At 67.5% G+C, this 451042-nt stretch carries 449 protein-coding genes, 4 tRNA genes and 6 pseudogenes (2 of these 459 running past the window's edge); 199 read left to right on the plus strand and 260 right to left on the minus strand.

What is annotated here, in order from left to right; genetic code table 11:
* The 4 genes from katE to PQ455_RS13330 all read left to right on the plus strand — a co-directional run.
* Window positions 1–1433 carry the 3' portion of a catalase gene (katE, locus tag PQ455_RS13315; protein ID WP_273686575.1) on the plus strand. 748 nt of this gene lie to the left of the window's left edge, so the window shows 1433 of its 2181 coding nt (coding positions 749–2181); its start codon lies off the left edge, out of view; its stop codon occupies window positions 1431–1433.
* Window positions 1426–1989 carry an ankyrin repeat domain-containing protein gene (locus tag PQ455_RS13320; protein WP_273686576.1) on the plus strand — a complete coding sequence of 188 codons (564 nt, stop codon included), beginning with the start codon at window positions 1426–1428 and terminating at the stop codon, window positions 1987–1989. Before katE ends, PQ455_RS13320 begins: the two co-directional genes overlap by 8 nt.
* A 194-nt stretch (window positions 1990–2183) precedes the next feature.
* The gene (locus PQ455_RS13325; protein WP_273686577.1) at window positions 2184–2672 is read left to right on the plus strand and encodes an SOS response-associated peptidase family protein; all 489 of its coding nucleotides are present in this window, start codon (window positions 2184–2186) and stop codon (window positions 2670–2672) included.
* A gap of 109 nt (window positions 2673–2781) precedes the next feature.
* Window positions 2782–3111, plus strand: coding sequence for a hypothetical protein (locus PQ455_RS13330; protein WP_337958527.1), 330 nt, complete (start codon window positions 2782–2784; stop codon window positions 3109–3111).
* A gap of 15 nt (window positions 3112–3126) precedes the next feature.
* Here PQ455_RS13330 and PQ455_RS13335 read toward each other — a convergent pair whose 3' ends face one another.
* Window positions 3127–3327, minus strand: a complete 201-nt coding sequence (locus PQ455_RS13335) for a hypothetical protein (protein ID WP_273686579.1) — start codon at window positions 3325–3327, stop codon at window positions 3127–3129.
* Window positions 3328–3390: 63 nt separating this feature from the next.
* Between PQ455_RS13335 and PQ455_RS13340 the strand changes: the two genes are divergently transcribed.
* Together PQ455_RS13340 and PQ455_RS13345 are read left to right on the plus strand one after the other, a co-directional pair.
* Window positions 3391–4155 (plus strand): Crp/Fnr family transcriptional regulator, encoded by a 765-nt coding sequence (locus tag PQ455_RS13340; RefSeq protein ID WP_337958528.1) that lies wholly within the window; start codon window positions 3391–3393, stop codon window positions 4153–4155.
* 110 nt (window positions 4156–4265) lie between these two features.
* Complete coding sequence (locus PQ455_RS13345; RefSeq protein ID WP_273686580.1) at window positions 4266–4709, plus strand: hypothetical protein; 444 nt, start codon at window positions 4266–4268, stop codon at window positions 4707–4709.
* Here the strand turns inward: PQ455_RS13345 and xth are convergent, their stop codons facing one another.
* The gene (gene xth / locus PQ455_RS13350; protein WP_273686581.1) at window positions 4710–5552 is read right to left on the minus strand and encodes an exodeoxyribonuclease III; all 843 of its coding nucleotides are present in this window, start codon (window positions 5550–5552) and stop codon (window positions 4710–4712) included. It abuts the gene before it with no gap.
* A gap of 7 nt (window positions 5553–5559) precedes the next feature.
* Entirely contained in the window at window positions 5560–7371 is a 1812-nt protein-coding gene (gene ligD, locus PQ455_RS13355) for a DNA ligase D (protein WP_273686582.1), read from the minus strand.
* Between the two features lie 224 nt (window positions 7372–7595).
* Between ligD and PQ455_RS13360 the strand changes: the two genes are divergently transcribed.
* Both PQ455_RS13360 and PQ455_RS13365 read left to right on the plus strand, forming a co-directional pair.
* Window positions 7596–7772, plus strand: a complete 177-nt coding sequence (locus PQ455_RS13360) for a DUF3606 domain-containing protein (protein WP_273686583.1) — start codon at window positions 7596–7598, stop codon at window positions 7770–7772.
* Between the two features lie 58 nt (window positions 7773–7830).
* A pseudogene (locus PQ455_RS13365) lies at window positions 7831–8477 on the plus strand (SOS response-associated peptidase).
* Window positions 8478–8501: 24 nt separating this feature from the next.
* Here PQ455_RS13365 and PQ455_RS13370 read toward each other — a convergent pair.
* Window positions 8502–8738: a helix-turn-helix domain-containing protein gene (locus PQ455_RS13370; RefSeq protein ID WP_273686586.1), complete on the minus strand. Its 237-nt coding sequence runs from the start codon at window positions 8736–8738 to the stop codon at window positions 8502–8504.
* Window positions 8739–9020: 282 nt separating this feature from the next.
* Here PQ455_RS13370 and PQ455_RS13375 point away from each other — a divergent pair, with 282 nt between their 5' ends.
* The 5 genes from PQ455_RS13375 (at window position 9021) to PQ455_RS13395 (ending at window position 12841) form a co-directional block, all read left to right on the plus strand.
* A complete protein-coding gene (locus PQ455_RS13375) occupies window positions 9021–9359 on the plus strand; it encodes a hypothetical protein (RefSeq protein WP_273686587.1) in 339 nt (112 codons plus the stop codon).
* Window positions 9356–9712, plus strand: a complete 357-nt coding sequence (locus PQ455_RS13380; protein ID WP_273686588.1) for an antitoxin Xre/MbcA/ParS toxin-binding domain-containing protein — start codon at window positions 9356–9358, stop codon at window positions 9710–9712. Before PQ455_RS13375 ends, PQ455_RS13380 begins: the two co-directional genes overlap by 4 nt.
* Before the next feature lie 53 nt (window positions 9713–9765).
* On the plus strand, window positions 9766–10374 hold the full coding sequence (locus PQ455_RS13385) for a hypothetical protein (RefSeq protein ID WP_273686589.1): 609 nt from the start codon (window positions 9766–9768) through the stop codon (window positions 10372–10374).
* 177 nt (window positions 10375–10551) lie between these two features.
* Window positions 10552–12264, plus strand: a complete 1713-nt coding sequence (locus PQ455_RS13390) for a hypothetical protein (RefSeq protein ID WP_273686591.1) — start codon at window positions 10552–10554, stop codon at window positions 12262–12264.
* Window positions 12265–12568: 304 nt separating this feature from the next.
* On the plus strand, window positions 12569–12841 hold the full coding sequence (locus PQ455_RS13395; RefSeq protein ID WP_273686592.1) for a hypothetical protein: 273 nt from the start codon (window positions 12569–12571) through the stop codon (window positions 12839–12841).
* Window positions 12842–12849: 8 nt separating this feature from the next.
* On the opposite strand, the gene PQ455_RS13400 is transcribed toward PQ455_RS13395, so the two are convergent.
* The 7 genes from PQ455_RS13400 to PQ455_RS13430 all read right to left on the minus strand — a co-directional run bounded on the left by PQ455_RS13400 (window position 12850) and on the right by PQ455_RS13430 (window position 21405).
* The gene (locus PQ455_RS13400; RefSeq protein ID WP_273686593.1) at window positions 12850–13422 is read right to left on the minus strand and encodes a hypothetical protein; all 573 of its coding nucleotides are present in this window, start codon (window positions 13420–13422) and stop codon (window positions 12850–12852) included.
* 4 nt (window positions 13423–13426) lie between these two features.
* Window positions 13427–15862, minus strand: coding sequence for a tyrosine-type recombinase/integrase (locus PQ455_RS13405; RefSeq protein WP_273686594.1), 2436 nt, complete (start codon window positions 15860–15862; stop codon window positions 13427–13429).
* Window positions 15859–17244, minus strand: a complete 1386-nt coding sequence (locus PQ455_RS13410; protein ID WP_273686595.1) for a hypothetical protein — start codon at window positions 17242–17244, stop codon at window positions 15859–15861. Before PQ455_RS13410 ends, PQ455_RS13405 begins: the two co-directional genes overlap by 4 nt.
* Window positions 17245–17782: 538 nt before the next feature.
* On the minus strand, window positions 17783–18499 hold the full coding sequence (locus PQ455_RS13415; RefSeq protein WP_273686596.1) for a 3'-5' exonuclease family protein: 717 nt from the start codon (window positions 18497–18499) through the stop codon (window positions 17783–17785).
* Between the two features lie 432 nt (window positions 18500–18931).
* A complete protein-coding gene (locus tag PQ455_RS13420; RefSeq protein ID WP_273686597.1) occupies window positions 18932–19663 on the minus strand; it encodes a hypothetical protein in 732 nt (243 codons plus the stop codon).
* A gap of 442 nt (window positions 19664–20105) precedes the next feature.
* Entirely contained in the window at window positions 20106–20699 is a 594-nt protein-coding gene (locus tag PQ455_RS13425; RefSeq protein WP_273686598.1) for a hypothetical protein, read from the minus strand.
* A 184-nt stretch (window positions 20700–20883) separates the two neighbouring features.
* Complete coding sequence (locus PQ455_RS13430; RefSeq protein WP_273686599.1) at window positions 20884–21405, minus strand: hypothetical protein; 522 nt, start codon at window positions 21403–21405, stop codon at window positions 20884–20886.
* Between the two features lie 542 nt (window positions 21406–21947).
* Between PQ455_RS13430 and PQ455_RS13435 the strand changes: the two genes are divergently transcribed.
* Window positions 21948–22388, plus strand: coding sequence for a hypothetical protein (locus PQ455_RS13435; RefSeq protein WP_273686600.1), 441 nt, complete (start codon window positions 21948–21950; stop codon window positions 22386–22388).
* Between the two features lie 79 nt (window positions 22389–22467).
* Here PQ455_RS13435 and PQ455_RS13440 read toward each other — a convergent pair whose 3' ends face one another.
* The 3 genes from PQ455_RS13440 to PQ455_RS13450 all read right to left on the minus strand — a co-directional run bounded on the left by PQ455_RS13440 (window position 22468) and on the right by PQ455_RS13450 (window position 25133).
* Window positions 22468–23373 carry an iron-containing redox enzyme family protein gene (locus tag PQ455_RS13440; protein ID WP_273686601.1) on the minus strand — a complete coding sequence of 302 codons (906 nt, stop codon included), beginning with the start codon at window positions 23371–23373 and terminating at the stop codon, window positions 22468–22470.
* A 137-nt stretch (window positions 23374–23510) separates the two neighbouring features.
* The gene (locus PQ455_RS13445) at window positions 23511–24230 is read right to left on the minus strand and encodes an SDR family oxidoreductase (RefSeq protein WP_273686602.1); all 720 of its coding nucleotides are present in this window, start codon (window positions 24228–24230) and stop codon (window positions 23511–23513) included.
* 12 nt (window positions 24231–24242) lie between these two features.
* Window positions 24243–25133: an SDR family oxidoreductase gene (locus PQ455_RS13450; protein WP_273686604.1), complete on the minus strand. Its 891-nt coding sequence runs from the start codon at window positions 25131–25133 to the stop codon at window positions 24243–24245.
* A gap of 103 nt (window positions 25134–25236) precedes the next feature.
* On the opposite strand from PQ455_RS13450, the gene PQ455_RS13455 reads away from it, so the two are divergent.
* The 5 genes from PQ455_RS13455 to PQ455_RS13475 all read left to right on the plus strand — a co-directional run bounded on the left by PQ455_RS13455 (window position 25237) and on the right by PQ455_RS13475 (window position 29641).
* Entirely contained in the window at window positions 25237–25941 is a 705-nt protein-coding gene (locus tag PQ455_RS13455) for a TetR/AcrR family transcriptional regulator (protein WP_273686605.1), read from the plus strand.
* Between the two features lie 72 nt (window positions 25942–26013).
* Window positions 26014–27081, plus strand: coding sequence for an SPL family radical SAM protein (locus PQ455_RS13460; protein WP_273686606.1), 1068 nt, complete (start codon window positions 26014–26016; stop codon window positions 27079–27081).
* A 409-nt stretch (window positions 27082–27490) separates the two neighbouring features.
* The gene (locus tag PQ455_RS13465; protein ID WP_273686607.1) at window positions 27491–27796 is read left to right on the plus strand and encodes a hypothetical protein; all 306 of its coding nucleotides are present in this window, start codon (window positions 27491–27493) and stop codon (window positions 27794–27796) included.
* 7 nt (window positions 27797–27803) lie between these two features.
* Window positions 27804–29168: an ABC1 kinase family protein gene (locus PQ455_RS13470; protein ID WP_273686608.1), complete on the plus strand. Its 1365-nt coding sequence runs from the start codon at window positions 27804–27806 to the stop codon at window positions 29166–29168.
* Window positions 29169–29224: 56 nt separating this feature from the next.
* Entirely contained in the window at window positions 29225–29641 is a 417-nt protein-coding gene (locus tag PQ455_RS13475; protein WP_273686609.1) for a cupin domain-containing protein, read from the plus strand.
* A gap of 53 nt (window positions 29642–29694) precedes the next feature.
* On the opposite strand, the gene PQ455_RS13480 is transcribed toward PQ455_RS13475, so the two are convergent.
* Together PQ455_RS13480 and PQ455_RS13485 are read right to left on the minus strand one after the other, a co-directional pair.
* A complete protein-coding gene (locus PQ455_RS13480) occupies window positions 29695–29880 on the minus strand; it encodes a helix-hairpin-helix domain-containing protein (protein WP_273686610.1) in 186 nt (61 codons plus the stop codon).
* Window positions 29881–29889: 9 nt separating this feature from the next.
* Window positions 29890–30519, minus strand: coding sequence for a glutathione S-transferase family protein (locus PQ455_RS13485; RefSeq protein WP_273686611.1), 630 nt, complete (start codon window positions 30517–30519; stop codon window positions 29890–29892).
* A 205-nt stretch (window positions 30520–30724) separates the two neighbouring features.
* Here PQ455_RS13485 and PQ455_RS13490 point away from each other — a divergent pair, with 205 nt between their 5' ends.
* The 6 genes from PQ455_RS13490 (at window position 30725) to PQ455_RS13515 (ending at window position 35944) form a co-directional block, all read left to right on the plus strand.
* The gene (locus tag PQ455_RS13490) at window positions 30725–31324 is read left to right on the plus strand and encodes an arylesterase (RefSeq protein ID WP_273686612.1); all 600 of its coding nucleotides are present in this window, start codon (window positions 30725–30727) and stop codon (window positions 31322–31324) included.
* Between the two features lie 51 nt (window positions 31325–31375).
* Window positions 31376–31639 carry a DksA/TraR family C4-type zinc finger protein gene (locus tag PQ455_RS13495; protein WP_273686613.1) on the plus strand — a complete coding sequence of 88 codons (264 nt, stop codon included), beginning with the start codon at window positions 31376–31378 and terminating at the stop codon, window positions 31637–31639.
* Window positions 31640–31985: 346 nt separating this feature from the next.
* On the plus strand, window positions 31986–32408 hold the full coding sequence (locus PQ455_RS13500) for a transposase (RefSeq protein WP_273686614.1): 423 nt from the start codon (window positions 31986–31988) through the stop codon (window positions 32406–32408).
* Window positions 32405–32758 (plus strand): IS66 family insertion sequence element accessory protein TnpB, encoded by a 354-nt coding sequence (gene tnpB / locus PQ455_RS13505; RefSeq protein WP_037487421.1) that lies wholly within the window; start codon window positions 32405–32407, stop codon window positions 32756–32758. The genes PQ455_RS13500 and tnpB overlap by 4 nt, the downstream gene beginning before the upstream one ends.
* A 67-nt stretch (window positions 32759–32825) precedes the next feature.
* Window positions 32826–34385 (plus strand): IS66 family transposase, encoded by a 1560-nt coding sequence (gene tnpC, locus PQ455_RS13510; RefSeq protein WP_273686615.1) that lies wholly within the window; start codon window positions 32826–32828, stop codon window positions 34383–34385.
* Between the two features lie 254 nt (window positions 34386–34639).
* On the plus strand, window positions 34640–35944 hold the full coding sequence (locus PQ455_RS13515; RefSeq protein WP_273686616.1) for a DUF4403 family protein: 1305 nt from the start codon (window positions 34640–34642) through the stop codon (window positions 35942–35944).
* A 23-nt stretch (window positions 35945–35967) separates the two neighbouring features.
* Here PQ455_RS13515 and PQ455_RS13520 read toward each other — a convergent pair whose 3' ends face one another.
* Window positions 35968–39159, minus strand: a complete 3192-nt coding sequence (locus tag PQ455_RS13520; protein ID WP_273686617.1) for a helicase-related protein — start codon at window positions 39157–39159, stop codon at window positions 35968–35970.
* A gap of 205 nt (window positions 39160–39364) precedes the next feature.
* On the opposite strand from PQ455_RS13520, the gene PQ455_RS13525 reads away from it, so the two are divergent.
* A complete protein-coding gene (locus PQ455_RS13525) occupies window positions 39365–40588 on the plus strand; it encodes a DUF2252 family protein (RefSeq protein WP_337958532.1) in 1224 nt (407 codons plus the stop codon).
* Here the strand turns inward: PQ455_RS13525 and PQ455_RS13530 are convergent.
* From PQ455_RS13530 to PQ455_RS13555, 6 genes are all read right to left on the minus strand, one after another.
* Window positions 40585–41517 (minus strand): NAD(P)/FAD-dependent oxidoreductase, encoded by a 933-nt coding sequence (locus tag PQ455_RS13530; protein ID WP_273686618.1) that lies wholly within the window; start codon window positions 41515–41517, stop codon window positions 40585–40587. The two genes, PQ455_RS13525 and PQ455_RS13530, sit on opposite strands and share 4 nt — an antisense overlap.
* A gap of 440 nt (window positions 41518–41957) precedes the next feature.
* Window positions 41958–44114 carry an ATP-binding protein gene (locus PQ455_RS13535; protein ID WP_273686619.1) on the minus strand — a complete coding sequence of 719 codons (2157 nt, stop codon included), beginning with the start codon at window positions 44112–44114 and terminating at the stop codon, window positions 41958–41960.
* A gap of 219 nt (window positions 44115–44333) precedes the next feature.
* Window positions 44334–44915 (minus strand): alpha-ketoglutarate-dependent dioxygenase AlkB, encoded by a 582-nt coding sequence (locus tag PQ455_RS13540; protein ID WP_273686620.1) that lies wholly within the window; start codon window positions 44913–44915, stop codon window positions 44334–44336.
* A 29-nt stretch (window positions 44916–44944) separates the two neighbouring features.
* Window positions 44945–46078 carry a DNA polymerase IV gene (gene dinB, locus PQ455_RS13545; RefSeq protein ID WP_273686621.1) on the minus strand — a complete coding sequence of 378 codons (1134 nt, stop codon included), beginning with the start codon at window positions 46076–46078 and terminating at the stop codon, window positions 44945–44947.
* Between the two features lie 424 nt (window positions 46079–46502).
* Complete coding sequence (locus PQ455_RS13550) at window positions 46503–47006, minus strand: exonuclease domain-containing protein (RefSeq protein ID WP_273686622.1); 504 nt, start codon at window positions 47004–47006, stop codon at window positions 46503–46505.
* 8 nt (window positions 47007–47014) lie between these two features.
* Window positions 47015–47893, minus strand: coding sequence for a pirin family protein (locus tag PQ455_RS13555; protein ID WP_273686623.1), 879 nt, complete (start codon window positions 47891–47893; stop codon window positions 47015–47017).
* Window positions 47894–48035: 142 nt separating this feature from the next.
* On the opposite strand from PQ455_RS13555, the gene PQ455_RS13560 reads away from it, so the two are divergent.
* Entirely contained in the window at window positions 48036–48308 is a 273-nt protein-coding gene (locus PQ455_RS13560; RefSeq protein WP_273686624.1) for a hypothetical protein, read from the plus strand.
* A 19-nt stretch (window positions 48309–48327) separates the two neighbouring features.
* Here the strand turns inward: PQ455_RS13560 and PQ455_RS13565 are convergent, their stop codons facing one another.
* From PQ455_RS13565 to PQ455_RS13575, 3 genes are all read right to left on the minus strand, one after another.
* Complete coding sequence (locus PQ455_RS13565) at window positions 48328–49056, minus strand: dienelactone hydrolase family protein (protein ID WP_273686625.1); 729 nt, start codon at window positions 49054–49056, stop codon at window positions 48328–48330.
* Between the two features lie 382 nt (window positions 49057–49438).
* A complete protein-coding gene (locus tag PQ455_RS13570) occupies window positions 49439–49699 on the minus strand; it encodes a DUF3253 domain-containing protein (protein ID WP_273686626.1) in 261 nt (86 codons plus the stop codon).
* 2 nt (window positions 49700–49701) lie between these two features.
* A complete protein-coding gene (locus PQ455_RS13575) occupies window positions 49702–50145 on the minus strand; it encodes a DMT family transporter (protein WP_273686627.1) in 444 nt (147 codons plus the stop codon).
* Between the two features lie 205 nt (window positions 50146–50350).
* On the opposite strand from PQ455_RS13575, the gene PQ455_RS13580 reads away from it, so the two are divergent.
* Together PQ455_RS13580 and PQ455_RS13585 are read left to right on the plus strand one after the other, a co-directional pair.
* Window positions 50351–51471, plus strand: a protein-coding gene (locus PQ455_RS13580) for an IS3 family transposase (RefSeq protein ID WP_273686543.1) whose coding sequence is annotated in 2 segments (ribosomal slippage) — window positions 50351–50600 and window positions 50600–51471 — 1122 coding nt in all. Because the reading frame shifts where the segments join, the coding sequence is not laid out codon by codon here.
* Window positions 51472–51631: 160 nt separating this feature from the next.
* The gene (locus PQ455_RS13585; RefSeq protein WP_273686628.1) at window positions 51632–52036 is read left to right on the plus strand and encodes a BLUF domain-containing protein; all 405 of its coding nucleotides are present in this window, start codon (window positions 51632–51634) and stop codon (window positions 52034–52036) included.
* Between the two features lie 223 nt (window positions 52037–52259).
* On the opposite strand, the gene PQ455_RS13590 is transcribed toward PQ455_RS13585, so the two are convergent.
* The 3 genes from PQ455_RS13590 to PQ455_RS13600 are packed head-to-tail and all read right to left on the minus strand — an operon-like array spanning window position 52260 to window position 56505.
* A complete protein-coding gene (locus PQ455_RS13590; RefSeq protein WP_273686629.1) occupies window positions 52260–52955 on the minus strand; it encodes a hypothetical protein in 696 nt (231 codons plus the stop codon).
* The gene (locus tag PQ455_RS13595; RefSeq protein ID WP_273686630.1) at window positions 52952–56023 is read right to left on the minus strand and encodes an HsdM family class I SAM-dependent methyltransferase; all 3072 of its coding nucleotides are present in this window, start codon (window positions 56021–56023) and stop codon (window positions 52952–52954) included. Before PQ455_RS13595 ends, PQ455_RS13590 begins: the two co-directional genes overlap by 4 nt.
* Window positions 56020–56505 (minus strand): hypothetical protein, encoded by a 486-nt coding sequence (locus PQ455_RS13600; RefSeq protein WP_273686631.1) that lies wholly within the window; start codon window positions 56503–56505, stop codon window positions 56020–56022. Before PQ455_RS13600 ends, PQ455_RS13595 begins: the two co-directional genes overlap by 4 nt.
* A gap of 339 nt (window positions 56506–56844) precedes the next feature.
* Here PQ455_RS13600 and PQ455_RS13605 point away from each other — a divergent pair, with 339 nt between their 5' ends.
* Genes PQ455_RS13605 through PQ455_RS13615 form a run of 3 tightly spaced genes read left to right on the plus strand, consistent with a single transcriptional unit; the run spans window position 56845 to window position 67681 of the window.
* On the plus strand, window positions 56845–60813 hold the full coding sequence (locus PQ455_RS13605; protein WP_273686632.1) for a protein kinase domain-containing protein: 3969 nt from the start codon (window positions 56845–56847) through the stop codon (window positions 60811–60813).
* Window positions 60813–62633: a methylation-associated defense system protein MAD7 family protein gene (locus PQ455_RS13610; protein ID WP_273686633.1), complete on the plus strand. Its 1821-nt coding sequence runs from the start codon at window positions 60813–60815 to the stop codon at window positions 62631–62633. Before PQ455_RS13605 ends, PQ455_RS13610 begins: the two co-directional genes overlap by 1 nt.
* On the plus strand, window positions 62633–67681 hold the full coding sequence (locus tag PQ455_RS13615) for an ATP-binding protein (RefSeq protein ID WP_273686634.1): 5049 nt from the start codon (window positions 62633–62635) through the stop codon (window positions 67679–67681). The genes PQ455_RS13610 and PQ455_RS13615 overlap by 1 nt, the downstream gene beginning before the upstream one ends.
* Before the next feature lie 377 nt (window positions 67682–68058).
* On the opposite strand, the gene PQ455_RS13620 is transcribed toward PQ455_RS13615, so the two are convergent.
* The 5 genes from PQ455_RS13620 to PQ455_RS13640 form a co-directional block, all read right to left on the minus strand.
* Window positions 68059–68349, minus strand: a complete 291-nt coding sequence (locus PQ455_RS13620) for a PDDEXK family nuclease (protein ID WP_273686635.1) — start codon at window positions 68347–68349, stop codon at window positions 68059–68061.
* Window positions 68330–71794, minus strand: a complete 3465-nt coding sequence (locus PQ455_RS13625; RefSeq protein ID WP_273686636.1) for a class I SAM-dependent DNA methyltransferase — start codon at window positions 71792–71794, stop codon at window positions 68330–68332. The genes PQ455_RS13620 and PQ455_RS13625 overlap by 20 nt, the downstream gene beginning before the upstream one ends.
* Window positions 71795–72238: 444 nt before the next feature.
* The gene (locus tag PQ455_RS13630) at window positions 72239–72868 is read right to left on the minus strand and encodes a hypothetical protein (RefSeq protein WP_273686637.1); all 630 of its coding nucleotides are present in this window, start codon (window positions 72866–72868) and stop codon (window positions 72239–72241) included.
* 22 nt (window positions 72869–72890) lie between these two features.
* Entirely contained in the window at window positions 72891–73196 is a 306-nt protein-coding gene (locus PQ455_RS13635) for a hypothetical protein (RefSeq protein ID WP_273686638.1), read from the minus strand.
* 112 nt (window positions 73197–73308) lie between these two features.
* Entirely contained in the window at window positions 73309–73578 is a 270-nt protein-coding gene (locus tag PQ455_RS13640; RefSeq protein WP_273686639.1) for a GlsB/YeaQ/YmgE family stress response membrane protein, read from the minus strand.
* 211 nt (window positions 73579–73789) lie between these two features.
* Here PQ455_RS13640 and PQ455_RS13645 point away from each other — a divergent pair, with 211 nt between their 5' ends.
* From PQ455_RS13645 to PQ455_RS13655, 3 genes are all read left to right on the plus strand, one after another.
* The gene (locus PQ455_RS13645; protein ID WP_273686640.1) at window positions 73790–75277 is read left to right on the plus strand and encodes a PAS domain S-box protein; all 1488 of its coding nucleotides are present in this window, start codon (window positions 73790–73792) and stop codon (window positions 75275–75277) included.
* Between the two features lie 393 nt (window positions 75278–75670).
* A complete protein-coding gene (locus PQ455_RS13650) occupies window positions 75671–75979 on the plus strand; it encodes a hypothetical protein (RefSeq protein ID WP_273686641.1) in 309 nt (102 codons plus the stop codon).
* Window positions 75980–76178: 199 nt separating this feature from the next.
* Window positions 76179–77258 carry an AI-2E family transporter gene (locus PQ455_RS13655; protein WP_273691376.1) on the plus strand — a complete coding sequence of 360 codons (1080 nt, stop codon included), beginning with the start codon at window positions 76179–76181 and terminating at the stop codon, window positions 77256–77258.
* A gap of 54 nt (window positions 77259–77312) precedes the next feature.
* On the opposite strand, the gene PQ455_RS13660 is transcribed toward PQ455_RS13655, so the two are convergent.
* A complete protein-coding gene (locus PQ455_RS13660; protein ID WP_273686642.1) occupies window positions 77313–77726 on the minus strand; it encodes a DUF3597 family protein in 414 nt (137 codons plus the stop codon).
* Between the two features lie 136 nt (window positions 77727–77862).
* On the opposite strand from PQ455_RS13660, the gene PQ455_RS13665 reads away from it, so the two are divergent.
* A complete protein-coding gene (locus PQ455_RS13665) occupies window positions 77863–78450 on the plus strand; it encodes a DUF4142 domain-containing protein (RefSeq protein WP_273686643.1) in 588 nt (195 codons plus the stop codon).
* Between the two features lie 157 nt (window positions 78451–78607).
* Window positions 78608–78919 (plus strand): hypothetical protein, encoded by a 312-nt coding sequence (locus tag PQ455_RS13670; protein ID WP_273686644.1) that lies wholly within the window; start codon window positions 78608–78610, stop codon window positions 78917–78919.
* A 731-nt stretch (window positions 78920–79650) separates the two neighbouring features.
* On the opposite strand, the gene PQ455_RS13675 is transcribed toward PQ455_RS13670, so the two are convergent.
* The 3 genes from PQ455_RS13675 to PQ455_RS13685 all read right to left on the minus strand — a co-directional run bounded on the left by PQ455_RS13675 (window position 79651) and on the right by PQ455_RS13685 (window position 82375).
* A complete protein-coding gene (locus PQ455_RS13675; RefSeq protein ID WP_273686645.1) occupies window positions 79651–80142 on the minus strand; it encodes a DMP19 family protein in 492 nt (163 codons plus the stop codon).
* Between the two features lie 149 nt (window positions 80143–80291).
* Entirely contained in the window at window positions 80292–80855 is a 564-nt protein-coding gene (locus tag PQ455_RS13680) for a phosphatase PAP2 family protein (protein ID WP_273686646.1), read from the minus strand.
* Between the two features lie 317 nt (window positions 80856–81172).
* Window positions 81173–82375 (minus strand): IS256 family transposase, encoded by a 1203-nt coding sequence (locus PQ455_RS13685; protein ID WP_273686647.1) that lies wholly within the window; start codon window positions 82373–82375, stop codon window positions 81173–81175.
* Between the two features lie 136 nt (window positions 82376–82511).
* On the opposite strand from PQ455_RS13685, the gene PQ455_RS13690 reads away from it, so the two are divergent.
* Window positions 82512–84299 carry an ATP-binding cassette domain-containing protein gene (locus tag PQ455_RS13690; protein ID WP_273686648.1) on the plus strand — a complete coding sequence of 596 codons (1788 nt, stop codon included), beginning with the start codon at window positions 82512–82514 and terminating at the stop codon, window positions 84297–84299.
* Window positions 84300–84348: 49 nt separating this feature from the next.
* Here the strand turns inward: PQ455_RS13690 and PQ455_RS13695 are convergent, their stop codons facing one another.
* Genes PQ455_RS13695 through PQ455_RS13725 form a run of 7 tightly spaced genes read right to left on the minus strand, consistent with a single transcriptional unit; the run spans window position 84349 to window position 90648 of the window.
* A complete protein-coding gene (locus PQ455_RS13695; RefSeq protein WP_273686649.1) occupies window positions 84349–85233 on the minus strand; it encodes a glycosyltransferase family 2 protein in 885 nt (294 codons plus the stop codon).
* Window positions 85233–85814, minus strand: a complete 582-nt coding sequence (locus PQ455_RS13700; RefSeq protein ID WP_273686650.1) for a class I SAM-dependent DNA methyltransferase — start codon at window positions 85812–85814, stop codon at window positions 85233–85235. The genes PQ455_RS13695 and PQ455_RS13700 overlap by 1 nt, the downstream gene beginning before the upstream one ends.
* A complete protein-coding gene (locus tag PQ455_RS13705; protein WP_273686651.1) occupies window positions 85811–86428 on the minus strand; it encodes a PIG-L deacetylase family protein in 618 nt (205 codons plus the stop codon). Before PQ455_RS13705 ends, PQ455_RS13700 begins: the two co-directional genes overlap by 4 nt.
* 44 nt (window positions 86429–86472) lie before the next feature.
* Window positions 86473–87579: an acyl-CoA dehydrogenase family protein gene (locus tag PQ455_RS13710; protein ID WP_273686652.1), complete on the minus strand. Its 1107-nt coding sequence runs from the start codon at window positions 87577–87579 to the stop codon at window positions 86473–86475.
* Entirely contained in the window at window positions 87576–88625 is a 1050-nt protein-coding gene (locus PQ455_RS13715; protein ID WP_273686653.1) for a glycosyltransferase, read from the minus strand. Before PQ455_RS13715 ends, PQ455_RS13710 begins: the two co-directional genes overlap by 4 nt.
* On the minus strand, window positions 88622–89545 hold the full coding sequence (locus tag PQ455_RS13720) for a glycosyltransferase family 2 protein (protein ID WP_273686654.1): 924 nt from the start codon (window positions 89543–89545) through the stop codon (window positions 88622–88624). The genes PQ455_RS13715 and PQ455_RS13720 overlap by 4 nt, the downstream gene beginning before the upstream one ends.
* Window positions 89542–90648, minus strand: coding sequence for a glycosyltransferase family 4 protein (locus PQ455_RS13725; protein ID WP_273686655.1), 1107 nt, complete (start codon window positions 90646–90648; stop codon window positions 89542–89544). The genes PQ455_RS13720 and PQ455_RS13725 overlap by 4 nt, the downstream gene beginning before the upstream one ends.
* A gap of 451 nt (window positions 90649–91099) precedes the next feature.
* Between PQ455_RS13725 and PQ455_RS13730 the strand changes: the two genes are divergently transcribed.
* Entirely contained in the window at window positions 91100–91285 is a 186-nt protein-coding gene (locus PQ455_RS13730; protein ID WP_273686656.1) for a hypothetical protein, read from the plus strand.
* Window positions 91286–91313: 28 nt separating this feature from the next.
* Here PQ455_RS13730 and PQ455_RS13735 read toward each other — a convergent pair whose 3' ends face one another.
* The 4 genes from PQ455_RS13735 to PQ455_RS13750 all read right to left on the minus strand — a co-directional run bounded on the left by PQ455_RS13735 (window position 91314) and on the right by PQ455_RS13750 (window position 94335).
* The gene (locus PQ455_RS13735; RefSeq protein WP_273686657.1) at window positions 91314–91544 is read right to left on the minus strand and encodes a hypothetical protein; all 231 of its coding nucleotides are present in this window, start codon (window positions 91542–91544) and stop codon (window positions 91314–91316) included.
* Between the two features lie 225 nt (window positions 91545–91769).
* A complete protein-coding gene (locus PQ455_RS13740) occupies window positions 91770–92555 on the minus strand; it encodes an SDR family NAD(P)-dependent oxidoreductase (protein ID WP_273686658.1) in 786 nt (261 codons plus the stop codon).
* A 13-nt stretch (window positions 92556–92568) separates the two neighbouring features.
* Entirely contained in the window at window positions 92569–93756 is a 1188-nt protein-coding gene (locus tag PQ455_RS13745) for a zinc-dependent alcohol dehydrogenase (RefSeq protein ID WP_273686659.1), read from the minus strand.
* A 3-nt stretch (window positions 93757–93759) separates the two neighbouring features.
* Window positions 93760–94335, minus strand: a complete 576-nt coding sequence (locus tag PQ455_RS13750; RefSeq protein ID WP_273686660.1) for an SRPBCC family protein — start codon at window positions 94333–94335, stop codon at window positions 93760–93762.
* Window positions 94336–94489: 154 nt separating this feature from the next.
* Here PQ455_RS13750 and PQ455_RS13755 point away from each other — a divergent pair, with 154 nt between their 5' ends.
* Window positions 94490–95584: a catalase family protein gene (locus PQ455_RS13755; protein WP_273686661.1), complete on the plus strand. Its 1095-nt coding sequence runs from the start codon at window positions 94490–94492 to the stop codon at window positions 95582–95584.
* Window positions 95581–96639 carry an SDR family oxidoreductase gene (locus PQ455_RS13760; RefSeq protein WP_273686662.1) on the plus strand — a complete coding sequence of 353 codons (1059 nt, stop codon included), beginning with the start codon at window positions 95581–95583 and terminating at the stop codon, window positions 96637–96639. Before PQ455_RS13755 ends, PQ455_RS13760 begins: the two co-directional genes overlap by 4 nt.
* Before the next feature lie 4 nt (window positions 96640–96643).
* Here PQ455_RS13760 and PQ455_RS13765 read toward each other — a convergent pair whose 3' ends face one another.
* Entirely contained in the window at window positions 96644–97471 is an 828-nt protein-coding gene (locus tag PQ455_RS13765; RefSeq protein ID WP_273686663.1) for an oxygenase MpaB family protein, read from the minus strand.
* Window positions 97472–97695: 224 nt separating this feature from the next.
* Here PQ455_RS13765 and PQ455_RS13770 point away from each other — a divergent pair, with 224 nt between their 5' ends.
* On the plus strand, window positions 97696–98265 hold the full coding sequence (locus PQ455_RS13770; RefSeq protein WP_273686664.1) for a hypothetical protein: 570 nt from the start codon (window positions 97696–97698) through the stop codon (window positions 98263–98265).
* Window positions 98266–98710: 445 nt separating this feature from the next.
* On the opposite strand, the gene bfr is transcribed toward PQ455_RS13770, so the two are convergent.
* The 4 genes from bfr to purL form a co-directional block, all read right to left on the minus strand.
* Window positions 98711–99196 carry a bacterioferritin gene (gene bfr, locus PQ455_RS13775; RefSeq protein ID WP_273686665.1) on the minus strand — a complete coding sequence of 162 codons (486 nt, stop codon included), beginning with the start codon at window positions 99194–99196 and terminating at the stop codon, window positions 98711–98713.
* A 104-nt stretch (window positions 99197–99300) separates the two neighbouring features.
* A complete protein-coding gene (locus tag PQ455_RS13780) occupies window positions 99301–99471 on the minus strand; it encodes a (2Fe-2S)-binding protein (RefSeq protein ID WP_273686666.1) in 171 nt (56 codons plus the stop codon).
* Window positions 99472–99552: 81 nt separating this feature from the next.
* Entirely contained in the window at window positions 99553–99951 is a 399-nt protein-coding gene (locus PQ455_RS13785) for a hypothetical protein (protein ID WP_273686667.1), read from the minus strand.
* A gap of 150 nt (window positions 99952–100101) precedes the next feature.
* Window positions 100102–102330: a phosphoribosylformylglycinamidine synthase subunit PurL gene (purL, locus tag PQ455_RS13790; RefSeq protein ID WP_273686668.1), complete on the minus strand. Its 2229-nt coding sequence runs from the start codon at window positions 102328–102330 to the stop codon at window positions 100102–100104.
* A 136-nt stretch (window positions 102331–102466) separates the two neighbouring features.
* On the opposite strand from purL, the gene PQ455_RS13795 reads away from it, so the two are divergent.
* Window positions 102467–102838, plus strand: coding sequence for a hypothetical protein (locus PQ455_RS13795; RefSeq protein ID WP_273686669.1), 372 nt, complete (start codon window positions 102467–102469; stop codon window positions 102836–102838).
* A gap of 76 nt (window positions 102839–102914) precedes the next feature.
* On the opposite strand, the gene PQ455_RS13800 is transcribed toward PQ455_RS13795, so the two are convergent.
* Both PQ455_RS13800 and PQ455_RS13805 read right to left on the minus strand, forming a co-directional pair.
* Window positions 102915–103301, minus strand: a complete 387-nt coding sequence (locus tag PQ455_RS13800) for a hypothetical protein (RefSeq protein WP_273686670.1) — start codon at window positions 103299–103301, stop codon at window positions 102915–102917.
* Window positions 103302–103413: 112 nt separating this feature from the next.
* Window positions 103414–103707 carry a hypothetical protein gene (locus PQ455_RS13805; protein ID WP_273686671.1) on the minus strand — a complete coding sequence of 98 codons (294 nt, stop codon included), beginning with the start codon at window positions 103705–103707 and terminating at the stop codon, window positions 103414–103416.
* A 183-nt stretch (window positions 103708–103890) separates the two neighbouring features.
* On the opposite strand from PQ455_RS13805, the gene PQ455_RS13810 reads away from it, so the two are divergent.
* From PQ455_RS13810 to pgmG, 3 genes are read left to right on the plus strand one after another with little or no spacing between them, the layout of a single operon-like run.
* Window positions 103891–104712 carry a division plane positioning ATPase MipZ gene (locus tag PQ455_RS13810; protein WP_273686672.1) on the plus strand — a complete coding sequence of 274 codons (822 nt, stop codon included), beginning with the start codon at window positions 103891–103893 and terminating at the stop codon, window positions 104710–104712.
* Complete coding sequence (locus tag PQ455_RS13815) at window positions 104709–105137, plus strand: J domain-containing protein (RefSeq protein ID WP_273686673.1); 429 nt, start codon at window positions 104709–104711, stop codon at window positions 105135–105137. The genes PQ455_RS13810 and PQ455_RS13815 overlap by 4 nt, the downstream gene beginning before the upstream one ends.
* 56 nt (window positions 105138–105193) lie before the next feature.
* Complete coding sequence (gene pgmG / locus PQ455_RS13820) at window positions 105194–106585, plus strand: phosphoglucomutase/phosphomannomutase PgmG (protein ID WP_273686674.1); 1392 nt, start codon at window positions 105194–105196, stop codon at window positions 106583–106585.
* A 94-nt stretch (window positions 106586–106679) separates the two neighbouring features.
* Here the strand turns inward: pgmG and PQ455_RS13825 are convergent, their stop codons facing one another.
* The 4 genes from PQ455_RS13825 to PQ455_RS13840 form a co-directional block, all read right to left on the minus strand.
* Entirely contained in the window at window positions 106680–108107 is a 1428-nt protein-coding gene (locus PQ455_RS13825; protein ID WP_273686676.1) for a phospholipid carrier-dependent glycosyltransferase, read from the minus strand.
* Between the two features lie 13 nt (window positions 108108–108120).
* Window positions 108121–109050: a polyprenol monophosphomannose synthase gene (locus PQ455_RS13830; RefSeq protein WP_273686677.1), complete on the minus strand. Its 930-nt coding sequence runs from the start codon at window positions 109048–109050 to the stop codon at window positions 108121–108123.
* Window positions 109050–109967 carry a dioxygenase family protein gene (locus PQ455_RS13835; RefSeq protein ID WP_273686678.1) on the minus strand — a complete coding sequence of 306 codons (918 nt, stop codon included), beginning with the start codon at window positions 109965–109967 and terminating at the stop codon, window positions 109050–109052. The genes PQ455_RS13830 and PQ455_RS13835 overlap by 1 nt, the downstream gene beginning before the upstream one ends.
* A gap of 219 nt (window positions 109968–110186) precedes the next feature.
* The gene (locus tag PQ455_RS13840; protein ID WP_273686679.1) at window positions 110187–110948 is read right to left on the minus strand and encodes a response regulator; all 762 of its coding nucleotides are present in this window, start codon (window positions 110946–110948) and stop codon (window positions 110187–110189) included.
* A gap of 130 nt (window positions 110949–111078) precedes the next feature.
* On the opposite strand from PQ455_RS13840, the gene PQ455_RS13845 reads away from it, so the two are divergent.
* Together PQ455_RS13845 and PQ455_RS13850 are read left to right on the plus strand one after the other, a co-directional pair.
* A complete protein-coding gene (locus PQ455_RS13845) occupies window positions 111079–111258 on the plus strand; it encodes a hypothetical protein (RefSeq protein WP_273686680.1) in 180 nt (59 codons plus the stop codon).
* Window positions 111259–111265: 7 nt separating this feature from the next.
* Window positions 111266–113392 carry an ATP-binding protein gene (locus PQ455_RS13850; protein WP_273686681.1) on the plus strand — a complete coding sequence of 709 codons (2127 nt, stop codon included), beginning with the start codon at window positions 111266–111268 and terminating at the stop codon, window positions 113390–113392.
* Between the two features lie 91 nt (window positions 113393–113483).
* Here PQ455_RS13850 and PQ455_RS13855 read toward each other — a convergent pair whose 3' ends face one another.
* Window positions 113484–113873, minus strand: a complete 390-nt coding sequence (locus tag PQ455_RS13855; protein ID WP_273686682.1) for a DUF1801 domain-containing protein — start codon at window positions 113871–113873, stop codon at window positions 113484–113486.
* Between the two features lie 134 nt (window positions 113874–114007).
* On the opposite strand from PQ455_RS13855, the gene PQ455_RS13860 reads away from it, so the two are divergent.
* Window positions 114008–114196 (plus strand): hypothetical protein, encoded by a 189-nt coding sequence (locus PQ455_RS13860; RefSeq protein ID WP_273686683.1) that lies wholly within the window; start codon window positions 114008–114010, stop codon window positions 114194–114196.
* A 94-nt stretch (window positions 114197–114290) separates the two neighbouring features.
* Here the strand turns inward: PQ455_RS13860 and queG are convergent, their stop codons facing one another.
* Window positions 114291–115427, minus strand: a complete 1137-nt coding sequence (gene queG, locus PQ455_RS13865) for a tRNA epoxyqueuosine(34) reductase QueG (protein ID WP_273686684.1) — start codon at window positions 115425–115427, stop codon at window positions 114291–114293.
* 61 nt (window positions 115428–115488) lie between these two features.
* Here queG and PQ455_RS13870 point away from each other — a divergent pair, with 61 nt between their 5' ends.
* From PQ455_RS13870 to PQ455_RS13880, 3 genes are all read left to right on the plus strand, one after another.
* Entirely contained in the window at window positions 115489–116400 is a 912-nt protein-coding gene (locus tag PQ455_RS13870) for an ABC transporter ATP-binding protein (protein ID WP_420542786.1), read from the plus strand.
* On the plus strand, window positions 116397–117620 hold the full coding sequence (locus PQ455_RS13875) for an ABC transporter permease (RefSeq protein WP_273686686.1): 1224 nt from the start codon (window positions 116397–116399) through the stop codon (window positions 117618–117620). Before PQ455_RS13870 ends, PQ455_RS13875 begins: the two co-directional genes overlap by 4 nt.
* A 116-nt stretch (window positions 117621–117736) precedes the next feature.
* Window positions 117737–117949 (plus strand): hypothetical protein, encoded by a 213-nt coding sequence (locus PQ455_RS13880; protein ID WP_273686687.1) that lies wholly within the window; start codon window positions 117737–117739, stop codon window positions 117947–117949.
* A gap of 165 nt (window positions 117950–118114) precedes the next feature.
* Here PQ455_RS13880 and PQ455_RS13885 read toward each other — a convergent pair whose 3' ends face one another.
* Both PQ455_RS13885 and PQ455_RS13890 read right to left on the minus strand, forming a co-directional pair.
* Complete coding sequence (locus tag PQ455_RS13885) at window positions 118115–119104, minus strand: cysteine synthase A (protein ID WP_273686688.1); 990 nt, start codon at window positions 119102–119104, stop codon at window positions 118115–118117.
* 42 nt (window positions 119105–119146) lie between these two features.
* A complete protein-coding gene (locus tag PQ455_RS13890; RefSeq protein WP_273686689.1) occupies window positions 119147–119890 on the minus strand; it encodes a hypothetical protein in 744 nt (247 codons plus the stop codon).
* Between the two features lie 95 nt (window positions 119891–119985).
* Here PQ455_RS13890 and PQ455_RS13895 point away from each other — a divergent pair, with 95 nt between their 5' ends.
* Entirely contained in the window at window positions 119986–120585 is a 600-nt protein-coding gene (locus PQ455_RS13895; protein ID WP_273686690.1) for a phosphatase PAP2 family protein, read from the plus strand.
* On the opposite strand, the gene PQ455_RS13900 is transcribed toward PQ455_RS13895, so the two are convergent.
* The 3 genes from PQ455_RS13900 to PQ455_RS13910 all read right to left on the minus strand — a co-directional run bounded on the left by PQ455_RS13900 (window position 120553) and on the right by PQ455_RS13910 (window position 123373).
* On the minus strand, window positions 120553–121686 hold the full coding sequence (locus tag PQ455_RS13900; protein WP_273686691.1) for an acyltransferase family protein: 1134 nt from the start codon (window positions 121684–121686) through the stop codon (window positions 120553–120555). The genes PQ455_RS13895 and PQ455_RS13900 overlap by 33 nt on opposite strands.
* A gap of 76 nt (window positions 121687–121762) precedes the next feature.
* Window positions 121763–122812: a GTPase ObgE gene (gene obgE / locus PQ455_RS13905; RefSeq protein WP_273686692.1), complete on the minus strand. Its 1050-nt coding sequence runs from the start codon at window positions 122810–122812 to the stop codon at window positions 121763–121765.
* Window positions 122813–122989: 177 nt separating this feature from the next.
* The gene (locus PQ455_RS13910) at window positions 122990–123373 is read right to left on the minus strand and encodes a c-type cytochrome (RefSeq protein ID WP_273686693.1); all 384 of its coding nucleotides are present in this window, start codon (window positions 123371–123373) and stop codon (window positions 122990–122992) included.
* A 168-nt stretch (window positions 123374–123541) separates the two neighbouring features.
* On the opposite strand from PQ455_RS13910, the gene PQ455_RS13915 reads away from it, so the two are divergent.
* Both PQ455_RS13915 and ftsZ read left to right on the plus strand, forming a co-directional pair.
* Complete coding sequence (locus tag PQ455_RS13915) at window positions 123542–125596, plus strand: NAD(+) synthase (protein WP_273686694.1); 2055 nt, start codon at window positions 123542–123544, stop codon at window positions 125594–125596.
* Between the two features lie 183 nt (window positions 125597–125779).
* Entirely contained in the window at window positions 125780–127252 is a 1473-nt protein-coding gene (ftsZ, locus tag PQ455_RS13920; RefSeq protein ID WP_273686695.1) for a cell division protein FtsZ, read from the plus strand.
* A 43-nt stretch (window positions 127253–127295) separates the two neighbouring features.
* On the opposite strand, the gene PQ455_RS13925 is transcribed toward ftsZ, so the two are convergent.
* From PQ455_RS13925 to PQ455_RS13945, 5 genes are all read right to left on the minus strand, one after another.
* Window positions 127296–128021, minus strand: a complete 726-nt coding sequence (locus PQ455_RS13925) for a DsbA family protein (protein ID WP_273686696.1) — start codon at window positions 128019–128021, stop codon at window positions 127296–127298.
* Window positions 128018–129388, minus strand: coding sequence for a M48 family metalloprotease (locus PQ455_RS13930; protein WP_273686697.1), 1371 nt, complete (start codon window positions 129386–129388; stop codon window positions 128018–128020). The genes PQ455_RS13925 and PQ455_RS13930 overlap by 4 nt, the downstream gene beginning before the upstream one ends.
* A 113-nt stretch (window positions 129389–129501) precedes the next feature.
* Window positions 129502–130626 (minus strand): flavodoxin-dependent (E)-4-hydroxy-3-methylbut-2-enyl-diphosphate synthase, encoded by a 1125-nt coding sequence (gene ispG / locus PQ455_RS13935; protein WP_273686698.1) that lies wholly within the window; start codon window positions 130624–130626, stop codon window positions 129502–129504.
* Window positions 130627–130634: 8 nt separating this feature from the next.
* The gene (gene ruvX / locus PQ455_RS13940) at window positions 130635–131138 is read right to left on the minus strand and encodes a Holliday junction resolvase RuvX (protein WP_420542787.1); all 504 of its coding nucleotides are present in this window, start codon (window positions 131136–131138) and stop codon (window positions 130635–130637) included.
* Entirely contained in the window at window positions 131117–132250 is a 1134-nt protein-coding gene (locus PQ455_RS13945) for a DUF3089 domain-containing protein (RefSeq protein WP_273686699.1), read from the minus strand. The genes ruvX and PQ455_RS13945 overlap by 22 nt, the downstream gene beginning before the upstream one ends.
* 287 nt (window positions 132251–132537) lie before the next feature.
* Here PQ455_RS13945 and gatC point away from each other — a divergent pair, with 287 nt between their 5' ends.
* Genes gatC through PQ455_RS13975 form a run of 6 tightly spaced genes read left to right on the plus strand, consistent with a single transcriptional unit; the run spans window position 132538 to window position 137031 of the window.
* On the plus strand, window positions 132538–132825 hold the full coding sequence (gene gatC / locus PQ455_RS13950) for an Asp-tRNA(Asn)/Glu-tRNA(Gln) amidotransferase subunit GatC (protein ID WP_273686700.1): 288 nt from the start codon (window positions 132538–132540) through the stop codon (window positions 132823–132825).
* Entirely contained in the window at window positions 132825–134306 is a 1482-nt protein-coding gene (gatA, locus tag PQ455_RS13955) for an Asp-tRNA(Asn)/Glu-tRNA(Gln) amidotransferase subunit GatA (protein ID WP_273686701.1), read from the plus strand. Before gatC ends, gatA begins: the two co-directional genes overlap by 1 nt.
* Window positions 134307–134339: 33 nt before the next feature.
* A complete protein-coding gene (locus PQ455_RS13960; RefSeq protein ID WP_273686702.1) occupies window positions 134340–134621 on the plus strand; it encodes an AbrB/MazE/SpoVT family DNA-binding domain-containing protein in 282 nt (93 codons plus the stop codon).
* Between the two features lies 1 nt (window position 134622).
* Window positions 134623–135033: a type II toxin-antitoxin system VapC family toxin gene (locus PQ455_RS13965; RefSeq protein ID WP_273686703.1), complete on the plus strand. Its 411-nt coding sequence runs from the start codon at window positions 134623–134625 to the stop codon at window positions 135031–135033.
* On the plus strand, window positions 135026–136519 hold the full coding sequence (gene gatB, locus PQ455_RS13970; protein WP_273686704.1) for an Asp-tRNA(Asn)/Glu-tRNA(Gln) amidotransferase subunit GatB: 1494 nt from the start codon (window positions 135026–135028) through the stop codon (window positions 136517–136519). Before PQ455_RS13965 ends, gatB begins: the two co-directional genes overlap by 8 nt.
* 20 nt (window positions 136520–136539) lie before the next feature.
* Window positions 136540–137031 (plus strand): methylated-DNA--[protein]-cysteine S-methyltransferase, encoded by a 492-nt coding sequence (locus PQ455_RS13975; RefSeq protein WP_273686706.1) that lies wholly within the window; start codon window positions 136540–136542, stop codon window positions 137029–137031.
* Window positions 137032–137147: 116 nt separating this feature from the next.
* Here the strand turns inward: PQ455_RS13975 and PQ455_RS13980 are convergent, their stop codons facing one another.
* From PQ455_RS13980 to PQ455_RS13990, 3 genes are all read right to left on the minus strand, one after another.
* Window positions 137148–138482 (minus strand): DUF418 domain-containing protein, encoded by a 1335-nt coding sequence (locus tag PQ455_RS13980; RefSeq protein ID WP_273686707.1) that lies wholly within the window; start codon window positions 138480–138482, stop codon window positions 137148–137150.
* A gap of 89 nt (window positions 138483–138571) precedes the next feature.
* Window positions 138572–139867 carry a HAMP domain-containing sensor histidine kinase gene (locus PQ455_RS13985; protein WP_273686708.1) on the minus strand — a complete coding sequence of 432 codons (1296 nt, stop codon included), beginning with the start codon at window positions 139865–139867 and terminating at the stop codon, window positions 138572–138574.
* A gap of 44 nt (window positions 139868–139911) precedes the next feature.
* Window positions 139912–140589: a response regulator transcription factor gene (locus tag PQ455_RS13990; protein ID WP_273686709.1), complete on the minus strand. Its 678-nt coding sequence runs from the start codon at window positions 140587–140589 to the stop codon at window positions 139912–139914.
* Window positions 140590–140889: 300 nt separating this feature from the next.
* On the opposite strand from PQ455_RS13990, the gene PQ455_RS13995 reads away from it, so the two are divergent.
* Window positions 140890–143325, plus strand: coding sequence for a TonB-dependent receptor (locus tag PQ455_RS13995; RefSeq protein WP_273686710.1), 2436 nt, complete (start codon window positions 140890–140892; stop codon window positions 143323–143325).
* A 398-nt stretch (window positions 143326–143723) separates the two neighbouring features.
* Here PQ455_RS13995 and PQ455_RS14000 read toward each other — a convergent pair whose 3' ends face one another.
* From PQ455_RS14000 to PQ455_RS14020, 5 genes are read right to left on the minus strand one after another with little or no spacing between them, the layout of a single operon-like run.
* Window positions 143724–144638 carry a restriction endonuclease gene (locus PQ455_RS14000; protein ID WP_273686711.1) on the minus strand — a complete coding sequence of 305 codons (915 nt, stop codon included), beginning with the start codon at window positions 144636–144638 and terminating at the stop codon, window positions 143724–143726.
* A gap of 2 nt (window positions 144639–144640) precedes the next feature.
* Window positions 144641–146458, minus strand: a complete 1818-nt coding sequence (locus PQ455_RS14005) for an ATP-dependent helicase (RefSeq protein WP_273686712.1) — start codon at window positions 146456–146458, stop codon at window positions 144641–144643.
* The gene (locus PQ455_RS14010; protein WP_273686713.1) at window positions 146445–148229 is read right to left on the minus strand and encodes an ATP-dependent nuclease; all 1785 of its coding nucleotides are present in this window, start codon (window positions 148227–148229) and stop codon (window positions 146445–146447) included. The genes PQ455_RS14005 and PQ455_RS14010 overlap by 14 nt, the downstream gene beginning before the upstream one ends.
* Before the next feature lie 17 nt (window positions 148230–148246).
* Window positions 148247–149263, minus strand: coding sequence for a nucleotidyl transferase AbiEii/AbiGii toxin family protein (locus PQ455_RS14015; protein ID WP_273686714.1), 1017 nt, complete (start codon window positions 149261–149263; stop codon window positions 148247–148249).
* On the minus strand, window positions 149256–149849 hold the full coding sequence (locus PQ455_RS14020) for a DUF6088 family protein (protein ID WP_151689322.1): 594 nt from the start codon (window positions 149847–149849) through the stop codon (window positions 149256–149258). Before PQ455_RS14020 ends, PQ455_RS14015 begins: the two co-directional genes overlap by 8 nt.
* A 126-nt stretch (window positions 149850–149975) precedes the next feature.
* Here PQ455_RS14020 and PQ455_RS14025 point away from each other — a divergent pair, with 126 nt between their 5' ends.
* From PQ455_RS14025 to PQ455_RS14050, 7 genes and pseudogenes are all read left to right on the plus strand, one after another.
* Window positions 149976–150530 carry a hypothetical protein gene (locus PQ455_RS14025; protein ID WP_151689069.1) on the plus strand — a complete coding sequence of 185 codons (555 nt, stop codon included), beginning with the start codon at window positions 149976–149978 and terminating at the stop codon, window positions 150528–150530.
* An 8-nt stretch (window positions 150531–150538) separates the two neighbouring features.
* A complete protein-coding gene (locus tag PQ455_RS14030) occupies window positions 150539–151567 on the plus strand; it encodes a hypothetical protein (protein WP_273686715.1) in 1029 nt (342 codons plus the stop codon).
* Window positions 151568–151690: 123 nt separating this feature from the next.
* Window positions 151691–152629 (plus strand): annotated as a pseudogene (locus PQ455_RS14035) (TrlF family ATPase); the annotation flags it as partial.
* A gap of 71 nt (window positions 152630–152700) precedes the next feature.
* The gene (locus PQ455_RS14040; protein ID WP_273686718.1) at window positions 152701–153894 is read left to right on the plus strand and encodes a DUF932 domain-containing protein; all 1194 of its coding nucleotides are present in this window, start codon (window positions 152701–152703) and stop codon (window positions 153892–153894) included.
* 174 nt (window positions 153895–154068) lie between these two features.
* Window positions 154069–154362, plus strand: a pseudogene (locus tag PQ455_RS21100) (ParB/Srx family N-terminal domain-containing protein); the annotation flags it as partial.
* Between the two features lie 1739 nt (window positions 154363–156101).
* Complete coding sequence (locus PQ455_RS21075; protein ID WP_475909522.1) at window positions 156102–156281, plus strand: hypothetical protein; 180 nt, start codon at window positions 156102–156104, stop codon at window positions 156279–156281.
* 300 nt (window positions 156282–156581) lie between these two features.
* Window positions 156582–156797 carry an AlpA family phage regulatory protein gene (locus PQ455_RS14050; RefSeq protein ID WP_475909523.1) on the plus strand — a complete coding sequence of 72 codons (216 nt, stop codon included), beginning with the start codon at window positions 156582–156584 and terminating at the stop codon, window positions 156795–156797.
* Here the strand turns inward: PQ455_RS14050 and PQ455_RS14055 are convergent.
* Window positions 156763–158019, minus strand: coding sequence for a tyrosine-type recombinase/integrase (locus PQ455_RS14055; protein ID WP_273686721.1), 1257 nt, complete (start codon window positions 158017–158019; stop codon window positions 156763–156765). The genes PQ455_RS14050 and PQ455_RS14055 overlap by 35 nt on opposite strands.
* 294 nt (window positions 158020–158313) lie before the next feature.
* A complete protein-coding gene (gene guaA, locus PQ455_RS14060; protein WP_273686722.1) occupies window positions 158314–159870 on the minus strand; it encodes a glutamine-hydrolyzing GMP synthase in 1557 nt (518 codons plus the stop codon).
* Window positions 159871–160055: 185 nt separating this feature from the next.
* On the opposite strand from guaA, the gene PQ455_RS14065 reads away from it, so the two are divergent.
* The gene (locus PQ455_RS14065) at window positions 160056–161099 is read left to right on the plus strand and encodes a methyl-accepting chemotaxis protein (protein ID WP_273686723.1); all 1044 of its coding nucleotides are present in this window, start codon (window positions 160056–160058) and stop codon (window positions 161097–161099) included.
* 50 nt (window positions 161100–161149) lie between these two features.
* On the opposite strand, the gene PQ455_RS14070 is transcribed toward PQ455_RS14065, so the two are convergent.
* The 3 genes from PQ455_RS14070 to PQ455_RS14080 form a co-directional block, all read right to left on the minus strand.
* Window positions 161150–161761 (minus strand): CHAP domain-containing protein, encoded by a 612-nt coding sequence (locus PQ455_RS14070; RefSeq protein WP_273686724.1) that lies wholly within the window; start codon window positions 161759–161761, stop codon window positions 161150–161152.
* Between the two features lie 199 nt (window positions 161762–161960).
* Window positions 161961–162332, minus strand: coding sequence for a hypothetical protein (locus tag PQ455_RS14075; RefSeq protein ID WP_273686725.1), 372 nt, complete (start codon window positions 162330–162332; stop codon window positions 161961–161963).
* Window positions 162329–163021 carry an EI24 domain-containing protein gene (locus tag PQ455_RS14080; protein ID WP_273686726.1) on the minus strand — a complete coding sequence of 231 codons (693 nt, stop codon included), beginning with the start codon at window positions 163019–163021 and terminating at the stop codon, window positions 162329–162331. The genes PQ455_RS14075 and PQ455_RS14080 overlap by 4 nt, the downstream gene beginning before the upstream one ends.
* A gap of 115 nt (window positions 163022–163136) precedes the next feature.
* On the opposite strand from PQ455_RS14080, the gene PQ455_RS14085 reads away from it, so the two are divergent.
* Together PQ455_RS14085 and PQ455_RS14090 are read left to right on the plus strand one after the other, a co-directional pair.
* Window positions 163137–164132, plus strand: a complete 996-nt coding sequence (locus tag PQ455_RS14085; protein WP_273686727.1) for an adenosine kinase — start codon at window positions 163137–163139, stop codon at window positions 164130–164132.
* A gap of 127 nt (window positions 164133–164259) precedes the next feature.
* Entirely contained in the window at window positions 164260–165276 is a 1017-nt protein-coding gene (locus tag PQ455_RS14090; protein ID WP_273686728.1) for an SDR family oxidoreductase, read from the plus strand.
* A 67-nt stretch (window positions 165277–165343) separates the two neighbouring features.
* On the opposite strand, the gene PQ455_RS14095 is transcribed toward PQ455_RS14090, so the two are convergent.
* The 7 genes from PQ455_RS14095 to hisB form a co-directional block, all read right to left on the minus strand.
* Window positions 165344–165898 carry a TPM domain-containing protein gene (locus PQ455_RS14095; protein ID WP_273686729.1) on the minus strand — a complete coding sequence of 185 codons (555 nt, stop codon included), beginning with the start codon at window positions 165896–165898 and terminating at the stop codon, window positions 165344–165346.
* A 73-nt stretch (window positions 165899–165971) separates the two neighbouring features.
* Entirely contained in the window at window positions 165972–167504 is a 1533-nt protein-coding gene (locus PQ455_RS14100) for an amino acid permease (protein WP_273686730.1), read from the minus strand.
* 236 nt (window positions 167505–167740) lie between these two features.
* Entirely contained in the window at window positions 167741–168061 is a 321-nt protein-coding gene (locus PQ455_RS14105; RefSeq protein ID WP_273686731.1) for a phosphoribosyl-ATP diphosphatase, read from the minus strand.
* Between the two features lie 157 nt (window positions 168062–168218).
* Entirely contained in the window at window positions 168219–168986 is a 768-nt protein-coding gene (gene hisF / locus PQ455_RS14110; protein ID WP_273686732.1) for an imidazole glycerol phosphate synthase subunit HisF, read from the minus strand.
* A 115-nt stretch (window positions 168987–169101) separates the two neighbouring features.
* Window positions 169102–169833: a 1-(5-phosphoribosyl)-5-[(5-phosphoribosylamino)methylideneamino]imidazole-4-carboxamide isomerase gene (hisA, locus tag PQ455_RS14115; RefSeq protein ID WP_273686733.1), complete on the minus strand. Its 732-nt coding sequence runs from the start codon at window positions 169831–169833 to the stop codon at window positions 169102–169104.
* The gene (gene hisH, locus PQ455_RS14120) at window positions 169833–170450 is read right to left on the minus strand and encodes an imidazole glycerol phosphate synthase subunit HisH (protein WP_273686734.1); all 618 of its coding nucleotides are present in this window, start codon (window positions 170448–170450) and stop codon (window positions 169833–169835) included. The genes hisA and hisH overlap by 1 nt, the downstream gene beginning before the upstream one ends.
* Window positions 170443–171039, minus strand: coding sequence for an imidazoleglycerol-phosphate dehydratase HisB (gene hisB / locus PQ455_RS14125; RefSeq protein ID WP_273686735.1), 597 nt, complete (start codon window positions 171037–171039; stop codon window positions 170443–170445). The genes hisH and hisB overlap by 8 nt, the downstream gene beginning before the upstream one ends.
* Before the next feature lie 76 nt (window positions 171040–171115).
* Between hisB and PQ455_RS14130 the strand changes: the two genes are divergently transcribed.
* The 4 genes from PQ455_RS14130 (at window position 171116) to PQ455_RS14145 (ending at window position 173952) form a co-directional block, all read left to right on the plus strand.
* A complete protein-coding gene (locus tag PQ455_RS14130; RefSeq protein ID WP_273686736.1) occupies window positions 171116–171598 on the plus strand; it encodes an SspB family protein in 483 nt (160 codons plus the stop codon).
* Between the two features lie 177 nt (window positions 171599–171775).
* On the plus strand, window positions 171776–173167 hold the full coding sequence (fumC, locus tag PQ455_RS14135; RefSeq protein WP_273686737.1) for a class II fumarate hydratase: 1392 nt from the start codon (window positions 171776–171778) through the stop codon (window positions 173165–173167).
* A 54-nt stretch (window positions 173168–173221) separates the two neighbouring features.
* Window positions 173222–173521, plus strand: coding sequence for a plasmid stabilization protein (locus tag PQ455_RS14140; protein ID WP_273686738.1), 300 nt, complete (start codon window positions 173222–173224; stop codon window positions 173519–173521).
* Between the two features lie 5 nt (window positions 173522–173526).
* A complete protein-coding gene (locus tag PQ455_RS14145) occupies window positions 173527–173952 on the plus strand; it encodes a VOC family protein (RefSeq protein WP_273686739.1) in 426 nt (141 codons plus the stop codon).
* A 130-nt stretch (window positions 173953–174082) separates the two neighbouring features.
* Here the strand turns inward: PQ455_RS14145 and PQ455_RS14150 are convergent, their stop codons facing one another.
* The 5 genes from PQ455_RS14150 to proB form a co-directional block, all read right to left on the minus strand.
* On the minus strand, window positions 174083–176080 hold the full coding sequence (locus tag PQ455_RS14150; RefSeq protein WP_273686740.1) for an ATP-binding protein: 1998 nt from the start codon (window positions 176078–176080) through the stop codon (window positions 174083–174085).
* 104 nt (window positions 176081–176184) lie between these two features.
* On the minus strand, window positions 176185–177441 hold the full coding sequence (gene spt / locus PQ455_RS14155) for a serine palmitoyltransferase (RefSeq protein WP_273686741.1): 1257 nt from the start codon (window positions 177439–177441) through the stop codon (window positions 176185–176187).
* On the minus strand, window positions 177438–177671 hold the full coding sequence (locus PQ455_RS14160) for an acyl carrier protein (protein ID WP_273686742.1): 234 nt from the start codon (window positions 177669–177671) through the stop codon (window positions 177438–177440). The genes spt and PQ455_RS14160 overlap by 4 nt, the downstream gene beginning before the upstream one ends.
* Window positions 177672–177770: 99 nt before the next feature.
* A complete protein-coding gene (locus PQ455_RS14165; protein WP_273686743.1) occupies window positions 177771–178694 on the minus strand; it encodes an NAD-dependent epimerase/dehydratase family protein in 924 nt (307 codons plus the stop codon).
* Complete coding sequence (proB, locus tag PQ455_RS14170) at window positions 178694–179824, minus strand: glutamate 5-kinase (protein WP_420542875.1); 1131 nt, start codon at window positions 179822–179824, stop codon at window positions 178694–178696. The genes PQ455_RS14165 and proB overlap by 1 nt, the downstream gene beginning before the upstream one ends.
* Window positions 179825–179988: 164 nt before the next feature.
* Here proB and PQ455_RS14175 point away from each other — a divergent pair, with 164 nt between their 5' ends.
* Both PQ455_RS14175 and PQ455_RS14180 read left to right on the plus strand, forming a co-directional pair.
* The gene (locus PQ455_RS14175; protein ID WP_273686745.1) at window positions 179989–181035 is read left to right on the plus strand and encodes a GNAT family N-acetyltransferase; all 1047 of its coding nucleotides are present in this window, start codon (window positions 179989–179991) and stop codon (window positions 181033–181035) included.
* A gap of 130 nt (window positions 181036–181165) precedes the next feature.
* Window positions 181166–182218: a GNAT family N-acetyltransferase gene (locus PQ455_RS14180; protein ID WP_273686746.1), complete on the plus strand. Its 1053-nt coding sequence runs from the start codon at window positions 181166–181168 to the stop codon at window positions 182216–182218.
* A gap of 478 nt (window positions 182219–182696) precedes the next feature.
* On the opposite strand, the gene PQ455_RS14185 is transcribed toward PQ455_RS14180, so the two are convergent.
* A complete protein-coding gene (locus PQ455_RS14185) occupies window positions 182697–184865 on the minus strand; it encodes a sensor domain-containing diguanylate cyclase (protein ID WP_273686747.1) in 2169 nt (722 codons plus the stop codon).
* Window positions 184866–184981: 116 nt separating this feature from the next.
* Here PQ455_RS14185 and PQ455_RS14190 point away from each other — a divergent pair, with 116 nt between their 5' ends.
* Complete coding sequence (locus tag PQ455_RS14190) at window positions 184982–185707, plus strand: metallophosphoesterase family protein (protein WP_273686748.1); 726 nt, start codon at window positions 184982–184984, stop codon at window positions 185705–185707.
* Window positions 185708–185757: 50 nt separating this feature from the next.
* Here PQ455_RS14190 and PQ455_RS14195 read toward each other — a convergent pair whose 3' ends face one another.
* Window positions 185758–185952 (minus strand): hypothetical protein, encoded by a 195-nt coding sequence (locus tag PQ455_RS14195; protein WP_273686749.1) that lies wholly within the window; start codon window positions 185950–185952, stop codon window positions 185758–185760.
* Between the two features lie 279 nt (window positions 185953–186231).
* Between PQ455_RS14195 and PQ455_RS14200 the strand changes: the two genes are divergently transcribed.
* Together PQ455_RS14200 and PQ455_RS14205 are read left to right on the plus strand one after the other, a co-directional pair.
* Window positions 186232–188289: a S9 family peptidase gene (locus PQ455_RS14200; protein ID WP_273686750.1), complete on the plus strand. Its 2058-nt coding sequence runs from the start codon at window positions 186232–186234 to the stop codon at window positions 188287–188289.
* Between the two features lie 136 nt (window positions 188290–188425).
* Window positions 188426–188557 carry a hypothetical protein gene (locus PQ455_RS14205; RefSeq protein WP_273686751.1) on the plus strand — a complete coding sequence of 44 codons (132 nt, stop codon included), beginning with the start codon at window positions 188426–188428 and terminating at the stop codon, window positions 188555–188557.
* Between the two features lie 32 nt (window positions 188558–188589).
* On the opposite strand, the gene uvrB is transcribed toward PQ455_RS14205, so the two are convergent.
* Window positions 188590–190800, minus strand: coding sequence for an excinuclease ABC subunit UvrB (gene uvrB, locus PQ455_RS14210; protein ID WP_273686752.1), 2211 nt, complete (start codon window positions 190798–190800; stop codon window positions 188590–188592).
* Window positions 190801–190888: 88 nt separating this feature from the next.
* The gene (locus PQ455_RS14215; protein WP_273691378.1) at window positions 190889–191179 is read right to left on the minus strand and encodes a GIY-YIG nuclease family protein; all 291 of its coding nucleotides are present in this window, start codon (window positions 191177–191179) and stop codon (window positions 190889–190891) included.
* A gap of 238 nt (window positions 191180–191417) precedes the next feature.
* On the opposite strand from PQ455_RS14215, the gene PQ455_RS14220 reads away from it, so the two are divergent.
* Together PQ455_RS14220 and PQ455_RS14225 are read left to right on the plus strand one after the other, a co-directional pair.
* Window positions 191418–191624 (plus strand): cold-shock protein, encoded by a 207-nt coding sequence (locus tag PQ455_RS14220; protein WP_273691380.1) that lies wholly within the window; start codon window positions 191418–191420, stop codon window positions 191622–191624.
* A gap of 209 nt (window positions 191625–191833) precedes the next feature.
* Window positions 191834–192037: a hypothetical protein gene (locus tag PQ455_RS14225; protein ID WP_273686753.1), complete on the plus strand. Its 204-nt coding sequence runs from the start codon at window positions 191834–191836 to the stop codon at window positions 192035–192037.
* A gap of 201 nt (window positions 192038–192238) precedes the next feature.
* Here PQ455_RS14225 and PQ455_RS14230 read toward each other — a convergent pair whose 3' ends face one another.
* Together PQ455_RS14230 and PQ455_RS14235 are read right to left on the minus strand one after the other, a co-directional pair.
* Window positions 192239–192436: a hypothetical protein gene (locus PQ455_RS14230; protein ID WP_273686754.1), complete on the minus strand. Its 198-nt coding sequence runs from the start codon at window positions 192434–192436 to the stop codon at window positions 192239–192241.
* Between the two features lie 116 nt (window positions 192437–192552).
* Window positions 192553–193293, minus strand: a complete 741-nt coding sequence (locus tag PQ455_RS14235; RefSeq protein ID WP_273686755.1) for a phosphocholine cytidylyltransferase family protein — start codon at window positions 193291–193293, stop codon at window positions 192553–192555.
* A 60-nt stretch (window positions 193294–193353) separates the two neighbouring features.
* Here PQ455_RS14235 and PQ455_RS14240 point away from each other — a divergent pair, with 60 nt between their 5' ends.
* Both PQ455_RS14240 and PQ455_RS14245 read left to right on the plus strand, forming a co-directional pair.
* Window positions 193354–194157: a nucleotidyltransferase family protein gene (locus PQ455_RS14240; RefSeq protein WP_273686756.1), complete on the plus strand. Its 804-nt coding sequence runs from the start codon at window positions 193354–193356 to the stop codon at window positions 194155–194157.
* A gap of 85 nt (window positions 194158–194242) precedes the next feature.
* Window positions 194243–195484 (plus strand): hypothetical protein, encoded by a 1242-nt coding sequence (locus PQ455_RS14245; protein WP_273686757.1) that lies wholly within the window; start codon window positions 194243–194245, stop codon window positions 195482–195484.
* Window positions 195485–195488: 4 nt separating this feature from the next.
* Here the strand turns inward: PQ455_RS14245 and PQ455_RS14250 are convergent, their stop codons facing one another.
* From PQ455_RS14250 to PQ455_RS14300, 11 genes are all read right to left on the minus strand, one after another.
* A complete protein-coding gene (locus PQ455_RS14250) occupies window positions 195489–196682 on the minus strand; it encodes a tetratricopeptide repeat protein (protein WP_273686758.1) in 1194 nt (397 codons plus the stop codon).
* A gap of 1 nt (window position 196683) precedes the next feature.
* Window positions 196684–198225, minus strand: coding sequence for a 2-isopropylmalate synthase (locus PQ455_RS14255; RefSeq protein ID WP_273686759.1), 1542 nt, complete (start codon window positions 198223–198225; stop codon window positions 196684–196686).
* Between the two features lie 213 nt (window positions 198226–198438).
* Window positions 198439–199050 carry a glutathione S-transferase family protein gene (locus PQ455_RS14260; protein ID WP_273686760.1) on the minus strand — a complete coding sequence of 204 codons (612 nt, stop codon included), beginning with the start codon at window positions 199048–199050 and terminating at the stop codon, window positions 198439–198441.
* Window positions 199047–199925: a dienelactone hydrolase family protein gene (locus PQ455_RS14265; RefSeq protein WP_273686761.1), complete on the minus strand. Its 879-nt coding sequence runs from the start codon at window positions 199923–199925 to the stop codon at window positions 199047–199049. The genes PQ455_RS14260 and PQ455_RS14265 overlap by 4 nt, the downstream gene beginning before the upstream one ends.
* Before the next feature lie 56 nt (window positions 199926–199981).
* Window positions 199982–202024 (minus strand): alpha/beta hydrolase family protein, encoded by a 2043-nt coding sequence (locus PQ455_RS14270; RefSeq protein WP_273686762.1) that lies wholly within the window; start codon window positions 202022–202024, stop codon window positions 199982–199984.
* A 219-nt stretch (window positions 202025–202243) separates the two neighbouring features.
* A complete protein-coding gene (locus PQ455_RS14275) occupies window positions 202244–202498 on the minus strand; it encodes a hypothetical protein (protein ID WP_273686764.1) in 255 nt (84 codons plus the stop codon).
* Window positions 202495–202698, minus strand: a complete 204-nt coding sequence (locus PQ455_RS14280) for a hypothetical protein (RefSeq protein ID WP_273686765.1) — start codon at window positions 202696–202698, stop codon at window positions 202495–202497. Before PQ455_RS14280 ends, PQ455_RS14275 begins: the two co-directional genes overlap by 4 nt.
* A gap of 46 nt (window positions 202699–202744) precedes the next feature.
* A complete protein-coding gene (gene infA / locus PQ455_RS14285; protein WP_273686766.1) occupies window positions 202745–203002 on the minus strand; it encodes a translation initiation factor IF-1 in 258 nt (85 codons plus the stop codon).
* Window positions 203003–203175: 173 nt separating this feature from the next.
* Window positions 203176–203742 carry a hypothetical protein gene (locus tag PQ455_RS14290; protein ID WP_273686767.1) on the minus strand — a complete coding sequence of 189 codons (567 nt, stop codon included), beginning with the start codon at window positions 203740–203742 and terminating at the stop codon, window positions 203176–203178.
* A 79-nt stretch (window positions 203743–203821) separates the two neighbouring features.
* Complete coding sequence (gene clpA, locus PQ455_RS14295; RefSeq protein ID WP_273686768.1) at window positions 203822–206137, minus strand: ATP-dependent Clp protease ATP-binding subunit ClpA; 2316 nt, start codon at window positions 206135–206137, stop codon at window positions 203822–203824.
* A 144-nt stretch (window positions 206138–206281) separates the two neighbouring features.
* Window positions 206282–206482 carry a DUF1192 domain-containing protein gene (locus PQ455_RS14300; protein ID WP_273686769.1) on the minus strand — a complete coding sequence of 67 codons (201 nt, stop codon included), beginning with the start codon at window positions 206480–206482 and terminating at the stop codon, window positions 206282–206284.
* Between the two features lie 72 nt (window positions 206483–206554).
* Here PQ455_RS14300 and PQ455_RS14305 point away from each other — a divergent pair, with 72 nt between their 5' ends.
* A complete protein-coding gene (locus PQ455_RS14305) occupies window positions 206555–207556 on the plus strand; it encodes an NAD(P)H-quinone oxidoreductase (RefSeq protein WP_273686770.1) in 1002 nt (333 codons plus the stop codon).
* Between the two features lie 29 nt (window positions 207557–207585).
* On the opposite strand, the gene PQ455_RS14310 is transcribed toward PQ455_RS14305, so the two are convergent.
* The 8 genes from PQ455_RS14310 to PQ455_RS14345 form a co-directional block, all read right to left on the minus strand.
* Complete coding sequence (locus PQ455_RS14310; RefSeq protein ID WP_273686771.1) at window positions 207586–208320, minus strand: FadR/GntR family transcriptional regulator; 735 nt, start codon at window positions 208318–208320, stop codon at window positions 207586–207588.
* Between the two features lie 50 nt (window positions 208321–208370).
* Window positions 208371–208703, minus strand: coding sequence for a hypothetical protein (locus PQ455_RS14315; protein WP_273686772.1), 333 nt, complete (start codon window positions 208701–208703; stop codon window positions 208371–208373).
* On the minus strand, window positions 208703–209650 hold the full coding sequence (locus tag PQ455_RS14320) for an alpha/beta hydrolase (protein ID WP_273686773.1): 948 nt from the start codon (window positions 209648–209650) through the stop codon (window positions 208703–208705). Before PQ455_RS14320 ends, PQ455_RS14315 begins: the two co-directional genes overlap by 1 nt.
* Before the next feature lie 28 nt (window positions 209651–209678).
* Entirely contained in the window at window positions 209679–211082 is a 1404-nt protein-coding gene (locus PQ455_RS14325) for an FAD-binding oxidoreductase (protein WP_273686774.1), read from the minus strand.
* A 4-nt stretch (window positions 211083–211086) separates the two neighbouring features.
* Window positions 211087–213204, minus strand: a complete 2118-nt coding sequence (locus PQ455_RS14330) for a TonB-dependent receptor (RefSeq protein ID WP_273686775.1) — start codon at window positions 213202–213204, stop codon at window positions 211087–211089.
* Window positions 213205–213450: 246 nt separating this feature from the next.
* Entirely contained in the window at window positions 213451–214932 is a 1482-nt protein-coding gene (locus PQ455_RS14335) for a carboxylesterase/lipase family protein (RefSeq protein ID WP_273686776.1), read from the minus strand.
* A gap of 151 nt (window positions 214933–215083) precedes the next feature.
* Window positions 215084–215728 (minus strand): hypothetical protein, encoded by a 645-nt coding sequence (locus PQ455_RS14340; protein WP_273686777.1) that lies wholly within the window; start codon window positions 215726–215728, stop codon window positions 215084–215086.
* Window positions 215729–215731: 3 nt separating this feature from the next.
* The gene (locus PQ455_RS14345; protein ID WP_273686778.1) at window positions 215732–215962 is read right to left on the minus strand and encodes a hypothetical protein; all 231 of its coding nucleotides are present in this window, start codon (window positions 215960–215962) and stop codon (window positions 215732–215734) included.
* On the opposite strand from PQ455_RS14345, the gene PQ455_RS14350 reads away from it, so the two are divergent.
* Window positions 215949–221660, plus strand: coding sequence for an autotransporter domain-containing protein (locus PQ455_RS14350; protein WP_273686779.1), 5712 nt, complete (start codon window positions 215949–215951; stop codon window positions 221658–221660). The two genes, PQ455_RS14345 and PQ455_RS14350, sit on opposite strands and share 14 nt — an antisense overlap.
* 57 nt (window positions 221661–221717) lie before the next feature.
* On the opposite strand, the gene PQ455_RS14355 is transcribed toward PQ455_RS14350, so the two are convergent.
* Together PQ455_RS14355 and PQ455_RS14360 are read right to left on the minus strand one after the other, a co-directional pair.
* Window positions 221718–222056: a YciI family protein gene (locus PQ455_RS14355; protein ID WP_273686780.1), complete on the minus strand. Its 339-nt coding sequence runs from the start codon at window positions 222054–222056 to the stop codon at window positions 221718–221720.
* Window positions 222057–222091: 35 nt separating this feature from the next.
* Window positions 222092–222168: transfer RNA gene (locus PQ455_RS14360), tRNA-Arg, on the minus strand.
* Between the two features lie 59 nt (window positions 222169–222227).
* Here PQ455_RS14360 and PQ455_RS14365 point away from each other — a divergent pair.
* The 7 genes from PQ455_RS14365 (at window position 222228) to msrA (ending at window position 228078) form a co-directional block, all read left to right on the plus strand.
* Window positions 222228–222968, plus strand: coding sequence for a queuosine precursor transporter (locus tag PQ455_RS14365; RefSeq protein ID WP_273686781.1), 741 nt, complete (start codon window positions 222228–222230; stop codon window positions 222966–222968).
* Between the two features lie 257 nt (window positions 222969–223225).
* A complete protein-coding gene (locus tag PQ455_RS14370) occupies window positions 223226–223780 on the plus strand; it encodes an RNA polymerase sigma factor (protein WP_273686782.1) in 555 nt (184 codons plus the stop codon).
* Window positions 223770–224168 carry a hypothetical protein gene (locus PQ455_RS14375; RefSeq protein ID WP_273686783.1) on the plus strand — a complete coding sequence of 133 codons (399 nt, stop codon included), beginning with the start codon at window positions 223770–223772 and terminating at the stop codon, window positions 224166–224168. The genes PQ455_RS14370 and PQ455_RS14375 overlap by 11 nt, the downstream gene beginning before the upstream one ends.
* A complete protein-coding gene (locus PQ455_RS14380; RefSeq protein ID WP_273686784.1) occupies window positions 224165–224626 on the plus strand; it encodes a periplasmic heavy metal sensor in 462 nt (153 codons plus the stop codon). The genes PQ455_RS14375 and PQ455_RS14380 overlap by 4 nt, the downstream gene beginning before the upstream one ends.
* A 73-nt stretch (window positions 224627–224699) precedes the next feature.
* The gene (locus PQ455_RS14385; RefSeq protein WP_273686785.1) at window positions 224700–226100 is read left to right on the plus strand and encodes a DUF1800 domain-containing protein; all 1401 of its coding nucleotides are present in this window, start codon (window positions 224700–224702) and stop codon (window positions 226098–226100) included.
* On the plus strand, window positions 226100–227263 hold the full coding sequence (locus PQ455_RS14390) for a DUF1501 domain-containing protein (protein ID WP_273686787.1): 1164 nt from the start codon (window positions 226100–226102) through the stop codon (window positions 227261–227263). Before PQ455_RS14385 ends, PQ455_RS14390 begins: the two co-directional genes overlap by 1 nt.
* 116 nt (window positions 227264–227379) lie before the next feature.
* Complete coding sequence (gene msrA, locus PQ455_RS14395; RefSeq protein ID WP_273686788.1) at window positions 227380–228078, plus strand: peptide-methionine (S)-S-oxide reductase MsrA; 699 nt, start codon at window positions 227380–227382, stop codon at window positions 228076–228078.
* A 63-nt stretch (window positions 228079–228141) separates the two neighbouring features.
* On the opposite strand, the gene pdeM is transcribed toward msrA, so the two are convergent.
* Entirely contained in the window at window positions 228142–228804 is a 663-nt protein-coding gene (gene pdeM / locus PQ455_RS14400; RefSeq protein ID WP_273686789.1) for a ligase-associated DNA damage response endonuclease PdeM, read from the minus strand.
* Between the two features lie 40 nt (window positions 228805–228844).
* Window positions 228845–230137: a homoserine dehydrogenase gene (locus PQ455_RS14405; RefSeq protein WP_273686791.1), complete on the minus strand. Its 1293-nt coding sequence runs from the start codon at window positions 230135–230137 to the stop codon at window positions 228845–228847.
* Between the two features lie 215 nt (window positions 230138–230352).
* Between PQ455_RS14405 and PQ455_RS14410 the strand changes: the two genes are divergently transcribed.
* The gene (locus tag PQ455_RS14410) at window positions 230353–230562 is read left to right on the plus strand and encodes a hypothetical protein (protein ID WP_273686792.1); all 210 of its coding nucleotides are present in this window, start codon (window positions 230353–230355) and stop codon (window positions 230560–230562) included.
* Window positions 230563–230775: 213 nt separating this feature from the next.
* Entirely contained in the window at window positions 230776–231054 is a 279-nt protein-coding gene (locus PQ455_RS14415; protein ID WP_273686793.1) for a hypothetical protein, read from the plus strand.
* 92 nt (window positions 231055–231146) lie between these two features.
* Here PQ455_RS14415 and PQ455_RS14420 read toward each other — a convergent pair whose 3' ends face one another.
* From PQ455_RS14420 to PQ455_RS14455, 8 genes are all read right to left on the minus strand, one after another.
* Window positions 231147–232508 carry an FAD/NAD(P)-binding protein gene (locus PQ455_RS14420; RefSeq protein WP_273686794.1) on the minus strand — a complete coding sequence of 454 codons (1362 nt, stop codon included), beginning with the start codon at window positions 232506–232508 and terminating at the stop codon, window positions 231147–231149.
* Window positions 232509–232561: 53 nt separating this feature from the next.
* Window positions 232562–234016, minus strand: a complete 1455-nt coding sequence (locus PQ455_RS14425) for an efflux transporter outer membrane subunit (protein WP_273686795.1) — start codon at window positions 234014–234016, stop codon at window positions 232562–232564.
* On the minus strand, window positions 234013–237201 hold the full coding sequence (locus tag PQ455_RS14430) for an efflux RND transporter permease subunit (RefSeq protein ID WP_273686796.1): 3189 nt from the start codon (window positions 237199–237201) through the stop codon (window positions 234013–234015). The genes PQ455_RS14425 and PQ455_RS14430 overlap by 4 nt, the downstream gene beginning before the upstream one ends.
* Entirely contained in the window at window positions 237198–238460 is a 1263-nt protein-coding gene (locus tag PQ455_RS14435) for an efflux RND transporter periplasmic adaptor subunit (protein ID WP_273686797.1), read from the minus strand. The genes PQ455_RS14430 and PQ455_RS14435 overlap by 4 nt, the downstream gene beginning before the upstream one ends.
* 66 nt (window positions 238461–238526) lie before the next feature.
* Complete coding sequence (locus PQ455_RS14440; RefSeq protein ID WP_273686798.1) at window positions 238527–239903, minus strand: ATP-binding protein; 1377 nt, start codon at window positions 239901–239903, stop codon at window positions 238527–238529.
* Complete coding sequence (locus PQ455_RS14445) at window positions 239900–240565, minus strand: response regulator transcription factor (protein WP_273686799.1); 666 nt, start codon at window positions 240563–240565, stop codon at window positions 239900–239902. Before PQ455_RS14445 ends, PQ455_RS14440 begins: the two co-directional genes overlap by 4 nt.
* 38 nt (window positions 240566–240603) lie before the next feature.
* Complete coding sequence (locus tag PQ455_RS14450) at window positions 240604–240750, minus strand: hypothetical protein (protein ID WP_273686800.1); 147 nt, start codon at window positions 240748–240750, stop codon at window positions 240604–240606.
* A gap of 381 nt (window positions 240751–241131) precedes the next feature.
* Window positions 241132–243069 (minus strand): OPT family oligopeptide transporter, encoded by a 1938-nt coding sequence (locus PQ455_RS14455; RefSeq protein WP_273686801.1) that lies wholly within the window; start codon window positions 243067–243069, stop codon window positions 241132–241134.
* Window positions 243070–243176: 107 nt separating this feature from the next.
* Between PQ455_RS14455 and PQ455_RS14460 the strand changes: the two genes are divergently transcribed.
* From PQ455_RS14460 to PQ455_RS14480, 5 genes are all read left to right on the plus strand, one after another.
* Window positions 243177–243713, plus strand: coding sequence for a hypothetical protein (locus tag PQ455_RS14460; RefSeq protein ID WP_273686802.1), 537 nt, complete (start codon window positions 243177–243179; stop codon window positions 243711–243713).
* 226 nt (window positions 243714–243939) lie between these two features.
* Window positions 243940–244677 carry a tetratricopeptide repeat protein gene (locus tag PQ455_RS14465; RefSeq protein ID WP_273686803.1) on the plus strand — a complete coding sequence of 246 codons (738 nt, stop codon included), beginning with the start codon at window positions 243940–243942 and terminating at the stop codon, window positions 244675–244677.
* A 14-nt stretch (window positions 244678–244691) separates the two neighbouring features.
* Window positions 244692–246008: a PQQ-like beta-propeller repeat protein gene (locus PQ455_RS14470; RefSeq protein WP_273686804.1), complete on the plus strand. Its 1317-nt coding sequence runs from the start codon at window positions 244692–244694 to the stop codon at window positions 246006–246008.
* Window positions 246009–246160: 152 nt separating this feature from the next.
* Window positions 246161–246421 (plus strand): hypothetical protein, encoded by a 261-nt coding sequence (locus PQ455_RS14475; RefSeq protein WP_273686805.1) that lies wholly within the window; start codon window positions 246161–246163, stop codon window positions 246419–246421.
* A gap of 5 nt (window positions 246422–246426) precedes the next feature.
* A complete protein-coding gene (locus PQ455_RS14480) occupies window positions 246427–246714 on the plus strand; it encodes a hypothetical protein (protein ID WP_273686806.1) in 288 nt (95 codons plus the stop codon).
* A gap of 26 nt (window positions 246715–246740) precedes the next feature.
* Here the strand turns inward: PQ455_RS14480 and PQ455_RS14485 are convergent, their stop codons facing one another.
* The 3 genes from PQ455_RS14485 to PQ455_RS14495 are packed head-to-tail and all read right to left on the minus strand — an operon-like array spanning window position 246741 to window position 248250.
* A complete protein-coding gene (locus PQ455_RS14485) occupies window positions 246741–247208 on the minus strand; it encodes a DUF2059 domain-containing protein (RefSeq protein ID WP_273686807.1) in 468 nt (155 codons plus the stop codon).
* Window positions 247205–247660, minus strand: a complete 456-nt coding sequence (locus tag PQ455_RS14490) for a cupin domain-containing protein (RefSeq protein ID WP_273686808.1) — start codon at window positions 247658–247660, stop codon at window positions 247205–247207. The genes PQ455_RS14485 and PQ455_RS14490 overlap by 4 nt, the downstream gene beginning before the upstream one ends.
* On the minus strand, window positions 247654–248250 hold the full coding sequence (locus PQ455_RS14495) for a YdeI/OmpD-associated family protein (RefSeq protein ID WP_273686809.1): 597 nt from the start codon (window positions 248248–248250) through the stop codon (window positions 247654–247656). Before PQ455_RS14495 ends, PQ455_RS14490 begins: the two co-directional genes overlap by 7 nt.
* Before the next feature lie 116 nt (window positions 248251–248366).
* Between PQ455_RS14495 and PQ455_RS14500 the strand changes: the two genes are divergently transcribed.
* On the plus strand, window positions 248367–249032 hold the full coding sequence (locus tag PQ455_RS14500; protein WP_273686810.1) for a hypothetical protein: 666 nt from the start codon (window positions 248367–248369) through the stop codon (window positions 249030–249032).
* A gap of 6 nt (window positions 249033–249038) precedes the next feature.
* Here PQ455_RS14500 and PQ455_RS14505 read toward each other — a convergent pair whose 3' ends face one another.
* The 5 genes from PQ455_RS14505 to lptF form a co-directional block, all read right to left on the minus strand.
* Window positions 249039–250202, minus strand: coding sequence for a GNAT family N-acetyltransferase (locus PQ455_RS14505; RefSeq protein ID WP_273686811.1), 1164 nt, complete (start codon window positions 250200–250202; stop codon window positions 249039–249041).
* Between the two features lie 8 nt (window positions 250203–250210).
* The gene (locus tag PQ455_RS14510; protein ID WP_273691383.1) at window positions 250211–250918 is read right to left on the minus strand and encodes a sterol desaturase family protein; all 708 of its coding nucleotides are present in this window, start codon (window positions 250916–250918) and stop codon (window positions 250211–250213) included.
* Between the two features lie 156 nt (window positions 250919–251074).
* Window positions 251075–252613 carry a lipopolysaccharide biosynthesis protein gene (locus PQ455_RS14515; RefSeq protein ID WP_273686812.1) on the minus strand — a complete coding sequence of 513 codons (1539 nt, stop codon included), beginning with the start codon at window positions 252611–252613 and terminating at the stop codon, window positions 251075–251077.
* Window positions 252610–253704, minus strand: a complete 1095-nt coding sequence (gene lptG, locus PQ455_RS14520; RefSeq protein ID WP_273686813.1) for an LPS export ABC transporter permease LptG — start codon at window positions 253702–253704, stop codon at window positions 252610–252612. Before lptG ends, PQ455_RS14515 begins: the two co-directional genes overlap by 4 nt.
* On the minus strand, window positions 253701–254912 hold the full coding sequence (lptF, locus tag PQ455_RS14525; RefSeq protein ID WP_273691385.1) for an LPS export ABC transporter permease LptF: 1212 nt from the start codon (window positions 254910–254912) through the stop codon (window positions 253701–253703). The genes lptG and lptF overlap by 4 nt, the downstream gene beginning before the upstream one ends.
* A gap of 123 nt (window positions 254913–255035) precedes the next feature.
* Here lptF and PQ455_RS14530 point away from each other — a divergent pair, with 123 nt between their 5' ends.
* The 3 genes from PQ455_RS14530 to PQ455_RS14540 are packed head-to-tail and all read left to right on the plus strand — an operon-like array spanning window position 255036 to window position 257470.
* Window positions 255036–255566 (plus strand): DUF2141 domain-containing protein, encoded by a 531-nt coding sequence (locus PQ455_RS14530; RefSeq protein WP_273686814.1) that lies wholly within the window; start codon window positions 255036–255038, stop codon window positions 255564–255566.
* A 6-nt stretch (window positions 255567–255572) separates the two neighbouring features.
* Window positions 255573–256550, plus strand: a complete 978-nt coding sequence (locus PQ455_RS14535; RefSeq protein WP_273686815.1) for a diacylglycerol/lipid kinase family protein — start codon at window positions 255573–255575, stop codon at window positions 256548–256550.
* Window positions 256547–257470 (plus strand): hypothetical protein, encoded by a 924-nt coding sequence (locus PQ455_RS14540; protein ID WP_273686816.1) that lies wholly within the window; start codon window positions 256547–256549, stop codon window positions 257468–257470. The genes PQ455_RS14535 and PQ455_RS14540 overlap by 4 nt, the downstream gene beginning before the upstream one ends.
* A 3-nt stretch (window positions 257471–257473) precedes the next feature.
* Here PQ455_RS14540 and PQ455_RS14545 read toward each other — a convergent pair whose 3' ends face one another.
* Together PQ455_RS14545 and PQ455_RS14550 are read right to left on the minus strand one after the other, a co-directional pair.
* Window positions 257474–257989 (minus strand): hypothetical protein, encoded by a 516-nt coding sequence (locus PQ455_RS14545; RefSeq protein WP_273686817.1) that lies wholly within the window; start codon window positions 257987–257989, stop codon window positions 257474–257476.
* 20 nt (window positions 257990–258009) lie between these two features.
* Window positions 258010–258888 (minus strand): LysR family transcriptional regulator, encoded by an 879-nt coding sequence (locus PQ455_RS14550; protein ID WP_273686818.1) that lies wholly within the window; start codon window positions 258886–258888, stop codon window positions 258010–258012.
* Window positions 258889–258995: 107 nt separating this feature from the next.
* Between PQ455_RS14550 and PQ455_RS14555 the strand changes: the two genes are divergently transcribed.
* Genes PQ455_RS14555 through mmsB form a run of 4 tightly spaced genes read left to right on the plus strand, consistent with a single transcriptional unit; the run spans window position 258996 to window position 263695 of the window.
* Window positions 258996–260501 (plus strand): CoA-acylating methylmalonate-semialdehyde dehydrogenase, encoded by a 1506-nt coding sequence (locus PQ455_RS14555; RefSeq protein WP_273686819.1) that lies wholly within the window; start codon window positions 258996–258998, stop codon window positions 260499–260501.
* Window positions 260502–260546: 45 nt separating this feature from the next.
* Window positions 260547–261692, plus strand: coding sequence for an acyl-CoA dehydrogenase family protein (locus PQ455_RS14560; RefSeq protein ID WP_273686820.1), 1146 nt, complete (start codon window positions 260547–260549; stop codon window positions 261690–261692).
* A 35-nt stretch (window positions 261693–261727) separates the two neighbouring features.
* Window positions 261728–262777: an enoyl-CoA hydratase/isomerase family protein gene (locus PQ455_RS14565; protein WP_273686821.1), complete on the plus strand. Its 1050-nt coding sequence runs from the start codon at window positions 261728–261730 to the stop codon at window positions 262775–262777.
* Between the two features lie 33 nt (window positions 262778–262810).
* Window positions 262811–263695 (plus strand): 3-hydroxyisobutyrate dehydrogenase, encoded by an 885-nt coding sequence (gene mmsB / locus PQ455_RS14570; RefSeq protein ID WP_273686822.1) that lies wholly within the window; start codon window positions 262811–262813, stop codon window positions 263693–263695.
* Here the strand turns inward: mmsB and PQ455_RS14575 are convergent.
* Entirely contained in the window at window positions 263692–264171 is a 480-nt protein-coding gene (locus PQ455_RS14575; protein WP_273686823.1) for a hypothetical protein, read from the minus strand. The genes mmsB and PQ455_RS14575 overlap by 4 nt on opposite strands.
* Window positions 264172–264281: 110 nt before the next feature.
* On the opposite strand from PQ455_RS14575, the gene PQ455_RS14580 reads away from it, so the two are divergent.
* The 3 genes from PQ455_RS14580 to PQ455_RS14590 all read left to right on the plus strand — a co-directional run bounded on the left by PQ455_RS14580 (window position 264282) and on the right by PQ455_RS14590 (window position 268118).
* Entirely contained in the window at window positions 264282–265409 is a 1128-nt protein-coding gene (locus PQ455_RS14580; RefSeq protein ID WP_420542789.1) for a glycoside hydrolase family 130 protein, read from the plus strand.
* Between the two features lie 109 nt (window positions 265410–265518).
* On the plus strand, window positions 265519–267114 hold the full coding sequence (locus tag PQ455_RS14585) for an alpha-amylase family glycosyl hydrolase (RefSeq protein WP_273686825.1): 1596 nt from the start codon (window positions 265519–265521) through the stop codon (window positions 267112–267114).
* Window positions 267111–268118, plus strand: coding sequence for a glycosyltransferase family 4 protein (locus PQ455_RS14590; RefSeq protein ID WP_273686826.1), 1008 nt, complete (start codon window positions 267111–267113; stop codon window positions 268116–268118). Before PQ455_RS14585 ends, PQ455_RS14590 begins: the two co-directional genes overlap by 4 nt.
* Window positions 268119–268124: 6 nt before the next feature.
* Here PQ455_RS14590 and PQ455_RS14595 read toward each other — a convergent pair whose 3' ends face one another.
* Window positions 268125–268823: a pirin family protein gene (locus PQ455_RS14595; RefSeq protein WP_273686827.1), complete on the minus strand. Its 699-nt coding sequence runs from the start codon at window positions 268821–268823 to the stop codon at window positions 268125–268127.
* Between the two features lie 28 nt (window positions 268824–268851).
* Window positions 268852–269157: a hypothetical protein gene (locus tag PQ455_RS14600; RefSeq protein WP_273686828.1), complete on the minus strand. Its 306-nt coding sequence runs from the start codon at window positions 269155–269157 to the stop codon at window positions 268852–268854.
* Window positions 269158–269392: 235 nt separating this feature from the next.
* Between PQ455_RS14600 and PQ455_RS14605 the strand changes: the two genes are divergently transcribed.
* From PQ455_RS14605 to PQ455_RS14635, 7 genes are all read left to right on the plus strand, one after another.
* Window positions 269393–269926 (plus strand): superoxide dismutase family protein, encoded by a 534-nt coding sequence (locus PQ455_RS14605; protein ID WP_273686829.1) that lies wholly within the window; start codon window positions 269393–269395, stop codon window positions 269924–269926.
* 93 nt (window positions 269927–270019) lie between these two features.
* The gene (locus PQ455_RS14610; protein WP_273686830.1) at window positions 270020–270838 is read left to right on the plus strand and encodes an IclR family transcriptional regulator; all 819 of its coding nucleotides are present in this window, start codon (window positions 270020–270022) and stop codon (window positions 270836–270838) included.
* Window positions 270839–270943: 105 nt separating this feature from the next.
* Window positions 270944–271660 carry a protocatechuate 3,4-dioxygenase subunit beta gene (gene pcaH / locus PQ455_RS14615; protein ID WP_273686831.1) on the plus strand — a complete coding sequence of 239 codons (717 nt, stop codon included), beginning with the start codon at window positions 270944–270946 and terminating at the stop codon, window positions 271658–271660.
* Window positions 271650–272357: a protocatechuate 3,4-dioxygenase subunit alpha gene (gene pcaG / locus PQ455_RS14620; RefSeq protein WP_273686832.1), complete on the plus strand. Its 708-nt coding sequence runs from the start codon at window positions 271650–271652 to the stop codon at window positions 272355–272357. Before pcaH ends, pcaG begins: the two co-directional genes overlap by 11 nt.
* Window positions 272358–272359: 2 nt before the next feature.
* Window positions 272360–273511: a lyase family protein gene (locus tag PQ455_RS14625; protein ID WP_273686833.1), complete on the plus strand. Its 1152-nt coding sequence runs from the start codon at window positions 272360–272362 to the stop codon at window positions 273509–273511.
* Window positions 273511–274695, plus strand: coding sequence for a bifunctional 3-oxoadipate enol-lactonase/4-carboxymuconolactone decarboxylase PcaDC (gene pcaDC, locus PQ455_RS14630; protein ID WP_273686834.1), 1185 nt, complete (start codon window positions 273511–273513; stop codon window positions 274693–274695). Before PQ455_RS14625 ends, pcaDC begins: the two co-directional genes overlap by 1 nt.
* Before the next feature lies 1 nt (window position 274696).
* On the plus strand, window positions 274697–274888 hold the full coding sequence (locus PQ455_RS14635; protein WP_273686835.1) for a hypothetical protein: 192 nt from the start codon (window positions 274697–274699) through the stop codon (window positions 274886–274888).
* Between the two features lie 157 nt (window positions 274889–275045).
* Here the strand turns inward: PQ455_RS14635 and PQ455_RS14640 are convergent, their stop codons facing one another.
* Complete coding sequence (locus PQ455_RS14640; protein ID WP_273686836.1) at window positions 275046–275936, minus strand: LysR family transcriptional regulator; 891 nt, start codon at window positions 275934–275936, stop codon at window positions 275046–275048.
* A gap of 85 nt (window positions 275937–276021) precedes the next feature.
* Here PQ455_RS14640 and PQ455_RS14645 point away from each other — a divergent pair, with 85 nt between their 5' ends.
* The gene (locus PQ455_RS14645; RefSeq protein ID WP_273686837.1) at window positions 276022–277875 is read left to right on the plus strand and encodes a bifunctional sugar phosphate isomerase/epimerase/4-hydroxyphenylpyruvate dioxygenase family protein; all 1854 of its coding nucleotides are present in this window, start codon (window positions 276022–276024) and stop codon (window positions 277873–277875) included.
* Between the two features lie 145 nt (window positions 277876–278020).
* Here PQ455_RS14645 and PQ455_RS14650 read toward each other — a convergent pair whose 3' ends face one another.
* The 5 genes from PQ455_RS14650 to PQ455_RS14670 form a co-directional block, all read right to left on the minus strand.
* Window positions 278021–278200 (minus strand): hypothetical protein, encoded by a 180-nt coding sequence (locus PQ455_RS14650; RefSeq protein ID WP_273686838.1) that lies wholly within the window; start codon window positions 278198–278200, stop codon window positions 278021–278023.
* A 53-nt stretch (window positions 278201–278253) separates the two neighbouring features.
* Window positions 278254–278703 (minus strand): type II 3-dehydroquinate dehydratase, encoded by a 450-nt coding sequence (gene aroQ / locus PQ455_RS14655; protein ID WP_420542790.1) that lies wholly within the window; start codon window positions 278701–278703, stop codon window positions 278254–278256.
* A gap of 83 nt (window positions 278704–278786) precedes the next feature.
* Window positions 278787–281789: a TonB-dependent receptor plug domain-containing protein gene (locus PQ455_RS14660; RefSeq protein WP_273686839.1), complete on the minus strand. Its 3003-nt coding sequence runs from the start codon at window positions 281787–281789 to the stop codon at window positions 278787–278789.
* 71 nt (window positions 281790–281860) lie between these two features.
* The gene (locus PQ455_RS14665; RefSeq protein ID WP_273686840.1) at window positions 281861–283135 is read right to left on the minus strand and encodes an MFS transporter; all 1275 of its coding nucleotides are present in this window, start codon (window positions 283133–283135) and stop codon (window positions 281861–281863) included.
* A complete protein-coding gene (locus PQ455_RS14670) occupies window positions 283132–284010 on the minus strand; it encodes a shikimate dehydrogenase (RefSeq protein WP_273686841.1) in 879 nt (292 codons plus the stop codon). Before PQ455_RS14670 ends, PQ455_RS14665 begins: the two co-directional genes overlap by 4 nt.
* Before the next feature lie 128 nt (window positions 284011–284138).
* Between PQ455_RS14670 and PQ455_RS14675 the strand changes: the two genes are divergently transcribed.
* A complete protein-coding gene (locus tag PQ455_RS14675; protein ID WP_273686842.1) occupies window positions 284139–284795 on the plus strand; it encodes a TetR/AcrR family transcriptional regulator in 657 nt (218 codons plus the stop codon).
* A 58-nt stretch (window positions 284796–284853) separates the two neighbouring features.
* On the opposite strand, the gene PQ455_RS14680 is transcribed toward PQ455_RS14675, so the two are convergent.
* From PQ455_RS14680 to PQ455_RS14690, 3 genes are read right to left on the minus strand one after another with little or no spacing between them, the layout of a single operon-like run.
* Entirely contained in the window at window positions 284854–285705 is an 852-nt protein-coding gene (locus PQ455_RS14680; RefSeq protein ID WP_273686843.1) for a type II secretion system minor pseudopilin, read from the minus strand.
* On the minus strand, window positions 285702–286244 hold the full coding sequence (locus PQ455_RS14685) for a type II secretion system protein GspJ (RefSeq protein WP_273686844.1): 543 nt from the start codon (window positions 286242–286244) through the stop codon (window positions 285702–285704). The genes PQ455_RS14680 and PQ455_RS14685 overlap by 4 nt, the downstream gene beginning before the upstream one ends.
* Window positions 286241–287194 carry a type 1 periplasmic-binding domain-containing protein gene (locus PQ455_RS14690; RefSeq protein WP_273686845.1) on the minus strand — a complete coding sequence of 318 codons (954 nt, stop codon included), beginning with the start codon at window positions 287192–287194 and terminating at the stop codon, window positions 286241–286243. The genes PQ455_RS14685 and PQ455_RS14690 overlap by 4 nt, the downstream gene beginning before the upstream one ends.
* A gap of 185 nt (window positions 287195–287379) precedes the next feature.
* On the opposite strand from PQ455_RS14690, the gene PQ455_RS14695 reads away from it, so the two are divergent.
* On the plus strand, window positions 287380–287979 hold the full coding sequence (locus PQ455_RS14695) for a hypothetical protein (RefSeq protein ID WP_273686846.1): 600 nt from the start codon (window positions 287380–287382) through the stop codon (window positions 287977–287979).
* 202 nt (window positions 287980–288181) lie between these two features.
* Here the strand turns inward: PQ455_RS14695 and PQ455_RS14700 are convergent, their stop codons facing one another.
* From PQ455_RS14700 to gspL, 4 genes are read right to left on the minus strand one after another with little or no spacing between them, the layout of a single operon-like run.
* On the minus strand, window positions 288182–289399 hold the full coding sequence (locus PQ455_RS14700) for a type II secretion system F family protein (RefSeq protein WP_273686847.1): 1218 nt from the start codon (window positions 289397–289399) through the stop codon (window positions 288182–288184).
* Entirely contained in the window at window positions 289396–290901 is a 1506-nt protein-coding gene (gene gspE, locus PQ455_RS14705) for a type II secretion system ATPase GspE (RefSeq protein ID WP_273686848.1), read from the minus strand. The genes PQ455_RS14700 and gspE overlap by 4 nt, the downstream gene beginning before the upstream one ends.
* Window positions 290898–291404 carry a type II secretion system protein GspM gene (gene gspM / locus PQ455_RS14710; RefSeq protein WP_273686849.1) on the minus strand — a complete coding sequence of 169 codons (507 nt, stop codon included), beginning with the start codon at window positions 291402–291404 and terminating at the stop codon, window positions 290898–290900. The genes gspE and gspM overlap by 4 nt, the downstream gene beginning before the upstream one ends.
* Complete coding sequence (gspL, locus tag PQ455_RS14715) at window positions 291401–292456, minus strand: type II secretion system protein GspL (protein ID WP_273686850.1); 1056 nt, start codon at window positions 292454–292456, stop codon at window positions 291401–291403. The genes gspM and gspL overlap by 4 nt, the downstream gene beginning before the upstream one ends.
* A gap of 105 nt (window positions 292457–292561) precedes the next feature.
* Here gspL and gspG point away from each other — a divergent pair, with 105 nt between their 5' ends.
* From gspG to gspD, 5 genes are read left to right on the plus strand one after another with little or no spacing between them, the layout of a single operon-like run.
* The gene (gene gspG / locus PQ455_RS14720; RefSeq protein WP_273686851.1) at window positions 292562–293005 is read left to right on the plus strand and encodes a type II secretion system major pseudopilin GspG; all 444 of its coding nucleotides are present in this window, start codon (window positions 292562–292564) and stop codon (window positions 293003–293005) included.
* Entirely contained in the window at window positions 293002–293439 is a 438-nt protein-coding gene (locus PQ455_RS14725) for a pilus assembly FimT family protein (RefSeq protein WP_273686852.1), read from the plus strand. The genes gspG and PQ455_RS14725 overlap by 4 nt, the downstream gene beginning before the upstream one ends.
* Window positions 293436–293831 (plus strand): type II secretion system minor pseudopilin GspI, encoded by a 396-nt coding sequence (gene gspI / locus PQ455_RS14730; protein ID WP_273686853.1) that lies wholly within the window; start codon window positions 293436–293438, stop codon window positions 293829–293831. The genes PQ455_RS14725 and gspI overlap by 4 nt, the downstream gene beginning before the upstream one ends.
* Entirely contained in the window at window positions 293828–294646 is an 819-nt protein-coding gene (locus PQ455_RS14735) for a type II secretion system protein N (protein ID WP_273686854.1), read from the plus strand. Before gspI ends, PQ455_RS14735 begins: the two co-directional genes overlap by 4 nt.
* 53 nt (window positions 294647–294699) lie before the next feature.
* On the plus strand, window positions 294700–296724 hold the full coding sequence (gene gspD, locus PQ455_RS14740) for a type II secretion system secretin GspD (RefSeq protein ID WP_273686856.1): 2025 nt from the start codon (window positions 294700–294702) through the stop codon (window positions 296722–296724).
* A 110-nt stretch (window positions 296725–296834) separates the two neighbouring features.
* Here gspD and PQ455_RS14745 read toward each other — a convergent pair whose 3' ends face one another.
* Genes PQ455_RS14745 through PQ455_RS14760 form a run of 4 tightly spaced genes read right to left on the minus strand, consistent with a single transcriptional unit; the run spans window position 296835 to window position 299006 of the window.
* A complete protein-coding gene (locus PQ455_RS14745) occupies window positions 296835–297269 on the minus strand; it encodes a hypothetical protein (RefSeq protein ID WP_273686857.1) in 435 nt (144 codons plus the stop codon).
* Window positions 297266–297742, minus strand: a complete 477-nt coding sequence (locus PQ455_RS14750; RefSeq protein ID WP_273686858.1) for a hypothetical protein — start codon at window positions 297740–297742, stop codon at window positions 297266–297268. The genes PQ455_RS14745 and PQ455_RS14750 overlap by 4 nt, the downstream gene beginning before the upstream one ends.
* Entirely contained in the window at window positions 297739–298251 is a 513-nt protein-coding gene (locus PQ455_RS14755) for a hypothetical protein (RefSeq protein WP_273686859.1), read from the minus strand. Before PQ455_RS14755 ends, PQ455_RS14750 begins: the two co-directional genes overlap by 4 nt.
* Window positions 298248–299006, minus strand: a complete 759-nt coding sequence (locus PQ455_RS14760; RefSeq protein ID WP_273686860.1) for a prepilin peptidase — start codon at window positions 299004–299006, stop codon at window positions 298248–298250. Before PQ455_RS14760 ends, PQ455_RS14755 begins: the two co-directional genes overlap by 4 nt.
* Window positions 299007–299349: 343 nt before the next feature.
* Here PQ455_RS14760 and PQ455_RS14765 point away from each other — a divergent pair, with 343 nt between their 5' ends.
* Both PQ455_RS14765 and PQ455_RS14770 read left to right on the plus strand, forming a co-directional pair.
* Window positions 299350–301056, plus strand: a complete 1707-nt coding sequence (locus PQ455_RS14765) for a DUF1800 domain-containing protein (protein ID WP_273686861.1) — start codon at window positions 299350–299352, stop codon at window positions 301054–301056.
* 3 nt (window positions 301057–301059) lie between these two features.
* A complete protein-coding gene (locus PQ455_RS14770; protein WP_273686862.1) occupies window positions 301060–302448 on the plus strand; it encodes a DUF1501 domain-containing protein in 1389 nt (462 codons plus the stop codon).
* Window positions 302449–302580: 132 nt separating this feature from the next.
* Here PQ455_RS14770 and PQ455_RS14775 read toward each other — a convergent pair whose 3' ends face one another.
* Window positions 302581–304506, minus strand: a complete 1926-nt coding sequence (locus PQ455_RS14775; protein ID WP_273686863.1) for a S9 family peptidase — start codon at window positions 304504–304506, stop codon at window positions 302581–302583.
* Between the two features lie 109 nt (window positions 304507–304615).
* On the opposite strand from PQ455_RS14775, the gene lnt reads away from it, so the two are divergent.
* Both lnt and metK read left to right on the plus strand, forming a co-directional pair.
* On the plus strand, window positions 304616–306136 hold the full coding sequence (lnt, locus tag PQ455_RS14780; RefSeq protein ID WP_273686864.1) for an apolipoprotein N-acyltransferase: 1521 nt from the start codon (window positions 304616–304618) through the stop codon (window positions 306134–306136).
* A gap of 104 nt (window positions 306137–306240) precedes the next feature.
* Window positions 306241–307440, plus strand: a complete 1200-nt coding sequence (metK, locus tag PQ455_RS14785) for a methionine adenosyltransferase (RefSeq protein WP_273686865.1) — start codon at window positions 306241–306243, stop codon at window positions 307438–307440.
* Window positions 307441–307608: 168 nt separating this feature from the next.
* On the opposite strand, the gene PQ455_RS14790 is transcribed toward metK, so the two are convergent.
* Complete coding sequence (locus PQ455_RS14790) at window positions 307609–308085, minus strand: Ros/MucR family transcriptional regulator (protein ID WP_273686867.1); 477 nt, start codon at window positions 308083–308085, stop codon at window positions 307609–307611.
* A 424-nt stretch (window positions 308086–308509) separates the two neighbouring features.
* On the opposite strand from PQ455_RS14790, the gene PQ455_RS14795 reads away from it, so the two are divergent.
* Entirely contained in the window at window positions 308510–308695 is a 186-nt protein-coding gene (locus PQ455_RS14795) for a hypothetical protein (protein ID WP_273686868.1), read from the plus strand.
* On the opposite strand, the gene PQ455_RS14800 is transcribed toward PQ455_RS14795, so the two are convergent.
* The 5 genes and pseudogenes from PQ455_RS14800 to PQ455_RS14815 form a co-directional block, all read right to left on the minus strand.
* The gene (locus PQ455_RS14800; RefSeq protein WP_273686869.1) at window positions 308683–309684 is read right to left on the minus strand and encodes an NAD-dependent epimerase/dehydratase family protein; all 1002 of its coding nucleotides are present in this window, start codon (window positions 309682–309684) and stop codon (window positions 308683–308685) included. The genes PQ455_RS14795 and PQ455_RS14800 overlap by 13 nt on opposite strands.
* 19 nt (window positions 309685–309703) lie before the next feature.
* A complete protein-coding gene (locus PQ455_RS14805; protein ID WP_273686870.1) occupies window positions 309704–310624 on the minus strand; it encodes an AEC family transporter in 921 nt (306 codons plus the stop codon).
* Between the two features lie 65 nt (window positions 310625–310689).
* On the minus strand, window positions 310690–311340 hold the full coding sequence (locus PQ455_RS14810) for a glutathione S-transferase family protein (protein WP_273686871.1): 651 nt from the start codon (window positions 311338–311340) through the stop codon (window positions 310690–310692).
* A 364-nt stretch (window positions 311341–311704) separates the two neighbouring features.
* Window positions 311705–311968, minus strand: a pseudogene (locus tag PQ455_RS21080) (flagellin); the annotation flags it as partial.
* Between the two features lie 309 nt (window positions 311969–312277).
* Window positions 312278–313612, minus strand: a pseudogene (locus PQ455_RS14815) (flagellin N-terminal helical domain-containing protein); the annotation flags it as partial.
* A gap of 323 nt (window positions 313613–313935) precedes the next feature.
* Between PQ455_RS14815 and PQ455_RS14820 the strand changes: the two are divergent.
* From PQ455_RS14820 to PQ455_RS14910, 19 genes are all read left to right on the plus strand, one after another.
* Window positions 313936–315216: a sigma-54 interaction domain-containing protein gene (locus tag PQ455_RS14820; RefSeq protein WP_273686873.1), complete on the plus strand. Its 1281-nt coding sequence runs from the start codon at window positions 313936–313938 to the stop codon at window positions 315214–315216.
* Window positions 315217–315227: 11 nt separating this feature from the next.
* Window positions 315228–315566 (plus strand): flagellar hook-basal body complex protein FliE, encoded by a 339-nt coding sequence (fliE, locus tag PQ455_RS14825; protein ID WP_273686874.1) that lies wholly within the window; start codon window positions 315228–315230, stop codon window positions 315564–315566.
* Window positions 315567–315569: 3 nt separating this feature from the next.
* Window positions 315570–317321, plus strand: coding sequence for a flagellar basal-body MS-ring/collar protein FliF (fliF, locus tag PQ455_RS14830; RefSeq protein WP_273686875.1), 1752 nt, complete (start codon window positions 315570–315572; stop codon window positions 317319–317321).
* A complete protein-coding gene (gene fliG / locus PQ455_RS14835; RefSeq protein ID WP_420542791.1) occupies window positions 317314–318336 on the plus strand; it encodes a flagellar motor switch protein FliG in 1023 nt (340 codons plus the stop codon). Before fliF ends, fliG begins: the two co-directional genes overlap by 8 nt.
* Window positions 318329–319000: a FliH/SctL family protein gene (locus tag PQ455_RS14840; RefSeq protein WP_273686876.1), complete on the plus strand. Its 672-nt coding sequence runs from the start codon at window positions 318329–318331 to the stop codon at window positions 318998–319000. Before fliG ends, PQ455_RS14840 begins: the two co-directional genes overlap by 8 nt.
* 29 nt (window positions 319001–319029) lie before the next feature.
* On the plus strand, window positions 319030–320328 hold the full coding sequence (locus tag PQ455_RS14845; RefSeq protein WP_273691388.1) for a FliI/YscN family ATPase: 1299 nt from the start codon (window positions 319030–319032) through the stop codon (window positions 320326–320328).
* Window positions 320325–320741, plus strand: a complete 417-nt coding sequence (locus PQ455_RS14850; RefSeq protein WP_273686877.1) for a hypothetical protein — start codon at window positions 320325–320327, stop codon at window positions 320739–320741. Before PQ455_RS14845 ends, PQ455_RS14850 begins: the two co-directional genes overlap by 4 nt.
* Complete coding sequence (locus tag PQ455_RS14855; protein ID WP_273686878.1) at window positions 320738–322168, plus strand: flagellar hook-length control protein FliK; 1431 nt, start codon at window positions 320738–320740, stop codon at window positions 322166–322168. The genes PQ455_RS14850 and PQ455_RS14855 overlap by 4 nt, the downstream gene beginning before the upstream one ends.
* A 19-nt stretch (window positions 322169–322187) precedes the next feature.
* Window positions 322188–322781: a flagellar basal body-associated FliL family protein gene (locus tag PQ455_RS14860; RefSeq protein ID WP_273686879.1), complete on the plus strand. Its 594-nt coding sequence runs from the start codon at window positions 322188–322190 to the stop codon at window positions 322779–322781.
* A gap of 2 nt (window positions 322782–322783) precedes the next feature.
* Window positions 322784–323752, plus strand: a complete 969-nt coding sequence (locus PQ455_RS14865; RefSeq protein ID WP_273686880.1) for a flagellar motor switch protein FliM — start codon at window positions 322784–322786, stop codon at window positions 323750–323752.
* Window positions 323749–324069 (plus strand): flagellar motor switch protein FliN, encoded by a 321-nt coding sequence (fliN, locus tag PQ455_RS14870; RefSeq protein WP_273686881.1) that lies wholly within the window; start codon window positions 323749–323751, stop codon window positions 324067–324069. The genes PQ455_RS14865 and fliN overlap by 4 nt, the downstream gene beginning before the upstream one ends.
* Entirely contained in the window at window positions 324066–324350 is a 285-nt protein-coding gene (locus PQ455_RS14875; RefSeq protein WP_273686882.1) for a FliO/MopB family protein, read from the plus strand. The genes fliN and PQ455_RS14875 overlap by 4 nt, the downstream gene beginning before the upstream one ends.
* Window positions 324351–324423: 73 nt before the next feature.
* Window positions 324424–325236, plus strand: a complete 813-nt coding sequence (fliP, locus tag PQ455_RS14880) for a flagellar type III secretion system pore protein FliP (protein WP_420542792.1) — start codon at window positions 324424–324426, stop codon at window positions 325234–325236.
* A gap of 149 nt (window positions 325237–325385) precedes the next feature.
* Window positions 325386–325667 carry a flagellar biosynthetic protein FliQ gene (locus tag PQ455_RS14885; protein WP_273686883.1) on the plus strand — a complete coding sequence of 94 codons (282 nt, stop codon included), beginning with the start codon at window positions 325386–325388 and terminating at the stop codon, window positions 325665–325667.
* Entirely contained in the window at window positions 325664–326446 is a 783-nt protein-coding gene (gene fliR, locus PQ455_RS14890; RefSeq protein ID WP_273686884.1) for a flagellar biosynthetic protein FliR, read from the plus strand. The genes PQ455_RS14885 and fliR overlap by 4 nt, the downstream gene beginning before the upstream one ends.
* A 62-nt stretch (window positions 326447–326508) precedes the next feature.
* The gene (locus PQ455_RS14895) at window positions 326509–327465 is read left to right on the plus strand and encodes an LAPAL motif-containing putative phage structural protein (protein ID WP_273686885.1); all 957 of its coding nucleotides are present in this window, start codon (window positions 326509–326511) and stop codon (window positions 327463–327465) included.
* A 47-nt stretch (window positions 327466–327512) separates the two neighbouring features.
* Window positions 327513–328649: a flagellar type III secretion system protein FlhB gene (gene flhB, locus PQ455_RS14900; RefSeq protein WP_273686886.1), complete on the plus strand. Its 1137-nt coding sequence runs from the start codon at window positions 327513–327515 to the stop codon at window positions 328647–328649.
* 214 nt (window positions 328650–328863) lie between these two features.
* The gene (gene fliD, locus PQ455_RS14905) at window positions 328864–330474 is read left to right on the plus strand and encodes a flagellar filament capping protein FliD (protein WP_273686887.1); all 1611 of its coding nucleotides are present in this window, start codon (window positions 328864–328866) and stop codon (window positions 330472–330474) included.
* 12 nt (window positions 330475–330486) lie between these two features.
* Entirely contained in the window at window positions 330487–330888 is a 402-nt protein-coding gene (locus PQ455_RS14910) for a flagellar export chaperone FliS (RefSeq protein ID WP_273686888.1), read from the plus strand.
* Window positions 330889–331077: 189 nt separating this feature from the next.
* Here the strand turns inward: PQ455_RS14910 and PQ455_RS14915 are convergent, their stop codons facing one another.
* From PQ455_RS14915 to thpR, 5 genes are all read right to left on the minus strand, one after another.
* Complete coding sequence (locus tag PQ455_RS14915; protein ID WP_273691391.1) at window positions 331078–331428, minus strand: GIY-YIG nuclease family protein; 351 nt, start codon at window positions 331426–331428, stop codon at window positions 331078–331080.
* 58 nt (window positions 331429–331486) lie between these two features.
* Window positions 331487–332077 (minus strand): class I SAM-dependent methyltransferase, encoded by a 591-nt coding sequence (locus tag PQ455_RS14920; RefSeq protein ID WP_273686889.1) that lies wholly within the window; start codon window positions 332075–332077, stop codon window positions 331487–331489.
* 38 nt (window positions 332078–332115) lie between these two features.
* Window positions 332116–332604, minus strand: a complete 489-nt coding sequence (locus PQ455_RS14925; protein ID WP_273686890.1) for a RidA family protein — start codon at window positions 332602–332604, stop codon at window positions 332116–332118.
* 162 nt (window positions 332605–332766) lie between these two features.
* The gene (locus PQ455_RS14930) at window positions 332767–335442 is read right to left on the minus strand and encodes a TonB-dependent receptor plug domain-containing protein (RefSeq protein ID WP_273686891.1); all 2676 of its coding nucleotides are present in this window, start codon (window positions 335440–335442) and stop codon (window positions 332767–332769) included.
* 262 nt (window positions 335443–335704) lie between these two features.
* On the minus strand, window positions 335705–336244 hold the full coding sequence (gene thpR / locus PQ455_RS14935; protein ID WP_273686892.1) for an RNA 2',3'-cyclic phosphodiesterase: 540 nt from the start codon (window positions 336242–336244) through the stop codon (window positions 335705–335707).
* Window positions 336245–336407: 163 nt separating this feature from the next.
* On the opposite strand from thpR, the gene PQ455_RS14940 reads away from it, so the two are divergent.
* Window positions 336408–337139, plus strand: a complete 732-nt coding sequence (locus tag PQ455_RS14940; RefSeq protein WP_273686893.1) for a Bax inhibitor-1/YccA family protein — start codon at window positions 336408–336410, stop codon at window positions 337137–337139.
* 70 nt (window positions 337140–337209) lie between these two features.
* Here PQ455_RS14940 and PQ455_RS14945 read toward each other — a convergent pair whose 3' ends face one another.
* The 6 genes from PQ455_RS14945 to miaA form a co-directional block, all read right to left on the minus strand.
* A complete protein-coding gene (locus PQ455_RS14945) occupies window positions 337210–337590 on the minus strand; it encodes a hypothetical protein (RefSeq protein WP_273686894.1) in 381 nt (126 codons plus the stop codon).
* A 105-nt stretch (window positions 337591–337695) separates the two neighbouring features.
* Complete coding sequence (locus tag PQ455_RS14950; protein ID WP_273686895.1) at window positions 337696–338298, minus strand: YceI family protein; 603 nt, start codon at window positions 338296–338298, stop codon at window positions 337696–337698.
* A 208-nt stretch (window positions 338299–338506) separates the two neighbouring features.
* Window positions 338507–339526 (minus strand): ketol-acid reductoisomerase, encoded by a 1020-nt coding sequence (ilvC, locus tag PQ455_RS14955; RefSeq protein ID WP_273686896.1) that lies wholly within the window; start codon window positions 339524–339526, stop codon window positions 338507–338509.
* 110 nt (window positions 339527–339636) lie between these two features.
* A complete protein-coding gene (ilvN, locus tag PQ455_RS14960) occupies window positions 339637–340152 on the minus strand; it encodes an acetolactate synthase small subunit (protein WP_273686897.1) in 516 nt (171 codons plus the stop codon).
* Window positions 340153–340195: 43 nt separating this feature from the next.
* The gene (locus tag PQ455_RS14965) at window positions 340196–341959 is read right to left on the minus strand and encodes an acetolactate synthase 3 large subunit (RefSeq protein ID WP_273691392.1); all 1764 of its coding nucleotides are present in this window, start codon (window positions 341957–341959) and stop codon (window positions 340196–340198) included.
* Between the two features lie 82 nt (window positions 341960–342041).
* Window positions 342042–342965 (minus strand): tRNA (adenosine(37)-N6)-dimethylallyltransferase MiaA, encoded by a 924-nt coding sequence (miaA, locus tag PQ455_RS14970; protein WP_273686898.1) that lies wholly within the window; start codon window positions 342963–342965, stop codon window positions 342042–342044.
* Between miaA and serB the strand changes: the two genes are divergently transcribed.
* A complete protein-coding gene (serB, locus tag PQ455_RS14975; RefSeq protein ID WP_273686899.1) occupies window positions 342958–343842 on the plus strand; it encodes a phosphoserine phosphatase SerB in 885 nt (294 codons plus the stop codon). The two genes, miaA and serB, sit on opposite strands and share 8 nt — an antisense overlap.
* A gap of 95 nt (window positions 343843–343937) precedes the next feature.
* Here the strand turns inward: serB and deoC are convergent, their stop codons facing one another.
* The 3 genes from deoC to deoA all read right to left on the minus strand — a co-directional run bounded on the left by deoC (window position 343938) and on the right by deoA (window position 347432).
* Window positions 343938–344810 (minus strand): deoxyribose-phosphate aldolase, encoded by an 873-nt coding sequence (gene deoC / locus PQ455_RS14980; RefSeq protein ID WP_273686900.1) that lies wholly within the window; start codon window positions 344808–344810, stop codon window positions 343938–343940.
* Window positions 344810–346042, minus strand: coding sequence for a NupC/NupG family nucleoside CNT transporter (locus PQ455_RS14985; protein WP_273686901.1), 1233 nt, complete (start codon window positions 346040–346042; stop codon window positions 344810–344812). The genes deoC and PQ455_RS14985 overlap by 1 nt, the downstream gene beginning before the upstream one ends.
* 73 nt (window positions 346043–346115) lie before the next feature.
* Complete coding sequence (gene deoA / locus PQ455_RS14990) at window positions 346116–347432, minus strand: thymidine phosphorylase (RefSeq protein WP_273686902.1); 1317 nt, start codon at window positions 347430–347432, stop codon at window positions 346116–346118.
* 236 nt (window positions 347433–347668) lie between these two features.
* Between deoA and PQ455_RS14995 the strand changes: the two genes are divergently transcribed.
* Together PQ455_RS14995 and parE are read left to right on the plus strand one after the other, a co-directional pair.
* Window positions 347669–348223: an outer membrane beta-barrel protein gene (locus PQ455_RS14995; RefSeq protein ID WP_273686903.1), complete on the plus strand. Its 555-nt coding sequence runs from the start codon at window positions 347669–347671 to the stop codon at window positions 348221–348223.
* 102 nt (window positions 348224–348325) lie between these two features.
* Window positions 348326–350314 (plus strand): DNA topoisomerase IV subunit B, encoded by a 1989-nt coding sequence (parE, locus tag PQ455_RS15000; protein ID WP_273686904.1) that lies wholly within the window; start codon window positions 348326–348328, stop codon window positions 350312–350314.
* A gap of 140 nt (window positions 350315–350454) precedes the next feature.
* Here the strand turns inward: parE and PQ455_RS15005 are convergent, their stop codons facing one another.
* A complete protein-coding gene (locus PQ455_RS15005) occupies window positions 350455–352971 on the minus strand; it encodes a penicillin-binding protein 1A (protein WP_273686905.1) in 2517 nt (838 codons plus the stop codon).
* On the minus strand, window positions 352968–353939 hold the full coding sequence (locus PQ455_RS15010; protein WP_420542876.1) for an N-acetylmuramoyl-L-alanine amidase family protein: 972 nt from the start codon (window positions 353937–353939) through the stop codon (window positions 352968–352970). The genes PQ455_RS15005 and PQ455_RS15010 overlap by 4 nt, the downstream gene beginning before the upstream one ends.
* A gap of 189 nt (window positions 353940–354128) precedes the next feature.
* Between PQ455_RS15010 and PQ455_RS15015 the strand changes: the two genes are divergently transcribed.
* Together PQ455_RS15015 and PQ455_RS15020 are read left to right on the plus strand one after the other, a co-directional pair.
* Entirely contained in the window at window positions 354129–354314 is a 186-nt protein-coding gene (locus tag PQ455_RS15015; RefSeq protein WP_273686906.1) for a hypothetical protein, read from the plus strand.
* Window positions 354311–354742, plus strand: coding sequence for a thiol-disulfide oxidoreductase DCC family protein (locus PQ455_RS15020; protein ID WP_273686907.1), 432 nt, complete (start codon window positions 354311–354313; stop codon window positions 354740–354742). The genes PQ455_RS15015 and PQ455_RS15020 overlap by 4 nt, the downstream gene beginning before the upstream one ends.
* A 3-nt stretch (window positions 354743–354745) precedes the next feature.
* Here PQ455_RS15020 and PQ455_RS15025 read toward each other — a convergent pair whose 3' ends face one another.
* The 32 genes from PQ455_RS15025 to rpsL all read right to left on the minus strand — a co-directional run bounded on the left by PQ455_RS15025 (window position 354746) and on the right by rpsL (window position 375468).
* Window positions 354746–355465 (minus strand): DUF4336 domain-containing protein, encoded by a 720-nt coding sequence (locus PQ455_RS15025; RefSeq protein WP_273686908.1) that lies wholly within the window; start codon window positions 355463–355465, stop codon window positions 354746–354748.
* A 112-nt stretch (window positions 355466–355577) separates the two neighbouring features.
* Window positions 355578–356000, minus strand: a complete 423-nt coding sequence (gene rplQ, locus PQ455_RS15030) for a 50S ribosomal protein L17 (RefSeq protein ID WP_273686909.1) — start codon at window positions 355998–356000, stop codon at window positions 355578–355580.
* Window positions 356001–356222: 222 nt separating this feature from the next.
* Entirely contained in the window at window positions 356223–357284 is a 1062-nt protein-coding gene (locus tag PQ455_RS15035) for a DNA-directed RNA polymerase subunit alpha (protein ID WP_273686910.1), read from the minus strand.
* An 85-nt stretch (window positions 357285–357369) separates the two neighbouring features.
* Window positions 357370–357759 carry a 30S ribosomal protein S11 gene (gene rpsK, locus PQ455_RS15040; RefSeq protein WP_273686911.1) on the minus strand — a complete coding sequence of 130 codons (390 nt, stop codon included), beginning with the start codon at window positions 357757–357759 and terminating at the stop codon, window positions 357370–357372.
* A 112-nt stretch (window positions 357760–357871) separates the two neighbouring features.
* Window positions 357872–358240 (minus strand): 30S ribosomal protein S13, encoded by a 369-nt coding sequence (gene rpsM / locus PQ455_RS15045; protein WP_273686912.1) that lies wholly within the window; start codon window positions 358238–358240, stop codon window positions 357872–357874.
* A gap of 292 nt (window positions 358241–358532) precedes the next feature.
* On the minus strand, window positions 358533–359192 hold the full coding sequence (locus PQ455_RS15050) for an adenylate kinase (protein ID WP_273686913.1): 660 nt from the start codon (window positions 359190–359192) through the stop codon (window positions 358533–358535).
* Between the two features lie 45 nt (window positions 359193–359237).
* The gene (gene secY, locus PQ455_RS15055) at window positions 359238–360599 is read right to left on the minus strand and encodes a preprotein translocase subunit SecY (RefSeq protein WP_273686914.1); all 1362 of its coding nucleotides are present in this window, start codon (window positions 360597–360599) and stop codon (window positions 359238–359240) included.
* 153 nt (window positions 360600–360752) lie between these two features.
* Window positions 360753–361313: a 50S ribosomal protein L15 gene (gene rplO, locus PQ455_RS15060; RefSeq protein ID WP_273686915.1), complete on the minus strand. Its 561-nt coding sequence runs from the start codon at window positions 361311–361313 to the stop codon at window positions 360753–360755.
* Between the two features lie 203 nt (window positions 361314–361516).
* Window positions 361517–361693, minus strand: coding sequence for a 50S ribosomal protein L30 (rpmD, locus tag PQ455_RS15065; protein ID WP_273686916.1), 177 nt, complete (start codon window positions 361691–361693; stop codon window positions 361517–361519).
* Window positions 361694–361698: 5 nt separating this feature from the next.
* Complete coding sequence (gene rpsE, locus PQ455_RS15070; RefSeq protein ID WP_273686917.1) at window positions 361699–362415, minus strand: 30S ribosomal protein S5; 717 nt, start codon at window positions 362413–362415, stop codon at window positions 361699–361701.
* On the minus strand, window positions 362416–362775 hold the full coding sequence (gene rplR / locus PQ455_RS15075) for a 50S ribosomal protein L18 (protein ID WP_273686918.1): 360 nt from the start codon (window positions 362773–362775) through the stop codon (window positions 362416–362418).
* A complete protein-coding gene (gene rplF / locus PQ455_RS15080) occupies window positions 362775–363308 on the minus strand; it encodes a 50S ribosomal protein L6 (protein WP_273686919.1) in 534 nt (177 codons plus the stop codon). The genes rplR and rplF overlap by 1 nt, the downstream gene beginning before the upstream one ends.
* The gene (gene rpsH, locus PQ455_RS15085) at window positions 363308–363703 is read right to left on the minus strand and encodes a 30S ribosomal protein S8 (RefSeq protein ID WP_273686920.1); all 396 of its coding nucleotides are present in this window, start codon (window positions 363701–363703) and stop codon (window positions 363308–363310) included. Before rpsH ends, rplF begins: the two co-directional genes overlap by 1 nt.
* 10 nt (window positions 363704–363713) lie before the next feature.
* Window positions 363714–364019: a 30S ribosomal protein S14 gene (gene rpsN / locus PQ455_RS15090; protein ID WP_273686921.1), complete on the minus strand. Its 306-nt coding sequence runs from the start codon at window positions 364017–364019 to the stop codon at window positions 363714–363716.
* Between the two features lie 37 nt (window positions 364020–364056).
* Window positions 364057–364638, minus strand: a complete 582-nt coding sequence (gene rplE / locus PQ455_RS15095) for a 50S ribosomal protein L5 (RefSeq protein WP_273686922.1) — start codon at window positions 364636–364638, stop codon at window positions 364057–364059.
* The gene (rplX, locus tag PQ455_RS15100) at window positions 364631–364948 is read right to left on the minus strand and encodes a 50S ribosomal protein L24 (RefSeq protein WP_273686923.1); all 318 of its coding nucleotides are present in this window, start codon (window positions 364946–364948) and stop codon (window positions 364631–364633) included. Before rplX ends, rplE begins: the two co-directional genes overlap by 8 nt.
* On the minus strand, window positions 364948–365319 hold the full coding sequence (gene rplN, locus PQ455_RS15105; RefSeq protein WP_273686924.1) for a 50S ribosomal protein L14: 372 nt from the start codon (window positions 365317–365319) through the stop codon (window positions 364948–364950). The genes rplX and rplN overlap by 1 nt, the downstream gene beginning before the upstream one ends.
* A gap of 15 nt (window positions 365320–365334) precedes the next feature.
* Entirely contained in the window at window positions 365335–365592 is a 258-nt protein-coding gene (gene rpsQ / locus PQ455_RS15110; RefSeq protein WP_273686925.1) for a 30S ribosomal protein S17, read from the minus strand.
* 12 nt (window positions 365593–365604) lie between these two features.
* Window positions 365605–365808, minus strand: a complete 204-nt coding sequence (gene rpmC / locus PQ455_RS15115; protein WP_273686926.1) for a 50S ribosomal protein L29 — start codon at window positions 365806–365808, stop codon at window positions 365605–365607.
* A gap of 1 nt (window position 365809) precedes the next feature.
* Window positions 365810–366241 carry a 50S ribosomal protein L16 gene (gene rplP, locus PQ455_RS15120; RefSeq protein WP_273686927.1) on the minus strand — a complete coding sequence of 144 codons (432 nt, stop codon included), beginning with the start codon at window positions 366239–366241 and terminating at the stop codon, window positions 365810–365812.
* A 70-nt stretch (window positions 366242–366311) separates the two neighbouring features.
* Window positions 366312–367007, minus strand: coding sequence for a 30S ribosomal protein S3 (rpsC, locus tag PQ455_RS15125; protein WP_273686928.1), 696 nt, complete (start codon window positions 367005–367007; stop codon window positions 366312–366314).
* Window position 367008: 1 nt separating this feature from the next.
* Window positions 367009–367392: a 50S ribosomal protein L22 gene (rplV, locus tag PQ455_RS15130; protein WP_273686929.1), complete on the minus strand. Its 384-nt coding sequence runs from the start codon at window positions 367390–367392 to the stop codon at window positions 367009–367011.
* Window positions 367392–367667, minus strand: coding sequence for a 30S ribosomal protein S19 (gene rpsS / locus PQ455_RS15135; protein ID WP_273686930.1), 276 nt, complete (start codon window positions 367665–367667; stop codon window positions 367392–367394). Before rpsS ends, rplV begins: the two co-directional genes overlap by 1 nt.
* Before the next feature lie 5 nt (window positions 367668–367672).
* Window positions 367673–368509 (minus strand): 50S ribosomal protein L2, encoded by an 837-nt coding sequence (gene rplB / locus PQ455_RS15140; RefSeq protein ID WP_273686931.1) that lies wholly within the window; start codon window positions 368507–368509, stop codon window positions 367673–367675.
* A 4-nt stretch (window positions 368510–368513) separates the two neighbouring features.
* Window positions 368514–368828 carry a 50S ribosomal protein L23 gene (locus tag PQ455_RS15145; protein ID WP_273686932.1) on the minus strand — a complete coding sequence of 105 codons (315 nt, stop codon included), beginning with the start codon at window positions 368826–368828 and terminating at the stop codon, window positions 368514–368516.
* On the minus strand, window positions 368821–369447 hold the full coding sequence (gene rplD / locus PQ455_RS15150; RefSeq protein WP_273686933.1) for a 50S ribosomal protein L4: 627 nt from the start codon (window positions 369445–369447) through the stop codon (window positions 368821–368823). The genes PQ455_RS15145 and rplD overlap by 8 nt, the downstream gene beginning before the upstream one ends.
* Before the next feature lie 2 nt (window positions 369448–369449).
* Complete coding sequence (gene rplC, locus PQ455_RS15155; protein ID WP_273686934.1) at window positions 369450–370328, minus strand: 50S ribosomal protein L3; 879 nt, start codon at window positions 370326–370328, stop codon at window positions 369450–369452.
* 310 nt (window positions 370329–370638) lie between these two features.
* On the minus strand, window positions 370639–370947 hold the full coding sequence (rpsJ, locus tag PQ455_RS15160) for a 30S ribosomal protein S10 (RefSeq protein ID WP_093315306.1): 309 nt from the start codon (window positions 370945–370947) through the stop codon (window positions 370639–370641).
* Window positions 370948–371072: 125 nt separating this feature from the next.
* Entirely contained in the window at window positions 371073–372263 is a 1191-nt protein-coding gene (gene tuf, locus PQ455_RS15165; protein WP_273686935.1) for an elongation factor Tu, read from the minus strand.
* Between the two features lie 74 nt (window positions 372264–372337).
* Complete coding sequence (gene fusA, locus PQ455_RS15170; protein ID WP_273686936.1) at window positions 372338–374434, minus strand: elongation factor G; 2097 nt, start codon at window positions 374432–374434, stop codon at window positions 372338–372340.
* Between the two features lie 111 nt (window positions 374435–374545).
* Entirely contained in the window at window positions 374546–375016 is a 471-nt protein-coding gene (gene rpsG, locus PQ455_RS15175; RefSeq protein WP_273686937.1) for a 30S ribosomal protein S7, read from the minus strand.
* A gap of 80 nt (window positions 375017–375096) precedes the next feature.
* On the minus strand, window positions 375097–375468 hold the full coding sequence (rpsL, locus tag PQ455_RS15180; protein WP_273686938.1) for a 30S ribosomal protein S12: 372 nt from the start codon (window positions 375466–375468) through the stop codon (window positions 375097–375099).
* Here rpsL and PQ455_RS15185 point away from each other — a divergent pair.
* The 3 genes from PQ455_RS15185 (at window position 375467) to PQ455_RS15195 (ending at window position 378463) form a co-directional block, all read left to right on the plus strand.
* Window positions 375467–375619 carry a hypothetical protein gene (locus tag PQ455_RS15185; protein ID WP_273686939.1) on the plus strand — a complete coding sequence of 51 codons (153 nt, stop codon included), beginning with the start codon at window positions 375467–375469 and terminating at the stop codon, window positions 375617–375619. The two genes, rpsL and PQ455_RS15185, sit on opposite strands and share 2 nt — an antisense overlap.
* A 185-nt stretch (window positions 375620–375804) precedes the next feature.
* The gene (locus PQ455_RS15190) at window positions 375805–376941 is read left to right on the plus strand and encodes a glycosyltransferase family 2 protein (RefSeq protein ID WP_273686940.1); all 1137 of its coding nucleotides are present in this window, start codon (window positions 375805–375807) and stop codon (window positions 376939–376941) included.
* 10 nt (window positions 376942–376951) lie between these two features.
* The gene (locus PQ455_RS15195) at window positions 376952–378463 is read left to right on the plus strand and encodes an ArnT family glycosyltransferase (protein WP_273686941.1); all 1512 of its coding nucleotides are present in this window, start codon (window positions 376952–376954) and stop codon (window positions 378461–378463) included.
* Window positions 378464–378469: 6 nt separating this feature from the next.
* On the opposite strand, the gene PQ455_RS15200 is transcribed toward PQ455_RS15195, so the two are convergent.
* The 6 genes from PQ455_RS15200 to PQ455_RS15225 all read right to left on the minus strand — a co-directional run bounded on the left by PQ455_RS15200 (window position 378470) and on the right by PQ455_RS15225 (window position 383717).
* On the minus strand, window positions 378470–379438 hold the full coding sequence (locus PQ455_RS15200; RefSeq protein ID WP_273686942.1) for a cation diffusion facilitator family transporter: 969 nt from the start codon (window positions 379436–379438) through the stop codon (window positions 378470–378472).
* Window positions 379435–380046, minus strand: coding sequence for a phosphatase PAP2 family protein (locus PQ455_RS15205; protein WP_273686943.1), 612 nt, complete (start codon window positions 380044–380046; stop codon window positions 379435–379437). The genes PQ455_RS15200 and PQ455_RS15205 overlap by 4 nt, the downstream gene beginning before the upstream one ends.
* A gap of 114 nt (window positions 380047–380160) precedes the next feature.
* Window positions 380161–381573, minus strand: a complete 1413-nt coding sequence (gene lpdA / locus PQ455_RS15210) for a dihydrolipoyl dehydrogenase (RefSeq protein ID WP_273686944.1) — start codon at window positions 381571–381573, stop codon at window positions 380161–380163.
* Between the two features lie 25 nt (window positions 381574–381598).
* Window positions 381599–382003, minus strand: coding sequence for an acyl-CoA thioesterase (locus tag PQ455_RS15215; RefSeq protein ID WP_273686945.1), 405 nt, complete (start codon window positions 382001–382003; stop codon window positions 381599–381601).
* A 2-nt stretch (window positions 382004–382005) separates the two neighbouring features.
* Entirely contained in the window at window positions 382006–382410 is a 405-nt protein-coding gene (locus tag PQ455_RS15220; RefSeq protein WP_273686946.1) for a hypothetical protein, read from the minus strand.
* Window positions 382407–383717, minus strand: a complete 1311-nt coding sequence (locus PQ455_RS15225; RefSeq protein WP_273686947.1) for a pyruvate dehydrogenase complex dihydrolipoamide acetyltransferase — start codon at window positions 383715–383717, stop codon at window positions 382407–382409. The genes PQ455_RS15220 and PQ455_RS15225 overlap by 4 nt, the downstream gene beginning before the upstream one ends.
* A 122-nt stretch (window positions 383718–383839) precedes the next feature.
* Here PQ455_RS15225 and PQ455_RS15230 point away from each other — a divergent pair, with 122 nt between their 5' ends.
* Window positions 383840–384295: a universal stress protein gene (locus PQ455_RS15230; RefSeq protein ID WP_273691394.1), complete on the plus strand. Its 456-nt coding sequence runs from the start codon at window positions 383840–383842 to the stop codon at window positions 384293–384295.
* Window positions 384296–384377: 82 nt separating this feature from the next.
* Window positions 384378–384605 carry a DUF6356 family protein gene (locus PQ455_RS15235; protein ID WP_273686948.1) on the plus strand — a complete coding sequence of 76 codons (228 nt, stop codon included), beginning with the start codon at window positions 384378–384380 and terminating at the stop codon, window positions 384603–384605.
* 80 nt (window positions 384606–384685) lie between these two features.
* On the opposite strand, the gene PQ455_RS15240 is transcribed toward PQ455_RS15235, so the two are convergent.
* Window positions 384686–386809, minus strand: coding sequence for a prolyl oligopeptidase family serine peptidase (locus tag PQ455_RS15240; RefSeq protein ID WP_273686949.1), 2124 nt, complete (start codon window positions 386807–386809; stop codon window positions 384686–384688).
* Between the two features lie 173 nt (window positions 386810–386982).
* Window positions 386983–387381, minus strand: a complete 399-nt coding sequence (locus tag PQ455_RS15245) for a response regulator (RefSeq protein WP_273686950.1) — start codon at window positions 387379–387381, stop codon at window positions 386983–386985.
* A gap of 34 nt (window positions 387382–387415) precedes the next feature.
* Between PQ455_RS15245 and PQ455_RS15250 the strand changes: the two genes are divergently transcribed.
* The 4 genes from PQ455_RS15250 to PQ455_RS15265 all read left to right on the plus strand — a co-directional run bounded on the left by PQ455_RS15250 (window position 387416) and on the right by PQ455_RS15265 (window position 390050).
* On the plus strand, window positions 387416–387670 hold the full coding sequence (locus tag PQ455_RS15250) for a DUF3572 domain-containing protein (RefSeq protein WP_273686951.1): 255 nt from the start codon (window positions 387416–387418) through the stop codon (window positions 387668–387670).
* On the plus strand, window positions 387667–388287 hold the full coding sequence (locus tag PQ455_RS15255) for an HAD family hydrolase (protein WP_273686952.1): 621 nt from the start codon (window positions 387667–387669) through the stop codon (window positions 388285–388287). The genes PQ455_RS15250 and PQ455_RS15255 overlap by 4 nt, the downstream gene beginning before the upstream one ends.
* A gap of 163 nt (window positions 388288–388450) precedes the next feature.
* Window positions 388451–388912, plus strand: a complete 462-nt coding sequence (locus tag PQ455_RS15260) for a RidA family protein (protein ID WP_273691396.1) — start codon at window positions 388451–388453, stop codon at window positions 388910–388912.
* 4 nt (window positions 388913–388916) lie between these two features.
* The gene (locus PQ455_RS15265; protein WP_273686953.1) at window positions 388917–390050 is read left to right on the plus strand and encodes a GNAT family N-acetyltransferase; all 1134 of its coding nucleotides are present in this window, start codon (window positions 388917–388919) and stop codon (window positions 390048–390050) included.
* An 87-nt stretch (window positions 390051–390137) separates the two neighbouring features.
* On the opposite strand, the gene PQ455_RS15270 is transcribed toward PQ455_RS15265, so the two are convergent.
* Window positions 390138–390797, minus strand: coding sequence for a COQ9 family protein (locus tag PQ455_RS15270; protein WP_273686954.1), 660 nt, complete (start codon window positions 390795–390797; stop codon window positions 390138–390140).
* 27 nt (window positions 390798–390824) lie between these two features.
* Entirely contained in the window at window positions 390825–391754 is a 930-nt protein-coding gene (locus PQ455_RS15275) for a DMT family transporter (RefSeq protein WP_273686955.1), read from the minus strand.
* Between the two features lie 82 nt (window positions 391755–391836).
* Here PQ455_RS15275 and PQ455_RS15280 point away from each other — a divergent pair, with 82 nt between their 5' ends.
* Window positions 391837–392910, plus strand: a complete 1074-nt coding sequence (locus PQ455_RS15280; RefSeq protein ID WP_273686956.1) for an alkene reductase — start codon at window positions 391837–391839, stop codon at window positions 392908–392910.
* 45 nt (window positions 392911–392955) lie between these two features.
* Complete coding sequence (locus tag PQ455_RS15285) at window positions 392956–393249, plus strand: hypothetical protein (RefSeq protein ID WP_273686957.1); 294 nt, start codon at window positions 392956–392958, stop codon at window positions 393247–393249.
* Between the two features lie 108 nt (window positions 393250–393357).
* Here the strand turns inward: PQ455_RS15285 and hisN are convergent, their stop codons facing one another.
* Together hisN and PQ455_RS15295 are read right to left on the minus strand one after the other, a co-directional pair.
* Entirely contained in the window at window positions 393358–394128 is a 771-nt protein-coding gene (hisN, locus tag PQ455_RS15290; protein ID WP_273686958.1) for a histidinol-phosphatase, read from the minus strand.
* Window position 394129: 1 nt separating this feature from the next.
* On the minus strand, window positions 394130–395065 hold the full coding sequence (locus PQ455_RS15295) for a ribose-phosphate pyrophosphokinase (RefSeq protein ID WP_273686959.1): 936 nt from the start codon (window positions 395063–395065) through the stop codon (window positions 394130–394132).
* 125 nt (window positions 395066–395190) lie between these two features.
* Here PQ455_RS15295 and PQ455_RS15300 point away from each other — a divergent pair, with 125 nt between their 5' ends.
* The 7 genes from PQ455_RS15300 to ribH all read left to right on the plus strand — a co-directional run bounded on the left by PQ455_RS15300 (window position 395191) and on the right by ribH (window position 400891).
* The gene (locus PQ455_RS15300) at window positions 395191–395700 is read left to right on the plus strand and encodes a DUF2306 domain-containing protein (RefSeq protein WP_273686960.1); all 510 of its coding nucleotides are present in this window, start codon (window positions 395191–395193) and stop codon (window positions 395698–395700) included.
* Window positions 395701–395862: 162 nt separating this feature from the next.
* The gene (locus PQ455_RS15305; protein WP_273686961.1) at window positions 395863–397203 is read left to right on the plus strand and encodes a glutamate--tRNA ligase; all 1341 of its coding nucleotides are present in this window, start codon (window positions 395863–395865) and stop codon (window positions 397201–397203) included.
* Between the two features lie 170 nt (window positions 397204–397373).
* Complete coding sequence (locus tag PQ455_RS15310; RefSeq protein ID WP_273686962.1) at window positions 397374–397694, plus strand: hypothetical protein; 321 nt, start codon at window positions 397374–397376, stop codon at window positions 397692–397694.
* A gap of 35 nt (window positions 397695–397729) precedes the next feature.
* The gene (ribD, locus tag PQ455_RS15315; RefSeq protein WP_273686963.1) at window positions 397730–398695 is read left to right on the plus strand and encodes a bifunctional diaminohydroxyphosphoribosylaminopyrimidine deaminase/5-amino-6-(5-phosphoribosylamino)uracil reductase RibD; all 966 of its coding nucleotides are present in this window, start codon (window positions 397730–397732) and stop codon (window positions 398693–398695) included.
* A 9-nt stretch (window positions 398696–398704) separates the two neighbouring features.
* Complete coding sequence (locus PQ455_RS15320; protein WP_273686964.1) at window positions 398705–399316, plus strand: riboflavin synthase; 612 nt, start codon at window positions 398705–398707, stop codon at window positions 399314–399316.
* On the plus strand, window positions 399306–400472 hold the full coding sequence (gene ribB / locus PQ455_RS15325; RefSeq protein ID WP_273686965.1) for a 3,4-dihydroxy-2-butanone-4-phosphate synthase: 1167 nt from the start codon (window positions 399306–399308) through the stop codon (window positions 400470–400472). Before PQ455_RS15320 ends, ribB begins: the two co-directional genes overlap by 11 nt.
* Window positions 400472–400891: a 6,7-dimethyl-8-ribityllumazine synthase gene (ribH, locus tag PQ455_RS15330; protein ID WP_273686966.1), complete on the plus strand. Its 420-nt coding sequence runs from the start codon at window positions 400472–400474 to the stop codon at window positions 400889–400891. Before ribB ends, ribH begins: the two co-directional genes overlap by 1 nt.
* Window positions 400892–401570: 679 nt before the next feature.
* Here the strand turns inward: ribH and PQ455_RS15335 are convergent.
* From PQ455_RS15335 to PQ455_RS15345, 3 genes are all read right to left on the minus strand, one after another.
* Window positions 401571–402485, minus strand: coding sequence for a 50S ribosomal protein L11 methyltransferase (locus tag PQ455_RS15335; RefSeq protein WP_273686967.1), 915 nt, complete (start codon window positions 402483–402485; stop codon window positions 401571–401573).
* Entirely contained in the window at window positions 402475–403185 is a 711-nt protein-coding gene (locus PQ455_RS15340) for an SDR family NAD(P)-dependent oxidoreductase (protein ID WP_273686968.1), read from the minus strand. The genes PQ455_RS15335 and PQ455_RS15340 overlap by 11 nt, the downstream gene beginning before the upstream one ends.
* A gap of 205 nt (window positions 403186–403390) precedes the next feature.
* Window positions 403391–404761: a methyl-accepting chemotaxis protein gene (locus tag PQ455_RS15345; protein ID WP_273686969.1), complete on the minus strand. Its 1371-nt coding sequence runs from the start codon at window positions 404759–404761 to the stop codon at window positions 403391–403393.
* Between the two features lie 148 nt (window positions 404762–404909).
* Here PQ455_RS15345 and sdhC point away from each other — a divergent pair, with 148 nt between their 5' ends.
* From sdhC to sdhA, 3 genes are read left to right on the plus strand one after another with little or no spacing between them, the layout of a single operon-like run.
* A complete protein-coding gene (sdhC, locus tag PQ455_RS15350; RefSeq protein WP_273686970.1) occupies window positions 404910–405350 on the plus strand; it encodes a succinate dehydrogenase, cytochrome b556 subunit in 441 nt (146 codons plus the stop codon).
* Window positions 405350–405757 carry a succinate dehydrogenase, hydrophobic membrane anchor protein gene (sdhD, locus tag PQ455_RS15355; RefSeq protein ID WP_273686971.1) on the plus strand — a complete coding sequence of 136 codons (408 nt, stop codon included), beginning with the start codon at window positions 405350–405352 and terminating at the stop codon, window positions 405755–405757. The genes sdhC and sdhD overlap by 1 nt, the downstream gene beginning before the upstream one ends.
* Window positions 405757–407559, plus strand: a complete 1803-nt coding sequence (gene sdhA, locus PQ455_RS15360) for a succinate dehydrogenase flavoprotein subunit (protein WP_273686972.1) — start codon at window positions 405757–405759, stop codon at window positions 407557–407559. The genes sdhD and sdhA overlap by 1 nt, the downstream gene beginning before the upstream one ends.
* 54 nt (window positions 407560–407613) lie before the next feature.
* Here sdhA and PQ455_RS15365 read toward each other — a convergent pair whose 3' ends face one another.
* From PQ455_RS15365 to infA (PQ455_RS15415), 11 genes are all read right to left on the minus strand, one after another.
* Window positions 407614–409014 carry an efflux transporter outer membrane subunit gene (locus PQ455_RS15365; protein WP_273686973.1) on the minus strand — a complete coding sequence of 467 codons (1401 nt, stop codon included), beginning with the start codon at window positions 409012–409014 and terminating at the stop codon, window positions 407614–407616.
* A gap of 5 nt (window positions 409015–409019) precedes the next feature.
* Window positions 409020–409892 (minus strand): efflux RND transporter periplasmic adaptor subunit, encoded by an 873-nt coding sequence (locus PQ455_RS15370; RefSeq protein ID WP_273686974.1) that lies wholly within the window; start codon window positions 409890–409892, stop codon window positions 409020–409022.
* Window positions 409889–410104: a DUF1656 domain-containing protein gene (locus PQ455_RS15375; protein WP_273686975.1), complete on the minus strand. Its 216-nt coding sequence runs from the start codon at window positions 410102–410104 to the stop codon at window positions 409889–409891. Before PQ455_RS15375 ends, PQ455_RS15370 begins: the two co-directional genes overlap by 4 nt.
* The gene (locus tag PQ455_RS15380) at window positions 410101–412143 is read right to left on the minus strand and encodes an FUSC family protein (protein WP_273686976.1); all 2043 of its coding nucleotides are present in this window, start codon (window positions 412141–412143) and stop codon (window positions 410101–410103) included. Before PQ455_RS15380 ends, PQ455_RS15375 begins: the two co-directional genes overlap by 4 nt.
* Complete coding sequence (locus PQ455_RS15385) at window positions 412140–412589, minus strand: MarR family winged helix-turn-helix transcriptional regulator (RefSeq protein ID WP_273686977.1); 450 nt, start codon at window positions 412587–412589, stop codon at window positions 412140–412142. Before PQ455_RS15385 ends, PQ455_RS15380 begins: the two co-directional genes overlap by 4 nt.
* 134 nt (window positions 412590–412723) lie before the next feature.
* Window positions 412724–413542, minus strand: a complete 819-nt coding sequence (locus PQ455_RS15390; RefSeq protein WP_273686978.1) for a glycosyltransferase family 17 protein — start codon at window positions 413540–413542, stop codon at window positions 412724–412726.
* Between the two features lie 211 nt (window positions 413543–413753).
* Window positions 413754–413829 (minus strand) — tRNA-Phe (locus tag PQ455_RS15395).
* A gap of 73 nt (window positions 413830–413902) precedes the next feature.
* Window positions 413903–414094: a DNA gyrase inhibitor YacG gene (gene yacG / locus PQ455_RS15400; RefSeq protein WP_273686979.1), complete on the minus strand. Its 192-nt coding sequence runs from the start codon at window positions 414092–414094 to the stop codon at window positions 413903–413905.
* Window positions 414075–415067, minus strand: coding sequence for a ribonuclease (locus PQ455_RS15405; protein ID WP_273686980.1), 993 nt, complete (start codon window positions 415065–415067; stop codon window positions 414075–414077). Before PQ455_RS15405 ends, yacG begins: the two co-directional genes overlap by 20 nt.
* An 11-nt stretch (window positions 415068–415078) precedes the next feature.
* Complete coding sequence (locus PQ455_RS15410) at window positions 415079–415660, minus strand: Maf family protein (RefSeq protein WP_273686981.1); 582 nt, start codon at window positions 415658–415660, stop codon at window positions 415079–415081.
* A 16-nt stretch (window positions 415661–415676) separates the two neighbouring features.
* Window positions 415677–415895, minus strand: coding sequence for a translation initiation factor IF-1 (gene infA, locus PQ455_RS15415; RefSeq protein WP_273686982.1), 219 nt, complete (start codon window positions 415893–415895; stop codon window positions 415677–415679).
* Between the two features lie 189 nt (window positions 415896–416084).
* On the opposite strand from infA (PQ455_RS15415), the gene thrC reads away from it, so the two are divergent.
* The 3 genes from thrC to PQ455_RS15430 all read left to right on the plus strand — a co-directional run bounded on the left by thrC (window position 416085) and on the right by PQ455_RS15430 (window position 419760).
* A complete protein-coding gene (thrC, locus tag PQ455_RS15420; RefSeq protein WP_273686983.1) occupies window positions 416085–417500 on the plus strand; it encodes a threonine synthase in 1416 nt (471 codons plus the stop codon).
* On the plus strand, window positions 417497–418726 hold the full coding sequence (locus PQ455_RS15425; RefSeq protein ID WP_273686984.1) for a M16 family metallopeptidase: 1230 nt from the start codon (window positions 417497–417499) through the stop codon (window positions 418724–418726). The genes thrC and PQ455_RS15425 overlap by 4 nt, the downstream gene beginning before the upstream one ends.
* Window positions 418727–418890: 164 nt before the next feature.
* Window positions 418891–419760, plus strand: a complete 870-nt coding sequence (locus PQ455_RS15430; RefSeq protein ID WP_273686985.1) for a class I SAM-dependent methyltransferase — start codon at window positions 418891–418893, stop codon at window positions 419758–419760.
* A gap of 43 nt (window positions 419761–419803) precedes the next feature.
* Here PQ455_RS15430 and PQ455_RS15435 read toward each other — a convergent pair whose 3' ends face one another.
* Genes PQ455_RS15435 through PQ455_RS15445 form a run of 3 tightly spaced genes read right to left on the minus strand, consistent with a single transcriptional unit; the run spans window position 419804 to window position 421421 of the window.
* Entirely contained in the window at window positions 419804–420451 is a 648-nt protein-coding gene (locus PQ455_RS15435) for a heme exporter protein CcmB (RefSeq protein ID WP_273686986.1), read from the minus strand.
* On the minus strand, window positions 420448–421023 hold the full coding sequence (gene ccmA / locus PQ455_RS15440; RefSeq protein ID WP_273686987.1) for a heme ABC exporter ATP-binding protein CcmA: 576 nt from the start codon (window positions 421021–421023) through the stop codon (window positions 420448–420450). The genes PQ455_RS15435 and ccmA overlap by 4 nt, the downstream gene beginning before the upstream one ends.
* A complete protein-coding gene (locus PQ455_RS15445; RefSeq protein ID WP_273686988.1) occupies window positions 421020–421421 on the minus strand; it encodes a metallopeptidase family protein in 402 nt (133 codons plus the stop codon). Before PQ455_RS15445 ends, ccmA begins: the two co-directional genes overlap by 4 nt.
* Before the next feature lie 50 nt (window positions 421422–421471).
* Here PQ455_RS15445 and PQ455_RS15450 point away from each other — a divergent pair, with 50 nt between their 5' ends.
* The 3 genes from PQ455_RS15450 to PQ455_RS15460 are packed head-to-tail and all read left to right on the plus strand — an operon-like array spanning window position 421472 to window position 424067.
* On the plus strand, window positions 421472–421768 hold the full coding sequence (locus tag PQ455_RS15450) for a 4a-hydroxytetrahydrobiopterin dehydratase (RefSeq protein ID WP_273691398.1): 297 nt from the start codon (window positions 421472–421474) through the stop codon (window positions 421766–421768).
* Complete coding sequence (locus tag PQ455_RS15455) at window positions 421765–422529, plus strand: ATP-binding cassette domain-containing protein (protein WP_273686989.1); 765 nt, start codon at window positions 421765–421767, stop codon at window positions 422527–422529. Before PQ455_RS15450 ends, PQ455_RS15455 begins: the two co-directional genes overlap by 4 nt.
* Entirely contained in the window at window positions 422526–424067 is a 1542-nt protein-coding gene (locus tag PQ455_RS15460; protein WP_273686990.1) for an ABC transporter permease/substrate-binding protein, read from the plus strand. The genes PQ455_RS15455 and PQ455_RS15460 overlap by 4 nt, the downstream gene beginning before the upstream one ends.
* 72 nt (window positions 424068–424139) lie before the next feature.
* On the opposite strand, the pseudogene PQ455_RS21010 reads toward PQ455_RS15460, so the two are convergent.
* The 3 genes and pseudogenes from PQ455_RS21010 to PQ455_RS15475 all read right to left on the minus strand — a co-directional run.
* Window positions 424140–424727: pseudogene (locus PQ455_RS21010) on the minus strand (DUF2497 domain-containing protein); the annotation flags it as partial.
* A gap of 15 nt (window positions 424728–424742) precedes the next feature.
* Window positions 424743–426272, minus strand: coding sequence for a TolC family outer membrane protein (locus tag PQ455_RS15470; protein ID WP_273686991.1), 1530 nt, complete (start codon window positions 426270–426272; stop codon window positions 424743–424745).
* A 27-nt stretch (window positions 426273–426299) separates the two neighbouring features.
* Window positions 426300–426950, minus strand: coding sequence for a protein-L-isoaspartate O-methyltransferase family protein (locus tag PQ455_RS15475; RefSeq protein WP_273686992.1), 651 nt, complete (start codon window positions 426948–426950; stop codon window positions 426300–426302).
* A 339-nt stretch (window positions 426951–427289) separates the two neighbouring features.
* Here PQ455_RS15475 and PQ455_RS15480 point away from each other — a divergent pair.
* Window positions 427290–427363: transfer RNA gene (locus tag PQ455_RS15480), tRNA-Cys, on the plus strand.
* Between the two features lie 42 nt (window positions 427364–427405).
* Here the strand turns inward: PQ455_RS15480 and PQ455_RS15485 are convergent.
* The 4 genes from PQ455_RS15485 to PQ455_RS15500 form a co-directional block, all read right to left on the minus strand.
* Window positions 427406–427756, minus strand: a complete 351-nt coding sequence (locus PQ455_RS15485; protein WP_273686993.1) for a hypothetical protein — start codon at window positions 427754–427756, stop codon at window positions 427406–427408.
* A gap of 82 nt (window positions 427757–427838) precedes the next feature.
* Entirely contained in the window at window positions 427839–429038 is a 1200-nt protein-coding gene (locus tag PQ455_RS15490; protein WP_273686994.1) for a tetratricopeptide repeat protein, read from the minus strand.
* Between the two features lie 82 nt (window positions 429039–429120).
* A tRNA-Ile gene (locus PQ455_RS15495) sits at window positions 429121–429196 on the minus strand.
* A 47-nt stretch (window positions 429197–429243) separates the two neighbouring features.
* Window positions 429244–430800: a sensor histidine kinase gene (locus tag PQ455_RS15500; protein ID WP_273686995.1), complete on the minus strand. Its 1557-nt coding sequence runs from the start codon at window positions 430798–430800 to the stop codon at window positions 429244–429246.
* Between the two features lie 233 nt (window positions 430801–431033).
* Here PQ455_RS15500 and PQ455_RS15505 point away from each other — a divergent pair, with 233 nt between their 5' ends.
* Window positions 431034–431444, plus strand: a complete 411-nt coding sequence (locus PQ455_RS15505; protein WP_273691400.1) for an Lrp/AsnC family transcriptional regulator — start codon at window positions 431034–431036, stop codon at window positions 431442–431444.
* Window positions 431445–431597: 153 nt separating this feature from the next.
* Here the strand turns inward: PQ455_RS15505 and PQ455_RS15510 are convergent, their stop codons facing one another.
* Window positions 431598–432860: a hypothetical protein gene (locus tag PQ455_RS15510; protein WP_273686996.1), complete on the minus strand. Its 1263-nt coding sequence runs from the start codon at window positions 432858–432860 to the stop codon at window positions 431598–431600.
* A gap of 170 nt (window positions 432861–433030) precedes the next feature.
* Here PQ455_RS15510 and yaaA point away from each other — a divergent pair, with 170 nt between their 5' ends.
* The 4 genes from yaaA (at window position 433031) to PQ455_RS15530 (ending at window position 437736) form a co-directional block, all read left to right on the plus strand.
* Entirely contained in the window at window positions 433031–433789 is a 759-nt protein-coding gene (gene yaaA, locus PQ455_RS15515) for a peroxide stress protein YaaA (protein ID WP_273686997.1), read from the plus strand.
* On the plus strand, window positions 433768–434460 hold the full coding sequence (locus PQ455_RS15520) for a GNAT family N-acetyltransferase (protein WP_273686998.1): 693 nt from the start codon (window positions 433768–433770) through the stop codon (window positions 434458–434460). Before yaaA ends, PQ455_RS15520 begins: the two co-directional genes overlap by 22 nt.
* 109 nt (window positions 434461–434569) lie before the next feature.
* Window positions 434570–437353 (plus strand): DNA gyrase subunit A, encoded by a 2784-nt coding sequence (gyrA, locus tag PQ455_RS15525; RefSeq protein WP_273686999.1) that lies wholly within the window; start codon window positions 434570–434572, stop codon window positions 437351–437353.
* Window positions 437354–437379: 26 nt separating this feature from the next.
* Complete coding sequence (locus tag PQ455_RS15530; RefSeq protein ID WP_273687000.1) at window positions 437380–437736, plus strand: DUF952 domain-containing protein; 357 nt, start codon at window positions 437380–437382, stop codon at window positions 437734–437736.
* 51 nt (window positions 437737–437787) lie between these two features.
* Here the strand turns inward: PQ455_RS15530 and PQ455_RS15535 are convergent, their stop codons facing one another.
* The 4 genes from PQ455_RS15535 to PQ455_RS15550 form a co-directional block, all read right to left on the minus strand.
* The gene (locus PQ455_RS15535) at window positions 437788–438018 is read right to left on the minus strand and encodes a lipoyl domain-containing protein (RefSeq protein ID WP_273687001.1); all 231 of its coding nucleotides are present in this window, start codon (window positions 438016–438018) and stop codon (window positions 437788–437790) included.
* Entirely contained in the window at window positions 438018–439052 is a 1035-nt protein-coding gene (locus tag PQ455_RS15540; RefSeq protein ID WP_273687002.1) for an alpha-ketoacid dehydrogenase subunit beta, read from the minus strand. The genes PQ455_RS15535 and PQ455_RS15540 overlap by 1 nt, the downstream gene beginning before the upstream one ends.
* The gene (locus tag PQ455_RS15545; RefSeq protein ID WP_273687003.1) at window positions 439049–440032 is read right to left on the minus strand and encodes a thiamine pyrophosphate-dependent dehydrogenase E1 component subunit alpha; all 984 of its coding nucleotides are present in this window, start codon (window positions 440030–440032) and stop codon (window positions 439049–439051) included. The genes PQ455_RS15540 and PQ455_RS15545 overlap by 4 nt, the downstream gene beginning before the upstream one ends.
* Before the next feature lie 152 nt (window positions 440033–440184).
* Entirely contained in the window at window positions 440185–441039 is an 855-nt protein-coding gene (locus tag PQ455_RS15550; protein WP_273687004.1) for an alpha/beta fold hydrolase, read from the minus strand.
* 165 nt (window positions 441040–441204) lie between these two features.
* Here PQ455_RS15550 and PQ455_RS15555 point away from each other — a divergent pair, with 165 nt between their 5' ends.
* From PQ455_RS15555 to PQ455_RS15595, 9 genes are all read left to right on the plus strand, one after another.
* Window positions 441205–441891, plus strand: coding sequence for a TetR/AcrR family transcriptional regulator (locus tag PQ455_RS15555; protein ID WP_273687005.1), 687 nt, complete (start codon window positions 441205–441207; stop codon window positions 441889–441891).
* Window positions 441892–442002: 111 nt separating this feature from the next.
* The gene (gene acuI, locus PQ455_RS15560; protein WP_273687006.1) at window positions 442003–442986 is read left to right on the plus strand and encodes an acrylyl-CoA reductase (NADPH); all 984 of its coding nucleotides are present in this window, start codon (window positions 442003–442005) and stop codon (window positions 442984–442986) included.
* Window positions 442987–443092: 106 nt separating this feature from the next.
* Window positions 443093–444811, plus strand: a complete 1719-nt coding sequence (locus PQ455_RS15565) for a class I adenylate-forming enzyme family protein (protein WP_273687007.1) — start codon at window positions 443093–443095, stop codon at window positions 444809–444811.
* Window positions 444808–445548, plus strand: a complete 741-nt coding sequence (locus PQ455_RS15570; protein WP_273687008.1) for a 2-oxo acid dehydrogenase subunit E2 — start codon at window positions 444808–444810, stop codon at window positions 445546–445548. The genes PQ455_RS15565 and PQ455_RS15570 overlap by 4 nt, the downstream gene beginning before the upstream one ends.
* Window positions 445549–445743: 195 nt before the next feature.
* Window positions 445744–448125 carry a TonB-dependent receptor gene (locus PQ455_RS15575; RefSeq protein ID WP_273687009.1) on the plus strand — a complete coding sequence of 794 codons (2382 nt, stop codon included), beginning with the start codon at window positions 445744–445746 and terminating at the stop codon, window positions 448123–448125.
* Between the two features lie 40 nt (window positions 448126–448165).
* Window positions 448166–449086: a TIGR03619 family F420-dependent LLM class oxidoreductase gene (locus PQ455_RS15580; protein WP_273687010.1), complete on the plus strand. Its 921-nt coding sequence runs from the start codon at window positions 448166–448168 to the stop codon at window positions 449084–449086.
* Entirely contained in the window at window positions 449083–449847 is a 765-nt protein-coding gene (locus PQ455_RS15585; RefSeq protein WP_273687011.1) for an SDR family oxidoreductase, read from the plus strand. The genes PQ455_RS15580 and PQ455_RS15585 overlap by 4 nt, the downstream gene beginning before the upstream one ends.
* 29 nt (window positions 449848–449876) lie before the next feature.
* Window positions 449877–450764 carry an LLM class F420-dependent oxidoreductase gene (locus tag PQ455_RS15590; protein WP_273687012.1) on the plus strand — a complete coding sequence of 296 codons (888 nt, stop codon included), beginning with the start codon at window positions 449877–449879 and terminating at the stop codon, window positions 450762–450764.
* Window positions 450761–451042: the 5' portion of a nuclear transport factor 2 family protein gene (locus PQ455_RS15595; protein WP_273687013.1), read on the plus strand. Its footprint extends 141 nt past the window's final position; only the first 282 of its 423 coding nucleotides appear in the window; it begins with the start codon at window positions 450761–450763; the stop codon falls past the right edge of the window. The genes PQ455_RS15590 and PQ455_RS15595 overlap by 4 nt, the downstream gene beginning before the upstream one ends.

Here is a 451042-nt window from a genome sequence, read left to right on the forward strand (position 1 = left end):
CGTTCCGACTGCTGGACGCTGATGGCCGCTCGACCTTCGTCAAGTTCCACTGGAAGCCCAAGGCCGGTCTCCAGTCCGTCGTCTGGAACGAGGCGGTCAAGATCAACGGCGCGGATCCCGACTTCCATCGCCGCGATCTCTGGGACGCGATCAATGCGGGCGACTTCCCCGAATGGGAGCTCGGCGTGCAGCTTTTCGACGAGGAGTTCGCGAATTCGTTCGACTTCGACGTCCTGGACTCCACGAAGATTATCCCTGAGGAAATCCTTCCGGTCCGGATAGTCGGCCGGCTCGTCCTCGACCGGGTCGTCGACAACTTCTTCGCCGAGACCGAGCAGGTCGCCTTCTGCACGCAGACCGTGCCGCCGGGGATCGACGTCTCGAACGATCCGCTGCTGCAGGGCCGCAACTTCTCGTATCTCGACACGCAGCTTAAGCGTCTCGGTGGTCCCAACTTCACGCACATACCGATCAACGCTGCCAAGTGTCCCGTTTCGAACTTCCAGCAGGACGGGCACATGGCCATGACCAATCCGAAGGGGCGCGCGAACTATGAGCCCAACACCTGGGGTCCCGTGGCGGGCGGGCCGCGGGAGGATCCGGTCAAGGGCTTCCGCAGCTATGCTGCCGAGCCGGACGGGCCGAAGCTGCGCATCCGGCCCGAGAGCTTCGCGGACCACTACAGCCAGGCCCGCCAGTTCCTGCTCTCGCAGGAGCCGATCGAGCAGAAGCATATCGGCGACGCGCTGGTCTTCGAGCTTTCCAAGGTCGAGCGGCCCGACATCCGGTCGAGGGTGGTCTCGCATCTCGTGAACATCGACGCTGACCTGGCGGCTACCGTTGCCGATGGTCTCGGCATGCCGGTGCCGGAAGCGGCGCAGGCGGCTCGACCGACCAACACGGATCTGGCCCCATCCGCCGCTCTCAGCATCGTGAGGAACGGGCCCAACGCGTTCGCGGGCCGGAAGGTCGGGATCCTCGTGACCGACGGCACCGACGCGAAGCTCTTCGCCGCGCTTACCGCAGCCCTGGACGCGGAGGATGCGCTGTTCGAGGTTGTGGCGCCGAAAATCGGTGGTGCGACGCTTTCGGACGGCACGCTGCTTGCGGCGAAGCAGAAGATCGACGGCGGCCCGTCGGTACTCTTCGACGCGATCGCGGTCCTGCCGTCGGCGGAGGGCGCTGCTCTTCTCGCGGTCGACGCGCCGGCGAAGGACTTCGTCACGGATGCCTTCGCCCATTGCAAGTTCATCGGCATCGGGCCGAAGGCGGAACCGCTCTTCCAGAAGGCCGGCCTGATCGACGATCTGGACGAGGGCTGCATGCCCTTGACCGGCGCGAAGGATGTCGCGTCGTTCGTGGAGGCCTGCGGCGCCCTTCGCTTCTGGCCGCGCGAGCTCAACGTCGATCTCGACGCGCAGCCCGATGCCTGACGGCGAACTGCCCCCGCTGCCGTCGGTGGAACGTCTTCAGGAACTCCTGTCCGATGCGGCCAGATTGGGCCGCACGGACATGGTGGAACCGCTCCTGGCGGCAGGGGCGGATGTCGATGCGAAGGACGGATCGGGCTACACACCCCTGATCCTGGCGACCTACAACAACCGGCTTGAGACCGCACTCGCTCTGCTGTCGGCTGGCGCGGACGTGGATGCGCAAGACGGCGGCCGCGGCAATACCGCGCTGATGGGAGTGGCCTTCAAAGGCTACTGTGACATAGCGCGGGTTCTGATGTCGGCCGGCGCTGACGTGGAATGCCGCAACAATGCCGGTCAGACTGCGCTGATGATGGCCTCCCTGTTCGGTCATTCCGAGATCGCAGCGTCGCTCCTGGCGGCCGGCGCCGATCCTGATCGCGTCGATGCGGCGGGCAATTCCGCGCGCTCGGTTGCCGCGGCCCAGCGCAACGAGCGTATGGTGGAGCTGTTGGCCGGAGACACGCGAACCGAATCCAGTGCCGGCGAGATGACGGCGGCGGACCGGACGGCTTGAACCAACGCAGGGTGTGCTTTGACTCCTCGTGCATCCGCAGACTATGTTCTTCCTACGTTCCAGAACACGGCCATTCCGATATGTCCAGGATTCACATATTTGCCAGAGGTGCGAAGGACACGGCCTCTCTGTTCGACGCTGACCTGTCGGACGATATCGAGCTATCGTCCGAGACGACCGAAGGAGCGCTAGGAATGGCGATCATCGAGGCAGGCGGGCGGCGTCGACTGAAGGCCATGGATTGGGGCTTCCCGCGACAGACGCGCGAAGTGCGCGCGCATGGAGATCCGCCATCGCGCGTCGGGCTCGTTGCTGACCTTACCAATCCGATGTGGAGCAGTCTCGTCGTCGACACACGATACCGTTGCCTCATCCCGTTGTCCCACTTTGCCAATCCCGATGGTCATCAGGGTTCGAAGACGCGGACTTGGTTCTCGATCCAAGACTGCCCTAGCGTGGCCTGGGCATGCTTCTGCCGCAATGTGCCGGAATACGGACCGGTCTACGCCGGCATGACGATGACTGCGAACGCCGCCGTGATGCCGACGAACGATCGGATGCCGGTGGTTACTCGATGCGAAGGAGCAGGAATGCTGGCTGCGAGAGCCGATAGACGACGTTCTTCGCTTCCAATTTCGCGAACCAATGGCGGCCGATCGGATAGTGGTCGAGCGCACGGATGATCCTTGGCGAAGTGGTATCCTATCGCGTTCGGCCAGACCGCAATTCAGCTTGTTCTGATCGTGCTGAGTCGGGCAGTTCATGTCGTCTGAGGTCGGTATGCGATATCCCGTGACTCCCGACGGTCGATATTTCGTCGTGCGTGGACGCCTATGGCGCACCTCCAACCCGAACCTGTCCGAGGCGGATCGGCAGAAGCACGTCAATGCGCTGATGGACGCGCGCCGTGACGTCGGACAGGCGATGCGGGCGAAGGACGACGTGGCGGTCAAACGCGCTCGGAAGTCCGTGGAGGTCGCGAAGACGGCGTTGGGTGAGCGGGGCCCGGTCTGGTGGGACGATGGGGCACCCGACTGCAACAGGCACATGGCACGCAACACGAGCTACGCCGACTGGTTCGACGAGCTGCCGGCGACCGCGAAGGCAGCGCAGGACGACTGACCAGCCCAAATGGCCTCAGTCGGTGTCGGCTGTTCCTTGAGCGCGCTGCGGTTCAGTGCCGAGGATCTTGTCGGCTGCCAGGTTGAGACTGCTCGCGGTACCCCGAGCGGCCTCGGCCGTCATTGTCACCGCGACGCCGTCCGGCCCATCGAGGACCACGACACCCTTCTCGGTGTGAGCACGCCCCGGTTCCTTCTGGATAAGTGGATCGGACATAAGTGCTCCTCTGTCTGAGAAGGAAGACATGACCCTTTTCTTAGTTCCCGCGGGCAATGACCGTTGGACCATAATTCGAATAGATGCGTATTAACTTTTGTGCTCACGGAACGATTCCTCTGCAACCGCCGTCGACGCGAACTCTCCAAGGAGGAGCTCGAAGTCGTTGAAGGTGCCATCGCCGAGGTCCGGACGATCCCGCCACGCAGCCAGGTCGTCACGGCAGGCAAGCCGATCCATGCGAGCACCCTCCTCGTCGAGGGGCTGATGTGCCGGTACATGGACGATCGCGCCGGCAACCGTCAGATCGTGGCGATCCACATACCGGGCGATTTCGTCGATCTCCACGGCTTTCCGCTGAAGCATCTCGACCACGACGTGGCCACGATCACGTCGTGCAAGGTGGCCTGCGTGCCGCATGAGAATCTCGAGACCATAATCGGGACCCATCCCCACCTGAGCCGCCAGCTCTGGTTCTCCACGTTGATGGATGCGGCTATGCACCGGGAATGGACCTTCCGCCTCGGCCGCCTCGACGCCAACCAGCGGATCGCCCACCTCTTCTGCGAGCTCTACTGCCGCATGAACGCCGTCGGCCTGGCGAAGGACGGCAGCTTCAGCCTTGCCATCACGCAGCAGGACGTGGGCGAGACGTGCGGGATAACGTCGGTGCACGTCAACCGCGCCTTGCGAAACCTTCGGAACGACGGGCTCGTTACCTTCCGCTCCAAGAAGGTGGTGATCCCGGATCGCGCCAAGCTCGCCAAACTCGCCGATTTCGAGCCGAACTACCTCTTCTTCGACCCGGACTTCGAGGCTCTCAGCTGACCGTTCGAGCGCGTGAATAGGCCGCAGAAATAAAGACGGAAGCCAGCTGCCCGTTTGAGATCGGCATTCGTTGAGACAGGCGAACGAGCTGACCGCGATTGGGGATACAGATGACGACTGTTTTCGATGGCATGCTCGCCCTTTGGTCATGGCCGTTGCAGATGGCCAAGTTGGGAAGCGACATGGCTGAAACGGCCGTCGGCGCCCAGCGAGTCGTCGGGGCGCGCATGCCGGTCATCGAGGCGGCCATGCGCAACCCGTTCACCGCGGATCACGCCGAACTTGGTCTCATGGTCAGCGAGAAGGTGGCGGCCTTCGGCAAGTCGGGCCGCTCCGTTTCGGCGGCTGGTGGCAAGATGGGGCGGGCTGCCAAGGCCAACGCTGCGGCGGCGGGCAAGATGGCTTCCGGGCGGATCCTGTGGCCTACGGATTGGCTCCAGCTGATGGAGACGAACCTCGCGGCAGCCACCGCATTCGCGGAGCTGCCAGCCGCAGCCCTGCATCCGATCCACAGCGGGGTGAAGGCCAACGAGCGGCGTCTGAAGCGGACCTGATCACGGGTCGGATGACGCAACAGCGGCCGGTGCCTTGGTCGACCTCTTGGTGGGCGGACGGCGCTTCGGTCTGTCGGAGAGCTTGACCCATACCGGTGCGTGGTCGCTGCTCTTCTCCCATCCGCGGACGTGACGATCGACCTGCGCATCCGCGAGCCTTCCTGCGAGGGATGGACTGAGAAGGAGATGGTCGATCCGCAGGCCCGCGTCGCGGGCATAGGCGTTTCGGAAGTAGTCCCAGAACGTGTAGATGGTTTCGTCAGGATGGATGTTGCGCAGAGCGTCCGTCCATCCTTGGCCGGTCAGCCTGAAGAAGAGATCCCTCACCTCCGGAGCGAACAGGGCGTCGTCCAGCCAGCGCTCCGGTTTGTAGACGTCGCGCTCGGTCGGCATGACATTGAAGTCTCCAGCCAGCATCACGGGTAGCCCGGACCCGAGCAGGCCGGCCGCATGTTCGATCAGCCTCTCGAACCAGCGCAGCTTGTAGTCGAACTTCGGCCCCGGCCTCGGATTCCCGTTCGGCAGATATAGCCCTCCGATCAGTATTCCGTTCACCGCGGCTTCGATGTAGCGGCTCTGGCTCGCATCCGGATCGTCTGGCAGGCCGCGCCGCGTCTCGTGAATCTCCCCGACGCGGCTCAGCATCGCGACGCCGTTCCAGCTCTTCTGCCCGTGCCAGATGGCATCATAGCCGAGGTCACGGATGGCAGCTTCCGGAAACTTCTCCTGAGGCGCCTTCAACTCCTGGAGAACAACGATGTCGGGCTCGCACTCGGTCAACCAGCGCAGCAGGACGGGCAGCCGTCCGTTCACGCCGTTTACGTTGTAGGTGGCGACCCTCATCGCTTGCCTACAGGTCCGGCAGAACTTGGTCGGCACGTCCCCATCCGACCAGGGCCTTGGATGCTGCCCTTTTCAGAAGCGTCGCGGCATCTCCGACATGGAAGTTCGCCGGCGACGAGATACTCTCCATTTCCTTCCACGTTATCGGTGCCGCGATCGGAGCCTGCGGTCGCGCGCGGACGGAATACGGCATCACAGCAGTCGCGCCACGCTGGTTTCGAAGGTAGTCTACGAAGATGCGGCCCTTCCGCTGCGCCTTGGGGAGCGCCGCCGTGAAGTTGGCGGGATCGGTCTGGGCGACGGCTTGCGCGAGGCGGTGCGCGAAATCCTTGACCTCAGGCCATTCCGCCTTCGGAACGAGAGGCACGATGACGTGGATGCCCTTGCCGCCCGTCACCATCGGAAAGGTCTCGAGCCCGATCGTCCCGAGGATGTCGCGGAAGTGGAACGCGGCCGTGCGGACTGCTTCGAAATCCAGACCCTCGTCCGGATCCAGATCGAAAACGAGGCGATCCGCCTTCTCCACGTCCTCGATGCGGGCGCCCCAGCCGTGGAACTCGATCGTGCCCATCTGCACGCAGGAGAGCAGGCCGTCCGGCGTGTCGACGAAGAGGTAAGGCTCCTCGTGGCCGTCCTTCTCGAGGATGCCGACATGCTTGACCGTCTCTCCGAACGTGCCGGCATCATGTTTCTGGAAGAAGCACTTCTTGGCTCGTTCCTGCGGGCATCGAACGAGGCTGATCGGGCGGCTGCCCGCCCAGGGCAGCATGATGTCCGCCACGGCTGCATAGTGGTCGGCGAGCTGACCTTTCGTGATGTTGGATTCCGGGTAGATCACACGATCGCGGTTGCTGATTGCGATCGTCGTGGTCGTAGGAGCTGCGGCGTGGGATGCCGCCGCTTCGACCGCCGCAGGGGTCTCGAGGACGACCGCCTCGGCCTTCTTGTCCTCGCGGAGACCGAGGTAGCTTGGGTGCCGCAACGTGCCTTCGTTGGTCATCTCGGTGAACGCGATCTCGGCGACGAGGCTCGGATCTATCCAATGCGCCCCGCGGACCTCGACGCGCGGCGCCGCCACCGTTGCATCCTTGCGGGCCATCGGCCGCATCAGTTCGAGCAGCCGGAACATCTCGTCCATGGAGAAGCCGGTCCCGACTTTTCCCGCATAACGCAGTTCGCCAGCGTCATGGACGCCGAGGATCAGTGATCGGAATCCCCTCGATTTGTCCGAGGGGGTCCAGCCAACGATAACGAACTCCTGCCGCCTGATGCACTTGGTCTTCAGCCAGCCGCCTGATCTCGAACCGACGTATTTGCCATCTGCCTTCTTCGAGATGACGCCTTCGAGGCCCGCCTCGCAGAAACTCTGCAGCAGCTTCTCGCCGCTGCCCGCGATGTGGTCCGAGAAGCGGATGCGGTCTCCGCTGGCGGGCAGGATCGACCGCAGCCGCTTCTTCCTCTCGGTTAGAGGAAGCTGCGTCAGGTCCTCGCCGTCGAGTTCGAGCAGATCGAACGCGATGTAGTCGATCGCCGCCGGCGCGCCCTTCAGCGCATTCTGCAGGGCTTGGAAACTCGACCGTCCTGCTTCGTCGAGGACGACGGCCTCGCCGTCGATCAGGGCGGAGCGCACTTCCAGACCGCTGGCGCTCTCAACAATGTCTGCGAACTTTTCGGACCAGTCGAGGCCCGAGCGGGTGTAGGCCTTGGCTTTGCCGCCACCCACGGCCACCTCGAGCCGATAGCCGTCGTACTTCATCTCATGAACCCAGCGGTCGCCAGCGGGAACGCTGTCCACCAGAGTGGCGAGCTGGACCGCCATGAATGGACGAATCGGAAGCTCACTCGGCCCGCGCGACTTCGCAGGAGATCTCTTCGAACGAGTGGGTCTGCCAGTGCCGGCCATCCCATCAAGACTCATCGGCGGCAGGACTCGTTCCGGCGCCCAAGAGACTCTTCTTGTCGCACAAGCCCGCGAGCGCTTTGTTTTGCGCAACTGTCAGGAATCGATTGCGTTGTGCGGAGATCATCGAACAGGAGGCAGACATGTCGGACGACAAGACGCTGCGGGCACCGCAGGACAGCTCGCGGATCGCTATGGGCGAGGACTACGAGGTCGAATACTGGACCCATAAGTTCGGCGTCACCCGCGAAGAACTTCAGGCTGCAGTCAGCGCCGTCGGCAACAGCGCCGCCGCGGTTGAGGCACACCTGAGGAAGTAACGGCGACGTAAGAGCGGCGCTTCATTGTGGAGCGCCGCGATCGTGTTACCACTTGCCCATGTGCAATCTGTACACCGTCAGGAAGAGCGCGGCCGAGGTCGCCGCCCACTTCGGCGTCGCCGATCCCACGCAGTCCAATGCTGGTGAAGAGGTCTATCCGGGATACCCCGGAATGGTCGTCCGCGAGGAGGCTGGCGCTCGCGTGATGCAGTCGATGGCTTGGGGCTCCCCCTTCGCCTCAAGGGAATGAAGCCGGATGCCAAGCCCAAGCCGGTCAACAACATCGCGGATTTGACCAAGAACATGTGGATCGGTCTTGCGCGAAAGCCGCAGTGGCGCTGCCTCATACCGGTGACGCAGTTCGCCGAGGCGGAAGGGGAGAAGGGCGCGAAGACGCGCACCTGGTTCAGCCTGAAGGACCGACCGATCTTCGCCTGGGCGGGCCTGTGGCGCATAAGCGACGAGTGGGGACCGGTGTATTCCGGCGTCATGACGGACTGCAACGAGGCGATCCGGCCGGTGCACGATCGGATGCCGGTTCTGCTCCTACCCGACGAATACGACACCTGGCTCAGCGGCAGCTTCGAGGATGCCGTCGCGTTTCAGAACCGCTGCTTTCCGGACGACCTCATCAGCATCGAGCGAACGCGCGACCCGTGGGTGAAGCGGAAGGTAGTCGAGACGTCCGCAGGACTGTTCGCGTAGGCAAATGCTACGGAGGCCACAGGCCTACGCTTTGGGCTCCTCGATCGGCAACCCCTTCAGCAGATCTCCGAAGTCGGCCTTCAGCGCAGTAGCGATCCTAGCGAGCGTCTCCAGCGAGACGTTCTGCGTGCCGCGCTCGATCTTCCCGTAGAACGATCGCTCCACGCCGGCCTCCCGCGCGAAATCCTCCTGGGAAGTCCCGAGGGCTTCCCGGCATGCGCGGATGCGCTGCCCCACTTCGACAAGCAGATCGCTCTTCACGCGCGCCGCTTAGCAGGCTCGGCGCCATCCCTCCACCCGCTTGAAGACAGCCGTTGACACGACTGTCCCAAAACGATACGAGTTATATATGACCACGGTATATATCACCCACAGCCGTTGGTCAGTCAGGGAGACGACCATGATCGATGCGCCGCTTCAGCACCAGCCCGGAGCCTTCGGCTCCGCACCGACCGTCGAGGAGGAGGACACCACCGAACCGCCACCATGCGGCGCCCCGCGGCCGATCCTGCGGGCACGAGGACCACCATGGGAGCTTTCGACATGACCGACACGATTGATGCACTTCACGAACTCAAGACGATGCGCTCCTCCTGGCAGGCGCTCGCGCGCCGCTGGGAGTTCACCGGCCGCGAACTGGCGCAGTTGCTGCCGGAGGGGGGATGGGACACGCCGTCTCCCCCGGCCGACACCGAGCGCCGCATGCGGCTCATGCTGTCGGTCGACTACCGCCTCCCGTTCGGCTCCGGGAGCTACGAGCTCAGTTCGTGGGCTCGCACGCCGATCGACGAGCTCGACCTGTTCACGCCGATCGAGCTGATCGCCGCGGGCCCGCCCCACATCCGCGCCCTGCGCGATTTCGTCGAATGGAAGTTCTCGTGAGCGCCCCGCCGCCTGGTGTGGCCACGCTGGACATCGAGGTCGTCCTCGATCTCTGGCGGACGGTCGCGGTCGACTGGGAGCTCGATCCCTCGGAGGCGCTGGCCCTTCTGGGCTGGCGCGACAGGGGCGGCGCGCTCTTCGACCACCGCGACGTCCGTCAGGCCGCATACCGCTTGGAGCTCATCATCGAGTTCGCTCCGGTCGCGGCCGACCTCCTCGGATCCGAGCGTGCCGTCCGGATCTGGCTCCGGAGGCCGAGCGAGGCGCTCTCGGGAGCGACGCCGATCCAGCACATGTCGGTCGCCCCGGATTGGATCCGCTTCCTGATCGACAATCAGGTTCCGCTCGCGTGAGCAGGCGGGGGTTCGATTGGCGCGCCAGGGAGATTAACCGGGTCGCAGTGGACATGAGCGCCCTGCAGGTCGCCATCGAGGCGTCGAGGGTGCTGCTCTTCCGGCGCTACCTCCAGGCGAGCATCCGGTGGGCACCCCCGATCCTCATCGATGCGGTCCTGCCGGCGGTGCTGATACGGGCCCTCTATCTGCTCCGCCCGGAGGATCCTTGGCCTATGATGCCCATGCCCGTCGGCTACACCGATCCGTTGATGGGGACTAGAAAGGGGTACAACAACATCCCCTCGCGGAGGGCCAGGCGCTTCATCGACAGGTTCGTTCGCTACGGCGTGATCATCAGGCAGCCGACCGATCCCGCCGGGGGTCTTGCGCTCCGTGTCGCCGGGGAGGATCTCGAGGTTGGGCTCACCTTCGGCCGGTCGCTCATGTCGACACGCCGCGGCGTGCTCAGGATCGAGATCCCGCGCGGCCTTCCCGAGACGCTGCAGCTTGGTGCCGTCGGCAGGCGGATCCACGAGGTCATCGGGCACGAGCTCCTAGACGGAAGAGACTATCCCGTGACGCGCGTCACGTCGACGCCGGCCCACACCGTCTTCGAGGTCAGGGTGGATAGGGTCGCCTACGAGATGCCCTGGGCCGACCTGGTCGACGGGCGGAACTGACCGCCCGGCGGGCTTCCAGCGGCTGCCGCCCCGATGGAGCCGATCGAGCCGCCAGGCGGAGTGACCCCACCCGACCACGCACACGTGATCCGCAGCCTGTCGGATCCCGCCGCATACTGACGGCCGCGCGTCAGTGGACCGCGCGGCCTCCCGCAACGACTTCAGAGGCGACAGCCGATGCCTTCCCATCGCAACAATGGCACCTTCGTGACCGAACGGCAGGCTGCCGTGCACGCGCTCTTCATGCTGCATCGATCGATGTCGATCGTCGCCCGCCTGATGCGGGTGAGCCAGATCACCGTCCGCGAGACCCTCGTCCAGTACCAGCGCAACAAGCTGCGGGACCAAGGCATCGTGCCGCCGCCGCTGCGCGAGATGTTGAGGGGCGACGTCACCACACGCTTCGGCATCCCGCGGGATGAGCTCGGCGGCCGGCCCGCGAAGCATCGGCAGATAGACCCCGCCGTCTCGTCCGAACCCCGCCCCGAGCCGGCACCCGCCCGGAGGCGGCGCTTCGTCGCCGCACCCGCGACCGGCGTAACCCGGATGGTGGTGACGTCTGCGGAGGCGGGCGCGCGGCTCCATGTCGGCTTCTGGCGCAACCTCCGGGCCTACGCGGCCGACATCGGTGCGGAGCTCGTCGTCCTACGGCTCGGTGGGTCCGAGCCCGTGAGGCCCGGTCCCCACGACAGCGAGCTCGCGGAATTCGTAGTCGGCAGTCAGGTGGACGTTGCCGGCCAGGTCGACATCGCCGCCGACGTCAGGATCCGTCTGGGCAACTCCCGTCCGCTGACCAACATGCAGTCGCGGAGCTCGTCGACCTGGACCGTCTTCCGCCATCCCGTCGTCCAGCTCGAGACGCTCGAGCGTGTGCGCGCCGACGGCCTCAGGGTGCAGCTGACCACTGGGGCCGTAACCCTTCCCCGCAGCCGCTTCGACCAAAGCGGCTGCAGCGAGGTCGGGGCCGTCGTCATCGACGTCGGCGCGGACGGCTACGCCCACTGCAGGCACATCCTCGCCCCGAGCGACGGGGATGGCAGCTTCCAGGATCTCACGACGAGGGTCGAGGGCGGGAGGATCGCGCGCGGCTGTCCGGTCGAGGCGCTGGTGTTCGGCGACGTCCATCACGCGCACATCGACCCCGCCGTCGCCGCCGCGACGTGGGGGATCGGACCCGATGTGCATCCGCACACCTCCCTCGTGGACCGTCTCCGGCCGGGAACGCAGATCCTCCACGACGTGAACGACTTCTCCGCCCGGAGCCACTTCGACGCGCGCGACCACCTCAAGCGCTTCGCCCAGTTCACGGCCGGCGGCGGCGACGTCCGCCGGGAGCTTGAGGGAACGGTCGCCTTCCTCGAGGCCGTGAGGCGGCCCTGGTGCCGGAGCCTCGTCGTGGGCTCCAACCACGACGCCATGCTGCTGCGCTGGCTCCGCGAGGCCGACTTCCGGGAGGATCCGGTCAACGCCGTGTTCTTCCTCCAGACGTCGCTGGCCCTCCACCGGCGTGTCGCCGACGGTCTGGCGATTGACACGTTCTTCGAGCAGACCATGCGCTCGCTGTCGTGCGACGCACTGTCCGGGATCACGTTCCTCCGCGACGGGGACAGTCACAAGATCGCGGGTGTCGAGGTCGGCATCCACGGGCACAGGGGTGCGGACGGCCGCATTGGTGGCATCCAGGCGTTCGAGAGGCTCGGCATCCCCGCCACCATCGGACACACGCACCGGCCTACGACCCGCGGTGGCATCTACTCGGCCGGCGTCTGCCAGACGGAGCTCGCCTACGCTTCCGGAGGGCTGACCGCCTGGGCGGTGGGCCATGTCGTCGAGTACTTCAGCGGGGCCCGGCAGCACCTCCTCTTCCACGGAGGGCGCTTCCATGCGTAACGGAGGGGAGCGGCGGCACGACTGCGGAGCCGCCGGAACCGATGAGGCCGGCTGTCATCCCCGCGGGGTGAGCGGAGACAGCATGCGCCGCAGGAATTTAACACGTCCCCGCTCCGGCGCAGCCAGTCCCAAATCCGAACCCGCCGCCCCCGCCCACCGTTGGGAGGTCTGGTGGCGCGTCGCTGTTGTTACCCCCGGCAGGGCATCGCCGTTCATGATCCGGCGAATGTCCGCGCGGGCGTCTGCCGACCTACCGGCTCGGATCGGGAGGGAGGCCCGCGACGCGTATGCCGGGGAGCTGAGGATGTTCTCGCCCGCATCGCGTGAGGTCTGGACCGACCTGGTCCGCATCGCGCGCTGGGATGGCGTCGATCTGCCCGAGGAGACCAAACGCGGCTTGTGGCGCGAGGAGGTGCGGTTCCGGGACGCGAGCGGTGCGTTCCTGCGGAGCCTCGACGAGGCAGTCGGCATCGGGCTGCGCTCCGGGGTGCTCCTATCGCACGACGGCGCGGCGCTGATCGCCCTGGCGGAACTGGGAGCGGCCAACTCGAGGCTCCCCTGCCGCCTTCGCCAATAGCGTTCGCGTCAAACCGGGGGCGGCCCGCCGTCCCCGGGGTGCGGCTGCATCGGCGGCCGCAGCCCCTTCATCAGGCGGGAGTTGATCTCCTTTGCGTTGGCGACGATCTGCTTAAGCTGGGCGATGGCCTCGTCCCGCTCCCTCAGTTCGCTCTCCAGTCGGCGCACCCTGCGCCGTTCGAGCTCCAGCGGCTCGGACGCCGGATCCGCGCAGCTGGCGCACGTGCAGGCTGCCTCGCCGGGGTCGACGGATTTCGCGCGGCTGCCCGCGGCCTTCCTCTCGTCGATCGACTCGGGATCCTGCCAGTGCGGGTTCGACCCGTTCAGCCGAACCCAGCGTCGACGCGCCTCCAGCAGCGCGCCGGGATGGTGCGCGACGTTCCCGCGCGAGAGCGTCGGATCGTACTCGCTCACCTTCGCCGGGCTCGGCCAGACGCCGGCGTCGACCAGCCGGTCGGCCGCTTCGGCGATGCGCTCGCGCGTGAGGCGTACGGCGTCGGAGATGGTGCCGGGCTCCGCGGGCTTCCTGCCGGGCCGCAGCTTTACCGCGACCTTCCTGTCGCCGATCTCTTCCTTATTCATGACTTCAATTCTTCCCTTCGGATCGGACCCCCGCCCGCCCCGCCTGCAAACTCGCCGCACCGATCCGGCGCCCGCGCCGCTGGATAGCCGCCTCCATCCGAGCCCGCCTTGCATCGGGGCTCATGTACCAAGCCGTGGACTTCAGAGACTTGTGGCCCAGGATCGCCTGGACCACACGCTCGGGCACGCCCATCTGGCGCAGTTGGTTCGCGGCCGCATGTCGAAGCACGTGGGGGGTGACTCGGCCTCGGTTGGCCATCAGCCAGGACACGAGTTCCGCGACCTCGGCCGGAGGCAGGGCTCTACCCCGCCACTGGAATACGAGCGGACGCCGCCGCGGCGGGACCACGTTTCCCGAGGCATCGGCCTCGCCCGGACGCCCCGGCGGCTCGTCGACCGCGGGAAGCCATCCGTCCGCATGCCCATTGGCTCGGGCGATCTCTTCGGCCGCAGCCATGATGCTCTCGAACAGCGGATCGGAGACGCCGAGCGGCCTCGGCATCTGCTTCGGCTTTCCGGGATGAGCCTTGGTGGCCGCGAGGAAGCCCATGACCGGCGGGACGATCGCCTCGTCCAGTTTCCAACGGGCGATGTCCTGCTCGGGCTGGATAGCCTCGGAGAGCCTGGCCAGCGTCTCGGTGAGAATGTCGAAGCCCAGCGTCCCGAACAGCGTTGCGAAATAGACCTCGTGGATGGGCACCATGACGCGGTTGCGCGCATTCATCCACCTGATGAGGACGGACTTGTCGTTCTCGAACGTGAGGAGCCCACCCGGGGTCTTGATGTGCGGGACGATGTTCCAGTTCTGCATCAGCCTGTGCCGCCGGCGCTGGCACCTAGCCATAAGGTGACTCGGTGCGATGTCGACGCCAAGCCTGGCCAAGGTGACAAAGCGCGGCTCTTGGCAGAGGCCGCCCGGCCTGTCGGGACGGCAGCCGCGGTACTCGAAGACGACGTCGCCGTACTTCCCCTCGTTCGCCTGGACGTCCTTGATCTTCATGTCCAGCGCCGCGTCGACCAGCGCGCGCTTCGCAATCGACTGAGCATCCTTGCGGCCTTTCGGCCGCATGCCCCGCTGGCGCCTGAGCGCACCATGTTCAAGCGAGAGCCAGGCGTCCCTTTCCCGCCATGCCCAGAAGACGAGCGTCTGACTCGCGCCGCGCACGATGTCGCCCTTCGGGTCGAGGACGGGGACGGTGACGAGGAACTCTCGAAAAGCCGGCGTCCGCCGCGCCTCGGCTTCACCCATTGCGTCCCGTCTGACGGCCTGTAGGACGACCTCGTCGGCCGCAACCAGCGCATCCTCTCTGATCGCGGTGATCTGCTCCATGGCGGATCGGTTGGCCGCGATGTGCCGGTCGAGGTTAACTGCCGCGCGGTTGCTGAGGCGCTTGCGCCTTACGCCCCCTTCCAGCACCACGACGTTCTTCGCCTCGGCGAGCGCCTTGTAGACCCTGGTTGGCGAGGACGGATCGGGGGGGAGGTGGGCGGCCAGTCCGCGGGATCCGTCGCCGTCGACGCGGGCGACGTAGCTCCGCAGGTAGCGCGTCGCCGTCCGATAGCGTTGGCAGGTCTCATAGAGAGAGGCGCACCCGCGCCCGCCCTTCGCCGCCTCCTCCAGCATCGATACCAGCAGTCTCTCGATGTCCTCACCGGTGATGGCGGACAGATCCTGCACGCCCAGTTGGGCATCGACGTTGGCGAAGCCGCGCACGTAGGTGCGCAGCAGCTTTTCGTCGCGATCGGAGGCGGTGGCTACGAAGGCGAACATTGTAGCCGCGGCCGCGAAGGGACCCAGCGCCATGGCCCGGCCTATCAGCCCGGTCGAGGGCTCGGCCGGGTCCGCGGCCTGCGGGTCGAGCGACGTGTCCGGCAGACCGTCCACCGCAGGGAACCTCGCGACGACGGCCCACGACTCCACGCGGGCGGTGGAATGGCTTCCGCTCGGCGCCCAATCGCTGGTAGCGAGTTGGGCTCGCAGCCGGTCGCGGTCTTCCGCCTTCCGGTCCTTGTCCACGAAGAATGCGGTGCACTCGAGACGTGACGAAGTGCCGATCCTCGCAAAGGTCTCGCAGCAGAAGCGGTCCAGCCCGGACGGCTGCGGATGATCGGCCGGGATTGCGCAGGCGGCCCGCAGATCCTTGTGGATGACGGCGGTCTGGTGGTTCCAGCACCGCACGCGGGCCAGCCAGGACTCATATATGTAGGCGCGGTCGGCGCCAGGCTGAAGGTGGAAGCGGTATTCGCGCTTGAGGCCGCTGTCGATAACCGTCACCTTGATCGCGCCGAGGTAGGCGATCTTGAAGATGGTGTTCAGGGCGCACCCCAACTGGGTCTTGGCCTGCTGGGGAGCGAGCGGCACCGCCCCATCACCGCGTGGGAACGGCGCGACGTCGCGCTTCGATCGACCATTCCTGGGCGCATTGGTCACTCCGGTCATCGGACCGCCTCCTCGGGACGTTGTGCTAGTCGGTCCAGGCGACGCTGGACGGATGCCGACAGCCGTTGGCTGCGAAGGGGGGACTCGCCCATGCTGCGTTCGGCCGCCTGCTGCTGCTCACGCCGCTCGGCCATCCGGATCGTGGTCCGCCTGGCCTCCAGCTCGTACTCCCAGTCGGCGTAGACCTTCGTCTGGTCGGTCGACTGGTAAAAACGGTCGCAGATCTCGTCGAGGCCTTCCTGCCGCGCCTCCCTGTCGATGCTGCCGTCACTACTAGTAGTCCGGGCGAAAAGGGCCTTCACGGCGGCTGCGATGGCGGCCTTCCGGAAGACTATTGACGTCGGAAACCAAGGCCCGTGATTGGTCTGGACGACCACGCCGCCTGCTAGCGCGGCCTTCCGCAACCAGTAGCGGTAGGCGTCGTAGGAGATCGTGTCGCCGTCGTCCTCCCGGACGAAGAGATTGTAGCCCTTCAGTTCGTCCGCAGCTGCGATCGATGCCTGTCCGCCCAGCGCCAGTCGGGGAGCGAGCTCCACGATACGGTCCCACAGGCTGCGCGCGTGGTCGTGCGGATGCGGGGCCGCCTCGAACCGGCGCCGGACGGCAGCCTGCACGCCCGAAGGCATGCTCGCCGACTTGCTGAGGTCGTCGCCGCCCTGCTTGTTGCGGCAGCGGAAGTGGTCCTCCAGGCCCGCGAGCGCGTAGCCGTGGGCCGTCGCGAAGGCAAAGTCGGAGAACCGCAGGCCGTTGACGCGCTGCACCTCCTTGATCTGAACGACGGCCGCCGGAGCTCCGATCCCGTCGACCGCGTGGCTCAGCGCATCGGCGGCTTCGTAGGGGCTGTAGAGCATGCGCGGTTTCGGCGGTGTAACGTTCGCGAAGAACCGGTGGCCGGCATGCTCCATCCCGTAGATGGGGTGGTAGTTGCGGGCCTTCGCCCACCGCTCCCGCTGCGGAATGCTCATTGTGCGCCAGCCCGTCACGTCCATCGGATTGTCCGGATGGTGGAGGCGGGCACCGCAGAGCTCGCGGTAGAACTGTCTGATTGTGACCAAGAGGACGCGAAGGTAGGTCGCGCTCGGGTGGGTCACCTTCGTGGTCCCGTCGAATGCGACTTTCTCGAGCTTGCAGCCGAGCGACGCCAGCAGCAACCGCATACGCTTTTCGGTGTCGCCCTCCGGTTCGTGGAGGAAGGCGTCCCACCGCTCACCCTTCGTCATTACGAACGAGGTGAATTCGCGGATGCGGCGTAGCGCCTTCATCTGGTCCTTACGATCGAACCGCTTGAAGACGACGTCGACGATGACCTTGGTGAGCTGTTGGCAGTAGCCGTCGGGGGTGATCGCATCACCCTGGTCGGAGATGTAGAGCCGACCGAACACAACACGGTCCGCGGATCGGAGGGCGCCACCCGCGCCTGTGCTCGCCTTAGTACTCATGGCGTGCTTGTATGTTCGTCGATCGGAATTCCCAAACGGGCCAAGGGTATTACGAAAAAAATCCCATATTATATGGTTCAACCACCTAACAGTTGCACCGGGGGAGGCGAAGTAACTCCGTCACAACTATATCGTGATCACCCCACCGTTTATCCTCCATCCTGAAAACTCCCATTGCACAGCACGTAACTTCCGTCAAACACTCCATTCCCATCCTGAAACTGAAGTACACGAACGCCGGACCGGGTATCGGAGAAGCCGCGACCAGTCGGCGGTCGCCACTTGAGCCCGGAATTTTGAAGTCATGAGCACACGATTAGATATCGCTTATCGCCGCGCGACGAACGGAGACCCAGAACCGCCAAAGCATATCGTCCGCAATCAACCAGCATATTCACGAGGCAAGCCGTCAGGTTTTCTACCGCGAACCCGCGAGACTGCCCCCTCCGAGCTCGCCACAGGTGATCGCAGACCTCGGGCTTCACCCGCCCAAGTCCTGGTTGAGGCCAAGAAGGAAGGGCGCCCGAAATTGCTCCAAGTGCGGGGCCCGGACGGCGGGTTCGCCGAGGAATTTCGACAGCGCCCGCCAACCTGCAGATAGCGAAGCCGCCGACGCCCGCGCGGCCGCCGTCTCGAAAAGGAAGAGTAGGAAGGTGCCGACGACGTCGGCTTGGCTCTTCCTGACCGAGGCCGCGCGGGGTTCCGATGCCGACGGCACGAGAAGATGGTTCATCGGGATGCCCAGAGCCGCGCAGCTGTCACGCAGCGATGGCCAGGGCTTCAGGGGGCCCCGGGACGACATACGCATGAGATCGAAGTGCCTGATGTCGCCGAGCGCGGCGATACCGGCGAGATCGAACGCCCAGTTTGCATTCCGCCGGCGGCGGAGGCACGTGAAGTCGTGGGAGACGCCGTTGTAGGTCAGAAGGGTGCCGCCTTCGATATGAAGCCATTCGAGTCGGCGGTTGATCAGCTTTAGCATCCGCATCTCGTCGTCGGTTGCGGCCGAGACGAGCTCGAAGCTGCCCCAGCCATCGGCGTCTTCGCATCCCACTAGCATCGAGACCGCGACCAGCCGGTGGAGGGCAGCCCGATCGATCTCCCGGCCGCGCCCGGCGATTGCGACGACCGCCGGATCCGGAGCGGTCTCGATGTCGAGCACGATCACAGGGCCGAGAGGTTCCACCATTTCATTCATCGATTTTATCCTCTTGGGGCGTGCTTCAACTTCGCGCGCGCTCGTTCCACGCGCGGCTCAAGCTGCGGAAACATCCATTCGCAAAGCGACGGCGGCCGATGTCGCAGGCGGTGGCACAGGCTCCCGCTGCGCGGTCGAACGCGACGGATCCGGTCCGCGCGGGCCCCGCGGGGGCGGGGCCCATGATCTGGAAGTAGAGCGGAAAAGCACCCCTGAACCGCCTTCCGGCGTTCAGAAGGAGACCCGAGCATGCTGTCGCGGCCTTCTACGGGCGCGCTTGACCGTCCGGCGGACAAACCCGTCGTCGGCGTCGGCGCTGCCGTGATCCGACGCGCTGACCCGACGGGCGACCGCCGGACCGGCTCCGCTTGCGGGCGGAGCCGGGCAGGGACGCACGGGACCTCTCTTCCCGTGCGTCCCTGCCGACGGCTGTCAGGATCGGACCAGCCGAAGTGCCGGCCACTTCCGCTTGGCAGGCGAGGTAACGGGCTTCGCGAAAGGTTCGGACGAGCCGAAGGCCGGTGGCGCCTGATAGTCGTCGAGCCACGGGATGTGGCTCAGTGACCTCTGCCGCTTGATGTCGAGGAGCTTCGCCACCTCGTTCGGCATGAGGCCGAGCGTCTCGATCCGGCGCGCTGGACTGATCTTCGTCGTCTTCGTGTAGCCCCACGGGCGCAGCACCGTCTCGAATCTGCCTTCCATCCTCCCGCCGCCGCTCAGCAGACACCTGGGCGCCTGTTGCAACGCGAGCGCGGCGATGGGACGCCTGAGCCCACCGACGATGGCCAGAGACGATCGCAGCGCACCGGTGAATTCGAGGTTTGGGTCGTCGTTGGCGTCCGAATAGTGCCCGCCCTGGAAGTTCAGATAGAGGTTGGCGAGGCCGTGCTGCTCGGTCATAAATCCGGTGGCTCCGTCGAAACCAGCACGGAGGCGCATGATGTCCTTTCGCCGGAAGTCGATCGGCAGCCTGCCGCGCTTCTCGATCTCGGTCCGGAGCAGAGATGCGAACTCCTCGGTTGTGAAGCCGGCGAGCCGGTAGGCTTCGGCCGTGACGCCGCCGACGACCCTGAGCCAGTCGCAGTCGCCGAACCGCTCGCGCAGTTCAAGCACCCGTTCCCTGATCGCGAAAGGTTCGGGGGCAATGTCCGTTGTTTTCGTCATGATGTTCCTCGTGGAGTTGCCCTCCCACTCGCACGCGCGCGCAGCGCTTCGAAGACTGCCGTCCCGAATTTCAGGTTCAGGAATGAGGGAGGTAGGATGAGGGGAAAAGCGCCACTATGGCGGCGCGTTAACTCCTTCTTAAGGGCTTGAGCCGATAGGCTCCGCCCGGGGTCTTACTTCTTCCTTTTTCCCCTCTCCTAGATGTTACACTCTAGTAACAACTGTTGAGACGCGCGCACGGGCGCCCGCAGGGGAGGTGAAAATGGTCCGGCGATACGCCGCTGACAGCGTCACCTAAGGCCCCCGGAGGCCGTACCCGGCGGTCTGGGTTCGACGCGCTCGCAGCCTTCGGTACGTGGCGGAGGTGGATGGAGGTCTATTGCCTCCACCCATCTCCGCGGCGTTACTCCGTCGCTCGCACCTATGTGACTAATCGCGGTACTTACTCGGATAGCGGCGTAACCTCGACGAAGATCTTCCGGCCCACGTTGCTGAAGCGAGTTACCGCGCAGCCCTCAGAGGCGTTGCGAAGCTCACCGGAATTCAGCAGCCGGACTCGGCGAGCGGCGGCCCTCCGGAGGCCGGGCTCGAGGTTGCCTGCCGGCAGACCCGGCAGGTGCTTAAGCCGCGAGCCGGGCTGGAAGGCGAAGTGCCCGTGATCTCCAGTGGGGTCAGGCACGAGTATCGCCCGCCCCCCGTCGGCCGGTGACCAGAGGCGACAATCGCCGTACACCAATGTCTCGTGCTTCTCCTTCCGGAAAAGGCCGAGCCCGATCGGCGGTCCAACGGCGTCGTCAACGTCGAACGCCACGTACACTTGGTCGATGCCGGTCCGCGAAGTGACGGCACCGCACAAGTGGTGCGCGCCCCCCATCAGCCTGAAACCCGCCGTCAGGCGCGGCTCGTCCTCGCGTGTCTCGATGACGCGACGTCCGGTGAGGACGAAGGAAACCGCGGCAAGGTGACGCATCATGTTAGCCACTGCGGCGGGGTCCGATATCGTGAGCTCCTCCAACTGACGGCGGGCGTCGCGCATCGTTTCGGTCTCTTCAATCACAAATTAAACTCCCTGCTGCTGGCGGAGCCCGGGTCCGGGGCGGCGCCCCGTTTTTCCCCTGTTTCCTGCTCCGCAACTCGATCGGCACCGAAGTGCCCTTGGGGCGTGACCTCGCCCCTTCCGCCGGGGCCGGTCTCCGTGGTCGAAGCCGGCCCCCGGTTCGTCAGGCCGCCTTCGGCAGAGGCACGAAGCGCGCCAGCTCGGCGTCGGAGACGCTCTCGATCTCCCGGCGCACGCGCGAACGGGCGCGCATGGCGCCGTCCCCGATCGCGGTGACGGGGCGCTGGTCGATGGAGATCAGCGCCAAGCCGTCGAACGCGAAGCATATCTTCAGGCCTTGGGGCATGATGAGCATCGAACCGCCGTCCGCAGGCGACCAGAGCGTGCACTGGGAGTAGCGGTGGATGGCGCCATCGCGCTCGAGGCCGAGGACTACGTTCTGTATGCCGCGCTCGGGCCGCTTCTCGTCGATCACGAAGTGGACGATGTCGTAGCCGGACTTCGCGGCAGCTGTGGCCAGCGCCGTGAACGTGCGCAGGTCGAGATCGCGGCCGTTGGAGAAGAGGACCGATGGCTTATCGCCGACGAACTCGGGCTCCGGCACCCCAGTGAGCAGTCGCTTGGCGGCGACTGCGTAGCGGTTCATCTCGGCGTTGCCGTTAAGGTGGAGGGTGTTCGACTTCATGGTGGTCCTTCATTAAGATGGTCCCCTCCCGCGCGCGCGCGTGCGCGCGGCAGTCTGCGGACCGCCGTCCCGATCGGATGATCTGGATTCAAGGGGGGATGATGAGTGGAAAAGCGCCGCTGGCTGCGGCGCGACTTAATCAAATCTTAGTGTTTGAGCCTGTAGGCTCCCGCCTGGGGCATATGAAGGTAATGAGTTCTTTTTCCTCTCTAACTAATGTTACACTTTAGTAACTTCTGTTGAATTGCGCGTGGGCGCGCGCAGGGGAGGTGAGATCGCCGGAAAGTCGTCGGAACGACTGCTGCGGCTCGGATCCCCTTCCTTTCCCGATCGCGCCGGAAGGCGCTTTTCCGCACCTTCCGACCGATCACGGTCGCTGCTTTTGATTGGTTCCGGCACGCCTGCCGGAGTCGTCCCGGGAATGGGACGCGGACCGCCGCGCGGCTCGGACCGGATCGCGCCGTTAACCGTGCCCGGTAAGGCAGCGGCATGACCTGCCCGCTAGCTTGAGCGCTCCTTGGGGTCTGGCGCGGAGAATATCGGTGGAGATGATCGAGAAGGCTCGCGCGGTCCGCGAGGCCGTCCTCGCGATCGAGGACGGTGTGGAATGGACGAAGGGGGTGATCGACGGCGTCGAGCACTCCTGCTGGCGTATCCCCGGCGACGGCTGGCACGCGACGATCACCAACCTGTGGGACTTCCATGTCGCGACCTGTCAGGCGACCGGCCGGCCGCCGAACGAGCGCGACAACGTGATCCATCACGAGTTGCTCGAGGTCTATTGCGGTGATGACGAGCTTGTCATGAGTATGATCAATGAGATCGGCGGCGATTATGAGCAGTTATATGATTTTTGTAATGATGGTTGGGAGCAATTGATTCTGAGTAAATCAGAGGGTAACGATCGAGACGACTATAAGGCATCCGGATCGCCCCAGTTCAATAACTTCGAAGCGCAGGCCAATATTGTTTATACTTCGTGAGAACTGATCATAAGTACGGCTCGTTGCTCCAGATTAAGCGGGCCTTTTTCAGGCTCGTTTCGATGGGTATATTGCTAGACTAAGTCGTTTCCCACAGCGCGGAACGGTACCGGCTGAAACACTTGCTTCCGCAAACGAGCCGCATTAGCGCCCCCTCAGCCATAGCTGTCGCGCGGCGGCCGTCCTCCTCAACGAGCGGACGAATGGCCTCCCGGTTCCAATCCTGACTGTGTTTGACGTCAAGCACGGCGTGTAGGTCGAAATAGCGCCTCTCTCTATCAGTCAAGCCTATTCGTCGAAGCCCCCGAGCGACGCATGCAGATCGGCCGGGCGCGGTGAGTTCGATCACGCCAAGGGCACCGACCGAATGCCAGGCGAACTGACGGTTCGTCGCCATGGCCGTCATCGCGTTCGCCAGCGCGAGACTCTCCCAGACGGTGTTCTCGATCACCGGGTTCACGGCGAGCGTCTCGACGAGCGCGTCGAGCATCGGCCCGTGCATGCCCTTGGCATTGCCGCGCCCCATCTCGTCCCAATAGTTGCGCGCCAGCTCCAGCTTCGCCCTGACGGGCAGCTTCACCTGGGTCAGCGCGACGAGGTCGTCGAAGCCCGCTTCGCCGGCTGCCTCCTGTTCGAAGAACCAGCGCAGCTGGTCCCGGTCGGCATCGCTCGCTAGCCACTCGAACAGAGGGTCATGCTGGCCGGGACCTGTCCTCTCGAGCTGTTCGAACCAGGCTATGAACCCGTCGGCGTCCGTCGGAGCGGCGGCGGCGAGATCCGTGATCTCCATGCGGAGTTCTTGGAGGAACGCGAGCTCGAGTCGATGCATCTTGAGATCGCGGTCAAACAGTTTCGAATCTTCCGCTTCTGGGAAGGAGGGCTCGAGACGCTCCCTATTCCAGTGCGCCAGCCCTCGCTGGAAGCTGTCGGTCAGAAACTGCGAGCCTCGTCGCTCGGTCATCTGGCGGTTGATGGATCTGATCATGAGCGGCCCTACGCATAAGAAACTATGGGCAACACAAACCCCGTGTCCCGACCCATCGTTGCCACGACCCGTAAGAACTGATCTACATCAGGACGAATCTCGGTCAATTCAGGCGCTCGCACTCTGTTGGGCAGCGGTCACCAAGGCAGCTCGCGGCGGTCGTTTAGGAACTGTCCGGTGAGCTTCGGATCGTCCGATGTCGCGAGCTGGACGATAATCTCGGCTGCTTGCTCAACGGTTCGGTAGCCGGAATGGCCGTTGAAGTCGGTCGCTGTGTAGCCCGGGTCGGCGCTGTTCACCCGGATCCCGTGCTCGGCCAATGCCTTCGCATACGAGACGGTGACCGCGTTCAGCGCGGTCTTCGAGCTGTTGTAGCCCAGCAGATTGACCCCGTAGAACTCGCCGTTCGGATCGCTCAACGAACCAAGCGAACCAAGTTCGCTGCTGACGTTGACGATGCTTGCGGACCCGGCCGCCTTGAGTAGCGGCAGGAACGTCTGGATCAGCCGGATCGCGCCGAAGACGTTGACCTCGTACACCTGCCGGATGTCCTCGATGGTCTGCGCGGTCGGATCGGCATACGCTCCGGGAATGCCGGCGTTGGCGATGAGGACGTCGAGCTTGCCGTCCTCCGTTGCCACGCGGTCGGCGGCAGCCTTGACGCTGGCATCATCGTCCACGGCGATCAGTATGACGCGAACGTCTCCGCCGGCGGCACGCAACGTCTCCGCAGCGGCCTCGCCACAACCCAAGTCACGGGCACCGAGCCAGACACGATAGCCGATCTCCGAGAGACGGCGTGCGGTTTCGTAGCCGATGCTCTTGTTGGCACCGGTGATCAGGACGTGCTTGGTCATGCGTAGTCTCCGTCAGCGATGTGAATTGGGACGGGCGTCCGTGGAAGGCGAGAGCGCCTCCTTCAGGATGTCATAGAGACTGCGCGGTCGGCGACGCAGAATGCGCTCGAGAATGGGATCGACCCGGGCGAAGTCGCCGTTGCGGGCGGCGCGGAACATGCCCAGCAGCATGTTCGCATACATCCGAGGCATCCCGCTTAAGACCCGGTCGTCGCACCATTCGTCATCCGTAACGGTGATGTGGCGAACCTCGCGGCCGGTGATCTCGGACGCGATGGCGGCGACCTCAGCCATCGTGAGCGCGTCTGAGCCTGTCATAGGGTCGGTGACGCCTTGGCGGCTGCCCTCGTTCAGAAGCGTGTACGCGTCGGCTTCAGCCAGGTCCGCCCGTGCTGTCCAGCTCACCGGGCCGTCCGCAGGAACACGCAGCTCGCCGGATTTCAATCCCTCACCGACCATCTGCAGACAGCTCTCCGCGTAGAATCCGTGACGGAGCGATGTGAAGGGAAGCCCGCTCGCCGCGAGATCGTCCTCCGTCCGCGCGTGCTGATCTGCCGGCGCGAAGGCCGACCCGTGCCTGGCTCCCATGTGGCTCGTGTAGAGCAGCCGGCCGACACCGAGCGCCCTTGCAGCCTCGATCGCGTTTCGGTGGAGGCGCACGGCTTCGTCTCCGAGCTTGTCCGCTGAGACGAGCAAGACCTGCTCCGCGTCCACGAAGGCCGCGTTGAGACTGTGCGGCTCGTCGAAGTCGGCGCGTCGGATCGTCAGCCCAAGATCAGCCAGGTCGCAGATCTTGCCTGTGTCACGCGAGCTCGCGACGATTCCGCTCAAAGGGGCCTTCTTCACGAGGGCCGAGATCACACCCCTACCCAGCTGGCCGGAAGCTCCCGTTACGACGATCATGCTGCGCTCCTCATACCAGTGATATCCGAGTCTTGATAACACTGCTAACAGCGAAATGAGATCGGCGCTACCAAGTTTGTGATAACGCTGCTATGTCCAAGGCGTGAGTTCGGATAGCAGCCTTGCCATTCCCGCCGATGCGCGCCGGCGCATCCTCGAGGCGGCGGTCGATCTGGTGGCTCAGGGGGGCGGCGAAGCTGCGACTACGAGGGCCGTTGCCGCCGGCGCAGGCGTGCAGGCACCTACGATCTACCGGTTGTTTGGCGACAAGGACGGGCTTCTGGCCGCGGTTGCCGACAAGGTGATGGCTGACTTCGTGGCTGCGAAGGCGGCTCGGCCCGCCGCCAAGGATCCGATCGCCGACCTCCGGGATGGGTGGGACGACTACATTGCATTCGGCCTGGCCAATCCGGCGGTGTTCACGATCATGACCGTCTTGCCGGCGGGGAGGACCTCCGCCACCACGGCAGCGGGTTTGACGGTTCTGCGGGAACGCGTGAACCGTGTTGCCCGGAGCGGACGCCTCAGGGTCGACGAGCGGAATGCGGTAGACCTCATCCACGCAGCTGGCACCGGCACGATCCTGACCCTTCTCGCGAAGCCTCCGGCAGACCGGAGCGTTCTATCGACGGCTGCCAGGGATGCGGTGCTTGCAGCGATCCTGGACACGACGTCGCGCGAGGTTCCGACGGTGACCACGATGGCTACCGGCCTGCGCGCCAACCTCGCCGACATTCCCACTTTCTCTCCTGGCGAACGCCTCCTCCTCGATGAGCTTTTGGCTCGTGTCGCCAAGAGCGGCGATTGAGGCGTCTAGTTCGCCGTCTGAACCTGGTCAGTCACTGCCCGTTGTCGCGCGATGGGATCTTCTGCCCCTTCGATGCCGCGTGCAGCAAAGCCCGTCCGCTGGCGGCGCGTACTCGTCACCCGCTCGGCGCGCGAGCATGCACACGGACTGAGGATTCTTGAGCGCGCTGCCGCCATCGGTATCGAGGTTGTCGAGCTGGCCGGGGACCGGCTCGTCCTGAACCCTCCTGGCGATCCGCGCGCAGCCTACGTCGACGCCAAGTCCACATTGGCCGTCGTCGTCGCGCCGCCCTCTAAGCGCAGGCTTCAGCCGATAGCGCCGAGTGCGGACTGGCGAGTGGACCTGGCCGAGGGCTGTCCGGCCCATTGCAGCTACTGCTATCTGGCCGGCTCGCTGAAGGGTCCTCCGATCACGCGCGTATACGCCAATCTGGAGGAGATCCTCAACGTCCTGCCAGCCTATCTCGGCCAGGGGACGGTCACGTCGAGGAGCGCCGTTCGATCCAACGAGGGCACTACGTTCGAGGCATCCTGCTACACCGATCCGCTAGCTCTCGAGCCCCTGACCGGCTCGCTTTCCGCGCTGATCGAGTGGTTCGGCAACTGGGACGTCGAGGCGCAGCTCCGCTTCACGACGAAGTTTGCCAACGTGGGCTCACTCTTGAATCAGGATCACCGTGGACGAACGCGGATGCGCGCCTCGATCAATCCGAAGGCATTCGCGCGTTTCGAAGGGGGAACCGACCCCGTGGCGGATCGGCTCGACGCGCTGCGCCGGATGGCGATGGCAGGATACCCGGTCGGCCTCACAATCGCGCCGATCATTGCGGCGCCTGCCTGGGAAGCCGCTTATGCCGAGCTCATTGAGGCCGCAGCACGCAGTCTCCAGGCCGTGTCGAACCTGGACCTCACGGTCGAGCTGATCACACACCGCTTCAACGCGGGATCCAAGGCGGTGCTCGAGACCTGGTATCCCGGCTCGGCGCTGGACATGAGCATTGAAGGCCGGGTTGCGAAGCGCACGAAGTTCGGCACGGAGAAGCTGGTATACGATGGCGAGACGATGCGGCGGTTACGCTCGTTCTTCGAACGAGAGGTTGCGATACGCTTTCCAGCTGCAGCCATTCTCTATTGGACCTGACGAGGGCGTTTGCTGCTCTCAGCCGGAGCCACCTGGCTTCTTTTCGGCTATTTCGGTCTGACCTCCATGCGCGAGGAGGCCGTCTTTCGGCTTCTTGCCGGAGTGGGGATTGGGATAAGCTCCGCCACCGGAATCTCCGCCGCCTTTCCGTCCGGTCGAGTCTTCTGCGGCACTATGATCGCCGCGACCCGGGACCTGGGTAGGGTTCTTTTCCTCTGCCATCGTTCACTCCTTCCGCCCTACAACGCTCGGCGAACCTTTGGGTTGGCCGATAAAATAGCGATTGATCTCGGGCGAGGCCGCGAGGGTACTGCCATCGGAGCAGCAGAAGCAGGGGCGATCTGCCTTAGACGGCTTGCCCCCTAGTTGGTCAAAGGCGCGTTTGGATAACTCTTTTGGGGAGTTTGCCATGCCGTCGACGATCACTGCGAAATTCGACACACGCCGCGAAGCCGAGATGGCTGTTGAGCGCTTGGTTCAGGAGTTCCAGGTCGAGCGCACCGATATTTTCGTGACGACCGACGGCGATGAGAACAGCGCCGGGGACGAGACAGCGGGATCGGATAATGCAGCAGCCGAGCCCACGACGGAGAGCAGGTCCGATGCAGCTCTGACGGGAAAGATCACAGTTTCGGTCGACGTTCAAGATGACAGTTCGGCTGCCAACGTTCGTGCCGCGCTCACCGAATTCGGCGGCAGTCCTCAAGCTAGCTGAGTAGTTCATGGCCGATGATCCTCGCGGCAGGTCTGTGCCGAGCGGACGACTGTCGCGATTTGGTCTCTTCGGTCGGATGGCCGGAGGGGTTGCTGGCGGCATGCTCGCGGAAGGCGCTAGGCGCTTGGCATCGGGCGATCGTCCAAAGATGACCGATCTCCTGCTGACGCCTGGCAATGTGACCCGCGTCGCCGACCAGCTCGCGCACCTTCGGGGCGCTGCGATGAAGCTCGGCCAGATGATCTCCATGGACGCGGGGGACATGCTGCCTGCCGAGCTTACCCAAATCCTCGCCCGGCTGCGGGACAACGCTCATCACATGCCGCCACCACAGCTCGACAAGGTCTTGCGCGAGGAATGGGGGACGGACTGGCGTAGGCGGTTCAAGTTCTTCCAAGCCCATCCGATTGCCGCGGCCTCGATTGGTCAGGTCCACCGTGCGGAGCTGCCGGATGGCCGCGTCCTAGCGATAAAGGTTCAGTATCCAGGCGTGGCCGAAAGCATCGATGCGGACGTCGACAACGTGGCAACGCTCCTGCGCATCTCCGGCTTGCTGCCCCGAGAGCTCGACGTCGCGCCGCTCCTTTCCGAGGCGAAGCGGCAGCTGCACGAGGAGGCCGACTACCGGCGCGAGCTCGATATGCTCGAACGCTATCGCATGCTCGTGGGCGAGGATCCGGCGTACGTGGTGCCCCAGGCGGATCCTGAATTCAGTACCGGTCGCGTCCTCGCGATGGACTTCGTGCCAGGTGAACGGATCGAGGCGCTGGAGGGACGATCGCAGGAGGAGCGGGACGCCGCAGCCTCCGCTCTGGTGACGTTAGTGCTTCGCGAGCTGTTCGCGTGGGGCGTGATGCAGACCGATCCCAACTTCGCCAACTACCGTTGGCAGGCGAACGAGGAGCTTCCGTCTGCTGGTCGGCTGGTCCTTCTGGATTTCGGTGCCGCTCGGCTGACCAAGCCGGAAACTCGCGCTGGCTATCACCAGCTGCTGTTGGCTGGCCTGTCCGGTAACCGTGACGAAGTCAGGGCGGCGGCGGTCGATGCCGGCTTCCTCGGAGCGGCCGCGGTCGAACGGCACGGTCCCGCAGTGGACGCGATGATCGACGTGATAATCGGTGAGCTCAATCGGCCTGGAGCGTTCGACTTCGGGGATCGCGCCTTCGTCTCCGTGATCCGCGATGAGGCAATGACCGTCGCCGAGGACCGCTTGACCTGGCATCTGCCTCCAGTCGATACCTTGTTCGTGCAACGGAAGGTCAGCGGCACCGCGCTGCTATGTGCCCGCCTCAAGGCGCGTGTGGACATCCGGAAGATGATCGAAGCGTATCGAAATGTCGATCCAACGGGCTGCGCCGACGCCTCCATTTAGGGATCGGAACGTCGATCGCTCTCGTTCGTCCGGGAAGCGACGGACAGGAGTGAGAAATGGCGATCTTCAACAAGGACATGGTCGAACTCGCGAGCAAGAACGAGCTCTGGCAGAAGGAGGTCTATCGAGACCCGAAGGTGCAGATCGTGCTGATGAGCATTCCGGCCGGTGAGGAGATCGGGTTGGAGACTCATCCCGCCGATCAGACCACCTTCATCGTTCATGGCGAGGCGAGCGTCGTGATCGAAGGCCATTCAACCAAGGCGGGCCCGAACCACCTGGTCGTCGTTCCGAAGGGCTCCGAGCACAACATCATCAACAAGGGTGCTGGCACGCTGAAGCTCTTCTCAGTCTACGCTCCGCCAGCTGAGCCGGAGGGCGCGGCGTTCAAGACGAAGGCTGAAGCCGAGGAGGCGGAGAAGGGCATCCTGTCCAAGGCAGCGGATAAGCTGAAGGGCATGATGGGCGGCTGACGCCGTTCGGCGGCAGGCCCGCGTTTGAAGCAATCGCCCGTCGGCACAATCGATCAGACGGTAAGATGCCCGCGCTGGTCGTCGGTAAGCACTCCGGCCATCCCGGGGACCTCGTCGAGCTGACGGGTGTCCGTGAAGCGACCGCGCTCGTCTCGATACCTGGCGATCTCGAACCCGTGCCCCTTGAGCCCGTCAGCTGCGTCGAGCTCGTCTGCGGACGCGACGTTGATGTTGGTCATCGGCACGGCTCAGGACCTCGCTGGTGGGGACATGGGGCCACCGACCTCGATGGCCTTCCTGAGCCCCTGTGTCGCTTCCAGACGACCGAGGTACGACAGTATGTCGGGGTGCTCGTCGAGCTGGCCGGCCTTGCGCAGCGCGTCGAGAAGATAGCTCATCTGGATGTCGGCCAGGGTCAGCCGGTCTCCCAAGAGGTATGTGCGCCCGCGCACGCCATCCGCGATGTAGGAGAGGGTCTTCCTCAGTTCTGGTGCGGTGAAGCCGGCGAGCCCCTGCGAGAGGCCGCCCGTCATTGTGCCCAGCAAGGTGAGCATGACGGGAAGCGCAGCCGAGCTTTCGACGTAGTCGAGCCACTCGTCGTGTATCGCACGATCAGGCGTCCCAGGTGCGGGAACGAGGCGGCCGTCGCCGTACTTCTGTTCGAGGTAGCGTAGGATGGCAGCGGATTCCGCAAGGACGAGGTCGTCGTCGACGAGAATCGGCGCCTTGCCGAGGGGGTGGACGTTAGCGAGCGCCGCTGGCGCTCTGAAATGCTCGTCACGTTCGTAGGTCTTGAGGTCGTAGTTGAGGCCGAGTTCCTCAAGGAGCCAAAGCACGCGGGTGGAGCGTGAGAAATTAAGGTGATGAAGCGTCAGCATGTACCTGCCTTAGTCTATCTGCCTGCCCCAACGTCCGGGTGCCCACGTCGGTCCCCGCGATCCTTCTAGGATCAGCTAGATGGCAGGACGCTAGAAGCCGGGTTTGCTCACGCCAGCTTTGGCGCTTGACCAAAATCAAGCTAACCGCCCCGAAGGATGTGGAAAACTCCGCACCGATCACCATCTTCAGATTATAAAATTGGACATGTTCGGAGGATCGCACACGGACCTTTCTCCACTAATTCTCGCCTTCGGCGACAGCCTGACGGCCGGTTACGGACTCGGCGCTAAGGAGTCGTTCGCGGCGCAACTGGAGGCGTCGATCCGGGGCCGCATGCCATTGGCGCGGGTGCAGAACGCGGGCGTTTCCGGCGACACCTCCGAACGCGCCCTGGCGCGCCTTCCGAGACTGCTTTCTTCGCTTCTTCGCCGGCCGGATCTGGCGATCGTGGAGTTGGGAGCGAACGATTTTCTGCGTGGCATCCCTCTCGAGCGGACTCGCGCGAACCTCGACGCGATCATCACCGAATTGAGCCGGTGTGGCATCCCCGTGATGCTGGCCGCGATGCAGGCGCCTCGGTCCCTCGGGGCCTTCGCTGAGAAGTGCGATGCGCTCTATGCCGATCTGGCCCGCAAGAATGCGATCCCGGTCGTCCCGTTCTTTCCCGCTGGGGTCATTGGCAACCCCGGGCTCACGCTTCCCGACCGCATCCATCCAAATGCGGCTGCGATCCGGTTGATCGTCCGGGGAATGTTGCCGGCCGTCTTGGACGCGCTGATTTCGCAGCGGGGGATCGCCGCCTGAAGGCGGATACCGAGGTGGTGAGCCGAGTTATTGTCGGATGAGGAGGCCTAGATGGCTGGTGGTTGGACGCGCGATGGCGCGGTGCAGGATCAGATCGACGACACGATCACTGATGCGGTGCTCAGCGCCCGTGCGCGAATGCCGTTGGGTGAGAGTGCCGACTATTGCGACGACTGCGGAGACGAGATCCCGGAACGTCGGCGGCTAGCGTTGCCGGGGACGCGCACATGCGTAGGATGCCAGTCGGCCCGAGATGCTGCGTATCGTCCGGCTGGTTTCAATCGTAGGGGCAGCAAGGACAGCCAGCTACGCTAATTGGCTTCGATGGCTGCCGTCATCGGTGGCGCCAAGCACGGCAGCTGGCATCTGGTCATGACGACCCGCCACTCCCGCCTCGGCCGCCACGCCAATCGAACCGCCTAATCACCGCTCCGGTCGCTGCCTTATCCTTTTGCTCGGCGATGCAGTTCGCTGGTGCTCAGCGCTAGGCTGCGGTCGCGTATCGGTCCGTTTCGGGAACGTCATCGCGCCGTGCATGTTTTCGTCGCGATCCTCGAAGAAGGGCTGGTGGAGATTGGCGCAGTGTAAGCGCGAAAACGTCCCCACATTTTCGTAGGCGCTGATCTGGCTATGTTTCGCCCCTCGTTTGAAGGGTATCGTAGTGGCCGATGATGTAAGAACATTCGAAACAGGTTTCGAAAGGCAGGAGGGCCAGCGGCCCTCGCGTATGGATGTCATTCCAGCAGGACCGATGCGGCGTCGGTGGTCGGCCGAGGCCAAGGCCCGGATCATTGCGTCGAGTTTTGAACCCGGCGCCAACATCGCAGAAATTGCACGAACGCATGGACTGCTACCGCAGCAGCTCTACGCTTGGCGGCACGACAGTATTCCGGGCAAGCGCCTTTCCAACAAGAAGCTGGGCTTTGTCCCGGCGATGATTGAAGATGCGGGCGTCACTGGCTCGGCTGATGATGGAAGCGATGAGATCGTGATCCGCACGGCCGCCCTTGCTATCCACGTGCCACCGGGCGCGAGCGAGGAAAATATCGCCCGGGTGCTCGCCGCTGTGAGCCGGTCGGGATGATCATCCCGCCAGGGCCGCTCAAGGTGATGGTGGCGACAAAGCCGGTCGACTTCAGGAAAGGTGCCGTCAGCCTCGCGGCGCTGGTCGAGCATGAACTCGGACTCAAGCCCTTCTCGGGGGTGGTCTTCATCTTCCGCTCGAAGCGGGCGAACAGGATCAAGCTGCTGGTCTGGGACGGCACCGGCCTGGTGCTTGTGAGCAAGGTTTTGCAGACCGGAGGCTTTCATTGGCCGCGGGCGCACGATGGCGTGATGCGGCTGTCGGCATCGCAGGCGTCGGCCTTGTTCGAAGGGCTGCAATGGTCGAAAATGCACACGCCACGCACCCAGGTTCCGGTGACGACGCGATAGGTCGCATGCCTGATTCCCCTGATCGAAAGGCCATTGCGGACCGCCCGAAAACTGCCAGAAATGGGGCATGTCCGCCACGGCATCCGACCTTCCTGATGATGTCGCCACCCTCAAGGCGATGGTCTTGGCCGGCCTCGAGCGTGAAGCTCGAATGCAGCATATCATCGACCAGATCACCCGCACGACCTTCGGGAAACGGTCGGAGAAACTGAGCGAAGATCAGTTGGCGCTTGCCTTTGATGATCTCGACGTCGCCCGTGCTGAACTCGAGGCGCTCGGTGAGCAGGCAGCAGGCCAGAAGAAGGAACGGGCGCGAAGGGAAAGTGGGACAGCACGGGCGTCGCTGCCGGCGCATCTGACCCGCGTTGAGGAAGTGATCCTTCCAGACGAGAAGGAATGCCCCTGCTGCGGAGGCACGCTGCACTGCATAGACAGCGACATATCGAGCCGGCTTGATGTGATCCCGGTCCAGTATCGCGTGATCGTCACGTCCCGACCGAAAATGGCTTGCCGCGCATGCAGCGAGGGGGTGTTCCAGGCGCCCGCGCCTAAGCATGTGGTGCCAGGCGGCCTGCCCACCGAAGCGTTGATCGCCGATGTTCTGGTCAAGAAATATGCCGATCACATGCCCTTCTATCGCCAGGCGCAGGCGCTTGTGCGTCAAGGTATCGAGATCGACCGGGGAACTATGTGCAACTGGGCGGGCCGAGCTGCAGGCTGGCTCGGGCGCCTGACCGGCCGGATGAAGGCTGACCTCCTGACGGGCGGCAGGCTGTTCGTCGATGAGACCACTGCCAAGGTCCTGGCCCCCGGCACCGGCAAGGTGAAGACGGGATATCTCTGGGCGATCGCTCGTGATGATGGCGCGCATGGCGGCACCGATCCACCGGCGATCGCCTACACCTATATGCCGGGGCGTGGGAAAGTCTGGGCAGAAAAATTGCTCGGGGACTTCACCGGCATCGTCCAATGCGATGGCTATGGCGCCTATAAGCATATCGAGGCGCTGGACCGGAAGGGCGGCCCGGGAACGCTCGCCTTTTGCTGGGCGCACGTTAGGCGTGGCTTCTTCGACGATGCCAAGGGCGGCAACGCCCCCGTCGCCGATGAGGCGCTAAGGCGGATCGCCAGTCTCTATAAGATCGAGGCTCGTATCCGAGGCTCCAGCCCCGAACGCAGGTTGGCGATCCGCCAGGCTGAAGCCACGCCGATCATCGCCGGCATGCGCCCCTGGCTCGAGGAAATACTGCCCAAGCTGCCCCGAAGCTCCAATACGGCCGAGGCCATCAGATACACCCTCAACCACTGGAAAGGCCTCGTCCGCTTCCTTGAGGATGGGCGGATCGAGTTGGACAACAATACCGTCGAACGGTCCATCAGGCCCATTACCCTCCAGCGGAAAAATGCCCTGTTCACAGGCCATGACCTGGGAGCTGAAAACTGGGCGACCTTCGCCAGCCTCATCGAAACGTGCAAACTGGGTGGTATCAACCCTCAGGCCTACCTCACCGATGTCCTCACCCGTATCGTCCTGCGCAACGACACAGATCCAATCGATGATCTGCTCCCTTACAACTGGGTCGATAGCCGCCTCGCCGCCAGCACCGTCATCGAACAGGCCGCCTAACGCCTGCCAGCGGGGGTGATTTAGCGCTTACGGCGCAGTCGGCGTTTGGTGACGAGTGTTCGAAGGGCCCGAGTGCTCGCCGTCCCGTACTGCGCTGCGCCTTCACCTGTGCGGTCGTCACAAGCCTTCTCGGGGGATGCCACGGTGTTCCGCACAAGGCGCCGGTAAGAGCCTTTGACAAGGTCAGGGCCACGCCGCAGGAGACCGTCATCGCAGTTCCGATCAGCGCAAAGCTCGGCAACCTCGCGCTGGCGTTGAACAAGGCCGTGCCGAAGCGCCTGTGGTCGATCGACAAGCCTGATCAGCTTTGCGTGGCCTCCAAGCAGGTGAAGGTGCTGTTTGCTCGGGTCAAGACGCCGGACCTGAAGTGCCGGATCGTCGGCGAGGTGATTCGTGGAGAGATCGCGATCTCCGGAGCGGGCAAGGACATCGTCGTGTCGATCCCCGTGCACGCGACCGTCAGCGCCAAGGACGTCGGTGGCGTTCTGAGGCAGGAGACGGCCCAGGCCGACGCGCATGTCCGCGCCCGCCTACGCCTCGACCTCGCTGACGACTGGACGCCGCGCGCGACGGCCGTGATCGCCTATGACTGGGTTGATGCGCCGCACATCCAGTTCCTGGGCCAGCGCATCGAATTCACCGGCAAGGCGGACGATAAGCTGAAGGGCGTCATCTCAAAGCTCCAGCGGTCGCTTCCAGGAGAGCTCAGGAAGCTGCGTTTCCGCGACCGGGTTGAGTACGCCTGGCGCGGCGCCTTCACGTCGGTTCAGCTCAACGAGAGCAACCCGCCGGTCTGGATGCAGATCAAGCCACATGAGCTCGATTACGGGGGCTACGAAATAAATGGTGATCGACTGACCCTGAAACTCGGGATGAGGGCGTCGACCGAGACGTTCGTCGGTCCTCGCCCGGCGGATCCGCCCGCCACGCCCCTTCCGCCGCTCCGGCACGTCGCCGAGAAGGCAAGCCGCGTGCTGTTCACGATCCCGGTCATAGCCGACTACAGGGAGCTTGAGCCGGTGCTGGCCAGGGCGCTGGCGAAGCGATCGCAGCGACCGTTTCAGGTCCCCGGCATTGGTCCGGTCAACGCTACATTCGGCAAGGTGCAGGCATACGGCACGACTGGCGGCCGTATCGCGGTCGGTGTGACCTTCAGCGCGGCCCGTCCGGGAAGCACGCCCTCCCACGGCACGATCTGGTTGACAGCCCGTCCGGTCAACGAGGTCAACAGCCGCCAGATTGGCTTCGCTGATCTCGAGGTGAGCGGCGTCACTAACTCGACCGGCACCGGGCTGCTCATCAAGCTGGCGAACACGCCAGGCCTCTCCAGCACGATTGCGGGCGCCCTGACGCAGAACTTCAGCAACGACTATGACAAGTTGCTGTCGAAGGTCGGGCAGGCGGTTTCCGAGAAGCGCGTCGGCGACCTTGTCGTGCGCGCCCGGATCACGGACGTGCGCACCGGCCGGATCGTCGCCGCAGGCCAAGGCGTCTACCTGCCGGTCTGGGGCAAAGGCACCGCAAGTATCGAACTCGCCCCGACTTCCCTTTCGAACTAGTATCTTGCCGCAAGCGCGGTCGGTCAGGGCTCGGCTGACAGGGCCTCGACCAGCTCTTCGACTCTCTCCAACCTCGCGGCCGGATCCTGGATGCTCTCCGAGAGCAGCAGGCGACCCTTCTTCTCCTCGAGTCCCAAGGACTTCGCGTCACGATCGAAGTCGCTGCGGGGTGTCAGCGCGACGGCAGCCGGGCCCGCGTCGATCCGCGCGATCCTAGCGACACGTGATGCCACGCGGACGCGCGCGATCCTGAGTAGTGTTTCCGCCTCAGGCGGCATCGTTCCGAACCTGTCGGCGAGCTCGTCGGCGAACATCTGAAGCCCGTCGCCGTCCTCGATGCGGGCCAACCGACAGTAGAGCGTTACCCGCAGCTCCTCGTCAGGCAGCCAGCTCTCCGGAAATCTACCGACGACGCCGAGGTTGAGCTCAGGGCTCCAGCGCTCGGTGTCCTCGCCGCGCGACGCGCGGATGGAGGCCTCGAGGAGGTGCTGATAGAGATCGACGCCTATCAGCTTCATGTGCCCGGCTTGAGCCTCGCCGAGCAGGTCACCCGCCCCGCGCATGTCGAGATCCTGCGCGCTGATCGCGAAACCGGCGCCCAGGCGGTCGAAAGCCTCGAGCGTGCGCAGCCGCTTGAGGGTGCGTGGGGCGATCTCCGCGGACGGATCGGTGAGCAGCAGAACCTGCCCACGACGGCTACCCCTCCCGACGCGACCACGAAGCTGATGGAGCTGGGACAACCCGAAGCGGTCCGCGCGCCAGATGACCATTGTGTTAGCGCGAGGGACGTCGAGGCCGGCCTCGATGATGTTGGTTGCAAGGAGAACGTCGCCGTCGCCTCGACCGAACCGGACCATGGCATCGTCGATCTCCGGCGCGGGCATCTTTCCATGCGCCTGAACCAGTTCGAGCTCCGGGACGATCTTCTCCAACTGGGCGGCTAGAACCGCCATGTCCTCGATCCTCGGTACGACGACGAAGCTCTGGCCGCCCCGGCTCTTCTCGCGCAGCAGCGCGGTCCGGACCGTCTCCGGCACGAATGGTCCAACCGAGGTGCGGATGGGCTGACGACGCGCGGGCGGCGTCGCGATCACCGATAGTTGTTGGAGGCCGACTAGAGCGGTCTGCAGGGTTCGCGGGATCGGGGTGGCGGAGAGTGTGAGTACGTGCCCCGCGCCAAGCTCGCGCATCCGTGCCTTGTCGGCGGCGCCGAAACGCTGCTCCTCATCAATGACAACGAGCGCGAGATCCTTGTAGGTCACGCCCTTGGCGGCGACGGCCCCTGTCCCGACCACGACTCCGATTGATCCGTCGGCGAGACCCGACTTCACCTGCTTCCTCTCGGCAGCGGTCGAGAGACGGGACAATCCTGCCACGACGATGCCCGTGCCCTCGAACCGCTCGGTGAAGCTCTCGATATGCTGACGTGCCAGGACAGTCGTCGGAGCGGCGACCGCGACCTGCCGTCCGGCGAGCGCTGCGATGGCCGCTGCGCGCAGCGCGACCTCGGTCTTGCCATATCCCACGTCCCCGACGACCAGCCGGTCCATGGGTTGGCCGGATGCCAGATCGTCGCGCACGGCTTCTATCGCCCGCGCCTGATCGGGCGTCTCGCTGAACGGGAATCCAGCGGCGAACCGTTCGTATGCGTCGGCTGCCGGTTCCAGCTTCGGCGCCGTTCGCTCGGCGCGTTCCCCGGCGAGCTTCGTCAGTTCACGCGCGCTCTCCGCGATCGCTGCGTCAATTGCGCCGCGACGCTTCTCCCAGCTTCCGCCATCGAGCTTGTCCAGCGTGACGGCATCCGCCTCCGCGCCATAGCGCCAGATGCGGTCCGCCTCCGCCACCGGCACGAGACGTATTCCGCCGTCCGCGAAGGTCAGGGCGATGGCATCGCCGGAGTCGGCGCCGTCGACCTCGGGCATCCGCTCGAGACCGGCAACGACCGATATGCCGTGATCCTCGTGGACCACCACGTCTCCGACCCGGATTTCCCCGAAGGAGAAAAGCGTGGTGTCGGCCGGCGCCGTTGGGGCGTCCCCGCGCTCCGCCCGGCTACCCAAGAGATCCGCAGCGGCGACCGCCAGCACGCCTTCGCGGTTGAAGCCCCGCTCGACGGGCATGGTGAGGGCGTGGACCGAACCGGGCTCTGCGGCGGCGATCTCCGCCCAGGACCCCGCATGACCGACTGGCCGCTTCATCGCGGAGGCAACTCGGCTGGAGAGGAACCGGAGATCGCGCTCACTACCGAGGAGCGCGATCTTCAGTCCGGCCTCCGCCGCCGCTAGCGCGGCCTTTGCGAAGGTTTGCAGCGGACGCTTGGCTTCGACGAAGCGCGGCGGTGCTTCGCTCGCCGGTTGAAGTTCGACCACCTCCCGTCTCGATAGCGTTTTGCGCCAGAGGGCGTCGGTCGCCACGTCGCGCACCGCGCGCTTCGGACGACGGCGTGCGGCATCCTGCGCCAGCGCGATGAATCGCCTGCGACGATCGTCCGAGGGGGCGGGAACGACCACGCGGAAATCAGGCAGGTGATCCAGTAACGTCACGGCCCTCTCACCGAGCGGCGGCTCGGCTACGCGCCCCAGCTCCCGCCGATCGCATTCCGCCGTCGTGCGCTGATCAGCCGGATCGAAGATGCGGATGGCGGCCACGCGTCCCTCGCTCGCCTCGATCCGGAGGGGGGCGTCGGCGTCGGCCGGATAGACGTCGAGAACCTGTCCGCGCAGTCCGATCTCACCCGGCTCGTCTACGCGTTCATCGGGGATGTAGCCGATTTCCTCCAATCGCCCGAAGAGCTCCCCCAGATCGACTGCCTCGCCCACCACGACGCGCGGGAGCACCGCGTCGAAGGCGGCAGGCTCGGGATAGAGGCGGCCGAGCGCCTCTCCCGTCGTGATGCAGACGATGCGGGGTCGTTCGGGCTCCGCCAGCAGTTGTCTGATCCGAAGCAGCGTCGAAACCCGCCGGCCGACGTTGGCGGGGGACGCGGGCGAGTCGTCTCCTGGCAGCGCGTCGCTGCTTGGGCAGAAGAGGACGGCGGCTTCCGGTGCGGCGGCAGCCAGCGCCTGCGTGACGGCCACTCCGCGCTGCTCGTCCGCAGCTGCGAAGAGTATGTCCCCGACGGAGGCGAGTTTCGCCAGGTCGACGGCGATTTCGCCGATGCCGAGCGTCGCCTCCTCCGGGGGTGCCGACAGAATTTCGTCGGCAGCTGCAGTCATTTACGATCTCCCCCAAACGGGGCTGATCTCCCCATGTCGAGCGCCCGAACGGACCAGCGATCGCCACGTTCCTCGGCACTGATCCACATCAGTCCGTATTACCAGGCACGGGAATTGTTGCTGTGAGCAACAGTGGGATAGGAACGCGGGACTTCCCTATGCGCTTGGCAACACTGCGGAAACGTGGCGATGGAGGACGGTATTGATGGCAAGCGGCCCGGGCGCTCATTCGCTGGCACCTTCAGCCGGTGATCGCAGGACGGTTTTGGAGGCGGCCCGAACGCTGAAGATGGCCCGCTCCACTCACGCCTATGTCCGCGGCAACACCGTCAAGTTCTACGAATGGCTCGCTGCGTCCTCGGCGGCGAAGCGGCTGCCGCAGGGTCCGGCAATCTGGATCTGTGGCGACTGCCACCTCGGTAACCTCGGTCCGCTGAGCGACGGCGAGGGTAACGTGGAGATCCAGATCCGCGATCTCGATCAGACGGTAATCGGCAATCCTGCGCACGATCTCATCCGACTTGGCCTCTCGCTCGCGACGGCAGCGCGCGGTTCGGACCTGCCGGGCGTGACGACGGCTCGAATGGTTGAGGAGATGATCGACGGCTACGAGCATGCACTTGCAGATCGCGAGGAGGAATACCTCGGCCGCGAGCCAGAGGTCGTTCGCGTGGTCAAGCGGCGCGCCCTCGGCCGACGGTGGCGCCATCTCGCGAAGGAGCGGATCGACGGACCCGAGCCGACCATCCCCATCGGCAAGAAGTTCTGGCCGTTGGAACCTGCGGAGCGATCAGCGCTGGTCGAGCTTTTCTCTGATCCGGACGTCAAACACGCCATCCTATCGTTGGACGGCAGGGACCGCGCTCGCGAACTGCGTCTGGTCGATGCCGCCTATTGGATGAAGGGCTGCAGCTCGCTCGGGCTGCTCCGCTATGCGGGAATCATCGCTATAAAGGGGGCAAAGGGCCGCGAGAGCTTCGCGCTGGTCGACATCAAGGAGGCGATTGCCGCTGCAGCCCCGATCGCACCGCAGGCCGTGATGCCGGCGGACCCGGCCGAGCGCGTCGTCGCCGGTGCCCGCGCGCTGTCGCCGCATCTCGGCGAGCGCACGATTGCGGCTCGCCTCCTCGGCAAGTCGGTCTTTATCCGAGAGTTGGCTCCGCAGGACATGAAGCTGGAGGTCGAGCAGTTCACTGAGAGCCAGGCGGTGAAGGCCGCGCGGTACCTCGCCTTCATCGTGGGCAAGGCGCACGCGCGACAGATGGACAGAGGGCAGCGCAATTCGTGGCGGCGAACACTTCTCGACCACCACGGATCAGGGATCGATGCCCCCACGTGGCTCTGGCAGGCCGTAGTCGATCTTTCAGGCTCGCACGAAGCTGGATACCTCGAGCATTGCCGTCGGTACGCCTTGCAGCGCGTAGCCTAGTCTGGGCTTTGACCGCGGGCTTCGCGACGGATCGGACGACGCTCTGCGAGGTCGTTCCGGATAGTCGTTGCCGCGACACCGCCTTCGCCCATCGCGTGACTGATCTGGTCGAGGCCGAAGACGACGTCGCCAGCCGCGTAAAGACCTGGAATGTCGGTGCGCTGGTGCCGATCGACCACCATGCAGCCGTCATCGCTCATCTCGACACCGAGAGGCTTCGCAAGGTCGGAGTGGATCCGAGAACCGAGCGCCGGATAGGCCGTAGCGAAGTGTCGTCGTCCCGACGGCACTTCCAGCACGATGTCGTCGTCGCCGATCTCGATGTTGACGCATGGCCCGTCGACGATATCGACGCCGGCGTCCCGGAGCGTCTGTCGCTGGTCGGCATTCAAATCATGGGGTCCGCTCGGAGCGATCAGCGTTACGTCGGCGGTATAGCTTCGTAGGAAGTTCGCCTCGCGCGATCCGTGCTCGCCGGTCCCAATGACCGCGACGCGCTGGTCAGTCACCTCGAAGCCATCGCAGATCGGGCAGTAGCGCAGCAGACCGCGGCTCAACGCCGCATCATGGTCGTTAAGATCCATCTCCGGCCGGTTGTTCGCCGCGCCAGTGGCCAGCAGGACGGCGCAACATCGGTAGCCCGAACCCGCCGCCCAGACGACGAAGCCGTCGCCATCCCGCTCTATCGCGGTCGCCTCGCCAATCTCGTTTATGGCACCATAGTTCACAGCCTGCGTCCTCATCCGCTCGACCAGATCCGCCCCTGTGATCCCGTCCGGAAAACCAGAGTGATTGCGCGTTCTTGGTATCGAATTGGCTCGGCCGCCGCCGCGGTCGATCACCGTTACGCCAAGGTGGAACCGGGCAAGGTAGATGGCGGCGGTCAGTCCTGCAGGTCCACCGCCGATGACGACGACGTCCGTGAACACTTCTTCGCGTCCGGCAGTATTCTCTCGACTCGTGGATGGCAGGCCCGCGCTAAAACTCCGAGATCATTCGGTCTCCATGTTTCGGTTGCCGGCCGGATTCTCGTCATGAGCTCGTACACGATCTCGCGCATGATGCGGCAGCAGGCACGTAGCAGAACCTGATCTATGTCAGTGCGAAGGCCGCCGGGCAGAAGTGGGGCTCGGGTGATGCTTGAAACGGATGTCTCCTTTACTGCCCTGGCTGAACGAGGTGCGTCGATCCCGAAGCAGAAGAGCTAGGCTAACATGCGGGACCGGAGAACTTGCCTCCTGAGTCGTTCCCAAACCCTGCCGGGAGCGCGAGGCAGTATAGTGCATGAGAGCGGCTCTGGCCGCGAAGTGAACTCAGCCGAGCCCAAACCAACCGTCGCACTCAGAGCGCCGCGGGAAGACCGCGGCACTCAGAGCGCCGCGGGAAGACCGCGTTGCTCTTGGCAATCTCGCACGAAGCCGCTCTCGGCTTGGCTTCGCACGGATTCGGGTGACAGGATGGCCGCGAGACGGCTCGCCAGGTCGGTCTGCCTGAACGGCTTCTCAAGGCGCGGCAATTCTGCGTCGATGCCGATCGCATCGGAGTAGCCCGAGACGATGAGGACCGGCAGTTCGGGATGCTCGCGCGCGGCCCTCCGCGCGAGCTCAACGCCAGTCATCTGCGGCATGAGGTGATCGGTTATGAGCACATCGATCCTCGGGCGGTCGTGAAGATGTCGGAGCGCCTCGGCTCCCGAACTCGCCTCGATCACCTCGAAGCCGATCTCCATGAGCATGGCGGCGGTCGTTGCGCGGACCAGCTCCTCATCATCGACCAGGAGGGCGATCCCGGCGATGGGTGTCTCGTTGTCGACATATGGCGGCGTGCGAACCGCCGTGTCGGCGCTGATGGGCAGCCAGAGGCTGACACGTGTGCCCTCTCCGAGGGCGCTCTCGATCGTGAGCGCGCCGCCCAGTTGGGAAGCGAGGCCATGCGCCATCGACAGACCGAGGCCGGTCCCTTGGCCGACCCCCTTTGTCGAGTAGAACGGCTCGACGGCGCGACGGCGGGTTTCCTCGCTCATGCCTGAGCCGGTGTCCGTCACGGCGATGACGACGTAGTTGCCCGCCGTCACCTCGGTGTGACTGGCGCCCGGTGTGCGGAGCCGCGCCGATAGCGTCAGCTTTCCCCCTCCGGCCATCGCGTCGCGGGCGTTGAGTGAGAGGTTGAGGATCGCCATCTCAACCTGATGCGCGTCCGCGACGGCAAGCGGCAGACCATCGGCCACATCGATGTTTAGCGTGACCTGCTGACCCAGCGTGGTCCCGACAAGCTCACGCATGCCCATTATCAGTGCCGAAGCGTCGACAGGCTCGGCCTTGAGCGGCTGACGTCGGGCGAATGCGAGTAGCCGTTGTACGAGCGTTTTCGCGCGTTCGGCCGACTGGATGGCACCACCGATCAGCCGCTGCTCGCGCTCGCCGCCCACCTGCCGGCGCTGCAGCATGTCGAGACTCCCGATGATCGGGGTGAGGAGATTGTTGAAGTCGTGCGCGACGCCGCCGGTCAGCTGGCCCATGGCCTCTAGTTTCTGGGCCTGCCGAAGCGCCGTCTGCGCAGCAACAAGCTCGCGGGTGCGCTCGTCGACGAGATGCTCCAACGTCGCAGCCGAGCTCTGGAGCGCCACCTCCATCCGCTTGCGGTCCGTTATGTCGATCGAGAGGCCGTCGAGCGACTTGGGCGAGCCGTCGGCGTTGTAGGAGGGCTGCGCCCGAATGCCGATCCAACGGGTCTCGCCGGTGGGCGTGATCAACCGGTATTCGATGTCGTAGTCACCGCCGGACTGGATGCTTGCGGTGATCGCATCTTCCACTCGCACGCTGTCGTCTGGATGGATCGCCGCGCGAAGCTCGGCGTAGCTGAATGGCTGCGAGACGTCGCGACCGAAGTTCGCGCGGCACATGGATGATGTCTCGAGCTCACCGGTCTTGATGTCGAACGACCACATGCCGAGGCGGCCTGCCTTGATCATCAGGTTACGCTGTCGCCCGCTATCCTCCGCGAGGCGGAGCAGCCGGGCATTGTCGAGCGAGATCGCCGCCAGCCTGGCAAGGCTTTCGAGCCGTCTCACGGTCTCCGGCACGTGTGGCCTCACGTCCGACCAGTAGGCTCCCAACGCCGCGACGGCGGTGGGACGCCCGATCGGCGCCATCAGAAGGCTGCGCACGAACGTGGGGGCGTATGTCTCCTGAGGCACGCGGGGATCATCGCGGACGTCCGATATGGCGACGGTCTCGAGGTGCTGCATCGCCCAGCCCGAGATGCAGCTGTTCTCGTCGAAGCGACTACCGGACCACAATGGCGCGATTGCGTCCTCGGCGACGTAGAAGCAACGGCCCTCATCACGCAGGACGATCGCGATCCCTTCGGCGCCGACGACGTCGCGAGCGGTCGTACGTAGGATCTCTACGATCTCGTCCATGGAATGCGCTGCGGCGAGTCGCTCGCTGGCGTCGATCAGAAGCGATTGGGCACTGCGAGGCTCTTCAGTCCCGGATCCTGGCACGTTGAGCAAGGCGATCTCCAATTTGCCGTCTTTAGCACCTTTGACCTTAACAACAGCATCTTATCGGAAGGCCGTGGCGGTTTCGGCGCGCATGCGCGATTGTGCCGAAGATCCGGCCGGTCAGCCCGCAGCGCCTGTCGCGAGCGGGTTTCGGGGTCAGGCTTAAGCCAACAACGACGCGGACCGGATCTCGGACCCGCGACATTGCAGGCCTTCCAGCAGATCGTGAACGCCGCGCTCCTAGTTGTTCAGGATTGAACGCCCGCGCGCCGAAGGGCTTCGGAACGTCACCGACCAGCGCTGCTGCTCCATTTCCGCGATGCTGTGCTCCCACTCGTGCCTTGCGTCGCCAGCGAGGTGATACGCGGCCCTTGGTTCGAGGGGGATCGTAATTCGATCGAAACCGCCCTCGGAGCGGCGGCGGCGGAAGCGCATTTCCGCCGGGGCACCGAGGGAGAGCCCTATCACATGCTCATAGATCGGCCTGTCCCGGTGCCAACCGATGCCGGCACCGGGATCGTATCTGATCAGCAAGGCCTGCACGAACTGCTCGGCACCGATGCCGGCAAAATCAGCCATGCGCCGCCTTATCGGCAGCAGCCAATCCGGGATCGGCGCGGCGCGCGCCACCTCCCGCGTGTCGAAATCGTAGTTCCAGCCGAACGGGTGCGTGACGCGCTTTCCCGTCCACCCCTGGAAGCGGAAAGGCGCCAGGTCGGTCGCATCAATGGCTTCTATCAGCGAAGCCTCCTCGTCCGGGCTGACTATGGCGTCCCTGGACGTGAGGCCGGGGATCAGCGGACTGTTGAACAGATCGAGCATTGTCTCGTTCAGATAGGTGCTCCCTACGTTCAAGCCGAGTGCAGCGGCGTTGGCGAGGGGGCAGCCGGTGTCGCCTGCTCGGGTTCGCCGAACAGCGGCAGGTTTCGAGGCTCGGGTCTCATCGACCTGTCGAAATTCGATACGGTGACGCCGACCAGCCTGATCCCTTTCTCCGTCGGTAGAACGGATCGGATGAGGGCGAGGCTCGCGTCCCGCAGCGCCTGCTGGGTATCGACTGCCGAGGCCTGGCTTCGGCTCCTCGTGATGTTCTGGAAGTCGCCGTACTTCACCTTCACTGTCACGGTGCGCCCGAACTCGCCGGCCCGCTCGCACCATCCCCAGACGTCGTCCGCCTGGCAGAGCACGCCGGCTTCGATGTCGGCATCCGCCAGAAGATCCTGATCGAACGTCGTCTCCGAACCCGACGACTTCCTCTCCCGGTTCGGGTTCACAGGACGCTCGTCGACCCCCCGCGCGATGCAGTAATACCATTCCGCCGAGCTCCCGAAGTTGGCCTGCAGGAACTCGATCGACTTGGCGCGGAGGTCGGCGCCCGTCTTGATGCCGAGGCGCAGCATCTTGGCGGCGGTGACCGGGCCTACGCCGTGGAAGCGCGACACCGGCAGTGTCTCCACCCAGGCCGCTCCCATGTCGGGCGTGACGGCGAATTGGCCGTTGGGCTTGCGCTGGTCCGAGGCGAGCTTCGCCAGGAACTTGTTGTAGGAGATGCCTGCGGAAGCGGTGAGGCCGGTTACCTCCAGGATCCGAGCTCGGATCTCCTTGGCAGTGATCCAAGCCGTCGGCAGGCCGCGGCGGTTCTCCGTCACGTCGAGATACGCCTCGTCCAGCGACAATGGCTGAATGAGATCGGTGTACTCGGCGAAGATCGCATGGATCTGGCGGGAGACCGACTTGTAGACGTCGAATCGCGGAGGAACTAACGCGAGTTCCGGGCAGCGACGAAGAGCAGTCACCGACGGGAGCGCCGACTTCACGCCATGCGCCCTGGCTTCGTAGCTTGCCGCTGCCACCACGCCCCTCGCCGCGGCGTAGCCTACGGCAACCGGACGACCCCGCAGTGTCGGGTCGTCTCGCTGCTCGACCGACGCGTAGAACGCGTCCATGTCGACGTGGATGATCTTCCGGGTTTCCGGTTCGGCCATGCGTCAGCCATAGCGTCGGCCGAACAGACTGTGAACAGATTTCCAGTTGCCGGCCGTCTCGGCACCAAGAGCGGGCCACGCTGCGATCAGGATAGACGCGACCGTAGGTCGTCCTCAGCAACGATCTCGATCGACGCTCCGCCCTGCAACGAGCTCTTCGGCGCGGCGGTAGGCGGGACTCGCATGCGCGAAGCGGCCGAAGGGCTGGTCAACGCTGACGACGAGCATCGTCGTGGTCGTCCCCACGGAGGAGACCACGCGCGCGCCGAGACTTGCCAGCCAAGTCGCAAGAGGTCCGTCCCGGGGGGCTCCCAGGATGGCGGCCCGCTGGCCCTTGAGGGGGCCTTCCGCTGCCGGCTTCGGTGCGGGAGCGGATCTGGAATTCGTCGGCGTTAGCCAGCCTGCGAGGGAGATGCCGGTGTGTTCAATGGCCCGTACGATCACCATGCCGGCGGGCGCGGGCGTCGCTCAGTGCATCGTGATGCTTGTGCCGAATGCCGAGGAAGCGTGAAAGGACGTTCAGTCGGTGACTTGGCAGATCTGGCCAAGCCCTCTTCGCGACGCGGACGCTGTCGAGCCAGGTCGTCTTGATGTCAGTCCGCTCGTGGATCCGGCAGGCCGCCGAGAGCGCTCCCTTGTCGAAGAAGGAGTGCGCCACGGTGATGCGACCGGCGAGGTGCCCGTCGATTATCGAATGGATGTGGCCGAAGCTCGGCATGCCGGCGACATGGTCCGAGCTGATCCCGTGAATGCGGGTGTTGAACGAGGAGAACTCGTCACATGGGTCGACGAGGGTCTCGTAGGCGAAAACCTCGCTGCCCGATCGGAACCCGACGATGCCGACCTGACAGATGCTACTGACGCGCGAGCAGGCTGTCTCGACGTCGATGACGACGAAGTCGGGCACTGCGTCCTGTTGCTGCGTCATGGGGTCGGTTAGGCGCCCACGCCGACAAGCGGCCCGGTGCCGTTGAACTTGCCGGCCTGATAGTCGCGTATCGCCTCGCCGATCTCCTCGCTGGTGTTCATGACGAAGGGTCCGTGCGCCACGACCGGCTCGCCGATGGGGTCCGCATGGCCGAAGAGCAGCACCGTGTCGGTCGATGCTCCGATCGAGATCTTGTCTCCGTCCGGGTTCATCGTGACGAGGTTCCACTGATCGACGACGACGCCGGCCACAGCGAGCCTGCCCGAGACGACGTAGAGGAGGACGCTGCGGTCGCGTGGCGCCGGCAATTCCATCCGTCCGCCGGATGCCAGCCTCAGCGTCGTCATGAAGACGCCCGTGAGCGGGTGGATTGGCCCGACCACCTCCCCGAACCCTCCGGCGATCAGACTTAGGGTGCCCTTGCCGTCGGCGACCGAGACCTGTGGGATATCCGCCTGCTGGAGCCCGGTATAGGCGGGCGCGTTCATCTTCAGCCGTCCGGGGAGATTGACCCAGAGCTGCAGGATCTCGAGCGGCCCTCCGGTCCGCTTGAACGACGGCGGCGAAACCTCGGCGTGGATGAGCCCCGAACCCGCGGTCATCCACTGGACGCCGCCGGCCTCGATGACGCTCTCGTGTCCGCCGGTGTCGTGGTGGGCCAGATTGCCCTCGAGGATGAACGTGACCGTCTCGAAGCCTCGATGCGGGTGGGGTCCGAACGGTAGGCCGTTGTTGCCGGGCTGGTAGGTCTGCGGCCCGTGGTGGTTCAGGAAGAGGAACGGGTCGACCTGGTCAAGACCCGGGGCCGGAACCGGCCTGCGGGTCGTCAGGTCGGAGATGTCGTCACGGTGTGCGGGCTGGACGCGGGCTACGCTTCGGGAGGTCATTTTCGCCCCTTAACCCGTGTCCCTGACCACCGATACGATGATCGTGGTGGCTCGGTAAGACCACGGTTGGGCTTCAATGCTCCGGGATTGCTGGACCGGTCTCGCAGCGGTAGTTCGCGGTCGAAACAAGCCGATAGCGTCGATGGAACGAGACCAAGCATACTATTACGAGCGTGCCGAAGCCGAGCTGAGACTTGCCCAGCAGGCGACGGAGCCGGCGGTGGTGAAGGCCCACTATCAGCTCGCCGGCTACTACCTCGACCGGGTGTATGGCGGCGGGGACCACTCCCGGCTTTCGATCGAAGAATGCGTGGATGGTCCCGTGGATGAGGAACTTCGGGAAAGGGCGGACCGCTTGGCGAGCCGGCTGCGCGCCGCAGGCGTGATTATCGTCCGGTCTCCCGCCGATCGCTGACGACCATCGGCAGGTGGTGTCAGCTAGCGACGTCGGGTTCCAGCAAGGCGTCTCCCAGGAAGCAGGTGAGCGTCGCCCACGAAAGCCGGTGAGCGGCGGGATCGTAGGCCATGCGCTCGTCGCTCAGCCCGTCGACGGCATGGTTGGTGTAGCTGTGCAGCGCGCGTCCATGCACGAGGAGATGCCAGTCGGCGCCGGCTTCCGTCATCTCCCGCTGGAAGGCGGCCACGTCCTCTGACGGGACAAGCGGGTCCCGTGCTCCCGTTGCGGCAAGAATTCTCGCGTGAACATCGCCGGGACGCGCAGGCGCGGCTGTGGTGAGGAGGCCGTGGAAGCTCGCGACCGCCCGCACGGGAGCCCCGCTCCGGGCAAGCTCCAGCACCGTCATGCCACCAAAGCAGAACCCGATGGCGGCGAGCCGACCAGGGTCGACATCAGGGCGTTGCGAGAACGCGTCGAACGCCGCCCGCACGCGCCGACGGAGAAGGTCGGGATCCGTTCGGAAGGCGGTCAGCGCATCGGCCATTTCCGCACCATCCAGTACTCGACCTCCGCCATGCATATCGGCGGCGGCGACGAGATAGCCGAGGCCGGCCAGCCTCCCGCTATGCTCACGGACGTTCCCGCCGATGCCGTCGGCCTCGTGGACGACGAGGACGAATGCACCGTTCGGCGTTGCCGTAGGCTGGAAAAGCTCCCCGCGAAGCTCCAAGTCTCCATCGCTGTAGATCCAAGGTTGCGCGGACATATTTGCCTTTCGGTTGGAGGACCCTGGTCAGCCGCTCCCGAGTCCTCCTGAACGCTCCCTTCGGGATAGCTTTCCCGGATCGCATTCGATTGGACCTCCGTCCCTGCCCGATTATTGTGCCTTCTGAAGACGACCTCGAAACCACGCCGATGGCCAAGACCTCCGTTGGACGGCATTCAGATGGTGACGGCGTGAGGGGAAATGCGCGTACGAACGTTGCGAACCGTGATGCCAGCGAGGGGGCGGCGAAGAAGAAGCAGCCGCAGGGGAAGTCCCGACGGGCCGACTAGGTCATCGACGCGCGAAGACCAAGAGAAGCGACGGGGCCATCGGATCTCGATGAAAACCGCCCGGCCATCCTGTGGCGCTGCTCGCCCCGGCCTTAATTCGGCCTGACGCGGCGAACCCGGTAGGGTCCGGTACGTGCTGGCAGGTCATGCCCCTTCCAGGAGATCCGGACTAAGCCACGCGCCAGAAGATCGTCGATGGCGGCGTGTACTGCCGGCATTTCCCTGCGCCAGGAATGCGCGTCTTTCCCATCGCTTTTCTCAGCGACCGCACGCGCCACCTCGCTTGGACAGATCGTGGCGTTCACCGCCCGGTTGGCGAGCAGGGCCAACGTAAACTCGCGCGCATCCGCCATGACTAGAAAATTGCGATCAGCGAGAGGCCGGCGATCATCAGCGCACCGCCGGTGATGCGTCCCCACCCGGCACGATGGACATCGAAACCCAGTAAGCCAAAGTGATCGAGCAGCAGGCCGGTGACTACCTCGGCGGTCACGACCGATGCCATGAAGAGGCCAGCCCCGAGCTTGGGCGCGGCGTAGACGGTTCCGAGTACGAAGCCGACGCCCAGCAGTCCTCCAGCCCATGCCCACCACGGCGCCGTCGCCGCCGCACTGGCAGCAGGCAACCGCTCTCCGGACGTCAGGACCACCGCGACGGATGTGATGGCCGTCACTACGGCTACGATCGCCGCAGCCCAGAGCGGCGCATCGAGCGCCTTCTGTAGCGATTGGTTCGATCCGGACTGGAAGGCACTGGCCATGCCCGCACTAAGGGCGATGAATATGAAGACGATCTGCATCGCCGACGAACGCTAGGCAGTCACGATGAGGTCCCACTTTGTCAGCGCGCCACCGGCACTCGTATCCAAAGCCGTCCTCTTATTGAAGCCGGGTTCATGAATGTCCGCCGCAAGCGCCGCATGGTCGATTGGCTCGACATACACTCTGACCTGCTCCCCGGAAATCATGCCATTGGTAGGTTAGCTCGTCAGATGGAGACGAGCGATGCGTCGAGGCCGTTTTACCGAGGACCAGATTATTGGCGTGCTGCGTGAGCACGAGGCGGGCGTGAAGACCGCCGAGCTATGCCGGAAGCATGGCATCAGCGATGCGACGTTCTACAACTGGAAGGCGAAGTACGGCGGCATGACCGTGTCGGAGGCGGCGCGGTTGCGCACGCTCGAGGATGAGAACCGTCGGCTGAAGAAGCTGCTGGCGGAGTCGATGCTGGACGTGTCGGCGCTGAAGGATCTGCTGGGAAAAAACTGACCCGGTCTGTGGATCGCTACGCTGCGGTGGAGAAGCTGATGGCCGACCACGGCTTCTCCGAGCGTCGCGCTTGCAGACTGATCGGGGTCAACCGGTCGGCATGGCAATATGAGCCGCTTCGCGGGAAGGACGACGCTGTGCGCGAACGGATGCGCGAGATCGCCAACGAGCGTCGTCGGTTCGGTTATCGCCGGCTGGCGGTCCTGCTCCGGCGTGAAGGCAAGGGCATGAACCTGAAGAAGATGTACCGGCTGTATCGCGAGGAGCGGCTGACGGTGCGAAAGCGCGGCGGCCGAAAACGAGCGTTGGGCACGCGGGCGCCGATGGCGATTCCGCAGGAACCCAACCAGCGCTGGTCGCTCGACTTCGTGTCGGATGCATTGGCCTGCGGCCGGCGGTTCCGCCTGCTCAATGTCATCGACGACTACAGCCGGGAGTGCCTGGCCTGCATCGTCGATACCTCGCTGTCAGGGCGGCGTGTCGTGCGGGAGCTGACGGCCATCGCCGAGCGTCGTGGGCTGCCATGCATGGTGGTCAGCGACAACGGGACCGAACTGACCAGTCACGCCGTCCTCGCCTGGTGCCAGGACACGGGCGTGGAGTGGCATTACATCGCGCCGGGCAAGCCGCAGCAGAACGGCTTTGTCGAGAGCTTCAATGGTCGCTTGCGCGACGAGTGCCTGAACGAGCACCTGTTCTCCTCGCTGGCTGCGGCGAGACGGATCATCGAGGCATGGCGGACAGACTATAACACCGTGCGTCCGCACAGCAGCCTCGGCGGCATGGCGCCCGCCGAGTTTACCAACCGCCCCCGCCAGGGGCATGAGGACACCGAAGCTAACTTATCAGCGGCATGAAAACGGGGAGCAGGTCAACTCCGATGTGCCGCGAGGTAGCGATCCGCACGACGCGCTGAAGAGCAGCGGCCACCACTCCCACGGCACCAAGCGATTGACTCAAATCAATTTATTCAAACTTAAGATCGTAATTTTAGATCTGGTTTGGAGGAGAGGTCGAATGCTTCAGCTCACGTATATCAGCACCGCGACGCGACAACTTCAGGATACCGATATCAACCTCATCCTTGAGGCTTCCCGTCGCAACAACGCCCTCGTTGGGGTGACTGGACTGCTCATCTATGACGGCAAGCGGTTCCTGCAGGCACTGGAAGGCGAAGAGACCGCAGTGCACCTTACATACGATCGTATCAATCACGACCCGAGGCATCGCGGGATCGTGCTGCTAGGGTCCCGCCAGGTGGAGACCCGTTCGTTCGGCGCGTGGTCGATGGCGGCACAGAAGGTCGCTTCAGCCTTCGGTACGACCGTGCCGGAGGTAGTGGACCGGCTCACCGCTCAAGTCGAGGATGCCAACACCCGAGAGCTGTTTAGGGGCTTCGCCAGGGTGCGGGCCGCCGCTTGAGCTTCCGAATGCCAGGCAGGACCACAACTTTGGCGTTTCTCAGCGGCGGTCGTGTTATGAAATGCGCAGGACTGTTTCTAAAAGCCCCAGTTGGCCATGCATTGTCGATCAACTGCTAAGTTGGGTGGATTACAGCCCGACCGCTTTCAGGCATCGATCCCGCTTATCGACCATTCGTTCAGCTGTCGGCGTCCCGGCTCAGCTTAAACTCGCATGCCCAATCTCAGGCGAAGTCGAGCACGGTGTGCAGCACCGTTACAGGATTTAGACCTAAAGCTGCACGAGGATGGTCCGAAGCATGTGCCATGCGTCCGCGGCTGAGGGCGACGTCGGCACACCTAGTTGCGCTGCCGGCCGACCCTAGATGACGCGTCAGCGCCGGCATCCAAGCCGCCGGATTACGGTAAGCGTAGCCAAGCATGCCGACGGCAAGCTCGCGAGAATAAGGTGGGCTGCGCTCCAAAAAGCAGCCCAGCCCATCTGCCGCCATATAGCGGTTGGGGATATCGGCCGGTGTTCGCAACGGCTTCGCTTCAACGACGAATGCGGCCGCGAAGCCCGCATCAAATTTCTTCTCGAACCGGAAGTCCGCCTTGGACTTGCGGTTGCCGTGCCGCTCGTCGCCCGGGGTCGGGCATTCGTACCCGACTTGGATGCGGTCGCGGCTGCTGTCGATCGGCGCGTCGTTCCGCAATCGCTGCATGCGGTCACCAAGCCCCGACGTCAGTTCGGGCTCGGTCGGCGCAGGACCAGCGCATCCACCTAGAAACGAGGCCCATTCAGCGGGCGTGCGTAACAAGGCGTGTCCATCATCGAGCAGTTCCAAGGCGTCGTTGATAAAGTCGGCCCACAGATCGGCCTCCTGAACGGTCAGCCCTCTGTCCATCAGCCAGCGATGGAGCGAAACGCTGGCGCTCACGCGGCGTCTTGGGTGTTGTAGCCGGCCATCGCAGCGGCGGTAACGAGATCCGCGTCGGCGAACGCCCGATCAAGCGTCCAGTGCATCCACTCGCGCGGCTTGAGGAGCACGCTCGCCATCGACGCGCGCGAATGCCAGAGGTAACGGCTCTGGGCCACGCTACTGGCCCCCATGTTTCGGTACAGGTCGGCGGCCTGCGCAGCCAACTGCTCCACATCGAACCCGTCGGCGCTGGCTGCGCGGTGCTGGACCACGGCCGCGAGCAGGTCGGGGCCGACCGGCACCACCCTGGCGTCGTATCGGCCACGTCCCCCGTCGAGCTCATGCAGCACCGCATCCAGATAGGCGTCCGTTTCCGTCTCGTCGCTCTCGCGCATGGCGCCAATCGGGGTCTTGCCGTCGGCGAAACCCTCCCGGAAGGTAGTGAACTCCTCGACCAACTTCTGGTAGATGAGCGGCAACCCGAGCGCGGCGCAGAGCATCGCGTCACGCGTCGCTTCGTTGGCGGCCGCAAAGTCCTCCCAATCCGTCGCCGACAGGTCACCGAATGGCCACGGGAGATCGAGCACGGCCGACAGCTCGGTGTTGGCCCGATCGATGGTCATCCGCCGACTGTTCGTGAAGCACAGGTAACGGAATGTCTTAGTGGCCATGTAGTCCGCCAGCGCTTTCAGGAATGCAGTGTGTCGGGGCGGCAGCGGTGCCCCCGCGAGCGCCGGAAAGCATGCAACGATGAAGAAGCTCCCGGCGACCGGCAGCGCGACGAACAGCGCGGTCTCGCAGGTTCGCGGCATCAACACGACATTTCCCTGTAGGAACGGACGTGAGCTCGGGAGCGCCGCATCTATCTGGCTTTGCGGGAGCGGCACCGCATCATGGGGGTTGCCCGCCAGATCAGGTGAAAGGCCCAGCTGCCGACGCCAATAGGTGGGGCGGCGCGGATCGCTGCTAAGGACATAGCGGCGATCGAGGTTCTGATCGACCTCAATTTTGAAGTGTAGCCCGATGCTTTCGGCCAGGCGGCCGAGCGGGACGAGGCGCCCCGCGTCGATCTGGCGATCGAGCTTTGCGAGAATACGACGATCCACCGAGGAACAGGTAAACAGCCGCCGCCAGCGGGTATCGTTAAGATCGTCGACGTCCTGCCAGACGACTTGTGTCCAGTCGTGGATCAGCGTCCATAGCCGGCCGTTGCGGCTTGCCGGCTGCGTCGACCGGAGCGGGCGGTACAGCCAGAAACGGCTGCCCGGCTTGGGTTTGGCCTTGCGGAGCACGACGATCGCCGTCGATTGGCGCGCGCCGCGTTCTGACGCGCTGCCGTCACCGCCGGCGGTGCGCGCTGCGGACCGGCGAAAGAGCACGTACCGCAGGTGAGCGAGATCGGCGATGCCGATCAGTTCCGCCTTCTCACGCAACGCTAGGGTGAACTTGTCGGAGAATTTATTGACGAGGCTCTTCTGGGGGAGCAGCAGACCTATGACGCCCATGTCCGCGAGATGATCGCGGTAAGCCTTCCAGAGAAATAGTTCAGCGGCTTGCTTGTCGCCGATCGCGACCCGGTGGCGTTTGAGGTAAGCGTCGGCGTCCTCGCTGCGCAGCGTTTTCAGCTGCACCCAAGGAGGGTTCCCGACGACCAGATCGCACCGCAGATCATCGGCGACCGTCGAGAAGAAGTCACCGGCACGGATGTTGGCGGCGCGCTCGTTGGTCGCGGTCAGCATCGGCGGGAACAGCCGTGGCCGCCCGACGAGTGTCGGCCATTTGGTATAGTCGGCCGCTTCGAGCGGGTCGACATAGTCGAGCATCGTCAAGTAGAGACTGAACGCTGCGACGTGGCAGGCCGTGGCGTTAAGCTCTACGCCGAAGATGTTGTTGGTCATCAGCGTATGGAGCAATTCGAGCGGCAGACGCGTCTGCCGCTTCTTCAGCGACGCCTCGACGATGCGGCGATACGCGCCGACCAAGAAGACGCCGGACCCCATGGCCGGATCAAGGACGCGGGTAGTCGCGCCGAGCGGCTGCTCGTCTTCAAGGCGGTCGAGCGTATAATCTGCGAGAAATGGCGGGGTGTAGAAAGCGCCAAAATTCTTGCCCGCATCCTTGTCCTCGTTGCGAAGGAACATCTCGTAGATCGCCGACAGCGTCTCGGTGCGGATGCTGGCGAAATCGTAATCCAAGAAGCTGAGCTGCAAAACATCCTGCGCACCCAGCTCCGCGCCATGGCGGATGACACGCCGAAGAAGGTTGAGATGCGTTGCATCATACGCGTCGACATAAGCCGCGGGCATCGGAAAGATGCTGCCGTTGAACACCTCGTCCAGCCTGTGAAAGAGAGTTGTTGTGTCGGCGAGCGACCATTCGTCTTCACTGCCCAGCCCGATGTCCGCAAGGCCCCAAGCGTCCAGTCGCTCGCGCGTGATGAACTGACGATCGACGAGGAAGTAGAAGTAGAGGAGACGCGCGATTAGAGCATTGATGACTGCGGGTTCCAATGCCTTCCGCGCTGGAGCATCGCTCGCGAACGCGACAGACAAGGCGGCCAACGACCGAAGCAGGCGCTCGTCGACGAACTCGTCGGCCGTGCGAGCTTCGTCGCGCCAAGCCAGCGAACTGCGCAGCTTGCGCGCGGTGAGCGGCGCGAGCGCATCGTGCGCCGTCATCAATGGCGACCGCCTATCGGCGGCGAACGGGATCTCGACAGCGAAACGCTTCCAATCACGCGACGAGAAAGCGAACCCTTGGCACACCCACAGACGGTCGGGGCCGACCGCCAGCAGATAGGGTGCCAAACCTTGGCTCCAGACGCTGCGGTGGACGAGCTGCGCCTGGGCAGCGTCCTGCACTTCGGCGAGGAAGACGAGCGGCGTGAAGCGGGCGTGCTTCGGTCCTAGTAGCGCGCCCTCGCGCCCGGTCCACAGACCGAACGCGGCGCGAACCTGCATGAGCTGCGAAGCGAGCCGAAGCGCGTGCCGGTGGTTGGGCTGATCAGCGAAGTTGTCCGCCGCGACGAACCCCGGGTCCATCGCGTAGCCGAGAAGCTCTGCAAGGGTTTCAATCCGGCCGGTCATCGCTTGGCGCTCCCGACCGCTTGGGGCGCAAACGGCAGCGGGACCTGATCCTGCCCGACCTCGCCGGAGAAGGCCGCCGACCAGAGGCGTTCGATGATCGGCTGGCACGGCACCACAATGGCGGCCGCATCGACTTCCAGCCGGGTCGCTTCCACCAACCTTACGGCGTCGGCGCTTACTACCAGGCAGGAGGTACGTAGCGCTGCGATACGCTGGGCGGCGCATAGCTCGAACAGGTCGTCCCAGCGCCTGACCAAGCCGCCAACGCCGACGCCGAACGTGCCGATGATCGATGCCACCACCGCAAGCCCGACGACTTCGCCCGCGGAGAACCGGGCCTTCTTCCCGCGTTTGGCGGCCAACCTGGGCACGACCTTGCGCCAGTGCCGCCAAGCCTCCGGCGACACGTTCGCGAAGCTGCGCGCCTGCTCGCCAGTAAACTGAATGGTGTTTGCGGCCATCTTTCCTGTGGTCAGCAACAAGGAACTTTGTCCTAGACCACTCCGGTGAGTTCGCCAAGAGCCGTGGAAAGCGATGCCAGGCGGCGCGCGATCCTGGTCAACCATGCGGCGGGGTAGGCGATCGGGCGGCCCGTCCAACCCCATGATTGAACGATGGATTACAGGTGGCAGCTAAGCGGCGCCGAATGACCGGAACTGGGATAGATGTTGAAGTGCTGCCGCCGTCGGGTAAAGTTGGGCAGGAACTTGACCCCTAGCGGTACTCGGCCGTCCGGGTCGGCGATGGCGCAGCTTCGGTGACCTCGGCACGGACGAGACCGAGAGACCGAGTGGGGTCGCGGGGAGCGGGGGATTGCGGGTTTGCGCGTTGTTCATGTGCCGTGCGGGCCGTTCGCCAACGACAGCGAGCTCAAGGCCTTTAATGCGGTTAATCAGGAGATCAGGAAGCAGGACGGGGATGGCACTGCCTACGTCCTGACGAACCTGACGCACCCCAACCTGCGTGGGCAGGCGGACGAGATCGACATGGTGGTGATCGGGCCGGCCGGGGCCGTGGTCATCGAGGTCAAGCACTGGGATGCCTCCGCGATGCGCCGCCCCGACATGGCGGATCCTGCGGCCGAGCTCATCGTCGCCAAGTCCAAGCGGATCGCGGGGAGGCTCCGAGCCGCCGATCGGAGCCTCGGGTTCGTCGCGCCTGCGTTCCTGCTGACCCGGGAGACCGGGACCCTCAGGAAGAACGGCTCCCCCCTCCGCCACGCGATGGGTGTCGTGGCCCATGGTCTGAAAGACGTGGGCGAGCTCGTCGCGGCCGCCGCTTCGCCGGGTCGGACGGATCCCAGACGCCTCGCCGACCTGCTGGCGGTTCGCTACAACCTTGCGGAAGCCGGCCGGCTGAAGCGTCTCGGCCGCTTTGACGAGTTGCGCCTGCTCACCGACGAGAATGAGCGATTCCAGAGAATCTTTACGGCCCGGGATCCGTGGACCGGTGATCGGGTGCTGCTTCACACTTACGATCTCTCGGCTGCCCCGGCGGGCGAAGCGGCTGCGCTCAGCGACCGCCGGGCCCGGCGCGAATTCGACGTGGTGCAGCGCTTTCAGAAGTCGCCTCACATGCCGAGCCTCGTAGACACCTGGCAGTCGGTTCCGAACTACGCGGGCGAGATGTATTTCTTCAGCGTCAGCGACAGCGCGGCGACGCCAGTCTCCGCTCTCATGGGCGAGGCGGAGTGGACGCCCGCCCAGCGTCGCGACTTCGCAGTGCGCGCGCTTTCCGCTCTGGGCGAGTTCCTCACGGCGGAGCAGGGCCCGCTGCTCCACCGCGCGCTCGACGGCGAGAGCCTGCGGGTCCGTGCCGATAATAGCCCGCTGTTCGCAGGATGGCGCTGGGCGCGGCTTGCACCCGCCCAGACGGTCAGCGTCAATCAGCTCGGTGATCGGTCGGGAGACTTCGCAGCGCCGGAGGTGATCGCAGGCGGGCTCGCCGCCGCCACGCCCAAGTCGGACCTCTACAGCCTGTGCGCCTTGCTAGCTGACCTCTTTCGCGACCCGGCCGACGCGGACGTGCGAGCGGCTCTGCTCCTTGGCTGCGACCGCGACCCCGCGCGCCGACCGGGGGTCGAGGAGATCCTGGACCTCCTCGAGAACCGCGCAGCCGACGAACTCGTCGCCACGGCTCGCGATCAGGTGGAGGTGGTCTCGCCGTCGCGGTGGGACGAGGGCCACCGATTCCAATGGAAAAACGGCACCTACCGTGTGATATCCGTGCTGGGCCAGGGCAGCATCGCGAGGACCTTCAAGCTCGAGCAGCTCGACGCCCGCGGCGAGCCAATCGGCACGTTCGTTGGCAAGGCGGTGTTCAATGCTGAGTTTGGCCCGACTTCGCTCGCGGCCTACCAGCGGATGCGCACCTTCTCCTTGCATCCCGGCCTGTCCAACATCTTGGAGTGCGCGAGCGACTGGAACCCTCATGGGCTGACCGCGCTGCTGCGCTGGAGCCAAGGCTCGCCCCTGAACGCCTGGCGCGGCGACCTGGATTTCATTGCGCAGGAGGTAGGGGCCGACACGCCTGAGCAGCTCGCGACCGACTGGTTCGAGAGGCTCTGCGAGGCGCTGCACGCCCTGCATGGCCAAGGCTGGGTGCACGGCGACGTCAGCCTCTCCAACATCCTCGTCGACGAGTCCAAGGTGATCCTGATCGACTACGACCTGTCGGGCCCGGACGGGCATCGCCCGCCGAGCTCTGGCACCCTTCTCTACGCGTCGCCCGAGCGTCGCGACGGTGCGGAGGCGCTCGCAAGGGACGATGTCTACAGCCTGGCCGCCTCGCTCTTCCACGCCATCACTGATAGGCCCCCCGCGCGCTCGACGAGCGGATCGGGTCTCGACTGGAACGAGAAGGAACGGGCGGCCTTTCCGGACATCGTGCCCATCCTGGACCGCGCGACCGGTCCGGCCGAGGCGCGGTTTCCCGATGCGGGTGCAGCTCTTGCCGCTCTCCGTGCCCGGCGCGTCTCGGCTCCCGCCCCTGTTCAGGCCGTCGTCGCGCCGCCGCCCTCGCAACCCGTCCTGCGGCCGAACGTCGTTCCGCGCGTTCGAGACATCCTCAGCACCTATCCAGGCTCGCGCTTTGGAAATGCTGAGACGCGCGGTCTCGACACCGACTTCGCGTTCGATACGTACGTGCCGACCGGCCTCGACGATACGCTCCCTGCTGAGATCAGGGCGGGTGAGGTCTCGCTAGTGATTCTGTGCGGCAATGCCGGGGACGGCAAGACGGCGTTCCTTCAGCGGCTCGTGCAGACGCTTGGCGGGGAGCCGCCGCAGTCGAGCGAGCGCGTCTGGTCGGGAACGCTGGCAGCCCGAAAGGCCATGATCAACCTAGACGGCGCTGCCAGCTGGAAGGGCCGCTCGGCCGACAGCCTGCTCGACGAGCTCTTCGCCCCGTTCCTCGACGGCCCGCCGCGCGACGGCAGCATCCATCTCGTCGCCGTGAACGACGGGCGCCTGATGGAGTGGATCGAACAGGCCGAGGCGGAGCGGGGCGAGCGGCCCCTCACGCTTGCGCTCACGGCGGCGCTGACGCAGCAGAGCGAGGGGCTCGCGCCTCACATTCGCCTGGTCGAACTGAACAACCGTTCTCTCGTCGGCGGACTCGTTGTCGGCCAAGGTGTGATATCCACCCGGTTTGTCGACGAGCTGGTCCGCCGGCTGGTAGGAGGCGACCAGGCTCCAGAGATCTGGGCGCCGTGTCGCACGTGCACCGCGCAGGCGCGTTGCTCCATGCGACGATCCGCCGATCTGATGGGAGCCAGCGCCGATCCTACGGTCCTGGCCGACGGTGCGCGACTGCGCGAGCGGCTGACCGAGGCGCTGCAGACGGTCCACCAGCGCAACGAGATCCACATCACGGCTCGCGAGCTGAAGGCCGCGGTCAGCTATGTCCTCTTCGGCCTGCACGACTGCGAGGACCTCCATCGTGATGCCGAACTCGAGCCGCACGATCCAGCCGACCACGCGTTCAACCCCGAGTCACCGGGCCGGCAGGGCGAGCTCCTTCGTGAGCTGGCGCGGCTCGACCCGGCGCTAGAGGGCAACGCTCGCGTTGACCGGTATCTCGTCGGGAAGGGCGGGTCTCATCCGGCCCATGGCGCGCGTCGCTTCCGTGATCGGGTCGGAAGGCCCGTGCCTCTGCGCGACGCCCGGCGACGGGCCTATCTGAGCTGGTCGGTCGACCAGGTCGAGGCGGTGGGAGGCGACGATCATGCCTTGACGCTGAGGGACGGACGCAGGGCGAGCGAGTTCCGCCGGTTCCCGCTGCTTTCTGATGCGGAGCAGGCGCAGATCAAGAGCCGGCTGTGCAATGGGCTCTCTCGCCTCGAGCCGCTGCCCGACCTCGCCTATCGCGACGCCGAACGGGTGCCGATCCGCGTTCTTCCGCGGACCCCCACGGAGACCGCGTTCTGGATTGAGAAGTCCTCATCGCGCTTCTCGCTCGCCCCCGAGCGCTTCCAGCCGATGGCCGGCCTTGAGACGCTCCATCGCTTCCTCGTGCTGAGCTACGAGCCGGATCACGGCGGTGTCGAGGAGCTGCTGGTGCCGCTCGAGCTCTACAGCCTGCTCATGGACCTTGCGGATGGCGTCCAGATCCTGGACGCCTTCTCCGACGACGTCTTCGCCAATCTCGGGGTCTTCACGAGCCGCCTTGCTCAGGAGGACGAGCGTCGGCTCAACGCCTGGAACCCCGTTGACAGCGACGTCGTACGTCAGCTTGGCGTCTCGGACCGGTCGGGCAGGCAGGCGATACTTCTTTCTAGGGAGAGCGCGTGATGCCCAGCGAGACGCGACGGGTGATCGAATCCGTCCTGGGGAGCCAGATGACGGCCCAGATCTGGACCAGCACCTATTCGCCCGTGTTTCCGTTCGTGCCGCAGGACTTCTCGGTCGGGGCCGTTCTGCCGATGATGCTATACCTGTTCAGGTGGGGGAACCGGCGGGGGAAGGGCCAGTTCGCGGCCGTCTACGGCACGAACGGCGCGCCCACGATCACCTCGACCGTGGAGAAGCTGGTCTCTGATCCCGCCATCGAGGGTTTCGACACCGCTTCGGGTAGAGCGATCCTGGGTGACTTCCTCCTGACCTCGATCCTGGAGAACAGGCGGCACTCGGAGTCCCACGACGAGCAGGTCCAGCGCTGCTTCGCGAACCACTACTACGCCTCCTGGATCGACCTCCCGATTAGCGCCGCTAACCTCCGCGGGGTGCCCGAGCTCGTCACGGCACTTCTCAGCGACCAGCGCGAGGGCGAGACGGTCGAGCCCTTCGGGGAGCGGGGGCGCTACCGGGTCGGCGCCCGGATCCAAGACAACGACCTGCTGCGAGCTCTCGCGCCTGGAACGTCGACAACCGGCATGAAGAGCGACCTTCGCTCGGACGAGCTTGACGAGTCCGTGCCTCTTCCGCTCGACCAGCTGCTGACCGTGCGTCTCGCCCAGGGCTGCGGCGAGGCCCCGGCCAAGGCGGTGGGACGAAACAATCCTGGACCGATCCCGAACCAGCGCCCGATCGCGGCGCAGGCGGGTGAGAACTTCAGGGACGACCTGCTCGTCTTCCTGGACTGCTACGCGGCCGGCGGGTCGATGCCTCGATCCGCGCTTCTCCAGATGCTGGAGTCCGCGATCGCGATCGGCCTCACCACGATCCTAACCGCATCGGTGGAGATCATGAACCGGTGGGCCGCCACGGGCATTCTTCCGGACCACGCCGATGCGCCTCCGTTTCCCATCTTCTTCGATTGTTCGAGCGGGTCGGACCCGGTCCTGCGGGCGACGTCGGAGGAGTCCGGCTTCCTTTTGCGGCAGGCGCTCAATCGACTGCCCGCCGTCCTCATGTACGCGAGGCTGCTCGACCACTACGTGCGCAGCGAGTCAGAACTCGACCGGCGCAAGCTGCCGCCCACCTCGCCCGACGCGACCCAATGGCTGAACCTGACGGGCAGCATCCTGAACGGCAGTCACGAGGAGGCCAGGGACGCCCGCCGGTTCTTCAGCAAGACCGCCCGCAAGCTGAGGGACGCCGCCGACGCGGCGGAGGATCTCGAGCTGCGAGTTCTCCTGGGGGAGGAGGGGAGCCACTCCGATCCCGGGCGCGCACTCGCGGAGGCACTGAGCACGGCGTTCGTGGAGTCCTCAAACGGCGGCACCGAGCGCCTGAACAACTTTCTGTCGTCGGCGCTCATGATCGACGAGGTCAACGGACTCGCCAAGCGCCGCAAGGTGGTGCTCCACCAGACGCGGCGGAAGGGGCAGGGTCGCAGGGGCGACGCGCTGTCGTTCGTGATGACCAACCCGGTCATCGAGTTCCTGGTCCATCGCCACATCCGCAGGATCGGGAAGGGACGTAAGGAGCAGCCGCTGTCGTATCCCGACTTCCTTCGGGTCCTGCGTGAACGCTACGGGTTCTACGTCGATCGTGCGCCGCCCAACCTGGCGGTGCCCAGCGACGTCCTGCAGCGCAACCGTCGAATGTTCGAGCGCCGCCTACGCGACTTGGGCCTGCTCGTGGGCGTGAACGACGCCGAACGGATGAAGAAGATCAAGTGGCGATATCGCGCGCAGCAGGACGCGCAGGTCAGGGAGCAGGCGGCGTGATGGGACCCGACCACGTCAGGTATCTGGCGCAGGCGATCACGAACCGCTTGGGTGCCCCGAAGGCGGGCGCGGTCGCGTTCATGCGGTGCCTTCCGTCCGAGCAGATCGATGCCCTCGCCGACAGCGACGCGTTCGTGGTGCCGGGCTGGAACGTGAACGCCGTCGTCGATGCGGCCGGCCTGCGTCGCATCACCGCCGATCAGGCGGTGGAGCAGCGCGAGGACAAGGCCGATGCCGCCCTACTGCTGATCGATCCGCTCCGCGCGGGTGCCGGCCTCGACGGCATCTACAGCGCCGGTCGCGAGATCGGGGAGGGCGAGCTCTTCGGCGAGGCCCTGAAGCTCGCACGCAAACCTTTCTTCGGCAGGATGCGCGTGCTCGACGACGCGGTTTGGCGAGCCGAGCGGCTCGGCCGCCGCCGGCGGCTGACGCCCTGGTCGAAGTTCGACTACTACGTCAGCGCTGCCCAGGGCTCCGGCGGCGCTCTTGCTCGGCTCGGGCTGTGGCCCATCGCCAGCGACGGGGATCCTTCGACGGGCGAGCTCGACCTCTCCGCCGAGCTCGCCGACCGGCTCCTATACGTGAGCGACACCCGTGCGATCGCGGAACGGGTGCGGGCCCTTCAGCTGGACGAGTCCGACGAGAAGGGCGCGGTTCTCGAGCAGGCCCTCAGGATCGCGTCGGGCATGAGCCCGGAGGAGGCTGCCAGACGGATCGAGGACCAGCGCGACCTGTGGCTGGGTTCGATCAAGCCCGGCTTCGCCAGCGAGGAACTCCGACGGATCCAGCTCTCCTCTTGGCGTGACGCGAGGGGCAACGTTCTGAAATGGTCGGGCCTCGCCAAGCCCGAGGCCGACGACGGCGCACCGAGGCTAATCTTGGATCGGGCCGCACCGTCCAGAGAGCGCGCTCAGCTCACCGTCCGCTGGACCACCGAGCCTGAGGAGCTGGCGGCCGGCAACGTCGAATACCGCATCTCCGTCGTCGCCGGCGAGGACGTCCTCGCCGAGCGCGTCGTCCACCACCGCGACCATCGCACCCAGCAGGTCGTGATCACGGTAGACGACTTCGAGGAGCTCGAGGGCACCGAGAAGTTCGATGCGACCATCGACGTCACGGCAGTCGGGTTGGAAGGCGTGGGCGCCGTGCGAAGCGAGGCCTTTGTGCTGCAGTTCGGCGAGACGGTGAAGCAGCTCACGAGCGCCTCGGGCCAGGAGGTAAGGACGCTGATCGAGGGCGCGATCAATATGCCTGACCGAGATGCCTTCGATGCTCTGGTCACCGGCCCCGGTGCCGCGGCGCGAGCGGTCGAGGACAAAAAGGGCTTCCTAACCTGGAAGGGAGACGCGGCTACGAGAGGAGCGCGCGTGTTCCGGCCGGCGCTCCTTCGTGCGGTGGAGGCGGACTGGGCCCGCCGGACGGGCACCATCGGCTACTGGACGCAGGTGGTGCGCGCCGATGGCTCCCCGGTCGGGGATCTCGTGTTCACTGAGATCGAGCAAGCGGACCGCAGCGCGTCCACGGACCGCGCACGTGAGGCGAGCCGGAAGCTCGCTGGCGAACTCGGGGCGGCGGGCCTTCTAGGTGTGGTCATACCGCCCGGCTGGTCCGCCGCGGACAACTATATCAACGCTTGGGAGAAGGCCCTCGACGTAGGCGCGCCCGTCCTGGCCCGTCACGGCACCGTGGAGGTGCGCGGGCAGTCTGGTGCGCTGATCGGGCTGCTCGTGACCCCACTGCACCCGGTCCGCTTCGCGTGGCATGCTCACTACGATCAGGTGGTCGCCCATGCGCGCTTCGAGCAGGGGCTTGCGCCGCAGCACATCCAGTCGACGGTCCAGCCGGTTGACTCATCCTTCTTCCCGTTCGCGCTGCCCGGGGATGGGTGCGCGGGCTTCGTCTTCGCCGACGTGATCGGTTTTCACACGGTGGCGATGACTGTCGACGGCGAGCGCGAGCCGAAGGCCGCGACAGCGCTGCTGGCCGCCTGCCTGGGCTCTGGCACGGCCACGATCCCCTCCATCGGACAGGCGAGCGCCGCCGCCATAGCACGCGAGCTCGGACACTACCTGGACTGCTACGGCGGCGCGAACGGCGAGCGGCCCGACCTCCTCGCCATCCAGGCCTGGCGCGCCGGTGACGGCCTGACGGTCTCGAGCGCGCTTGGTCAGACGCTCACGGCACGCGGGTTCAACGACGACGAAGACGAGGTGGACTCGCCGCTTTGCTTCACGCTCGACCTGTTTCACGCGCCGCGTTCCGGAGGCGCGGGACAGTTCTTATCCGCCGTCGGTCAGCGTCGCCGCGCCGGTGGTCAGGTTCTTGATCAGAGGGACCGCTGGCTTGCGGAGACCGCGACGCGGCCGGGCGAGGTGCTGGTCCCCCGGCTTCGCTGGGCCAAGCACGAGGAGCCGTCGGTGGACGATGACTCCGCATGGGCCCGGATGCGGGCCTCGCATGTTAGCCTCGCGTTCGATCTGTTCCAGACGGGTCTGGGGACCGTTCCCTCGTGCACGCTCTCGGACGTGCGGCCACTGCATGCCTGGGGGCTCCTGCGCACGCTCGAGCGGCGTGCCGTCCCCGGTCAAGACCATGAATGGATGACCTACGCGGCACCCGAACTTGGCGGTGAGCCCGGCCCGGAGGGTCGCACTGCCAGCGACCGGCTTCGCCGCATCGACCGTGCTACGGCTCGTGCCACGGCACGCGCGCTGGGTGGCACGAGCGAGGATTGGCCGGTGCTCAAGACGCGGCTGTCGCCCGAGGACCGTCGCCGGATCGACAGGATGCATGAGCAGAGCGACTGGGTGATCACGCTCGATCGAAACGCGGCGCTAGACTACTTCGACTCCCCCCAGGGTAGTCCGGACGCCTACGAGCGGTTCGTCATCGACACCGTGCCGGAGCGTTCGGATCTGACAGCGATCCAGCTCGTCACCTCCACGACGAAGCTCGACGCGGTCCGAGACCTTGTGGACGAGGCGCTCGGTGACATGGGCCTGAGCAGCAGCGAGCGGAACAGCCGCTTCCTGGTCGCGCAGCTGAAGGCGTTGAGTGGCAGGCTCGCGATCCGGCTCGCGGACGGCGGGACGAGGACTGGCGAGCTGATCGCGCTGGCGCTGATGTATGCTCATTGCGCGGCGGGCGGGGAGCAGAAGGGCCCTTGGCTCAACGTCGCCCAGGGCGTGCTGATACCGGTCGACGAGATCGCCGACCACGCGCCGATCGTGAACACGCCGGCGGCCGAGGGCGAGACCGCCCGGCGTGCCGACTTCATCCACGTCAGCGCTCCTGCCCGCGGACCGCTCGAGTTTCGCTTCGTCGAGGTGAAGAACCGGCAGCATCTGCGAACGGCAAGGCAGCCCGACATGCTCGCGCACATGGTCGCCCAAACCGGTGAGCTGCGCGAACGGTGGATGAACTGGTTCTTCGGAGATGGCCTGCAGTCGCTGGACCGCGTCGTCCGGCGAGCTCAGCTGGCCAAGCTCCTGCGGTTCTACGTCGATCGCGCGGCGCGCCACCGGCTGTCGCCGCAGGCCACGGCCCGTCTGAGCAGCGAAATCGATCAGATGGTGCTCAAGGAGACCTATCAGCCCGGCACGGTGGCCGATCCCGACGTCGGCTACGTCTTCTGCCCGGAGCACCGCACCGGACAGGTCGAACGCATTTACTCGGAACGGAGCGAGACGGCGTTGTGGCTCTTTGGGCCGACGATGCTCCCAGACGAGACGACCGGGACCCCCGGCACGTTGCTCCTGCCGAGTGAACCGCCGGAGTTCCAGGAGCTCAGAGCCGAGGAGGACGCGGTCGGAGGTGGCGAGGAGCCTGGGGCAGGTTCGGTCCCAGCGCTGCGGGCCAACGCGGAACTGCCGGCGTTGGGCGACGTACTTGGAACCGAGCCCGCGCCCGCCGCCGGCATGAGTGTCGCCTCTGGCGGATCTCTCGAACCGACGACCTCGGCGACGATGTCGGGCCCGGCTGCCGAGAAAGACGAAGGAGTTCCGTTATCGGTCCGGGATCCGGTCGACGTCCGCCTGGGCGAGTCCCTGACGCAGGTTCCCGTGGACTGGTCGCTGTCGATCCGCAGCAACCCGCACATGATGATGGTGGGACTTCCAGGCATGGGGAAGACGACTGCGCTCATCAACATCTCGAAGCAGCTGACGGCCGCCGGGATCGCGCCGGTGATCTTCTCCTATCACGACGACATCGACGAGAAGCTGGCGGACGCGATCGGGCCCATGCGGACCATCGACTTCGACGGCCTGGGGTTCAATCCCCTGCGCGTCGACGCGCCGGGACCGATGGCCTACATCGACGTCGCGGGAACGCTGCGGGACATCTTCGCCTCGATCTTTCCCGATCTGGGAGAGATCCAGCTCGAGGAACTCCGCGGCGCGATCCGGCAGAGCTACGATGATCTCGGTTGGAACGACCGCGCCGCGCAGCGCCCGGCGCCGCCGCGGTTCCGGACGTTCCTCGACATCCTGAAGTCCCGCCCCAAGCCCAACCAGAATCTGCTCGCCCGCCTTCAGGAGCTCGACGACTACGGCTTCTTCGACGGGGAGGTTGGAGGCGGCGGCATCCTAGTCGATCGCAAGCCGACGCTCATCCGGGTGCACCTCAGCACCAACGAGATCGTCCAGCGCGCTTTCTCCTCTTTCGTCCTTTACAGCATCTACAAGGACATGTTCCGGCGCGGCGTGCAGCAGAGCCTCACTCATGCGATTATCTTCGACGAGGCGCACCGGGCGGCGAAGCTGAAGCTGATTCCACGCCTGGCGAAGGAGTGCCGCAAGTATGGCCTTGCGCTGACGCTCGCGTCGCAGGGCGTCAGGGACTTCGATGCAGGCCTGTTCGAGGCCGTGGCCAACTACCTGATCCTGCGGGTGACCGAGGCGGACGCGCGCACGCTCGCGCGTAACTCTGGCCCGACAGCGGACCAGCAGCGGACGACCGACCGGCTGAAGGCGCTGGAGCCCTATCAAGCGATGTTCTTCTCCGCGGCCACGCAGCGGCCGACCTCCTTGCGGCTGAACGCCGACTAGCGGTAGCCTAGGCACTGTCGTGGTGTTCTTCTTCGAGTCGTTCACTCGCCTCTCAACTCGCGAGCGAAGCACCCCGGTGATGGGCTCTTCTGCTGTTCCTCTGAGCTTGACCGAGGCCCAGTCTGGCGCGGGAACGAATTGCTTCGGGCAAGCTGGTCAAGGTTACGCTTGGCCGTCCCGCTCGGTTTTGGCGTGCCCTGAAGGTCGTACGCTCGACTCGGTAAAACGACCGGCTGGATCTCGCGGCCTGAACGAACATACGGTTCCGAATCTCAGTAGCAGCACCCTGAGTGACTGCTTCTGGGTCGCCGTCCCTTCGAGCGAGAGCGCTAGCCCTTCTGATAGGCGGCATCGAGAACGGGTTTTCCGATTGCTCATCAGCCAGTCGAGATAGAAAGCCCCTGGTCGATGACGTTCTCGTTGGACGAGCGCTTATGCTCGATGACAACAGGCGCGTTGTTCTCATCGATGCCGAGCGTGCCCATCCGCCCGCCTTCGTTGGTGACGAACTCCGACGCGAGGAACCGCACGCCCAGCAGAGCTTCAAGATTGGCTTCGAACAGCGTCTGGAGCGACTTCTCCAGCGCCGTATCCCCGCCGGGCAGCTCGGCCGCGCCGGATGGCGTGGTGCGAAACAGCTTAGATCGCTCATGCGGCGTATCGTCCATCATTGAGGCGGCGGGCCATGCCGAGGCCGGCAAGCGCGTCGAGCACCGGACGCACGGTGGCGGCGCGCTTACCCTTGAAGCTGCGGGCGATGTCGCTCGCGCCAAGCGGCGCGGGCGCGGCGGCGAGAATCGACTGCACCGCGCCGACCTGCTCGGGCAAAGTCGCCGGCCACGGAATGACATTGCTGGCCGGCGCCACCGCGGCCTCGCCAAGGTCGAGCGTGGTCGCGACCGGCGCGTGGTAGCCGGGGTCCTGGAATTCGGAGCGCAGGTAGCGCACCATCCCGCGCGCCTCTTCGGCCGCACGCTCCTTGTTGAGCGCGACTAGGCGGTCGAGGATCGTCTCCTCGCCCAGCGTGCCGGCGCGATGCTCGTCGCCCCAGCCATAGGCATCCGCCACTCCCTCGTCGATCGCGTGGTGATGCTGGCGGATCAGCGTGACGAGCCCGCGATCGTGTATGTCGCGCTCCTGCGGCGTGAGCGCACGGCCCTCGCGCAGCGCTTCGAGGACGTTGTAGAGCTTGGTGAGCGTCAGGTCTGCGTGCTCGGCGAGCACGCGCTTGCGGAGAGCGTCCAATGCTTCGGCATCCGCACGGATGCGAGCAGTCAGCGATCCGGAAACGTCTGCGGGGAAGGGAAACGGATCGAAGCATTCGCCGATGTTGTAGTTTAAATCGTTGCCGACACCTTGCTTAGCTCCCCAAGCGATGCTCCAAATAGAGTGAAACTTGGAGCTCAGCACCGCGAGCGCCAATGCATCCGAAAGCGCGAACGCCACCAAACGGCTCTCTGCGAGCGTGGTGATGTCAGTGAATGCGAACATGCGATGTTTCGCTGTCCGCGCGGTAATGACGTATCTATGAAGCCCGGAAAGAGCGGCTCTCAAGTCGTTCCTTGGTTCTCCATATATCCACCAGCGATCCCGATATGACTTGCGAGCATTTGTCTGACGCTGAGGTAGCACAGTCGCATGAAGATGCTGATAGAGGCGGGGATGCTCCTCAACGAGGTTCCGCTCCTCCAGTCCATAAGCATCGATCGTATATAGCCCTCTGCCACCGGACGTAAGATCGCGACCGCTTGTATAGGGCCGGATAATCGACGCGGATGCGGGCTCGAGATTAAGCAGGTTCTGACGTTCGAGTTTATCAATGATGAACCCCGACCCGATCAGGGTCGCTCCCAAGGACGCAAGCCCTGTGTTCGCCCGTAGCGGTTGAGCTGAGAGCAAATCGGCTCCCACCCGCAAGTTTGCTCCGACCACCCCTGTTTTTTCGCTCAGCACCTCGAGGCCCGGGATTTTGCTCTCCGACTGAACTGCCAGCGCCTTCCCTGCTATCCTCCCGGAAGCAGCTACCGAGAGAGCAACCCGGACAGCTGCCGAGCCTGTTTCATCAATCCAAGGGTGATCGGCTATCGCGAAGGTGATCGAGAAATCCTGCATCCCGGCGAGGTGCTTCGCCAACACTTGCCGATTGAGGGTCTGTGTCAGCGAGTTTGTGGTGATGAAGCCAAAGCGCTTAGCTTCCCCTGCCTGAACAGCTCTTGCCGCGATCTCCCACCAGTACATGACGAAGTCGACGGACTGTGGAACTCGCCAAGCGCTAAAGAGCGCGTCCACGTAGCCACCGCCCAGTCGCTCCCGCATGCGCTTGTTGCCAATGAACGGCGGGTTCCCAACGATGAAGTCAGCCTTCGGCCACGTCGCCGCACGCGGATTGACGTAGCGATACACGTCTACCTGCGCCGCCTCGTCCGGAACTGGCTTGCCGGTGACCGGATGCGCCTTCATCGTCTCGCCGTCCCAGCGAGTGACGGTTGCGCCGGACGCGTCGCGCTCCAGCACGCGCTCGTCCCATGCGATCAGCGCGTCGCGGTTCTCGATGGTGCGGATGTCGCGTAGGATCGGTTCGGGCGGTGGACGGTCGGCACCGTTCACGCGGAAGTGCCACTGGAGATAGCCGATCCACAGCACCAGCTGCGCGATAGCGGCGGCGCGCGGGTTGATCTCGATGCCGAGGAAGTTCTCGGGCGTGATCGTGTGGCCGGTCAGCTCGGCGAGATACTGGTCGTCCCCGAGATCGACGAGGAGGTCGAGCACCTCACCTTCCAGCTCTTTCATCCGCGCCATGGCGACGTAGAGGAAGTTGCCCGTGCCGCAGGCGGGATCGAGCACGCGAGTTTGGGCAAGGCGGGTATGGAAGGTCTCCACCGTGCGGCGCGCTTCCTCCGCCTTGCCCTGGTCAATGAGCTCCGACGCGGCGACGCGCACGCCCGCCCAGTCGGCGCGCAGCGGCTCGATGATCGTCGGCCCGACCAGTCGCTCGACATAGGCGCGCGGCGTATAGTGGGCGCCGAGCTTGGCGCGTTCCTTGGGATTGAGCGCGCGCTCCAGCAGCGTGCCGAAGATGGCGGGCTCGACCTCGGTCCAGCGATGCTCGGCCGCCTGGATCAGCACCTCCAGCTCCTCGGCATCGAGCGGGATGGCGGTGCGATCCTTGAACAGATAGCCGTTGAACTTGCGGAGCGGCACGCCGAGCGCGGGGGAGAAGTCGCCCGCATCCATCGCCGCCCACAACGCGGTGAGCTGGTGCTCCAGGTGCTGCGGCGCCGCCCGCTGCGCCTTGAGCAGGTTGGTGAAGCTCTTCTCCGGGATCAGCCCGCTATCTTCCGCGAACATTGTGAAGAGCAGGCGCATGAGGAAGCCGCTGGTGCGCTCGGCGGTGTGGCCGCGCTTCTCCAGCCGGCGGGCGACGGTGGCGAGCAGGTCGGCAATATCGCGTGTGACGCGGGCCGCGCGGGCGGCGGGATCGAGGCTGGTGGGCACGTCCCAGATGGCTGCCAGCCGCTTGCGCACGTCTGGATCGCGCAGGTCGTCGAGCATGATCCGATAGCGTGAGCGATCGGGAAACTGGGCATACGATTTCCCCGTACCGGAGAAGTCGGAATAGACCTCTATGCAGTATCCGATATCGGCAACGAGCAGGAACGGCGGCCAGCCGTGGTCGGCGGGAAGCGCCTTGGCGTAGCGTTCGGCTTGGCCCTTGGCCTGCACCATCGCCTTCGCCCAACCCGGCGTGCCACGCTTCGCGGTGCCCCGCTTGAGACGCGCGAAGGCAGTCTGGCCAAACAGGTCGAGATCGTCTTCGCCGCGCTCCGCGGCGGCGCGATCGGCCTCGCTCCCTTGCTTCGCTTCGAGGATGAAGGCGCCGCGCTTGTAGCAGTCGATCCGGCCGAAGCTGACCGTGCCGTCGCCGTTATCCTGGAACACGCGACGCTCGAAGACATAGTCGTTCTGGGCATCATCGGTGCGGCTGCCGCGCGGCGGTTCGACTCCGATCAGCCGGCACAGGCCGTTGATGAAGCTCTGAGTGTTCGCGAGCTCCGATCCACCTGTGTCGCGCCACTCCGCGATGAACTGTTCGACGTCAGAAGTCTCCCCCATGTGAGCACCTTAGGGTGTTGAAAGTGCCCTGAGCAACACGGCAGTGACGACAGCGGCAAGCAGTTTGGCGGTTTCCTCACGGGGGATGAACGGGTGTCCAGTTCTGGAAAGGGGCTGAGCGGCGCTGGGCGTCCGGGTGTGGGTCAATTCGCCGAACGAAGATGGAGGAATTTCCCTACCAAATCACGCCGTCCCGCAGCGGATGCTTGTTCGCGGCGTTCGCTAGCGGCACGCAGGCGCGACTGGCCGATCAACCCTAGGATGGCTCTCGCTGCGAGGGTCGTTTCATAAGCCATCCCCTCATCAATCTAGGTGGATCGGAACTCGCGACCGATCCTCGTTTCAAGCAAACGGGCCATCTCGCCACGATAGACGGTTTCGTCGAATCCAATTGCTCAAGAAGCGGACGTGCTGCGCCAAGGCAAGGCTTGGCGCAGCCGTTCATCAATACCGGTCGGTCGTGGCGACCGTCGAGTAGCGGGTCCGCTCGCGATCGACTTCGTCGCTCGTATAGGCCGGGGCGTCCGCGTCGAAGCTCGTCCAGCCGGATTCGCGATACGCGGCACCGCGAACCGACGTGTCGACCGCCTTGTTTCGATCCAGCACCGCTTCGGCTTGCGCAGCTTGATCGTCCGGCACCTTCGCGCTCACCAGCGTGCCGCCACGGCGGACGCCTTCGGAATAAACGTTGGAGTCTTCGTCCGAATGACCCGCGTTCTTGAGCGCGCCCACGAGGCTGCCGGTGGCCGCACCACCGACCGCGCCGATGCCGGCGCCGGCCGCCGTCGCTGCCAACCAGCCGGCTGCGACGATCGGACCGAGGCCAGGAATGGCGAGAAGTCCGAGGCCGGCCAGCAATCCGCCCGCCCCACCGAGCAGCGCACCCGTCGTGGTGCCGCGGGTGACGTCGCCGTCATCGTTGATGCCGTCGTGCCCGTCGGTGTCGTGGTGGCCGTGCGCGTTGTTGGCGACGATGCTGATGTCGCTATGATCGATCCCGAACGCTTCGAGATCGCGAACTGCAGTCGTGGCATCTGAGTAGTCGTCGAACAGACGTGTGATTGTCTTGGACATTATCGTTCTCCGGTAATCGGGATCAATGGACGGTGACGTTGCCCTTGTAATCGAGCGCGACGTTCACCTTGCCGCCGTCCTTGGTGGCCGTTCCCTGCCAGACGCCATTCTTGTTTTTCGCCAGCCCGCTTACGTTCGCGTAGCCGGCCTTTTCGATCCGACCGCGCGCCTGCGACTCCGTGAAGGAGTTGCGCCCCTTCGCCGCCATCGTGGTCGTGTGCGCGGTGGCATCCTTGACCGCGGGATTGTGCGAGCTTGTGTCGGCCTGGGCGAAGGCGCCCGTTGCCAGCGTGGTCGCCATTGCGGCGACCAGGATCTTCCTGTGCATCTTTCTCTCCTGTGACTCGCGTTCCATTGTCGCGAGCTCGACGGCCCAACGATCGACAGGCGGGAACGGCGCCTAAGCAAAGCTACCGATGAATTTATGCGTCAGCGGCCGATCAGCGAACCGATCCGCGACGAACCAGATTGATGATCGCGAGCAGGACGATGGCGCCCAGCAGCGAGACCAGGATCGTCTGGATGTTGATGACGCCGCTCGTGATCGGCGCGCCGCCGATCAGCGGCGTGACGACGAAGCCTGCGATGAGCGCGCCCACGATGCCGACCACGACATTCAGAATGATGCCCTGCTGACCATCTGTCCGCATGATCATGCTGGCGACCCATCCGATGAGTCCGCCGACGACGAGAAGGATGATGAGACCCATGGTGTCCTCCATTTCCCCGAAGCGTGCAGCGGGATGCCGCGCGCTGTTGGTTGGTTAGGTCGCATCAACAGTCATGCGTCGGGGACGTTCATTGCAGCTCCGAAGCCGCGGCCGGCGGCTTGATCCTCCTGTCACGGCGCTATTGGTAGATTTGTCGCGCAGCTGGGGCTGCCAATGGGGAACGCACACGCTCCTCGAACCTTGACGCCGCATGACCGATGATTTCATCGAACGGCCGCGTTCCCCGACGCTTCATCACCTTGAGCAGCTGATGTCGGGGCTCACTGCCGGGGTGATCCTCGTCGATCCTTCTGGCGTGCTCGTAAACGCCAACGCCGCCGCGTTGCGGATGCACGGTGTTGCGACACTGCAGGATCTGGGCACCACCGCCGACGATTACTGCCAGCGCTTCTGCCTGCGCTACCGAAACCACAACCGTCTGACGAAGCGCGAATATCCGATCATGCGAATGCTGGCGGGGGAGAGCTTTCCCGACCTGGTCGTGGAGGTCGCACCGATCGGGACCAACGAGCCGCGCTGGACGCATGCGGTCCACGACGTGGTGATGGACGAAGATGGGGGCGAGCCCGACTGCCTGGCGCTGGTCATCCAGGACGTATCCGAACGCTATGACGCCGAAGCGCGGTTCGAATCGATGTTTCAGGCGAACCCTGCACCCGCGCTCATCCTACGGCTCTCGGATCAGCGCTTCATCCGCGTCAATGCGGGCTTCGCCGATCTGTGCAGTTGCCCGCGCGATGCGATCGAAGGCCGCCATCTGCGCGATCTGGACATTCTCGCGCATGCGGACCGCCATGCATTTGTTGCGGAGCGTCTCGCAAGCGGCGCTACGATACCGCAAGTCGAGTCCGAGCTGCCGCTTCCCGATGGTTCGACACGGCTTGTCATCTTCGCGGGACAGCCGATCGAGGTTGCCGATCAGCCCTGCATGCTGTTCACGTTCGCCGATCTGGAGCCGCGGCGTAAGGCTGAGCACGCTCTCAGATCGAGCGAGCATCGCTCGACGACCATGTTCCGTCTGGCGCCGGTTGCGATGGCGGTGACTTCCGGAGCCGAAAACCGCATCGCCGAGGTCAACGAGGCGTTCGAGCGCATGTCGGGTTTTGCCACCGGCGAGCTCATTGGGCGGAGCGTGGACGATTTCCAGCTCTGGAATGACGCCGCGTTGCGCCGATCGATTGAGGAGGAGATAGAACGTCGCGGCGGTGTGCGGACATGCGACGTTCGCGTCCTTCCAAAGGACGGCGACCCGGTTGACTGCCTCGTCTCAGCGGAGGCGATCGACGTGAGAGGCGAGCGATGCGTGCTCTGGCTCTATCAGGACGTCACTTCGAGACGGCACAGCGAGCTGGAGCTCGTCCAGGCGATCGATGCCGTGATGAAGGATGCCAGCTGGTTCAGCCGCTCTATCATGGACAAACTGGCCACGCTCCGCGGACCAGGCGGTGCGACGGCTCCGGCCGTCGCGGAACTCAGCAAGCGCGAGCGGGAAGTGCTGGAATTGCTTTGCGAAGGGCTGGACGACAAGGCGATCGCCAGCCAGCTCGACCTTTCCGGAAACACGGTGCGGAATCACGTTTCGCGTCTCTATGCGAAGATCGGTGTGAATCGACGCAGCGCAGCGGTGATCTGGGCACGAGAGCGAGGGATCGGCGGTCGCGCCGGGGAGCCACGTTGACGGGGCTGGGCACCAGCCGCCCCCGCGCCGCTGTTGCCCGCATCGACGACCGCGACCGAAAGAAGGAAGCGACTGATGTAGATCGCGGCTGTCATCCCGGCGGGTCCCGCGCCGATAATTGGAACGTCGAAGGAGCCATTGGCGGGGAGTGACCGCTCATCGAACTCGAGTTTATGGCGTCCTCGCGATGTCACTTGCTGCAAAGGGGCCAGCGGGCTGCCGGGTATGGCGCTAAACCATCGCACGCCGAGATGGGGCCACGCAGAAGGCTCGCTTCGCAAGTTCCGTCATCCGCGGCAGGCTTCCGTCGCCGCAGCCACGCGGCGGGGTCGAGCGGAACGCGAGACATGCCCGGCTGTTGAGCGGTCTCCACACGAAAGCGAGGCGACGACCATGAGCCGCATTCCTACAGACGACCTCGCACCCGAGACCGACAACAGCGAGCAGAGCGACGACGGGCAGGCGCAGGACGTCGCCGACGACGCCCTCGGGCTCAGCAGCGACCTCTCCGAGGACAGTGAGCATGGCGGACGGGCAAATCCGGCGGCGATCACTCCCGACGACGTGCCCGATCTGGTCGACACCATGAACCAGATGGTCACCAGTGGTCGCATCGACAATGGCGCGTTCCGAGGCGAGCCGATGCACGATGACGAGGAAGACGGCCTCGGTCAGACTGACAGCGACGACGACAACGAGTAGATCGCGCGGTTGCCGCTGCCTCGAATGGAGGCAGCGGCAACCGGGTTGGCATGGGCGAATGCCGCCGGCGATATGATGTCGGAGTTTCGACAGCGGTTAGTCATCAGTCCGACTGCACCAGTTCGCTGCGGCTGGGATATGCAGCCGATACCGGGGGAGCATCCCTCTCGAGATCCTTGTTTGAGTGAAGGCCGGCACGATGGCGATTTCCCGACAACGCGTCGAGAATGGCGGGTTCATTCTCTTTCTGGTCCTGATCACCGCGGGCCTGACGGCGGTTGTGTCCGGGTTCCTAACGGCGCTTCTCTGGGCAGGGCTCGCTGCCTTGCTCTTTCAACCGATCTTCCAGCGATTGCTCCGGCGGTGGCCCTCGCGCCGAAACACCTCCGCGGCGGTCACGATCCTGATAATCACGGTCGCGGTCGTGATACCCGCCCTCGTTCTGGCGAGCCTTGTGATCGAACAGGCCGCCGGCGTGTATGGCCAGATCCGTTCAGGGCAAATCAACTTCGCAGACTATTTTCTGCGGGTTCACAACGCATTGCCGCTGCGACTTCAGCACCTTTTGGACAGCTCCGGCTTCGACACGTTCGAGCGGGCGCAGTCGCAGATATCAGAGGCCATCAGCGGCAGCATGAGCGTGCTTGCGCGCCGCGCCTTCGCTATCGGAGCCAATGCGGCTGCTCTCTTCCTTGCGTTCGGCGTCGGTCTCTACGTGACCTTCTTCCTGCTGCGGGATGGCGACACCATAGGACCTGCCGTCGTGAACGCCCTGCCGCTGGAGCCGTCGATCGCTCAGCGCCTGTCGGATAAGTTCGTCTCGGTAGTCCGGGCCACCATAAAGGGCTCCGGCGTCGTCGCTCTCGTCCAGGGCGCTCTAGGCGCGATCACCTTCTGGATCGTCGGCCTGCCGGCGGTGATCCTCTGGGGCATGCTGATGGCGGTGGCGGCTCTCCTACCCGCGATCGGACCGACGATCATCTGGGGACCGGTCGCCGTATACCTCCTCGCGACCGGCGCGATCTGGCAGGCGATACTGGTGGTGTTGTCGGGTGTGCTTGTGATCGGCCTCGCGGACAACATCCTCAGGCCCATTCTCGTAGGTCGGGATACGGGCATCCCCGACTGGCTCGTCCTGGTGACAACCTTGGGCGGCATCGATCTTGTCGGCCTGAGTGGAATCGTGGTCGGACCTCTCGCGGGGGCCCTTTTCATCACCGGGTGGCAGATATTGGGCGAGCAGCGACGCGGAGTGAAGGCCGCCGCGCCGGCGGCCTAGGGTGACAGACGATTTAGGGGTCCAGCCGCCGCTCTCGGCGACTGGACCATGATATCAATCCCGCAGGCTGTCCGGCACCACACCGCCGTTCTCGGCCAGTTTCGCGATGACTGCCTTCTGGAGAGCTATGTTCTGCTCGGCGGTGCCGTCGGCGCCGGCGCGGACGCCGAGTTCGTCGGCGAGTTCTTTTCGGGCGCCCAGACTGGAGTCGAGGTCCAGAAGATGCAGAAGATCGACGATGGACGTCTTGTAATTGCCGCCGCCGCCCTTCATCGCCGCCATCTCCCCCAGTACCGCGCCTACATCCACTTTGGCCGCAGGGGCGGCGGGCGCAGCAGGTGCCTGAGCCGCGGGAACTGCAACGGGAGCCGAAGGTGCGGGTGAGGTCGTGGGCGTGGTCGGCGCTGCGGGCGCTGGAGCTGAGGCATGATTGAAGATCTTGCTCATAATCGATCCGAAGATGCTCATGTCTCGTTCGCCTTTTGTGAGCCGGGATGCGGCCGTCGACGGGGACAACGACGGCCGCGCGGCTTCGCTCCGGACAATTCCGGAACGGCGAAGATAGGTCGATCGTTCGAGGCGCTCCCAGGAAGAGGTTCCAGCCATGAAGCGCAGTATTGTAGCACTAATGACCGCCACGGCCTGCCTCGTCGCCGGCTGCAGTCAGAAAACAGAGCCGGCGGCTACCAATACCAGCACGGAAGCGACAAGCATGAATGCGTCCGAGATGACGGCAGGAAACGATCAGGCGGCAGCAGCGGCAACTACCGGCGGCCAGGTATTTGCCAATACGGTTGCTGCTAGCGATGCCTTCGAGATCGCCAGTTCCAAGCTCGCTGCGGACAATGGCGCCTCTGCGGGCGTGAAGAAATTCGCCACGCAGATGATCTCGGCACACACGGAATCGACCGCGAAGCTGAAGACCACCGCATCGGCGCTTTCGCCCGCCGTGACGCCCGACCCCACGCTGAGCGCCGACCAGCAGGCCAAGCTGGATGCGCTCAAGGCGGCAAAGGGAAGCGAGTTCGACACGGCTTACGCAGCCGACCAGGTCGCCGCGCACGAGCAGGCGCTTCAATTGCTTCAGGATTACGGTGCATCAGGCGACGTGCCAGAGCTGAAGCAGTTCGCAACCGGCCTCGCTCCCAAGGTCGCCGCGCACCTAAACATGGCCAAGGGCCTGAAGCCCTGAGGTTTCAACGAGCAGCGAACACGAGGCGGCAAGGGCGGTGGAGAGATGCGGCCTGGCAGCTGAGGCGCTGCGGGCCGCCAATGCTTGTTGCAGAGACGGACGAATTGCAGCCCACGTCACTTCGCGCGAGCGGAGAGTTCAGAACGCAAGGACTTCGATGACGGAAGCGATATGGGGTGACGCAGCGTCACCGGGCATCGACTGGCGCATCAGCGCCGCGCTGGAGAACGTGCCGCGCGGCGATGGCGACGTCGCCGAGGTCACGAGCCTTGAAGGTGCGGTTCGGGCTTGGCTGACGCTGGATGCAGGGCATCGCGCCGACGCGATCCTGACGGTGGAGCACCCGGTCATACTCGACGGCGTGTCCATGACGGGATTCTCGGGCGAGGGGATCTCCGCCCTGGCCGAACGGCTACCGGGCCCCGCGCTGCGGCCGATCGACGGGACCGTCGTGGACGACGCCGACTAGACGCGCGTGGCGCGCCGGCTTCGGAACGTGACGGACCAGCGCGGCTCGTCCTTCTCGACGATGCTGTGCTCCCAGAGGGGGACGAGCCTCGCCGTTCAGATGGTCAAAGCCGCGCGGAATCGGCGGCGCGGACGCGCGTTTGAACCGTTCGCCTCTGCAGCGGCGGAAGCGTGTGTCCGCAGGCGCTCCCATCAAAATCCCGACGACATGCTCGAAGGCGGGGCGGTCCCGATGCCAGCCGATCACAGCGCCGGGATCGTACCGTATCAGCAGCGCGTGTATCAAGGGGTCAGGAGACAGGTCGGCGAACCGCGCGGCGCAATCGCGGACCGGCAGCAGCCGGTCGGGGAGGGCTGGCCTCGTTCAAGCCGTCCGGCGTTGAAGTCGTAGGTCCATCCGAACGAGTCCGTCATCCGCTCGGCGGTTCAGCCCTGAAAGCGAAAGGGCGACAGCGCGGCGGCATCGATGGTTGCGACGAGCGACTCCTCTTTGGCACGGGAGGTCAGATCATCCGGCGAGGAAGGCCCGGAAGGACCGAAGTGTTGAAGAGGTCCAGCATCACCCGACCTCCGCCAGTTCGCGCGACGGGACATCGGCCGCACCGTTCGGGTCGAAGAGCCAAGCCGTCCTTGAACCAAGATGGATGAGTGGCTGAAGATGGGAGTGATAGGAAGGGCGTTGAATGACGACTTATGGATCAGACCGGACGATTACGCCTCTTACCTCTGCCCTTAGCGTTGATCGTCCTCCGGCACGATCCATGGTTGCTGTACCAACCAGTTCCACAGATGGTCCTGAAGCCTGCCTTCGCTCACCTCCAGCTCGGCAAATTGATCATCGACCCCGTAAAAAATCTCCTTGGCCATCATGTCATCGCCCCCTGCCCAAAGTTCGAATATATCATCCTCGTTCTCGATGATGATATGTTCTAGCTTGTTCAGCAGCTCTGCATGGCCCGGCAGACCTATGCGCCGCAGCAGCTCCCGAAGCGCATGCAACCGCAGAACGCAGTCTTCCTCATTCTCATGATATTGCGCGTGACCGCCGTTGGTCACCTCGCCAAGGTACTTCCACAGGTCGGCGAAGAGCAGTGCGTCGGGCGATAGCTCGGCCTCCCCGCCACTCTCCCTTACCTGTTCGACGAAGTATCCAACCTGCAGACACGGCCGCCAAGGCTCTCCAGCGATAATGTCGGCCCTGGGAACTGGAATAGGCTTGATCATACTGCGCCGATATCGCCTTTCGACGACGGGTCTGCCAATCGGATCAGCTGCCCGCCATCGAGCGTAGAATTGTTCGATAGCTCTGTCGCAACGGTCGAAGCATACCTGCGTTTCCGCGCCATACATCAGCTGCCGCTTCCTGTCGGGCCTCACGCCATCCGGCGCGGCTGCGACCGCTTCGCCACAAGCGAGCCTGCCGCCAGGCCGATAACGGCCCCGGCTCCGACATCGCTCACGAAGTGGCTACAGCGTGGGATCTGGATACCCCCGGCGAGCGTCGCGAGCAGCGTGGCCGTAGCGGCATGTTCGGGATACTCGCTGGAATAGGCTCGCGCCACCGCGACAGCACCGGCCGTGTGACCGGACGGAAAGGAACTCATGGCACTGTCTCGGCTTCCACCGCGCTCAATCCGGTACCGGCCTCCCTCGACGGGGACATGTGGACGGGTACGATCGACGCGATGCTTCACGAAGTTCTTCGCCTTCGTCGCCAGCCATTCGGCCGCCAACATCCTAACACCGGCGCGGACCATCCGACTGTCTGCCCGGAACAGGCCGATTACCACCGTCGCGGCAGAAAGGGCGTAAAGCTGAGGTTGGTCCGCAAGCTCGCCGACTATGCCAACCGTACGGACGGCCGGATGATCGCGCCACTGGCCGATCTTCCTCGCAACCTTGAGATCAGCCTTCTCGATGCCGCCGCGGGTCTTCACTTTCGTCTTCGTCTTAACGGACGGCTTCCGCGATGCGCTCATGTGCTCTTAATGTCCGGCACGGGCTGGCGGGCCCGTTAGGTTCGGCAACCGCCGCACTTCGCCAATCGCGAACGCGCACCTATATGACGCCGGTGCATGCGATGTACTTGGTTCATCGCAGCTCTCGCTACAATCATAGCCACGGTAAGGCGTGGTTAACCATGATCCGCTAGATGCGCCGCCACCGGGCAACCGCAGAGCGGACCGGGATCGTGTCCCACGAGGTGGTGTAGCTGGGGTCGATCCCCGCAATTTCCGGCGTCAGTCTGAGCCGATCATGTGCCCGGCACTGCCGACAGCATGATGATGGGATTGTCGCTGAGCGGTGCCATTGTTTCAAGTGTCATGTAGCGTGCACGCTGGACGGCCCATTCGTCGGACTGTTCCATGAGGATGGCGCCAACGAGGCGGGTGATCGCGGCTTCGTTCGGGAAGATGCCGACCACCTCGGTCCTGCGCTTGATCTCGCCATTGAGCCGCTCGATGGGATTCGTGCTGTGCAGCTTGGCGCGATGCTCCCGGGGAAAGGTCATGTAGGCCAGCACATCGGGTTCGGCATCGTCCATCAAGGTTGCCAGTTTGGGCAGTTTGGGTCGCACCTGATCGGCCACGGAACGCCATTGCTGGCTTGCAGCTTCGGGCGTTTCCTGGGCGAAGGCGGTGGCGATAAACGCGGAGACGACGCGCCTGCCACTCTTGCCGGCATGGGCCAAGGCATTGCGCATGAAGTGGACGCGGCAGCGCTGCCAGGTGGCACACAGCAGCTTGGAGACGGCCGCCTTGATGCCTTCGTGTGCGTCGGAGATGACCAGCTTCACGCCGCGCAGACCCCGGCGCGTCAGCTTGCGCAGGAAGGCTGTCCAGAAGGGTTCTGCTTCCGAAGGGCCGATGTCCATGCCGAGAACTTCACGGCGACCGTCGCTGTTCACACCCACCGCGACGATCACTGCAACCGAGACGATCCGCCCGTTCTGGCGAACCTTCACATAGGTCGCATCGATCCAGAGATACGGCCAGTCGCCCTCGATCGGGCGATCCAGAAAGGCGTGAACGCGCTCGTCGAGTTCTTCGCACAGTCGGCTGACCTGGCTTTTGGAGATGCCATCCATACCCAGTGCCTTGACCAGATCGTCGACCGAGCGGGTCGATATCCCTTGGATGTAGGCTTCCTGGATCACTGCGGTCAGCGCCCGCTCGGCCATTCGGCGTGGCTCCAGAAAACCGGGGAAGTAACTGCCCTTGCGTAGCTTGGGGATGCGCAACTCTACTGTTCCGGCGCGAGTCTGCCAGTCGCGCTCACGATGGCCATTGCGCTGGACAAGCCGGGTAGACGACTTCTCGCCGTAGCCAGCGCCGGTCAAGTTGCCGACTTCCATCTCCATCAACCGCTCGGCCGCAAACGCGATCATGTCGCGCAAAATATCAGCGTCCGGGGTCTTCTCCACCAGCGAACGCAAGTGCATCATAGGGTCGGTCATCGTGGTTCCTTCCGTCAGGTTCGAGCTTCGCAACCCAAACCTATCCGAAAATCACGGTGACCACCTCAGACCCCAGCTACACCACCTCGTGGGACACGATCCGGACCGGTGCCTTCTCCATCATACGAGTAGCTCCATGGCTGGATCGATCGCGCCTCTGCAGCGTCTGCGGAGCCACGTTTTCTTTCGCGCTATCGCGAAACTGCGCCCTGAGCGCGGCAAAGCGATTGCCCTAGCCTCGGCTGGTGGCCTCGTGGCGCTGCTTCAGGTGATCGAGCCCGTCCTGTTCGGCAAGGCGGTCAACGGGCTGACCTCGGGGGCCAATCCGCTCTCGTTTGTCGCCATGTGGTGCGCGATCAGCGTCACGGGCTTCCTCGCGGGCATGGTGATATCGCTGGGCGCGGATCGCATGGCCCACCGCCGCCGACTGTCGGCCATGGCGAAATACGTGGAGCATCTCCTCGCCCTGCCGCCGGCCTTTCACTTCCAGGCCCGTTCGGGTCGGCTGATGCGAATCATGATCTCGGGCTGCGAGAACCTGTTTTCCCTCTGGCTGCCTCTCTTGCGCGAGCAGATCGTGAACGGCGCGATCCTGTTGGCGCTGCTGCCGGTTGCGGCCTTCACCAACTGGCGGCTGGCGCTTGTCCTCGTCACGCTCATGATTGCCTACACGGCTGTGAATATCGTCGTGATGCGTCGCACCTCCTTCGGCCAGGCGCGCGTCGAGAACCAGTTCACCGACCTGTCCGGTCAGCTCGGCGATCTCTTCGGGAATGTCACGGTGCTTCAGAGCTTCCTGGCCGTGCCGGGCGAGCTCCGCTCGATCCGTTCGTCGCTGCATGAACTCCTGCATGCGCAATATCCGGTCCTCAACTGGTGGGCGATCTCGGCGGTATTGACGCGTGGAGCGTCGTCCATCGCCATCGTCTCGATCTTCGGGATCGGCTCGGCACTGGTCGCCCATCACCTCGCGACCATTGGCGACGTGGTGACCTTCGTGGGCTTCACCACGCTGTTGATCTCGCGACTGGAGCAGCTGACCGGGTTCATCGTTGGCATGGCCCAGCGCATTCCCGCACTGGAGCAGTTCTTCGCTGTACTGGATGAAGAATCGCATATCCGGGAGACGCCCGGCGCGAAGGCGCTGGAGGTGGGACGAGGGCATATTCGCTTCGAAAACGTCTCGTCCCGCTATCCAGGCGGGTCGGGGCGCGTGCAGGAGCTCAGCTTCGAGGTTCAGCCCGGCGAGACCATTGCGATCGTGGGGCCAACCGGCTCGGGCAAGTCCACCGCGCTGGGGCTGTTTCAGCGGGCGTTCGATCCCGACGAGGGACGCATCCTCATCGACGGCCAGGACATTCGCGGTGTGACCTTGTCCTCATTGCGGGCATCGACGGGCGTGGTGTTTCAGGAGGCTGGGCTGTTTAACCGCTCGATCGCGGAGAACATCGCGATGGGGGACGCGGACGCCTCGATGGAGCAGATCGAGCAGGCAGCGAAGGTAGCCGGCGCCTACGACTTCATCATGCGCAAGGAGGGCGGCTTCGCATCCGCCGTTGGCGATCGTGGACAGGGGCTGTCCGGCGGCGAGCGACAGCGGATCGCCATCGCGCGAGCCTTGCTGAAGGACGCGCCGATCCTGCTGCTCGATGAGGCGACGAGTGCGCTGGATGTCGCCACCGAGGCGCGCCTGCAGGAGAGCCTTGATCGTCTGCGGGAGGGACGGACGACCTTCGTCATCGCACACCGCCTCTCGACGATCCGCTCGGCCGACAAGATCATCGTGCTGGATCAGGGACGGATGGTCGAAATGGGCACGTTCGACGAGCTCGTGGTCAGCGGCGGCACGTTTGCGCAGCTGGCGCGCGATGGCGGGCTGGCCGAGCCGGCCAATGACGGGCACATTGTAAGAAGGGCCGCCTGAACCCGCGCCGGGTGTCGGGTGCCCCTGCTGTGTGGCTGACCTAGCCCTTCTAGTTCGCCAGCCGCGCAGGTGATCGCGCAGGCGGATCAAGATGCTGCTCCGGTAGGACCCGGGTGGCCACCTTTTCCGCGTCCGTCGGCAACCGAAGCAGATCCAGCGCCTCGCCCTGCCAACGCACCAATCCAAGATCCGCAAATGCTCGGAGCCATCCCTCCATTGGCCAGCGACCCCAGCGGGCCTGGAAGGTGCGCGCATTTCGCACGATGTCCTCGAGGTGCTGGAGCGGCGGGTCGTAACTGTCGTGATGCTGATGGCAGGCGATGGCCTGACCCACGAACAGCAGTCTGATATCCGCCTCGGACGCGCGAAAGCCGAAATCGGTATCCTCCGCGCCATAGCCGGTGAACGCCTCGTCGAACCCTGCCAACGACACAAAGCGGGCGCGCTTCAGTGCGAAGGCCAGTGACCAGAACAGCCCGGGATTTGGCTCCTCGCGGACACCATTGTCCGGAAAGGTGCGGACCGGATGGTGTCGGCCGGCCGCGATCAACTCCTCTTCGGTCCAGACGCCCCGCGCGTCATCCGGCCCCAGATAGCGCACGTCCGCGCAGAGCAGGGCGTCGTGATGGGCCAAGGTATCAGCGAGTATGCCGACGCAGCGTTCGAGGGGTATGCAGTCGACATCGAGGAAGATCAGATTCTCGAACCGAGCCAGCGCAGCCGCCCTGTTGCGGGCGGCGGCAAGCGGCAGGCCGTGTGTCTCGAAGCGATCGATACGGATCGGAAAGCCGGCAGGCGCGACGCTCACGGGCGTGTCGCTCATGTCCACGATCACGAGCTCGTCGGGCTGTCGCTCGCTCCTGCGGAGACCTTCAACTAGCTGCCGGAGATGGTGGCTGCGATTGCGGACGATCGTCAGGACGGAAACGCCCATCAGCTCTTCTCCCACAGATCGAGGCGATAGGTTTCGCGGCGCTCGGCAGTTACAACCGAGTAGTCAGGGCTCAGTTCGGCCCAGAGCGCATCGACGGCTTCATCGCCAGTCTGGGGATAGTCGGTCTCGCCCGTATAATGAACGAGGATGATCCGCCCATTGGGGGCGACGTGATCCCGCAGCCATTCGGCCGCCCGGTCGAGATCGGCCACGCTCCAGTAATATGCCACCTCCGAAAGGATCACGAGATCGAAGGACCCACCCTCCGGTGTCTCGCTTGGGAAGGCCATACGCTGCAGCATCAGGCCCGAGCGGTCACCCACCCGCTCGCGCGCCTTGGCCAGAGCCATGGTGCTGATGTCGACCGCCAGCAGTGTGTCGCACAGGCCGATCAGCTCGCCAGTCAGCACGCCGTGGGCGCAGCCGATTTCCAGTGCCCGCTCGTAGCGTCGATCGGCGAGAGCGGCACGAGTGTGCCTGAACTTTGCGGCCTCATAGGCGCTGCTCGCCAGATCCCACGGATCATCGTCCGACTCGAAGATGCCGTCGAAATACGCGGCGTTCAGGCTGGATCGGCTCATCGCCGCAGGCTCCTCACTGTGAGTGTGTCGCTACTGGGCATGCGCAGCTTTTCCGAAGGCAATCGAAAGCCGTTACCCAGGACGGGGGACATCTGACTGCGATGCGAGCGCAGGGCGTGCCGCCGCCGACCGGGCGCCACGACCGGCGTCACGACACGGCGCACCGACGCCGGGTGCGCGCTCCAGACATGGTAGGCGAACAGCGTGACGCTACGCCTGGCCGATCGCACAGCCGCCTCGGCGAGCTCAAAGGCCGCGACATGATCGCAATGCGTTTCGGTCCGGTCGGAGACAGCGATCGCGTTAATTCGAGAAGAGCGCAGAAGTGCTGCGAGCCTCTTGGCGGACCGGACGAAGGCGACGCTACCGGATTCATGGGGATGGGCGTCCCGCCATCCCAGCCAGTGGAGGCGGACCCCGCCGCCGCCCAGCTTGCGGATGGCGTGCCCTGCCTCGCGGCGACGGGTCGCAGCGAGGCGCGGCGTGCCGGCCGGATGCGAGCCCGACCCATCGGTCAGGAACACGATGCCGCCCAGCCGCCCCGTTGCTGCGGAATGGGCAATCAGGGCGCCCGTGCCCAAGGTCTCGTCGTCGGGATGGGGTGCAAGGATCAACCACCGCGCCCGTGCCCAACGGCTCTGCGTCAGGCGCTCGGCCGTCACCACAAGAGATCGTTCCCGCGCCAGATATCCCGATCGAGAAGCGCCTTGGCCGCCTCGTCTCGCGCGTGGTCCGGGCCGGCCTGGCGAAGGTAGAGCGAAAGATCGCGGATGATCTTGTCGGCGCGCTCGCCATCGAATGCGCTGCGGGTGCCCAGAATGCGGGCGGCGGCTTCCATCACGGTGAAGCCGGCCTGTTCGACGACGCCACGGGTCAGGCGCGCTATTGAGACGGCGTCCTCGTCGTCGGCCGCGAAGCGACGCGCTGCTTCCTCGACCCAGAAACCCGCGCTGCGGGTCGCGACGACGGCTTCGGCGAAGCGGGCCCGCTGCAGAGGATCACCGCGCGCCAAGTCACGCATGGACTGGCGAACCTCGATAACCAGCGCCTCGATCCCGCCGAGCTGGACGGCGCAGAAACGCCAGGCTCCCGCGGTGAAGCGGGGGTCGCAGTCATAGTCGCCCGCGGCCCCGAGCAGCATCTCCGGATTGGCGGGAACATCTTCGAGCGAGTACCGACCGCTGACGCTCGCGCGCATTCCGCGGACCCGCCATCCCGACACGTCCGCGCGGCTGGGGTCGTCGGCGGACACGATGACAAGGCGCCGCTCGGCGCCGTCGACCGCCGCGGTCACCAGAGCATAATCGAGGCCGCCCGCACCGCTGGCGAACATCTTCTGGCCCGACAGCGCCGGGGGATCCCCGGGTTCGAGGCGGACGCCGGGTTGTGGTTCGGTTGCCCAGACACCGAACCATGCGCCCGCATTCAGTGCGCTGGTCAGCCATTCGAGCTGCGCGGGCGTGGCATACCAGTCGAAAAGTTGGAGGGCGTTGACATGCCCCTCGTAGAGCCGTCCGACGCTCAAGTCGCCGCGACCGACTTCGCGCAGCGCCCGCGCCATTTGGGCGGCGCGGATTTGAGGGTCGGCGAAGACGTCGCCGCCGCACGCGCTTGGTGCGAAGCGGCGATGATGACCCGCGTTTCGTAGCGCGCGCAGGCTTTCGACCGGAAAGTGGGGCGCGGCGTCATAGCGCGCGCCCAATCCGGCCAGACGCGATACGATATCGCCGTCTTCCTCGGGACGCGGCTGGACGAACAGGGTCATGCAATGTGGCTCCGCGAGGAAGTTGTCTGCTGGCCCAACGCTTCAAGCCATCGCGCGACCCGTTCGGACCCGCATGGCGCTTCGAGTTCGCGCGGCCATGCCGAAGTTGCTCGGACCGCATCAAGCAGCTTCGGCCAGACGCTCTGCTCCGGCCAGTCCAGCGAGACGGCGGCCGCACCCAGCGAACCGAGCCGCCTCGCCTTCGAGACCTGCTCGTCGAACGGGCGCGCTTCGGGCAGACAGATGAACGGCCGTCTGTGCGCTAGAACGGCGCTCACGACGCCATCGCCGGCCGCGCCGACAACGATGCCGGCGCTGCCGATCAACGTGGCCGCATCGTCCACCCATCCGCGCAATTCGAGATTGGGTGGCAGGGTGCGGGGCACGGTACAGGGCCCTATGACGCGCCACCGACGATCCGGCACCGCGCGCGCCGCCTGTGCCCAGCGATCACCATCGCTGACGCCACCCCCGCGGCCCAGCACGACCAGCACGACGTCCTCTTCGATCTGCCCCGCCGTCGCACCGACGCCGTTGATGAGCGGCGCGTAGAAGGTCTTTTCTCGAAGCCAGTCTGGCGTTTCGTCATCGTCGAGCGCTTCATGGAACGGTGCGAGCAGGCCCGCGGCGCCCCGGAACGCATCGAGGTGAGGTTTGTCCAGCCGCTTGCCGGACAGCCGCACGTAGACTGTCGGAACGGACGCCAGGCGAGCCAGCATGGCGATCTCGACCGATACGTCGACGACGAGCAGCCGGGGCCGCTCCTCCGCGATCCATCGGCTGATCAGAGCCGTTCGTTGTCGGATGCCCTCGTGATCGACGGGAGCATAATGGAGAGAGGCCGGACGTTCGGTCTGGTCGATCCCCGCAAAACCATCATCCAGACGATCGTCCGGCAGCTCAACCACCGGAAGATCGCCGCTCCGGCCCGCGAGGCCTGTGCCGAGCAACGTTGCGCCATGCTCAAGCGCCTGCCCGACCGCGATCGCACGCTGGCGGTGTCCATCGCCGTGGTGGTGGACGTAGTATCCGATCGGGCGGCTCATGAACTACCGATCATCGGCAGGGTCATGTCGCAGGGCATTGGTGGCAGGAGACGCTCTGCTTCCACGAGGCCCGTGGTGCCCCGATCTTTTCGAAGATCGCGGCGCCACATCGCGCGCGCCTCCCAATGATCGAAGTGTGGAACATTGGGCAGTTCGCCGCGCGCTTCGGCGTCGATCCAGCGCTGGAGGTCTTCCGCCATGCCGCCGGTTGCGCGGCCGGTGGTGCGGGCCGACGTGCGCGTCCACACCGTCTGGGGGTGAACGAGCTTGCCCCCCGCCGCGATCGCGGCCTCGACCAGCGCTCGGTCCTCGCCGCTGGGCTGCAACGGCACACCCCCCGACCGGCGGTAAAGATCGACCGACAGAGCGAGGCTGGCGCCGGTGTGGTCGCCATGACGGGGCGCTGGATCCCAAGGCGAGGGATCGATTCTGTCCTCGATCGCACGCACTCGCCGCCAATAGGCGTCGAAATGCCTACGGAAGGCGAAGATTTCGGGGCATTCCTCCGCCTCGTCCTCGTCCAGTTCGATGCGTCCTCCGACAATCCTGTCGGGTGCGGAGGCTGCGAGATTGGCGGCGACCCAGTCGGCCGGCGGCCTGCAATCGGCGTCGGTCGAGATGAGCAGCCCTCCCGCCCTTCCAAGAATCTCGACGCCAAGCTGCATGGCAGCGCGCCGCGCGGACCCGGCATGGGCCAGCGAGGGCTCGAACTGGCATGCGACTTGGGTGAGCGTGAAACGCCCGTCGGCACGCGCTGCGGCGTGCTGGGCAATGCGTCCGGTGTCGTCGCTGCTGTTGTTCACGCACAATGCGACCCCGAAGGGCCTGTCGATGTCCTGTGTTGCCAAGGCATCGATGAGCGTCGCGATGCGGTCGGCTTCGTTGCGAGCGGGTATGCAGACGCAGACCTCGACGGTCACGCAACGCTCGCCAGGATGGGGATTGTGTCGATCATCAGATCGTTCACGCCGGCCGGCTTGGCACGAAGCTCCTGATACACCGCCTCATATCGATCGACCATTCGGTCGGCGTCGCAATGCCGTTCGGCATAGTCTCTGCAGGCTGTACGGCTGAGCCGAGCCGCGGCAATCGCCGCTGCGGCGAGTGACGCCACATCGTCGGGTTCCGCGAGCACGCCGCAATCTTCACTGAGGAGGGCGGGCACGCCTCCGCGACGGTAGGCGGCAACCGGCGTGCCGCAGGCCAGAGCTTCCGCCACGACCAGTCCATAGGGTTCTTCCCAGCGCGGCGTGCACAAGGCGGCGCTCGCTTCGCCGACCAGACCTGCGAGTTGGTCGTGCGCGAGATGGCCGACGTGGGTGATATCCCCGCCGAGCCTCGGGACGATCATTTCACGATAGTAGCTTTCGTCCGACACGGGCCCGGCGATCCGGAGCGGCATGCCGGCCAGCCGGGCAGCATCAATCGCATGATCAAGTCCCTTCTCCGGCACGATACGGCCATACCAGACCAGATAGGGCTGACCGTCGCCGGAAGCGCAGTACGGAAAGTGGCGCAAATTGATGCCGTTGGGGATGATGTCGTCCACCTTCGCCACATGGCTCCACATGTCGGCCGTCGCCTTCGAGACTGCGACATACCGCATTGGCCCGCGATTCAGCCGGATGCCGCTTTCGAGCCAGCAGAAGGGCGGCGTGTGAAGCGTGGTCAACATCGGCGTGGCGATCGTCTCCGCCATGCTGACCGGAAGGTAGTGAAGGGAGTTGTTGTGAATGACGTCAAACGAGCGGCTTCTGAGCTCGGTCATCAGCTGCAGGTAGGCATGATGCTCACGGAAGAACGCGACGTCGTTGGCCTCGGCTATGCCCGTCTCCAGAAGCGATGTTTCCTCGCAGATTGCTTCGACGCCGAGGACGGGGTCCGAATGGGTAGACGCGAACAGCGTCACGTCGTGACCGCGAGCCCGCAGCGATCGCGCCAGCATGTGCGTATGCATTTCGAGGCCGCCGGCGAAGGGTTCCCGGATCGCGTATTTCAAATGGGCGATGATCGCGATCCGCATAACAGGCAGTCCCCTCCACACGCGGCGCATGCTCCGACGGCGTGCGACAGACGACCAACGCCTCCGATGAAATTTATCTCCCTCGCTATAGTTCCGGGCCAGATCCAGCGCGCTAAGGAAAACTAATCTAGATCAGTACGTCTTCGTTTTATTTACGCCACAGAGCGCCGGTTAGCTTGTCGGCAAATACCGGCTGACATGAGACATGCCTGGGCCCACGGACGATTATAATGCGCGGACATTGCTTCCCCCGAAGTGCGAGATGGTAAGGCCAGTGTCGATCCCCACCTTAAATTTGATTGTGAACCGGCTGCTACATTCCGTTTGAGGTTGTCAGGGCACTGATGTCACTCGGACCAGAGCCTGCCCACGATCGGGCGGATTATTTCGGAAGGTCAGGGCCTTGCCCCCCCTTCCGCTCGTTCATGCAGTCCCAGGAAAAGGATGTGCCATGACCCCCGATCCCGAACTGAACAAGCAGCTGACCGACGACATCGCCGTTCAGGGCGCAACGGAAAGCGAACAGCCCTCGACCGCTGCTGAAGGCTCTGCCGGCACCGACAGCGACGACGCCGCCGAGATGGAGGAAGCGCAGGAGGAAGCTGCCGAAGAACGGAAGGAAGGCGGTTACCAGTGAGCGGCCCGAGTCTGTCGGCTTCGACGGCTCAGGCCGCCCGATCGCCATGTTTCAAGCTATCGAGGATTTCATGATGGAAGAAGATCCAGTCCGGAATGGCGTCTCGGAGGCAGACGCTGCCGCCGGTGGCCCGAGCGAAATTGATGTCGACGAAGCAACGTTGTCGGATGAGCAGCGCCTCGAGCTTCATCGTCGTCGATCGCTGGCGAGCGCGGTTGATGATGCCGATGCCAGCCACGAAGGCGGCATGGGCGCCCAAGGAGGCGCTTCCGATTTCGGCAACCCCAAGAATTTTGGACTGCCCGAATAGCCGGACGGGGCGAGCATTAGTGCTCGCCCCCCCGCGAACTGCCGGATGTATCGCTGTTGGGCGAGGGCTTATCCGAGCGGCCTTAACAGTTGTCCCTCGAAGGCACGCTTGTAGACTTTGCCGTTTTGATGAACACCATGACAGGTCCGGTGTCAGACACCGGACTTTCGTTACCTATTCGCTCTCAGCGGTGCCGGGCTCCGCCATCTTACGATGCTGCTCAGCCAGTACAGACCCCGGTGTGACATTTGCGAGCACGCCTTGGAGCTTTGTCTTCCAGCCGGAGAAGATCGACGCCTTTCCGGCCATGACCGCGTCCCAACCGTCCCTGGCGACGTCGGCCGGATCGCTCTTGTTCGGATCGGCGCCGACGGAGGTGTCGAGCATGTCGCCGCGCTCGAAGAACTCGGTATCGACCGGGCCCGGCATCAGCGTCGTCAGCGTGACGCCGTCGCTATCCTTGATCTCGTTGCGGAGCGCCTCGGTGAAGCTGTCCACGAATGCCTTCGTGCCATTGTAGACGGCCTGGAAGGCGCCGGGGATGTAGCCGGCCACCGATCCGGTCACGAGGACCTTGCCTTCGTTGCGCGCCACCATCGCCGGCAGCACCTTCTGGATCAGATAGAGCGTCCCGGTGATGTTGGTGTCGATCACGTGCCGCCAGTCGGTGACCTGCTGGTCGAGAAACGCATGGCCGAGACCGTGACCGGCATTGGCGCACAGCAGATCGACCTGCCGCGTGCCGACGGCTTCGAGGAGCGCGTCGACACCATCGGTCGTCGCAAGGTCCGCCTCGATCGAGACGACCGTGGTCCCGAACTGCTCGAAATCCTGTGCCGCCGCGTTGATCAGCGGTTCGTTGGCGACGACGAGAATGTCGTAGCCGTCTTTTGCCGCCAGCGTTGCCAGCTCGAAGCCAATGCCGGTCGAGGCACCGGTGATGATCGCGAATTTGCTCATGGAATCTCTCCGTTCAGGCAGCGAAGCCGAGGCCGGGCTTCAGCACGACCTTGGTCACCTCGTTCTGGTTGTCGTGGAACATCTGGTAGCCCTTCGGGGCCTCCTCGAGGTCCATGCGGTGCGAGATCAGGAAGGTCGTGTCGATCTTGCCTTCCAGGATCGCGTTGAGCAGCGCCGGCATGTAGTGCTGGACATGCGTCTGGCCGGTCTTGAGCGTCAGTCCCTTCTCCATGAAGGCGCCCAGCGGAAACTTGTCGACGAAGCCTCCGTAGACGGCGGGCATCGACACGCGGCCGCCCTTCCGGCAGGCGATGATGGCCTGACGGATCGAGTGCGGGCGATCCGTGCCCAGCATCAGCGTCTTCTTGACCTGATCCAGCACGTTATCGACGAAGAAGCCGTGCGCTTCGAGGCCGACCGCATCGATCACAGCGTCAGGACCGATTCCGCCAGTCATCAGCATCAGCGCCTCGTAGGTCGCTGTTTCCTCGAAGTTGATTGTCTCAGCCCCAAACTTCTTCGCGAGCTCCAGCCTGTGCGGGAAATGGTCGATCGCGATCACGCGCTCGGCGCCCATCAAGAAGGCGGACTGGACCGCGAACAGTCCGACCGGCCCACAGCCCCACACCGCGACCGTGTCGCCGGGCTCGATCTGCGCATTCTCCGCCGCCATCCAGCCGGTCGGCAGGATGTCCGACAGGAACAGCACCTTCTCGTCTTCGATGCCATCGGGGATGACGATCGGGCCGACGTCGCTGAAGGGCACGCGGACGTATTCCGCCTGCCCTCCGGCATAGCCGCCTGTCATGTGGCTGTAGCCGAACAGGCCGCTCATGGGCTGGCCGTAGAGCTCCTGCGCGATGTCCTGGTTGTCGGCCGGAAGCGCGTTGTCGCATGCCGAATACTGGTGCTTGCCGCAGTGGTAGCAGCTGCCGCACGCCATCGTGAACGGAACGACGACCCGCTGGCCCTTCTGCAAGTTGGATTTGGGTCCGACCTCGACCACCTCGCCCATGAACTCGTGACCGAGGATGTCGCCCGACTTCATCGTCGGAATGAAACCGTCATAGAGGTGGAGGTCCGAGCCGCAGATGGCGGTAGCGGTCACCTTGATGATCGCGTCGCGCGGGTTGAGGATTTCGGGATCGTCGACCGTGTCGACGCGGACGTCGTGCTTGCCGTGCCAGGCGAGTGCGCGCATCGATCAGGCCCTCTCTTCTTCGAGTTGCTTCTTGGTCCACGACGACGTGGCGATCTCACCGGTCTCCATCAGCTGCTTGAAGCGCCGGAGGTCACGGCGCGCCTGGATGGCAGGCTCCCGCTGGAACATCTTGGCGATGATCTTGCCGACGACCCCGACCGGGGGATCATAAGCGATCGTCGCGGTGACAACGGTGCCGCGCGCGCCCGCATCGCGAAATTCAATACGCCCGCTATTGGAGACGTCCGCACCCTCCTCCGACGCCCAGGCGAGCAGCTCGTTGGGGCGGTCTTCAGTGACGCGCGCGTCCCACTCGACGGTCTTGCCGCCGGGCGCCTTGACGACCCAATGCGACCTCTCTCCATTCAGCGCGATCGACACGACATTGTCCATGAAGGACGGTAGGTTCGAGAGATCGCGCCAATAGGCATAGAGCTCGGCTGCGGGACGATTGATCGTCACGGCACGCGCGGTGATCGCGCCGCCCTTTCCATCGATCAAGCTGTCGGTGAGGTCCGTTGCGGCATCATGCCGCTTTGACGTCGCAATGGGCGCGTCGTCGTCCGCTGTTCCGGGCATCGCTATCTCCTGGGGGTATGCCGTCAAAGCGCCCGGAACACCTTGGAGTTCCGCTCGTTTCCTTGCCGAAATCTAGTCGTGACAAGTATTTAGGACGCGCGGTCATTCGGTCCGGGCGGCCGGATAGCTGTGCGATCTGCCAAGGAAATCCAGCATGACCGCATCGCCCATTCGCTACGTCCCTTCCGTTGAACAGCCGTCACCGGACGAGGCGGAAGCCATCCACGGTCTGGAACAGACGTTTCAGAAGATCATGGACACCACGACCCGTGACTATGGGCGGGCCGTCCGTGGCGTCCACGCCAAGGGCCACGGCATCGTGCGCGGATCGCTTACCGTGTCCGACGCACTTCCCGTGGAACTTGCCCAGGGCCTGTTCGCAAATCCTGGAACCTATGAGACGGTGCTTCGCATATCGACGGCGCCCGGCGACATCCTCGATGACGGTGTCAGCGCGCCCCGTGGCATAGCGCTGAAGGTGCTCGGTGTTCCCGGCGAGCGCCTGCCCGGATCGGACGACGGCGACCAGGACTTCCTGATGGTCAACGGTCCCGTGTTCGGCGCCCCGACCCCGGCCGCGTTCCTGAAGAATTTGAAGCTCCTCGCCGCCACGACCGACAAGGGCGAAGGCCTTAAGAAGGCCTGGTCGGCGACACTGCGCGTGCTCGAGGGTGCGCTCGAGGCGGTCGGCGGCAGCTCGGTCCTGCTGTCGCAGCTCGGCGGCACGCCCGAAGTCCATCCGCTCGGCGAGACCTATTTCTCTCAGACCGCCTACCGCTACGGCGAATACATCGCGAAGTTTGCGCTCGTGCCGATTTCGACCGGCCTGACCGAAGTGACTGGAGCCAAGGTCAACGTCGGCGATCGGCCGGACGCCCTGCGCGAGGACGTTCGCGAGGTGATCGTCGAGCAGGGTGGAACCTGGGAGCTGCGGGTGCAGCTTTGCCGCAACCTGGAAACGATGCCGGTCGAGGATCCGACCAAGCCCTGGGATGATAAGGAAAGCCCCTTCGAGACCGTGGCGACGCTCCGCGTCGAACCGCAGGTGGCGTGGGAGCACGGCCGCAGCGATCGCGAGGAAGACAGCCTCTACTTCAGCCCGTGGCATGGCCTGGCGGCTCACCAACCCCTCGGCTCGGTCAACCGCGCTCGGCGACAGGCCTACGAATTCTCCGGCGGCCTCCGCAGTCGAACCAACGGCTGCCCAATGCACCAGATCAAGCAGCTCGAGGATCTTGATTCCGAATGAGCGTCCGCCTGAAGCCGCTTTCCGAGCAGGTGATCCTGATCACCGGCGCCAGCTCCGGGATCGGCCTCGCCACTGCCCGCGCAGCCGCCAGACGGGGCGCCGCGGTCGTGCTCGTCGCCCGCACCGAGGCGGCGCTCTCCTTCGTCGCCGACGGCATCTCGGCGAATGGCGGACGCGCTGCCTACGCGGTCGCCGATGTCGGCGTTCTGGCCGATGTCGAGGCAGCCGCACGCTTGGCCGTCGAACGCTTCGGACGCATCGACACTTGGGTGAACTGCGCCGGCGTTGCGATCTATGCGCCCCTGATCGAGACACCTAACGACGAGCATGCTCGCTTGATCCAGACGAACTACTTCGGCGCGGTCTACGGGGCTTTGACGGGCGTGAAACATCTTCGCGACCACGGCGGGGCACTGATCACGGTTGGCTCCATCGCTTCGGACTTCCCGTCGCCGATCATGGGAGCCTACTCGGCATCGAAGCACGCGGCGAAGGCGTACATCGAATCGCTACGCATGGAGCTGATCGCCTCTGGCCTCCCTATATCCGTGTCGCTCATCAAGCCGTCCGGCACGAACACGCCCATCGCGGAGCATGCCGCGAATCATGTCGACGGCGAGGCGCGCATCCCTCCGCCGGTCTATGATCCGCAGCTCGTCGCGGACGCCATCCTAGACGCTGCCGAGCGCCCGAGGCTGAACGTGACCGTCGGCGGCATTGGACGGCTGCAGGCGTTGGCTGCCGTGCACTTCCCGCGCATCTACGCGTTCCTGGGCAAGCCCGTAGCCGCATTGCTCTCGGATCCGGCAAAGCCCAAGACGCTGAGTGACAATCTCGACAGGGGGCAAGCCGAAGGCCGCGAGCGCTCTCTCCACGAGTCTGGCCGCAGCTTCAGCGTTTATGCGCCTCTTACGCGTAAGCCCGTCGCGGCGATCGCCGTCGGGGCGGTTTCCGTCTTGGCCGGATTCGCCCTCGCCGGGCGACTCCGCGCGGCGAAGGGCGAGCCGTCTCTTGGAAAGCCTGCAGCTGGCCGCAAAGTGTCCCGGCGGCGATAACGGCCTACCCTCCGCTGAACGCCCAGCGCAATGTCCCCGCCAAGCCCAGTGCTCCCACTTTTACGGCGGGTCTGAGGACGAACGGGCTGCGGCGCAGGCCATGCATCCGTCGCGCCCATGCCGGGAGCAGGTCCACCGCCGTTTGGGCTGTTATGGCCTGAACCGGTATCGCCAGAGGATTGTCAGGACGATGCCGCAGAACGAGGCGAGCGACTTCGCGGGTCCGGTCGTCAACCACGAGTTCCCGTCGCATCTCGTTGAGGAGGCGTAGAGCCTCCACCTTCGTGGTGGGAACGGGATCCGCGCCCAGAGCTTGCGCGATCTGGGCGAACTCCCTGAAATACGTATCCTGCTCGGCTGACGTCAGCGGTCGGTCGCCGTAACGCTGCCATGCCTCGAGGAAGCTGGTCGCCTCCGTGACGTGAACCCAGGCCAGACGGTGCGGATCACCCGCGCTGTATTCGGTACCATCCGCTAGCACGCCGGCCACGTTTTCGTGGACGCTGCGCACCCGCGCGATGGCGGACTCCGCCTGATCGCGCGACCCATAGGTGGTCAGAGCTATGAATCGGGCGGTTCGCCGAAGCCGACCCAGCATGTCGGTGCGGAAGTTCGAATGATCCCATACGCCGGCGAGAACGGCAGGATGGAGCATCTGGAGCAGCAATGCGGAGATGCCGCCGACCATCATGGTCGTAACATCGCCGTGGACCCGCCAGATCGCCGAATCACTGGCGAAGAGCGCGTCGGAACTGCGCTGCACCGGCTCTTCGCCGCGATCCTGGTCGTTGAAGAGGGAGCGGACCCTCGCGACGATGGCTTGCTTGGCCATTGTCTCCGCCATGCTCGCGAGTGCGTCGGACGGCGCCGCCCGCTCCGCGGCTGCTGGACGGCGGTTGTGCCTCGTGGATGCCATGTCAGCGGTTTCGCCCTGTCATGGGTGAGATACTCCGGAAGCCCGGGGTTCGATCCACGTGCCCCCGTCACATCGCTTCCGCCTGCCACCGCTCAACGGCGACGCTGGATACTCTCACGCGGGCCGACTAGCCTTGGACAATGCCTCGCAAGCTCAAGGTCTACCGGACCCCGATCGGCTTTCACGACGCCTACGTGGCAGCACCCAGCCAGAAAGCTGCGCTCGAGGCCTGGGGCACCGATCGCAATCTCTTCGCCCGGGGGGACGCCGAGGAGGTGGTCGATGCCGAGCTCGTCAAGGAGCCGTTGGCACAGCCGGGAAAGGTGATTCGGCGCTCACGCGGAACGACGGCTGAGCAGATCGCCGCGCTTCCCGCCGATCGGCCGAAGGCTGACGAAGGCCGGACGCGCGGGGACGGTCCGTCGCTAGCGGAAGCTAAAACAAAGGCACCAGGCGCGAAGCGGGATGCGGCGCCGAAACCGAAGCCAAAGCCGAACCGGGATGCTCTCGATCGGGCGGAACAGGCGGTGGCGGAAGCGGAGGAGCGGCACCGTGCGGCGCGCGATCGCCTGGGGGAACGCGAGGACGAACTGGCGCGCGAGCGACGCCGTTTGGAGGCTGATCAGGACAAGGAGCTGTCCGCGCTTCGCCGGTCGGAGGAGAAGCAGCCGAAGACGTACGGCGAGGCGATGTCGAAGTGGCGCGGGTAAATGCGGTCGCGTCGTTGGGTCGGGCCGAGCTCAGGCGCAGCGAGCGGCTCTGCCGGTTAGGCCGTCAGGGCGCCACGCTCTTGGGTGAATCTTGGGTGAAAATGGCGTTTGTTCGGCTCTTGTTCCGTAAAAGCCGGGAATTTACCGGCTGGAAACAAGGCTGTTTTCCTTATACGAGGACTTTGACGCTGCGTTGACATCGCAGGGGTCGCAAGTTCAATCCTTGCCACGCCCACCAGATCAAGCCCGCCAGGTCCACGACCTCGGCGGGCTTTTTCGTGCCCGCAGGCGGCCGGGAACGGGCCGTATGACGCGCGCTGGCCGGGATCGCGGTCCCCATCCCGGCCGGGGCGCGCGCGCAAGCAGGGCCACCTTTCCCGCACACGAAAAAGGGCGCCGCGATCGATCGCGGCGCCCTGAGGGTCGGGACGGGCCGGGAAGGCCGTCAGATCTTGCTGTCGGCGGGCTTCGACTGGAGCTGGATGTAATTCTGGATGCCCATGCGTTCGATCATGTCGAACTGCTTTTCCAGATAATCGACATGCTCCTCCTCGTTATCGAGGATGCGCTTGAACAGGTCGCGGCTGATATAGTCGCGCACCGTCTCGGCATGGGCGATGGCGTCGCGCAGCAGCGGGATGGCCTCGCCTTCCAGCGCGAGATCGGCCTTCAGCACCTCCTCGACGCTCTCGCCGATCTTCAGGCGGCCGAGCAGCTGGAAATTGGGCAGGCCATCGAGGAACAGGATGCGCTCCGACAGCCAGTCGGCATGCTTCATCTCGTCGATCGATTCGTGGCGCTCGTACTCGGCCAGACGCTCGATGCCCCAGTGATCGAGCAGGCGGTAGTGCAGCCAATATTGATTGATCGCGGTCAGCTCGTTCTTGAGCGCCTCGTTGAGAAAGTCGATAACCTTGGGGTCGCCCTTCACGGCTGTTCTCCGTCGTCCATTGGAATTGGACGCTCCAATAGATCAGCGGGACGAAGACTTCCAGTAAAAATGGCGGAAAACAGCCACTTCGCTATTGCGAATAGTTACGCGGAGGCGGACTCGCTGGCGATGATTTCGCGTGCGAATGGCACGCATTGGCCGCAACGCGGGCGGCGGCCCATCGAGGCATACGCCGCACAGGGGGTCGAATGGCCGGCGCGCGCGGCGCTCCGCACGTCCCGTTCCCGTATGGCATTGCAAACGCAAACAACCATCACCGCTCTCCTTGATTCGCAGGAATAGCGTTAGTGAGAGTTACTCGCAATAGCTTTGGTGCGGGTGGTGCGACGAACCGCTCAGCGCAGTTCGCGGCGGATCATCAGCTTGAGCCCCGACCAGACCGAATCGACCGCGCACACCTTCACGTCGATCAGCCCGAGCGGCAGGCAGGCGGCGCGGATCGCATCCTCGCTGATGTCGGTCGGCACTTTCGCGGCCTTCTTCGGCCAGGAAATCCAGACGAAGCCGGCGGGCGCGAGGATCGGCCGCAGGAAGGCGAGCGCGGCATCCAGCCTGGCCCGCTCGGTCACGAAGATGTGGGCGGCGTCGATCGGAGGATCGGGCGTGTGGAGCAGATCAAGCCCGGCATCGCCGATCTCGGCGGCGACGCTTTCGGGCATCCCCTCCCACCACGTCCGCAGCCCCGGCTTGAGGCTGAGCTTTTTGGCGAGCGGGGTTGCGGAGTAACCGGCCATGGGGGCGAGTGTAGCGGGGTTGGGGCGTGGTGCGAAGCCACACACCGTCGCCCCGGCGCAGGCCGGGGCCTCAGGCGGCTGCCACCACCGTCACCCCAAGCCTCCCGAGGCCCCAGCTTTCGCTGGGGCGATGTCCTGCTTTATCGGGGCTCAGATCGCCGCGCCGCCGCCCATAAGCGCCGGGAAGAAGCCCTCGTGCGCCACGCGCAGATCGGCGAGCGGCACCCGTGCGACATCGCCGTCCAGCCCGATGCGGATCGCGTCGCCGCCGGTCTCGCCCAGCCATTGCGTCTCGATGCGGTGTGCCCTGGCAAGCCGGGCGAAGCTGTCGAGGTCGCCGGCCTCCACCGTCACCAGATAGAGGCCCTGATCCTCGCCGAAGAATTCCGCCGTGGGCGCGTGGGTGTCGGTCCAGTCGCAGCCGATGCCGCCCGCCAGCGCCATCTCGGCCAGCGCCACGAGCGTCCCGCCGTCGGACACGTCGTGCACCGCTGTCACCAGCCCCTCGGCGATGGCGGCGCGGATGAATTCGCCCGTCGCCCGCTCGCGCGCCAGATCGACCGGCGGCGGCGTACCGTCCTCGCGCCCCGCGACCTCGCGCAGCCACAGCGACTGGCCGAGGTGGGTGGCCGCGCGGCCGACCCGCATCACCATCTCGCCGGGCGCCTTGAAGGCGATCGTCGCACTCGCCGACCAGTCCGCCAGCAGGCCGATGCCGCCGATCGCCGGGGTCGGCAGGATCGCCGAACCGCCGCCGGTGGCCTTGCTCTCGTTATAGAGGCTGACGTTGCCGCTCACGATCGGGAAATCGAGCGCGCGGCAGGCATCGCCCATGCCGTCGAGGCAGCCCGTCAGCTGCGCCATGATCTCGGGCCGCTGCGGGTTGGCGAAGTTGAGGCAGTTGGTAACGGCGAGCGGCACGGAGCCCACCGCCGTCAGGTTGCGCCAGCATTCCGCCACCGCCTGCTTGCCGCCTTCATAGGGGTCCGCATAGCAATAGCGCGGGGTGCAATCGGTGCTGATCGCGAGGCCCTTGGCCGTGCCGTGGACCCGCACCACCGCCGCGTCGCCGCCGGGGCGCTGCACCGTGTCCGCGCCGACCATGTGATCGTATTGTTCCCAGATCCAGCGCCGGCTGGCGATGTCGGGCGAGGCCATCAGGGTCAGCAGGTCCGCGCCGATGTCGCTCGATTCGGTGATCGTGCCGAGCGGCTTCACCTTGGCCCATGCCTGATAGTCCGCCTTGGACGCCGCCGGGCGGTCGTAGAGCGGGGCGTCGTCGGCCAGCGGCCCGAGCGGGATGTCGCACACCGTCTCGCCATCGAACTTCAGCACCATGCGGCCGGTTTCGGTGACATGGCCGATCACCGCGAAATCCAGCTCCCACTTGCGGAAGATGGCCTCGGCGAATTCCTCGCGGCCGGGCTTCAGCACCATGAGCATCCGCTCCTGGCTCTCCGACAGCATCATCTCATAGGGCGTCATGCCCGTTTCGCGCTGGGGCACGGCGTTCATGTCGAGTTCGATGCCGACCCCGCCCTTCGACGCCATCTCGACCGAGGAGGAGGTGAGGCCCGCCGCGCCCATGTCCTGAATGGCGACGATCGCGTCGGACGCCATCAGTTCCAGGCACGCCTCGATCAGCAATTTCTCGGTGAAGGGATCGCCCACCTGCACGGTCGGACGCTTCTCCTCGGACTTCTCGTCGAAATCGGCCGAGGCCATGGTGGCGCCGTGGATGCCGTCGCGCCCGGTCTTGGAGCCGACATAGACGATCGGATTGCCGATGCCGGAGGCCGCCGAATAGAAGATCTTGTCCTGATCGGCGATGCCCACCGTCATCGCGTTGACGAGGATGTTGCCGTCATACGCCTTGTGGAAATTCACCTCGCCGCCGACGGTCGGCACGCCGACGCAATTGCCGTAGCCGCCGATGCCGTGGACGACGCCCGCGATCAGATGCTTCATCCGGGGATGATCGGGCCGGCCGAAGCGCAGCGCGTTCATGTTGGCGATCGGCCGCGCGCCCATGGTGAACACGTCGCGCAGGATGCCGCCCACGCCCGTCGCGGCACCCTGATAGGGCTCGATGTAGCTGGGGTGGTTGTGGCTCTCCATCTTGAAGATGGCGGCTTGATTGTCGCCGATATCGACCACGCCGGCATTCTCGCCGGGGCCACAGATCACCTGGGGGCCGGTCGTCGGCAGCTTCTTCAGGTGGATGCGGCTCGATTTGTAGGAGCAATGCTCCGACCACATGACCGAGAATATCCCCAGTTCGACCAGATTGGGCTCGCGGCCGAGCGCGTTGAGCACCCGATCATATTCATCCTGCGACAGCCCGTGTTGGGCGACGATCTCGGGGGTGATGGCGCTCATGGCGCGGGCCGATAGCGGATGGCGGCGATATGAACCATCCATAAACGTGCCGTTCCCGCCCCGTTCAACGAACTTGGCCTAAGCAACCGTTCGGGATCGCTGGGGTTGATACCAGCAGTATCTGCAGGATTTCGAGATGAACGCGTTTCTGAAGGGCGGCATCGCCGCCGTCGCGCTCGGCGCCAGCACGCTGGTGGCCATGGCGCCCGCCGATGCCCAGCGCTGGGGCCGGGGCGGCTATTACGGCCGGGGCTATGGCGGCCATTATTATCATCGCGGCGGCGGCCGCACGGGCCTGGCGATCGGCGCCGGCATCCTCGGCCTGGCCGCCGGCGCCGCCATCGCCAGCAGCAACGCCAATCGCGGCTATTATGGCGGCGGTGGCGGCAGCTACGGCTATTACAACGATCCCTACGTGGAGGATTACAGCTACCGCGAGGTCTGCCGCGTGAGCCGCGAGTGGGATCCCTATCGCGAACGCTATGTGCGGGTCCGCTACTGCCGCTGAGGCGATGGCCAGCACGCGAGAAAAAAGGGCCGGCGGAGCGATCCGCCGGCCCTTCATGTATCGGATGACGCGGGCGTTACGCCTTGCAACTCTGCGACGGCTTGCCCGGCTGGGTGATGTTGGTGATGGGCGCGTTGCCGCCGACCGAAAAACCCTCGGTCACGAACGCCTCGCCCACGGCCGGGGCCGTCAGCTTGGTGGGCATGCCGTCCTTCTCGGTGCGGATGTTGGCGGTCAGCTTGTCGCCGAAGAAATCGACGTAGACCAGGCTGGTGTCCTTGCAGCGGTAGGTGCGGCTCGCCTCGATGGCGGGCGGCAGCGTCACCGGCGCGGCATCGGCGGTGTTGAGCGCGGGATCCTCGACCGACGCGGCATTGGTCGTGGTTTCGGGTTTGCTGCCGCAAGCGGCGAGAACCAGGAGGGCGCACAGGGGCGCGGCGGCGATGAAGCGGGTTTTTTGCATGGCGGCACGACTTGTTGCGGCGCACACCGAAACCGTCAAGGCCTTGTTACGCAGACGCAACAACGATTGATCGCATAAGTTGGGCGGGTCACCCGTTTTCGCATGAAACCGATCAGGCGGCCCGCCGCATATGCGTCGCGAGGAGGGCGCGGGCCTGCCGCTGGGCATCCACCACCTCGCGCGCGCTCATCTCCTCGGCGATCTCGCCGCGACATTCGGCGGCGCGGGCGTGGCCCATGGCGGCGGCGATGTTGAACCATTTGTGCGCCGCGACAAGATCGACGGCGATGCCGCCGCTGCCGGTGGAGCAGGCCATGCCCAGATCGAAGCACGCATCGGGATCACCCGCTTCGGCATAATATTCCCGGCGATCGAGCGCCTGCTGGCGCATGGTCTCGTGTGTCATGGTGATGTCCCGTCCCGCGGCACGATCATCTGGCCCATTCGCCGATCCCTGCCGTCAGGTTGGTTAACGGCACGCTCGCCAAAGGATTGAGGGGCTAACCCACAGTTTTATCGGGCGGCGCGGTTGCTCCCCCCTCGCCCCTCGGACATAAGCGGGCGAAGTTTTCACGAGATCACGGAATCCATGAGCCGAGCGCATCTGATCGTCTTCGCCAACGAGAAGGGCGGATCGGGCAAATCCACAACGGCGGTGCATGTCGCCGTGGCGCTGGCCGCCGCCGGCCGCCGGGTGGCGGGCATCGATCTCGACAGCCGCCAGCGCACCTTCGCGCGCTACATCGAGAATCGCGAGGCGACGATGCGGCGCGAGGGCGTGCAGCTGCCCATGCCGCGCCACGAGACGTTCGATCCGATGAAGAGCGCCCAGCCGCTCACCGAGCGGCTAGACGAACTGATGGGCCAGTATGAGATCGTCGTGATCGACACGCCCGGCCGCGACGACGTCCACGCCCGCGCCGCGATCGAGCGCGCCGACACGCTCGTCACGCCGATCAACGACAGCTTCATCGATCTCGACCTGATCGGCCAGGTCGATCCGGTCACCTATGCGATCAAGCGCCCGAGCTTCTATGCCGAGGTGGTGTGGGAAGCCCGCAAGGTGCGCGCGCGCACCGATGGCGGCACGGTCGACTGGGTGGTGCTGCGCAACCGCCTCCAGCATCTCGAGGCGCGCAACATGCGGCGCGTGGCGGCGGCTCTGGGCGATCTGTCGCGCCGGGTCGGCTTCCGCGTGATCCCCGGTCTGTCCGAGCGCGTGATCTACCGCGAGCTGTTCCCCAAGGGCCTCACCCTGCTCGACCTGAAGGCGATCGGCGAGGATGCCGGCATCGCCCACATCGCCGCCCGTCAGGAATTGCGCGAGTTGGTCGCCAGCCTCGCGCTGCCCGATCTCAACCTGGCCGAAAAGCCCGGATCGCATGGTCCGCTGGAGATGGTCGCGCCGTGAAGGTCGTCCTCGTCCTCGCCGCCCTCGCCCTCTATTGGGCGTGGAAGAAGCGGGAAACGCAGGCGCTGCGCATCGGCGACGTGGCGGCGGTGGTCGCCGCGATCATCGGCGTGCGCTTCGGCATGAAGGGCCAGATCCCGCTCGCCCTGCTCTCGATCGGCGGCGCGGGCTGGTGGTATTGGTTCCGCAAGAACGAGGCGCCCGACAAGCCCCTCCGCGCCGATCGCGCCCCGCCCGCCATCGGCGGCATGTCGACCGAACAGGCCCGCGCCGTGCTGGGCGTCAGCCGGCTGGCCGACGAGGACGAGATCCGCGCCGCGCACCGCCGGCTGCTGCTGCGCGTCCACCCCGATCTGGGCGGCACCGCCGACCAGACCGCCGAAGCCAATGCCGCGCGCGATGCGTTGATCGTCAGAAGGACGTGAACCCGTAACGATTTCGCGCGTAGTGCGTCCGCAGATTCCATCGGAGACAAAGAGACATGAAGCTCAGCTCGCACCGTTTCGACCCCACCTCGCTGCGCGAATATGACATCCGCGGGATCGTCGGAAAGTCGCTCGGCGACGAGGACGCCTATGCCATCGGCCGCGGCTTCGCGACCTTCGTGCGCAAGGCAGGCGGTACGCGCGTGGCGGTCGGCTGGGACGGCCGCGTCTCGTCGGAACATCTGCGCGACGCGCTGGTCGACGGGCTGACGCAGGGCGGCCTCGATGTCGTCCGCACCGGCCTCGGCCCCACGCCGATGCTATACTATGCCGAAGCCACGCTGGAAGTGGATGGCGGCATCCAGATCACCGGCAGCCACAATCCGGCCGAATATAACGGCTTCAAGATGGTCCTCCAGCACGGGCCGTTCTTCGGCGAGGACATTCAGGCGATCGGCAAGCTGGCCGAGACGGGCGACTGGTCCGAGGGCGAAGGCCAGGTCACCGATTTCGATATCGAGGACGATTACGTCAACCGGCTGGTCGCGGGCTATGCCGGCGGTGAGTTCAAGATCGGCTGGGACAATGGCAACGGCGCCGGCGGGCGCGTGCTGGAGAAGCTGGTGAAGCTCCTCCCCGGCGAGCATCACGTCCTCTATGCCGAGATCGACGGCAGCTTCCCCAACCACCATCCCGACCCCACCGAGGAGAAGAACCTCGCCGACCTGAAGAAGCTGGTCGCCGAGAAGAACCTCGATTTCGGCATCGCCTTCGACGGTGACGCCGATCGCATCGGCGCGATCGACGGCCTCGGCCGCGTCGTGTGGGGCGACCAGATCCTCTCGATCCTGGCCGAGCCCGTCCTGCGCGAAGTGCCCGGCGGCACGATCATCGCCGACGTGAAGGCGAGCCAGGCGCTCTACGACCGGGTCGCCGAACTGGGCGGCACGCCGCTGATGTGGAAGACCGGCCACTCCCTCATCAAGGTCAAGATGAAGGAGACCGACAGCCCGCTCGCCGGTGAGATGTCGGGCCACATCTTCTTCCGCCATAATTGGTACGGCTTCGACGACGCGCTCTATGCCGCCGTCCGGCTGATCCAGGCCGTGCGCGTGCTGGGCGGATCGCTGACCGCGCTGAAGGACAAGATGCCCGCGCTGGTCAACACGCCGGAGATGCGCTTCCAGGTGGACGAGAGCCGCAAGTTCGCGGTGGTGGACGAAGTTCTCGACCGGCTCGAGAAGGCCGGCGCGGACGTCAACCGCACCGACGGCGCCCGCGTCAACACGCCCGACGGCTGGTGGCTGCTCCGCGCCTCCAACACGCAGGACGTGCTGGTCGCCCGCGCCGAAGCCAAGGATCAGGCCGGGCTCGACAAGCTGCTCGGCCAGATCGACGAGCAGCTCGCCCTCTCCGGCCTCGTGCGCGGCGAGCAGGCGGGGCACTGATAACATCCGTCGCCCCGGCGCAGGCCGGGGCCTCAGGAGGCTGTCACGACGTCGCCCCCAGCCTCCCGAGATCCCGGCCTGCGCCGGGATGACGCTATCGGGGCGTCACACATTCCGCGATCATCCCGACCGCATCGCGCCACGCACATTCCCCCGCCGAAAGCGGCCGGTGGAACGCCAGCGGTGCCGCCAGGAAGAAATGGCCCAGCGCGAGCGCGGCGACGATGATCGTCAGCCGCTCGCGCCAGCGGCCGCTGAGATAGGCCAGTGCCATCACCGCCAGCGCCTGCCCCGCCACCAGCGCGATCATATGGTGGTAGAGGTACATCACCCGCGTTTCGGCCAGCCACAGGTGCAGCAGCATCGTGCCGCCCCATAGCAGCAGCAGCGCGGCGATCAGCGGCGCGTCGCGGGTGGTGGCGCGGCGGGTGGCGAGCAGGCCGATGCCCTCGACCACGCCCGCCAGCGAGGCCAGCCAGGCGATCAGATTGGGGGTGAGCGCGAGATAGGCGACCTTCGCGCCCTCCGCATCCCAGCGATAGGTAATCGGGCGCTGGCCGATCAGCCATTCGGCGGGCACCGAGCCGTTGGCATCCTCGCGCGGGGTGCCGGCGAGGTCGGCGACGATATAGCGGCGGTAGCTTTCGAGCAGGGCGAGCATCACCCGGCCGGACATGTCGCGCTCATGATCGGCCCATTGCCGCGCCGTCTCGGTCATCGCCCGCCGATCCGCGTCGCCCGCCGCCGTGCCCGCGATCGGCGGCTGGCGGCAGGTGGCGAGCCACAGCATCGCGACCACCAGAAAGGCGACGACCGCGCCGCCCGCGATCCGCGACGCCGCCGCCACCGCCTCGGCCCGGCCGTCGCTGCGCAGCGCCAGCCCGATCGGCACCAGCGCCGGCAGCAGCAGGATCAGCGCATTGGCGCGCACCAGCGTGGCCGCCATGATCGCCACCCCCAGCCCTATCTCCGCCCCACGCGACCGCGTGCCGCAGGCGCGGACGAGGCACAGCAGCGCCGCCAGCACGAACATCAATTGGAAGGGATCGAGATGCCCCGCGCGGAACTGCGCGATCAGCGCGGTATCGAACAGGGTGAGCGTGCTGGCCAGCAGCCCGGTCCACAGGCTGCTCGTCAGCGCCACGACCAGCAGGAAGAACAGCCCCGCCGCGATCACGCCGGCCAGCGCGGCGGCGTGGCGCGGGCCGGAATAACGGTAATCGGCGGGCATCGCCTCGGCCGCGATGCTCTTCACCGCCGCCATGTGGCGCTGGTCGATCGTCTCGTTGCCGCCGGTCAGCCAGTCCCCAGCGGCGATCAGCATCAGGCCGAGCGGGGGATGCGAGGCGAATTGCGCCTGCCCCGCCTCGGTGCGGGCGACGGCGGTGAGATAATAGCTTTCGTCCCAGATGGGCGCGCGGATGCGGCCGAGCCCGGCGAACATCAGCATGGTGGCCACCGCCATCACCAGCCCGGCGCAGGCGGCCGTGCCCGCGATGCCCGGCCGGTGTTCGAGACTCACACGCCGGCGCGGCTCATTGGCGGGCGATGCTCCGGCGCTGGCAGAGCAAGGCGGCGACCATCCCGGCCGCGACCGCAGCCGGGGCCGCAGCGCCGCCCACGGCCGACGTGCCCCAGGCCACGCCCAGCCCCGCCGCGACGGCGCCGGCCGGCGCGATCAGGCGGATCGGGTTGAGGCGGCCGAACTTCTTTTCGGCCAGCAGCGACAGATAATCGAACACCACGCCCGCGCCGAGCTTGCTGGCGCCATGCTTGCGCATCGCGAACACCAGAGGCACCTCGCGGATGCGGAGCGGCCGGGCGCTCGTCAGGACGATGTCGAGCAGGATCTTGAAGCCCTTCCCCGAAAGATGCGGCACCGTGTCATCCAGCACGCGCCGGCGCAACATGAAGAATCCGCTCATCGGATCGGACAGGCCCTTCGTCGCGCGCGAACGGCACAGGCCGGAGGCGACCCGGCTGACCAAAGCGCGGCCCGCGCCCCATTCGCCGATCGACCCGCCCGCGACATGGCGGCTGGCGACGACCAGCTCGGCGCGATCCTCGCGCACCAGCGACAGCATGGAAGGCAGAACGGCCGGATCATGCTGGAGATCGGCATCCATCACCGCCAGCACCGGCGCCGACGAGGCCAGCATCCCTTCGATACAGGCCGAGGAGAGCCCGCGCCGGCCGACGCGGCGGATCACTCGCACGCGCCCGTCGCGGCGACCGATCGAGCGGACATGATCGGCGGTGCCGTCGGGCGAATCGTCGTCGACGACGATCATCTCCCAATCGATGCCGACGAGCGCCTCGCCCACGCGCGAGACGAGTTCGTCGATATTCTCGCGCTCGTTATAGCTGGGCACGACGATCGTGAGTTCGGCGGCGCGCGGCGCGGGACGAAACATCTCGCGGATGTCGTAGGCAGCCGTGCTGCTCCAATTGGCCCGGTCCAGCATCAGCGCGCGATCCCTATCGTGTTGGTGGCGGTATATCCGGCGGCGACGCTGCCGCTCATGGTCATCTGCATCTGGGCGAGTTGCGCGGCGCTGTTGTCGCCGAACACATTGTCGCTGGAAAGCGTCACCCGCGCGAGGTTGGTGACGCTCGTGCTGTAGCCGGTCGCGCCCGCATAGACCGTCGAGCAGATATCCCGCGGCGGATAGATCTGCGTGATTAACAAGGCGTTACGCCCGCTCGTCGCGGCCGAGAGGCTCGCGAAGATCTCCAGATGGATGTGCGGGAAGCGCCCGTCGTAGCAGCCGGGGAAGATGGTGGTGAAGGTGACCTCGCCATTCGCGTCGGTCACCTGGATGCCGCGCAGATAGCTTTCCGCCGGCACCGAATAGAGCGAGTAGAGCCCGGCCCGGTCGCAATGCCACAGATAGATGGCATAGCCCGAGAGCGCCGCGCAGCCCGCGCTGGTGTTGACCAGCTTCAGCTTCAAGGTGACCTGCACGCCCGCCGCCGTCGTGGTCGAGCTGATGAAGCTCGACCGGATATCCGATCGCACCGCCCCGCCCAGGGTCAGCACGTTGCTGCTGCCGCCGCTCGCGGTGTTGGTGCCGTCCGCCGGATAAGGCCCGTTGGTCTCCGACGCATCGGCGACGCAGGTGCCGCTGGCCGAGGAGGAACTGGACGACGACGAGCTGCTGCTCGAGCTGGAGGAACTGGAGCTGGACGAACTGGTGCCGGCGGTCGACACGGTCGAGACCGACCCGCCGCCACCGCCGCCGCAGCCGGTGACGAGCGCCGCCGTGCCCGCGCTGGCGAACCAGGCGAGCGCCTTGCGGCGCACGATCATCTGCGCCGCCATCCGCTGCATGTCCTCGGCCAGGCCGCTGCCATGATGCACGTCGGTCGAACCCTCACCCATTCCCAAACCCCCGATGACGCCGGATCGCGATGATCCGGCCTGTCACGGCGGAGTGGCCGTCCCGTTTTGCGCTGGAATTTCGGCTTCTTGACCGAGATGTTACGCTGCCCACGCAAGCATGACGGTGCCGATCGGCGATTACCTCAGCGGCTCAGCGGACGAACTGGTTCATTTGCGGGATAATCTGCACAGCTCGCCAGAATGTCCCCGTTGATGGGCTCAGCGCTGCACCGCGTGAACGAACATATACCCTTCGTTGCGCACGGTGCGGATCAGCTCGCCGCCCGCCGCGCCGGAGAGTTTGCGGCGCAGGCGGCTGATCTGCACGTCGATCGCGCGATCATAATGGTCGCTGTCCGATCCCCGCGCGAAATCGAGCAATTGGTCGCGGGTCAGCACCCGGCGGGGATGTTCGACGAAGGCGCGCAGCAGCCGGAACTCGCCATCGGACAAGGTGAACGGCGCGCCATCGGGGTCGCTCAGCGAGCGCGACTCGACATCGATCCGCCAGCCCGCGAAGCGCCAGCCGGCCTCGTCCCGTGCCGCCACCGGCTCGACCGGATCGACATCGTTGGCCGCCACCGACCGCTCCGCCCGGCGCAGCACGGTGCGGATGCGCGCCAGCAATTCGCGCGGGTTGCACGGTTTCGCCAGATAATCCTCGGCCCCCATCTCCAGCCCGACGATGCGGTCGACATCGGTGCCCACCGCCGACAGCATGATGACCGGCGGGCCGTCGTCGCCCTTCTGGAGCCGGCGCAGCGCGGTCAGCCCGTCCTCGCCGGGCATCATCACGTCCAGCACGATCAGGTCGTAGCGGCGCTCGGCCAGCATCCGCCGCATCTCGGCCGGGTCGCCCGCCGTATCGGTCTGGTAGCCGTGCTTGGCGAGGAAGGAGGACATCAGCGTCCGTATGCCCGTGTCGTCATCGACGATCAGGATGCGGGTGGCGAGGTCCATGGGCGCGAGAATGGCGTTCATCCTTTGCGAATGCCAGCCCCGCCGTACCGTGATATGTCGGGCACCGCCTGGCCGGCTGCAACAAAGCTGAAATCTTCCCGCAAGGCGTGTGCGTGATAGTGCAACCTCCACGACTCACAGGAGACGGATCATGGCGGGTCTGACGCTCTTTCACCGGGTGATCGATACGCTGGCGACGGCGCTGGGCGACGTGGCGCGCGCCCCCGGCATCGCCCGCCCCGAACCGGCGCGCGAGACCCGCGACAGCCATTTGCCGCGCCCCGCCGACCTGCTGTCCGTCTCCACGGATTTCGACCGCTTCCGGCGATGATCCGCCGATGAGCCCGATCGCCGTGCTGCGCGGCTGGCGTGGGCCGTCGCTCGCGCTCCAGATCCTCGCGCTGCTGCTGGGCGGGCTGATCGTCGCGCAGATCGTGACGCTGTTTCTCACCCTCGTTCTGCCCCCCGCCCCGCCCGCGCAATATAATATGCGCGACATTGCGGCGGCGCTGGGCGGCGACGAGCGCGCCAAGCTCACCCGCCTCGTCCGCCCCGGCCCGCCCGATCTCTCCGGCCCCGGCTGGCTCGGCTCGGCCCGGTCGAGCGAGGAACTGGCCGGGCTGCTCGGCGCCGATCCTGAGGACGTGCGCCTCGCTTTCTACACGCCTTTGCCCTTCGCCGGCACCGCCGGGCCGCCGCCGGGCGTGATCCCGGCGTCCTTCCTCGCCTTCGCGCAGGCGGGGCCGGGCGGGGGCATGGGCCTGCCGCAAGGCGCGGGGATGCCGGGCGGCGGCTTCCCCGGCGGCGGCCTGCCGAGCGGAATGCCCGGCGGCGGCTTTCCGGGCGGCGGTCAGGGCGGCTTCCCCGGCACCGGCACCTTTCCCGGTCGCGGCGAGGGCGGCGGCTTCCCCCGCTCGGGCGAGGCGCGCACCGGCGGCGACTTCCCGGGCGGAGCGGTGCGCCAACAATTCCCGCGCGGCGGCGGCCAGCCCGGCGGGATGGGCGGCATGCCCGGCGCGGCCGGCGGCCCCGGCGGCAATCCGGGTGGCACGGGCGGCGGCATCACCACGCAGGGCGCGGGCGCGCCGATCCGCGTCGGCCAGCCGCGCGCCACGGTCGGCCCCAACGGCCCCGTCCTGCAAGGCGGGCGCGCGCCCACGATGCAGCCCGCGCCGCAGATGATGCCGCCGATGATCCGCGTGCCCGTCGCCAGCGACATGCCGCGCGCACCGGTCGAGACGCGCGACACGCAGGCCGCCCCGCCGCCCGCGCCGCGCCGCCCGATCCCCGAGGAGGAGGCGCCGGTCCAGACCGTGACGCGCGCACCCGCCGCGCCCGAGCGCAGCGCCGTGGTCGCCGCACCGCCGGTCGTTGTCTCCACCCCCGCCGCCGAGCCAGCCCCGCGCACCGCCGTCCGCGAACCCGCGCCGGTCCGCGCCGAGCCCCACGCCGTGCCGATCGCGCGCCCGTCGAGCGCGCTCTTCGGCCTCGCCCCCGCGCCCTTCGTCGAGGGCGATTTCGTCGCCGCGCGCCGGCTGGCCGACGGGCGCTGGGCGGTGGTGCAGCCCGCCGCCGAGGGCTTCCCCAATGCGTGGCAGCGCCGCGTCGGCCTGTGGTTCCTGATCGCCTTCGCCATCGTCGCGCCGCTCGGCTGGATGTTCGCCCGCCGCCTCTCCGGCCCGCTCGACCGCTTCGCCGACGCCGCCGCGCAACTGGGCCGCGATCCCTCCGCCGCGATCGTCGCGCTCGATGGCCCGGCCGAGATCGGCCGGGCCGCCCACGCCTTCAACCTGATGCAGAACCGGCTGCGCAGCTTCGTCGACGATCGCACCGCGATGGTCGGCGCGATCAGCCACGATCTGCGCACCCCCCTCACCCGCCTGCGCTTCCGCATGGAGGAAGTGGAGGACGACGCCATGCGCGACGGGATGCTGGAGGAGGTCGTGGAGATGGAGGAGATGATCGCCTCGGTCCTCGCCTTCATCCGCGATGCCTCCACCCCCGGCGTGCGCGAGCGGCTCGACCTGCGGACGCTGGTGGACGACGTGGCCGAGGATGCCGCGATGGTCGGCGGCCACGTCACCGTCGAGGCGACGATGCCCGCCACCGTCGAGGTCGACGTGCTGGGGATGCGCCGCCTGCTGGCCAACCTCGTCGAGAATGCGCTCAAATATGGCGAACGCGCGCGCATCCGGCTGGAGGTGGGCGAGGAGGAAGCGATCGCCGCCGTGATCGACGACGGCCCCGGCCTGCCCGACGAGGAACTGGAACTGGTGTTCCAGCCCTTCTACCGCACCGCCGCCGCCCGCGCCTCCGACGCGCGCGGCACCGGCCTCGGCCTCGCCGTCTGCCGCTCCATCGCCCGCGCCCACGGCGGCGACGTGCGCCTGTCGCGATCGGCGGAAGGCTTCAAGGCCGAGGTGCGCGTACCGCTGGTGTATGAGAGCGAGCGGCTGGCGGCTTGAACGCTCCGTGCTCCGGCGAAGGCCGGAGCCCAGGGTTACAAAGCGCAGCGCTTGGGGCTCTGGGCTGTGGCCTTCGCAGGAGCACGGCGGCCTACTTCTTCCCCTTCCCGTTCGCCGCCACCGCCGCCTGCATCAGCGCCACGAACGCCGCCTCGTCCACCATCTCCCCCTCGCGCAGGTCGATCGCGCGGCGGGCGTTGCCGTCGAGGCTGGCGTTGAACAGGCCGGCCGGATCGGCGAGCGACGCGCCCTTCATGAAGGTGAGCTTCACCACCGCCTTGTAGCTCTCGCCCGTGCACAGAATGCCGCCGCGCGACCAGACGGGCACGCCGCGCCACTTCCACTCCTCGACCACGTCGGGCACCGCTTGGTGGATCAGCGCGCGCAGGCGGCCGAGCGTCTCGCCGCGCCAGTCGGCCAGCTCGCGGATGCGATCGTCGATCTTCTCGGATGCCGGTCCGTCGTCCGCCGTTCCTGTCATCGTCGCCCCTCCAGGTCGCGGCCTATCCTATCGCGATACGCCAGGCAAAAAAGGGCGATCGTTACGCCGTGCAACATGGCGAAATGCGGTCGCAACACGGCCGGCCGATCTCCGCTCCCGAAGGAGACAGCCCCATGTTTCACCAGCCGATCCCCCTGCCCGCCACCGCCCCCGTCCCGATCGACGAACATCGCCACCGCCCGCGCTATTCGACGGTGAAGCAGGATGGCGTGTTGCGGCGGGGCACCTGCTACATCTGCGGCGCGAGCATCGCGCGGACGGAGGCCACGCGGATCTGGTTCCAGACGGGCGCGATGGGGTGAGCATCGTCATTGCGAGCGTAGCGAAGCAATCCAGGTTCCGCCGCTGGATTGCTTCGCTACGCTCGCAATGACGGGGTAAGGGTAGAGCGCCCGACTACACCCACTCGTCCCGCACGCTGGCATCCGGCTCCAGCTCCAGCCGCAATATCCGCTCCCGCTCGTAATGCAGCGGATCGAGGCGGCCCAGCGCCCATGCCGCCGTACCGCGCACCACCGGCGCGGGATCGTCGAGCAGCGCCGCCACCGGCGCCGCCAGCGCATCCAGCCCGCTGTTGCCCGCCCCCACCAAGGCGTTCCGCACCATTCGGTCCCGCCCGATGCGCTTGATCGGCGAGCCGGCGAAGACCGCGCGGAAACCCGCGTCGTCCAGCGACAGCAGGTCGCCGATCTCGGGCGCGGCCAGTTCCGCCCGCGCGTGGAAGGCCTGCGCCGATTGCGCCGCCTCGGCGAACTTGTTCCACGGGCACACCGCCAGGCAATCGTCGCAACCATAGACGCGGTTGCCGATCGCCTCGCGGAATATCGCCGGAATCGGCCCCTTATGCTCGATCGTGAGGTAGGAGATGCAGCGCCGCGCATCGAGCTGATAGGGCGCGGGGAAGGCGTCGGTCGGGCAGGCGCGCTGGCAGGCGTCGCACGATCCGCAGCGGTCGCCGCCGGCGGGATCGGGCGCCAGATCGAGCGTCGTCATGATCGCGCCCAGCAGCAGCCAGCTGCCCGCCTGACGGCTGACGAGGTTGGTATGCTTGCCCTGCCAGCCCAGCCCCGCCGCCGCGGCCAGCGGCTTTTCCATCACCGGCGCGGTATCGACGAACACCTTCACGTCGCCGCCGGCCCGCTCGACCAGCCACCGCGCCAGCGCCTTCAGCGCGCGTTTCACGACATCATGATAATCCTGCCCCCGCGCATAGGCCGAGAAGCGGCCGATCGCGGGCTCCGCGCCCAGCTTCATGGGGTCTTCGGCCGGCGCATAGCTCATGCCGAGCATCACCACCGATCGCACCTCGGGCCAGAGCGCGGCGGGGCTGCCGCGCTGGTGGCTGCGATCCGCCATCCACCCCATCGACCCATGCGACCCCAGCGCCAGCCATTGCGCCAGCCGCTCGGCCGCGCCGGGAATGGCATCCGCCCGCGCGATGCCGCACTGGACGAAGCCCAACGCGCCGGCCTCCGCCTTCAAAGCGGCCTCGATCGGGGGATTGGAAGAGGGATTGGACGGGGGGCGTGTCACGTCTATCGCATAGCACGAGTATCGGGAGTTGCGCGTGGGATTGGCGATCGAGGCCACAGGCTTGGTCAAACGCTTTGGCGAGGCCATTGTGGTGCGCGGCATCGACCTGTCGGTGGCGCAAGGCAGCATCTATGGCGTGCTCGGACCCAATGGCGCGGGCAAGACGACGACCTTGCGGATGCTGCTCGGCATCATCGATCCCGATGCCGGCACGCGTACCCTGCTGGGCCATGAAGCGCCGATCGAGGCGGCATCCCAGGTGGGCTATATGCCGGAGGAGCGCGGCCTCTATCCGGCGATGACGCCGCGCGAGGCCATCGCCTTCATGGGCGCGCTGCGCGGCGTGCCGCTGGCCGAGGGGCGCCGCCGCGCCGATGGCCTGCTCGCCGATGCCGGGCTGGCCGAGAGCGCCGCCAAGCCGATCCGCAAACTCTCCAAGGGCATGGCGCAGACGGTGCAGCTGCTCGGCACGATCGTCCACCAGCCCGACCTGATCGTGCTGGACGAGCCTTTCTCGGGCCTGGACGCGGTCAATCAGGCGCGGCTGGAGGAGCTGATCCGCGCGCAGGTGGCGCGCGGCGCGACGGTGATCTTCTCGACCCATGTGATCGCCCATGCCGAGCGGCTGTGCGAGCGCATCGCCATCATCGCGCGCGGCCTGGTGCGGTTCGAGGGGACGGTGGAGCAGGCGCGCGAGAAGCTGCGCCCCCGCGTCCGCCTCGGCACGCGCGCGGAGGACGGGCCGTGGCGCGCGGCGCTGCCGGCCGATGCCGCGCGGATCGACGGCCTGTGGCAGTTCGACCTGCCCGACGGCGGGGTCGAGCCGCTGCTGGCCGCGCTGATGGCGGGTGGCGCGGGCATCGAGACGCTCTCGATCGAGCGCCCCGGCCTGCACGACGCCTTCGTCGCGATCGTCGGCGAGGCGGCGGCGGGGGATGTCGCGCCCGCCCCGGCCGACGAGGCGGCGGCATGACCCGCTTCCTCGCCGCCGCCTGGGTGATCGCCCGGCGCGACTATGTCGCCAGCGTCTTTTCGCGCAGCTTCCTGTTCTTCCTGATCGGCCCGCTGCTGCCGATCCTCGCCGGGGTCGGCACCGCCAGCCTCACCGCCGCCGGCGACCGCGCCGCCGATCGCGAGGTGGTCGCGGTGCTGGCGACCGGCGGCGAGGCGAAAGCCATCGGCGATGCCGCCGCGCGGCTGGAGGGCGGGCTCGGCCAGCGGCGGATGCCGCAGCTTCGCATCCTGCCGCCCGATCGCGACGTCTGGCGCCAGACCCGCGCGCTGCTGGGCCAGCGGGAGGGCGCGCCGATCGCGGTGGTGGCGGGCGGGCTCGCGCAGCCGGCGCTGTTCGGCACGCAGGCCGCGCTCGACGATCTGGACGGGCGGATCGGCCTGCTGCTCGATGTCGCGCGCGAACGTCACAAATTGGGCGCCAGCGCCCCGCCGAGCCCGCCGCTCACCCGCCATGCCATCGTCCGCGCCGAGCCCCAGAATGACCGCGACGGCACGCGCACGATCGCCCGCACCGCGCAGGTGGTGCTGTTCATGCTCGTGCTGCTGCTGTCGGGCATGCTCGCCTCGAACATGATCGAGGAGAAATCCAACAAGGTGATCGAGATATTGGTCGCGGCCGTGCCGGTCGACGCGATCTTCGCGGGCAAGCTGGCGGCGATGCTGGCCATGTCGCTGACGGGCATCGCCGTGTGGGGCGCGACGGGCGCGCTGGGGATGCTGCTGCTGAGCGCCGGCGGCTTCTCCGGCCTGCCGGCCCCGGCGCTGGGCTGGCCGCTGTTCGCCTTGCTCGCCCTGCTCTACTTCGCGGCAAGCTATCTGCTGGTCGGCGGGATCCTGCTGGGCATCGGCGCGCAGGCCTCCACCCCGCGCGAGGTGCAGACGATGACCATGCCGTTGACGATGGGACAGGCGCTCGTCTTCGGCCTCGCCTCGGCCGGCGCCGGCCAGCCCGACGGCCCGATCGGCCTGGCCGCCGCGATCTTCCCTTTCTCCTCCCCCTTCGCGATGCTGTCGCGCGCGGCGCTGCTGCCGGGCCTGTGGCCGCATCTGCTGGCGCTGGCGTGGCAGGCGGCGTGGCTGGCGCTGATCGTCACCATCGGCGCGGGCCGTTTCCGCCGCAACGTGCTGCAATCCGGGCCGGCGAAGCCGTGGCGATGGGCGGCGTGGCGGCGCGGATAGCCGCCGGTCGCGACCTGATCGTATCGCTAGGGCAATGAATAAACAGCATATATTTTCCGGTCACGGACATTCGCGCGCTCCCGCCCGTTAGGGTTAACATCAGTAGGAGTGAGCGTATGAATGTGTCCCAGTTTTGGAAGGCTACCGTCCTGAGCCTCGGCCTCGTGGCCGTGACCTCGGTCCTGGCGACCCAGTATCAGGTCAAGAAGATCAGCGAAAAGACCACCGCCGACCGACAGATCGCGCGTGCGACCGCCTTGCACGAGCAGCGCGACGCCCTGCTGTCCGACGCGGCTCCGCCGCAAATCGACACCCGCCTCGTCGGCTGATAGCAGGGGCGCCGACAGCCCTTCGACTTTCGACGGTCTACTGCGGTGTTCACGCGGGCATGACGGCGAAACGATCAAATTGGGATTAGCGGCGCCGGATACGACCTTCATGGCCAGCCGCCGGTTCGGGGGAAAGGCCGACCGGCGCTACCATGCAAGGCAAGACTACCGCTTCAACCACGCCGGCGCCGGCAGGCCCTTCGCCGCCAGCCACGCCGGATTGAACACGGTCGACAGATAGCGCATCCCCGAATCGCACAGGATGGTCACGATCGTGTTGCCCGGCCCCATCTCGCGCGCCAGCGCCATGGCGCCCGCCACGTTGATGCCGGAGGACAGGCCCACGCACAGCCCCTCGTCGCGCAGCAGGGCGAAGGTCTGGGCCAGCCCTTCCTCGTCCGAGATGCGGAACTGGGTGTCGATGGGGGCGCTTTCGAGGTTGGCGGTGATGCGGCTCTGGCCGATGCCTTCGGCGACCGAGCTTCCGTCCGCCTTCAGCTCGCCGTGGGCGAAAAATTCGTAGAGCGAGGCGCCGTGCGGGTCGGTCAGGCCGATCACGATGTCGTCGCGAAATTCCTTCAGGCCCAGTCCCACGCCCGCCAGGGTGCCGCCGGTGCCGCACGAACAGGTGAAGCCGTCGATCCGGCCGCCGGTCTGCTCCCAGATTTCGGGCGCGGTGCCGCGGATGTGGGCCATGCGGTTCGCGGTGTTGTCGAACTGGTTGGACCACAGCGCGTTCGGCGTCTCCTCGGCGATGCGGCGCGAGGTGTGGACGTAGTGCGCGGGGTTGGAATAGGCGGTCGGCGCCACCTCGATAAGCTCGGCGCCCAGCGCGCGCAGCGTGTCCTTCTTCTCCTGGCTCTGCGTCTCGGGGATCACGATGATCGTGCGATAGCCCTTGGCATTGCCGACCAGCGCCAGGCCGATGCCGGTATTGCCCGCCGTCCCCTCGACGATGGTGCCGCCCGCGATCAGCTGCCCGCGCGCCTCGGCATCCTCGATGATGTAAAGCGCCGCGCGATCCTTCACCGAACCGCCGGGGTTCAGGAACTCGCACTTGGCGAGGATTTCGCAGCCGGTCGCTTCGGACGGGCCATGCAGGCGGACGAGCGGCGTGTTGCCGATCAGCGAAAGCGCGTGGGGGTGGACGGGCATGGGCGCTGGGTTAGGCGGCGGCGCGCATCGGAGCAAGCAACGTCAGCTACTGCGCGGCGCACCGTCTCTTTGCACGGCGAGCGCATAAAGCGAATAATAGGCCGATCCGATCAGCACGGCGATGCCGCCGACGAGCAGCGAATCCACCACGATCGCCGCCCAGATGGTGGCCGTTGAGGCGCCCATCGCCCCATAATTCAGCGCGTAATGCAGCGCGAGGCCGGGCAGATAGGCGCCGATATACAGGCCCAGGCGGGCGAACAGCGCGCGGCGCGAGGCGGCGATCGAGCGGCCGGCGGTCATGTCCGGGTCGCGCGCGACGAGGCCGACGAACCAGGGCGCCAGCAGCACCGCGACGCACAGTGACAGGATCATCAGCACGACGGCCACGATCCGCATCGTCTCCGGCCCCGGCCCGATCAGCAGCGCCAGCAATTTGCTCAGCGCGAACAGTACCACCAGCAGCCCCACCTGCGTCATCAGCAGCACGCCGACGCCGAGCGCGAAGGCGGCGTCGAGCGCGTAGGCGGCGCGGGGGTCGTTGCCGAAGCGCCAGTAGCGCGCCGAGAGCAATACCACGGCGAGGATCGCGATCACCTTGACCGCGCCAAGGATCATGCGCGCGGGCGCCGAGGCGGCGGTCGCGGCCCCGCCGGCGACGAACATGCCGGCGTGCAGCTCGACGACATGCTGGGCGAACTCCGCGACGACGGGCAGCGCGAACAGCAAGGGCATCGCCCGCGCGAAGGGGATCACCCGCCCATAGACCTCGCCCAAGCCCGCCATGCCGTCTCCCTCCCGCTTTGCCGCCAGACTAAACGGCCCGGTGGCGTGGGCAAGCCGGTTGATGCCCGGCCGCCGAGCCGCCAAGGATGCGGGCGATGGACCGCCTGCCCAACCTCGTCGCGCGCGGCCTGTCGATCGGGGGGCATCCGGCTCTGCTGGTGCCGGGCTGCGCGCTGGCGGCGCTGGCGGCGCGGGGTGGATCGGCGGGGATGATCCTGCGCTTCGGGCTCATTCTCGGGTTGCTGGCATTGGTGCTGATGGGCTGGTCGTGGTGGCAGGTGCGGCGCAAGCGGTGGCAACATGTCGATGCCAGCCGGCCGGTCGAGCGGCGGCGGCTCAACCTGTTCGCGATTGCGCTGTTCGGGGCGGGCGCCGGGGGTGCGCTGATCGGCGGCGCGCCCGATCTGGCGCTGGGGCTGGTGGGCGGCATCCTGATCCTCGCCATCGCGCTGGTCACGAGCCGCTGGTGCAAGCTGTCGCTCCATGTCGCCTTCGCGATGCTGGTGGTGGCGATCGGGGCGTTCATCGCACCGTGGGCGCCGGTGGTGCTGCTGGCGCTGGCGTCGGCGATCGGCTGGGCGCGGTTGCGGCTGGGGCGGCATGGCCCCGTGGACGTGATCGCGGGCGCGCTGGCCGGTGCGCTTGCGGGGGTAGTGACGGTCTCAGGCCACGCTTTCCTGCAAGCGGGGCTGTAGCCCCAGCCGCCGCTTGATCGCCCCGCGCACCCGCCCGGTTTGGGCTTCGGTCACGCGGGAGAAGAAGGCGGCGACGATCATGCAGACCAGCGCGATCGCGAGGATCAGGCCGACGCTCGCCGCGCCAAAGGGCAGGCGGCCGCTCAGGATCGACGAGGCGAGCAAAGCCGCGATCGGATAATGGATGGCGTAGAGCGAGAAGCTGCTCGCCGCCCCGTAGCGCGCCAGCGGCCCGATCGGCAGCGCGATGCTCGGCGGCGCCCATAGCAGCATCGCCAGTAGCAGCGCGAAGCCCGCCCCCAGCAACAGATCGATCGGCTCGCCGACGAGGCCCATCCGCGCGACGAGGATGGCGGCGGCCATCAGGATCGCGCCGACGAGGCCGGCCCCCCGCGCCGCCCCGATGCCGGCGACCGGATATCGCTGCCGCGCCAGATACAGTCCGGCTCCCATCAGCCAGCAGCCGAAACCGATCAGCATCGCGGGGTACAGGATCGCCAGCAGCAGCGACGGGATCAGGATCGAGACCCGGCGGCGCAGCGCCAGCACGATCACCGGATACCAGAGATAATACCAGAATTCGTAGGCCGTGCTCCACAGCGGCCCGTTGCTGCCGATCGGCGGCACGACGATCTTCTGGAGGAAGGCGAGGCTGCCGAGGATGTTGGCCGCGCCGAGATTGTCCGCCGCGTCGAGGATGCTGTGCGTGCCCCATTCGCCGACATAGAGCGCCGGGCCGTTGAGCCGGATGCCGATCGTGTCCAGCAACCATGTCAGCGCCACGGTGGGCACGATCACCATCCACAGCCGGCTCAGCCGATCGACCAGATAGTCACCGGTGTCGAGATCCGCGCCGCGCGCTGCGACCGTCTTGGCGATCCAGAAACCCGACAGGACGAAGAAGAGGATGACCGCCTGATGGCCGAAACCCGTGACGACATAAAGCAGCCGCGCAACGGCCCCGCCGCCCGGCCAGTCCAACAGCACGATATCGCGCACATGGCTGATGACGACGAGCAGGGCCGCGAGCGCCCGGATGGCGTCCATGACGACGAAGGTCTGCGTTGCCGCTGCCTCTGGCGCCCAGCCTTTCCCGCCCATCCCGTTCCCCCGACCGTGGCCGGCAGAGCAGGCCGACAGGTCGGGCTATTATACGAATTTTACGTAATATGCGCGATCAGATCGGCGACCAGGGCTCCGCCGCTTCCTCGGCGTCCGTCTTGGCGACCGGCGCCTCGATCGGGCCGAGGATGTCGATCATCCGGTCCAGCACCTCGTCCACGCCGGTGCCGGCGGCGCCCGACAGGATCATCGGCTCCTGCCCGCACAATTTGGCGAGCTTCTTGGAGAGCTTCGCCAAGGTCTTGGCATCGACCGCGTCGGATTTGTTGAGCGCCACGATCTCGGGCTTCTCGACCAGGCCCGCGCCATAAGCGTCGAGTTCGCCGCGCACGATCTCCCACGCCTCGATCGGGTCGTCGCCGCTGGCGTCGATCAGGTGGAGCAGCACGCGGCAGCGCTCGACATGGCCGAGGAAGCGATCGCCGATGCCGGCGCCGTCGGCCGCGCCCTCGATCAGGCCGGGGATGTCGGCGATCACGAATTCGCGATTGTGCCGCCTCGCCACGCCCAGCTGCGGGCGGACGGTGGTGAAGGGATAGGCGCCGACCTTGGCATGGGCGTTGGTGACGGCGTTGATGAAGGTGGACTTGCCCGCGTTGGGCAGGCCGACCAGCCCGACGTCGGCCAGCAGCTTCAGCCGCAGCCAGACCCACGCCTCCTCGCCCGGCCAGCCGGTGCCATGCTGGCGCGGGGCGCGGTTGGTGGAGGTCTTGTAGGTGGCGTTCCCGCGCCCGCCGTCGCCGCCGCGGAAGAACACGACCTTCTCGCCGGGGGTGACGAAATCGGCCAGCACCGTCTCGCGATCCTCGTCGGAGATGATCTGCGTTCCCACCGGCACCTTGATGACGAGATCCTCGCCCCCGCCGCCGGTGCGGTTCGATCCCGATCCGCCCTTGCCGCGCGGGGCGCGGAAATGCTGAGTGTAGCGGAAGTCGATGAGCGTGTTGAGGCCGGCGACGGCTTCAAAGATGATGTCGCCGCCCTTGCCGCCGTTGCCGCCGTCGGGGCCGCCATATTCGATGAACTTCTCCCGCCGGAAGCTGACGGCACCACCGCCGCCCGCGCCGGAACGGATGAAAATCTTGGCCTGATCGAGAAAATGCATGGCGCGCGATATAGCGATTGGGGCGAAAAGGTCACCCCATGGACGATATCGTCACTCAATCGTCACCCCGGCCTTGTGCCGGGGTCCACCCGCATGCCGGGCACCGCGCCTGTCGCTCGCGGTTCGATTGGGGGCCGGTGGACCCCGGCACAAGGCCGGGGTGACGACCACGGATCGTCATTTCAGCGTCTTCAGATACGCCACCACATCGGCCCGCGCCTGCGGATCGTTGATCCCGCCGAACGACATGAAGGTGCCGGGCAATTCCTCGCGCGGGTTGCGGAGGTAGGTGAAGAGGCGCTGCTCGCTCCACACCACATGGCTGGCGCGGTTGGCGGGGGAATAATGGTAGCCGGGAACCGTGCCGGCGGGCCGATCGACCACGCCGAACAGGCTGGGACCGGCGAGGTTAACATCTGGCGCGAGGCTGTGGCAGGTGCGGCAGGCGGCGAAGACGGTCTGGCCGCGCGCGGCGTCGCCCTTGTAGGCCGAGAGCTTGGCGGCGCGGGCGAGCTTGTCGTCAACTTGCGGGGCCGGGGAGGAGCAGGCGGCCAACGCCAACAACCCACTCGTCATTGCGAGCGTAGCGAAGCAATCCAGTGCGGCGCTGGATTGCTTCGCTACGCTCGCAATGACGGATCTTGGCGACATTCCGCCCCGCTAACCCCCGGCCGTCACAAAGCCAACCGGTCGATTGGTCCCACCCCCGGTTTCGGCTAGGGATGCGCCATGGCCGCGACCCACCCCTTCTTCTCGCTCCACGCCCAGGGCATGATCCGCGTCGGCGCCGCGACGCCGCGCGCGACCTCGGGCGACCCCGCCGCCAACGCGGCCGAGGCGATCGCGCTGGCGAAGCAGGCCGACGCGCAGGGCATCGACCTGCTGGTCTATCCCGAACTCAACCTCTCCTCCTACGCGATCGACGACCTGCTGTTGCAGGATGCGCTGCTCGGCGCGGTCGAGGCGGGGCTGGCGGAGGTGATCGAGGCCAGCAAAAGGCTCTCCACCGTGCTGCTGCTCGGCGCGCCGCTGCGCCGCAACGGACGGCTCTACAACACCGCCGTGGTGGTCGCGCGGGGGCGGGTGCTGGGCGTGGTGCCCAAATCCTTCCTGCCCAATTACCGCGAATATTACGAGAAACGCTGGTTCGCGCGCGGCGCCGGGCTTTCGGGGCTCGACATCACCGTCGCCGGCCAGACCGCGCCGTTCGGCCCCGACCTGATCTTCGCCGCCGGCGATCTCGCCGATTTCGTCTTCCACGTCGAGATTTGCGAGGATTATTGGGCGCCGACCCCGCCCTCCACGGCGGGTGCGCTCGCCGGCGCGCTGATCCTGTGCAACCTGTCCGCCTCCAACATCGTCATCGGCAAGGCGCGCGAGCGGGGGCTGCTGTGCGCCTCGCAGTCGGTCCGCACCGCCTCGGCCTATGTCTATTCCGCCAGCGGTCCGGGCGAGAGCACGACCGATCTGGCGTGGGACGGGCAGGGCGAAATCTACGAACTCGGCGAATTGCTCGCCACCTCCGCGCGCTTCGCCGCCGATCCCGAGATCGTCGTGGCCGACGTGGATGTCGCGCGGCTGCGGCAGGAAAGGATGCGCACCGGCACCTTCAACGATGCCGCGATCGACGCCGGCCACCCCGAGACGCGCTTCCGCCGCGTCGCCTTCGATCACGCGCCCGATTTCGCCGACAGGGGCCTCGTCCGCGCGCTGCGGCGCTACCCCTTCGTGCCCGACGATCCCGCCCGGCTGGAGGAGGATTGCTACGAGGCGTTCAACATCCAGGTCGCCGGCCTCGCCAAGCGGCTGGAGGCCAGCCGGTCGAAGCGGCTCGTCATCGGCGTGTCGGGCGGGCTCGATTCGACCCATGCGCTGATCGTCGCGGCCAAGGCGTTCGATCAGCTCGGCCGGCCGCGATCGGACATCCTCGGCTTCACCCTGCCGGGCTTCGCCACGGGCGACGCGACCAAGGCCAACGCCTGGGCGCTGATGCGCGCGCTGGGCGTGTCGGGCGACGAGATCGATATCCGCCCCGCCGCGCGCCAGATGCTGGCCGACATGGGCCATCCCTATTCGCGCGGCGAGCCGGTCTACGACGTCACGTTCGAGAATGTGCAGGCGGGCCTGCGCACCGACTATCTCTTCCGCCTCGCCAACCAGCGCGAGGGGATGGTGCTGGGCACGGGCGACCTCTCCGAATTGGCGCTCGGCTGGTGCACCTATGGCGTCGGCGATCACATGAGCCATTATGCCGTCAACGCGGGCGTGCCCAAGACGCTGATCCAGCATCTCATCCGCTGGTGCGTGGCGACCGACCAGTTCGATGCCGCGACGGATGCGATCCTCGAATCGATCCTCGGCACCGAAATCTCGCCCGAGCTGGTGCCCGCCGACGCCAGCGGCGCGATGCAATCGACCGAGCAGCGCATCGGGCCGTATGCGCTCCACGATTTCTTCCTGCATTATGTGGTGCGCCACGGGCTTGCGCCCTCAAAGATCGCTTTCCTCGCCTGGCACGCCTGGAAGGATGCCGGGGCGGGCCGCTGGCCGGCGGGCTTCCCGGAAGGCGATCGCGGCGCCTATGATCTGGCCACCATCCGCCGCTGGCTGCGCGAATATCTGTTCCGCTTCTTCCAGATCAGCCAGTTCAAGCGATCGGCCATCCCCAACGGCCCCAAGGTCTCGGCCGGCGGCAGCCTTTCCCCACGCGGCGACTGGCGCGCGCCGTCCGACGGCACGGCGGCGGCATGGCTGGCGGAGTTGGAGGCAGGGGTTCCCGCATAATCCTGAACTCTCGCGCCAGACCGCCCCATAGCGGCGCCCAATGCCGATCGTTGCGGAAGCGTTTCTCGCCCTCCCCAACTTTTTAAACCGTTCGGCAAGTTTTCAGGTGAATCACCGGCCCGATTGCGGCAGAATCGGGGCTTGGCGGCGTGGGAGCTGCACGCCCTCTCGGAGAGACCCGTAATGACGATCGAATTTCTGCGTCCCGAAGTCGATGAGCTGAAGCCGCGAATCAGCGTGATCGGCGTCGGTGGAGCGGGCGGCAACGCGATCGCCAACATGATCGCCTCCGATGTGCAGGGCGTCGATTTTGTCGTCGCCAACACCGACGCGCAGGCGCTCAACGCCTCGCCGGCCGAACAGCGCATCCAGCTGGGCCTGAAGATCACGCAAGGGCTGGGCGCCGGTTCGCGGCCCGAGATCGGCCGCGCGGCGGCGGAAGAGACGATCGAGCAGGTCGAAAAGGCGCTGGAAGGCGCGCACATGTGCTTCATCGCCGCCGGCATGGGCGGCGGCACCGGCACGGGGGCGGCCCCCGTCATCGCCAAGGCGGCGCGCGATCGCGGCATCTTGACCGTCGGCGTCGTCACCAAGCCGTTCAGCTTCGAGGGCAACCGCCGCTCCAAATCGGCCGAGGCCGGCATCGCCGAGCTTCAGAAGCATGTCGATACGCTGATCGTCATCCCCAACCAGAATCTCTTCCTGATCGCCAACCCGAACACGACCTTCAAGGAAGCGTTCCAGATGGCCGACGAGGTGCTGCAACAGGGCGTGCGCGGCATCACCGATCTGATGGTGATGCCCGGCCTCATCAACCTCGACTTCGCCGACGTGCGCTCGGTGATGAGCGAGATGGGCAAGGCGATGATGGGCACGGGCGAGGCATCGGGCGACAATCGCGCGATCGAGGCCGCCGAAAAGGCGATCGCCAACCCGCTGCTCGACGGCGTGTCGATGAAGGGCGCCAAGGGCGTCATCATCTCGATCACCGGCGGTGACGACATGCGCCTGATGGAGGTCGACGAGGCCGCCAACCACATCAAGGAACTGGTCGATCCCGACGCGAACATCATCTGGGGTTCGGCGTTCAACAACGATCTCGACGGCAAGATCCGCGTGTCGGTGGTGGCGACCGGCATCGAAGTGGGCGAGCAGCCCGCCGCCGAGCCGGCCAAGCTGTTCACCTTCCCGCCGCGCACCCGCCTCGACCAGCGCCCGTCGATCGAGCCCGCGTCGCTGTCCGTCCGCGAAGCCGTGGCCGCGCCCAAGACGACCGAGGCGACCCCGCCCGCGCCGCCGCCGGCCCCCGTGCCGACCGCTTATGGCGAGCCCGAGGTGCTGCCCGATCTCGACCTGACGCCGCAGATGGTGAGCCCCGCGCCGGCCCCGGCCGAGCCCGACGAGCTGCTGCTCGATTCCGCCAGCGCCGCGCCCAAGCCGCTCCCCGGCCGCTGGCCTGGCGCCGAGGAAGAGGCCGCCGCTGCCCCCGAGCCCGCCCCGAAGCCGACCGTGAAGCCGGCGGCGGGCGGCACCCTGTTCGAACGCATGTCCAACCTCGCCCGCGGCGGCGCCAAGCCGAGCGGCGACGACGAGCCGACCCCGCCGCGCGACCCGCTGGATATCCCGCGTTTCCTGAACCGGCAGAACAACCAGTAAGCCTTCCGCCCCGGCCTATGTGCCGGGGCCGATAGCGCGGCGATCAGGCCTTCCGCGCCGCCGCGACGGCCTTCTTGAGCGCGTCGTAGCCGACCATGCCCGACAGCAACTGATCGCCGACAACGAAGGCGGGGGTGCCGCCGATGCCGAGGGTTTCGACCATCTTGAGGTTGGCGCGGATTTCCTCGGTGACGGCCGCCGACTTGCCCGCCGCCGCGAGCTGCGCGGGATCGAGGCCGACCTTGCGCGCCGCGCCCGCCATTTTGTCGTCGCTGGGCGGGCCGCTGGCGAAGAGAGTGCGGTGGAAGGCGAGATATTTCCCCTCGCCCGTCTCCGCCGCCGCCAGCGCGGTGCGCGCCGCTACCTCGCTCTGCGGGCCGAGGATCGGGATTTCGCGCCACACGACCCGCAGCCCCTTGTCCTCCGCCAGCAGGCGATCGACGTCGGGCACGCTCGCCCGGCAGAAGCCGCAGCTGTAATCGGTGAACATGACCAGAGTGACGTCCGGCCTGGCCGCGCCCGCCCAGGCGCCCGCGAAGGGCTTCTCCAGCGCGGCGCGCTCCGGGGCGAGGCGTTTACCCGTCTCGCGCTGCTCCAGCCGGGCCATCGCCTCGGGCAATATCTCGGGATGGGCCAGAACATAATCGTGGACGATCGCCTCGATCCGCGCCTTGTCGGGGTGGGCCGGCGCCCACAGGGTCATCGCCGCCACGCCCGCGATCAGGCCGGCGGCGCCCGCCGCCGCCAGACTCCACCGTCCGCCGCTCATCGCCGCTTGCTCTTCTGGTTTTCCATCTCGTTGCGCGCCGTCACCGCGATATCCTGCGCGCGGATGTAATCGGGCGTGCCGGCCGGCAGCCCCTGCAACGCCATTTCGGCATTGGAGAGCGCCATGCCGGGCTGGTTGATGAGGCTGTAGCGCTCGGCCGAGGCCATCGCCGCGCGCGCGCGATCGCCCGCCCGGTCATAGACCAGCCCCAGTTCGTACCAGGCGAAGGGATTGTCCTCGTCGCGGTTGACCGCGAGCTTCAGCACCTGCCCCGCCTCGGCCAGATTCTTCGGGTCTTCCGACGCGATCAGGGCATGGCCGAGCGAGGCGGCGATGAGCGGCTCGTTGCGCGAATTGGCGACCGCCGCGCGCAAGGGGGCGATCGCCGCCGTCGGCTTGCCCGATTCGGTCAGGATCTGGCCCTTGAGTTCGAGGAAATAGGGATCCTGCGGATCGCTCGCGACGAGCTTCTCGATCTCCGCCTCGGCCTTTTCGGGATAGGCGGCGCGGTGCCAGGCATAGGCGCGGGCATAGCGCGCCAGCACACTCTGGTCGCTCTCGGGATATTTGCGCAGCACCAGATCGGGATCGGTGACGAAGCCGTAGAGCTTGCCCTTGATCCGCGCGAAGCGCTTCTCGAAGCCCGCATCGGTCGGCTTGTTCCAGTTGGGCGACGCCTCCAGCGTGCCGCGTAGCGTGGTGATGCGATCGGCGGTCAGCGGGTGGGTCTGGGCGTAGGGGTCGACCTGCGCGTAGCTGGAAGTGAGGCGATATTCCTGCGAGCGCAATTTGCCGAAGAAGCTGAGCATCCCCTTGCCGGTGATGCCCGCTTTTTCGAGGAAGCTGGCGCCGGCGGCATCGGCGCTACCCTCCTGCGCGCGGCTGAAGGCGAGATATTTGCCCATCGCGGCGCGCTGCCCGGCGGAGAAGAGGCCCATGCCCGCCTCGGCGCTGCCCGCCGCCGCCGCCGCCGCGCCCAGCAGCAGCGAGAGGAGCATGATCCCCATCGCGGGCTTGGCGCCCTCGTTGTTGCGGATGACGTGGCCGCCGGTGATGTGGCCGATCTCGTGCGCGATCACGCCCTGCACCTCGTTGGCGCTGGTGGCGGCGATCAGCAGGCCGGAGTGGATGTAGACATATTGGCCACCCGCCACGAAGGCGTTGATCTCGGGATCGCCGATCAGGATGATCTTGACGTTGCCCGGCTGGAGCCCGGCGGCCGCCACCAGCGGGGCGGATATGTCCTGGAGGAACTTCTCGGTCTCGGCATCGCGCAGCACCGATTGCGCGGCGACCGGGCGGAGCGTGAGCCCGGCGCTCAACAGGACGAAGAGCGCAAGCCGCGCGAACTGACGGAGGCAGCGCATCGCGCCGCTTTCCTGTCGGGCGGGTGAACGGAAACTGAAGCGGGCGGGGGTTCCCATCGGCATGATGCTAATGGCCCCGGCTGCGTCGCGCGAGCCTTATTCCGCCGGCTGCTTTATTCCGCCGCCTGCAACGTCGCGGCTTCGGCGGCCTCGATCTCGGCGGCCTTCGCCTCGACCAGCTTGACGATATGGTCGACCATGTCGGCATCCTGCACCGTGTGGCTGGTGACGCCCGACAGATAGACCATATGCTTGCCCGCGCCGCCGCCGGTGAGGCCGATGTCGGTCTCGCGCGCCTCGCCGGGGCCGTTGACGACGCAGCCCAGCACCGACAGCGACAGCGGCGTGCGGATATGCTGGAGGCGGGCTTCCAAGGTCTCGACCGTGCGGATCACGTCGAAGCCCTGCCGCGCGCAGGACGGGCAGGACACCACCCGCACGCCGCGATTGCGGATACCGAGCGCCTTGAGCATCTCGAACCCGACCCGCACCTCTTCCTCCGGCTCGGCCGAGAGCGAGACGCGCAGCGTGTCGCCGATGCCGAACCACAGGAGCGATCCCATGCCGATCGAGGATTTCACCGTGCCGCCGATCAGCCCGCCCGCCTCGGTGATGCCCAGGTGCAGCGGGCAATCGACCGCCTCGGCCAGCTGCTGGTAGGCGGCGACGGCCAGGAACAGGTCCGACGCCTTCACCGCGACCTTATATTCGCGGAAATCGGCGTCATCGAGCAGCTTGATATGATCCAGCGCGCTTTCGACCAGCGCCTCGGGACACGGCTCGCCATATTTTTCGAGCAGATCCTTCTCGAGACTGCCGCCGTTGACGCCGATGCGGATCGAACAGCCGTTGGCTTTGGCCGCGCGCACCACTTCGGCGACGCGCGCCGAGGAGCCGATGTTGCCGGGGTTGATGCGCAGGCAGGCCGCGCCCGCGTCGGCGGCTTCCAGCGCGCGCTTGTAGTGGAAGTGGATGTCGGCGACGATCGGTACCTTGGCGGCGCGCACGATCTGCTTCAGCGCGGCGGTCGATTCCTCGTCCGGGCAGGAAACGCGGATGATGTCCGCCCCGGCCTCTTCGCAGCGGCGGATCTGGTCGATCGTGGCTTTCACGTCGGTGGTCGGCGTGTTGGTCATCGTCTGGACGGTGATGGGGGCGCCCCCGCCGACGGGGACGTTGCCCACCATGATCTGGCGGGAGGGGCGCCGCGCGATATCGCGCCAGGGACGTATCGACATGGCCGCCCCTATACCGCGTCGAACAGCGCCGGGCCACCCATCATCATCGCGTCGATCGCGCCTTGCAGGATGTAGCTGGCGGCCAGCTTGTCGACCAGTTCGGCGCGGCGCGCGCGGCTGGCGTCGGCTTCCAGCAGGGTGCGGGTGACGGCGGCGGTGGACCAGCGCTCGTCCCACAGCAGGATCGGCAGAGCCAGCCCCGCGCAATTGCGGGCGAAGGCGCGGACCGACTGGGTGCGCGGGCTGTCCGTCCCGTCGAGGCTGAGCGGCAGGCCGATCACCAGCCCCTTCACCGATTGCTTGCGGACGATCTCGCGCAGCAGCGCCACGTCGACCGAGAATTTGGCGCGGCGGATCGTCTCGGCCGGGCTGGCGATCGCCCAGCCGGCGTCGCACAAGGCGACCCCGATCGTCTTGGTGCCCACGTCCAGCCCCGCCAGCCGCCCCCCCTCGGGCAGCGCGGCGGCGAAGGTGGCGGCGGTGCTGGTGATCAGGGCCGGAGCGGCGTCCATGCCTTGCCCAGATAGGTCTTGGCGCGCGCCTCGGCATCGGCGCGCAAATTGGCCCAGAACAGGGCGTAATCGAAGACGTGGAAATTGTTGCCGGGCAGCACATAGGCGCCATAGCCGGCGGGCGCGTCGCCGATCATCAGCAGCCCGCGCGCATCGCAGCGCGCCGGCACCTTGGCGGGCACCAGATCGGCACCGTGCAGGCCCGCGCGCGGCACCAGCGCGCCGCGATTGGCGCTGGCGAGCGCCGCCGTGCCCGGCGCGCCCGTCAGCGGATTGACGCACAGCATCGCGGTGCTCTTGCGCGGTGCGCCGGTGAGGCCCGTGGTCGTATCGAAATGCTTGTCGAGCAGGCGCGGATCGCCGCCGTCGGCAAAGCTCTGCCACGAGAGGATGCACCCCGCCTGCCCCGGCGCGGTGCAGGCCGGCAGGCCCATCGCGGGCAGATCGGCCGTCATCGAGATCGGCCAGCCGGGCAGATAGGCCGCGACGATCCGGTCGGCGACAGGCTTGCCGGCGATCTTCTCCTTCAGCAGCCGCATCAGGTGGAGCGAGCCCTGGCTGTGCCCCGCCAGCAGGATCGGCCGGTTGCGCGGGATCTGCGCCAGAAACGCATCGAAGCCGCGCGCGATATCCTGATAGGCGAAGTCGAGCGCCTTTTGCGCATCCTCGCCGTCGCTCAGGAAGGCGCCGATCGTCGCCTGCCGGTAGCGCGGCGCCCACACCGCCCCCACCGCGTTGAACGCCGACGCCTGCGACGAGGCGAACAGCCGCAACCGTTCATTGGCCTCATGATCGTCGAGCGGCGCGTTCCAGCGGTCGCGGCCGAGGAAGGTCGTCGGGCTGACATAGAACACCGCGACCTGTGGGTTGGCGGTGCGCGCCATGCCGTCCGGCAACCAGCGCGACGGATCCTGCGGCAGATCGGGGCGCGACAGCCAGCCGTCCGCACGGGTGAAATCCGGCGCGGTGCCCACGGCGGACTTGGCGAAGCTCACCCCCGGCACGAAGGAGAAGCTCAACATCCTGTCCCAGAACAGATTCCAGCCGACGGCCGCACCCAGCAACAACATGATGGCTCCCGCGATGACGTAAAGGAAACGGCGCGCCGCCATCGATCAATCCATTGTGCAGTGCAGCATAAACTGCGCGGGTGGCAAGTGCGTAGCGGGCAATCGGGCCGCCGTCCAATGCAAGAGGAGGCGTTTTCACCAAAGCGATGACCGTCACCCCGGCCTCGTGCCGGGGTCCACCGGCCCCCGATCGCTTTGGCAGATAGTCAGCCGAATCGCCGGCTTCCAGGTAGACCCCGGAACAAGTCCGGGGTGACGAAAAAGATCGAAGGCAGCCCCGAAACCACCCCGCGCTTGAAGCCGCACCGCCCCGATGCTAGCCGCCCCCCATGTCCGTCGATACCGCCACCGTCCGGAAGATCGCCAGCCTCGCCCGTATCGCCGTCACCGACGGCGAAGCGGAGGCGATGGTCGGCGAACTCAACACCATCCTCAAATGGGTCGACATGCTCGACGAGGTGAACACCGACGGTGTCGCCCCGCTCGCCGCCGTCATCCCCAACCATCTGCGCCTGCGCGACGACGTCGTCACCGACGGCGGCATCCGCGACAAGGTGCTGGCCAACGCCCCGCAGGCCGAACATGGCTTCTTCGCCGTGCCCAAGGTGATCGAGTAATGACCGCCCTCACCGATCTCACCGTCGCCGGCATCCGCGACGGCTTCCGCGCCGGCGACTTCACCGCGCGCGAGGTGGCCGAGGCGTTCAACGCGGCGGTCGCGGGCGCCGACGCGCTCAACGCCTTCATCGTCAAGACGCCGGACCATGCGCTGGCCGCCGCCGACGCCGCCGACGCAGCGCGCGCCACGGGCGACACCGCGCCGCTGGCCGGCGTGCCGCTGGGCATCAAGGATCTGTTCTGCACCGCCGGCACGCAGACCACCGCCGCCAGCCACATCCTCGGCAATTTCGTGCCGACCTATGAATCGACCATCACCGCCAAGCTGTTCGGCGCGGGCGCGGGGATGCTGGGCAAGCTCAACCTCGACCAGTTCGCCATGGGCTCGTCGAACGAGACCAGCGCGTTCGGCAACGTGATCTCGCCGTGGCGGCGGGGCGACGGAAGCAATGCCGCGCTCGCCCCCGGCGGCTCGTCGGGCGGCTCCTCCTCGGCGGTGGCGGCGCGGATCGTGCCGGGTGCCACGGGCACCGACACCGGCGGATCGATCCGCCAGCCGGCCGCCTTCACCGGCATCTCGGGCATCAAGCCGACCTACGGCCGCTGCTCGCGCTGGGGCGTGGTCGCCTTCGCCTCCTCGCTCGACCAGGCCGGGCCGATGGCGCGCGACGTGGCGGATTGCGCGATCCTGCTGGAGACGATGGCGGGCTTCGATCCGAAAGATTCGACCTCGCTCGACGTGGCCGTGCCCAATTGGGAGGCGGCTCTGTCCGCCGACATGCGCGGCAAGCGGGTCGGCATCCCGAAGGAATATCGCGTCGAGGGCATGCCCACCGAGATCGAGGCGCTGTGGCAGCAGGGTATCGCCTGGATGAAGGACGCCGGCGCCGAGATCGTCGAGGTTTCGCTGCCGCACACCCATTATGCGCTGCCGACCTATTACATCATCGCCCCGGCCGAGGCGTCGTCCAACCTCGCCCGCTACGATGGCGTGCGCTATGGCCTGCGCGACCTGCCCGATGGCGCCAACCTTCAGGACATGTATGCCGCGACCCGCGCCGCCGGTTTCGGCCCGGAGGTGAAGCGCCGCATCCTGATCGGCACCTACGTCCTCTCGGCGGGCTTCTACGACGCTTATTATACCAAGGCGCAGAAGGTCCGCGCGCTGATCGCGCAGGATTTCGACAAAGCGTGGGAGGTGTGCGACGTGCTCCTCACCCCCACCGCGCCTTCGGCGGCGTTCGGTCTGGGCGAGAAGAGCGACGACCCGATTGCCATGTATCTGAACGACGTCTTCACCGTGCCCGCCAGTCTCGCGGGCGTGCCGGCGATGTCGGTGCCGGGCGGGCTGGACGCGCAGGGCCTGCCGCTCGGCCTCCAGATCATCGGCAAGCCGCTCGACGAACAGGGCGTCCTCAACGCGAGCCTCGCGATCGAACAGCGCGCCGGCTTCACGGCACGCGCGGGCAAGTGGTGGTAGACGGTATTACCGCCGCTCGGTAATACTCGGCCCATGACGACTCACAGCCGCCTCACGATCAAGGGTCAGGTGACGATTCCCAAGGACGTGCGCGATCTGCTCGATCTGAAGCCGGGCGACACGGTCGCGTTCGAGCAGGATGGGGACCGGATTTCGGTTCGCAAGGCGGAGGTGCCGGTCGAGCCGAAGGAAACCCCCGACCAGTTCAGGAAGCGGCTCCACGCGCTGCTGGAGCAATTTCCGCCGCTGCCGAGCAAGATGTCGACCGACGAATATATGGCGATGATCCGCGAGCCTGTGCCCGCTCCCCGCTGAAATGGTCTTCCTCGACACCAACATCCTGATCGATCTTTTCGATCCGGGCTCCGCATGGCACCTCTGGTCCACCGAAAATGTGCATCGAGCCGAAGGCCCTCGGGGCATAAATCCGGTGGTCCTCGCGGAGCTTTCACCCCGTTTCGAGGCCCTCGCGACTTTGACCGGGTTGATCGGAGGTCTGGGGATCACGGTGCATCCGATCGACGATCACAGCGCCTTCCATGCGGGCCATGCCCATGCCGCCTATCGCGCGGCAGGCGGCGAGCGGCAGGCGATCCTCGCCGATTTCCTGATCGGGGCGCATGCGCAAACGCTCGGTGCCACGCTTCTCACCCGCGACAGGCGGCGCTTCGTGCGCTACTTCCCCGACCTCACCCTCATCACTCCATCGGACACGGACAATGGCTGACGCATCCCCCTCCTACCGCATCCAGGGCGCCACCGGCGAGTGGGAGGTCGTGATCGGGCTGGAGGTTCACGCCCAGATCGACACGCAGGCCAAGCTCTTCTCGGGCGCCGCCACCGCCTTCGGGGCGGAGCCGAACGCGCAGGTCAGCCTGATCGACGCGGCGATGCCGGGGATGCTGCCGGTGCCGAACCGCGAGTGCATCCGCCAGGCCGTCCGCACCGGCATGGCGCTGGGCGCGGAGATCAATCGCTGGTCGCGCTTCGACCGGAAGAATTACTTCTACGCCGATCTGCCGCAGGGCTATCAGATCAGCCAGCTCTACCACCCGCTCGTCGGCGAGGGCGCGATCCCGATCGAGCCCGAGGAGAAGGACGGGCCGGGCGAGGCCAAGACGATCGGCGTCGAGCGCATCCATGTCGAGCAGGACGCCGGCAAGCTGATGCACGACCAGCACCCCACCCGCTCCTACGTCGATCTCAACCGATCGGGCGTGGCGCTGATGGAGATCGTCAGCCGCCCCGACATGCGCTCGCCCGCCGAGGCCGGGGCCTACCTGCGCAAGCTGCGGCAGGTGCTCCGCTATGTCGGTAGCTGCGACGGCAACATGGAGCAGGGCTCGATGCGCGCCGACGTCAACGTCTCGGTGCGCAAGCCCGGCGAGCCGTTCGGCACCCGCACCGAGACCAAGAACGTCAATTCCGTCCGCTTCGTGATGGAGACGATCCGGCAGGAGGCGTCGCGTCAGGTCGACGTGCTGGAGGCCGGCGGCAGCATCGTGCAGGAGACGCGCCTCTACGATCCCGACCGCAACGAGACGCGGTCGATGCGCTCCAAGGAGGACGCGCACGATTACCGCTATTTCCCCGATCCCGATCTGCTGCCGCTGGAGCTGGACGACGCCTTCCTGAGCGAATGCGCCGCCAGCCTGCCCGAACTGCCCGACGCCAAGCGCGCGCGCTACGAGGCGCTGGGGCTGACGCCCTACGCCGCCGCCGTGCTGACCGCCGACGTGGAGACCGCGCGCTGGTTCGAGGCGATGCTGGACGCCAGCGGCAAGCCGCCCGAGAGCGTAGCCAAGGCCGCCTCCAACTGGCTGATCTCCGACCTGTTCGGCGCCCTCAACCGGCTCGGCAAGGATATCGCCGACAGCCCGGTGAGCCCGGCGCAGGGCGCGCAACTGCTCGGCCTCGTCGCCGACGGCACGCTTTCGGGTACTCTCGCGAAGCAGGTGTTCGAGATCATGCTGGAAACCGGCGATGATCCCGCGACGATCGTCGAGGCGCGCGGGCTGAAGCAGACCAGCGACACCGGCGCGATCGAGGCGAAGGTGGCCGAAATCCTCGCCGCCAACGCCGACAAGGTCGAGCAGTATCGCGGCGGCAAGGTCGCGCTGTTCGGCTTCTTCGTCGGCCAGACGATGAAGGCGATGGGCGGCAAGGCCAACCCGCAGGTGGTGAACGAGGCGGTGAAGAAGGCGCTGGGCTGATCGAGGATCCGAGACGCGTTGTGACGCTCGCCCGTCACACCATGCCGTCGCCCGTCAGCACCCTGACCCTGGTGGCTGACGCCGATGCCTTGCTCGCGATCCTGTGGGAAAGCGACCGGCCGGGCCGGGTGCGGCTGGCCGAGACGGCCGCGCAGCCCGATCATCCGGTGCTGGCCGAGGCGGCGCGGCAGCTCGACGCCTATTTCGCGGGCGATCTGCGGCGTTTCACCGTGCCGCTGCGCTTCGAGGGGACCGAGTTCCAGAAAGCGGTGTGGGCCGCGCTGCTCACCATCCCTTATGGCGAGACGCGCAGCTATGGCGCGATCGCGGCGCAGATCGGCCGGCCGGACGCGCAGCGCGCGGTGGGCGCCGCCAACGGCCGCAACCCCATCTCGATCATCGCGCCCTGCCACCGGGTGATCGGATCGGGCGGCAGCCTCACGGGTTTCGCGGGCGGGCTGGAGGCGAAACGCTATCTGCTCGATCTGGAGCGGGCGCCGAGGCTGTTATAGCCGTACGATGATGGCCCGTTCGTCCTGAGCGAAGTCGAAGGACGTGCGGCTGGACGCAGCGCGCGGGGCACGCCCTTCGACTGCGCTCAGGGCGAACGGTGAAGGTTTGGTGTCGATCAGGCTGCCCGCCGCAACGCCAGCTTCCGCCCCTCCACGATCGACCGCCACGCCCATTCCACCGGCGCGATCGCATAATGCCGCAGGTAGACGTTGGCCCCCCACAGCAGCAGCGCATCGATCGCGACCGATGCCAGCATCATCGGCATCCACGTCAGCTGCCCGTACAGCCCCAAGGCGAAGGGCGGGAACAGCAGCCACAGGCAGATGAGGGTCTGCGCGACATAGATCGACAGCGCCGTCCGCCCCGCCGCCACGAACGGTCGCAACAGCCGCGCCCCCACGATCGTCGTCGCCAGCAGATTGACCAGCCCGATATGGCCGAGCGTCGCCGCCAGCCGGGCATATTCCTGCCACGCCCAGTCGAGGCGCGGCATGTCGTTGAAGCGGGTGATCTCCCACGCGCCCCACGCCCGCATCGGCAGGCCGATGGCATAGGCGATCAAGGTCAGCCGCAGGTAGAAGCCCCGGCTGCGCGCGCCCTGCAATATGCCCATCTTGAACAGAGCCGCGCCGATCAGCATCGTGCCCGTCGCCTCCCAGATGGCGAACAATTCGCCGAAGCCGAGCCGCTCGATCGACTTGTCGACCTGCGCCCTGAACCAGTTAGCGCTGGTGCTGGAGCGCGCCTTGTCCTCGGCGGCGACCTCCGCCTTGTGCTCGGCCTTGTTCTTGGCGCGTTTGGCGGCGTTCTCGGCGGCCTTCTTCAGCGTCTTGGTCTCGGCGGGGGTGAGGCTCTGGCCGGCGTCGCGTTTGGCCGTCAGCGTAGCCACCTCGGCGCGCTGCCGGGTCGGCTGGTAGATGCCGAAATAGCTGGCCGCGCCCAATTGCATCGTCGCGCCGATCAGCCCGATCACGATCAGCCAGCGCGGCCGCAGCCGGCGGAACCAGAAGGCCACCAGCGCCGCCACGCCATAGGTGTGGAGGATGTCGCCCGGCCACATCAGCACGAAGATGTGGATCATGCCGAACGCCCACAGCACGATGTTGCGCCAATAATAGCGGCGCAGCACCTTGCCGCGCGCGATGCCCGCGATCCGCTCGGTCAGGATCACCATGCCCGCGCCGAACAGCATTTCCAGCAGCGCGCGGGCGGTGCCGTCGGCGAGGATCTGGCGGGTCCACCAGGCGATCTGGTCGGCCACGCTCCAGCCGAGATGGCGGATGTCCGGCCCGGAGAAGCTCTGCGCCATGTCGTTGACGTTCATGAACAGGATGCCGAGGATGGCGATCCCGCGCAGAATATCGAGGATGGCGATGCGCGGCGCCCCATCCGGCTCTGCCGCCCGCCCCTTGCGCTCGGCCTCCGCCGACAATGCCGCGTCCGTCGTCATGCCCCGCCCCCGAATCCCGATCAGGGCGCCAGTGTATTAGGGGATTGCCACACCCGCCAGCAACATTTCACAACGATAGGGAAAAGGCTTCATACCGGCAGGCGGATCGTGACGCGCAGGCCGGGGGCGGCATCGCCCAGCACCACGCCGCCACCGTGCAGCTTGGCCACGGCGCCGACGAGCGAGAGGCCGAGGCCATGGCCTTCGGTCGAGCGGCTGGCCTCCAGCCGGCCGAAGCGGCGCAGCGCCATCGCCCGTGCGGAGGGCGGAATGCCGGGGCCGTCGTCCGTCACCTCGAGGATCGCGACATCGCGGTCCTCCGTGCGGACGGAGACGCGGATGCGGCTGCCCGGCGGGGTGTGGCGGTGGGCGTTTTCGATGAGGTTGGCGAGGAGCTGCGACAGCATCGGGCGATCGCCGCGCAGGCTGATCGGCGCGGTGCCGGCCAGCTCCAGCATGCGCCCGCCGTCACGCACCATCGGCTCGTAGAGCGCCACCATCCGCGCGGCCAGTTCGTCGAGCCGGACGGGGGCGAACTGGCTGCGGCGGCTGCCGCCCTCCACCTCGGCGATGCGCAGCACGGTGGCGAGCAGTTCCACCATAGCCTCGCAATCGGCCAGCGCCGCCTCCACCTCGGCCTCGTGCGCGCCCAGCCCAGCCTGTTGCGACAGGCGGGTGAGGCGGGTCTGAAGGCGCACCAGCGGCGAGCGCAGATCATGCGCGGCGTCTTGGGCGACATGGCGCAGGCTCCCCATCAACTCGTCGATCCGGTCGAGCATCCGGTTGAAGGTGTGGGCCTGCCGGTCGAACTCGGTATCGCCGCCGGTCTCGGGGATGCGGCGCCTGAGGTCGCCGCCGATGATCGCCTCGGCCGCGCCGCGCATGTCGCGCATGTGCCGGCCGACGACCCGTGCCGCCAGCAGCAGCGACACGCCGGTCGCCGACGCCACCATCAGCGATCCGAGCGAAAGGATGCCGAGCAGCAGCAGATCGAAATGCGGCACCGGCTCGCTATCCGCCACCACGACCAGCACCATATTGTCGCCGAAACGCCGGCCGAGCGCGCGCCCCCGTTCGATCGCGGGGATGCGGTCGCGCTTGCCGAGCGCGCTCGCCCCCAGCACCGGCGGGCGCTGGAGGCGCAGCCGGCCGGCGAGCTGGTTGCCGGCGCGATCGAACAGAGCCGCGCCGATGTCGGCGGTATCGCGCCTGTCCTTGAGCGCATTGACCCGCTCGATCACGTCACCCACCGCCGGAGCGGTGGACGGGCCGATCAGCAGGCTCGCCTCATTGGCGAGGCGGTGATCGACGAACAGGTCGATCGCCCGGTGCGCGAACAGATAGACCGCGAGCGTCAGCAGCGCGCACGCGACGACCCCGGCCACGCCATAGCCGATCAGGATCGCGCGCAGCGATGTGACGCGCGGTTTCAGGCGCTCGCCCGCAGAACGTAGCCGACCCGCCGGATGGTGCGGATCGCATCATAGACTTCGCCCAGGTTGAGTTCGGCGCGCAGCCCCCGGACGTGGCTTTCGATGATGTTGGTGGCCGGCTCGAAATCGCTGCCCCAGATGGCGTCGGCCAGCATCCGCCGGGTGACGACGCGCCCGGCGTTGCGCACCAGTTCGGTGAGGATGGTGAATTCGGTCGGGCGCAGATCGAGCGTGCGGCCGCGCCGCAGCGCGACATGGCCGACGGTGTCGATCTCGATCGAGCCGGCCTTCAGGGTCACCGCCGTCTGGCCCGTCGCCGGGCGGCGCTGGAGCGCGGCGAGGCGCGCGCTCAGTTCGATCGGCGCGACGGGCTTCACCAGATAATCGTCCGCGCCCGCATCGAGCCCCTCGACCCGGTCCATCAGCTCGCCGAGCGCGCTGACGACGATTACCGGCGTGGCGACACCCTCGTCGCGCAGCAGTTTCAGGACGGTGAGTCCGTCGATCCGGGGCAGCATCCGATCCAGCACGATCGCGTCGAACCGGCCGCTGGTCGCCTGATCGAGCGCCTCGCGCCCGTCGCGCGCGATCGCGATATGATGGTCGCCTTTCGCCAGCTCCGCCGCCAGCAAACCGGCGGTATCCGCATCGTCCTCGACCAACAGCAGCCGCATCCCGGCACTCCCATCATCTCACCTGTCCATGACGGGACGGCGCGGGCGATACAAGTGCCCACACGCCGGCCATGTTGATGGGCCGACGTGATAAAATTATCACCCTAGGAAGAGGATGATATTTAGGGAATTACCATGCAATCAACGATGTCTACTTACACAGATTACCAATCTGTGAAAAATGAAACGAAAATGAACGAAAGTCTATTTGATTTTTAGTTTGATGTAACAAAACTGCCTTCGACCTCTTCTAGCTGCGCCGCAACACGGCAAGCAGCCGGTGCGAAGGGGAATCAGATCATGGTCAGTGTTTCGATGGGTCGTGGGTGGATGCTGGCGGGCGGGGCGCTGCTCGCGCTGACGACGCCGGCCTTTGCCGAGGCGCCCGCCGCCGCCGAGCCCGCCACCGCTGCCGCGCCGGCCGAAGCCGAGGGTCTCGACGAGATCGTCGTGACCGCCACCAAGCGCGAGACGAACCTCCAGAAGACGCCGATCGCGATCAACGTGCTCAGCACGCAGGCGCTTCAGGATCGTCACGTCCAGAGCCTGTACGATCTGGCCGACGGCGCCATACCCAGCCTGCGCGTCGCCACCTTCGAGGCGCGCCAGACCGCGCTCACCATCGGCATCCGCGGCATCGTGCCGCTCGACGCCAACCAGCCCGCGCGTGAGCAGGGCGTCGGCATCTATGTCGACGGCGTCTATCTCGGCCGCCAGCACGGCTTGAACGCCGCGCTGTTCGAGGTCGAGCGGGTCGAGGTGCTGAAGGGGCCGCAGGGCACGCTCTTCGGTCGCAATACCGAGGGCGGCGCGCTCAGCATCGTCTCCAAGGCGCCGACCGGCGAGTTCGGCGGCAGCGCCACCGCCGGCATCGCCAATTACGGCGGCTATAACGGCCAGTTCCACCTCAACCTGCCCGAATTCGCCAACATCGCGCTGAAGTTCGACGGCGTGGTGCAATATCAGGGCCCGACCACCAAGAACCCGCTCTCGGGCCAGACCGGCTTCAACTATTTCGACCGTCGCGGCGCCCGCGCCGCCGCCCGCTGGAAGCCGACCACGACCCTCACGGTCGATCTGTCCTACGACATCGGCTACGACGCCAACTCGCCCTTCTACAGCCAGCTGCTGAACTACAATCCCAACGGCTGCACCGCCGGCCCGGTCGCCAATTCGCCCAAGTGCGTGCTGCCCGGCACCGGCTTCACCACCCTGAGCGGCACGGTGAAGCCCGTCTCGCCGCTGGTGAAGATCGAGGGCAACGATCGCATGAAGGTGGCCGACATCGGCGTGCCGCAGCAGCCCAGCATCGATCGCACCCACGGCTATGTCGCCAAGGCCGGCTGGAAGGCGACCGACTGGGTCGAGCTGCGCTCGATCACCGCATGGCGCGACGTCAGCTCGATCCAGTATGACAACGTTGGCGGCGCGCACCGTCCGCCGATCGTGAGCGCCAATTGCACCGGCACCGGCTGCAACTTCAGCCGCTACAGCCTGGCCGACCTCTACCAGCATCAGTTCAGCCAGGAATTCCAGGCGGTCGGCAATATCGGCCAGCTCGATTTCGTCGGCGGCCTCTATTATTTCAACGAGCGGGTGAGCGACGATGCCGCGACCCCCAGCTCGCTGGCGTTCAACTCGACGCTGACCGCCGTCACCGTGCTCGATCCGTGCCGGGGTTCGGGCGGGTTCGGCTGGCAGGTGGGCTGCCGCTCGATCGACCGCGCCAGCGCCGCCAAGGCCAAGAGCTACGCCGTGTTCGGCCAGGCGACCTACAATCTCGATACGCTGCACTTCACCGTCGGCGGCCGCAACACCTGGGACGACCGCGACGGCCGCCTGCTCACCGTCAACAATGCGCCGCGCAGCCTGACCTACAGCCAGAACACCAGCCGCTTCGATCCGATGGCGGTCGTCGCCTGGGATGCCTCGCAGGACATCAACCTCTACGCCAAATATTCGACCGGCTACCGTTCGGGCGGCGCCAGCTCGCGCTCGGTCAGCTATCGCGAGTTCGGGCCGGAGAAGGTGAAGGCCTATGAGATCGGCGCCAAGACGCAGTTCTTCGATCGGCGCGTCCGCCTGAACCTGGCGGGCTACATCATGGATCGCACGGGCAGCCAGATCGACTTCAGCTCGGTCTCGTTCGATCCGGCGACCGGCGCCAACCGCAACACGGTGGAGACGGTCAATGCGCCCGGCACCACCAAGATCCGCGGTGTCGAGGCCGACCTGACCGTCAACCCGGTCGAGGGCCTGACCCTGGGCGCCAGCTACGCCTACACCTACACCAACATCCCGGCGACCTTGAACCCGTTCACCAACATCCTTCAGAAAGTCTACATCGTCTTCACCCCGCGCAACGCGGCGAGCGGCACGATCGACTATAGCGTGCCGGTGGCGGGCGACTTCGCCAACCTGAAGTTCCACGTCGACGGCAATTATTCCGACGCGACGCAGACCTTCGACCAGGCCGAGACCAAGAACGACAAGTCGTTCATCGTCAACGCCCGCCTCTCGCTGGCCGATATCGACATGGGCCGGGGCACCAGGCTGACCGTCTCCGCCTGGTCGCGCAACCTGTTCAACACCGCCTACGTCTATCGCCGCGATCCGGCGAACAGCCTGCCGGCGTTCGGCAGCGGTACGACCGGCAACATCAACAACGTGCTGGGCGACTACGGCAATTTCAACGCCCCGCGCACCTTCGGCCTCGAGGGTTCGGTCCGCTTCTGATCGGCGGATAGGTAAGGAAAAAGCCCCGGCGGAGCGATCCGCCGGGGCTTTTTTCGTGTCTGCTGTATCGGCAAAGAGATCGTCAGGCAGGAAGGCGCCAGCCGCGTCACTCCCACTCCATTGTTCAATCCACACATAGACCATTGATTTAACAGCATTTTTCCCATTCGACGTCAAAAAATCCGACGCGCGGGCCGTCAAAAAGTTACGGTCTTGATTTTAAAGAGAAAATCGCTCGGAAATTTTTTTGCATCGTTTCGACATCTATCGAGGTCGATCAGGCAACACATCCCTCAGCGGTCGGGTAGATGGCGTTAGGCGTGGATTCGCAAAGTACCGTCAGACCGGTATAGTATATGACCAGATAGCAGGCTACGCTAGCGAAAGAGCGCCCCTATTCAGCGACCGGGAAGATTGCGATCGCGAACGGCGATGAACGGACGATTGGTCTCGGCCGCGCGACGGGTTTTCTCATCCAGAACATCGATTAGCGACACTTTTCGGGATAGGACCTCATAGAGATCAAGCCCGTCAGCGCAGATTAGGTTCGTTTGCCGCCCACGAGAAAACGCTTCCAGACCATCGGCGGTGAATCCCGAATTGCTAACGAACAGCCCCCGTGACCAGGATGCCTTGCCCGCAACCTTGCCAGAGAACGTCATCAAATCCGCGAAGCCAATCTGCGGACCATGCCATTTGGCCTCGACCAAGTAGGTCTGCCCATGCAGCTTAAAGCTGCCATCAATCTGTTCACCTACCAGCCGGAAGGAACCGCGCGGTGCCAGCCCAAATCCGGCGAAGAGCTCATTCAGGAAGCCCTCGAAGCGAAGTCCCCTCGTTTGCGGATCCAGCTGCGTGATCTCGATGAGATGCGTCGCCAGTTCCTGCGCTTTGACAGCGCTCAGCGTCCCGGCCGACTGCGCTGGCGGATCCTCCGTCTTCGGCTGAGCGAAGCTGCTGAGGAATCCTGGGTCAAGCAGTTCGGGTATTTTGAACTCGACGCCGGGAAGAAGGCTGTTCAGGCGATCGATTTCCGCGCGGGTTAGAGGGTTTCCCTTGCCGCGCCGGTAGGTCATCGCTTGCCGGACGATCGCGATTATCAACTTCGTGAAATTCGAGCGCCGCCGCTCGAGCGTGGACGTCAGGAGCTGGACGATCGCCGGCCTCTTGCTCCCCGGAATCCAAAGGTCCGCGATACCGGCTTGGGCCGCCGCAATAGGAAAGGCCGTCTTGTTGTTTCCACTTCCCGGGAGGAAGTCATAGAAAAGATCGGCCAGGTCTTCGACCGTCTGTGCTTCGCGAAATGACAGCATAATTAGTCGCCCTCGGCCTCCTCCATGCGCGCTTCAAGCTCGTTCAGGAAGGGTGAGCGTCCCCAATGCATTCTCCCGCGGCCCGTATCGACATAACCGGAATACAGCATGTGAATTTCATCGCGGGCGCGCGTCAGACCCACGTAGAACAGACGGCGGCTTTCCCGCCGCGCCGCAGGAAGTTCGTTGCGCCAAGGAAGGCTGCCGAGGTCGAGCCCCACCATGATGACCACGTCGTACTCGCAGCCTTTGGCGGAATGCAGCGTCAGAAGGTTGAGGTGAAGCGGCGACCCATCGCGACCGCCGAGGCTTGCGAGGTCGAGATCGGCGAGCGCCCCGCCGACCGCGAGCGCCGTCGACATGCGTTCGACCTGTTCGGCCTGATCTGCCAGACTTGGTTCTCCCGCGATCAGCGCATCGAGCATTCCGGCGCGCAAGGACGCGACAAAATCGCGGGCGAGCCCATCCTCCACTCTGAGGGACCATAGAAGCCGGGTGAGGCTTTGCAGCTCCACGCTGGCGTCCGCCTCTGATATCCGAGCACGATGAAAGCCGATCCAGCGATCCAGCAGACCACGCAGCTGGGGCCGCGCCTCCCGCCAGCCGCCCGCGCACCACGCGGCGCAATCCTCAATCCAGCTTGTGAGCGCGACCTTGCGATAAGGCGCCGCGGTGTCGACCCGCACAAAGTCGAGGCCCGCAGCCGCGACAGCGTCGGCGACGACGTCGCCGGCGCGATAGTCTCGATAGAGGATCGCGATGTCGCCGAGCGCCCTGCCGGGCTTGGCCGCTAGCGCCGCTGGAATGATCTCGGCGATCGCATGCGCTGCCTGCCCCTCCAGGCCATCGTCGCATTCGACCATCGCGATAATAGCTTGCCGGTCCGGGTCGTTCGACTGATAGCCGCGAACCTCGCCCAAGGCCATTTCCGACGCGCTGACGATGCTTGAGGCTGAACGGTAGTTCAGCTGAAGCTGCACGCGCTCGACATCGTCGCGCTCGGCCAATTCCTGCAACAAAGCCCCATCAGCGCCGGTGAAACCGTAGATGGATTGATCGGGGTCGCCGACGGCGAACAGTCGGACGCCTCCGTCGAACGCCATGCGCTTGACTATGCGGTGCAGCGCCACGCCCAGGTCCTGATATTCATCGACCGCCAGCACAGGAAACTTCGCCTGCAGAAGCGGCAACACCCAATCGTGCTCCGACACCAGCCGCTGGCCGAAGATCACAAGATCATCGAAATCGACGAGACCGGTTCGCCGCAGCTCGGCTTCATAGCTGTCCGCCCACGCCGCAAGCTCCTCCTCAGCCGTCCACTCTTCCGACGCTCGATCGAGGATCGATCGCCGATGGCGGCCGAGGTCCATCGACTTATAGGGATGGCCTGCGCCAAAGAGCCTGTCGCCGATCCGCCGCATCGCCTGATCGCTCTGCCGCTGTGTGGCAACGGCAAGCGGGAACGGCACCGGAAGATCGGCAAGACGACCATAAGGCATCAGCAGATGCCTCAGGCAAAAGCCATGAACGGTGCCGATGAAGAGGTTCGGCGCCTCCCGCAGGCCAAGCCGCTCCAGCCGACGCGTCAGCTCGCGCGCGCATTCCTGGCTATACGTGATGCATGCGGCACCGCGCGGCGCGCGCACGTCCTCAGCCATGATCCGGGCAAGCTTGAGCACCAGCGTCTTGGTTTTGCCGCTGCCCGGGCCCGCGAGCACGACGCAGTGTCCCGTGGAGTCATACGCTGCTTGCTGCCCAGGGTTGCTGGCCAGATCAGCCGCTTGGGCGAGATATGCGGCGCTGACATTACGCAAGGGCATCGCGAATATGCTCCAGCGCCTGCCGGATGTAGTCCGGGCACGTATCTTCATCGACGTGTGGCGCCAGCGCCTGAGCGAAGCGCCCTTTGCCGATCCGCTCGATGAGCTTGATCAACCGCTCCTCATCAAGCGTGTCGGTATCGTCAACCCAGCCCTGGATCAGATCCTGAGTGTTCTGATTGATCGATAGCTCCTCCCCGATGACTTCCTGCATCGCTTCGGCAAGGCCGCCGGTGAAGAGCTCCGGCTCAAGCGTATTGCTGTTGACGAAGTAGCCGAACGGTTCGGCGCGCGCGATTACAGCGTCGGCGTCTAATGGCGTGTAGTTCACGCCATTCTCGACCAGCCGCAGCACATTGATCAGCCGTCGGCGCACCAGCGGCGGGTTTGCACCATTTGGATCCCGGTCGGTCAGAATGACATGCGGGATATTGAGTCCCTGCGGCCCCAACAACTTCACGTAGGGTGTGAAGTTTGTGCCACTCACGGAGCATACGGTGATGCCGAGCATATCGAGGGGGATGTCCAAGGCCTCAGCAAATGCAGGCATAAGGAACCGCTCGGCATCCCCCTCGACGAGGATCACGCCTCGCGCGAAGAAAATCTCCCCGCGGCTGACATCAATGTAGCGCTGTAGGTCCGCCTCATCGCGTGCCGTCAGGGGTGCCGTGGCCGTGGATACGGCCGTCGTCGCCTCCTCACCGGCGTCATGTCGGAGCAGGACGATCGAGCGGATCGGGGTCACACTCGCAATATGCGGCGAGTGCGTCGTAAGGATGGTTGTGAGCGGCGGAGTGTCTTCCTCTCCGTCCCCAGCTCCGCCGAGGAAGTACCGGTAGACGAGCCGCTGTATATGCGGGTGGAGGTGTGCTTCGGGCTCTTCGACCACAAGGAACGTATGGTCGCGCTCGCCATCCGTGACCAGACGATCGAGCTCAAGGCTCTTCAACGCCAAGAAGATCAGATTCGCGGTGCCAAGACTGGCGTCGCCAATGCCGCGCGCGCCATTATCGATCAGCAGCCGCAGGCTGCGCAGCAAAGCATCGACGCGGGTTGGTGCAAGACCAAGCGTGAGCGGAACGGCATGCTGTTCGCCCGCAATAGCGATCAGCCGCTCACTGATGCGCTGCGCGGTGGCGACCACCTCGGCATGGCCAGCAAGCTCGGCTTGCGCCTCGTTGACCTGCTCTTGGATCTCGTCGCGCGCGTCTTCATCCAGCGAGGTCGCCAGTTGCTCGATGAGAGGCCTCAACGGCGAGTTCCGCCAGCTCGACAGGTCCTTCTCGGCATCGCGCAGCGCGACCTGGACATCGAGCGGCAGCATCCGGCGGAAGGTTGAGCCGATCGACATATCGGGATCGTCACCGCCGAAAATGATATATTCGTAGTCGGCCAGGCTCTCAGGCTCGCGGCCGAGATTTGCCTTGGGCTGAAAACGGTACGTCAGACGCGCGACCATCGGTGGCCCCGGATCGACCACACAGTCATTGAGATGCGCCATCAATCGCGGATCGTCGGTAAAATCCGTCAGATCGACTGAGATTTCGATGGTCTCGCCGAGCTTGTCTTCGCCCAGCCCATCCCAGAAATGTTCGAACCCGAGCTGGCGGTCGCGTTCCGACAGGCCCGGATCCAGGATCAATTGTAGGGCGCGAATGAAGTTGCTCTTGCCGACCTTGTTTTCGCCGACAATGACGATGCTCTCCCCAGTCTCGACCTCGATCTCCGAGAAATTGGCGAAATTGCTGATCTTTATGCGTGATATGCGCACACGTCCGTCCCCCCTCGTTATTCTCTATCGCGGTTGGCCCGCTCGGCCATGTCGGCGCAACGCGCCATCAACGCCTCGAAAGTTTCGGCGTCGTCGAGCAGCAGACCGTCCTCCACCATCCGGGCGTAGTCGTCGCCAAGCGCCTGGAGCGCTTCCCCCGCCGGCACCAGGCGCAGGCCGCCATGGACCGCGGCCCAATAGTCGATCAATTCACGATCGGCCCCTTTTTCGGCGAAGAACATCGTCTTGTGGCGCGCGACAGCGTCCGCCAGATCGCGATCGGCGAAGGCACTCGCGGCAAGACCAGCCTCGTCCAGTCGCACCACATCATGCCAATGACGGGCGAAGCGCTCGCCACGCAAACGCTCTTGCAGGCAGAAGACATGAATCGCGGTGGCCTTTTCCCAGAAGGTTCGCTCAGCGTGCATCACCCGAGGGCGGGCCGTGGGAAAGACCACATCATCAACCAAGCCGGACGCATCGCAGGCGACATCGCGCTCGCTTGCCGGGTTGCCGGTCGAGCGTGCGCCGAATTCGAGCATGACGCTTGGCGCGACATAACCCGTCCCTGTAGTGGTCGCCTCATAATCGATGAAGAGCTTCTCACCCTCCGCGCGAACGGTTGCCGCCAGCTTCTCTTTCGCCAAGGCGCCGGCGATCGCAGGCTGGACCGATCCCAATACCCATTCAGGAAGCCGTTTTCGCACCTCGCTCGACCAACGCTTCTCCTCACTGCGCGATTTCGGCAACGCTTCGCCGTTCTCGCCGACGAGATCGGCGGCGATCGCGCGGATATCGTAGGTGAGATCGACGTCCTCCGAAAAACGCCGGATGACGCCGTAGGCCTTCGACAGCGACGTGCCGCCTTTAAAGACGAGGTGCTCACCCAGCGACGTGGCATAGAGCGCCGCCAGCGCCCAAACGACCCAGGCATCCTTTTCGAGGAGATGGGCGGGCCGTCCCGATTTGTCAGCGGCAATACCAAGCACGTCACGGCGATCCGACGCCGAAAGGTTGAGGAACACATCAGCCATGCGCGGCCTTTCCGACGCTGCGCGCAAGCCATGTTGGAAGCTGGGGTGCTACCGCCACCAACTCCTGGAATGTCGTCGATGGCAGCTTGCGCTTCAAAGCCTGAAGCGCTGCCTCCGCCTTGTCTGGACCGAGCCACGCCAGAGCCCGCACAGCCTCCCCAGCCGGTCGATTGGCTAGGGCAAGCTGCCAGCGCGGCGCGTGGCGAAGCTCAACGATTTGCTTTCCCAAGCTCATCGTGCGGCTGCGACCCGACGTCAGATAAACCGATCTCACCGGCACCTGTGTCGTGAGCCCCAGCGTGTTTGCAGCCGCCGCCCCGCTGGGCACGATGACTTCGCCGCGCTGACTGGCCAGCGCTTCGACGGCTTGCTCGACCGAGGGGGACCTCGTGCCGAACCGGCTGGAAATCGGGCGCAGATAAACGCCGCGACCAGCGCGCATCAAGCGGCCCCGCTCCACTAGGCGCGACAGCGCCTGGTCGACGGCTGCCCTATTGCCAAGGTGCAGCAAGCCCTTGGCGGATATCGGCGCACCCTCAGGCAGGCCTTCCGCGTGCGACAGAATCTGCTCGGTCAATCGTTGCATCATAAAACTCCTGTCAGAAATATACGCGGTTTTCTGACAGTTTTCAAGTTCCGGAGATTGCCACGTCGAGCAATCTTGACCGGATGTTTATGACCGGGCATATTTGTCTAAATTGGAGTGTCGGCCATGTATGTCTATAACCCCGAAAAGTTCGCATCGCTCTCGGAGTCCGAACTCGGCCAACAACTTTGGTCCTTCCTGACCCGGCCCGAAAATGTCGCCCGCCTCGAGACCGCGTCGGAGCTGAGCAAGCCCGCCGTCGAGGGGATCGAAGAGCAACTTCTCGAAGCTTTCCGGGAGGAAGTGCTGGCGGATCGAATCAAGCAGATGATCGGCCATATGGTGCGGCAGATCCTGGAGCAACGCGGTTGGTTGCTCGACCAAGGCGACGTCAAGGTTCAGTCGGTGCCCTTCATGAAGGCCGCGCGCTATCGGCGACCGGATTGGTTCACCTTCCACGCCTTCCGCAACACCAGCGATCCGCGCGACGTCGTCATCACCGACCGCCGCCAGAACGCCGCCCTGCCTGAGAATGCGCGCTGGACCTATTACGCCACCTTCGCGAGCCCGATCAAAGCCGCCGTGGCTTTCGGCGTCCACGACCTCAGCCAGTTGCGTCAGCAGGTGCATGCGAATGGCTACCATCGCGTCCGCGTCGAGCGGATGCTGCGGCGCGCGTGAGGTCAGACATGGCGACCACATCAATCGACGAATTCATTCGCGTATCACAGCTGCTCTCCGGCCTGACGCTTTCGGTCCCCATCATGATGATGACGCGGGATCAGGTCGAAAGGATCGTTGCCGACGCGGCAGCCGACGCGACGCTCGCATCCCTGGATCGGGAGCTGCGCGCCAAGCTCAAGGCGGTGACCGGCCCCGAAGACCATGTCCAGATGGCGCAGGCCTATGAGGCCTACTCCGAAGCATCCTTCTATCTGGCGATGAAGGATCGCGGCGTTGTTTTGGAGCGCACGCCCGGCACCGGGGGCCACAAGGCGAAGCGCCCGGATTTCCGCTACTCGCACAGCGCCGGCAAACTCTATTTCGAGGTCAAGGCCCTGGAAATCGCCGAACCGCTGCGGCGTCACAAGGAGATCGGTCACGAGGCGTTGGAGGTTGCGGCCGAGCTGGACGGACGCGCGCGCCAACCAGGAATCCACTTCGGCAAGCCACTAGAGATATCGGGCCACCTGCCCAATGCAGGTTCCGTCGGGCGGATCGACGACACGATCCAGAAGATCAGCAACAACATCAAGCCCGGTCAGATCGAGTACGGCCCGACCGTGCTTGTCGTCGATCTCGGTCGCCTTAGCAGCATCGCGCAAGGCCCGTCCGGCCTTCTGCCCGTCTTCTTCCACGCCGGGCCACCGGCGGAAAGCTGTGTAAGCGGCGAGCTGTGGCAGATCGCACTCGGCCAACCCGGGGAGCAAATTCTGTCGCTTCCTGAGTTCGACGGCAAAAGCAATCTGGCGGGCCACCAGACACGGGTCGGCATTCTCCGTCAATTCCCTACCCTGATGGCGATCACGTTCTTCCTGCCGCGCTGGAGCGAGAAACCCGAACTGCTGACGATCTGGAACGTCGGTTGGGATCAGACGGCCCTGGAGAATCCATGCGCTCTCGACGAGCACCAAATCGGAGATGTCCTTCACAATTACTCCGATGGCCTGAATGATCAGCGAAACGAACTGGGTTGGGATTTTCGCGTAAGTCGATAGACCTTTTACATTACTGCACCGGGCCGAGGCATGCGCGGTCTCGGCGCCTCATCATTGGGCTCGAACACATCAACCGGGGGCACGGCCGTCAAGGCGGACAACGACCGGGACAAAGGAGGAACAATGATCGGTCGCGGATCCGAATGGCGGCGCTGGGAGCCACATATTCACGCCCCGGGAACCGTCCTGAACAATCAGTTCGGCGGGGGCACCCCGTGGGAGACCTATCTCACGTCCCTCGAAACCGTCACGCCGAAGATCGAGGCAATTGCAGTCACGGACTACTATCTGACGGACACATATGAGGAAGTGCTGAAGCACAAGACGGCGGGCCGCCTGCCCAACGTCCAACTCATTTTCCCGAACGTCGAGCTTCGCCTCGACGTCGCGGCCAAGACCGGCTTCGTCAACCTGCACCTTCTGGTCAGCCCCGAAGACCCCAAACACATTGAGGAGCTGCACCGCATTCTGCAGCGTCTTCAGTTTCAGGCGCATGGCGATACCTTCAACTGCACGCGCCAAGACCTGATTTCGCTGGGCAAGAAGGCCGACACGACCATCATCGATGACCGTGCCGCGCTCGCTCACGGGGCGACGCAATTCAAGGTGAATTTCGATCAGCTTCGTCGCGTCATGCGAGAGAGCGACTGGGCGAAAGCGAATATCCTGATCGCGGTTGCCGGCGCGGCTGGTGACGGGACGTCTGGCTTGCGGCAGGCTGCCGACGCCACAATGCGTCAGGAAATCGAGAAGTTCGCCCATATCATTTTCTCGAGTAGTCCCGCCCAGCGTGAATTTTGGTGTGGACGCCGGGGTGTGACGCTCGATCAGCTCCGCGAGCGCTACGGCGGCTGCAAGCCCTGCCTTCACGGTAGCGATGCGCATGATCAGCAGACCGTGGGACAGCCCGTCGAAGAGCGATATTCGTGGATCAAGGGCGGGCTCGAATTCGACGCCCTGCGCCAAGCCTGCATCGATCCCGAGGGGCGCGCTCATGTCGCGGCCGAGCCGCCGCGCACGGCGATGCCCTCACAAGTCATCTCGCACGTTTCGCTGAGAGAGTGGACTTGTTTCCCGTGACGGGTTGAAGGTCGGAGAAGAGGTCTCTGACGCCCGTCATGGAGATTGGTCCCATGAATATGCAGGTCCTCGATGCGCGCCGTGACACCAGCGGCGGTTACAAGGTCGATATCGGCCGTGGCGAGCGGGTCGGCCGCGTCTCGTCAGAGTGGTTCTCGCGTCCGGCCGACGAGCGCTACCTTTCCTTGTCCGAGTTGGCCCGCACGGTCCGCGACCGCACCGAACGCAGCCGGACGCGGGTGGTGGAGAGCGCGCTCATCCATGTTGAGGCGAACCGCAACGATTCGGAGCGGTTGGCCCTGATCCTGCCCGGCACCGACACAGCCGTCGCACCGACGCACTGGTCCTTCGGCCAACTCGCCAGCCTGGTTGGCGCGCCCGCAGCCTATCTGCGCCAGCTCCCCGCAGCACTTGCCGCCATTAACCTGCAATATGGCCTGACCTCCAGTCGGGCCGAGCAGATCAAGACGCTCGAAACCGATACTGGCCGTGTCGAACTGCGCGCCGTCACTGGCCCGGATTATGGCCGCATCTACGATCACGAACTGGTCGAGGCGGTGCAGCGCATTGCCGGCAACGGCACAGGCGACACCCGCTGGAAGGTGCCGGGCGTGCTCGACTGGTCGACCGGGATCTACAATCCGCGCGTCGACATCACCAAGGATACGACCACGCTCTATGCCTCCGACCGCGACGTCTTCCTGTTCCTGGTCGACGACCTGAACCCGATTGAGGCCGGCCGACTGCCGGACGGATCGCCCGACCTCTATTTCCGCGGCTTCTATTGCTGGAATTCCGAGGTTGGCGCCAAGACGCTCGGCATGGCGAGCTTCTATCTGCGCGCGGTCTGCCAGAATCGCAATTTGTGGGGCGTGGAGGATTTCGAGGAGATTACCATCCGCCACTCCAAATATGCCGCCAATCGCTTCGCGCACGAGGCAGCCCCGGCGCTGCTCAACTTCGCGAACTCCTCGCCCCTGCCGTTCGTCAACGGCATCAGGGCGGCCCGCGAGCGGATCGTCGCCAGGACGGACGAAGACCGCACCGACTTCCTGCGTCGTCGCGGCTTCTCCAAGGCCGAGACCGGCAAGATCATCGACAGGGTACTGGCGGAGGAAGGCCGCCCGCCCGAGTCCATCTTCGATTTCGTGCAGGGAATCACCGCCGTCGCGCGCGACAAGCCCCATCAGGACGCCCGCCTCGACATGGAGGGCAAGGCCAAGAAGCTGCTCGATCGAGCTTCCTGATTTCCGCAAAGCCGGGGATGCGGTTTTCCGCGTCTCCGGCTTTGCGCCTCCGTGCCTTTCAGGTTTGCCGGTTCGTGGCGCTGCCCCTTTAGAGGAAGAGGGCGGCGCTTCGCTTCGTGACGGGTTGGAGGTTGAGAGAGAGTCTCTCGGCCGCCCGTCACGGAGTAAATCCCGATGGCTACTGCCGTTCAGAAGATCATCCTGTCGTCCTCGCGCGACATCCCCTTCAACAAGCTGGTGCTCAGCCAGTCCAACGTCCGGCGGGTGAAGGCCGGCGTCTCGATCGAGGACCTCGCGGCCTCGATCGCTCGTCGCGGCCTGATCCAGAGCCTCAGCGTCTTCCCCGTCGTTGACGCCGAAGGCAACGAGACCGGCATGTTCGAGGTGCCCGCCGGCGGCCGCCGCTTCCGCGCGCTCGAACTGCTGGTGAAGCAGAAGCGTCTCGCCAAAGTCGCGCCCGTCCCCTGCGTGGTCCGCGACCGCGACGGCGCCATCCTCCCCGAGGAGGTGTCGCTCGCCGAGAACATCGAGCGCGCTGCGCTGCATCCGCTCGATCAGTTTCGCGCCTTCCACGACATGCTGATCAAGGGCATGACCGAGGAGGAGATCGCCGCGGCGTTCTTCGTGCCCGTCAACGTGGTCAAGCAGCGGCTGCGCCTCGCGACCGTCTCACCGGTCCTCCACGACGTCTATGCCGACGACGGCATGACGCTGGAGCAGCTCATGGCCTTCACGGTCTCCCAAGACCACGAGCGTCAGACCAAGGTCTGGGACGCGATCAAGGACGCCTGGTCAAAGGAACCCTATCAGATCCGGCGCATGCTGACCGAGACCACGGTGCGCGCGTCCGACAAGCGTGCCGTCTTCCTCGGCATCGAAGCCTATGAGGCGGCCGGCGGCACCGTCATGCGCGACCTCTTCCAGGCCGATGATGGCGGCTGGTTGCAGGACGTGGGGCTTCTCGATCGCCTCGTCGCCGAAAAGCTGAAGGCCGAGGCCGAGGCGATCGCCGCCGAAGGCTGGAAGTGGATCGAGGTCGCGGTCAGTTTCCCCTACGACGCCGTTCGCGGCCTCCACGAGGTTTCCGGCACGCCGATCGATCTATCGGCGGAGGAACAGGCGACCATCAAGGCGCTCACCGCCGAGCAGGTCAGGCTCGAAGCGGAATATCATGACGCCGACGAACTGCCCGACGAGGTCGACGAGCGTATGGGTGAGATCGAGACGGCTCTGGCGGCGTTCGACGATCGCCCGGAGCACTTCGACCCGACCGACATCGCCATCGCCGGCGTGTTCGTCAGCATCGACGCCAACGGGTCGCTTTCGGTCGATCGCGGCTTCGTTCGGCCCGAGGATGTGCCTCAGGTCCGGACCGATGGTGAGGAAGGATCGGAGAAGGAGATCGAATCCGATGGCACCGCGAGCCCGTCGGTGCAGCGCGCCGTCATCACCATCGGCGGCCAGCCTGTCGAACCGGAGGACGATGAGGACGACAGCATCAAGCCGTTGCCCGAACGCCTCGTCGTCGAGCTGACCGCCTACCGCACCCTCGCGTTGCGCAACGCCGTGGCGGAAAATCCGCACATCGCCATGACAGCGCTTCTCCACAAGCTGGTCTCGAACAACTTCATGACCCGCATGTACACGGGCGCCATGGAAGCGGGGGTAAAGCACATCTTCTTCCCGGTTCAGGACGAGACGCTGAAGGACAGCCCCTCCGCGCGGGCCGTGCAGGAGCGTCACGACGCCTGGGCCGCCGACATCCCGAAGGACGACGACGCCCTCTGGGACTGGCTCGCTGGTCTCGACGATGCCAGCCGCATGGCGCTACTGGCGCATTGCGTCAGCTATGGGGTCAACGCGCTCTATGAGCGGCCGAACCCGCACAGCGCGGGCGGCGTGTCGCAGCATACGCTCGATATGAGGCTCGCGCAGGCCGACCGGCTGACGCGGGCGACCGGGCTCGACTTGGTCGAAGCCGGCTGGCGTCCGACCTTCGGGAACTACCTCAACCGTGTCACCAAGCCGCGCATCCTCGAAGCCGTCCGCGAAGGCGCCGGCGAACGGGCAGCACAGCTCATCGACCATATGAAAAAGGGCGACATGGCCAAGGAGGCCGAGCGTCTCCTGGCCGACAGCGGCTGGCTGCCGATGGCGTGCATGCGGCCGTTCGCGCCGGTCTTGGCATCGCGCAGGGGCCGAGTTGGATGTTCGCTGAGGATGTCGCGACCGGGGCACTCGTTCCGCTTTTGGCCGACTACGCGCCCAGCCTCGTTCCGATCCGCGCGATTACCTCCGCCAATCGCCGGATGACCGGCGCCATCCAGTTGCTGGTGGACCACTTGGCCGCGATGATCCGGCAAGAACCACATCTTCGAATGCGGTGACCGTCAGGAAACAGTGGCCGTATGCCGAAGGGGGACATCGGGTTGTGAAGAGGGATTGCCCATCTTCTGCTCATCATTAGAGCTTACTTGCACCTACGCATTACCGAACAGCAGAGTGAAAACCCTCCGATGCGTACGCTATAGCCCGAAAACACCGCACGGCATTTCGACAGGGCTTCCAGTATCGGGATCTATCGTTCTCAATCGCCTCAGCAATGATGGAGATTGAGCATGGCGAAGACCGAGCCCGCCCAAATCAGGAGGACAATCCGGAGGCACCAATTGCGCGAGATGGTGCCGATGGCTGACAGCACGATTTATGAAATGGAGCAGCGTGGTGAATTTCCCCGTAGGTTCGCGCTCTCGCCACGGTGTATTGTTTGGGACCTCGCCGAGGTCGAGGCCTGGCTGACAGCGCGGCGGACCGCCCCGATCCGTCGAGCACAGCACCCCGACGTCACCCAGCGCAAGACGCGACCGGTCAAAGGGCGGGATCAAGCTCCATCAAAGGCATAGCTTGCGGCAAAAGCGTGGGGGCATACTTCCGGCCGTCGATCCAGGCGTCCACGGTATCCGCCCACTGCTGCATCATATGCCGACGCTGCACCTCGTACTCAGCCTTATTATATACGCCGCGCGACGAACGCCCGTCCTCGTGCGCCAGGCACTTTTCGATCCAGTCGCTGTTAAAGCCCAGCTCATTTAGCAGCGTCGACCCCGTCCGCCGCAGATCATGGACCGTGAATGGCTCCAGTGGCAGCCCCTCCTTCTTGGCTCGTTCGACGACGGAGTAGGTGATCCGATTGAAGGTCGCGCGAGACATTGGCGCGTCCGCGTCGTACCGGGACGGCAAAAGATATCGGGAGTTGCCGGAGCAAGTCTTGAGCGCGATCATGATGTCTAACGTCTGTCGGCATAGGTAGACGTTGTGCGGCTTCGACCGCTTCATGCGCTCCTTCGGGATGGTCCAGACGGCGTTGTCGAAATCGATCTCGTCCCAAACTGCATCCTGCAACTCGCTCTTCCGGACCATGGTGAGCAGGTAGAGCTTCATACCGAGGCGGATCGTTGGCAAAGTCGCAACATGCTCGAGCTGCTTGAACATGATGCGGATCTCCGCGGGCGAAAGCGCGCGGTCCTTCGGCGTAAAGGTAGCGATCGAGGCTGGACCGACGTCATCAGCCGGATTGGCGACCTTCTCGCCGTGCAGAATAGCAAAGCCGTAGATCTGCTTCAGGATATCCCGCACATGGATAGCAGTTGCAGGCGCGCCCCGTTCGACGATCTTACCGCAGTGAGTGCGTAGATCATCCGGTGTGATCTCCGTCAGGAGACGATTCCGCCAGACGGGCATGAGTTCGCGTTCGAAGATGGAGCGACGCATCGCGCGCGTGCTGTCGGCCATGGTCGCGTTGGTCAGCCACTTCTCGCCGAACTGGCCGAAACTCTTTGCCTCCTTGATCCGGCGCTTCTCGCGCTGCTTCTCGATGGCGGGAGACCGCCCCTCGTTGATCGCGCGCCGCGCGTCGATGCATAGCTCGCGAGCCCTGGCGAGCGATATTCCGTCACGGGCATATCTGCCGAGATACACGGTCTCCCGCCTGCCGTTCAGCCGATAGTCGAGCCTGAACGAGATGGCGCCCGATGGCGCGACGCGCACATACATGCCGTCACGATCGGAAACTTTGTACATTTTGGATTTTGGTTTCAACGACTTGAGTGCTGCATCGGTCAACATTTCGGGCCTCCTCGCGGGAAAGTACCGTCACGCGGTTTTTGCAGGCCGATGGCGTCGAAAATGCTTTTATTTCAGTGCATTAGTTCGAAAAAAGTACCGTCATTGGCCTCGATTGACCTGACGGTACTTTCGTTTTTCCGGTTGATCAATGGGGGCGAGGCCCGTCAGCGAGGTCGCCGAACGCGATCTATGCCCACCGATAGATATCGATAGGCATAGGAGGAGTTTATTTTTATTTTCAGTGTGTTAGATCGTATCGCAGCGTAGAATCGGCGGCGTTCGGATGGGCCTGAATCATTCCCACTCGATCGTCCCCGGCGGCTTCGACGTATAGTCGTAGGTCACGCGGTTGATGCCCTTCACCTCGTTGACGATGCGGGTCGCGACGCGGGCGAGGAAGGCGCTGTCGAAGGGGTAGATGTCGGCGGTCATGCCGTCGGTCGAGGTGACGGCGCGCAGCGCGCAGACGCTGTCGTAGGTGCGGTGATCGCCCATCACGCCCACCGTGCGCACCGGCAGCAGCACCGCGAAGGCCTGCCAGATGGCGTCGTACAGCCCCGCCGCGCGGATTTCCTCGAGGTAGATGGCGTCGGCCTTGCGCAGGATGTCGCAGCGTTCCTTGGTCACTTCGCCGGGAATGCGGATGGCGAGGCCGGGGCCGGGGAAGGGGTGCCGGCCGACGAAGATGTCGGGCAGGCCCAGTTCCTTGCCCAGCACGCGCACCTCATCCTTGAAGAGTTCGCGCAGGGGCTCGACCAGCTTCATGTTCATGCGATCGGGCAGGCCGCCGACATTGTGGTGGCTCTTGATCGTGACCGAGGGCCCACCGGTGAAGCTGACGCTCTCGATCACGTCCGGGTAGAGCGTGCCTTGTCCGAGGAAGTCGGCGCCGCCGATCTTCTTGGCCTCGGCATCGAACACGTCGATGAAGGTCTTGCCGATGAACTTGCGCTTGGCTTCCGGGTCGGTCAGCCCGGCCAGCCCGTCGAGAAACAATGCCTCGGCGTTCACATGGACCAGCGGTATGCCATAATGTTCGCGGAACAGGCTCACCACCTGGTCGGCCTCGCCCAGCCGCATCAGGCCGTGATCGACGAACACGCAGGTCAGCTGGTCTCCGATCGCCTCGTGCAGCAGCACCGCCGCCACCGCCGAATCGACCCCGCCCGATAGCCCGCAGATCACCTTGGACGAGCCCACCTGCGCGCGGATGTCGGCGATCTTGGCCTCGCGATATTCGGCCATCGTCCAGTCGCCGGCCAGCCCGCAGACGTGGCGCGCGAAATTGGCGATCAGCTTGCCGCCGTCGGGCGTGTGGACCACCTCGGGATGGAACATCATGGAATAGAAGCGGCGCGCCTCGTCGGTGGCGATGGCATAGGGCGCGCCTTCCGATCGGGCGACGATCGAGAAGCCTTCGGGCAGCGCCTCGACCCGGTCGCCATGGCTCATCCAAACCTGATGGCTTTCGCCGATCTTCCACAGCCCGTCGAACAGCGCCGATGCGCCCACCACTTCGATGAAAGCGCGGCCGAATTCGCGATTGTCGGAACCGGCGACGCGCCCGCCGAGCTGGTGCGCCATCGTCTGCTGGCCGTAACAGATGGCGAGCACGGGCAGGCCGCATTCCAGGAAACGCTGCGGCGCGCGGGGGCTATCCTCCCACATCACCGATGACGGTCCGCCCGAGAAGATGATCCCCTTCGGCTTCAGCCGATCGAACGCCTCCTCGGCCGCGTTGAACGGCGCGATCTCGCTATAGACCCCCGCCTCACGGACGCGGCGGGCGATGAGCTGGGTCACCTGGCTGCCGAAATCGACGATCAGGATGCTGTCGGCATGGGCTGTCATGGCCGCTCGTTACGGGGCGATGGCGCGGGGGGCAAGACCTACTCCCGTCATTGCGAGCGTAGCGAAGCAATCCAGCGCCGACCTGGATCGCGTCGCTGCGCTCGCGATGAACGATCTGGGGGTCAACCCATCCTTAACCATCCCGGCGCTATCCCCTCTCCCAAGTCCGCCGTCAGAGAGGCCCTATGCCCCGTCGCATCCGTTCGCTCCTCACCATGCTCGATCAGGATGTGCAGGCCTATGCCGCGCAGAGCGCCGCGATCGCCGGGCGCACCAATCTGCTCGCGCTCAACGCCACGATCGAGGCGGCGCGGTCTGGCGCGGCGGGGCGCGGCTTCTCGGTGGTGGCGCAGGAGGTGAAGGCGCTGGCGGGGCAAGCGAAGACGAGCGCCGCCGCCTTCCGCGCCGACGTGCTGGATCGCATCGCTTTGGGCGCGCGCATCGCCGACGAGCTGGTCGCCGAGGTGGAGGGCGCGGCGCTGGTCGATCTGGCGCAGGCGATCGCGCAGAATATCGTGCGCAACATCTTCGCCCGCTCGGTCGATCTGCGCATGATCGCCACCGATGGCGCGGTGACCGGCGCCATGGCGAACGGCGAGGCTGACGCGATCGAGGCCGCCAACGAACGCCTGCGCGCGCTGCTGCGCTTCTCGCCTTTCTACCTCAACGCCTTCGTCGCCGACACCGCCGGCAAGGTGCGGCTCTATTCCGATCCGGCGGCGCGGGTGCGATCGGCCGATCTGTCGGGCGCGCCGCAGTTCAATCGCGCGCTCGCCTCCACCGATCCCGACGCCTGGTTCACCGACGAGGTGTGGGCGAACCCCTGGTCAGACAATCATGTCGTGCTGGTGCTGGTCGCCCCGGTGCGCCACGCCGGCCGGGTGGTGGGCGTGGCCTATGTCGAATATGACTGGCAGCGCGTGGTGGGCGACATCCTCACCGCGTCCGCCGCCGAGCGCGAGCAGGCCGAGCGCCACCGCACCATCACCATCCTCGACGGCGGCGACCGGGTGGTGGCGACGACCGGCGCGCACCGCTTCGGCACGCACCTCCATCTGCCCGATCCGCTGTCCTCCCCCCTCGTCAGCCGCGACGATTCGATCATCGCCCAGGCCCGCGCCCGCCCGATGCACGGCTTCGACGGCTTGGGGTTGCGCTGCGTGATCGAACAGCCCGTGTCCGACGAGGAGACGATCGCCGGGATGCTGCGGGACAAGGCGCTCAGTTGAGCTGAGCTTGGCCTACCCCGGCCCGGTGAACCCAATTCAGGCTGGTTCGATCAATCCGCGCTGGCGAGCTTGTCGCCGATCGGGTCGCTGCTGTCCTTGGCGGCGCTCTTGGCGGTCACGCTGGCCTTCACGACCTTGACCGCGTCGCCCACGCCCTCGGCGGCGTCCTTGGCCACCGCCGCGACCTTCGCCGCCGCCGCTTTGCCACCATAGATGAAACCATAGACCGGGAACGCCTTGGTGCCGACCTTCTGGATCGGCGCGTACCACACCTTCACCTGGCTCCAGTCGTTGTTCGGGCTGGCATCGACCACGGTGACGTCACGCTCGACCTGACCCCGGCGGCCGCCGATGATCGACCAGTTGGCGTGGGTCACCTTGATCATGCGATCCGAGACGATCTTGGTGACGGTGGCGACATGGCCCGAGCGCATCGTGTTGAGCGCCTTGAACACCAGCACCGAGCCGAGCTGCGGGCTGGACCCTTGCGTGTACTTGCCGACCGCCTGGTTCCACCACGAGGCAGCGGCGCCGAACAGGTTGATGCCCGAAAAGACGCGGGCGAAGGGGGCGCATTGCCAGCTGCTCGTCGCGGCGGCGGCGGGTGCCGCGGAAAATGCGAGCGCCAGGGAACCGGCCAGAGCCATCATCAGTTTACGCATTTGGCCGAAGCCCCCGCTTCCAGTGTCGATATCGGCGTTAACGGCAGGATTTTCGGCGCGATAGGGCAGCGATGCTGCGCTGCGACGACTCGTTCGGTCGCTGCGGTCGGCTGCGCCCGACGCGATCTTATCCACAGATGAACCGCTTCGCTGCGGTGCACAACGGCCCGGCCGAAGGCGACCGGTGCCGCGGAATCGCTTATTTCTTCGGCGCTTCGGTCCGCCGTGCCAGCGCCGCCACGCAGGAGGCGCGGTCGATATCCTCGCCCGCCGGGGTGCGCGCATCGACATAGCCGACCACCGGCTCGCGCCCTTCCCTGGGATAGAGATAGGCGTCGAGCACGCACACGCTGCTGGCGAATTGCAGCTTGCGCGCGGTCATCTCGCGGCTGTCACGATCGGGGGTGCCGAACAGCGCCTGCAATGCCGCCGCATTCTGGTTCATCACCCGATCGAGGCCAGCGGCGGCACGAGGCGGGGCCTTGCCCGACACGCTGGCGACGCGCGGCGCCTCGGTCGCGGTGCAGCCCGCCAGCGCCAGCGGGACGAGGATCAGGCCAGGGCGGATCATGTACGGCTCCGATGGAAGAGATGCGTCGCCATCGCCGCGCCGATCACCGGCGCCAGCAGGTTGACGAACGGCACCATGAACAGCCCGGTCGCGACCAGCCCGACCGCCGCCCGGCCGCCCCGCGTCCGCCGCAGCCACAGATGGCGCGCATCGCCCTTCAGGTGCCGCGCCGCCACCATCTCGGCGAGGTCGCGGCCGAGCGCGAGCGCGTTGACGATCAGGAACAGGATGAGCGGGCCGACCCCGGTGACCAGCAACACCAGATAGAAAGGCAGCGCGATCAGATTGTAGAGCAGCAGCCGCGCCGAGGAGCGCAGCCCCATCAGCGCCCCGCCCGCCCAGCCGATCGGCCGCGCGCTCACCGCCGCCGCCGGATAATGGCGCCGCTCGACCGCCGCGACGACATCGTCGGTGAAGACCGAGATCACGCCGATCGCGACGGCCGGAAACAGGAACCACAGCGCCGCCAGCGTGGTGAATACCGCGACCACCCCGCCCTCGCCGCCGCTGAGCGCACAACTGTCGAACCCCAGCCAGTCGCAAGGGTCCGCGCCTCGCAGGCCATAGGCCAGCCCCGCCCCCAGCAATGCGAACAGCGCCAGGGTCAGCAGCAGCGATTTCGCGAGGATCCGCACGATCGCCCGGTCCCCGAGCTGGGCGAAGGACAGAGCGGCGGCGACGGCGATCATCCGCGCGATGTAGGGCCACCGCGCACTCCTGAACAGAGGCGCGCGGCAGCCCCATGGTTGCCTCCCCCGCCCCGCCCCGCTACGCCCCACCCTTTCCGCCAAGCTGGGGACTTTCGTGACGGACACCTACGACATCATCGCCATCGGCAACGCCATCGTCGACGTGCTCGCCTCGACCGACGACGCCTTCCTTGCGAGCGAGGCGCTGCCGAAGGGATCGATGCGCCTGATCGACGCCGATCGCGCGACCGACCTTTATGGCAAGATGGGCGTCGGCCGCGAGATCAGCGGCGGATCGGCCGCCAACACGCTGGCGGGTGCCGCCGTGCTGGGCGCGCGCTGCGGCTTCATCGGGCAGGTCGCCGCCGATCAGCTGGGCGACGTGTTCAGCCACGACATCCGCGCGCAGGGCGTCGCGTTCGACACGCCCGTCCGCGCCGACACGACTGTGCCGACCGCGCGTTGCCTGATCCTCGTGTCGGAGGATGGCCAGCGCACGATGAACACCTATCTCGGCGCCGCGCAATTCCTGCCGGCCGATGCCGTCGAGGAGCCGATGGTGGCGGGCGCCAAGGTGCTGCTGCTCGAAGGCTATCTGTGGGATCCGCTGGAGCCGCGCGAGGCGATGAAGCGCGCCATCCGCATGGCCCGCGCCGCCGGCCGCACGATCGCACTGGGGGTTTCGGCGGTGTTCTGCATCGCCAACCACCGCGACGATTTCCTGAAGCTGCTCGACGACGGCGATATCGACATCCTCTTCGCCAATGACGAGGAAGTGCTGGCGCTGGCCGGGCTCGACGATTTCGACGCCGCCGTCGCCGCCATCGCCCCCAGGGTGAAGATCCTCGTCGCGACGCGCGGCGCCGACGGCGCCATCGCCGTCTCCGGCGGCGAAACCGCCACGGTGCCCGCCGAGCCGATCGCCAAGATCGTCGACACCACCGGCGCGGGCGACCTGTTTTCGGCCGGCTTCCTCGTCGGCCACGTCCAGGGCCGCGGCCTCACCGATTGCCTCACCATGGGCGCCATCGCCGCCGCCGAGGTCATCTCCCACTGGGGCGCCCGCCCCGAAGCGGACATCAAGGCGCTGGTCGCCGCCCGACTGGGCTGACCGCTTCGCCCCCGCCGGTGAAGGCCGGCGGGGGCTAACCTGCATCAACACCTCATCTTTTTTCCGTTGCGGACTGAACGCTCCACAGGCTCGCCGGTTGTTCCGGCATTCCCCGAGGAGATCAGACATGAGTGGCAAGGAAAGCGCGCCCAGCCGGCGCGATGTGTTCGGCGGCGTGGCGGTGGCGGGTGCCGCCGGCGTGGCCCTGATGGGCGCCGGCGCGGCACAGGCGCAAGGCGGCGAGAAGATCCCGCCCGCCCCCGCCGTCCCCGGATCACCCCAGTCGAAATATCCGGTGCCGCCGCTGCCCGAACAGCGCCAGCCATGGCCCGCGCTCTACACCAGGATGAACCCCCGCCCCGATCATGGCGAGACGAGCTACAAGGGCTCGGGCCGGCTGAAAGGCAAGCGCATCCTCGTCACCGGCGGGGATTCCGGCATCGGCGCAGCGGCCGCCATCGCCTTTGCGCGCGAAGGCGCCGATGTCGCGATCAACTATCACCCGAGCGAGGAGCCCGACGCCCGCGAGATCGTCGCGCTGATCCGCAAGGCGGGGCAGAAGGCGGTGGCGCTCCCCGCCGACATCCAGACGCAGGGCGCCTGCATCAGGCTGGTCGCCGATGCGGTGGCGCAGCTCGGCGGGCTGGATGTCGTGGTCAACAACGCGGCCTATCAGCAGAGCAAGGCCTCGATCGACGAAATCACGCCCGAGCAGTTCGACCAGACCTTCAAGACCAACATCTACGCGCCCTTCTGGATCACCAAGGCGGCGCTGGCGCATCTGAAGGTCGGGGCGTCGATCATCAACACCGCCTCGGTCAACGCCTTCGATCCGGGCGAGGAACTGCTCGATTATGCCTCGACCAAGGGCGCGATCATGATCTTCACCAAGGGCCTCGCCAAGCAGCTCGCCAAGCGCGGCATCCGCGTGAACGCCGTCGCCCCCGGCCCGGTGTGGACCCCGCTCCAGGTGGCGGGCGGCCAGCTGCCCGGCAAGATCGGCGAGTTCGGCGCCAACGTCCCCATGGGCCGCCCCGGCCAGCCGGCCGAACTGGCCGCGATCTTCGTGCTGCTCGCCAGCGACGAGATCGGCTTCACCACCGGATCGGTCTACGGCGCGCAGGGCGGCAAGGGGACGATCTGAGGGTAGGCAGAGGGCGTCCCGGCGACACCGGAGCGTCCTCTTCCCTGATGCGCGACGCGGCAGGCTCTCACCTCTTGCGCTCGACCTTGTCCACGCGGGCGATGAGCACGACCACGCCCGCCTCGACACCTTGATCGAAGCGGCCTGTGGTGAAAGCCGGCGTCATCAGCTTGCGGATGACCTCACCACAGAAGGCTTCGGGCAGGGTCCGCGTAAGGCCGTCTCCGATGGCGATCCGCACCTTGCGTTCGTTGGGCGCGACCAGCACGACGACACCGTCGTTGACACCCTTCCACCCGACACCCCAGCGGTTGCCGAGCCGGCGCGTATAGACCGCCACATCCTCCCCACCGAGCGAAGCGACCGTCACGACGGCCATCTGATGCCGCGTCCGCCGCTCGAACCGCCCCAGCCGTTCAGCCAGGCGACGGCGCAGGTCGGGGCTCAGGATAGCCGCCTGATCGACCACATAGCCCTTGAAGGCCGGCATCTGCGTGGAAACGGCCTGCTGTGCGGCCGCCACCGTCGCGCCCGATGCGCCGACCAGCATGAGGGAGGCGATGATGGCTGTGGGGACATCCGACGCATCCCACCACGCTCCATCCCCAACGGCGAAGGTCAAGCTGCCATCTCGAAAAAGAAGGGGCGCCCCGGCCGATGCCGGAGCGCCCCTTTTTTGTTGCTCGCTGCCGCGTTTACGCCACCGGCGGCACCGGCATCGGCGGTGCATCGGCATCCTCTTCGTGGGTTTCGACGACGCCCCGGCCGACGTGGCTCTTGCGATAGCCGTAGAGGAAATAAACGACCAGACCGATGATCGCCCAGCCGAAGAACAGGCCGATCGTATAGGCCGACAGGCTGAAGAACAGGTAGACGCTGCCGAGCGTCGCCAGCGGCGCGACGATCAGCACGGCCGGGGTGCGGAACGGGCGGTGGCGGGTCGGGTCGGTCTTTCGCAGCACCATCACCGCGATCGCGACCATCGCGAAGGCGAACAGCGTGCCCGAATTCGAGATGTCCGCCAGCGCGCCGACCGGGAACAGCGCCGCGAACAGGGCCACGAACACGCCCGTGATGAGCGTGATGACGTGCGGCGTCTTGAATTTCGGATGCACCTTCGACAGCCCCGTGGGCAACAGCCCGTCGCGGCTCATCACGAAGAAGATGCGGGTCTGGCCGAACATCATCATCAGGATGACCGACGGCAGCGCGATACCGGCGGCCAGGCCCAGCAGATTACCGATCTGCGGCCAGCCGATCTCGCGCAGGGTCCAGGCCAGCGCCTCCTTCGAGCAGACCACGTCCTTCATGCCCTCGGCCGCGCGGGCGGCGCAGCGGGCGGCGAGATCGGCGCTGCCGGGGGCGAGTATCTCGCCCGCGGCGCCGGCCACCGGCTGGGCACCGACGCCGCCGATCACGCCGGCGGCGACGAGGATGTAGAAGACGGTGCAGAGCGCAAGGCTGCCGATCAGGCCGATCGGCATGTTGCGCTGCGGATTCTTGGTCTCCTCGGCGGCCGTGGAGACCGCGTCGAAGCCCACATAAGCGAAGAAGATCGACGCGGCGGCGGCCGAAATGCCACCGAAGCCGAGCGGCGCGAAAGGCTTGAAATGCTCCATGTTCATCACCGGCACGGCCAGGATGACGAACACGGTGAGCGCGAGCAGCTTGACCGCGACGAGGATCGAATTGACCGTCGCGCTTTCCTTCGTCCCGCGCACCAGCAGCAGGGTGACGAGCAGCGCGATGATCGCGGCCGGCAGGTTGATGATGCCCCCGTCGATCGGGCCGAGCACGAATTCCTTGGGGACGGTGATCCCGGTCACATGCTGGAACAGGCCCACGACATAGCCCGACCAGCCGACCGACACCGCGCCGGCGGCGACGGCATATTCGAGGACCAGCGCCCAGCCGACCATCCAGGCGATCAGCTCGCCCATCACCGCATAGCTATAGGTGTAGGCGGAGCCGGATACCGGCACCATCGCGGCCATCTCGGCATAGCAGAGCGCCGCCACCGCGCAGACGAAGCCGGCGATGATGAAGCTCAGCATCATGCCGGGGCCGGCCTTCTGCGCGGCCTCGGCGGTGAGAACGAAGATACCGGTGCCGATGATCGATCCGACACCGAGCATGGTCAGCTGGAAGGCGCCGAGCGAGCGGTGGAGCGATTTCCTGCTGGCGGTTAGAAGAATGGCGTCGAGCGATTTGACGCGGCCGAATATCATGCGATGTCCCCCATCGGGCGCGCCGCCATTCTTGGGCTGGCGCCGCCTGTGATGGGTGGGGATGCTAACCGTTAATGGCGGCGGCGCAATAGGCTAGGCGCGGATTGCGATCGGGTCATGGCGACGGGACAATGATCGGCTGCCCCCTTTTTCGCGCCGTTCGTGTCGAGCGAAGTCGAGACACCGTCGCCTGAGCCCGCCCCTCGACTGCGCTCGGGACGAACGCAGAGACGGCGTCAGTCCCCGGATCGGGACGCCTTCTCCGCATGGCCCGACACCCCCTCGCGCCGATCGAGCTCCGCCAGCACGTCGGCGATCGGCACGCCGCGATCGGCCAGCAGCACCATCAGGTGGAACAGCAGATCGGCCGCCTCGCCGCGCAGCGCCTGCGCATCCTCGGCCAGCGCCGCGATGATCGTCTCGGTCGCTTCCTCGCCCAGCTTCTGCGCCGCCTTCTTCGTGCCCTTGGCGAGCAGGCTGGCGACATAGGACATCGACGGATCGGCCCCGCGCCGCGCGGCGATCGTCTTTTCGAGGCGGAGGAGGGTGTCGGTCATAAGACGGCCTTAGCGGCTGGCGAGCGGGCAAGTCGAGCGATGTGAATCGTCGCCCCAGCGTAAGCTGGGGCCTCTATCCACGCTCGCAACCGTCATCCCAAGCAGATGAAGGCCCCAGCGTTCGCTGGGGCGACGGCTATCGAGGCGACGGCGATACCTAGGCCGTCCCCCGCACCGGCAGCCCCGCCGCCGCCAGCGCGGCATGCGCCTCCGCCACGCTATGCTGGCCGAAGTGGAAGATCGAGGCGGCCAGCACCGCGCCGGCATGGCCCTCGACCACGCCCGCCACCAGATCGTCGAGCCCGCCGACCCCGCCCGAGGCGACCACCGGCACGCTGACCGCGTCGGCGATGGTGCGGGTCAGCGCCAGATCGTAGCCCGAGCGCGTGCCGTCCTTGTCCATCGAGGTGACGAGCAGTTCGCCCGCGCCCAAGGTCGCCAGCCGCACGGCATGGTCGATCGCGTCGATGCCGGTCTCGCGCCGGCCGCCGTGGGTGAAGATTTCCCACCGGCCACCCTCTACCCGCCGCGCGTCGATCGCGCCGACGACGCATTGCGCGCCGAAGCGATCGGCGAGGTCGGCGGCCAGTTCGGGGCGGGCGACGGCGGCGGAGTTGATCGCGATCTTGTCGGCGCCAGCCAGCAGCAGCGCGCGCGCATCCTCCACCGTCCTCACCCCGCCGCCGACCGTCAGCGGCATGAAGCACACTTCGGCGGTGCGGCGGACCACATCGATGATCGTGCCGCGCGCCTCGTGGCTGGCGGTGATGTCGAGGAAGCAGAGTTCGTCGGCACCCGCCGCGTCATAGACCTTGGCTTGTTCGACAGGATCGCCCGCGTCGGCGAGATCGACGAAATTGACGCCCTTCACCACGCGCCCGCCGGCCACGTCGAGGCAGGGAATGACGCGGACGCGGACGGTCATTGCGTCATCACCACCGTCATTGCGAGCGCAGCGAAGCAATCCAGTTCCGACGATGCCGTCATGCCGAAAGGCTGGATTGCTTCGCTGCGCTCGCAATGACGAAGAGGGGAGGCGTTCACGACCGCGCCACCTTCAGCGCCTCGGCCAGCATCAGCCGCCCGTCATACAGCGCGCGCCCCGTAATCACTCCCTCGATCCCGCGCGCCGCGAAGCGCGCCAGTTCGAGGATGTCGGCCAGCCCGGCCACGCCGCCGCTGGCGATCACCGGGATCGTCGTCTTGCTCGCCAGCGCGACGGTCGCGTCGATGTTGCAGCCCTTGAGCATCCCGTCGCGGCCCACATCGGTGAACAGCAGCGCCGCAACGCCCGCATCGCGGAACCGCTCGGCCAAATCGGCGACCGCCACGTCGGACACATCGGCCCAGCCCCGTGTCGCGACCATGCCGTCCTTCGCGTCAACACCCACCACGATGCGCCCCGGCAGCGCTTTGGCCGCCTCGCGCACCAGATCGGGGTTTTCCAGCGCGGCCGTGCCGATCACGACCCGCTCGACGCCCAGCGCCAGCCAGCGATCGATCGCCGCCCGGTCGCGGATCCCGCCGCCGATCTGCACCTTGCCGGGAAAGGCCTTCACCGCCGCCTCGACCGCCGCGCCGTTGACCGACGCACCCGCGAACGCCCCGTCGAGATCGACGACGTGGAGCCAGTCGGCGCCCTCCCTGGCGAACGCCTCGGCCTGCGCGGCGGGGTCGTCGCCATAGACGGTCGCGCGATCCATATCGCCTTCGGCGAGGCGGACGACCTTGCCGCCCTTGAGGTCGATGGCGGGGAAGACGATCAGGCTCATTACGGGCGCCACTCCAGAAAACGCGACAGGAAGGCGAGGCCGTAGGCCTGGCTCTTTTCGGGATGGAATTGCACGCCGATCATCGTGCCGCGCGCCACCGCCGCCGTCACCGGGCCGCCATGATCGGTGGTCGCGGCGCAATCGGCCTCGTCGGCGCAGGCGAAGGCGTAGCTGTGCAGGAAATAGGCCTCGCCCGGCAGCAGCAGGGGGTGCGAGATCGACGGGATGACGTCGTTCCAGCCCATGTGCGGCACCTTGAGCGCGGGGTCGGCGGGTTTCATCAGCGAGACGCTGCCCGGAATCCAGCCGAGCCCCTGATGCCGGCCGAATTCCAGCCCCTCGTCCGCCATGAGTTGCATCCCCACGCAGATGCCGAGGAAGGGGCGCGCCTCGCGGCATACCGCCTCGTCGAGCGCTTCGATCATGCCCGGCAGCGCGGAGAGGCCGCCCATGCAGGCCGCGAAGGCGCCGACGCCGGGCAGAACGATTCGTTCGGCCTCCAGCACCACCTCCGGGTCGGCGGTGACGGCCACGTCCTCCGCGCCCGCCGCCCGCAATGCATTCTCGACCGAGCGCAGGTTGCCCGCGCCATAGTCGATCAGAGCGACCTTACGCACCGCCGAGCGTGCCCTTGGTGGAGGGGATGGCGTCCGCCTTGCGCGGATCGATCTCGATCGCGAAGCGCAAGGCGCGCGCCGCGCCTTTGAAGATGCTCTCGACGATATGGTGGTTGTTGCGGCCGTAGAGCGTCTCGATGTGGAGCGTCATGCCCACCTCGCCGGTCAGGCTGTGCCAGAAATGCTCGAACAACTCGGTATCCATCTCCCCCAGCCGCGGCTGGGTGAAGGCGGATTTCCACACCAGATAGGGGCGGCCCGAAATGTCGATCGCGACGCGGGTCAGCGTCTCGTCCATCGGCGCATAGGCATGGGCGAAGCGGGCGATGCCGCGCCGGTCGCCCAGTGCCTTCGCGATCGCCTGGCCCAGCGCGATCCCCGAATCCTCGGTGGTGTGATGCTGGTCGATATGCAGATCGCCATCGGCCTTCAGGCTGATGTCGATCAGCGAATGGCGCGAAAGCTGCTCCAGCATGTGATCGAGGAAACCGATGCCGGTGGAGACATCATAGACGCCCGATCCGTCGAGGTTGACGCTCACCTCGATGCGGGTCTCGCTCGTCTGGCGGGAAAGGCTGGCCGTGCGCATGGCCGCCCTATAGCGGCGAACCACCACGGCGCAACGGCGCTTGACCCTCGCAAAGTCCGCGTTCAGGTAGCGGGGCATGAGTGACGCCGCGCCCGACAGCCTGATTCCCTACGACGAGATCGTGCAGGAAGCCCTGCGCGCCGTCGTCGGCCGGGTGCTGGGCGAGGTGGAGAAGAATGGCGGGCTGCCCGGTGGCCACCATTTCTACATCACCTTCAAGACCGGCGCGCCTGGCGTGGACATCCCGCGTCACCTGACCGAACGCTTCCCCGACGAGATGACGATCGTGATCCAGAATCGCTTCTGGGATCTGAACGTCGGCACCGACGGCTTCTCGGTCGGCCTGTCGTTCAACCAGGTCGGCTCCAAGCTGGTCGTGCCGTTCGCGGCGGTGACGGGCTTCGTCGATCCGGCGGTGAATTTCGCGCTGCAATTCTCCGCCCAGGTGGACGAGGACGGCGCGACCGAGACCGGCGCCGCCGAGAATGACGCCCCGCTGGCCGAGCCGATCGAGGACGGCTCCAACGTCGTCTCGGTGGATTTCACCCGGAAGAAATAAGGCGGCGGGGTTCGCCCCTCCCATCTCCATGCGCGCTACCGTGCTCCTGCGCAGGCAGGAGCCCACAGTTACTGAGCGCACCGTTTGCCGCCCTGGGCTCCTGCCTTCGCAGGAGCACGGTAGCGATCCGAAAACACTTCCCTACATACCGCCTCCGAGCCCCCGAGGAGCGCGTTCATGCCCGAAACCCGTACCGAGACCGACAGCTTCGGCCCGATCGAAGTTCCCGCCCACGCTTACTGGGGCGCGCAGACCGAACGCTCGATCGAGAATTTCCCTTTCGGCGCGGGTGAGCGGATGCCGATCGGCATCGTCCATGCGCTGGCGATCGTGAAGCAGGCCGCCGCGCGGGTGAACCGCCGCCATGGCCTCCCCCCCGACATCGCCGACGCGATCGAGGCGGCGGCCGGCGAGGTGATGGCCGGCACGCTCGACGACCATTTCCCGCTCGTCATCTGGCAGACCGGCTCGGGCACGCAGAGCAACATGAACGTCAACGAGGTGATCGCGGGGCGCGCCAACGAGGCGCTGACCGGCACGCGCGGCGGCAAGAGCCCGGTCCACCCCAACGACCATGTCAACATGAGCCAGTCGTCCAACGACAGCTTCCCCACCGCGCTCCACATCGCCGCCGCGCTCGCCGCGACCCGCCGCCTGCTCCCCGCGCTCGCCCGGCTGGAGGAGGCGCTGATGGCCAAGGCGCGGGCGTGGGACGATATCGTCAAGATCGGCCGCACCCACTTGCAGGACGCGACCCCGCTCACCCTGGGCGACGAATTTTCGGGCTATGCGGCGCAGCTCCGCCTCGCCCGCGTCCGCACCGAGCCGTTCGTCACCCACGCTTTGTCGCGGCTGGCGCAGGGTGGCACGGCGGTCGGCACCGGTCTCAACGCGCCCAAGGGCTTCGGCGAGGCTTTCGCGAAGGAGGCCAGCGCCATCACCGGCTTCACCTTCGAGAGCGCGCCCAACAAGTTCGAGGCGCTGGCCAGCCACGATACGCTGGTGGACTTCTCCGGCCGGCTCAACAGCCTAGCGGTCGCCCTCTCCAAGATCGCCAACGACATCCGCCTGCTCGGCTCCGGCCCGCGCTGTGGCCTCGGCGAACTCAAGCTGCCCGAGAACGAGCCCGGCAGTTCGATCATGCCCGGCAAGGTCAATCCCACCCAGTGCGAGATGCTGACGATGGTGGCCGCGCAGGTGATGGGCAATCATGTCGCGATCACGGTCGGCGGGTTGCAGGGCCATATGGAGTTGAACGTGTTCAAGCCGCTGATCGGCGCCGCCGTGCTGCGCTCGATCGACCTGCTGGCGACGGGCATGGAGAGTTTCGCCGAACGCTGCGTCGACGGGCTGGAGCCCGATCGCGAGAGGATCGCCAGCCTGCTCGATCGATCGCTGATGCTGGTCACCGCGCTCGCCCCCGAGATCGGCTACGACAATGCCGCCAAAATCGCCAAGCACGCCCATCACGAGGGGCTCACCCTGAAGGAAGCCGGCCTCGCGCTGGGGCTGGTGGACGAGGCGACCTTCGACCGGGTGGTGAAGCCGGAGACGATGCTGGGGCGGTGACCGCCGCAACACCAGCCCGCCCGACGCGTTCTTGCCGGCGGAAGGAGAGCCCCCATGCCGCGTGGAGACAAGGACGCCTATACCGACAAGCAGAAGCGCAAGGCCGCGCATATCGCCGAGGGCTATGAGGATCGCGGCGTGCCGGAAAAGACCGCCGAGGCGCGCGCATGGGCGACGGTGAACAAGGAATCGGGTGGCGGCAACAAGTCCGGTTCCGGGCGCGGCAAGGCCGACAGCCACGTCTCCTCCTCGCGCGGCGGCAAGGCGCACAAGGCGGGCTCGGCCGAGCAGAGATCGGCGGCGGCGCGCAAGGGCTGGGACACGCGGCGGCGGAACGCCGCGAAGAAAGGCTGAGTGACATGGCACAGCAGCAGCAGATTTCGGTCGTCACGCTCGGCGTCGCCGGGCTGGAGGCGACGCGGCGTTTCTATCAGCAGGGGTTCGGCTGGACGCCGGTGTTCACCAGCGACGAGATCGACTTCTACCAGATGAATGGGCTGATGCTCGGCACCTGGGCCGATCCGGGGCTGGCAGGCGACATGCAGCGCCCGGCCGGCGGCGTATCGGCCTTCGCGCTGGCGCATAATGTGACGGCGGAGAATGCGGTGCAGCCGCTGATCGACCGGCTGGTGGCGAATGGCGGCACGGAGCTTCGCAAGGGCGATGCGCCCCCGCATGGCGGCTTTCGCGGCTATGTCGCCGATCCGGATGGCCATGCGTGGGAGATTGCGTTCAATCCCGCATGGCCGATCGATGCCGAGGGCCATGTGACGTTTGGGACGTAAATCCTCCCCGGCAAGGGGAGGTGGCAGCCCGCAGGGCTGACGGAGGGGTGACGCGTTCTCGAGAGCGCGACACCCCTCCACCACCGCCTTTGGCGGCGGTCCCCCTCCCCTTACAGGGGAGGACTTGAATTTACGCCGCCTTGCTTGGCCTGTCGGGATGCAGCGCGGCCTGCACCGCCGCCGCCAGCGCGTTCAGGGTGAAGGGTTTGCGCAACACGTCGTGGCCGACCAGCGCGTCGCCCTCGCCGCCCGCATAGCCCGTCACGAACAGCGCCGGGACATGGCCGTGACGCTGGGCCGCCTGCCGCACGAATTCCGGCCCGGTGGTCGCGGGCATCATCACATCGGTCAGGATCAGGTCGACATGCTGGCCGTCGTCGAGGATCGCCATCGCTTCCTCCGCCGTCGCGGCAGGCAACGGCAGGTAACCCAGTTCCGCCAGCGCAGCGATGGTGGAGGCGCGGACACGGGGGTCGTCCTCCAGCACGAGGATCGCCTGACCCTGCGCGCGGCCGCCGTCGCTGGGCGCGTCACTCAGCGCCGGGGCGATCGGGGTTACGCCCGCCTCGCCGGCGAAACGCGGCAGCCAGAGCGAGACCGTCGTGCCCTCGCCTACGATCGACTGGATTTCCACCGTGCCGCCCGATTGCTGGGCGAAGCCGAAGATCTGGCTGAGGCCGAGCCCGGTGCCCTTGCCGACCGGCTTGGTCGTGAAGAAGGGCTCGAACACCCGCTCCAGCACCGCCGGCTCCATGCCGGTGCCCTCGTCGATCACGGCGATACGGACATAATCGCCCGGCGGAAGATCGCGCCCCGGCCCGCGCCGCAGGGCATGATTGGATACGGCGATGGTCAGCCGCCCCGCCCCGTCCATCGCGTCGCGCGCGTTGACCGCGAGGTTCAGGATCGCGTTTTCGAGCTGATAGGCATCGACCCACACCGGCCAGGCATCGGTCGCGCGCTCGATCGCCACGGAGATGCGCTCGCCGATCGTGCGGTCGATCAGATCGACCATGCCCGCCACCAGATCGGCCGGATCGACCCCCTGGGGCGACAGCGCCTCGGCGCGCGCGAAGGTGAGCAGGCGGCGGGTGAGCGCGGCGGCGCGGTTGGCGCCCTCCAGCGCGTTATCGATATGGCGGGTGACCTCGTCGGCCTCGGCGGCGATGCGGCGGCGCGCCAGATCGAGCCCGCCGACGACCACCGACAGCATATTGTTGAAATCATGCGCGATCCCGCCGGTGAGCTGGCCGACCGCGTCCATCTTCTGCGCCTGCCGCAGCGCCAGTTCGGCCTCGGCCGCCTGCGCCTCGGCGTTGCGGCGCTCCTCGATCTCCGCCTCCAGGCTGGCGTTGGCCGCCTTCAGCTCGGCGGTGCGCGCCGCCACCCGGTTTTCGAGCAATTCGGCGCGATCCGCTTCGGCGCGCGCCGCGATCTGCGCCACGCGGCGGCCGGCGAAGGAGCGCAGCGCCAGCCAGCCGAGCCCGATCGCCGCCAGCACCAGCCCGACACCAAGAACCGACAGGAAGCGCGACAGCCGCTGCGCCCGCTCGGTCGAAAGCGAGGCATAATCCGATCGCGCGCCCAGCACCTCGCGCTGCTCGGCGCCGATCCGCTTCAGGATGCGGGCGAATTGCGGCAGCGTGTCGGTCTGGCCGGCCTTGGCGTAGAAGGACAGGGCCTGCCAGCCGCGTCGATAGGTGGCGTTGATGGCCGCCGGCGAGGTTTCCTCGGCGCGCTTCTCGTACAGCGCCTGCAATTCGGTGACGGTGGCGTTCCGCGCCGGATCGCCGCCCATCAGCAGGCCGAGCCGGCGAATCTGGCGCCCGGCGCGGACCCATTCGTCATTATAGGTGGTGCCGGTGCGGCGATCCCCGTCGATCACGAATCGCCCCAGTGCCGCCTCCGACCGGGCGAGCGATCCTTCGAGCGAGGCGGTGAGGACGATGATTTCGTAACTGTGCCGCTCGCGGGCGATCGCCTCGTCGCGCTTGCGGTTGACGGCGGCGGTCAGCACCAGCAGCGCCACGAGCAAGGCGGCGACCGCACAGGCCCCCAATGCCGCGATCGCGAGTCGCGGCAAAGCGCGCCAGCCCGTGTCCGGCGCCTCCTGGATGTCGCTATCCATTCTCGCGTTCATACGCCCGCCGCCCGGCCGGACAAAGCCGTTTCGCCCGCGTTACCGCCGCATCGGTCCCGTTTGGGGTTCCGTCCGGCGCCGGGCGAGGCGGCTCAGCCGATGCAGCCCACCGCGCGGCCGGCGCTCTCGAACATGCCGAGAATCTCGCCGACCTGCTCGTCGCTATGCTCGGCGCACAGCGAGCAGCGCAGCAGATAGGTGCCGGCCGGGGTGGCGGGCGGGCGGGCCATGTTGACGTAGAGGCCGCGCTCCAGCAGCGCCTGCCACATCAGCACCGTGGTCTGCTGATCGGGCAGCATGACGGCGATGATCGCCGACTGAGCCGTCTCGGTGCCCAGCTTGAAGCCCAGATCGCGCAGGCCCTGATGCAGCCGCTTGCTGTTCTTCCACAAATGCGCCCGCTTCTCGCCGGCGTTCATCAGCTTGCGGATCGAGGCGGCGGCGGTGGCGACCACGCTCGGCGGGAGCGAGGCGGTGAAGACATAGGGGCGGCAGACGAGGCGCAGCACCTCGAACTTGGGATGGTTCGACACGCAGAAGCCGCCGACCGTACCGACCGACTTGGAGAAGGTGCCGATCACGAAATCGACATCGTCCTCGACGCCCAGCTCCTCATAGACGCCCCGGCCCTTCTCCCCGAAGAAGCCCATGCCATGCGCCTCGTCGACGAGGATCATCGCGCCATGCTTTTTGGCGACAGCGACCATCTCGGGCAGCGGCGCGATATCGCCGAACATCGAATAGACGCCTTCGAGGACGACCAGCTTGCCGGCGTCGGCGGGCAGGCGCCCCAGCCGCTTGTCGAGATCCTCGACCGAATTGTGGCGGAACCGCACGATCTCGGCATTGCCCAGCCAGCAGCCGTCGTAGATCGAGGCGTGGCTGTCGGCATCGAGGATGATGTAATCCCCCTTGCCGGCGATGGTGGAGATGATGCCCAGATTGGCCTGATAGCCGGTCGAGAAGACCATCGCCGAGGTCGTGCCGAAGAAGTCCTTCAGCGCGTCCTCGCACTCCTTGTGGCCCTGGTAGGTGCCGTTGAGGACGCGGCTGCCGGTGGTGCCGGCGCCGAATTCGTCGAGCGCCTTCTTGCCCGCCGCGACGACGTCGGGATCGAAGGTCATGCCCATGTAATTGTACGTGCCGAGCAGGATCGTCGGCTTGCCGTTGATGATCGCCTCGGTCGGCGAGCGCACCTCGGTCATCACGATCGCGTACGGATCGCGCACGCCGGTATCGAGCAGCGCCTGCCGCTCGGCGATCAGCGCATCGAACTTGGAGAACAGGTCCGGCCCGCGCACATCGCTGGCGAGCGTCTCGGCCTCGGGAGTCTCGACCGCGTCGGTCATGCCTGGAGCTTCTCCACGGCGGCGACGAGCTGGCCCACCGTCTCGATCTCGGCCTGCATGTTCATCGTGATGAGGATGTCGAACTCATCCTCCACGGCGGCGACGAAATCCATCACCGTCAGGCTGTCCCATTCGAGATCACCGGCGAAGGTGGTGGAATCGCTCAGCGAGACGCCCTTCTTGTTGAAGGGTTCGATCAGCTCGGCGATGCGGGCGAAGGTGTCACTCATGCGGCGTCCTTATCGGGTCGGGCGGATCGTTGCCAAGCCATTGCGGCGACATGGCGGCGGGATTGGGCAATATCTGCCCGCTGTGTCGCGGCCGTGCCGCTATTTCAGCCAGCCGGCGGCGCGATACCAGGCGGCGGCGTCCACCAGCCCGGCGCGCGTGTCGATTCGCGGTTGCCAGATTTCGGGCGCGGGGCGGGCGTGCGGGCCGGCGACCCAATCGGGATGGCTGTACATACGCACCCGATCCGGCGTGAGCTTGGCGCCCGCGCGGCGGAACAGGCCGTCGAGGAAAGCGGCGGCGCGCATCACCGCCATCGGCACCGCGATCGGCCGCACCGGCCGGCCGACCGCGGCGCCGATGGCCCGGGCGAAATCGGTGTGGCTCCAGCCGCCCTCGATCCCGTCATCGGGCTCGTAGGTCTGGTGGATCGTCTCGGGCCGATTGGGCAGATCGATCAGCAGGCGGCACAGATCCTCGGCCGCGATCACCGAGAGGCGCCCGCCCGGCGGCAGCAGGACGAAGCCGTGGCGCGCCATGCGGAAGAATTCGAGCGTCTCGCGATCGCCCGGCCCGTAGACGGCGGGCGGGCGGACGATGGTGAAATCCAGCCCGCCGGCCGCCGCCGCCAGCCGCACCCGCTGTTCGGAGACGAGCTTCGACCAGCCATAGGCCGACAGGTCCGGCTCGCGCGCGGAGAGCGAGGAGACATGGATAAAGCGCCGCACGCCCGCCGCCTTCACCGCCGCCAGCAAGGTTTCGGTGCCGGTGATGTTGCCCTGCGCGAAACCGGCGCGATCGGGCGCGTTGATGACCCCGGCGACGTGGATCACCGCATCGGCCCCCGCCACCAACTCGGCGAGGCTCTCGGGCCGGTCGAGCGCGCCCTTCACCCACGCCACCCCTGCCTGCGCCGGCTGCTCGCGCCGGGTGAGCGCGCGGACCTCATGGCCGTTCGCCCGCGCCATGCGGAGCAGATGCCCGCCGACGAAACCGGTGCCGCCGGTGATCGCCAGCACCGCCATCAGAGCTGCACCATATGGTCGCGATGGACCATCGCGGAGCGCGGCGCGTAACCCAGCGCCTCGCTCGCGGCGTCCTTGCGCAGCCCGGCGATGCGCGTGGCATCGGCGGCGTCATATTCGGAGAGGCCGCGCGCCAGCAGCACGCCTTCGGCCGTGACGATCTCGATCACGTCGCCGCGCGCGAAGCGGCCCTCGACGCCCTTCACGCCGGGCGCCAGCAGACTGCGCCCGTCGGCCAGCGCCTGCGCCGCGCCCGCGTCGACCACCAGCCGCCCGCGCGCGGTCAGCCGCCCGGCCAGCCACGCCTTGCGCGCGGTGGCGGCGCGGGGCGCCTCGAACACGGTGCCGCGTGCCGTCTCGGCATAGCGGCTCAAGGGGCGATCGACCTTGCCGGAGACGATCGCGAGGCGGCAGCCGGCCGACTGGGCGATGCGCGCCGCCTCCAGCTTGGAGATCATCCCGCCCGATCCCATGCCCGATGCCGAGCCCGCATCCGCCATCGCCATGATCCGCGCGTCCACCGCGCCGACCTGGGGGATCAGCGTCGCCGTCGGATCGACGCCGGGATTGGCGGTGTAGAGCCCGTCGATGTCGGAGAGCAGGATCACCCCCTGCGCGCCCGCCGCCTGCGCCACCCGCGCCGCCAGCCGATCATTGTCGCCGAAGCGGATCTCGGCGGTGGCGACCGAATCATTCTCGTTCAGGATCGGCACCACGCCCAGAGCGAGCAGCCGGTCGAGCGTGGCGGCGGCGTTCAAATAGCGGCGGCGATCCTCCAGATCGTCGAGCGTTACCAGCATCTGCGCCGCCGTCAGCCCCTCGGCGGCCAGCAATTCCGCCCAGCAATGCGACAGCGCGATCTGGCCGGTCGCCGCCGCCGCCTGCGCATCCTCGAGGCTCGCCCGTCCGCCTTTCGGCAGGCCCAACCGCCGCGCGCCCAGCGCGATCGCGCCCGAGGAGACGATCGCCACCTGCTGCCCCGCCCGCACCCGCGCGGCGACGTCGGCAACGACGCCTTCCAGCCAGTCGCGCCGCACCGCGCCCGCCGGATCGACCAGCAAGGCCGATCCGATCTTCACGATCAGCCGCGAACATTTTTCGGGCGAGAAAGGCGTCGTGTCCGTCACGATCGCGGGCTTTAGCGGATTTCCGCCGCGCGTCACCCTCCCGGCGATCGGATGGTGAAGATGGCGTTAGCGATCGCGCGAAAGCGGATCGCAGCGAAGCCCGTGCATAAGCCGGAGCATGGATCGGAGCCCCAGAGGCCCCTCACCGGATCAAGGCAGAGATTCTGATGAAGCACATATCGGCCGAGAATTTTCCCCAGCTGGATCAGCTCGATAGGCTGATCGACGAGCGGCGCGCGAAGAAGCCCGCCGCCTTCCCGCGCCACGCCCACGACAAGGCGACCGACCGCGCGGCGCTGGCCCCCACCGTCTTCCACGAACCCTGGTGGCTGGATATCGCCAGTGAGGGCCAATGGGCCGAGGCGAAGATCGAGAAGGGCGGCAAGATCGTCGCCCGCCTGCCCTATCTGCTGACCCGCAACTCGCTGGGGCAGAAGATGCTGCGCGCACCCGCCATGACCAACGTGCTCGGCCCCGCGCTGTCGGCCGAGCTGGCGGCGGACACGGCGACCCGCTCGCTCAAGCAATTCACCGTCATCCAGGAGCTGATCGCCCAGCTCCCCAATGCTTCCCACGCCTGGTTCCGCATGCACCGCGAGATGGTCAACACGCTCGGCTTCGAGGCGGCGGGCTTTTCCAGCACGCTCGATTTCACCACCGAGATCGCGCCCGCGCCGTCCGAGGAATTGTGGAAGCAGATGCGCGACAAGACGCGCAACGTGATCCGCCGCGCGCAGGAGAAGCTTACCGTCTCAGACCGGATCGACGCCGACACCTTCCTCGATCACTATGAATCGAACCTCGCCGAAAAGGGGCGCGACAACGAGCGACCGCGCCCGATCTGCCGCGCGCTGATCGAGGAATCGGTGCGCCGCAACACTGGCCGGGTGCTGGCCGCGCGCGACGAGGACGGCCAGATCCATGCCGCGATCTTCACCGTGTGGAACGCCGCCCAGGAACATTATCTGATGTCGACGCGCGCGCCGCGTGGCCACAATGGCGCGGTGCCCCTGCTCATCTGGGAGGCGTTGCGGAAGGCCGCCGCCGCCGGCCGCATCTTCGATACGGACGGCATCAAGGCGCAGAGCAACATCACCCTCATCACCGGCTTCGGCGGGGCGATCCGGCCGCGTCTGGCGGTGTCGCGCGGCTCGGTCGGCTATCAGGCGGTGCAGCTGGCGCGCGCCGCGATGGGCAAGCATCAGGCGTTCTGATCCACCGTCCCACCGCAGCAGGCTTGCCGATAAATCCATAATGGATGAATGCCCGGGGCCTGCTTCGGTCGGATGCGATTGGGGCACCCCGTGTCAGGCAGGACGCGAGGTCACCGAGAGGGGAGCTTGCGTGATTCATCCGGACGCGGCCATCGGCCGCCATCCGCCCGGCCCGCGCGAACAGGCGAGCGGACCTCGCCGGTCGGCCGATCGCCGGGGCGAGCCGCGCCGCGAGGCAGAACCGCGCCCGATCCCGCACGATCCGCTGAGCCCGACCGTCTTTCACGAAGGCTGGTGGCTCGACATCGCCAGCGAAGGCCGCTGGCGCGAGGCGCGGGTCGAGCGCGACGGGCGACTGGTCGCGCGCCTGCCCTTCATGCCGGCGCGCAACCGGCTCGGCATGGGGCTGCTGCTCCCGCCGTCGCTGTGCCATGTGCTGGGGCCAGCCTTCGCGGGCGACGTGCCGGCCGATGGCGGCGCGCGCTCGCTGCGTCGCTTCACCCTCACCGCCGAACTGATCGCGCAACTGCCGCCCGCCGCGCACACATGGTTTCGCCTGCATCGCGGCATCGGCGACACGATCGCCTTCGGCGGCGCGGGCTTCGCCACCGTCACGGATTTCACCACCGAGATCGCCCCCGCGCCCGAGGCGGATCTGTGGCGGGCGATGCGCGACAAGACACGCAACGTGATCCGCCGCGCCGAACAGCGGCTGATCCTGACCGACCGGATCGACCCGGCCGAATTCCTGATCTTCTACGAGGAGAATCTGCGCCGACAGGGCCGGCGCAACCACCGCTGCCCGGCGATGCTGCGCGACCTGATCGCCGCCGCCGTCGAGCGGCGTTCGGGCCGGCTGCTGGTGGCGCACGACGATCGCGGCGAGCTGGCGGCGGGCATCTTCACCGCGTGGAACGGCACGCAGGAGCATTACCTCCTCTCCACGCGCGGCCCCCGCGCCGGCAACGGCGGGATCGCCCTGCTGTTGTGGGACGCGATCCGCGCCGCCGCCCGCGCCGGCCGCCGCTTCGACACCGATGGCCTGCGCTCGGGGCAGAACCATCTGCTGCTGACGGGGCTGGGCGGGGTGATCGTGCCGAGGCTGCTGGTGGAGCGCGGGACGCTGGCCTACCGGGCGCTGCAACTGGGGATCAATGCTCTGGGCGGGATGCGGCGGCGATAGACATGCCGCTAGCTCGACAATCCCGGCGAAGCGGCAACCCTGAAAATGAAAAGACCACCGGGGCGTGTGGCCCCGGTGGTCCCTTGCATGGTCAGCGGCCGGAAGATCGGCCCGGGAGACCATCGGCACTCCTGCCTCCAAAGAGGCCCGGTTCGCGAGCAGCGCGTGATCCGCTGCCACCCCAACCGATTTTAGGAGCGCGTCCCCCGAACGGACAGAACCGACCTCACTGCTGAACCATGAGACATCGGATCACCTCCTTTCGCCAAGTTGTAGACAGGCAGAAGATGAGTCACTTTTGGCGCACGAACAAGTCTTGAATCGAATAATTTCGGCCTTACCATCCTGCCTCCCGCGACCCTCCCGATCGGCTGGCGCGCGCGCCCGAACACCCGTCATTGCGAGCGCAGCGAAGCAATCCAGCGGCGGAACCTGGATTGCTTCGCTGCGCTCGCAATGACGAGGAAAGCGGTGCTGTTTACGCCGCCAGATGCAACTGATCGCGGCCCGCGAACTTCGCCGAATACAGCGCCTGATCCGCCCGCGCGATCAGCCCCTGGCTGTTGATCCGCCCGTCATGCGCGGCGACGCCGATGCTGACGGTGACGGTGGGGATTTCGGCGTCGGCGGTCGTGGTGGCGGCGACGGCCAGACGAAGGCGTTCGCCGACGGTGACGGCATGATCCGCCTCGGCGCCCGGCATCAGCACCGCGAACTCCTCGCCGCCGATGCGGCCGACCACGTCGCCCGTCCGCACCGCGCCAAGTGCGGCCTGCGCGACCTGGCGCAGAACCACGTCGCCCACCGTATGGCCATAGGTGTCGTTGACCTTCTTGAAATGATCCACGTCGAAGATGGCGAGCGACAGCGGCTTGCCGAATTCGCGCGACAGATCGATCTCGCGCGCCAGCTGGCGCAGGAAGGCGCGGCGGTTGGCGAGGCCGGTCAACTCGTCGGTATCGGCCTCGACCATGGCGGCGCGGGCGGCGGCCTCGGCCGCCATGCGCGCGGCGATGGCATCCTCCTCGACCTGCTTGCGCGCCGAGACGTCGCGCGCGACGCCGATCACCTCGATCTCGCCGACGGGGTTGCGCGCGGCGCGGGCCGACATTTCGATCCACAGCCAGTGGCCGATCGCATGGCGCACCCGGAAGCTGATGACCTCGCGATCGGCCGCGCCCGAACGAAGGCGGCGCAGCGACGCCTTCACGATCGGCGCGTCGTCGGGATGGGCCGCGAACAGGCCGCTGTCGGGCTGCGCCGCAGCGGCGGCGGTAAGGCCCATCAGCGCCTCGATCGAGGGCGAGACATAGGTCATGCCGCGCACATCGTTGAGGCAGAAGATCGTATCCGAGGCGTTTTCCGCGAGCAGGCGATAGCGGCGCTCGCTTTCAGCCACCGCCTGCTCGGCGCGAATGCGGTCGCTGATCTCGCGGACGGTGCCGAACAGGCCCTGGCGGTTGCCATCTTCCGAGGGGACGAGGCTGGCGCGGATCTGCACCCAGCGCTGCGCGCCGCGCACGGCGGGCAGCCGCACTTCCAACATCAATTCGTCGATCTTGCCGGCGCGCAGCAGCGCCTCGGCATCGAACACGCGCGCCTGATCGTCGATATGGACGAAGGCGAAGGCCGGCGTGCCGAGGCTGTCGCGCACCGGCCGCCCGGTCAGCTCGGTCCAGGCGGGGTTGAGGAAAGTCAGCCGGCCGCGCCGATCGGATTCGAAGATCACGTCCGAATTGCGATCGATGATGTTGCGGTGGGCGCGATCGGAGACGGCGAGGCGATCCGCCAGCTTGCGCTCGGCGGCGAATTTGGCGGCCATCGGCACCGTCGCGAGGAAGCAGCAGACGACGTAGAATTGGCAATAGACCGAGCGCACCAGATCGTCCGCGCGGATCGTGGCGATCGGGCCGGAACCGAGCGCGGTATAGATGCTGCCGATCACCACGATCAGCATGAGGCCGGTGACCGTACCGAACGCGCCCAGCCGATAGGTGGCGATGGCGAGCGCCGCCATCGGCACGAACAGCATCGGCAGGCCGCTCTGGCCGAAGCTGGCGATCGTGGCCGCGGTGACGAACAGCAGCATCAGCGTCGCCTCGACCGCGTCGCGGGTCAGCCGCCGCTGCGCGCCGCGCGCCATGTAGGTGAGCGCCGAGACGGTGAAGGGCGCCATGATGAGGATACCCAGAGCGTCGGTCAGGAACCAGGATGTCCAGAATTCACGCTCCGGCACGCCGAGGCTGGCGACCGACGCGCCCAGCACCGCCGACACGATCGCGACCGCGCCGAACGCCCAGATGTGGCGCATGTTGGTGAAATCGGGGCGGCGGCCGAACAGCCGGTCGAGAATGGCGACCGCCGCGATCGTCTCGATCAGATTGGCGGCGGTGAACAGGGCCGACAGCGGCAGGCCGACGCCCGCCGCCTGCACGTTGGCGGCGAGGCTGCCGACCGCGCCGGCCAGCAGCAGCGCGCGGCGGCGCGCGCGATCGGCGACCAGCACCACGCCGATAAGGATGCCGTTGGAGGTCCAGACCAGCGTCATGCCGTCGTTGGAAACGGGTATCAGCAGCGCGAACAGCGCGGTGGCGTAATAAAGCCAGGCCGCCGCCATCGGGCCGGCGAAGGGGGTGAATCTTGCCAACATATCAACCGACCGATCAGGACGCGGGAGCAATGCGCCGCTATCGCGCAAAAGGGTTAGCAAAGGGTTAATGCGCCCCGGCGGAACAGCGCGGGCGACCGGCGGTTGAGGGAGCGATGACCCGCCTTTTCCATGTTTCCGACCTGCATTTCGGCCGCGCCGACGAAGCCGCGCTCGACTGGTTCGCCGGCCTCGTCCGCGCCGAAAAGCCCGATGCGGTGGTCTGCACCGGCGACCTCACGATGCGCGCCCGCAGCGCCGAATATGCCGCCGCCTCGGCGTGGCTGAAGGCGCTCGACGTGCCGGTCACGATCGAGCCGGGCAATCACGATCTGCCGATGTACAACCTGCTCGCCCGCTTCACCCGCCCCTATGGCCGGTTCGAGCGGGTCGAGAAGGCGATCGAGCGGGAGATGGATCTGCCGGGCGTATGGGTCGTGCCGCTCAAGACCACGCGGCGCTTCCAGTGGCGCAACTGGAAACATGGCGCGGTCAGCCGCTCGCAACTCGACGGGGCGCTGGCCCGGTTGAAGGCCAAGCCCGCCGGCCATGTCGCGCTGATCGCCTGCCACCATCCGCTGGTGGCGCGAAAGGCCAGCGGCTCGGACCAGACGGCGGGCGGGATCGCGGCGCTGCCGGTGCTGGCGGCGGCGGGCGCGACGGCGGTGCTGTCGGGCCATACCCACGATCCGTTCGACCTGCCGTGGGAAACGCCAGGGGGGACGATCCGGCTGGTCGGCGCGGGCACGCTTTCGGAACGGGTGCGGGCCTCACCACCGTCTTTCAACGAGCTGATCGTGGAGGATGGGGCGCTATCGGTGCGGGTGCGGACGCTGGAGTGATTTACTGCCGGTGCTCCTGCTCCGCAGGAGCACGGCGCGGCATCAATGATTCACCCGTAGCAGCCGAACACCCGATCCTGCCCGGCAGGCTCGGGTGGCAGGCCGCCGGCCTGCTCGATCGCGGTGGAGAGCGAGATCGCGGCCATGATCTGCCCGTGCCGATCGAGGATCGCGAGCGCTTCCGTCATCAAGGCGACGGCGGCATCCATCTCCGACCGCACGTCGCCCTTCAATTCATAGGACATTCGATTCTCCGCGAATGGCGTGTCGTGCGCGGCTTTCCGTCGCTTGGCAAGCGGCGCAAAGGGCGGGTCGTTTGATGGACGCAACTAATCCACAATAATGAGCATCGCGTTAAGCGGACACCGACAGAACCCTCCATAATGGTGCAAACTCTCGTGCGTAAATTGAACCATTTCAGCCTTTTGCCGCGCATGGCGCGCAAATTGCGATCGGGCAGCTTGCGGCGAGCTGAATGATCGGCGCGTCTGGCTGAAGGAAAGGCGCGATGCTACGCCCGTGCCATGAAGAGCATCACCCGCATCGCCGCGCTGGCGGCCACCCTCCTCGCCTCCACCCCCTTGCTCGCCCGCCCGATCACGCCGACCGATCTGGTATCGCTGTCGCGCGTCGCCGCGCCGGCGGTATCGCCCGATGGCCGCTGGCTCGTCTGGCAGCAGCGCGAGACCGATCTCGACGCCAACAAGGGCCGCTTCGATCTGTGGCGGCTCGACCTGAAGACCAGGGGCGCCACCCCGCAGACATTCGCCTCCACCCCCGATTTCAACGAGACCGATCCGGTCTTCGCCAAGGACGGCACCTTGTGGTTCGTGTCGAACCGCAAGGGCGATGCCGACGTGTGGCATGTCGACATGGCCGGCGGCACGCCCGTGCAGGCGACCAGCGGCTTCGGCGGCATCTCGGGCTTCAAGCTCTCGCCGCAGGGCGACAAATTGCTCGTCTGGGCCGATCGCAAGCCAGGCGTGCCCTCGCTGGAGCAGCCGCAGGTCAAGAAGGACAGCCTCGCCGGCTCCGCGCGCACCTATGACCAATTGTTCGCGCGCCATTGGGATACATGGGCGGACGGCACCCGATCGCAGCTGTTCGTGCTGCCGCTGGCGGGCGGCAAGGCGACCGGCTTCGGCGTGCCGCTGGCCGCCACCCTCGTCGGCGACGCCCCCTCCAAACCGAATGGCGACGGCGCCGAGATGAGCTGGAGCGCGGACGGCAAGACCGTCTATTTCGCGCTGCGCGAGGCCGGCCGGATCGAGCCGCTGTCGACCAATCTGGATATCTGGTCCGCCCCCGCCGATGGATCGGCCGCGCCGACCAACCTGACCGCCGCCAACAAGGCGACCGACAACCTGCCGACCGTGTCGCCCGACGGCCGCTTCCTCGCTTATGCCGCGATGGCGCGCGCGACATACGAGGCGGACCGGATGGTCCTCCACATCCGCGACCTCAAGACGGGCGCGGTCCGCGCGCTGGCGCCGGGCTGGGATCGTTCGGTGGAGACGATCACATGGGCGGCCAATTCGGCCAGCCTGTACGTCACGGCGCTCGACCATTTCGATCATGCGCTGTTCCGCGTTGATCTGGCGAGCGGCAAGGTCAGCCGCCTGTCGGGTGATGGGTCGGTCGCGGGCGTCGAGCCGCTCGGCGCGAACAACATCGTCTACGCCAAGGATTCGCTGACCGCGCCGGCCGATCTCTACCGGATGGACGAATATGGCGCGGAAAGCCGCCTGACCTCGGTCAACGCCGCCAAGCTCGCCGGCATCGACCTGCCGACCGCGACCCGCTTCTCCTTCAAGGGCGCCAATGGCGACGATGTGTGGGCCTATGCGGTGAAGCCGGCCGGGCTGGCGGAGGGCGCCAGGGCACCGATCGCCTTCCTCGTCCACGGCGGGCCGCAGGGCAGCTTCGGCAACGCCTGGTCCTATCGCTGGAACCCGGCGGTGTTCGCGGGCGCGGGCTTCGGCGCGGTGCTGGTCGATTTCCACGGGTCGGTCGGCTACGGCCAGGCCTTCACCGATGCGATCAACAAGGATTGGGGGGGCAAGCCGCTCGTCGATCTCAAGGCCGGGCTGAAGGCCGCCACCGATAAGTTCGGCTGGCTCGATGCCGACCATGCCTGCGCGGCGGGCGGCTCCTACGGCGGCTATATGATGAACTGGATCGCGGGCAATTGGCCCGATCGCTTCCAGTGTCTCGTCGTCCATGCCGGCGTGTTCGACGCGCGCGCCATGGCCTATGAGACCGAGGAGCTATGGTTCGACGAATGGGAGCATGGCGGCCATCCTTATTACGAGGCGGCCGCCGATTATGAGAAATGGAACCCCGTCCTGAAGGTGCGGGACTGGAAGACGCCGATGCTGGTGATCCACGGCGAGAAGGATTTCCGCATCCCCTATACGCAAGGGTTGGCCGCCTTCACCGCCGCCCAGCGCCGCGACATCCCCTCGCGGCTGGTGATCTTCCCGGACGAGAACCACTGGATCCTGAAGCCGAAGAACAGCCTGCAATGGCACAGGGAAGTGCTGGACTGGATGAAGGAATGGACGGCCAAGGCGGCTAAGTAAAACATACCGCTTTCATCGGCTGGAGCCGAGAATACCACCTTCCGTCCCGAATCTCGACGGCGCCCGAAACCTGCGATCGGGCGCCGTCGTTCTGGCCGGACAAGACGATCACGGATCGTTATTCCGGAGGTGGATCATGCTCGCAGCCCTTATCGCCTTCTTCCTCGCCAGCAACGCCGGCCCGCCCCCGCAGGAAGTGCAGGACGAGGTAGCCTATCAGAATTGTGCCGGCACGTGGGATCCGGCGGCCTGCCAGGCCGGATTATAGGTCTGGAACCTGAGTAAGGTGGGCGCGTCGCTTCAATCTGTCGTGCGCCCCCGCGCCCTCTTCTCCGCTCGCACCGCCTTCGCCTTCCCGAACCGCGTCTGCCGCGTCCCCGGCTTGCCCAAGGTCGAATTGCCGCGCACCGGCGCGCGGCTGGGTTCGTTGGGCAGGCCGAGTTCGTCATTTTCCAACTTGCGGATTTCGTCGCGCAGCCGCCCGGCTTCCTCGAATTCGAGGTCGGAGGCGGCCTTGCGCATCCTGGCCTCCAGCTCCTCGATATAGCCGCGCAGATTGTGGCCGACCATGTGGGTGCGGTCCTCCAGCCCGGTATCGACGGTCACCTGATCCTTCGAGGAGAGGTGGCTGACGATATCGGTGATCGAGCGGCGGATCGTTTCGGGCGTGATGCCATGCTCGACGTTGAACGCCTGCTGCTTCTCGCGGCGGCGCTCGGTTTCGGCCATCGCCCGCTCCATCGATCCGGTGACCGAATCGGCGTAGAGGATCACCCGCCCGTCCACGTTACGCGCCGCGCGGCCGATCGTCTGGATCAGCGAGGTTTCGGAGCGCAGGAACCCCTCCTTGTCGGCATCGAGGATCGCGACCAGCCCGCATTCGGGGATATCGAGCCCCTCGCGCAGCAGGTTGATGCCGACCAGCACGTCATAGACCCCCAGCCGCAGATCGCGGATCAACTCGATACGCTCCAGCGTCTCGACGTCGGAGTGCATGTAGCGGACCTTCAGCCCCGCCTCGTGCAGATATTCGGTCAGATCCTCGGCCATCCGCTTGGTGAGCGTCGTCACCAGCGAGCGATAGCCCTTGACGGCGGTCGCGCGACATTCGCCGACGAGGTCGTCCACCTGGCTCTCGATCGGGCGAATCTCGACCGGCGGATCGATCAGGCCGGTGGGGCGGATCACCTGTTCGGCGAAGACCCCGCCGGTCTGCTCCATCTCCCACTTGCCCGGCGTCGCCGAGACATAGACCGTCTGCGGGCGCATCGCCTCCCACTCGTTGAAGCGTAAGGGGCGATTGTCGATGCAGCTCGGCAGGCGGAAGCCATATTCAGCGAGCGTGATCTTCCGCCGGTGATCGCCCCGCGCCATGCCGTTGACCTGGCCGATCGTCTGATGGCTCTCGTCCACGAACAGCAGGGCGTTTTCGGGTAGATATTCGAACAGGGTCGGCGGCGGCTCGCCCGGCATGCGGCCGGTGAGGAAGCGACTGTAATTCTCGATGCCGGCGCAGCTGCCCGTCGCCGCGATCATCTCCAGATCGAAATTGGTGCGCTGCTCCAGCCGCTGCGCCTCCAGCAGCTTGCCCTCGATCTGCAATTCCTTGAGCCGCTCGGTCAGCTCGAAGCGGATCGCCTCGCTCGCCTGCTTCATCGTCGGGCCGGGCGTCACATAGTGCGAATTGGCGTAGATGCGGACGTGATCGAGGCTGGCGGCCTTCTTGCCGGTCAGCGGATCGAACTCGCTGATCTCCTCGATCTCGTCGCCGAAGAAGGCGATGCGCCAAGCGGCATCGTCATAATGCGACGGGAAGATTTCCAGATTGTCGCCCCGCACGCGGAAATTGCCGCGCCCGAACGCGGCGTCGTTACGCTTGTACTGGAGCGCGACCAGCTTGCGGATGATCTCGCGCTGATCGACCGTCTGGCCCTTCTTCAGATCGAAGATCATGGCCGAATAGGTCTCGACCGATCCGATGCCGTACAGGCACGAGACCGACGCGACGATCAGCACATCGTCCCGCTCCAGCAGCGACCGGGTGGCCGAATGGCGCATCCGGTCGATCGCCTCGTTGATCGAGCTTTCCTTCTCGATATAGGTGTCGGTCCGCGCGACATAGGCTTCGGGCTGGTAATAATCGTAATAGCTGACGAAGAATTCGACCGCATTGTCGGGGAAGAATTGCTTGAATTCGCCATACAGCTGCGCGGCGAGGATCTTGTTGGGCGCCAGCACCAGCGCCGGGCGCTGCAACTGCTCCACCACCTTGGCCATGGTGAAGGTCTTGCCCGATCCCGTGACCCCCAGCAGCACCTGATCCCGCTCGCCCGCCTCGGCCTGCGCCACCAGCTCGGCGATGGCGGTCGGCTGGTCGCCGGCGGGCTCGTAATCCGATTGAATGCGGAAAGGCTTGCCGCCCTCGCCCTTCTCCGGCCGCTGCGGGCGGTGGGGGATGAACGACTGCCCCGTATCGGGTTCGTCGAGCGTGGTGCGGATCTGGATCGCCATGGCGGCAATATGGGCGTGGGTCGTGCTTTGTTCCAGTCGAGAATATCATCGTCACCCCAGCGCAGGCTGGGGTCCATGTCTCTCTCCGTCAGGCGTTGAGCGTGAGGTAGAGGTCGTCCCATCCCGGATTGGCCCGCTCGATCAGATTGAGCTTCCAGCCCCGCTGCCATGCCTTGATCGCTTTCTCCCGCGCGATGGCTTCCATGATGGTCGCATGGGGCTCGATATAGACGAGCCGGGTGAGGCCGTAGCGCCGACAGAAGTCCGAGCCCTCGCCCGTGCGATGCTGCGTGATCCGCGCGGCCAGATGGGCCGTCACGCCCACGTACAGCGTGCCGCTCGGCCCGTTGGTCATGATGTAGACGTAGCCGCCCTTCATGCCGGCATCGTGCGACGGGAAAGACATGGATGCCAGCCTGCGCTGGCATGACGAGGAGGGCTATCTTCCCACCCGCCCTATCTATTCCCGCGAATATCCCTATATCGAGGGTGCCGACGTCGCCTGCGACGGATATCGGGCCGCCTTGGCTCCCCCTTGTCCCTTTCTAGCCTCACCGAAGCCGGGATGTGCCGCGTCTGGCGCATGCCCGTCCACCAGGGATAAGGATATCCTCGACATGATTACCGGAACCGTAAAATTCTTCAACGAAAGCAAGGGCTATGGCTTCATCGCGCCGGAGACCGGCGGCGAGGACGCTTTCGTTCACATCTCGGCCGTCGAGCGTGCCGGCATGCGCACGCTCGATAAGGACCAGCGCGTTTCCTACGAGCTGGAAACCGATCGTCGCGGCAAGACCTCGGCGATCAATCTCCAGAGCGCCTGACCCGGTCGGCGGGCGCGGCGCTCATGAGGCGCCCGCCCGCCGGTCCATTTTTGCCGGAAAGGCATGACGATGGCCAAGGCGCAGAAACGCGGTTCCAAGGAAGCGCGCAAACCCAAGAAGGAAGCGCCGCCCAAGCCGAACGCTTCCAATCCGTCGACCAAGGGCATCATCAAGCCCTGACGCGCCGCCACACACGAAGGACGACGGATATGACCAAGGCCGAAGAATATGCCGCGCGTGCGGCCGAGAGCCTCGCGGCGGCCGAAGCCGCCACCACCGAGGCCGAGCGGATGCACCATCGCCGCGCCCACAGCATCTTTCGCAAGCTGATCGCGAACCTCGTCGGCGCCGAAGAGCGCGCGGCCGCGCGGGCGCCCAGCAAGCCGATCGCGACCCCTTCGCGCCGCTACTGAGGCGCAGGCTTCAACCCCTATCCCGTTCGTCCCGAACCCTTCGGCTGCCTGCAAGGCAGGCGCTCAGCATAAACTTCCTGCCTGGAGGCAGGAAGTCGAAGGACATGTGGCCAGGCACACCGCTTGGGGCACGTCCCTCGACTTTGCGCGGGACGAACGGCTTGGTGCGGTTGCGGAGTCAATCGACCCGCCCCAAACCCCTTACGCGTCCTTCACCCCGCGATTGGTCGATCGCACCGGCAGCTTGAGCACGTTGGCGCGGCTGCGGACGGCTTCCTGGCTGCGCTCCATCGCCCGCGCGATCTCGGGCAGCAGCGCGCCGCTCGCGATATGCCGGGCCAGCTCGGCGTCGGCCTCGTCCGTCCACGGCTGGTTGTGCCGTTTCCTGTGGCCAAACATGGCAACCTCCTTGTCCATTCTGAAGGACAGGATGCACCATGGGCCGTGAACAAGTTCCGAATGCGCAAAGCAGCTTATGTTAAGGTGATTGGACGGGTAGCCTTGCGCCCCCAGGCTCAGAGCCCCCGCGCGCGCCAGCGTTCGGTGAGCGCGGTCGCCTTTTCGAGATCGGCGGGAAAATCGACCTCGGCCCATTCGTGGCCGACGATCGGCACCGTGCCGACCCGGTCGGTCGGGGCGAGCGTGTCGATCACCTTGAGATACCAGCTCGCCGTGCCCGCCGGCGTGTGCATCGCCCGCTCGACCGCGTCGGTGAAGAGCGCGCGGCCCTCGCCCCGGAAGGCGAGCAGGCCGATCGATTCGGCGTTGGTTTCCTCCGGCGTCAGCGTCTTGCCGATGCGGCGCAGCAGCCCGGCCGCGTCGCGCCACACCTTCATGTCGTCGGCGTCGTAATCCGGCTTTACGTCGATCGTCACGTTGATCGGCGCGTTGGCGCCCGCCAGCACCGTCGCCACCAGATCGGGCGAGACCAGCGTATCCCCGTTGAGCAGCAGGGTATCGCGATCGAAGGCGTGGCGCACCATCCACACCGAACCCAGATTGTCGGCGACATGGTAGAAGGGGTTGAAGAGCGTCTCGACCCCCGGCCGCGCCGCCGCGACGGCGTCGACCAGATCGCTGCGGAAGCCGGTGACGATCGTCACCCGCTCGATCCCGTTGGCTTTCAGCGAATCGATCTGCCATTCGAGCAGGTTGCGCCCCGCGAAATCGATCAGGCATTTCGGGCGATCGGCCGTCAGCGGCAGCAGCCGCGAGCCCTTGCCCGCCGAGAGGATGATGGCACTGGTGATGGTCATGCCGGCCCTACGCCATCTTTCCATGGCCAAATGATGACGCGGCTGGGATAGGCAGGCCCCATGACCGACCGAACCGCCGATCCCGCCGCCCAGTGGACCGCGATCCTCCTCGCCGGGCAGCGCCCCGGCATCGATCCGCTCGCCGCGCATTTCGGCATCGCCGCCAAGGCGCTGGTGCCGATCGCGGGCCGGCCGATGCTGGCGCATGTGCTCGAGACCTTGCTGGCGGTCGACGCGATCGGCCGCATCCTCGTGCTGGCGCAGGATGCCGAGGCGCTGGTCGCGGCGACGGGCATCGCCGATCCCCGCATCGCGACGGCGGCGTCGGGCAAGGGCATCTCCACCTCGATCGCGGCGGTGGCGGGCGGCGAATCGGCGCCATGGCCGCTGTTCGTGACGACGGCCGATCATCCTTTGCTGACGCCCGAGATGATCCGCTTCTTCCTCGCCGCGGCGCCGGGCACCGACGTGAGCGTCGGCGTGGTGGGGCGGCGGACACTGCTGGCCGCCTACCCCGAAAGCCGGCGGACGTGGCTGCGCTTTTCGGACGATGCTTTTACCGGCGCCAACCTCTTCGCGCTCTCCACCCCCGCCGCCGCCAGGGGCCTTGCCGCGTGGAGCGAGGTGGAGCGGGATCGCAAAAAAGCGTGGACGCTGATCCGCCATTTCGGCCTGGGCCTCGCGATTCGCGCCGTCACCCGCACGATCAGCCTGGCTGGCGCGATGGCGCGCGCGGCGAAGGCCTTGGGCTTCACCGCCAGGCCCGTCGCCCTGCCCTTCGCCGAGGCCGCGATCGACGTGGACAAGCCCCTCGACCACACACAGGCCGAAGCGATCCTCGTGGCGCGCCAGTCGGTTGGCTGATCCCCTTTTCACCCCGTTAGTCTGGGGTTAATGTGCCCGGCATCAGTTGCTTGAGCCCGACCCCCGCGGGCTAGAGTGGAGAAACATGACGAAGGGTACGCCTTTCGGATTGGCGACCTGGGCCTCCTTCGGCCGGCATCGGCCCGGCGTGGATGCCGGGCGCCTGCCGCGCATCTGCTTCCTGTTCAACGCACAGCTTCACCAGCTCATGCACGGCATCACCACCGCCGCCGCGCTGGCCGCCAGCGGGCGGGCCGAGGTGCATGTGCTGTGCGCCTCCGATCGCGCGCTCGGCTATGCGCGCGAGGTCGTCGCCCGGCTGGGCGGGGCGCCGATCCAGTTCGCGCTGGCCGGCCCGCGCCCGTTCCACGCACTGGCCCGCGTCAGCGGCCGGGCGACCCCGCCCAAGCTGCTCACCCTCGCGGCGCTCGTGCCCAAGCTCGACCGGTTCGACGCGATCGCCATTCCCGAGCGCACCTCGCTCACCCTGAAGAAGATGGGCGTCACCCGCCCGCGCTTCATCCATCTCGATCATGGTGCGGGCGATCGGGCGATCAGCGCCGATCCGCGCATCGCCCAGTTCGATTTCGTGATGCTGGCCGGCGAGAAGCAGCGCGACCGCTTCCAGCGCGAAGGGCTGATCCGCCCCGGCGGCTCGGCGATCGTCGGCTATCCCAAGTTCGACGCGGCCGATGCGATGCGCGATCCCGCCTGGCGGCCCTTCGCCAACGATCGGCCGACCGTGCTCTACAATCCCCATTTCTCGCAGCTCGGATCGTGGGATGCCTGGGGGCGGCGCATCCTCGACGCCTTCGCGCGGCAGGATCGCTACAATCTGATCTTCGCGCCGCACGTCCGCCTGTTCGACGGGGCGGGGCCGGTGCCCGAATTCGATCGCTATCGCGCGCTGCCGCACATGCGGATCGACCTCGGCTCCGATCGATCGGTCGACATGAGCTATACCGGCATCGCCGACATCTATCTCGGCGACGTGTCCAGCCAGATCTACGAATTCATCCGCACGCCCCGCCCCTGCCTGTTCCTCGATCATCGCGCGCGGGACTGGCGCGGCGACGAGAATTACGGCCATTGGGCGCTGGGGCCGGTGGCGACCGATATCGGCGATCCGATCGGCGCGGTGGATTGCGCGGTGGCGCGTTTCCCGGCCTTCGTGGGCGAACAGCGCCGCCGCTTCGCCGACACGTTCGACCTGACGGCGCACCGCTCTTCCGATCGCGCCGCGCTCGCCATCGCGACCTATCTCGACCGGATCGTGGCGCCACGCACCGAAGCCGCTCCCGCCGCCTTCCAGCCGCTGTCGGCCTGACGCCTCAGGCGCGGGCGCGCTTGTAGGGGTGGAGCCGGCGGAGCGGCGCACCGGCGATCAGCGCGTCGCGCAGCTTCGTGTAATTGGGCGGCTCGGCATCGATCGCCAGCGCGCGATCGATCGCGGGCAGCGCCTCCCCGGCCCGGCCGAGCATTCCCAGCAGCCATGCTTCCCATTCGTGGTTGCGCGCGCGGCCGGGATCAGCGGCGCTGACCTCCCGGGCCAGGGCCAGCGCGCCCTCCAGATCGCCATAGCGCGCGCGGGCGAAACTGTAGGGGCGCAGATAGCCGGGCTGGCGATCCGACAGGCGCGCGACCTCCTCGTGCAACGGCAGCGATTCGGTATAGCGCCTTACCCGATCGAGGCTGGTGGCGAGCACATGGTGGGTGAGCGGGCTCTGTGGCGCCAGCGCCAGCGCCCGCCGGGCGAAGCCCACCGCGCGCCACTTCAGCCAGCGCGGTTGGGCGCGGGCGCGCTCGGCCCAATAAGTCGAGGTGCCGCGCAGCCGTTCGACGACTCCGGCGCGGACGGCATCGCCATCGAACGATCCGTCGAGGATGTCGTGCAGGATCGGCTGGAGCAGCCCCGCCTCCATCAGCGCGAGCCCCACGGGATGCGAACCGAAGGGCAGCGGCAACCGCTCGACCGCGATATCGGCGGCGATGCGATCGACATGGCGCCGATCGATGCTGCGATCGTCATAGGCGATCACCGGCCGCACCGACGAGCGGATCGGCCCGTCGAGTTCCGGCCGGAAGGCAATGGTGCGCCCTTCCTGCAACCAACGTTTCTCGAATGGCGCCTTGGCGGGATCGACCGAATATTGCGGCGACAGCGCCAGCACCGCCGTCGCGGCGATCCGGTCGGCGAAGCGGATCGCGGCATAGGCCCCCATGCTGGAGCCGTAGGCGACGACGCGCGCCGCGCCCGCCACCGCCTGCTTCACCGCCGCCAGCGCCGCCTCGGTCGTGGGATATTGATACCAGTCGTTGCCGCGCGGCATCACATGGATGGCCGCGCGAGCATTGATCGCGAAATGGCGCTCGCCGAAGCCTTCCTTGACGGCATTGCCGTGCCAGTCGCCGTAGCAATCGAACGTGACGGCGACCGCACCCCCCGCCGCGATCTCCCCGACCTGGCGGACGAGGAGATCGTCGGAGCGGAAGAGGATGCGGCCCTCTTCGAACCCGTCGCTCAAATCAGCCGACCGCGCTTTCCACCGGTGCCCGGCCGCGCTTGACCATCAATTTGTTGAGCGCGTTCACATAGGCCCGTGCCGAGGCGACCATCGTATCGTGATGCGCGCCGCGCCCGCGCGTGGTGCGACCGGCTTCGGAGAGCAGCACCGACACTTCGGCCTGCGCGTCCGTGCCGCCGGTCACGGCATGCACCTCATAGCGTTCCAGCGCGGCCGTATCGTGGGGCACGATCTGGCGGATGGCGTTGAACAGCGCGTCGACCGGGCCGTTGCCCTTGGCCGCGACGGTCTTTTCCGCGCCCTCCACATCGAGCGTGAGGATCGCGCGCTGCGGGCCGTTGGAGCCGCAATAGATTTCGACCTCCTTCACCTGGATACGATCGTGCCCGCGCAGCACCTCGTCGTCTACCAGCGCCACGATATCGTCGTCGAACACCTGCTTCTTGGCGTCGGCCAGCGCCTTGAAGCGCACGAAGGCGTCCTGAAAGGCGTTGTCGCCCAGATCGTAGCCCAGTTCCTCCAGCTTGGAGCGGAAGGCGGCGCGGCCCGAATGCTTGCCCATGACGAGGCTCGACTGGTTCACGCCGACGCTCTCGGGCGTCATGATCTCGTAGGTCGAACTGTCCTTGAGCATCCCGTCCTGATGGATGCCGCTCTCGTGCGCGAAGGCGTTGGCGCCGACGATCGCCTTGTTGGGCTGCACCTGGAAGCCGGTGATGCCGGAGACCAGCCGGCTGGCGCGGGTGATCTCGGTCGAGACGATGTTGGTGCGGACCGGCATCACGTCATGGCGCACCTTGATGGCCATGGCGATCTCTTCCACCGCGGCATTGCCGGCGCGCTCGCCGATGCCGTTGATGGTGGATTCTACCTGCCGCGCGCCCCCCATCACCGCCGACAAAGTGTTGGCGACGGCGAGGCCGAGGTCGTTGTGGCAATGGGTCGAGAAGACCGCGAGATCGGCGTTGGGCACGCGGCCGATCATGTCGCGGAACATCGCGCCATAGGTGTCGGGCGTGGCATAGCCGACGGTGTCGGGCAGGTTGATGGTGCGCGCGCCGGCCTTGATCGCGACCTCGATGGCGCGGGCGAGGAAGTCCGGCTCGGAGCGGGTGGCGTCCTCGGCCGACCATTCCACGTCGGGGCAGATGTTGCGCGCGTGGGAGACGCTGCGCTCGATCTGCTCCAGCACCTCCTCGGGGCTCTTGTTCAGCTTCACCCGCATGTGGAGCGGCGAGGTGGCGATGAAGGTGTGGATGCGCGGCGCCACGGCATGGCGCACCGCTTCCCACGCGCGATCGATATCGGCGGTGGCGGCGCGGGCCAGGCTGGCGACGGTGGCGCGCCTGGCGGCGCGGGCCACTTCGCTCACCGCCTCGAAATCGCCCTGGCTGGCGATGGCGAAGCCGGCTTCGATGATATCGACGCCCATCTGCTCCAGCTGGTGGGCGACCTGGAGCTTCTCTTCCAGGTTCATGGAGCAGCCGGGCGACTGCTCGCCGTCGCGCAGGGTGGTGTCGAAGATCAGGATGGTATCGGTCACGGTATTCGTCCCTGTTGCGGGAGTGCCTGTTTGGGGTGATCCTGTCCCTTAGGCGCCGTGGGCTCGAAACGGCCTTTCGACCGCAAGCAGCATCGCGCGCCTAAGGGCGCGTAAGTCGAAGCTGGATAAGGGCGGAGCGCCGCTGCATGGGCGCTCCCGTATCGCAAAGCGGAGGCGGGGTCCAGTGCGACCTTGCCCTACCCCGCCGGCCGCTCATTGCTGTGGGATCAGCGCGTCATCCAGCTCCTCCGCCCGCACATGCGCCGGGCGAACCTTCAGCCGGTCCCAATAGGCTTCGAACGCCGGCCGTTTCTCGATCGATCCGAACATCAGGCCCCAGGCGATCTGCGAGCCGAAATAGACGTCCGCCGCCGTGAAGCTGTCCCCGGCGATATAGGGCGAGGCGGTGACGGCCTGTTCCATCATGTCCATCACGGCGGTGAAGTCGCCATAGCCGACCATGGCCTTCTTGTCGGTCGGCACGGTGAGCCCGAGCGCCTTGTCGGTCACCGCAGCCTCGATCGGGCCGGCGGCGTAGAACAGCCAGCGATAATAGGCACCGCGCTTCCCGGCCGGCGGGGCGAGGCCGGCGGCGGGAAAGGCATCGGCCAGATAGGCGCAGATCGCAGCACCCTCGGTGACGATCGTGCCATCGTGGACGATCACCGGCACCTTGCCCATAGGGTTGATCGCCAGGAATTCCGGCGTCTTCACCCCCGATTTGAAATCGAGGACGTGCGTCTCATAGGGCTCGCCGACCTCTTCCAGCATCCAGCGGATGATGCGGCCCCGCGACATGGGGTTGGTGTAGAAATCGAGGCTCATTTCAGCGTCTCCGCGAAGAAGGCGAGCGTCCGCTGCCACGACAGGTCGGCCGCCGCCTTGTCGTAGCGCGCGCCGCTCGTGTCATTGTGGAAGGCGTGGTTGACGCCCGGATAATCGTAGCGCGTGACCTTGGCGCCGGCCGCCGTCAGCGCGGCGACCCAGGCGGCGGCCCCGGCATTCACCCGCTCGTCGAGCCCGGCGTAATGGAGGACGAGCGGGGCCTTGACCTTCGCGGCCTCGGCGGGGGTCGGCTGGGGGCCGTAATAGGCCACGCCGCCGTCGATGGCGGCGCCGGCCGCCACCGCGACCCGGTTGACCATCGCCCCGCCCCAGCAGAAGCCGACAACGCCGACCTTGCCGTTGCCGCCCTTCCTCGCCTTGAGCCAGGCCGCCGACGCCGCCGCATCGGCCACCGCCGCCGGCAGATCGAGCGCGCCGATCATCTCGCGCGCCTTGTCCTGATCGGCCGGGGTGCCGCCCACCGGCGACAGCAGATCGACCGCCAGCGCGCGATAGCCCGCCACGGCCAGCCGCCGCGCGACATCCTCGACATAAGGCGTGAGGCCACGATTTTCGTGGAAGACGACGACCGAGCCGAGCTTCCCCTTGGCGGGCTTGGGGGTCGCCAGCACGCCCTTCAGCATATGGCCGTTCGCGCCCGGAAAGCTGACCGGCTCGACCGTGATGCGCGGATCGCTCGCCTCGACGATCGCGGCGGCGGCGGGATCGGCCGCGATCGAGGCGGCGAGCGCGGCGGCGGCGGCCGAACCACCCGCCAGCGCGCCCATGTCGCGCATGAAGGCGCGGCGGTCATGATCCACATGGGTGAAGCGATCGTGCAGCGCGATCGCCTTTTGCAGGATATCGTCGGTCATCCGTCTCTCTCCTTTTTATCCAATCCCCCTCCCGCAAGCGGGAGGGGGGCGTGCGCTCACTTCGCCACGCGATATTTCTCGAACCACGCCAGGATCGCCGAGGCTTTCGCAGCCGACTGTGACGGGCGTGCGGCGAGGCCGCCGTGGCTGGCGCCGGGCACCTTCACCAGCGCGGTCGGCACGCCGCGCAGCTGGAGCGCGGTATAATATTGCTCGGATTCGCTCACCGGCGTGCGGTAATCCTCCGATCCCACCACCACCATCGTCGGCGTCTTGACGTTGCCGACCAGGCTCAGCGGCGAGCGCGCCCAATAGCCCTGCGGGTCCTCCCACGGGAACTTCCCGAACCAGTAGCGCGCGAAATAGGGGGTCGAATCCGCCGTCAGCACGAAGCTCGCCCAGTCGATCACCGGTTTCTGCGCCACCGCCCCCTTGAAGCGATCGGTCTTGCCGACGATCCACGTCGTCAGCACGCCGCCGCCCGATCCGCCGGTGACGAACAGATTGTCGGGATCGACCGATCCGCCCGCGATCGCCGCGTCCACCGCCGCCATCAGATCCCCGTAATCGTCGCCGGGATAGGCATGGTGGATGAGGTTGGCGAATTCGGCGCCATAGGAGGTGGAGCCGCGCGGATTGACGTAGAGGACGACATAGCCCGCCGCCGCGTAGAGCTGGTTGTCGGTCGAGAAGACCGGGCCGTAGGCGGAGAACGGCCCGCCATGGATTTCGAGGATCAGCGGATATTTCCTGGCCGGATCGAACGCCGGCGGGGTGACGATCCACGCATCGACCGCCCGGCCATCGGCGGCCTTCACGGCGAGCGGCTTGACCGCGCCCAGCGTCTTGCCGGCGAGCAATTCGCTGTTGAGGCTGGTCAGCCGCTTGGCCGCCCCGCCACGCACCACCGCGACATCGGCCGGGCGCAGCGGCGTGCCGGCGGTGATGGCGACGGTGCCGTCCTTCGCCACCGACCAGTCGCCGCCGGTATAGGGCCGGTCGATCGCGCTGGGGCTGAGCCCTTCGGCGACGGTGCGGATCGATCCGTCGAGCCCGACGCGGGCGACCTTCGTGGCGGCATGATCGTCGTAATCGACATAGATCGACTTGCTGTCGGCGCTCCACGTCGCCGATCCCACGCTGCGATCGAGCGAGGCGGTGAGCGCGCGGCCGCCGCTGCCGTCGCGCGACATCACATAGAGGATGGTCGACTGATAGCCGAGGCGCTTGTCGTCGAAGCCGAGGTAGGCGATCCAGCGGCCGTCGGGCGAGACGGTGGCGCCGCCGTCCGGCCCGCGCCGGTCGGTGATCTGGCGGGTGGTGGCGGTGGCGACATCAACCGCGAAGATCTCGCTGTCGAGCGCCTCGCGCTCCCGATCCGGCCCGCGATTGCTGGTGAACAGGATTTCGCGGCCGTCGGGCGTCCAGCCGAGCGGGCCGTTATCGTCCTGGGCACCGAAGCTCAGCTGGCGCGGGCTGCCGCCATCCGCCGGCACGACGAACAGATGATCGAAACCGGGCTTGGAATAGCCACCCCCGTCGCGGCGATAGACGACCGAGGTGATGACCTCGAGCGGCGCCGCCCAGGTGGCGCCCTCGGGCTTGGGCGGCGCCTTGCCGAACGTCTTGCCCTCGTCGGGCACGTTCAACGTATAGGCGATGGTGCGCCCGTCCGGGCTCCACGCGACCGAGCCGGGCGTGTCGGGCATGGCGGTGATCTTCGCGGCCTGCCCCGTCGCCATCCAGCGCACATAGAGTTGCGCGCCGCCGCCCTCGGCGGTGGAGATATAGGCGAGGCGCTTGCCGTCGGGCGACCAGCGGGGCGACATGTTGGCGCCGGGGCCGGCGGCGATCGGCACCTGCTCGCCGGTCTTCACGTCGATCAGCCAGATGGCCGATCGGGTGCGGTCGGTCATCACGTCGTTGGCGCGGCGGACGTAGGCGATCTTGCTGCCGTCCGGGCTGATCTGGGGATCGGCCGCCGCCTCGATGCCGAAGATGTCGGCGCCGGTGAAGGCGCGGCTCGGCCCGACCGGCCCGGCGGCGGGCGCCGCGATCGACAGGGCCAGAGCGGTGGCGGCAAGCAACGAACGGATCATGCGGATCTCCGGCTGGGGGCGAGCGGAGACTTTCGGGATTCGGCCGGGGTGGCAAGGAGTTTCGTGCGAGGGGCTCGGCACCCTTTGCCGTATCCGTTCGCCCTGAGTAGCCATTGAGCTTGTCGAAATGGCGTATCGAAGGGGCTGCGCGCGCCCTTCGATACGGGCCTTCGACTTCGCTCAGTCCCTACTCAGGGTGAACGGGTTGGTTTTAATTTTTCAGGCCGCGACCGGCGTGCCCTTGGGCAAGCTCGCGATCAGCTGCTCGACCGACGCGAGGCCGTCGGCGCTGGTGACGGCCAAGTCGATCGGGCGGCCGCCGATGCTGTCGTCGTGGGTGTTGAGGAAGGCGATCACCGCTTCGGACTGGCGCAGTTTCTCGAAGGCGAGGGTCGCGGCGCGGCCCTGGCGGGCGGCCTGTTCGGGGGTGAGGCGCTGGTGCGGGGCGGGGCGTTTCTGGAAGGGACGGCTCACTGGGCGATGCCCTCCTTGGCTTGCTTCTCGGCGGCGAGGGTGACGCGCATCGTCTCGCCCTTCACCATGCGCGCGGCCATCTCGCGCCACGCCGCTTCGGACCGGCGGCACCGATCGCGCACGTTTTCGAGCGTGGTGGCCTGCGCTTCGCGCTCGCATTCGGCGGCGCGGGCGAGGTAGAAATCGCTGGTGACCGACATGGACGCTCCTTGGTTCAAACGAGTGATGCGTGGCCGGCCGTATGGCTCAGCGGCGCTGCCGCGCCGGGCCGGGGCCGGCACCGGGGGTGCGTTCGCGATAGATGATGCGGCCCTTGTCGAGATCGTAGGGCGTCATTTCGACCTGGACGCGATCGCCCACGACCGAACGGATGCGGTGCTTGCGCATGCGGCCGGCGGTATAGGCGATGATCCGGTGGTCGTTTTCGAGCAGCACGCGAAAGCGGCCATCGGGCAGGATCTCGTCGATCAGCCCGTCGAAGGTCATGAGTTCTTCCTTGGCCATGCGGTCAGGCGACCTCGACCAAGAAGAATTTGCGAGATATCAGGATCATCTAAACTTCCAACACGCGAGAATATCCGGGCCGGAGGAGCGGCCGGGCCATGATGAAGCGTGAAAGGGAAGCAGGTGCCGGATCGGCATCCATTCCGCCGCAGGCGACGTCAACGGCCTTTTATTTAGGGTTGCATCGCCGATAAGTCAATCAGAACGGCCCGACCGTCCTTGACAATCGCCAGCAATTCGGCCGTGATTCGATCGTAAAAGGCGCAGATCAACGCCATATCGCCCGCCGCGACGACCAGCATGGCGAACGGCGCGCCATCCCCGGCCCGGCCGAGCGCCAGCGCGAAATCGGCGACGAGGCCGGGGCGATGCGCCCGCCCGCCGCAATGGAACAGCGCCGCGCGCACCCGGCCGATCGCGCGCAGCCGGTCGCCATGCAGGCTGGCGGGGCCGAGCAGGGTGGCGAGCTTGTTGGCGGCGTTGGTCTGGCGGACGAAGCCGGCGCGATCCTCCACCGCGCCCGCGAGCGCCGCCACCTCGTCGAGCAGCAGGTTCAGGAAGCGATCCAGTTCGCGCAGGCCGTTGCCGATCACCCGCGCATGGGTGCCGTCGCTCGCCCAGTCGCGGGCCGCGAAGAAGGCCGTGCCGCGCGCGAGCGTGGCATGGGCGCGGTGGAGGGCGGCGGGGGAGCGGAGGGGCGCGGCGGTGGCCGGACGAAGAACGAGCGACGGAGCGTTCATGCTCCGCCGCTCGTGGTTCGCACCGTCGTCGGCACCGTCACACCGCCCGCCCGGCGCGGTCGCCGGGCGGGGCAGCGGATCAGGCCCCGACCTCGTCGGTCTTCTTCTTGCCGCCCTTCTTGGGACGCTTGGGCGCGGCCGAGGTGATCTCGAAGGCGAGCGCGCCGTCCTTCATGTGCACCTTCACCTCGCCGCCATGGACCAGCTTGCCGAACAGCAGTTCCTCGGCCAGCGGCTGCTTGATCTTCTCCTGGATCAGGCGGCCCATGGGCCTCGCACCGTAGAGCTTGTCGTAGCCCTTGGCGGTGAGCCACGTCTTCGACTCGTCGTCGAGCGAGATATGCACCTCGCGGTCGGCGAGCTGGAGTTCGAGCTGGAGGATGAACTTGTCCACCACCCGCGCCACGACGGAGGTTGGCAGGTAGCCGAACGGCACGATCGCATCGAGCCGGTTGCGGAATTCCGGCGTGAACATCTTCTGCACCGCCTGCTCGTCCTCGCCCTCACGGGTGAGCGCGCCGAAGCCGACCGTCTCGCGCGCCATGTCGCTGGCGCCCGCATTGGTCGTCATGATGAGGATGACGTTGCGGAAATCGACCGACTTGCCGTGCTGGTCGGTCAGGCGGCCGTTATCCATCACCTGGAGCAGGATGTTGAACAGGTCCGGGTGGGCCTTCTCGATCTCGTCGAGCAGCAGCACGCAATGCGGATGCTGGTCGACCGCGTCGGTCAGGAGCCCGCCCTGATCGAAGCCGACATAGCCCGGCGGCGCACCGATCAGCCGGCTGACCGAATGGCGCTCCATATATTCGGACATGTCGAAACGCTGGAGCGGAATGCCCATGATGCTGGCCAGCTGGCGCGCCACCTCCGTCTTGCCGACGCCGGTGGGGCCGGTGAAGAGATAGTTGCCGATCGGCTTGTCTGGATCGCGCAAGCCCGCCCGGCTCAGCTTGATCGCCGAGGACAGCAGTTCGATCGCCTTGTCCTGCCCGAACACGACCCGCTTGAGATCGGTCTCGAGGCTGGCGAGCGACTTCTTGTCGTCCGACGACACCGATTTCGGCGGGATGCGCGCCATCGTCGCGATCACCGCCTCGATCTCCTTGGGCGTGATGATCTTCTTGCGCTTGGAGGGCACCACCAGCATCTGCATCGCGCCGACCTCGTCGATCACGTCGATCGCCTTGTCGGGCAGCTTCCTGTCATTGATGTAGCGCGCCGACAGCTCGACCGCCGCCTTGATGGCGTCGGGCGTGTATTTCACGCTGTGATGATCCTCGAACGCCGAACGCAGGCCGGCGAGGATCTTGATCGTATCCTCCACGGTCGGCTCGTTCACGTCGATCTTCTGGAAGCGCCGCAGCAGCGCGCGGTCCTTCTCGAAATGGTTGCGGAATTCCTTGTAGGTGGTCGAGCCGATGCAGCGGATCGTGCCGCCCGACAGCGCGGGCTTCAGCAGGTTCGACGCATCCATCGCGCCGCCGCTGGTGGCGCCGGCACCGATCACCGTGTGAATCTCGTCGATGAACAGCACCGCGTGCGGCAGCTTCTCCAGTTCGTTGACGACCGCCTTCAGACGCTCCTCAAAATCACCGCGATAGCGTGTGCCCGCCAGCAGCGCGCCCATGTCGAGCGAGTAGATGACGGCCGGCAGCAGCACCTCGGGCACATTGCCCTCGACGATCTTGCGCGCCAGCCCCTCGGCGATGGCCGTCTTGCCCACGCCCGGATCGCCCACATAGAGCGGGTTGTTCTTCGAACGGCGGCACAGGATCTGCACCGTGCGATCGACCTCGGCGCCACGGCCGATCAGCGGATCGACCTTGCCCTCCTTGGCCTTCTCGTTGAGGTTGACGGTGAACTGCTTGAGCGCGCTCTCGCCTTTCTTCGTCTCGGGCTTGGCCTGCTTCTCCTCTTCGGAGCCCTTCACGCTCTGCGCCTCCGTCGAATGGCCGGCCTTGCCGACCCCATGGCTGATGAAGCTGACCGCATCGAGGCGGCTCATGTCCTGCTGTTGCAGGAAGAAGACGGCATAGCTCTCGCGTTCGGAGAAGAGCGCGACCAGCACGTTGGCGCCGGTCACCTCCTCGCGGCCGGAGGACTGGACGTGGAGGATGGCGCGCTGGACGACGCGCTGGAAACCGCTGGTCGGCGAGGGATCGGTATCCCCCTCCACCTTCAGCGCATCCAGCTCGGTGTCGAGATAGACGGTCACCGCGTCCTTCAGCTCGCCGACGTCGACGCCGCAGGCGAGCATCACCTTCGACGCATGGTCGTCGCCGATCAGCGCGAGGAGCAGATGCTCCAGCGTCGCATATTCGTGGCGGCGGCTCGACGCGGCTGTGAGCGCATTGTGAAGGGTCTGTTCCAGTTCGCGGGCGAAGGATGGCATGGGACTAAAACTCCTTGGGCCGACGCCGGGGAAGGCGGGGCCGCCACAACAATGTCGGGATCGATTGGCCCGCTATCAAGTCGGGAAATGGAACGATCCCCGGCCGGGGCCCTCGGGTCTGATCCCGCAAGGCGCCGACCACCCTCATCGCCGGAATAGGTTCTCGGCGGTTGCGCGATGGTTAACGGCAGAGGATATCCTGGCGCGGCACCGGCCCACTTCGGCCTCCAGCGCGGCGATGCGCTCTTCCAGCTCCTCCAGCGAAAGCCGGTCGAGATCCTGCGCGAGCAGCGCCACCAGCGGATCGCCGGGGCCCTTTTTCGCGAACAGCTCGTCGAGGTCCATGTGCGGAGGGTTGACCGGCGGGCGTTCCAAGTCAATCGCGAGACTCGCGATTTGCGACGACGGGAGCGAAACTTGGCCGACCTGCCCACGACGATGACGGCGATCGATCCCGAAACCGCGGGAGGCCCGGAGGTGCTGGTGGCGGTGACGCGGCCCGTGCCCGCGCCCGGCCCCGGCGAGGTGCTGATCCGGGTCGCGGCGGCGGGGGTGAACCGGCCGGACGCGATGCAGCGCGCGGGCAAATATCCGCCGCCGCCGGGTGCCCCCTCCATTCCCGGCCTCGAACTGGCGGGCAAGATCGTCGCGCTGGGCGAGGGCGTGGAGACGCTGATCGAGGGGCAGGCCGTCTGCGCGCTCGTCGCGGGCGGGGGCTATGCCGAATATGCCGTGGCGCCCGCAGGGCAATGCCTGCCCGTGCCCGAGGGTCTTTCGCTGATCGAGGCGGCGGCACTGCCCGAAACGCTCTTCACCGTGTGGACCAACCTGTTCCAGCGCGCCTACGCCAGCGAGGGCGACATCGTGCTGGTCCATGGCGGCACCAGCGGCATCGGCACGATGGCGATCCTGCTGGGCAGGCTCTTCGGCCTGACGATCATCGTCACCGCCGGATCGGACGACAAATGCGCCGCCGCGCTCAAGCTGGGGGCGGCCCATGCGATCAACTATCGCGATGCGGACTACGTCGAGGAAGTCGCGCGTATCACCGGCAAGCGCGGCGTGAACGTGGTGCTCGACATGGTCGGCGGCGATTATCTGCCGCGCAACATCCAGTGCCTTGGCGTGGAGGGCCGCCATGTCTCGATCGCCACCCAGCGCGGGGCGAAGGCGGAGATCAACATCATGGCCGTCATGCAGAAGCGCCTCGTGCTGACCGGCTCTACGCTCCGCGCGCGCGACCTCGCCTTCAAGGCGCTGGTGGCCGACGAAATCGCCCAGATGGTGTGGCCGCACGTCGCCGACGGCAGCCTGCGCCCGGTGATCGACGCCACCTTCCCATTGGCCGAGGCGAGCAAGGCCCACGCCCGCCTCGACGCCGGCGAGCATGTCGGCAAGATCGTGCTGACGATTGAGTGACACCCGCCTGACGGCGCAGCCGGCGCACCTCAGCCGGTGGTGGCGGCGAAATCCAGCGTGGCGTCGGAGGTGAGCAGATCGTCGATCGAGCGATCGAAATGGCGGTTCATGGCGCGGCCGGCGCGCTCGGGATCGCGCTCGGCGATGGCGCGGGCGAGCATCTCGTGACGCTCGATCATGGCGCGTTTCTGTTCGGGCGTCGTCCGCGTGCGCCACGCCTGCGGCACGGCGATCTCCATCAGCGGCGCGAAGGATTTGACGATCTCGGTGAACAGCCGGTTGCCCGCCGCCTCGGCGATGGCGTCGTGAAAGGCGATGTCGTGTGCGATCATGCGCGCCGGATGATCGGCATCGATCGCCATGGCGCCGGCCAGCGCGAGGATGGCGGCGGCCTGCGCATCGGTGCGGTTGGCGGCGGCGAGGGCGGCGATGCGCACCTCGACGGTGCGGCGCACGTCCCACACCTCGGCCACGCTGATCTGTTCCGTGGCGACGGCATGATCGACCGACGTGGCCATCACCGCCCCGTCGAGCGCGCCGACCCGCGCGCGGCGGCCGTTGGCGACGTCGATCAGCTTGAGCGCGGCCAGCGCGCCGAACGCCTCGCGGATCACCGCCCGGCTGACGCCCAGCTCGCCCGCGAAATCGCCCTCGCTCGGCAGGGTATCGCCCACCTTCAGGTCGTGCGCCCGGATATGGGCACGCACGGCATCGACGGCCTGCTGGACCAGAGAGCGACTGTCCGCCGCCGCGCGACCGTTCATTCCGTCAACCTATCGGGCTCGGGCCATGATGGGCAAGGGCGCATCGCGGCTTATTCCCGCCCCGGCGCCCGCAGCCGCCCAGCCCCGCGCGCCGCCAGCGCGAAGGCGCCGACCGAGACGAGGCTGACCGCCACGCCGACGATGGCAAGCGCCGGGCGCACCGGTCGTGCCGATCCCCGCCAGCATCCGCGCGACGAACAGCAGCCGGTGCCCTGCGCCAGCCCGGTCAGCAAGGTGCCGAGCAACTGGTCGCTCAGGCCCATTTCGGCCTTGGCGGCCTCCTGCACGACGCCGAACGAGCCCATCGCGGTGAAGCCGCCGATATCGCCGACGCCGCGCTGGGTGGGCGCGGGCAGCGGCGGGGTGGGGAAAGCGGTCGCCATCAGCCGGCCGCCCGCAGGAAGCGCGCGAGCGCGTCGCGGCTGTCGCGCACCGCCTGCGCGGCGACGGCGGCTCCGGGGAACATGTCGAAGCCATGGAACGCACCGGGATAGACGTGCAGCTCGGTCGCCACCCCGGCCCGCAACAGGCGCCGCGCATAATCCATGTCTTCCTCCACGAAGAGATCCAGCGCGCCCGTCGCGATATAGGTCGGCGGCAGGCCGCTCAGGTCGGTGGCGCGGGCGGGTGCGGCGTAGGGCGAGACGCCGTCGATGCCCGGCGCGTGACCGAGCAGGGCGCCCCAGCCGTAATGATTGTTGTGCGGCGGCCAGATGAACTGGCCGGCATGGGGATGAGGGTCGGCGGTGACGCAGGTGCGATCGTCGAGCATCGGATAGATCAGATGCTGGAAGGCGAGGGCATATCCGCCCCGGTCGCGCACCATCAGCGCCAGCGCCGCCGCGAGCCCCCCACCCGCGCTTTCGCCCATCACGCCGATGCGCGCCGGATCGATGCCGAGCGCCCAGCCGTGGGCGATCACCCAGGCGAGACCGGCATAGCAATCCTCGATCGCCGCCGGGAAAGGCGCCTCGGGCGCCAGCCGGTAATCGACCGACACCAGCACGCAGCCGAGTGCCTTGACCAGCGGGCGGTGGAGGAATTCCATCTGGTCCGCCGCGCCGCCGACATACCCGCCGCCGTGGATGTGGAAAATCGCCGGCAGCGGGCCGCAGGGTTTTTCCGGCCGGTAGATGACGAGGCCGACATCGGGCGCGCCCGCCGGGCCGGGCACGCTACGCCGTTCGAGCAAGGTGCCGCGCCGATCGAACGGCGGGATCGGGAATTCGCGCGCGCGGGAGGCGGCGAGCGTCTCGTCGTTCAGCCGGGTCATCGGCCAGGCATCGAGCAGCGGGCGGAGTTGCGGATCGACGAGGTGGAGGCTGTCCATGAAGGCGGCTCCGTAAGAATACCGAATGTCAGAGCGCGAAGATCTTGCCCGGATTGAAGAGATCCTTCGGATCGAGCGCGCGCTTGATGAGGCGCATCATGTCGACCGCGTCGCCCAGTTCGTCGATCAGCGCCTGCTTCTTGCCCAGACCGATGCCATGTTCGCCGGTGCAGGTGCCGTCCATCGCCAGCGCACGCGCGACCAGCCGGTCGTTGAGCGCCTCCACCTCGGCCATCTCCTCGGGCGCATCTGGATCGATCGAGAAGATGACGTGGAAATTGCCGTCGCCGACATGGCCCAGGATCGTGGCGGGCAGGCTCGCGCCGTCGAGATCGGCGCGCGTCTCGGTGATGCATTCCGCCAGCCGGCTGATCGGCACGCACACGTCTGTCGCCCAGCCGACCGCGCCGGGGCGCAGGTTGACGGCGGCGTAATAAGCCTCGTGCCGCGCTTTCCACAGCCGGGATCGCTCCTCCGGCCGGTTCGACCAGCGAAATTCGCCGCCGCCGTTCAAGCCGCTGATCTCGCGCACGAGTTCGACCTGTTCCTCCACCGATCGCGGCGATCCGTGAAATTCGAAGAAGAGGGTCGTCTCCTCGGGGTAATCGAGCTTCGACCAGCGATTGACCGCGCGCATCTGCATCGCATCGAGAATCTCGACCCGCGCCAGCGGCACGCCGATCTGGATCGACTGGACGACGGTATCGACCGCGCCCTTCAGGCTCGAGAAGCTGCACACCGCCGCCGAGATCATCTCGGGGATGCCGTGCAGCCGGAGCGTGACCTCGGTGATGATGCCGAGCGTGCCCTCGCTGCCGATCATCAGCCGGGTGAGATCATAGCCCGCCGCCGATTTGCGCGCCCGCCGCGCGGTGCGGACGATCCTGCCGTCGGGCGTGACCACCGTCAGCGACAGCGCCGCCTCGCGCATGGTGCCGTAGCGGACGGCGTTGGTGCCCGAGGCGCGGGTCGCCGCCATGCCGCCGATCGTGGCGTTGGCGCCGGGATCGATCGGGAAGAACAGGCCCATGTCGCGCAGATGCTCGTTGAGCTGCTCGCGGCGGACGCCGGCCTCCACCGTGCAGTCGAAATCCTCGGCATTCACCGCGACGATCGCATCCATCCCCGTCAGGTCGAGCGAGAGGCCGCCGCGCACCGGAATGGCATTGCCCTCGATCGAGGTGCCCGCGCCGAACGGCACGATCGGCACCTCGGCGGCGACGCACAGGCGCACCACCGCCGCCACCTCCTCGGTCGATCGGGCGAAGACGACGGCGTCGGGCAGGACGGCCTCGAAATGCGCCTCGCTCTGGCCGTGCTGGCGGCGGATCGCCTCGCCGAGCTGGAGGCGGTCGCCCACCAGATGCCCCAGCCGGTCGAGGAAACCGTCCGGGATCGTGGCGCGCGGCTGGGGCGGATGATGGGCGCCCATCGGATCAGAACCGCGCGGTGGCGCGCACGCCGACCCGGCGACGCGGGCCTTGCAGCGCGAGGTTCTGCGCGACCGCGGCGAGGCCGGCGCGCACCAGCGCCGAGCGATCGATATAGCTTTCGATATATTTCTCGTTGAACAGGTTCGTCGCGAAGGCGGCGATGTCGTAGCCGCGCGCCAGCTTGAACGTCACCGATCCGTTGACGAGATAATAAGGCGACAGGCGCGGCGAGACATTGGGATCGAGCGAGCTGCCGACCCGGCTGCCCTTGGCGACGAGGCCGGCATCCAGCACCAAAGCCTTGTCGCCCAGCGGCATGGTGTAGTTGCTGCCGAGATTGAAGTTCCAGTCCGGCGTGAAGATGATCCGGTCGGACGAGACGTGGGTGCCGGTGATGGCGAGATATTGATCGTCGTTGGTGATCCGCGCGTGGAGCAGGGTCAGGCCGCCGTCGATCCGCCAGCGGCTGGTCGGCCGCAGATGCGCCTCCGCCTCGAAGCCGTAGCTGGTGACATGGCCGGTGTTGAGATTGACCGCGACGAAGCCCGCGCCGGTGGTGCTGGGCGCCAGCGAGTTCTGGCCGATGAAATTGTTGTAGTCGTTGTAGAAGATTGCCGCATCGACCGACAGGACGCGATCGGGCGTGGCGAATTTGGTGCCCAGTTCGTAGGTCCACACATCGTCGCCCTGATAGATCAGGTTCGGCGCGCCCGGCCCGTTCTGCCCGCCGCCGCGCACCCCGCGCGCGACCGAGGCGTAGGTCATGAAATCGGGCGTCCATTTCTTGGCGAGCGTGGCGCGCGGCTGGAGCTTGTTGGCCTTGTAGGCGGCGGCCGAACCGGCGTTGCTGGCGCTCAGCGTCTGGTGATCGTAGCGCAGCCCCACCGACAGATCGAGCGTGGGATCGATCTTGAAGAAGGCCGTGCCGAAGATCGCCTGCGATTCATTCTCCGTCCGCGCGGTGGCGGTGGCGACCCGGTTGAGCGGGATGACGCGGGTGACGGTGTTCTGCACCGTGGTGGATCTGGTGGCGAACACGCCGATCAGGGTGGAGAAGGCCTCGCTCCACTTGCTATCGAGCCGCACTTCGCCCGTTTTGGTGGTCAGCCGACCGTCGCCCGAGGAGCGGATGAAATCGACCGGGCCATAATCGCCGTCGTTCGAGGCGCTGTTGTTGCGGCGATTGTAGGCGAGGACGGCGGTGAGCGTGCTGTCGAGGCCGGGCAGCTCGAACTCGCCCTTGCCGCTCACCCCCTTGTAGGTGATCGTGGCGAGGCTGCGTTGGTTGGTGCGGCCATCGAGCGAGTAATCGGTCGGGCCGGAAACCCCGAAATAGGGCGTGTTGCCGCCCCGCACCCGATCGTAATTGCCGTTGAGGGTGAAGGTCGCCCATTCGGTCGGCAGCGCGCGGATCGTGCCGTTGACGCTCTTCTGCGTCAGCGGATTCTGGTCGCCGCCGGCCAGCAGATTGGTCTGGAAGCCATCCTGGTGATGATAGGCCGCGCCCATCCGCACCTGCAATTTGTCGGCCACGATCGGCCCGCTGACACTGGCGGAGAGCGAGCGGAAATCGTCGCTGCCCACCCAGGCCCCGTCGATACGCCCTTCCAGCTCGTTGCCCGGCTGGCGGGTGACGACGTTGATCGCGCCGCCCAGCGTGTTGTTGCCGAACAATGTGCTCTGAGGGCCGCGCAGCACCTCGACCCGCGCCACATCGACCAGCGGGCTGTTCAGGTAACTGGTGTTGGGCTGATAGATGCCGTCGATGAAGATGCCGACGCCGGGCTGCACCGTATCGATCAGCGTGGTGCCGATGCCGCGGATCGACACGAAGGCGCGGCCGACCGAATCCGAATTGATGTTGAGGCCCGGCGTATAGGCGGCGATGTCCTTCACCGCATAGATCTGCTGCTGCTTGAGCGTGTCGGCGGTGACGGCGCTGACGGCGATCGGCACGTCCTTCAGCGATTCCTCGCGGCGGCGGGCGGTGACGACGATGTCGCCGCCGACGGCCTCGGGCGCCTGCGCCACCGGATCGGCGGGGTCGGCCTCGGCGCGGGCGACGCCCGGCACCAGCGCCGACAGCGCGATCCCGGCAAGAAGGGACAAGCCGTGCTTCATGGAGCATCCTCCTGACACCGCCGGCGAGAGATCATGCCCTGCCGGTCGGAACAACCTATCTGACAGCTTATAACCTATCGGATAGGTCGCCACCAAGTCGAAAAGATGCCGCATTGCAGCGGCTTGCGGGGCGCCGAAAAGACGCAGCCATTATGGTTAACGGCGCATCCGCCGTCGCACAGCGGCATGAACCGGGTGAAAAATGCGGGCGCCGGATCGGCATCGGGCGCCACCCGAGTCGCCGGATCAGGGCAGGAAGGGCGCGATCGGCAGCGGCGCTTCGTCGATCGCCGCGCCAGTCGCCAACTGGAACACCTGCCGGTCGTCCCGCGTGAAGGGGCGCCACGGCAGGCTGCCGTCGCGCGCGAAATCGATCCAGAGGCGGTGGATGCGCGTAGCCAGTTCCTGCGGCGGATGTTCGCCGACCAGCACGTCCTCTCCGGTGGCGCAGGCGAGCGTGTCGAACACGAAGGGCAATTCCATGCCATGCGCCGCGCCCAGCCCGCCGAAGCGCGGCGAGGGCCAGTCGAATTCGTACATATGCGTTCGCCCGCGATGCTCCTCGGCGAAGCGCCGCGTCGGCCAGCGGAACACGATGTCGGTCGCGGCGGCGGTGAAGGCCCGGCCGGGCTTCACGCCCCGGCCGATACCATAGGTCTTGAGCACGCGATTGGCGTGGGGCTGCACCCGGTGCAGCGCAAAGGTGGCGAGCAGCCGGCCCAGCCTGTCGCGCAGGCCCGTCGGCACGAAGTAGAAATTCATCTCCTCGGCATTGGTGCCGATCAGCAGATCGATATCGGCGCCCTGCCCCTGGGCCAGCGCCTCCAGCGGCGGCAGCGGCAGCACGTCGTCGCCATGGACGGGGATGAGGCGGCTGATCCCGAACACCGGCTCGCGGCCGTGCGCGTCGCGCAGGTCGATCCTGGTGGTGGGCTGGTTGATCCGCTCGACCGCGCCGATCAAGTCGCCGGGCCGCCTGGAGCGGAAGCCGGCCTCGTCGGGCGTAATACCGGCGATCTTCGCCAGTTTCGCCACCACCTTGCGCGCCAGCGGGATCGATCGGGTCATCGCGCCATGGCCGCTCTGCACGATCGCGCGGCGGAGCAGCCCCTCGGCCAGCGGCGAGGCGACGAGGTTCGCGACAGACATGGCGCCGGCGGATTCCCCGAAGACCGTGATATTGTCGGCATCGCCCCCGAAAGCCGCGATATTGTCGCGCACCCAGCGGATCGCGGCCAATTGGTCGCGCAGGCCCAGATTGGTGGGCACGCCGGGGATCGGCAGGAAGCCCTCCACCCCCAGCCGGTAATTGATCGCGACGAGGATCACGCCGTCGCGCGCGAAGGCGCCGCCGTCGTTGACCGCCGCATCCTTGCTCCCGACGACGAACGCGCCGCCGTGGACGAACAGCATCACCGGCGCGCCCCGCACCTCGCCCGCCGGCCGCCAGATATTGAGCGTGAGGAAATCCTCCCCCGGTTGCCAGCCCTTGCCGATCAGGATCGAGATATCGAGGCCGGGAAAGACCTTCGCGGCCGATTGCGGCGCGTTGGCGCCCGGCACGCTCGCGTCCCTTATGTCATCCCAGGCCGCGTGCGGCTGCGGCACGGCGAACCGCAACGCCCCCACCGGCGGCGCGGCATAGGGCACGCCCAGAAAGCGGACCACCCCCGCCTCCACGACCCCACGGACACGCCCACGGCGCGTCCCGACGATCATCTCTTCCATGCCTCTCCTCTCGGGCATTTTTTCTTATGGACGCCCCGATACGCCTTGCGTGCTGTGGGCGCTACCGTCGGCGCCGTTTCCGGGGGTCGAGAGGCAGGCGAATTCGTTACCTCCGAAATGAACTAAAAATTTCCGTACGGATTTTCGGTGTCTATCTGAACGTCGTCTGACTGATGTTCACGAGGGGAATAGCTCGCTCACGGCCCCTGTTCACAATGACGGTTCGGGATTTTCCGCAATCAGGGACACCGCCAACCACTTGCGACGCGCCGAAATCCTTGCAAACCCGCTTTCGGGCCACAGGGGGAAATATGAAGTTCGACACTGGTTTCGCTCGCTCCACGGCGAGCGTTTTCGCGTTGGCGCTCGCGTCCATATCGACGGCCGGATACGCGGCCTGCACACCGAATCCGGGCCCATTCGGCATAACCCTGTGTACCGGCGTCACGACAGGCGGGCTGACCGTCAACTTGACCAATGCCACCATTGCCGTCGATCGCGAGGCTTCGCTAAGTGGCCCGAATGGGGCGATCGTCCTTACCCCGGGAACCACCGGCAACACGGATACGCGGGCCAGCGCGCGTCTTAGCAACTTGGGATCGATCACGTCGCAAACTGGCGCCGCTCTCCAAACGACGAGTTCCGGGAACACGGCCTTTTTTTCGGTCACCAACGCGACCGGCGGGTTCATCGGCGGCATCAATGCGCCCGTCGGCGATCTGACGAATATGGGAACGATCGATGGCGGCACGCTGAGCGCATACACCTTCGTTGCCCCGCCCGGCGGGATCTTCACTTTCTATCCGGGCACGGTTGCGAACAGCGGATCGATCCTATCGAACGGCCTGGTCGGGACGATCAACTTTCCCGCCTCCAATCCGATCATCACCAATAGCGGGCTGATCACGAACAACGGGATAGGGGCCGCGATCGAGGCGACGAACAGCCTCCGGCTTACCAATACCGGAACGATTCGCTCGGCCGGCAGCATTGCCGTGCGTGGGGGAACGGCGGCGATGACCTTGACCAATACCGGGTCTATCATCGGATCGATCGCCGGCAGCACCGCAGCCGATACCGTATCGCTTGTCGGCGGAAGCGTTCAGGGCGGCGTTTCGCTGGGGGCGGGGGACGATCGTCTGTTCGTCGATGCGGCAGCCGGCCCTGCTTTCCAGTCCAACATTACCGGCGCGATCGACGGCGGTACCGGTATCGACACCATCCAGTATCGGGTGGCGACGGACCTGGCCTTCACGGCGCCGCCGCTCCCGACGAATTTCGAACAGGTCCAGTTCGACCTCGTTGGAGGCGCGCGTGTTACGCTATCGGGTGTCATCCCTTCGGGCGGCTACGCGCTGACCGGCATGGGCGGCGTCACGATGAACGGGCCGATCAACGCTTCCGGGCCGATAATCACGGCCGGTCCGAGCGCCACGGGCGGATCGACCGCGATCAGTTTCATCAATCGCGGGACGATCGGTGCGACGCTCGGCATCGGCAGTTCCACGCCCGCCATCTTCCTGCCTTTCACCCGGTCGTTCGAGAATAGCGGGTTCATCACCGCCGAGCGCGGCGATGCCGTGCGACTGGAGGTTCTCCAAAATAATGCCAGCGTCCTGAACAGCGGATCGATCATCGCCACTGGTCTGGCACTTTCGACGACGGGAGCCTTGCAGAACAGCGGCACCATTCGATCGACCGCCGGGCAGGCACTGTACCTGTATCTTCAGAACGGAGCGACGCGCGAAGTTGTTTCGACCAACACGGGCACCATCGCCGGCAATGGCATCGGGGTACAACTGGCCGCTGTGACACTGGTCAATCGCGGCACGATCGACGGCGGCGCGGGCATCGGCATCATCCCTTCCCGTTCTTCAACGATCGATAATCAGGCCGGTGGCGTCGTCAGCGGCCAGAATGCCGCCATCAAGGGTACGCTGAGCGGCCCGGTCGAACAGGCCATCGTTCGCAACGCCGGTACCATCCGCGGCAACGTGGACTTTACCGAGGTCGGCTCGGCCCCGCTCACCTCCGCCGACATATATTCTGACGCTGGGGGCACCATCGCGGGCAATCTGATCCTCGGGGCCGGGGACGACATTCTCTTCACCGACCTCGTCCAGACGGTCGGACGGCCGTTCGCGGGCGTCAGCGGCATTGTCGATCCGGGCGCGGGCAACGATCTGCTGCGACTGCGCGTCACCACCGATGCGTCGAGCACGATCGCGCCACAACGCGGCTTCGAGCGCGTGGCGTTCGACGTGCTCAACGGTGCCCGCCTCACGCTGACCGGCAGCGGGGTGTCGGCAACGCCCCTGTTGCTCACTGGGCAGGGCAGTGTCGATCTGACGGCTGATTTCGCCATGGAGCAAGCGGCCATCGTGCTGACTGGGCGTAACGAGTTGCAGACGCTCGGCCTGGGAGCGGGGCTAGCCACCAATCTGTCGGTGACCAGCCGTGGCGTGCTGACCTCGACCAACCTCATCGCGGGTGTCGTTCAACTCGGTACGAACTCCTCGTTCACGAACGCTGGCGCAATCAATTATCAGGCCGGGACGACTCCCGGCTTCCAATATGGGGCCATCCAAGGCGGCGCGTCGGTCGCGAACAGCGGCACTATCAACATCAGCGGCGCCAATGCCATCAACACGCAAGGCTCGATTCTCAACAGCGGGACCATCACGCAGACGGCTGGTGGCAACGCCATGGGCGTGCTCGCGATTGGCAACATCGGCGCGGCACCCATCGCGCTGACCAACAGCGGCACTATCGACGTTTCGGATATCGCAGCCTTCCTGTCGCACTCCACCGGCACCGCGCGGGTGGTCAACAGCGGGCGGATCGTCAGCAGCCGTTCGACCGCGATTTCGATGACCGGCCGCAACCTGCGTGTCGAAAATGGCGTCGATGGTGTCATCAGCGGCGGAAGCGGTCTCGCATTGAACCTGAGTGGTCCGAGCGTCGTGGTCAATGCCGGCAGGATTGAGGGCAGCGTGCAACTCAATGGGCCGACCGGCCCGATCGGCCCGGGATGGTTTCAGGCCAACGGTGGAACGGTGACAGGGTCGGTGATCTTCGGCCGTGGCAACGACACCTTCGTGGCCCGCAACGGCATCACCGGCGTGAGCGGCGTCATCAACGCTGGCGCGGGCTACGACACGTTCGTAAGCCAGTTCGTGACAAACGGAAGCCTGACGCTTTCGCCGGTCCTGCCGCAAAGTTTCGAGGCCGAACTGGTCGAAGCGCTGGGTGACGCGGTCGTGACCGTCAACGGGCCGACTTCGCCGCTCACGCGCAGCATCGGCTTCACGGGCGATGGCACGATCATCAGCAACGTGAATGTCACCGCCGGCGCGGCCAACGCCCCGAACCTCACGTATTTGAATATAGGTATCGAAGGCAGCCCGACCGGCCCTGCCTTCACCAACAACGGAAACCTGCTCGGCGGCCTCGAGGGCGAAGCGCGGTCCATCGTTAACAACGGCACGATCTCCACGCCCGCTAACAGCGCTGCTATTTCGTTGATAGCGTCCGATCTCGAACAGCCGATCACGATTGCCAACGCTGGGACGATCACCGGCCCCACGGCAATAAACGCGGTAGATTACGTCACAACATTGCGGAACACCGGCACCATAACCGGCAATATCCGGTTGGGCACCGGCGACGACCTCATCGAGAATCGCGGGACGATCACCGGCGACGTGTTCCTCGGCGACGGCAACGACAGCTTCCTGCAACTGGCGGGCGCGATGAACGGTACGGTGGACGGCGGCGCCGGCATCGACAGCCTGTTCATCGACGCCAGCCAGAGCGGCACGGTCAACGCCAGCAACTTCCTCAATTTCGAGCGGTTCAGCCAGACCGGCGGCGGCAATGCCATCTATTCCGGCGCCTTCACCGCCGAGAGCTTCGGGCTGGCCGGCGGCACGCTGACCGTGGCGGCGGGCGGCTCGCTCACGAGCAGCAACGCCACCACCATCAGCGGCAGCGCGACGGCCGAGCGGATCGTCAACGAAGGCGCGATCTCGGGCGGTATCGATCTCGGCGACGGGGTCGACAGCGTCGTCAATCGCGGCACGATCGGCGGCGATGTGCTGCTCGGCGCGGGCAACGACAGCTTCACGCAGGGCGCGACCAGCAGCGTCGGCGGGATCGTCGACGGCGGCACCGGGATCGACACCTATATCGCCGAGATCGCCGGCGACCGCACCGGCATCGGCCGGCGCACCAATTTCGAGGTGCTGGGCGTCACCGGCGTCGGCAATCTGTCGCTCGCGCTCGACCAGAATTGGCAGGCGATCAACCTGTCGGGCGTCGGCCTGAACCTCACCCTGGGCGGCTTTTCGCCCGGCACCGTTTCCGGCAGCGGCTTCGCGGAGCGGCTGACGGCCGATGGCGACATCGCCAGCGTCAGCCTGGGTGCGGGGGACGATCTCCTTTCACTCGGCGCCACGACCCTGGCCGGCCGCTACGACGGCGGCACGGGCACCGACATCATGCGGCTCACGTCCGCCGCTACACTGTCCGGCACGATCACCGGCTTCGAGACGATCGACCTTACCGGCGGCGCGCTGACGGTGGCCGGCACCGGATCGATCGGCAGCGCCGGCACGATCACCACCTTCGTGTCGCGCCCGCAATCGATCGCGGTGCGATCGGGCGGCACCCTGCTGGGCGATATCGTTCTGGGCAGCGGCAACACCAGCATGCAGGTCGACGGGGGCGCCAACATCACCGGCAACGTCGTCGCGGGCGCGGGCAGCGACGTGCTGCGGCTGGTGAACAATGGCGGCACGATGGCGGTCGACGCGGCCTTCATCGGCTTCGAGGATGTCGCGATCACCGGCGGCGGCACGGTGCAGCTCAACAAGTTGCTGCCCTCGACCCGCCTGACCTTCGACGGCAACCTCACCGTCGGCACGACCGCCTCGGTCTACCCGGGCACGATGACGGGCAGCGCGGGCGCCAACATCCTCACCATCGCCGGCACCTTCGCCGGCGCGGTCGATCTGGGGGCGGGCAACGATACGCTGCGCTTCACCGGCACGCCCAGCTTCAACGGCAGCGCCTCGGGCGGGGCCGGCAGCGACACGCTGGAATTCGCCGTGGCGGGCACCGATGCCGCCCCGGTGAGCTTCGGCCTGACCGCCTTCACCGATTTCGAGACGCTGCGCATGGCGTCGGGCGTCGTCAGCCTCGCCGGCAACCGCACGTTCGAGCGGATCGATGTCGTAGGCGGCCGCCTGATCGGCACGGCGGGATCGGTGTTCACCGCGCCGCAGATCGCGGTGGCCGCGGGCGCCACCTTCGGTACGGCGGGCTCGGTGGTCGGCAATATCGCGGTGGCGGGCACGCTCAGCCCCGGTGCCTCGCCCGGCACGATGAGCGTCACGGGCAATGTCTCGCTCGCCTCGGGATCGACCACCCTGTTCGAGCTGACGCCGACCGTCAGCGACCAGCTGCTGATCTCGGGCAATCTGGCGATCGCGTCGGGCGCGACGCTCACCCTCACCGGCAATCGCCCGCTCACGCCGGGCGTCACGCTCGACCTGATTGTAGCCAACGGCGGGATCACCGGCAGCTTCGCGACGGTCAACCAGCCCGCCACGATCGGCGGCTTCCTGTCGCAATCGGCGACGAAACTGTCGCTGCTCGGCACCTTCCTGACCTCACCGGGCTTCACCCCCCAGGTCAACCGCACCATCGCCGGGGTCAACGCGCTGCTCGTCAGTGGGCAGGCCAGCGGCGCGGTGATCGCGGCGGTGCCGCAATTGCTGTCGGGCGGGGCGACCAATCCGGCGGCCTTCCGCCAGCTCTCGCCAGAGCCTTATGCCAGCGCCACCGCGCTCGGCATCGATAACGGCCTGGCGATCGTCGACAGCCTGCGCGCCCAGGTCCGCAGCGCGCGGACCTCGACCGGCCTGTTCAGCTTCGCGCAGGCGTTCGGCTATCGCCATCCGCTGCGCGGCGCCGAGGGCGAGGGTGTCGCGCGGACGCGGGCAATGCTCGGCGGCGGCTATGCCGGCATCGGCATCGGCACCGAGAATGTCTCGGTCGGCGCCTTCGTCGGCTACAGCGACAGCCGGATGCGGACGCGCGATCTCTCGGCGCATCTGGACGGGCGCGGGCTGCTGGCGGGCGTTCAGGCGGACGGCGGCTTCGGCGGGTTCCGCCTCGCGGCCTCGTTCGTCTACGACGCGACCCGCGCCACGCTCGACCGCACCGTGCTGGGGAGTGCCGCGAAAGGTCGCTTCGACCTGCACGGCCGGGTCGGCGACGTCAGCCTGCGCTATGCGATGGCGCTGGCGCCGGGCTGGACGCTCCAGCCGCAGGCGGGCCTGAGCTACGTTCGTTCGCGCCGCCAGCGGCTGACCGAAACGGGCGCCACCCCCTTCCGCCTGTCCGTGGCGGGCGGCAACGCCAAGCGGCTGTTCGCCGATGGGTCGCTCAATCTGTCGGGCGATCTGGGCGGCGTGCGGCCCTCGATCGGCGCCGGCATCCGCCGCCGGATCGCGGGCGACGAGGGGCTGGCGACGGCCGCCTTCGCCGGCACCACGCCGACCTTCGTGGCCTATGGCGTCCAGCGCGACCGGACGACGGCGCTCGGCAATGCCGGCGTGACCATCAGCCTGTCGCCGGCGCTCGACCTGTCGGCGGGCTATACCGGCGAGTTCGGCAACACCAAGCGCCACAGCGGCACGGTCGGCCTGCGCTTCGCGATGTGAGGGGCGCGGCCGGCGGACTGACGGGGCAACGCACCCCATCAGCCCGCCGGTCGCGCCTCAAGTCGCCGGATCGTACATGAATTCCCGCAACTCCTGCGCGCACCGGCAGGCGGCGGCCATCCGGCTTGCCCATTCCACGGCATCCGCGCGCCTCGGCAATTCGAGGATGGTATAGCCGCCGACGAGCCGGCTGCCCGGATAGATCTCCGGCGACACCGCTCCGTCGCCCGAGACCAGCACCGGATCGACCTGTTCGTTGATCCCGGCGCCGAACACATAGACGCCGGCCGCCTTGGCCGCCTCGATCACCGCATGGCTTTCGGCGACGACCGTCGGAAACTCCGCCTCGGTCAGCACCATGGCCTCGCTGGGGAAGGAGATGAGATATTTGGTCATGTCCGCCTCGCGCTGCCGGCCCGATGGAGAAGGTCTGGCGCGCCCGGCTGGATTCGAACCAGCGACCACCCGCTTAGAAGGCGGGTGCTCTATCCAACTGAGCTACGGGCGCGCGACCGATGCCGCATAGCGCGGATTGCGCGGCGCTGAAATCCCGATAGTCTGGCGGCCATGGGGGACGACACCAACGCGCCGGTCACGGCGATCGAGGCGGATGCGCTGGCCGGCCGCCCGCTGCGCTATTTCGATTTCGTGATGGCGGCGTTCGTCACCATCCTATTGCTCTCCAACGTGATCGGCGCGGCCAAGATGGCGACGCTGTCGATCGGTGGCCATCCCTTCACCTTCGGCGCGGGCATCCTGTTCTTCCCCGTTTCCTACGTGCTGGGGGACGTGCTGACCGAAGTCTACGGCTACGCCCGTGCGCGGCGCTGCATCTGGGCGGGCTTTTGCGCGCTGGTGTTCATGGCCTTCATGAGCTTCGTGGTGGTGGCGCTGCCGCCCGCCGAGGGATGGACCGGGCAGTCGGCTTACGAGGCGGTGTTCGGGCAGGTGCCGCGCATCGTGCTGGCCTCAATCATCGCCTTCTGGGCGGGCGAATTCGCCAACAGCTTCGTGATGGCGCGGATGAAGGTGCTGACGCAGGGGCGCCATCTGTGGACCCGCACGATCGGCTCCACCATCGTCGGCCAGGCCGCCGACAGCCTGATCTTCTACCCCGTCGCCTTCCTGGGCCTGTGGACGATCGAGGGCGTGTTCACCGTGATGGTGACCAATTTCGCGCTGAAGGTCGCGTGGGAGGCGCTGCTGACGCCGGTGACCTATCAGGTGGTGGGGATGCTGAAGCGCCGCGAGGGCGTGGACGTGTATGACGCGGGGACGAATTTCACGCCGTTTCGGACGAGGCTCTAACTCTACGATCTCCGCACATCCCGAGCGAAGCGAGGTCGTGGCTGCCATCCGTATCTCGGCTACGCTCGATGCTGAGCCGTCCCTCGACTTCATGCCGGAGGCATGAAGTTAATCCTGAGCGCCTGCCTTGGCAGGCAGTCGAAGGGCTCGGGACGGGCGGATTTTGAGATGCAGCGACGGATCGCCGCCCCTCGCGCGTTACAGGCCCATGACCCATCATGGAGCGGTGTGATTGAACCCCGACCAGAGCCCCGCCGATGAGCGCGGACGATCCCGACGCGGCGCTGCTGGCGCAGGTCGCGGCCGGCGAGGCCGCGTCGGTGCGGCGGCTGGTGGCGGCCAAGGCGCCGCGGCTGATGGCGCTCGCCGGGCGGCTGCTGGACGATCGCGGCGAGGCGGAGGATGTCACGCAGGAGGCGTTCGTCCGGCTGTGGAAGGTCGCGCCGCGCTGGCGGACGGGGCAGGCGAAGGTGGACACATGGCTGCACGGCATCACGCTCAACCTCTGCCGCGACCGGCTTCGCCGGCGGCGCGAGACGGTGACCGACACGCCGCCCGACCGCGCCGATCCCGCGCCGCTGGCCGATGTCGCGCTGATCGCGGACGAGCGCGACGCGCGCGTGGCGGCGGCGATCGCCGCGCTGCCCGAACGCCAGCGCGAGGCCATCCTGCTTCAATATTATCAGGATCTCGGCAATATCGCGGCCGCCGAGGTGATGGGGGTGAGCGTCGAGGCGCTGGAGAGCCTGCTGTCGCGCGCCCGCCGCACCCTGCGCGCGCGGCTGATGGAAGGCGCCGGCGATGACGCCTGAACGGTTCGCCGCGATCCTCGACGCTTATGGCGCCACGCCCGCGCGCTGGCCCGAGGCCGAGCGCGAGGGCGCGCGCGCATGGGCGGCGACGGCGGAGGGGCAGCGGATGCTGGGCGAGGCGGCGCGGCTGGATGCGATGCTGGATGGCGACGCGGTGGCGCTGCCCGGCGCGGCGCTGCTCCACCGCATCGCCGCGACCGCGCCCCTGCCCCGCCGCCGCCGGCCGCGCCTGTGGTGGCCGGGCTTCGGCCTCGCCGCGACGGCGGCCTGCGGGGCGCTGGCCGGCGCGCTGATCCAGCCGCTCGCCGCCCCGCCGCCACACGGCGATGGCGAGGCCTTGAGCTATGCCTGGGGCAATGACGACACGATCGAGGAGAGCGGCATATGAAAGGCCTCAGGATCGCGCTGATCGTGTCGATCGTCGTCAACATCTTCCTGCTGGGCGGGATCGCGGGGGCGGCGTGGCGCTGGCACCGCGTGATGGAATCGCCACGACTGGCGGTGGGCGGCGCCGGGCGGCTGCGCGCGGCGGCGAAGGCGCTGCCGGAGGCGAAACGCGCCGCCTATCTCGATACGCTGCGCGCGGCGGTGCGCGAGAGCCGGCCCGACCTGCGCGCCGGGCGCACGGCGCGGATCGCGGCGATGGATGGCTTCGTGGCGCCGGACTGGCGCCCGGCCGAGGTGTCGGCGGCGCTCGATCGCGCGCGGGCGGCCGACATGGCGGTGCGCACGCGGGTCGAGCGCGGGCTCGTCGCGGCGGCGGCGGGGCTGAACGTGGCCGAACGGCAGGCGCTGGCGGATGGGCTGCGGCGGGCGGGGCCGCTCAGGCAACCGCGCAAGCCTTAGCTGACGGATTAGGTGCGGCGGCGACGGAATCGCCGCGCCGCCGCGTTGAAGCCTCCGAACAAGGAGAGGCCACATGTCCGCGCCATCGATCGCGCTCAATCGTTTCGGGCTCGGTGCCCGGCCGGACGAGGGGGCGCCCGCCGATCCGAAACGGTGGCTGCTCGATCAGTTCGATCGCTACGATCCGCGCCCCGCGCCGATCGCGGCACAGCCCGACAGCGCGGCGGTGGCGAAGGATTATGGCGGCGGGCTCGCCGCCGTCCGCCGGATGGGCAAGGACGACGAGGAGGCGCGCCGCGCCGCGCGGCAGGCGGTGGTGCGCGACGGACGCGAGACCTATCGCGCCGCCGTCAACGCCCGCGCCGACGCGGCGCTCGCCACGGCGACGCCCTTCCTCGAACGCATGGTCCATTTCTGGGCGAACCATTTCGCCGTCTCGGCCGACAAGCAGATCGCAGCCCCCTTCGCCGGCGCGTTCGAGGCGGAGGCGATCCGGCCGCATGTGATGGGGCGCTTTTCGGATATGCTGCTCGCCGTCGAGCGGCATCCGGGGATGCAGCTGTTCCTCGATCAGGCGCGATCGGCCGGGCCGAACAGCCGGCTGGCGGAGCGCGCGGCCGAGCGGAACCCGGAGCGCAAACTGGGCCTCAACGAGAATCTGGCGCGCGAGATATTGGAGCTGCACACGCTGGGCGCGCGCACCGGTTATTCGCAGGCCGACGTGACCGAATTCGCCAAGGCGATGACCGGCTGGAGCGTCGCGGTGCGGCCGCCCGGCGCGATGGCGCCCGCGCAGGCGGACGACGCGACCGGCGGCTTCGTCTTTCGCCCCGCCTTTCACGAGCCCGGCGCGCGGACGATCCTCGGCCGCAGCTATGCGCAGCCGGGCGAGGAACAGGCGCGCGCCGTGCTGCTCGATCTGGCGGCGGCGCCGGCGACGGCGAAGCACATCGCCACCAAGCTGGCGCGCCATTTCGTCGCCGACGATCCGCCGCCCGCGCTGGTCGCCCGGCTGAGCGCCGCCTTCACGAAAAGCGACGGCGACCTGCCGACCGTCTATCGCGCGCTGATCGAGGCGCCCGAGGCGTGGGACGCGAGCGCGGCGAAATTCAAGACGCCGTGGGACTGGCTGATCTCCGCCTTCCGCGCGATGGGCCGGCGCGAGGCGGGCAATGCGCAGATATTGCCGCTCAGCAACCAGCTCGGCCAGCCGGTGTGGCGGCCGGGATCGCCCGCCGGGTGGGACGATGTCGCGGCGAGTTGGGCCGCGCCCGACGCGCTCGTCCGCCGGGTGGAGCTGGCGCAACGCTTCGCCACCACCGCCGGCGACCGGATCGACGCCCGCGCGCTCGCCCCGAAACTGCTGCCCGGCACGCTCGCCAAAGCGACCGCCGAGCAGATCGCCCGCGCCGAAAGCGCGCCGACCGCGCTCGCCTTGCTGCTCGTCTCCCCCGATTTCCTGAGGAGGGCCTGATGGACCTCGATCGCCGCCATTTCCTTGCGTCCGGCGCGCTCGGCGCCGCCGCTTTCGCCTTTGCCCCGCGCATCGCCTTCGCCCGCGCCGCGACCGATCGGCGCTTTGTCTTCGTCATCCAGCGTGGCGCCGCCGACGGGCTCAACATCGTCGTGCCCTATGGCGACCCCGCCTATGCCGGGCTCCGCGGGGCGCTGGCGATCGATCCGGCGCAGGCGACGAAGCTGGACGGGATGTTCGCGCTGCACCCGGCGCTGGCCGAGACGGCGAAACTCTATCAGGGCGGGCAGGCGCTGTTCGTGCAGGCGGTCGCCTCGCCCTATCGCGAGCGATCGCACTTCGATGCGCAGAATGTGATCGAGACGGGCGGCATCGCGCCTTATGCCGTGAAGGACGGCTGGCTCAACCGGCTGGTGGCGATGCTGCCGGCGGGTGGCAGGGAAGCGGTGGCGCTGGCCCCGACCGTGCCGATGGCGCTGCGCGGCGCCGCGCCCGTCACCTCCTACGCCCCCTCCGCGCTGCCGCAGGCGACCGACGATCTGCTGATGCGCGTGGCGACGCTGTATCAGGCCGATCCCCAGCTTCACGGCCTGTGGGCACAGGCGATGGAGGCGCGCGGGATCGCGGCGGACGGCATGTCGGCCGAGGCGCGGCAGCAGGATGCGGCGACGATCGGGAGTACCGCCGCCAATTTCCTCCGCGCCCCCGATGGCCCGCGCATCGCCATGATCGAGACGGGCGGGTGGGATACGCATAGCGGCCAGGCCGGGCGCCTCGCCGCCCAGCTTCGCCAGCTCGACCGGCTGATCGCTGCCTTGCGTAACGGGCTCGGCCCGTTGTGGAGCGACACGGTGGTGCTGGTCGCCACAGAATTTGGCCGCACCGCCGCCGCCAACGGCACCGGCGGCACCGATCATGGCACCGCATCGGCGGCGATGCTGCTCGGCGGCGCGGTGAAGGGCGGGCGGGTGATCGGCGACTGGCCGGGGCTGACGCCGGCCGCTCTGCTCGATGGCCGCGATCTGAAGCCGACCACCGACCTTTACGCGCTGGCGGCGGGCGCGGCCGCGCAGACCTTCGCGCTCGATCCCGGGCGGGCGGGGCAGGCGCTGTTCGGCAGCGAGCGCGGCGTGCGGCCGATGGAGGGGCTACTCAAGGCCTGACCGTCCCGCCTCGTCATTGCGAGCGCAGCGAAGCAATGATGAGGAATTGGGCGTCCCCCCTCGAATTTTCGTTCTGGTCCCTTATCTTAGCATCACCCTCCCCGGAGTGACGGATCATGCCCTCGACCTTCCAGCGTTTCACGATCGGTGCCGCCGCCATCGCCCTCTCAGCGGCGACCCTGCACGGTTTCTCCGCGTCCGCCGCAGAGGGTGTCGTCCGCGCGCCCGCGCCGCTCGTCACCGCGCCCGCCACCGCCACCCGCGAGACGGCGGTGTTCGCGGGGGGCTGCTTCTGGGGCGTGCAGGGCGTGTTCCAGCACGTCAACGGCGTGGAGAGCGCGGTCTCGGGCTATACCGGCGGCAGTGCGGCCGACGCGCGGTACGAGCGGGTCGGCGAGGGCGATACCGGCCATGCCGAGGCGGTGCGGGTGGTGTTCGATCCGAGGGTCGTCAGCTACGCGCAGCTGCTCCAGATCTATTTCTCGGTCGTCGCCGATCCGACGATGCTGAACGCGCAAGGCCCCGATCGCGGCACCCAATATCGCACGGCCCTGTTCCCGACGAGCGACGCCCAGCGCAAGGTGGCCGCCGCCTATATCGACCAACTCGGCAAGGCGAAGCTGTGGCCCCGCCCGATCGTGACGAAACTGGAGCGCGCGCAGGGCTTCTACCCGGCCGAGGGCTATCACCAGAATTACCTGACCTTGCACCCGGAGCAGCCGTATATCCGCTACAACGATCTGCCCAAGGTGGCGGGGCTGAAGGCGATGTATCCGGCCCTGTATCGCGCGAAACCGGTGCTGGTGCGGGGGTAACCTGCCTCGTCATTGCGAGCCGCGGCAGCTGGATTGCTTCGCTTCGCTCGCAATGACGATCGTTTAAGCCGCCAGCGGGAAGCGCAGCATCCGGTCCGCCACCGGCACCAGCGCGTGGGCGCGCGCGCCGACCAGTTTCACGATCGCCGGGTCGCCCGCGTCCATGCCGCCGGTGAGCGCGCCGAAGGCGGGCAGGATCAGCTTGGTGCCGCTCATCACGAAACAGCGCCGCGCGACGTGGCGGCCGCGCTGGGTCAGGCGCAGCTTGGGGTGGAAATGGCCCGAGAGTTCGGGGCGGGTCTCGGCACGCTCGGCCTCGTGGCGCAGCACCAGCCCGTCCACCTCCGCCTCGATCGCGAGCGTGCCGCCGCAATGGTCGGCCATGCCCGCGTCGTGATTGCCGGTGATCCACGTCCAGCGAGTGCGGCCGGTCAGGTCACGCAGCAGCGCCTGCGCGCGCTCGGGCAACCGCTCGCAACCACGCCGGTCGTGAAAGCTGTCGCCAAGGCACCAGACCTCGCCCGCGCCGGTGCGCTCGACCAGTGCCGCCACGTCGCTCAGCGTCGCGATCGAATCATAGGGCGGCAGCATCTGCCCGCGCTGGGCGAACCAGCTGGCCTTTTCGAGATGCAGGTCGGCCAGCAGCAGGGCGTTGCGCGCCGGCCACCAGAGCGCCGCCTGATCGAGCGCGACCAGCTCCACCCCTGAGAACGAAAAGCGAACCATGCCCCGCCTATAAGCGGAAGCCGGCGCCCCGTGCAACGCTTCAGCTATCCAATATGTGCATCAGCATCGGCGCGCCGATCAGGCTCTGCGAGCCTTCCAGCCGCTCCAGCGCGTGCGCCACGCTTTCCTCCGGCCCCTCGTGCGTCACCATCACCAGCAGCACGCTGCCATCGGCGGCGGCGCCGCGCTGGATGAGGCTTTCGATCGAGACGCCCGCGTCGCGCATCGCCGCCGTCAACTCGGCCAGCACGCCCGGCCGGTCGCTGACGGTGAAGCGCAGATAGGCGCGGCCCCGGCGGCGGCCGGCGGGGGCACGCTCGAGCCGGGCGAGGCTGTCGACCGGCATGGCGAAGGCCGGGCCGGTGCCGCCGCGCGCGATATCGACGAGATCGGCGACCACCGCGCTCGCGGTCGGCCCCTCGCCCGCGCCGCGCCCCTGGAACAGCAGCCGGCCGACGAAATCGCCCTCCGCCACCACCGCGTTGAGCGAGCCCGTCACATGCGCCAGCGGATGATCCATCGGCACCAGACAGGGGTGGACGCGCTGGAACAGGCCGTGCGGCCCGGCCTCGCCGAAGCCGACCAGCCGGATGCGATAGCCGAGCGACGCCGCCTCGGCGATGTCGGCGGCGATGATGTGGCGGATGCCGGTGATGCCGACACCATCGAAATCGATCGCCGCGCCGAACGCGAGGCTGGCGAGAATCGAGAGCTTGTGCGCGGCATCGACGCCGTCGATGTCGAAGCTGGGATCGGCCTCGGCATAGCCCAGCGCCTGCGCCTCGGCGAGCACCTCGGAAAAGTCGCGACCCTGCTGCTCCATCGCGGTCAGGATGTAATTGCAGGTGCCGTTGAGCACGCCATAGACGTGCGCGATCACATTGGCGGCGGCGCCCTCGCTCAGCCCCTTGATGACCGGGATGCCTCCCGCGACCGCCGCCTCGTAACGCAGCGCCACGCCGGCCGCCTCGGCGGCTTTCGCCAGCTCCAGCCCATGGTGCGCCAGCATCGCCTTGTTGGCGGTGACGAAGGGTTTGCCGCCGGTGAGCGCGGCGCGCGCCAGGGTGAGCGCCGGCCCGTCCGATCCGCCGATCAGTTCGACCACGACATCCACGTCGTCGCGGTGGGCCAGCGCCACGGCATCGTCCTCCCACGCCAGCCCGGCAAGGTCGATGCCGCGATCGCGCGTCCGGTCGCGCGCGGCGACGGCGGTGACGGCGATCGGGCGGCCGGCGCGGCGCGCGACCAGCGCGCCATTCTTCGCCAGCAGCTTCACCACGCCGGCGCCGACATTGCCCAGCCCCGCGATCCCGACCTTCAGCGGCGTCGCCATCCCGCACTTACTCCCGAATTTCCCGTTTCCGGCCTTTAGCGGCCAAGGGCGGGGGCGCAACCGATGATCGGGCGACGGTCCGGGCGATCATGTCGGGCGCAGAACGTCGCATCGGGCATCGGCTGGCCGCATCGACCGGAACGAAGCGCGCGGCAGGGCGCTCTTCCTCCATGCGATCCCACCCGGATCCCATTGAGAGCGAAGGAGAAGTCTCCATGGCCGACAATAATATGCAGCCCGGCAACAATGCCGGCAACCAGCAGCAGGACCGCAACCAGCAGGCCGATCGCCAGCAGAACCAGCAGGGTTCCGAGCAGCGCGATCGCGACGCCGTCGATCCGAACCGCACGCACGATACGGATACCGGCATCGGCAAGGCCGGCGAGAATCGCGATCGCCAGGATCGGGATGCCGATCGCCGCTGACCGCGGAGACCGACAGGATCGCGGTAGTTAGCCGCGTCGCGAGGGCCGTCCCGATGGGGCGGCCCTTGTGTTGCGGGGACGATTGCGTAGCGCGCAATCATACTATTGTTCTTTGGAATTGTAGAGAATGCCGCAGTGCAGCATCAATGCGGCGACAAGAGAACATACGAGGGTGACTGTCCGGCGCTGACACAGCAGCCAAGGATAGATCCAATGACCAAGTTCAAGCTCCTTCTCGCCACCGTCGCCGTCGCTGTCGCCGCTCCGGCGCTGGCCGAGCCGTTCCAGTTCGAGCGTGATGGCCTGCATTTCGAAGGCGAGAAGATCGTCAAGGGCGACAGCTATGTGCTGACCGGCCGCAGCATCGAGGACAACAAGCCCTTCTACCTGCGCGTCGCCAACGGCCGCGTGCGCGGCACGATGGGCGCCAGCAGCGTCTCCTTCGCGCTGGAAGAAGCGCGCGGCGCGACGATGCTCGCCAGCGCCAACTGATCCCTCCGGGATAGCAAGAGATGGCCGTCGCGGGCGACCGCGGCGGCCTTTTTTGTGCGCGCCGATCGATCGGGGTAGTGGCCTGGTGCGATCTACAGGCCTTCGCCCCCCACCCAATGCGCGTTGGAGAGGCGGCGGGCCAGCGACCACGCCTGCTGGCGAATATCGGGCACGGCCACGACTTCCCACAGACCGCCGCGTGTCATCGGGCCGATGGCATAGAGGCGCTCGTTGCGGCCGCCATCGGCGCGCAAGGCATGGGACTGGGCATCGACGTCGAGCCCCAGCCGCAGCGGATCGGGGCGGATGGTGCCGGTTGCGACGAGGTGGCGGATCAGGGATTCGTCCGATCGGAGCAGATCGCCCTGCGGCCCGGTGCAATTGACGATGCGCGCGGTGCGGGTGACCATCGCCTGCGCCTCGCCCCGTGGGCGCCAGCGCAGATCGGCATGGCTGCCATCGCCCACCGCGTCGACAAGCCTGCCGCCCGTAAAGCGCAAGCGTCCCTCGGCCACCAGCGCATCGATCCGATCGGCCACGCGCGGCGCGAGGCGATGGCGATGCACGTCCCAATATGGCCGCAGGTGGCGGAGGAAGCGCGCGCGCAGATCTTCCGGCGCCGAGGCCCACAGCATCTGCGTCACCGGGCGCAGCTCATCGACCGCCGCGCGCCATCCGTGCTGCGCGGCGCGCCCGCGGACCTGGCGGATGATGTCGCCACTGCCGCCCTGCGGCTTGTCGAGCAGGCCGGGCAAGGCGATGCCGCCATCGACATGGCGACGGGGGGCAAGGCCGCGCCGCGAAACGGCGAGGATCATGCCCCCGAAACCACGCGCATCGAGCAGCAGCGCCGCATCCACCGCCGTAAGGCCGGTGTCGATCAGCACCACCACATCGTCGGCCCGCAACCCCTCGGCGATGTCCGACGCCCAGGGATCGGCGCGATAGACGCCCCCCGGCAAGGCGGCCGGATCGAGACCGGGCGGGGTATGCGGCGGCAGGTTGCCAAGCGCCAGCACCACCCGGTCGACGGCGATGACGCCATCGTCCGCCATGGTGAGGCGCTGGGTAGCGCCGGCCCCGTCAAGCGCGGTCACCTCGCCCTCGATCTGCACCAGTCGCCCGTTGGACCGGACGATCGCCTCGTCCAGCATCTCGCGCAGGTAGAGGCCGTAGGTGGTGCGCGGCACGAAGGTGGCACGATCACCCTCACCACGCGCGGCCAGCCAGCGCACGAAATGATCGGGATCGTCGGGCAGCGCGCTCATATTGCCGGCGCGGACATTCAGCAGGTGGCTGGGGTGCGCCGCGCTATAGGCGACACCCCGCCCCAATTGTCGCGAGCGGCGCTCGATCAGGGTTGCGCGTGGCCCGTCGTGACGCAGCAGGTTGATCGCCAGGAGGCTGCCGGAAAAGCCCCCGCCGACGATCGCGATATGATCGGAATTGGTCATGCGCCGGCCTTAACACGGACCGTCGAGCCCCTCACCGTGCCTTATTTTCGCAATTAGCGCGGCACCACCCCCGCCCCGGTCGCCTGGAAGAAGGCGACCGTGTCGCTCATCCGCGCCGCGCGGGTCTGGATGAGCTGGAGGGCGGCGTTGGCGCGGACACTGGTGGCGTTGAGGAGGGTCAGCGTGCCGACGTCGCCCAGCTGGAGCTGGCGGGTGACGTAGGCGAGGTTGCGGCCGGCCGCCGCGTCACCGAGGGTGGCGGCATCGAGCGCGGCGGCGTCGGCGTCGAGGCCGGACAGCGCGTCGCTCACGTCGGCGAAGGCCTGGAGCACCGCGCCGCGATATTGCGCCTCGGCGCCCTTCAGCGCGGCATCGGCGGCATGTTTCTGATGGAGCAAAGCCCCGCCGTGGAACAGCGGCTGGGTGAGCCCGCCGATCAAGCTCCAGAAGGGATTGCCGCCCACGAACATGTCGCCGAACTTCGTCGCGCTGCCACCCACCTGCGCGCTCAGCTGGATCGAGGGCAGGCGCGCGGCGATGGCGGTGCCGACGTCGGCCGCCGCGCCGCGCATCTGCGCCTCGGCCGCCGCCACGTCGGGCCGGCTTTGCACGATCTCGGCCGGCAAGGTCAGCGGCAGGTCCGCCGGCAGGGTCAGCGCGTCGAGCGCGGGCAGCGGCGGCAACGGGTTGCCGGGCGCCACGCCGAGCAGGGTCGCGATCAGCGCGGTCTGGTGATCGCGCGCATGTTGCAGCGTCGGCAGCGCCATCCGCGCCGCCGCGAGCGAGGCTTCCTGCGCGGCCACGTCGGTCGCGCCCACGTCGCCCAGCTGCTGGCGGCGGCGGAGCATGTCGAGCAGCCGCTGGTTGGCGTCGATACTGTCGCCGCTGGCGCGGATTTCGGCCGAAAGCATCCCGTGCTGGATCACCGCGAGGACGAGATTGGCGACTACCATCCGCCGCGCCGCATCGGTGCGATGGCCCTGCACGTCGGCGGCGGCGCGGGCCGAGGCGATGCGGCTGCGCGTGCCGCCGAAAAGATCGAGCGGATAGGTTACGCCCAGCTGCGCGGTGTGCAGCGTGTAGAGCATGTTCGCCGGATCGGCCAGGGGCGGGGCGATGGCGGCCGACGTGCGGGCGCGCTGCGCCTGATAGCCGGCGTCGATCTGCGGCAGCGCCTGACCCGAGGCCGCCCTGCCCTGCTCGCGCGCCTGCACGAGCGCGGCTTCGGCGACCTTGATATCCTCGTTGGCCGCCAGCGCGCGATCGACCAGCGCGTCGAGGTCGGCGTTGGCGAAGGCCGTCCACCACGCGCCGCCCGCCACCGGCGGCATCGCGGCGATCCGCTGCGCCGGCCCGGCATCGGGGGCGATGGTGCGGGCGACGAAGCCGGGCGATCCGGCCGGCGCCAGCGAGGCGTGTGTGTCGGGCTTGACCGGCCCGAGGGCCTGCGCCGCCCCGCTCAGGAGGAGCAGCGTGCAGGCGGCGATACGAACGGAGCGGCGGCTCATGCGGGCTCTCCGGCGAGCGTCGGGGTGTGGCCGATCTGGCTCATGTCCTGGCCATGGGCGCCGCGATCCTGCGGGCGGACATGGCGCGAGAAGCGGTCGATCAGCACGGGCAGGACGAGCAGGATCAGCACGGGCGCGAGCGTCATGCCGCCGACCACGACCAGCGCGAGCGGCTTCTGCACCTGACTGCCGATGCCGTTCGACAGGGCAGCGGGCAGCAGGCCGATCGCGGCGGCGAGGCAGGTCATCACCACCGGGCGCAGGCCATGTTCGATCATGGTGGCGATGGCGCCGACCCGGTCGAGCCCCTCGTCTATCGCCTGATTGAAGGTCGTCACCATCAGGATGCCGTCCATCACGGCGATGCCGAACAGGGCGACGAAGCCGATCGCGGCGGAGATGGAGAAGGCCGTGCCGGTCAGCGCCAACGCCAGCACCCCGCCGATCACCGCCATCGGGATCACCCCGAAGGCCAGCAGCGTATCGGTGAGCGAGCTGAAATTGGCGTAGAGCAGCACTAGGATGAGCGCGAGGCTGATCGGCACGACGATCTCCAGCCGGTGGGTCGCGCTGTCGAGATTGCCCAGCTCGCCCGCCCATTCGAGATGGTAGCCCGGCGGCAGCTTCACCTTTTCCATCACGCGCGCCTGCGCCTCGCCGACGGCACCGCCCAGATCGCGATCGCGCACGCTGAACTTGATCGGGATGTAGCGTTCCTGATGCTCGCGATAGATGAAGGACGCGCCCGAGGTCATGTGGACGTCGGCCACCTCGGACAGCGGCACCTGCACCAGACCCTGCCCCGTCGACGATGGCGCGCCGATGGTGATGCGCTTGAGCGCGTCGAGGCTCTCGCGTTCCTCCGGCCGCAGGCGGACGACGATCGGGAAGTGGCGATCGGTGCCCGTCTCGTACAGGTCGCCCGCCGCCTGCCCGCCGATCGCGGCCGAGACGGTCGCGTTGATGTCGTCGGGCGTCAGGCCGTAGCGCGAGGCGCGCTGGCGATCGATGTCGATGCGGACGGTCGGCTGGCCGAGCGCGCGGAACACGCCGAGATCGGTGATGCCGCGCACTTGGCCCATCTCGGTCTGGATGCGGCTGGCGATATCCTCCAGCGTCTTGAGATCGGGGCCGAACACCTTGACCGAATTGGCGCCCTTCACGCCCGACGACGCCTCTTCCACGCCATCCTCGATATATTGCGAGAAGGCGAAGTCGACGCCGGGATATTTAGCGCGCAGCCGGGCGCCCAGCTCGTCGGTCAATTTGTCCTTCGTCATGCCCGATGGCCATTGGTCGAACGGCTTGAGCGGCGTGAAGAATTCGGCGTTGAAGAAGCCGGTCGGGTCGGTGCCGTCATCGGGCCGCCCCTGCGTGGAGGCGGTGGCCGCCACTTCGGGATAGCTCGCGATGATCTTGCGGATGCCGTTCACGATCGGCTGCCCCTCCTCCAGCGAGATGGACGCGGGCAGGCTGGCGCGGATGTAGAGGTTGCCCTCCTCCAGATGCGGCAGGAATTCCACGCCGAGCGAGCGCACCCCGATCACGGCGGTGACGAGCAGCAGCGCCGTGCCGCCCAGCACCAGCGTCCGGTTGGCGAGCGCGAAGGCCGCCGCCGGGCGATAGAGGCCGCGCAGCCAGCGGACCACGCGCGTCTCCACCTCGTCCAGCTTGTCCGGCAGCAGCATCGCGGCCAGCACCGGCGAGACGGTGAAGGTGGCGAGCAGGCCGCCGCCGATGGCATAAGCGTAGGTCTTGGCCATCGGGCCGAAGATGTGGCCCTCCACCCCCGTCAGGGTGAACAGCGGGATGAAGCTGGCGATGATGATCGCGGCGGCGAAGAAGATGCCGCGGCTGACCTCCTGCGAGGCATGGAGGATCGCCGACATGCGCGACGCGGGCGTGAAATGGCCGACGCCCTGTTCCACATGCCTCGATCGCTCGACCATGTGGCGGAAGATATTCTCCACGATGATGACGCTGGCATCCACCACCAGACCGAAATCGAGCGCGCCGACCGACAGAAGATTGGCGGATTCGCCCTGTATGGTGAGGATCATCACCGCGAAGGCGAGCGCGAAGGGGATGGTGGTGGCGACAATGATGGCGCTGCGCAGATTGCCCAGGAACAGCCATTGCAGCAGAAAGATGAGGACGATGCCCTCGACCAGATTGTGCATGACGGTGTGGGTGGTCAGCTCGATCAGGTCGGAGCGGTCGTAGATCCGCTCCATGCTGACGCCCGGCGGCAGGATGCCGGACGAGTTGATGGTGGCGATCTCCTTTTTGACCGCCTCGATCGTGGGCATGGATTGCGCGCCGCGCTGCATCAGCACCACGCCCATCACCACGTCGTCGTCCTGGCCGGTGCCGGCGATACCGAGGCGCGGCTGGTTGCCGATGCGGATCGAGGCCACGTCGCCCAGCAGCACCGGATTGCCGGCATTGGTGGTGACGAGGATGTTGCGCACCTGATCGGCCGACTGGATCAGGCCGACGCCGCGCACGATGGCCGCCTGCGGGCCGAAGTTGATCGTCTGCGCGCCGACATTGCCGTCGCTCTTGCCGATCGCGGCGAGCAATTGCCCGATGGTGGCGTTGTGCGCGACGAGCCGGTCGTTATCGACCACCACTTCGTAATCGCGCAGCTTGCCGCCCCAGCCGGTCACGTCGATCACGCCGGGGATGCGCTTCAGGCGGCGTTGCAGCACCCAATCCTGAAGGGTCTTGAGGTCCATCACCGAATAGCCGGCGGGGGCCTTCAGCCGGTAGCGATAGATTTCGCCGATCGGGCTGGTGGGGGAAATCTGCGGCTGCGCGCCACCGACGAGCGGCCCCAGCTGCGACAGGCGGTTGATGACCTTCTGCTGCGCTTCCTCGAAGCTGACGTCGTAGCTGAACTGGATGCGGATGTCGGACAGGCCGAACAGCGAGATCGCCCGCACCGCGGTGAGATGCGGGATGCCCGCCATCTGCACCTCGATCGGGATGGTGACGTTGCGTTCCATCTCCTCGGCCGAAAGGCCGGGGCCCTGGGTGAGGATCTCGACCATCGGCGGGACCGGATCGGGATACGCCTCGATGTTGAGATTCTTGAAGGCGATGCCGCCCGCCAGCAGCATCGCCGCCAGCATGACGAGGATCAGGATTCGCTGGCGCAGCGCGAAGCGGACGAGACCATTCATCCGTCGATCCCCGCTTCGTTCACGAAGATCGCGCCCGAGGTGACGATCCGCTCGCCGACGTGCAGGCCGGAGAGGATGCGCACCTTGCCGTCGCCACCCTCGGCAACTGTGACCGGGCGGCCCGAGAGCGAACCGTCGCGGTTCATCACCCAGACGCGCGCGGCATCACCCTCGCGGATCACGGCCGAGCCGGGCACGAGCATCGCGCCCGCCTCGCTGCGGGTGTGGATCGAGAAGCTGGCGAACATCTGCGGCTTGAGCGCGCCATCGGCGTTGGCGACGGTCGCGCGGACCGGCAGGCGGTGGCTGACCGGATCGAGCTGCGCCGCGACATTGTCGATCGTGGCGTGAAACACGCGGCCGGGCAGCGCGGGCGTGGTCACGTCGACCATGTCGCCCAGCTTCACCGCCGACGCATCGCTCTCGGCGAGCTGCGCGACCAGCCACACGCGGCGCGGATCGGCGATTACCATCACCGGCTTGTCCCCGCCCGCCCCGACATATTGGCCGGGGGCGACGGCGCGCGCGGCGACGATGCCGCCGACGGGCGCGTGGAGCGTGGTCTCGGCGCGGATGCCCTCCACCTCGTTGGACCGCTCCAGCGCGGCGATCTCGCGCGGGCTCTTGCCGAGGATCGAGAGGCGATCGCGGGCGGCGCCCAGCCCGGCGTCGGCGCTGCGCGCGGCCGATTGCGCGGCGATCAGCTCGTTCTGCGCCTGGCGATAATCCTTCTCGGCGCCGCCCGCCGTGCGGAAGATGGCTTCCTGCCGACGCGCCGTTTCCTGCGCGATCGAGAGGGCGGAGACGGCGCTGGCGCGCTGCGCGGCGGCCGCGAACAGCCCGTTGCGGGCATCGACGAATTCGGAAGTGGCGACCTTCATCAGCGGCTGGCCGGCGCTGACGGTCTCGCCCGCCTCGACCAGCACCTGCGTCACCTGCCCCGAGAAGGGCAGCAGCACCGGCGTGCTGTGATCCTCGTCCACCGAGATCATGCCCGTCGCGGTCAGCGTGTCGATCGCATGGCCCGATCCGACCGCCAGCAGACCAAGCCCGGAAAGCTGATCCTTCGTGGGGTGGAAACGGCCATCGGTCGGCGCCTGTTCGGCCGCCGGCGCGGGCGCCGTGACATGGCTGATGCCGGCGGCGGCCAGCAGAACGGCGACCAGCCCCCCGCCCCCCATCATCAGATAGCGCCGCTGCCGATCGGGCGACAGCGCGGGGACGGACGGAAGAGGCGGTGCAATGTGGCTCTGTGACATCGGCTGACCTGGGTTAGCGGGCGTTCATGCCCCGGCTAGCCGGTCAATCTGATGCGAAGCTGAAGCTCAGCCGTGGCGCGGAAAAATGAGGATTGCCGCGAATCCGTCCTCGTCGATCGGGTCGGCGAACTCCAGCGTGCCGCCGATCACGGCGATGGCCGATCCGACGATCGCGAGGCCGAGGCCGGCCCCGTCCGACCCCGCCGCCGATCCGCGATGGAAGCGCGCGCGCACCGCGTCGCGCTCGCCGGGTGGTATGCCCGCGCCGCGATCGATCACGGCGATGCGCAGCGCATCGGCCGTGTCGGTAAGCCGCACCGTCACGATCGCGCCCTCCGGCCCATATTTGATGGCGTTTTCGAGGAGGTTGGCAAGCGCGAGGCGGAGAAGCAGCGCATCGCCCTCCAGCGTGGTTTCGCCCTCCGCGTCCAGATCGAGCTGGATCGAGCGCCGCGCCGCGACCAAAGCCTGATCGGCCATCACCTCGCCGACGACGGCGACGACATCGACCGGCTGCACCGTCAGCCGCGCCGCATCGAGCCGCGCCAGCAGCAGCATTTGCGACACCAGCGCCGCTGCCCGATCGATCGCGGCGATCACGTCGACGGTGAGTTCGGCGCGCTGCCCCGCATCCTCGATCCGCACGAGCGCCTGAAGCTGGAGCTTGAGGGCCGACAGCGGCGTGCGGAGCTGGTGCGCGGCATCGTCGGTGAACTGTCGCTCGCGCGCCAGCACCGCCTCGATCCGGCCGAACAGATCGTTGAGCGTCACCACCAGCGGCACCAGATCGCGCGGCCATTCCGCCAGATCGAAGCGATGCGTGTCCCCCGGCTGGCGCTCGCCGAGCGAGCTGCCGAGCCGGCGAAGCTGGAACAGCCCGCCCTGCAACGCCAGCCACAGCAGGATCGCGCTGCCGCCGACCAGCAGCAGCACCGGCCACACCAGATCGCGCGCCACGTTCCAGATCAGCGCGTTGCGGATCGCGCGCTGTTCGCCCACCTGGATCAGCAGATGATCGCGCGGCACGGCGAGGCTGTAGATGCGCCACGCCACCCCGCCGATCCGCACCGTCTTGAGGCCGGCTTTGGTGGGCAGCAGGTGGATCGGCGGCGCGCTGTCCGACCCGACCAGCTTGCGCCCGTCGCGCGAGATCATGAACATCCGCCAGTCGGCCGATCGCTCGAAGGCGTCGAGATCCTCGTCGCTCAGTACATCCTCGGCCAGCGAGATGGTGCGCCCTTCGGCGCGCACGTCGTCCAGCTCCTCGGCCATCAGCGCGTAGAGCGTGTCGGCGGCGGTGATGAGATCGACGTCGGCCTCATGCTTGATCTGGCGCCGGGCGACATGGAGCACGGTCAGCGCCATGGCGACGCTGATGAGGATCGTCAGCAGCAGCAGCCGGCCATAGAGGCGCGCGGCCAGGGATGACCGCGCCTTCCTCATTTGGGGATCATGTAGCCGAGGCCCCGCGCCGTCAGGATCGCATCCTTGCCGAACTTGCGGCGCAGCGCCGACACGGCGACCTCGATCGTGTTGCTCTCGATCTCGGTCTCGTCGTCGTAGAGGCCCGCTTCCAGATCGGCCTTCGACACGAAGCGGCCGGCGCGGCGCATCAGCATGGCGAGCAGGCGATATTCCTTGGCGGTGATCGCCACCCGCTCCTCGCCGCGCCACGCGACCCGGCCGGTCAGGTCTAGGCGGATGTCGCCCGTCACCACCATGTCGCTCGACCGGCGATCGGCGCGGCGGACCTGCGCGCGGATACGGGCCAGCACCTCGTCCAGATCGAGCGGCTTGACCAGATAATCGTCTGCCCCGGCATCGAGGCCGGCCACCTTCTGCGCCTGCCGGTCCTGCGCGGTGATGATGATGACGGGGGTGTCGTCGTGCCGGGCGCGCAGGATGCGCAGCGCCTCGATCCCCGGCATCCCCTCCAGCCCGAGATCGAGCAGGACGATATCGTACATTTCGGCCGGGCTCGCCGCGACGAGATCGTCGCCCGCCGTCACCCAGTCGACGCGATGCCCGGCCGTCTCCAGCCCGCGCTTGAGCGCGGAGCCGAGCAGCCGATCATCCTCCACCAGCAGGGTTCGCATGGGCGCCATTAGGACCGCCCCGCCACAAAAGCCAAGCGGGCCATGGATCAGCGGCCGAAGTGGCGGGTCACGCCGATCGTCACCTGATCCAGCCAGCGGGTCGCGATCAGCGGGCGGGTTTCCGTGCCGAGCAGACGATCCCGGTTGGCCTGCGCGACGACGCTCCAGCGGCCGCCGACATGCTGCATCCCCATCAAAGCGAGGCCGGCGGTGGCTTATTGCGGCGGGCGCTGGCGGGCGATCAGCGGCCGGCCGGCGGCGTCCATGCCGAAGCGGCTGCGCACGAAGCGGTTGTCGGCCCAGGCGGCGCGCGCCTCCACGCCGATCAATCGGCGAGCTGCGAGAGGATCAGGTCGGTCGTGTCACGAGTCGTGATCGTGCCGTCGAAATCGCAGAATATGTGCATCGCGCCTCACCTCCATCGCTTATGCAGACCTCTCTGGGCCCTGAAGCTGATGCGAAGCTGAAAGCCACGAGGGCTATACGTTCGAGAGTGACGGCGGCGTTCGGCTATGCTGATTGGTGGCCGCAGCTGCGGCGTGGAGCCATAGGGGCGGGGTCGCGGCCGTCCGCTGTCAGATCACCACCCGCTTGCCCGCCCGCGTGTAGGCGATCGCGATGAAGGCGGCGAACATCGCCATGCCGACCAGCACGGCCCAGCCCTCGAAGGCCTCGCCCACCACCGCCAGCGGGCTGCCGCTGCCGGTCGCCACGATCAGGCCCGCCAGCGCCACGCCGAACAGGCTTTCGCCCACGATCAGCCCCGATGCGAGCAGCACGCCGGTGCGGCGCGTGCCCTCGTCGCGGTGGCGCTTCTCGAACAGGTGGCCGACGACCGCGCCCAACGTCACCGCCAGCGTCGAACTGCCCGGCAGGTAGATGCCGAGCCCCACCGCCAGCGGCGGCAGGCGCATCAGCCCCGCCTTGCCCAGCGCGCCGTCGATCGCGATCAGCACGATCCCCAGCAATCCGCCCGCGCCGATCAGGCTCCAGTCGAGATCGCCCGCCAGCACGCCCTTGGCCAGCGCCGAGATCAGCTGCGCCTGTGGGGCGCCCAGCGCCGTTGCCGGATTGGCGCCGGGCACGCCCGCGAAGCCATAGGCCTTGTTGAGCAGTTCCAGGATCGGCGGGATCACCACCGCGCCCGCCAGCACGCCCAGCATCAGCGCCACCTGCTGCTTCCACGGCGTCGCGCCGACCAATTGCCCGGTCTTGAGATCCTGAAGATTGTCGTTGGCGATGGTCGCGCTGGCGAACACGATCGCCGTGACGAACAAGGCGAAGGCCACCAGCGGCGCCTGGGTCGCCTGCGTCGCGATCGGCACCAGCAGCAGGGTCGCGGCGATGATCGCGAGGATGCCGACACCCGACAGCGGGCTGTTCGACGCGCCGATCAGCCCCGCCATATAGCCGCACACCGCCGCCACGAACGCCGCGACGACAAGCACGAAGATCAGCGCGCCGCCGATCAGCAGCGGCGCATTGTCCGCCAGCGATGTCGTGCCCAGGAAATTCGCCAGCAGGAAACCGATCGGCAGCAGCAGCAGCAGCGCCCCGCCGCCGACGATGCCGACGGGCAGATCCTGCTCCTCCACCGGCAGGCCCCCGCCGCCCAGCTTGCGCGCCCTGGACGCGGCGGCGGCTTCGGCGAGGCCCCGGGCGATCGGCGCGACCAGCTTGGCCAGCGCGTAGAGCGCGGTGATGCCGATCACGCCGGCGCCGATGAAGCGCACCTGATGCGCCCACACGTCCAGCGCCGCCTCGGCCGCCGGGCCGACCGTGGCCTGCGCCCAGGTCAAATAGGGGGTGGCGGCGAAGAAGGCGATGACAAGCCCCGCGAACATCGCGAGGCCCACCGACAGCCCGACGAGATGCCCCGCGCCGACCAGCGCCATCGAAAAGCCGAAGCTCGTCCCCATCGCCGCGCCGCCGACCCGCCAGAAGGCCGCCGCCTCCAGCGCGACCAGCTTCATCCCGCCGAGGATGGCGTAGCCGCCCGACAGAAGCGTGCCGAGCCCGAGCATCTTCAGCCCCGCCTTGCTCTCGGCCGTGCCCTCGCGCGATTGCACGCCGACCTTCAGCACTTCGGCGGCGGCGACGCCCTCGGGGAAGGGCAGGTCCGTGCCCGTCACCAGCGCGCGGCGCAGCGGCACCGAGAAGAGGACGCCGAGCAGCCCGCCCGTCGCGCAGATCGCGAAGGTCTGCCAGAAGGGGATTTCCGCCCACCAGCCGACCATCACGAGGCCCGGCACGACGAAGATCACCGCCGACAGCGTGCCCGCCGCCGACGCGACCGTCTGGACGATATTGTTCTCGAGGATGCCCGCGCTCTTGGCCATCCGAAGCAGCGCCATCGAGATGACGGCCGCCGGGATCGAGGTGGCGAAGGTGAGGCCGACCCGGAGGCCGAGATAGACGTTGGCCGCCGTGAACAGCAGGGTAATCGCAGCACCCAGCACGAGGCCGCGCAGGGTGAGTTCGGGCTCTAGGCGCCGGGAAATCGAATCGCTCATGGGGCGACGATAGGCGCAAGCGGGGCCTGTAGGACAGGGGGCGTGCAACGCCTTGTCGAGGCACCCCGATCGGCGATAGGGAACAGGACGGGGCTGGGAGAATGCGCGTGCTTGGGCGGGTTTGCAGATGTGTCGGGCTGGGTGCCCTCGTCGCTCTCGCCGCCTGCGTCGAGCAGAAGACGCCGCAGGTGGCGCAGGCGCCCGTCGCCGCGACGGTGCCGGCGGCGCCGGTCGCTTTGTCGCAGGATTGGCGGGAGGCGGCGGTGACGGTGGGGCGGTGGAGCTTCGTCGCCGATCCGCGCGGGCCGCAGGCGGTGTTCGGGCGACCGGGGGTAGAGCCCGACGTGGTGCTGCGCTGCGATCTGGGGCGGCGGATGGTGGCGGTGACCCTGCCCGGCACCGGCGCGCAGACGCTGACGGTGCAGACGTCGAGCGGCAACGGGCAGGTACCGGCGGTGGCGATGCCCGGTTCGCTGCCGGGCGGCCCGCCCTACCAGGGCGCGTGGTTCGCGGCGCGCGATCCGTTCCTCGACCGCATCGCTTTCTCGCGGGGGCGGCTGGCGATCGGGGTTTCGGGGCGGCCCGCGTTGATCCTGCCGGCGTGGGCGGAGCCGACGCGGGTGGTGGAGGATTGCCGGCGGTAGAGGCCGGCCCTGTCTCAAACCCGTTCGTCCTGAGCGTAGTCGAAGGACGTGCGACTGGATGACACCGCTTGGGGCACGTCCTTCGACTTCGCTCAGGACGAACGGGGAATATGTGGCGCCGGGGCACACCGCCCCGCACACACCCCCCAACGCACAGCTTTCGTTAAGGTGACAGCATCGCTAGAAGGGCGCGCCCGCGTGTCTGTGCGGGGATGGAGATATTTGCTTGGCCCTGACGCCCCAAAGTTCCGAAGCCTTCGTCCGCGAGGTCGATGACGAGTTGCGCCGCGACCAGATGGCGAACCTGTGGCAGCGCCACGGCAGGACGCTGATCGCCGCCGTCGTGCTGTTCCTGGCCGTCGTCGCGGGCGCGATCTGGTGGAAGAGCCATCGCTCCGCCGAGGCCGGCGAATCCGCCGAGGCGCTGTCGGTGGCGTTGCAGGATCTTTCGACCCTGTCGGCCACGCCCGAGGCGCAGAAGGCCGCCAAGGAGGCCGAGGCGAAGAAGAAGTTCGCCGCGCTGGCCGATGCGAGCCCCGCCTATTCCGCCGCCGCCGCCGTCGCCCAGGCCGCGCTGCTGAGCCAGGAAGGCAAGGACAAGGAGGCCGCCATCGCCTTCCGCAAGGTCGCCGCCGACGGCAAGGCGCCCCAGCCCTACCGCGACATCGCCACGATCCGCGCCGCCGCGCTCGATTTCGATCGCACGCCGCCGGCCGACATCATCGCCCTGGTCAAGCCGCTCGCCGTGCCGGGCGGGGCGTGGTTCGGCAGCGCCGCCGAAATCACCGCGCTGGCGCAGATCAAGGCCAACCAGACCAAGCCCGCGATCGCCACGATTCGCGCGATCCAGAAGGACGCGACGGTGCCGCAGTCGATCCGCGACCGCACGGCACGCCTCGCCCAGTCGATCGACCCCGATTTCGTGGCCACCCCCGCCACCGTCACCCTTACGCCCAAGCCTTGAGGACGCCCCTTTCGATGAAGAAGATTTTGCTGCTGGCGAGCCTGTCCGCGCTCGCGATCGTGGCCGGGTGCGGCAAGGGGACGAACAAGCCCAAGACGGCGGTGATCGGCGAGCGCATCCCGGTGCTGAGCGCGCAGCAGGGGCTCGATGTCGATCCCGGCCTGATCGACGTGCCCGTCGCCGGGCCGGAAGCGATCGTCAACGACGCCTGGGCGCAGCCCGGCGGCAATGCGGAAAAGGCGCTCGGCCATGTCGCCCTGCCCGCCACGATCGCCCGCGCGTGGAGCGTGACGATCGACGGCGACGCCAAGGGCGCGCGCCTCGTCGCCAATCCGGTGATCGGCGAGGGCAAATTGTTCGTGGTCGACGCCACGGCCACCGTCCACGCTTATGATGCCGGCACGGGCTCGCGCCTGTGGGAGCATTCGCTGGCGACCGGCAAGGAGGATCGCAACGCGGCCTTCGGCGGCGGCGTGAGCTATGCCGACGGCAAGGTTTTCGCCACGTCGGGCCTCGGCAATGTCGTGGCGCTCGACGCCAAGACTGGCGCCGAGACGTGGAAGGTGAAGCCCGGCGGCCCGATGCGCGGCGCCCCCGCGATCGGCGCCGGCAACGTCTATGCGCTCAGCCAGGACGGCCAGCTCTTCGCGCTGAATCCCGCCAATGGCGAGCAGGTGTGGAGCGCCGCCGCGACGCTGACGCAGGCGCACGTCTTCGGCTCGGCCGCGCCCGCCATCGCGCAGGGCACCGTCGTCGCGGGCTTCGCCAGCGGCGAGCTTTCGGCCTATCGCTACGAAAATGGCCGCGCCGTGTGGCAGGATGCCCTGTCGCCGACCAGCATCTCCATCTCGGTTTCGACCCTGTCGGACATCACCGCGTCGCCGGTGATCGATCAGGGCCATGTCTATGCGATCGGCCAGGGCGGCCGCATGGTCGCGATGGACCTCGTCAGCGGCCAGCGCCTGTGGGAGCTGAACGTCGGCGGTGTCTCGACGCCGTGGGTCGCGGGCGAATGGGTGTTCGTGGTGACCGATCAGGCGCAGGTGCTGTGCATCGCCAAGGGCACCGGCAAGGTCCGCTGGATCGCGGACCTGCCGCACTACAAGAACGAGAGCAAGAAGACGAACCCGATCGGCTGGTACGGCCCGGTCCTCGCCGGCGGCCGGCTGCTGCTGACCAGCACGGACGGCAAGCTGGCCAGCGTCGGGCTCGACAAGGGCGATATCCTGTCCACCGTGAAGGCGGGCAAGTCGTTCAACCTTGGCCCGGTCGTCGCCAATAACACGCTGTATCTGCTGGATAATGACGGCAAGCTGAGCGCTTGGCGCTGAGCCCCTTCGTCATTGCGAGCATAGCGAAGCAATCCAGCGCCGACGCTGGTGTCCGGTCGAGAGGCTGGATTGCTTCGCTCCGCTCGCAATGACGGGGATCCCTCCTCCGGGATAAGGTTGCCGTCACGGGTTCGCGGCTTTAGGATTTCGCCATGGTGCATCCCGACGATCCCAAGACCGGCTCTTCCCTCGGCGCGCGCTGGCATCGCTTCATCAGCGAATCCTATAACCGGCGCAGCATCGCCGTCGTGGTGGTGCTGGCGGTGCTGGCGCTGCTGATCGGGCTGTTCGCGATCAATTCGGCCGAGAATGCCGACACGGGCATCCCCCCGGCGGTGCAGGCGGCGATCGACAAGCACAAGAACGATCCGCCCCCGCCCGGCTCGCCCCCGCGCGAAGCCCCCAAGGAATAACGGCCATGGCGGGCGATCCGCTGGCCGTCGGCACAGGCCGGACGGCGGCGATCGCGCGCCTGCGCCGGGTGCTGATCCGCATCGCGATCGGCGGCGTGCTGCTGGCGTTCGCGGTGCTGGCCTATCTCGGCTGGTCCGGGCCGATCCGGCTGCACATGGTGGTGGCCGTGCTGGGCGGGGTGTTCTTCTCAACGCTGATCGGCTGCGGCCTGTTCGCGCTGGCCTTCTTCAGCGACCAGAGCGGGCATGATGCGGAAGTGAGCGACGCGACGCGGCGGGGGCCAAGGGAGTAACCACCGGCGCGTTTAGAGCAGGCCGCCTACCGCCCGTTCGGATTCCCCTTGGGTGCCGCGCACAGCTTCCCCGTCTTCTTGCAGAAGGCCGCCGTCAGCTCGCCCTTGAAGTCCAGCCCGCCGAGCGATTTCATCGCGCTGGCCGTCGCGACCGGCTGGGCCTTGCGATAGGCGCTGGCCGCCGGGCTTTCGTTGAAGGCGGCGATCGCCTCCATGTCCTCAACCGACAGGATCTGCGCATAGGCCGTGCCGAGCGCCTTGGTCAGCCGGGCGAGCGCCGATTCCGTCACCTCCACGCCCGTCTCTCGCAATGTCGCGCGCTCGGCGTCGGTGAGTTCGGGGTGGGCGGCGATCATCTGCTGGGTTTCCGCCTCGGTCGCCTGCGGCAGCATCGCGCCCAGCGTGCCCGTCCTGGCGATCCGCTGGCCGAGCGCCTCCGCCTCGGCAGAGGGCGCCGCCGCCGCGAGCGCCATCACCATCGTCAGGATCATCATCTTTCCGTCATCTCCTCTCCACCGGGCGCCCAGCCCGGTGCCGCCAATGTGAAACCCGCGAAATCGAAACCGGGTGCCACGACGCAGCTCACCAGCCCCCAGCCCTCGTTCGCCTCGGTCGCCTGCCACGCGCCCGCCGGGATCACGCCCTGCGGCGTCTCCCCCGCCAGCACGTCCGGCCCGAGCCGGATGCGCTCGACCGGGCCGTCATCGTCGGCCGCGCGCAACAGGTCGAGCGGGGCGCCGCCGTGCCACAGCCAGATCTCGTCCGCGTCCACCCGGTGCCAATGCGATCGCTCGCCCTGATCCAGCATGAACAGGATCGCCGTCGCGGTCGGCCGGCTGCCCTCCCCCGTCGCCGGCCCGCGCCACGTCTCGCGGTAATGGCCGCCCTCGGGATGGGGGATCAGCCCCAGTTTCGCGACGATCGCCGCCCCGCCTTCGCTCAGCATTGCTCGTACTTCCAGTTGCGGCGCTTGCCCTCGGCCAACCATGTCGCGGCATCGGCCACCCGTCTGGCGCGGGTCTCGGAACGCTTGGCCTCGGCGATCCAGTCGAGATATTCGCGGCGCTGGCTGGGCGGGAAAGCATCGTAGGTCGCCTGAGCGGCCGGGGTGGCGGCGAACGCTTCGGCGAGGTCGGGCGGCACCTCCAGCGGCGGCTTGGCGTGCTTCAGCGGGCGGGCCACCTTCACCCCGCCGTCGATCAGCGCCATCGCCTTGTGGATGAGCGCGGTGAGCGTCGCGTCGTCGGGCAGGTCGGCCACCGTCTCCAGCCGGCCGAACTGGCCCATCGCGGTTGGCGCGGCATCGGTCTCGGCGACGAGCGAGCCCTGCCAGAAACCGAAGGCGGCGTGGCTCTTGAACGCCGACAACCCGGCCAGTTGCTTGCCGCGATAAAGGAAGTGCGGACGCGACCATTTGATCGTCTCCTCCACCGCCGGGCAGGCGGCGTGGATCAGCGCGCGGACATGGGCGAGGATCGGCCGGGCGAAGGGCTGGGCACCATCGATATAGGCGTCGATACGCGGGTCGCGGGTCATCGGGCGGGCTCCACTTGGTCGACACCGATCATCGCGCGAGCGAGCGCAGCCTTCAAGCGTCACCGCGCGTTCAGGCGACTATGCTACGGGTGGCTGCGGAATTGATGAGGTTTGCCATGTCGAGATTGCCGATGCTGAGCCTGCTGGCGCTCGCGCTGCCGCTGGCGGCGCACGCCCAATCCTATCCCGATTCGACCCGGCTCCAGGCCGAGGCGGCGCGCCAGCAGGCCGAATTGCAACGTGGCCGCGATGCGGCGCAGGCGCAGCAGCAGCAACTCGACCAGCAACGCCAGATCCAGAACCAGCAGCTCGACGCGCAGCGCAACCAGGCATCGCAGGCGGCCATGGAGCGCAACCGCCAGCAGGCCCAGCGCAACGCCGAGGCGCAGCGCCAGCAGGCGCAGAGCAATGCCGCGGCCCAGGCCCGCGCCAACGCCGCCCGCGCCCGTGCCGATGCCGACATGGGCCGGCTGCGCGCCGAAAACGACCGCCAGCGCGCCCAATCCGCAGGCCGACTGACCGACGAGCAATATCGCCTGCGCAGCGAACAGCTCCGCATGGATTTCGAGCAGCGCCGGATGGCGTTCGAGGGCCGGCGCGAGGCGTGGGAGCATCAGCGCGAGCGGTTGCAGGCCAGCGGCCAGTTCAGCGGCAACGCCCAGAGCCGCTGGGAAGCCGGCCGTGCCCGCATCGAGGGCGAACGGCAGGCGCTGGAGAACGACCGGCAGGCGATGGAAATCCGCCGACAGGCGCTCGAGCGGCAGCGCAACGCGGGGCGGTGATGCCCCTCAGATCGCCTTTTCGTAGATCCGATACGTCTTGTTGATCTGGCAATCGATCGATTCCGCGATCGAATTCATCCCCTGATTGTCCTCAAGGATCCACCCGATCTCGCCGCGCGTCGCGCCATAGTCCGCCACCGAATCGCGGCGGATGAATTCGATCATCATGAAGGCCAATTGGCTCGCCATCCGGCTCGACTGGAGGCGCTTGACCACGCCCATCAGCGGCACGCGCATCGTGCGTACCTTCGGCCGGCCCGAAAAGCCGCCGTTCAGCCGCCACAACAGCTTCATGAAGCCGAACGGGAACAGCTCGCCGTTCAGATCGGCCTGCATCTCGTTGAGATCGGGCCAGGTCATCATGAAGGCGACGGGCTCGCCGTCATATTCGGCGATGCGGACCAGATCGTTGAAGATGATCGGCTTCATCTTCTTGCCGGCGAAGGCGATCTCGGTGTCGGTGAAGGGCACGAAGCCCCAATTATCCGACCAGGCATCGTTGAGGATCGCGAGGATGATCGCGGCTTCCTCGTTGAAGCGCTTCTTGTCCACCTTGCGCACGGTGATGCGGGCGTTCTTCTCGCCCGACGATATCACGCGCTGGATCAGCGGCGGGAAGGCGCGGGTTATGTCCAGTTCCCAGGTGTGGAGATCCTTCACCTTCGCATAGCCGGCGCGCTCGACCCACGCTTCGTAGCGGGCATCGTCATAGCCCATCATCACCGTGGGGGGCGTGTCGTGCCCCTTGATGAGCAGGCCGGGCTCTTCCCAGATCGAGATGCTGACCGGGCCGATCGAGCGCTTCACGCCCTTCCCGCGCAGCCAGGCCTCCGCCTGCGCGATCAGCGCCTGCGCAACGGCCTCGTCCTCGGCATCGAGATAGCCCCAATTTCCGCTGTCCGCGCCGCCGCCCTTCTCGGGCGCCATCGGCGTCCACAGATGATCGATATGCGCCGAGATGCGCCCCACCACCTTGCCGCCGCGCTCGGCCAGAAACAGCTGCGCCGTGCCATGCTCGAACCAAGGGTTCTTGCCCGGCGTGATGAGGCCGAGCGCCTCGGCCTTCAGCGGCGGCACCCAGGCGGGATTGTCCGCATAGAGGCGGAACGGCAGATCGACGAAGGCCTTGCGGTCGGCCTTGGTGGCGACCGGGCGGATGGTGACGGCCATGGCGCGGTTTACGAGTGGATGCGGGTCGAGGGGTGGCCCGTGGCGACGCCGCCCGACAGTTCGGAGACCCTGGGATAGACCTCGGCCACCTCGGGCGTGTAGCCCAGGTTGAACACCGTCGGGCTCTTCCTGCGATCCGAAACCTTGCCGTAGAAGGTGCCGAACAGGCGATCCCACAGGAAGTTGGTGATCCCGAAATTGCCGGTCTCGTCGTGGAAATGGTGCGCCATGTGGCGGGTCTTCATCGCCAGCAGCCACTTGTTCTTCGGCTTGTACGACAGGTGCTGGATGCAGTGGCAGAATTCGTTGACGCAGGTGGTGACGAGCCCCGTCGCGAAGGCCGCCGCCGCGCCGCCGATGCCGCCGATCAGCCAGCCGACCGGGATCGTCGCGATCGCCACCGTGGGCACCACGTTGGAAGGCGAGCCGAACAGCACCTCCAGATGGTTCGGATCCTGATGGTGATCGTAATGGATGCGCTTCCACGTCGAGGCAAGCCAGCTCACTTTGTACATCCACTGCGAGTGCAGGACGAAGCGGTGGAGGACGTACCACACGACCGGGAACAGCAGGATCGCCGCCGCTACCGAGGCGAGCGTCTGCACCAGCGGCGCCGGGTTCGCGACCCACACGCCCACGCCGACAGCCGCCAGCCCCAGATAGAGAAGGATCGCCGGATATTGCAGATAGGCGACCACGAGTTCCTTCAGCGTCATCCGATCGAGGTGATGGCGGCGCTTCCAGAAGGAGGGGCGGGCGGTGGCAGTGGTCACGGGCGATCCTCGAAGCTCTGACGGGGCCGGCGCATACGCGCAGCCGGCCGAATATGGCATCGGCCCCTGAACCTGCAATGAGGCACTTTTCGGGCGGGATCAAAGCCGAAGCGTGCGCGCCGCCTTGCCGAAGGCCAGTTTGTCGGATGGGGCGAGGCCGAAGCGCGCCGCGACCCACAGGAGCGGCGGCCAGGCGGCAAACAGGATCAGCCCCTCCAGCCACAAGGGCAGGCTCCGCAGCGCCAGCCACAGCAGCGGGAAGACCGCGCATACCGCAAGGGTGACGATCAGGGTCCGCAGGAACGGTGGCTGGAAGCCGTGCAGCTTTTCATGCCGCACCAGCTGCGCGACGGCGAAGGCCGCCACCGTCACCTGCCCCACCGCCACCGCCACGGCGATACCGATCACGCCGAGCGTGGGTGCTGCTATGAACAGCGCCAGCGCCGCCGTCGCCACGCCGAGCGCAGTGTTGGTGACCTGCTGGAAGCGGCCGGCGATCACCTGCTGGATCGCCCCCGCCGGCCCCAACGCCGCCTCGGCCGCGCGGGCGGCGGTGAGGATGGCCAGGATCGGCCAGGCCGCCTCGCTGCCATGGGCGAAGGTGGCGAGCAGCGCCGGCCCGATCGCGATCAGCGCGGCGGCGGTGGGCGCCGCCACCGCCAGCGAGACGCGCACCGCGAAGCCGTAGAGCGATTCGATCGTCCCCCGCTCGCCGCGCGCCGCCGCCGAGGCGACGGGGGCGAGGACGTAGTTGAAGGTCTGCCGCACGATCTGGACGATCGAGGCGACCTTGCGGGCGATGGCGTAGAGGCCCGAGGCCGCCGCGCCCGCCGCGCCGGGCGCGAGGAAATTGGCCAGCACGGTCGGCAGATCGGTGAACATCCGGGCGAGGATGTTGGCGGGCAGCACCGACGTGCCCGACCAGAAGAGGTTGGCCATCATCGCTTTGTCGCACCGCGTGCCCAGCACCTCGGCCAGCGGGACATAGCGGTTGAGCAGGCGCAACGAGAGGGCGGCGGTGATGGCGAGGCTGCACAGATGGGCCGAGAGCAGGCCGAGCGTCGTCAGCCCCAGCCCCGCGAAAATCCCCGCCATGATGAGCCGGGCGACCTGTTCCCACAGGATGCGCAGCCGGATTTCGGGGCCGAAGGCGTGCGCCGCGCGCAGCGCCGACGTCGCCACCTCGATCGTCGCCCACAAGGGCAAGGCCCAGGCGAACAGGCGGATCGCGGTGACGAGACGCGGCAGATCGGCGGCGGCGACGTTCAGGATCGGCGCGATCAGCGGCGCGGCGAGGCTGACGATTCCGGCGACCAGGATGTTCGGCCCCACCCCCAGCAGCAGCGCGCCGCGCACCGCCGCCGCGCGCTGCTGGCTCGTCTCCGCCTGCGGCAGCACCCGTTGCAAGGCGCTGGTCTGGCCGAGATCGAAGATATTCTCGGCGAGGTTCACCAGGCTCCACAGCACCATGTAGAGCCCGTAGGTGGGCAAGCCGAACAGCCAGGTGTAGGCCGGCTGCGCGATCACCTCGATCACCGCGCCCAGCCGCGCCGCCGCGACCGAGCCGACGCCCTTGGCGGCCTTGCGCCGGGCGGCGTGCGACTCGTCTATCGGCGAAGCGACCGGCGCGTCGCTCATTCCTCGGTGCGGATGAGGACCGTCTCGCCGATCAGCAGGAACAGGACGAACGGCGCCCAGGCGGCGAGGATCGGCGGATAGGCGCCGAGATTGCCCATCGCGAGGCCGAAATTATCGGCCACGAAGTAAGCGAAGCCCAGCCCCATGCCGATCACCGCGCGGATGAAGAGCTTGCCCGACCGCGCCAGACCGAAGCCCGCGACCCCCGCCAGCAGCGGCATCAGGATCGACGACATCGGCCCCGAAATCTTGTGCCACAGCACGGTCTCGAGGCTGGCGGTGGGCCGGCCGGCGGCCTTCAGATCGGCGATGGCGGTCGCCAGTGCCCCGAAGGAGCGGCTGTCGCCGTCGACGCTCGACAGAGTGAAGCGATCGGCCGTGATATCCTTGCCGACGATCATGTCGGGCAAGCGGCGCATCACGCCCTGCGTCACGTCGAACTCGTTGGCGCCGCGCAACTGCCAGCCGCCCGGCACCTGCACCGCGCTGTCCGAATGGACGATCTTGGTGAGGCTCGGCCCGTTGCGGTCGTAATAGGTGATGCCTTGCAGCTTGGTGGCGGCGCCCCGGCCGATCGCCTGATCGACGTGGATCAGATCGTCGTTGATGCGCACCCACACGTCCACCGCCGCATCGCGCGAGGGCGGCACGGGGCCGTATTTCACCTGCTGCCATGCCGTCAGCGTGGCGGTGGCGCGGGTGACGATGCGATCGTTGAACCCGAAGGACAGCGCGGCGATGACGACGCTGGCCAGCACCAGCGGCGCGAGGATCTGGTGGGCCGAGACGCCCGCCGCCTTCATCGCGATCACTTCGCTGTTCTGGTTGAGCGTGGCGAGCGTGATGAGCGTGCCGAGCAACACCGCGAAGGGCAGGAACCGCGCCACCAACTGCGGCGCGCGCAGCGACACATAATACCACAGCTGCGCGTCGCCATTGCCCGGATAGGCGAGGACGTCACCCGATTCGCCGAGCAGGTCGAGCGTCATCAGGATCAGCACGAGGCCCGCCAGCACCGACAGCGAGCGCACCACGAACAGCCGCGACATGTAGAGGCTGATCGTGCGCGAGGCGAAGAATTTCAGGTTCATGCGGGCACCGCCGCCGCCTTGCGGTTGCGGCGTTTGAGCCAGCGGCCGACCATCTTGCCCAGCTTGTCGAACTGCCGCTCCAGCGCGCCGATCGGCTGGCCGCCCGGCACCTGCGTCAAGGTACGGTACATCCACCAGACGAGGCCGGAGAAGAGGAAGAAGGGCACCCACAGAGCGATTATCGGCTCCACCTTGCCCAGCGCCCCCAGCGCCGAGGCATATTCGTTCACCTTGTGATAGGCGACGATCATCACGATCGACAGGAACACGCCCAGCGCCGAGGTCGATCGCTTGGGCGGCACCGCCAGCGCCACCGCCAGCAGCGGCAACAGCAGCATCATCGCCACCTCGACCATGCGGAAATGGAATTCGGCGCGGCTTTCGTTGCGCAATTTCTGCTCGGGCGCCTTGTGCCCCAGCACCGCCAGCTCGGGGATGGTCAGCTCGCCGTCCCGCCCGCCGCGCTGGCGGAAGCTCTCCATGCGCGGCAGATCGATCGGCAGATCGTGGCTCTGGAAGTTCAGCACGCGCGGCGTGACGAAGCCCGGCGCGTTGTGGACCAGCACGCCGTTGGTCAGCCGCAGGATGATCGTATTGGGGTCGTCGGTCGCCATGAACTGGCCGCCCGCCGCCGTCACCGCCAGCGTCTTGCCGTCCTCGCTCTCAGCCCGCACGAAGATGCCGGTCAGCTTGCGCCCGCTCTCGCGGCTCTCCTCCACCCGGAGCGTCATCCGCCGGCCGAGCTTGGTGAACTCGCCCACCTTGATCGACGCGCCCAGCGCGCCCGACCGCAGCTCGTAGCGCAGCCCCTCATAGGCGTAGCGCGCATAAGGCTGGACGAAGCCGACGATGGCGAGGTTGAGCCCCGCCAGCGCGATCGCGAAGACATAGGGCGTGCGTAGCAGGCGGCGATAGCTGAAGCCGCAGGCCAGCAGCACGTCCAGCTCGGACGAGGTCGCCAGCCGCCGGAACGCCAGCAATATGCCCAGCATCAGCCCGATCGGGATGCCGAGCGACATATATTCGGGGATCATGTTGGCCAGCATCCGCCACACGACGCTGACCGGCCCGCCCTCCGACGCGACGAAGTCGAACAGGCGGAGCATCTTGTCGAGCAGGAACAGCATCGTCGCGATCACCAGCGTGGCGATCAGCGGAACGGTGATGAGCCGGGCCAGGTAACGATCGATCAGCGCGGTTTTCAAAATGATGTCGCCCCGTCACCATGTTCTGGCCGCAATCGCACGCCACTTGTCCACTGCGAAGGGGGCCGTTTCCGCCCAACCCAGGTCGCTTGGGTGGGCGCTATAGCTTCCAGGAGTCTGTCGGTCATGTTGAAACTGCGTATTGCCGCCCTTGCCGCCGCCCTCGTATCGACGGGGTCGATCGGTGCTGGGTCCAGCAAGGCGGCGGTGCTCGGCCCTGAGGCGCAGGTCTGCAACGAGGCGCACCGCCCGGCGATGCTGGTCAAGGTCACCGGCCTGAAGGCACGCACCGGCGTGATTCGCGTCCAGTCCTACGGTGGCGATCCGGCCAATTTCTTCGACAAGGGCAGCTACCTCAAGCGCATCGAGGTCCGCGCGCCGGCCTCGGGCACGATCGAGGTGTGCGTGCCGGTCGAGCGCGAGGGCGTCTACGCCGTCTCGGTGCGGCACGACGTCAACGGATCGGGCAAGAGCGACATGTCCGATGGTGGCGGCATGTCCGGCAACCCCGATCTCTCGATGTGGGACGTGATGTTCAAGCGCAAGCCCGATCCCGCCCGCGTGTCGGTGCGGGTCCGCGACGGCATCGCCGTCGTGCCGGTCACCCTGCGCTACCTCCAGGGCGGCAGTTTCAAGCCCGTCAAACGTGAAGGCTGATTCTTAGTGGCGCTCGTGGCCCTCCTGTCGAACCCTCGCTCCACGGGCAATCGCTCGCTGCTGCCGCGCATCCGCAGCTTCTGCGCCGCGAACGCCGACATCTTCCATTACGAGGTGGAGACGATCGAGCAGATCGGCCCCGCGCTCAAGACGATCGCCCGCGTGGCGCCGCGCATCCTCGTCATCAACGGTGGCGACGGCACGGTGCAGGCGACGCTGACCGAGCTTCACCACGGCGGCCATTTCGGCAATTCGCCGCCGCTCGTCGCGGTGCTGCCCAACGGCAAGACCAATCTGATCGCGCTCGACCTGGGCGCCACCGGCGATCCGATCGAGGCGCTGGAGCGGGTGATGGAGATCGCGCGCGGCGGGATCGAGGGCGATCATCGCGTCGAGCGCGAACTCATCAGCCTTTCGGACGGCGAGCCCGGCGGGCGGCCGGTGCTGGGCATGTTCCTCGGCGGCGCGGGTCTGGCCGATTCGATGCTCTACTGCCGCCACAAGATTTATCCGCTGGGGCTGCCCAACGGCTTGAGCCATGTGCTGACGGCCTTCGCGGTGCTGCTGTCGCTGGTCCTCGGCCTGCGCTTCGCCTTCCTGCCGCCGCGTCCGTCGCCGGTGAAGGTGTCGCTGATCCGCCAGGGCGAGATCGCCGGCCGCTTCTCGCTGCTGATCGTCACCACGCTGCAACGGATGCTGCTGGGCTCGACCACGTCGGGCGGCCATTCGCGGCTGGGCGCGCTGCAACTGATGCTGGTCGATCAGAGCCCGATGGCGCTGCTGCGGGCCTTGTTCGCCGGCTTCTCGGGCAGCCTCGGCCGCCAGTCGATGGTGGGCGTGCATGTCGAGCGCGGCGACGAGATCCGCATCGAGGGCGAACGCTCCAGCGTGATCCTCGATGGCGAGATCTTTCAGGCGAAGGCGGGCCGGCCGATCGTGCTGACCCACACCGCGCCGCTGCCCTTCCTCCGCCTCGCGGCTTGACCGGGGCGCTCGAAGGGCTGGTCGCGGCGGAACTCGCCCGGCCGGTCGACCCCCGCATCACCGCCATGGCCGCCGCCATCGCCGCCCGCCATCCGGGCGCCGAGGCGGTGCTGTTCTACGGATCGTGCCTGCGCGCGGGCGACCTCGACGGGCTGATGCTCGATTTCTACCTGATCGTCTCGGATTACGGCCGCGCCTTCGACCGACGCTGGCTGGCCACCGCCAACCGCCTGATCCCGCCCAACGTCTTCCCGTTCGAGCATGACGGGCTGGCGGCCAAATATGCGGTGCTGAGCGCGGCCGACTTCGCCCGCCTCGCCTCGCCCGCCACCCGCAACGTCTCGGTATGGGCGCGCTTCGCCCAGCCCTCGCGGCTGGTGTGGCAAGCCGACGAGGCCGCCGCCGATCGCGCCGTGGCGACGGTCGCGTGCGCCGCCCCCACCCTGCTCGCCGCCGCCCGGCCGATGGTCGCCGACCGGATCGATGCGCTCGACCTGTGGCGCGAGGCCTTCGCCCTCACCTACGCCGCCGAACTGCGCGCCGAACGCAGCAACCGCGCCGGCTCCGTCGTCGACGCCGAACCCGACCGCTACCGCACCTTCACCGCCCCCGCGCTGGAGGCGGCGGGGCTGGCGGCGGAGGTGGGCGAAATCGTGACGTTCGCGAAATCCGCCACCCCCGCCGACCGCGCCGCCGGCACCCGCGCCTGGGCCCGCCGCCGCCGCGAGGGCAAGGCGCTCACCCTCCTCCGCCTGGCCAAGGCCAGCGCCACTTTCGCCGGCGGGATCGACTACCTCGCCTGGAAGATCAACCGCCACGCCGGCACCACGATCGCCATCACACCCTGGATGCGCCGCTGGCCGATCGCCGGCGCCGCGACCCTGCTGCCGAAGCTGCTGCGCGGGAAAGCGGTGAAGTAAGGCTTATTCAGGCAGGCGCGCGGTCAGGGTCGAGACGGTGTCCCCGGCGGCCGTCGCGATGGCCGTGACCTTTTCCGCCGCCTCCTCGATCGCGGCGAGGTCGGCGTCGGTCGCGTTGGGGTGGGCTTCGCGCAGGGCGTCGATCTGTTGCGCCGCATCCTGCACCCCGCCGCGCGCCGATTGCAGGCCCGACAGCGCCGTCTGCGCCGCGACCCAGGCGTCGCTGCCGACCGGCTGGCCCTTCGCGCGATCGACCGCCGCCGTCGCCTTGGCCTCTTCCGCCGCGAAGGCGCGCTGGCCGGCGTCGGCCGCCTTCAGCGCGGCTTCGATCTTCGCCACGATCGCCGGATCGGCCGCCGCCGGGGTCGCCTCGGCGACGGGGCCGGCGATCGGGGCGTCGACGTCCGCCGTCTTTTCGATCGGGCGGGGGGCAAGCGAGGGGGCGTTGCCGATGGGGCCGCTGCAGCCGACCAGCAGGAGCGGAAGCGCGACGAGGCCGAGGACGGGGAGGCGGATCATGCCCTTCCCTAGCGCGGCCGTCAGCGTCCCGCCAGCCGGCCGCGCTCGGCCTCGGCCAGCGCGGTCAGCCACTCGACGAAGCGGCGGACGCGCGGGACGGCGCGCGTATCCTGATGCACCACCAGCCAGAAGGCGCGGCGGATCGCGACCTGCGGCAGCACACGCATCAACGCCGGATCGCCGTCCGCGATGAAGCAGGGCAGCACCGCGATCCCCGCCCCGGCCTCCGCCAGCCGATATTGGGCGATGATGCTGGAGGATCGCAACGCCGGCTCCAGCCCGGGCTCGACCTCGTCGAGATAGTCGAGTTCGGGGGCGTACATCAGATCGGGGATATAGCCGATCAGCGGGTGGCGCCGCAGATCGGTGACCGTATCGGCCGGCGGCGCATCCGCGAAATAGGCCCGCGCGGCGTATAGGCCCAGACCATAGTCGATGAGCTTGCGCGTTACCACCGGCCCCCGGCGCGGGCGGGCGAGCATGATCGCCACATCGGTCTCTCGTCGCGACGGACTGAGGAAGCCGCTGGTGGCGACCAGATCGACCCGCACGCCGGGGTTGGCGGCGGTGAAGTCGCCGAGCCGGGGCGCGACGAACCAGCCTCCGAAGCCTTCGGAGGCGGACACGCGCAGCAGGCCCCTGCCCGTCTCGCCATCGCCCTCATCGACCCCGTCGAGCATCCGGGCGACCGCCTCGGCTCGGGCGAACAACGCTTCGCCCGCTTCGGTCAACCGCTGGCCGTCGCGCCGCTGTTCGAGCAAAGTCTGGCCCACCGCCTTTTCCAGCCGGCGCAACCGCCGACCCGCCGTGGTGGGATCGATGCCGAGCTGCGCCGCCGCGCGGCCGATCTGGCGAGCGCGGGCGACGGTTGCGAAAATGCGCAGGTCATCCCAGTCCATTGCCTGCGTTTATGCAGCCCCTATCTGCACGTCCATCCCTTGCCATGCAGGGTTGCAGGCCCGACAAGGCACCGAACCGGTCTCACGACCCAGACAGGATGACGGACATGGCCACCGCTTCGCGCGTGATCGATCATTATATCAGCGGTGGCGCGCCCGCCCCCACCCGCCGCGGAGATGTGTTCGATCCGAACACCGGCCGGGTGCAGGCGAGCGTGGCGCTGGGCGATCAGGCGGTGCTCGATCGGGCGGTGCAGGCGGCGCTCGCCGCACAGCCGGGCTGGGCCGCGACCAACCCGCAGCGCCGCGCCCGTGTGATGTTCCGCTTCAAGGAGCTGATCGAGGCGAACATGGAGGAGCTGGCGCGCCTGCTCTCGTCCGAACATGGCAAGGTGATCGCGGATTCGAAGGGCGACATCCAGCGCGGGCTGGAGGTGATCGAATTCTGCTGCGCCGCGCCGCATCTTACCAAGGGCGAATATACGATCGGCGCCGGCCCCGGCATCGATGTCTATTCGATGCGCGTGCCGCTCGGCATCGGCGCGGGCATCACGCCGTTCAACTTTCCCGGCATGATCCCGATGTGGATGTTCGGCCCGGCGATCGTGACAGGCAACGCCTTCATCCTGAAGCCCAGCGAGCGCGATCCTTCGGTGCCGGTGCGCCTGGCCGAGCTGATGAAGGAAGCGGGGCTGCCCGACGGCATCCTGCAGGTCGTCCATGGCGACAAGGAGATGGTGGACGCGATCCTCGACCATCCCGAGATCAAGGCGGTCAGCTTCGTCGGCTCCTCCGACATCGCCCACTATGTCTATTCGCGCGGCACGCAGGCCGGCAAGCGCGTGCAGGCGATGGGCGGCGCCAAGAATCACGGCATCGTCATGCCCGACGCCGATCTCGACCAGGTAGTGGCGGACCTCTCGGGCGCGGCCTTCGGCTCGGCGGGCGAGCGCTGCATGGCGCTGCCGGTGGTGGTGCCGGTGGGCGACGACACCGCCGAGCGCCTCAAGGCCAAGCTGCTGCCCGCGATCGAGGCGCTGCGCGTCGGCATTTCGACCGACGATCAGGCGCATTACGGCCCGGTCGTCACCGCAGCCCACAAGGCGAAGATCGAAAGCTATATCCAGATGGGCGTCGACGAAGGCGCAGACTTGGTGGTCGACGGGCGCGGTTTCAAATTGCAGGGTTATGAGGACGGCTTCTTCGTCGGCCCAACCCTGTTCGACCGGGTGACGACCGACATGCGGACCTATCAGGAGGAAATCTTCGGCCCCGTGCTCCAGATGGTGCGTGCCAGGGATTTCGAGGAAGCGGTGGCGCTGCCGTCGAAGCACCAATATGGCAATGGCGTCGCGATCTTCACGCGCAACGGCCACGCCGCACGCGAATTCGCCGCGCGGATCAATGTCGGCATGGTCGGCATCAACGTGCCGATCCCGGTGCCGGTCGCCTACCACAGCTTCGGCGGATGGAAGCGCTCGGGCTTTGGCGACCATAATCAGCACGGCATGGAAGGCATCCGCTTCTGGACCAAGACCAAGACCGTGACGCAGCGCTTCCCAGACGGATCGCCGCAGGGCGACAGCAGCTTCGTCATCCCGACGATGGGGTGAGCTATCTCCTCCCCGTGCCGGGGAGGAACAGGCTAAGGCATTGCCATGACCAACCAGTTCGACCTGACCGAGGACCAGCGTGCCATTCAGGAGATGGCGCGAAGGTTCACCGCCGATGCCATCACCCCCCAGGCCGCGGCATGGGACGAGGCGCATCACCTGCCGCGCGACGTGATCGCCGAGGCGGCGGCGCTCGGCTTCGGGGGCATCTATGTCAGCGAGGCAGGCGGCGGGATCGGGCTGGGGCGGCTGGAATCGGCGCTCATCATGGAGGCGATGGCCTATGGCTGCCCCTCCACCTCGGCCTTCATCTCGATCCACAACATGTGCGCGTGGATGATCGACAGCTATGGCTCGGCCGCGGTGAAGGCGAAATATCTCCCCGGCCTCGTCGCCTGCGAGACGCTCGGCAGCTACTGCCTGACCGAGCCGGGATCGGGATCGGACGCGGCCGCGCTCAAGACGCGCGCGGTGCGGGAGGGCGACGAATGGGTGGTGTCGGGATCCAAGGCGTTCATCTCGGGTGGCGGCGAGAATGAGATATATCTCGTCATGGTCCGCACCGGCGGCGAGGGGCCGAAGGGCATTTCCTGCCTGCTGATCGAAAAGGACATGCCCGGCGTCTCCTTCGGCGCGCAGGAGAAGAAGCTCGGCTGGCATTCGCAGCCAACCGCGCAGGTCAATCTGGACGGGGTGCGGGTGCCGGTCGCCAACATGGTGGGCGCCGAGGGGCAGGGCTTTTCGATCGCGATGGCGGGGCTCGATGGCGGGCGGCTCAATATCGGCGCCTCCTCGCTGGGCGGGGCGCAGCGCTGCCTCGACGAGGCGATCGCCTATACCAAAGAGCGCCGCCAGTTCGGACAGGCGATCGCGGATTTCCAGAACACGCAATTCGCCCTCGCCGACATGGAGACGGAGCTTCAGGCGGCGCGGACCCTGCTCTACACCGCGGCCGCCAAGGTGACGGCGGGCGCGCCCGACAAGACGCGCTTCGCGGCGATGGCCAAGCGTTTCGCCACAGACACCGGCTCATCGGTCGCCGATCGGGCGCTGCAGCTGCATGGCGGCTACGGCTATCTGATGGATTATCCGATCGAGCGCATCTGGCGCGACCTCAGGGTCCACCGCATCCTGGAGGGCACCAACGAAGTGATGCGGATGATTACCGCGCGCGATCTACTGAAGGGCTGAAGGGTCTGGCGGGGTGGGCGAACGGAGCCAATGACATGACCGACGACGTCCTCATTTCCATCGATGGCCCCACCGGGCGGCTGTCGCTCAATCGCCCCAAGGCGATCCACGCGCTCAACACCGGCATGTGCCGGGCGATGCTGGCGGCGCTGGTGGACTGGCGGAGCGATCCGGCGGTACGGCTCGTGATGATCGACCATGCCGCGGGGCGCGGTTTCTGCGCGGGCGGGGATATCCGCGCGCTATGGGAAAGCGGCGGCGGCGACGGAGCGATCGCGCGGGACTTCTTCCGCATCGAATATCAGTTGAACCATCTGCTGTTCACCTACGCCAAGCCGGTGATGGCGTTCATGGACGGGATCACGATGGGCGGCGGGGTCGGCATCAGCCAGCCCGCGAAATATCGCATCGCCACCGAACGCACCGTCTATGCCATGCCGGAAACCGGCATCGGCCTGTTTCCCGACGTCGGTGCCGGCTGGTATCTCTCGCGCCTGCCTGGCCGCACGGGGCCATGGTTGGCTGTGACCGGCGCGCGGATCGACGGGGCCGACTGCCTCGCCCTCGGGCTCGCCACGCACTACGTCCCCTCCGGGGCGCTGTCGCAGCTCAAGGCCGATCTGGTCGCCCGCCCCGGCGATATCGAGGGCGTGCTGGCCGCCGCGTCGGCCACCCCGCCCGAGAGCAAGATCGCGGGCTGGCGCGCCGACATCGACCGGCTGTTCGCCAGCGACCGCTATGAGGACATTCTCGCCGCGCTGGAGGCGGACGGCGGCGAATGGGCGGCCGCCCAGCGCGCCACGCTCGCCACCAAGTCGCCGCAGGCGTGCAAGGTTTCGCTACGCGAACTGGCCGAGAGCCTGCGCCTGACCGATTTCGCCGACGAGATGCGGATGGAATATGGCATCGGCACCAAGGTGGTGCAGCGCCACGACTTCCTCGAGGGCGTCCGCGCGCTGATCGTCGACAAGGACAATCAGCCGCGCTGGGAACCGGCGACGCCCGAAGCGGTCACCGATCACCTGATCGACACCATCTTCGCCCCGCTCGACCCCGCCGAGGCGTGGGAGCCCTATCGCGGCTGAGCCCCGCGCCAACGAACCATAAGGGAGAGAGACATGCGCATCGGTTTCATCGGCCTCGGCAACATGGGCGGCGGCATGGCGGCCAATCTGGCGAAGGCCGGACATCCGGTGGCGGCGTTCGATCTGTCGGCCGAGGCGGTGGCGCGCGCGGTCGCGGCGGGCTGCACCGCCGCCGGGAGCGCGGCGGAAGCGGCGACGGGCGCCGAGGCGGTCGTCACGATGCTGCCGGCCGGCACGCATGTCCGCGCCGTCTATGGCGACAGCATCATCCCCGCCGCCGCGCCCGGCACGCTCTTTCTGGATTGCTCCACGATCGACACCGCCTCGGCCCGTGCCGTGATCGCGCAGGCGGCGGCGGCGGGCTTCGCGATGGTCGATGCGCCGGTCTCGGGCGGCATCGCGGCCGCCAACGGCGGCACGCTCACCTTCATGGTCGGCGGCGAGCCCGAGGCCTTCGCCCGCGCCCGGCCGATCCTCGATCACATGGGCAAGGCGGTGATCCATGCCGGCGGCGCGGGCGCGGGCCAGGCCGCCAAGATCTGCAACAACATGCTGCTCGGCGCGACGATGGTCGCCACCTGCGAGGCGTTCGTGCTGGCCGAGAAACTGGGGCTCGACCTCCAGACCTTCTACGACATCTCGTCCAAGGCGAGCGGGCAGAGCTGGTCGATGACGAGCTATTGCCCCGTCCCCGGCGTCGGCCCGGAAACCCCCGCCGATCGCAATTACGAAGGCGGCTTCGCGACCGGACTGATGCTGAAGGATCTGAAGCTCGCCATCCAGGCCGCACAGGACGCCGGCGCATCGGTGCCGATGGGGTCGAGCGCGGGCGCGCTGTATCAGGCGCTGGCCAACACGGGCGCGGCCGGCAAGGATTTCTCGGCGATGATCCGCTTCCTCGACGGCAAGGCTGCCTAGGCGAGCCCCGGCAGCGGCGGCGCGCCCTCGGCCCGGCGCAGCACCGGGCTGGGCGCGGGGGCCTCGCGCCGGCGCTTGCGTTCGGCGCGGGAGGCGCGGCACGATCGACGATCGGCCGCATAGCCCGCGCCGAGAACGAACATCATGCTCGCCAGCACCATCGCCGGCGGGGCACCGCGCAGCGCGACGCCGATCGCGAGGCCCAGCATCATGCCGGTGACGAACCAGCCGGCGCGCACCGTCCGCGCGATCAGATCGGCCACATAGGCGCCAAGGAAGGTCGCGACGAACCAGCCGAGCGCGATCATCAGCACGCCTTCGGCCTGCACGTCGCCGATCAGCGGGATCATCTCGGTCACCCCCGGCTGCGGTGCGGCATAGCCCAGCGGGAAGAGGACGTGCGCGCCCATCCGCGCGAAGATCAGCGCCAGCAGCGCGAAGCCGAAGCCCGCGAGCGATCCGATGATGACGGCCATGGGCGCCCCTCCTGCCCGAATCGCTATCATAGTCGCGACTCGGGCAAAAGCCTTTGCAGCCGCGTGGAACAGCGCCGGCCACGCCACGTTCGGAGGGATAGCGACAAGCCATGGGGGCGGTGGTGAGCGACGATTTCCTGATCTTGCGGCCCGACGACGTCGATCTGTCGCGCTCGCCGCTGCGACGCGGGATCGATGAGCCGACCCATGTGCTGGGCGCCTTCAACCCCGGCTTCACCCGGCTGGCGAACGGCAATCTGCTGATGATGGTGCGGGTGGCCGAGGCGCTTTCCCAGCCGGTGGACGGCGATGCCGTGCGCGCGATCCGCTGGACGGCGGACGGCTATGCGCTGGATCGCCATCCGCTCGATCAGGTCGACATGACCGATCCGCGCCAGTTCGAGCTGCGCGGGCGCGGCAACCGCATCCTCGCGCTCACGTCGCTGTCGTGGCTGCTGCCGGTGGAGTTGTCCGCCGACGGCCGCACGGTGATCGCGGTGCATTACGACAAGGCGATCGAGCCCGCAGCGCGCTATCAGGATTATGGCGTCGAGGATGCGCGGATCAGCCGCATCGGCGACCTGTGGTACATGACGACCTGCTCGGTCTCGGCCGAGCGCCATTCGACGACCCTGCACGTCTCGTCGGACGGGCTGCATTATGACCTGAAAGGCATCATCCTCGATCATCAGAACAAGGACATGCTGTTCTTCGAGGGGCTCGTCGGCGGCAAGTTCCTCGCGCTGACCCGCCCCTTGGGGGAATGCTATTTCGCCTACCCGCCCGGCAGCGAATGGGCCGGTGGCCCCTCGATCAACATGGCACAGTCGCCCGACGCGCTCCACTGGAAGCCGCTCGATACGCCTGGCCTGCGCGCGCGGGCGGGATCGACATCGGCGATGAAGATCGGCGGCGGCACCCCGCCGATCCTGACCGACGCGGGCTGGCTGACGATCTATCATGGCGTCGAGCGGCAAGCGACGGTGGGCATCTACCGCAGCTTCTGGGCGCTGCTCGACCGCGACGATCCCTCGCGCGTGCTGCGGATGGAGGATGCCGCGCCGCTGCTGGAGGCGTCCCCCGCACTGACGGCGGACATCGCGCACCAGATGTATCTGCCGACGCCGGTGGTGTTCACGACCGGCATGGTCGACGCGGGCGATCATTATGTCGTGGCCAGCGGCGAGGCGGACCTGGCCTGCCGGATCACGCTGATCCCGAAGGCGCGGTTCCTGTGACCCGCTTCGTCATTGCGAGCGCAGCGAAGCAATCCAGCTCCTCACCCGAAGCGTGCGGCACGGGCTGGATCGCGTCGCTGCACTCGCGATGACGAGGGAATATAACGAGATGGCCCATGCATCATCGCCCGCCGAAACCGAATGGTGGAAGTCCGCCGTCCTCTACCAGATCTACCCCCGCTCCTTTCAGGACTCGAACGGCGACGGCATCGGCGATCTCGCCGGCATCGCTGCCCGGCTCGACCATCTCGTCGACCTCGGCGTGGACGCGATCTGGATATCGCCGATCTTCCCATCGCCGATGGCGGACTTCGGCTATGACGTGGCCGATTATACGGGGATCGACCCGCGCTTCGGCACGCTCGCCGATTTCGACGCGCTGCTCGCCGCCGCCCATGCGCGCGGGCTGAAACTGCTGCTCGATTTCGTGCCCAACCATTCGTCCGACCAGCACCCCTGGTTCGCCGAGAGCCGCGCCTCGCGCGATAATCCGAAGCGCGACTGGTATATCTGGCGCGACGCCGCCCCCGATGGCGGGCCGCCCAACAATTGGATCAGCGATTTCGGCGGCCCCGCGTGGGAGTGGGACGCGGCCACCGGCCAATATTACAGCCACGCCTTCCTGAAGGAGCAGCCCGACCTCAACTGGCGCAACCCGGACCTGCGCGCGGCGATGATGGACGTGCTGCGCTTCTGGTTCGACCGCGGCGTGGATGGCTTCCGCATCGACGTGCTGTGGCACATGGTGAAGCACGCCGATTTCATCGATAATCCGGTGAACCCCGATTACCGGCCGGAGATGGGCGAGATGCACGCCGTGCTCCAGACCCATTCCACCGACCAGCCCGAAGTCCACGCCATCGCCGCCGAGATGCGCGCCATCGCGGACGGCTATGGCGCGCGGCTGCTGATCGGCGAAATCTACCTGCCGGTGCCCCGGCTGATGGACTATTACGGCACGGCGGACGCGCCCGAGGTGCAACTGCCCTTCAACTTCCAGCTGATCGATGCGCCGTGGGACGCGCGATCGCTGGCGCGGCTGATCGCGGAGTATGAAGCGGCGCTGCCCCCCGGTGGCTGGCCGAACTGGGTGCTGGGCAATCACGATCGCCCGCGCAGCGCGACCAAGCGTGGCGCCGCACAGGCCCGCGTCGCGGCGATGCTGCTGCTCACCCTGCGCGGCACCCCGACGATCTATTATGGCGACGAGATCGGCATGACCGATACCGATATCCCGCCCGACAAGGTGCAGGATCCGCGCGAGCTGCGCGAGCCGGGCCTCGGGCTCGGCCGCGATCCGGTGCGGACGCCGATGCCGTGGGATGCGGGCGACGGCGCGGGTTTCACGACCGGCGTGCCGTGGCTGCCGATCAGCCCGGACTGGCGAACTCGCAATGTCGCCGCCGAGGACGACGACCCCGCCTCGATGCTGGCGCTGCACCGCGCTTTGCTGGCGCTGCGCCGCGCTTATCCCGCGCTGGCGATGGGCGATTATGTATCGGTCGCCGCCGAGGGCGATATCCTCGCCTATGAACGGCGGCTGGGCGGGGAACGGTTGCTGATCGTCCTCAACCTTGGCGCCATGCCGCAGACGTTTATCGCGCCCGAGGGCGGTTTCCGGCCGATACTCTCCACCCTTCCCGGCGCCTTGCCCGATACGGTCATGCTGCTCCACCCCGACGAAGGCTTGATCTGCACCTTATGAAAATCGCCATGTTCGCCCCCATTTCGTGGCGCACCCCGCCGCGCGCCTATGGCCCGTGGGAGCTGGTGACGAGCCTGCTGACCGAGGCGCTGGTCGCGCGCGGCGTGGATGTCACCCTGTTCGCCACGCAGGACAGCATCACCGCCGGCACGCTCGCCGCCGTCGTGCCCGCGCCGTATTCCGAAGACCCGTCGATCGACGCCAAGGTGTGGGAGATGCGGCATCTGGCCCATCTGTTCGAGCGGGCGAGCGAGTTCGACCTGATCCACAACCAGGCCGATTTCCCGGCGCACGCCTTCGCCCATCTGGTGCCGACGCCGATGGTGACGACGATCCACGGCTTCTCGTCGAACCGCATAATGCCGATGTACGCGCCCTATCAGGATCGTATCCACTATGTCGCGATCAGCGATGCCGATCGGGCCGAGGGGCTGCGCTATGCCGCCACGATCCACCATGGCATCCCGGTCGGGGATTTCGCCTTCGATGCGGTGGGCAGCGACGACCTGCTGTTCTTCGGCCGGATGCACCCCGACAAGGGCGCGAAGGAGGCGATCGACGCCGCCCGCGCCTCGGGCCGGGCGCTCGACATGTACGGCATCGTGCAGGATCAGGGCTATTACGAGCGCGACGTGGCCCCCGCGATCGATGGCGAGACGATCCGCTACCACGGCCCGGTCGGCGGCGACGCGCGGGTGAAGGCGCTGGGCCAGGCCCGTGCGCTGCTCCACCTCATCAATTTCGCCGAGCCCTTCGGCCTGTCGGTGATCGAGGCGATGGCCTGCGGTACGCCGGTGATCGCCAGCCGGCGCGGATCGATGCCCGAACTGATCGACGATGGCGTGACGGGCTTCCTCGTCGACACCCCTGCCGAGGCGCTGGCCGCGATCGAACGCGCCGGCGAGATCGACCGCGCCGCCTGCCGCCGCGCGGTGGTCGAGCGGTTCAGCGTCGAGCGGATGGCGGACGAGTATCTGGCGCTCTACCGCCAGATACTCGCCTGATCGCCGTCAGCTGGCGTCGACCAGCACCAGTTCGCTGTCCTCGATCGCCGTCACGGTCAGCGTTTCGAGATCGCTGATCGCGGCGCCGTCGCGGGCGTTGATGCGGGTGCCGTCGATCTCGACCGCGCCGGTGGCGGGGACGAGATAGGCGCGGCGATCCGCGCCGAGCGGATAGGTCGCCGTTTCGCCGGCCTTCAGGGTCGCCGCCACGACGCGGGCGTCGGTGCGGATCGGCAGCGCGTCGCCGTCGCCGTCGAAGCCGCTGGCGAGCGTGACGAACTGGCCGGCGCGGTCACCCTTGGGGAAGGGCTTGGCGCCCCACGAGGGCTTCTCGCCGCCACGGGTCGGCATGATCCAGATCTGGAACAGCGTCGTCGGCACGTCCTCCAGATTGAATTCCGAATGGCGGATGCCGGTGCCGGCGGACATCACCTGCACGTCGCCCGCCTCCGTCCGACCCTGGTTGCCGAGACTGTCCTGATGGCTGATCGCGCCGGTGCGGACATAGGTGATGATCTCCATGTCGCGGTGCGGATGCGGCGGAAAGCCGCTCTTGGGCGCGATGACGTCATCGTTCCACACGCGCAGCTTGCCCCAGCTCATCCGGGCGGGATCGTGATAGTCGGCGAAGCTGAAATGATGCTTGGCATTCAGCCAGCCGTGATCGGCGCCACCGAGGGTGGCGAAAGGACGCACGTCGATCATCGTCTTTCTCCTGTGTGGGGCAGCGAATTCAGGCCGCGAGGAGCGAAAGCGCCTCGATCTGCCGGTCGTTGAACCCCAGAGCGGCGAGGGTGGGCACCATCCGCTCGGCCGGGCGGCGGCTGCGGCGGGTGGCGCAGACGAAGCTGCGCACCGCCTCCAGTCGCGGATCGGCCAGCGGCGGGGGTGCCTCGTTGCCGGTCACGGCCCGCACGAACTTCGCCACGATCCCCTTGCCCGATCCGCCGGGGCAACCGACGTTGCCGGCATCCTTGAGCGCGATCGAGACCGCGCGCCATTCGGCCGGGGTGAGATCGGGAAAATTCTGGTGGATCATGGCGTCGCTCCCTCGCTTCGCCGAACCATATGGAGCAGGAATCCTGAACGGAGTACCACCAAAGGTTACATTTTTTCGTTGCACGGATCACAACGCATAACCGCGTTAAGGTTCGCGATCGGCACCGATTGACAGCCGTGGGCGGGCAGGGGAGCTAAACGCCCGGCGGGACGTTGCACCGCCATCCGATTTCCCCGACCGATCGCCGGTCGAACTGCCTGTGGAGAAGCGTCTCATGCGCCGTATCGCCGCCCCCTTCCTCGCCCTTGCCATCCTCGCCCCCGCCCTCGCGCCGACGATCGCGCAGGCCGCGGAGAGCAAGACGGTCGCGCTGATCGGGCCGGACAGGTCGAGCCGGGGCAGCATCACCGTGGCCGCAGCACCCAAGGGCGTGCTGCTCCATGTCGAGGCGACCGGGCTGACGCCGGGCTGGCACGGCATCCATTTCCACGCCAAGGCTGATTGCGGCGACGCGGCGTTCAAGAATTCGGGCGGCCATGTCCATGGCGGCCCCAATCCGCCGGTCCACGGCCTGCTCAATCCGGCGCGCGACGATTCGGGTGACCTGACCAACATCCATGCCGGCGCGGACGGCGTGGCGAAGGCCGAGATCTTCTCCTCACTGGTGACGCTCAGCCCCGGCGGCAGCGTGCCCGCGCTGCTCGACGCCGACGGTTCGGCGATCGTGATCCACGCCAAGGCCGACGATTACACCACCCAGCCGATCGGCGGCGCCGGCGATCGTGTCGCCTGCGGCGTAGTGAAGTAACGCTCACCGTTGTGCTCCTGCCTGCGCAGGAGCACCGGAGCATTCGACACGGCCGCATTGACATTGGCGTCTCAGCGCCCACACCGTTCCCATATGAGAACGGATGACGATTCCTCGAACACGGCCGCCGTCAAATCCGCCGATCGCGTGCTGGACCTGCTCGAACTGCTCGCGCGTGCCGACCAGCCGCTGTCGCACGCCGACATCGCCGCCCGCCTCGCTATCCCCAAGAGCAGCCTGACGCCGCTGCTGCGCAACCTCGCGCGGCGCGGCTACCTCGAGATAGCACCGGACGGGCGTAACCATCGCCTCGGCCCGGCGCTCGCCACGCTCGCGCGGGCGGCCGGGCGGCGCGATCTGGCGGAGGATGCCATGCCCTTCCTGCGCGAAGCGACGCGCGAGACCGGCGAGAGCAGCGCCTTCAACCAGTTGCGGGGGCAGGAGGTGGAGGTCGTGGCGACCGTCATCGGGTCGCACCGGCTGGTCACCCACATGCGGCTGGGCGACCGCGCCCCGCTCTACGCCACCTCCAGCGGCAAGCTGATCCTCGCTTACATGCCCGATGCGTTCCAGCGCGATTATATCGCCGACATTCGCTTCCAGAGCTGGACCCCGCACACAATCACCAGCCGCGCCGCGCTGCGTGACGAACTGGCGGCGGTGCGCGAATCGGGTTTCGCTTACTCGCGCGAGGAATGGACGCCGGGCATCGTCGGCATCGGCGCGGTGCTCCTCGACGAGCAGGATCAGCCGATCGGCGCGGTCAACCACGCGGTGCCGGTCGCCCGCTATGACGAGGCGGCCGACGCCCGCGCGCGCCACTCGCTGCGGCGCTGTGTGGGCGATTTCCGGCGGCACATCCTGTCAGCGGACATGCCGCCCATGATGCGGGATCGCCACGATCCAGCTTGACGCAACCGCCGCCATTCGTGCAAGGATGCGAACCAAGTTCATATATATAAACACCACACGAGTTGAGGGCCGTCGGCGCGGCCCCGGCCCGCCAGGAGCATCGGCATGAGCCTGACCCTTCCCCAATATACTCCTGAGGATGCTGGCCAGCCGCCTTCGCTGGCACTCGACTATCGATCGACCGTGCTGCGCGCGCCCCAGCACGCCCCGATCGCTATCCCCGAGACCCTGACCGAAGTGACCGGCCCCGCGGGCTGCTGGGATCGGCTGATGGGATCGGCGATGGCGGACCTCACGACGCAGCACAAAGCCCCACCGCAGGGCCAGCGCATCGTCGTGTCGGGCCGCGTTCTCGACGAGCAGGGCCGCCCCGTGCCGAACACGGTGATGGAAGTGTGGCAGGCCAATGCCGCCGGCCGCTACATCCACAGCAAGGACAATTGGGACGCGCCGCTCGACCCGAATTTCACCGGCGCCGGCCGCGTCGTCACCGACGAGCAGGGCCGCTACAGCTATGTCACGATCCGCCCCGGCGCCTATCCGTGGGGCAATCACACCAACGCCTGGCGCCCGGCGCACATCCATCTGTCGCTGCTCGGCCCGGCCTTCTCGACCCGGCTGGTGACGCAGCTCTATTTCCCGGACGATCCCCTGATCGAGATCGATCCGATCGCCAACGCGGTGCCGATGCCCTACCGTCAGCGCATGGTCTGCCGCTTCGACATCCACAGCACCGTGCCGAACTGGGCGCTGGGCTATCTGTTCGACGTGGTGCTGCGCGGCGACAAGGCGACCCCGATGGAGGACGGCCATGACCACTGACACGATCGATCCGCTCGGCACCGTCAACCCCGCGCCGCGCCTCGACAATCAGGATCCGGCGATCTTCGGCCAGACCCCGTCCCAGACCGTCGGCCCCTTCTTCCACTACGGCCTGCCGTGGAAGGGTGGCGCGGACCTCGTCGGCCAGTCCGACATGGGCGCGCGCGCCGATCTGTTCCCGGAGGATCATTATGTCCTCAACCTCTCCTCCCCGCGCGGCACGCCGCAGGGCGAGGTGATCGAGCTGTTCGGGACGGTCTATGACGCGAAGGGCGATATCGTCGCCGATGCGATGATCGAGCTGTGGCAGGCCAATGCCGCCGGCCGCTATCTCGCCGAGGCGGACGACCGCGCCGACGTGGCGATCGACCCCGAGTTCGTCGGCTGGGGCCGGTCCTCGACCACGGTGGACGGCGAATATCGCTTCCGCACGATCCTGCCCGGCCGCGTCCCCGGCCCCGGCAACAGCCTCCAGGCGCCGCATCTGGCGATCTCGGTCTTCGGGCGCGGCATCATCAAGCGGCTGTCGATGCGGGCCTATTTCGCGGGCAGCGAGGGGCTCGACAGCGATCCGGTGCTGGAGACGGTGCCCGCCGACCGCCGCGACACGCTGATCGCCCAGCCCGCCGGCCCCGGCCAGTGGCGGCTCGACATCCGGCTGAGCGGGCCGGGCGAGACGGTGTTCTTCGCGGTCTGACGATGGCGATGCTGCTGCGGACCCGGCCGGCGACGACGCCCCCGCTGCTCGCCCTGTTCGACGATGCGGCGACGATCGCGCACGCGCTGGCGTTCGAGGCGGCACTGGCGCGCGCCGAGGCGGATTGTGGGCTGATCGATGGCGCGATCGCCGACGCGATCGGGGCGGCCAGTCGTGCCATCGCGATCGATGCGGCTATTTTGGCGGACGAAGCGGCGCTGGCCGGAACGCTCGCCATCCCGCTGGTCAAGCGGCTGCGCGCCGCGCTCGACGGTGATGCGGCAAAGGCCGTCCATCGTGGCGCCACCAGTCAGGATCTCGCCGATACGGTGCTGATGCTGCAACTGGCCGGCGCGATCCCGCTGATCCTCGCCGATGCGCGGCGCGTGGTCGCGGCGCTGACGGCGCTGGCCGAGCGCCACGCCGCCACCCCCGCGATCGGCCGCACTTTGCTTCAGGACGCGCTGCCCATCGGCTTCGGCCTGCGCATCGCCCATTGGGCCGCCGGCATCGCCGCCGCGACCGACCGGCTCGCCGCCGAGATCGCCGATGGCCTGCCGCTGCAATTCGGCGGCGCCGCCGGCACGCGCGCCGGTCTCGACGGCAAGGGGGCGGATGTCGCCGCCGCGCTCGCCCGCCATCTCGGCCTCGCCAGCCCACCCGGCCCGTGGCAGGCGGAACGCACGACGCCGGCCGCGCTCGCCGCCGCGCTCGCCATCCTCACCGGCGCGCTCGGCAAGATGGCACGCGATATCTCCCTGCTCGCGCAGAATGCCGTCGGCGAAGCGCGCGAGGGTATCGTCGCCGGGCGCGGCGGCTCCTCCGCGATGGCGCACAAGCGCAATCCCACCGGCTGTCAGGTCGCGCTCTCGGCCGCGCTCCGCTCCCCCGGTCTCACCGCCATCGTACTCGGCGCGATGCCGCAGGAGGAGGAGCGCGGGCTCGGCGGGTGGCAGGCCGAAGGGCCGGTGCTGGCCGAGCTGGCGATGCTCGCCGGCGGCGCGGCGGCGGTGATGGCCGACGTCGCCGAGGGCCTCGATATCGACGAAGCCGCCATCGCGCGTAATATTGCCGCCGCAGGAATCGGCGAGGATATCGGCGAATCCGCTGCCCTCGTCACCGCCTTGCTCGCCCCTTCAAGGAAAGCCGACTGATGCCCTTTGCGACCCGTGACGGCACCCGCATCTACTGGAAGCGTGAAGGGGTGGAGAGCCGCCCCGCGCTGGTGCTGCTCAATTCGATCGGCACAGATATGGCGCTGTGGGAGACGACGCTCCCCCACCTGCTGCCCGCCTTCCACATCCTGCGGATCGACACGCGCGGCCATGGCGCGTCGGACGCGCCCGAGGGCGATTACAGCCTGCCGATGCTGGCGGCCGACGTGATCGCGGCGATGGACGCGGCCGGCATCGCCAAGGCGGCGGTCGCGGGCGTGTCGCTGGGTGGCATGATCGCGATGCAGCTGGCGCTCGACCATGGCGACCGCATCACCGGCGCCGCGCTGATCTGCACCTCCGCCACGATGGACAAGACCGCCTGGACCGACCGGGTCGCCAAGGTCCGTGCCGAGGGCACCGCCGGCATCGCCGATCTCGCGATGGGCCGCTTCCTCTCCCCCGGCTTCACCGCCGCCCACCCCAGCGTCGCCGAGAGCGTGAAGCGCGGGCTGCTCGACATGGCCGACGCGGGCTATGCAGGCTGCGGCGCGGCGATCCGCGACATGGCGCTGATCGATCGCCTGCCCGGCCTGTCGCTGCCGGTGCTGGTGGTGGCGGGCAGCCGCGACACCTCGACGCCCTACGCCGGCCATGGCGAGCATCTGATCGCCGCCATCCCCGGCGCCAAGCTCGCCACGCTCGATGCGGCGCACCTCGCCCCGATCGAAAGCCCGCGCCCGCTGGCCGGCGCGCTGCGCGACTTCTTCCTGGCCGACACCAAGCGCGAGGAGGCCGCCGACACCCTGTTCGAGGCCGGGCTGGTCAACCGCCGCCGCGTGCTGGGCGACGAATGGGTCGACAGGTCGTTGGCCAAGCGCACCCCCTTCAATCACGATTTCCAGGCGATGATCACCCGCATCGCGTGGAACGAGATCTGGGGCCGCCCCGGCCTCGACGACCGCACCCGCCGGCTGCTGGTGGTGGCGATCACCGCCAGCCTCGGCCGCTGGGAGGAATTCGAACTGCACGTCCGCACCGGCCTCGCCCGCGACGGCTTCACCCGCGAGGAACTGAAGGAGGTGCTGATGCAGCTCGCCATCTACGCCGGCGTCCCCGCCGCCAACACCGGCTTCGCCGAAGCCGGCAAGATCATCGCCGCCATGGACGAAGAGACCCGATAACATGCGCCCGCTCGACCCCGCCGTCTTCGCCCACCTGCGCCGCTCGGTCACCACCCGCACCGACGAGGCGCTGATGGCGCAGTTCGGCATCAGCTATAACACCTGGCGCAAGCTGGAAGCCGGCCTCCCGATCCGCCCCTCTCTGGCCAGCCGGATCGAGGCACGGTTCGGGGGTGCGCAGGCGGACGCCTGAGAAAAATCCTCCCTGAGCTTGCTCGGGGAGGGGGACCATCGCGCAGCGATGGTGGAGGGGTCCGGCGCACCGGCGAAGTCCGCTCCCGCCTTTGGGTTGGGGAACCCCTCCACCGCCTTGGGCGGTCCCCCTCCCCAAGCGCGCTTGGGGAGGAACTTCAGCGCAGCGCAGCCCGCGCGATCGCCTCGAACGCGCTGCCCGCCGCCGACATCGGCCGCTGGCTGTCGCGGTTGAGATAGACCGGCAGCTCGCCCCGCTCCACCAGCGGCAGGATACGCACCGCCGAGTCGTGCGGCTGGGCGGCGGTGAAGCTGTCCACCAGCGCGATGCCCAGCCCCTGCGCCACGAACGCCACCGCCGTCTCGGCGAAGCGCACATAAGTCCGGATCGGCGGCCCCTCGCCCCCGAACAGCGCCGCGATCGCGCGCCCGTGCGGCGTATCGGCGCGGAACGAGATCAGGCTTTCGCCGGCCAGCCGCCCGACCGACAGCGTGCCCGCCCCCGCCAGCGGATGATCGGCATGCACCGCCGCCACCAGCCGCCCCGCCCCCAGCCGCACCGAATGGACGTTCGGCTGGGCCATCGGAAACAAAGTGAGGGTCACGTCGCCGCGATCGAGCGCGAGATAATCGTCGGTCTGGTCGACCGAGAGGATGTCGAATTGCAGCACCAGATCGGGGAAGCGATCGATCAGCCGCTTGAGCAGCGCCGGCAGCACCGAATGGCCGAGCGAGGGCGAGGCGGCCACGCGGAACAGCCGGTCCTCCCCCGCCGCCAGCCGCCGCGCGACATGATCGAGATCGGCCAGCTCCTTATGCACCCGCTCGACCTGCGCCATCAGCAGATGCGCCTCCTGCGTCGGCACCAGCCGCCCGCTGGAGCGATCGAACAGCGCAAAGCCGAGCCGGTCCTCCATATGCCTGAGCATCCGCGACAGGCCGGGCTGCGCCACCCCCAGCCGCGCCGCCGCGCCCCGCACCGTGCCGATCCGCATCACCGCGCGAAATATCTCGACCTGTCGGTGATTGAGCATGGCCGCCGATACCATGAGGTTATCGATGACGGCAATCATGGCGGCTTATGGCATGTGTACGGATCGGTTAACTGGCTGCCCTCGGATCGAGGAGCCAGCCATGCACAACGCCATCGCCACCGTTTCGCTGAGCGGCACGCTGGAGGACAAATTGCGTGCGGCCGCCGCCGCCGGCTTCGACAGCGTCGAGATTTTCGAGAACGACCTGCTCGGCTGCGCGCTCTCCCCGCGCGAGGTGCGCGTGATGCTCGCCGACCTCGGCCTCGCCTGCTCGCTCTACCAGCCGTTCCGCGATTTCGAGGGGATGCCCGAACCGCTGCGCGCCCGCACCTTCGACCGCGCCGAACGCAAGTTCGACCTGATGGGCGAGCTGGGCACCGATCGCATCCTGATCTGCTCCAACTGCTCGCCCCACGCGCTGGGCGATACGGCCCGCATCGTCGATGATTTCCGCGAGCTGGGCGGGCGCGCGGCGGTGCACGGCATCCGTGTCGGTTACGAGGCGCTGGCATGGGGCCGGCACGTCAACGATCACCGCCAGGTGTGGGATATCGTGAAAGCGGTCGATCACCCCGCGATCGGCATCATCCTCGACAGCTTTCACTCGCTCTCGCGCAAAATCCCGAGCGACAGCATCGCCGCGATCGACGGCGACAAGATCGTCTATGTTCAGCTCGCCGACGCGCCCCTGCTCGACATGGATCTGCTCTACTGGAGCCGTCACTTCCGCAACCTGCCGGGCCAGGGCGGGCTCGACGTGACGGGCTTCGTCGCCGAAATCCTGCGCACCGGATATGATGGTCCGCTGTCGCTGGAGATATTCAACGATCGCTTCCGCTCCAATTCGGCCGCGATGGTGGCGAGCGACGGGGTGCGCTCGCTCGACATGGTGCGCGACGCCGCGATGCGACGCATCGGCGCGGCGACGATCATGCCGCCGCCCGCGACGATCCTCGGCACCGAATTCGTCGAATTCGCGGTCGATCCCAAGGATCGCGAGCGGCTGAGCGCGATGTTCACCCGCATGGGCTTCTCCCCCGCCGGCCGCCATCCGACCAAGGACGTGACCCGCTGGCGCAACGGCGCGGCCAATCTGGTGATGAACGGAGAGCCCGGCGGTTTCGCGGAGGCGTATCGCACCACCCACGGCACCTCGATCTGCGCGATCGGCCTGAAGGTGGCGGACGGCCCCGCGACGGTCGCCCGCGCCGAGGCGCTCGGCATCGTCCGCGAGCCGACCGACCTGCCCGCCATGCCGGCGCTGCGCGGCGTGGCCGGCAGCTTGGTCTATGTCGTCGACCAGGCCGATGCCGACGCGATCTGGGGCTCCGAATTTCGCAGCGCCCCGGCCGCGCCCGGCGCGGGATCGATCGAGGCGATCGACCACCTCGCCGCCGTGGTGCCCAACGACGAATTCCTGTCGTGGCAGCTCTACTGGCGCGCCTTGTTCGACGTGCAGGTCCAGACCGCGCAGGACGTGATCGACCCCTCCGGCCTCGTCTTCAGCCAGGCGATCCAGAGCCCCGACGGCGGCTTCCGCCTGACCCTCAACAGCACCGACGCGCGCGGCACGCTCTCGGCGCGCTTCCTCCATCAGTCGTTCGGCGCGGGCTACCAGCATGTCGCGCTGCGCACCGCCGACGCGACCGCCACCGCCGCGAAACTGGCCGCGCAGGGCCTCGAAACCCTCGCCATCCCCGCCAATTATTACGACGATCTCGCCGCCCGTTTCGGCTTCACCGATGCGGAGATCGAGCGCATGGCCGCCCTCGGGCTGCTGTTCGATCGGGATGCCGAGGGGCATGATTACCGCCAATTCTACAGCCGGGCGTTCGACAAACACTTCTTCTTCGAATTCGTCGAACGGCAGGGCTACGACGGCTATGGCGCGCCCAACGCCGGGATCCGGCTGGCCGCGCAGAACCGCTATCGCGAAGAGGCGGTGCCGCTCTGAAACCGAAGCCGTTCGTGCTGAGTAGGGACTGAGCCTGTCGAAGTCCCGTATCGAAGCATCCGCGCCAAGGCACATCTTTCGATACGCCATTTCGACAAGCTCAATGCCTGTCCTGAGCGACTGCCTTGGCAGGCAGTCGAAGGGGCTACTCAGGACGAACGTGTTTCCATTCCGAATAGTCGCAGACGTTGCGTGCTATCACCATAGACGCATCCAAAAATGTGTAGGCGCTTTCAGGAGCAGCAAAAGCCGCCACGAGTTCCGCCTTCAGGCGCGCAAAAGCGTCTTCGTCGGCGCAAACAGGCCGGACTTTCGGTTTCGACATCAACAGCCTCCCTCCCAACGATATGGCAGGCCGTAATAAGCAGCAAGCCGATGCTACAGCCGCGCCACCGCATCCAGCGCGAGCAGATAGCCCGCCGCGCCGAAGCCCGCGATCACGCCCTTCGCCGCTCGGCCGATATAGCTTTCGTGGCGGAAGGGTTCGCGGGTGTGGGGGTTGCTCAGGTGGAGTTCGATCACCGGCAGCTCGATCGCCTTGATCGCGTCGTGCAGCGCCACCGATGTGTGGGTGTAGGCGCCCGCGTTCAGGATCAGCGCCTTCGCACCGCGCGCCCGCGCCTCGTGCATCCAGTCGACCAGAACCCCCTCATGGTTGCTCTGGCGAAATTCGAGGGTGAGGCCGAGCGTGTCGGCGTGCGTGGCGGATCGGGCGGCGATGGCGTTGAGCGTGTCGTGGCCGTAGATGGCGGGCTCGCGCGTGCCCAGCAGGTTCAGATTGGGGCCGTTGAGGATCATCACCAGCGGCCGGTCGGCAATCGTCGTCATGCATATGTCCCGTAATCGGACGCTCCCCCCTCTTTGGCGGAGGGGGGTGAGGGAGGAGCGCCCGCCTGCGTCGGCCGATCCGCTTAGAAGCGGACCTTGGCGCCGACGTAGAAGGATCGACCCAGCACGTCGTAGGTGCCGGGCAGCGTGTTGCCGGGCGTGCCCGCGATCACCAGCGGCTGCTTGTCGAACAGGTTGGTGATGCCGGCACGCAGTTCATACGCCTTGGTCACCGCCAGACGGCCCGACAGGTCGAACACGTCGTAATGCGGCACGCCGGGCGCGGGGCTGGCGGGGCGGATCACCTGCGTCACATCGTCCATCGAGGCGAGGTGGCGCCAGCGCACGCCGAAGTCCGCCTTGCCGACCGTGAGGTTGGCGCTGGTGGTGTAGCGCCATTTCGGCAGCGGCAGCGAGTTGGTGGCGTCGATCGTGCCCGCGAACTCGGCGAAGGCTTCACCCGGGAAGTTCTTGATCTTGTAGCTGTCGAGATAGCTGACGAGCGTGTTGATCGAGAAGCGGGCGTCGCCCAGATCGCCGAACGTGCCGAGGCGCACGCCCCAGTCGAGCTGGAGATCGATGCCGCGCGTCTTCAGCCCGCCCAGATTGAGATAGGGCAGCGCCACGTTGGAGATGCCGCCGGTCGCGTCGCGCTGGATCAGCGCGCAGAAGGCGTTGGCCGCGCTGTAGGTCGGGTTGGTGCCGTCCTGATTGTAGCATTTCGCCAGCGCGGTGTTGCCCGCCACCGTCGAGATGACGTCCTTGATCGCGATGTCGTAGAAATCGACCGAGACCGAGATGTTGCTGAGCAGCGGCGACGAGAAGCGCGGGCGCAGCACGACGCCGGCCGTCTTGGTGGTGGCCGTCTCCGGGCTCAGGCCGGTGTTGCCCGCGTTGGTGACGGGGATGGCGACTGTGGTGAAATTATAGCTGTCGACCAGGCTGGTCGGCACGCCGGTCGCCACGCACAGCGCGCGGATCTGGGCGGCGTTGGCGCCGGTGCGCGAGACGCTGCGCACGTCGCAGGGGTCGCCCGATGCGGGCGGATTGCCGATCTGCACCTGCGCGCCCGTGGCGGAGGAAAACAGCTCGCCGATGTTGGGCGCGCGGATGGCGCGCTGGTAACCGCCGCGGAACAGCACGGGGGCGATCGGCGCCCATTCCAGCTCCGCCTTGTAGGTCTTGATGCTGCCGGTGACGTTGTAATCCGAATAGCGCCCGCCGACCGACAGGTTGAGGCGGTGGAAGAAGGGCGTGTCGCGCAGGATCGGCACGAACAGCTCGCCCGCGATTTCCTTCACATTGGTCTTGCCGCTGGTCGGGTTGGTCTGGTTGGTCGCGAAGACGTTGCCCGCGATCAGCTGCGCGTCCGGCTGGAAGCTATATTCATTCTCGCGATAGGTGGCGACGACCGACAACTTCACGTCGCCGGCGGGCAGCGCGAACAGCGAGCCCTGGACGCTGCCTTCGATCGTGTTCTGCTTGATCTTCTCGGTGCGGGTGATCGTGTCCGTGATGTAATCGACGCACGCCGCCGAGATGCGCGAGGCGTTGGTCAGGCCGAACGGATTGTAGCCGCCCGCGCAGATCGAGGCGCCGCCGTCGGCCGCGCCGAGCAACTGGTTCACCCGGTTGCCGAGCACGCCGTTTTCGATGTTGTCGTGGATCGTGTTGCGATCGCGGCTGCCGTAGATGTCGTAGGTCCAGTCGCCCAACCCGATCTTGCCGCGCGCGCCGATGATGAACTGGCTCGTCTTGAACGTCGTGTCGAAGATGCGCGGTTCGATTTCGGTGAAGCGGCGGTTGATGCTGAAGCTGGCGGTCGGGTTCGGCCGCGAGGCGAGCAAGGCGCGCAGGCTGGCCGGCACGAACGGATTGTTCGCCGCCACGTTGACCGTGATGAACTGGGTCAGCGAATTGCCGATGTTGGTGCGGGCGTGGCTGTCCACATACAGGCCCTGCGCGTAGAGCGTCAGCGCGTCCGACACTTCATAATCGGTCTTGGCGAAGAAGGACTTGCGCTCCATCGGCCGCTCGATCGACTGCTGGCGCGCGACCGGCTGGCGCACGACACCGCCGAAGGTGACGTAATCGCCACTCGTCGGCCCGGCATAGTTGAACGCGCCGACCTGGCTGAACAGCGAGCCGTTTTCGTTGAAGCCGAGCGCGTTGGTGCGCACGACCGTGCCGGCGGCGAGGTTCGGGAAGGCCGCGTTGACCGCCGCCTGGCTCGGCAAATTGGTGCCCGAGGGGACGAAGGTGCCCTGGCCGATGAACGACGACAGGATGCCGAGATCGAAGAAGGACCGCTCCGAACCCTTCAGCTCGTCCCGCTTGGTGTAGCCGGCGCTGGCGACGATGTTGAAGCGATCGTCCTTGCTGGTCCAGCCGCCCGAGAGCGACACGTCGGCCGAGAAGCGGTCGCCGGTGACGGTGTTGCCGACCTGCCCGTCGATCTCGATGCCGTTCATGTGGCGGCGGGTGCGGAAGTTGACCACGCCCGAGATCGCGTCCGAGCCGTAGACGGCCGATGCGCCGCCGGTGATCGTCTCGACGCTTTCGACCAGCGACTGCGGGATGATGTTGACGTCGGTGACGTTGAACACGGTCGAGGGCGGCAGGCGGCGGCCATCGAGCAGGATGAGGTTGCGCTTGTCGCCCAGACCGCGAAGGTTGAGCGTCGCGCGGCCGGCCGACGCGGCGGCCGAGGCGCCACCGCCCTGCGAGCCCGAGCCGGGGATGAACTGCGGCAGCTGGTTGAGCGACTGCTCGACGTTGACCGAACCGCTGGCCTTCAGCGCGGCCTGGCTGGTGGTCACGATCGGGCTGGCCGAGCTATAGTCGCTGCGGGTGATGCGCGATCCGGTGACGACGATCTCGGCGGTTTCCGGCGCGGGCGCGCCCTGCACTTCGGCCGGGGTGGCGGCGCCCTGCGAGGGCAGCGCGCCGGGCGCGGTCTGGTCGGCGGCGGCCGGCAGCGAATTGGCGTCGGTGGCCGGGGCGGCGGCGGTGGGCGAGGTCTGCGCCATGGCGGCCGAGGCCGTCAGGAATGCGACCGCGGAAATGCCGGTGAACAGCGTTTTCATAATCCTACTCCCTGTTTGTACGATCTAGTTAGTTATCTTTAGCGGGCGCTCGTTGGCGCCCGCCAGTCGGCCTAAAGTGTGATGCGCTTCACGTCCCCGAGGATGAAGATGTAGGACAGCGCGCCCATCAGCGCGATCAGCCCGATGAAGGCGAGCGCGAAGACGAAGCTGCCCGTCGCGGCGACGATCGCGCCCACCACGATCGGCGTGACGATGCCCGCCAGATTGGCCGCCAGGTTGAACACGCCGCCGGTGACGCCGAGCATCCCCTCCGGCGCGATGTCCGACACCAGCGTCCAGCCCAGCGCCGCCATGCCCTGTGCGAAGAAGGCGAGGCTGAGGATCGCGATGACGATGCGATTGTCCTCGACGAAATTGGCGCTGACGATGGTGGAGGCGAGCAGCAGGCCGAGAATGATCGGCAGCTTGCGCGCGACGTTTGGCGAAATGCCCCGGCGCAGCATCGAATCCGACCACCAGCCGCCGAACAGCACGCCGATCGAGGCGGCGATGAAGGGCATGATCGCGAAGAAGCCGATCTTGAGCCAATCCATATGCCGCTCGACCGCGAGATAGGTCGGGAACCACGTCAGGAAGAATACGAGCGTCGAATTGCCGGCGAACTGGCCGAGGCAGATGCCCCACATCTGGCGGCGACGCAGCAGCAGGCCGGCCTTCGACCAGTCGAGCTTCTGGCGCGCGGGCTGGTCGATCAAGCCGCCGCCGGCGACGATATGGTCCAGCTCGGCCTGGTTGGCGCGGCTCCTGCCCGGCTCGCGATAGCGCAGCCACCACACGAGCGAGAAGATCATGCCCGCCGTGCCCGCGCCGATGAACAGCGCCCGCCAGCCGAAATGGGCCAGCACCGCGAACAGCAGGGGGCTGAGGAAGGCCAGGCCGATATATTCGCCGACGGTATAGACGCCGGTCGCCATCGCCCGCTCCTGCCGGGGGAACCATGTCGCCACGACGCGGCTGTTGGCCGGAAAGCAGGGCGATTCCGCGATGCCGAGCAGGAAGCGCAAGCCCAGCAGGCTGGCGATGCCGCCAACGAAGGCGTGGAGCAGGGTGAAGAAGGACCAGAAGCCGACCGACAGGAAATAGGTCAGCCGCGTACCGAAGCGATCGAGGAAGGCGCCGCCCGGAATCTGCGCGGCCGCATAGGTCCAGGAGAAGGCCGAGAAGATGAGGCCCATCAGCGCCGGGTTGATCGCCAGCTCGGCGGTCAGCGAGGGCGCCGCGATGCCGAGGATCGTGCGATCGAGATAGTTGATGAGCGTGCCGGTCGCGATCAGGCCGAGGACGCCGTAGCGGACCTTGGACGCACGGGGGGAGAGCGCGCTCATGCCGCCACGTCCTGACCGAAGCTGGCGAAATGCCGCATCATCCGTTCGCTGTCCGCCTTGCGGTCGGTGAAGATCTCGAACGCGCCGACCGCCTGAAACACGGCCATATAGCCGCCATGCACGGTGCGCGCACCTGTCGCCCGCGCCCGGCGCAGCAATTCGGTTTCGAGCGGGAAATAGACGATCTCGGCGACCCAAAGATCGGGGCGCAGCAGCGCCCCGTCGAGCGGCAGGCCGGGGTGCGCCGCCATGCCGGTCGGCGTGGCGTGAACGAGCCCGTCGGCCGCGCCGATCGCCGCCACGACATCGCGCACCGCGCCGACCCGGTCGCCGCCGAAGCGCGATGCCAGCGACGCGGCGAGCTGCTCGGCGCGCGCCGAATCGACGTCGGCGATCTCCAGCCGCGCGGCCTCCAGCATCAGCACGGCGCTGGCCGTCGCGGCCCCGGCGCCGCCCGCGCCCAGCTGAACGACCTTCTGGCCGGCGATGCTGCCCAGCTCGCGCTCGATACCCGAACGGAAGCCATATTGATCGGTGTTATAGCCCTTCGTGCGGCCGTTCACGATCCGCACGGTGTTGACCGCGCCGATCTCGGCGGCGATCGGATCGACCTCGTCGAGCAGCGGAATGATGCGCTGCTTGCACGGATGGGTGATGTTGAGCCCGTCGAACCCGGCGGCGATGGCCGCCTCCAGCAGGAAGGGAAGATCGTCGGCGGTGCGGCCCAGCACATCAAGATCGATCAGCCGATAGATGTAGCGCATGCCCTGCGCGTCGGCCTCGACCATGTGGAGCGCCGGGGAACGCGAGCCGCCGATGCCCTGGCCGATCAGACCGATCAGCGTGCCCGACTGGCTGGTAACGGCATCTGCCACTTCGACACTCCCCTCCACACGCGGCCGGCGTTCCGGCTCTGAATGGCGAATGTACGAACTGGTACGTTACGTCAATCGGATTTTTGCGCGGCGCTTGTGCGGGCGTGGCGCTGTGCCAATAAGGCCGCATGACGAAGACGCTTGGCACACCGCCGATCTCCCCCGCGCAGACCCGTTCCGCCGACCGCACGCGCAAGCAGATCCTGGAGATCGCGACCGAGGAATTCGCCGACAAGGGCTATAGCGGCGCGCGGATCGACGAGATCGCCGAGCGCACCAACACCTCCAAGCGGATGATCTATTATTATTTCGAATCGAAGGAGGGGCTGTACCGATCCGTGCTGGCCCAAGCCTATGCGCGCATCCGCCGCACCGAGGCGGTCGCCGAACTCGAATCGATGCCGCCGGCCGAGGCGATGGCCCGCCTGACCGAGATCACCTTCGACTATCACAGCGAGCATCCCGAATTCGTGCGGCTCGTGATGAACGAGAATATCCAGCGCGGCGCGATGATCGGATCGATCGACAGCACCCAGACGCGCAGCGATTCGGTGGTCGGCATGATCGGCGAACTGATCCGGCGCGGCGAGGCGGACGGTGTGTTTCGCGAGGGGCTAGACCCGCTCCAGCTGCACATGACGATGAGCGCATTGAGCTTCTACAACGTCTCCAACCGCTACACGTTCGAAAAGGTCTTCAGCTACCACATGGGCTCGCCCGAGGCGGTCGCGACGCGGCGGGCGATCGTGGTCGAGACGGTGTTGCGCTATTGTCGGAAGGACTGACCCACCCTTTCTCGATCCGTTCGTCCCGAGCGAAGTCGAGGGACGAACGGGTTGAGGTTTACCTCGGCGCCGGCCCCGGCGCGCCCGCGCCCCACCACCGCCCGATCGGCCGCACATGTCCGTTCGATCGCCGCAGCAGGCTCGTCAGCGTCTGCGTCGTGTCGCCGATCGTCACCCGCGTCCGCACCCAGAAGGTCTGCGAAGTGAAGGCCAGGATCGGCGGCACCGAAATGCCCTGCACCGCGAAATCCTCGCGCAGCAAAAAGCCGCGCCGGTCGCGCAATTCGATCAGCAGCCGCGCCTTCACCGGATCGTCGAGCAATATGCCCAGCAGGTCCACACCGATCGCATTGGCGTTGATGCTGTTCGATCCGGGCAGCGCCGTCAGCAGCCCGCGCAGCCGCACCTGCGTTTCCGGCGGCAGGCCCGGCACCGCGATAACCCCCACGTCGGACACCGGCCCGGTCATCCTGAGATAGGCGCGCACCTGCTCGATCAGCACCGGCGGCAGGGACAGCGCCCCTGCCAGCTTGGCGGCCAGCAGCTGCGATCCGGCATCGTCATTGGCCAGCAGGTTGATGTTGAAGCGATCCTCCGCGTCGGCGATCGCCAGATCGAAGCGGCCGCCCCGGATGGCGACGTTGCTGGCGGTGAGCTGCCCCCACGGCTCGCCGCGATTGTCGCTGTCCCCGCCGCCGACCTGATCGCGGCGCAGCGCGGTGATGGCGGACGCCTCGCCGCCCAGCGCCGCCGCGCGCGCCCGCCCCGCCTCGGTCAGCCGCGCGGTGCGGTGGAGCGAGGCATCTTCGGCCGACAGCATCATGACCACCACCGCGCTCGCCAGCGCGACAAACAGCAGCACGTTGATGAGGATCATGCCCCGCTCGCGGGCGGCAACGCGCGCGCTCATGGCCGGGCCGGCAGCGCGACGACGCGGCGGATCGTGCCGGCCGGGCGGTTGGGGCCGGGCGCCAGCGTCAGCTGTACCTCGATCGCCTCGGGTCGCTCGTCCTTGCGCTCTTCGTTGGGCGGCCAGCGATCCTGCCAGCCGCCCTCGCGCCCATAATAGCGCCAGCGCACACCCGCGACCCCGCCGAGCAGCGCCTGCGCCCCCGCCCCACCGACCATCCGGCCGAGCATCCCGCCTGAGAGCGTATAGGCCACCGGCTGCGGCTGGCCGAGGCTGGCGGCGAGCGGGCGGACGAAGCTGATCGTGGCGCCGTCCCCCTTCACCGGCCCGCCCGCGACCTGGCCAAGATCGTTCGACAGCACGAACATCGCGCGTTGCACGTCGCCCAGCCGCTCCAGCCGGCCCGAGGTGCGCGCCTGTACGCTCAGGATACTCTCGACCAGCGCGATACCCGCCGCCGCGATCAGCGCGAACAGCGCGAGCGAAATCAGCATCTCGATCAGCGTGAAGCCCGCCTCACGCTCGGGGCGAATTATCACCCTTGGGCGACGGCGAAGCCGTCGGCGGCGGCGACGAGGATGGCGAGTTCGCGCGTCGCGCTGCCGTCGGCCCGGAAGCGCACCGCGCCGGCGATGCCGGGGAAGCCCGCCGGCTGGGTCAGCATCGCCCGATCGAGCCGGGGCGTGGTGGCAAAGGCCTGCGCGATCTGCACCGCATCATAGGCGATCGCGGCGATGGCGCCGGGCTTCGATCCGTTGCGCTGCTCGTAATCGCGCGCGAAGCCCGCGAAGGCGGCCGGATCGGGTGCCGCGATCCACGCCCCGTCCGCCACCCGCTGAGCGGCCGCATCCAGCGCCTGCACCGTGCCGAGCAACTGCACCCCGCTCCCCGCGACACTCCGCGCGGCGGCGAGGAACCGATCGCCGCCATCGGCCACGAACAGCGCCTGCGGCAGTTCCCCGCTGCCCGCCGCGCGCAGGGTCGCCAGATCGGCATTGGCGACGGGCAGCAGTTCGAGGCCGAGATCGGGCGCGATCGATCGCGCGGCGGCATCGGCCTGCGTGGCCCACACCCCCTCGCCCGCGACCATCGCCACCTGCCGCACGCCCCGGCGGCGCGCATAGCCGAAGATCGCGGCGATACACTGGCTGGCGGTGATGCCCATCAGGAAGGCGCCGCTGTCGCGCAGGCTCTCGTCGTTGCTGAAGGCCAGGATCGGCACCCGCGCCGCGCCCGCCACCGCCCGCACCTCGGCCGAGAAGATCGGCCCCAGGATCAAGGGCGCGCCGCGTTTGACCGCCAGCACCGCCGCCGCCGCCGCGCCCTGCGCGCTGCCGCCGGTGTCGTACATCGTGATCGCGGCCGGCGCCTTGCCACCCGTCGCTTGCACAAGGGCGGCCGCCCGCTGCATGGAGAGGCCGAGCGCGGCCGATGGTCCGCTCAGCGGGATCAGCAGCGCCGCGGGCTTCACCTTGGGGCCGGCCGCCATCAAAGGAGCCAGCGATGGCGTTAGCGTTGCGACGAGGCCCACGGAGCCCAGCCGGAGGAATCGACGGCGATCCATTATCGGCTCAGCTCCCGTTCGGTGTCACGAAACGCACGGCGGCGTTCGTCGCCACCGGCGTCGCCGCATATCTCGCCGCGCTCGCCTGGACCATCCCGGCCAGCGCGGTGATGTCGCCCACGCCCGGCATCGGCGCGATCGGCGGCACCGTGTGGCGCGGCCACGCCACCCTGATCGACGGCAGCCGCGCCGAATGGCGCTGGGCGCCGCTGCGCTCGCTCACCGGCCTCGGCTTCGCGGCCGATTGGACGATCGCGGGCAGCGGCAACGATCTGGCCGGCGTCGCCGTGATCGGGATGAACACCACCACGATCGAAGCGGCGAGCGGCACGGCATCGGGCGCGGTGCTGGCGGCGGCGCTGCCGTACCTGCACTTCACCTGCGCGATGCCGTTGCAGGTGAACATCAAGCGCATCCGCATCGGCGGCGGATCGCAGGGCGCCGAGGGCGAGGTGAACGCGGGATCGGGGCTGTGTGCCCCGCGCGGCGGCGGCGCCGCGACCCTGACGCCATCCATGGTGCTGAGTCTGACCCGCGTCGGCAGCGACAGCCGCATCCTGCTGGTGCCCGCCGGCCAGCGACGGCGGACCTTGGCCGAGGGCAGCCTCAGCGAAGACGGCAAGCTGCAATTGCGGGTGACGCCGGAAGGATCGCAGGTGCTGCCCTTCGCGGCGCCGGCCGGCGGCATCGGGATCGAGACGAGTTTCTGACGCCTAAAGCCCCTCTCCTTTAGGAGCATCGGGTCGGTCATGCCCCCGGCATGACCTGAACAGCGCGGGGCGCTGTTCACCCGATGCTGGGTTGGGGGTGGGGGCTGTCCACCTGGTCCAACGCCTGTCGGTCTCGGTGAGACTGACATCCCCCACCCCAACCCCTCCCCTGAAGGGGAGGGGCTTTTTGTGGAGTGCGCCCTCACAACGTCACGAGATTGTTGAGGTTGATGATCGGCAGCAGGATCGCCAGCACCATCAGCAGCACGATCCCGCCCATCAGCAGCAGCACCCCCGGCTCGACCAGCGCCACCAGCGTGGACACCATCGCGTCCAGCTCGCGCTCCAGTTCGGTCGCGGCGCGGTCGAGCGCGGGGCCGAGCTGGCCGCTGCTCTCGCCCGAGGCGACGATCGCCAGCAGCATCGAGGGGAAGATGCCCGCTTCCGACATGGCCGATCGCAGGCTGGCGCCCTCGCGGATGCGCTGGCCGACCATGAAGGCGCGGGTGCGCAGGTGGCGGTTGGGGGTGACGGCGGCGGCGGCGTCGATCGCGTCGGCCAGCGGCACCGCGCTGAGCGTGAGGGTCGCCAGACTGCCCGCGAAACGCGCGGCATTATTCTGCCGGCTGAAGCGCGCGATCGGCCAGGTCCGCGACCAGAAAGCGTCGAGCCGCAGCCGGTTGGCGGGCACCGCCGCCCAGCGCCCGAACAGGAAGCCGCCGATCAGCAGGACCAGGATCGCATAGAGACCATAGCCCTCCACCGCGTCCGAGAAAGCGATCAGCGCGCGGGTGAGGAAGGGCAGCTCCGCGCCGCGCGACACGAACACGCGGACGATATCGGGCACCACATAGACGAGCAGCATCGCGATCATGCCGAGCGCCACCACCGCCAGCAGCGCCGGATACAACAGCGCCAGCTTCACCTTCTGCTGGTTGCGCTGGCGCGTCTCCACGAACACCGCCAGATGCGCCAGCACCTCGGCGAGCCGGCCGGACTGTTCGCCCGCCGACACGGATGCGCGGTAGAATTCGGGAAAGGTCTGCGGATGATCGCCGAGCGCTGCGGCGAAGCTGCGCCCCTCCATGATCGCGTCGCGCACGCTCGACGTGAGGGCGGCGACCTTCGCATTCTCCGCCTGCTGCGCGACGATGTTGAGCGCCTCCTCGATATTCACATGGCTGCTAACGAGGGTGGAAATCTGCCGCGTCACCGTCGCCAGCGCCCGCGCGCCGATCCGCGCGCTGCCCCGCCGGAACGGCAGCGCGATCGACAGGGGCTTGGACGCGGGCTCGACCGAGATCGGCAGCAGGGCCCGGTCGCGCAGCATCCGCCGCGCCGCCGCCGGGCCGGGCGCCTCGATCACGCCCCTGGCGTTCACGCCCGAGGCATCTACCGCGCGATAGACGAAGGACGTCATGCCTCGTCGCGGACCACGCGGGCGACTTCCTCGACGGTGGTGGTGCCGTCGCGGATGCGGGCGACGCCGTCGTCGAGCAGGCTCGGCCCGCCGGTGCGCGCGGTGCGGACCAGATCGGCTTCCGCCGCGCCGTCGTGGATCATCGCCTGCATCCGATCGTCGACCACGACGACCTCGTAGATCGCCACCCGGCCGCGATAGCCGTCCTGATGGCAGTCCGCGCAGCCGACCGGCCGCCACACCGGATCGCCCGCCCGGATCGCGCCGCCCAGCAGCACCGCGTCGGCATCGCTCGCCCGGTCCGCGCGCGCGCAGCTCTGGCACAGGCGGCGGACGAGGCGCTGCGCGATCAGCCCGGCCACCATCGGCGCCAGCAGATAGCGTTCGACGCCCATGTCGATCAGCCGGGTCACGCTGCCGACGGCGCTGTTGGTATGGAGCGTGGACAGCACGAAATGCCCCGTCATCGCCGATCGCACCGCGACCTCGGCCGTCTCCTGATCGCGGATTTCGCCGACCATGATGACATCCGGGTCTTGCCGCAGGATCGCGCGCAGCCCGCGCGCGAAGGTCAGGTCGGTGCGCGGGTTGACCTGCGTTTGCGCCACGCCCTCCAGCTCATATTCGATCGGGTCTTCCACCGTCATGATGTTGCGGCGGCGATCGTTGAGCGTGGTGAGGCCGGCGTAGAGCGTGGTCGTCTTGCCCGACCCGGTCGGCCCGGTGACCAGCAGCAGCCCGTGCGGGCGCTCGAGCAACTTCTCGAACACGGCCACATCGCGGTCGCTCATGCCGAGGCTGGAGAGATCGAGGCGGGCACCGCCCTTGTCGAGCAGACGCAGCACCACCCGCTCGCCATGCTGGGTCGGGATGGTCGAAACGCGCGCATCGACGTCCTGCCCGCCGATGCGCAAGGTGACGCGGCCATCCTGGGGGATGCGTCGCTCGGCGATGTCCAGCCGCGCCATCACCTTGATGCGGCTGACGAGCAGCGGCGCGAGCGCGCGGCGCGGCTCGACCACGTCGCGCAACACGCCATCGACGCGGAAGCGCACGATCAGCCGCTTTTCCTGCGTCTCGATGTGGATGTCTGACGCGCCTTCCTTCACCGCCTCCAGCAGCAGCGCGTTGATGAGGCGGATGACGGGCGAATCGTCGCGCTGGTCGAGCAGGTCGTCCACCGCCGCCGCGCTGTCGGCCAGCGCCGCCAGATCGAGTTCGGAATCGGCGAAGTCTGCCGCCTGCCGCGCGCTGTCGCGATATTGCGTGGCGAGAATCTGGTCGAACTGCGCGGTCGGCACGGCGGCGAAGCGCAGGCCCGCGCCATACAGCCGCTGCACTTCGAGCAGGCCGGCGAGCGGCGCGGCGGTGTCGTGGACGCACTCCGGCCCCGCCGGGGTGGCGCGGACGACGACGCGGCTGCGGCGCGCGAAGCCATAAGGCAGGCCGCCCACCGCCACCTCGTCGGCGATCGGCTCGGCCATGTCGGCGATGGGTGTCATGCCGCGAACACCAGATCGCCATCGACCGTGCCGGCGGCGGTTCCCCTGGTGAGCCGCATCGTCGTGACGCGCAGGCTGCTGGTACGGGCGAGATCGTCGAGCCAGCGCACGACACCGTCGTAGGCCGCGCCCGACACGGCCACCCGCATCCGCCCGCCCGCGACCGGCTGGGCCGAGGCGGCGACGCCATATTGCGCGGCGCTGGCCGAGACGATCGATGCCGGATCGCCGCTGCGCTGCGCCGCCCCGCCCCCACCGGCCAGCGCCGGGCCGGCGGCGCGGATGCGCGCGTCGAGCGTGTCATAGGTTCGGATGCGCGAGAGCGCGTCGGCGCGCGCGGCCTGGAGCGGCTTCACCACGCACACGATCAGCAGCGCGACGGCGGCGACCGCCGCCAGCCCGGCGAGCAGCCGCTGCTCGCGCCGGCTGCGCCCGCCCCACCAGATCAGGAAGCGGCTGCGATACGGATCGAGGCGGGGGCCGATGGCGGCGGCGATCCTCATCGGGCCGTCTCCCGCACCAGGACCTGCCCCGCGCCCGCCGTCGCCGACAGGCCGCTGGATGTCAGCGCGCTTGCCAGCGCGGCCTCGCCGCCCGGCTTCACCGCCAGGGTCAGCCGCCCGGTCGCGGCATCATAGGTCATGCCTTCCAGTGCCAGCGGGCCGGCCGGGGCGGCGGCGGACGACACGCGGGCGAGGAGCGGCATCAGCCGATCGGGCGGACCCGACGGTCCATTGCCCACCGGTAGAGCCGCCAGCGCGGCGGCGGCCACGTCGTCGCCCGGTGACACGCTGGGCATGGCGGTCGCGACCAGGGCGCGCATCTCGCCCTCGCGCTTGGCCGCCAGCGTCCTGAGCGCCACCGTATCGGCGGCGGCGATGGCAGCATGGGCCAGCACGCCCGCCGCCGCGACGATCATCACCCGCCGCCCGACCGACCCGATCGGCCGCCGCCGCGCCACATAGGCGCCCTGCCGCAGATCGACCGGCGGGGCGATCGGCCAGTCGACCGCCAATTCCGCTTCACTTTCGATGCCCGCCGGCAGGGGATCGCCCAGCGACAGCACCGCCGGACGGCCCGCCGCGATCCACGCCCCCGCCAGCAGCGCCGCCGGCAGCGCGAATCCTGCCCCGTCGGCGCCGCGCACCAGCGCGCGCCCCTCGGCGATCCGCACCACCCAGCCCGCCTCGGCGCGCGGCAACAGCAGCGCGTCGGGCACGATCGGTGCCGTATCCAATCCCTGTTCAGCCAGCAGCCGCACCCAGCCGCGCATCACGTCGTGCCGCACCACGGCGGCGAGATAGCGTTGCGGCGCGATCTCCTGCCCCAGCGCCAGATGCACCGCCTCGATCGATTCGGCGATGCGGTCCTCGATCGCGAAGGGCAGCGCCGCGACCCGTTTTGCGCGCGTCGGCAGCGGCAGATCGGCGGTCAGCAGCAGCGCCTGTTCGGTCGGCACTGTCACAATCCCGCCGCCGGAAACTGTCATATCCTCCACCGGCAGGAGGCCGGCGGCCGTGAGGCGCCAGCCTTTCGTCGCGGTGGATGGATTCATCGGACGCTCGCGCATTGCATCAGCCTGTAATAAAGCGGTCATACCAGCGCGACTTCCAACGCCTTCAAGGTTTGTGCCCCTGTGACACTCTTTTGTAGCAGATCGATGAAACTTGCTACCGCCCGCGTCCGATCCCGCGAAGCGGGCCTCACCCTGATCGAAATGATCGTGGTGCTGGCGATCATCGCGCTGATCGCCGCGCTGATCGTGCCCAACGTGATCGGCCGGCCCGACGAGGCCCGCGTGACGGTCGCCCGCACCGATCTCAAGACGATCGGCGCCGCGCTCAAGCTCTACCGCCTCGACAATGGCGATTATCCGACCACCGGGCAGGGCCTGACGGCGCTCGCCAAGAAGCCGACGATGGAGCCGGTGCCGTCCAACTGGTCGGCCGAGGGCTATCTGGCGCAGGTGCCGGTCGACCCGTGGGGCAAGCCCTATATCTATCGCTACGACGGATCGGGCAGCTTCGATCTGCGCAGCTACGGCAAGGACGGCAAGCCCGGCGGCGAAGGCACCGATGCCGACCTGAGCGATATCGCCGCGTGATTCGCGTCCGCGCCTCGGAACGGGGCATGACCCTGATCGAGGTGCTGATCGTGCTGGCGATCATCGGCATCGCCGCCGGCGCCACCGTGCTGGGGCTGGGCGCGGCGACGCGCGGCGTATCGACCGCGTCCGAAGCCCAGCGCCTTGCCTCGCGGCTGCGGCTGGCGGCGGACGACGCGATGCTCGACGATCGCGCCATCGCCTTCGTGTGGGACGAGGGCGGCTACAGCTTCACCGGCACCAGCGGCACCGACGACAGCCTGGCCGCGCACCGCCTGCCGCGCGGCGTGCGGCTGTGGGGCAGCGGCACCGCGCCGGTCGGCGTCGACGGCGCCGGCCTGCCGATCGAGGCGCGGCTGATGAGCAGCGCCGATACCTGGATCGTCCGCTACGACGGGCTCACCGTGGCCGCGAGCGAGGCGCCCAAGACATGATCCGCCGGGGGGGCACGACAGCATCGGCCAGCGAATCAGGCTTCACCCTGATCGAAGCCCTCGTCGCGCTCGCGATCCTGGCGGTCGCGTCCGTCGGCCTGATCCGCGCGACCGAGGCGCATGTCGATTCGGTGCGCGGGATGGAGGGCCGGGCGGCGGCGCAATGGGTCGCTGAAAACCGCCTCGCCGAACTGGGCCTGCCCGATGCCTTTCCCGCCGGCGACGCGCCAATCGAGATGCTGGGAATGCGTTGGGAGGTGCGCAGCACCAGCCGCCAGACCGCCGACCCCGATCTGCGCGCCGTGACCGTCACCGCGCACCCCGTCGGCCGGACGAGCCCCGCCGCCACGCTGGAGGGCTTCGTCGACATGGGCACGACCACCGCATCATGACGCCGCGCCAGACCCGCATCGCCGCCGACATCTTCACCGGCGCCGTGATCGCCTCGGTCGCGATCGCGTTCGCCGGGCTGACGTGGCGGCTGGCCGCCGGCCTCGGCACGCCCGCCCCCGCCGCGCCGATCCCGACTTTGCCGCGCCCGCAGGTGGACGTGAGCCCGATCGTCGCGCTCGCCCCGTTCGGCAGCGGCGCCACCGGCGCGCCGACGCCGACCGGCCTGCCGCTGGAACTGAAGGGCGTGATGCTGGCGATCCCGAGCGACGCCTCGACCGCGCTGATCGCGTCGGCCGGCGGCGCGGCGCCGATCGCCTATCGCATCGGCCAGGCGGTGCCCGGCGGCGGCCCGATCGAGACGATCGGCATCGATAACGTGATCTTCTCCGTCTCCGGCCACCGCGAGCAGCTCGCCTTCCCCAAGCCCGGCGCCACCGCGCCGTCCGCAACGCAAGCCGCGCCGCCGATCATCAACCCCGGCGCCCCGCCCGCGATGGCGGTGCAGAGCCCGCCGCCCGGCGCCGCACCGCCGCCGCCACCGATGGGCGCCGGCCCGATGTCACCGCAGGCGATGCTCAGCAGCATCGGCGCGGAGCCGATCAACGGCGGCTATCGCGTCGGCCAGTCGCTATCCCCCACCGTCCGCGCCGCCGGCCTCCAGCCCGGCGACGTGGTGGAAAGCGTCAACGGCACCAAGCTCGGCAACCCCGCGCAGGACCAGCAGACCCTCGCCGCCGCGATGCGATCCGGCACCGTCCGGATCGACGTGATGCGCGGCAGCCAACACATGACCCTGGCCCTTCCGGCCCGATGAGGATGTTCACCTTGCGCCCCTCTCACCTCCTTATCGGTATCGCTGCCACGACGATGGCGCTCCAGCCTGTGATCGCGCAGGCGCCCGTCGCCGACGTCACGGTCAACATGCGCGGCGTGGAGATCGCCGACGTGGCCGAGCAGATTTCGCGCATCACCGGCCGCACCCTGATCCTCGATCCCGGCGTGAAGGGGCAGGTGACCGTCACCTCCGCCGAGCCGCTGTCGGTCAACGGCGTGTGGGAGCTGTTCCAGTCGGTGCTGCGCGTCCACGGCTTCGCGGCGGTCAAGAGCGGGCGGGCGTGGCGCGTCATCCCGCAGGCCAATGCGGTACGCGATTCGGGCACCGCCGGCGCACGCGGCGCGCAGGATTTCGTGACCCGGCTGATCCGCCTCCAGAACGTGCCCGCCGAACAGGCCGCACGCGTGTTCCGGCCGCTCGTCGCCAATTTCGGCAATATCGAATCGCTCGCCAGCCCGAACGCGATCGTCGTCACCGATTATGCCGACAATGTCCGCCGCATCGAATCGCTCGCCCGCTCGCTCGACGGCGGCAGCGGATCGAACGTCGAGAGCATCAGCTTGCGCTACGCCAGCGCGCGCGACGTGGCGACCGCGATCCAGGGCGTGCTGGGCGACGGCGCGGCGGGCGGCCCCCGCGTCAGCGCCGACGAGCGCAGCAACACCGTGCTGGTGCGCGGCGAACCGACGATGGTGGCGCAGGCCCGCCGCATCGCCGGCAACCTCGATCGCCCCGGCGGCGCCACCCCCATCACCCGCATGTTCCGCCTGAAGAATGGCGACGCGGAAGGCATCACCGCCGTGCTGCGCGGCGTGCTGGGTGAGGAGAGCGGCACCAGCAACCCGGTCGCCAGTTCGTTGCGCAGCGGCGGCAACCGCGGCCGGCTGGGATCGCGCAGCGGCATGACCAGCGGGATCGGCGGCAACAGCGGCTCCACCAGCGGCCTCGCCGGCGCGGTCGCCGCCGCGACGGGCGGCACGTCGAACATCGGCGGCGGCGGCGTGACCGACCTCACCGGCGGCGGATCGCAGGCCAATGCCGCGCCGCAGGGCTTCTCGACGCCCGACCTCACCGTCCAGCCCGCGCCTGAACTCAACGCCATCGTCGTGCGCGGCACGCCCGCCGCCATCGCCGGCATCGAGCCGCTCATCACCGATCTCGACGTGCGCCGCCCGCAGGTGCAGATCGAGGCCGCCATCGTCGAGATCACCGGCGACGATGCCGAGGCGCTCGGCATCCAACTCGGCCTCGGCGCCGCCGCGCTCACGGCGGGCGATGGCGCCGCCACCTCCTTCGGCCAGCTCGGCCTGCCGCTCAATTCGATCCTCGCCTCGCTGGGCGTGCCGGCCGCCGCCGCGATCCTGCCTGAAGGCGTCTCGGGCGCGCTGCGCATCACCGATCGCTTCAGCGTGCTGGTGCAGGCGCTCAGCCAGTCGACCAAGGCGAACCTGCTCTCCACGCCGAGCCTGACCACGCTCGACAATGAAGCGGCCGAGATCATCGTCGGCCAGAATGTGCCGTTCCGCACGGGCAGCTATACGTCCGACGGCAACATCACCAACCCCTTCACCACCATCGAGCGGCAGGATGTCGGCATCACGCTGCGCGTCGTCCCCCGCGTTCACGACGGCGACGTGGTGCGGCTGGAGGTGCAGCAGGAAGTGTCGTCGCTCACCAATGCGGTAACGGGCGCCGCCGATCTCATCACCAACCGCCGCTCCATCCAGACGACGGTGCTGGCCGACGATCGCCAGACGATCGTGCTGGGCGGCCTCATTTCCGATGACCGCCAGCTGGTGCGCAGCCAGGTGCCGGTGCTGGGCGACATTCCGGTGCTGGGCGAACTCTTCAAGGCGCGCCAGGAAAGCCACCAGAAGCGCACCCTCTTCATCTTCCTGCGCCCCACGATCCTGCGCGATCAGGCGGCGGCCGGTGCCGTAACCAAGACGCAGTACGATCGCCTGCGCGCGGACGAGGCGGGGTTGCGGCGGCGTGGCAGCATCCTGCTCAACCCGCCGGGGCCTAGGCTGACGGTGGAACTGCCGGGGATTTACTGAGCGATCCCGTGCTCCTGCGCAGGCAGGAGCCCAGGGCCACGATCGCTGCGCCCGGTAACCCTGGGCTCCTGCCTACGCAGGAGCACGGTGGTATTCGGGTCGCGGGCGGTTCACTCCCCCGCCGGCAATTCCACCCGCACCCGGCGATCGCCCTTCACGAACAGCGCGGCGCCCGCGCTCAGCGCCTCGATCCGCCATCCGTCGACACTCTCGCCGGGCGCCAAGGTCCGCGTGCCGCCCGAGGCCCGCCGCACCATCGCCACCGCCCGATCGGGCAGGCGGCCGACGATGCCGACCAGCGCGGGCGCATCGCCCGTGTCGGCGGTGTCCGCCTCCTCCGGCTCGGCGACATCTTCCGCTGCCCCGGCCATGAACAGGCTGCGCGCCATCGCGCGATCCAGCGCCGCCGCCGGCGACGGGCGGATCGGATCGGGGGCGATCGGCAGCGGGGCGGCGGCCGGAAGCGTGCGCAGGCCGATCAGCGCCACCGGCGTCGCCACCAGCAGCAGGCCGGCGGCCACCAGCGCGGGTGTCACCCGGATCATCGCCCCGCCCCCCACGGCATCGCCGCCTCGGCCTCCAGCCGCAGCGTCCCACCGCCGGTCAGCCGCCAGCGCGCGAAGCGGATCAGCGGCTGGCGGCTCTCGACCGCCTCGGCGAAGCGCAGCATCGCCCGCTCGTTGCCCGACAGCAGGAGGCGGGCGGTGGCGATCGACGGGGCCTGCGCCTCGGCCGGGCCGATCGCCTCGACCAGCAGCCCCTCTCGCACCGCGATCTCGCGCAGGGTGGCGGCGAGCAGCGCCTGCGCCTCGGCCTGCGACCGCACCGGCGCCGCCTCCCCCGCCGGCACGAGGTGCGGCACCGGCGGCGTGGCGTTGGCGGATATGTCGAGCAGGATCGCCTGCCGCGCCCGCGCCGCATCCAGATGCAGCAGCGCCGGACGCAGCAAGGCCAGCCCCAGCAGCGCCGCTATGATCGCGAGGCTCGCCGCCACCGCGCGCTTGCGCCCGCTCCTCATGGCTCGGGCGACGCCAGGATCACGCGCACGCCCTCCGATGCCGCGACGCCCTGCCCGGTCATCCGCAACGTCTCGAACAGGGGATCGCCGGCCAGCGCCGCGCGCAGCGCCTCGGGATCGGGGCAGTCGATCTCCAGCCGCAACCGCCCCTTGGCATCGACCGCCATCAGATGCACCCGCGCCGTCCCCGGCAGCACGGCGGCGAGGTGCTCGGCCACCGCGCCGATCGTCGGCCGGGTGAGCAAAGGCAGAGCCGCCTCCTGCACCGCCGCCGCCCGCGCCACGGCGGCATGGGCGGCGAGTTTCGGCGCGAGCGTGCGTTCGAGGCTCGCGTTGCGCCAGCGGCCGAGTTGCGCCTGCCCCTCGACCGCCAGCGCCGATACCAGCGGGATCGCCGCCAGCACGATCAGCGGCCCGGCGCGATCGGGAGCGGCGGGCAACCGCAGCCGCAACGGCCGCCGCAACCGCCGGGCGATCTGGCTGACGAGGCTCGGCGCGCGGCGCGTCATGAGAGCAACCACAGGGGCCAGGCCGCCAGCGCGAGGAAGGCGCCGAGCGGCAGCGCGTCGGTCGTGGCGACGGAGCGGCGCAGGATCATGCGCGCCAGAACGATCGCGATGCCGATCAGGCTGGCGGCCAGCAGCACGGCGGGCAGTTCGCGCCAGCCGAGCCACGCGCCGATCGCGCCGAACAATTTGGGGTCACCCCCGCCGATCCCCATCCGCCCACGCGTCCGCTGATAGAGCCAGGCGACGGCGGCCAGCAGCAGATAGCCCGCCACCGCGCCGATCGCCCGATCGGCCAGTGGCGGCCACAGCCCCGCCACGCCGCCCGCCAGCCCGAGTGCGCCGAGTGGCAGGGTCAGCCGGTCGGGCAGCCACAGAGCGATCAGGTCGAGCGCGAGCAGCGCCAGCAACATCCAGCCGAACAAAGCGCCGGCCAGCCCCTCCCACCCGGGAAAGCGCCACAAGGAGAGCGCGCCGATCGCGGCGGCGGTGGCCTCCATCAGCGGATGGCGCCCGTCGATCGCCGCCCCGCAGCGCCGGCACCGCCCGTGCAGGGCGAGGTAGCTGACCAAGGGCACCAGCTCGAACGCGCGCAACGCCCGGCCGCACCCGTCGCACGCCGATCGCCCATGGACGACCGAACGGCCGTCTGCCCAGCGCAGCACGAGTGTCGAAAGGAAACTGCCCGCGATCAGGCCGAGGCCGGCGCCGGCCAGCAGGCCCGGCAGAGCCATCGTCGAGACCGGCGGAGCAAGCATCGGCGGCCCCATCGCACAGCCCGCGCGCGCAGGCAAAGCCTTGAACCAAAGTGATTCGTTTTTCGCGCTCCGCCCCCTCACCGCACGCGGCGAAAACGCCCGCCAAGTTCACACGCCATGCGAACTATGGCCAAACCGCAACAGAGCGACACAAACGAAACCCACAGTAAAAGACAGCATTTGTACTTCATTAACCATATGCGTTATAAAAGATGCGGGGATAGCGGCACATCTTACCGACAGACAAGCGACGCAAACGACTTTGTTGCGTGGGCGTAATGTCCTGATTTCGAGTGCGTATCGATCCCGTTGTGGCGGGCTCTAGCCTGGGGTGAACATAGACATGACATCGTTTCGGCTGCGCGGTCTTTCCCGCGCGGTAATGGCGGCGGCCGGCGCATTGTCGCTGGCATCCTGTGGCGGCGGCGGCGGCGGCACCGGCGGCGCGACGACGGCGACCACGGCGGCGGCACCCGCGCCGGTCGTGATCTCCACGGCGGACGCGACGCGCCTCGCCAAGCAGGCGAGCTTCGGCCCGACCAAGGAACTGGTCGATCGCATCGTCTCGCTCGGCAGCGCCGAGGCGTGGCTGAACGAACAGTTCGCCGCGACCGACAGCAATTACACCGCGCTCAAGTCGCGCGCAGTCGCGGTCAACTATTGTTCGACCATGGCGAGCGCCGCGCAGAGCGCGTGCAACCGCGACTATATGTCCTCCACCCCGGTCGCGATGCGTTTCTATTCGCAGGCGATCGAGAATAAGGACCAGCTTCGCCAGCGCGTCGCCTGGGCCCTGTCCCAGCTGCTCGTGGCGTCCGCCGTCGAGGTCAATTCGACCGCCGGACAGGCCACGCTGAACCAGATCTTCCTCGACAATGCTTTCGGCAATTATCGCGACATCCTGCAACAGGTGACGCTCAACCCCTTCATGGGCAATTATCTGGACATGGCGAACAGCTCGAAGAGCGCGCCCAACCAGAATTACGCCCGCGAAGTGATGCAGCTGTTCTCGATGGGCGTGAACATCCTCAACGCGGATGGCACGGCACAGAAGGATTCGGCCGGCGCGACCATGCCGACCTACAGCGAGGACGACGTGCGCGGCGTCGCCAAGGCGCTGACGGGCTGGACCTATGCCCGGCTCAATGGCGCGGCGATCAGCGACAACAACCAGATCGACTATGCCAGCCCGATGATCGCGAACGCCGCGATCTACGACACGACCGCCAAGAGCTTCCTCGGCACCACCGTGCCGGCCAACGCCACGCAGGCGGACAGCGTGAAGGCCGTGCTCGACACGATCTTCGCCAACAGCTCGACCGCGCCCTATGTCTCGAAATTCCTGATCCAGCAGCTCGTCACCTCCAACCCCTCGGCCGCCTATGTCGGCCGGGTGTCGGCGGTGTTCGCCAACAATGGCTCCGGCGTGCGCGGCGACATGAAGGCGGTGGTGAAGGCCATCCTGCTCGATCCCGAAGCGCGCGGCAACGCCAAGACCGACGCAGCCGACGGCAAGCTGAAGGAGCCGGTGCTGCTCAACCTGTCGCTCGGCCGGCTGATCCTCACCAAGTCGGACGGCTATGCCTTCACCACGCGGGATAGCGGCCTCGGCCAGCGCCCCTTCAGCGCGCCCTCGGTGTTCAACTTCTACCCGCCCGATTATCCGCTGCCGCTGGGCGGTGGGCTCTTGAGCCCGCCCTCCAAGCTGATGACCGTCTCGACGGTGATGGCGCGCCACAATCTGGTCTACGACTGGACCGTATCGGGCGACACCCGCAGCGAATATGCCGCGCAGACCGGCATCGAGGGCTCGACCGGCTCGACCGTCGACTGGACGCCGTGGGAGGCGTTCGGCACCGACACGACCGCGCTCGTCAACCGCATCGACCTCTTGATGCTCAACAACACGATGAGCGGTGGCCAGCGCAGCGCGCTCGTCGCGGCGATCGAAGCGGTCAAGAATGCCGATGCGACCGTGCAGGCCCGGCGCCGCGCGCAGGTGGCGCTCTACATCGTCGGCTCCTCTCCTCAATTCCAGGTGGATCGTTAAGCCATGTGTGTTTCGCGACGCGATTTCCTGCGCCTCGGCGGCGCGGCGGCGGCCTTCGCGGCCACCAACACCCTGTTCCAGACCGCCTCGCTGGCGGCCGCCAACGGCTCCTACCGGGCGATGGTCGGCGTGTTCCTGTTCGGCGGCGCCGACAATTGGAACATGATCGTGCCGACCGACACGCGCTATGCGGCCTATGCCGCCAATCGCGGATCGACCCTGGCGCTGCCGCAGGCTTCGCTCACCCCTCTCGCGGGCCAGCCCTTCGGCCTCCACCCCAGCTTTGCCCCGCTGGCGACGGCGTGGAACGAGGGTGCGCTGTCGGCGGTGCTGAACGTCGGCTCGCTCCACCAGCCGCTGACCAAGGCGCAATATCAGGCGAGCAGCACCGCGCGCCCGCTCAACCTGATGAGCCATTCGGACCAGCAGGCGCAATGGCAGGGCCTGCGCACCCGCGAGACCAACAGCGACGGCTATATGGGCCGGATGAACGATCGCGAGGCGATCCTCGCCGTTCCCAATTTGATGTCGATCGCCGGCGCCAATCTCGCGCTGATCGGCCGCTCGTCCTCGCCGCTCATCCTGCCGTCCGCCGGCACGATCTCGCGCAACGGCTATAACGCGGCCTCCACGGACGCGGCGGTGATCGCGCGCCAGTCGGCGCTGGCGGCCTTCGGGGACGGCTCCGGCATGGGCACCGCGACCGACCTGTCGGCCAAGGCGATGGGATCGGCCTATAATCAGGCCGCGACCGCCAACACCATCATCGGCGCGACCACCTCGTCAGTCGATCAATATTTCAGGAACCCGACGACGGGCGCCGCGCTCACCAGCGACGTTTCGCGCCAGCTGCTCCGCGTCGCCCGCATGATCGAGGCGCGCGGCACGCTCGGCCATGGCCGCCAGACCTTCTTCGTCAGCCAGGGCGGCTACGACAATCACAGCGATCAGGTGTCGGGCAACAACACCACCGGCACGCAGGCCAATCTCTACGCCGATCTCGCGATGGCGCTGGCGGGCTTCTACGCCGCCATGAAGTCGCTGGGGATGCAGGAGAATGTGACGGCGTTCACCATGTCGGACTTCGGCCGCACCTTCAAGGTGAACGCCTCGCGCGGCACCGATCATGCGTGGGGCAACAACCACCTCGTCCTCGGCGGCGCGGTGAAGGACCGGACGCTGTTCGGCGCCTATCCCGACGTGACGCTCGGCGGCACGCAGGACATCGACAGCGCCGCCCTCGGCCGCTGGATCCCGACGACCGCGATGGACGAATATATCGGCGCGATCGCGAGCTGGTACGGCGTGGCGGCGAGCGACATGCCCTATGTCTTTCCCAACTGGGCGACATGGACGTCGGGCGGGCGCGGCCCGATCGGGCTGTTCGGGTAAATTGAAAATCCTCCCCTGCAAGGGGAGGTGGCATGTCGCAGACATGACGGAGGGGTATCGCGCTATCGAGAGCGGGACACCCCTCCACCACCGCCTTCGGCGGCGGTCCCCCTCCCCTTGCAGGGGAGGATTTTATTTCCTCACATACTGATCCAGAAACTTCAGATACGCCTCCTGCGCCGTCACGCGGTTCTTGCGGCTCTGGAAGCCGTGGCCCTCGTCGGGAAACACTACATATTCCACCGGCACCTTGTTGGCGCGGACGGCGGCGACCAGTTCGTCGCTCTCCACCTGCAACACGCGCGGGTCGTTCTTGCCCTGAATCACCAGCAGCGGCTTGGTGATCCTAGCCGCGTGGAACAGCGGCGAGATCGCGTGGTGGCGCACGCCATCGGTGGCCGGATCGCCCATTTCGTCGAACAGGGCGATGCGCTCGGCGCCCCACCACGGCGGGATCGATTTCAGGGTGCGCTCCCAATTGGTCACGCCGAAGATGTCTACGCCCGCCGCGAACGCATCGGGATGAAAGGTGAGCGCCGCAGCGGTCATGTAGCCGCCGTAGGAGCCGCCCATCACCGCCACCTTGTCCTTGGCCACCCACGGCTGCGAGCGGAACCAGGCCCCACCCGCCACGATATCGCGCAGGTCGGCCTCGCCATGATGGCGATCGTCCATGTGGAAGAAGGTCTTGCCGTAGCCGCTCGACCCGCGATTGTTGGCCGCCAGCACGGCATAGCCATGGTTGACGAGATGCTGGATCGAGGCGCTGTAGCCGCGCCGGCTCTGCCCGCCGGGGCCGCCGTGGACATAGACGATCGCCGGCACCGGATGCGTCACCGACGCGCCCTTCGGCTTGTAGAGGATGCCCGGCACCTGCACCCCGCCCTCGCCCGCGTAGCGAACCACCGTGGCCTCGACGAGATCACTCTCGGCGATGGCCGGGTTGAGCGCATGGGTCAGCCGCCTGGCCTTGCCGGTCGCCACGTCGGCCACGAAGATGTCCGACGGCGACGTGTCCGACGCGACGGTGAAGGCCAGCATCGTCTCGTCGGCGTTGAAGCGCGGCGCGCCCAGATCGCCGGCGGGAATCCCGGTCAGCTTGAGCGGCTGGCCGGTCTTGGTGTCGACGATCGTCAGCATCGACGAGGCATCGGCGTTCAGCGCCGACAGGCGGTAGCGGCCCTTGGGCGAATAGAAAGTGTAGACCACGTCCCAGTCGCCGCGCGTCAGTTCCTTCTTGGCGCCGGAGGCGATGTCATAGGCGATGCCGCGCGCGAACTCGCCATCCTCGTCGCTCAGGATGATGAGGCCCTTGGAGTCTGGCGTGAAGTCCGACACGTTATAGGAGACGTCGCCCTTGTGCGGGGTCATCAGCTTCGGCGCGCCGCCCGAAAGGCTGGCGACATAGACGTCCGAATTCTTGCTGGAGAGCGACTTCACCAGCGCCACGGTCGTCCCGTCCGGCGACACGCCGGAGACGCGGAAGCCGCCGTCGTTCTGGAAGACGAGCTTCGGCGCCAAGGTCGCGACATCATAAGCGTAGAGATCGAACGCCTTGGGATCGCGCGCATTGCTGGTCAGGTAGAAGGTCTTGCCGTCCGCCGCCCAGCCGGCGAAATCCGCCTTCAGTTTCTCGCCCGGCGTCAGATCCTTGAGCGTGCCGTCGGCGTCGCGAACATAGATGTGGTTCAGTTCGTTGCCGCCGCCGTCATGCGTCACCAGCACGCGATCGTCATTCGGGAAGGCGCTGACCGCATAGGTCGCGTCGGTGGTGGAGGCCGTCAGCGGCTTCGGCGCGCCGCCCGCCAGCGGCAGGGCATAAGCGTTGAACGTGCCGGTCTGATCGGACGAGATCAGCAGCGACTTGCCGTCATGGCTGAAGGCATCCGCCGCGAAGCCGCCGATACGGTAATTCCTGGTCTCCAGGAATTGGGCCGCCGTATAGGTCTTCACCGGCGCGGTCGCGGCGATCGCCGCCTGCGGCACCATAATGCCCCCGCCCGTCGCCGCCAGCACCAAAGCCAGGGCCGCCCCCGACACCATCGAAGTCGCGCGCATCGAATCTCTCCTCTGTCTGCCGTCGCCGACTGAACGCGATTCCGCCGGTGGACGCAAATTGTTGCTGGTCGGCGTGACGCCGCCACAAATCGCGCCTAAGCCGCGCGCCATGACGCCGTTCGCCGCCGCATTCCTCCTCGGCCTCGTCTCCGCGCTCGGCTTCGCGCCGGTCGGTGCCTGGCCGGCCACCATCATCTGCTTCGCCCTCTGGGCCTTTCTGCTCGGCGCCGCGCGGGACGTGCGCGGCGCGCTGAAGCTCGGCTGGGCTTTCGGCGTCGGCCATTTCCTGATCGGGCTCAACTGGATCGCGGAGGCCTTCACCTATCAGGCGGCGATGCCGGGCTGGCTCGGCTGGGTCGCGGTGCTGCTGCTGTCGCTGTTTCTCGCCATCTACCCTGCCATCGCCGCCGGCATCGCCTGGCGCTACGGGCGCGGCGGCGGCCATCGCTTCGCGCTGATGCTGGGCGCCGCCTGGACGTTCGGCGAATGGCTGCGCGCCACCTTGTTCACCGGCTTCGCGTGGAACCCGGTCGCCGCCATCTGGGCGGGCACGCCGATCGCCTTTCCCGCGCGGCTGATCGGCACCTATGGCCTGTCGGGCCTCACCGTGGCCGCCGCCGCGATGCTGTGGCCGCTGGGGATGATGCTGCGCGCGGCGGGCAAGGGCCGCAAGCTGCCGCCCGGCCGCTTCGCCACCACGCTCGCCCCCTACGCCATCGCCTTCGCGCTCATCCTGTCGCTGCGCGGCCCGCCCCTACCCGCCGACCCGCGCGCGCCTTTGCTCCACATCGTCCAGCCCAATATCGGGCAGGAGGACAAGTGGGACGAGGCCTCGGCCCCGCGCAATTACGCGCGTCTGGCGGGTCTGACGGGCGAGCCCGGCACGCTGCCCCGGCTGATCCTGTGGCCCGAAGTCGCCGTGCCCGATTTCCTCGAGGAAGACGCGCTCGCCCGCATCCGCATCGCCGATCTGATGGGGCCGCGCGATCTGCTCCTCACCGGCGCGCAGTCGCTCCACTACGCGCCCGACGGCACGATCCTGTCGGCCGGCAACAGCGCCTTCGGCATGACATCGGGCGCGCGGCTGATCGGCAAGTACGATAAGTCGCACCTCGTGCCGTTCGGCGAATATCTGCCGATGCGGCCGGTGCTGTCGGCGCTCGGCCTGTCGCGCCTCGCCCCCGGCGACATCGATTTCCGCCCCGGCCCCGGCGCGCGCAGCTTCGCTTTGCCCGGCATCGGGCTGGTCGGCACGCAGATCTGCTACGAGATCATCTTCTCGGGCCACGTCGTCGATCCCGATCGCCGCCCGCGCTTCCTCTACAATCCCTCCAACGATGCGTGGTTCGGCCGCTTCGGCCCGCCGCAGCATCTGGCGCAGGCGCAGTTGCGCGCGGTGGAGGAAGGGCTGCCGATCGTGCGCGCCACGCCCACCGGCATCTCCGCCGTGATCGACGCCGATGGCGAGGTGATGGCATCCCTGCCCTGGCACGAGGCCGGCGCGATCGACGCCCGCCTGCCCCCCGCGCGCAAGCCGACGCCCTTCTCGCAGGGGCACAACTGGCTGGCGCTCGGCTTCGCCGCGCTGATGGCGGCGCTCGCGATTGCCACGGGTCGGCGAGCCCGCTAAAGGCACATATAAGGACATAAGAAATACTTTATGTCCGTATTCGGCAAGGTGTGTCAGGGATGCCTTACCGATATCGGGATCAGCGTTCAGGGATTCGATCAGCTATGCGCAGCAATTATCTCTTCACCTCCGAGAGCGTCTCCGAGGGGCATCCGGACAAGGTTGCCGACCAGATCAGCGACACCGTCGTCGATCTGTTCCTCTCGAAAGACCCGGAGGCGCGCATCGCCTGCGAGACGCTGACCACCACCAACATGGTCGTGCTGGCCGGCGAAATCCGCTGCAAGGGCGTCTATGAGGATGGCGCCTGGGCCGAAGGCGCGCTCCAGGAGATCGAGGATGCGGTGCGCAACACCGTGCGCGAGATCGGCTACGAGCAGTCGGGCTTCCACTGGCAGACCTTCACCTTCTCGAACAACCTGCACGCCCAGTCGGCCCATATCGCGATGGGCGTCGACGAGAGCGGCAACAAGGACGAAGGCGCCGGCGACCAGGGCATCATGTTCGGTTACGCGACCGACGAGACGCCCGGCCTGATGCCCGCCACGCTCTATTACAGCCACAAGATCCTCGAGCGGATGGCCGCCGACCGCCATTCGGGCGCGGCGCCCTTCCTGGAGCCCGACGCCAAGAGCCAGGTGACCCTGGCCTATGAGAATGAGAAGCCGGTGCGCGCCACCGCGCTCGTCGTCTCGACCCAGCATGGCGCCGATTATTCCAACGAGGCCGGCCAGGCCAAGGTGCGCGACTACGTCAAGGGCGTGTTCGCCGAGATCCTGCCGGACGGCTGGCTGCCGTCGGACGACAAGATCTACGTCAACCCGACCGGCCTGTTCGAGATCGGCGGCCCCGATGGCGACGCCGGCGTCACCGGCCGCAAGATCATCGTCGACACCTACGGCGGCGCGGCGCCGCACGGCGGCGGCGCCTTCTCGGGCAAGGATCCCACCAAGGTCGATCGCTCGGCGGCCTATGTCGCGCGCTACCTCGCCAAGAATGTCGTCGCCGCCGGCCTGGCCACGCGCTGCACGATCCAGCTGAGCTACGCGATCGGCATCGCCGAGCCGCTGTCGGTCTATGTCGACACGCACGGCACCGGCACCGTGCCCGAAGCCACGCTGGAGGAGGTTCTGCCGAAGCTGGTGCGCCTGACTCCCAAGGGCATCCGCCAGCACCTCGGCCTCAACAAGCCGATCTACAAGAAGACCGCCGCCTACGGCCACTTCGGCCGCGATGCCGAGGGTGAGTATTTCCCGTGGGAGCGCACCGACCTGGTCGAGAAGCTCAAGGCCGCCGTCGCCTAATTCGGCATTGCGGGCGTCCAGCGAAGCAATCCAGCCTCTCCACCGGGACTGGATTGCTTCGGTGCTCCGCACCTCGCAACGACGATTTTCGATCTCTTCACGCCAAAGAAAAGGGCGCCGCTCCATCACTGGAACGGCGCCCTTTTTCTTGGCGCTTGATCGGGAGGATCAGGCCTCCGGGGTCGCCTTGCGGCGGCCACGGCGCTTCGGCGCCTCGACGGCGGCGTCCTCGACGACCGGATCGGCGGCGCGCTTGCGGCCGAGGCCGATCGAATGGGCCAGCTCGCGGCGCTTGGCGGCATAGTTCGGCGCGACCATCGGATAATCGGCCGGCAGGTTCCACTTGGCGCGATAATCTTCCGGCGACATGCCGTAATTGGTGCGCAGGTAGCGCTTCAGCATGGTCAGCTTCTTACCGTCCTCCAGGCAGACGATATAGTCGGGCTTGACCGACGAGCGGACCGGAACGGCCGGCTTCAACTCGACCGCCGTCTCGATCGGCGTGGTGCCGAGCGACTGGAGCGAGGCGAAGACCTTCTCGATCAGCTGCGGCACGTCGCTTACGGACACGCTGTTGTTGGAAACATGGGCCGCGACGATGTCGGCGGTAAGCGTCAGAAGATCGGAGCCGGTCTGCTCGGTCATTGGGGGGGTGCCTCCCGGTTGGAATGAAGGATGCGCCGCCGTTAGCCCGAAAATCTGTTCCGTAAAAGCATCAATTTCTTGTTGGCCACCAGATGGACCGAAATAAACAGGATTTCACCGCATCGTTTGCCATCGAACTGATTTGGCACTTTGGGAACTGGCGGAAAAAATGCCGAAATTCTCGGCGCAAGACCTGTCCGAGCCAGAGACGAAAGAGGAATCAAAACCCAAGTTAACCATTTTCATCAACCAGATTCGAAAACTGGCGAGTTTCGTATCGACGGGCTTGCCGCACCGTCCGGGATTGGCCTTTCGGACGAGAAACTGGTATAGGGACTCGCATCGCCGCCGAGGGGGATCAACCGAAGCATGCGACGACGGGACGCCGCGTAAAAGGCGCCCGCTTCATGCCGGGAGAGCCGTCATGACCTTAACCGCAGACCGTGATTATTACTTACGACGCGCGCAGGAATGTCGTGACAAGGCCAGCGCCGCCCAGGATCCCGCCGTGCGATCGGTGCACCACGACATGGCGTTGCGCTACGAGGCCGCCGCCTTCAGCGACGAGCCGCCACCGCTCTTCCCCAGCCGCTCGGCTCACGCCGTATAGGTGCGATACCAGTCAACGAAGCGCGGGATGCCGACAGCGATCGGCGTGGTCGGCGCATAGCCCGTGTCGCGCTGGATCGCGGAGATATCCGCATAGGTCGCGGGCACGTCGCCCGGCTGCATCGGGCGATAATCCTTGATCGCCTCGCGCCCGCACGCCCGCTCGATCATGGCGATGAAGTCGCCCAATTCCTCGGCGCGGTTGTTGCCGATATTGTAGAGCCGGTGCGGCGCGCGGCTGCCCCCGGCCTTTTCCGCGCCATCGTCGGCCGGCGGATGGTCCAGCGCGGCGACGATCCCGGCGACGATGTCGTCGATATAGGTGAAGTCGCGCCGCATCTTCCCCTCGTTGAACACCCTGATCGGCTCGCCCTTCAGGATGGCGGCTGTGAACAGCCACGGCGCCATGTCGGGCCGCCCCCACGGGCCATAGACCGTGAAGAAGCGCAGCCCCGTCTGCGGCAGGCGGTAGAGATGCGCGTAGGTCTCGCTCATCAATTCGTCCGATCGCTTGGTCGCGGCATAGAGCGAGACGGGATTGTCGACCCGGTCCTCCACCCGGAACGGCAAGGAGGCATTCGCGCCATAGACCGACGAGGAGGAGGCATAGACCAGATGCCGCACCTTCAACGCGCGCCCCACTTCCAGCAGATTGACGTGGCCGACGAGGTTCGAGCGCACATAGGCGCGCGGATTTTCGAGCGAGTAGCGCACCCCCGCCTGCGCGCCGAGATGGACGATCCGGTCGATCACCTCGCCCGCCAGCGCCGCCTCCAGCGCGGCCTCGTCGGCGAAATCGAGCTGGTGGAAGGCGAAGGCGTCGGCGGCCTCGGGCAGTTCCCGAATCCACGCCAGCCGGTCATGCTTCAGCCGCACCGGATAATAAGCGTCGAGGCTGTCCACGCCGACCACCCGTTCGCCGCGCGCCAGCAGGTGGCGGCAGACATGCGCGCCGATGAACCCCGCCGCACCCGTCACCACTATCGCCACGCCCGCCTCCCTGTCCGTCTCACCCGGTCAACGCGACCAGCGCCGATACCGTTGCCGCCGAAATGAGCGTGCTGACGAGGATCACGCGCGCGATCACGGCGGCATCCCGGCGGTAGAGCGCCGCGACCATGAAGGGGCCGGTGCCGGTGGGCAAGGCCGCCAGCAGGATCGCGGCCGTGCCCCAGGGCTGCGGCACGGCGAGCAGCCAGACGAGCAGCAGCGTCACCAGCGGCTGCACGACCAGCTTCAGCAGCACCAAAGGCGCCACCCGCGCGGTCGCCCCGCCGGCCGGCGTGAAGGCCAGGAACAGCCCGATCGTGACCAGCGCCACCGGCGAGGCCGCCCGCCCCAGCAGGCTCGCCAGATCGTGCAGCGGCACAGGCAGCGCGATCCCGGTCAGCGCCCAGACGCCGCCCAGCACCGGCGCGAACACCAGCGGGTTGAGCGCCAGCCCGCGCAGCACGCCGAGCGCGGCATGGCCGAGCCCGCGCTCGCGATGCAGTTCATATTCCACCAGCATGATCGTCAGGGCGAACAGGGCGCAGACGGTGAGCAGGGAGGCGATCACCGCCGCCGCCAGCCCCGCCGCGCCGAACAGCGCCTGCGCGATCGGGATGCCCATGAAGGCGGTGTTGGGATAGGCAGCCGCAAGCGCCTCGATGCTCGCCTCGCCCAGCCCCTGCCGCCGCGCGAGAAGCAGCGTGGCGCCGAACACCAGCACCATGCCGCCGCCCAGCGCCAGCACGAAATGGGGGTGCCACAGCGACCGCCAGTCCGCCTCGGCGACGAACTGGAACATCAGCACCGGCAGCGCGAGTTTTACCACGAAGCCGTTCAGGCCGTCGACCGCCGTGGCAGGCAAAATCCCCCGTTTGCCCGCCGCCCAGCCGATCAGGATCAGCGCGAAGACGGGAAAGACGGTGCCGAGAGCGAGGATCATTCCGGCCCCGTGCAAGATGGGGCCGGCGATCGCAAGTGCGGTATCGGTGGGCGCGGTTGCGCCGCTCAGCCGCCCGACGCGGCGACGAAGACCGCCAGTTGCGCCGCGAAGGCGCGCTGGAACGCCGGCCGCGCCTCGCCCCGCGCGACATAGGCGGTAAGCGCGGGATAGCCGTTCAGGAAACCCGAGGGGCCGAGCCTGCGCAGCACGTTGATGACCAGCAGGTCGCCCGCGCTGAACGCGTCGTCGAGCCATTCGCCCTCGCCCAGCCGCGCCGCCAGCGCGTCCAGCTTGCGGCCCAGCCGTTGGTCGAGCATCGCCTGCCGCGCCGCGAACCAGCTCTCGTCCTTCTCGAACAGCATCGCCATGCTGCGCTCGACGATCGGCGGCTCGATCGTGGCGACCGCCGCGAACATCCAGGCGATCGCCCGCGCCCGCGCATCGCCATCCTGCGGCAGCAGCCCGCCATGCCGCTCGGCGATATGCAGGATGATCGCGCCGGATTCGAACAGCGCCAGCCCGCTTTCCTCATAGGTCGGGATCTGGCCGAACGGCTGTATCGCCAGATGCGCCGGCTGCTTCATCGTCTCGAAGGTGACGAGCCGCACGTCATAGGGCTGGCCCACTTCCTCCAGCGCCCAGCGCACCCCCATGTCGCGCGCCAGGCCCCGGCCCCGATCGGGCGATGTCTCGAATGCGGTGATGGTGATGGTCATGGCCGACACTCCTTTGCGGCGCGAGGATGATCCCGTTCACCCCCGTTTGGCAACATTGTAGAAACATCTCTCCTACAGGTGCCCGTTCGTGCGAGCGTCGCGGTCATGGCCCCCCTGCCAGCCCGTCGCGCCGCTATCCCCGCCTCCGGGATCCGCCGGGAAGCGCGTCGGGGGGTGACGTGCCGTCAACTTCGTCAACTTCCGCGAGTCGTTCGGCGCGGCCGCCTTTCCCCCAAAACCGCAAACCCCCGACACCCTTTGCAGGATGCCGGGGGTCTCGTTCGCCCGTCGGGAAGGGCCTCTTATAAGACCCCGATCCGATCGAAGCTGCTATCGGTGGACCGGGGCCGCACCTTTTGCAGTGTTAGCCGAGCAGCTTCAGCACACCCTGCGCGCTCTGGTTCGCCTGGGCGAGCATCGCGGTCGCGGCCTGCGACAGGATCTGCGCCTTGGCGAGGTTCGTGGTTTCCGACGAGAAGTCGGCATCCTCGATCCGCGAGCGGGCATCGGTCAGGTTGGTCGACGCGGTGGTCAGGTTGTTGACCGTGACGTCGAGGCGGTTCTGCACCGCACCGAGATCGCCACGGGTCGCCGAAACCGTATCCAGCGCCTTGTCGATCACCGCCAGCGCGGCGTTGGCCGAGTCTTGGCTCAGGATGCTGATGCCGTTGCCGACGCTGTCCTTCGTGCCGCCCTGGGCGGTGAGGCCAACGGCGGTCAGATCGGCGGCCGCACCTTCGACGCGGACCGACGAACCGCTTTCGGCGGTCAGCTTCAGCGTGCCGCGAGCGGTGCCCAGCGCGCCGGCCGAGGCCGAGGCGGTCGAGGCCATGCCCGTGAACGTGCTGGTCGTGTCGGCCAGGACGATGTCACGACCCGAGGTCGAGGTGAGGACCAGCTTGCCGGTCTTCTCGTCGGCCGAGGCGACGACGCCCGTGTCCGTGGTCTTGGCGTTGATCGCGGTGACGGCGGCCGAAACCGAGCCGGTCGCGCCGGACAGATCGACTTCGACACCGTTGATCGACGTGCCGGTGGCCGCGCCATTGGCGAGGTTCAGGCTGACGTAGGTCTTGGTCTCGGCGGTGGCGGTGACGCCCGACTTGCCCGAGACGGCGTTGATCGAGGCGGCCTTGGCGGCGGCCGAGCCGTCCGACGAGGCACCGACGGCGACGCCGTTGATCTTCAGGTCGCTGGTGGTCGACAGCGCGGTCGAGGTGACGCTGGTGCCCGAGAAGCTCTTGCCGTCGGTGGCGTTCAGGCCGAGCGAGGTGAAGTCGGCGGCAACGCCGGTCGAACCCGCCTCGACGGTGATCGGATCACCCGAGTTGGACTTGAGCGACACGAAGCCCTGCACCGCGGTCGCGCTCTCGGTGAAGCCCGCCTTGGCGCCGGCCGAAACCGTGATCGCCGTGCCGGTGTCGTTGGACAGCGTGATCGTCTTGTCGGCGTTCAGCTTGGCGACGACACCACCGACATCGCGGTTGATGTTCGAGACCAGGTCCTCGACGCTGCCGGCGGCACCCACCGTCACGCCGTTGATGACCACGTCGCCGCTGGCGAAGGACGACTGGGTCGGCTTCGAGCTGGTGATCGAGTTGGACGCCGTCGCCGTCACGCCGGTGTTGGCGCTGTTGGCGTTGATCGCGGCGGCCAGCGCCTTGGCGGTGTCGGTGGAGGCGGTGAAGTTGGAGGCCAGCGCGTCCTTGCCGTTGATCTTGATGTCGGTCGTGGCGACGGCGTTGGTCGTGCCGACGCGGCCCGAGGTCAGCACGCCGGCGGCGGCGCCGCCGTCGAGGCCGAGCGACTTGGTCGACACGTCGGCCATCGTCACCGAGATCTGGTCGCCGGCGTTCACGCCGGTCTGCAGCTTGATGTTCTTGGACGAACCGTCGAGCAGCTTCAGGCCGTTGAAATTGGTCGTCTTGGAAATGTTGTCCACCTCGCCGAGGAGCTGGTTCATTTCGGCCTGGAGGCTCTGGCGATCCGTGGTGGACAGCGTGCCCGTGCCGGCCTGGACCGACAGTTCTTTCATGCGCTGCAGCATGTTGGTGACCTGGCCGAGCGCGCCTTCCGCCGTCTGCGCCATCGAGATGCCGTCGTTGGCGTTGCGGATGGCGACGGCGAGGCCCTTGACCTGGCTCGTCATGCGGCTGGAGATGGCGAGGCCGGCGGCGTCGTCCTTGGCGGAGTTGATGCGCTTGCCGGTGGACAGGCGCTCCATGGCGGTCTGCAGCGAGCTGCTGGCAGCGGCGCTGCCATTCTGCGCGCGCATCGCGGCGATGTTGGTGTTGATGACAGTCACGATAGTTCCTTTCCCGTCGAACGAGGCAGCCGGACTGCGAGAGTCGTTCCTGCCACGATCCGGGTAACGACCCTGTGCCGGGGAACTTTAACCGTGATTGTGAGGGATAATTTTCGGGCGGTGCCGGGCGGGCCGGCAAATATCCACGCGCCCCGCACGGGGGCACGCCCCCGCACACCACCCGCGTACGTGGCCCGCGCGATTCCTTTAAGACCTTCTTAGTTAATTCAGGGGTAACTGTGTTGCAGACGGGAGCGGCGACGGGCCGTTCCGAAACGACAGGACACCGGAAAATGGCGAACGTCGGCATCAGCGCGAAGGCCCTCGAAGCCTGCCCCACCCTCGTGGCGTGGCTGGCCGGCGCGGGAATCGAGGCCCAGGCGATCGACGCCGCGACGCCGCCGGCCCGCGAGTCGCGCCGCATCCTGCACGTTTCCGAAAAGTCGCTGTCGCGCGTCACCGATCTGCTGATCGCCGTGCGCGAGGGCGCCCCCGCCTTCACCGCCTCCGCCAAGGGCTTCCCCGCCGAGATCGCCTTCGGGCTGGAGGACATGGCGTTCGGCCATGCGCTGGTCGCCGAATTCTTCCGCCCGGCCCACCGCCCGGCCTGCGGCGAGCCCGCCTCCGTCCAGCTGCTCGCGCTCGCCGGCCGCATCGCCCGCAGCGACGCCACCGTGCTGCTGATGGGCGAGACCGGCACCGGCAAGGAGGGCATGGCCCGCTTCGTCCACGCCGAGAGCCCCCGCGCCGCCAAGCCCTTCATCGCCGTCAACTGCGCGGCCCTGCCCGAGACGATGCTGGAAGCGATGCTGTTCGGCCACCAGAAGGGCAGCTTCACCGGCGCCGGCGCGGCGGGCGAGGGCCTGTTCCGCGCGGCCGACGGCGGCACGCTCCTGCTCGACGAGATCGCCGAGCTGCCGCTGGTTCTCCAGGCGAAGCTGCTGCGCGCGCTTCAGGAGCGTGAGGTTCTCCCCGTGGGCGCGACCCAGCCGATCAAGGTGGACGTGCGTATCATCGCCGCCGGCAACCGCGACCTCGCCGCCGAAGTCACCGCCGGCCGCTTCCGCGCCGATCTCTACTGGCGCCTCAATGTCATGGCGCTGACGCTCACGCCGCTGGGCCAGCGCCGCCAGGACATCCGCGCGATCACCGCCGCGCTGCTGCTGCGCCACACCAACCCCGGCGAAGCCTTTGCCTGGCCCACGAGCGCCGCGCTCGATCGCCTGATGGCGCACGGCTGGGCCGGCAACGTCCGCGAACTCGACAACGTCCTCCAGCGCGCGCTCGTGCTGCGCGCCGGCGAGCGTCTCGAAGCCGACGACCTGATGATCGACGCGGCACCGATGCCGACCTTCGCCGCCGCCCCGGCCGCGATCGAGATCGCGGCGCCGGTCGCCAGCAACGTCGTCCCCCTCCGCCTCGCCGATGCGGCCCGCTCGTCCGAGGCGGTCGCGATCGAGGAGGCGCTCGCCGCCACCGGCGGTCACCGTCTCCGCGCCGCCCAGCGGCTCGGCATTTCCGAACGCACCCTGCGCTACCGCCTCGCCGGCCTGCGCTCGGCGGCCGCGGCCTGAGGATCTGAACGATGAAGGTCGATGCGAATTCCCTGCTGGCGATGCGGAGCGCGATCCTCCAGCAGAACAGCGCGCTCCAGAAGGCCGCCGCCAAGCCCGCCGCGATCGGCGGCGTCGACGCGACCGGCCCGAACAGCTTCTCGGCCGCGCTGACCGACGCGATCCAGCAGGTCAACACGCAGCAGAGCAACGCCAGCACGATCACCGAATCCTATGAGCGCGGCGAGACCACCGACGTCGCCTCGGTGATGCTGGCGCGCGAAAAGGCCTCGGTCGGCTTCCAGGCGACCCTGCAGGTCAGAAACAAACTCCTGTCCGCCTACAAGGACATCATGAGCATGCCGGTATAATCGATGAGCGAACTCGCCCTGACCGGCTCGGCCGGCACTCTCCCCGCAACCGCCAAGCCCGCCACCGGCCCCGCCGGCGCGGTGCTTCAGCGCATCAAGGCGTTCACCGCCCAGCCGGCCGTCGCCAAGAGCCTGCCGATGCTGGCGATCGGGCTGGCGCTGGCCTTCGCCGCGCTCGCCTATTTCACGCTTTCGACGCCGCCACAGAAGAATCTCTTCTCGGGCCTCGGCGATGCCGACAAGGCCGCCGTGGTCGATCAGCTGAAGTCGGCCGGCATCGCCTACAGGATCGACAGCGACACCGGCTCGATCACGGTGGGCGAGAGCCAATATTATCAGGCCAAGATGCTGCTCGCCCAGCAGGGCCTGCCCAAGTCCGCGCCCGATGGTGACGCGGTCCTCTCCGCCATGCCGATGGGCGCCAGCCGCGCCGTCGAAGGCGAGCGCCTGCGCGGCGCCCGCGAGATGGACCTCGCCCGCACGATCGAGGCGATCGACGCGGTAGAGAAGGCCCGCATCCACCTCGCCGTCGAGCAGCCGAGCGTGTTCCTGCGCGACGCCAAGCCCGCCGCCGCCTCGGTCATGCTCACCCTGCGCAACGGCCGCGCGCTGAGCGAGGGCCAGGTGCAGGCGATCGTCAACCTTGTCGCCTCGTCGGTCCCCGGCCTCTCGCCCGAGGGCGTCTCGGTCGTCGATCAGGCGGGCCATCTCCTGTCGAAGCAGGGCGGTGCCGCCGGCGGCGCGATGACCCAGCAGGTCGAATTGCAGGCGCAGATCGAGCAGCGCTATCGCGACGCGCTCAACAAGCTGCTCGCGCCGCTGGTCGGTGCCGACGGCTTCACCGCCGAGGTCCATGCCGATCTCGACTGGGCCGAGGTGCAGGCGACGCGCGAGAGCTATCCCAACAAGCCCGGCGCGATCGCCGCCGAACAGGGTGGCTGGCAGAATGACGCGGCGAAGGCCGGCCCTCCCGGCGGCATCCCCGGCGCCATCGCCAACGAGCCGCCCGCCCCGGCCACCGCCTCCAGCCAGGCGCCCGGCCAGATCCCCGGCGTCTCGACCCCGCCTGCCGCCCCCGCTATCGCGCAGGGCGAGGCCGGCAAGACATCCGAGACGTACAACCGCCAGTTCAACCTCGACCACGAGGTTTCGGTCACCAAGAACCCGGTCGGCACCGTCCGCCGCCTGTCGGTCGCGGTCGCGCTGAAGCAGGATGGCAAGCCGCGCGGCGTCGCCGAGACCAAGGCGCTGGAAGATCTCATCAAGGGCGCGGTCGGCTTCGACCAGCAGCGCGGCGACCTGATCGCCGTGACCAACCGCGCCTTCGCCACGCCGGAAGCGCCCGAGGCCGCCAAATGGTATGAAGCGTCGTGGGTCGCCATGGCCGCCCGTCAGGGTGGCGCGGTCCTCGTCGCGCTGATCCTGGTGCTGGGTGTCGTCCGCCCGATGATGAAGCGCCGCTCGGTCGCCGCCAAGGAAGCCGCCGCGCTGATCGCGGCGCCCGCCGCCGGCTCCGCGCAGGCCGAGGCGCAAAAGGCCGCCATGGGCGCCGAGATCGCCGCCGCCATCGCCAGCGACTCGCGCGAGAACCCGGCCCACCCGGTGACGCTGGAAATGATCGAGGCCGCCCCCGGCTATGCCGACCGCGCCCAGCTGATCCGCAATTTCGTCCGGCAGGACCCCGCCCGCGCCGCTCTGGTGGTGCGCGACCTGATCCGGGCCGACCTGCCGCAGGGGGAGAAGCGCGATGGATGAGGCGACCAACATGACCGTCGATAGCGAAGCCCCGGCCGGCAGCGCCGCCGCCGCGATCCTGATGATGCTGCTCGAAGAGGGCGAGGCCGCAGCGGTCCTCGGCCAGCTCGATCCCGAGGAGGTCCAGCACCTCGGCGGCGCGATGTACGGCGTCGCCGACGTGACCGAGAGCCAGATTTCGGGCGTGCTCGACCTGTTCGTCGATAAGGCGCGCAGCCGCACCACGCTGGGTGGCTTCGGCGCCGAGCGGCAGATCCGCGGCATGATGGAAAAGGCGCTGGGCGCCGATCGCGCCGAGACCGTGATCTCGCGCATCGCCCCGCCGCAGAAGGCGTCGAGCCTCGCCGCGCTCAAGTGGATGGACGCGCAGACCATCGCCGCGATGGTCGAGGCCGAACATCCCCAGCTGATCGCGCTGGTGCTGACGCATCTGGAAGCGCCGATCGCCGCCGACGTGCTGGGCCAGCTCGACGAGCAGATCCAGGCCGACGTGGTTTATCGCGTCGCCACGATGGGGCCGGTGACCGCCGAGGCGATCGCCGATCTCGAATGGCTGCTGATGAAGCCGGTCAAGCGCTCGCCCGCCGCCCAGACCAAGCGTGGCGGCGCGACCGAGGCCGCGCAGATCATGAACAATTCGCGCAAGGCCGCCGAACAGCGCATCATCAAGGCGCTCCAGAAGCTCGACAAGAATCTCGCCCGCTCGATCGAGGACGAGATGTTCGTGTTCGACAACCTCATGGCGCTCGACGACAAGGGCCTCGGCGCGGTGCTGCGCGCGGTGGAGAGCGATACGTTGGTGGTGGCGCTGAAGGGTGCCGACGAGCGGATGCGGACGCGCTTCTACGGCTGCATGTCGGCACGCGCGGCGCAGTCGATCCAGGACGAGATCGCCGATCGCGGCCCGATGCGTCTGGCCGAGGTGCAGGAAGCGCAGCGCGACATGCTGAACGCCGCCCGCAAGCTGGCCGCCGAAGGCACGATCAACATCGGCAAGGACGACGATTATGTCTGATATGTGGTCCGCCGCCGCGACCGTCCCGGTGTGGACCCGCCCCGCGATCAACCCGGCGGCCAGCTTCCGCCCGCGCGATCTGGCCCAGCCCCAGCCGACCGGCTTCTCGCCATGGGCGGCGGAGGCCGAGCCGGAGCCCGGCCAGGACTTTGGCCATGACGAATACGCTGCAGCGCCGGCGCCCAGCATCGATATCGAGCGGCTGCGCGCCGAGGCCTTCGCCGACGGGTTCGAGGAAGGCCGCCGCACCGTGATGCTGGAGGTCTCCGCCGAGCGCGCCGACACCGCCCGGCTGACCGCCTCGCTCGAAGCGCTCAAGCCCGAGGCGCCCCAGGCGCTGGCCACTTTGTTGTCCGAAACGGTGCGCCGGCTGGTCGCCGGCATCGTCGGCCAGGTGACGATCGACGACGACATGCTGCGCGCCCAGACCGACGCCGCCGCCACGATCATCAGCGAGGAATGTGCCCCCTCGCGCCTGCGCGTCAGCCCGGCCGATGCCGAGCGGCTCGCGGGCGCCGACATTCCGGTCGAGCTATATGCCGATCCGGCGCTCGCCCCCGGCATGGTCGTCGCCGAAACCTCGACCGGCTGGATCGAGGACGGCCCCGAAGTCCGCCTCCAGCGGCTCCACACCGCCCTCACCCGCCTGGGTGCCGCGCGTTGAGCGAGTCGCTGGCCGATCGGGCGCGGACAATGCTCGGCGCGATCGACCCGGCCGGCTTCCAGCCGCGCCGGATCGGTCGGCTCGTGTCGTTCGACGGCCAGATGCTGGAAGCGACGGGGCTTAAAGAGCCGGTCGGTGCCAACGTCCGCGTGATCGATGCCGATGGCCATGGCGCGCTCGCCGAGGTCGTCGGCTTCAAAGGCGATCGGACCCTCCTGATGGCGCTCGACGCCGATGCCCCGCACAGCGCGGGCGCGCGGGTCGAGCCCGACCGGCGCGGCACGATGGTGGATGTGGGCGAGGCTCTGCTCGGCCGGATCGTCGATGCGCTGGGCAACCCGCTCGACGGCATGGGACCGATCGTCACCCAGCATCGCTGGCCGCTGGCGGGCACGCGCGGCAACCCGCTCGATCGCAGCCGCGTGACGCAGCCGTTCGACATGGGCGTGCGCGCGATCAACGCGCTGCTCACCGCAGGCGTCGGCCAGCGCATCGCCATCGCGGCGGGCTCGGGCGTCGGCAAATCGGTGCTGATGGGACAGATGATCAAGGGCGCGGAAGCGGACGTGATCGTCGTCGGCCTGATCGGCGAACGATCGCGCGAAGTGAGCGACTTCATCGAGACCAAGCTGAAGGGCGACGTGCGCAAGAAGGCCGCCGTCGTCGCGGTGCCGGCCGATCATCCGCCGATCCTGCGCCTGCGCGCCGCGATGCGCGCCACCGCCATCGCCGAATATTTCCGCGCGCAGGGCAAGCGCGTGCTGCTGCTGATCGACAGCCTCACCCGCGTCGCCCACGCCCAGCGCGAGATCGGGCTGTCGCTGGGCGAACCGCCGACGATCAAGGGCTATCCGCCCTCGGCGCTCGGCCTGATCCCGCGCCTGATCGAGCGCGCCGGCGCGGATTCGCGCACTGGCGGATCGATCACCGCGCTCTATACGGTGCTGGCCGATGGCGGCGACACCGAAGACCCCATCGTCGATACCGCCCGCGCGATCGTCGACGGGCATATCATCCTCAGCCGCGCGCTGGCCGAACAGGGCGTGTTCCCCGCGATCGACGTGGGCAAATCCCTGAGTCGCGTGATGAGCGACATCATCGACAGGCCCCACGCCGATGCCGCGCGCACCCTGCGCCGGCTCTGGTCGGTCTATGAGGAGAATCGCGACCTCATCCTGATGGGCGCCTACCGCGAGGGCAGCGATCCCTCGATCGACGCGGCCATCGCGCACATGCCGCTGATCCAGCAATTCATCCGCCAGGATCAGGACGAGACGATCGACCTTAACTCGGCGGTAACTACGCTGGTGCAACACTTCGGGGCATGAAAGCCCTAGCCGATCGCCGCGCCCGAATCGTCCGTGTCCGTGCCGTCCAGCACATCCAGGCCTCCATCGCCGCCGGCGAGGCCGAGCAGCGCGCCAACGATCTGGCGGAAAGCTCGCGCCGGCTGGTCGCCCTGCGCGGCGGCCTCGAATTTTCCGAGGGCACGGTGCAGGCCGGCGCGCTCGCCGCACAGGCCGAACTGGCCGCGCGACTGGAGGCGGCCCGTGCCGGCATGGCCGACAATATCGCCGCCGCCCGCGCCGTCGCCACCACCAAGGAGGGCGAGCGTCTCGCCGCCCGCATCCGGCAGGAGGGGGCCGAGAAGCTCCAGCAGCGCGCCGTGCAGCAGCTCCAGGATTCGATCGAAGCCCGCCTCGCCGCCGGCCACCGCCACCGTCTGGCCCCCAAGGCATGAACCTGTCCGCCGCCCTCCCCGCCACGCCCGCGATCCAGCCGGGCGCGATGCCGCCGGCGATGCTCGGGCCGCTGCCCGGCACGATGCCGGCCGCGTCGGGCTTCGCCGATCTGATGGCGACCATCGCCCCGGCCGCCGAGATGCCCGCCCCCGTCGCCGCGCCGGTGGTGTCGGCACCCGTGCAGCCGAGCGCGGAAGGTGGGGAAACCGCCGCGCTGGCGCTGTTGTCCGTCGTGGCGCCGGCATCCGCCGTCTCGCGCGCGGCGCCCGTCGCCGAGACGCCGGCTGCGGCTGTTCCGGCGATCGCCGCTCAGCCGACCGTCATGCCGGCTGCCTCCGCCGACGCGCAGCCAGATGCCACCCCTGAAGCACCCGCGCCCCAGAGCGAGCAGGCGGCCAACACGACACGGCCGATGGTTTCGTCGCCGCTGCCCCGCCCGATGCGCGCTCCGAAGGTCGCCACCGATCCGTCCCAGCCGGTCGAAGGCCAGCCTGACGATCAGGCACCGACCGAAGAGATGCCCGCCGAGGCCGAACCGCAGGATGCCGCGACCGACGCGAAGCCGATAGTCGCAACGCCGCAGCCGGCGACGCCGCAACCCGCCATTCCTCTCGCGATCGTGGCCCCGGCTCCCCAGATCGCCGCGCCGGTGGTCAAGACGGTGATGCCCGCCAAGGCCGAGGCCGCGCCGACGGCAAAGCCTGCCCCGGCACCGCGCGGTCCGGCGAAGGCCGCAGCCCCCGCCGAAGCCGAGGCGGGCACCCCCTTCACGCTGCCCGCCGCCGACGATTCGACCGACGACGCCATCCCCGCGCCGGCGGAAACCGTCCACCATGTCGCGCCGGCCCACACGTCGGCCGCCACCGGCGAAACCCGCATCGCCGACAGCAGCCAGCCCGCGCCGGCCGATGCCGCCTTCACCGCCCAGCTCGATCTGGCGAAGGACACGCAATGGCTCGACCAGCTCGCGCGCGACATCAGCCGCACCGCGACGCGCGAGGGGGAATTGCGATTCCAGCTCAACCCCGAGCATCTCGGCAGCCTGCATGTCGAGATCCGAAATCTCGCCGAGGGCACCGCGATCCGGTTCGTCACCGATAACGAGGCCGCGGCCCAGGCGATGGCCGACGCCCAGCCGCGCCTGATCGCCGAGGCGCAGGCGCAGGGCCTCCGCATCGCCGCCGCGCATGTCGAGGTGTCGAGCGACACGCCACGTCCGCAGGATGGCCAGCCGCAACCCCAGCAACAGCAGCACACCGCCGGCAACCCGCCGCAGGGCCAGCCCCAGCAGGCGCCCGCACAACACTTCGGCCAGCCCTCCGGCCAGCAGCAGCGCCGGCCCGAACAGCCCCAACCCTTCCTTAACCATGATGCCGTATCCGTCCCCGTCGAAGAGTCGGCTGACGATGCCGGCCGTTACGCCTGACCCCGGAGTATAGAGCGCCATGTCCGACCCGACCCCCGCCGCGAAGCCCAAGAAGAAGGGCGGCATGAAGAAGATTCTGGTGATGGCGGTCGCCGTGCTGGGCCTGCTCGGCGGCGGCATCGGCGCGGGCATCTATGCGGCGGGCGCGGGCATGGTCGGCGGCGCGCACGCCAGCGAGCCCAAGGAAGACCCCAACAAGCCCAAGCTGGTCGAGCGCCACGAGGGCGAGGGCGGCGAGCATCCGCCCGTCCCGTCGGGCCACGGCGGCGGCGAGGAAGCGATCGACACCAGCCGCTATCAGGCGACCTATTATCCGATGGAGCAGAGCTTCACCGCCAACCTGAGCGACACCAACGGCTTCGTGCAGCTTGGGATCGGCGTCTCGACCTTCTATGACGAGAAGGTGCTGGATAATCTGAAGAAGAACGATATGCCCGTCCGCTCGGCGGTGCTGATGACGCTTTCCGAACAGAGCGTGGAGGCGCTGTCCACGCCCGAGGGCAAGACCAACCTCCAGCGCCAGCTGAAGGATGCGATCAACCAGACGCTCCGCCAGAAGGAAGGTTTCGGCGGCATCGACAGCGTCTATTTCACGAGTTTCATCATCCAGTGAGCATGATCGAGCCTGCCCTGCCGGACGACGACGAGCCCTCTCCGTTCACGCGGAGCGGGCCGGTGTCGCGTGACGTGCGCCCCTTCGCCTTCGGGCAGACGGGCGCCGGGCGGCCGGCGGCGCGGCTCTCCGGCCTGGAGCGGATGAACGAGCGGCTCGCCCGCCTGCTGCGCGGCGCGATCGAGGGCATCGCCAACGCCCGCACCGCCGTCGCCGCTTTGCCCCTTTCCACGCGCAGCTATGGCGAGTGGAAGGCGGACCTGCCCGAATTCATGGTCCTCCACCTCTATCGCCCGCGCCCGCTGAAGGGCGGGATGCTGCTCGCGCTGGAGCCGGCGTTCGTGGCGGCGATGGTGGATGCCTTCTACGGCGGCAGCGGCATCGTCTCGCCCCCCAAAGGCCCGGAATTGTCCCCCAGCGAGGACCGGCTGGCCGATCGCATCGCCGAAGTCGTGCTGGGCGTGCTGCGCGAAGGCTGGGCCGATGTGCTGCCCTTCGATCCCGAACTGGTCGGGCGCGAGACCGTCCTGTCCTACGCCTCGCTCGTGCGCGACGAGGATCCGGTGGTGGTGCAGGCGTTCGAGGTGCGCGCGGGACAGGCCCGCCCGGCCACGATCGCCATCCTCTATCCGCTCGCCACGCTCCGCCCGATCGAGGACGAGCTGGCCACCAAGGTCCATTCCGACATCGGCGGCGGGGGCGACGACGGCGGCTGGCGCGAGCGGCTGGCGGCGGCGCTGGAGGATGTGCGCCTGCCCGTCCGTTCGGTGCTGGCGCGGCCGGAGATTTCGGTGTCGCAGCTGCTGGCGCTCAAGCCGGGCGACGTGATTCCCATCTCGCTCCAGCCCACGGTTCCTCTCATCGTGGGTCAGAAGCGGCTTGCCGAGGGCGTGATCGGCGAGCAGGAAGGGCGCGCGGCGCTCCAGATCCAGACGATCGGCGCGCCGCCGCGCAAGGGGAATGCAGGATGAGTGACATGAGCGACACCCCCTTCCCCCCCGGCGACGGCGCGCTGGGCGGCCGCAATTTCCGCCTGCTGGCCGATATCCCGCTGCGCCTCTCGGTCGAGGTGGGCTCCACCTCGCTGAAGCTGGCCGAACTGATGGATCTGGCCGAGGGCAGCGTGGTCGAACTCGACCGGCAAGCCAATGAATTGCTCGACATCCTCGTCAATGGCACGCTGGTGGCGCGCGGCGAGGTGGTGACGGTGAACGGCCGCTTCGGCATCCGCGTGGTCGACGTGGTCGCCGCCGAACAGCGGCTGACGGGGCTCGAGCGCCGCTCGTGATCGGAAGCTACCTGCTCAACCTGCTGCTGATGGTGCCGCTGGTGGGCGGTCTGGCCTTCCTGTCGATCTGGCTGATGCGCAAGCTTCAGCCCGGCCTCGCCATCGGCAAGCGCGAGCGGGCGGTGAAGGTGGTCGATGCCGTGCCGCTCGGCGCGATGAGCCGGCTGGCGGTGGTGGATTTCGCCGGCAAGCGCCTGCTGGTGGCGGTGTCGCGCGGCCGGGTCGACCTGCTGTCGGAAGCCCCCGCCCCGGCCGAGTTCACGCTCCCCGATGAGGAGTGAGATGATTTCCTCGTCATTGCGAGCGAAGCGAAGCAATCCAGCTTCGCGACGGGTTGGTGGCGTGGGAACTGGATTGCTTCGCTTCGCTCGCAATGACGGAAAAGGCGGTCGGGCGCTGATCTGGGCGCTTCTCGCGCTCGCCTTCCTGCTGCTCCTCGCCGTCCCCGCGCTCGCCCAGACGCCGCCGCCGGCCACCGCCGGGCAGGGCCAGGCCCTCGATCGCGCGCTCTCGACCATTTCGGGCAACGGCCGCCCGCTCTCGCTGTCGTTGCAGATCCTGCTGCTGATGAGCCTGCTGACGGTGCTGCCGTCGCTGGTGCTGATGATGACGAGCTTCACCCGTATCATCATCGTCCTGTCGCTGCTCCGCCAGGCGCTCGGCCTGCAACAGACGCCGCCCAATCAGGTGCTGGTCGGCCTCGCGCTGTTCCTGTCGCTGTTCGTGATGCGGCCCTATATCGATCAGATCAACGCGACCGCCTACCAGCCTTATGGCGCCGGCCAGATCCCGATCGAGGAAGCGGTGAAAAGATCGGGCACCGTCTTCCACGAATTCATGACCCGCCAGACGCGCCAGACCGATCTCAAGCTCTTCGCCGACATGGCCAAGGCGCCGCCCTTCGCCAGGGCGTCCGACATTCCCTTCTCGATCCTGCTGCCCGCCTTCGTGACGAGCGAACTCAAGACGGCGTTCCAGATCGGTTTCCTGATCTTCCTGCCCTTCCTCATCATCGATCTGGTCGTCGCCTCCACCCTGATGGCGCTCGGCATGATGATGCTGAGCCCGTCGATCATCTCGATGCCGTTCAAGCTGCTGCTGTTCGTGCTGGTCGACGGCTGGGCGCTGACGATGGGGAGCCTCGCCGCGAGTTTCGCCGGTGGGTAGGGGGCGCGACATAAAGCCCCTCCCCTTCAGGGGAGGGGTTGGGGTGGGGGCTGTCAGCGTAGTCCAACGCGCGTTGGTCTCGGTGAGACTGACACCCCCCACCCCCAACCCCTCCCCTGAAGGGGAGGGGCTTAGCGGCTGTCGCCGTCGTGGATAGCGCCGCCACCGCCGACTATTTCATCGGCGTCGCCCAGCAGGCGCTCTGGGTGCTCGCCCTCGCCACATCGCCGATCCTGATCCCCGCGCTCGCCGCCGGGCTCATCCTCGGCATGATCCAGGCGGCCACATCGATCAACGAGCAGACGTTGAGCTTCGTCCCCAAGCTGCTGGTCGTGGGTCTCTGCCTCGTGCTGTTCGGGGGCGCGATCCTGATGCTGATCGCGGATTTCACCAGGGATATCTTCGCGCGCATCCCGGATCTGGTGCGATGATCCCGCTGTCGCTCGCCGGGCTGGAAGCGCAATTATATCTGTGGTTCCTGGCGGCGATCCGGCCCGGCGCGGCGTTCCTCGCCGCGCCCGTCTTCGGGTCGCAGCAGGTGCCGGTCCAGCTGCGCTTCGTGGTGGCGCTGGCGGTGGCGATCCCCGCGTTCCAGATGGTGCCGTTCGATCTGCCGCCCGACGGCATCATCTCCGTCCCCGGCATCGCGATGATCATCGGCGAGGTGCTGACGGGGCTCGCCATCGGCTTCGCGGTGCAGCTGGGCTTCTCCGCCGCATTGGTCGCGGGCGAGACGATCGGCAACACGATGGGGCTGGGTTTCGCCGGCATGATGGACCCGATGTCGGGCGCCTCGACCCCGGCGCTCGGCACCTTCCTGTCGATCCTGGCGACCTTCTTCTTCCTGGCGCTGGGGGGGCATCTGATGCTCATCACCATCATTCTCGAAAGCTATCGCGCGCTGCCGCCGGGCGGCGCGTGGCTTTCGGCCGAGAGCATCCGGGGGCTGGTGATGTTTGGCGGCGTACTGTTCGCCGCCGGCACCGCCATCGCTTTGCCGGTCGGCTTCTCGCTGGTGCTGGTGCAGCTGGTGATGGCGATGCTGGCGCGATCGGCGCCGCAGATGAACATCTTCTCGGTCGGCCTGCCCGCCACGCTTCTGGCCGGCCTCGTCCTCCTCGCCATCGCCGCCCCGCCGATGGGCGACGGCATCGCCTCCGCCATCCAGCAGGGCATGGCGCAGGCGCGGCAGCTGGCGCTGGGGCGGTAATTCACGACGCTGGTTTGACGACCAGGATATGTTAGTTGGTGCCGGCCAGGGGGAGCGGCAGGATGGCAGAAATGGCGCGACACGTTCGCACCCGGATTCGATACGATGGCCCAGCGCTAGCCGGGCATGAAATGGACGTGCAGGATTTAGCTCCTGCGCTTCTAGCTATTGCTGACATCGTTCAAATCGCGAACCGGAAATTTAACGGGGATAGCGCTTCAATCCGCGTCATGGTGGATGCGGATGTCGAGCAGCAATGCTTCCAGCTGGACCTCAGCCTTGTTCAGTCTTTTCTCGATCAAGCGGCGGTTCTGATCGGCCGAAAGGATGTCGCGACCGCAAAAGACATCGCCGAATGGATCGGTTTGATCAGTGGTACAGGCCTTGGTCTGTTCACGCTTATCAAGCGTATCTATGGCCATAAGAGCGGTGAGCAACCAGCCGTGACATTTCGCACTGGCGACCAAGCGGGCACTACGATTATCAGTATCGCGGGCGATGTCCAAAATCTGGTCGTGCCAACGCCCACCGCCAAACTGCTGGTCGATCCAGACGTAAATCGCAATGTTAGGACTGTGTTAAGTCCCTTGCAGCGCGAGGGATATGACGATCTCACATTTATCTACGGCGATCAGGAAGTCGCTCGGATCGATAAGCAGCAAGCACAGGAGATCATTAATTCATCCCCGGTCGATCCAATTGCACCTCCGATGGAAACCATTTCCCGCATACGCGGTGTCGTCCGCATAAAATCGCCGCAATATGAAGGGGCCGCAAAATGGTCGCTCCTTTGGCAAGGCCGTGCCATCGACGCCGAGATGGCGGATGAGGCAGCAAAATGGGTAGAAGCATTCCAGGGCAATCGGGTGTCAGCTCCGCCGAACACCGTACTTGACGTCAGCATGAGCGAGATGGTCCGGCTTGATAGCCAAGGCTTAGCGGTGGGCAAAAGAACCTATGTTGTCCATGAGGTTCACAGCGCAACACCGCCGCCCACTCAGGATGCATTTACCTTCTAATCTCAGTCTTTAGCATCCGTTAACCATCTTGCGGCACACCGCCGGGCATGTCCGACGCGCCCGACAATGATCAGAAGACGGAATCCCCGACTCCCAAGCGGCTTCAGGACGCCCGGGAGAAGGGGGATATTCTTCAATCCAAGGAATTGGGCGCCGCGCTGGTGATGATGGCGGGCGCGGGGTGGCTGATGACCGCCGGAGGCTGGCTCGTGGCCTCCACGCAGGACATGCTGATCGACGGGCTCAGCTTCGATCACGGCGTGGTCGAGAATTTCGATCCGGGCAGCGCGATCGCGCGGCTGACCATGCCGATCGTCGCGCCCGTGGCGGCGCTGTTCGCGATGACCTTTCTGGCGGCGATCGCGGGGCCGGTGCTGCTGGGATCGGGCGGCTTCCGCTGGGAAGCGATGAATTTCAAGGGCGATCGCATCAATCCGGCCGCCGGGCTGAAGCGCATCTTCGGCACGCAGGGGCTGGTCGAACTCGGCAAGTCGATGGCCAAGATCGCGTTGATGGGCGCGGTCGGCTGGTGGCTGTTTTCCGGCCGGATGAAGGCGATGACGACGCTCACCGCGCCCGACCTGCGCACCGCCATCACCGAGATCGGCGGCACCTTCACCTTCGCCGTGGTCGTGATGTCGGTGGCCCTCGGCGCCATCGCCGGGATCGACGTGCCGATGCAGGCGATCCGCCGCGCCGGCCGCCTGCGCATGACCAAGCAGGAGATCAAGGACGAGCATAAGCAGAGCGAGGGCTCGCCCGAGCTGAAGGGGCATATCCGCCGCAAGCAGGCGGAAATCCTCCAGTCCTCGACGCGTGGCGCCATCGCCGACGCCAATGTCGTGCTGGTCAACCCGACGCATTTCGCGGTGGCGCTGCGCTATCGCCCCGGTTTCGACGCGGCGCCGATCGTGGTGGCGCGCGGGCGCGGCGAGATGGCGCAGGCGATCCGCGACTTCGCCGACGAAAAGGCCGTGCCGGTGCTGCGCTACCCGCAGCTCGCCCGCGCCATCTACTTCACCAGCCGCGCCGGCCATCTGGTGCGCGAGGATCTCTACATCGCTGTCGCGACGGTGCTGGCGTTCGTGTTCAACCTGGATCGGGCGATGGCGGACGGGATCAGCCAGCCCGAGGTGATCGTGCCGGCCGACGCGCGCTACGATGCGGACGGGAAGAAGGAATAAGATGGGGGGCACCTCAACTGATCCTCCCCCGCCAGGGGGAGGTGGCGCCGGAGGCGACGGAGGGGGCGGGTACGGCCAACCCTCGAGGGCACCGCATCCTCCCCCTCCGTCAGGCTGCGCCTGCCAGCTCCCCCTGGCGGGGGAGGATCATTCGGAAGCGGCTTAATCTGCGGCGCGATCGGCCGTTACCTTCAACGAACGAGCGGGAACGACCATGACCAGCATTGCGTCCACGCTCGGCATCGGATCGGGCATCGATACCAAATCGCTGATCGATCAGCTCGCCACCGCCGCGAAAGACCCCAAGGAAAAGGTGATCGCCGCGCGCGAGACGGCGAACACCGCCAAGGTCTCGGCGCTGGCCACCGTATCCAACGGCATCACCAATTTCTCGACCGCGCTCAACTCGCTGATCTCGGGCGGCACGCTGCGGACGCAGCCGACCGTGTCGGACACGTCGGTGCTGGGCGCCACCGCGCAGGCGGGCGCGCGGATCGGCGATCTTTCGGCCAATCTGGTCGTCACCAAACTGGCGACCGCCCAGTCGATCGTGTCGAGCCCCGCCGCCGCTGCCACGACCGCGATCGGCCAGGGTGACATGACCCTGACCGTGGGGACCACCAATTACACCATCACGGTGGGCGACACGAACGACAGCCTGACGGGCCTCGCCAACGCCATCAACGCCAAGAATTCGGGCGTGACCGCCAGCATCATCACCGACGCCAATGGCGCGCGGCTGATGCTGAAGGGGCAGACCGGCGCGGACAACGCCTTCACCCTGACCCCCGCGGACGGTGCGGCGGACGGGCTGAAGGCGTTCGCCTACCCGGCGGGCGCGGACGCCGGCATGACGCTGGCGCAATCGGCCGGCGATGCCGCGCTGAAGCTGGACGGCGTGACCGTCACGCGGCCGTCCAACACGATCGAGGATCTGATCCCCGGCGTGACCCTCAACCTGAAGAACGTCAGCGGCAGCAGCGGCGTGAGCTTGGGATCGACCCGACCGACCGAGGCGATCACCCAGGCGGTCAACGATTTCGTCGCGGCGTTCAACGAACTCAACACGATGCTGACGACGCAGACGGCGGCGGCGGGCACCTCGACCGACGCGGGCGCGCTGCGCGGCGAGAGCGCGATCCGCGACATGCAGCGCCAGCTCTCGCGCCTGACCTCCACCGTGCTCAATTCGGGCAGCGGCCCCAAGACGCTGGCCGAGATCGGCGTCTCCACCAACCGCGACGGCAGCCTGACGGTGGACGCCAGCCGCCTGACATCGGTGATGACATCCGATCCGCAGGGCGTGGAGGCGATGTTCAATCCGGGGCAATATGCGTCCGACCCGCTGATCCAGATCGCGAGCCCGATGGGGCGGACCAAGCCCGGCACCTACACCGTCACCAACGCGACGGCGCAGACGGGCACCACGTCGGCCAGCGGGAGCATCGCCGGGATGAGCGCGGTGACGACCGGCGGCACCCTCGTGGCGTCGATCGCATCCAAGGCCAGCGGGCTGACCATCCGGCTGCTCGGCAACGTCTCCAGCGCGACGATCACCGTCGATCAGGGGCTGGCCGGGGCGCTGCAATCGATCAGCGACACGCTGCTCGGCACCAGCGGCGCGCTCGCCTCGACCAAGACGCGGCTCGCGACCGAGGCCAAGGCCATCGCGACCGACCGCACCAGAATGACCGATCTCGATACCAGCTATCGGGCGCGGCTGACGACGAGCTTCACCGCGATGGATTCGCGGGTGGCGCGCTACAAATCGACCCAGAGCTTCCTGGAACAGCAGGTCAAGGTCTGGACCAACAGCGACAATTAAGAGGCGACACGGGTGTTCGGACTCAGCACAGGCTATGGCGCGGGACGCGGCGGCGGCAAGCGGTATAACGCGATCGACGTGAGCAGTCGCATCGAGGGCGCGACCCCGCACGGCCTCGTCACCATCCTCTATGACGAATTGCTCGCGGCGCTCGACACGCTGGTGGCGTTGGGCGCCCACGGCGACGCCGCGCGCCGCAACGAGCGCCACGCCCGCGCCGTCGCGATCCTGCACGGGCTGGACGGCTCTCTCGATTTCGAGAAGGGCGGAGACATCGCGCGCAGCTTCTCCCAGATCTACGCCGAGGGCCGCCGCCTGCTCGCCAAGGCGCAGCGCGAGGGCGACATGGCGCCGATCACCCAGGCGAAGGCTATGATCGCGGACATCGCCGAGGCGTGGAAGCGGATCGGCTGAACGCGGAAGGTCTCGACGTTCGCATCCTATCGGATGGTTTCCGATGGGGTGGGCGGTGACGGAAGGGAAAACGGGGCGTCGGCGGGGTTGGCGGCCGGACAGGGCGGTGCTGGTGACATAGGGCGGGGGGCTGTAGGACAACGGTTTTGAAGGCCGCCGGGATTGGTAGAACGCGCCTCTTTCCACTCGTCACCCCGGCCTTGTACCGGGGTCCACCGCGCGACCGGACGCATCCGTCAGGGGCTTCAGCCCGAACTCGACCGCCAGATCATTCCACGCAGGATTCGTTTGCTCGATGAGATTGCGTTTCCAATCCCGTCGGTAACGCTTAAGCTGTTTCTCGCGCGCAATCGCTGCATCCATCGTCTCTGCGATCTCAAAATACACCAATCGCTTGATGCCATATCTGCGCGTGAAACCGTCAAACGTCCCTGCTCGATGCTGCGTTATCCGGCCGACCAGATTTGACGTTACGCCGACGTAAAGCGTGCCGTTGTATCCGCTCGCCAGAAGATAGACGCAGGGAACCCGCTCTCGCATTGGGGCCATGACGTGCCGCACGGTGGACCCCGGCACAAGGCCGGGGTGACGGTTGTGGTCAGCCGCTAACCGCAGGCATCGCCACGGCATCGAAATAGTGGTTGCCGCCCGCATCCCTATGACTGCCCACGAGCCGCATCCCCGCCCCGCCAAGCGCCGCCTCATATCCCGCCATACCCAGCGACACCGATCGCCGGCCGGTCAGCCTGTCCTCCCATTCGCACGCCTCGCGCGGGGCGGTGAAGAGGAAGCGCCCGGCCGGGTTGAGGGCGGCGGCGACGCGGTGGATCAGGGTAAGTTGGGTGTCCTCGGGCAGCAGGAAGAACAGGCTGATCGCTACCGCGCCATCGAAGCGGCGGCCGAAGAAGCGGCTGGTTTCGGCCGGTTCGCACGCGGCGGCCGCATCCGGGAAGCGGGCGTGGAAGGCGGCGAGCAGTGTCGGTGAAGGATCGATGCCGGCGACGGTGAGGCCGGCATTGACGAGCGCCTGCGCGATCGGTGCACCCGATCCGCAGCCGATGTCCACCACCGCGCCGCCGGGCGGCAGGTGCCGCGCCCAGCGGCGGACGATATCGGCGCCGACATCCGAGCGGACGGCCATGAAACGGTCCGCGACGGCCTCCCAGCCGGCGGAGGGATCGTGGCCCACGCCCCTGCCCTATACCCGGCGCCGGAAGACCGCCCCGCTCACTTGGCCGCGATCACCTCGATCTCGACGAGATAGTTCGGGGTGACGAGGCCCGCGACCTGCATGGCCGAGCGGGCGGTGGTGGTGGGGTTGTCGGCGGAATTGAAGAACTGTTTGAAGCCCTCATTCATGGCGGCGAATTCGGCCTTGCCGGTGCGCGGATCGGCGGCGACGAGCACGGTGGCCTTGATAACATCGGACATTGTGTAGCCCTGCCCCTCCAGGATCGCCTTGATCTTGGACAGCACGCTGATCGTCTGCGTCTTGGTATCGCCGAAATCCTCGATCGACTTGGCGTCGGCGGCCTTCAGCTTGGGGTCGATCGGCGAGGGCACCTGACCCGAGACGAAGAACAATTCGGTGCCCGCCGAGACCTTGCTGCCCTGAAGGATCAGCGCCGGGGGCGTGTTCGGCAGCTTGACGACGCCGGCCGTGGCGGGGGCGGCGAGCGCCATGGCGAGGGGGAGAGCGAAAGCGAAGATCTTCATCGTCATTCCTTCGTGGAGGGCGGAGGCCAGGCGCAGGATGGCCGCCCGGCCTCCGAAAAGGAAGCGGGCAGGCCCACCGGATTTCTCCGGCAAACCTGCCCGCCCCGCAACCTTCGGCCGGGTGAACCCTGGACGTTCACCCGGCGTCGTTTCAGGTGAACCTCAGAAGTTCACGCCGATCCGCGCGTAATAATAGCCGCCGTTCACGCCATAGGCCGAGAAGGACGGATATTTGGCGATGAAGCCGGTCGAGCTGGCGACCCGCTGCTGTTCGCGAATGAAATCCGGATATTTGGCCGGATATTTGTTGAACAGGTTGTTGGCACCGATCGAGATCTTGATCGGCTTCGCGATCTGAACGCCGATGTCGAGATCGGTGATGAACGCCGGGTGGACGCTCAGCCGCTCCCGAGCCGAACCGTTGGTCGGCGTGGAGATGATCGAATAGGCCGAACCATAATAGGATTCACGAAGGTTCGCGCTGAAGATACCCATCGACCAGTTCGCCCCGAAGGTGGCGCGATACTTCGGCGTGGTCTTCGTCAGGTCGGCCTGGGCATAGACGTCGAACAGGAGCTGGGCCTGGTTGACGTTCGACGGGGGCAGGCTGACGCCCTTGATCTTCGTCTTGTTGTAATTGCCCGACAGCGACCAGTCGACATGGCCGAAATCGCCGAGATCGGTGGAGTAGGACGCCAGCAGATCGACACCCTGCGTCAGCGTCTTCACGCCGTTGACGAAGAAGTTGATGCCGACGCTGCCCGCGGCGCCACCGGCGATCGCCGCCAGCACGGAATCCACGGGAACGCCGTTGCCACGCAGCGCGGTAAGCACCGACGGGGACGTGATCGCACCCGCCGCCGACGATGCACCCAGGAAGGTGCTCGACCGGACGATACGATCCTTGATCTCGATCGAGTAGGCATCGAGCGTGACCGTCAGGCGTGAGACCGGATGGGCAACGAAACCGGCGCTGAAGTTGGTCGATTTCTCGGGCTTCAGGCTGGAGATGCCGAGGGCGGCGGCACCGGCCGAATTGGCCGGGAAGATGCCGGTCAGCGACGAAACGCTGACGTTGATGCCCGAATAGAAGCCTTCCGCCAGGGTCGGTGCGCGGAAGCCGGTCGAGGCGGTGCCGCGAATGGCGAAGGCGGGCGACAAGTCGTAGCGACCGGTCAGCTTGTAGACGGTGGTGTCGCCGAAATCGTCATAATGTTCGTGCCGGATCGCGGCATCGAGCGTCACGCCGTCGATCGGCTTGGCGGCGATGTCGAGATATTGCGAGAAGTTATGACGGAAGTTGCGGCTGGCGTCCGATGGCGCATAGCCGAAGAAGGACTGGATACCGCCCTGCGCCACGCCGCTGCCGACATAGTAAGAGGCGAGTTCGCCGGCCTTCAGCTGATAGACTTCACGACGATATTCCAGACCGCCCGCGATCGTGACCGGCTCTGCGAAGCCGACGTCGAACTCGTGCGTCAGGTCGAGCGTGTTGGTCCACTGCGAGAAGATGAAATCGCCGTTGTGGACGTCGGTCGGCGAATAGCCGTTCGAGGTGGTGGTCGACGTGTCGTAGTAGAGCGCGGCGTTCGCCGAGTTGATCACGTTGATGCTGCTGCGGCCGATGCCGTAGGTCGAGCTGAGATCCCAGGTGGTGCCCGAGACTTCGCCCTTCAGGCCGACGGTGGTCGCCCAATCCTTTTCGATCGTCAGTTCCTGCGGCGCGAAACCGCTCTGATACGGAAGATCGGCCGAGACCGCGGCGCAGGTGGCCACGGCCAGATTGTTGAGGCAGGCGGCCGAAATGCCGGCGGGCAGCACGCCCGGGTTCGCCGCGCGACGCTTGCCGAACACGACGTTCGGCAGACGGAAGTTCTGGAAGGTCCGGCCGTTCTTGTGCGAATAGGTGCCGAAGCTGTAATATTCGACGTCGGGCGTGATCTGCCAGCCGAAGTTGTAAGACAGGTTCGTCAGAACGAGGCGGCCGTCGCCGAAGATCTGGTTGACCTCCGGATAATTGCTCCTGCTCGTCACGCCGGGGAAGCGGGCGAGGATGTAGCGGCCGCCGCTCGCGCCGGTGTTGGCGGTCGTCGAGACGCCGGTATCGACCACGCGGGGATCATAGTCGCCGCGGAAACTGTAGCCCTGATAGCGGCGCTCGCCGGTCAGGTTGAGGTAGGCACCCTCGAACGGGGCGAGGCCGACATTGCCCTGAATGTCGTACTTCTTGCCGCCCTGATCGAAATATTTGCCGCCGGTCAGGTTGATGCTGCCGCCGTGGTCGCGCTTCTTCATGATGAAGTTCATGACGCCGGCGATGGCATCGGTGCCATATTGCGCGGCGGCGCCGTCCTGAAGGACTTCGATGCGCTCGATCGCGTCCTGCGGGATGAGGCTGAGATCGGGCGCCGCGCTGCCGCCGAACACGGTGCCGGCGACGACGACGCTCGGGTTGCCGTGGCGGCGCTTGCCGTCGATCAGGACCAGCGTGTGGTTCGGGCTGAGGCCGCGCAGCTTGACCGCCGGGTGGAAGGCCGCCTGGTCGCTGCCGAAGGCCTGCACCTGCGCGGACGGCAGGATCTGGGCCAGCGCCTGGACGAGATCGGTCTGGCCGACGGTCTTCAGCGCGTCGGCGCCGAGCACCTGGATCGGCGCCGGGCTGTCGGACGCCTTGAAGCCGGTCGAGCGGGTGCCGGTGATGATGATGGTTTCCTCGCCGGCTTCCGTGGTCTGGCCGGCGGGCTCGGGAGCGGGTGCCGGCGCAGCCATGGCGACGGCCGACGTGATGGCGAGCGCGAACGCCAACGCCCCTTGCGATACGCGAGTTACAGTCTTCATGTGGCTCCCCCTTGAGAATTCAGGAAGCCTCTCCCTCGTATTTTCTTTTTATGGACCCCGACGCTACGTACACGCTTGCCGCCAATGCGGCCGCCCGACGACCCGGGCCGCCCCCACGCGGCCCGGCCTCATCCGGCACGTTTCAAATTTATGAATCACTTTGGGCCGGCGACAACCTGTTTGTTGTGCGACGCGGCATAATGGCGAAACTAGCGTGCGATCGTTGCGACGACGCAACACACAATATCCGCCTGGTGGATATTCAGGTTGAGGCCAGCGGATATCGGGCGATCGCCTCGTAGCGGGCGCCCTCCCCGCCGAGGCTGCTTTCATACAGGCCGAAATGGGCGACCGTGACGGGCGAAGACGCAAGGCTGGACCAGCGGGCGAGGATGTCGTCGATCGGACCAGCGTGCCGCGACAGCCGCGCCACGGTGATGTGCGGCAGGAAAGCGCGGCTCTCGATCGGCACGCCCACCCGGCGCAGCGCCTGCCCGATCCGCTCGGCCAGCAGGCGGAGGCCATCGTGCGGGGTGACGCCGGCCCACAAAGTATCCGGCACGCCGCGCCGGTCTAACAGCCCGGCGCCCCGCAAGGCGAAGGTCACGGGCGGGGCATGGATCGATCCGAGCGCGGCGGCGATATCCTCCGCCTGGTGGTGATCTACCTCGCCGATGAAACGCAGGGTGAGGTGAAGTTGCTCGTCGCCCTGCCACCTCAGGCCGCTGCCGCCGCCCATCAGGCCGACCAGTTGGACGCGCATCGGGGGCGGCGGGCGCAGGGCGACGAACAGGCGGTGCATGAGGGTTTTATGGCTGGTCCAGCGGCGCTGGACCAGAGGGCGGCGCCAGCCCAGACAGCAACAATACGTAAGGAATGGTTTCGCTTGAAACCCGCCCCCACGACGCCGATATTGGCGAACAGGTCGCGCGCTGTTGCGCGACGGTCAAGGAGTTTGAACCGCAATGGCAAACTGGTCAGATCCGCGCCCCACGGTGAGCGCGCGCACGACCGGAGCGGGCGTCGGCGCCCAGGCTGGCTATGACGCCGGGCTGCGCTCGTACATGCTTTCGGTCTACAATTACATGGCGTCGGGCGTGCTGCTGACGGGTGTCGTCGCGCTGCTGTTCGCCAATTCCGGCCTCGCGCAGCAGGTGCTGAGCACGCCGCTGCGCTTCCTCGTCATGCTGGCCCCGCTGGGTTTCGTGATGGTGCTGAGCTTCGGCATCAACCGGCTGTCGACCTTCGCGGCGCAGGCGCTCTACTGGGCGTTCGCGGTGGCGATGGGCCTCTCGCTGTCGTCGATCTTCCTAGTCTACACCGGCACGTCGATCGCGCAGACCTTCTTCGCGACGGCCGCGGCCTTCGCCGGCCTCAGCCTGTACGGCTACACCACGAAGAAGGATCTGTCGGGCTTCGGCACCTTCCTCATCATGGGCGTGGTCGGGCTGCTGGTGGCGTCGCTCATCAACATCTTCCTGCAATCGAGCGCGTTCCAGCTCGTCATCAGCGTGATCGGCGTGCTGCTGTTCGCCGGCCTCACCGCTTATGACACGCAGAAGATCAAGAGCCTGTATTTCCAGGTGGCGGGCAGCGAGTTCGCCGGCAAGTCGGTCGTGATGTCGGCGCTGACGCTGTATCTCGACTTCATCAACATGTTCACCTTCCTCCTCCAGCTCTTCGGCGATCGCCGCTGATCTGACGAGGCGAAAGCCCGGACAGCAAGAGGCCCGGCGGAGCGATCCGCCGGGCCTTTGTGTTTGCGCGTCAGCCGGAAATACCAGGCGGCATCATCCGGGCCGATATGCTCGCCGCGCCACGTGACTGACGCAGGTCGCGTGTCAGGTCGGCGAGATCGTCGATCGCGTCACCCGTGAGTAAGCCCGTCCTTGGCGCTCTTGAGCGGGTCAGCGACAGCATGATAGCCCCGTAATCGGCAAAACGGGCGCCGATCTGCCGATGCGGCGCCTGCCAGTCGCCTTCGGGCGGCTCCATATCGCTCGCCATGCCGTAGGCGGGGGCCACGTCATGCGAGGCCGCCAGCGGGCGATTCAGCGCGGTCGAACGTTCGCCATCGCCTGGCGGTCGGGCCGCCCACATGGCATCCAGAAACGCCTGAGCGACATCGGCGGCGTTACGGCGGGCCATGCGCTGGCCTGTCGTCAAACGTGCCAGACGGCAAGCCTGCGCTCTGGCCTTCACCAGAATACAGGCTTGCCGGAAGCGGCGGAAAATCCTGCCGGCCGATAGCCGTCAGGCCTTCACGAAGGCCGCGTGGATGATGATCTTCACTTCGTCGCTCACGATCGGCACGGCCATGCCGAGGCCGAACTCGCTGCGCTTGATCGTGGCGGTGCCCGAAAAGCCGATGTTGAGCGCCTTGCTCATCGGGTTGGTGGCCGCGCCGAAGAATTTGGCGTCGAGCACGACGGGCTTGGTGATGCCCTTGATCGTCAGGTTGCCGCTGATCTTGGCCGAGGTGCCGCTCGCCACGACCGAGGTGGAGACGAAGGTGGCGGTCGGGAATTTCGTGACCTCGAAGAAATCGGGGCTCGACAGATGCTTGGCGAAGGCCGGCGCCGTCACGACCATGTTGCTGGTGTCGAACGTGACCGAGACCTTGGCGGCGGCGGGCTTGGCCGGGTCGATCTCGAGCATGCCCTCGCTGGCGGCGAACGCGCCCGACAGCGGCGAGACGCCCATGTGATCGACGGTCCACACCACCTGCGTATGGGCGGGATCGACCTTGTAGCTGCCGGCGGTGACCAGCTTGGTGTCGGCCTTGCCCGGCGTCTGGGCGACGGCGGGGGCGACGAGGACGGTAGCGAGCAGGAAGGCTGCGAGAGGCGCGCGCATGGATGGTCTCCAGATGATTTGGGGCACGGAAAAGACGAGGCGGCCAGGCTAAGCCCGACCGCCCCGCGATCACAGTCCCGTTCGCTGCAACACCATGTTGCGGCTGGAGTTCCGTTGAAGCCTTTTGATCGTCACGGCGAGCGCAGCGAAGCCGTCCAGCGCAGCGGCTGGATCGCGTCGCTACGCTCGCGATGACGAAGCGACAGACTCAGTTCTTCGCCTTGTCCACCAGCTTGTTCTTGGCGATCCACGGCATCATCGCGCGCAGCTCGCTGCCGACCTGTTCGATCGGGTGGGCGGCGGCGGCCTTGCGGGCGGCCTTCAGCTCGGGCTGGCCGGCGCGGTTGTCGAGGACGAAATTCTTGACGAAGCGGCCGGACTGGATGTCGGCCAGCACGCGCTTCATCTCCTTCTTGGTCTCCTCGGTGATGATCCGCGGGCCGGTGGTGATGTCGCCATATTCGGCGGTGTTGCTGATCGAATAGCGCATGTTGGCGATGCCGCCCTCATACAGCAGATCGACGATCAGCTTGGTTTCGTGGAGGCATTCGAAATAGGCCATCTCGGGGGCGTAGCCGCCCTCGACGAGCGTCTCGAAGCCCGCCTGGATGAGATGGGTGATGCCGCCGCACAGCACCGCCTGCTCGCCGAACAGATCGGTCTCGCACTCTTCCTTGAAGGTCGTCTCGATCACGCCCGAGCGGCCGCCGCCGACGGCCGAGGCATAGGACAGTGCCACGTCATGCGCATTGCCCGACGCGTCCTGATGGATCGCGATGAGGCAGGGCACGCCGCCGCCGCGCTGATATTCGGAGCGGACGGTGTGGCCGGGGCCTTTCGGCGCGATCATGAACACGTCGATGTCGGCGGCGGGCTCGATCAGGCCGAAGTGGACGTTGAGGCCATGGGCGAAGGCGATGGCGGTGCCGGCCTTCAGATTGGGCGCCAGATCGTCATTGTAGATCGCGGCCTGGTGCTCGTCGGGCGCGAGGATCATGACGATGTCGGCCCAGGCGGCGGCCTCGGCATTCGTCATCACCTTGAAGCCGGCACCCTCGGCCTTCTGCGCGGTGGCCGAACCGGGGCGCAGCGCGATGGCGACCTCGGCGACACCCGAATCGCGCAGGTTCTGCGCATGGGCATGGCCCTGGCTGCCATAGCCGACGATGGCGACCTTCTTGGTCTTGATGAGGCCGATGTCGGCATCCCGGTCGTAATAAACGCGCATGTGAAACCCCTTCTTCTCATCCGTCACCCCAGCGAAAGCTGGGGTCTCGTGCCGCAACGGCACCCTAAATTTCGAAAGATCTCAGCTTTCGCTGGGATGACGTCCTTGTCTTAAATCGGATCGGCCCCCCGCGCGATCGCGGCGACACCGGTGCGGGCGACCTCGACCAGCCCGACCTCGCGCATCAGTTCGAGGAATTTGTCGATCTTCTCCGGCCCGCCGGTCACCTCGAACACGAAGGAGGCGGTGGTCGCGTCGACCACGCGGGCGCGATAGACCTCGGCCAGCCGCATCGCCTCGATGCGCTTCTCGCCGGTGCCCTTCACCTTCACCAGCGCCAGCTCCCGCGCGACATGCGGGCCGAGTTCGGTCAGGTCCACCACGCGATGCACCGGCACCAGCCGGTCGAGCTGGGCGATGATCTGCTCGATCACGGCGGGCGGCCCCGAGGTGACGATGGTGATGCGGCTGATCGTCGCATCCTCGGTCACGTCGGCGACGGTCAGGCTCTCGATATTGTAGCCGCGCGCCGAGAACAGCCCGGCGATGCGGGCGAGGATGCCCGGCTCGTTCTCGACGGTGACGGAGAGGGTGTGCCGCTCCGAGGCTTGGGTCTTGATCTGCATGGATATCTCGTCGGAGAAAGGAGGTGCGAGCGGCGCGGCCGGATCAGACCAGCGCCTTGGCCTCGTCGGTCATCTCGCCCACCACCTCGCTCTCGTAGAGCAGCATATCGGTGTGCGCGGCACCCGACGGGATCATCGGGAAGCAGTTCGCGAGCTTGGCGACGCGGCAATCGACCATCACCGGGCCGTCATGCGCCAGCATCTCGGCGATGCCGCCGTCAAGCGCGTCGGGATCCTCGATCCGCATGCCCTTCCAGCCATAGGCCTCGGCCAGCTTCACGAAATCGGGCAGCGCCTCCGAATAGCTGTGCGAATGGCGGCCCGCGTAGGTCAGATCCTGCCACTGGCGGACCATGCCCATATATTCATTGTTGAGGATGAACACCTTCACCGGCAGGCGATATTGGGTCGCGGTGGCCAGTTCCTGAATATTCATCTGGATCGAGGCTTCGCCGGCGATGTCGATGACGAGCGCGTCCGGGTGGCCGATCTGCGCCCCGATCGCGGCGGGCAGGCCATAGCCCATCGTGCCGAGGCCGCCGCTCGTGAGCCATTTGTTCGGCCCCTCGAAATCGAAATGCTGCGCGGCCCACATCTGATGCTGGCCGACCTCGGTGGAGACGATCGGCTTCAGATGCCTGGTCGCTTCCCACAGCCGCCGGATGGCGTGCTGCGGCATGATCGCGGCCTTGCTCTCGGGGTAAGCGAGCGACTTCTTGCCGCGCCATTCGTCGATCCGGGCGAACCAGGTGGACAGGTCGGCGGCCTGATGGGCGCGGCCCTTCCACACGCGGACCATATCGTCCATCGCCCGGCCGACATCGCCGACGATGCCGACATCGACCCGCACGATCTTGTTGATCGACGAGCGATCGATATCGATGTGGATCTTGCGCGCATTGGGGGCGAAGGCGTCGAGCCGGCCGGTGACGCGATCGTCGAAGCGCGCGCCCAGCGCCACGATCAGATCGGCCTGGTTCATCGCATGATTGGCTTCGTAGGTGCCGTGCATCCCCAGCATCCCCAGCCACGCCGGATGGCTCGCCGGAAAGGCGCCAAGGCCCATCAGGGTGGAGGTGACCGGCGCGCCGCTGATCCGCTGCAATTCGCGCAGCATCTGCGACGCAGCGGGGCCGGCGTTGATGATGCCGCCGCCGGTGTAGAGCACCGGGCGCTCGGCCGCCGCCAGCATCTCCACCGCGGTCTCGATCAGCGCGGTATCCGCCTTCACCTGCGGGCGATAGCTCTTGTGCTGCGCGGCGACGGCGCCGGGGCCGGCGGGCTTGCGATAGGCGGCGGTGGCGACCTGCACGTCCTTCGGCAGATCGATCACGACCGGGCCGGGGCGGCCCGAGGTGGCGATATAGAAGGCCTCGTGGATCACAGCACCGAGCTTGGCCGGATCCTTCACCAGATAATTATGCTTGGTGCAGTGGCGGGTGATGCCGATCGTGTCGCATTCCTGGAAGGCATCGGTGCCGATCAGCGGCGTGCCGACCTGGCCCGTGATGACGACCATCGGGATCGAATCCATCAGCGCGTCGGCGATGCCGGTGACGGCATTGGTCGCCCCCGGCCCCGAGGTGACGAGGACCACGCCGGGCTTGCCGGTGGCGCGGGCATAGCCCTCCGCCGCATGGGCCGCCCCGCCCTCCTGCCGAACGAGGATGTGGCGGATCTTCGTCTGCTTGAAGAGCGCGTCGTAGATCGGGAGGACGGCGCCGCCCGGATAGCCGAACACTACCTCGACGCCGAGATCGGTCAGCGCCTCGATCAATATGTCCGCACCGGTCTTGTCGGCAGCCATCGTCATGTCCGTTCGTCGTGATTCGGGAGTCTTTGCTCGGAGGGCGTCGGCTAGAGACACGAAACCATCCTGTCAAACCGTTTCAGCGTAATTTTGTTACGATCTGATCGATGATGTTGAAATCAATCTGCTCGATCCGGGGCCATTCGGGCGGCGGCTGACGGCCGAACCATGTCCGCTGGCGCTTGGCATATTGCTGTGACGCGAGCGCGGCGCGGGCGACGGCCTCGTCGCGCGGGATATGGCCGGCGAGCATGTCGCCGATCTCGCGCACCCCGATCGCGCGCCTCACCGGCAGCGCGGGATCGAGGGCGCGGGCGAGCAACGCCTCCACCTCCGCGACCGCGCCCTCCGCCATCATCGCCTCGAACCGCGCGGCGATCCGCGCGCGCAGCGCCTCGCGCTCGGGCAGCAGGAGCAGGGGGACCAGATCGACGGTGTGGCCGATCCCGCCGACCTTCTCGGATTGCCAGTCCGCCAGCGGGCGCCCGGTCGCGCGCACGACCTCCAGCGCGCGGGCGACGCGGGTGGTGTCGCTCGGGCGCAGGCGGGCGGCGGCGGGCGCATCCTCCACCGCCAGCGCGGCATAGGCCTCGGCCACCGGCAGCGCGCGCACCTCGGCGCGCACGGCCGGGTCGATCCCGGGCACCGGCGCGATCCCGTCGAGCAAAGTGCGGATATAGAGGCCCGTGCCGCCGACGAGGATCGGCACGCTCCCCGCCCCCCATGCCGCGGCGATCGCCGCCTTGGCTTCCTCCGCCCAGTCCGCCGCCGAACAGGCGATCGCCCCGTCGCGATGGCCGAACAGCCGGTGCGGCGCGCGCGCCTCTTCCTCCGGCGAGGGCCGCGCTGAGAGGATACGCAGGTCGCGATAGACCTGGCTGGCATCGGCGTTGACGATCGTTCCACCCACCCGTTCCGCGACGGACAGAGCCAGAGCCGACTTGCCGCTGGCGGTCGGCCCCGCAATAAGCGCCAGCTTGCCGGAAGGAACATTGATGCTCATCGCCACCCTCATAGCAGCCGATCGCCTGCGCGCCGGAGATATTGCCACCGCGCGCGACGCGCTCTCGGGCGTCGGCGGCATCCCCGGCGTGGCCGAATGGATCGACGATGGCCTCGCCGCCGACATCCCGTTCCGCCGGATCGACGCCACCGCCGCCCGCGCCGCGCTGGAAGGGCTGATCCCGATGGTCGACGTGGTCGTCCATGCCCATGAGCATCGCCGCAAGAAGCTGCTCGTGGCGGACATGGATTCGACGATGATCACGATCGAATGTATCGACGAACTGGCCGATTATGCCGGCATCAAGGCGAAGATCGCGGAGATCACCGAGCGGGCGATGCAGGGCGAACTGGATTTCGAGGGCGCGCTCGATGCCCGCGTCGCCCTGTTGCGCGGGCTCGACGAGAGCGTGATCGAGCGGTGCCGCGAGGAGCGCGTGCGGCTGATGCCGGGCGCTCGCGCGCTGGTCGGCACGATGCGGCGCAACGGCGCGCATTGCGTGCTGGTTTCGGGCGGCTTCACCGCCTTCGCCGATCAGGTGGCCGAGGCGATCGGCTTCCATCAGGCGATCGCCAACCATCTCGACATGGAAAGCGGGCGGCTGGCCGGCACCGTCCGCCGCCCGATCGTGGGCGCGCAGACCAAGAAGGACACGCTGCTCGCCGAGACCGAGCGGCTGAAGCTCGATCCCGTGCTGACCCTGGCGGTGGGCGACGGTGCCAACGACATCCCCATGATCCAGGCCGCCGGCCTCGGCATCGCCTATCGCGCCAAGCCGAAGACAGCGGCGGCGGCGGACGGCCGCATCGAGGCGGGCGACCTGCGCGCGCTGCTGCATCTGCAGGGCTATCCGGTGCGGGAATGGGCGATCGAGTAGCCCCAGCCGCCGCCGTGCTCCGGCGCAGGCCGGAGCCCCGGGTTACTGGACGCGGCACTCGTGGCCCTGGGCTCCTGCTTTCGCAGGAGCACGGATTAGCCCGCCAGTTCGTCCCGGATCGCCCCCAGCAAGCGTGACGCGCCGATGCGGAACAGGCTCGGATCGATCCAGTCGGGCCCCAGGATGCTCTCCACCAGCGCCAGCCAGTGCAGCGCCTGATCGGGCGTGCCGATGCCGCCTGCCGGCTTGAAGCCGACCCTGATGCCCGTCCGCGCCTCGAAATCGGCGATGCCGCGCAGCATGATCGCGCCCGCCGGCAAAGTGGCGTTGACCTTTTCCATGCCGGTCGAGGTCTTGATGACATCCGCCCCGGCCATCATGCAGACCAGCGAGGCGCGGGCGATGGTGGTGGCGTCGCCCAGTTCACCGACGGCGATGATCGCCTTCAAATGGGCGAGGCCCGCCGCCGCGCGGAAAGCGCGCACCTCGTCGTAGAGCGCCTGCCAGTCGCCCTCCAGCGCATGGCTGCGGCGGATGACGATGTCGATTTCGGCCGCGCCCACGCCCACGCAATCGGCGACTTCGGCGATGCGGGTGGCGAGCGGCGTCAGCCCGGCGGGGAAGCCGGCGGCGACGCTGGCCACGGGAAGCCGGCCCGCCAGCGCCTCGACGGCATAGGGCACCATCGCCGGATAGACGCATACCGCCGCCGTGGTGAGGCTGCCGTCGCCGAGCGGATCGAGCGCCGTGGCGCACAGGGCGCGGACGCGGGCGGCGGTGTCGTCGCCCTGGAGCGTGGTGAGGTCGATCAGGCCGATCGCCTGTCGCAGCCGGGCGGCGCGCGCCGCGCCGGTGGGGAGCGGGGCCGCCTCGATCGCGGCAGCGGTCGCGCTGGCGGCCGCATCGTCGAACGACGTCGCCGCGACCAGCGCGGCATCGAACGCCACGCCCGGATTGATCGCTGCCATCAGGGGATGAGGATGCCGGCCAGCGCCGCCGACATGAGGTTGGCGAGGCTGCCCGCCACCAGCGCGCGCAGGCCCAGCTTGGCGATCATCGGCCGCTGGTTGGGGGCGAGGTTGCCCGTCACCGCCATCTGGATCGCGATCGACGAGAAATTGGCGAAGCCGCACAGCGCGAAGGTGATGACCGCGATGGTGTGCGGGCTGAGCGTCGCGCCGATCTGCCCCAGATGGATGTAGGCGACGAATTCGTTCAGCACGATCTTCTCGCCGAACATGCCTCCCGCCGCGCCGGCCTCGCTCCACGGCACGTTGAGCAGGAACATCAAGGGCGCGAAGATGAAGCCCAGCATCTGCTGGAAGCTGAGATCGGGATAGCCGAACCAGCCGCCGATGCCGCCCAGCACGCCGTTCGCCAGCGCCACCAGCGCCACGAACGCCAGCACCATCGCGCCGACCGCCACCGCCAGCTTCACGCCCAGCTGCGCGCCCTGCGCGGCGGCCATGATGATGTTGGCGGGCACCTCCTCGTCATGCGTCGAATCGACCAATTCGATGGGATGCTCGATCGGCACGTTGGGATCGTCGGGCATGACGATCTTGGCCATCAATATGCCCGCCGGCGCCGACATGAAGGAGGCGGCGAGCAGATAATCGATGCGGATGCCCATCGAGGCATAGGCCGCCAGAATCGTGCCGGCGACGCCCGCCATGCCGCTGGTCATCACGGTGAACAGCTGCGGCGGGGTGAGGCCCGCGAGATAGGGGCGGATCACCAGCGGCGATTCGGACTGGCCGACGAAGATGTTGGCCGCCGCGCACAAGGATTCCACCTTGGAAACGCCGATCACCTTCTCGATGCCGCCGCCGACCCAGCGCACGACATATTGCATGACGCGCAGATAATAGAGGATCGAGACGAGCGCCGCGAAGAAGATGATGACCGGAAGCGCCGCGATGGCGAAGCTGTGCCCGCCCATCTCCGGCGTGGCGAGCGGCCCGAACACGAAATTGGTGCCCGCCTGGCTGTAGCCGAGCAGCGCGGAGACGCCGCCCGAGATCCAGCCGATCACCCGGCGGCCGGCCGGCACGTACAGCACCAGCACCGCGATGCCGACTTGCAGCGCGAAGGCCGAACCGACGATCCGGAGCTTGATATGGCGGCGGTTGGCCGACAGCAGCACCGCCAGGCCGAGGATCACGGCGATGCCGAGGATGCCGATCAAAAGTCTGTTCATGTGAAGGTGCGCGCCCCTGACCCCGCCAAACCGGACCCTTTTTCCCGTTAAGCAGGGGCTTGTCGAGCCTTTGTCAGAAGCGGCTGTGGACGACCGGCCGTTCGGGCGGCGGTGTATCCCCCACGGCACAGGCGGCGGCGAGCGCGGCGGCGGCCTCCCTCGCGGCGGTCTCCGTCCGGGCATGGATCATCGCCAGCGGACGATCCGGGCCGACCGACGTGCCGATCGGCGCCACCCGCACGAAGCCCACCGCCGGATCGATGGCGTCCTCGATCCGCCGCCGCCCGCCGCCGAGATCGATCAGCGCTTCCCCCACCGCCTTGCCATCGACCGCGCGGAGGATGCCGGCGCGCGCGGGTGGCGCGGCGACGACGACCGGCGCGGTGGCGAGGTAAGCGTCGGGCCGCTCGATCAAATCCGCCGGCCCGCCCAGCGCCGCTACCATCCGCGCGAAGCGATCGGCGGCGGCGCCGGACGCGAGCGCGGCCTCCGCCAGCGCCGCCCCGCCCGCGCGGCTGTCGGCCAGGCCGCCCACCAGCAGCATCTCGGCGGCGAGCGCGATCACGCAGGCATGGAGGCGCGGCTCGCGCGCGGCGCCGGTGAGATAGTCGATCGTCTCGCGCACCTCGATGGCGTTGCCGGCGGTCGAGCCCAGTGTCTCGTTCATGTCGGTGACGAGGCAGCGGATCGGCAGGCCGAGCGCGTCGCCGGTCGCCGCCATCGCCCGGCCCAGCGCCTCGGCCGCCGCCACATCGGGCATGAACGCGCCCGATCCGATCTTGATATCCATCACCAGCGCGCCGACCCCGGCCGCGAGCTTCTTCGACAGGATCGACGCGGTGATGAGCGGGGTCGATTCGATCGTGCCGGTGATGTCGCGGATGGCGTAGAGGCGGCGATCGGCCGGGGCGAGGTCGCCCGTCTGGCCGATGATCGCGCAGCCCACCTCGCGCACCACCGCGCGGAAGCGATCGAGCCCCGGAAAGGGATCGTAGCCCGGAATGGCGGAGAGTTTGTCGAGCGTGCCGCCGGTATGGCCCAGCCCCCGCCCCGAGATCATCGGCACCGCCCCGCCGCACGCCGCCAAGATCGGCGCCAGCATCAGCGAGACCTTGTCGCCCACCCCGCCGGTCGAATGCTTGTCGAGGATCGGCCGGCCGAGCGCCTCGCCGCCCCAATCGATCCGCGTGCCGGAGTTCGCCATGGCGGCGGTCAGCGCGGCGCTCTCGATCGGGTCCATGCCGTTGAGGTAGATCGCCATCGCCAGCGCCGCCGCCTGCTCGGTCGGCAGCGATCCGTCGGCGAGGCCGGACACGAACGCCTCGATCGCCCCGGGCGATAGCGCGCGGGCGTCGCGTTTGGTGCGGATGATGTCGGTAAAGGACGCCACGGCGCCAGCTTAGCGGGCTACGATCCGCGCCCGCCATCAAAAGTTCACCGTCCCCCATCGACATGACGATCGCGGCGAACATGAACCGAGCATTAGCCGACGCGCGACTGTTGCCTATACGCAACAGCTACGCCCGTCGCTCTCCAAGGGGTGGAAACCGCCGCCCGCGACACCAGTTATGCTCCCGACCCCGCCAGTCATGCGGGGCGCGTACCAGTAGCGTTTAGGAGTATCATATGAAGAAGCTCGCCCTGGCGGTCCTCGCGGCCGCCTGCCTCCCCGCGGCCGCGTTCGCGCAGGATACCGCACCGGACGGCACCCGAGCCTCGGGCCTCGAGCCCTATGCCGGCCTTCTCGGCGGCTATCACAATTTCGACAAGCGCAGCGAGTTCGGCACATCGGGCAACCGGGGCAAGATGGACGGCGCGCTGGTCGAGGCCGTCGCCGGCGTCAATTACGGCATCGGCCCGGCGTTCGTGGGTGTCGAGGGCAATGTCGCCAAGGGCTTCAAGGATATCGACTGGGAATATGGCGTGACCGGCCGTGTCGGCGCGCGCGCCGGCAAGTCGGGGCTGCTGTATGTCTCGGGCGGCTACCAGTGGGTCAATGGCAAGGGCAATCGCGGCTTCGGCGACCGTAGCGACATGATCTACGGCGTCGGCGTCGAGGTCGGTCCGAAGGACATCGGCATGGGCAATGTCTTCGGCCCGACGGCGCGCCTGCGCCTCGAAGCCAAGACCTATGATTTCGACAGCATCCGCCCGATGGCGGGCGTCGTGATCGGCTTCTGATCCGATAGGGGGGGCGGGCTTCAGCGGAGCCCGTCCCCTTTTTGTACCGTCCGCCTACATGCGGGCTTTGCCGACAGGACGTGGTCGCCTTATACCCCGTCCATGTCCGACGACGATCTCTTCGCCGCCTCCCCTTCCCCCCAGACCAGCGGCACCTATGACGCCTCCGCGATCGAGGTGCTGGAAGGGCTGGAGCCCGTCCGCCGCCGCCCTGGCATGTATATCGGCGGCACCGACGAACGCGCGCTGCACCACCTCGCCGCCGAGGTGATCGACAATGCCATGGACGAGGCGGTCGCGGGCCACGCCACCCGGATCGAGGTCGTGCTCGGGCCGGGCAACCGCCTGTCGGTGAGCGACAACGGGCGGGGCATCCCGGTCGATCCCCACCCCAAATTTCCCGGCAAGTCCGCGCTGGAGGTGATCCTCACCACGCTCCATTCGGGCGGCAAGTTCAGCGACAAGGCCTATGCGACGTCGGGCGGCCTGCACGGCGTCGGCGTGTCGGTCGTGAACGCTTTGTCGTCGGACACGGTGATCGAGGTGGCGCGCAACCGCGAACTCTATCGCCAGACCTTCTCGCGCGGGCTCGCGACATCGAAGCTGGAGGTGATCGGCGCGGCGCCCAACCGGCGCGGCACCACCGTGGCCTTCATCCCCGACACCGAGATTTTCGGCGAGGCCATGCGCTTCCGCCCGGCGCGGCTGTACCGGCTCGCGCGGTCCAAGGCCTATCTCTACGCCGGCGTCGAGATACGCTGGCGCTGCGACCCCGCGCTGATCGGCGACGATACGCCCGCCGAGGCGACCTTCCAATTCCCCGGCGGCCTGTCCGACCACCTGAAGGAGCAGATCGCCGGCCGCGAATGCGCCACCGCGCAATTCTTCGCCGGGCGGCAGGATTTCCCCAATGCCGCCGGCTCGGTCGAATGGGCGGTGGCCTGGCCGCTCTGGTCGGACGGCAGCTATTCCTATTATTGCAACACCATCCCGACGCCGGATGGCGGAACCCACGAACAGGGGCTGCGCGCCGCGCTCGCCAAGGGGATGCGCGCCTTCGCCGATCTGGTCGGGCAGAAGAAGGCCAAGGATCTCACGCCCGACGACGTGATGATCGGATCGGAGCTGATGCTCTCGGTCTTCATCCGCGATCCGCAATTCCAGAGCCAGACCAAGGACCGCCTCACCAGCCCCGAGGCCGCGCGCCTGGTCGAAGCGGCGATGCGCGACCATTTCGACCATTTCCTGTCGGACAATATGGATCGCGGCCGCGCGCTCTTGGGCCATATGCTCGATCGGATGGACGAGCGGCTGAAGCGCAAGGCCGAGCGCGAGGTGAAGCGCAAGACCGCCACCTCCGGCCGCAAGGTGCGCCTGCCCGGCAAGCTCACCGATTGCTCGGCCGACGATCCCGCCGGCACCGAATTGTTCATCGTCGAGGGCGACAGCGCGGGTGGTTCGGCGAAGCAGGCGCGCGACCGCAAGACGCAGGCGATCCTGCCGATCCGGGGCAAGATCCTGAACGTCGCCTCGGCCAACAGCGCCAAGATCGGCGCCAATCAGGAAATCGCCGACCTGACGCTCGCGCTCGGCTGCGGCACGCGCGAGAAATGCGACGTGGGCGCGCTGCGCTACGACCGGGTCGTCATCATGACCGACGCCGACGTCGACGGCGCGCATATCGCGACCCTCCTGATGACCTATTTCTTCCAGGAAATGCCCGCGCTGGTGCGCGAGGGGCATCTGTTCCTGGCGCAGCCGCCGCTCTACCGGCTGACATCGGGCGCCAGGAGCCTCTACGCCCGCGACGACGCGCACCGCGCCGAGATCGAGGCGAAGGAGTTCAAGGGCAAGAAGGTGGACGTCGCCCGCTTCAAGGGGCTCGGCGAGATGAACCCGCAGCAGCTGCGCGAAACGACGATGGACCCCAAGAGCCGCACGCTCATCCGCATCACTTTGCCCGCCGAATATGAGGAGCGCGCCCAGACCCGTGACCTCGTCGAGCGGCTGATGGGCAAGCAGCCCGAACACCGCTTCGCCTTCATCCAGGCCAATGCCGCCCGGATCGAGGAGGATGCGATCGACGCCTGAGGGCGCCCGGGTCGTCCCGAAACGGATGATCGGCAACGCGTCTCAGGTGCGCCGCTTCCGCTGGCCGCGCTGTGCCCGCCCTGTGCCGCCGCCCCTGATGGCCGGCCTGACCGGTGGTTCCAAGCGACCGGCTTCCAGGCCTAGTAAATCCCGCCCCGCGCTTGCAGGAATTCGCTGTCGCCGCTCGTCGGCCGCGCGGTCGTTGCCGCTTTCGGCTTGGCCAGTTCGTCGCGGCGGATGGTGCGGCGGGGTTCGCTTTCGGGCTTGAACGCTTCCCAGATCACCGAGGCGAGCGGGTCGCTGGTGGGCCAGCTGCCGAACACGCGGCGGCCCGAGGCGCGATCGATGCGGACCATGCGGATGCCGGGCGGCGCGCGGAACGGCACGACCGGCATGTCCTTCATCGCGACGGTGGCGAATTGCTTGAAGATCGGCGCCGCGATCGTGCCGCCCTGCGCGTAGCCACCGAGCGGGCGCGGCTTGTCGTAGCCGAGATACACGCCCGCCACGAGATCGGCCGATCCGCCGACGAACCACACGTTGGTCGGCCCGGTCGAGGTGCCCGTCTTGCCGAACAAAGGCCGCCCCAGATCGCGCAGGATCGTCGCGGTGCCGCGCTGGACGACGCCCTCTAGGATATGGACCGTCTGATAGGCGGTCATGGCGTCGATCGCCTGGGCCGATCGGGCGCGCGGGCGCGGCATCGGCTTGCCGTTCCAGTCGGCCATGTTGCAGCCCTCGCAGGGCCTCGGATCGGCGCGCCAGATCAGCTTGCCGCGCCGATCCTGCACATAATCGATCACCGTCGGCGTCAGCTTGCGGCCGTTGTTGGCCAGCATGGCATAAGCGTTGGTGAGCTTCAGCACCGTCGTCTCGCCCGCGCCCAGCGAGTAAGCGAGGTAGGGCGGATAATCGCCCACGCCCATCGCCTTGGCCAGCGCCACCACCTTGTCCATGCCGGTCTGGTTGGCGACGCGCACGGTCATCAGGTTGCGCGATTGCTCGACGCCCCAGCGCATCGTGCGTGGGCCGGCATAGCCGCCGGAGAAGTTGCGGAAGCATTTGGTGCCGAGCGACACCGATTGCAGCACGCAGAAGGGCGCATCCACCACGATCGTCGCCGGGGTCATCCCCGCGTCGAGGCCGGCGGCATAGACCAGCGGCTTGAAGCTCGATCCCGGCTGGCGCATCGCCTGCGTCGCGCGGTTGAAGGCGGCGCCGCGCGCGTCGAAGCCGCCCTGCATCGCGAGGATCTGGCCGGTGTGCGGGTTCTCCGCGACCATCCCGCCCGACACGGTCGGCGGCGAGCGCAGGACATAGGCATTGCCCTCCTTCTTCACCGCGATGATGTCGCCCGGCTTCAGGAAGTCATAGGCGCGCCCGCCGATGCCACGGCGCGGGCCATTGGCACCCCACGGGAAAAGATCGCCGGTCGTGCCGTTCTGGAAACCCAGTTCGGCGCGGGTGCGATCCTTCGAGATGACCACCGCGCCCAGCCAATCGGGATAGCCGACCGCGACGATCTTGCTGTTGAGGCCCTTCCGCCAGCCCTGCGACACATCGACCGTATCGATCGCCCCCGGCCAGCCGCGCCCCGCCTCGTAACGGACGAGGCCGTCGCGCAGGGCCTGTTCGGCCGCCTTCTGCACCTTCGGGTCGAACGAGGTGCGCACCCACAGGCCGCCGTCATAGACGCTGTGCGGCCCGCTCTCGTCATTCTCGCCATATTTGCCGAGCAGTTCGCGGCGCACCTCTTCCATGAAATAGCCATCATAGGGCCGTTCGGCATCGCGCCGGTCGCTGGAGCGGGCGATCGTGCCGAGCGGGGCGGCGGTCGCGTCGGCGCGCTGGGCGGCATTGATATAGCCGTTGGCCTCCATCTCGCGCAGCACATAGGCGCGCCGCTCCAGCGCGCGCTCGGCGCCGCGCTCGGGGCTGTAGTTGGACGGCGCCTTGGGCAGCACCGCCAGATAGGCCATTTCGGGCAGGGTCAGCCTGTCGACATCCTTGCCGAAATAGGCCCGCGCCGCCGACTGCACGCCATAGGCGTTCCGGCCGAAGGAAATCTGGTTGAGGTAAAGCTCGATGATCTCCTGCTTGGTCAGCGTATCCTCGATGCGGAAGGCGAGGAACGCCTCCTTGATCTTGCGGGTCGGCGAATATTCGTCGCCGACGAGCAGGTTCTTGGCGACCTGCTGGGTGATGGTGGAGCCGCCGCGCGCGCGCTCGCCCGATCCCATCTTGGTGAAATATTCGAAGATGCCGCGCCCGAACGACAGATAATCGATGCCGCCGTGGGTGAAGAAGTCCTTGTCCTCCGCCGAGATGAAGGCGTGGATCATCTGCTCGGGCATGTCGCCATACGGCAGCTCGACCCGCCGCTCGCGCGCGAAGCTGTAGATCGGCGATCCGTCTATCCCGCGCACGTTGGTGGGCAGCGGCGGCTCGTAGCTCAGCAGCCGATCGGCCGAGGGCAGATCCTTGATGAACAGGAACCAGAAGCTGAGGCAGCCGATCAGGAACAGGCAGGCGGCGGCCGCCAGCCAGCGGCCCCACCGCCGGCTGAACAGCAGGCTGAGATCGGAGCGCGCGATGCCGCCCCAGCGGATCAGGCGCGCGCGCCACAGCGCCCAGTCGGGCTTGGTCAGCGCGATCATGCGCCGGCCAGCCTGCGCGCGAAATGCACCTCGACCGCACGGCGGATGCCGGTCGCGATCTTCTTCTGATAATCCTTCGAGAACAACAAAGCCTCGTCCTCAGCGTTCGACATATAGCCCGTTTCGAGCAGCAGCGACGGCACGTCGGGCGCCTTGAGCACCACGAACCCGGCGAATTTGTGGAAGGTGGAGCGGAAATTGATGAGCGGGGACAGTTCCCGCTGCAACAGGTTCGCGAACACCGACGAGATGTTCATCGTCTCGCGCTGGGCGAGATCGACGAGGATCGAGGAGACGTCGTCATTCTCCCCGCCGAGATCGACGCCGTTGAGGATGTCGGCGCGATTCTCCTTGGCCGCCAGCTGCGCCGCCACCCGATCGGACGACACGTCGGACAAGGTATAGATGGTGGCGCCGTGCGCGGTGGCGCTGGGGGCGCTGTCGGCGTGGATCGAGATGAACAGGTCGGCGCCCAGCCGGCGCGCGATCTCGCGCCGGTCGCCCAGCACCAGGAAGGTGTCGCTGTCGCGGGTCAGGGCCACCCGCACCCGGCCCGATCGCACCAGTTCGTCGCGGATCGCGCGGCCGATCGCCAGCGCCGCCTCCTTCTCTCGCCGCTTGCCATCGGCCGAGGGGGCGCCCGGATCGTGCCCGCCATGCCCCGGATCGATCACCACCAGCGGCCGGCCCTTCACCTTGGTGCCCTCGATCGGCGGCAGCACGATCGGGCGTCGGGTGGCGGGCACGCGGCGGGGCGCTGGCTTCGCCTTGGGTTTGGCGGTCTCCTTGGCGACGCCCTGCAATATGTCGAGGATCGACGCCTCCGCCGCCACGGCGGGCACGATCAGCAGGATCGACAGGAGCAGGGCGACGAGACGCATCGCCACATGCTTTAGCGTAAAGGGGGCGGGGCCGGTCCAGCGAAATCGGGTGGTCGGGCAGTCACAACTCGCCGCGCTCCCGCGCAGGGCCCAGGGTTATTCGACCGCAGCGTCTGCCTGCCCCGGGGGCACCTGCCTGCGCGGGAGCGGTAGCGCGCGGGAGGGGAGTGCTGCATCGCGGTAGAAACTGGGCGCCGTCTGTGGCATGGTCTCCACGCGGACGCGGCCATGTCGCCCGCGCCATGGGGGGCCATGGGGGAGGTTGGGAGGTCGCCGATGCGTCTTGCCGGGCTCAATGGTTGGAAGCAGGCGGTCGTCGCCGCGCTGATGCTTCTCGTGATCGTCGGCATCTATGATGCCATCCGCAATCTGCCGGTCGTCTCCGGCTGCTCCTTCTACGCCAATTGCCCCGAGCGGCCGATCGAGCCGCCGAGCGCGCTGGGCCGGGATCCCGTGTCGTGAGCGCGCCCGCCGCCGCCGCGCCCGCCGGCGATCCCGCGCTGATCGTCTATGATGGCGACTGCATCTTCTGCCAGAATTACGTCCGCTTTTTCCGTCTGCGCGAGACGGTGGGGCCGGTCGAGTTGATCGACGCCCGCTCCGGCGACCCCCGCGTCCGCCAGTATCAGCGCGACTATGATCTCAACGAGGGGATGCTGTTCGTCCACAAGGGCCAGGTCCATTATGGCGATGAGGCGGTGCACATGCTGGCGATGCTCAGTTCCTCCTCCAACCTGTTCGCCTGGGCCAATCGCCACCTCTTCTCGCACCGCTGGATCGCCCGCGCGGCCTATCCCTTGCTCAAGGCCGGGCGGCGGGCGACGCTCAAGGTACGCGGCAAGGGGCTGATCCCGGCCGATCTGCAAGCCCCGGCACCCGCCACCGAATAGGGCCTAGAAATCCGCCGCCGCGCGCCTCAGCGCGGCGGCGGCGCCATCGCCGATCACGTCGCCGTGGGACACGATGATGCGGCGCAGGTCGGGCCGATCGGCCCAGTCGCGGAATTGCGCCGCCACCGCCGCCGGATCGGCCACGAACATCCGCCGCACCGGGCGCGAGGTGCGAGGCCGCTTCACGCCGAAGCCGAGCAGCCGCGCCATGATGTGCGCGCCAAGGCCCTGCGGATGGCGGACGTTCGAGAGGATGTCGTTGAGGATCAGCGTCGTCCCCTCCGCGCGGGTGACGGTCAGCGCGAATTCGTCGGCCCTGGTGCCCGCGACCAGCGCGAAGGCGATCGCCGGATCGTGCAGCACATCGCCGGTCGCATCGACCGGCACGGCCTCCGCCACCCCCTCCCGCGCGCTCGGCGGGGCGATCACCCGTGCCTGCGGGTAGCGCGCCTTCCACGGCCTGATGTCGAGCCGATGGCCCTGATTGGGCACGATCAGCGCGCGCACCGGCCCGAGCGCGTCGATCCGCGCCATCTGCGCCTCGTCCAGCGCGATCGGGCTCCACACGGCGATGCCGCCCGCCGCCAGCGCGATCACCGTCATCCGGCGCGGGAAGCGGCCCAGCGGCATGACGATCGATCCGGCGACCGTCCACAGCCCTTCGGCCACGGGCTCCAGCATGCCATGGGGCTGGACAATCCATTCGCTGTTGAATTTCGCCATCACCGGCCTCCGCATCGGCAGCCCGTCGCGCCGCCTGGGCGGTCAACGCAAGAGGGGCCGGAACGCTGCTGCGTCCCGGCCCCTCCTTATGCGGTGCTATGGCGCGAGCGGATCAGGCCGCTTCGTCCATGTCCTCGTCGCTCTGCACCGGGCCGGAATCCTGGCCCTTGGCCGAGACGTCGCGGTCGACGAACTCGATGATCGCCATCGGGGCGGCGTCCGACGCGCGGATGCCGGCCTTGATGACGCGGGTGTAGCCGCCGTTGCGGCCGGCATAGCGCTCGGCCAGAACGTCGAACAGCTTCACCAGCTGCGTGTCGTCGAGCAGGCGGGCGTGCGCCAGGCGACGGTTGGCGAGACCACCCTTCTTGGCGAGCGTGACCAGCTTCTCGACGTAGGGGCGAAGCTCCTTCGCCTTGGCGAGCGTGGTGGTGATCTGCTCATGCTTGATGAGCGCGGCCGACTGGTTGCGGAACAGGGCCGTCCGATGGGACGAGGTCCGCTGCAGCTTACGACCGCCTACGCGATGGCGCATGATAACTTCCTTACGTTCGTCCGGAGGCCGTATCAGGTACGTCCGGCCAGGCGGTGATGAAGGGCACCGCCCCTACCCTATCTCTATAGCCCTCTCCCCTTTGGGAGAGGGAGGGGCCCAGCCGAAGGCTGCGAGGGAGAGGGCACGGCGACCGCTCACGCGACCAGCCGGACAGCCCCTCTCCCCTGCCCTCTCCCCGGTGGGGAGAGGGAGAGCCCCTTTTTAATATTCCTGCTCGAGCTTCTTGGCGAGTTCCTCGATATTCTCGGGCGGCCAGCCGGGGATTTCCATGCCCAGGCGCAGCCCCATCGAGGCGAGGACTTCCTTGATCTCGTTGAGCGACTTGCGGCCGAAGTTCGGCGTGCGCAGCATCTCGGCCTCGGTCTTCTGGACCAGATCGCCGATGTAGATGATGTTGTCGTTCTTGAGGCAGTTGGCCGAACGCACCGACAGTTCCAGCTCGTCCACCTTCTTGAGGAGGAAACGGTTGAGCTGGCCGCTGTCCGTCTCGGGCTCGCCCGCCATCGGCAGCGAGGAGACGCCGCCCGTGGCCGGCGCCGACACCGCCATGCCGTCGTCGAAGTGGACGAACAGCTGGAGTTGGTCCTGAAGGATGCGCGCCGAATACGCGACGGCATCGTCCGGCGAGATGGTGCCGTCGGTCTCGACCGTCAGCATCAGCTTGTCGTAATCCAGTTCCTGGCCGACGCGGGTGTTTTCCACCTTGTAGGCGACCTGGCGGACCGGCGAGTAGAGCGCGTCGACCGGGATGAGCCCGATCGGCGCGTCCGCCGCGCGGTTGCTGGCGGCGGGGACGTAGCCCTTACCGATGTCGGCGGTCAGCTCCATGTTGAGCGTCGCGCCTTCGTCGAGGTGGCAGATCACGAGCGAGGGGTTCATCACCTCGATGTCGCCGGTGACGGCGATGTCACCCGCGGTGACCTCGGCCGGGCCGGTGGCCGCAAGCTGGAGACGCTTCGGCCCGTCGCCCTGCATGCGCAGCGCGATCTGCTTGACGTTCAGCACGATGTCGGTGACGTCCTCGCGAACGCCGGCGAGCGAAGAGAATTCGTGGAGGACATTCTCGATCTTGATCGAGGTGACCGACGCGCCCTGCAGCGACGACAGCAGCACGCGGCGCAGCGCGTTGCCGAGCGTCAGGCCGAAGCCACGCTCCAGAGGCTCGGCGATGAAGGTCGCGCGGCTCTTCGAGCCACCGCCGGCCTTCTTCTCCAGGCTCATCGGCTTCTTGAGTTCCTGCCAGTTCTTGGCGTTGACAGCCATCATGTTCCCCTTGGGGTTTGGCCCGCCGGCGCGTCCGCCGGTGGCTGGAATCGGTGGTGGGCGGCGCGGACGCCGTCCGGCAGGATCAGACGCGGCGGCGCTTCGACGGGCGAACGCCGTTGTGCGGGATCGGCGTCACGTCGCGGATGGACGTGATGTGGAAGCCGACCGCCTGAAGGGCGCGCAGCGCGCTCTCGCGGCCCGAACCGGGGCCCTTGACCTCGACTTCGAGGGTGCGGACACCATGCTCGGCGGCCTTCTTGCCGGCGTCTTCCGCCGCGACCTGCGCCGCATACGGGGTCGACTTGCGGCTGCCCTTGAAGCCCATCATGCCGGCGGACGACCACGAAATGGCGTTGCCCTGGGCATCGGTGATGGTGATCATGGTGTTGTTGAAGCTGGCGTTGACGTGGGCCACGCCGGCCGAGATGTTCTTGCGCTCGCGCCGCTTGATGCGCTGGGGTTCGCGTGCCATTTTTCTTTTCCTGACCTAATCTCTGTCCCTGAACCGGGGCGGCCTCTCTGCGAGGCCCCGCCTCCGGCGGAGCAAGGCGAGAAACAGCCCCCCGGGCTGTTTCCTGATCGCCTTACTTCTTCTTACCGGCGATCGGCTTGGCCTTGCCCTTGCGGGTGCGCGCATTGGTGTGCGTGCGCTGGCCGCGAACCGGGAGCCCCTTGCGATGGCGCAGGCCGCGATAGCAGGCCAGATCCATCAGGCGCTTGATGTTCACCGCCACCTGACGGCGAAGATCGCCCTCGACGGTGTAGCTGGCGTCGATCGTCTCACGGATCTGGAGGACTTCCTGGTCCGACAGGTCCTGCACGCGACGCTGCTGCTCGATGCCGAGCTTGGCGGTGATTTCCTTGGCCTTGGCCGGGCCGATGCCGTGGATATAGGTCAGCGCGATTTCGACGCGCTTGTTGGTCGGGATGTTCACACCCGCGATACGTGCCATCTGTTTCTTTCTCCTGCTCCACGGGGCGGCTGGCAGCCCGCCCCATCTCGACGCTGCAATCCCCAACGAAACGAACGCCGGAAACACGACACGCGCCAAGGCGCGGCCGAAAGCCGGGTTCAGGGGATCGCAGGCCTTTAGGGGATGACGCGCGCGGCTGTCAAGCGAGTCGCGGGGATGCGCCGCGCGACCTTTGTGTTCCGTCCCGTGCTCCCGCGAAAGCGGGAGCACGGGGTGTCGGGGCGCAACGCCTGGCCCCCTGGGCCCCTGCCTGCGCAGGAGCACGGGGCGTTCAGGCCGGCGTCGTCTCGCCCAGGATCGCCTCGATCGCGATCGTCACGTCCTCGATCTCGGCCATGCCGTCGATCTGGGAGAGGATGCCCTTGGCGGCGTAATAGGGCAGGATCGGCGCCGTCTCCGAGCGATAGACCGCCAGGCGGGTGCGCACGGTTTCGGCATTGTCGTCGGGCCGGCGGCTGAATTCGGTCGAGCCGCACACGTCGCACACGCCCGCCGTCGCCGGCTGCTTGAAGCTGTCGTGATAGCCCTCGCCGCACTTGGCGCAGGTGAAGCGACCAGTGATGCGCTCGACCAGCGCCTCCTCGTCCACCGCCATCTCGATGACGTGATCGAGCGCGGTGCCGCGCGCGGAGAGCAGGCCGTCCAGCGTCTCGGCCTGGGCCTGGGTGCGGGGATAGCCGTCGAAGATCACGCCCTTGGCGATGTCCGGCTCGTCGAGCCGGGCGCCGAGGATCTCGGCCATCAACTCGTCCGACACGAGCTTGCCCGAATTCATCACCTCGGCCAGCTGGTTGCCCAGCGGGGTGCCCGCCTTCTTCATCGCCCGCAGCAGATCGCCGGTGGAGATCTGGATCATGCCGCGCTCGGCCTCGAGGCGCTTGGCCTGGGTGCCCTTGCCCGCCCCCGGCGGCCCCAGCAGAATGATGTTCATTCCCTTCACTCTCCCCCGTCGGAAGGCCGGTCGATCAGCCGCGCCCTAGCGGCGCGTGCCGCCTCGCAGCTTCGATTTCTTGATGAGATCGCCATATTGATGCGCGAGCAGATGGCTCTGGATCTGCGTCACCGTGTCGATCGTGACGTTGACGACGATCAGCAGGCTGGTGCCGCCGAAGCCGATCGACGTGCGCGGGATCAGCATTTCCGGCACCACGCAGATGAAGATCAGATAGGCCGCGCCCAGCACGGTGATGCGGGTCAGCACGTAATCGAGATATTTCTCGGTCGCCTTGCCCGGCCGCACGCCCGGCACGAAGCCGCCGTAGCGCTTCAGATTGTCCGCCGTCTCCTCCGGATTGAAGACGACCGCGGTGTAGAAGAAGCTGAAGAAGCCGATGCCCAGCGCGAACAGCAGGAAATACATCGGCGTGTCGCGGCCGATGAACTGGTTCAGCGAGATCACGAAATCGCCCCAGCGGCTTTCGCCCGACAGATGGCTGCCGGCGAACTGGGTGATCGTGAGCGGCAGCGCCAGCAGCGACGACGCGAAGATCGGCGGGATCACGTTGGCGGTGTTGATCTTGAGCGGCAGGAAGCTCTTGTCGCCCTGCATCATCCCCCGCGCGGTCTGGCGCTTGGGATATTGGATCAGCACGCGGCGCTGCGCCCGTTCCATGAAGCAGATGAACAGCACCAGCGCGACCACGAACAGGAAGCCGCCGATCACCAGCAGCGCCGAGGTGGCGCCCGTCCGCACGCTCTCCAGCTCCTGCACGATCGTGACGGGCAGCTGCGCGACGATGCCGGCCATGATGATGAGCGAGACGCCGTTGCCGATGCCCCGGCTGGTGATCTGCTCGCCCAGCCACATCAGGAACAGCGTGCCGCCGATCAGCGAGACCACGGTGGTCACGCGGAACAGGTACGGATCGGTCACCACCGCCTGCTGGCCGGCACTCGCGCCCCAGGCTTCAAGGCCGACGGCGATGAAATAGCCCTGGATCGCGGTCAGCAGGACCGTGCCGTAGCGGGTATATTGGTTGAGCTTCTTGCGACCGCTCTCGCCTTCCTTCTTGATGGCGGCGAGTTGCGGGCTGAGCGAAGTCGCCAGCTGCACCACGATCGAGGCGGTGATGTAGGGCATCACGCCCAGCGCCACCAGGCTCATGCGGGTCAGCGCGCCGCCGGTGAAGGTGTTGAAGAAATCGAGCACGCCGCCCTTGGTCGTGTCGAACAGGGTCGCCAGCGCGCGCGGATCGATGCCCGGCAGCGGCACATGGCTCAGCAGGCGGAACACGATGAGCGCGCCCAGGGTGAACCACAGGCGCTTCTTGAGTTCGGTCGCCTTCGCGAATTGCGACAGGCTTACGTTGGCGGCCAATTGCTCGGCGGCGGATGCCATCAGTCTGATACCTTCGAAACGAATAGCCGGCGAGAAAACGAAAGGGCGGCGGAGCGACCCTTCGCACCGCCGCCCCATATAAACGCTCGATCGGGCTTGTCTAACGCGCCGTCACGGCACCTTCGTATGAGAAGGCGCCGCTGTCATCGACGTTCAGGCCTTGGCGGCGGCCTTCTTGGCGTCCTTGTCGGCCGCGCGGGCCTTCTGGACGACACGATGCTTGGCCTTGGCCTTGTCCGCCGCCGCGACGACCTCGATCACCTCGACCGAACCGCCGGCGGCTTCAATCGCGCTCTTGGCGCCGGCCGAAACGCCGGCGACCTTGAAGCTCAGCTTGGCGGTCAGCTCGCCCTTGCCCAGGATGCGCACGCCGTCCTTGCCGCCACGGGCGACACCGGCCGCCTTCAGCGCGGCATGGTCGATCGTGCCGTCGGTCGCCAGCGTGCCGGCATCGACCAGCTTCTGGAGAGCGCCCAGGTTCACCTCGGCATAATCCTTGGCGAAGATGTTGTTGAAGCCGCGCTTCGGGATACGCATGTGGAGCGGCATCTGGCCGCCCTCGAAGCCCTTGATGGACACGCCCTCACGGCTCTTCTGGCCCTTCTGGCCACGGCCGGCGGTCTTGCCCTTGCCAGAGCCGATGCCGCGTCCGACGCGCATCCGGCCCTTGCGGGCGCCGGGGTTGTCCCTGATTTCGTTGAGCTTGAACGTCATGATACTGCACTCGCTTTCGCTATGGTCGCGCGGAATGGGTGGAAGCGGGCGCCCCTAACGGATTCGCCCGCGCTTGTCACGTGTCTGTTTCAACTGCGCCGTCCGATGTGGAATCGCGAATCGCGATCCTTTGGCGCGGTGGCAGAAAAACGGCGCCGGGCTTCCACCCGACGCCGCTTGTTTTCCGGATTCGATCGAGAGCCTCAGCCCTCGACCTTCACCATATGCGCGACCTTGCGGATCATGCCACGCACTTCGGGCGTGTCCTCCAGCTCGCGGGTCTTGTGCATCTTGTTCAGGCCAAGGCCGATCAGGGTCGCGCGCTGGTCCTGCGTGCGGCGGATCGGGGAGCCGGTCTGGGTTACCTTGAGCGTCGCCATGTCGATTACTCCGTAACCGCCGCGGCTTCGGCTTCGGCGACCTCGGGAGCGGCACCGCCACGGCCGAGCAGGTCGGCGATCTTCTTGCCGCGACGCTGCGCTACCGCCTTGGGGCTGGTCTGGTCACCGAGCGCCTCGAAGGTCGCGCGGATCATGTTGTAGGGGTTCGAGGTGCCGACCGACTTGGTCACCACGTCGTGCACGCCCAGGCTCTCGAAGATGGCGCGCATCGGGCCACCCGCGATGATGCCGGTGCCCGGAGGCGCCGTGCGGATGGTGACGCGGCCCGCGCCGAAATGCCCGGCGCCGTCGTGATGGAGGGTACGGCCCTCCTTCAGCGGAACGCGGATCATCGCCTTCTTGGCGGCGGCGGTCGCCTTGGAGATCGCCTCCGGCACTTCGCGCGCCTTGCCATGGCCGAAGCCCGAACGGCCCTTGCCATCGCCGACCACGACGAGCGCCGCGAAGCCGAAGCGCTTGCCGCCCTTCACCGTCTTGGAGACGCGGTTGATGTGGACGAGCTTTTCGATCAGCTCCTCGCCACCCTCGTCGCGCGGGCCGTCGCGACGGCCACGATTGCCGTCACGGCCGCCACGGCCACGATTGTCGCCGCCGGGGCCACGCCCACGACCGCCACGGGGACCACGGCCTTCGCGACCCTGCGGAGCGCCGTCCTGCGGCGCGCCTTCGGCCGGAGCCGCGTTCTGGATTTCGTCAGCCATTTAGAACTCCAATCCGCCTTCGCGGGCCGCATCGGCCAGCGCCTTGACGCGGCCGTGGAAGAGGAAGCCGCCACGATCGAAAACGACCTGCGTGACGCCCGCCGCCGTCGCCTTTTCGGCGACGCGCTTGCCGACCGAGGCCGCGGCTTGCAGGTTCGCACCCGAAGCCTCGCCCTTGATGCCCTTGTCGATCGTCGAGGCCGAAGCCACGGTGCGACCGGCGGCATCGTCGATCACCTGCGCATAGATGTGCCGGCCCGAACGATGGATCGAGAGACGCGGACGGCCACCGGCACGCGCCTTGAGGGCGGTGCGGACGCGCTGACGGCGCTTCTGGAAAAGAGAGAGGCCCTTTGCCATTACTTCTTCTTACCCTCCTTGCGGAAGATGAACTCACCGGCATATTTGATACCCTTGCCCTTGTAGGGCTCGGGCTTGCGCCAGCGGCGGATCTCGGCGGCGACCTGGCCAACCTTCTGCTTGTCGATGCCGGAGATGTTGACCGTGGTCTGGTCCGGCGTCGCGATCGTGATGCCTTCGGGGATCTCGAAGTTCACGTCGTGGCTGTAGCCAAGCTGAAGCTTGAGGTTGGAACCCTGCGAGGCGGCGCGGTAACCCACGCCGGTGATTTGCAGCGTCTTGGTATAGCCGGTGGTCACGCCGGTGATGAGGTTGGCCACCATCGTGCGCTGCATGCCCCAGAAGGAGCGGGCGCGCTTGGTGCCGTTGGCCGGCTGGACCGAGACGTTGCCGTCCTCGATCGCATAGGTCACCTCGTCGGCGAGCGGCATCGAGAGGGTGCCCTTGGGGCCCTTCACCGAAAGCTGCTTGCCCTCGATCGTTGCGGTCACGCCCGCGGGGACGGCGACCGGCTTCTTGCCGATGCGGCTCATCAGAAGACCTCCGCGAGAACCTCGCCGCCGACATTCTGCTCGCGCGCTTCCGCGTCGGACAGAACGCCACGGGGCGTCGAGACGATGGTGATGCCCAGGCCGTTGCGGACGCGCGGCAGATCGGACGAACCCGAATAGACGCGGCGGCCCGGCTTGGACACGCGGACCAGATGCTTGATCGCGGGCTGGCCCTCGAAATACTTCAGCTCGATGCGCAGGCCATCATGGCCGCCAACGGCTTCCTCGGAATAACCGCGGATGAAGCCTTCGCGCTGGAGCACGTCCAGAACGCGCGCACGGAGCTTGGAGCCCGGCGACACGACACTGTCCTTGCGGGCACGCTGGCCGTTGCGGATGCGGGTGAGCAGGTCACCCAGGGGATCGGTCAAAGCCATCTTATTGCCCTTACCAGCTCGACTTCGTGAGGCCGGGGATCATGCCCCTGGTCGCGAGCTGCCGCAGCATCACACGCGCAAGGCCAAACTTGCGATAGTAGGCGCGCGGGCGGCCGGTGACTTCGCACCGGTTGCGCACGCGCGTCGGGTTCGCGTTGCGGGGAAGCTCCGCCATCTTCAGGCGGGCCATCAGACGCTCACCCTCGTCGTTGGACGTATCGTCCGCGATCGCCTTCAGCCGGGCATATTTGCCCGCATACTGCTTCACGAGCTTCTTGCGACGCTCGTTCTTGTTGATCGAACTCAGTTTCGCCATGACTTAAGTTCTCTTTCCTAAATCCGGATCATGCCGCTCAGGCGGCCTTCTTCTGCTCGGCCTGGGGCAGCGGGAACGGGAAACCGAACAGGCGGAGAAGCTCGCGCGCCTCCTCGTCGGTGTTCGCCGAGGTCTGGACGATGATGTCCATGCCACGGATGTCCGTCACCTTGTCGTAGCTGATCTCCTGGAAGATCAGCTGCTCCTTGATGCCCGTCGCATAATTGCCACGGCCATCGAACGACTTGTCGCTCAGGCCGCGGAAATCGCGAACGCGCGGCAGCGCGATCGTGATGAAGCGGTCGAGGAACTCGTACATCCGCTCGCGACGAAGGGTCACCTTCGCGCCGATTGGCATGCCTTCACGCAGCTTGAACTGCGCGATCGACTTCTTGGCCTTGGTCACCACGGCCTTCTGGCCGGCGATCAGGGTCATTTCGTTCGCGGCCTGCTCGACCTTCTTCTTGTCCTGCGTGGCCTCGCCGACGCCCATGTTCAGAACGATCTTCTCGATCTTCGGAACCTGCATCGAATTGGTGTAGCCGAACTTGTCGGTCATCGCCTTGACGATCGTGTCGTCATACATCTTGCGAAGGCGGGGCGTGTAGGCATCAGCCATCGATCTTCTCCCCGGTCTTGACGGCGACGCGAACCTTCTTGCCGTCCTGCGTCTCGAAACGAACGCGGGTCGGCTTGCCTTCGGCGGTGGCGATCGCGACCTTGGAGATCGCGAGCGGTGCCTCGGCGCGGTCGAGGCCGCCCTGCGGATTGGCCTGGCTGGGCTTCACATGGCGGGTGATCATGTTCACACCCGAAACGACGACCTTGCCGTCCTTCGGAAGCGCGCGCGTGACCTCGCCGGTCTTGCCCTTGTCCTTGCCACTCAGGACGACGACGCGGTCGCCCTTCTTGATCTTGGCAGCAGCCATCACAGCACCTCTGGCGCGAGCGAAATGATCTTCATGTGGCCGGCGGCGCGAAGCTCGCGGACGACCGGGCCGAAGATACGGGTGCCGATCGGCTCCCCGCTGTTCTTGTTGATGAGGACCGCGGCGTTACCGTCGAAGCGGATGGTCGAGCCGTCCGCGCGATGGATGTCCTTGGCGGTACGAACGATCACCGCGCGGTGAACGTCGCCCTTCTTGACCTTGGCGCGCGGCGCGGCTTCCTTGATGGAAACCACGATGATGTCGCCGACGCTCGCGAAGCGACGCTTGGAGCCGCCGAGCACCTTGATGCACTGGACGCGCTTGGCGCCCGAGTTGTCGGCGACGTCCAGGTTGGACTGCATCTGGATCATGTGTCAGTCCTCCCTTTACGCGGCGGCGGGCGCGTCGGCGCCGACCTTGCTCAGAACGGTCCAGGTCTTCAGCTTGGAGATCGGCTTGCACTCTTCGATGCGGACCGTCTCGCCTTCCTTGAAGACGTTGCCCTCGTCATGGGCGTGATACTTCTTCGAACGCTTGATGATCTTGCCGTACAGCGGGTGCTTCACCCGCCGCTCGACCGAGACCACAACCGTCTTGTCGGTCTTGTCGGAGACCACGATCCCCGTCAGCACGCGCTTCGGCATGGTTCGTGTTCCTTACTTGGCAGCCGAGCGCGAACGCTCGGTCTGCAACGTCTTGATCTGAGCGATGGTGCGGCGCACCTCGCGCACCCGGCTCGGCTTTTCGAGCTGGTTCGTCGCGGCCTGGAACCGCAGGTTGAACTGCTCCCGCTTCAGCTCGCCGAGCTGGGTGGAGAGCTGGTCGTCGGTCGCGACCTTGAGATCAGCAATCTTCGCCATCTTACTCAGCCTCGTGCACGGACTCGCCCAGGCGGGCGACGACCTTGGTCTTGATCGGCAGCTTCTCCATCGCGCGCTCGAAGGCGACGCGGGCGAGCGGGCCGGGGACACCGTCGAGCTCGAAGAGGATGCGGCCGGGCTTCACGCGGGCGGCCCAGAATTCGGGCGCGCCCTTACCGGAACCCATGCGGACTTCGGCGGGCTTCGACGAAACCGGCACGTCCGGGAAGATGCGGATCCACAAACGCCCCTGGCGCTTGATGTGGCGGGTGATCGCGCGGCGGGCCGCCTCGATCTGACGCGCGGTGATCCGGTCCGGCTCCAGGGCCTTCAGGCCGAAGGCGCCGAAGTTCAGCGCGGTGCCACCCTTGGCGTCGCCATGGATGCGGCCCTTGTGGGCCTTGCGGAATTTGGTGCGCTTTGGTTGCAGCATTTTCTCTAACCTTCAAACACCGCCCTGCCCCCGTGGGGACTAGCGGCCGATAAGGCGGATGAGGTTACCCTCAGCGCGCCGGACGGACCCCGGAGGTCTGAGCTTCCAGCATGAGCCGGTCCTGGGCCAGCGGATCGTGGCCGAGGATCTCACCCTTGAAGATCCAGACCTTGATGCCGCAGACGCCATAAGCGGTATGTGCCTCGGCTTCGGCGTAATCGACGTTCGCGCGCAGCGTGTGCAGCGGAACGCGACCTTCGCGATACCATTCGGTCCGCGCGATCTCCGCGCCACCGAGACGGCCGGCGCAGGTGATGCGGATGCCTTCCGCGCCGAGGCGCAGGGCCGACTGGACCGCACGCTTCATCGCCCGGCGGAACGCCACGCGACGCTCGAGCTGATCGGCGACCGACTGGGCGACGAGCTTGCTGTCGATCTCCGGCTTGCGGATCTCGACGATGTTCAGGCTCACGTCCGACGAGGTCATCTTGCCGAGCGCCTTGCGGAGCTTCTCGATGTCCGCGCCCTTCTTGCCGATGATGACGCCGGGGCGTGCAGCATAGACGGAGATGCGGGCGAGCTTGGCCGGACGCTCGATCACCACCTTCGAGATCGCGGCCTGCGGCAGCGTCTTGAAGATGTGCGCGCGGATCTTGAGATCCTCGAGCAGCAGGCGGCTGTAGTCGGCGCCGTCGGCGTACCAGCGGCTGTCCCAGGTGCGGTTGATCTGCAACCGCATCCCGATCGGGTTGGATTTCTGACCCATATTACTCCCCAGCCTCCGCCTGCTCGCGGACGACGATGCGGATGCGCGAAAACGGCTTGATGATGCGGGCCGAACGACCGCGGGCGCGGGTCGCGAAACGCTTCATCACCAGGCCCTTGCCGACCGAAGCCTCTTGGACGACGAGCGCGTCGACATCCAGATTGTGGTTGTTCTCGGCGTTGGCGATCGCCGACGCGAGCGTCTTGCGGACGTCCACGGCCATCGCCTTCTTCGAGAAGGTGAGGATGTTCAGCGCGTCGCCGGCCTTCTTGTTGCGGATGAGGGCCGCAACCAGGTTCAGCTTCTGGGCGGAGCCGCGCACGGCGGTGTTGACCGCCAGCGCTTCCTTGTCGCCCACCTTGCGCGGGGAAACAGGCTTGCTCATCAGCGCTTGCCCTTCTTGTCAGCCGCGTGACCCGGGAAGTACCGGGTCGGCGCGAACTCGCCGAGCTTCATGCCGACCATGTCCTCGTTGACCGAGACGGGCACGAACTTGCGGCCGTTGTAGACGTTGAACGTGAGCCCAACGAACTGCGGCAGGATCGTCGAACGACGCGACCAGGTCTTGATCGCACCACGGGTAGAACCTTCCTGAGCGGCCTCGGCCTTTTTCAGAAGGTGGAGGTCGACGAACGGACCTTTCCAGACGGAACGAGCCATCTCGATTACCTCTTCTTCTTCGCGTGACGCGAACGGATGATCATCTTGTCGGTCGACTTGTTCGACCGCGTGCGAGCGCCCTTGGTCGGCTTGCCCCACGGCGTGACCGGGTGACGGCCGCCCGAGGTCCGGCCTTCACCACCGCCGTGCGGATGGTCGACCGGGTTCTTGGCGACGCCGCGCGTCAGCGGGCGCTTGCCGAGCCAGCGGTTGCGACCGGCCTTGGCGAGGTTCTGGTTGGCGTTGTCGGGGTTCGACACCGCGCCGACCGTGCACATGCAGTCCGACCGGATGTAGCGCTGCTCGCCCGAATTCAGGCGAACCATCACCATGCCCTTGTCGCGACCGACGACCTGCACATAGGTGCCGGCCGCACGCGCGATCTGACCGCCCTTGCCGGGCTTCATCTCGACGTTGTGGACGATCGTGCCGACCGGAGCCTGGCCGATTTCCATCGCATTGCCCGGCTTCACGTCCGTCTTCTTGCCCGCGACGACGACGTCGCCGGCGGCCAGACGCTGCGGCGCCAGAATGTAAGACAGCTCGCCGTCCTCATACTTCACCAGCGCGATGAAGGCCGAGCGGTTGGGGTCGTACTCAAGACGCTCGACGGTGGCCGGCTGGTCCCACTTGCGACGCTTGAAGTCGACGAAGCGGTACTTCTGCTTGTGGCCGCCGGCGATGCCGCGAGCCGTGGCATGGCCCTGGTTGTTGCGGCCGCCCGACTTGCGCTTGCCCTCGACGAGCGCCTTGACCGGCTTGCCCTTCCACAGGCCGGTCCGATCCACGAGGATCAGGCCGCGGCGTGCCGGGCTGGTCGGATTATAATGCTTCAGCGCCATGGCGTCAGATTCCCGTCGTCACGTCGATCGACTGACCGTCGGCCAGCGTCACAATCGCCTTCTTCACGTCCGAGCGCTTGTAGGGGGCACCCTTCCAGCGCTTGGTCTTGCCCTTGGTCACCATCGTGTTCACGCCCGTCACCGAGACGTTGAACAGCGCTTCGACCGCGGCCTTGATCTCCGGCTTGGTGGCGTCGCCCGCCACCTTGAAGACGACCGCGTTATGCTCGGAGAGCAGGGTCGACTTCTCGGTGATGTGGGGCGCGAGCACCACGTCGTAATGGCGGTTATCCACCGCGCCTGCCTGCTTCTTAGCCATTGAAGCGCGCCTCCAGCTTTTCGACGGCCGCGCGCGTCAGCACCAGCGTGTCGCTCTTCAGGATGTCGTAGACGTTGGCGCCGACTGCCGGGAGCAGGTTGACGCCCTTGAGGTTGCTCGAAGCGCGAGCGAAGCTCACGTTCAGCGCGTCGCCGTCGATCACCAGCGCCTTCGCGCCGAAACCGAGCTTGGCGAGCTGCGCCGACAGGGCCTTGGTCTTGCCTTCGGCCACGTCGAGCGCGTCGACCACGATCAGGCTGCCGTCCGCGACCTTCGCCGACAGCGCCATCTTGAGGCCCAGCGCGCGAACCTTCTTGTTCAGCGACGGGTTGAAATCGCGGAGGCGGGCGCCGTGCGCCTTACCACCGCCGATGAACACCGGAGCGCGGCGATCACCGTGACGAGCGGCGCCGCCGCCCTTCTGGTTGCCGAGCTTCTTGCCCGAGCGCGCCACGTCGGCCCGCTCGCGGGTCGGACGGGCGGTGCCGCGGCGCTTTTCGAGCTGCCACGTCACGACGCGGTGAAGGATGTCGGCACGCGGCTCAACGCCGAACACCGCATCGTTAAGCTCGATCTCGCCGCTACCGGCTGCATCGAGGGTCTGAACCTGAACCTTCATCTTCAGCCCTCCTGGCCGTCGGTTTCGGTGGGCTTCACGTCGGCCGCGTCGGCAGCCTCGGTGGACGCGATCGCCTGATCGGCGGCAGCGACGCCAGCGGCGACTTCCTCGGCGCCCGGAAGCGCGGGGATTTCGTGGACGGCAGCGGCCTCGACCATGCCGGGCGCGGCTTCCTCATGATGCTCGACAGCCGGCGTATGCTCGGTGGCGACGCGCAGGCCGGCGGGGTACGGCAGGCCTTCCGGCGCCGCGACCTTCACCGCGTCCTTGACCAGCAGCCAGGTGCCCTTCGAACCCGGAACCGAGCCCTTCACGAAGAGCAGGTTGCGCTCGGCGTCCGTGCGGACGATCTCGAGGTTCTGCTGGGTGCGCTGACGGTCGCCCATGTGGCCGGCCATCTTCTTGTTCTTGAAGACCTTGCCCGGATCCTGGCGCTGGCCGGTCGAACCGAGCGAGCGGTGCGAGACCGACACGCCGTGGGTCGCCCGCAGACCACCGAAGTTCCAACGCTTCATGCCGCCCGCAAAGCCCTTGCCCTGCGTGTGGCCCGAAACGTCGACCAGCTGGCCGGCGATGAAGTGCTCGGCCGACAGTTCGGCGCCGACGTCGAGGAGGTTGTCCTCCGACACGCGGAACTCGAACAGCACCGCCTTGGGCTCGACTTCGGCCTTGCCGAAGTGACCGCGCTGCGGCTTGGCGACATTCTTCGCCTTGGCGGTGCCGGCGCCGAGCTGAACCGCGACGTAACCGTCGTTGGCCGCTTCCTTGCGCGAAACCACCTGGACATTGTCGAGCTGCAGCACGGTGACGGGCACATGGCGCCCGTCTTCCTGGAACAGCCGGGTCATCCCCATCTTCTTCGCGATCACGCCAGTGCGCATGATCTAATTCCTTCCCAAACAGAGGCTCCCGGTTGCCGGGAGCTTGCCAACGAAAAAGGCCCCGGATCACCGGAGCCCCAGCCCTTTACGATACGCCCCCGCCCGGGCCGGATGATCGCCATTGCCGTGGGAAACCCCACGGAAACGATGATAGCGGGGACGCAGACAACGGCGCTTCCCGGAGGAAGTCTATCCGTTCGGTATCCCTTGCTTTCCCTGGCTTCGTCGCGTGGCAACCTTCTGCGAAGGGCCTCGGCGGGAAGCGAAAGCGCCGGCGCGGGAATCACCCTGCGCCAGCGGAGACGGGCCTTTACGCCAGTTTGATCTCAACATCAACACCCGCTGCGAGGTCGAGCTTCATCAGCGCGTCGACGGTCTGCGGGGTGGGCTGAACGATGTCCAGCAGGCGCTTGTAGGTGCGCACCTCGAACTGCTCGCGCGACTTCTTGTCGATGTGAGGGCCACGGTTGACCGTGAACTTCTCGATGCGCGTGGGCAGCGGGATAGGGCCACGGATGAGAGCGCCGGTGCGGCGCGCGGTGTTGGCGATCTCGCCGGTCGCCTGATCGAGCACGCGGTGATCAAAGGCCTTGAGGCGGATGCGGATATTGCTGTCCATGGTGTCCTACCGATTTGAAAGAGCCGTGCTTCCGGCCGGTCCCCCTGAAGGGTGCGGGCCACAAGGAAGCGGAAAAGCGAAGGCCGCCCGCTCCCCTACTGGGAAGCGGGCGGCCGGTTACGCGATTACTTGGAGATCGACGCCACGACGCCGGCGCCGACGGTGCGGCCACCCTCACGGATGGAGAAGCGCAGGCCCTCCTCCATGGCGATCGGGGCGATCAGCTTCACGCCGAGCTGGATGTTGTCGCCGGGCATGACCATCTCGGTGCCCTCGGGCAGCTCGACGGTGCCGGTGACGTCCGTGGTGCGGAAGTAGAACTGCGGGCGGTAGTTGGCGAAGAACGGCGTGTGACGGCCACCCTCTTCCTTCGACAGCACGTAGACTTCCGACGAGAAGTCGGTGTGCGGCTTGATCGAGCCCGGCTTGCAGAGAACCTGGCCACGCTCGACCTCTTCGCGGCCGACGCCACGGATCAGCGCGCCGATGTTGTCGCCGGCCTGGCCCGAGTCGAGCAGCTTGCGGAACATCTCGACGCCGGTGACGACGGTCTTGCGGGTGTCCTTGAGGCCGACGATCTCGACTTCCTCGCCCACCTTGACCTGGCCGGTCTCGACGCGGCCGGTGACGACGGTGCCGCGACCCGAGATCGAGAACACGTCTTCGATCGGCATCAGGAACGGCTTGTCGAGCGGACGCTCCGGCTGCGGGATGAACTCGTCCACGGCGGCCATCAGCTTGAGAACGGCGTCATGGCCGATCTCCGGCTTGGTGCCGTTGAGCGCGCACACCGCCGAACCGGCGATCACGGGGATGTTGTCGCCGTCGAAGTCATACGACGACAGCAACTCGCGGATTTCCAGCTCGACCAGCTCGAGGATCTCGGCGTCGTCGACCAGATCGACCTTGTTCATGAACACGACGAGCTGCGGCACGCCGACCTGGCGGGCGAGCAGGATGTGCTCGCGGGTCTGCGGCATCGGGCCGTCGGTCGCGGAGACGACGAGGATGCCGCCGTCCATCTGCGCGGCGCCGGTGATCATGTTCTTCACATAATCGGCGTGGCCCGGGCAATCGACGTGCGCGTAGTGGCGGTTGGTCGTCTCATACTCGACGTGCGCGGTCGAGATGGTGATGCCGCGCTCGCGCTCCTCGGGAGCCTTGTCGATGTTGGCATAGTCGACGAACGTGGCGCCGCCGGTCTCGGCCAGCACCTTGGTGATGGCGGCCGTGAGCGAGGTCTTGCCATGATCGACGTGACCGATGGTGCCGATGTTGCAGTGCGGCTTGTTCCGCTCGAACTTAGCTTTCGCCATTTTGCTACCTTCTCACTTGTCTGATTCGGGCGCGCCCACCCAATGCGGAGGCGCCCATAGCTACAAAAATCGGCTTACGCCAGCTTCGCCTTCACTTCCTCGGCAACGTTCGACGGCACTTCGTCATAATGCGAGAATTGCATCGAATATTGCGCGCGGCCCTGGGTGAACGAGCGGAGCGCGTTCACGTAGCCGAACATGTTGGCCAGCGGGACCATCGCGTCCACGGTCTGCGCGTTGCCGCGCGTGTCCGTGCCCTGGATCTGGCCGCGGCGGCTGTTCATGTCGCCGATGACGTCGCCCAGATAATCCTCCGGGGTGACGACCTCGACCTTCATGACCGGCTCGAGCAGCTTGATGCCCGACTTCTGGGCCGCTTCGCGCATCGCGGCGCGGGCCGTGATTTCGAACGCCAGCGCCGACGAGTCGACGTCATGGTAGGCGCCGTCGTACAGCACGATCTCGAAATCGATGATCGGGAAGCCGACCAGCGAGCCCGTGGCGGCCGTCTCGCGGAAGCCCTTTTCGATCGCCGGCAGATATTCCTTCGGAATGTTGCCGCCCTTGATCTCATCCTTGAAGATGATGCCCGAACCGCGCTCGCCCGGCGTGAGGCGGACCTTCACGCGGCCGAACTGGCCGGTGCCGCCCGACTGCTTCTTGTGGGTATAGTCGATATCGACCGGCTTCGCGAGATACTCGCGATACGCCACCTGCGGCGCGCCGACGTTCGCCTCGACCTTGAACTCCCGCTTCATGCGGTCGACCAGGATTTCGAGGTGAAGCTCGCCCATGCCCTTGATGATGGTCTGGCCGCTCTCGGGGTCCGAGGACACGCGGAACGACGGATCCTCGCGCGCCAGGCGGTTGAGCGCGACGCCCATCTTCTCCTGGTCGGCCTTGGTCTTCGGCTCCACCGACAGCTCGATCACGGGCTCGGGGAATTCCATCCGCTCCAGGATGATCGGCGCGCTGATCGCGCACAGCGTGTCACCCGTGGTGGTGTCCTTCAGGCCCGCCAGCGCGACGATGTCGCCAGCGAACGCTTCCTGGATGTCCTCGCGGCTGTTGGCGTGCATGAGCAGCATGCGGCCAACCTTTTCCTTCTTATCCTTCACCGAATTCTGGACCTGCGACGCCGCCTCGAGCTTGCCCGAATAGATGCGCGCGAAGGTCAGCGTGCCGACGAACGGATCGTTCATGATCTTGAACGCCAGCGCCGCGAACGGCTCGGTGTCCGACGAGGGGCGCTCGTCCGGCGTCTCGCCGTCGAGCTTGACGCCCTTGATCGCCGGCACGTCGAGCGGGCTCGGCAGATAATCGACCACCGCGTCGAGCAGCGGCTGGACGCCCTTGTTCTTGAACGCGGAGCCGCAGACGACCGGCACGAACGCCATGCCCAGCGTACCCTTGCGGATCAGCTTCTTCAGGTCGGCGACCGACGGCTCGTTGCCCTCGAGATACGCCTCCATCAGATCGTCGTCCTGCTCGACGGCCATCTCGATCAGGTCGCTGCGATACTTCGCGGCCTTCTCGGCCAGATCGTCCGGGATCGCCTGATATTCGAACTTCGCGCCCAGCGACTCCTCGAGCCAGATGATCGCGCGATTCTCGACGAGATCGACGAGGCCCTTGAAGCCGCCCTCGATGCCGATCGGCAGATACAGCACCGCCGGGCGCGCGCCGAGACGCTCGATGATCGAGTTCACGCAGAAATAGAAATCGGCGCCGGTGCGGTCGAGCTTGTTGATGAAGCACATGCGCGGCACGCCGTACTTGTCGGCCTGGCGCCACACCGTCTCGGACTGCGGCTCCACGCCGGCAACGCCATCGAAGCACGCCACCGCGCCATCGAGCACGCGCAGCGAACGCTCGACTTCGATGGTGAAGTCGACGTGGCCGGGGGTGTCGATGATGTTGATGCGATGCTCGGGGCCCTTGCCCTCCTCGGCGCTCCAGAAGCACGTCGTGGCGGCGGAGGTGATGGTGATGCCCCGCTCCTGCTCCTGCTCCATCCAGTCCATCGTGGCGGTGCCCTCATGGACTTCGCCGATCTTGTAGGACTTGCCGGTGTAATACAGGATACGCTCGGTCGTCGTCGTCTTGCCGGCGTCGATGTGCGCCATGATGCCGATGTTACGATAGCGGTCGAGCGGGTGGCTGCGGGCCATTTCTGATCTCCGATGTCGGGAAGCGGGAGAACCCGCGCCCCGGCGATATGGGTAGCGTATGTGACGATTTCGAGTCCCCGCCGCGCCGGGCGGCGGGGACTGAAATCGCTATTACCAGCGGTAGTGCGAGAAGGCGCGGTTCGCTTCCGCCATGCGGTGCGTGTCCTCGCGCTTCTTCACGGCGTTGCCGCGATTGTTGGCCGCGTCCATCAGCTCGCCGGACAGGCGGGCCGACATGGTGCTCTCGCTGCGCGCGCGGGCGGCGGTGATGAGCCAGCGGATCGCCAGAGCCTGCGAACGCTCCGGGCGGACCTCGACGGGAACCTGGTAGGTCGCGCCGCCGACGCGGCGGCTGCGGACCTCGATGCCCGGCTTGATGTTGTTCAGCGCATCGTGGAACACGCCCAGCGGATCGCGCTTGGCGCGGGTCTCGACGACCTCGAGCGCGGTGTAGACGATGCCTTCCGCGACCGACTTCTTACCGTCGAGCATCACGGAATTCATGAACTTGGAGAGCACCTCATCCCCGAACTTGGGATCGGGCAGGATGATGCGCTTTTCGGGACGACGACGACGTGCCATTTCTTCTTACCTTCTCAATGCTTCAGCCTTGGGGATCGGACAACCGCGCGCCGGCCATGGGGCCGGCGGGGCCGATCGGCTTACTTCGGACGCTTGGCGCCGTACTTGGAGCGGGACTGCTTGCGGTTCTTCACGCCCTGCGTGTCGAGCACGCCGCGCAGGACGTGGTAGCGCACGCCGGGAAGATCGCGCACACGACCGCCACGGATGAGCACAACCGAATGCTCCTGGAGGTTGTGGCCTTCGCCCGGGATGTAGGAGATCACTTCGCGCTGGTTCGTCAGGCGAACCTTGGCGACCTTACGGAGCGCCGAGTTCGGCTTCTTCGGGGTCGTCGTGTAGACGCGGGTGCAAACGCCGCGCTTCTGCGGGTTGGCCTCCATCGCGGGGACCTTCGACTTGGTCTTCTGCAGCTCGCGGCCCTTGCGGACCAGCTGGTTGATCGTCGGCATGAAACTCTTCACCTTTGAAAGTTACTTTGTCGGCACCTGGAACGCGGGCGATTTCCGCGAAATACGAAAGGACCGCGGCGGCATTCTCTGCCCCCTCGGCCATTCCCCAAGCATCCGGCAATGTTCAAGCGCCACGCATCGATCAGAATGACCGGGCGCGAGCGAGGCGGGCCTATAGCGGGAGGGCCACGGACGGTCAACAGCAGCGCTGTGCCCGCCTTTCATCCATATCGGATGCGGAACCGGGGGCGGCTCGTGCGTTTGCCGGGATGAATGGTTGCAAGCGCCCCGACGGAGTCTTCAACCCGCGACGTTGGAGCTTTAGCGACACCGGACATGACAGTAGCGCGTACCGCCCGCGACTTCCAGGTCGCCCACCTCACCCACCGCCCGCCGATCGCGCTGGCGGTGGTGATCCCCACCTTCAACGAGCGCGACAATGTCGCCCCGCTGCTGGAGGCGCTGGAAAATGCGCTGGAGGGCCGGGTGTGGGAGGCGATCTTCGTCGACGACGCCTCCACCGACGGAACGCCCGAGCGGATCGAGGCGCTCGCGGCGTGGCGCGGCCACGTCCGCCTGATCCGCCGCATCGGGCGGCGGGGGCTCTCGTCCGCCATCGTCGAGGGGATGCTGGCGACCGTCGCGCCGGTGGTCGCGGTGATCGATGCCGACATGCAGCATGACGAGGCCGCCCTGCCCGCGCTGCACGACGCCATCGCCCGGGACGGCGCCGATATCGCCATCGGCACGCGCTATGCCGGCGCGGGATCGACCGGCGACTGGGCCGAAAGCCGCGTCGCCGCCAGCCGCCTCGCCACGCGGCTGGCGCGAGTCGCGGTGCGCGCCGAGGTGAGCGATCCGCTCAGCGGCTTCTTCGCCATCCGCCGCGACCTGCTGATCGCCACCGCGCCACAGCTGTCCAACGTGGGTTTCAAGATTCTGCTCGACCTGCTCGCCTCGATGCCGGCCGGCCCCCGCATCGCCGAAGTGCCCTATCGCTTCCGCTGTCGCCACGCCGGCACCAGCAAGCTCGATTCGGCGGTGGCGAGCGAATATCTCCTGCTGCTGGCCGACAAGACGATCGGCCGCGTCGTGCCGCCGCGCCTGATCCTGTTCCTGCTGGTCGGCGGCCTGGGGCTGATGCTCCACCTGCTGCTCCTCTCGGCGCTGCTGCGCGCCGGCCTCGCCTTCGCGACCGGTCAGGCGATCGCGGGCATCGCCGCCATCACCCTCGCCTACACGCTCGACAACGCCTTCACCTATCGCGACCGCCGGCGGAAGGGCGCGCGCTGGTGGAGGGGTCTCCTCCGCTTCACCGCCGCCTGCGCCATCGGCCTGATCGCCAACGTCGGCCTGGCCGCCACCCTCTACCGGCTCGAACCCGTCTGGTGGCTGGCGGGAATCGCCGGGGCCGCTATGGGGGCGGTATGGACCACCGCCGCCACCTCGCTCCTGATCCGGCGCAACCGCTGAGCCGACGCCCGTGACGGCGAGCGCGATGCCGCCCCGCCGATACAGTCGCGCGACCTGGGCCGCGGCGGCGCTGCTGATCCTGCTGGCGACCTTCGCGCTCCGCTCGATCCACTTCGGCAATCCGGTGATGCACGTCGACGAGGATTTCTATCTCCTCGTCGGCGATCGGATGCTCCACTGGCACCAATGGCCCTATGTCGACATCTGGGATCGCAAGCCGGTCGGCATCTTCGTCGTCTACTGGCTGATCCGCATGCTGGGGGGCGAGGGCTTCCTGCAATATCAGATCGTCGCGACGCTCTTCGCGGCCGCCACCGCTTTCTGCATCGCCCGCATCGCCACGCGCTTCACCACGCTGGGCGCGGGCGTGTGGGCGGGGCTGATCTATGTCGTCGCGCTCGGCCTATATGGCGGCGAGGGCGGACAGACGCCGGTCTTCTACAATCTGTTCACCGCGCTGGCGGCGATGGCGACGATGCGCGCCGCGCTCGATCCCGCCGCCACGCCCGGGCTGATCCGCCGCCAGGGGGCGATCGCGATGGCGATCACCGGCCTCGCCATGCAGATCAAATACAACATCATGTTCGAGGGCATCTTCTTCGCCCTGCTGCTGCTGTGGAAGGGCTGGAAGACCGATCCACGCCTCGCCCCGCGCCTGATCGACGCGATCCTGTGGGCCGGCCTCGCCCTGCTGCCCACCGCCGTCGCCTTCGCCGTCTATGCCGCCGCCGGCCACGCCGAAATCTTCTTCTACTCCAACTTCGTCTCGATCCTTCAGCGGCCCAAGGTCGACAATGCCGAGCTGCTAGACCGGCTCTGGAAGATATTCCGGGGCATCGCGATCCTGTTCGTGGCGCTGGGTCTGGCGATGTGGAAGGGGCCGTGGCGCGGCCATGACGCGATCGGCGCGGCGCATCGCTTCGCCCTGATGTGGGTGGCCGCCGCGATCGTCGGCTTCCTGATCTTCGGCACCTATTACAACCATTATATCCTGCCGGTGCTGCTGCCGCTGGCGATCGGCGCGGCGCCGGCCTTCTCGATCCGTCGCAAGGATTTCGCCTGGGGGGCGCTGTTCGCCTTTCTGATCCTCGCGGTCGGCCTCGTCGCCTACAATGTCCGCGCCTTCAAGCGGCAGGAGCGGTCGGGCAACGCCGCCTACATCCGGCCCATTGCCCGGATCATCAAGGCGCATCTCGGCAAGGGCTGCCTCTACGTCCACGACGGGGAGTCGATCCTCTATTATCTGACCGGATCGTGCATCCCGACCGTGTGGGCCTTCCCCAACCACCTCAATACCGAGGTGGAGGCGCCCGCGATCGGCGTCGATCCGGCGGCCGAGGTCGCCCGCACCTTCGCCACGAAGCCCACCGTCGTCGCGACGACGATCAACCGCGTGTGGGACGTCAACACCGCCTCGCGCGCCGTTGCCGATCGGGCGCTCGCCCGCGATTATCGCCTGATCTACACCGCCCCGATCGACGAGGAATTGCGCGCCATCTACGTCCGCCGCCCGGGCCGCTAGCGTCGCTCAGCCCCCGCCCAGCCGGTCGGGGTCCATGTCCATCGGCGCATAGCCCGCCGCCGCCTTCGCCTGCGGCTTGATGTAGACCGTCGCGATCGCGGGCCAGCGGGCTTTCAGTTTCGCCTCCACCTCGGCGATCACCTTCTCGACCACGCCGGCCGACACGCGATCCTCGAAATCGACGCTCATCGCCACGAAGATGGCGTCGGGCGCCATGTGGATGGTGACGACCTCGTTCACCCCCGTCACTTCGGGCAGGCCATCGACCGAGGCGCGCACCGCCTCGACCAGCCGGGGGTCGGCCCGCTCGCCGATCAGCAGATCCTTCGATTCGCGCGCCAGCACGATCGCGACGCCGCCCAGCACGATGCCGATCAGGATCGATGCGACCCCGTCCCACGCCGGATCGCCGGTAAGCCAGCTCGCCGTGATGCCCAATCCCGCGATGACGAGCCCGGCCATGGCCGCCGAATCCTCGAACAGCACCACGAAGGCGGCCGGATCCTTCGATCGCACGATCGCCGTCCACCAGCTGACGTCGCCCTTGGTCTTGGCGAATTCCTTCACCGCCAGCGCCCAGCTGCTTCCCTCCAGCGCCAGCGACACCGCCAGCACCAGATAGGGCAGCCACACGCTGTCGACATGCTCCGGCTCGATGATGTGGAGCACGCCCTCGTAGATCGAGAGGCCCGCGCCGATCGCGAAGATCAGGATCGCGACGACGAAGCTCCAGAAATAGAGTTCGCGGCCATAGCCGAGCGGGTGGAGATCGTCGGGCGGGCGCTTGGAGCGTTTCTGGCCCCACAGCAGCAGCACCTGATTGAGGCTGTCGACGATCGAGTGGAAGCCCTCGGTCAGCATCGCCGACGATCCCGACACCGCCGCCGCGACGAATTTGGCGATGGCGATGCCCAGATTGGCGGCCAGCGCGGCATAGAGGACGCGCTTGTTGCCGTCGGCGCTAGCGCTGCTCATCGTCGTTCCGTCTCCATCGCGCGGCAGATCGCCACGGCCAGCAACGCCCAGGCGGCGCCGATGGCCCAACCCGCGATCACGTCGGTCGGCCAATGCACCGCCAGCGCCACCCGCGACACGCCGATCGCGGCCACCAGCACCCCGACCCCCAGCATCGCGAACGGCCGATATCGCACCGGCGCGAGCAGCAGCGCGGCGCCGAGATAGACGACCATCGAATTGAGCGCATGGCCGCTGGGGAAGGACAGGCTCGTCACCTGATCGAGCTGCGGCAGCAAAGAGGGGCGCGGCCGCGCGGTCAGCAGCTTGCCGCCGCTCGAGAGCAGCAGCCCGCCGCCCGTCATCAGCGCCATCGTCAGCGCGGGCGTCCAGCGCCGCCGGATCGCCAGCAGCACGACCACGACACCCGCCACCGCCAGCCGCACCGGCGGGTTGCCGAGCCCGGTGACGGCGTTGAGCAATCGGGGATCACCCCCCGCCAGCCACAGCAATCCGCCGCGATCGAACGCCGTCGCCCTACCGGACAGCGCCAGCCAGCCATCGACAATCGCGACGAGCAGCAGCAGGCCAGCGGCAATGGCTGGGCGGCTATCGGGGTGTCGCGACATAGCCCGACACCCTAGCCTCACTCACCGTCATTGCGAGCGCAGCGAAGCAATCCAGCTCCACGGCCTGGGGCGCGGCTGGATTGCTTCGCTACGCTCGCAACGACGGAGCGGGGCCTAGAAATGGATCGCGCGGCCGTAGGCGGAAAGCACGCTCTCGTGCATCATCTCGCTGAGCGTCGGGTGGGGGAAGACGGTCTCCATCAGGTCCGCCTCGGTCGTCTCCAGCTGCTTGGCGACGGTATAGCCCTCGATCAGCTCGGTCACTTCGGCGCCCACCATGTGCGCGCCGAGCAGCTCGCCGGTCTTGGCGTCGAACACCGTCTTCACGAAGCCCTCGGCCTCGCCCAGCGCGATCGCCTTGCCGTTGCCGATGAAGGGGAATTTGCCGACCTTCAGCTCGTAACCCGCTTCCTTGGCCTTCGCCTCGGTCAAGCCCACCGACGCCACCTGCGGGCGCGAATAGGTGCAGCCGGGGATGTTGGCCTTGTTCATCGCATGCGGGTGGACATCCTTGTTGCCAAGCGCCGCGGCGATCGCCTCGGCGGCGATGATGCCCTCGTGGCTCGCCTTGTGCGCCAGCCAGGGCGCGCCGGTGATGTCGCCGATCGCCCACAGCCCGTCGACATTGGTGCGGCACATCTCGTCCGCCACGACATGCCCACGATCGGTCTTCACGCCCAGCGCCTCCAGCCCGATCTCCTCGGTATTGGGCACGATGCCGATGGCGACGATGCAGTGGCTGAAGTCCTTTACCTCGGCCTTGCCGTCCGCGCCCTTGATCGTCGCCTTCACGCCCGATTTCGACGCCTCGATCTTCTCGACGCCGGATTTGACGAGGATCGTCATGCCCTGCTTGGTCAGCGCCTTGGTCATGAAATCCGAAATGTCGGCATCCTCGACCGGCAGAATGCGATCGAGCATCTCCACGATCGTCACCTTGGCGCCCATGTCCGAATAGAAACTGGCGAATTCCACGCCGATCGCGCCCGATCCGATCACGAGCAGGTCGGTCGGCATCTCGGTGGGCGTCATGGCGTTGCGATAGGTCCAGATGCGCTCGCCGTCCGCCTTGGCGAAGGGCAGGTCGCGCGCCCGCGCACCCGTCGCCAGGATGATGTGCTTTCCTTCCAGATCGGTGGTCTTGTCGCCGTTCTTGACGGTCAGCTTGCCCTTCGCGGTCAGCTTGCCGGTGCCCTCGACCACGGTGACCTTGTTCTTCTTCATCAGCCCCTTGACGCCGGCGTTGAGCTGGCCGGCCACCTTGCGGCTGCGATCGACCACCTTGGCCAGATCGAACGCGGGCTTCTCCACCGACAGGCCGTAGGCCGAGGCGTGGGTCATGTAATGGAAGATTTCGGAGGTGCGCAGCAGCGCCTTGGTGGGGATGCAGCCCCAGTTGAGGCAGATGCCGCCCAGCCGCTCGCGCTCGACGATGGCGACCTTCAGGCCCAGCTGCGACGCGCGGATCGCCGCGACATAGCCGCCCGGCCCGGAACCGAGCACGATGAGGTCGTAGGTATCAGCCATGATCCGCTCCAGTTTTTTGAATGGTTCAGCCGGCGTCGGCGGGGGCCGCCGGCAGCGGCGGCACCTCCCGCTTCTGCCGGTTCTCGTCGAGGGCGACGAAGGTGAAGGTCGCCTCGGTCACCTTGTAGGAATGAATGTCGTCGCGCGCCCGGCGCCATGCCTCGACATGGACCTTCATCGACGTGCGGCCGACGGCGACCAGCTCGGCATAGACCGACACTTCGTCGCCCACCGATACCGGCCGCAGAAAGGACATCGCGTCGGCCGCGATCGTGACCGTGCGGCTCCGCGAATGGCGCGAGGCCAGGGACGAGCCGGCGAGATCCATCTGGCTCATCAGCCAGCCGCCGAAAATGTCCCCGCTCGGATTGGTGTCGGCCGGCATCGCCGTCACCCGGATCGCGGGTGGATGGTCGGGTGGGATGTCCATGCTCAGCCCTGCTCGCCCGCAAGGGTACGAGGCTGATACACGAACTGGCCATATCCCAATCCGAGACACAGGCCGACAGCCGCACCGGACAGCGCGAACTCACCATTCATGCCCAACGGCCAACCCACGATGAATCCCAGCAGCGCGCCGGCGATCGGGTGCGCCCACCGTCGCTCAAGTCCGCTTTTACGGAGCAGCAGGACCGCCAGAAATCCGATCGGCACACCAATCACCAGCGTCACCACGAAAGCGTAAAGGTAGGCAATGCCCAGCAGACCTACCCACTCCGAGAGCGGAAGCGGCGGCAACTCATACGCCGTAGCCTTGATCGCAAACCGCACGAGCCAGACGCCCGCCCCGAACAACGGAGCGAGCAACACCATTCCAGCCGCCCACTTCAACTTCAAGCCAGCATCCCCAGCGGGGCTTCCACCAGCCGCTTGAACGCGGCCATGAACCTGGCGCCGTCCGCCCCGTCGATCGCGCGATGGTCGAAGCTGCCCGTCGCGCTCATGATCGTCGCCACGGTCAGTTCATCGCCGATCACATAGGGCCGCTTCTCGCCGGCGCCGATCGCCAGGATCATCGCCTGCGGCGGATTGATGACCGCCTCGAACTGCTTGATACCGTACATGCCCATGTTGCTGAGGCTGGCGGTGCCGCCCTGATATTCCTGCGGCTGGAGCTTGCCGTCGCGGGCGCGGGCGGCGAGATCCTTCATCTCGGTCGCGATCACCGACAGCGCCTTGGTGTCGGCGCTCGCGATGATCGGGGTGATGAGCCCGCCGGGGATCGAGACCGCCACCGAGATGTCGGCGCGCTTGAAGCTGATGAGCGTGTCGCCACCGAACTGCACGTTGCATTCGGGCACTTCCATCAGCGCCACGGCCTGCGCCTTGATGAGCATGTCGTTGACCGACAGCTTCACGCCCCGGCTCTCCAGCCCCTTGTTCAGCTCGGTGCGCAGCGCCAGCAGCTTGTCGAGGTTGATGTCCACCGTGAGGTAGATGTGCGGCACATTCTGCTTCGATTCGGTGAGCCGGCGCGCGATGACCTTGCGCATGCCCGACAGCTTGGTCGTCTCGCTCGGCACGCCTTCAGGCGCGGGCGCGGCGGCGACCGGCTCGGCCTTGGCCGGGGCAGCGGCCTTCGCCGGCTCCTCGGACCTGGCGGCTTCGGCGGGCTTCGCCTCGCCCTTCGGCGCGCCTTCCAGATCGGCCTTCACCACGCGGCCGCCGGGGCCGGAGCCCTTGACCGCCGAAAGATCGACACCCTGCTGCTCGGCCAGACGGCGCGCCAGCGGGCTCGCCTTCACGCGATCCCCGTCAGACGCCCTGGCGGCCGGCGCCGGCGCGGCCTTGGCCGCGACCTCCGGCTCCTTCTTGGGTTCGGGCTTGGCCTCCTTGGGCGGCGCTTCGTCGGCCTTGGGCTTGGCCTCTTCCTTCGGGGCGGACTCGGCGGAGGAATCCTCGTCCTCGCCGGCGATCAGCGCGATCACCGCGCCGACCTTCACGCCGTCGGTCCCTTCGGGAATCACGATCTTGGAGACGGTGCCTTCATCGACCGCCTCGAACTCCATCGTCGCCTTGTCGGTCTCGATCTCGGCGAGGATATCGCCCGACTTGACGGTGTCGCCCTCCTTGACGAGCCACTTGGCGAGCGTACCCTCCTCCATCGTCGGCGACAAAGCGGGCATCTTCAGTTCGATCGGCATGTTGGGACCTCTCCTTGGCCGAACGGACAATTCGGCCACCGCACCAACGGGGTCAAGCTCTTGGCGTTGCAGGCCGCGAAAGCTATGTTGCACATATTGCAATCGGGGGACAGACGATGACGATCCGCACCTATCTGGTGGTCATCGACGACAGTGATGAATCGCGCATCGCGCTGCGCTTCGCCGCGCGCCGCGCCGCCAAGACCGGGGGCGCGATCGAGATCGTGGCGCTGGTGCCCGCGCAGGAATTCGTGCCCTTCGGCGGCGTGCAGGCGGCGATGGAGGAGGAGGCCGAGCTGCGCGCGCAGGCTTTGGTGACGCAGGTGGCTGGCGAGTTGATCGAGGAAATGGGCCTGCGCCCGTCGATCACCACCCGGCTCGGCGACCCCGTCGCGGTGGTGCGCGCGCGGCTGGCGCAGGAGCCCGAGATCGCCGCCCTCGTGCTGGGCGCCCCGGCGACCGGCGGCCCCGGCCCGCTCGTCTCCTATTTCGCGGGCGCCGAGGCGGGGCAGATGAGCTGCCCGGTGATGATCATCCCCGGCGCGCTCGATGACGCCGCGCTCGATCGCCTGAGCTGAACGGCGGACGGGCTGAAAAACGGGCGACAGAGCCCCGCGCGATCCGCTAATCAGGGCCATCGGAGTCCGCTGAGTAGCCGCCATGCCCAATCCCTTCACCGATCACCCCACCAGCGTCGGCGAAAGCTATGCCGAGCATTTCGCGGTCTCGTCGGGCGTAGGCGTGAAGATGATCGGCGCGGGGCTCGCCTGCCTCGTCCACGCGATCCTGCCTTTCGCCTTCCAGAAGACCGGCAGCACCACGATCAAGCGCCTGCACGACCGCATCGTGGCGAGCCGCAGCGCGGAAACGGGAAGCTGGGTGATTTGAGCGGGGTGCCGGGCGTCGCATGACCGCTGCGGCATGGAAGGGGCTGCCGGTCATATCCGCCGGACCGGCGCCCGATCTCCTCACATCCCCTCCGGCACCTTCAACCCGGTGAACTTCGCCGTGAACGCCCACAGGTCCGCCCATTCGGCGATCTGCTTGTCGGTCGGCTTGCCCGAACCGTGGCCCGCGCGGGTCTCGATGCGGATGAGGTGCGGCTTGTCGCCGATGTCGGCGGCCTGGATCGCGGCGGCATATTTGAAGCTGTGGCCCGGCACCACGCGATCGTCGGTGTCGGCGGTCGTCACCATGATCGCGGGGTAGGACACGCCCGACTTCACATTGTGATAGGGCGAATAGGCGCGCAGCACCTTCCAGTCGGCCTCCTTCGACGGATAGCCATAATCGTCGACCCAATAGCGGCCGGCGGTGAAGCGATCGAAGCGCAGCATATCCATCACGCCGACGCCGGGCAGCGCCACCGCGAACAGGTCGGGCCGCTGGTTGGTCACCGCGCCCACGAGCAGCCCACCGTTGGAGCGGCCGCTGATCGCCAGCTTGCCCTTGGTCGTGATCCCTTGCGCGATCAGATATTCGCCCGCCGCGATGAAATCGTCGAACACGTTCTGCTTGCGCGCGAGCCGGCCGCCATCGTGCCACGCCATGCCATATTCGCCGCCGCCGCGGATGTTGGCGACGGCATAGACGCCGCCCATGTCGATCCAGCCGAGCGCCGAAGGGCTGAACGCCGGCGTCACCGAAATGTTGAACCCGCCATAGCCGTAGAGGACGGTCGGCACGCCGCCCTTCAGGTCGAGCCCCGTCTTGTGGACGATAAAGATCGGGATGCGCGTCCCGTCCTTCGAGGCGTAGAATTGCTGTTTCACCTCATAGGCGGCGGGGTCGAACGCCACCTTGGGCGTGGCGAAGGGTGTCGCCTTGCCGGTCTTCACGTCGAACCGGTAGATGGCGGTCGGCACGTTGAAGCTGGTGAAGGAGAAGAAGGTCTCCGGGTCGCCGATCTTGCCGCCGAAGCCGCCCGCCGTGCCGATGCCGGGCAGCGGAACGGTGCCGGCCGGCTTGCCGTCGAAGCCGAACAGCCGCACCTCCGTCTTGGCGTCGACCAGATAGCTGGCAACGAGCTTGTCGCCGACGACACCGGCATCCTCCAGGGTCGCCTTGTCCTCGGCCACCACCGTCACCGGCGCTACCGCCGGCTTGGCCGCGTCAAGCATCACGATCCGCTGGCGAGGCGCATCGCGATCGGTGACGAACCAGAATTTCGAGCCCTGATTGCCGACGAGGCTCCAATTGTTCTCGATGCCCTTGATGATCGTCACCGGCTTGGCGCCCGGCTTCGTCAGGTCGAGCAGGGTCACCTCGTTGCGCGGATCGGTGCCCTCATGGGTGATGATGACGAGCCACTTGCCGTCGTCGGTCACCTGCGCGCCGTGCCCGAGCTTGGGCCGGTCGGGCGTGGCGTAGATCAGCGGATCGGCCGATTGCGGCGTGCCGAGCTTGTGGAAGAAGATCTTCTGGTTCTCGTTGGTCGCCTGGAATTGCTGGCCCGAGGCCGGCTCGTCAAAGCGCGAATAATACAGGCCGCTGCCGTCGTGCGCCCAGGACAGCGCCGAGAATTTCACCCACTTCAGTTCCTCGCCGATCGGCTGGGCGGTGGCGGTGTCGAGGAACTTCACCGTGCGCCAGTCGGTGCCGCCATCCTGCACCGCATAGGCGAGCTTCCCGCCATCGTCGGCCGGCACCCATTCGGCGAGCGCGGTCGCGCCGTCCTTGGCCCACAGATTGGGATCGATCAGCAGCCGCTCGGCGCCGCCGATGCCGGTGCGGACATAGAGCGGCGACTGGTTCTGGAGGCCGCTGTTGCGGGTGTAAAAATAATTGGCGCCGCGCTTGGCCGGCACGCCGACCCGCTCGTAATTCCACAATTGCTTCAGCCGCGCGGCGATGGCGGCGCGGCCCGGCAAGGTCTCCAGATAGGCGTTGGTCGTCGCCACCTCGGCATCCACCCACGCCTTCACCCTGGCATCGGTGCGGACGTCGTTTTCCAGCCAGCGATAGGGATCGACGACCTTCTGGCCGAAGGCGTCCTCGACGACCGGGCCCTTCTCCGTCGCGGGATAGGTCTGGGCGAAGGCGGGGGTGGCGAGCGTCATGGCGATAGCGATCAGCGAGGCGGCAGGGCGCATGGGGAACTCCGAAGGATCAGGGCCGGAAGTTCAAGAAGGTCGCAGGGTCGAGGGTGGTTTTCCCGATCCGCGGGCTTGCGTGAAGTGTCGGCCGTCATGCCGACCTGCTGGCACGGATGGGGGGCTGTAGGACAGCGTTTTTTGCGGCACGCGGAGCTGCGCGGGCCAAACCTTCACGTCAGCGCGCGGACGGCTTCCATGAAGCGGCCGATGGTGATCGGCTTGGAGATATAGGCCTTGGCGCCGGCCGCGCGGATGCGTTCCTCGTCACCGTGGCCGGCATAGGCGGTCACCGCCATGATCGGGGTCGCGCGCAATTCGGCGTCGTCCTGCAACGCCACGATCAGGTCGAGGCCCGAGACGTTGGGCATCTGGATGTCCATCAGGATCAGGTCGGGGCGCAGGCTGCGCGCCCGCTCGATCGCGACCCGGCCATCGCTGACCGGCTCGGGCGCATAGCCGTGGGCGGTGAGCAGATCGCAGAACAGCTTGAGATTCAGGTCATTGTCTTCGACGACAAGGACCTTACGGGATGCTCCCGCCTGTTCCGCGATCCCCGCCATATCGTTCATATGCATAGGCTATGCCATTAACCGGATGCCCTCAATGACAGAAACAGCCGAAACGACAGCATTGCGCGCCCTGGCGTGGACGATTTCCGACGAAGCCCGCGCCGAACGGCTGCTGGCGCTGACCGGGCTCGATTCGGACGAGTTGCGGGCGCGGGCGGGCGAGCCGGCGCTGCTGGCGGCGGTGATCGATTTCCTGTGCGCGCACGAGCCCGATCTGATCGCCTGCGCCGACGCGCTGGGCACCACCCCGGCCGGGCTGGCGGCGACCGGCGAAAGGCTGCGCGGATGAGCCGCCCTCTCCTCATTACCGATTGCGACGAGGTGCTGCTGCACATGGTGACGCATTTCGGCGCGTGGCTGGACGAGGCGCACGGCGTGAATTTCTCGCTCGATACCGGCCATTTCGTCGGCGCGATCAGCCGGGCAGGCACGGTGTTGGAAGCCGGCGAGATCTGGCCGTTGCTCGACGGCTTCTTCGCGACCGAGATGCACCGCCAGACGGCGGTGCCCCATGCGGTCGAGGCGCTGGAGGCGATCGGAGAGGTGGCCGACATCGTCGTGCTGACCAACCTCGACTGGCCGTGCCATGCCGGCCGCGTGGCGCAGCTGGCGTCGCATGGCGTCAACCACCGCGTCGTCTGCAATCAGGGCGGCAAGGGCACGCCGCTGGCGAAACTGCTCGAGGAATATCGGCCCAGCGTGGCGGTCTTCGTCGACGATCTGGCGGTGCATCATGAATCGGTCGCGGAGGCCGCGCCGCAGGTGCACCGGCTGCATATGGTGGCCGAACCCCGGATCGCGCCCAAGGTGCCGAAGGCGCCCTTCGCCCATGCGCGGATCGATGACTGGCGCGCGGCGAAGGAGTGGATCCTGGCGCGGTTCGTGGAGGGGCCGGCCAAAAGCTGACCCTCTATGTCCCGTTCGTCGTCCCGTTCGTCCTGAGCGAAGTCGAAGGACGTGCCCCAACCGGTATCGTCCAGTCGCACGTCCTTCGACTTCGCTCAGGACGAACGGTGTGTTTCGGTCCTTCAGCCTTGACGGTTCGGCCCCCCGCCCCGACATGGGCGGCATGACGATCGACGCCACACTCGCCGAACTCGGCCACGTCCTCCCGCAAGCCGCCGCCCCCGTCGCCGCCTACGTGCCGACGGTGGAAGTGGGCGGGCTGCTCCACGTTTCAGGCCAGCTGCCCTTCCTCGACGGCGCGCTGATGACCGGCCGTGTCGGCGAGGATCGCGACGAGGATTATGGCCGGCTCGCGGCCGAGCGGTGCGGGCTGATGATATTGGCCCAGGCGAAGGCGGCGCTGGGCTCGCTCGACCGGATCGAGCGGGTGGTGAAGCTGGGCGTTTTCGTCAATTCGGCGGGCGCCTTCACCGGCCAGCCCAAGATCGCCAACGGCGCGTCGGAGCTGATGGTCGCGGTGTTCGGCGAGGCGGGCAAGCATGCCCGCTCGGCGGTCGGCGTGCCGGTGCTGCCGCTGGGCGCGGTGGTCGAGATCGACGCCATTCTCGCCGTGCGGCCTGCCTGATCGCATGCCGGGCGAGCTGATCGCCCGCGTCGCCGATGGCGTGAGCGGGTTCGATCCGGCCGAGTGGGACGCGTGCGCCGGGGCGGACAATCCGTTTCTCAGCCACGCCTTCATGTGCATTATGGAGGAATCCGGCAGCGTCGGCGGGCGCAGCGGCTGGCAGCCGCTGCCGATCGCGATCGACGGCGCCGACGGCCGACTCGCCGGCGTCGTGCCGGCCTATGCCAAGAGCCACAGCCAGGGCGAATATGTATTCGACCATGGCTGGGCCGACGCGTGGGAGCGGGCCGGCGGGCAATATTATCCCAAGCTCCAGATCGCGGTGCCCTTCACCCCCGTGCCGGGGCCGCGCCTGCTGTGCCGCGATCCGGCCGTCGCCCCGGCGCTGATCGCCGCCGTCGAGGCGCTGACGACGCAGAACGATCTGTCCTCCGCGCACGCGACGTTCGTGGCGCCCGATCAGGTGGCGCTGTTCGAGGCGGCCGGCTGGCTGATCCGCGCCGATCGCCAGTTCCACTGGCACAATGACGATTATGGCTGTTTCGACGATTTCCTCGGGCAGCTCGCCAGCCGCAAGCGCAAGGCGATCCGCAAGGAGCGCGCCGCCGCGCAGGCCGGGCTGGAGATCGTGCATCTGTCCGGCGCGTCGCTGACCGAAGCGCATTGGGACGCCTTCTGGCATTTCTATCAGGATACCGGCGCGCGCAAATGGGGCCGGCCCTATCTGACGCGCGCCTTCTTCTCGCTGCTGGGCGAGCGGATGGCGGATCGGGTGCTGCTGGTGCTGGCGCTGCGCGACGGCGTGCCGATCGCGGGGGCGCTCAACCTGATCGGCGGGGACGCGCTCTACGGCCGTTATTGGGGGGCGGTGGAGGAGGTGCCCTTCCTCCATTTCGAGCTGTGCTATTATCAGGCGATCGACGCGGCGATCGCGCGGGGGTTGAAGACCGTCGAGGCGGGGGCGCAGGGCGAGCATAAGCTCGCGCGGGGGTATCGGCCGACCGAGACATGGTCGGCGCATTTCATTCCCAACCCCAGCTTTCGGAAAGCGGTGGCGGGTTTCCTCGCGCACGAGCGGTTGGAGGTGGAGGCGACGATCGCGGCGCTGGACGAGATGGCGCCGTTCCGCCGGGGGTGAACCCTGTTATTTCGTCATTGCGAGCGTAGCGAAGCAATCCAGCGGCAGAACCTGGATTGCTTCGCTACGCTCGCAATGACGAAGGGGTCAGGCCGGCGGATACCGCAGCCGCCCCAGAAACCGCACCGGGCTGAAATGATTGTCCGGGTCGGGCTTCAGCTTGGCCTTCAGTTTCTCGAAGCGCATCACTCCTTCGATCCGCCGGTCGAGGAAGGCGGCGGTGTCGGCGAGGTTCTCGCTCTCGTCGTCGAGCAGGGCGAGTAGGGTCGAGGCGTAGACGCCCGTCAGGGTCAGGCGCTTGGTGTACCAGGCGAAATCGGTCGAGCGGTCGCCCGCCAGCCGCCACATCGCGTCGGCCGCGCGCCAGCCGAGCTTGCTGCCGAGCGCGAGGTTGGTGGGGAAAGCGAGGATGGCGAGCGCGCGGCGCAGCGCCTCGCGGTGGGGCGCCACCGCCGCGATCCGCACCCACACGAGCGACCGGATCCGCTCGCGCACCTTCATCGCCGCGATGCGATCGGGCGGGAAGGCGGCGGCCATCGCCTCGTCGACGCTGGCGAACCACGCGTCGATCATCTGGCCGGCGCCCTCGGGGAAAGCGATGCGGGCGCGTTCGGGCGGCACGCCCAGTTCTATGGCGGCGGCGTCGAGCGCGGGCGGCGCCCAGCCGTCGAAGGTGGCGTGGCCCGGCAGCAGGGGGCCGAGCGCGGCGCGCAATTCGGGCAGGGTCATGTCGAGCGGTTCGATCATGGCGCCTAGATGGCCCCCGCCGGGCGATCAGGCAAGCGCGCGCTCTTCCGGCGGCGGCGCGCGACGGACGAGAATGAGGGCGACGCACAGCGCCAGCCCGCCGAGATAATCGGGCAGCGCCAGCCGCTCGCCGTAGAATAGGCCGCCGACGGCCGCCAGGATCACCGGCTGGAGCAGCAGGCTCAATCCCACCACCAACGGCGGCAGATGGCCGACCGCGAAGGCGAGCAGGCCCTGGCCGATCACCTGGCTGGTCAGCGCCATCACCACCAGCGGCCACCACGGCCCGGTCGGCCAGATCGGATCGCCCATGAAGAGCGCGAAGGCCAGCATCGGCAGGATGCCCGAGACGGTCATCGCGAACAGCATCGGCACCGGGCCCAGCCGCCCGCGCACCCGATCGATCACGATCAGATAGACGGTGTAGAACAGCCCCGCGCCGATCGCGAGCAGATCGCCGATCAGGTTGCGTGGCGACAGTTCGGCCGATCGCCCCAGCAGCAGGCCGGTGCCGACCATGGCCAGCACGAAGCCCACCGCCTGCCCGCCGCGCGGCAGGCTGCGCGCGACGAGGAAGCCGTAGATCGGGAAGGTGAAGGCGGCCATGTTGCCGAACAGCGCGGCATTGCCGAGCCGGGTGTGGAGGATCGCGACATGCCAGCACGCCAGATCGGCCGCGAAGAACAGCCCGCCCGTCGTCAGCAGCAACAGCCCGTGGCGGCCGAGCGCCACCACCTCGCGCGTGCCGCGCCCGCCCATCAACGCCAGCAAGGGCGCGGCCAGCGCCAGCCGCCACAGGCCCGAGGCCGCCGGGCCGACGCCCGATTCGCTGCCCGCCAGCCGCACCAGCAACGGCCCGCAGCACAGGCAGATGTTCGACAGGATCGCGGCGGGCAGCGCGAACCGCGCCCAGCGCTGACCTGCCGACGCGCCATCAGAACGGATTTGCGGCGGCATGGTTTTTCTTTGAAACCCTTCGCCTCGTCGTGAGGCAGGGTCGCCCCTATCTCGCTTCGCAAGGCAAAACGAGGAATTTGGCATGACGACGCTGTTCGATCCGATCCAGCTGGGCGCGATTTCCGCCGCGAACCGCATCCTGATGGCGCCGCTCACCCGCGCGCGCGCCGATCGCGAGGCCGTGCCGACGCCGATCATGGCCGAATATTATGGCCAGCGGGCGAGCGCCGGGCTCATCATCAGCGAGGCGACCGGGATCAGCCGCCTCGGCCTCGGCTGGCCCAACGCGCCCGGCCTGTGGAATGCCGCCCAGGTCGAGGGGTGGAAGCCGGTGACCGAGGCGGTGCATGCCAAGGGCGGCAAGATCGTCGCCCAGCTCTGGCACATGGGCCGGATCGGCCACACAAGCGTCAACGGCGAACTGCCGGTCTCGGCCAGCGCGATCGCGGCGCCCGGCGAGGCGCATACCTATGACGGCAAGAAGCCCTATGAGGTGCCGCGCGCGCTCGACATCGCCGAAATCCCCGCCTTGCTCGACGATTATGCCCGCGCGGCCGAGAATGCGCTGGCGGCCGGGTTCGATGGCGTCCAGATCCATGCCGCCAACGGCTATCTGATCGATCAATTCCTGCGCGATGGATCCAACAAGCGCACCGACCGCTACGGTGGCCCGATCGAGAACCGCCTGCGCCTGCTCGACGAGGTGACCCGCGCCGTGGTGGGCGCGGCGGGCGCCGACCGCACCGCCATCCGCCTCTCGCCCAACGGCGCGGTGCAGGGCGTGGACGACAGCGATCAGGAGGCGACCTTCACGGCGGCGGCCCGGCTGCTCGACGGCTACGCCCTCGCCTTCCTCGAACTGCGCGATCCCCGGCCGGGCAGCAGCTTCCGCGACAGCGATCGCCGCCCGGTCGCGCCGCTGATCCGCAAGGTCTATGCCGGGCCGCTGGTGGTCAATTCGGACTATGACGCGGTCTCGGGGCAGGCGGCGCTCGATTCGGGCGTGGCGGATGCGGTCACCTTCGGCCGCACCTTCCTCGCCAATCCCGATCTGCCGCACCGCTTCGCCAACGGCCTGTCGCTCAACACGATCGATCCAAAGACGCTCTATTCGGGCGGGCCGGAAGGCTATACCGACTATCCGGTCGCCGCCTGACCGGGGTTTACGCTTTCTTGGGGGCTATCGTGCGACGGTGCCCCCATGCAGGCGACCGATCCGAGGGAATGGCCGAGACTGGCCGAACGCGACGTCGCCGCGATCCGCCTGTCGATCTGCCGCGAACTGCTCGGCGTGCTGGCCGAACAGGGCGGAAGCGCCGGCGCGGCCGACTTCGGCGAGGTCGACGCCTTCCTCTCGGGCTGGACCGGCGAGGACGTGCGCGCGGACCCGGCGGCTTTCTGCCGCGAGGCGATCCGGCTGCTCAGCCTGATGCTGGCGCATGTCGACGCGGCGGGGTTCGAGGCGATGCGCGGGGTGCGGATCGGGCTGGAGTAAGTCCGCTCCCCTACCGTTCGTCCTGAGCGAAGTCGAAGGACGTGCGACTGGATGACACCGCTTGGGGCACGTCCTTCGACTTCGCTCAGGACGAACGGGGTATAAGGGTCAGGCCCCAGCCAGGATCGCCACCGCCTCGTCGATCAGCGCGGGGTCGCCCGCCGCCAGCACGCGGCCGTCGCTGTCGGCGCCGAGCGGCCGGCCGTGCCAGTCGCTCATCCGCCCACCCGCGCCCTCGACGATCGGCACCAGCGCCGCGAAATCGTACAATTTCAGCCAGGATTCACAGACGAGGTCCAGGTGGCCCGAGGCGACCAGCCCGTAATTGTGGCAGTCGCCGCCCCACAGAGTGTCGCGCGCCGCCCGGCGCAGCGCCTCGAAGCGGGGCAGATCGAGTTCGTCGAACAGATAAGGCCCGGTCGTCGCCAGATGCGCCCGCGCCACGCTCGCGCAGCGGCGGCCGTGGGCGGGCCGGCCGTTGAGGGTGGTGGGCTGGCCTTTCGCGCCCAGCCAGCGGTCGCCCGCGATCGGCTGGTCGATCACCCCCAGCACCGGCGTGCCGGCCTCCATCAGCGCGATGAGCGTGCCGAACAGGGGGCGGCCGGCGATGAAGGCACGGGTGCCGTCGATCGGGTCGAGCACCCAGACCCGCTGGGCATCGCCGCGCTCGATGCCATATTCCTCGCCGATGATGCCGTCGCCCGGCCGCTCGGCGTTGAGGATCGCGCGCATCGCCGCTTCGGAGGCACGATCGGCCTGGGTGACGGGTGAATCGTCGGGCTTCGTCTCGAGCGTGAAGCGCGCGCGGAAGAAGGGGCGGATCGCGGCGCCGGCGGCCTCGGCCAGTTTCTCGGCGAGGGCGGTGTCGGCGGCGTCCATCTCAGTCGAACAGGCTGGAGACGGAGCTTTCGTCGGCGATGCGGCGGATCGCCTCGGCCAGCAGCGGGGCGATGGTCAGCTGGCGCACCTTGGCGGCGTCGCGCACCGCCGGGGTCGCCTCCAGCGAATCGGTGATGACCAGTTCCGACAGCGCCGATCCCTCGACCCGCGCCACCGCGCCGCCCGACAGCACGCCATGGCTGACATAAGCGACGACATCCTCGGCGCCCGCCTCGCGCAGCGCGGCGGCGGCGTTGCACAGCGTACCGGCCGAATCGACGATATCGTCGATCAGAATGCAGAAGCGGCCCGAAACGTCGCCGATGATGTTCATCACCTCGGATTCGCCCGCCCGCTCGCGCCGCTTGTCGACGATCGCCAGCGGTGCGTTGTTGAGCCGCTTGGAAAGGGCGCGGGCACGCACCACGCCGCCCACGTCGGGCGAGACGACCATGAGGTTCCTGCCGCCGAAGCGGGCGTGGATGTCGGCCGACATCACCGGCGCGGCATAGAGATTGTCGGTCGGGATATCGAAGAAGCCCTGGATCTGCCCGGCATGCAGATCGACCGACAGGACCCGATCGGCGCCGGCGGCGGTAATCATGTTGGCGACCAGCTTGGCCGAGATCGGCGTGCGCGGCCCCGGCTTCCGATCCTGCCGGGCATAGCCGAAATAGGGCACCACGGCGGTGATCCGCTTGGCCGAGGCGCGGCGCAGCGCATCGATGCAGATCAGCAATTCCATGAGATTGTCGTTGGCCGGATAGCCGGTCGACTGGAGGACGAACACATCCTCGCCCCGGACATTCTCGTTGATCTCGACGAACACTTCCTCGTCGGCGAAGCGGCGGACCGAGGCGTCGGTCAGCGGCACCTCCAGATAGCCGGCGATGGCGCGCGCCAGCGGCAGATTGGCGTTGCCCGTGAGAAGTTTCATCGTGTCTCCCCGACTCCCGATGGCCGCGCTCCCTAGCGGGCGATCGCCCCGGAGGCGAGGGGTGATTGCGCTTGCGTGACAGCCGGCGCATCATGGCGACACATTTCTCCGGGGGGAGCAAGCACTTGGCCACCGCGCCGATATCGTCACCGATGCACGTCGGCTGGTTCCAGAAGGCGCTGGGCGCGCTCGCGCTGCTGCTGGCGGCGATGCTGGTGATCGCGATCGCGCGGCGGGCGGGCGGGCCGGGCCTGCCGGTGGCGCAAATGCCCTGGTGGCTGATCGTCCACATGCTCACAGTGATCCCCGCGCTGCCGCTCGGCGCGTATCTGCTGCTGCGCCCCAAGGGCACGTCGCGCCACCGGCTGCTCGGCAAGATCTGGTCGGGGCTGATGGTGGTGACGGCGGTGGCGAGCTTCGGCACTTTGCTGCCGAGCGCGGGCGGCTATCTGTCATGGCTCCACATCTTTTCCGCCATCACGCTGGTGGGCGTACCGCGCCTGATCTGGACGGCGCGCCACCACAAGGTGCGCGAGCATCGCGCAACGGTGACGCGGGTCTATGCCGGGCTGGTGGGCGCGGGGCTGTTCGTGTTCCTGCCGTATCGGGTGCTCGGCGGCTGGCTGTTCGGATGATCGAAATTCCTCCCCTGCAAGGGGAGGGGGACAATCGCGGAGCGATGGTGGAGGGGTGACCCGCCCTCGATAGCGCGATACCCCTCCGTCAGCCCTGCGGGCTGCCACCTCCCCTTGCAGGGGAGGATTTGTTTTGCTGCTGAACGCGCCTAAACGCCCGGCATGTCAGGAACCGTCACCCGCTTCGCCCCTTCGCCGACCGGCCGGCTGCATGTCGGCAACATCCGCCTCGCGCTCCACAACTGGCTGCTGGCGAAGCAGGCGGGCGGGCGCTTCCTGCTGCGGCTCGACGATACCGATGGTGAGCGATCGACCGAGGCGTTCGCCGACGCGATCGTCGCCGATCTGGCGTGGCTGGGGCTGCAGGCGGACGGCACGGTGCGCCAGTCGGATCGCTTCGGGCTGTACGAGGCCGAGTTCGCGCGGCTGAAGGCGGCGGGGCGGGTCTATCCCTGTTACGAGAGCCCGCAGGAGCTGGACCTCAAGCGCAAGATCGCCGCCGGGCGTGGCCTGCCGCTGATCTACGATCGTGCGGCGCTGGCGCTGAGCGACGACGACCGAGCCCGGCTGGAGGCCGAGGGCCATGCCCCCCACTGGCGCTTCCTGCTCGACCGCGACGAGCCCATCGCCTGGGCGGACGGCATCCGGGGCGAACAGAGGTTCGATCCCGCCAACCTCTCCGATCCGGTGATCCGCCGCGCCGACGGCAGCTGGCTCTACCTGTTGCCGAGCGTGATCGACGATATGGCGATGGGCGTCACCCATGTGCTGCGCGGCGAGGATCATGTGTCGAACACGGCGGCGCAGCTCCAGATGTTCTCCGCGCTGGGCGGCGCCGCGCCGGTGTTCGCGCATGAGGCATTGCTGGTAGGGCGCGAGGGCAAGCTTTCCAAGCGGCTGGGCGCGATGGGGGCGGATGCGTTCCGCGAAATGGGGATCGAGCCGATCGCGCTGAAGGCGCTGCTGGCGCGGCTCGGCACCAGCGATCCGGTCGAGCCGGTGTGGGACGATGGCACGCTGGTCACGGGCTTCGATCTCGCCCGCTTCGGCCGCGCGCCGGCCCGCTTCGACGAGGGCGAACTGGCCCAGCTCAACGCCCGCACCATCCACGGCTTGGCCTTCGTCGCCGTCGCCCCGCGCCTGCCGCTCGGCATGAGCGCGGAGGCGTGGGAGGCGGTGCGCGGCAACATCGAGAAGGTCGAGGATGCCGCCGGCTGGTGGCGGGTGATCGAGGGGCAGATGGCCGAGCCCGACCTGTCGGTGGAGGACCGCGCCTTTGCGGCGGGTGCGGCCGAGGTGCTGGCCGGTTTGGAATGGGGGCCGGGCGCGTGGAAGGCGCTGACGGCGGCGCTGAAGGAGACGAGCGGACGGAGCGGCAAGGCGCTGTTCCTGCCGCTCAGGCTGGCGCTGACGGGGTTGGCGCACGGGCCGGACATGGGCGCGCTGCTGCCGCTGATCGGGCGAGACGCGGCGATCCTGCGGCTGCGGGGGGTGGCCGTCTAAGCCATCCAAATATGATCCCGTTCGTCCTGAGCGAAGTTGAAGGACGTGCGACCGGACGACACCGCTTGGGGCACGTGCTTCGACTTCGCTCAGCACGAACGGATGTGGGTGCGATGCGGAGTCCCAGCTCAACCCTAGCGCCCACCCCCTGCAAGGCTTATCTAGCGCGCATGGCCCTTCCCCCTCTCTCGCGCCCGTCGACGGTGATCGCCGACCTGAAGCAATTCTTCGCGGGCGAGCATCGGCACAAGCTGCTGGTGGCGGCCGGGGCGATCCTGATGCCGGCGCTGATCGTCGTGATGTTCATCAAGGACGGGAACAGCGGGATACTCTCCACCCGCCGCACCATCACCTATATCCAGAGCTGGCCGGCGACCCGCACCGACGCCGAAATCATCGCCCAGCAGAAGATCGACCAGAAGATCCGCGAGCAGCAGCAGGCCGAAAAGCGCGCCGCCTATCAGCGCCTCGCCAAGCGGCTGGGGATCTGACCGGCGCACGGCCCGGCGCGGCCGATGGCGGCTGGATGGCGGTCGCCACCGCGCTGGCGTCGCGCGGGCGGGGGCGGACGGCGCCCAATCCCAATGTCGGCTGCGTGATCGTACAGGATGGCCGCGTGATCGGGCGCGGCTGGACCCAGCCGGGCGGGCGCCCCCATGCCGAGGCGATGGCGCTGGATCAGGCCGGCGAGGCCGCGCGCGGCGCCACCGCTTATGTCACCCTGGAGCCCTGCGCCCACCAGTCGCTGCGCGGCCCCGCCTGCGCCGATCTGCTCGCCGAAGCCGGGGTCGCGCGGGTCGTCGCGGCGCTGCGCGATCCCGATCCGCGCACCGATGGCGAGGGCTTCGCCCGATTGCGCGCGCATGGCCTGACCGTCGATGTCGGCACGGGCGCGGAGGAGGCACGGCGGGCGATGGCGGGCTTCCTCACCCGCCGCGCGTTCGGCCGGCCGCATGTGACGCTCAAGCTCGGCCTGTCGCTCGACGGCAAGATCGCACTGGCGAACGGGAGCAGCCGCTGGATCACCGGCGCCCCGGCGCGCGCCCATGCCCATCTCGAGCGCGCCCGCGCCGATGCCATCCTCGTCGGGCGCGGCACGTTCGCGGCCGACGCGCCGAAGCTCGACGTGCGGCTGCGCGGGCTGGAGGAACGGGCGCCGCGCCGCTTCATCCTCGCCTCCACCAAGCCGCAGATCGAGGAGACCGGCTGGAGCTGGCTCCCTGCGCCCAATCTGATCGGCAAGCTCGTCGGCGTCGATCATCTGCTGATCGAGGGCGGCGCGGGGGTGGCGGCGAGCTTCCTGCGCGACGATCTGGTCGATCGGCTTTTGCTCTATCGCGCGCCGATCGTCATCGGCGGGGATGGGCTGCCCGGTATCGGCGATCTCGGCATCGGCGCCTTGCTGGATACGCACGGCCGCTGGGCGCTGCACGACGCGCGAATGCTTGGCATGGACCGGCTGGAAGTCTACGAGCGCCGCCGGAAGGGCTGAGGACCAACTATGTTCACGGGCATCATCACCGACGTCGGCACGATCCGCCAAGTCGAGCGACGCGGCGACCTGCACGTCACCATCGCCTGTTCGGCCGCGACCGCCGATGCCGATCTCGGCGCGTCGATCGCCTGTTCGGGCGTGTGCCTCACCGTCGTCGATCGCGGGCCGGGCTGGTTCGCGGTGGACATCTCGGCCGAGAGCGTCTCGCGCACGGCCGGCGCCCTGTGGGCCGAGGGCGCGCGCCTCAATCTGGAGCGCGCGCTGAAGGTGGGCGATGAACTCGGCGGCCATATCGTGACCGGCCATGTCGACGGCGTCGGCACGATCGTCGGCGTGGCGCCGGTTGGTGACAGCTGGAAGGTGGACATCGCCGCCCCCGCGTCGCTCAGCGCCTATCTCGCCCCCAAGGGTTCGATCACCGTCGACGGCGTGTCGCTGACCGTGAACGCGGTGGACGACAAGCCCGATGGCGGCACCGTCTTTTCGCTCAACATCATCCCCCACACCGCCGACGTCACCACGCTCGACGCGCTCGAGCCCGGCCGCGCGGTCAATCTCGAGATCGACGTGCTGGCGCGTTACCTCGGCCGCATGGAGCAGCTTTGTCATGTCCGCTGAACAGAAGGCCGCGCTCGGCCGCATCCGCCACGGCTTCCTTTCTTCGCCGGAAGAGATGATCGACGAGGCGCGCAACGGCCGCATGTTCATCCTGGTGGACGACGAGGACCGCGAGAATGAGGGCGACCTCATCATCCCCGCGCAGATGGCGACACCCGACGCGATCAACTTCATGGCCAAATATGGCCGGGGCCTGATCTGCCTGGCCATGGCCAAGCCGAGGGTCGAGCAGCTGGGTCTCGGTCTGATGAGCCGCAACAACGGCACCCGCCACGAGACCGCCTTCACCACCTCGATCGAGGCGCGCGATGGGGTCACCACCGGCATTTCGGCGGCCGACCGCGCCCGCACGATCGCGGTCGCGATCGACGCCGGCAAGGGGCCGGAGCATATCGTGACGCCGGGCCATGTTTTCCCGCTGGTCGCGCGCGATGGCGGCGTGCTGGTGCGCGCGGGCCATACCGAGGCGGCGGTGGATGTCGCGCGGCTGGCCGGGCTCAACCCTTCGGGCGTGATCTGCGAGATCATGAAGGATGATGGCACGATGGCACGGCTCGACGATCTCGTCGCCTTCGCCCAGCTCCACGGCCTCAAGATCGGTACCATCCGCGATCTGATCGCCTATCGGCGCCGCCACGACCATCTCGTCGAGAAGCGCGCCGAGGTGAAGTTCCAGAGCAAGTGGGGCGGCGAGTGGACCGCCATGACCTTCTACAACAAGGCCACCGGCGACGAGCAGATGGCGCTGGTGAAGGGCCGCATCGATCCCGCCAGGCCCACGCTCGTCCGCATGCACACCATGTCGATGCTGGTGGACGTGCTGGGCGAGGATTCGGACCGGTCGGGCATGCTGTCGCGTTCGATGGAGATGATCGCGGCCGAGGGCACGGGCGCCATCGTCGTCATCAACCGATCGATGAAGGGTTCGATGCTCCGCCAGATCGCGCTGCGCGCCGAGGGCAGGGACGTGGGCACCGCCGACGTCGAGGAATTGCGCGATTATGGCGTCGGCGCGCAGATTCTGACCGAGCTGGGCGTGCAGGACATGGTGCTGCTCACCAACACCCACCACACGCTCGTGGGCCTCGAGGGCTATGGCCTGTCGATCGTCGGCGAGCGCGCGATCGAGGGCATCGGCCCGGAGGAGAATGACTGATGGCCAAGTTCCTGATCGTCGAGGCGCGCTTCTACGACCATCTCAACGACCTGCTGATCGCGGGCGCGAAGGCCGCGATCGAGGATGCGGGGCATAGCTGCGAGGTGGTGACGGTGCCGGGCGCGCTGGAAATCCCCGGCGCGGTGGCGATGGCGGCGGAAACCGGCCGCTACGACGGCTTCGTCGCGATCGGCGTGGTGATCCGGGGCGAGACCTATCATTTCGAGATCGTGGCGGGCGAAAGCGCGCGCGGCCTGATGGCGCTGTCGATGGACGGCGTGCCCTTGGGCAACGGCATCCTGACGGTGGAGAATGAGGCGCAGGCGCTGGTGCGTGCCAAGCCGACCGAGAAGGACAAGGGCGGCGAGGCGGCCAAGGCGGCGATCGCGATGCTGGAACTGAAGAGCCGCTTCGGCTGATCCCGCACACCCGACCTTATGCTCCGGCGAAGGCCGGAGCCCAGGGTTACGGGGCGGGACGTCGATACGGGCGGGCGGCTGGAATTGGTGGGGAGCGGACAGAGTCGGATTAGCAGGGGCCATGCCAGTAAACGCTATGGCCTAGCTCCGACCAACACTCCACAAGCATGGACAGGTTTTGTTTGTCGGTGGCAAATCCATATCCCCAGCCTCCGTCAAAGTATGGCTTCATCGTAATGTCCACCATACCTCCCATGACAGTCACTGAATAGGGCTTGAGACTTGCAATTACCGGGGGCCACTTATCCTTCGGAATGTCGACGAAGTATGATGCGGCACCTACCGGATGGCTCATCATTAAACGCTGGGACTCTGCTGCAACAGCTTTCAATCTGGCCTGATCGTGCGTCGGGTGCGGGAAAGAAGCGTATATTGCGACCGCTATCAAGCTCGCAATGGGGACCGCTATCTGTAAGAACCCCCGCAATTTGGCTTCTCCACCGCCATGAGTTTGTCAGCACCCTTCCGACAATCGAGCTTAAAGCGGCATCCTATGTCCGCAAGTGGGGCGATAGCCGTCATGCCGGACTTGGTCCGGCATCCACAGCATCCCGCAGGATCAGGCCGATGCGCAAGCGGTGCCGTGGATGCCGGAACACGTCCGGCATGATGGGTGGGGTTATTTCCTCAATCGCAATGTCGGCCAGTCGCCCCGCGTGTTGCGGTCCACCGGGGTGAGGCCCTGCGCGACATAGGCCGCCGTCACAGCCTCCGCCTGCGTATCCAGCAGCCCCGCCAGCACGATCGAGCCGCCCGGCGCCAGCGCGCCGGCCAGATCGGGCGCCAGATCGATCAGCGGCCCGGCGAGGATGTTGGCGATGACGAGGTCGTAGGGCGCCGCCGCCTGCAGGGCCGGATCGTCGAGGCCGGGGGCTGTCACCAGCAGCATCGCATCGGCGGGGATGGCGTTGGCGGCCATGTTCTCCGCCGTCACGTCGATCGAGATCGGATCGATATCCGAGGCCGCATAACGCGCATCGGGCCAGAGCGCGCGGGCGGCGAAGGCGAGGAGGCCGGTGCCGGTGCCGACATCGATCACCCGATCGAAGCGGAGGCCCTCTCCCGCCATGCGATCGAGCATTTCCAGGCAGCCCGTCGTGGTCTCGTGATGGCCGGTGCCGAAAGCGCGGCCCGCCTCGATATGGAAGGTGACGGCGCCGTCGGGCGCGGTGCCGGCGTGGGCGGCGGTGTGGACGTAGAAGCGGCCGGCGCGGATCGGCTCGAGGAAGGCCTGGCTCAGCGTCACCCAATCCTGATCCTCGACCGGCTCGGGCGCGGCGGCGATGGCGGCGGCGCTCGGCACCAGCGACCGGACCAGCGCCAAGGCGTCGGCCTCCGGCTCGCCCTCGAAGTAAGCGTCCAGCTGCCAGTCGTCGGGGCGATCGGGATCGGGCTCGCTCGTCATCAGGACGGGCGGGTTGTCCAATATCTCGATCTCGGGCACCTCGCCCGCCAGCCGCTCGGCCTCGGCCTTGGTGCAGGGCAGGGTCAGCTTCCAGCTCTGCGGCGCCTGGGTCTTCCATTCAGCGGACATAAGAGGCTCCGTTCACGTCGATCGCGGCTCCGGTCATGGAGGGCGGGGCCTCCAGCGCGAGGAAGCGCACCGTCGTCGCCACTTCCTCCGGGCTCGCCACCCGACCGAGCGGGATGTCGGCGAGCAATTTGTCGCCGCCGCGCGCCGCGAGATAATCGTCAGCCATGCCGGTCAGGGTGAAGCCGGGGCAGACCGCGAAGGCCAATATGCCCTGCCCCGCATAGCCGCGCGCGATCGACTTGGTCATGCCCATCATCCCCGCCTTGGAGGCGGCATAATGCCAGTGCGCCGGCGAATCGCCGCGATAGGCGGCGCGGCTGGCGACGTTGACGATCCGGCCGCCCTCCCCCCGCGCCTGAAAGTGCAGCACCGCGCGGCGGCACAATTCGGCCGAGGCGGTGAGGTTGACCTGCATCGTCCGCGCCCAGCTGGCCGACCAGTCGGCGTCCGCCCCGTCGAGCGGCGCGGCCTCGAAGATGCCGGCGTTGTTGACGAGGATATCGATCCGCCCGTCGAGCGCGTCGAGCGCCGTATCCCACAAAGCGGCGGGGGCGGCGGGATCGGTGAAGTCGGACGCGATCTGGCCGTCTCCGCCGGCGGTGGACTGGCCGACGAGGCGGACATCGTCCCGATCGAAGGCGGCATGGATGGCGGCGCCGATGCCGCGGCTGGTGCCGGTGGCGAGGATATGGAGGGTCATCCCCGCGCCGTTACGGGTTTCGGTCGGGCGGGGGAAGTGGTGGATGTCGGCTGGTCCGCCGCCCCGGCCGATGCAAAACCCCGGCCACTACGTCCAAACGTGGGGCGATGATTAATATATAGCCCCAACGACCTGATGCTCAAGGTCGCATGTCGTCAGGCAGATGAGCGGTTTTTGTTTGATCCGGTTTTCGCCGGATCAGCTGTTACGCCGCGATCTTGCTCACGAATTCGCCGGTGATCGTCTCCAGCTCGCCGAGCTTGGAATTGACCTGCGCGAAGCCAGAGTCGAGCCGGTCGATCTCCCCCGCGACGCCGACCGTGTCGGATCGGATCGCGGCGATGGTGGTGGACATCGAATCGGCGGCCAGCGCGGTCTCGTCGACGGCGGCAGTGATGGCGGTCACGGTTTGCGCCTGGATCTCCATGGCCTCGCGGATGCGCTGGGCGGCGGTCTGCACCTCGCCCACCGTGTCGCGGATATTGCCGTTGGCGTCGACCGTCTGGCGGGTGGCCGCCTGGATCGCGGAAATCTTGGCGGCGATGTCGTCGGTGGCGCGCGCGGTCTGGTTGGCGAGGCTCTTCACCTCCTGCGCGACGACCGCGAAGCCCCGGCCGGCGTCGCCCGCGCGCGCCGCCTCGATCGTGGCGTTGAGCGCCAGCAGATTGGTCTGGCCGGCGATGTCGCGGATGAGGCCGAGGATCGATTCGATCGCCAGCGCGTGACCGGACAGCACGCCCGACACGGTGACGGCCTGCGCCGACTGGCCGGCGGCGCGCGTCGCGATATCGGCGGCGACCTCGACCTGGCCGCGCGCTTCCTCGATCGCACGGATCAGGCCGGCGGCGGTCTGGGCGGCTTCCCGCATGGCGACCGCCGATTGCTCGGCGGCGGCCGCGACTTCGCTGGTCTTGTCGAGCATGCCGCGCGCGGCGGCGGCGGTGGTGACGGTCTGGTGACGCAGGTCGCCCGCGTCCGCCACCGTGTGGCGCAGCGTGCCGAGCATCGTGTCGCGGAAGGCGTCACCCGCGTCGATGCGCGCGGTGGCGGCGTTGTGGCGATCGATCGCCGCCCATTGCGCACCCATGATCTCGATCTCGATGCAGGTCAGCCGCTGCGCCGTCTCGATCGAGGCGCGCAGGCCCGCCGGATCGGCGGCCAGCGCGGTGTGGAAGGCCGCCACAAGCGCGCCGCCATGGCGCGACACGAGATCGATGATCCGCAGCGGCGGGATGCCGAGGCGGTGGGCCGTGCGCGCCATCCGCGCCACCCGGTCGATCCAGGCGGCGTCGATCGGCGTGGTATAGCTCTGCCGCGTGCCGGAAACCGACGAGGCGACATAGGCCTCGCGCTGGGCGGGCGAGACGGCGTGACCATAGGTTTCGGCCAGATCGGCCATCTTCGGCCAATATTCGTGCGCCACCGACAGCAGGGTGACCGAGGCGCGATCCCAGTGCGCGGCCAGCTCGCCGCGCAGATGATCGCCCGGATTATAGACGGTGAGTCGCTGGGCCACCTCGTCCGGCGACAGGCCGGCGATCCCGTCGGCGCCGACAGCCATGCCCAGATCGATCATTCCCGCATCTCCCGATATTCGTCGGAGCGATCGATAGGCGGGGAAGGTAAACAGACCGTTAGCCCCGATGCGTGCGGTGCAGCAGAATGGTTGCGCGCACGGCATATCCGGCTAAAGGACCATCCTGCCTTGGATCTGGGGAGACATCATGGCGCGCAATCCGGGTCGGCCGCTTTCGCCGCACCTCACCATCTGGAAATGGGGGCCGGCCATGCTGGTTTCCATCCTGCACCGTGCGACCGGCACGGCGCTGGCGATCGGCGGCGGTATCATCTTCGTGTGGTGGCTCGCGGCCGCCGCCGGCGGCCCTGAATCCTACGCGACCTTCTCGCACTGGATCTACCATGCCGACCGCATGCGCGTGACGGCGGACCTCGCCACTTTGGTCAACGTGCTGGCGCGCCTCGCCGCGATCGCCTTCACCTGGGCCTTCTTCCAGCACATGTTCTCGGGGCTCCGCCATTTCGTGCTGGATACGGGCGCCGGCTATGAGCTGAAGACCAACAAGACCTGGTCGATCGCCACCATCATCGGTTCGGTGGTGGTGACGGTGGCGCTGCTGCCGATCATCCTGAAGGGGGTCATCTGATGGGTAACGGCACCGGCATCGGCCGCGTTCGCGGCCTCGGCTCGGCCAAGCATGGCGCGTCCCACTGGTGGCGCCAGCGGCTGACGGCGGGCGGCAACCTGCTGCTCGTCACCTGGTTCGTCTTCTCGCTGTTCCGCCTGCCGCTGGTCGATCCGGCGACGGGCGCGCTCAGCCACAAGGTGATCGTGGAGTGGCTGTCCTCGCCCTACGTGGCGGTGGCGCTGCTACTGATGACGATCAACGTCTTCGCGCACCTCAAGATGGGCCTCCAGGTGTTCATCGAGGATTACACGCATGACCAGAGCCGCATCGCCGCGCTCGTCGTGCTGACGCTCTATTCGGTGGCGGCCGGTGCGCTCGCCGTCTTCTCGATCCTCAAGATCGCTTTCGGGGGAGTTCCGGCGTAATGGCCGAGGCCTACAAGATCATCGACCATCTGTATGACGCAGTGGTCGTGGGTGCCGGCGGCTCCGGCCTGCGCGCGACGATGGGCTGCGCCGAGAAGGGCCTCAAGACGGCCTGCATCACCAAGGTGTTCCCCACCCGCAGCCACACCGTGGCCGCGCAGGGCGGCATCGCCGCGAGCCTTGGCAACAATTCGCCGGATCACTGGACCTGGCACATGTTCGATACCGTCAAGGGTTCGGACTGGCTCGGCGACCAGGACGCGATCGAATATATGGTGCGCGAGGCGCCGGCGGCCGTGATCGAGCTGGAACAGGCGGGCATGCCGTTCAGCCGCAACAACAACGGCACGATCTACCAGCGCCCCTTTGGCGGCCACATGCAGAATATGGGCGCCGGCCCGCCCGTGCAGCGCACCTGCGCCGCCGCCGACCGCACCGGCCACGCCATGCTCCACGCGCTCTATCAGCAGAGCCTGAAGTATGACGCCGACTTCTACGTCGAATATTTCGCGCTCGACCTCATCATGGAGGGCGGCGAGTGCAAGGGCGTGATCGCGCTGTGCATGGAAGACGGCACGATCCACCGCTTCCGTTCGCACGCCGTCGTGCTGGCGACGGGCGGCTCGGGCCGCACCTATTTCTCCGCCACCTCGGCCCATACCTGCACCGGCGACGGCGGCGGCATGGTGCTGCGTGCGGGCCTGCCGCTTCAGGACATGGAGTTCGTCCAGTTCCACCCCACCGGCATCTACGGCGCGGGCGTCCTCATCACCGAGGGTGCACGCGGCGAGGGCGGCTATCTCACCAATTCGGAAGGGGAGCGCTTCATGGAGCGCTACGCCCCGTCCGCCAAGGATCTGGCGTCGCGCGACGTGGTCGCCCGTTCGATGGCGGCCGAGATGCGCGAAGGCCGCGGCGTCGGCGAGCATGGCGATTACATCTACCTGCACCTCGATCATATCGATCCCAAGGTGCTGGCCGAGCGCCTGCCCGGCATCACCGAGACCGGCAAGATCTTCGCCGGCGTCGATCTGACCCGCCAGCCGCTGCCCGTCACGCCCACCGTCCATTACAATATGGGCGGCGTGCCGTGTAACTATCATGGCGAGGTCGTCACCCTGAAGGATGGCAACCCGGACACCGTCGTCCCCGGCCTGTTCGCCGTGGGCGAAGCGGCCTGCGTGTCGGTCCATGGCGCCAACCGCCTGGGCTCCAATTCGCTGATCGATCTGGTGGTGTTCGGCCGCGCGACCGGCTTCCGCATCGCGGAACTCGTCAAGCCGATGAGCAAGCACGGCCCGGTCGTGACCGAAGCCGACGACAAGGCGCTCGGCCGGCTCGACCATTATCGCAATGCCAAGGGCGCCACGCCCACCGCGCAGATCCGCCTCGACATGCAGCGCACCATGCAGAAGCATTGCGCGGTGTTCCGCGACACGGCGCTGCTGCGCGAGGGCCAGGCGAAGATCGACGTCACCTATTCGACCTTGCAGGATGTCGGCGTCACCGATCGCTCGATGATCTGGAACACCGATCTGGTCGAGACGCTCGAGCTGGACAACATGCTGCCGCAGGCGGTGGTGACGATGCATTCGGCCGCCAACCGCAAGGAAAGCCGCGGCGCCCACATGCACGAGGACTTCCCCAATCGCGACGACGCGAACTGGATGAAGCACACCATCTCGTGGTTCGGCGGCACGCAGGGCAAGGGCGGCCAGGTCACCCTCGATTACCGCCCGGTGCACGATTACACGCTCACCGACGAGGCGGAGTACATCAAGCCGAAGGCGCGCGTTTACTAAGCGCCGCGCTCAGGCTGGAGACCCGATCCCCCGCTCCCACCGGAGCGGGGGATTTTATTGCCAACCCCCGCCCAGTGCCAGGAAGATGGCGATCTGGTCATCCACCAATTGCGCCTGCGCCGCCGCATTGGCCGCCTCGGCGCTCGCCAAGGTCCGCTGCGCATCGAGCAGCGACAGGAAATCGCCCCGGCCGAAGCGGAACAATTGCTGCGCCTGTCGCGCCGACAGCGAGGTGCTGTCGCGCGCCTTGGCCAATGCCCCGGCGCTGTCGCGATCGCGCGCATAGACTTCCAGCGACGTCTCCGTCTGGCGCAGCGCGCCCAGCACGACGCCGTCGAAATTCGCCAGATCGGCCGCGACCCGCGCGTCGGCCTGTTCGATCCGCGCCCGCACGACAGGCCGGTTGGGAAAGGACCAGCTGAGCAGCGGCCCGAGGCTGAAGCCGAAGGCGCTGGTCGATCCGGCATCGCGCAGCGCGCCCGTCAGCCCCAGCGATCCGCCGATGCTGACCTGCGGATAGAGATCGGCCGTCGCCACGCCGATCCGCGCCGTATCGCCCGCGATGGCGCGTTCGGCGGCGCGGATGTCGGGGCGGCGGCGGATCAATGCCGCGCCGTCGCCCACCGGTAGCGGCGCCGACAGCGCCGGCAGCACCGCGCAGGTGGCGACATCGCGCGGATATTCCGCCGGCGGCCGGCCCAGCAGGGTGGCGAGCAGGAACAGGGCAGTCTGCCGCCGCGCGACGAACACCGGGATCGTGGCTGCGCTCTGATCGACCGCCGCCTGCGCCCGGCTGACATCGAACGCCGTGCCGCGCCCGCCGGTCGCCAGCCGCCGGGTGGCATCCAGCGTGTCGCGCTGGAGCGCCACGATCCGCTGGTTCACCGCCAGCGCGTAATTGGCGCCGCATACGTCGGCATAGGCCTTGGCGGTGGCCGCCGCGACGCTGATCCGCACGGCGTCCCGCGCCGCCGTCACGGCCTCGCTGTCGGCCCGGGCCGCCTCGATCCCGCGCGCGATCTTGCCGCGCAGGTCGAGCGGATAGGAGGCGGCGAAGCCCAGATCATAGCCCACCACGCCGGGCAGATCGCCGCCCTTGCCCGAGGGCCGCGCGAGGCTGGCGCCGCCTTCCACCGTCGTCGTGAGCGCTCGGCCCGCCTGCGCCTCGCGCACCACCGCATCGGCGCGGCGGAGGTTGGCGTCGGCCACGCGCAGATCGGTGTTGGCGCCCAGCGCCTCGCCGACCAGCGCGTCCAGCCGATCGTCGGCATAGAGGCGCCACCAGCGATCAGGCAGCGGCGCCTGTGTGAAGGCGTCGCCCCCCGCCGACACGAACGGCGCGGTCGCCGCCGGGCGGCTCGCGGCGCTGTCGGTGGGCGCATGATAATCCGGCCCGGCCGTGGCGCAGGCGGACAGCAGCAGGCTGGCGAGCAGCGGCGGGAGAAAGCGGCCCATCGCCCTCAGCCCTTCACCGGCTCGATCGTGACGGTCGCGGTGCGGCCCGCGATCAGGCGGATGTCGCGCGGCACCTGCAACAGTTTCACCCGCACCGGAATGCGTTGCGCCAGCCGCACCCACGAGAAGGTCGGCTCCACCGTGGGCAGCAGATTGCCCGAATCGCTGCGGCTGGAGTCGTTGATACCGGAGGCGATGCTCTCGACCCGCCCGCGCACGTCCTGCGCCTCGCCCATCAGCCGGATCAACACCGGCGCGCCGATCCGGATGCGCGGCAGCTTGGTTTCCTCGAAATAGCCCTCGACCCTGAGGCTGTCGCGGTCGATCAGCGCCATCGCCTGCGTCCCCGCGCCGACATAATCGCCCGGATGCAGATCGAGATTGGTGACGACCCCGTTGACCGAGGCCTTCACCTCCGTCCGCCGCAAATTGAGCCGGGCGGCGTCGCGCGCCACCATCGCCTGCGCCAGCGCGGCCTCAGCCGTCGCGACCCGCGCGACATTCTGCTCGTGCGCCTCGGCCGCGACCAGATCGCCCAGCGCCAGATCTCGCCGCGCCTCGCGCTGCGCCTGCCCGAGCGTGGCGCGCGCGCTGGCGATCTGCGCGTCGGCCTGCTCCAGCGCCAGCCGGTAGCGCGGTCGATCGATCACGAACAGCAGATCGCCCGCGCGGACGTTCTGATTGTCGTGGATCGCCACCGCCGTCACCAGCCCGCCGATATCCGGCGTCACGCGCACCACATCGGCGCGCACCCGCCCGTCGCGCGTCCACGGGCTGCGCTCATAGTGGGTCCACATCCAGATCGCGACGGCGAGCGCCACCGCGACGATCAGGATGGTCGCGGCGCTGCGGGTGAGAAGGGGGATCAGTTTCTTCATGGGGTGATACCAAAGAGGGGAAGCAGAAAGGCCAGCAGGCCCAGGATCAGGACGAACAGGCACAGATCGACGAGCGCCCGATAGGCGACGAAGCGATAGAGGCCGAAGGCGGCGAACAGCCGCACCACCACCGCCGTCAGCAGCGCGGCGGCGATGCCGAGCAACAGCAGGGTCGGCACGAAGACGCCACCGATCGAGACTTCGCCGATCATGCCGCGATGCTCCGATAGGCGGCTGCGCTTGGGAACAGATTTCGGCGCAGGCTGAGCAGCGCGAGCAGGCCGGTGCGGCGCGCGCCCGCATCGGGATGGCCGGCCAGCCGCGCCATCGCCGCGTCGATATGCGCGAGCAGGCCGATCGGCGCGGGCTTCGGCGCATCGGGATCGAGCCCGCCATAATAAGCCCCGACATCCTCCAGCAGATGCGTCACCGGCGCGCGATCGGCGGGCGGCAGATCGAGGCGGAGCTGGCGCAGCTCGCCGATCGCCACGCCCGACCGCATGTCGCGCAACGCGTCGTAGATCGGCCGCCCGCTATCCCGCCCGCGCGCGGCGAGGCGCGGTGCGAGCAGCGCCAGCCGGTCGAGCATCCGGTTGATCCAGCCTTGCAGATCGGGCGCCGCCATCACGTTGCTGCGCGCGGCGATATCGGCCCAGCCGGCGCGGATGATGCGGCGGATCGCGCCCTCCGCTCCGGCCGAGCCCAGCAGCCCCGCCATCACGATCGCGAACCACACGCCCACCAGCTGCGCGATCGCGGCATTGGTGAAGATGGCGAATTCGTCGAGATAGCGATCCGCCAGCAAGGCCGGGCTGCCGAGCCCCAGCATCGCCGCCAGCGCTATCAGATTGGTGCGCGGCATCGCCATCATCGTGCCGCCGATCAGCAGCATTGGCGCCATCGCCGCCGCCAGCATCGGAAAACCGTCGATCCGGGGCAGGATCACGAAGCCATAGAGCAGGCCGACCAGCGTCGCGATGCCGGTGCCGATCATGAAGCCCTTGAGCGGCAGCACCGGATCGTCGGTGGCCGAAAAGAGCGCGAGGAACACGCCGGCCAGCATCACCGAGGTCGAAAACTCCGCCGATCCGCTGCCGATCCACAGTGCGCAGCCGACGACGATCGTGATGAAGGCGCCGATCGCCCCGCGCAGCGCGCCAGCATAATCGCGATGCAACGGCCGGCCGCGCTGGCCTTCCAGCAGGGTCGCGACGCGCGGCGTCACCGGGCGGCGGCTGTGGCTCAGCATCTGATCCTTCAGGTCGCGGCAGTCGCGGTGCGCGGCGATCAGGCGCGACAGGCGCGCGAGCAGGCTGAGGCGCAGCATGGCGCGCCAGCCCATCGCCGTCGTATCCGGCTCCAGCGCCGTGCAGCGCGCGCGCAGCGCCTCGGCAGCGGCATGGCGCACCTCCGCATCGTCACCCGGATCGCCCAGCCAGTCGCGGACGTCGACGATCAGCGCCGCCAGTTCCGCCGGTAGCGGCCCTTCCTGACGCAAGGTGGCCAGCCGATCGTCGACCGCCGCGCCCAGCGGCAGCAACAGGGCGAGCTGATCCTGCAACGCGCGCACCGTCTGCACGCGCGGCGACAGGCGCGAAATGTCGAACGGCAGGTGGCTGGAAAGCTGATGCAGCTCCAGCACGTCCTGCGCCAGCCGCTGCCGCTCCGGCGCGATGGTGGGCGCCGGCACCTCGCCCAGCGAATCGCGCGACCAGCGTTCGGCATCGCGCAGGATCGTGGCGACGCGCGCGAACAGCAGGTCGGTCACACTGCCCGGCAGGATCAGGCTGTGGACCAGGCTGCCACAGGCGATGCCGATGATGATCTCCTGCGCGCGCAGCACGGCCACGGTGAAGATCTGGTCCGGCGTCTCGACGCTGGGGAATACGATCAGGCAGGCGCTATAGCCCGCCAGCACGAACATATAGGCGCGCGGGGTGCGATCGAGCAGCGAGACGAACACGCACAGCCCCAGCCACGAGGCCATCGCCAGGGTGAGCAGTTCGGGCGAATTGACGAGCGGCGGCACCATCAGCACCGCCATCGCCCCGCCGACGATCGTGCCGATCACGCGATAGACCGCCTTGGAGATCACCGCGCCCGCCAGCGGCTGCGCGACGATATAGGAGGTCAGGAACGCCCAATAGGGCCGCTCCAGCCCGATGCTGAGCGCCACGAACAGCGCCAGCATGGCCGCCACGAAGCATTTCAGGGAGAAAAGGGCGGGCGCCCAGCCAAAACGATCGGTCATGGCTGGATGCGGCGATCGGCGATCCGCTGCGTCACCGCGTCGCACAGGCGGAGCGTCGCCTCGATATCGGTGGAGGGCACGTCGGCGAGCAATTCCGCCCGCAGCGCCACGAACGCCGCCTCGATGCCCGCCGCCAGTTCATGCCCCTGCGCGGTCAGCACGAGGTGGTTGGCGCGGCGATCCTCGGGATCGGTCCGCCGCTCGACCATGCCGGTCGCTTCCAGCTGGTGCAGCGTGCGGACGAGCGACGGCTCGGTCACGCCGATTTCGCGCGCCAGATCGCTCTGCCGCGCACCCTGCCCCATGCGATCGAGGTGGACGAGGCACCAGCCGGTCGAATGCGACACGCCCAGCCGCGCCAGCGCCAGATCGGCCACCTGCTGCCACGCGCGCGACACGGGGTTCAACCGCCGCGCCAGTGTCCGTTCGAGATCCGCCCGAGTCATTTCCATTAGTTAGCACACTAATGGAAATGCACAAGGTTGCGATTTGAAACTTTGCTGAATCTGGTAATGGGGCATGCAGACCAGCCCGTCACCAGATCGGCGTTTCGGTGCCTCGGCTCGGAGGCTGGTTGCAATTAGCTCGACCCAGCCGTCGGCTCGTCGAAAATGAAGCCATTGGCACGCAGATAATCCGCATTCTCGCGAACAGCCCTGGGCAGGCGGTCAAGCGAAGTCACGCTCAGTTGGTGGATACCGAAGAACGACCGTTTTTCGAGAGACCGCAATATCTTGACGGGATCGACATTGACCCTTGCTTCCGGCTCGACATGGGAGAAGGAATTCATCTTCAGAAGGATCTTTTCGGAGCCCCCCAGCCAACTGAGATGCCATCCCGCATGACCCATGACATCGGCGCGTCGTTCGGGATCATCGTCGCTCAGGAGAGTCTGCCGCTCGAACCGTGGAGCGTTCAGATCGGGGACGTAGCGGCGTATATATTGCGCCGGAGCCGCATAGGCCATGTTCCACACGACATCGCTCACCCAGTTCAGATAGAAAATGTAGGTTTCCATCTGCAGAAACGTGATTTGCTCGACCGGCTGGATCCTCTTCACCACGTCGGCACGCACGATTTCGTCAACGTCGGAAATTATGATGATGTCGGCATCTGCCGCATCTTCAAATCCCCGCGAGAGGGCGTTGCGTTGGCCGAACTCTCGCTGCCATGGCGTTTCCGCATCGTAGCGCCCGTCGAACACGAAATGCCTGATCTTCGGCAGAAAACGGGCAAACCGCTCCTTGTTATCCTGAAAATGGAGCGGCTTGGCGTCCCCCTGGAACGTCGTATTGGATTCGACGATCACAAAGACATCGATGACCGGATCAAGTTCGTTCAGCCGAATTTCGAGAAGATCGATCTCGTTGAAGACCATGAAACAGTCGTAGACTTTCATCACCCATCCAGTTCCGATTACGGCGGCGATCGGCGCCCGAGGCCGCGCAAGCCGATCGCAGCCTAGCGTAGCAAGTCAGGAGATTGCCAGTTCGCGCTTCGATCAAGGTCGGAGACGAGAAGGAGCCACGCAACGAGACAGGTCTGGCCTCCGATCCGGACCAGTCCTTCGCACAGCTTCGACCAGAGGGTATCGTATCGCTGTCCGATTGTGGTGCCCGGGGACGGGATCGAACCGCCGACACCGTGATTTTCAGTCACGTGCTCTACCAACTGAGCTACCCGGGCTCACGCCATTGCTGGCGGAGCGGGGCCTATAGGGGCGGGGCGGGTTGCCTGTCCAGCCCCAAAAGACGAGGCCTCAATCGCCCGAATCGCGATCCTCCTCGTCCACCGGCGGGCCGGGGATGCGATGCCCGTCGGACAGCCATTGCAGCAGATCGCGATCGCGGCAGCCCTGGCTGCAAAAGGGGATGTGCGCGGCGGCGGAGGGCTTGCCGCAGGTGGGGCAGCCGCTGCCGCGACGGGCGCGTTCAGGCTTGATGTTCGACATGGACATGGCCGGCGGATATGGCGAGCGCCGCCTCCGCCCGCAAGGCGATGCCCGCACCGACGCGACGGCGCAGTTCCTCGATCCAGGCGGGTGCCAGCTTCGCGACGACGGCGGGCGCCGCCACCAGCGTCCGCGCGCCCGCCCCCGGCTCGCGCTCCGCCCGGCGCAGCAGGGCGAGCGCGGCGGCGAGCGCGGGATCGTGCTGCATCAGTTCGGGGATCGACGGGCGCAGGCGCCGCCGCACGATCTGGAGGAAGCCGAAGCCGTTGAAGGCGGTGCGCTCGAACGGCGGCGGCAGCGCGGCATCCAGCGCGGCGGCGGCGGCCTGCCGCTCGGCCTTGCCGGCCAGGGTCGGCAGATCGATGCCGATCGACCCGCCGATATCGAAGCGGCGGATCGCCGCCCCGCTCATCCGCGCGCCGATCACCGCCAGCTCGGCCGGCGCGCGCGTCCCGTCCACGTCGATCAAGGTCATCGCCGGGGTCAGCGAAATCTGGAGCCGGGCCGCGTCGCGCGCGACGATCCCGCTCGCCGCCTCGCCCAGCGCCTCGGACCAGCCCGCTGCCTCCAGCGCATCGGGCTGGTGCCCGGCCAGCGTGACGACACGATGCCCGCCCGCCGCGATCCGCTCGGCCAGTGCGGGCGCTTCGCGCAAGCTCGCCTCGGTCGCGCGCAGCCGGGCCGGTTTCATCGCACGCCCCTCGGGGATCGCCTCGCGCGCCACTTCGGCATGGATCGTGGCGCCCTCGGGCGTGGCCGGCGGCACCGTATCGAGCAAGGCCTCGCCGCCATCGGGCAGCTCGACCAGCCCGCGCCCGGTCGCGTCCGCGCGGCGGCGCAGGCGGACGGGCAGCACCGCCCCGGCCCGCACGCCGGCGCCCGCGCGCTCGATCAGCACTTCCAGAATGTCGCCGCCATCCACCAGCGCGGCGCGGGCCTCGCCGATGCCCGCTTCGTAAATCCACTCAGCCATGGGGAGCCCCCTCAGACAAGCGGATATCCGGCCGACACGAGCAGTGCCCGCGTCTCGAACAGCGGCAGGCCGACGACGCCCGAATGGCTCCCCGCCAGCATCCGCACCCACGCCTCGGCATGGCCCTGGATGGCATAGCCGCCCGCCTTGCCCTGCCACTCGCCGCCCGCGACATAGGCGTCGATCTCGGCGGCGGTCAGCGGCTTGAAGGCGACGATCGTGGTGGACAGGCGATGGCGCGCCGCGCCGTCGGGCAGGATCAGCGTCACCGCGCTCAGCACGCGATGCCGCCGGCCGGAGAGCAGGCCGAGGCATTCCCGCGCCGTCGCCTCGTCCTCGGCCTTGGGCAGGATGCGGCGGCCGGCGGCGACCACCGTGTCGGCGGCCAGCACCAGCGCGTCCGGGTGGCGCGCGGCGACGGTGGCGGCCTTGGCAGCGGCGATGCGGCGGGCGTAAGCGGGCGGCGCCTCGGCGGCGCGCGCGCCTTCGTCGATGTCGGCGGGGTCGATCGCGGCCGCCGTCACGCCGATCCGCGCGAGCAGCTCGACCCGGCGGGGGCTGGCGGAGGCGAGGATCAGGCGGGGCTCAGGCATCGCGGCCCGGCCGGCCTTACTTGAAGCGATAGGTGATGCGACCCTTGGTCAGGTCGTACGGGGTCAGCTCGACCAGCACTTCGTCACCCACGAGCACGCGGATGCGGTTCTTGCGCATCTTGCCCGCCGTGTGGCCGAGGATGACATGGTCATTCTCCAGCCGGACGCGGAACGTGGCGTTGGGCAGCAGTTCGATCACCTGCCCGCGCAATTCCAGAAATTCTTCCTTGGCCAAACCTTCGCGCCCTCGATCTTCATGCTGTCCGAAAAAATTCGCGCCGCCTTAGCGCCGGGCGGGGCAAAAGGGAAGGCGCGTGATTCAGCGGCATAGCGGCCGTGGCGGCGCGCCATTTTCGGCGCCGGATCCGCCCGGACAAGGTTTGTCTGGAGTCTTTGGCCCCCTGCCGCTAAGCGCGCGACCGATATGCGCTATGTCAGCACCAGAGGCGCGGCCGCCGCGCTCGGCTTCGAAGATGTCACTCTCGCCGGCCTCGCGTCGGATGGGGGGCTGTATCTGCCCGAATCCTGGCCGGTCTTCACCTCGGACCAGATCGCCGCGCTCAAGGGCCTGTCCTACGTCGACACCGCCGTCGCGGTGATGAAGCCGTTCGTGGCGGACGCGATCGACGAGGCGGGGCTGCGCGCCCTGTGCGCCGCCGCCTACGGCCGCTTCGCCCATGCCGCCGTCACGCCATTGGTGCAGCTCGACCAGCGCCATTTCCTGTTGGAGCTGTTCCACGGGCCGACGCTCGCCTTCAAGGATGTCGCGCTCCAGCTGCTCGGCCTGCTGTTCGAGCGCTTCCTGTCGAGCCGCGATACCCACCTCACGATCATCGGCGCGACCAGCGGCGACACCGGATCGGCGGCGATCGACGCGCTGGCGGGCCGCGCCAAGGTCGATGTGTTCATGCTCCACCCGGCCGGCCGCGTGTCGGATGTGCAGCGCCGCCAGATGACGACCGTGCTGGCGCCCAACATCCACAATATCGCGATCGACGGCAGCTTCGACGATGCGCAGGCGATCGTGAAGGCCGCCTTCGCCGACACGGATTTCGCCGGCCGCTATCGCCTCGGCGCGGTCAATTCGATCAACTGGGCGCGGCTGATGGCCCAGCTCGTCTATTATTTCTACGCCGCCGTCCGCCTCGGCGCGCCCGATCGCGCGGTCGCCTTCTCGGTGCCGACCGGTAATTTCGGGGATGTGTTCGCGGGCTATGCCGCCGCGAAGATGGGCCTGCCGGTCGCGAAACTGATCGTCGCCACCAACGTCAACGATATCCTCCACCGCGCGCTTTCGGCGGGCGACTATTCGACCGGCACGGTCACGCCCACCGCCGCCCCCTCGATGGACATTCAGGTGTCCTCCAATTTCGAGCGGCTGCTGTTCGATCTGCACGGCCGCGACGGCGCCGCGCTGTCGGCGGCGATGGCCGGGTTCGAGGCGGACAGGCGCATGACCCTGAGCGAGGCGCAGCGCGCCGAGGCCGCCGGGCTGTTCGTCTCCGCCCGCGTCGATCCCGACGAAATGGCGCTGGCGATGCGCTGGGGCTTTCAGGAAACCGGCCAGATCATCGATCCGCACAGCGCGATCGGCCTCTCGGCGGCGCGCGCGGCCGATCTGCCGGCCGACGTGCCGGTGGTGACGCTCGCCACCGCCCACCCGGCCAAGTTCCGCGACGCAGTCGAGCGCGCGACCGGCCAGCGCCCCGGCCTGCCCGCGCGCATCTCCGGCCTGTTCGAGCGCGAGGAGCGCTACGCGACGCTGCCGGCGACGCTCGGCGCGATTCAAGAGCATATCGTCGCCCACGGTACGCCCGCCCGCGTGGCGGAGCCGGCGTGACGCCGCAGGTCCATCGCCTGTCCAACGGGCTCACCGTCGCGGTCGAGCCGATGGCGGGGGTCGAGACGCTGGCGACCGGCATCTACGCCAATGTCGGCGCGCGCTCGGAACCGGCGGGGCTGGAAGGCCTCGCCCACATGGTCGAGCATATGGTGTTCAAGGGCGCCGGCGCCCGCGACGCCCGCGCCATCGCCGAGGATATCGAGGATGTCGGCGGCTCGCTCAACGCTTGGACCGCGCGCGACCATACCGTCTATCACGCCCGCCTGCTGGCGGACGATCTGACGCTCGGCCTGGACCTGATCGCCGATCTCGTCCGCGCGCCGCGCTTCGACGCGGACGAGCTGGAGCGCGAGAAGGGCGTGGTGCTGGCCGAACTGGGCGAGGCGCGCGACACGCCCGACGACATCATCTTCGATCATTTGCAGGCCGCCTGCTTCCCCGGCCAGCCGCTCGGCGCGCCGGTGCTGGGCAACGAGGCCAGCATCGCCGCGATCGACAAGGCGGCGCTCCACCGCTGGACCGAGACGCAATATCGCCCCGCCGACATGGTGGTCGCGGCCGCCGGAAAGATCGATCCCGATCGTTTCCTGAAACAGGTCGAGGCGCGCTTCGGCGATCTGGCGGCGGGCTCCGCCCCCACCGCGCCGTCGGCCAGCTTCGCGGGCGGCGTCCACCACGATCGTCGCCGCTTCGATCAGCTGCATCTCGCGCTGGCGTGGCCGGGCACGTCGCAGACCGACCCGGCCCATGCCGCTTTGTCGCTGTTCGCCAGCGCGGCCGGCGGCGGCATGTCCTCGCGGCTGTTTCAGGAGGTGCGCGAGGCGCGTGGACTGGCCTATTCGATCTATGCCTATGCCCAGCCTTATGCCGATGTCGGCGTGCTCGGCCTCTATTGCGCGGCCGCGCAGGCGCAGGCGGGCGAGGCGCTGACGCTGGCCCGCCGGGTGATGGCCGAGACCGCCGAGAGCCTCACCGAAGCCGAACTCGCCCGTGCCCGCGCGCAGGCCAAGGCGAGCCTGCTGATGGGCCTCGAGGGCGTGGCGGCCCGCTGCGACCATTTCGCCCGCCAGCTCCAGATCCACGGCCGCATCGTGCCGGTGGCGGAAACGGTCGCCCAGATCGAGGCGGTGACGGTGGAGGCGGCGCGCGCGGCGGGCGCGGCGGCGCTGGCCGGCGGCGAGGCGCTGGCGACGGTGGGTGGAAAGCTGAAGGCGGCGGCCTGAAATCCTCCCCTGCAAGGGGAGGGGGACCAGCCGCAGGCTGGTGGAGGGGTGACCCGCCCTCGATAGCGTGACACCCCTCCGTCACGCTTCGCGTGCCACCTCCCCTTACAGGGGAGGATTTTAGGGCTGTCCTACACCCTGCCCTTTATGCCACCTGCCGCGCCATGAACGATCTCCTCACCCTCGTGACCGAACCGTGGGACGATTACGGCCTCGTCGATTCGGGCCACGGCCGGAAGCTGGAACGCTATGCCGGCTTCCGCTTCATCCGCCCCGAGCCGCAGGCGATGTGGGCGCCCGCCACGGCGAACTGGGAGGCCGACGGCGACTTCATCGCCGCGTCGGACGAGGACGGCGGCGGCAAGTGGCAGCTCAGCCGCGAAGTGCCGCGCGGCGGCTGGCACATGAAGTGGGAGGACGTGCGCTTCCTCGCCCAGAACACCCCCTTCCGCCACCTCGCCTTCTTCCCCGACATGGCGCCGCAATGGTCGTGGATGCGCGACCGCACCGCCGAGGGCGACGATATGCTCAACCTGTTCGGCTATACCGGCGTCGGCAGCCTCGCGCTGGCTGCGAAGGGCGCGCGGGTCACCCATGTCGATGCGTCGAAGAAGTCGGTCGATGCCGGCAAGGCCAATGCCTTTCTGGCCGACATGGCCGATCGCCCAATCCGCTGGATGGTGGACGACGCGGTGAAGTTCGCCGCGCGCGAGGTTCGGCGCGGCCGCCGCTACGACGGGATCATGCTCGATCCCCCCAAATTCGGGCGCGGCCCCGATGGCGAGGTGTGGCGGCTGGAGGAGCATCTTCCCGGCCTCATCACCCACTGCCGCAATTTGCTCGACGCGAAATCGAAATTCCTGGTGCTGACGGTCTACGCCGTCCGCATGTCCGCGCTGGCGATCGGCGAATTGCTGCGCCAGGCGACCGCCGAACTGGGCGGACGGGTCGAGGTGGGCGAGATGGCGGTGCGCGAGGAAGCGCGCGGGCTGCTGCTGCCGACCGCGATCTTCGCAAGGTGGGTGCGGGATTGAACAATGAAGCGTCGCCCCGGCGCAGGCCGGGGCGACACTCTGCTCACTCCCGCGCCGCCCGCATCGCCGCGCCGGCGGCGAACGGCCCCGCCGCCAGCAGCACCAGGCTCGCCGCCGCCAGCAACCGCAGCGCCCCCAACCCATCGTCCGCCAGCGCCCCCGCCCCGAAGATCAGCAGCGGCACCGCCAGCGGCAGCAGCAGCAGCCCCGCCAGCGCCCCGGCGCCGCGCAGCCCCGCCGTCAGCGCCGCCGTCGTCACCGCCAGCGCCGCCAGCCCCGGCGTGCCGAGCAGCAGCCCGGCCTCCAGCGCCACCAGCGCGCCCTGATTGAGCGACAGCAACCCCGCCGCCGGGATCGCCGCCAGCATCAGCGGCGGGCCGAAGCCCAGCCAGTGGCCGAGGATCTTGATCGCCGCGATCGTCTCGTCGGCCACGCCGCGTACCGCGAGCTGGTCGATCGTGCCGCTGGCCAGATCGGGTTCGACCAGCCGGTCGATCGGCAACAGCGCCGCCAGCAGCGCCGCGACCCACAGGGCCCCGCCGCCGATCTTCGCCAGCAGCCGCGCATCCGGCCCGATCGCGAAGGGGAACAAGGTCGCCACCAGCAGGAAGAAGATCAGCGGCAGCACCGCCCCGCCGCCGGCATAGGCCCGTGCCAGCTCGCGCCGGAGCAGGATGGCCACAAGCCTCATAGGGCGAGCACCGTCGCGCCCGGCAGGTCGAGCGGCTGATGGCTGGCCGCCACCACCACGCCACCGCCCGCCCGATGCGCCGCGACCGCCGCGCCCAGCAGCGCCAGCCCCTCGCCGTCGAGCCCGTTGCCCGGCTCGTCGAGCAACCACACGCCCGCCCCGCTGGCGATCGTCCGCGCCAGCACCGCGCGCTTCCTCTGCCCGGTCGAGAACAGCCGCACCGGCACCACCGCGAGCGGGCCGATGCCCATCGCCACGCAGGCCGCCGCGACGCTATCCGCGCCCGCCCCGTCGATCCCCGCCCAGAAGCCGAGCGCGCGTGCCAAGGGCAGCCGCTCGTCCAGCCCCGCCGCCTCGGCCGCCAAGGCCACGCGCCCTTCGACCGCGACATAGCCCGCCGCCGGACGCAGCAGCCCTGCGATGATGCGGAGAAGGCTCGATTTGCCGCGCCCGTTCGGCCCGGTCACCAGCGCCGCCTCGCCCGGCGCCAGCGCCAGATCGAGCCCCTCGAACAGCAGCCGGTGCCCACGCAGGCAGGCGACGCCCGACAGCGCCAGCGACCCGCCAATCACCCGGCCGCGTCTTCCAGCGCGTGCATGTCGGCGTCCGACAGGCCGAAATGATGGCCGACCTCGTGGATCAGCACATGCGCGACGAGTTGTTCCAGCGACACGTCGCCCTCGGCCCATTCGTCGATCAGGGCGCGGCGGTAGAGGAAGATCATGTCGGGCAGCGCGCCGCTTTCCAGGCTCGATTTCTCGCCCACCGGCCGGCCCTGATAGAGACCCGACAGCGCGAACGGATCCTCGATGCCCAGCGAATCCAGCACCTCGTCCTCGGCCAGTTCCTCCACCCGCAGCACGACGCCGCCGAGATGCGCGCGGAACGCGTCGGGCAGGCGCGCCATCGTCGCGCGGGCGATCGCCTCGATCCGGTCGGCATCGGGCGCGAAGGTTTGACCTGGCTCCATCGCTCGGGACATAGAGGGCGCCGGCCACGATGGCCAGCGAGGGAGAGGATATGCCGATCAAGCGGCTCACCGCCGACGAGCGCGCCGCCGCGCTGGCCGACCTGCCCGAATGGGAGAGCGTGGAAGGCAAGCGCGACGCCATCGTCCGCCATTTCGCCTTCGCCGATTTCGCGGAAGCCTTCGCCTTCATGACGCATGTCGCGATGCTGGCGGAAAAGGCCGACCATCACCCCGAATGGTCCAACGTGTACAACCGGGTCGATATCGTTCTGACGACTCATGACGCCGGCGGGCTTTCCACCCGCGACGTGGCGCTGGCCCACGCCATCGACGCGATCGTGGAGTGAGCGGTCCCTCGGTCGTCATCGACCGGGTCGTCAAGAAATATGGCGAGGCGCGCGCCTTGGGCGACGTCTCGATGACGGCGGCGGCGGGCAGCTTCACCGCGATCGTCGGCCAGTCGGGCTCGGGCAAGTCGACCCTGCTCAAGACGATCAACCGGCTGGTCGATCCGACGCGCGGCGCGGTGCGGGTCGGCGGGCGGGACGTGCGCAAAAGCGATCCGGTGATGCTGCGCCGCTCGATCGGCTATGTCTTTCAGAATATCGGGCTGTTCCCGCACATGGACGTGGCCGAGAATATCGCGATCGGCCCGCGCATCGCCGGCGGCGAGCCCGCCGACGTGGCGGCGTTGCTCGATCTGGTCGGTCTGCCGGCGGACTATGCCGGGCGGATGCCGGGCGAGCTTTCCGGCGGCGAGGCGCAGCGGGTGGGCGTGGCCCGCGCGCTGGCGGGTGGTGCCAAGCTGCTGCTGATGGACGAGCCGTTCGGCGCGCTCGACCCCGTCACCCGCGACGCGCTGGGCAAGGCCGTCCGCAAGCTCCACGACGATCTCGGCCTGACGACGCTGATGGTGACGCACGACATGGCCGAGGCGCTGCTGCTGGCCGATCGGGTGGTGGTGATGCGCAAGGGGATGATCGTGGCGGACGCGACGCCCGCCGACATCCTCGCCGGCAAGGCCGGGCGCCACGCGACCGCGCTGGTGGAGGTGCCGCTGGGGCAGGTCGAGCGGCTGATCGCCCTGCGCGACGGGGCGACGGCGTGAGCGCGGCCTTTTCGGGGCTGGGGCCGCTGCTGGCGGGGCATGTGCTGCTGTCGGCGGCGGCGGTGGCGCTGGCGATCCTGATCGGCCTGCCGCTGGCGCTGCTCGCCGCGCGGCGGCCGGTGGCGGGGCGGGTGCTGCTGGGCGCGGCCGGGCTGATCCAGACGATACCGGGGCTGGCGCTGCTGGCGCTCTTCTATCCTTTGCTGCTGGCGCTGTCGGCGCTGGTGGGTGGGCGGATTCCGGCGCTGGGCTTCCTGCCGGCGCTGTGCGCGCTGACGCTCTATGCGTTGCTGCCGATCCTGCGGAACGGCGTGGCGGCGCTGGCGGGGATCGATCGCGCGGTGATCCAGGCGGCGGTCGGCATGGGGATGACGGCGGGGCAGCGCCTGCGCCTCGTCGAACTGCCGCTCGCCGCGCCCGTGCTGATGGCGGGCATCCGCACCGCCGCCGTGTGGACGATCGGCGCGGCGACATTGGCCACCACGGTCGGCCAGCCCACCCTCGGCAATCCGATCTTCGCAGGGCTCCAGACGGAGAATTGGTCGCTGGTGCTGGCGGGGTGCGTCGCGGCTGCCGGGCTGGCGATCGTCACCGATCTGGCGCTGGGGCTGGTGGAGAGCGGGCTGGCCTTGCGGACCCGCTGGCGCGCGCTGGCGGGCGGCGCGATCCTGCTGGCCGGCATCGCGCTCGCCCTCGCGCCGCTCGCGCCCGAGGCGATCCCGGCGTCGGGTGGCCCCCGCCCGATCGTCACGGTCGGCGCCAAGAATTTCTCCGAGCAATATATCCTCGCCCGCGCGATAGGCGCGCGGCTGGAGCGCGCCGGCTTCACGGTGCGCTATCGCGAGGGGCTGGGCTCGGCGATCGCTTGGCGCGCGCTCGCGGCCGGCGATGTGGACGTCTATGTCGATTATTCGGGCACCTTGTGGACCGGGGTGATGGGCCGCACCGGCAAGGTCTCGCGCACCGAGATGGTCGGCCAGATCGGCCTGTGGGCGGCCAGGACGTCGGGCGTGAACGTCGTCGGCCGGCTCGGCTTCGAGAATGCCTATGCGCTGGCGATGACCGGCGAGGGCGCGCGGAAGGGCGGGATCAGGACGCTCGCCGATCTCACGCCGCGCAGCCCCTCGCTATCACTGGGCGCCGATCTCGAATTCCTCAACCGCCCGGAGTGGCAGGCGGTGCGCGACGCCTATAGCCTGCGCTTCCGCGAGACGGCGGCCTACAACCCCACCTTCATGTATCGCGCGCTGGCGAGCGGCCGGGCGGACGTGATCTCCGCCTTCTCCTCGGACGGCCGCATCGCCGCCGACCGGCTGGTGGTGCTGGACGACCCGAAGGGCGCGCTCCCGGCCTATGACGCGCTGCTGCTGGTCTCGCCCGCTTATGCGCGAGATGCCCGCTTCATCGATGCGCTCCGCCCGCTGATCGGCGCGATCCCGGTCGATCGGATGCGTCAGGCGAATTATATGGTGGATCGGGATGCGGGCAAGGTGACCCCGGACGCGGCGGCGGCGTGGCTCGTGCCGCTCGACCAATAAGCCGTCGCGGCCGCTGATGCGGGCGATTTCCTTGGCGACCATCTGCTCGACCATCTCGGGCAGCTTCTCGTCGAGCCAGTCCTTGAGCATCGGCTTCAAGAGATCGGACACCACATCCTCCAGCGTCCGCGCTTCGACGGGCTTGGGGGCGACGAGGGTGGCGAGGCTGTCGAGTGCGCTCCGACTGGCCTTGGAGGCGGTGTCGGAGACGAGCGTGTCGGGCGCGGGTTCGCTTTGCGTCATGGCACTCACGATGGCGGGGGTGGGGGCAGGGATGGTGGCGAGCGTCGGCGCCGGGATCGGCGAGACGGGTTCGGGTTCCGGCGCGGCCTTCGCCACGGGCGTCTCGACCGGGGCCGGCTCCGGCTCGGGCGGCCATTCGATCTTGGTTTCGACCGGATCGGGCACGGGATCGGGCGGGGTCAGCACCAGTGGCGCCTCCAGCACCGGCGGCGCTGCCGGCTCCGGCACCGGGCTGGTCAGTTCGAGGACATCCTCCGGCGGGGGCGGCGGCGCCGGCCGCGCGGGGGCCGCCGGCACCGGATCGGCGGCCGGCTTGCGGCGCGCGGCGCCGAGCCCGGCGACCGCGTCGTCGGTGATGATGCGCTGAATGGACGCCAGAATATCGTCCATGGAAGGTTCGTTGCTACCCTTGTCCATGGACGTTCGTATCGCCTAGTTTTTCGGGCCTGTCACGATCGAAGATTTCGCGGGCATCGGCCCTTCGCTGCCCGAGTAATCCATCTTGGCGTTCGGCGCCGGTTCGACCGGCGTGGGGCCGGTGGTGCGGGTCGCCTCCGGGCCGCGCACCGGGGTCTCGCCCCAGTCCGAAATCGCCCGCCGCGCCCGGCGATAGTTCACCGTCGGATCGTAGAGCGCGCCGCCCTCCAGGTTGAGCGCGGCCATCTCGGCACGGCCCATCGCATTCAGCAGCGCGAAGCCCGCGACATATTGGTCGCGTTGCGCCGTCACAAGCGTGACCTGGCTGTTGAGCAACTCCTGCTCGGCGTTCAGCACGTCGAGGATCTGGCGCGAACCGACCGTCTGCTCGGCGCGGACGCCTTCCAGCGCGAGGCGGTTGGCGGAGACGGCGGCCTCGCTCGAGCGGATCGTCTCGCCCGCCGCGCGATAGCTGGCGAAGGCCGCGCGCACGCTGGATATCACCGCGCGCTCGACGCCGACGCTTTGTTCCACCGCCTGCTGCTGGAACGCCTGCGCCTGCCGCACCCGCGCACCGGCCAGGCCACCCTGATAGAGCGGCAACCGCATCGACAGGCCGACGCTGCCGCTGGAGAAGGTGTCGTCCACCCGCGTCCCCGCCGGCACGCCGGTGCCGAGGTTCCGCGAGTTGAGATAATCGACGTAATTGGCGCTCGACGTGACCGACAGCACGGGCAGGCGCGTGCCCCGGGCGACGTTCACCTCGCGCCGCGCCGCCTCCACATTGGCCTGGATCGAGGCGAGCGCGGGGGCATTGCCGAGCGCCACCTCCTCGGCCTCGTCCGGGTTGGCGGGCAGCGGCGGCAGCGGCGGCGGCTGATCGAGCGGGCCGGGCCACGATCCGATGACGCGGCGATAGGTTTCGCGGCTGGTCGTCAGCCGGCCCTGCGAGGCGGCGAGCGTCGCGCGGGCGCCGGCGAGCCGCGCCTCGGACTGGGCGACGTCGGTGCGGGTGAGGTCGCCCACCTGGAAACGATCGCGCGTCGCCTCCAGATTGGTATCGAGCACGCGCACGTTGGCGGCGTTGAGATCGACCACCGCGATATCCCGCAGCACGTCCATGTAGGCGCTCACCGCCTGGGTGAAGATATTGCCCTCGGTCTGGCGCAGATCGGCGCGGCCGGCATCGACCCGTGCGTCAGCGGCGCGGATGCCGTTGCGCACCTGCCCGCCCGAATAGATCGGCAACGAGGCGGTCGCGCCGACGGTGAGCGACCGGCCGGAGCTGCGGAAGCTGCCGAGATCATCGGTATCCTGCTGGAGCCCGGCGGTGCCGTTCAGGATCGGCCGCGCGCCCGACTTGGCGATGGCGAGCCCCTCGTCCGTGCCGCGCAGGCTGGCGCGCTGGCCGGTCAGGTCCGGGTTGGTGCGATAGGTCTGCACCAGCGCGTCGCGCAGCGTCTCCCCGTGCGCGGCGGGCATCAGCGCGAGCGCGGCGGTGGAGGCGAGCGCGACGCGCACGGCAAGACGGGGCAGACCGATCATGGGTTCAGACCTGAGAAGAGGAGCGTGCTAGAAACGGAAACCGGGCGGGGCGGCGAAACCGGGCAGGCGCACCACCTCGGCATCGGCGAAGGGCAGCAGGCCGAAGCCGGCGCCTTCCTTGCGGCCGATCGCCAGACGGGTGACGCCGCCATCGACGAGGCCGGTGGCGATCCGGCCGCCATCGGCGAGCTGGGCGATCAGCGCCGGCGGCACGGCCTCGACCGCGCCATCGATGAGGATCAGGTCGTAGGGGCCGGCGGCGGCCCAGCCCTCGGCGAGCGGGCCTTCGACGGTGGCGACGCTGGCGGCCAGATCGGCGGCGGCGGCGAGCGCGGTCAGACCGGCATCCTCCTCCAGCGCGGTCACCTGCGCGCCGAGTTCGGCGAGGATCGCGGCGGCATAGCCGGTCGCGGACCCCACGACGAGGACGCGCTCCCCCTTGCGGACGCGCGCCTCGGTCAGCAGCCGGCCGGTCACCATCGGCGGGTTGAGCGCGCGGCCGTTGCCGAGCGGCAGGGCGATATCGACATAGGCGATGGCGAGCTTGTCGGCCGGGACATGCTTCTCGCGCGCGACGGCGCCCATCGCATCGACGACGCGCGGATCGTTGACGGCGGTGGTGCGCAGCTGGTTCGACACCATCGCGCGGCGCATCGTCTCGAAATTCTGGTCGGTCACGGCAGCCGGCCCCCTCTATCAACTGTCATAGTGATACAATACACCTCGCACCGACTCAAGCCCCAAATGGAGTTGGCCGGGCAGGCACCGAACCGACGCGCTATAGCGGGGAGATAGGGGGGCTCCTAGAGCATTGCGGACACAGGAAAACGCGCACCGCAAAGAGGCCGCCTGCGCGACGCGCCGACGGCCCCAAGTTGACGAGGCCGCGTCCAAGCGCCTCGCCGAGTCATAACGACGACGATCCATTATGGTTTAATCGTCCGGGCCATCGGAAATCGCCAAGCGGCGTTGACGCCTGCATCAAAGTCGCGCATTGGCCCGGTCCTCCTGAATCGGGGCCCGATGGCGGAGTGGTGACGCAGAGGACTGCAAATCCTTGCACCCGGGTTCGATTCCCGGTCGGGCCTCCACATATTTCCGCCCGGCACGCCCCAAAAAGGGGGCCGGTCGCGTCAGCGGGTCACGATCGCCACGACATTGTCGCCATAGCGTTCCTCGGCGGGATCGAAGGTCGCGATCGGCGCGAAGCTGTCGGGGGCCATCCGCAGCCGGGTGAGGCCGGTCAGGCGGAAGGCGCCCAGCTTGGCCTCACGCGGGGGCGCGCCGTTGCGCTGCATCACCACGCCATCGAGGAAGAGCGTATCGTCCCGCCGGTACAGGACATGCGGCGCGAGCCGGATCGTATCGCGATTGTAGACGGCTTCGATGGCGCGCCGCGTGGCGATCGCATCGGTCAGCAGCGGAACCGGATCGGCATCGGCGGGCGTCGGCTTGAGGCCGAGCTTGGGGCGAATGGTGGTCATGATGTGACCCCGGTAGAAAGCTATGGCGCTCAGGACAAGTTGCGATGGCGCCCGGATGGCCGGAAAGCGCGCATTCCAGGGCTCATGCCCATTCGATCGGCCGCGATCGCCAGCGGCGCCACGTCTCGCGCAGCCCGCGCGACCAGGCACGCGCCGACAGCGGATCGTAGAGCGCGGCCCGGTCGCGATAGAAGGGATTGGCCGGCGCGAGCGTCGCCGCCGTGCGCGCCTCCCCCGCCGCGTCGCGCCATTTCCCCTCCAGCCGCAGCAGGTCCGCGAGCCAATTGTGGAGGTGGGCATGGCCCGGATTGCGGAGAACGATCCGCCGCGCGATGGCGATCGCGGTGGCCATGTCGCCCGATCGGGCAAGCGCCATGCTGTAGGGCAAGGCATAGGACATCAGCCCGCCCGACATTTCGGCCGCCGCGCGATGTCGCTCAAGCCCTTCCTCGCGCTGCCCGGCCAGATCGAGCCGGGTCGCCAGCACATGGTGGAAATAATCCATCTGCGGCCGCTTCGCGAAGGCGAGGCGGGCGAGCGCCAGCCCCAGCCTCGGCCGCCAGACCGGCTGGCGACGGGCCAGCTCGACCAGATAGAACGGATCCTGCCGCCGGAGCGCATCGGCATTCGCCAGAAACGCCGCCCGATCGAAACGACCGTCCAGCACCGCCCCGACCAGCGGTTCGAGCAGATCGACCGAGATCAGGAAGCTGCCCGCCGGATGGCCGACATAAGGCAGCGGCACGGCATCGATCGCGGTGTCCGCCGCGATCAGCGCGACGTGCCGCCCGTCCTCCGCGCTGGAATCATACACCACGACCGGGCGGCAGGCGCAGCGCAGCGGGCCGCCGAACGCTGGCAGCCAGTCGATCGCCTGCGCCTCTTGCCGCCAGCGCCCCTCGAACGGCACCACGGCGGAATCGCTGCTATATTGCGGGGACAAAGCCAGCACCGCACTGGCGCCCACCGCATCGGCGCAGCGCAGCGCCGCATAGCCGCCCATGCTGGAGCCGTAGGTCATCACCCGCGCCGCGCCGCGCACCGCGCGGGCGACGGCGGCGAGCGCATCGGGCAGATCGCCATATTGATACCAATGGTTGCCGCGACCGATCACCCCGACATAGGAAATCCCGCGACGGGCGCAGAACGCCTCGCCGAAGCCCTCGCTGTGGAGCCCGGCGTCGGGATCGTAATTGTCGAAGCCGACCACCCAGCGGGTCTGGTCCTCCGCCGGCACGCAGCGGACGAGGAGGTTGGCGCTGCGGTACAATTCGAACGACATGGTTTCGGGCACTCTCCGCCCGCCGCTTTATCGCGGCCGCCGCCGGGGGACACCCCCGTTTCGGGTATAAAAGCCCATGCCTTGGTGGGCCCGGCAGGACTCGAACCCGCAACCTAGCCGTTATGAGCGGCCAGCTCTAACCATTGAGCTACAGGCCCCGCCAAGACCGCGCGGCCATAGCGGAGGGCCCGCGCGGCTGGCAAGGTCAGCCCTGCTGCTCCACGGCGACGCGGGTATCGACCAGCGGCAAGGTCAGCACGAAACGGTCGGGCGCGATATCGAGCCGGCCGCCGGCGTCGCCCGCCAGATTGCGGACGAGGCGGATCGCGAAGCTGAGCGCCAGGCGCGGCGCGTCCGGAAAGTCGCCCTCGGCATCGAGCGCGGGGCCGAGCAGGGTGCGCTCGTCCAGCCCCATCAGCGCGCCGGGGCGGGACAGCGAGATCGACAGCAGGCTGCCGTCGCGCCGGTCGAGCCCGACGCGGGCGGCAACGCATTCGCCGCGCCGGGCGATGCCGAGGGTGGAGGCGAGCAATCGCGCGAACATCCGCTCGACCGCGCCGGGATCGGCGGCAATCGGCGGCAGGCCGGCGGCGATGCGGAACGACAGCCGCACGCCGCGCTCGGTCATCTCGGGCTGATAGGCGGCGTGGAGGCGGCTGAGGATGGCGGCGGCGTCGAGCCGGTCGTCATAGGGCACCTCGCTCTCGGTCTCCGCGCCGGTGCCGCCGAGCAGGCGCAACGCCACCGTCGCGCGGCCGGACGCCATGGGCGCGCCGGGGGCGAGGAGGCCGATCGCGTCGATCGGGCCGCGCAATGCCTCCATCAACAGCGCGATCCGCGCGGGTTCGGGCGGGGCAATGGCGGGGGTCTCGACCGGCGGCTCGGGCTGGAGCGTGGTATCGGCCGCTTCCTCGACACGGGGGCGGCGCGCCTCACCGGCATAGCCGACGAATCGCCCGTCGGGGGCGGCGAAGCAGGGTTCGGCGGAAATGCGCCACGGGCCGGCGCCCGGCCCCGTGCCGCCGATCGACAGCCGCGCCTCGCTGAAGGCGGCGCGGCGGCGCCATGCCCCGGCCGCATGGCCATCCACGCCATGATCCGGCGTTTCGGCGACACCCGCGATCGACATGCGCGGGATGCCGGCGGGGGCGGGCTCGCGCGGGGTGAGGATGCCGGCCTCGTCCACGGTGAAGCGGAAGCTGTCGATCGTCACCGCGATCGACGGCGCGGCCGGGCGTGGCGGCGCGACCGGTGCGGCGGGCGCCGGCACCGGATCGGGCGCGCGCTTGCGGAACGCCTCGATGCGGGTGAGCAGGTCGCTGATCTGGCTGCCGCTTTCCTGCGGATCGAGCGCGACGCCGAGCGCATAGGCCAGCGCCTCGGGCAGATCCTCGCGCGCCCGCAGCCGCCCCTTGGCGAAGGTGGAGAGCATCGGCAGGATCGCCAGCCATTCGTCGGCGTCGAGCGTCGCGGCCGACAGCAGAGGCCCGGCGATCTCGGGATCCTCCTCGGCGAAGAAGGCGATCAGCGCGGCGGGGACGCGGCCGGTGATGCAGGCCGCCGCCGCCGAGGCGCGCACCGGCAGCGGGATTTCGGGCCGGATCTGGCGGGCGACGGCATAAGCGCGATCGATCGTGGCCTGACTGGCGCCATGGCGGCCCTGCGCCAGCAGATCGACGATCTGGCGCCAGACGCGCAGCCGCGCGCCTTCGTCCCGCTGCGGCTGGGCGAGCACAGTCGCGAGCATATCGTCGTAACGCACGGGTCGCAGGTCTCCCGCCGGCCATCCCCCATGGCCGGGCAGCGCCCAAAATATGCCATGCGCGCATCGGGGAGAAGCATTTATTTGCACTGCAACCGAGCCGAGGATTGCAGGCCCGCGACAGATAATTATAACTAATGGCAATCCACAGAAAGGATGATGCCGTGGCCCGTTCGCTTCCGCTCGATCAGATCGACCGCACGATTCTCGCGGCGTTGCAGGAAGACGGCCGCATGACCAATGTCGAGCTGGCCCGCCGCGCCGGCCTGACCGCCCCGCCCTGCCTGCGCCGGGTGCGCGCGCTGGAGGAAGCCGGCGCGATCGAGAGCTATCACGCGCGCCTGTCCGCCCCCGCGCTCGGCTATGGCATCACCGTGTTCGCGATGGTCAGCCTCAAGAGCCAGGCCGAGGACGATCTGCGCGCTTTTCAGGATCATGTCGCGGCGCAGCCCGAAATCCGCGAATGCCATATGCTCAATGGCGAGATCGATTTCATCCTGAAGATCGTCGCCCACGATCTCCAGAGCTTCCAGACCTTCCTGACCTCCAAGATCACCCCCGCGCCTAACGTGGTGAGCGTGAAGACCTCGCTGGTGATTCGCACGTCGAAGGATCAGCCGGGTATCCCGGTGGATGGGGCGTAATTCCTAAACGACATGTTCCTGCGAAGGCAGGAACGCAAGGTCGCGGGCGCCACGCTCTGTAACCCTGGGCTCCGGCCTTCGCCGGAGCACGGAGCAGGAAAAAGGCCCGCCGGTCGCCCGGCGAGCCCTTTTCTCAACCCGTGATCGCCGGGATCAGGCGGTGACGGGGTGGTCCAGATAGACCAGCCAGAATTTGGCGAGCTGGGCGCGGCTGCCCTTCACGCTGGCTAGGGTCGTCTTGGCTTCGGCGGCCTGGCCGGCGCGGGCCTGGGCCATGCCGAGGTGGAGGTTGGCGATGTCGAGATCGACTCCACCCTTGCTGATCGCCACCTTGTAGAGATCGATCGCCTTCTGCCACTCGCCATAGCCGAGATAGGCGTCGGCCGTGCTCATCGCCGCCTTGCCGTTGGCGGCCGTCGCGGCGCCCTTGGCACCGGCGGCGAGCGACGCCTTGTCGGCGGCGAGCTTGCCGGCGACCAGCGTGTTGATCTCCGACGCGCCCTTGTTCGATGCCAGGTTGATCTGGCCGGCGGCGACCGCCTCGTCCAGCACCGCCTTGGCCTCCGCCGGGTAGCGCAGATAGACCGACGAGACGTAGTCCATGTAATCGCGCTCGCCCTTCAGGCCGCCGATCGTGCGGAGCAGGCGATAGCCGTCCAGCTCGGCGTCGGCCGGCAGGCGGCTCATGTCGCGATAGATCACCAGCGTGTCACGCCAGTTGCTCTTGGTGGGATAGGCGCCGACCCACTTTTCGGTCAGCGAGATCGTCGCGTCCTTGGTCGCGGCGAAATCGGGCGCGGTCGACTTGGCGGCATAGCCGTCGTTGATGCCGCGCGCGAACCAGTCGTTCGGCACGGTCTGGCCAGCCGCCAGCTTCTTGGCGATCTCGGCGTTGAGGAAGTTCAGCGCGTCGAGCGTCTTGCCCTGCTGGCTCTTGGTCTGCACGATCAGCGGGACCATGTTGGGCTCGGTCGAGCCGACCTCGAGCGCCTTCAGATAGGAAGCCTCGGCGCCGGCCAGATCCTTGGCCTGGCTCTGGAACTGGCCCTTGAGGCCGTAGAGCACCGCCTGGTCGTTGGCGCTGGCCTTGTTGCTTTCCAGCATGAGGTTCACGCCGTCGCGCACCGAAGCCTGATCGTTGGACTTCTGGCCGTTCTGCACCATCAGCGTGCCGACGACGTTCTTGTCGTCGTCGCTCACGATCGCCGCCTTGGCGGTGGTGAGCTGCGCGGCGGCGCCGGGGAAATCGCCCGCCGCGATCGCCTTCTGCGCGGCGGCGGCGGCGTTCTGGACCGCGGGGGTCAGTTTCGCCTTGGCCGGCTCTTCCTTCTTGGCGGCGGTGGCGGGCGTCACGACGACGGCGGCCGTGCCAAGCGCGAGCGCCAGGCCCAAAGCGAATGTCGAAACCGGTTTCATCAGTTCAAGCCTCCTCATCGGGCGCGCGTAGGGGGAAGCGCCCGCTCATCCGGGGCGACGGTCTAAGCCGAGCATTGTTCCCTTAGCAAGCGCGCCGAACAGCCTTTGCCATGCCGATCCCGCGCTGAACCCGGCTTTAACGCCGCCTCAAGCGGTGATAGCGGCCGGATATGCTCGCGCTCATCAGCCCCGCCAAGTCGCTCGACTATCAGAGCCCCCTCCCGCCGCTGGACCCGACCGAACCGCGTTTCGGGCCGGAGGCGGAGGTGCTGGCGCATGCGGCGGCGAAACTCACCGCGCCCAAGCTCATCCGGCTGATGGGGATTTCGGAGAAACTGGCCAAGCTGAACGTCGATCGCTTCCGGCACTTCGATGAAGCCGAGGCGCGGCCGGCGATCTACGCCTTCGCCGGCGACGTCTATATCGGCTTCGAGGTGAAGAGCCTCGAAGAAGCCGGGGTCGCCTTCGCGCAGGATCATGTCCGCATCCTTTCCGGCCTGTACGGCCTGCTGCGTCCGCTCGATCGCATCCGCCCCTACCGGCTGGAAATGGGCACGCGCTGGGCGCCGGGGCGAAAGAAGGATCTCTACGGCTGGTGGGGCGATCGCGTCTCCAAGCTGCTGGCAGACGATCTCGAAGCCGACGGATCGGGCCTGATCGTGAACCTCGCCAGCCAGGAATATTGGCATGTCGTGGCGCAGGCCCCGCCGAAGGGCGCGCGCATCCTGACGATCGATTTCCGCGAGGATGGCCCCAAGGGGCTGCGCTTCAACAGTTTCGGCGCGAAGCGGGCGCGCGGCATGATGGCGCGCTGGATCGCCGAACATCGCCCCGAGAGCGCCGACGACCTCAAGGGCTTCGACAGCGACGGCTATCGCTGGGTGGCGGACGGATCGGACGAGACGACATGGCGCTTCGTGAAGGGCTGAGCCCGCTCGACCGGCCGATCTGGTCGGCGCTGACGAGCGGCTGGGCGCATCTGGCCGAGGGTGACGCCCGCGCGCTGCGGCTCGACCCCGCCTACGGCCCCTTCGCCGCCACGCCAGACCGGAGCGAGGCTGCCCTCGCCGCTTTGCCCGCCCTGATCCCGCCCGGTGGCGCGCTGTGGCTGGTGGACGATTTGGCGCTCGCGCCGCCGCCGGGCACGATCGTCACCCGCTCCGCCGGTCTGCTCCAGATGGTCGCCGAGACCCCCGCGCCGGCCGATCCCGATTTCCAGCCCGAGCCGCTGACCGAGGCCGACGCCCCGGCGATGCGGGCGCTCGCCCACCTCACCGTGCCCGGCCCGTTCCACGACCTGACCCACCGCCTCTCGCCCTTCGTCGGGGTGAAGCAGGACGGGCGGCTGATCGCCATGGCGGGCGAGCGGATGCGGATGGACGGCCTGAGCGAAGTCAGCGGCATCTGCACCCACCCCGACGCGCGCGGCCGGGGGCTGGCGCGCGCGCTGACCGCCTTCATCGCCAATCGCATCGCGGCGCGCGGCGAGACGCCCTTTCTCCATTGCTATCCCGGCAATGCGGCGGCGGTCGCGCTGTACGAGCGGCTGGGCTTCGTCGCCCGCCGCGAACTGGTGCTGACCATCCTCGCGACCGCCTGAACGCCGCGCCCGCGCGCCTGTACGCGTACGTGCGTACGCGAGGGCTGGCGTTCGCCTCGCTGCGGGACTAGATAGCCCCCTTTCATCCTAGCATCACCGGAACCCAGATTTGGCCAGCGTCCCGCCGACCATCGAGAACAGCGACATCTCGCCCATCAACATCGTCGACGAGATGAAGTCGAGCTATCTCGACTATGCCATGTCGGTCATCGTCGCGCGCGCGCTGCCCGACGTGCGCGATGGCCTGAAGCCGGTCCACCGCCGCATCCTCTACGCCAGCCAGGAAGGCGGCTTCGTCCCCGGCCGGCCGTATCGCAAATCCGCCAAGATCGTCGGCGACGTGATGGGTAATTACCATCCGCACGGCGACAGCTCGATCTACATGGCGCTGGCCCGCATGGCGCAGGATTGGGCGATGCGCGTCATGCTGGTCGACGGCCAGGGCAATTTCGGGTCGATGGACCCGGATATGCCCGCGTCGATGCGCTATACCGAGGCGCGTCTCTCCAAGGCGGCGATGGCGCTCTTGGAGGATATCGACAAGGACACGGTCAACTTCCAGCCGAATTACGACGGGTCGCGCGACGAGCCTTCCGTGCTGCCGGCGCGCTTCCCCAATCTGCTGGTCAACGGCGCGGGCGGCATCGCCGTCGGCATGGCGACCAACATTCCGCCGCACAATCTGGGCGAAGTGATCGCCGCCTGTAAGGCGTATATCGCCAAGGAAGTGCTGGGCGGCGAACTCATCAGCCTGGAAGAGCTGATGGAGATCGTGCCCGGCCCCGATTTCCCGACCGGCGGCCTCATCCTCGGCCGGGGCGGCGCGCGCAACGCCTATACCGTCGGGCGCGGATCGATCATCATGCGCTCGCGCCATGTGATCGAGGAAGGGCGCGGCGAGAAGCGCGCCATCGTCCTCACCGAAATCCCCTATCAGGTCGGCAAGGCCGGGCTGGTCGAAGGCATCGCCGAGGCCGCGAAAGACAAGCGGATCGAGGGCATTTCCGACATCCGCGACGAGAGCAACCGCTTCGGCGTGCGCATCGTGATGGAGCTGAAGCGCGACGCCACGCCCGAGGTGGTGCTGAACCAGCTGTGGCGCCACACGTCGGCGCAGACGAGCTTCCCGGCCAATATGCTGGCGCTGCGCAGCGGCCGGCCGGAAGTGCTGAGCCTCAAGGAGATCATCCAGGCGTTCGTCTCCTTCCGTGAGGAAGTCATCACCCGCCGCTCGAAATATGAGCTGCTGAAGGCGCGCGAGCGGGCGCATCTGTTGCTCGGCCTCGTCATCGCCGTCACCAATCTGGACGAGGTGGTGCGGATCATCCGGGGCTCGTCCTCGCCCGCCGAGGCCCGCGCCGCGCTGCTGGCGCGCGAATGGCCGGTCGCCGAGATCGCGCCCTACATCAAGCTGGTCGAATCGGTCGAGCATGTCGGCGGCGACGGCACCGCCTATCGCCTGTCCGAAGCGCAGGTCCGCGCGATCCTCGATCTACGCCTGCACCGACTGACGGCGCTCGGCCGCGACGAGATCGGCAACGAGCTGGAGGGGCTGGCGACCGTCATCGGCGAGCTGCTCTTCATCCTGGGCAATCGCGGCCGCCTCTATGAAGTGATGGGCGAGGAGCTGGACGCGATCCTCGCGGCCTTCGCCACCCCCCGCAAGACCGAGATCGCGCCCGCCGGCGACGATATCGACGATGAGGATCTGATCGAGCGCGAGGACATGGTCGTCACCGTCACGCTCGGCGGCTACATCAAGCGCACCCCGCTCGATGCCTTCCGCGCCCAGCGGCGCGGCGGCAAGGGCCGTTCGGGCATGGGCACCAAGGACGAGGATGCCGTCACCGCTCTGTTCGTCACCTCGACGCACACGCCGGTGCTGTTCTTCTCCACCCACGGCAAGGTCTATCGCAAGAAGGTCTATCGCCTGCCCGAAGGCGCCCCGCAGGCGCGCGGCCGGCCGATGATAAACCTCCTCCCGCTGGCGCCCGGCGAGACGATCTCGACCGTGCTGCCGCTGCCCGAGGACGAGGCGGAGTGGGGCAATCTCCACATCCTGTTCGCGACCGCCAAGGGGCTGGTCCGCCGGAACTCCATGGATGCCTTCACCAACATCCGCACCGCCGGCAAGCTGGCGATGCGCTTCGGCACCGACGACGAGAGCGAGGACACGAGCGACCGGCTGATCGGCGTGACCCTGCTGACCGAAGAGGATGACGTGCTGCTCGCCACCCGCAACGGCAAGGCGATCCGCTTCCGCTCGACCGACGTGCGCGAGTTCCAGAGCCGCACCGCATCCGGCGTGCGCGGCGCCAAGCTGCTCGGCGACGACGAGGTGATCTCACTGTCGATCCTGAAGAGCACGCCATGGGATCAGGACACCGAGACGCGCGAAGCCTATCTGCGCGCCGCGCCGTGGAAGGAAGGCGAGCGTGCCACCGATCTCGACCCCGCCCTCGTCGCCGAAATGGCCGAGCGGGAGGAGTTCATCATGACGGTCTGCGCCAACGGCTATGGCAAGCGCAGCTCGGCCTATGAATATCGCCGCATCGGCCGTGGCGGTCAGGGCATCACCAATATCGACAATCTCGGCCGCAACGGCCCGGTCGTCGCCAGCTTCCCGGCGCACAAGGGCGAGCAGCTGATGCTCGTCACCGATCAGGCCAAGCTGATCCGCATGTCGGTGGGCGACACGCGCGTGATCGGGCGCGGGTCGGCCGGCGTGCGGCTGTTCCATGTGGCGGACGGCGAGCATGTCGTGGGCGCCGCACGGATCGAGGAAAGCGAGGACGAGGCCGAGACCCATCTGGGCGACGGTGCGTTGGCGACCAGCGACGGCGAGAATGACGCGACCATCGGCGACGATGCCGCCGACGGCGGAGAAGGCTGAGAACAGCCGATTTTTGGAGGCAGAGGATGGCGGACGAGAAGAAGGCCGAGATCGCCTATAAGGTGATGACGGCGGAACAGTGGAACAGGCTGCAGACCAACGGCTTCTTCTCGGGCGCCCCCGTGGACATCCACGACGGCTACATCCACCTTTCCACCGCCGAGCAACTGCGCGGCACGGTGGACAAGCATTTCGAGGGGCAGGTCGGCCTGATCCTGCTCGAAGTCGATCTGAAGGCGGTGGGCAATCACATCCGCTGGGAACCCTCGCGCGGCGGCGCGCTCTTCCCCCACCTCTACGGCGGGCTGCCGATGGTGGCGGTGGGCCGGCACTGGGCATTGGACAGCGACCGCAACGGCAAGGTGCTGCTGCCGAAACTATAGGGTCGTATCGTCAGCCGGAAGCCTCGGTCCGGCACGACAGCCCGCGCCCGCTTACTCGATCGTGCCGAGCACGGCGCCGACGGTGTAGGTCTCGCCCGCCTCGGCGCCGATCCGCAGCGTGCCGCTGGCCGGCGCCTCCACCTCGTTGGCGGACTTGTCGGCTTCCAGCAGGAACAAGGGCTGGCCTTCGGTGACGCTGGCGCCGTCCTCCGCGAGCCATTCGGCCAGCACCCCCTCGTTCATCGAGAAGCCGATCTTGGGGAGCAGGATTTCGGTGGCCATCAGTTGCTATGTCCCTTGACGAGAGCGAGGGCCGCGTCGGCGATGCGGGCGGCGTTGGGGATGTGGGCGTCTTCCAGCGGCTTGGAGAAAGGCACCGGATTGAACGGCGCGCCGACCCGGCCGACCGGCGCCTTGAGCTTGCCGAAGAGCTTCTCGGACACCACCGCCGCGATCTCCGCGCCGACGCCGAAGGGCACCACCGCCTCATGCACGACGAGGCAACGGCCGGTCTTGGCGACCGACGCCAGCACGGTTTCCTGATCCCACGGCGCGATCGTCCGCAGGTCGATCAGTTCCACGCTGATACCGGATTCCGCCAGCCTGGCAGCGGCGCCCTGCGCCTCGTTCATCATCCGCGCATAGCTGACGATGGTGATGTCGCTGCCCTCGGCCGCGACCCGCGCCTTGCCGATCGGCACGCGATGGCCGGGATCGAAACGGGGATAGGGCGTCCAGTAATTGGGCATGTTCTCCACGAACAGCACCGGATCGGGATCGTCGATCGCCGAGCGCATCAGCCCGTAGGCGTCGGCCGAATTGGAAGGGATCACCACCTTGATGCCGGCGGTGTGGGCGAACCACGCCTCAAGGAAATCGGCATGCTGGCCGCCGGTGGAGAAGCCCGCCCCCGTCATCGTGCGGATCACGATCGGCACGTTGGTCTGCCCGCCGGACATGTAGCGCAGTTTCGCCGCATGGTTGACGATCATGTCCATCGCGACCGTGGTGAAGTTCATCAGCATGATTTCGGCCACGGGCTTGTAGCCGGCGAGGCTGGCGCCGATCGCCGCGCCGATGATCGCCTGTTCGGAAATGGGGGTGGAGCGTACCCTCTTGTCGCCGAAGCGGGTGGAAAGCCCGCGCGTCACGCCGGTGACGCCGCCCTCCTCCGGGTCCGCCACATCCTCGCCCAGCACGAGGATCGTGTCGTCCTCGGCCATGGCATCGGCCAGCGCCTGGTTGAGCGCCTCCAGCACGGTGATCGGCTTGGCAGTCTTCTCGGCGGGCTTTTCCGCCAGCAGCGTATCGCTCATGCCGCCTCTCCAAACACGTCGGTGGACAATTCCTCGAGCCCCGGAAATTCGGCGCCCAGCGCATATTCGACCGCTTCGTCGAGCTGCGCCTCGGCGTCGGCCTCAAACCCCGCCAATGTTTCCTCGCTCGCCAGCCCCTCGGCGATCAGCCGCGCGCGGAAGGCGGGATAGGGATCGGCCGCGACCCATTTGGCTTTCTCGGCCTTGTCCATGTAGCGATCGGCATCGCCGAAGACGTGGCCGTGGAAACGGAAGGTCATCGCCTCGATCAGGGTCGGCCCCTCGCCCGCGCGGGCGCGCTCGACCGCCTCGCGGGCGGCGGCGTACATCGCCAGCGGATCGTTGCCGTCGACATGGATGCCGGCCATGCCATAAGCGGCCGCGCGATCGGAAATGCGCGCGACCGGCGTGGTCTTGCCATAAGCGGTATGCTCGCCCCAGCGGTTGTTGGAGCACAGGAAGATCACCGGCAGCTTCCACACCGACGCCAGATTGAGCGATTCATGAAAGGCGCCGATGTTCGACGCGCCGTCGCCGAATGTGGCGACCGCGACCCGCCCGTCGCCCGACAGCTGCGCCGCCCAGGCGAGGCCGTTGGCGATCGGCATCGACGAGCCGACGATGCCCGTCGTCACCATCACGCCCTTCGACGGATAGGTCAGGTGCATCGGGCCGCCCTTGCCCTTGCAGGTGCCGTTCACCCGGCCCGCGATCTCCGCCCACACCGCCTTCAGCGGCGTGCCCTTGGCGATGACGTCATGGATGCCGCGATAGATGGTGCAGAGATAATCCTGGTCGGTCAGGTTCACCGACATCGCCGCCGGAATCACCTCCTGCCCGCGATAGCTGTAATAGGGAATCGCCAGCCGGCCGGCGGTGACGACCTTGCGGCTGCGTTCGTCATTGGCCTTGAGCAGCGCCATGCGGCGAAACATCTCGACCTGCGTCGCCGCATCGGGGTGGTGGCTGTTGGTCAGCATCAAATACGCCTCTCCTGTTCGCCAGCGCATCCCTGCCGCGCGAGGGGCCGGACGCATCCTGTCGCGCGGAGGTTCGGGCAAACCGGCGGGCTTCTCAAGCCGCGCGCGCGCGCCGCCCCGCGAGTATCGGCGCGGCGATGTTCTTCGGCCGATTAGCCCCGCTCGAACGCCACAATCTGCTCGGCAAGCATCGGCCAGCTGGCGAAGAGGCCCGCGCCGCTTCCCTGATTCAACAGCCGCTCGATCCATTCGCGGTCGCCCCACGGCGGCTCGGCGAGGGTCGCGCCGGGGATGAGGGCGTGGACCGCCTCGCTGGTCTCGCGCGGGTGGTGGACATCGGAGAGACCGCTGCGCAGCACCGTCACCGGGATGTTCAGCGCGCCGAGTTGCGCGGCGGTGATGCCGGGCACGGGGCAATCGGGGCCGGGGAAGAAGGCGGCGGCCCACCGCTTCATGATCGCGATGAAGGCCATCGGATCCTGCGCGAGCAGCCGGTCGCGATTGCCGGGGTTGCGGGCGATCTGGGTGGCCCAGTCGGGCAGCTCGGCGACCGCCGCCATGCCGCCGTAAGCCGCCATCATCGCGGACTGGTGGCAGTAGGAGAAAGGCAGGCTGCCCAGCCCCACGCCCCCGCCGCTGATCCACAGGACGAACAGGCGGCGCACCATCTCGGGATGGCGGATCGCCGTCATCAGCGCCTCGCGCGATCCGCCCGACCCCGCCACCACATAGGTCGGCCCGAAATCGAGCGCGCGGAGCAGCCCGGCCAGCGCATCGGCATTCTGGAAGGATTCGGTCTCGCCCGCGAAACACAGATCGGATTCGCCGGTGTTGGGCCGATCCCAGATCAGCGCGCGCTTGCCCGCCGCCGCCAGTTTCTCGGCGAGCGGGCGCACCCCCGGCGTGTCGCGGGCGAAGCGGCCGCCCGGTGTGATCGCGACCGTCTCGGCGCCCTCGCCGATGACGTCATAGGCGATGCCGATGCCGCCCACCTCGATCCATGCCATCGCCGATCCTCCCCTTTTGGGTCAGGGTGCTAGGCAGCGTCGGTCGAAGGGGTCAATCGAGCCGCCGATCCCATCGCCCCGGCGGTTTCGGCGCGGGCCCGCCTTCCTTGTCGCGCGCGCCTTCCTGTCGTTATGGAGGGGCGGACAGGCATGCGACGGAGCGACATGGACATAGCGGCAACGGCACGCAAGCGGCGCGCGCGCGATCCCCAGGCGACGCGCGAAGCGATCCTAGAGGCCGCCTGCGTCCGCCTGGCGCAGGACGGGCCGGAGGGGCTGAGCCTGTCCGAAGTGGCGCATCTCGCCGGCGTCAATCGCGGCACCGCCTACCAGCATTTCGAGACGCGCGAGAAACTGGTCAGGGCGACCACCGAATGGGTCTCGTGGAAACTCTATCGCGCGGTGTTCGGCGATCCCGAACAGGTGCGCGGCCGCCCGGTCGAGACGGTCGACGTGGCCGAGCTGAGCGACCGGATGGCGGGTTTCGCCATGGCCAATCCTGCGCTGTGCCGCATCTGGCTGCTGACCGTGCTGGCCTCGCCCGATCCCTCCAGCGATGTGTTCTGGCGCGAATATCTGGAATCGATCAACCGCTTCGCCGCGACCGATCTGGCGCAGCCCGGCATCGATACCGAGGCGCTGACCGTCATCATGATGGCCGGCACCTTCCTGTGGCCGGTATGGGCCGAGGCGCGCGGCGACGCGGCCGACCGGCGCGGCGCGCTCGCCCAGCGCTTCGCCGACGAATGTCTGCGCCTGTCGCTGTTCGGCACGATGCGCGCCGAACATTATCCCGACGTGCTCGATCGGGTGAAGAAGCGCGGCGGGGCGCCGCCGATCGCGGGCGAATAGCCAAACATCGCGGGGCAGATATGTGGATTGCGGCGGCGGCGGCGGATTTGACTCGCCCTCCCCGCACTTCCATCAGCCGGGGGCTTGCACAGCTTTCGGAGCGATTGCCCCATGTTTTCCGCTATCCTGATCGACAAGACCGATGCCGGCCTGAAGGTCGAACTGACCCAGCTGGACGAGGCGCAGCTTCCCGACGGCGACGTCACGATCGACGTCGAATATTCGACGCTCAACTATAAGGACGGCCTGGCGATCACCGGCAAGGGGCCGGTCGTGCGGAAATTCCCGATGGTGCCCGGTATCGATCTGGCCGGCACGGTTTCCGAAAGCAGCAACCCGGATTTCAAGGCCGGCGACAAGGTCGTGCTGAACGGCTGGGGCGTGGGCGAGGGCCATTGGGGCGGGCTCGCCCAGAAGGCGAAGCTGAAGGGCGACTGGCTGGTGCCGCTGCCCGCCGCCTTCACCCCGCGCCAGGCGATGGCGATCGGCACGGCCGGCTATACCGCCAGCCTGTGCGTCGAGGCGCTGGTGCAGAAGGGCGTCGATCCGGCGGCGGGCGAAATCCTCGTCACCGGCGCCACCGGCGGCGTGGGCAGCTTCGCCATCACCCTGCTGGTGAAGGCCGGCTACACCGTCGCCGCCTCGACCGGCAAGGCCTCCGAGGAAGCCTATCTCAAGGAATTGGGCGCGACGACGATCGTCGATCGCAACGAGCTGTCCGCCCCCGGCAAGCCCTTCCAAAAGGAGCGCTGGGCCGGCGCGATCGATTCCGTCGGCAGCACCACGCTCGCCAACATCTGCGCGGCGACGCGTTATGGCGGCGCGGTGGCGGCCTGTGGTCTGGCCGGCGGCTCCGATTTCCCGTCGAGCGTGATGCCCTTCATCCTGCGCGGCGTGAGCCTGCTCGGCATCGACAGCGTGATGGCGCCCAAGGCGCCGCGCCTGAAGGCCTGGGAGCGGCTCGCCCGCGATCTCGACCCCGCCGCGCTGGAGACGATCGCGACCGACATCGGCCTGGCCGAAGCGATCGAGGCGGCGGGCAAGCTGATGGATGGCACGGTGCGCGGCCGATACGTCGTGGACGTCAATCGCTGAGGTCCGGAGACCGAGGGACGGATCGGCGGCACGGCCCCCCGCGCGCATGAGGGGCCGGCCAGCCGAACGACGCGGGCATGGCCCGATCTGACTGGGGGAGGCGATGATGGCCGAAGAGATCGGGTCCGGCACGGGCGCCCGCCCGTCGATCATCCACGGGCTGCCGCTGGCGGAGGAACAGGGCCTGGGCGCCCTCACCCTCGGCGGCTATCTGCGCGAGGTGGCGACCCGCTACGCCGACAACGAAGCGCTCGTGATGCACGAGGCCGGCGGCGTGACCCGCTGGAGCTATGCCGAATTGTGGGCCGAGGCGGTGGCGGTGGCGCGTGCGCTGGTCGCCTGCGGGGTCGGCAAGGGTACGCGCGTCGGCGTGCTGATGACCAACCGGCCCGAATGGCTTTCCGCCACCTTCGGCACGGCGCTGGCGGGTGGCGTGGCGGTCGGTCTTAGCACCTTCTCAACGCCGGCCGAGCTGGTCCATCTGCTCAAGGATTCCGCCTGCTCGGTCGTGCTGCTCGAACGGCATGTGCTGAAGAAGGATTTCGCCGCGATCCTCGCCGATCTGGTGCCCGAGATCGCCACCGCCGCCCCCGGCGCGGTCGAGAGCCTGGCCTTTCCCTTCCTGCGTCATCTGGCGATGACCGGGCCGGGCGCGGGCGACGGCGCGGGCGCGATCGAGGGCTGGGCGGCGTTTCTGAAGCGCGGGCAGGCGGTGCCCGAAAGCCTGATCGACGCGACAGCCGCCACCGTCGCGCCGGCAGATCCCGGCCTGCTGTTCTTCTCCTCCGGTTCGACCAGCAAGCCCAAGGGCATCCTCAACGCGCATCGCGGCGTCTGCCTCCAGCTCTGGCGCTGGCGGCGCATCTACAACATCGCTGAACCGCTTCGCTGCTGGTCGGCCAACGGCTTCTTCTGGTCCGGCAATTTCGCGCAGGGGCTGGGCGGCACGCTGTCGAGCGGCGGCAGCCTCGTCCTGCAATCGACCTTCGCGGCCGACGAAGCGTTGCGCCTGATGGAGATGGAGCGCGTGACCATGCCGGTGTGCTGGCCCCACCAGTCCAAGCAGCTGGCCGACGCACCCTCCTTCGCCGCCACCGATCTCAGCGCGCTCAAGTTCGTCGGCCGGGATACGCCGCTCGGCCGCCACCCGACCGTGGCGACCGACTGGCAGGAGCCGGTCGCCGCGTACGGCAATACCGAGACCTTCACGATCAGCTCGATCTTCCCTTCGGGCACGCCGGTCGCGCGGATCAACCGCAGCCATGGCGAGCCGCAGCCGGGCAATGCGTTCAAGATCGTCGATCCGATCACCGGCGCGGTCGTGCCGATGGGCGAGCGCGGCGAGATCGCGGTGAAGGGGCCGACGCTGATGCTGGGCTATATCGGCGTGCCGCTGGACGAGACGCTCGACGGCGAGGGCTTCTTCCGCACCGGCGACGGCGGCTACGTCGACGAAGGCAACCGCCTCTATTGGGAAGGCCGGCTGACCGACATCATCAAGACAGGCGGCGCCAACGTCTCCCCGCTGGAGATCGACGAGGTGATCGCCGCCTGCCCCGGCGTGAAGATCAGCATGACCGTGGGCGTGCCGCACGAGACCTTGGGCGAGATCGTCGTCGCCTGCGTGATCCCCTTCGCCGGAGAGGCACCGAGCGACACCGCGATCCGCGATTTCGCCAAGCAGAAGCTCGCCAGCTACAAGGTGCCGCGCCGCATCCTCTTCTTTCGGGAGGAGGAGTTCGCCACCACCGGCAGCAACAAGATCAAGTCGAGCGAGCTGCGAAAGCTGGCCGCCGCGCGCCTCGAAGGCGCGGACCTGGCATGAACCAGCCGATCGCCGACGATATCGTCGCCCAGCTCGAAGCCCTCGGCATCCGCCGCGACACCTATGCGCTGAAGCCCACGCCCCGCATCCAGAAGTTCATCGCCCAGCGGCTGGGCGAGGCCGCGCGCGAGGTGCCGTCCTTTCCGCTGACGATGCACGTCCGGCTCGACGCGCTGCTGGCGGCGCGCAAGGGCTGGAATGCCGGGCATGACGCGCGCGTCTCGGTCAACGACCTGCTCGTCAAGGCGAGCGCCGCGTCGCTGATGGCGCTGCCGGCGGTCAATTCCAGCTTCACGCCGGTCGGGCTGGTCGCGCACCGTCACGCCGACATCTCGATCGCGGTGGCGACCGACGGCGGGCTGATGACGCCGATCGTGCGCGCCGCCGACACCAAGAGCGTGACCGACATCTCCGCCGAGACCCGCGACCTGGCCGCCCGCGCGCGGATCGGCCGGCTCCAGCCCGACGATTATGTCGGCGGCACCTTCACCGTCTCCAACCTCGGCATGTTCGGCGTGTCGAGCTTCGGCTCGATCATCAATCCGCCCCAGTCGGCCATCCTGTCGGTCGGCGCGGCGGAGGAGCGGGTGGTGTCGCGCGGCGGCGGTTTCGTGGCCGAGACGATGATGACGCTGACGATGACCTGCGACCATCGCATCATCGACGGCGCGACCGGCGCCCGCTGGCTGGCCGACCTGCGCGACCGGCTGGAAGCGCCCGACGCCTTGTTCGGCTGAAGCCGGAAAGCGCAGACATCGGCAGGGCGATATCGGCGGTAAACCGCCGTTTTCGCAACCGTTTCTCCAGCTGCTTCAGGCATAAGCGCGCCGATCGACGCGGCATGCACGCGGACGTTGGCGTGGGGGCCAAGCCCCGCGTCGCGATCGGGAGCCGGGCATCAGACCCGGCCCACGGCAACAGGGAGACAGATGATGACCACCGCATTCAAAATGGCATGGCTCGGCAGCGCGGCGACGTTGCTGGTGACCGCGCAAGCCGCGACCGCGCAGACGGCGCCCGCCCCGGCGCCCGCCGCTTCCGCCCCCGGCGACCAGCTCGGCGACATCGTCGTCACCGCCCGCAAGCGGGAGGAGACGCTGCAAAGCGTGCCCGTCGCCGTCACCGCGATCAGCGGCGTGCAGATTCAGAACAACCTCGCCAGCGATCTCGCCAAGGTCGGCGAACTCGCGCCACAGGTGAGCATCTCGCAGAGCGGCTCGGGGACCGGCGCGCTGCTCACGATCCGCGGCGTCAGCTCGGCGAGCAACGATTCCGGCCTGGACCAGAGCGTCGCCGTCGAGATCGACGACGTGCCGCTCAGCCGTGGCCAGGTCGTCACCGCCGCCGTGTTCGATCTCGCCTCGGTGCAGGTGCTGCAAGGCCCGCAGGCCCTGTTCTTCGGCAAGAACTCTCCTGCCGGCGTGATTTCCCTGCGCTCCGCCGACCCGACCAACCGGTTCGAGGCCTATGGCACCGCCGGCTATGAATTCGTGTCCGACCAGGCCTTTGGCGAAGGCGCCATCTCCGGCCCGCTTACAGACGCGCTGAAGGCACGCTTCGCCTACCGGATCAGCACGATGAAGGGCTATATCAAGAATATCGCCCCGGTGGTGCGCGACATCATCAACCCCACCGTGATCGATCCGGGCGCGATCAACGGCGATCGCGGCCCCTCCAGCCGGGACTATGCCGGCCGCCTCACCCTGTTCTGGACTCCCAGCGACGGTTTCGAGGCGAAGCTCAAGCTGCTTCTCAACCGCCAGCGCCGCAACGCCTCCAACGGCAACAGCGAACCCTTCTGCATCAACGGGCAGGTGACGCCGGTACTGCTGGGCACGATCCCCATCCCCAATGGCGATTGCGCCAAGGATCGGGTGAAATCGCACGGCGGCGTCGCCGCGCAATATGCCGCCAACTTCCCTTATGCCAATGGCGGCAAGCCCTATCTCGATTCCGATCTGGGCCTCGTCTCGCTGACGATGACCAAGAAGTTCGATAATTTCTCGCTCTCGACGACGAGTGGCTATTACGAACAGCTGGTCAAGTTCATGGCGGTATCGGACTGGAGCCCCTTCGCCACGATCTTCGCCACCACGCGCGACAAATACAGCCTGCTCACGCAGGAAATCCGTGCCAACAGCGATTTCGACGGGCCGATCAACCTGATGGCCGGCATCTATTACGAACATTTCAACCGGCCCTATTTCAACTCGGCCGACCTGTTCCACGTGTTCAACCCGCTGGCGAACAATTATTCCACCTCGAACATCGATACCACCACGGCGGGCGATTATTACTCCGCCTTCGGCCAGGCGACCTGGGCGATCGTTCCGACGCTGGAGCTGAGCGGCGGCGCGCGCTGGAGCTATGACGAGAAGCGCGCCCGGCTGATGAACATCGACAACAACCCCAACAGCGCGACGGGCCGCGCCCTGTTCGCCGCCGGCCGCCTGCTGCAATCGCGCTTCTCGGACAGCAACGTCTCGCCGGAAGCGGCGCTGACGTGGAAACCGAGCCGCGACCACACCGTCTATGCGGCGTACAAGACCGGCTACAAGGGCGGCGGCATCTCCACCCCGTTCCAGCTGACCACCGTCGTCGCCAACAACGGCCTCCAGTTCGAGCCGGAAAAGGTGAAGGGTTTCGAGGGCGGCTACAAGGCGACCCTGTTCGATCGCAAGCTGCGTTTCGACGTGGTCGGCTATCGCTACAATTACCGCAACCTCCAGGTCGTCTCCTACAATTCGCAGACGATCAACTTCACGCTCCAGAATGCCGCCTCGGCGCGCATCCAGGGCGTGCAGGGCTCGTTCAACTGGCTGGCCGTGCGCGGCCTGAGCCTTTCGGGCAATTTCGGCTACAATCGGGCACGCTACACCAGCTTCCCGACGGCGCCTTGCTATGTCGGGCAGACGGCGGCGCAGGGCTGCGTGTCCGGCCGGCAGGATCTCGCCGGCAAGGCGCTGCTGCGCGCGCCGAAATTCACCTATCAGGTCGGCGCCGATTACGATTCCGATCTGATCCCCGGCTGGGATCTCAAGCTGTCGGCCTCGGCATCGCACAGCGGCTCGTTCCAGACGGCGACCGATTATGCGCCGGGCGGTTTCCAGAAGGATTATTGGCTGGTCAACGGCGGCATCCACCTCGGCCCGCAGGACGGCCCGATCGAGGTGGCGGTGATCGGCCGCAACCTGACCAATTCCTATTACATGCTCAACGCCAACGGCTGGTCGGGCAGCAGCAACGCCAACCAATATGTCGGCAATTTCAACCGCCCGCGCGAGGTGGTGATCCAGACGACGGTGCGCTGGTGATGCGCCCGGTGGATCGGGATACGGCGCAGGGGATCGTCGCATGAAGTTCGGGGTGCCCCTGCCGATCGGCCACATCAGCCCGCCCGGCGAATTCCAGTCGATGGCGGCGGTGCGCGAGCTAGCGCAGGGTGTCGAGGCGCTGGGGATCGACGGGGTCTCGACCTCCGAACATCCCATCCCCGATGCCGAATGGCTGCGCAGCGACCCGACGGGGCACGATTGCGTCGATCCCTTCACCGCGCTCGCCTTCGTCGCGGCGATGACGAGCCGGCTGAAGGTCTACACGAACGTCCTCGTCCTGCCCTATCGCAACCCGTTCCTCACCGCCAAGGCCGCCTCGACCCTGGCGGTGCTGTCCGACAACCGGCTGATGCTGGGCGTCGGCATCGGCTATCAGAAGGCCGAGTTCGAGGCGCTGGGCGTGCCCTTCAAGGAACGCGGGCCGCTGACCGACGAGGCGCTGGAGACGATCCGGCAGGTGTGGGCGGGCGGCCCGATCGTGAAGCAGGGCCGCTATTTCCACGCGACGGGCAACGAGGCGCGGCCCGTGCCGTCGCCCACCCCGCCGATCTGGATCGGCGGCGGCAGCGACGCGGCGATCGTGCGCGCGGCCAGGCTGGGCGACGGCTGGATCCCCCATTTCAGCGTGCCGACCAACGACCCGATCATCATGAAGGCGTCGGTCGTGTCGATGCGGCATTTCGCGGAAAAGACCGCGCGGCTGCGCGAATTGCGCGAGGAATATGGCCAGACCGGCCCGTTCGACATCGCCCCGCGCCCGCCGGTGACGCCCAAGGCGCTCGACCGGGCCGAGGCGGACCAGTTCCTCGAAGCGGTCCACCAGCTGCACGAGGCCGGGGCGAACTGGGTGTGGACCCCGCTGCCCGCCCCCAGCCGCGCCGGCTTCCTCGAAAACGCCGCCTGGTACGCCGAAGAGGTCATCGCCCGGTTCCGGGCGTGACCCTTGCGTTCGACCTGACCGGCCGGGTGGCGCTCGTCACCGGATCGACGCGCGGGCTGGGGCTGGAGATCGCCCGTGCGCTGGGCCAGGCGGGTGCGACGGTGCACCTCAACGGCACCGACGCGGGGCGGGTGGAGGCGGCGGTCGATCGGCTGCTGGCCGAGGGGATCGCCGCGCGTGCCGCCCCCTTCGACGTCTCGGACGAAGCCGCCGCCAGCGCCGCGCTCGACGCGATCGTGGCGCGGCATGGCCGGCTCGACATCCTCGTCAACAATGTCGGCATCCGCATGCGCCGGCCGATCGCCGAGATCGACGGCGCCGCGCTGCGCCACATGCTGGATGTCGATCTGGTCGCCGCCTTCACCCTCTCGAAACAGGCCGCCACGTTGATGGCGCGCGGCGGCTATGGCCGGATCATCAACATGAGTTCGGTCGCGGCCGATTTCGCGCGGGCCGGCGACAGCGCCTATATCATCGCCAAGGGCGCGATGAACGCGATGACGCGCAGCCATGCCGCCGAATTCGGGGCGCACGGCATCACTTGCAACGCGCTGCTGCCCGGCCCCTTCCGCACCGAAACCAACCTGCCCTTGTTCGACGAACCGGCGATGAAGGCGGTGTTCGAGCAGCGGCTGATGCTGCGCCGCGTGGGCGACCCGGTGGAGATCGGCGGCGCGGCATTGTTCCTCGCCTCGCCCGCCGCCAGCTTCGTCACGGGCGTCTGCCTGCCGGTCGACGGCGGCTTCCTCGCCGGCGGCTGACCCGCCCCCCTTTCACCGGAGCATCCCCCATGAAAATCGGCGTCATCTATCCGCAGACCGAACTCGGCGGCGATCCGCTGGCGGTGGGGCGCATCGGCGTGGCGGTCGAGCAATTGGGGTTCGATCATCTGCTGGCCTACGACCATGTCGTCGGCGGCCCGCATGATCGCGAGCCGAAATTGTGGGGGCCGTATACCGAACATCACCCCTTCCACGATCCGTTCGTGCTGTTCGCCTATCTTGCCGCGATCACCCGGCGGATCGAATTCGTCACCGGCATCCTGATCCTGCCGCAGCGCCAGACGGCGCTCGTCGCGCGGCAGGCGGCCGATCTCGATCTGCTGTCGGGCGCGCGGTTTCGCATGGGGGTGGGCATCGGCTGGAATTATATCGAATATGACGCGCTGGGGCAGGATTTCGCGACGCGCGGCGCGCGGGTCGGCGAGCAGGTCGGGCTGTTGCGCGCGCTCTGGTCCGATCCGCTGGTCGATTTCGAGGGCCGCTTCGACCGGATCGATCGCGCCGCGCTGAACCCGAAACCCAGGCGCCCGATCCCGATCTGGCTGGGCGGGTTCGCCGACGTGGCGCTCAAGCGCGCCGCCGCCATCGCCGACGGCTTCATCTTCGCCGACGGCGCCGCCGACGCCTTCGAGGTGACGCCGCGCCTGCGCGACTTCGTCCGCGCCGAGGGCCGCGACCCCGATACGTTCGGGCTGCACATCAACATGCTGCGCGCCAAGACGTCCGAGGCGGTGGTGGAGACGGTCGCCCGCTGGCGGGACATCGGCGGCAGCCATGCCTCGATCAACACGATGGGGCAGGGCTTCGCCACCGCCGACGAACACCTCGATTATATCGCCGGCGTCGGCGACGCGCTGCGCGCGGCGGGCCTGCTGGAGGAGCCCGCCCGGCCATGAGCCCGGCCCTGCGGATCGAGCGCGACGCGGCGATCGGCGCGCTGCTGATCCGCTACGCCACCGCGATCGACCGCCGCGACTGGGCGATGCTGGCGACCTGCTTCACGGCGGGGCTGGAGGCGGACTATGGCGCCTTCGGCCGCTGGATCGACCGCGAGGCGCTGGTGAGCCATATGGCGCGCGGCCACGACGCCTTCGGCCAGACGCTCCACCGCATCACCAACATCGTGATCGGGGGCGGCGCCGATGCGGCGACCAGCCGCTGCTATGTCGACGCG

The organism is Sphingomonas naphthae (assembly GCF_028607085.1).
Classification (GTDB): Bacteria; Pseudomonadota; Alphaproteobacteria; order Sphingomonadales; family Sphingomonadaceae; genus Sphingomonas_Q; species Sphingomonas_Q naphthae.

Coding starts and splice junctions, on each gene's coding strand:
- PQ455_RS15225 (WP_273686947.1), bottom strand. CDS start 383,717: ATGCCGATCGAACTGAAGATGCCCGCTTTGTCGCCGACGATGGAGGAG.
- PQ455_RS15485 (WP_273686993.1), bottom strand. CDS start 427,756: ATGACCACCATTCGCCCCAAGCTCGGCCTCAAGCCGACGCCCGCCGAT.
- PQ455_RS13795 (WP_273686669.1), top strand. CDS start 102,467: ATGAACGCGTTTCTGAAGGGCGGCATCGCCGCCGTCGCGCTCGGCGCC.
- PQ455_RS14840 (WP_273686876.1), top strand. CDS start 318,329: ATGTCTGATATGTGGTCCGCCGCCGCGACCGTCCCGGTGTGGACCCGC.
- PQ455_RS14770 (WP_273686862.1), top strand. CDS start 301,060: ATGTGTGTTTCGCGACGCGATTTCCTGCGCCTCGGCGGCGCGGCGGCG.
- fliF (WP_273686875.1), top strand. CDS start 315,570: ATGAGCGAACTCGCCCTGACCGGCTCGGCCGGCACTCTCCCCGCAACC.
- PQ455_RS13675 (WP_273686645.1), bottom strand. CDS start 80,142: ATGATCAAGCCTATTCCAGTTCCCAGGGCCGACATTATCGCTGGAGAG.
- thpR (WP_273686892.1), bottom strand. CDS start 336,244: ATGCACCGCCTGTTCGTCGCCCTGCGCCCGCCGCCCCCGATGCGCGTC.
- PQ455_RS14020 (WP_151689322.1), bottom strand. CDS start 149,849: ATGCAACGATTGACCGAGCAGATTCTGTCGCACGCGGAAGGCCTGCCT.
- rpmC (WP_273686926.1), bottom strand. CDS start 365,808: ATGGCGAAGATTGCTGATCTCAAGGTCGCGACCGACGACCAGCTCTCC.
- PQ455_RS13690 (WP_273686648.1), top strand. CDS start 82,512: ATGGCTGGATCGATCGCGCCTCTGCAGCGTCTGCGGAGCCACGTTTTC.
- PQ455_RS14665 (WP_273686840.1), bottom strand. CDS start 283,135: ATGAGCGCGCTCTCCCCCCGTGCGTCCAAGGTCCGCTACGGCGTCCTC.
- PQ455_RS14775 (WP_273686863.1), bottom strand. CDS start 304,506: ATGCGCGCGACTTCGATGGTGTCGGGGGCGGCCCTGGCTTTGGTGCTG.
- PQ455_RS13375 (WP_273686587.1), top strand. CDS start 9,021: ATGACCGACACGATTGATGCACTTCACGAACTCAAGACGATGCGCTCC.
- PQ455_RS14320 (WP_273686773.1), bottom strand. CDS start 209,650: ATGGACAGCCTCCACCTCGTCGATCCGCAACTCCGCCCGCTGCTCGAT.
- PQ455_RS14015 (WP_273686714.1), bottom strand. CDS start 149,263: ATGGCTGATGTGTTCCTCAACCTTTCGGCGTCGGATCGCCGTGACGTG.
- PQ455_RS13670 (WP_273686644.1), top strand. CDS start 78,608: ATGACGGAAGCGATATGGGGTGACGCAGCGTCACCGGGCATCGACTGG.
- rplD (WP_273686933.1), bottom strand. CDS start 369,447: ATGAAGGTTCAGGTTCAGACCCTCGATGCAGCCGGTAGCGGCGAGATC.
- PQ455_RS14860 (WP_273686879.1), top strand. CDS start 322,188: ATGTCCGACCCGACCCCCGCCGCGAAGCCCAAGAAGAAGGGCGGCATG.
- PQ455_RS13650 (WP_273686641.1), top strand. CDS start 75,671: ATGAGCCGCATTCCTACAGACGACCTCGCACCCGAGACCGACAACAGC.
- PQ455_RS13335 (WP_273686579.1), bottom strand. CDS start 3,327: ATGTCCGATCCACTTATCCAGAAGGAACCGGGGCGTGCTCACACCGAG.
- metK (WP_273686865.1), top strand. CDS start 306,241: ATGCGCAGCAATTATCTCTTCACCTCCGAGAGCGTCTCCGAGGGGCAT.
- PQ455_RS14925 (WP_273686890.1), bottom strand. CDS start 332,604: ATGAAGATCTTCGCTTTCGCTCTCCCCCTCGCCATGGCGCTCGCCGCC.
- gspL (WP_273686850.1), bottom strand. CDS start 292,456: ATGAATCCATCCACCGCGACGAAAGGCTGGCGCCTCACGGCCGCCGGC.
- miaA (WP_273686898.1), bottom strand. CDS start 342,965: ATGAGCATCAATGTTCCTTCCGGCAAGCTGGCGCTTATTGCGGGGCCG.
- PQ455_RS13665 (WP_273686643.1), top strand. CDS start 77,863: ATGAAGCGCAGTATTGTAGCACTAATGACCGCCACGGCCTGCCTCGTC.
- PQ455_RS14240 (WP_273686756.1), top strand. CDS start 193,354: ATGACCGACCGAACCGCCGATCCCGCCGCCCAGTGGACCGCGATCCTC.
- PQ455_RS15270 (WP_273686954.1), bottom strand. CDS start 390,797: ATGATCGAACCGCTCGACATGACCCTGCCCGAATTGCGCGCCGCGCTC.
- PQ455_RS15200 (WP_273686942.1), bottom strand. CDS start 379,438: ATGAGCAGCGCTAGCGCCGACGGCAACAAGCGCGTCCTCTATGCCGCG.
- PQ455_RS14355 (WP_273686780.1), bottom strand. CDS start 222,056: ATGACCAAATATCTCATCTCCTTCCCCAGCGAGGCCATGGTGCTGACC.
- PQ455_RS14145 (WP_273686739.1), top strand. CDS start 173,527: ATGGCACAGCAGCAGCAGATTTCGGTCGTCACGCTCGGCGTCGCCGGG.
- PQ455_RS13550 (WP_273686622.1), bottom strand. CDS start 47,006: ATGACGCAGCAACAGGACGCAGTGCCCGACTTCGTCGTCATCGACGTC.
- PQ455_RS14050 (WP_475909523.1), top strand. CDS start 156,582: ATGGCTGACAGCACGATTTATGAAATGGAGCAGCGTGGTGAATTTCCC.
- rpsH (WP_273686920.1), bottom strand. CDS start 363,703: ATGGCTTTGACCGATCCCCTGGGTGACCTGCTCACCCGCATCCGCAAC.
- PQ455_RS13960 (WP_273686702.1), top strand. CDS start 134,340: ATGACGACTCACAGCCGCCTCACGATCAAGGGTCAGGTGACGATTCCC.
- PQ455_RS15545 (WP_273687003.1), bottom strand. CDS start 440,032: ATGCTGACCAACAGCCACCACCCCGATGCGGCGACGCAGGTCGAGATG.
- PQ455_RS13575 (WP_273686627.1), bottom strand. CDS start 50,145: ATGCAGATCGTCTTCATATTCATCGCCCTTAGTGCGGGCATGGCCAGT.
- PQ455_RS14385 (WP_273686785.1), top strand. CDS start 224,700: ATGTCCGCGCCATCGATCGCGCTCAATCGTTTCGGGCTCGGTGCCCGG.
- PQ455_RS14190 (WP_273686748.1), top strand. CDS start 184,982: ATGACCCGCCTTTTCCATGTTTCCGACCTGCATTTCGGCCGCGCCGAC.
- PQ455_RS14475 (WP_273686805.1), top strand. CDS start 246,161: ATGGTGCATCCCGACGATCCCAAGACCGGCTCTTCCCTCGGCGCGCGC.
- PQ455_RS14025 (WP_151689069.1), top strand. CDS start 149,976: ATGTATGTCTATAACCCCGAAAAGTTCGCATCGCTCTCGGAGTCCGAA.
- PQ455_RS15505 (WP_273691400.1), top strand. CDS start 431,034: ATGACCAATGTCGAGCTGGCCCGCCGCGCCGGCCTGACCGCCCCGCCC.
- PQ455_RS14405 (WP_273686791.1), bottom strand. CDS start 230,137: ATGGCGACGCCGCTGAAGGTCGGGATCGCGGGGCTGGGCAATGTCGGC.
- PQ455_RS15510 (WP_273686996.1), bottom strand. CDS start 432,860: ATGAAACCGGTTTCGACATTCGCTTTGGGCCTGGCGCTCGCGCTTGGC.
- aroQ (WP_420542790.1), bottom strand. CDS start 278,703: ATGACGACGATTGCCGACCGGCCGCTGGTGATGATCCTCAACGGCCCC.
- PQ455_RS13445 (WP_273686602.1), bottom strand. CDS start 24,230: ATGACCAAGCACGTCCTGATCACCGGTGCCAACAAGAGCATCGGCTAC.
- ilvN (WP_273686897.1), bottom strand. CDS start 340,152: ATGCAGATCAAGACCCAAGCCTCGGAGCGGCACACCCTCTCCGTCACC.
- PQ455_RS13430 (WP_273686599.1), bottom strand. CDS start 21,405: ATGAAGTCGAACACCCTCCACCTTAACGGCAACGCCGAGATGAACCGC.
- PQ455_RS13400 (WP_273686593.1), bottom strand. CDS start 13,422: ATGAATAAGGAAGAGATCGGCGACAGGAAGGTCGCGGTAAAGCTGCGG.
- obgE (WP_273686692.1), bottom strand. CDS start 122,812: ATGCATTTTCTCGATCAGGCCAAGATTTTCATCCGTTCCGGCGCGGGC.
- PQ455_RS13415 (WP_273686596.1), bottom strand. CDS start 18,499: ATGAATGAAATGGTGGAACCTCTCGGCCCTGTGATCGTGCTCGACATC.
- PQ455_RS14645 (WP_273686837.1), top strand. CDS start 276,022: ATGCACAACGCCATCGCCACCGTTTCGCTGAGCGGCACGCTGGAGGAC.
- fusA (WP_273686936.1), bottom strand. CDS start 374,434: ATGGCCCGCAGCCACCCGCTCGACCGCTATCGTAACATCGGCATCATG.
- purL (WP_273686668.1), bottom strand. CDS start 102,330: ATGAGCGCCATCACCCCCGAGATCGTCGCCCAACACGGGCTGTCGCAG.
- PQ455_RS14315 (WP_273686772.1), bottom strand. CDS start 208,703: ATGGCGACCGCTTTCCCCACCCCGCCGCTGCCCGCGCCCACCCAGCGC.
- rplC (WP_273686934.1), bottom strand. CDS start 370,328: ATGCGCACTGGCGTGATCGCGAAGAAGATGGGGATGACCCGGCTGTTC.
- PQ455_RS14695 (WP_273686846.1), top strand. CDS start 287,380: ATGTCGCCCACGCCCGGCATCGGCGCGATCGGCGGCACCGTGTGGCGC.
- rpsN (WP_273686921.1), bottom strand. CDS start 364,019: ATGGCGAAACTGAGTTCGATCAACAAGAACGAGCGTCGCAAGAAGCTC.
- rplQ (WP_273686909.1), bottom strand. CDS start 356,000: ATGCGCCATCGCGTAGGCGGTCGTAAGCTGCAGCGGACCTCGTCCCAT.
- PQ455_RS13320 (WP_273686576.1), top strand. CDS start 1,426: ATGCCTGACGGCGAACTGCCCCCGCTGCCGTCGGTGGAACGTCTTCAG.
- PQ455_RS13780 (WP_273686666.1), bottom strand. CDS start 99,471: ATGGTTGTTTGCGTTTGCAATGCCATACGGGAACGGGACGTGCGGAGC.
- PQ455_RS14490 (WP_273686808.1), bottom strand. CDS start 247,660: ATGCTGAGCGAAGGCGGGGCGGCGATCGTCGCGAAACTGGGGCTGATC.
- PQ455_RS14430 (WP_273686796.1), bottom strand. CDS start 237,201: ATGAATGGTCTCGTCCGCTTCGCGCTGCGCCAGCGAATCCTGATCCTC.
- PQ455_RS14575 (WP_273686823.1), bottom strand. CDS start 264,171: ATGGCCGTCATCATCGGATCGCTCGCGGGCTTCGGCTTCGCGCTGCTG.
- PQ455_RS14455 (WP_273686801.1), bottom strand. CDS start 243,069: ATGAGCGATTCGATTTCCCGGCGCCTAGAGCCCGAACTCACCCTGCGC.
- PQ455_RS15250 (WP_273686951.1), top strand. CDS start 387,416: ATGACAGAAACAGCCGAAACGACAGCATTGCGCGCCCTGGCGTGGACG.
- PQ455_RS13555 (WP_273686623.1), bottom strand. CDS start 47,893: ATGACCTCCCGAAGCGTAGCCCGCGTCCAGCCCGCACACCGTGACGAC.
- fliG (WP_420542791.1), top strand. CDS start 317,314: ATGGATGAGGCGACCAACATGACCGTCGATAGCGAAGCCCCGGCCGGC.
- PQ455_RS14420 (WP_273686794.1), bottom strand. CDS start 232,508: ATGACCAATTCCGATCATATCGCGATCGTCGGCGGGGGCTTTTCCGGC.
- PQ455_RS13740 (WP_273686658.1), bottom strand. CDS start 92,555: ATGAGCAAATTCGCGATCATCACCGGTGCCTCGACCGGCATTGGCTTC.
- PQ455_RS14165 (WP_273686743.1), bottom strand. CDS start 178,694: ATGGCGGTGCTGGCGATCACCGGCGGCACCGGTTTCGTCGGCGGGCAT.
- PQ455_RS14580 (WP_420542789.1), top strand. CDS start 264,282: ATGGGGGCGGTGGTGAGCGACGATTTCCTGATCTTGCGGCCCGACGAC.
- PQ455_RS14480 (WP_273686806.1), top strand. CDS start 246,427: ATGGCGGGCGATCCGCTGGCCGTCGGCACAGGCCGGACGGCGGCGATC.
- fliE (WP_273686874.1), top strand. CDS start 315,228: ATGAAGGTCGATGCGAATTCCCTGCTGGCGATGCGGAGCGCGATCCTC.
- PQ455_RS14550 (WP_273686818.1), bottom strand. CDS start 258,888: ATGGACTGGGATGACCTGCGCATTTTCGCAACCGTCGCCCGCGCTCGC.
- thrC (WP_273686983.1), top strand. CDS start 416,085: ATGCGCTATGTCAGCACCAGAGGCGCGGCCGCCGCGCTCGGCTTCGAA.
- PQ455_RS13980 (WP_273686707.1), bottom strand. CDS start 138,482: ATGACGACGGACGCGGCATTGTCGGCGGAGGCCGAGCGCAAGGGGCGG.
- secY (WP_273686914.1), bottom strand. CDS start 360,599: ATGGCATCCGCCGCCGAGCAATTGGCCGCCAACGTAAGCCTGTCGCAA.
- PQ455_RS13425 (WP_273686598.1), bottom strand. CDS start 20,699: ATGCGCGACGCCCGCCGTCAGTTGGAGGAGCTCACGATATCGGACCCC.
- ribB (WP_273686965.1), top strand. CDS start 399,306: ATGTCCGCTGAACAGAAGGCCGCGCTCGGCCGCATCCGCCACGGCTTC.
- PQ455_RS14450 (WP_273686800.1), bottom strand. CDS start 240,750: ATGGGGATGCAGCATGTCGGCGGCCGCTGGAGCGTCGTCGCGCAGGCC.
- PQ455_RS15050 (WP_273686913.1), bottom strand. CDS start 359,192: ATGAACATCATTCTGCTGGGGCCGCCGGGGGCGGGCAAGGGCACCCAG.
- PQ455_RS13485 (WP_273686611.1), bottom strand. CDS start 30,519: ATGCTGACGCTTCATCACCTTAATTTCTCACGCTCCACCCGCGTGCTT.
- ftsZ (WP_273686695.1), top strand. CDS start 125,780: ATGACGATCGAATTTCTGCGTCCCGAAGTCGATGAGCTGAAGCCGCGA.
- PQ455_RS15385 (WP_273686977.1), bottom strand. CDS start 412,589: ATGACTCGGGCGGATCTCGAACGGACACTGGCGCGGCGGTTGAACCCC.
- PQ455_RS14545 (WP_273686817.1), bottom strand. CDS start 257,989: ATGATCCGCCTCCCCGTCCTCGGCCTCGTCGCGCTTCCGCTCCTGCTG.
- PQ455_RS14370 (WP_273686782.1), top strand. CDS start 223,226: ATGAGCGCGGACGATCCCGACGCGGCGCTGCTGGCGCAGGTCGCGGCC.
- PQ455_RS14555 (WP_273686819.1), top strand. CDS start 258,996: ATGGCCACCGCTTCGCGCGTGATCGATCATTATATCAGCGGTGGCGCG.
- pcaG (WP_273686832.1), top strand. CDS start 271,650: ATGACCACTGACACGATCGATCCGCTCGGCACCGTCAACCCCGCGCCG.
- PQ455_RS15520 (WP_273686998.1), top strand. CDS start 433,768: ATGGCGCTTCGTGAAGGGCTGAGCCCGCTCGACCGGCCGATCTGGTCG.
- hisN (WP_273686958.1), bottom strand. CDS start 394,128: ATGGACGCCGCCGACACCGCCCTCGCCGAGAAACTGGCCGAGGCCGCC.
- PQ455_RS14625 (WP_273686833.1), top strand. CDS start 272,360: ATGGCGATGCTGCTGCGGACCCGGCCGGCGACGACGCCCCCGCTGCTC.
- rpsG (WP_273686937.1), bottom strand. CDS start 375,016: ATGGCACGTCGTCGTCGTCCCGAAAAGCGCATCATCCTGCCCGATCCC.
- clpA (WP_273686768.1), bottom strand. CDS start 206,137: ATGCCATCCTTCGCCCGCGAACTGGAACAGACCCTTCACAATGCGCTC.
- PQ455_RS13830 (WP_273686677.1), bottom strand. CDS start 109,050: ATGCTGGACCGGGCCAATTGGAGCAGCACGGCTGCCTACGACATCCGC.
- PQ455_RS13610 (WP_273686633.1), top strand. CDS start 60,813: ATGCCCAGCGAGACGCGACGGGTGATCGAATCCGTCCTGGGGAGCCAG.
- PQ455_RS13890 (WP_273686689.1), bottom strand. CDS start 119,890: ATGGCGGGCTTGGGCGAGGTCTATGGGCGGGTGATCCCCTTCGCGCGG.
- PQ455_RS15185 (WP_273686939.1), top strand. CDS start 375,467: ATGAAACTCTTCACCTTTGAAAGTTACTTTGTCGGCACCTGGAACGCG.
- pgmG (WP_273686674.1), top strand. CDS start 105,194: ATGAAGCTCAGCTCGCACCGTTTCGACCCCACCTCGCTGCGCGAATAT.
- ribD (WP_273686963.1), top strand. CDS start 397,730: ATGGCGGTCGCCACCGCGCTGGCGTCGCGCGGGCGGGGGCGGACGGCG.
- PQ455_RS13805 (WP_273686671.1), bottom strand. CDS start 103,707: ATGACACACGAGACCATGCGCCAGCAGGCGCTCGATCGCCGGGAATAT.
- PQ455_RS13850 (WP_273686681.1), top strand. CDS start 111,266: ATGAGCCCGATCGCCGTGCTGCGCGGCTGGCGTGGGCCGTCGCTCGCG.
- PQ455_RS13885 (WP_273686688.1), bottom strand. CDS start 119,104: ATGCCCGTCCACCCCCACGCGCTTTCGCTGATCGGCAACACGCCGCTC.
- PQ455_RS13360 (WP_273686583.1), top strand. CDS start 7,596: ATGTCGGACGACAAGACGCTGCGGGCACCGCAGGACAGCTCGCGGATC.
- PQ455_RS15375 (WP_273686975.1), bottom strand. CDS start 410,104: ATGATCGGCGAAGTCTCGATCGGTGGCGTCTTCGTGCCGACCCTGCTG.
- yaaA (WP_273686997.1), top strand. CDS start 433,031: ATGCTCGCGCTCATCAGCCCCGCCAAGTCGCTCGACTATCAGAGCCCC.
- acuI (WP_273687006.1), top strand. CDS start 442,003: ATGTTTTCCGCTATCCTGATCGACAAGACCGATGCCGGCCTGAAGGTC.
- ligD (WP_273686582.1), bottom strand. CDS start 7,371: ATGGCGGTCCAGCTCGCCACTCTGGTGGACAGCGTTCCCGCTGGCGAC.
- uvrB (WP_273686752.1), bottom strand. CDS start 190,800: ATGGCGATCCAGATCCGCACCACGCTCGACGAACCCGATACGGGGCAG.
- PQ455_RS13325 (WP_273686577.1), top strand. CDS start 2,184: ATGGCGATCATCGAGGCAGGCGGGCGGCGTCGACTGAAGGCCATGGAT.
- PQ455_RS13800 (WP_273686670.1), bottom strand. CDS start 103,301: ATGCAAAAAACCCGCTTCATCGCCGCCGCGCCCCTGTGCGCCCTCCTG.
- spt (WP_273686741.1), bottom strand. CDS start 177,441: ATGACCGACGCGGTCGAGACTCCCGAGGCCGAGACGCTCGCCAGCGAT.
- PQ455_RS14850 (WP_273686877.1), top strand. CDS start 320,325: ATGAAAGCCCTAGCCGATCGCCGCGCCCGAATCGTCCGTGTCCGTGCC.
- ilvC (WP_273686896.1), bottom strand. CDS start 339,526: ATGCGCGTTTATTACGACCGGGATGCCGACATCGGCCTCATCAAGACC.
- PQ455_RS13965 (WP_273686703.1), top strand. CDS start 134,623: ATGGTCTTCCTCGACACCAACATCCTGATCGATCTTTTCGATCCGGGC.
- rplF (WP_273686919.1), bottom strand. CDS start 363,308: ATGAGCCGCATCGGCAAGAAGCCGGTCGCCGTCCCCGCGGGCGTGACC.
- serB (WP_273686899.1), top strand. CDS start 342,958: ATGCTCATCGCCACCCTCATAGCAGCCGATCGCCTGCGCGCCGGAGAT.
- PQ455_RS14585 (WP_273686825.1), top strand. CDS start 265,519: ATGGCCCATGCATCATCGCCCGCCGAAACCGAATGGTGGAAGTCCGCC.
- PQ455_RS15320 (WP_273686964.1), top strand. CDS start 398,705: ATGTTCACGGGCATCATCACCGACGTCGGCACGATCCGCCAAGTCGAG.
- deoC (WP_273686900.1), bottom strand. CDS start 344,810: ATGGCAGCGATCAATCCGGGCGTGGCGTTCGATGCCGCGCTGGTCGCG.
- lptG (WP_273686813.1), bottom strand. CDS start 253,704: ATGAACCTGAAATTCTTCGCCTCGCGCACGATCAGCCTCTACATGTCG.
- PQ455_RS13635 (WP_273686638.1), bottom strand. CDS start 73,196: ATGCACAGGAAGATCCTGGTCGCCGCAATGGCGACCACGCTGGCAACG.
- rpmD (WP_273686916.1), bottom strand. CDS start 361,693: ATGGCGACGCTCAAGGTAACCCAGACCGGCTCCCCGATCCGCCGCACG.
- PQ455_RS14065 (WP_273686723.1), top strand. CDS start 160,056: ATGCCCCGTCGCATCCGTTCGCTCCTCACCATGCTCGATCAGGATGTG.
- PQ455_RS14330 (WP_273686775.1), bottom strand. CDS start 213,204: ATGAAGCACGGCTTGTCCCTTCTTGCCGGGATCGCGCTGTCGGCGCTG.
- PQ455_RS14445 (WP_273686799.1), bottom strand. CDS start 240,565: ATGGCGCCCATGCGAACCCTGCTGGTGGAGGATGATCGGCTGCTCGGC.
- PQ455_RS14175 (WP_273686745.1), top strand. CDS start 179,989: ATGAAGCACATATCGGCCGAGAATTTTCCCCAGCTGGATCAGCTCGAT.
- hisF (WP_273686732.1), bottom strand. CDS start 168,986: ATGACCGTCCGCGTCCGCGTCATTCCCTGCCTCGACGTGGCCGGCGGG.
- gatB (WP_273686704.1), top strand. CDS start 135,026: ATGGCTGACGCATCCCCCTCCTACCGCATCCAGGGCGCCACCGGCGAG.
- PQ455_RS15365 (WP_273686973.1), bottom strand. CDS start 409,014: ATGGGCCGCTTTCTCCCGCCGCTGCTCGCCAGCCTGCTGCTGTCCGCC.
- PQ455_RS14200 (WP_273686750.1), top strand. CDS start 186,232: ATGAAGAGCATCACCCGCATCGCCGCGCTGGCGGCCACCCTCCTCGCC.
- PQ455_RS14205 (WP_273686751.1), top strand. CDS start 188,426: ATGCTCGCAGCCCTTATCGCCTTCTTCCTCGCCAGCAACGCCGGCCCG.
- parE (WP_273686904.1), top strand. CDS start 348,326: ATGTCCGACGACGATCTCTTCGCCGCCTCCCCTTCCCCCCAGACCAGC.
- PQ455_RS14235 (WP_273686755.1), bottom strand. CDS start 193,293: ATGACCATCACCAGTGCCATCATCCTCTCGGCGGGCAAGGGCTCGCGG.
- rplP (WP_273686927.1), bottom strand. CDS start 366,241: ATGCTGCAACCAAAGCGCACCAAATTCCGCAAGGCCCACAAGGGCCGC.
- PQ455_RS15255 (WP_273686952.1), top strand. CDS start 387,667: ATGAGCCGCCCTCTCCTCATTACCGATTGCGACGAGGTGCTGCTGCAC.
- PQ455_RS13460 (WP_273686606.1), top strand. CDS start 26,014: ATGCCGCGTGCAGCAAAGCCCGTCCGCTGGCGGCGCGTACTCGTCACC.
- lnt (WP_273686864.1), top strand. CDS start 304,616: ATGACGCCGTTCGCCGCCGCATTCCTCCTCGGCCTCGTCTCCGCGCTC.
- PQ455_RS14745 (WP_273686857.1), bottom strand. CDS start 297,269: ATGATCCGGGTGACACCCGCGCTGGTGGCCGCCGGCCTGCTGCTGGTG.
- PQ455_RS15235 (WP_273686948.1), top strand. CDS start 384,378: ATGCCCAATCCCTTCACCGATCACCCCACCAGCGTCGGCGAAAGCTAT.
- pdeM (WP_273686789.1), bottom strand. CDS start 228,804: ATGGTTCGCTTTTCGTTCTCAGGGGTGGAGCTGGTCGCGCTCGATCAG.
- PQ455_RS15340 (WP_273686968.1), bottom strand. CDS start 403,185: ATGACCCTCCATATCCTCGCCACCGGCACCAGCCGCGGCATCGGCGCC.
- PQ455_RS13560 (WP_273686624.1), top strand. CDS start 48,036: ATGGAACGAGACCAAGCATACTATTACGAGCGTGCCGAAGCCGAGCTG.
- PQ455_RS14940 (WP_273686893.1), top strand. CDS start 336,408: ATGGCAAACTGGTCAGATCCGCGCCCCACGGTGAGCGCGCGCACGACC.
- PQ455_RS14040 (WP_273686718.1), top strand. CDS start 152,701: ATGAATATGCAGGTCCTCGATGCGCGCCGTGACACCAGCGGCGGTTAC.
- PQ455_RS13730 (WP_273686656.1), top strand. CDS start 91,100: ATGACCCCCGATCCCGAACTGAACAAGCAGCTGACCGACGACATCGCC.
- rpsK (WP_273686911.1), bottom strand. CDS start 357,759: ATGGCACGCGAACCCCAGCGCATCAAGCGGCGCGAGCGCAAGAACATC.
- PQ455_RS14290 (WP_273686767.1), bottom strand. CDS start 203,742: ATGAACGCTCCGTCGCTCGTTCTTCGTCCGGCCACCGCCGCGCCCCTC.
- rpsJ (WP_093315306.1), bottom strand. CDS start 370,947: ATGGACAGCAATATCCGCATCCGCCTCAAGGCCTTTGATCACCGCGTG.
- gspM (WP_273686849.1), bottom strand. CDS start 291,404: ATGAGGATCGCCGCCGCCATCGGCCCCCGCCTCGATCCGTATCGCAGC.
- PQ455_RS14640 (WP_273686836.1), bottom strand. CDS start 275,936: ATGGTATCGGCGGCCATGCTCAATCACCGACAGGTCGAGATATTTCGC.
- PQ455_RS13655 (WP_273691376.1), top strand. CDS start 76,179: ATGGCGATTTCCCGACAACGCGTCGAGAATGGCGGGTTCATTCTCTTT.
- PQ455_RS14635 (WP_273686835.1), top strand. CDS start 274,697: ATGCGCCCGCTCGACCCCGCCGTCTTCGCCCACCTGCGCCGCTCGGTC.
- PQ455_RS14220 (WP_273691380.1), top strand. CDS start 191,418: ATGATTACCGGAACCGTAAAATTCTTCAACGAAAGCAAGGGCTATGGC.
- PQ455_RS14215 (WP_273691378.1), bottom strand. CDS start 191,179: ATGAAGGGCGGCTACGTCTACATCATGACCAACGGGCCGAGCGGCACG.
- PQ455_RS15035 (WP_273686910.1), bottom strand. CDS start 357,284: ATGGCTGTCAACGCCAAGAACTGGCAGGAACTCAAGAAGCCGATGAGC.
- PQ455_RS15550 (WP_273687004.1), bottom strand. CDS start 441,039: ATGGCATGGATCGAGGTGGGCGGCATCGGCATCGCCTATGACGTCATC.
- PQ455_RS13495 (WP_273686613.1), top strand. CDS start 31,376: ATGGCTGGTGGTTGGACGCGCGATGGCGCGGTGCAGGATCAGATCGAC.
- rplR (WP_273686918.1), bottom strand. CDS start 362,775: ATGGCAAAGGGCCTCTCTCTTTTCCAGAAGCGCCGTCAGCGCGTCCGC.
- PQ455_RS14265 (WP_273686761.1), bottom strand. CDS start 199,925: ATGACCGACGATATCCTGCAAAAGGCGATCGCGCTGCACGATCGCTTC.
- PQ455_RS14390 (WP_273686787.1), top strand. CDS start 226,100: ATGGACCTCGATCGCCGCCATTTCCTTGCGTCCGGCGCGCTCGGCGCC.
- mmsB (WP_273686822.1), top strand. CDS start 262,811: ATGCGCATCGGTTTCATCGGCCTCGGCAACATGGGCGGCGGCATGGCG.
- PQ455_RS15405 (WP_273686980.1), bottom strand. CDS start 415,067: ATGGCTGAGTGGATTTACGAAGCGGGCATCGGCGAGGCCCGCGCCGCG.
- PQ455_RS13520 (WP_273686617.1), bottom strand. CDS start 39,159: ATGACTGCAGCTGCCGACGAAATTCTGTCGGCACCCCCGGAGGAGGCG.
- PQ455_RS13470 (WP_273686608.1), top strand. CDS start 27,804: ATGGCCGATGATCCTCGCGGCAGGTCTGTGCCGAGCGGACGACTGTCG.
- rpsM (WP_273686912.1), bottom strand. CDS start 358,240: ATGGCACGTATCGCGGGTGTGAACATCCCGACCAACAAGCGCGTCGAA.
- PQ455_RS14310 (WP_273686771.1), bottom strand. CDS start 208,320: ATGAACGGTCGCGCGGCGGCGGACAGTCGCTCTCTGGTCCAGCAGGCC.
- PQ455_RS14410 (WP_273686792.1), top strand. CDS start 230,353: ATGGCCGACAATAATATGCAGCCCGGCAACAATGCCGGCAACCAGCAG.
- guaA (WP_273686722.1), bottom strand. CDS start 159,870: ATGACAGCCCATGCCGACAGCATCCTGATCGTCGATTTCGGCAGCCAG.
- PQ455_RS13785 (WP_273686667.1), bottom strand. CDS start 99,951: ATGGCCGGTTACTCCGCAACCCCGCTCGCCAAAAAGCTCAGCCTCAAG.
- PQ455_RS13745 (WP_273686659.1), bottom strand. CDS start 93,756: ATGCGCGCACTCGCCTGGCACGGCAAGCACGACGTCCGCGTCGACACG.
- PQ455_RS15005 (WP_273686905.1), bottom strand. CDS start 352,971: ATGATCGCGCTGACCAAGCCCGACTGGGCGCTGTGGCGCGCGCGCCTG.
- PQ455_RS15370 (WP_273686974.1), bottom strand. CDS start 409,892: ATGAAGAAACTGATCCCCCTTCTCACCCGCAGCGCCGCGACCATCCTG.
- rpsC (WP_273686928.1), bottom strand. CDS start 367,007: ATGGGTCAGAAATCCAACCCGATCGGGATGCGGTTGCAGATCAACCGC.
- PQ455_RS15015 (WP_273686906.1), top strand. CDS start 354,129: ATGCGTCTTGCCGGGCTCAATGGTTGGAAGCAGGCGGTCGTCGCCGCG.
- PQ455_RS14365 (WP_273686781.1), top strand. CDS start 222,228: ATGGGGGACGACACCAACGCGCCGGTCACGGCGATCGAGGCGGATGCG.
- PQ455_RS15295 (WP_273686959.1), bottom strand. CDS start 395,065: ATGAAACTTCTCACGGGCAACGCCAATCTGCCGCTGGCGCGCGCCATC.
- PQ455_RS14160 (WP_273686742.1), bottom strand. CDS start 177,671: ATGAGTGACACCTTCGCCCGCATCGCCGAGCTGATCGAACCCTTCAAC.
- ispG (WP_273686698.1), bottom strand. CDS start 130,626: ATGTCGATACGTCCCTGGCGCGATATCGCGCGGCGCCCCTCCCGCCAG.
- PQ455_RS15275 (WP_273686955.1), bottom strand. CDS start 391,754: ATGCCGCCGCAAATCCGTTCTGATGGCGCGTCGGCAGGTCAGCGCTGG.
- fliN (WP_273686881.1), top strand. CDS start 323,749: ATGAGTGACATGAGCGACACCCCCTTCCCCCCCGGCGACGGCGCGCTG.
- rpsL (WP_273686938.1), bottom strand. CDS start 375,468: ATGCCGACGATCAACCAGCTGGTCCGCAAGGGCCGCGAGCTGCAGAAG.
- PQ455_RS13405 (WP_273686594.1), bottom strand. CDS start 15,862: ATGACCGGAGTGACCAATGCGCCCAGGAATGGTCGATCGAAGCGCGAC.
- PQ455_RS14965 (WP_273691392.1), bottom strand. CDS start 341,959: ATGGCTGCCGACAAGACCGGTGCGGACATATTGATCGAGGCGCTGACC.
- flhB (WP_273686886.1), top strand. CDS start 327,513: ATGTCCGACGCGCCCGACAATGATCAGAAGACGGAATCCCCGACTCCC.
- PQ455_RS13570 (WP_273686626.1), bottom strand. CDS start 49,699: ATGGCGGATGCGCGCGAGTTTACGTTGGCCCTGCTCGCCAACCGGGCG.
- PQ455_RS13810 (WP_273686672.1), top strand. CDS start 103,891: ATGAGCCGAGCGCATCTGATCGTCTTCGCCAACGAGAAGGGCGGATCG.
- PQ455_RS14530 (WP_273686814.1), top strand. CDS start 255,036: ATGTTGAAACTGCGTATTGCCGCCCTTGCCGCCGCCCTCGTATCGACG.
- PQ455_RS13490 (WP_273686612.1), top strand. CDS start 30,725: ATGTTCGGAGGATCGCACACGGACCTTTCTCCACTAATTCTCGCCTTC.
- PQ455_RS13480 (WP_273686610.1), bottom strand. CDS start 29,880: ATGACCAACATCAACGTCGCGTCCGCAGACGAGCTCGACGCAGCTGAC.
- PQ455_RS13855 (WP_273686682.1), bottom strand. CDS start 113,873: ATGACAGGAACGGCGGACGACGGACCGGCATCCGAGAAGATCGACGAT.
- rplV (WP_273686929.1), bottom strand. CDS start 367,392: ATGAGCAAGCCTGTTTCCCCGCGCAAGGTGGGCGACAAGGAAGCGCTG.
- PQ455_RS14495 (WP_273686809.1), bottom strand. CDS start 248,250: ATGACCCGCGACCCGCGTATCGACGCCTATATCGATGGTGCCCAGCCC.
- PQ455_RS14855 (WP_273686878.1), top strand. CDS start 320,738: ATGAACCTGTCCGCCGCCCTCCCCGCCACGCCCGCGATCCAGCCGGGC.
- PQ455_RS15490 (WP_273686994.1), bottom strand. CDS start 429,038: ATGTCGTTCGAATTGTACCGCAGCGCCAACCTCCTCGTCCGCTGCGTG.
- PQ455_RS15435 (WP_273686986.1), bottom strand. CDS start 420,451: ATGAGGCTTGTGGCCATCCTGCTCCGGCGCGAGCTGGCACGGGCCTAT.
- PQ455_RS15390 (WP_273686978.1), bottom strand. CDS start 413,542: ATGAAAGTCTACGACTGTTTCATGGTCTTCAACGAGATCGATCTTCTC.
- PQ455_RS14755 (WP_273686859.1), bottom strand. CDS start 298,251: ATGACGCGCCGCGCGCCGAGCCTCGTCAGCCAGATCGCCCGGCGGTTG.
- PQ455_RS15575 (WP_273687009.1), top strand. CDS start 445,744: ATGACCACCGCATTCAAAATGGCATGGCTCGGCAGCGCGGCGACGTTG.
- dinB (WP_273686621.1), bottom strand. CDS start 46,078: ATGGCCGAACCGGAAACCCGGAAGATCATCCACGTCGACATGGACGCG.
- PQ455_RS14380 (WP_273686784.1), top strand. CDS start 224,165: ATGAAAGGCCTCAGGATCGCGCTGATCGTGTCGATCGTCGTCAACATC.
- tnpB (WP_037487421.1), top strand. CDS start 32,405: ATGATCATCCCGCCAGGGCCGCTCAAGGTGATGGTGGCGACAAAGCCG.
- rplN (WP_273686924.1), bottom strand. CDS start 365,319: ATGATCCAGATGCAGTCCAACCTGGACGTCGCCGACAACTCGGGCGCC.
- PQ455_RS15335 (WP_273686967.1), bottom strand. CDS start 402,485: ATGTCCGCTGAATGGAAGACCCAGGCGCCGCAGAGCTGGAAGCTGACC.
- PQ455_RS14005 (WP_273686712.1), bottom strand. CDS start 146,458: ATGCCCTTGCGTAATGTCAGCGCCGCATATCTCGCCCAAGCGGCTGAT.
- PQ455_RS13420 (WP_273686597.1), bottom strand. CDS start 19,663: ATGACGAAAACAACGGACATTGCCCCCGAACCTTTCGCGATCAGGGAA.
- PQ455_RS13345 (WP_273686580.1), top strand. CDS start 4,266: ATGACGACTGTTTTCGATGGCATGCTCGCCCTTTGGTCATGGCCGTTG.
- PQ455_RS13565 (WP_273686625.1), bottom strand. CDS start 49,056: ATGTCCGCGCAACCTTGGATCTACAGCGATGGAGACTTGGAGCTTCGC.
- tnpC (WP_273686615.1), top strand. CDS start 32,826: ATGTCCGCCACGGCATCCGACCTTCCTGATGATGTCGCCACCCTCAAG.
- PQ455_RS13640 (WP_273686639.1), bottom strand. CDS start 73,578: ATGGGTCTCATCATCCTTCTCGTCGTCGGCGGACTCATCGGATGGGTC.
- PQ455_RS14610 (WP_273686830.1), top strand. CDS start 270,020: ATGAGAACGGATGACGATTCCTCGAACACGGCCGCCGTCAAATCCGCC.
- msrA (WP_273686788.1), top strand. CDS start 227,380: ATGCCCTCGACCTTCCAGCGTTTCACGATCGGTGCCGCCGCCATCGCC.
- PQ455_RS13835 (WP_273686678.1), bottom strand. CDS start 109,967: ATGGGTGAGGGTTCGACCGACGTGCATCATGGCAGCGGCCTGGCCGAG.
- PQ455_RS13630 (WP_273686637.1), bottom strand. CDS start 72,868: ATGTCCAAGACAATCACACGTCTGTTCGACGACTACTCAGATGCCACG.
- lpdA (WP_273686944.1), bottom strand. CDS start 381,573: ATGGCTGATACCTACGACCTCATCGTGCTCGGTTCCGGGCCGGGCGGC.
- PQ455_RS13700 (WP_273686650.1), bottom strand. CDS start 85,814: ATGAGCCGATCCAGCCTGAACGCCGCGTATTTCGACGGCATCTTCGAG.
- PQ455_RS14100 (WP_273686730.1), bottom strand. CDS start 167,504: ATGATATTCGGCCGCGTCAAATCGCTCGACGCCATTCTTCTAACCGCC.
- gatC (WP_273686700.1), top strand. CDS start 132,538: ATGTCCGTCGATACCGCCACCGTCCGGAAGATCGCCAGCCTCGCCCGT.
- PQ455_RS14565 (WP_273686821.1), top strand. CDS start 261,728: ATGACCGACGACGTCCTCATTTCCATCGATGGCCCCACCGGGCGGCTG.
- PQ455_RS14325 (WP_273686774.1), bottom strand. CDS start 211,082: ATGGGCGCCCATCATCCGCCCCAGCCGCGCGCCACGATCCCGGACGGT.
- PQ455_RS13915 (WP_273686694.1), top strand. CDS start 123,542: ATGGCCGCGACCCACCCCTTCTTCTCGCTCCACGCCCAGGGCATGATC.
- rpsE (WP_273686917.1), bottom strand. CDS start 362,415: ATGGCTGACGAAATCCAGAACGCGGCTCCGGCCGAAGGCGCGCCGCAG.
- PQ455_RS14280 (WP_273686765.1), bottom strand. CDS start 202,698: ATGTCGGTCACCAGCGATTTCTACCTCGCCCGCGCCGCCGAATGCGAG.
- PQ455_RS13385 (WP_273686589.1), top strand. CDS start 9,766: ATGAGCGCCCTGCAGGTCGCCATCGAGGCGTCGAGGGTGCTGCTCTTC.
- PQ455_RS14350 (WP_273686779.1), top strand. CDS start 215,949: ATGACCTTGACCAATACCGGGTCTATCATCGGATCGATCGCCGGCAGC.
- PQ455_RS14700 (WP_273686847.1), bottom strand. CDS start 289,399: ATGACGTCCTTCGTCTATCGCGCGGTAGATGCCTCGGGCGTGAACGCC.
- PQ455_RS15540 (WP_273687002.1), bottom strand. CDS start 439,052: ATGAGCGATACGCTGCTGGCGGAAAAGCCCGCCGAGAAGACTGCCAAG.
- PQ455_RS13845 (WP_273686680.1), top strand. CDS start 111,079: ATGGCGGGTCTGACGCTCTTTCACCGGGTGATCGATACGCTGGCGACG.
- PQ455_RS14090 (WP_273686728.1), top strand. CDS start 164,260: ATGAGTGGCAAGGAAAGCGCGCCCAGCCGGCGCGATGTGTTCGGCGGC.
- PQ455_RS14790 (WP_273686867.1), bottom strand. CDS start 308,085: ATGACCGAGCAGACCGGCTCCGATCTTCTGACGCTTACCGCCGACATC.
- PQ455_RS14335 (WP_273686776.1), bottom strand. CDS start 214,932: ATGGAAGAGATGATCGTCGGGACGCGCCGTGGGCGTGTCCGTGGGGTC.
- PQ455_RS14130 (WP_273686736.1), top strand. CDS start 171,116: ATGAGTGACGCCGCGCCCGACAGCCTGATTCCCTACGACGAGATCGTG.
- PQ455_RS15450 (WP_273691398.1), top strand. CDS start 421,472: ATGCCGATCAAGCGGCTCACCGCCGACGAGCGCGCCGCCGCGCTGGCC.
- PQ455_RS15215 (WP_273686945.1), bottom strand. CDS start 382,003: ATGGACATCCCACCCGACCATCCACCCGCGATCCGGGTGACGGCGATG.
- PQ455_RS14260 (WP_273686760.1), bottom strand. CDS start 199,050: ATGAGCCTCGATTTCTACACCAACCCCATGTCGCGGGGCCGCATCATC.
- PQ455_RS15305 (WP_273686961.1), top strand. CDS start 395,863: ATGTCAGGAACCGTCACCCGCTTCGCCCCTTCGCCGACCGGCCGGCTG.
- PQ455_RS14930 (WP_273686891.1), bottom strand. CDS start 335,442: ATGAAGACTGTAACTCGCGTATCGCAAGGGGCGTTGGCGTTCGCGCTC.
- PQ455_RS14810 (WP_273686871.1), bottom strand. CDS start 311,340: ATGACCATCACCATCACCGCATTCGAGACATCGCCCGATCGGGGCCGG.
- PQ455_RS13925 (WP_273686696.1), bottom strand. CDS start 128,021: ATGAGCGGCGGACGGTGGAGTCTGGCGGCGGCGGGCGCCGCCGGCCTG.
- PQ455_RS14055 (WP_273686721.1), bottom strand. CDS start 158,019: ATGTTGACCGATGCAGCACTCAAGTCGTTGAAACCAAAATCCAAAATG.
- PQ455_RS14000 (WP_273686711.1), bottom strand. CDS start 144,638: ATGCTGTCATTTCGCGAAGCACAGACGGTCGAAGACCTGGCCGATCTT.
- sdhA (WP_273686972.1), top strand. CDS start 405,757: ATGGCCGAGGCCTACAAGATCATCGACCATCTGTATGACGCAGTGGTC.
- PQ455_RS13615 (WP_273686634.1), top strand. CDS start 62,633: ATGGGACCCGACCACGTCAGGTATCTGGCGCAGGCGATCACGAACCGC.
- PQ455_RS14985 (WP_273686901.1), bottom strand. CDS start 346,042: ATGAACAGACTTTTGATCGGCATCCTCGGCATCGCCGTGATCCTCGGC.
- PQ455_RS13645 (WP_273686640.1), top strand. CDS start 73,790: ATGACCGATGATTTCATCGAACGGCCGCGTTCCCCGACGCTTCATCAC.
- PQ455_RS13755 (WP_273686661.1), top strand. CDS start 94,490: ATGACCGCATCGCCCATTCGCTACGTCCCTTCCGTTGAACAGCCGTCA.
- PQ455_RS15285 (WP_273686957.1), top strand. CDS start 392,956: ATGCAGGCGACCGATCCGAGGGAATGGCCGAGACTGGCCGAACGCGAC.
- PQ455_RS14075 (WP_273686725.1), bottom strand. CDS start 162,332: ATGATCCGCCCTGGCCTGATCCTCGTCCCGCTGGCGCTGGCGGGCTGC.
- gspE (WP_273686848.1), bottom strand. CDS start 290,901: ATGACACCCATCGCCGACATGGCCGAGCCGATCGCCGACGAGGTGGCG.
- PQ455_RS14140 (WP_273686738.1), top strand. CDS start 173,222: ATGCCGCGTGGAGACAAGGACGCCTATACCGACAAGCAGAAGCGCAAG.
- sdhC (WP_273686970.1), top strand. CDS start 404,910: ATGGCGCGCAATCCGGGTCGGCCGCTTTCGCCGCACCTCACCATCTGG.
- PQ455_RS13685 (WP_273686647.1), bottom strand. CDS start 82,375: ATGACCGACCCTATGATGCACTTGCGTTCGCTGGTGGAGAAGACCCCG.
- PQ455_RS13595 (WP_273686630.1), bottom strand. CDS start 56,023: ATGACCGGCCGGATTGAAACCCTTGCAGAGCTTCTCGGCTACGCGATG.
- PQ455_RS14105 (WP_273686731.1), bottom strand. CDS start 168,061: ATGACCGACACCCTCCTCCGCCTCGAAAAGACGATCGCCGCGCGGCGC.
- PQ455_RS14375 (WP_273686783.1), top strand. CDS start 223,770: ATGACGCCTGAACGGTTCGCCGCGATCCTCGACGCTTATGGCGCCACG.
- PQ455_RS14415 (WP_273686793.1), top strand. CDS start 230,776: ATGACCAAGTTCAAGCTCCTTCTCGCCACCGTCGCCGTCGCTGTCGCC.
- PQ455_RS14470 (WP_273686804.1), top strand. CDS start 244,692: ATGAAGAAGATTTTGCTGCTGGCGAGCCTGTCCGCGCTCGCGATCGTG.
- PQ455_RS13585 (WP_273686628.1), top strand. CDS start 51,632: ATGCTTCAGCTCACGTATATCAGCACCGCGACGCGACAACTTCAGGAT.
- PQ455_RS14805 (WP_273686870.1), bottom strand. CDS start 310,624: ATGATCCTCGCTCTCGGCACCGTCTTTCCCGTCTTCGCGCTGATCCTG.
- PQ455_RS13525 (WP_337958532.1), top strand. CDS start 39,365: ATGGCAAGCGGCCCGGGCGCTCATTCGCTGGCACCTTCAGCCGGTGAT.
- PQ455_RS14590 (WP_273686826.1), top strand. CDS start 267,111: ATGAAAATCGCCATGTTCGCCCCCATTTCGTGGCGCACCCCGCCGCGC.
- PQ455_RS13715 (WP_273686653.1), bottom strand. CDS start 88,625: ATGAGCCGCCCGATCGGATACTACGTCCACCACCACGGCGATGGACAC.
- PQ455_RS14660 (WP_273686839.1), bottom strand. CDS start 281,789: ATGAAAACGCTGTTCACCGGCATTTCCGCGGTCGCATTCCTGACGGCC.
- PQ455_RS13540 (WP_273686620.1), bottom strand. CDS start 44,915: ATGCTCGATCTGTTCAACAGTCCGCTGATCCCCGGCCTCACGTCCAGG.
- PQ455_RS13475 (WP_273686609.1), top strand. CDS start 29,225: ATGGCGATCTTCAACAAGGACATGGTCGAACTCGCGAGCAAGAACGAG.
- PQ455_RS13860 (WP_273686683.1), top strand. CDS start 114,008: ATGTTTCACCAGCCGATCCCCCTGCCCGCCACCGCCCCCGTCCCGATC.
- PQ455_RS14595 (WP_273686827.1), bottom strand. CDS start 268,823: ATGATCGACGTGCGTCCTTTCGCCACCCTCGGTGGCGCCGATCACGGC.
- PQ455_RS13660 (WP_273686642.1), bottom strand. CDS start 77,726: ATGAGCATCTTCGGATCGATTATGAGCAAGATCTTCAATCATGCCTCA.
- PQ455_RS14505 (WP_273686811.1), bottom strand. CDS start 250,202: ATGGCCGTCACCATCCGCCCGGTCGCCACCAAGGCCGACCGCAAGGCC.
- PQ455_RS14560 (WP_273686820.1), top strand. CDS start 260,547: ATGACCAACCAGTTCGACCTGACCGAGGACCAGCGTGCCATTCAGGAG.
- PQ455_RS14675 (WP_273686842.1), top strand. CDS start 284,139: ATGACGAAGACGCTTGGCACACCGCCGATCTCCCCCGCGCAGACCCGT.
- PQ455_RS15565 (WP_273687007.1), top strand. CDS start 443,093: ATGGCCGAAGAGATCGGGTCCGGCACGGGCGCCCGCCCGTCGATCATC.
- PQ455_RS13725 (WP_273686655.1), bottom strand. CDS start 90,648: ATGCGGATCGCGATCATCGCCCATTTGAAATACGCGATCCGGGAACCC.
- PQ455_RS13765 (WP_273686663.1), bottom strand. CDS start 97,471: ATGGCCAAGCAAGCCATCGTCGCGAGGGTCCGCTCCCTCTTCAACGAC.
- PQ455_RS13440 (WP_273686601.1), bottom strand. CDS start 23,373: ATGATCAGATCCATCAACCGCCAGATGACCGAGCGACGAGGCTCGCAG.
- ribH (WP_273686966.1), top strand. CDS start 400,472: ATGGCCAAGTTCCTGATCGTCGAGGCGCGCTTCTACGACCATCTCAAC.
- PQ455_RS15025 (WP_273686908.1), bottom strand. CDS start 355,465: ATGGCGAAATTCAACAGCGAATGGATTGTCCAGCCCCATGGCATGCTG.
- rplE (WP_273686922.1), bottom strand. CDS start 364,638: ATGGCTGATGCCTACACGCCCCGCCTTCGCAAGATGTATGACGACACG.
- pcaDC (WP_273686834.1), top strand. CDS start 273,511: ATGCCCTTTGCGACCCGTGACGGCACCCGCATCTACTGGAAGCGTGAA.
- PQ455_RS13695 (WP_273686649.1), bottom strand. CDS start 85,233: ATGGGCGTTTCCGTCCTGACGATCGTCCGCAATCGCAGCCACCATCTC.
- PQ455_RS14765 (WP_273686861.1), top strand. CDS start 299,350: ATGACATCGTTTCGGCTGCGCGGTCTTTCCCGCGCGGTAATGGCGGCG.
- PQ455_RS14735 (WP_273686854.1), top strand. CDS start 293,828: ATGACGCCGCGCCAGACCCGCATCGCCGCCGACATCTTCACCGGCGCC.
- PQ455_RS15530 (WP_273687000.1), top strand. CDS start 437,380: ATGGCGGACGAGAAGAAGGCCGAGATCGCCTATAAGGTGATGACGGCG.
- PQ455_RS13450 (WP_273686604.1), bottom strand. CDS start 25,133: ATGATCGTCGTAACGGGAGCTTCCGGCCAGCTGGGTAGGGGTGTGATC.
- rplO (WP_273686915.1), bottom strand. CDS start 361,313: ATGACGTTCAAGCTCAACGAAATCAGGGACAACCCCGGCGCCCGCAAG.
- fliD (WP_273686887.1), top strand. CDS start 328,864: ATGACCAGCATTGCGTCCACGCTCGGCATCGGATCGGGCATCGATACC.
- PQ455_RS13995 (WP_273686710.1), top strand. CDS start 140,890: ATGGTCAGTGTTTCGATGGGTCGTGGGTGGATGCTGGCGGGCGGGGCG.
- PQ455_RS13945 (WP_273686699.1), bottom strand. CDS start 132,250: ATGGCGGCGCGCCGTTTCCTTTACGTCATCGCGGGAGCCATCATGTTG.
- PQ455_RS13840 (WP_273686679.1), bottom strand. CDS start 110,948: ATGAACGCCATTCTCGCGCCCATGGACCTCGCCACCCGCATCCTGATC.
- PQ455_RS13465 (WP_273686607.1), top strand. CDS start 27,491: ATGCCGTCGACGATCACTGCGAAATTCGACACACGCCGCGAAGCCGAG.
- PQ455_RS13875 (WP_273686686.1), top strand. CDS start 116,397: ATGACCCGCTTCCTCGCCGCCGCCTGGGTGATCGCCCGGCGCGACTAT.
- ruvX (WP_420542787.1), bottom strand. CDS start 131,138: ATGGACGCCGCTCCGGCCCTGATCACCAGCACCGCCGCCACCTTCGCC.
- PQ455_RS14690 (WP_273686845.1), bottom strand. CDS start 287,194: ATGGCGGCCGGCCCCAAGGTGAAGCCCGCGGCGCTGCTGATCCCGCTG.
- fumC (WP_273686737.1), top strand. CDS start 171,776: ATGCCCGAAACCCGTACCGAGACCGACAGCTTCGGCCCGATCGAAGTT.
- xth (WP_273686581.1), bottom strand. CDS start 5,552: ATGAGGGTCGCCACCTACAACGTAAACGGCGTGAACGGACGGCTGCCC.
- sdhD (WP_273686971.1), top strand. CDS start 405,350: ATGGGTAACGGCACCGGCATCGGCCGCGTTCGCGGCCTCGGCTCGGCC.
- fliR (WP_273686884.1), top strand. CDS start 325,664: ATGATCCCGCTGTCGCTCGCCGGGCTGGAAGCGCAATTATATCTGTGG.
- PQ455_RS14435 (WP_273686797.1), bottom strand. CDS start 238,460: ATGTCACAGAGCCACATTGCACCGCCTCTTCCGTCCGTCCCCGCGCTG.
- PQ455_RS14820 (WP_273686873.1), top strand. CDS start 313,936: ATGGCGAACGTCGGCATCAGCGCGAAGGCCCTCGAAGCCTGCCCCACC.
- PQ455_RS15580 (WP_273687010.1), top strand. CDS start 448,166: ATGAAGTTCGGGGTGCCCCTGCCGATCGGCCACATCAGCCCGCCCGGC.
- PQ455_RS14510 (WP_273691383.1), bottom strand. CDS start 250,918: ATGACGCTGAAGGAACTCGTGGTCGCCTATCTGCAATATCCGGCGATC.
- yacG (WP_273686979.1), bottom strand. CDS start 414,094: ATGTCGAACATCAAGCCTGAACGCGCCCGTCGCGGCAGCGGCTGCCCC.
- PQ455_RS15145 (WP_273686932.1), bottom strand. CDS start 368,828: ATGGCTAAGAAGCAGGCAGGCGCGGTGGATAACCGCCATTACGACGTG.
- PQ455_RS14270 (WP_273686762.1), bottom strand. CDS start 202,024: ATGATCCGTTCGTTGCTTGCCGCCACCGCTCTGGCCCTGTCGATCGCG.
- PQ455_RS13395 (WP_273686592.1), top strand. CDS start 12,569: ATGTTCTCGCCCGCATCGCGTGAGGTCTGGACCGACCTGGTCCGCATC.
- PQ455_RS13760 (WP_273686662.1), top strand. CDS start 95,581: ATGAGCGTCCGCCTGAAGCCGCTTTCCGAGCAGGTGATCCTGATCACC.
- tuf (WP_273686935.1), bottom strand. CDS start 372,263: ATGGCGAAAGCTAAGTTCGAGCGGAACAAGCCGCACTGCAACATCGGC.
- PQ455_RS21075 (WP_475909522.1), top strand. CDS start 156,102: ATGTTCGCTGAGGATGTCGCGACCGGGGCACTCGTTCCGCTTTTGGCC.
- PQ455_RS14515 (WP_273686812.1), bottom strand. CDS start 252,613: ATGAGCGACGCGCCGGTCGCTTCGCCGATAGACGAGTCGCACGCCGCC.
- PQ455_RS13625 (WP_273686636.1), bottom strand. CDS start 71,794: ATGGGGGAGACTTCTGACGTCGAACAGTTCATCGCGGAGTGGCGCGAC.
- PQ455_RS13710 (WP_273686652.1), bottom strand. CDS start 87,579: ATGACCCTGTTCGTCCAGCCGCGTCCCGAGGAAGACGGCGATATCGTA.
- PQ455_RS15265 (WP_273686953.1), top strand. CDS start 388,917: ATGCCGGGCGAGCTGATCGCCCGCGTCGCCGATGGCGTGAGCGGGTTC.
- PQ455_RS15590 (WP_273687012.1), top strand. CDS start 449,877: ATGAAAATCGGCGTCATCTATCCGCAGACCGAACTCGGCGGCGATCCG.
- PQ455_RS14950 (WP_273686895.1), bottom strand. CDS start 338,298: ATGCGCGCGCCTCTCGCAGCCTTCCTGCTCGCTACCGTCCTCGTCGCC.
- PQ455_RS14650 (WP_273686838.1), bottom strand. CDS start 278,200: ATGTCGAAACCGAAAGTCCGGCCTGTTTGCGCCGACGAAGACGCTTTT.
- PQ455_RS14995 (WP_273686903.1), top strand. CDS start 347,669: ATGAAGAAGCTCGCCCTGGCGGTCCTCGCGGCCGCCTGCCTCCCCGCG.
- PQ455_RS15570 (WP_273687008.1), top strand. CDS start 444,808: ATGAACCAGCCGATCGCCGACGATATCGTCGCCCAGCTCGAAGCCCTC.
- PQ455_RS15190 (WP_273686940.1), top strand. CDS start 375,805: ATGACAGTAGCGCGTACCGCCCGCGACTTCCAGGTCGCCCACCTCACC.
- PQ455_RS14195 (WP_273686749.1), bottom strand. CDS start 185,952: ATGTCCTATGAATTGAAGGGCGACGTGCGGTCGGAGATGGATGCCGCC.
- PQ455_RS13895 (WP_273686690.1), top strand. CDS start 119,986: ATGGACCGCCTGCCCAACCTCGTCGCGCGCGGCCTGTCGATCGGGGGG.
- PQ455_RS14865 (WP_273686880.1), top strand. CDS start 322,784: ATGATCGAGCCTGCCCTGCCGGACGACGACGAGCCCTCTCCGTTCACG.
- gatA (WP_273686701.1), top strand. CDS start 132,825: ATGACCGCCCTCACCGATCTCACCGTCGCCGGCATCCGCGACGGCTTC.
- PQ455_RS15260 (WP_273691396.1), top strand. CDS start 388,451: ATGACGATCGACGCCACACTCGCCGAACTCGGCCACGTCCTCCCGCAA.
- PQ455_RS15280 (WP_273686956.1), top strand. CDS start 391,837: ATGACGACGCTGTTCGATCCGATCCAGCTGGGCGCGATTTCCGCCGCG.
- PQ455_RS15205 (WP_273686943.1), bottom strand. CDS start 380,046: ATGTCGCGACACCCCGATAGCCGCCCAGCCATTGCCGCTGGCCTGCTG.
- PQ455_RS15345 (WP_273686969.1), bottom strand. CDS start 404,761: ATGATCGATCTGGGCATGGCTGTCGGCGCCGACGGGATCGCCGGCCTG.
- PQ455_RS15410 (WP_273686981.1), bottom strand. CDS start 415,660: ATGCCTGAGCCCCGCCTGATCCTCGCCTCCGCCAGCCCCCGCCGGGTC.
- PQ455_RS14440 (WP_273686798.1), bottom strand. CDS start 239,903: ATGAGGAAGGCGCGGTCATCCCTGGCCGCGCGCCTCTATGGCCGGCTG.
- PQ455_RS13900 (WP_273686691.1), bottom strand. CDS start 121,686: ATGGGCGGGAAAGGCTGGGCGCCAGAGGCAGCGGCAACGCAGACCTTC.
- gspG (WP_273686851.1), top strand. CDS start 292,562: ATGAAACTTGCTACCGCCCGCGTCCGATCCCGCGAAGCGGGCCTCACC.
- gspI (WP_273686853.1), top strand. CDS start 293,436: ATGATCCGCCGGGGGGGCACGACAGCATCGGCCAGCGAATCAGGCTTC.
- PQ455_RS14225 (WP_273686753.1), top strand. CDS start 191,834: ATGACCAAGGCCGAAGAATATGCCGCGCGTGCGGCCGAGAGCCTCGCG.
- PQ455_RS13930 (WP_273686697.1), bottom strand. CDS start 129,388: ATGCGCTGCCTCCGTCAGTTCGCGCGGCTTGCGCTCTTCGTCCTGTTG.
- PQ455_RS15380 (WP_273686976.1), bottom strand. CDS start 412,143: ATGACCGATCGTTTTGGCTGGGCGCCCGCCCTTTTCTCCCTGAAATGC.
- PQ455_RS14845 (WP_273691388.1), top strand. CDS start 319,030: ATGCTCGGCGCGATCGACCCGGCCGGCTTCCAGCCGCGCCGGATCGGT.
- rpsS (WP_273686930.1), bottom strand. CDS start 367,667: ATGGCTCGTTCCGTCTGGAAAGGTCCGTTCGTCGACCTCCACCTTCTG.
- PQ455_RS15555 (WP_273687005.1), top strand. CDS start 441,205: ATGGACATAGCGGCAACGGCACGCAAGCGGCGCGCGCGCGATCCCCAG.
- PQ455_RS14895 (WP_273686885.1), top strand. CDS start 326,509: ATGGCAGAAATGGCGCGACACGTTCGCACCCGGATTCGATACGATGGC.
- PQ455_RS14945 (WP_273686894.1), bottom strand. CDS start 337,590: ATGGCCCGCCGTAACGCCGCCGATGTCGCTCAGGCGTTTCTGGATGCC.
- PQ455_RS13770 (WP_273686664.1), top strand. CDS start 97,696: ATGCCTCGCAAGCTCAAGGTCTACCGGACCCCGATCGGCTTTCACGAC.
- hisA (WP_273686733.1), bottom strand. CDS start 169,833: ATGAGCCTGATCGTCTTCCCCGCCATCGACCTCAAGGGCGGCAAGGTC.
- rplX (WP_273686923.1), bottom strand. CDS start 364,948: ATGGCTGCTGCCAAGATCAAGAAGGGCGACCGCGTCGTCGTCCTGAGT.
- PQ455_RS14230 (WP_273686754.1), bottom strand. CDS start 192,436: ATGTTTGGCCACAGGAAACGGCACAACCAGCCGTGGACGGACGAGGCC.
- rpsQ (WP_273686925.1), bottom strand. CDS start 365,592: ATGCCGAAGCGCGTGCTGACGGGGATCGTGGTCTCCGACAAGACCGAC.
- PQ455_RS14425 (WP_273686795.1), bottom strand. CDS start 234,016: ATGAGCCGCCGCTCCGTTCGTATCGCCGCCTGCACGCTGCTCCTCCTG.
- PQ455_RS13620 (WP_273686635.1), bottom strand. CDS start 68,349: ATGGACGATACGCCGCATGAGCGATCTAAGCTGTTTCGCACCACGCCA.
- PQ455_RS14760 (WP_273686860.1), bottom strand. CDS start 299,006: ATGCTTGCTCCGCCGGTCTCGACGATGGCTCTGCCGGGCCTGCTGGCC.
- pcaH (WP_273686831.1), top strand. CDS start 270,944: ATGAGCCTGACCCTTCCCCAATATACTCCTGAGGATGCTGGCCAGCCG.
- hisB (WP_273686735.1), bottom strand. CDS start 171,039: ATGCGCACGGCCAGCCTTTCCCGCCAGACGAGCGAGACCCGCATCGAG.
- PQ455_RS14600 (WP_273686828.1), bottom strand. CDS start 269,157: ATGATCCACCAGAATTTTCCCGATCTCACCCCGGCCGAATGGCGCGCG.
- rplB (WP_273686931.1), bottom strand. CDS start 368,509: ATGGCGCTGAAGCATTATAATCCGACCAGCCCGGCACGCCGCGGCCTG.
- PQ455_RS15470 (WP_273686991.1), bottom strand. CDS start 426,272: ATGATCGGTCTGCCCCGTCTTGCCGTGCGCGTCGCGCTCGCCTCCACC.
- PQ455_RS15240 (WP_273686949.1), bottom strand. CDS start 386,809: ATGCGCCCTGCCGCCTCGCTGATCGCTATCGCCATGACGCTCGCCACC.
- PQ455_RS14680 (WP_273686843.1), bottom strand. CDS start 285,705: ATGAGCGCGCGCGTTGCCGCCCGCGAGCGGGGCATGATCCTCATCAAC.
- PQ455_RS14030 (WP_273686715.1), top strand. CDS start 150,539: ATGGCGACCACATCAATCGACGAATTCATTCGCGTATCACAGCTGCTC.
- PQ455_RS14915 (WP_273691391.1), bottom strand. CDS start 331,428: ATGCGAGAGCGGGTTCCCTGCGTCTATCTTCTGGCGAGCGGATACAAC.
- PQ455_RS13990 (WP_273686709.1), bottom strand. CDS start 140,589: ATGCGGCTGCTGTTGGTCGAGGACGATGCGGATACCGCCGGTTTGCTG.
- PQ455_RS14245 (WP_273686757.1), top strand. CDS start 194,243: ATGACGAAGGGTACGCCTTTCGGATTGGCGACCTGGGCCTCCTTCGGC.
- PQ455_RS13390 (WP_273686591.1), top strand. CDS start 10,552: ATGCCTTCCCATCGCAACAATGGCACCTTCGTGACCGAACGGCAGGCT.
- PQ455_RS13880 (WP_273686687.1), top strand. CDS start 117,737: ATGAATGTGTCCCAGTTTTGGAAGGCTACCGTCCTGAGCCTCGGCCTC.
- PQ455_RS15535 (WP_273687001.1), bottom strand. CDS start 438,018: ATGGCCACCGAAATCCTGCTCCCCAAGATCGGCTTCTCGATGAACGAG.
- PQ455_RS14750 (WP_273686858.1), bottom strand. CDS start 297,742: ATGAGGAGCGGGCGCAAGCGCGCGGTGGCGGCGAGCCTCGCGATCATA.
- PQ455_RS14485 (WP_273686807.1), bottom strand. CDS start 247,208: ATGATGATCCTGACGATGGTGATGGCGCTCGCGGCGGCGGCGCCCTCT.
- infA (WP_273686766.1), bottom strand. CDS start 203,002: ATGGCCAAGGAAGAACTCATGACCTTCGACGGGCTGATCGACGAGATC.
- PQ455_RS14150 (WP_273686740.1), bottom strand. CDS start 176,080: ATGGATAGCGACATCCAGGAGGCGCCGGACACGGGCTGGCGCGCTTTG.
- gspD (WP_273686856.1), top strand. CDS start 294,700: ATGGCGCTCCAGCCTGTGATCGCGCAGGCGCCCGTCGCCGACGTCACG.
- PQ455_RS15445 (WP_273686988.1), bottom strand. CDS start 421,421: ATGGAGCCAGGTCAAACCTTCGCGCCCGATGCCGACCGGATCGAGGCG.
- PQ455_RS13750 (WP_273686660.1), bottom strand. CDS start 94,335: ATGCCCGGAACAGCGGACGACGACGCGCCCATTGCGACGTCAAAGCGG.
- PQ455_RS14795 (WP_273686868.1), top strand. CDS start 308,510: ATGACCTTAACCGCAGACCGTGATTATTACTTACGACGCGCGCAGGAA.
- PQ455_RS14500 (WP_273686810.1), top strand. CDS start 248,367: ATGTCGAGATTGCCGATGCTGAGCCTGCTGGCGCTCGCGCTGCCGCTG.
- PQ455_RS15430 (WP_273686985.1), top strand. CDS start 418,891: ATGAACGATCTCCTCACCCTCGTGACCGAACCGTGGGACGATTACGGC.
- PQ455_RS14070 (WP_273686724.1), bottom strand. CDS start 161,761: ATGCGTAAACTGATGATGGCTCTGGCCGGTTCCCTGGCGCTCGCATTT.
- PQ455_RS14605 (WP_273686829.1), top strand. CDS start 269,393: ATGCGCCGTATCGCCGCCCCCTTCCTCGCCCTTGCCATCCTCGCCCCC.
- PQ455_RS15245 (WP_273686950.1), bottom strand. CDS start 387,381: ATGAACGATATGGCGGGGATCGCGGAACAGGCGGGAGCATCCCGTAAG.
- PQ455_RS14300 (WP_273686769.1), bottom strand. CDS start 206,482: ATGGACCTCGACGAGCTGTTCGCGAAAAAGGGCCCCGGCGATCCGCTG.
- PQ455_RS14080 (WP_273686726.1), bottom strand. CDS start 163,021: ATGATCGCCGTCGCCGCCGCTCTGTCCTTCGCCCAGCTCGGGGACCGG.
- PQ455_RS15310 (WP_273686962.1), top strand. CDS start 397,374: ATGGCCCTTCCCCCTCTCTCGCGCCCGTCGACGGTGATCGCCGACCTG.